Below are 457,388 nucleotides of genomic sequence, written 5' to 3' on the forward strand. Positions count from 1 at the left end.
CAAGAGAGCCTGCCGTGAGGCGCTCCCCAGATTGTTTCCATGAACGTTGATATCAAGATCCTTGACGCGCGCCTGCGCGAGAACATGCCCGCCTACGCCACGCCGGGAAGCGCGGGACTGGACCTGCGCGCCTGCATCGATGCGCCGCTGACGCTGGAGCCCGGCCAATGGCAACTGGTGCCCACTGGCATGGCCATGTACCTCAAGGACCCCGGCTACGCCGCCATGATCCTGCCGCGCTCAGGCATGGGCCACAAGCACGGCATCGTGCTGGGCAACCTGGTCGGCCTGATCGACAGCGACTACCAGGGCCAGCTCATGGTCAGCGCCTGGAACCGCTCGGCCACGGCCTTCACGCTGCAGCCCATGGACCGCCTGGCCCAGCTGATCATCGTGCCCGTGGTGCAGCCCAGCTTCAATGTGGTCGAGGAGTTCGAGTCGGCCTCCGAGCGCGGTGCGGGCGGCTACGGCTCCACCGGCAAGCAATAAGGCTTTCCGCCAGACATCGCCCGCAGCTGCGCTGCCAGGGCATCGCTTCAGGGAGGAGTCCGCATGGCCAGGCCATCCCGGCGCACGCGCCATCGCCCATCCGCGTCGTGGACGCGCGTGGTGCTCACGCAGGAAGACCGCATGCGCCGCCGCCTGCAGCAGCGCCACTGGCTGCGACTGCATGCGGCGTTGACGGGCGGCCTCAGCCTGGCCGGCATGTCGCTGCTGAGCCTGGCCTTGCTGCATGCGGGCGTGCACAGCATGGCGCTGCGCTACGGCGTGGCCCTGGTCTGCGGCTATCTGCTGTATCTGCTGCTGGTACGCCTGTGGGCCGAGTGCATGCTGCGCCGCGACTGGGATGGGCCGGATGTGCCCGATGCCGCGCCCGGCGGCAGCGGTTCTTCACCGGCCCGCACGCCCGAGGCTGGCGGATTCGAGAGCGGGCAGGGCGGCTCTTATGGCGGCGGTGGCTCCAGCGGCAGCTGGGACGACGGCGGTGCCATGTCCGAGGCCGCTTCCTCGGCGTCGCAAGGCTTTGACGTGCCCGGCATCGATGGGCTGGACGAAGGTGCTGTCGTCCTGGTGCCCGTGCTGCTGGTGTTTGCGGCGCTGCTGGTCGCGGTCACGGGCGCCGGGTCGCTGCTGTGGCTGGTCTTTGGGGCCGACCTGTTCCTGGCTGTGGCGGTGGAGGTGGCCTTTGCGCTGCTGATGGCGCGCACGCTCTACGTGGTGGAGCGCGAAGGCTGGCTGCTGGCCGCGCTGCGCCTGAGCTGGAAGCCGGTGCTGGGCGCGCTGGTGGGCGCCGTGGCGCTGGGCGCTGCGGCCGACTGGCTGTTTCCCCAGGCAGACACCCTGGTGCAGGTGCTGCGAGCGCTGAAAGGCCCCTGAGAGGGCACAGAGCCGCTGCTGCGCGGCTCTGGCCGTCACGCCTGTCTTTTTGCCCCCGGCAGGCGCAGCTGCATGCGCAGGCCGCCCAGCGGCGAGCGGCTGGCCGCGATGCTGCCACCATAGGTCTGCACCAGGTCACGCACGATATCCAGGCCCAGGCCTGCGCCGGGCCTGCGTTCGTCCAGGCGCTCGCCGCGCTCGAAGATGCGGCCAAGGTCGGCGTCTTCGATGCCGGGGCCGTCATCGTCCACCGTCAGCAGCAAGGGGCAGCCGGCCTGATCGGGCTCCAGGCCCTGTACTTCCAGGCTCACGGCCTGGGCCGCCCACTTGCCGGCGTTGTCCAGCAGGTTGCCCAGGATTTCCATCAGGTCCTGGCCATCGCCCAGAAAGTCCCAAGGCTGCGCATCGCCCTTCAGCGCGAAGCGGATGCCGCGGCCGGCGTGCAGCCGCTCCATGGTGCGCACCAGCGAGGCTAGCGGCGGCTCCAGCGGCGTGCGCAGGCCTGTGGCCTGGCGGGCCGCAGCGCGGGCGCGTGCCAGATGGTGGTCCACCTGGCGGCTGGCGCTGGCGACCTGCTCGCGGACCAACTCGGCCAGCGTCCCGCCTTCCTGCGCGGCGGCATTGCCGAGGATGGACAGCGGCGTGTTCACCGCATGGGCCAGATTGCCGGCCTGCGTGCGCGCGCGCTGGACCATGTCGGCGTTCACATCCAGCACATGGTTGAACTCCTGCACCAGGGGGCGCAGTTCCTGCGGAAACCGGCCTTCAAGGCGCGGCGTGGCGCCCTTGCGCACGTCGGCCAGGCCTGTGCGCAGCAACTGCAGCGGCCGCAGCGCCAGGCGCAGCTGCAGCACCACGGCCAGCGCCAGCCCGGCCGCCAGCGTGCCCAGTGCGGCGATCAGCATGGTGGTGAAGCGCTGCATGGGCTCGGCCAGCAGGGCGCTGTCGGCCGCAACGATCAGGCGCAACGGCGGCGCGTCGGCTTCGGGCAATTGCAGGGGGCGTGCCACGGCCACGAGCGGGTGGCCCTGGCCATCGGGCAGCATGCCCGTGCTCAACGCCGTGTCTTCCCGGTGTTCGCCGGGATTGCCGGCATCGGCCCGGAACTGGCGCCAGTCCAGTGTCTGGTCCCACAGCGAACGAGAGCGCAGCAGGCCGGCCTTCTCGGGTGGGCCCGCCCCATCGCTCACCTGGTCGATCTGCCAGTAAAGGCCCGACAGCGGCTGCGCCAGGCGCGGATCGCCCACGGCCAGTCCGACTTCGATGCGCCCGCCGGGCAGGCTGTTGACGGCTGCGCTGAGCTGGTCGAGCTGCAGCACCAGCTGCGCCTGCAACTGCTGCGCGATGTGATCGCGGAACAGTCCGCGCAGTCCCCAGCCGGCCAGCAGCACGGCCGCCAGCACCCAGGCCAGCGTGCCGGCCAGCAGGCGCAGGCGCAGCGAATCGCCAAGCCGGGATACCTGTCCTTCCTGTGGTGCGTTCATGCAGCGGGCGCGCCTTCCACCAGCCGGTAGCCCAGTCCGCGCACGGTCTCTATGCTGCCGGCCGGCAGCTTCTTGCGCAGGCGGCCGACGAAGACCTCGATGGTGTTGGAGTCGCGGTCGCTGTCCTGCGGGTAGATGTGTTCGGACAGTTCGGTGCGCGATATCACCTGCCCCACGCGCTGCATCAGCAGGGCCAGCACCTTGAATTCATGGCTGGTCAGCGTGAGCGGCTGGCCCGCCACGCTCACACGCGCCTGGCGCGAGTCCAGCACTATGGGGCCGCATTGCCACTGGGCGCTGGCGTGCGGGCTGAGCCGGCGCAGCAGGGCGCGCAGGCGGGCCATCAGCTCTTCCATGTGGAAGGGCTTGGCCAGATAGTCGTCGGCGCCGGCATCCATGCCGGCCACCTTCTCATGCCAGGCGCCGCGCGCCGTGAGGATCATCACCGGCATGACCCGCCCTTGTTCGCGCCAGGCGCGCAACACCGTCAGGCCATCGCGCACGGGCAGGCCCAGGTCCAGCACGGCGGCATCGAACTCCTCGACCTCGCCCAGGTACTGGGCCGTTGCGCCGTCGGCCGCCGTCTCCACCGTATGCCCGGCCTGCTGCAGCGCCTGCACGAGCTGGCTGCTCAGCGTGGGCTCGTCTTCCACCACGAGGATTCGCATCTGTGTCTAGTCCTTGCGCTTGAAGCTCAGCACCTTGCCATCGCGTGCATCGATCTTGAGCTTGGCCACGCGGCCGCCCGATTGCAGCAGCCGGATCTCGTAGATGAAGCGGCCGTCGTCATGCTCGAACTCGACCTTGATGACCTGGCCCTGGTAGTCGCGCTCGACCTGGTCGAGCACGGTGCGCAGCGGCAGCACGCGGCCTTGCTGCAGGGCCTGGCGCGCGAGTTCATGGTCGCTGTCGCCGGCATCCGAGGACGTGGTCCAGGAGGCCAGGGCCGCCGCCATCAGCAGCAGTGCGGCCAGCAGCATCCAGGGCCTGCGAGGGGTGGAGAAGGATGGAGTGGGCATGGAAAACTTTATAGCCCAGCGTGGATGAACCTCGGATGAACGGCTGCTTCAGCTTGCGTTCATGGCCTGCATCGAACAATGGCTGCACGCCGTCGCAATCCACCGGAAACGAAGGCGCAGCAGCCGGCAGATGCGGCCTTTTCGAATGCATCGCCAGCCCAATCGCCGACCCAATCGCCGGCCCAGTCGCCGGCCCAGTCGCCGGCCCAGTCGCCGACCTTCACATGCCAAGGAGAACCTCATGCCTTCCATCCGACAACTGATTTCCCGCGCTGCACGCCATGGACTGACGGGCCTGGGCATTGTTCTGATCGCCACTGCCGGGCTGGTCGCCCAGGTGCAGGCCCAGGCCGCCGCCACGGGCGGTCCTTCGGTGACCGTGCAGGCTGGCGAAGCCGTGGCCACCACGGTGGCCTCCGTGCGCGGCGCCTTCCAGGGGCCGGGCCTGAGCATCCGCGAAGTCTTCGAGCGCATGGAGGTCCTGGGCTACCGCGACCTGCGCGAGATCGAGTGGGAAGACGGCCTCTACCAGGTCAAGGGCCAGACCGGCGATGGCCGTCCCGTGAAGCTCTATGTCGATGGCAACAACGGCAACGTGCTCAGCATTCGCGCACGCAATTGAGGCCGGGCCGGCGGGCTGATTTTTGTCAGCAAGTGTTCAGTCCGGTCGGCGCACATGCAGCCTGGGGCGTTGGAGTGGTATGCAGCCGCAGGCAAGGTCGGCGGCTGCCTTTGATCGATCCACGGACAGTACACAGGAGATTTCCATGCCCCCTTCCATTCATCGCTTGGGCGCCATCGGCACCAGCTGCATTGCAGCGCTGATGCTCAGCGCCTGCGCGGGCTATCCACAGCAGGGCGGATATCCGGGTGGCGGCTACCCTGCAGGTGGCTATCCCGCTGGCGGATATCCCGCCGGGGGCTACCCCAGCGGGGGCTATCCCGCCAGCGGCCAGCCCGGCACGGCCTACCCGGGCGGCGGTGGCTATGTGCAGCAGGGGCGCGTGACCAATGTGCAACTGGTTCAGATCCAGCAGCCCAGCGGCATCGGTGGCTCGGGCATAGGTGCCGGGGCCGTGGTGGGCGGCGTGGTCGGCGGGGTGCTGGGCCGCCAGGTGGGCAAGGGCAGTGGGCGCGACATCGCCACCATTGCGGGCGTGGTGGGCGGTGCCATGGCGGGCAATGCCATCGAGAAGAACACCGGCCCTGGCGACCTGCGCGATGTCTACCGTGTCACCGTGCAGTTGAACGACGGCAGCACGCGCGTGTTCGACTACCAGAGCAATCCGCAGCTGCGCGTAGGCGAGAGCGTGCGCGTGGACAACAACCAGCTTCTGCGCTGAGTACCAGGCTCGCTCCATGCAAAAGGGCTCCCCGAAGGGAGCCCTTTGCCATTTCAGCGCGGCAATTTCAGTGCAGCGTGTCGTTGCCCGGTGCCATGGGCTGGATGCGGAAGAAGCCGGTGCCGGCCGAGCCGCGGCCGATTTCCTCCTCGGTGGCTTCGCGCACGCCTTCGACCTTCAGGTGCAGGCGCAGCGCGATGCCGGCCAGCGGATGGTTGCCGTCCAGCACCACATGCTCGGGATAGATTTCGGTCACCGTGTAGAGCAGGTCGGGCGGCACGGCGCTGCAGCCCTTGGGCAGGGCGCTGGCCTCGAAGCTCATGCCTTCTTCCAGCTCGGCCGGGAACAGGGCGCGCGGCTCCAGGAAGATCAGGCTTTCGTTGTAGTCGCCGAAGGCTTCCTCGGGCTCCAGGTGCAGGTCCAGGACCTTGCCCTGGCCGTGGCCCTGCAGGGCCTCCTCGATGCGCTTGAGCAGGTCGTCGCCGCCGACCAGGAACTCCACGGGCTCATCGAGCACGTCCAGTTCCTCGCCCAGGGTGTCCTTGAGGGTCCAGGTCAGAGCGACCACGCATTGTTCTGTGATTTCCATGGTGTGCAGCTTGTGCGGCCCATGCCGCGGTGGGGAAAAAGAAAGACCGCCGCGCGCGCCCTTGTTTGACGAAGGCGTGCCGGCGGCCGCGTTGGCGCGATTTTCCCACGGCGGCCCGGCTGCTGCGCAGGCCGGGCGGCGAGTCCTGCCGATCAGAACGGATAGTGGCGGGGCGCGGTCTGCATGGTGATCCAGCGCGTCTCGGTGAAGGCATCGATGCCTGCCTGGCCGCCGAAGTGGCCGTAGCCCGAGTTTTTCACGCCGCCAAAGGGCATCTGTGCCTCGTCATGCACGGTGGGGCCGTTGACGTGGCAGATGCCGGCCTCGATGCGCGCGGCCACGCGCCAGCCGCGTGCGGTATCGCGGGTGTAGACGGACGAGGACAGGCCGAACTCGTTGTCGTTGGCCATGGCGATGGCCTGCTCCTCGCCGCGTACGCGCACGATGGCCTTGACGGGGGCGAAGGTTTCCTCGCGGAAGATGTCCATCTCGGGCGTGACGCCGTCGATCAGCGTGGCGGCCATCAGGGTGTTGGTGGCCTTGCCGCCGCACAGCAGCTTTGCGCCCTTGGCCAGCGCGTCGTCGATCAGGCGGTTGGCGCGCTCCACGGTGGCCATGTCCACCACCGAGCCCAGCACCACGGGACCCTTGCGCGGATCGCCCAGCGGCAGCGAGGTGGCACGGGCCACCAGCTTGTCCAGGAAATCGCCGGCCACGGCCTCGTCCACGATGATGCGTTCGGTGGACATGCAGATCTGGCCCGAGTTGGCAAAGGCACCGAAGGTGCAGCCGGCCACGGCGGCGTCGATGTCGGCATCGTCCAGCACCACGAAGGGCGCTTTGCCGCCGAGCTCCAGAATGGCGGGCTTGAGGTACTTGGCGCAGGTCTGGCCGATGATGCGGCCCACGCGCGTGGAGCCTGTGAAGTTCACGCGGCGCACGGCCGGGTGGGCCACCATGGCCTCGACCACGGCGCCGGCATCTTCGGGCGCATTGGTCACGAAGTTGACCACGCCGGGCGGCAGGCCGCCTTCCTGCAGGGCCTCGATGATCAGGCCGTGCGTGGCGGGGCACAGCTCCGAGCCCTTGAGCACCACGGTGTTGCCGCAGGCCAGCGGCGTGGCGATGGCGCGCACGGCCAGGATGACGGGCGCATTCCAGGGCGCAATGCCCAGCACCACGCCAGCGGGCTGGCGCACGGCCATGGCCAGGCTGCCGGGCACGTCCGAGGGAATGATCTGGCCATTGATCTGGGTGGTCAGCGATGCGGCCTCCAGGAACATGTTGGCGGCCAGGTGCACGTTGAAGCCGGCCCAGATGCCCGAGGCGCCGGTCTCGGCGGCCATGGCGGCGGCAAAGGCCTCGGTCTTGGCCTCCAGCGCCTGCGATGCCTTCATCAGCATCTGGCGGCGCTCGGTCGGGCCCAGCGCGGCCCAGGCGGGGAAGGCCTGTTGTGCGGCTTCGACCGCGCGCACGGCATCCTGCGGCGTCGCGGCCGGGGCGCGCGTGGCCACCGATCCGTCCAGCGGATTGCGGCGCTCGAAGGTGGCGCCGTTGCCGGCCTGGACGGCCTGGCCTGCGATGAGCATGGTTTGTTCGATCATGACTGTCTCCTTGGTATGCGGTTGTGGCCTGGGCGTTGGCGCAGCCGGGCGTGCCGGTCATCGTAGAAGCAGGCGATGGCGCAGGCAGCCCGCTGGGCGCACAAAGCGCATGACGGATCGTGCACGGGCTCCGGGGTTTACCCTTGTCCTGGCTGTCCGCGGGGAAAGCCATGGGGCGCGACGGGCCTGCACTTTCCCATAATCACGTCCATGGCCGCACACAGATCCTTCACCCGTGCGGCGATCAGGAGAGACCGCACATGACCGATGCCATGGTGTTGAGCACCGACGGACTGCCGCCCGGCGAGACGGCGTCGGCCTGGCATGCCTGGATGTCGAGCCTGTTTGCGGGCCTGGATACCGATGTCTATGGCGAACGCCTGTTCGAAGGCCATGTGCGCGTGGCCAATGCCGGCGATGTGGTGCTGACCCGGCTGGAGGCGGGCCGCCACCGCGTCATGCGCAGCATGCAGGGCCTGCGTGCCCATGAGTCGCCCTATCTGAAGATCGTTGCGCCCTGGGAGGGCGTGGCCAGCGTGCGCCAGCACAACCGCGAGGCCAGCGTGCGCAAGGGCAGCTGGGTCATCTATGACACGGCGCAGGAGTACGAGGTGGCCAATCCCGAATGGTCGGAGCACCTCATCGTGATGCTGCCGCGCCAGGCCATCGTGGAACGAGGCATCCGGCTGGAAGGGCTGATGGGGCGCAATGTGGGCGGCAGCTCGGGCATCGCCCGCATCGCGCTGGAGACCATGCGCAGCACCTACCAGGAGCTGCCCGGCATGGCACCGCATCTGGCGCGCCGCGCGGGCGAGCTGCTGGTGGACATGGTCCACCTTTCGCTGCAGGAGCTGGCCGGGCAGGGCACGGCAGGCACCCAGCAACTGGCGCTGCAGGACCGCATACGCGCCCATGTGGTGGCCCATCTGCGCGATCCGGGCCTGTCGGTGGAGTCCGTGGCCGCCGCGCTCAACTGCAGCAAGCGCCATTTGCACAACGCCTTTGCGGACAGCCAGACCAGCCTGGGCGCCTTCATACAGCACAGCCGGCTGGAGCTGTGCATGCGCGAGCTGCTGCTGCCCGAGCACGCGCAGCGCACCATCACCGAAGTCGCCATGGACTGCGGCTTTGGCAGCAGCGCGCATTTCAGCCGGGCCTTCAAGGCCTATACGGGCCTGGCGCCCTCGGATTTCAGGGCCATGCGCAAGGCTGCGGGCTGAGCGTCGTCCGGCCATTTCGGGCCGGCTTGCGCTGGCGCCAGGACAGGGCAATGGCCGCATAGGACAATGCCGCCCTGTCTTTCTGCTCATTTCGGACCATTCCATGGACACCAACACCCCGCTTGCCCTGCTGGGCGGGCTTACCGCTTCCCAATTCATGCGCCGCCACTGGCACAAGAAGCCCTTGCTGGTGCGCCAGGCGATCCCGGGCTTCAAGCCCCTGATTCCGCGCGCCAGGCTGCTGGCCATGGCAGGCGAGGACGGGGTGGAATCGCGCCTGATCCAGCAGCACGATGACGGCAGCTGGAAGCTCAGTCACGGCCCGCTGTCGCGCCGCAGCCTGCCCTCGCTGCAAAAGCCCGGATGGACCGTGCTCGTGCAGGGCGTGGACCTGCACGACGACGGCGTGCACCAGTTGATGCAGCAGTTCCGCTTCGTGCCCGAGGCGCGGCTGGACGACCTGATGATCAGCTTTGCCACCGACCAGGGCGGCGTCGGCCCGCATTTCGACAGCTACGACGTCTTCCTGCTGCAGGCCCATGGCCGCCGGCGCTGGCGCATCGGCCGCCAGAAGGACCTGTCGCTGCAGCCCGATGTGCCGCTGAAGGTGCTCTCGCATTTCGAGCCGGAAGAGGAATTCGTGCTCGAGCCCGGCGACATGCTCTACCTGCCGCCCAAGTGGGCCCATGACGGCATCGCCGAGGGCGAATGCATGACCTACTCCATCGGCTTTCGCTCGCCCGCGCGCGACGAACTGGCCCGCGAGCTGCTGCTGCGCATGTCCGACGAGCCCGATGAGCCCGAAGTGCCGGTCGTCTACCGCGATCCCGACCAGCCGGCCGTCGAAGCCCCGGGCGAGATTCCCGCCAGCCTGCACGATTTCGCCCGCAAGTCGCTGGAACGCGCGCTGGCCGAGCCGCTGGCGCTGGAGCGCGCTCTGGGCGAGTACATGACCGAGCCCAAGGCCAATGTGTGGTTCGAGCATGGCGAGGAAAACGGCATGTTCGAGAGCGTGGTCCTGGACCGCCGCACCCGCATGATGTATGACGCCAGGCACATCTTCATCAACGGAGAAAGCTATCTGGCCGGTGGCCGCGATGCCACGCTGATGCGCAAGCTGGCCGACACGCGCGCGCTGTCGCGCACCGATCTGGCCAAGGCCAGCGACGATGCGCTGGAGCTGCTGTCCTCATGGTTTGACGCAGGCTGGGTGCGTGGCGGCAAGCTGTCCTGAACCGGGTAGACGCTGCGCCACAGGCATGCTAAGTTCGGTCATTCACTGTTGACAGCGTGCTGCTGAACAAGGGCGGACTTCGTTAGATTTGTAAAGAATTGTCTTGAGTCCGTCAGTAAATTGACAGCCACCTGCTTTTGTTACACAGTGCATGTCAAGGCAGTCAATCCACTGCCCTATCCGGACTTTGCAAGAGGATTTGTGCGGAATTGTTCTGAGGCTGTCAGTTTCGGTCAGCTTCGGGAAAACCTCCCTATAATCTGACGCGAGTCGAATGAATGTTTTGACGCGGCTTGGCCGTAGCGCTCCGGTTGCCTGCATCCGGTGTCGCAATGGCGGGGCCCTCCTGTTTACTGTCTTCTTACCTACTCTCTAGGAAACTGTGATGAAGAACTCTCTGATCCTGGCTACCGTGATCGCTGCTGCAGCTCTGGCCGCTTGCGGCAAGAAGGAAGAGGCTCCGGCCCCCGCTCCCGCTCCTGCTGTTGAAGCTCCCGCACCGGCAGCTCCCGCTCCCGCAGAAGCCGCTCCTGCTGCTCCCGCCGCCGACGCAGCTGCTCCCGCAGCGCCCGCCGCTGACGCAGCTGCACCTGCCGCTCCCGCTGCTGACGCTGCTGCTGCAGACGCCGCCAAGGCTGCTGCCGACGCTGCCGCCAAGGAAGCCACCAAGCAGTAATCCGGCCTTCGCCGATGGCACAGGCTTAGGCTTGTGCTGCGAAAAAACCGCATCCTTCGGGCTGCGGTTTTTTTTCGTCCACCGGGGCCCGGTCATGCATATCCATGGTCTATGCACGACGGCCCGGATGCAAAAAAGCCACCGGCAAGTGAATGCGCGGTGGCTGCAGGCGAGGGCGGCGGCTGCCGCCTCAATCCCGACGTGAGGATCGCCTACTTCATGTCGTCGGTGATGACGCGCACGATGCGCTGGGCATTGGCCGAGGTCTCTGGCTGGCCCTGGGTGTTGAGCACGGTGACCGTGGACTTGTCGCCCTCGCTGCGCACCTGGATCTGGTACTTGACCGGCGCGGCCGCGTCGGGCGAGCGGCTGAACAGCTTGCTGAAGAATCCCTTGGGCTCGACCTTGGCATCGGGCGCCACATAGCGCACGAAGTAGATGCCGCGGCTGCGGTCGCGGTCTTCCACGGTGAAGCCCGTGCGGTCCAGGGCCACGCCGACACGGCGCCATGCGCGGTCAAAGCCTTCGTCGATCTGCAGCACGGGCTGTCCGTTGGCGGATTCCATGCGCACGCTGCCGGTGGCGGCTGCCGTGGTGGTGTTGGCCTTGGCCACGGCGTCGGCCTGCTCCTGGCTCACGCCGAGCTTGACCATCAGGCGGCGCAGGAATTCGGTTTCCAGTTCCGGATCGGAGGGGCGCGGCTGCCAGATGGTCTGGTCCTTCTGGGCGCTGGTGTACACCTCCTGCATGCCGCGGTGCGTGATGTAGACCTCGGTGGAGCCGTCGGCCGAGCGCTCCAGGCGGGTGCGGAACCTGTCGCGCTCGCTGGTGGAGTACAGGCCGTCGAAGACCTTGCCCAGCGTCTTGCGGATCACGTCCTGCGGGATCTTGGCGCGGTTCTCGGCCCAATCGGTTTCGATGATGCCGAGCTGGCGGTCTTCGGTGGTGAAGATGAAGCCGTTTTCCAGCCAGAAGTCGCGCACGGGCTCCCACAGCTGGTCGGCCGGACGCTTGATCACCAGCCAGCGCTGCTCGCCATTGCGCTCGATGCGCACATCGCCCAGGGCGGCGGTGGCCGTTCGGCCCTCTGCCGGCTTTTGCGCCTTGGAGTTGGCTTCCATGGCAGCGGCGGAGACCACGCCGCCGGGCACGGCGTAGCGGGAGTCCGTGGACAGCTGTGTCAGGTCTGGCGGGACTTCCAGGGTGGGCGCCTGCTGCTTGCCGGCGCTCTTGTAGTCGATCTTGCTCTCTTGGAACGTGGTCGTGCAGGCTGTCAGGCCGATGGCCAGGCTCAGCAGGCTCAGACGTGCAATGGGCTGTTTCACGCGAATATCCTTGGTGCGTTCGGTCGGTGGGGCGGGGCGCCTCACAGCAGGCCAGCGGAGCTCAGGGCGGCTTCCACGGTGGCTTCCAGATTCTTGCTCAGGGGTGTCATCGGCAGGCGCATGGCCGGGCCGCAAAGGCCCAGGCGGGCTGCGGCCCACTTGACGGGAATGGGGTTGGCCTCGACGAAGAGGTTCTTGTGCACAGGCATCAGGCGCATCTGGATGTCCATGGCGGTGCGCACGTCGCCGGCCAGGGCCGCCTTGCACAGATCGCTCATCAGGCGCGGCGCCACGTTGGCCGTGACGCTGATGTTGCCGTGGCCGCCGCACAGCATCAGTGCCACAGCGGTCGGATCATCGCCGGAGTACACGCCGAAGCCTTCGGGCACTTCACGGATCAGCCACTGGGCGCGTTCGATGTTGCCCGTGGCTTCCTTGATGCCGATGATGGCGGGAATCTGCGCCAGGCGCAGCACGGTGTCGTGCTGCATGTCGGCCACCGAGCGGCCGGGCACGTTGTAGAGCACCACAGGCAGGTCGCCCACCGCTTCGGCAATGGCCTTGAAATGCTGGTACTGGCCTTCCTGCGTGGGCTTGTTGTAGTAGGGCACGACCTGCAGCTGGCTGTCGGCACCGACCTTCTTGGCGTAGCGGGCCAGCTCGATGGCCTCGTGCGTGCTGTTGGCGCCGCAGCCTGCCATCACGGGAACGCGGCCCGCAGCCTGCTCGACGGACACGCGGATGATTTCGCAGTGTTCCTCCACGTTGACGGTGGGGGATTCGCCTGTCGTTCCCACCACGCCGATGCAGTCCGTGCCCTCGGCCACATGCCAGTCGATGAGTTTTCGCAGCGCCGGGTAGTCAACACTACCGTCCTCGTGCATGGGCGTGATGAGGGCAACGATGCTGCCAGTGAGAGCGACGGAGGAGGATGTCATGTCCGCAAGAAAAAACGGGAAAGGATCATTCTAACGAGTGTCGGAGGCAGGCCCAAGGCGGTCGCCTGTAGGGATTCAGGCGATTGCAGAGCCTGACGCCTTCTGATGCGCCAGCATGGCCACGGGTTCCCGGCCTGTTGCATCGGGGCGCAGTGCCGCGATGCGCTGGACCATGCGATCGGGCTCGCCCAGCTGGCCGTGCTCGTAGGCCACGATGTGCCAGCCCGCGCAGGCCTGCAGCAGCTCGCCGGGCGCCAGCAGGAAATCGGGCCGGGAAGGCTTGCCGAAGGCCTCGTTGCCCTGGGCAAAGGTTTCGTACAGCAGCACGCCGCCGGGGGCCACGCTGTCCAGCAGCGCCGGCCACAGCGGGCGCCACAGATAGTGGGTCACGACCACGGCGCCGAACTGCCGGCCGGGCAGGGGCCAGGGGCCGTTTTCAATGTCGGCGCACAGCAGCTCGCCCACGCCCTGCAGGCCGGCCAGGGCCTGGGCATCGCGGTCCACGCCCGTCACTGCATGGCCGCGTGCATGGAACCAGCGCATGTGGCGGCCAGGGCCGCAGGCCACGTCGAGCACGGTGGCCTCGGGTGCCAGAAGATGCGACCAGCGTTGGATCCAGGGCGAAGGCGGCGTGGCTGCGTGCATGTGAAATTTCGGAAATGAATTGAAAGCGGCCGCCATTGTGCCGCCAGGCCTTTGCCGCGCTTCAATTTCAGAAGCAGGCCCAGAGCTGGTCGGCCATGCCCAGCATGAACTCGGGCTGCAGATAGAGCATGAAGACCAGGCCCAGCACCAGCAGCACGGCGGCCCACAGCGCCAGCCTGCGCAGCAGCTGTGGGCGGGGCGTGGTGGCTGTCGTCATGTCAGGCCGCCGCCTGCGCCGCACGCGGCCTTGCCACCGGGGCTTCGCGTATCGGCAGGTTCAGCAGGCCGGCGGCCACGCCCAGGCCGATGGCCAGGTACCAGACCACCTGGTAGCTGCCGGTGTGGTCATACAGATAGCCGCCCAGCCAGACGCCCAGGAAGCTGCCGACCTGGTGGCTGAAGAACACCATGCCGCTCAACATGGACAGATGCTGCACGCCGAAGATCTGGGCCACGGTGGCATTGGTCAGCGGCACGGTGGACAGCCACAGCAGTCCCATGGCGGCCGAGAAGATGTAGACCGACCAGGGCGTCAGCGGCGCGAGCAGGAAGAGCACGATCACCACCGAGCGCGTGAAGTAGATGGTGGACAGCAGGTAGCGCTTGGGCAGGCGCTGGCCCAGGTTGCCGGCCACATAGGTGCCGACGATGTTGAACAGCCCCACCAGCGCCAGCGAGATGCTGGCCACCTGCGGTGCCAGGCCGTAGTCCTTGAGGTAGCTGGGCATGTGCACGCCGATGAACATCACCTGGAAGCCGCAGACGAAGTAGCCTGCCGTCAGCAGCACGAAGCTGGGTGTGCGCAGGGCCTCGGCCACGGCCTGGGCTGCGCTCTGGTCGCGCACGGGCCGGGTATTGCCGGCCGTGAAGCCCGGCTCGCGCAGGCCGAAGGCCAGCGGAATGATCATCAGGGCGCACAGCGACAGCAGCAGCAGGGCGTTGGACCAGCCGAAGTTCGAGATCAGGCTGCCTTCCACGGGCACCATGAAGAACTGGCCGAAGGAGCCCGCCGCCGCCGTCACGCCCATGGCCCAGCTGCGCCGCGCCACGGGAATCTGGCGGCCCAGCACGCCGTAGATCACGGCATAGGTGGTGCCGGCCTGGGCTGCGCCTATCACCACGCCGGCCGTCAGGGCGAACCAGGTTGTCGTGGGCGCCATGGCCATGCCGGCCAGGCCCAGCGCATACAGCAGCGCGCCCACCAGGAGCACGCGGAAGGCGCCGAAGCGGTCGGCCAGCATGCCGCCGAAGATGCCGAGCACGCCCCAGGACAGGTTCTGGATGGCAATGGCCAGCGCGAAGGACTCGCGCGTCCAGCCCATCTCCTGGGTGATAGGCTGCAGCCACAGGCCGAAGCCGTGCCGGATTCCCATGGACAGCGTCACGACTGCGCCCCCGCACAGCAGTATCTGCACCATGGACATGGGTTGGTTGTTTTTGTGCATGCGGCAAACTTTAGCGAAACTCCGGGTTTTGCGCTGCGACGCATGGATCGCCCATGCGCCAGCGCGGCACTTCGTAGCCCTTGGCGGCACTGGCCTTTTCGGGATAGTCAATGTCAATGACTGTGAATGTATCCAGCACTGAGCCGGGCCGCGCACTACAATCCGCCCCCATGGCAGTCAAACCATCTCCCATTTCCGCCAGCGAATACTCCGAAGGCTCGATACGCGTGCTCAAGGGCCTGGAGCCCGTCAAGCAGCGTCCCGGCATGTACACGCGCACCGACAACCCCCTGCATGTGCTGCAGGAGGTGATCGACAACGCGGCCGACGAGGCGCTGGCCGGCTTCGGCAAGAAAATCCGCTTCACCCTGCATTCCGACGGCTCCTACAGCGTCGAGGACGACGGCCGGGGCATCCCCTTCGGCATGCACCCCGAGGAAAAGGCGCCCGTGGTGGAGCTGGTCTTCACCCGCCTGCATGCGGGCGGCAAGTTCGACAAGGGCAAGGGCGGCGCCTACAGCTTCTCGGGCGGCCTGCATGGCGTGGGCGTCTCGGTCACGAATGCGCTGGCCACGCGCCTTGAGGCCTGCATCCACCGCGAGGGCAAGGTGGCCACCATCGCCTTCTCGGGCGGCGACGTGGTCGAACCCCTGCAGTCGCGGCCGCTGGCCGCGGGCGAGCGCAAGCAGGGCACGACCGTGCGCGTGTGGCCCGATGCCCGCTACTTCGAATCCTCCCAGCTGCCCATGGGCGAGCTGATGCATCTGCTGCGCAGCAAGGCCGTGCTCATGCCCGGCGTGTCGGTGACCCTGGTCAACGAGAAGACGCGCGACACCCAGACCTGGCAGTTCAAGGGCGGCCTGCGCGACTATCTGCAGCAAAGCCTGCATGGCGAGGCCGTCATCCCCCTGTTCGAAGGCGAGGGCTTTGCCGACCGCAACCACGACAGCTTTGCCGAAGGCGAGGGCGCCGCCTGGTGTGTGGCCTTCACCGAGGATGGCGCGCCGCTGCGCGAAAGTTATGTCAACCTGATCCCCACCACGGCCGGCGGCACGCACGACAGCGGCCTGCGCGACGGCCTGTTCCAGGCGGTCAAGGCCTTCATCGAGATGCATTCGCTGCTGCCCAAGGGCGTCAAGCTCATGCCTGACGACGTCTTCGCGCGCGCCAGCTACGTGCTCAATGCCAAGGTGCTGGACCCGCAGTTCCAGGGCCAGATCAAGGAGCGCCTGAACTCGCGCGATGCCGTGCGCCTGGTCAGCGGCTACGTTCGCCCTGCGCTGGAGCTGTGGCTCAACGAGCATGTGGAATGGGGCCGCAAGCTGGCCGAGATCGCCATCAAGGCTGCCCAGACCCGCCAGAAGGCGGGCCAGAAGGTCGAAAAGCGCAAGGGCTCGGGCGTGGCCGTGCTGCCCGGCAAGCTCACCGATTGCGAAAGCCGCGACTTGAGCCTGAACGAGGTCTTCCTGGTCGAGGGCGACTCGGCCGGCGGCAGCGCCAAGATGGGACGCGACAAGGAAACCCAGGCCGTGCTGCCCCTGCGCGGCAAGGTGCTCAACACCTGGGAAGTCGACCGTGACCGCCTGTTCGCCAACAACGAGATCCACGACATCTCGGTGGCCATCGGCGTGGACCCGCATGGCCCCCATGACACGCCCGACCTGTCCGGCCTGCGCTACGGCAAGATCTGCATTCTTTCGGATGCCGACGTGGACGGCTCGCACATCCAGGTGCTGCTGCTCACGCTGTTCTTCCGCCACTTCCCCAAGCTCATCGAGGCCGGCCACATCCATGTGGCGCTGCCGCCGCTGTTCCGCGTCGATGTGCCTGCGCGGGGCAAGAAGCCAGCAGCCAAGATGTACGCGCTGGACGAGGGCGAGCTGACCGCCATCCTCGACAAGTCCGCCAAGGATGGCGTGCCGCGCGAGAAATGCCAGATCAGCCGCTTCAAGGGCCTGGGCGAGATGAATGCCGAGCAGCTGTGGGAAACCACGCTCAACCCCGACACGCGCCGCCTGCTGCCCGTGCAGTTCATGAATCTGGACTTTGCGGCGGCCGAGCAGGTCGTCACCAAGCTGATGGGCAAGGGCGAGGCTGCGGCGCGCCGCGAGCTGATGGAGTTGCACGGCGACGCCATCGAAGTGGATATCTGATCCCCATGCCCCTGCGCCCGGCTGCCCCACAGCACCTTCCGCACCGCCCGCACCCTGCGCGCGCCGCTGCCGCGCGCGCGCTTGCAGCGCTGGGCGCGGCCCTGGCGCTGTGGGGGGTGGCGCAGCCCGCGCATGCCGATCTCTGGGCCTTCGTGGACGAGCGCGGCATCACGCACTTCGCCGCGCAGGCGCTGGACGAGCGCTACAAGCTCTACTTCCGCGGCTCGCTGTATGACAGCACCGAGCAGGGACTCAAGCCCCCGCTGGTGGAAGCCGAGGCCGCTGCCGACGATGACGGCGGCAGCGATGCCGGGCGCAGGCTGCAGGCGAGCACGCGGATGCAAAGCTTCTTCGACATCTCGCCGCGCTACAAGAGCGTGCGCGGCCACCTGCGCAAGGCGGCGGACCACACGGGGGTGGACTACGACCTGCTCAAAGCCGTGATTGCCGTCGAGTCGGGCTTTGACGCGCAGGCCATCTCGCCCAAGGGCGCAGTCGGCCTGATGCAGCTGATGCCGGCCACGGCCCAGCGCTTCGGCGTGGAGGCCAGCCGCCAGCGCAGCGTGCAGCAGCAACTGGCCGACCCGGCCATCAACGTGCCGGCCGGCGCGCGCTACCTCAACCATCTGATGGGGCTGTTCCCCGGGCGGCTGGACCTGGTGCTGGCCGCCTACAACGCGGGCGAGGGTGCCGTGCGGCGTGCGGGGCAGGCCATTCCTCCCTATCAGGAAACCCGCAATTACGTGAAGGCCGTGCTCGGTATCTACGAGCAGCTGCAGGGCGGGCGCCAGCGTGCGGGCCAGGCAGCGCCTGCGGTGGCGGCACAGCCTGGCACAGCGCCCCGGATACGGATGACCTTGTCCACAGGGCTGCCCTCGCCGCGATGAGCGGCCTTCACTGCATTTATTGAGATCACGAATTTCTTCATGAGCGATCAAAACACTCTGGATCTGGCCCAACAGGCGGCCGGCGATGCCCTGGACCTGGGCCAGTACGCACAGCGCGCCTACCTTGAATACGCACTGTCTGTCGTCAAGGGCCGGGCACTGCCCGATGTCACCGACGGCCTCAAGCCCGTGCAGCGGCGCATTCTGTACGCCATGGACCGCATGGGCCTGAGCTACAGCGGCCCCAACCACAACACGGCGGCCAAGCCCGTCAAAAGCGCGCGCGTGGTCGGCGATGTGCTGGGGCGCTTTCACCCGCACGGCGACCAGTCGGCCTACGACGCGCTGGTGCGCATGGCCCAGGACTTCAACCAGCGCTATCCGCTGGTCGATGGCCAGGGCAATTTCGGCAGCCGCGACGGCGACGGCGCAGCGGCCATGCGCTACACCGAGGCGCGCCTGTCCAAGATCACGGGCCTGCTGCTCGACGAGATCGACATGGGCACGGTGGACTTCGTGCCCAACTACGACGGCAGCACGCAGGAGCCGCAGCAGCTGCCCGCGCGCCTGCCGTTCGCCCTGCTCAACGGCGCCAGCGGCATTGCCGTGGGCCTGGCCACGGAAATCCCCAGCCACAACCTGCGCGAGGTGGCCGACGCCTGCGTGGCCCTGATCAAGCGGCCGCAGCTCAGCGACGAGGAACTGTTCCAGATCATCCCCGGCCCCGACTATCCGGGTGGCGGGCAGATCATCAGCAGCGCCTCCGACATCCAGGATGCCTACCGCACGGGGCGCGGCAGCCTCAAGCTGCGCGCGCGCTGGAAGATCGAGGAGCTGGCGCGCGGCCAGTGGCAGATGGTGGTGACCGAGCTGCCGCCCGGCGTCTCTGCGCAGAAGGTGCTCGAAGAGATCGAGGACATCACCAATCCCAAGGTCAAGAGCGGCAAGAAGGCGCTGAGCCAGGAACAGACCCAGCTCAAGGCCAGCATGCTGGCGGTGCTCGATGGCGTGCGCGACGAGTCCAGCAAGGATGCGCCCGTGCGCCTGGTCTTCGAGCCCAAGACCGGCAAGGTGCCGCAGCAGGAGCTGGTCACGGCGCTGCTGGCGCACACCAGCCTGGAGTCGTCCAGCTCCATCAACCTGACCATGATCGGCCTGGATGGCCGGCCGGTGCAGAAAAGCCTGCGCCTGATGCTCGAGGAATGGATCGCCTTCCGCCAGACCACGGTCACGCGGCGCAGCCAGCACCGGCTGGCCAAGGTGCTGGACCGCATCCACATCCTCGAAGGCCGTCAGGCCGTGCTGCTGAACATCGACAAGGTCATCGCCATCATCCGGGCCAGCGACGAGCCCAGGCAGGCGCTGATCGATGCCTTTGCGCTGTCCGAGCGCCAGGCCGACGACATTCTGGAAATCCGCCTGCGCCAGCTGGCGCGGCTGGAGGCCATCAAGATCGAGCAGGAACTCAAGGAACTGCGCGTCGAGCAGGGCAAGCTCGAAGACATCCTGGGCAGCGAGAGCGTCATGCGCCGCCTGATCTGCAAGGAGATCGAGGCCGACGCCAAGCAGTTCGCCGATGCGCGCCGCACGCTGATCCAGGAAGAAAAGAAGGTGGTCGCCGAAGTCAAGGTGGTCGATGAGCCCGTGACGGTCATCATCTCGGACAAGGGCTGGGTGCGCACGCGCCAGGGCCATGGCGTCGATGCGGGCACGCTCAGCTTCAAGGCCGGCGACAGCCTGCACGGCACCTTCGAGTGCCGCACGGTGGACCAGCTGCTGGCCTTCGGCAGCAATGGCCGGGTCTATTCGGTGCCGGTGTCGCAGCTGCCCGGCGGGCGCGGCGATGGCCAGCCCGTGACCACGCTCATCGAGCTGGAGGCCGGCACCCAGATCCTGTACTACTTCGCGGGAGCCGAAGGAACGGCGCTGCTGCTGTCGGGGTCGGGCGGCTACGGCTTCGTGGCCATGGTGGGCGACATGGTCTCGCGCCAAAAGGCGGGCAAGGCCTTCGTGACGCTGGCCGACGGCGAGACGCTGTGCGCCCCGTCCACGGCCTACGGCGTGCCCATGGGCGCACGCGCCGAGCCGCAGGAAGGCGAGCAGGGCGCGGGCCTGCTGCTGCCGGCCACGCATGTGATCTGCGCCTCCACGGGCGGCCGCATCCTCACCTTCGAGATCGCCAGCCTCAAGCACATGGCCAAGGGCGGTCGCGGGCTGATGCTGCTCGACCTGGAGGACAAGGACACCCTGGCGGGCGCTGCCGCCTACACGCGCAGCATCCGCATCGATGGCCTGGGCCGCGGCGGCAAGGAGCGCAGCGAGACGCTGGAGATCCGCAGTCTCAACAATGCCCGTGGCACGCGCGGCCGCAAGGGCAAGTCGGCCGACCTGGGCTTCAAGCCGCAAAGCGTGACGCGCGTGGAGTAAAGAGCGCATCTGCCCCTGCAATGCCTTCCGCGAAAGGGGCGGATCAGGGGTTTTCTCTGGGTTTTTCCGGCCTCCGGGCCCTGCTGCAGGCCTCAACATGGAGTCTTCCAACATGAGGGAGACTGGATATGCTGCGACTTCGCATGGCACACAAGCTGTGGCTTGCCGTGGCCGCCATCGTGGTGGCGCTGGTGGGCGTGGTCGGCTTGTCGGGTTATCGCTCGGCCCAGGTCCAGGCCCGGTCCGAGGCCGTCACCCAGGAGATGCAGGCGCGGGTCCAGGCCGCCGTGCGCTGGATGGGGCTGACCGAAACCAATGCGGCCCGCACCCAGGCCCTGGTGGTCAGCAGTGATGCTGCCGTCGAGGCCGAGTTCAAGGACGTGATCAGCGCCACCTCGGCGCGGATCACCGAAGTGCAGAAATCACTGGAAGCCATGCCCCTGTCCGACGCAGACAAGGCGCAGATGGCCAGGATTGCGGCAGCCCGCAAGACCATGATCGAACTGCGTGCCCAGGCACGCCAGCTCAAGGCCGACGGCCGGCAGGAGCAGGCGTTGGCCCTGGTCAAGCAATCCTACAACCCTGCCGTGGATGCCTATCTGCAGTCGCTGCGCGACTTCGTGCAGATGCAGGAGCAGGTGGTGCGCAGCAGCCAGGAAGAGACGGCAGCCTCGCGCAGGCTCACCGTGGGTTTTGCCGCTGCGGCCGTGGGCGTGCTGCTGCTGTGCATCGTCATCGGCGCCCATTTCCTGATTGCCAGCATCCGCCGTCCCCTGGCCCAGGCCAGGGAACTGGCCGAACGCATTGCCGCAGGCGACCTGAGCGCAGCCGCGCAGGGACAGACACAGCGCGCTGACGAATTCGGCGACCTGCTGCGCTCGCTGCAGGCCATGAGCGAATCGCTGTCGGGCATGGTGCAGCAGGTGCGCCAGAGCACGGACAGCATTGCCATCGCCAGTGCCGAGATTGCCACCGGCAACCACGACCTGTCCGTGCGCACCGAGCAGACCTCCAGCAACCTGCAGGAGACCGCTGCCGCCATGGAGCAGTTCACCAGTACGCTGCAGCAAAGCGCCAGCAGTGCGCAGCAGGCCAGCAGCCTGGCGGCGGGCGCGTCACAGGTGGCCCAGCGCGGCGGTGAGGTCGTGGCCCGGGTGGTCGAGACCATGAAAGGCATCAACGACAGCAGCCGGCAGATTGCCGACATCGTCGGCGTCATCGACTCCATTGCCTTCCAGACCAATATCCTGGCGCTGAACGCCGCCGTGGAGGCGGCCCGCGCCGGCGAGCAGGGCCGGGGCTTTGCCGTGGTGGCCAGCGAGGTGCGCACGCTGGCCCAGCGCAGCGCGGCGGCTGCCAAGGAGATACGCCAGCTCATCGGCGCTTCGGTGGAGCGGGTGGAGGACGGCGCCCGCCTGGTGGGCGATGCCGGCACCACCATGGAGGGCATCGTGCAGTCCGTGCAGCGCGTGGCCGACACCATCGGCGAGATCACGGCGGCCTCTTCGGAGCAAAGCGCGGGCGTGGCCCAGGTCAATCAGGCCGTGGGACAGCTGGACCAGATGACGCAGCAGAACGCGGCCCTGGTCGAGCAAAGCGCGGCCGCGGCGCAAAGCCTGCGTGAGCAGGCCGAGCAGCTGTCGCGGACTGTGGCGGTGTTCAAGGTGGCGCACCTGGCGCCCTCGCCGACGACGCTCGCAAGGCAGGCTGCGCCGGCGGTGCGCACTGCGCACAGCGCGGCCGCAGCGCCAAGGCGGCCGGCAGCAGCCGTGGCGCCTGCGGCTGTCGGGCCGGTTGCCGCGCGGCCTGCTGCAGCAAGGGAGGCGGCGCCCAAGCTGGCCTCGGCGCCCCGGCCCGCCGCACCGGCAGCCGAGGATGGCCAATGGGAGAGTTTCTAGCCGCCTGCGAGCACGGCGGCGCCGTGCGGCGGCATGCCGATCAGGCCAGTTCGGCGATCAGCTCGATTTCCACGCAGGAGCCCAGCGGGATCTGGGCCACGCCGAAGGCGCTGCGCGCATGCGTGCCGGCATCGCCGAAGACCTGGCCCAGCAGCTCGCTGCAGCCGTTGGCCACCAGGTGCTGCTCGGTGTAGTCGCCCGTGGAGTTGACCAGGCACATCAGCTTGACGATGCGGCGCACGCGGCCCAGGTCGCCGCCGGCGGCGTGCTGGAGCGTGCCCATCAGGTCGATGGCGATGGCGCGCGCGGCCTGCTGGCCGTCGGCAGTCTGCAGATCACGGCCCAGCTGGCCTGCCCAGACCTTGCCGTCCTTGCGTGCGATATGTCCGCTCAGGAACACCAGATTGCCCGTCTGCACATAGGGCACGTAGGCCGCCGCCGGGATGGCAGGCGACGGCAGTTCGATGTTCAGGGCCTTCAGTTGTTCGTAAACGCTCATCGTTGATTCCTTCGAGACAAGAAAAATCCGGCGCCAGTGCCGGGGTGGCGGACAGTGTGACACAGCCCCCGTGCACCCTGGCATGTCAGGGGCTGGGCTTCCGTCAGTCTGATTGTTGTCTGAATCCGAGGCGGTGCATGGTGGCTGCGCGGCATCCGCTCCTAGCATGTGTGGATGCACCCTGCGGCAGCTGCCCAAACTCTCTCGCCGTCTTCCTGGACGCCCCTGCTGCTCGGCTGCGTGGCCGGTGCGGCCTGGCAGGTCACGCAGCCGCGCCTGTGGCCGCTGTGGATGTATCTGCTCTTGGCGTGCATGGGGCTGGCAGGCCTGGCATGGAGGGCGTGGCGGGCATGGGCAGGCCGGCGCTGCCGTGTTGTGCAAGGCCTGTGGGCCGCTGTCTGCGCCGCCTTGCTGGTAGGCGGGTTGACAGGCTGGCGTGCCCAGGACTTTGCGGGCCACGCGCTGTCGCCGCAGCTGGAAGGGCGTGACCTGCGCATCGTCGGCGTCGTGGCATCGCTGCCCCAGAACATGGCCCAGGGCGTGCGCTGGCGCATGGCCGTGGAGCAGGCGCAGATCGCGGGCAGCGAAGAGGCCCTGGCGCCGTTTCCCGGGTTGATCGAGCTGTCCTGGTACGCAGCCCGGGGCCGGGCGTCCAAGGGCGCCGCAGCGTCGCTGCCCGTCCTGCGCCCGGGCCAGCGCTGGGACCTGACCGTGCGGCTCAAGCGCCCGCATGGCGCGCGCAATCCCCACGGTTTCGACTATGAGCTGTGGCAGTGGGAGCAGGGCGTGCAGGCCACGGGCTATGTGCGCGAACAGCCAGCGGCGAGCCTGCTGGCCGACACCGGCGCCTACGCCCTGCAGCGCTGGCGCCAGCAGATGCGCGAGGCCATCGTGAACCGGGCAGCCGCACTCGCGCAAGCCATGCAGCGCGTAGGCATGGACCCCGCGCAGTCGCCGCGCATGCTGGGCGTGGTGGCCGCCCTGGCCATGGGCGATCAGCAGGCCATTGCGCGTGACGATTGGACGCTGTTCCGCCATACCGGCGTGGCCCATTTGATGAGTATTTCCGGACTGCATATCACCCTGTTCGCATGGCTGGCTGCGCTGGTCGTGGGGCGACTGTGGCGTTGCAGTGCCCGGGCCTGCCTGTGGTGCCCGGCGCCGCAGGCGGCCCTGCAGGCTGGCGTGCTGCTGGCGGGCGGCTATGCCCTGTTCAGCGGCTGGGGTCTGCCGGCGCAGCGCACGGTGTGCATGCTGGCAACGGTGGCCGCGTTGCGCGTCACAGGGCTGCGCTGGCCCTGGCCCGCCGTGTGGTGCCTGGCGCTGGCCGTGGTTGTCGTGCTCGATCCCTGGGCCCTGTGGCAGGCGGGCTTCTGGCTGAGTTTTGTCGCCGTGGGCGTGCTGCTGGCGACCGATGCACGCATGCAGGGCGCGGTGCGGCCGTCGCTGCCCGCCCGTGCCCTGGCGTTGTGGGGTGAGCAGTGGCGCATCACTCTGGCGCTGGCGCCGCTGGGGCTGATGCTGTTTGGCCAGCTGTCGCTGTCGGGGCTGCTGGCCAATCTGGCCGCGATTCCCTGGGTGACTTTCGTGGTCACGCCACTGGCCTTGCTGGGGGCCTTGTGGCCCCCGCTCTGGACGGGCGCGGCGCTGGCGTTGGCGCCGCTACTGGAACTGCTGCAGTGGCTGGACCGGTGGGGCTGGGCCGTGTTGCAGCTGCCGCAGCCGCCGCTGTGGGCGGGGCTGGCTGCGCTGGGTGCAGGCCTGGCGCTGGTGGCTCCGGTGCCGGCCGGATGGCGTTGCTGGGGCCTGGCCATGTGCCTGCCGGCCCTGTGGTGGCCGCCGGCTGCACCGGCGCATGGCGAGTTCGATTTGATGGCCGTGGACATAGGCCAGGGCAATGCCGTGCTGCTGCGCACGGCCCGGCACGCCCTGCTGTATGACACGGGTCCGCAGTACGGCATGGATAGCAATGCCGGCGAACGGGTGCTGGTGCCGCTGCTGCAGGCCCTGGGGCTGCGCCTGGATGCGCTGTGGCTCAGCCACCGCGACGGCGACCATACGGGCGGTGCCTTGGCCGTGCATGCCGCGCAGCCGCAGGCCGAGGTCTGGGGATCGGACTCCGTGATCCTGGACCCCGCTCTGGCCGGCCTGGGCGCCGTGCGCCGCTGCGAGGCCGGCCAGCAGTGGGAGTGGGATGGCGTGCAGATGCAGGTGCTGCATCCACCCGCGGGCGAACCGCTGCCGGCCGCGCAGGCCCTGGCCCACGCCAATGCGGGCAGCTGCGTGCTGCTGCTGCGTTCGGCATCCGGGGTGCAGGCCTTGCTGGCCGGCGATATCGAGGCTGCACAGGAAAGGGCGCTGGCGCAGGCCGGCGCCCTCACGCCCGTGCAGTGGCTGCTGGTGCCGCACCACGGCAGCCGCACCTCATCGAGCACCGCTCTGGTGCAGGCCCTGGCACCGCGCTGGGCCATGGTGCAGGCGGGATACCGCAGCCGTTATGGACACCCGGTCCCCGAGGTGGTGCGGCGCTATGAGGCCAACGGCTCCAGCGTGGTGCAGTCGGCCCGCTGCGGCGCAGCGCATTGGCGCTCTGCCGATCCCGCACAACTGGTCTGCGAGCGGGAGCGGGCGCGCCGTTACTGGGACATGCATGTCACGCACGTCAGGCACATCACGCAGAGGCAGGGCGGATAGGACGGGTGCCGATGGCCGCGCAGCCGGCATATGCTGGATACCGCTTGTCCGGATTGAGGTTACCTATCGCTACACTGGTGCGATACGAGGGCTGGCCCGCAGCTTGCTTTACCTCGTACACATGCAGCGACAGGAGGTGACGAATGCATCCATTTGACGAGATGTACACGATGACGCCGTTCGACGGCAGCGATGTGCGCCTGCACTACAAGGACTATGCGCAATGGCTTGCGCGCCAGTCCGAACAGACGCTGCGAGCGCGCAGCGCCGAGGCCGAGATCATCTTCCGGCGCGTAGGCATCACGTTCGCCGTCTACGGCGACAAGGATGAAAGTGGCGCCGGCACCGAGCGCCTCATTCCCTTCGACCTGATTCCGCGCGTCATCCCGTCCCATGAATGGGAGCGCATGCAGGCAGGCCTGGTGCAGCGCGTGACGGCGCTCAACCGCTTTCTGCACGACGTCTACCACGACCAGGAAATCCTGCGCGCGGGCCTGCTGCCGCGCGAGCTGGTGCTGAACAACAGCCAGTACCGCCCCGAGATGCGGGGCCTTGCCGTGCAGGGCGGCATCTACGCCCACATCGCCGGCATCGACATCGTGCGTGCCGCCAATGCCCAGGGCGAGGGCGTGTACTACGTGCTGGAGGACAACCTGCGCGTGCCTTCGGGCGTGTCTTACATGCTGGAGAACCGCCGCATGATGATGCGGCTGTTCCCCGACCTGTTCTCCCGTCATCCCGTGGAGCCCGTGGCCCACTATCCCGACATGCTGCTGGAGACGCTGCGCGCCAGCGCTCCGGCCGGCACGCCCGAGCCCACGGTGGTGGTGCTCACGCCCGGCATGTACAACAGCGCCTACTTCGAGCACGCCTTCCTGGCCCAGCAGATGGGCGTGGAGCTGGTCGAGGGCCAGGACCTGGTGGTGGACAAGGACGTGGTCTACATGCGCACCACGCGCGGCCTGCAGCGCGTGGACGTGATCTACCGGCGCGTGGACGATGATTTTCTGGACCCCGAAGTCTTCCGTCCCACCTCCACGCTGGGCTGCCCCGGCCTCATGCGCGCCTACCGCGCGGGCAACGTCAGCATCTGCAATGCGGCGGGCACGGGGGTGGCCGACGACAAATCGGTCTATCCCTATGTGCCGGAGATGATCCGCTTCTACCTGGGCGAGGAACCCATTCTGCAGAACGTGCCGACCTGGCTGTGCCGCAAGCCCGACGACCTGCGCTACGTGCTCGACCACCTGGATGAGCTGGTGGTCAAGGAAGTCCATGGCGCCGGTGGCTACGGCATGCTGATCGGGCCTGCCGCCTCGCGCGGCGAGATAGAGGATTTCCGCCGCGCGCTCATCGCCAATCCCGGCGGCTACATCGCGCAGCCCACGCTGGCGCTGTCCACCTGCCCCACCCTGGTGGAGCAGGGCATCGCTCCAAGGCATATCGACCTGCGTCCCTTCGTGCTCAGCGGCAATCAGGTACGCATGGTGGCCGGCGGCCTCACGCGCGTGGCGCTCAAGGAAGGCTCGCTGGTGGTCAATTCATCACAGGGCGGCGGCACCAAGGACACCTGGGTGCTCGGGGCCGGTGAGTCAAACGAGGGAGGACATTGAATGCTCAGCCGTACTGCCGATCATCTGTACTGGATGTCCCGCTACACGGAGCGTGCGGAGAACACTGCCCGCATGCTCAACGTCTCCTATGACACTTCCATGCTGCCCCAGGCGCCTCAGGCGGCGCGCAAGGCCTGGCAGGGCGTGCTGTCCATCAGCGAGCTGATCCCCGCCTATGCCTCCCGCCACGGCGAGGTGCAGCGAGAGGCCGTGCTGCACTTCATGGTGCGCGACGAGAGCAACTCCTCGTCCATCGCCTCCTGCCTGCGCGCTGCGCGGGAGAATGCGCGTGCCGTGCGCGGCGCGCTGACCACCGAGGCCTGGGAGACCCAGAACCAGACTTGGCTGGAACTCAAGCGCCTGCTGGCCGAGGGGGACTGGGAGCGCGATCCGGGCCAGTTCTTCGAATGGGTCAAGCACCGCTCGCACCTGTCGCGCGGCGTGACACTGGGCACCATGCTGCAGGACGAGGCCTTCCACTTCCTGCGCCTGGGCACCTTCATCGAGCGCGCCGACAACACGGCGCGCCTGCTGGACGTGAAATTCCACGCCATCGAGCGCGACTACCATGGCAGCGCGCGCAACGGAGCGTCGGGCAAAGGGGCCACGCCCTTCGACTTCTACCACTGGAGCGCGCTGCTGCGCAGCGTCTCGGCCTTCGAGGTCTACCGCAAGGTCTACCGCGACGTGATCACGCCCGAGCGCGTGGCCGAGCTGCTGATGCTGCGCAGCGACATGCCGCGCTCGCTGCTGGCCAGCATGCTGGAAGTGGTGGCCAACCTGGAAAGCGTGGCCAACGACCAGTCGCGCGAGACCCAGCGCAAGGCGGGCCGCCTGCTGGCTGACCTGCGCTATGCGCGCATCGACGAAATCCTGGCCACGGGCCTGCACGCCTATCTCACGCAGTTCCTGGATCGCGTGCACGACCTGGGTCAGGGCATCAGCCGCGACTTCCTGGTGCCTGCCTGAGCCGCCGTCGCCCAATGAACAAAGCCGCCCTCGGGCGGCTTTGTTCATTGGGGCAGGGCCATTCAGTCCTGCGCGCTGTCCAGCTCCAGCACAACGCCTTCGGCATCGCCGATGGGCACCACGTCGCAGTTGTCGCCAGGGCCTCCCCGGTCCACTACGATGAAGCGCGCGGGCGCGTTCAGGGCAATCAGCGAGTGGTGCCAGACGCCGCGGCGGTAGTTCACGCCCTGGCGTCCGTTGGTGATGAAGGCGCGCAGGTCGCCGGGCGCCACCTGCTCTCCCAGGGGCGCAACCACCACGATGAAGGGCTGGGCGTCCAGCGGCATGAAGGCCTGGCTGCCCAGGGGATGGCGCTCCATGCTCGTCAGCTGCAGGGGCAGCGCATAGGGGCGGGCGTGGAACAGGTTGATCAGCGCATGGCCCTCGCTGCCGCCCGTGTCCACGCGGGCCAGGGCATGGTAGCGCTCGGTCATGCCGTCATTGATCAGCAGCGGCGTGTGGCCTGCACTGTCGATGACCTCGCCAAACTCGGCAAAGGCTTCGGCGGTCAGCGGTTGGACGCGCAGGCGAAGGCGGGCGGGGCGGGTTTCTGACAAGGTACTCACGAAGTATTGCCTCTTGTTTTCATACTGGTATTACCAGTTTGCTGTTGCCTGGGGATTTTGTCAAACCTGAGTGATGCCAGCCTATGTCCTGCGCGTCATTTGCGGTGGTTCGGGTAAATGCGAGTGTGCATTGGCCGGCGGGGAGGGCAACATTCGCTCCGTATTTTCAGACCGGTCATACCAGTTGATCGCAACCCTTCAACCAAGGACTTCCTGATGTCATCACTTCCCGCATCCGCCGAGGCCGCCGGCGCGGCCCCGGCGCTGTCCAGCGAAACGCCGGCCGAGGCAGCCGTCTACCGCAAGGTGGCCTGGCGCCTGCTGCCCTTCATCATGGCCTGCTACGTGGCGGCCTATCTGGACCGGGTGAACGTGGGCTTTGCCAAGCTGCACATGCTGGCCGACCTGCAGTTCAGCGAGGCCATGTACGGCCTGGGCGCGGGGCTGTTCTTCATCGGCTATTTCTTCTTCGAGGTGCCCAGCAACATGCTGATGCACCGCATAGGAGCCAAGGCCACCATCTCGCGGATCATGATCATGTGGAGCCTGATCTCGGCGGCCATGATGTTCGTGACCACGCCCACGCAGTTCTACGTGCTGCGCTTCCTGCTGGGCGCGGCCGAGGCCGGTTTCTACCCCGGCATGATCCTGTACATGACCTACTGGTTTCCCTCGTACCGGCGCGCCCGCATGGTGGCGCTGTTCATGTGCGCGATCCCGGTCTCGGGCATCCTGGGCGGACCGCTGTCGGGCGGCATCATGGACCTGATGCAGGGCGTGGCGGGGCTGCGCGGCTGGCAATGGCTGTTCCTGATCGAGGCCATTCCCTCGCTGATCCTGGGCCTGGCCGTGCTCTGGTACCTGGACAACAGCATCCGCGCAGCGCGCTGGCTGACCGAGGCGGAAAAGACCCTGCTGGAGCGCAACATCGCCCGCGAGAACGCCAGCAAGAGCGACAGCCACGTCACGCTGCGCGCACTGTTTTCCGACCCGCGCATCATCAAGATGGCCCTGATCTGCTTTTGCACCGTCATGGGCCAGTACGGGCTCACGTTCTGGCTGCCCAGCCTGATCCGCCAGTCGGGCGTGGAGGGTGCCTTCCAGATCGGCCTGCTGACGGCCGTGCCGTTTTCGGTGGCCGTGGTGTCCATGAACCTGGTCAGCCGCAGCTCGGACCGCATGCGCGAGCGCCGCTGGCACCTGATCGTTCCGTTCTGCGTGGGCGCGGCGGGCCTGATGCTGTCGGCCATCTTCAGCGGCAACGTCTACCTGTCGCTGGCCGCCCTGGCGCTGGCCGCGGGCGGCAGCCTGGCAACCTCGCCACTGTTCTGGAGCCTGCCCACGGCCATCCTGTCCAGCGCAGGCGCTGCGGCCGGCATTGCGCTGATCAACTCCTTCGCCAACCTGGCCGGCTTCATCAGCCCCTACATGATCGGCCTCATCAAGGATGCGACGCAGAGCACCAATGCGGCCATGTTCGTGCTGGCCGGCGTGCTGCTGTTCGGGGCCTTCCTGACCTATACCGTGCCCGCCAAACTGGTCAACAAGTAGCGCCGGACAGGGCGCGTGAACCGGCGGGCGAGGCGCGCAGTCGCTAAGATCGGCGCACCGCCCCCGGGCCAGAGATCCGCCAACGCATGGAACCCAGCACCGCCATCAGCACACCCGCCGGCAACCCTGCCAGCACCGCCGTTGCCGGCAATGCCGCCCGCGTGATCCGCGAGTGGATCGAGGGCGGCGTGTATCCGGTGGGCTCGCTTCTGCCTTCGCAGCGCGACCTGTCGGAGCAGTTGGGCATCAGCCGCACCTCGCTGCGCGAGGCGCTGTCCACGCTGCAGGGGCTGGGCCTGGTCGTGGCCCGGCCTGGCAAGGGCATGTACGTGACCGAGGCGCCCGAGGCTGCGGCCGCAGACGCATGGCGCTTTGCCGACTCGCATGCGCTCACCGATGTCTATCAGCTGCGCTACGCGCTGGAGGGCTTTGTGGCGCGCCTGGCGGCCCTGGTGGTGCAGCCTGAGGATGTGCAGGCCCTGCAGGCCAATCTGCAGGCCATGCAGCAGAGCATAGAGCGGGCCGATTTCGTGCAGGCCACGCGACTGGATTTCGAGTTCCACCTGCAGATCGCCACCATCTCGGGCAACCATGCCATCGCCGACGTGCTGCGCGGCAGCGGCGAGGTCATGCAGGAAAGCCAGCGCCTGCCGTTCTACAAGCGGGGCGCACGGCATGCGACCACCGAGGAGCATGCGGCCATCATCGATGCCCTGTCCCGCGGCCATCCCGAGCTGGCCCAGCAGGCCATGGCCACCCACATCGTGCAGGCGGCCCAGCGCGCGGGCGTGCACTTTCCCACCGGCCTGTAGGCACGCCAGCCCGTGCCTGATCGGCCGGGTTTTTGGCCTTACCATCATCGGCGCAGCGCATTTTTTCCCTATCCACAGACCGCCCGGATGCCGATCCATGACAAGCCAAGGAAATGAACTCTGCATACTGGCAGACGCCCTAGAGGCGCAGCGCGAAGGACTCTTGCAGACATGGCGCAAGGCCGTCAGGCGGGACCCGGCGCTGACCGCTGGTGAGGCGCTTCCCCGAACCCAGCTGAACGATCACATCCCGGCCGTGCTGGCCGCGTTCGAGCAGCAACTGCGGACACTGGGCGGTGCACCGGCAGACACCGCCGAGCCGCCGGGCGATGGCGAGCAGGCCGCCGCCCACGGCCTGCACCGCTGGCAGCAGGGCTATGACCTGCATGAAGTCGTGCGCGAGCTGGGGCTGCTCAACGAAGTCATGGTGGCGCAGCTGGAGGACTATGCCCAGGGGCGCCCTGATGCGCACGTCGCCATGCCCGTTGCGCGCAAGGCCTGGGCCGCCACCTATACCCGCGACGTTCAGGACAGCAGCACCCAGTATTTCCGCCTGCAGCAGCAGGAGGCCGAGGGCCATGTCCGGGACCTGGAAGCGGCGCTGCATGACCTGAGCGCGCTGGACCTGCAGCGCTCGCAACTGTGGGAGCAGGTTGCGCATGACCTGCGCAGCAACGTCGGCGTGGTGGCCAATGTGACGCATGGCCTGGGCATGCAGCATGCGCCGGCGCAGTCCCGCGAGAAACTCCTGCGCATGCTGGACCGCAACGTCCAGTCGCTGCGACATCTGCTGGATGACGTGACGGAGCTGGCCAAGCTGCATGCCGGGCGCGAGCATCGCCAGCTGACCTCCTTTGACGCAGCCCAGGTGATCACCCATCTGTGCGAGGGACTGCAGGCCCTGGCCAACGATCGCGGCCTGTACCTGCACCTGCAGGGGCCGGGGACGATGCCGGTGGAGGGGGATGCCTTGAAACTGCGCCGCATCGCGCAGAACCTGGTGCTCAACGCGCTCAAGTACACCCAGGAGGGCGGCGTCACGGTGAAGTGGGCCCTTGGTGATGGGGAGGACCAGCGCCGCTGGATGCTCTCCATCGGGGATACGGGTCCCGGCATGGAGCCGGCGGCGCCCCTGGTTGCTGCCCTCAAGCACGCCACGGACCTGGACCCTTCGGGCCATCTGACGTCGGCGGCCTCCGCAGAGGTCCGCGCCGGGGGCGAGCCACGGCCCGGCGTCGCGGCGGCCCGCTACCGCAGCGGCGCAGGCGAGGGGATAGGCCTGTCCATCGTCAAGCGGCTGGCGGAATTGCTGGACGCCACGATCGAGGTGCAGTCGGCCGCGCAGACCGGCACGACCTTTCTGCTTCTGTTTCCGCTGCGATACGCCGACGAGTGACCGATAGCTGGGCCAGGAGATGAAAAAACGGGCACACAGGCCCGTCGTTTCGCGTGCGGGGCGCGGCCTGTGCCGCCGCCCCTGAGTCCGGTGCTCAGGACTCTTCGTCCATCTGCGACTGCAGATAGTTCTGGATGCCGACCTTGTCGATCAGGTCCAGCTGGGTTTCGAGGTAGTCGATGTGCTCCTCGGTATCGTCCAGGATCTTTTGCAGCAGGTCGCGCGAGACGTAGTCGCGCACGCTTTCGCAGTGGGCGATGCCGTCCTTGATGGTCTGCTGCGCGGTTTTCTCGCTGCTCAGGTCGCAAGCCAGGGCTTCGGGCACGTCCTCGCCGACTTGCAGCTTGCCCAGGTCTTGCAGGTTGGGCAGGCCGTCGAGCACGAAGATGCGGTCCATGAGCCAGTCGGCGTGCTTCATCTCGCCGATGGACTCCTTGTATTCCTTCTTGGCCAGCTTGTCGAAGCCCCAGTGCTTGTACATGCGGTAGTGCAGGAAGTACTGGTTGATGGCCGTCAGCTCGTTCTTGAGCTGGGCTTGCAGCCAGGTGATGACTTGTGCGTCGCCTTGCATGGGGAACTCCTTTGTTGTACGTGGGGGACCGCGCCGATCGCCGGCCGCTATAGGGGTGGATTGTCTAGGGTTTCTGCGTCAGATCAAGCAAACCCCTGTTATCGCGCATTGGCTGCTTATGAGGCGCGTTCTCGTTTGCGGGCCGGCTGCCGACGCGGCTGCGGGGTTGCTGCATTGCCTTGTCATATTTCGGCCCAAAATAGCCTCTTCAGGCCGGTGGCGGGCTGGTCAAGCCCGCAGGCCTGGAGACCAAGGATGTTCACATAGTTTTTGGCAATCGGATGAATTCAATCAATTCATTGGATCAATCGATTGCCTGGGCCTAGACTTCGTCCTGTGTTCACTCACCAACCACAAAGGAAACAGCAATGTCCGTGATCAACACCCAAATCAAGCCCTTCAAGACGCAGGCCTTCAAGAATGGCAAGTTCATCGAAGTGACCGAAAAGGACGTCCTGGGCAAGTGGGCCGTGTTCTTCTTCTACCCCGCTGACTTCACCTTCGTGTGCCCCACCGAACTGGGCGACGTGGCCGACCATTACGACGAACTGCAAAAGCTGGGCGTGGAAGTGTTCTCCGTGTCCACCGACACCCACTTCGTGCACAAGGCATGGCACGACACGTCTGACACCATCCGCAAGATCAAGTACACGATGCTGGGCGACCCCACCTGGGAAATCAGCAACAACTTCGAAGTCCTGCGTCCCGGCCAGGGCCTGGCTGACCGCGGCACCTTCATCGTCGATCCCGATGGCGTGATCCAGGCCGTGGAAATCACCGCCGAAGGCATTGGCCGCAACGCCGTCGATCTGCTGCGCAAGGTCAAGGCTGCCCAGTACGTCCGCAACCACCCCGGTGAAGTCTGCCCCGCCAAGTGGGAAGAAGGCGACAAGACCCTGGCTCCCTCGCTCGACCTGGTCGGCAAGATCTAAGCGGTACACCGCTTCCTGTTCACAGTTGAACTGTTGAAGACGCCCGGGTGCCTGGCGCCCGGGCTTTTTTTTCCGAAAATTCGTATTTCCCTAGGAGTCCGACATGCTTGACAACAACCTGAAAGCCCAATTGCAGGCCTACCTGGAGCGCCTGCAGCGTCCGGTGGAGCTGGTGGCTTCGCTGGATGACAGCCAGGGTGCGCGCGAGCTGAAGGAACTGCTGCTGGAAATCCGCGAGCTGAGCGACAAGATCACCGTTGTCGAGCACAACGATGCCCAGGTGCGCAAGCCCTCCTTCCTGATCACCAACCCCGGCGTGGACAGCGGCGTGCGTTTCGCAGGTGTCCCCCTGGGCCATGAATTCACCTCGCTGGTGCTGGCCCTGCTGCAGGTCGGCGGCCATCCGTCCAAGGAATCGGCCGAACTGCTGGAGCAGGTGCGCAATATCGACGTGCCGCTGCACTTCGAGACCTATTACTCGCTGTCCTGCCACAACTGTCCCGACGTGGTGCAGGCGCTGAACCTGATGTCCGTGCTCAATCCCAAGATCAGCCACACCGCCATCGACGGCGGGCTGTTCCAGAAGGAAGTCGAGCAGCGCGAAGTCATGGGCGTGCCCACGGTCTTCGTCAATGGCGAGCGCTTCGGCCAGGGCCGCATGGAGCTGGCCGAGATCGTCGCCAAGGTCGACACCGGCGCCGCTTCGCGTGAAGCGGCCAGGATTTCCGCCAAGGACGCCTTCGACGTGCTGATCGTCGGTGGCGGCCCCGCCGGCGCGGCCGCTGCCATCTATGCGGCACGCAAGGGCATCCGCACCGGCATTGCCGCCGAGCGCTTCGGCGGCCAGGTGCTGGACACCGTGGACATCGAGAACTTCATCTCGGTCTCCAAGACCGAAGGCCCTCAGCTGGCCGCCGCCATGGAGCGCCATGTGCGCGACTACGAGGTGGACATCATGAACCTGCAGACGGCGTCCAAACTGATTCCGGCTGCCACGGAAGGCGGGCTGATCGAGGTGCAGACCGCCTCGGGCGCCAGCCTCAAGGCCAAGACCGTCATCCTCTCGACCGGCGCGCGCTGGCGCAACATGAACGTGCCCGGCGAGGACAAGTACCGCACCAAGGGCGTGACCTACTGCCCGCACTGCGACGGACCGCTGTTCAAGGGCAAGAATGTGGCCGTCATCGGCGGCGGCAACTCGGGCGTGGAAGCGGCCATCGACCTGGCCGGCATCGTGCGCAGCGTGACGCTGCTGGAGTTCGCCAGCGAGCTCAAGGCCGATGCCGTGCTGCAAAAGAAGCTGAAGAGCCTGCCCAATGTGACCGTCATCCTCAACGCCCAGACCACCGAGGTCAACGGCGACGGCAAGAAGGTCACCGGCCTGACCTACAAGGACCGCACGACGGAAGAGGTCAAGACCGTGGCGCTGGAAGGCATCTTCGTGCAGATCGGCCTGCTGCCCAACACCGACTGGCTCAAGGGCACGGTGGAGCTGACCCGCTTCGGCGAGATCGTGATCGATGCCAAGGGCCACACCAGCGTGCCTGGCGTGTTCGCCGCAGGCGACTGCACCAACGTGCCGTACAAGCAGATCATCATCGCTGCCGGTGCCGGCTCCACGGCGGCGCTGTCGGCCTTCGACCACCTGATCCGCCACTGATCAGCCGCTGACCCGTTGCTGCTCCGCCATGGCGCGGAGCAGCCCACAGAAAGGGCCCGGATGCCAAGGCATCCGGGCCCTTTTTTTCAACTGCGCGTCTTGTCGCTCCGTGTGTCGCACAGATAGCTGATTACCATGTCGGCCACATGGGCGAGGCGGCCCTTCACGCGATCGGGCGCGCCCAGGTCCACGTCCAGCACATAGGATAGGGTGTAGCGGTTGGTGATGAAGTACGAGCCCAGGCCCGAGATCGACACGTACAGGTCCACCCAGTCGGCATCCTGCCGGAACACGCCCTGGTCCTTGCCCTTTTGCAGGACCTCGGCCAGGGCAGTGCGCAGCGGATTGAACATGGCGGGAATCTGCTTGGACTTGCGGATGTGCGATGCCTTGTGCAGGTTCTCGGTGGACAGCAGTTGCAGGAAATCAGGCTGGTCGATGAAGTGCTGGGTGGTCTTCATGACCAGCTCGCGCATGTCGGCCACGGGGTCCTCGCCAGTCAGCGCCAATTCGTTCTGCCGCTCGCGCATGGCGCCGTAGGCCTGCTCCATGACTTCGATGAACAGGGCCTCCTTGCCGTCGAAGTAGTGATAGATCAGGTTCTTGCTGACCTTGCAGCGCGCCACGATGGCATCGATGCGCGCGCCGTCGTAGCCGCGCGCGGCGAACTCCTTGCTGGCGAACTTGAGGATGCGCTCGCGGCTGGCCTGGGCATTGCGGGGCCGTTTCTTCGCTGGGGCCGACGGGGTTTCTGTCATGGCGTGGTGGTGTGTGGTCGGACGTGGGCCTGGCGTGCAGTTTACAAAAAATCGCCCGCATATCCAGGGAAATCACGGGGGGCTCGATGCGTTGACAGGTGCGGATTTCATCTCCTACATTTCATCTAAATAGTACTAGCTAGTTAGTTAGTTGAGTGCTTTTTAGGCGGCGTTGCAGACCAGCTTTGCGGCCTTGTCCGGACAGCGATGTCCAACCCGCCGCAAGGCGCATGGAGGGGAGATGCACATGAATGTGGCAATGCAGGCAGACAGGGGCGTCCGGGTCGGTTGCGACATCGGCGGAACGTTCACGGACATCGTGCTGGCCATGCCCGATGGCCGCCTGTTCGTGAACAAGACATCGACCACGCGCGACGACCTGGGCCGCGCCATCGTCCAGGGCCTGGGCGTGCTGATCGACCAGGCGGGCATCTCGCCGGCCGATATCACGGAGATCGTCCATGGCACGACCACGGCGTCGAACACCATCTTGCAGAAGGTGGGTGCCAACACGGCCGTGCTGACCACCGAAGGATTCCGGGACGTGCTGGAGATCGGGCGCATCCGCACGCCGACCATGTTCGACCTGGGCTGGTCCAAGCCCGAGCCGCTGTCGCCGCGCCGCTGGCGGCGCGGCATCCGTGAGCGCATCGACGCGCGGGGCTGCGTGGTCACGCCGCTGGACGAGGCGCAGCTTCTGGCCGAGGCGAGTGCGCTGGTGCAGGAGGGGGCAGACGCCGTGGCGGTCTGCTTTCTCAACAGCTACATCAACCCGGCGCACGAACTGGCGGCCAAGGCACTGCTGCAGGCGCATTTCCCCGATCTGCTGCTCAGCGTGTCGTGCGAGGTGCTGCCCGAGATCAAGGAGTACGAGCGCACCAGCACCACCGTGGTCAACGCCTACATCCTGCCCGCCATGCGCAGCTATCTGGCCCGTCTGCGCGAGGACCTGCGGCGCATGGGCGTGACGGCCTCGCTGCAGGTCATGGCCTCCAACGGCGGAATGATGGGCATTGCCTCGGCCACGGACAAGCCGGTGTTTGCCGTGGCCTCCGGGCCGGCTGGCGGCGTGGCCGGCGCGGTGGAGATCGGCCTGCTGGGCGGCGAGCGGGAGCTCATCGTCTTCGACATGGGCGGGACCACGGCCAAGGCCTCGATCATCACGGGCGGCCAGCCCTCGCTGACCAACGAGTACGAGTTCCGCGACGGCATCAGCGCACCGAGCCGCTTCGTCAAGGGCGGCGGCTATGTGCTCAAGGTGCCGGCCATCGATATCGCCGAGGTCGGGGCCGGCGGCGGCTCCATTGCCTGGATCGACGGTGGCGGCCTGCTGTGCGTGGGGCCGGAATCTGCAGGCGCTGCGCCCGGGCCTGCCTGCTATGGCCAGGGCAACGAGCGCCCGACGGTCACCGACGCCAACATGGCGCTGGGCTACCTGAATCCGCACGCGCTGGCCGGTGGCAGCCTGCCGGTGCAGCCAGCGCTGTCCCGTGCCGCCATCGAACGCCATGTCTGCGGGCCGCTGGGCCTGCCCTTGCTGGATGCCGCGCACGGCATGCGCCAGGTGGCCAACGTGAACATGGCGCGCGCCATACGCGCGGTGACGGTGGAGCGGGGCCGTGATCCCCGCGGCATGTCCATGATCGCCTTCGGCGGCGGCGGGCCGCTGCATGCCGTCTCGGTGGCGCGCCTGCTGGGCATACGCCGCGTCATCGCGCCCATCATGGCTGGCGTCTTCTGCTCGGCCGGCATGCTGTCGGCCGACGCCGAGCACAACTTCGTGAAGGCCGTGCTCAGGCCGCTGGCGGACTGCGCGCCGCAGGCGCTCGATGGCGTTGCTCGCGAACTGGGCGAGCGGGGATACGCCGTGCTGGCCTCCGAAGGCTATGGCCGCGAAGACGCAGGCATCGTGCTCTCGGCCGATCTGCGCTACCTGGGGCAAAGCTCCGAGCTGACCGTGCCGCTGGCCTCGCCGGGGCTGGATGCGGAAGCCATTGGCCAGCTTGCGCGCGACTTCCACGCCCTGTACCACCAGACCTTCGGCTACAGCAGCGACGAGCCGCTGGAGCTGGTCAACCTGCGCGTCTCGGCGCGCGGGCGCAGCCGGCACCGGCTGGATTTCGGTGCCTGCCGTGTCGATGGCGCAGCGTTGCAGGCGCAGGAGGGAACGCGCGCCGTGAGCTTCGAGGCCGGCGAGCCGCCCGTTGTCACCCGCGTGCTGGCGCGCGCCAGCGTGGGCCGGGTGCCCTTGCCGGGCCCGCTGGTCATCGAGTCCTACGACACCACCATCGTCGTGCCGCCGCGCTGCAGCGTGCGTGCCGATGTGATCTCGGTGGCAGGCTTTGCGCGCACGGGCGACCTGGCCGTGCTGGTCGATGAGGCGCTGAAGGTCAGGGCGCCCAAGGACCTGGCCGGCAAGAAGCTGGTCTGTTTCACTACCAGCCCCTGGGCGCCCTTCATCGGGCCCTTTCTCAAGGCCAACGGCATGGACCGTGGCAGCGTCAACCTGGTCATGGTGGCGCCCAGCGCCATGATCTCGACCTATGCCTCGGGCAACAGCGACGGGTTCCTGTCGCAGGCACCCTTCGGCCAGCCCATGGTGAGCAAGGCCCGCAAGGCCTCCGCTGTGCTGCTGGGCGACAGCGGCATCAGCTTTCCCAGCTACGGGCTGGCCGTGGCGCCGGCCACGCTGGCGGCCAAGCGCGAGGCGATTGCGAAGTTCGTGCAGGTCCAGGTGCGCGCATGGCAATACATCCACGAAGGCCGCGGCGACCATGTGGACGAGGCCGTGGCCGCCATCCTGGCGCAGCGGCCCCACGCGCGCCTGGACCCCGACGTGCTGCGCGGCCAGATCCTGGCCTACCGCCCCTTCCTCGAAAGTCCCAGCGCCAGCCAGCAGCCTTTCGGCCGCCAAAGCGATGCCGACTGGAGCGCCGCCATCCGCTCCCTGGAGCAGACCGGCCAGATCAAGCCCGGCCACAAGCCCTCGGACTACTACACCAATGCGCTTTTGGCTGCCTGAACCTCCCACCGCAAGGAGCATGCCCGTGCCCGGCTTTCTCGACATCCAAGCGCTCGACAAGACCTACCGGTCCGGGCTCTCTCCCATACAGGCGCTGCACCACATCGACCTGCGCATCGACGAAGGCGAATTCGTCTGCGTCGTCGGTCCCAGCGGCTGCGGCAAGAGCACGCTGATGCGTTGCATGGCGGGGCTGGAGCCCATCTCCGGCGGCCGGCTGGCGCTGCGCGGTCAGGACATCACGCGGCCGCCCGAGGACATGGGCGTGGTCTTCCAGCGTGACCTGCTGCTGGAGTGGCGGAGCATCCTCGACAACGTGCTCGTGGCGGCCGAGTTCCATGGCCGCGACCGGCGCGCGTTCGAGCCCCGTGCGCGCGAGCTGCTGGGCCTGTTCGGACTGTCCGACTTTCTGGACCGCCATCCGCGCGAGCTGTCGGGTGGCATGCGCCAGCGCGTGTCCATCTGCCGCGCCCTGCTGCTGGACCCGCAATTGCTGCTCATGGACGAGCCCTTTGGCGCGCTGGACCCGTTCACGCGCGACGAACTTAATGCCGAGTTGCAGCGCACCTGGCTGGCCACGCGCAAGACCGTGGTTTTCATCACCCACTCCATCTCCGAGGCGGTGTTCCTGGGCAGCCGCGTGGTGATGATGGCGCGCGGCCCCGGCCGCGTGGCCGATGTGGTGGACATCGACCTGGAGCGCCCGCGCAGCCTCGGTGTGCGCGAGACGCCGGCATTCGCCGCCTACGTGGCGCGCATACGCGAGACCTTCCGCCAGATCGGCATCTACAAGGAGTGAGCGATGAACACCCTCTTGACGCGCACGCGGAGCAGCCGGCGCACGCAGCGCACGCGGCACACCCGTCACATTTGGCCGAATTGGCAGGCCCTGGCCACCCTGAGCGCACTGCTGCTGCTCTGGGAACTGGCCGTGCGCCTTGTGGGCATACGCGAATTCCTGTTGCCCGCGCCTTCGAAAGTGGTGGCGCAGTTCGCCGCCCAGCCCGGCTATCTGCTGGCGCAGAGCCTGGACACGCTGCGCACCACGATGCTCGGTTATGCGCTGGCGCTGCTGCTGGGCGTGGCCGCCGCCATCGGCATCGTCTACTCCCGGCTGCTGGACCGCACGCTGTACTCGCTGCTGGTGGCGCTGAACGCCGTTCCCAAGGTGGCGCTGGCGCCGCTGTTCGTGATCTGGATGGGCACGGGCGCCGCGCCCAAGGTGGCGATCGCCATGCTCATCGCGATCTTCCCCATCCTCATCGATACCGTGCTGGGCCTGCGCTCCACCGACCCGGACATGCTGGACATGGCGCGGGTCAACCAGGCCTCGCGCGCCAGCATGCTGTGGAAGATCCGCTTTCCGAACGCCTTGCCCAGCATTTTTGCGGGCATGAAGGTGGGTGTGTCCTTTGCGTTGGTCGGCACCATCGTGGGCGAATTCGTCGCGGGCGAATCGGGCCTGGGCCATGTGATCCTGGTCGCGCAGGGCAGCTTCGACACCCCGACCGTGTTCGTCGCCCTGGGCCTGCTGTGCGCGCTGGGCGTGGCGCTGTTCAAGGGCATCGAGCTGGTCGAGACCCGCTGCCTGTGCTGGCACGCCTCACAGCGCGACAAACCGGCCATGGAGGTCTAGCGGCACGCAGCGCCAGCAGGGTTTGTTCCGGGCCTATGCGCCAGATCAAATCAATGAATGAGAACTATTCGCATATAATTTTTCTTCATCCAGCCAGCACATGACGCGCCAACGGCTGGCGGGCCAACCGCCAGCCGCTGCAACCAGAAGCCAGCTCTCGCACATCCATGTTGATCAGAGAGAGAGGGCTTCGCAATGGCTTACGACTTCGCAATGCAATCATGCGCCCGGCGGGCGCGCCATCCCCTGGCCGCCGCCTGCGCGCTGCTGTGCGCCTCCGCTGCCCTGGCCCAGGGGCCGGGGCAGGCCGCCGCAGACGCGGCAAATGCCGCAAACGCCGGAGATGCCGACACGCAATTGCTGGCGCAGGCCGCACCCGGGGCACGGACCCGTGCCCCGGCCCTCAAGGAGATGGTGATCAGCGCCTCGCGCGAGGTGCAGGACCCTGACACCCTGCCCATGAGCATCGACGTGATCGACGCCGGCCGCATGGAGCGCGAGCAGGCCAGCGACATCCGCGAGATGGTCAACCTGCTGCCCAATGTCGATGTGCCGCGCGCCCCGGCCCGCTTCTCGCTGGCGGCCTCGTCGGCCGGGCGTGACCAGAACAGCGGCTTCAACATCCGTGGCCTGGATGGCAACCGCGTGCTCATGCTGGTCGATGGCGTGCGCCTGCCGCGCAGCTACAGCTTCAGCGCCAACAGCTTCGGCCGCGACTACCTGGACCTGGGCCTGGTGCAGCGCGTGGAAATCCTGCGCGGCTCCACGCCCGCGCTGTATGGATCGGACGGCATGGGCGGCCTGGTCAACTTCGTGACCGTGCAGCCGGACGATCTGCTGGGCAGGGACAAGCGCATCGCCGGCCGCGTGGCTGCCGGCTATGACGGCTCGGACAACGGCCGCAAGCTGGGCGCCACCGTGGCGGGCCGAGTCAGCCCCGAATGGGCCTGGCTGCTGTCGGCGGGCCTGGGCCGCTCCCGTGCGCTGGAGAACATGGGCACGAACAACGTGACGGGCGCGGCGCGCACCACGCCCAATCCCGAGAAAGACCGCAGCGAATCGCTGATGGGCCGCCTGGTCTTCACGCCCAGCGCCGTGCAAAAGCATGTCTTCACCTTCGAGAACGTGGACAAGCGCGCCGACTACGCCCTGCTGTCCGCGCGCTCGGCCACCGTGGCCAATTCCGACTCGCGCACCGACATGAAGCGCTGGCGGGCCAGCTGGCAGGGCCAGTGGCAGCAGCTGGGCACGGCGCTGGCCGACGAACTGCAGCTGATGGCCAGCTACCAGAAGTCCGACGCGCGCGAATTCGTCACCGAGACGCGCATCGGTCTGCCGTACCGCGAGCGCGACGTGACCTATGACGAGGACTCGATCCAGCTGCACGCCCAGGCCAGCCGCCTGCTGCGCTGGAGTTCCTCGGCCAGCGGCAAGTTCACCTACGGGCTGGACTACCTCCGCAACAAGGTGGTCAACGTGCAAAACGGCATCACGCCGCCCGCGGGCGAGAGCTTCCCGCTCAAGCGCTTCCCCGACACCACCGAAAGCGCCACCGCCCTGTTCGCCCAGGCCGAACTGCACAACGGCCCCTGGAGCGTGACCCCGGGCCTGCGCGCCGAGCACTACAGCATCAAGCCCCGGCAGAACGGCTTTGTGCCCACCGTGGTCAGCAACTCGGACTCCGCGCTCTCGCCCAAGCTGGGCGTGATGCTGCAGGCCAGCCCGGTCTGGTCCGTCTATGGCAACTATGCGGCAGGTTTCCGGGCGCCCAACGCCGGGCAGATCAACGCCTTCTTCGAGAACCCGGTGGCGTTCTACCGCAACATTCCGAATCCCGACCTGCGGCCCGAAAAGAGCCAGACCTTCGAGCTGGGCCTGCGCGGGCGCATGGACAGGCTGCGCCTGGACGCCGCCGTGTTCACGGGACGCTACAAGGACTTCATCGTCGACCAGCAACTGGTTGCGGGCCAGCCCGGCAACGCGGCCAACCCCGCCATCTACCAGTCCATCAACGTGGGCCGCGCCCGCATCAGCGGCTTCGAACTCAAGGCCGACTACGACTGGGGCCGCTGGGCCGGCGGCGACTGGCAGACGCGCCTGGCCTACGGCTACACCGACGGCAAGGACACGCAGTCCGACAAGCCGCTGGACACCATCTCGCCCCAGCAACTGGTGCTGGGCGTGCGCTACGAGCGCTCTGTCGTGGGCGTGCAGTTCAACGTCTCGCACTGGAGCGGCAAGAAGGCCGGCGACGTGTCCAACGGCAGCACGGCCTGGCTCAGCCCCTCGGCCACGGTGCTGGACCTGAGCGCGCAATGGCGCATCCGTCCCGACCTGCGCCTGAACGCCGGCATCTACAACCTGACCGACAGGAAGTACTGGCGCTGGTCCGATGTGCGCGGCCTGCTGGCCACCACGGCGATTGCCGACGCCTACAGCCAGCCGGGGCGCCATGCGCGCGTCTCGCTGATCAAGGATTTCTGAAGCCCGGCGCCTGAAGGCCAGGCGCCGCGACCCGTGTCCCAACGATGTTTTGCAACGCAAGGAGAGCCCCATGCACCGTACCGAGAGTGAAAGCCTTGCCCGTGACGAGGAATACCTGCTGGCCGAAGGCGAGGCCCAGCTGGCCGCCACGCTGGCGCTGATGACCGGCTTCGGCCACGGTTGCTGCGAGGCCCACCGGCCCGCCATTGCCTGCAAGGTGGCCGATCAACTGCAGGGCCTGTCCGGCGACAGCAGCTTTTCGCCGGACATGCGGGCCTTGCTGCAACGCCTGCAGCGGCGCTGGCAGGCGGTCTCCGAGGCCAGCGCCGCGCAGCGCGCACCCCGGGCCGAGGCGGCGGCCGAGACCCGCCATCCCTCCGTTGCCCACGCGCTCTGGCATGCCCCTTTGGAGACCCTGCAATGATCACCACCGCCGCCGCAGCCTGCGATGACCTGCTGATTCCCGTCAATGCGCCCGACGTGCGCCAGCGCTTTGCCCAGGCACGCCAGAGCGGCCTGCGTGCCAAGGAGGCCGCCGAATCCATGGGCCTGCCCGAAGGCGCCGCCATCGGCGCCCACGCGGGCCTGCATGACGGCGGCCTGCAGGTCGTGCCGCTGCGCGCGCAGTGGCTGCAGGTGCTGCGCGCGCTGCAGGACTGCGGCACCGTGATGGCGCTCACGCGCAATGAGTCCACGGTGCATGAGAAGACGGGCGTGTACCAGAAGCTCTCGGCCAGCGGTGGCGTGGGATTGGCGCTGGGCCGCGAGATCGACCTGCGCCTGTTCTTTGCCCAATGGCATGCCGGCTATGCCGTGACCGAGCAGCCCGCCCAGGCCGGAAGGCCGGCCACGCACAGCCTGCAGTTCTTCAATGCCCACGGCCGCGCCGTGCACAAGGTCCATGCGCGCGAGTCCACCGACATGGCAGCGTGGGATGCGCTGGTACGGCGCTTTGCCGAGCCCAGCGCGGGATACCTGTTTCGCCATGCCCGGCCCAGAGCGCTGCCGCAGTCCGACAAGGTCATCGACGTGCACGGCCTGAGCGCCGCTTGGGATGCCCTTCAGGACACGCATGAATTCTTCGACCTGCTGCGCCGGTTCGGCGTGGAGCGCCAGCAAGCCTTCCGCCTGGTCCCCGGCCATTGCGCGCGGCTGGCACCCGAGTCCGTGGCCCAGTTGCTGGGCGATGCGGCGGTGGACGGGCTGCCCATCATGGTCTTCGTGGACAGCGGCGGCTGCATCCAGATCCATACCGGCCCCGTGCACAACATCCAGCCCATGGGCACGCCCGGCGGCGCGCAATGGATCAATGTGCTGGACCCGGGCTTCAACCTGCATCTGCGCTGCGACATGATCGCCAGCGTCTGGGCCGTGCAAAAGCCCACGGCCGATGGCGTGGTCACCTCGGTCGAGGCCTTCGACGCGCAGGGCGATCTGATGGCCATGTTCTTTGGCGAGCGCAAACCGGGCCTGGCCGAACTGCCGGGATGGCGCGAGCTGGTGGCGGGCTTGCCGCGCTTGGCAGTGCAGACACTGGCCTGAGCGGCCCAGGCCCTGGAAAGAGCCGGCCGGGCCGCCTCAGAGATGCACGGTGGCGGCCACCAGCCTGCCCACCAGCGGACGCACCACCATCACGCAGACAAAGGCCACGGGCATGGCCAGCACATAGGTCTGCATCACGCGCCGCAGGTAGTCGGCGCCCAGGCCGCTGTTGGCGCCGACGATGGCGCAGCACATCAGAAACGCCATGATGGCCGACATGTAGAAGGCAAAGACGATGGGCGCGAAGCGGCGGTGCAGCTTGCGGCTGCGCGGCGCCGCAGGGGTTGCGGGAGCGATGGAGGCAGAGGTATCGGGCATGAAGGCGTATCCGGTCAGGCCGCTTGTCGATTCGGCGCGGCAAGTGCGCAACTGTAGGCAAGGCCCGGACCGCCGTGTAGAGGGCTGCAGCTTGGTGCACTCGTAAGCTATATTGATGAATTGATTTTTCATCCATAGGTTTTTGTGCCTAATCTGCGCTCCATCGAGACCTTCGTCAAAGCCCTGGAAGGCGGCTCCATCGCCTCGGCCGCGCGCCAGCTGGGTATTTCTCCTGCAGCGGCCAGCCAGAACATCGCCCGGCTGGAGCGCGAACTGGGCACGCGCCTGATCACGCGCACCACGCGCTCCATGGCGTTGACCGAAGCCGGCGAGCGCTATCTGGCGCGCGTGGGCCCTGTGCTGCAGGAGCTGGAAAAAGCGCAGTCCGACCTGTCGCAGCTGCATGGCGAACTGCAGGGCCGGCTGCGCATCGCCTGCATGGCGGCCTTTGGCCGCCATGTGCTGGCGCCGCTGCTGCCGGCCTTTGCCGCGCAGCATCCCCGGCTGGAGCTGGAGTTGCTGGTGGTGGACCGGCAGGTGGATGTGCTCAAGGAAGACGTGGACATCAGCGTGCGCTACCGCGATGTGCTGGAGCCCGGCATGGCCGTGCGCCAGCTGGCGGCCGTGCCGCGCGTGCTGTGCGCCTCGCCGGCCTACCTGCAGGCCCACGGCAGGCCGCAGACCGCGCAGGACCTGCTCGACCATGCCTGCCTGCTGTACCGGCGCGAGGCCGATGGCCGCTTCATGCGCTGGCCGTTTTCGCGCGACGGCAAGCGCGTGGACCCGCAGCTGCGCGTGACCGCCATCGCCAGCGATGTCGATGCACTCACCGAAATGGCCGTGGCCGGTGGCGGCATCGTCTGGATCGGCAGCTTCATCGCCCACCGGTACATGCGCGAAGGGCTGCTGCAGCCGCTGGCCCTGGGCCCGGCGCGCAAGGGGCAACTGCACTTCGATGACACCACGCTGGATTTCTTCGCATGCTTTCGCGACCGCCAGTACGTGCCGACCAAGGTGCGTGCCCTGGTGGACTACCTGGTCGAGACGCTGCCGCAGCAGCCCATGCTGCGCTGGAACGCCTCGGCCTGAGACCGGGTTCAGTGCCCCAGGTGCTGGGGCAGGACTTCCTGCAGGATCGTGGTGGCGATTTCCTCGATGGACTTGGTGGTGCTGGACAGCCACTGGATGCCGCTGCGGCGCATCATGGACTCGGCCTCGGCCACCTCGTAGCGGCAGTTGGCAAGGCTGGCGTACTTGGAGTCGGGCCGGCGCTCGTTGCGGATGCTGGACAGGCGCTGGGGGTCGATGGTCAGGCCGAACAGCTTCTTGCGGTAGGGCACCAGGGCGGGCGGCAGCTGCTTGCGCTCGAAATCCTCGGGAATCAGCGGGTAGTTGGCCACCTTGAGACCGAACTGCATGGCCAGGTACAGGCTGGTGGGCGTCTTGCCGCTGCGCGAGACGCCGACCAGGATCACGTCGGCGCCCGTCAGGTCCTGGTGGGTCTGGCCGTCGTCATGGGCCAGCGTGTAGTTGATGGCCTCCATGCGCTCCAGGTATTCCTTGCTTTCGCTGATGTCGGCGAAGCGGCCCACGCGGTGCAGCGACTTCTGGCCCAGCTCCAGCTCCAGCGGCCGCACGAAGGTGCCGAACATGTCGAATACCTTGCCCTTGCATTGGCTCTCGATCAGGTCGAGCATGTCCTGGTTGACCAGGGTGGTGAAGACGATGGGCTTGTGGCTTTCCGACTCGGCCACATGGTTGATCTGCCGCACGGCCTGGTGGACCTTGTCCATGGTGTCCACGAAGGGGATGCGGACCAGGCGCGACTTGGTGTCGAACTGGGCCATGATGGCCGTGCCAAAGGTCTCGGCTGTAATGCCAGTGCCATCGGAGATGACGAAGATGGTGTGGGTGTGCATGGTGGTCGGGCTCTGGACAGGGGGCTGCCGTCGGTTCACGGCAAACGCCTACAATGGCGCCCATTATTCCCAATTTCCCATCCATGCTCGCTGCCGGCCTCCAACCAGAACAGCAAAGCCTCGCGCACGCCTGCGTGGGTGGATCGACCGTGCCCGGCTTTGGCAGCCGGGGCGGCGCACTACGGTTTTCAACTTCTGGAGCTTTCCCATGTCTCAACTGTTCGAGGCCACCGCCCTCGTCGTTCCGTTTGAACAACTGAGGATGACCGATGTCGAGTCCGTAGGCGGCAAGAACGCCTCGCTCGGCGAAATGATCTCGCAGCTGCCGCAGGGCGTGCGCGTGCCCACGGGCTTTGCCACCACGGCCCATGCCTTCCGCCAGTTCCTGGCCCACGACGGCCTGGCCGACAAGATCAGTGCCAAGCTGGCCGCCCTGGACGTGGAAGATGTCCGCGCCCTGGCCCAGGTCGGTGCCGAGATCCGTGCCCTGGTCGAGAACCAGCCCTTCCCGGCCGATCTGGAGCAGGCCATCCGCGAGGAATTCGTGCGCCTGCAGGGCGGCAACGAGGCAGCCTCGTTCGCCGTGCGTTCCTCGGCCACGGCCGAAGACCTGCCCGACGCCTCGTTCGCCGGCCAGCAGGAAACCTTCCTGAACGTGGTGGGCATCGAGTCGGTGCTGCACAAGATGAAGGAGGTGTTCGCCTCCCTGTACAACGACCGCGCCATCTCCTACCGCGTGCACAAGGGCTTTGCCCATGACGTGGTGGCCCTGTCGGCCGGCGTGCAGCGCATGGTGCGCTCCGACCTGGGCGCGGCCGGCGTGATGTTCACCATCGACACCGAATCGGGCTTCGAGGACGTGGTCTTCATCACCTCCAGCTACGGCCTGGGCGAGACCGTGGTGCAGGGCGCCGTCAATCCTGACGAGTTCTATGTGCACAAGCCCATGCTCAAGGCCGGCAAGAAGGCCCTGATCCGCCGCAACCTGGGCTCCAAGCTGATCCAGATGGTCTTTGCCTCGCCCGAGGAAAAGGCCGCCAGCGGCAAGCTTGTCAAGACCACCGACGTGGCCCATGAGCTGCGCAACCGCTACTCGCTGTCCGACGAGGACGTGCAGCAGCTGGCCCACTATGCCCTGGTCATCGAGCAGCACTATGGCCGCCCCATGGACATCGAGTGGGGCAAGGACGGCACGGACGGCCAGCTCTACATCCTGCAGGCCCGCCCCGAGACCGTGAAGAGCCAGGCCAAGGGCCAGGCCGAGCAGCGCTACGCGCTCAAGGGCACGGGCAATGTGCTGGCCGAAGGCCGCGCCATCGGCCAGAAGATCGGCACGGGCCCGGTGCGCCTGGTCAATGACATCGCCAACATGGACCAGGTCCAGCCCGGCGACGTGCTGGTGACCGACATGACCGATCCCAACTGGGAGCCGGTGATGAAGCGCGCCTCGGCCATCGTCACCAACCGTGGCGGCCGCACCTGCCACGCGGCCATCATTGCGCGCGAGCTGGGCATTCCGGCCGTGGTCGGCTGCGGCAACGCCACCGATCTGCTCAAGGACGGCACCCTGGTCACCGTCAGCTGCGCCGAAGGCGATACCGGCAAGATCTATGACGGCCTGATCGAGACCGAGGTCACCGAGGTGCAGCGCGGCGAGATGCCCGCCATCAAGACCAAGATCATGATGAACGTGGGCAACCCCCAGCTGGCCTTCGACTTCGCCCAGCTGCCCAACGAGGGCGTGGGCCTGGCCCGCCTGGAGTTCATCATCAACAACAACATCGGCGTGCACCCCAAGGCCATCCTGGACTATCCCGCCGTGGATGCCGACCTCAAGAAGGCCGTGGAGTCCGTGGCCCGTGGCCATGCCTCGCCGCGCGCCTTCTACGTGGACAAGGTCGCCGAAGGCGTGGCGACGATTGCCGCCGCCTTCTGGCCCAAGCCCGTGATCGTGCGCATGTCGGACTTCAAGTCCAACGAGTACCGCAAGCTCATCGGCGGCAGCCGCTACGAGCCCGAGGAAGAGAACCCCATGCTGGGCTTCCGTGGCGCGGCGCGCTACATCTCCGAGGACTTCGGCGAGGCCTTCCGCATGGAGTGCGAGGCACTGCGCCGCGTGCGCGAGGACATGGGCCTGACCAACGTGCAGATCATGATTCCCTTCGTGCGCACGCTCAAGCAGGCCGAGCGCGTCACCCAGCTGCTGGCGGCCAACGGCCTCAAGCGCGGCGACAACGAACTCAAGCTCATCATGATGTGCGAGGTGCCCTCCAACGCCATCCTGGCGGACGAGTTCCTCGAGTTCTTCGACGGCTTCTCCATCGGCTCCAACGACCTGACCCAGCTCACGCTGGGCCTGGACCGCGACTCCGGCCTGGAGCTGCTGGCCGCCGACTTCGACGAGCGCGACCCCGCCGTGCGCAAGATGCTGTCGCGCGCCATCAAGGCCTGCCTGGACCAGGGCAAGTACGTGGGCATCTGCGGCCAGGGCCCATCCGACCACCCGGACTTCGCCCAATGGCTGGCTGACGAAGGCATTGCCTCCATCTCGCTGAATCCCGACAGCGTGGTCGCCACCTGGCAGCGCCTGGCGCAGTAAGGGCTGGCAGCGTCGCCATGCATACGCCGGACGCGCACTTGCATGACGACGCAGTCGGGGGACCGTCCGAAGGCGAGACCTTCGCCCCCGACCTGCACGACATCCACCATCTGTGGCTCAAGGCCGTGCTGCTCGCGGTCTGGGTCGCCGTCTCCTTCGGTGCCTGCTACTACGCACGCGACCTGCAGGCGCTGGTCCCCGACTGGCCGCTGGCCTACTGGTTCGCGGCCCAGGGGGCAGTCCTGATGTTCCTGGCCATCGTCATCGTCTATTGTCTGTCCATGGACCATTTCGAGCGCCGCGAGGCCCGGGCCGCTGCCCCGTCTGAACCCGCCGCCCCGCAACCGCCCGCCCCGCCGTCGCCTCCCGGCCATGGCTGAGCGCTCGCTGCTGACGGCCGCCTCCCGCTGGCGGCTGCACCGCATCGTGGCCCTGTACACGCTGGGCGTGCTCGGCTTTCTGGCCCTCATGTTCTGGGCCGAGCAGCAAGGCCTGTCACGCCACTGGATAGGCCCCATCTTCCTGTTCTTCACCGTCATGGTCTACGCGGCCATCGGCGTGTACCTGCGCACCAGCGATCCCGAGGAGTACTACGTCGCGGGCCGGCGCATCCCGCCCTTCTACAACGGCATGGCGGCAGCGGCGGACTGGGTCAGCGCGGCGTCCTTCATCAGCCTGTCGGGGGCGCTGTACCTGCAGGGCTTTGCCGGCGTGCCGGGGCAGGCCGGCGGACTGGCCTACCTGCTGGGCTGGACGGGCGGCTTTTGCTTGGTCGCCATGCTGATCGCGCCGCACCTGCGGGCGATGAAGCTTTACACCATTCCCGACTTCTTCCAGCAGCGCTACGGCGGGCGCTGGCCGCGCGTGATCGCGGCGCTGGCTGCCGTGACCTGCTCGTTCACCTATGTGGTGGCCCAGATCTACGGCGTGGGGCTGATTGCCTCGCGGCTGACGGGCGTGCAGTTCGAGATCGGCATCATGCTGGGCCTGGGCGGCGTGCTGCTGTGCTCCTTCCTGGGCGGCATGCGTGCCATCACCTGGACCCAGGTCGCGCAGTACGTGGTCATCCTGCTGGCCTTTCTGATCCCCGTGTCCTGGCTGGCCTACCGGCAGATGGGCAACCCCGTTGCGCCGCTGGCCTATACGGCCCAGCTCGGCCAGATCGCGGAGATGGAGCAGCGCCTGCTGGACTCGCCGGCCGAACAGGAAGTGGTCGCCGCCTACCGCCTGCGCGCCGAGGTGCTGGAGGACAAGCTCAAGGACGTGCCGCGCGTGCTGGCCGCCGAGCGCCAGCAGCTTTCCGAGCGCATACGCGATCTGCGCACGCGCAGCGGCGACATTGGCGCCATCATGGCGGCCAGCCGCGAACTGGCCGCCATGCCGCGCGACGAAGCGACTGCGCGCGCCCTGTGGACACGCCAGCTGCAGGAGATGCGCGAGCGCGAGAAGCCGCTGGGCGGCATTCCGCTGCACAGCCTGCCCTTTGCCGGCAACCCCGATGGATCGGCCGAGGAACGTCAGGTCTACGAGGACAGCCGGCGCAACTTCCTGGCGCTGATGTTCTGTCTCATGGCCGGCACGGCAGGCCTGCCGCATTTGCTCACGCGCTACTACACGGCGCCCTCGGTGTCGGGGGCGCGGGCCTCGGTGGGCTGGACGCTGTTCTTCATCGGCGTGCTTTACATGAGCGCGCCGGCCCTGGCCGTGCTGGTCAAGTTCGAGGTCATGAACAACCTGGTGGGCATACGCTTCGATGAATTGCCCACCTGGATGGCGCAGTGGGCCCGGGTCGATGCCTCGCTGCTGGCCGTGGAAGACGTCAATGGCGACGGTGTCCTGCAGTTCGGCGAGATCCGCATGGGCGCCGACCTCATCATGCTGGCCACGCCCGAGCTGGGTGGCATGCCCTACGTGGTCTCGGGCCTGGTCGCGGCGGGCGGCCTGGCCGCCGCGCTGTCCACGGCCGATGGCCTGCTGCTGACCATCAGCAATGCGCTGGTGCGCGACTTGTACTTTCGCGCGCGGCGGCGCCGCGCCTCGCCCGAGCAGCGCGTGATCCTGTCCAAGTTCGCGCTGCTGGTGGTGGCGCTGTCGGCCGCCTTCGTGGCCTCGCGCCGTTCCTCGGACATCCTGCCCATGGTCACGGCCTCGTTCTCGCTGGCGGCATCGGCCTTTGTTCCGGCCATGGTGCTGGGCATCTTCTGGCGCGGCACCACGCGTCGCGGGGCGGTGGCCGGCATGCTGGCCGGCCTGGGTATCACCGTCTACTACATGGTCTCGCACGTGCCCGCGCTGCAGCCTGTGTTGCCCGAGGCGCTGCATGCCCGCCTGTGGTGGGGCATACAGCCGATTTCCTCGGGTGTCTTCGGCGTGCCGGCGGGCCTGCTGGTGACCTGGCTGGTCAGCTGCCTGGACCCGCGCCGGCGCGCTGCGGCGCGCTCCGTGCCAGGGCGCGTGGCCTGACGCGGCATGGGCTCCATGGGCCGACGACATTGCCAACGAAATTGCCAACGAAATTGCCAACGAAATTGCCAACGAAATTGCCAATTTTTGTCTTGATGGCAGATCTGGATCAGTCCCGGCCCAACTGAAGCCCGCGCGTGCTGGAAAACCCGCTTTTGGGAGCCGGAGGCTCATGACACGCTGCGAGCCGTGTCCGATCCGATCCCCTGCAGAAAATTGCGTCCGCCATGCATCTTGTGAAAACGTCCGCCGGCCAACAGGCATTCAAGGAACGCCATGCCGATCTCTCTCCCCGGCTGCGCTCGGCCTTTTTGCTGTTTGACGGCCAACGCAGCGTGGCGCAGGTGCTGCAGGCCGTTGCCGGTATGGGCGTGACCCAGGACGAAATCCTGGCGCTGGTGGAGCGCGAATGGCTGGCGCCCCGCGATGCAGCCGAACCCCGGCTGGGCGTGGTCGCCGTTGCGGCGCCTGCCGTCACTGCTGCCGCCGCATCGCCGGCCCAGCCTGCCGGCGATGCGTCTGCGCCATCCGAGCCTTCGCTGGCCGTGCGCTACCGCAACGCCTATCCGCTGGCGGTGGCCATCACGGCCAATATGGGGCTCAAGGGATTCCGGCTCAACCTTGCCGTAGAGGCGGCCATGGGCTACGACCAGCTCGTGGCGCTGGCCCCGCGCCTGCGCGAGGCTGCCAGCCCCGCCAGCTATGTGCCGCTGCACGAGGCGCTGTTCGGCAAAGCCCCCTGAGCGAGAAGCCACCCCCACGCTGTCCTTGCCGCGCAAGGTCCGATGCTCCTGGGGGCTCTTGGGACGGTCCGCAAATGAAAAAAGGCAAGGCTCCTTCGCGCCTTGCCCTTGCGTGGGCCAGCGGGTGCAGGCTCAGACGGCCAGCAGCTCCACGTCGAACTTCAGCGTGGCGTTGGGCGGGATCACGCCGCCAGCGCCACGTGCGCCGTAGCCCAGTTCGGCCGGGATGATCAGGGTGCGCTGGCCGCCCACCTTCATGCCTTGCACGCCTTCGTCCCAGCCCTTGATCACCATGCCGCCGCCCAGGGGGAAGACGAAGGGATCGTTGCGGTCCTTGCTGGAGTCGAACTTCGCGCCTTGCACGCCGTTGTTGTAGAGCCAGCCCGTGTAGTGCACGGTCACGCTGCGGCCGCGCTGGGCCTCGGCGCCGTCACCCACGACGGTGTCTTCATACTGCAGGCCGGATGCGGTGGTGGTGAAAGCCATGGTGGTATTCCTTGAGAGAGAAACGGTGGGGGAAAAAGACTGTCCGGCGGCAAGAGGGCGAAGGGCCTGGCCGCAAGAATCACTTCTTGGCGCGCGCGGCCACCCAGCGGTTGGCGAATGCCTGCACATCGGACAGGCGCTTGAGCAGGTCCTGGCCGGCCAGCGTCACGGTATAGCCGTCGGAGCCATGCTCCAGCAGCCCGCATTCGCGCAGTTCCTTGATGCGGGTGTTCAGCGTGTTGGGCGTGATGCCGCCCACGCTGTCTTGCAGCAGTCGAAAGGTCTGAGGATGGCCGTCACGCAAAGCCCACAGCACGCGCAACGCGTAGCGGCATTCGAGTTTCTCGAACAGCTGGTTGATGGCGGCGTTTTCCTTGGAGCTCATGACGCTTCTCCTTGCGCAATGGTGTGTGTGAGCCGGCGGGGGCATCCGGGTGGGACGCGCGCCGAGCCAAGTCCCGGGGAACTATAGCTCTGGATCCATTCTGCTACAAGTTTGGTAGCTCAAAACCCACAGCGGCAATGCGCTTCGCTAGAGGAATACGCGAATCTCCGAACCAGTGTTGCAGGCCCGCCACGCAACCTGCCCGCTGGACTTCGGTTTCTCAGCTCTTGAGTTTGAGCAGATAGGTCATGACGCTGGCCGTGGTGTGCTCCAGCTCCAGAAAGCCGCTGAAATCGCGGCCTGCCTGCCACGAAGGCTCCCAGCGGTTCTGCCGCAGGGCGCGCTGCCAGCTTTCGTGCTGGGTCGCCTGCTCCACGGCGCCCAGCAGGGCCTGGGCGCGTGCGGCGCTGACCTGCTTGCCCGTGAAGACGGCGCGCCAGTTGGCCATGTCGGCATCCAGTCCCTGTTCGCGGAACGAAGGCAGGCCGAACAGGCTGCGGCGCGAAGACACGCCAATGGCGCGCAGCCTGCCGCTGGCCAGGGCTTCGCTGAACTCGCTGTAGCCGGACACGCCCATGCGCGCATCGCCCTTGAGCAAGGCCTCTACCACCTGGGCGCCGCCCGGAAAGGGCTTGTAGACCAGTTGCTCGGGCGCCGCTTTGGCGGCGCGCGTGAGCAGGCCGGCAAACATGTGGTCCACGCCGCCGGCCGAGCCGCCCGCAAACGACTGGTGGGCCAGATCGCTGCGCAGCGCGGCGACCAGGTCCTTGGCATTGCGGATGGGGGAGTCGGCAGGCACGGCCACTACCAGATAGTCGCTGGTCAGGCGGGCAATCGGCTGCACGTGCGACATGTTCACGGCCGGCTTTTGCAGCGCCACGGCACCGACCATGACCATGCCGCCGATCAGCAGCGCATCGGGGTCCTGGCCATGGCGTTCGACAAACTGTGCCAGGCCGATGGTGCCGCCCTTGCCGCCCAGGTTTTCATACTCCACGCGATCTGCCGCGCCGCAGGCCACCAGGGCCGCGCCCAGTGCGCGGCCGGTCTGGTCCCAGCCGCCCCCGGCATTGGCCGGAATGACGATGCGCAGGCTGGCGGCCACGCGCTGGCCCCCGGCGGCAGCGCGCGGCGCATGGGCCGCAGGCGTTGCAGCGGGCGGCGCGGCATGGGCCAGCGGGGAGCACAGCATGGCCAGGGCTGCGCCCTGTGCCAGCAGCTGGCGGCGGTTCTGGCGCGTGCCGTCACCGGAGTGGGCGGCGTTGGCAGTGGTTTGCGAAAAGCTCGGAAGGCGCATGCAGTCTCCAATCGGGTTCGCGCGCCATTGTGGGCGCAAATGAATCAGAAAAGCAGATTATGTAAGCATGTGCGTCAGCTAGTTGACATAACGCAGGCTGTCTGGCGGCATGGGTGCCAGATGCTTCAGGAGAGGGCCCACCGACGGTGCATCGCTGTCCCGGGATGCGTGGGGGCATGCGCGCCCCGTGGGCAAGGAGCGGAGATGGAGCGCCGTGACACAGATGTCGATTAAGCCGGTAAAGCTTGTGTAAATGCGATCAATTCTTATTCGTGGGCGGTAGAATCCCCCGGCCTTTTTCTTTCCTGTGCTCCCCGTGGCCGCCGCCGTGATGGTTGTGGCCGCGTGGTGCTGCCGCCTGCCTCTGTTGCGATGACATCCCCCAAACCGGACCCTCGGCGCCGTTCCTACTGGCTCAAGACACTGCACGAGTGGCATTGGGTCAGCTCTGCGCTGTGCCTGATCGGCATGCTGCTGTTCGCCGTCACGGGGTTCACGCTCAACCATGCGGGGCAGATCGAGTCCAAGCCGCGCATCGTGCGCGGCGAGGCGGCATTGCCGGACGCGCTGCGCGTGCAGCTGGTCCGGCAGCAGGCCAGCCAGTCGCTCGACCGTGCTCCCGTGCCTGCGCCATTTGCGGACTGGGTGCGCGGCCAGTGGGGGCTTGAGGCCGAGGGCCGCGAAGCCGAATGGACGGCCGACGAGCTGTATGTGTCCCTGCCTCGCCCCGGTGGCGATGCCTGGGTGCGCGTGGCCCTGGCCGATGGCGAGGCCGAATACGAGCGCACCGACCGGGGCTGGATCGCCTATCTGAACGATCTGCACAAGGGCCGCAACACGGGCGCTGCCTGGAGCTGGTTCATCGATATCTTTGCCGCAGCCTGCCTGGTGTTCACCGTCACCGGGCTGTTCATCCTGAAGATGCACGCGGGCAATCGTCCCTTCACCTGGCCCATGGTCGGCATGGGGCTGGTGATTCCCATGCTGCTGGCCCTCCTGTTGATCCACTGAGAACCGAAAGAGCCTTGCCTATGAATCCGCACTTCTCTCTGCGCTACACCATGGCGCTTGGCGCCTGCCTGGGCGCGGCCCCGGCCTTTGCCGCCGGCCTGAACGTGGGCGTGGAGGTCCCGCGCCTGGATGTCTCCGAGTACCACCGCCCCTATGTGGCCGTGTGGATCGAGCGCGCCGACGCCTCGGTGGCCGCCACGCTGTCGGTCTGGTACGACGTGAAGATGCGCAATGCCGAAGGCACGAAGTGGCTCAAGGACATGCGCCAGTGGTGGCGCCGCACGGGCCGCGACCTGACGCTGCCCATCGATGGCGTGACCAGCCCCACGCGTCCCGTGGGCAAGCACCAGCTGAGCTTCACCGAAGGCGCCAACCCCTTCGCCAAGCTGCCGCCCGGCGAGTACAAGCTCGTGGTCGAGGCCGCGCGCGAAGTCGGCGGCCGCGAAGTGGTCACCGTGCCCTTCAAGTGGCCTGCCGCCAAGGCCGAGCAACTGAGCGCCAAGGGCAGCAGCGAGCTGGGCGAGATCAGCGTCGAGCTCAAGCCTTGAAATTGAAAGCCGCGGAGGCGCTGCGCGCCTTCCTCCTCACGAGGGGGACGACGCCATCGCTGCACGTGCCAGACCCATCCACGAACCAAGGAGATTTTTCATGAAGTCCAAGACCCGCTTTGCCGTCCGTCTGGCTGCCAGCCTCGCCATTGCCTGCGGCGCCTTCCAGGCCGCGCAGGCCCACAACCTGTGGCTGCTGCCCTCGACCACGGTGCTGTCCAAGGCCGAATGGATCACGGTGGATGCCGCTGTCTCGAACGACCTGTTCTTCTTCAACCACGTGCCGCTGGGCCTGGACAACCTCGTTGTCTCGGCACCGGACGGCTCGGCCGTCGCGCCGCAGAATGCCCATCGCGGCAAGCTGCGCAGCGTGTTCGACCTGGACCTGCAGCAAAGCGGCACCTACCGCCTGGCCATCGTCAACGACGGCCTGTTCGCCTCCTGGAAGGACAAGGCCACGGGCCAGAACCGCCGCTGGCGCGGCTCGCCCGAGAAGTTCGCCGCCGATGTGCCCGCCGACGCGCAGGACCTGAAGGTGACCCAGTCCGTGGGCCGCATCGAGACCTTCGTGACCGTGGGCAAGCCCAGCGCCGTCAAGCCTTCGGGCAAGGGGCTGGAGCTGGTGCCCGTGACCCATCCCAACGACCTGGTCAAGGGCGAGAAGGCCACCTTCGCCTTCCATGTGGACGGCAAGCCCGCCGCCAACCTGGAAGTCGTGCTGGTGCCCGGCGCCACGCGCTACCGCGACAACAAGGGCGAGATCAAGGCCACGACCGACGCCAAGGGCGAGTTCAGCGTGACCTGGCCCACCGCCGGCATGTACTGGGTGGATGCCGACGCCCAGGACAACAAGACCTCGCTGCCCCAGGCCAAGGAGCGCCGCCTGTCCTATGTGGGCACGTTCGAGGTGCTGCCCTGAGCCTTGCGTCCCCACCTGGGGCCCCGCCCGCGCCTGCGCCCGTGCGCGTGAGCTTCGCGCCGGCCCTTTTGCAGGGCAGCGCAGGCCGGGGCCTTGCCGCGCCTGTGCCCACGGGCGCGGCGTCCTTTGCCGTCTCCGGCTACGCGCCGCAGGCCGTGCGGCGGGCAGACCCCGCCGCGCTGCAAACACTCACCGGCGAGGCCATGGGCACGACCTGGAGCGTTCGCCTGCACAACCCGGGTTTCCGCCCGCTCGATGAGGCGCGCCAGGCCATAGAGGCTGCGCTGGCCCTGGTCGTGCGCCAGATGAGCAACTGGGAGGCTGATTCCGACATCTCGCGCTTCAACCGCGCAGAGGCGGGCAGCTGGCATGTGCTGCCTGCCGAATTCTTCACCGTGCTGACCTGTGCATTCGATTGGGCGCAGGCCAGTGGCGGCGCCTGGGACCCCACCGTGGGGCCGCTGGTCGAGCTGTGGGGCTTCGGCCCGCGTGCGGAAAAGGCGCAGGGCGCCAGCATCCCCGATGCCGATGCACTGCGGCGGGTGCGCGAGCGCGTGGGCTACCAGCGCATCGTGCTGGACCTGAAGGGCCGGCGCGCGCTGCAGCCCGGCGCCGTGCATGTGGACTTCAGCGGCATTGCCAAAGGCTATTCGGTGGACCTGGTCACCGAGCACCTGCAGGCGCTGGGCCATACCGATTTCCTCGTCGAGGTGGGCGGCGAGCTGCGGGCCTGCGGTCAGCGCCCTGGCAACCAGCCCTGGCGCGTGGCCGTGGCCAGCATGGCGGACCAGTCCACGCTGCTGGCGCTGCCGTTGCGCGACATGGCCATCGCCACCTCGGGCGACCACTGGCATGCCTTCGAGCAGGGCGGGCGCCGCTACTCCCACACCATCGATCCGCGCAGCGGCGAGCCCGTGGCGCACGGCCTGACCAGCGTCACCGTGCTGCATGCCGAATGCATGCAGGCCGACGCCCTGGCCACCGTGCTCACCGTGCTGGGGCCGCGTGCGGGCCTGGACTTTGCCGAGCAGCACGGCGTGGCCGCACTGCTGTGCGAGCGCACGGCGCAGGGCCCTGCCATGGCGATGACCACGGCGTTTGCCGCGCTGGCGCCGTGAGCGCCCCTAACCTTTTCTGCGCCGTGTAGATTTTCCGGTCACGCCATGTCCCTGTCCGAATCCTGGCTGCGCATACTCGCAGCCGCTGTCCTGGTACTGCTGTATGTGGCCATGTGCGCCGCCATCTGGTGGCGCGAGCGCCGCCAGCGCGCGCGGGCGCAGCATGAAGCCGCGGCGCTGGCCTCGGCGCGCGAGGGCGCGCTCCCCCTGCTTGTGGCCTATGCCAGCCAGACGGGCCAGGCAGAGGAGCTGGCACGCGAGACTGCGCGGCTGCTGCATACGGCCGGTGAGAGCGTGCATCTGTGCGCCCTCGATGCCGTTGATGTGAAGCTGCTGGCGCAGACCCAAAGGGCGCTGTTCATCGCCAGCACCTATGGCGAGGGCGATCCGCCCGACAACGCAGCCCTGTTCCTGGCGCACTCCATGGCGCAGGCGCAGGACCTGTCCCATCTGCAATACGGCCTGCTGGCGCTGGGCGACCGGCAGTACGCGCAGTTCTGCGGCTTTGGCCGCGCGCTGGACGGCTGGCTGCGCGCCGCAGGCGCCAGCCCCTGGTTCGAGCGCATCGAAATGGACAACGGCGCGCCCCAGGCGCTGACTGCCTGGCAGCACCAGCTGACCCAGATCAGCAGCCTGGGCGACATGCCTGCGTGGGAGATGCCGGTATTCAGCGAATGGACGCTGGCCGCGCGCCGGCATATGAACCCGGGCAGCGCAGGCGAGCCGGTGTTCCACATCGAGCTGCAGCCCCCTGCAACGGAGGCCGCGCTGTGGGAGTCCGGCGACCTGGCGCAGGTCTGCATTCCTGCGGACCCGCAGCATCCGCGCGAGTACTCCATCGCCTCCATCGCCCAGGATGGCTGCGTGCACCTGCTGGTGCGCCAGGCGCGGCGCGAAGACGGCTCGCCGGGCCTGGCCTCGGGCTGGCTCACGCAGGGCGCGCCCCTGGGTGCAGCCATCACCCTGCGGCTGCGTGCGCACCGCAATTTCCGGCTGGAAGACAACCTGCAGCGCCCGCTGGTGCTGATCGGCAACGGCACGGGTCTGGCCGGCCTGCGCAGCCACCTGCGTGCGCGTGCCGCAGCAGGCCTGGGGCCCAACTGGCTGCTGTTCGGCGAGCGCAATGCCGCGCATGACCGGCTCTATGGCGACGAGCTTCAGGCCTGGTGCGAGGGCGGCGTGCTGCAGCGCCTGGACCTGGCTTTCTCGCGCGATCGCAGCGAAGGCGCGCCGCGCGCCTATGTGCAGGACCTGCTGGCGCAGTCCGGCGATGTGCTGCGCCAATGGGTGGCGCAGGGCGCTGCCATCTATGTGTGCGGCAGCCTGCAGGGTATGGCCCAGGGCGTGGACCAGGCGTTGCACGCCGTGCTGGGTGAGGCGCAGATGGAGCTGCTGGTGCGCAGCGGCCGATACCGGCGCGATGTGTACTGAACGCCGCTTGCGCCAGCGCAAAGATGGGCCCGGTTTGCTCCTAGGAACGTAGCATCGGCACGACAGATAAATCCTATTGTGCTCATGAGAATGGAAATGATTCTCAATGTTCATATAATTTCGTTACATATCCCCATCCCATCGCATAACCAATCATTTCAAAGCGAGTTTCACGGGCCCCACAGCCCGTTTTCCGTTTCTGGAGTGTTTGCATGTCGTATCGCGATCTGCGCGGAGTTCTTCCGTCGCGTCCTTCCCATCTGGCCCTTGTGGTGGCTGCCGTCTGCGCTTCGGGTGCCGTCTGTGCACAGACGGCAACAGGCAATGCCGTGCCCGCCACGGAGCTGCGCGAAGTCGTGGTCTCTGCCTCGGGCTTCGAGCAGGACATCAAGGAGGCGCCGGCCTCCATCACCGTCATTCCGCGCGAGGAACTGGCCAAGGGCCGCTTCGGCAGCCTGACCGACGCGCTGGAGAGCGTGGAAGGCATCGACGTAGGCGCCCCCGCGGGCAAGACCGGCGGCTTGAACATCAGCATCCGTGGCATGCCCAGCGACTACACGCTGGTGCTGATCGACGGGCGCCGCCAGAATTCGGCCGGCAATGTCACGCCCAACGGCTTTGGCGAGACGCAGACCAGCTTCATGCCGCCCATCGGCGCCATCGAGCGCATCGAGGTCATCCGCGGCCCCATGTCCACGCTCTACGGCTCCGACGCCATGGGCGGCGTGATCAATATCATCACGCGCAAGGTCGGCAAGACCTGGACGGGCAGCGTCAGCGCCGACTACACGCTGCAGCAAGAGTCGGAGTTCGGTGATATCAAGTCCGGCAAGTTCTACCTGAGCGGCCCCATCAAGGAGGACCTGCTGGGCCTGTCGATCCGCGGCAGCACCCAGCGCCGGGCCGCTTCGGACATCACCTATGCGGGCGCCAACGGCCAGCCAGCCGTTCCCATCATGGGCGGCAACCCCGTCAAGTCCGAGATCAACAACCTGGGCCTGCGCCTGGCGCTCACGCCCAACAGGTACCACGACATCACGCTGGACCTGGACTCGGGCCGCCAGACCTATGACAACTCGCAGGGCCAGTTGGGCACGCTGGGCACGGGAGGCTACAGCCCCGAGCAGAAATACAACCGTGACCAGCTCACGCTGGCCCATACCGGTCGCTACGGTTTCGGAACCTGGGACACCAGCTTCATGGTCAACCGGACCGAGACCATCGGCCGGACCATTCCCCGGGGAACCCCGGGCGCGACGCCAGGTGCCGCGCGCACGCTGGAGGTGGAAAGCAAGGTGCTGGACAGCAAGCTGGTCCTGCCCTGGGGTGCCCACCTGACCACGCTGGGCGGCCAGTGGTGGGATGCCGAGATGAAGGACGGCGTGGCGCCGAACAAGTTCGCCTTCACGCAGAAGGCCCTGTTTGCCGAGGACGAATGGAGCCTGACCGACGCCTTCAAGCTCACCATGGGCGCGCGCTATGACCGCCACAGCCTCTTCGGCGGCAAGCTCAGCCCGCGTATCTACGGCGTGTGGAATGCCGCGCCGCAGTGGACCGTGAAGGGCGGCGTCAGCAACGGCTACAAGACGCCGCGCGTGGAGCAGCTGGCGCCCGGCATCAACGGCTTCGGCCAGCAGGGCCGCCTGCCGCTGGTGGGCAGCCCCAACCTCAAGCCCGAAACCAGCCGCACCACCGAACTGGGCGTCTATTTCGACAGCCCCACGGGCTTTGCGGGCAGCGCCACGGTGTTCAACAACGAGTTCAAGGACAAGATCACCAGCGGCCCGGGCCTGATCAACTGCGACTTTGCGGCAGCGCCCAACCGCCCCGGCTGCGTGAGCTTCGGCGACTGGCCGCTGGTGGATGCCTTCGGCCAGTCCATCAACGTGGACGAGGCCGTCACGCGCGGCCTGGAGCTGAGTGCGCGCATGCCTCTGGCGCGCGGCTGGAACGCCAGCGCCAACTACACCTTCACCAAGAGCGAGCAAAAGAGCGGCCCCAACCGTGGCAACCCGCTGAGCGACACACCCAGGCACGCGCTCAACGCCCGCCTGAACTGGGAGCCCGGTGCCCAGTGGAACCTGTGGCTGCGCGCCGAGTACCGCAGCGAGCGCTACCGTGACCCCGGCACCAGCGCCAGCTCCCAGGCCGCCAAGGCCGCGCTGGGCAACTACAAGGCCTATACCCAGTTCCACCTGGGCGGCAGCTACCGCGTGAGCAAGCAGTTCACCATCAACGCGGCCATCTACAACCTGTTCAACAAGGATTTCGTGGACTACCAGCCCTACAACGTACCGGGCCAGGTCCAGGGCACCGTGATCTTTGGCAACCGCTACGCGAACAACCAGGAAGGCCGCCGCCTGTGGGTGTCTGCCAACTACGAGTTCTGAGGCGGGTTCAGGGGCTCCTGGCTGGCCTGCACGCGTGAAGGGGCCAGCCTGACCAGCACCTGCAGCGTGCGGTTCAGCGGCACGGGCACGCCCAGGGCCTCGCCGCGCCGCACCACGTAGCCGTTGAGGTGATCGATTTCGCTGGGCTTGCCCAGCGCCAGGTCCTGGGCGGTGGACGAAAACTGGCCCGGCATGGTGGCCGGCAGGCCGCGCACGGCAGCGGGCACGTCGCCGGGCAGGGCCACGCCGTCGGCCCTGGCCACGGCCAGGCATTCGGCCACCACGTCGTCCACCACGTCCGTCACGCCGGGCGACTGCACCAGCGGGCCGTAGGGCAGCTGGCACAGCGCCGACAGCGCGTTGTAGGCGCAGTTGATCACCAGCTTGGCCCACAGCGCGCCGCGCACGTCGGGCGATACCTGCACGGCAATGCCTGCCTTGCCAAACTGCAGGGCCACCTGTTCACTGAGTGCAGACGGCGCAATGACCAGCTCGCCGCGGCCGAAATGGCGCACATGGCCGGGGCCGGCCATGGCCGTGGCCACGTAGACCACGGCGGCGGCCACGGCCACGGACGGGCCCAGCACGGCGCGCACGCGCTCGTCGTTGTCCACGCCGTTTTGCATGGTCAGCACCAGGGTGCCCGGCGCCAGGTGCGGCTGCATCTCGCGGGCCGCTTCCTCGGTGGCCGTGGACTTGACGCAGAACATCACCACATCGGCATCGCGCACGGCGCTGGCCTCGGTCGATGCCTGCATGGGCACCTGGATGTCCAGCGCCGCCGTCTCCAGCCGCAGGCCATGCTGCTGCACGGCCTGCACATGGGCGGGGCGGCCGATCAGCGTGACCTGGTGGCCGGCGCGCGCCAGCAGCGCGCCGAAATAGCAGCCCACGGCGCCTGCGCCCATGACGGCGATGCGCAGCGGTTCGGAAGGAGATGGGTGGCGGGCGGAAGAAGCGTCCATGGTGCAGTTCGGATGGGCCTTTGATGGCGCCCAGTCTAGCCAGGCTGCCGTCGAAGGCCCATGCCGTCTTCCCTGCCGGGTGCCATTGCGGACGTCAGGCAACCCTCATGCCGTCTGCAGGCACAGGTACTTGGTCTCCAGGTATTCCTCGATGCCGTGGCGCGAGCCCTCGCGGCCCAGGCCGGACTGCTTGACGCCGCCGAAGGGTGCGACCTCGTTGGAGATCAGGCCGGTGTTGATGCCCACCATGCCGTACTCCAGCGCGCGCGACACGCGCCAGATGCGGCGGTTGTCGTTGGTGAACAGGTAGGCGGCCAGGCCGTAGATGGTGTCGTTGGCGCGGCGCACCACCTCGTCCTCGTCATGGAAGCGGAACAGCGGCGCCAGCGGGCCGAAGGTCTCTTCCTCGCAGACTTGCATGCTGTCGTTCACATCGACCAGCAGCGTGGGCTCGAAGAACAGCTGGCCCGGCACCGGGCGCCTGCCGCCCGCCAGCAGGCGCGCGCCCTTGGACAGCGCATCGGCCACATGGCTTTCCACCTTCTGCACGGCCGCCTCGTTGATCAGCGGGCCATGCGTCACGCCGGGCTCCAGGCCGTTGCCGACCTTGAACTCCGCCATGGCCCGCGCCAGGCGGCGGGCCAGTTCGTCGTGGATGCCGTCCTGCACATAGATGCGGTTGGCGCACACGCAGGTCTGGCCGGCGTTGCGGAACTTGGAGGCCACGATGCCGGCCACGGCCTGGTCGATATCGGCATCGTCAAACACGATCAACGGTGCATTGCCGCCGAGCTCCAGCGACAGCTTCTTGACCGTGTCGCTGCACTGGCGCATCAGCAGCCGCCCGGAGGCCGTGGAGCCCGTGAAGCTGAGCTTGCGCACCACGGGGCTTTGCGTTAGCGCCTGGCCGATGTCCTGCGGATGGCCGGTCAGCACCTGGAAGACGCCGGCGGGAATGCCGGCCTCCTCGGCCAGCACGGCCAGGGCCAGGGCCGTGAAGGGCGTGCTTTCGGCCGGCTTGACCAGCATGGTGCAGCCGGCGGCCAGCGCCGGGCCGGCCTTGCGCGTGATCATGGCGGCCGGGAAATTCCAGGGCGTGATGGCGGCGCACACGCCAATGGGCTCGCGCAGCGTGAGCAGCTGCTGGCCTGCGTTGGGCGACTGCAGCAGCTCGCCGTCCACACGCTTGCCTTCCTCGGCAAACCATTCGATGAAGGAGGCCGCATAGGCGATCTCGCCGCGCGCCTCGGCCAGGGGCTTGCCCTGCTCCAGCGTCATCAGCCGCGCCAGATCGTCCTGGTGCGCCAGCATCAGGTCGAACCAGCGGCGCAGGATGCCGGCGCGCTGCTTGCCCGTCAGCGCGGCCCAGGCGGGCAGGGCACGCTGTGCGGCGGCGATGGCGGCCTCGGCCGCGCCGGCCTGCAGGGCGGGTACCTGGCCCAGGCGCTCGCCCGTGGCGGGATTGAAGACATCGATGGCGGGGCCGGAGCCCACGGGGTGCCAGCCCTGGGCAAGCAGGCAGGCCTGGCGGAACAGATCGGGGCGTTGCAGTGAAAGACTCATGGTGCGGGAAGGCTCAGGCTGTGGAATGGATTCAGGCCGCGACCGGCTGGGGCGCGGTCTGGGTGATGGCGTTGGCGATGATGTCCAGCGCCTTGCCGAACAGCGGCTCTGGAATCGTCAGCGGATAGAGGAAGCGGATGGCGTTGCCGTACAGGCCGCAGGTCAGCAGCAGCAGGCCTTGCTGCTGCGCACGCTGGACGATGGCGGCCACGCGCTGCGCGTCCGGCGCACCGCTGCCGGGAATGTGGAATTCCACGGCCAGCATCGAGCCCAGGCCGCGCACTTCGGCGATGCCGGCATCCTGCGTCTGCAATGCCTGCAGGCGCGAGCGCAGCTGGCTGCCCAGTGCCAGGGCCCGCTCGCACAGGCGCTCTTCATCGATCACATCGAGCACGGCATGGGCTGCGGCCACGGCCAGCGGGTTGGCGGCATAGGTGCCGCCCAGGCCGCCGGGGTGGGGTGCGTCCATGACGGCCGCGCGGCCGACCACGCCCGAGATCGGCAGGCCGCCGCCCAGGCTCTTGGCCATGGTGATCAGGTCGGGCCGCACGCTGTAGTGCTCCATGGCAAACAGCTTGCCCGTGCGTGCAAAGCCGGTCTGTACCTCGTCGGCGATCAGCAGCATGCCGTGCTGGTTGCACAGCTGGCGCAGGCCCGTGAACAGCGCGGCAGGCACGGGGTTGAAGCCGCCTTCGCCCTGTACGGGCTCCACGATGATGGCTGCCACGCGCTGCGGGTCCACCGAGGTCTTGAGCAGCATGGCAATGGCGTCCAGCGACTGCTGCACGCTGATGCCCTGCACATCGCTGGGGAAGGGCGCGTGGAAGACTTCGCCCGGCATGGGGCCGAAGCCCTGCTTGTAGGGCGCCACCTTGCCCGTCAGCGCCATGCCCAGCTGGGTGCGGCCGTGGAAGGCGCCCTGGAAGGCGATCACGGCCGAGCGGCCCGTGGCATGGCGGGCGATCTTGACGGCGTTTTCCACCGCCTCGGCGCCCGTGGTGAAGAAGGCGGTCTTGGCCGGGCCGTCGATGGGCGCCAGTGCATTGATGCGCTCGGCCAGTGCGATGGCGCTTTCATAGGGAACGATCTGGAAGGCCGTGTGCGTGAAGCACTCCAGCTGGCGCTGCACGGCCTGCACCACGCGCGGATGGCGGTGGCCCGTGTTGAGCACGGCAATGCCGGCCGCGAAGTCGATGTACTGGCGGCCCTCGGCATCGGTCAGCAAGGCGTTGTCGGCCTGCACGGCATGGAAGCCGCACATCACGCCCACGCCGCGCGGCATGGCGGCGGTGCGCCGGCTCTGGAGTTGCTGGTTGACGGACGAGGCTCTGGTGGTGTCGTTGGTGGCGGCGCTGGACATGGGAAGGTCTCCGTTGAGGTGGCTGCAATGCTTACGGTTATAGTGGCGATTGGTTCCATGAATGGAGCCATCTTTTGAAAAGATGATGGTGCCAATCGAGTTCGCCACCATCGCTTCCACAAGGCAGGCAACGCAGGCAAGGCAGACATGGCAAAACCCTCCGTGTGCGCGGACCTCATCCTCCAGATGGACTGGCGCGGGCTGGGCGGGGACCGCGTCCGCCTGAACCGGGCCCTGTACCTGGCGCTGCGCCAGGCCGTGGACAGCGGGGCCCTGTTGCCGGGCAGCCGCCTGCCGGCCTCGCGCGACCTGGCCCGCGAGCTGGATGTGTCGCGCAACACCGTCAACCATGCCTATGAGCAGCTGCAGGTGGAGGGCTATGTGCGCAGCCAGGTCGGGCGTGGCACGCAGGTGGTCGACACCCTGCCTGCGGCCATGCTGCTGAGCGGCGGACGTGCACCCGCCCGCCGCGCTGCCGCCGCAGCGCCTGCGCCTGGCGGCGGCCTGTCCGTGCAGGCACAGGCCTTGCTGAAAACCGCCCAGGCTTCGGAGCAGCAATGGGGCGCCTTCATGCCTGGCGTGCCCGACGTGACGCAGTTCCCGCGCGCCGCCTACGCGCGCATCCACAATCGCCTGCTGCGACACGCCGGGCCGCAGCTGCTCACCTATGGCACGCGCGGCGGCGTGGAGGCGCTCAAGCAGGCGCTGGCCGAGCACCTGCGCGTGGCGCGCTCGGTGAACTGCGCGCCCGACCAGGTGCTGATCACAGAAGGCGTGCACCAGGCCATCGACCTGGTGGTGCGCAGCCTTGCCGACCCTGGCGACTGCGTCTGGATGGAGGAGCCGGGCTACTGGGGCATCGCCAACGTGTTGCGCATGCAGCACGGGCTGAGCCTGCACAGCGTGCCAGTGGACGAGGAGGGCATGCATCTGCCGGACTGCCTGCCCGTGCCGCGGCTGATCTTCGTCACTCCCTCGCACCAGTACCCGCTGGGCGCCGTCATGAGCATGGCGCGGCGCCGCGCGCTGATCGCCTACGCGCGCCGGGTGGGGGCCTGGATCGTCGAGGACGACTACGACAGCGAATTCCGGTTCTCCGGCAGCCCTGTGCCCAGCATGCAGGGCATGGAGGAGGACGCGCCCGTCATCTACATAGGCACCTTCAGCAAGACCCTCTACCCGGGACTGCGCATGGGCTACATGGTGCTGCCCCCGACCCTGGCCGAGCCGCTGCGCCGCATCCATTCCGAGCTGTACCGAGAGGGTCACCAGCTGCCGCAGCAGGTCATCGCCGAACTGATCGTGGAAGGCCACTACGCCGCCCACATCCGCAAGATGCGCCTGCTCTACGGCAAGCGCCGCCGCATGCTGATGGCCTTGATCGAGCGCTATCTGGGCGCCGACCACCTGCCCTGGGTGGATAGCGGCGCGGGGCTGCATTTCGTGATGCAGCTGCCCGGGCAGGACGATGATGTCGTGCTCGCCGAGGACCTCCGGCAGGCCGGCATCTTCGTCAAGCCGCTGTCGCGCTACTACGCGGGTCCGCACCGGCGGCGTGGCCTGCTGCTGGGGTATGCCTGCGTTTCCGAGGAAGAGATAGGCGCAGCCTTCTTCCGCATGCTGGCAGTGCTCGGAGCCCGGCATGGCCGGCGCTGAGGCCCGGGCCGGACCATCCGGCCGGGCGCCGCCTTGGCTCCCGATGCCAACCCTTTTTTGTCTGCCTAAGGACGCACCATGATCTCCATCCGCCCCGTTGAACCCCATGAATGGCCGCAGTACCGGGATATCCGCCTGCGTGCCCTGCGCGATGCACCCGACGCCTTCGGCAGCACCTGGGAGTCGGAGGCCGCAAGGGTTGACGCGGACTGGGCTGCGCGGCTGCAGGCCGCCGTTGCCGGCGGCAGGGACAGGGTGCTCTTCGCCGTCAACGGCGGCCAGGCCTGCGGCCTGCTCTGGTGCAAGCTGTGTGCCCCCGAGCCCGGCGTGGCCGATCTCTTCCAGATGTGGGTCGATCCCGCCGTGCGTGGCCGGGGTGCGGGCCAGGCCCTGCTGGCCCAGGCCGTCGCCTGGGCCTGGCACAAGGGCATGCAGCGTGTGCGGCTGGGTGTGACCGATGCCGACTCTCCCGCCATGCGCCTGTACCTGGCGAACGGCTTCCGGCCTGTGGGCGGGCTGCAGCCGCTGCGCGAGGGCTGCGAACTGCGCGTGCAGACGATGGCCCTGGACCGGGCCGGCGGCTGAACCGCTGCACAGCGCAGGAAGTTCCGGCAGTCAGTCCCTGCGGCCTCTGTCGCCCCCTGGTGGCCCCCTGTAGCCCCCCGTAGCCCCGGGGCGTCCACAAGGCCGTCCTGCATCAGCCCGGCAGCACGGCCGGTGAAGGCACCTGCCGGGTCTTGGCCAGTTGCGCGTTGCTGTAGCGAAGATCAGCGGTGACCTCCGCTCCCAGCCAGGCGGGCGAGGGCGGCTGGATATCCTCGCTGGCCAGTTCGATCTCGGCCGTGACCAGCCCGGCCAGCGGGCCTTCGAATACATCGACCTCGAAGTCGAAGCCGTCCACCGTCACGATGTAGCGCACCTTTTCGAGTGCGCCATGCGCGCAGTGCTGGGCCAGCAGCGTCTCGGCGTCGGCCAGCGGAATCCGGTATTCGAATTCGGCGCGGCTCATGCCGCGTGCCGGCCCCTTGAGCGTGAGAAATCCGGCGTCCCCGGCGATGCGCACCCGCACCCACATGCCGTTGTCGGCGATGTATCCCTGCGCCATGCGCACGCCGGTCAGGCCGGTCACGACGCCGGGGTCGGCCACAAGGTACTTGCGTTCGATTTCGATAGCCATGCTGATGCCCTTGCAGACAAAGGCGGCAGTCTATCGCGCCACCGTCGCCCTGCCCGGCAGATGGCTCGCCACAAACAAAAAGCCCCGCAGGGGAGTGCGGGGCTTTTCAGGGGGTGGTTGCCGGCCCGGGGGCCGGCATCCACAGCGCCTTACAGCGAGTCGATGAAGCTGCGCAGCTTGTCCGAGCGGCTCGGATGCTTGAGCTTGCGCAGGGCCTTGGCCTCGATCTGGCGGATGCGTTCGCGCGTGACGTCGAACTGCTTGCCCACTTCTTCCAGCGTGTGGTCGGTGGACATTTCGATGCCGAAGCGCATGCGCAGTACCTTGGCTTCGCGCGGGGTCAGGCCGTCGAGGATGTCCTTGACCACGTCGCGCAGGCCGGCCTGCATGGCGGCGTCCACGGGAGCGGTGTTGTTGGTGTCCTCGATGAAGTCGCCCAGGTGCGAATCGTCGTCGTCGCCGATCGGCGTTTCCATGGAGATCGGCTCCTTGGCGATCTTCATGATCTTGCGGATCTTGTCTTCCGGGATCTCCATCTTGGCCGCCAGGATGGACGCATCGGGCTCGAAGCCGAACTCCTGCAGATGCTGGCGCGAGATGCGGTTCATCTTGTTGATGGTCTCGATCATGTGCACCGGGATGCGGATGGTGCGCGCCTGGTCGGCGATCGAGCGCGTGATGGCCTGGCGGATCCACCACGTGGCATAGGTCGAGAACTTGTAGCCGCGACGGTATTCGAACTTGTCCACGGCCTTCATCAGGCCGATGTTGCCTTCCTGGATCAGGTCCAGGAACTGCAGGCCGCGGTTCGTGTACTTCTTGGCGATGGAGATCACCAGGCGCAGGTTGGCCTCGATCATCTCCTTCTTGGCGTCACGGCTGGCGCGCTCGCCGTCGTTCATGCGCTTGTTGATGCGCTTGAGCTCGTCCAGCGGCACGACCACGCGCGATTGCAGGTCGATCAGGTTCTGCTGCAGTTCCTGCACGGGCGGGACATTGCGCTCCAGCACGCTGCTCCAGGGCTTGCCCGCCGCGACCTGCTCCACCACCCACTGCAGGTTCAGCAGGTTGGGCGGGAACTGGGCGATGAAGGTTTCCTGCGGCATGCCGCACTTGTCCACGATGATCTTGCGCAGCTCGCGTTCCTTCTTGCGCACGTCATCGACCTGGGCACGCACGAGGTCGCACAGCTTCTCGATGGTCTTGGCCGTGAAGCGGATGGTCATCAGCTCTTCGGTCAGGGCCTTCTGCACCTTGATGTACGTGGGCGTGCCGTAGCCTTCCTTGTCGTACACCTTGTGCATCTTGTCGAAGTTCTCGCGCATGGCGTCGAAGCGGCGCAGCGCCTCGTTCTTGAGTTCTTCGAGCTTCTTGGTCAGTGCCTTGGAGCCGCCCTTGCCGTCGTCGTCGTCCTCTTCGTCGTATTCGTCGAAGTCTTCTTCGGCCACGTAGTCGTCGTTCTCATTGGCGTTGACGAAACCGTCGACGATGGTGGAGATGACGACCTTGCCTTCGCGGATTTCCTCGGACATGGCCAGGATTTCTGCGATGGTGGCGGGCGAGGCCGAGATGGCCTCCATCATGTCCATCAGGCCGCCTTCGATGCGCTTGGCGATTTCGATCTCGCCTTCGCGCGTCAGCAGCTCCACCGTGCCCATTTCGCGCATGTACATGCGCACGGGGTCGGTGGTGCGGCCGAATTCGGAGTCCACCGTGGACAGGGCGGCTTCGGCCTCTTCCTCGGCTTCCTCTTCGGTGGTGGCGGATTGGCCCGTGTTGTTCAGCAGCAGGGTTTCCGCGTCGGGGGTCTGCTCGTAGACGGCCACGCCCATGTCGTTGAGCATGGAGATCACGACTTCCAGCGTCTCGGCATCGACCAGCTTGTCGGGCAGGTGGTCGTTGATTTCGCTGTGCGTCAGGTAGCCGCGCGTCTTGCCCAGCTTGATCAGCGCCTTCAGGCGCTGGCGGCGGGTGGACATTTCCTCTTCGGTCAGGACGGTTTCGTCCAGGCCGAATTCCTTCATCAAGGCCCGTTCCTTGGCCTTGCTGATCTTCATGCGCAGGGGCTTGACCTTTTCAGCCGGGGCCGAGGAGGCCTCGACCTCGACTTCCACTTCGGTCTCGACTTCGCCTTCCACTTCGCCATCGATGTCGCCATCGATGTCCGACAGGTCGGCGTCGTCCATGTCGTCGCCCGCTTCCTTGGCCTTGGGCTTGCGGCCGCGCTTGGCGGGGGTCTTGGCTGCAGCGGTGGAAGTGGCGGCCTTGGCCGGCGCCTTCTTGGCGGCAGCAGGCTTCTTTTCTGTCTGGGCGGGGGCGTCGTCGCCTTCGGCTGCCTTCTTGCGGCCACGCTTGGGCGTCGCGGCGGCGAGCAGTTCGTCGGCCATGGCTTTGAGTTCGGCTTGGGACTTGGTTACCACGTCGGTATCTTTCTTTGCTTTGGCCGCAGATGCGGCGCTCTTCGGTCCTGCAGCGGCTTTGCCGGCACCGGCCTTGACGGCCGGGGCTGAAGAGGTTGTCGAAGTCTTGGGCTTCGCTGGAGCTTCGGGGGCCTGCTTGGACTTCACGGACTTTGAAACGGGCATGAGCACCTCACGGTCGGGAGCGAACACACACAAAGGGAAACTCAAACAAGCGCCGCCTAAGCGCGCGCGGACGGACTAGGCCCGCCAGGGAAGCGTACATATTCCAGGCAAGATGTCTGGGCGATCATTTGGTGTGCAGTCCTTGCGGGAAATTGGGCCGTGCAGTTGCTGCAATCACGTGAGTTCGTCACGGGGCCCGGTCCGGAGGTGCTGCTGTCGCTCTTGCCGATAGCCCCCAATTATATCTGCTTACCTCGATTTCAAGAGGAAGTGCGCATCTGGTTTTCCAGGGCCTGCTGTCGGGCAAAGAGATCGCGATAGCGCTGGGCGGCGCTGGGGTCCCGTGCCATGTCGCGCAAAGCTTCGTCGATCTGGGCCTTGATGTGGACGATGACCATGCGATTGAGGACATCACGCAACTCACGGCGCAGCTCGGGCAGTTCGCCCTCGGGATGCGCGTGGGGGCCGCTCATGAGCCTGTCTGCCAGCGTTTCGTGAGGCAGGCCGCGCAGTTGTTCGCGCAGCACGGCAAAGGGCCGGGCACCGGATTCCTGGAACTGTGCCTCCATCCAGCGGAACATGGCGCCATGTTCGCCTGAGCAGTGCGCCAGTGCCTCGAAGTCCTCGTGGGTGAGTTCTTCCATGAATTCCATGTGCGCCATGAGCAGGCGTGCCGCCTGGTCGGTGCGTGTGGCTGGCGCGCCACGCGGGCCCATGGGGGGCGGGTTGAAGTCGGCCCGGCCATTCTTGTCCCAGGGTTTGCGCGGCCAGGGCTTTTTGCCGCCGCGCCCGGGCTCGCCGCTGCGCCAGCCGCCCGCGCCGCTTCCATGGCCGCCACGCTCGTGCCAGCCCGAAGGCGCGCCGTATTCGACAGGCTGGCCCCAGTCGGGCGCGGCCGGTGCATGGCCGGCCTGCTGGCCCGGATGGGAAGCACCGCCGGCCATGGAGCCCCGCGCCGGGCCGCTGCGAGCGGCTTCCTGCGACCACAGGTCGGAGAGGTCGCGCGCATCGAGCTGCACGAGTTCGGCGATCTCGCCCAGCAGCTGGCGCTTGAGCGCGCCGTCAGGCAGGGCCGTCCACAGGGGGCGGGCATTGCTGGCCATGTGGGCACGGCCTTCGGCCTGGCCCAGGTCGCAGCCTTCGCTGGCCGCCTCGATGAGAAAGCGGCTCAGCGGCAGCGCGTCGCCCACGTAGCGGGCAAAGGCTTCGCTGCCGTATTCGCGGATGAAGCTGTCCGGGTCGTGTTCGGCGGGCAGGAAGAGGAATTTGACGCTGCGCGTGTCGCTGGCATAGGGCAGGGCCGCATCGAGCGCCTTGCGCGCGGCGCGCCGGCCCGCCCCGTCGCCGTCGAAGCTGAAAACGACGGCGTCAGTAAATCGAAACAGTTTGTGAATGTGATCGGGCGTGCAGGCCGTGCCCAGCGTGGCGACGGCGTTGGCAAAGCCCAGCTGGGCCAGGGCCACCACGTCCATATAGCCTTCGGTGACCAGCGCATAGCCCATGTCGCGCAGGGCGGTGCGGGCCTCGAACAGGCCGTAGAGCTCGCGCCCCTTGTGAAACACCGGGGTTTCGGGCGAATTCAGGTATTTGGGCTTCTCGTCGCCGAAGACGCGGCCGCCGAAGCCTATGCACTCGCCCTTGACGTTGCGGATGGGAAACATCAGCCGGTCGCGGAAGCGGTCGTAGCGCTTGCCGTCGTCCTCGCCGACGATGACCAGGCCCGATTCTTCGAGCTGCGGATCGTCGTAATGCGCAAACACGCTGGCCAGGTTGCGCCAGCCGGCGGGCGCATAGCCCAGGCCGAAGCGCCTGGCGGTTTCGCCCGAGACACCGCGGCGCTTGAGGTATTCGATGGCCTGGGGGGAGGCCTTCAGGTGCTTGCGGAAAGATTCGCCGGCCTTTTCCAGCACGTCGGTGAGGGTGGCCTGTTTCTGCTTCTGGGCGGCCTGACGCTCGCGCTCGGCCGGGCTGATGTCGTCCTGCGGCACCTGCAGGCCGACCTGACCGGCAAGATCCTGCACCGCTTCGACGAAGCCCATGCCGGCATGGTCCATCAGAAAACCGATGGCGTTGCCGTTCTTGCCGCAGCCGAAGCAGTGATAGAACTGCTTGCTGGGGCTGACGGTGAAGGAAGGCGACTTCTCGCTGTGGAAAGGGCACAGGCCCATGAAGTTGGCGCCGCCCTTCCTGAGCTGTACGTAACGGCCCACGATGTCGACCACGTCGACGCGCGCGAGCAACTCCTGGATGAACGATTGGGGAATGGACACCCGCGTATTGTGCCTTCGCGGGGCCATCCGGCCGTGCCCCGGGGGCACTGGCCGGCAGCGCCCGGCCCTCAGCCCAGGCGCTGGAAGGTCAGCGTGAAGGCCACGCCATCGCGCGTGTTGTGGGCCCTGATCGTGCCGCCCATCTTGGCCATGTAGGTCCTGGCCACGAACAGGCCCTGTCCCCGGTGCTCGGCGCCGCTGGCGGCAGAAGGCTCCTGGGGCGCGGACACCCCCAGCTCGAAGATGCGCTCCAGCAGGTCCTCCGCAATGGTGGCGCCCTGGTTGTGCAGCGTGGCGCTGGCGGTGGACTCGGAGGCCGACAGCGACAGCGTGATGGCCGTGCCGGCCGGACGGTAGCTGTCGGCATTGCGCAGGATGTGGGTGACCACGTCCTCCAGGGCAAATTCGTCGGCGCGCACGATCACGGCGCCGGCGGCTCCCGCGCTCCCGCTCTTGTTCCCACTTTCGTAGACCACATCGGCAATGCCCGCATAGTGCGCGTTGGCCGCCACGTGGCTGAGGAAGGCGTCCAGGTCCAGCCGGCCCTCCGGCACTGTGGCGGCCTGCAGCGCCTCGGCCGGCGATGCCGTGCCGTAGAGCACATGCACGGCCTGCTGCATGCGCTGCACATAGCGGTGGCCGGGGTCGTCGGGGCCGTACAGCACCATCAGCGATTGCAGGGGCGACATGATCTCGTGGCCCACGGCATGCCACATGTCCCGCTCCTGCTGGGCGCGCAGCTGCTCGCGCTGCAGGTCGTCCTTCACGCGCTGCAGCAGGTCGGCCAGGCCGCCGGCCAGAATGCCCAGCTCGTCGGAACCACGCAGGTCCGACACTTCGAGGTCGCCCAGGCGTGGGCCGACATGGCCGTCCTGCACGTTGTACGACACGGCGGCGGCGCGCCGGGTGAGGGCGGTCACGCGGCGGATCAGCCCCAGCTCGACGATCAGCCAGGCCAGCGCAATGGCGGCCAGCATGGCGCCCAGGTACCAGGACAGGCGCGTGGCCACGGCGGCCAGGCCCTGCTCCACATCGCGCGGGTGGCCGGTGAAGCTGACGGTGTAGTTGCCCGTGGGCGTGTCCAGAATGTCCTGGCCCGTGGGCACGGCCGGGGTCATGGTGGCGGCGGAGACGCCGGCTGCATGCAGCGGCAGCCAGCTGATCAGGCGCAGCAGCCAGGGCGCCGACGGCGCGGCCTGCACATCCACGCCCTTGAGGGTGATGGCGCTGGCCTCGTCGGCACCCACCTTGCGGATCTGCACGCGCTCGCCGGGCAGCAGGCTGCGCGAGATGTCGTTGAGCGAGGCGGCCAGCTGCGCCCCCGGCGCATTGCTGTCGAACAGGGGCGCGGCCGCCTCGCCCGGGGCCAGCATTTCCACGCGCACACGCATGCTGCCCAGGTCTTCGGGCGGCCAGACGGGGCGCACGTCCCTGCGGAACAGGGCCTCGCGGAACAGCTCGACCGGCAGGCGGATGGAGTAGTGCGTGCGGCGCAGGCAATCGGCTGCAGGGGGCGTCTTGTCATTGCCCGCATGGCCCTGCACGCCAGGCGGCAGGTCGCGGCAATGGCCGTTCTGCCAGAGCCAGCCACGGAAATCGCGCACGGGCCGCGCGCGGGCGTCAAGCTGGGGCGTGCCGTTGTCCACAAAGCCGGTGAGCCGGCCGTGCTCGCCGTTGCCGGCCCTGCTGCCCTGCTGCGGCATGGCCTCATAGGGGGCGATCCAGCGGTAGGTGCTGCCGCGCATGTCCAGCGTGATGCGGGTGCGGTGCGCCTGGGCGGGCTCGCGCGAGCCGCGCTCGCGCGGTGTCAGCTCGCCTGCGAAGAAGCTGCCCACCAGATAGATGAAGCCGCCTGCGTAGGGATTGTTGCCGATGGCCGCGCACAGCGAGGCGCCATCGGGATACTGCACCGAGCAGCCGGCCATCTCCACGGCCTGCTGGGACTTTTGCGGATCGTCGAAGTCGATGGCCGCGTAGGGCAGCAGCAGCGGCGCCAGCGGTGTCACGCCCTGGCCCAGGTGTCCGGCATTGAGCAGGGCCAAGCGTCCCGAAGGATGGCGCAGCCGCGCCATGACCTCGGCCTGGCTGCGCACAAAGCCGTGCTGGTAGGCCTGCCAGGCGCGTTCCTTCTCGTCCTTGAGCACCACCACGCTCAGCGCCACCGTGGCCACGGCCAGCAGCACGAACACGCCGCGCAGCAGGATGCGCTGGCGGAAGGCGGCCAGGCCCAGGCGCGGAACTTCCAGCCGGGGCAGCTCCAGTTTGGGGTTGAGCAGGCGCTTCATGCGCGGGCGGCGGCGCCGGCCTGGCCCACCCAGCGAAAGCCGCGCATGGGTACGTTCTCTATGCCTTCGAAGCCCGGGTCCACCTCGCGCAGGGCCTCGCGGATGGTGCTGACGTGCTTGCGCACGTTGTCGCGGTTGCGGCCGCTTTTGACCACCTCGAACAGCTCGTCGTAGGACACCACTTCGCCGCTGCGCTGGTGCAGCGTGGCCAGGATGCGCTGGGCCGTCAGCGGCAGGTTGATGCGCTCTCCGCGCCAGGTGGGCGTGCGCTGCCACAGCGGGTCCAGCACCAGGGCATCGCCTGCGGGCGCTGCGGCGGCCTGCGCGGCCACGGGCGCCGCACGCTGCGTGGTGCGCAGGATGTCGAGGAAGGTCTCGATGAAGTCCGCCTCCTCGAAGGTGGTCTTTTGCAGGTAGTCCCAGGCGTCCAGCGCTTTCATGATGCTGCGGTAGATGGCGGCCGGCATGGCCGAGACCACCAGCACCGGCGTGCCCTGGCCCAGCTTGTTGATGGCGTTGATCAGGGCCACGCCGGCATGGCGCTCGCGGCCCAGCTCGATGTCCAGCACCACGGCGTCGTAGTGTTCGCGGGCCAGGGCGGCCTCGGCCTCGTCGCGCGTGAACCACTGGTCGATCACGATGCCGCTGCGCGCACTGCGTATCCATCCCGCCAACTGGTTGCTGGTGGGCAGGTCGTCTTCGATCACGGCGATACGGGTCATGGGGCTGTGCAGGGGTGGGGTCGGGGAGGCCGCCGTGGCGGTGTTCGCGGGATTATCTCGGCCCTGCGCCGGCCCGGGTGTGAGTTTTTCTTCCGGGGCCGGAGCGTTTGCGCCGCCGGTGTGAGCGCTTTGGTCCGTGCGCTGCGTTGTTGCTTCCGGGGTGGATCCGAACAATCGGTCCTCAATGAGCCACCCCTGTTTCCGGTGCCTCAGAAACAACCAACAACAGCCAACAACAGCCATCACAGCCGAGAGAGAGAACACCATGAAAGCCACCTGGAACCGCATCATGCAGGCCCTGACGGGCCGCAAGTCCGCCCGCCTGGACGGAGCCGGCACCGCCGATTTCTCCGAGCCTGCAGCCGACGCCGGCACGCTGCCGTGCAACGCGCCCCGCCGCCAGCCCGTGGACTGGGCAGTCCTGCTGCCCACGGCACGTACCGTGCGCTGGCTGGCCATCGGCGCCGTGGTGGTGGCGGCCGGCCTGGTGGTGGTGCGCAACCCGCCCGTGCAGCACCTGGAGCAGGGCACGCTGGGCGTGCGCCTGAACCAGTTCACGGGCTCCGTCAGCCTGTGGCGCGATGGCAGCGTGTGGGTGGTTCCGGGCCTGCACACGGTGCGCGTGTTCTCTCTGCGCGACCAGAGCTACCGTCCGGAGGCCATGCGCCAGGCCAATGGCAGCGCACCCCTGCAGTCGGTCGAGGGCCTGTCCCTGGGTCTGGACCTGAACGTGCGCTATGCGCTTGATCCCGCATCGCCCGCCGTCAAGGCCGGCAACCTGCCTCTGGACATAGGCGGCGACATCGTGGAGCCCGCCGTGCAGGGCCTGGTCTACAAGGTGTTCGCACGCTACACCGTGCGCGAGATCTTCTCGACCAAGCGCGCCGAGATCGCCCAGATCATGGAAACCGAACTGCGCACGCGCCTGGCGGCCGACGGCGTGACGCTGCGCAGCATCCAGATCGGCAAGGTGGACCTGCCCGCCGAGTACCGCCGCGGCATGGACAGCCTGCTGGCCGAGGAGCTGGCCTCCGAGAAGATGCGCTACACGCTGGAACTCAAGGACAAGCGCGTCAAGGAAACCGAGCTGGACGCCAATGCCGACAAGGTGCGCCGCGAAGTGGCCGCCGAAGCCGCCGCACGCGAGCAGGTGATTGCGGCGCGTGCCCAGGAAGAGGCCATGAAGCATGTGCTGCCCTTCAAGCAGCGCCAGATCGAGCAGCGCCAGCTGGAGGCCGAGGCCGAGCGCGTGGCCCGCGTGAAAGCTGCCGAGGGCAGCGCCCAGGCCCGCCGCATCGAGGCCAACGGCGAAGCCGATGCACGCCAGAAGCTGGCCGAGGCCGAGGCCTTCCGCATGGACCGCCTGGGCAAGGTCAACGCCGAGCAGATGGCGCGCGAAGGCACCCTGGTCACGCGCTACCCGCTGCTCATCCAGAAGACGCTGGCCGACAAGCTCTCGGACAAGATCCAGGTCATCATCGCGCCCCCGCCGACCAATGGCGACTTCATCGGCGCGGCCCTGCTGGGCGGCAGCCGCAACGCACAGGCCGGCGCAGCCTCCGTGGCGGCCGAAGATGCCAACGCAGCCGTTCAGGAGCAATAAGCCATGCTGACCGTATCGACCTTGGCCGCCGCAGCGCTGGCCACCGGCATGGGCAGCGCCATCGTGGTGCAGGACCAGGCCAGCCTGCGCGCCGCGCCGCGCGATGGCGCCCAGCAGCAGGCCAGCCTGTGGCAGGGAGAGGTGCTGGAGATCAGGGGCGAACGCCTGGACTACCTCCAGGTCTGGGACCACAAGCGCGAGCGGGGCGGCTTCATCCGCGCCGGCGATGTGCGCCGCGTGGCCATGACCGAGGCCGATGCCCCCGCCTTGCTGGCCGTGCTGCGCTTCGTGCAGGACACGCCCGGTGCCGAGGCGCTGGGCATCGGCCTGGCGGCCGCCTACCTGCAGGCCGCGCCCGCCAGGACCCTGGCCGGCGCCGAAGGCGCGCAGGCCTTCGACGCACTGGGCGGCTTTGCCGACCGGCTGGCGCGGCGCGCCTCCGCAGCTGCGCCCGGCAAGGCCTCGGGCGCCACGCTGTCGGCCCACCTGGATGTGGCCAACGGCTACGGCCTGCGCTTTGCGACCTATGAGGTCGAAAGCCGCATGCAGGTCTGCTATGAAGGCGAATTTTTCCGCCGCGTGCTGGCCATGCCCGCCGCCGACGCGCCGCAGCGCGCCCGCGCCGCCCTGGCGCTGACACGGCCCGAATGCGTGGACCCCGATCTGCCGGCCCATGAGCGCGCCCGCCTGTACGCCTGGCAGGCCGATGTGCTGGAGCGCGTGGATGTGACCGGCCTGCCGCCCTACCTGCGCGGCCGCGTGCAGATGCGCCGCGCCAGCGTGTGGGGCGCGCTGGCCTTTCAGCAGGCGCGCAAAAGCATGGCCGACCCTGCCGTGGCGGCATCGGCCGCCCGGGCGCTGGCCGAGTTCACGGGCGTCAGCAAGTCCGAGCTGCCCGATGAAGACCAGAGCGCCTACAACGACGCGGCCATGCGGGTGAGCGCCGTGCGCTGGGCGCTGGCGCCTGTTGCTGCTGCGGCTCCTGCTGCCGGAGCCCGCCCGACGCTGCTGACCGAGCCCGGTGCTGCCGGCGAAACCTGCGTGCTGCTGGTGGACGCCCAGCACGGCGCCAAGGCCCCTTTGCTGCGCCGCTGCACCTATGGCCTGGTGTGGGCTGCATCGGCCAGCACCAACCGCGAGGGCACGGCCGTGGCCCTGGCCGTGCAGCCGCTGGAAGGCTGGCGCGAACTGTGGGTGCTGCGCAAGACCGAAGGCGGCTGGCTGGCCGATGTGCTTCCCCCCGCCGCCACCGCGCCGGAGACCGGCGTGGCCGAATGGGCGGGCTGGGTGCCTGGCGGCCAGCTGATGCTGGTGGCGCGCGAGGCCCGTGGCCAGGGCCGCTACCGCAAGAGCTTCGAAGTGGTGCGGCTGGACGGCCTGGCCACCGAGCGCGTGACCGGCGATGTGTCCGCCCTGCCGCTGTTCCAGCGCTGGCAGGACCCGGCCTGGAAGCGCCAGTCCCTGAGCCTGCGCTGAAGCAAAAAAAAAGCCTGCACCGGTGGGGTGCAGGCTCGTCTCCAACGATGCCTGGAGCGTTGCCAGGCGACTCCTCTAGGAACTCCTTATTCGCCTTCCAGCGGTGCTGGCCGGCGAATCCAAGCGGCGATTCTACGAGTGAAGCCGGGGCCGTGCGGCCGAGTCATCTGATAAATGATGTCTTATAGAGGACCCTGGTTGTGCAGTCGCCTGGGGGACAGTCACAGGCGCGCCTGCAGGCAGGTCAAGTGATTGTTCTGCATAGGTATTTTCAATTTTCATGAAATTCTGAAAGTTTTGATGCTCTGCAAAGACCATGCATGCCGCTTTGGTTATCCGGGCCTGTGCGGTGGCGATCCGGGTGGATGCGCATCAAGCTTGTGTAAGCCTGTCTTGCTATATCTTCAGGTTTCGCCAGCCTGCGGCGGCAGGCGGGCATCTCACCAGAAAACCCAGCGAACCGGAGACCACGATGACCCACATTTACGACCAGCACCTGGACCGCAACAGCGCCAACCATGCGCCGCTCAGCCCCTTGGGCTTCATCGCCCGCACGGCCGAGGTCTATCCCGATCGGCTGGCCGTGGTCCACGGCACGCTGCGCCGCCACTGGGGCGAGACCTATGCGCGCTGCCGCCAGCTGGCCAGCAGCCTGCACAAGGCGGGCGTGGGCAAGAACGACACCGTGGCCGTGATGCTGCCCAATACGCCGCCCATGGTGGAGGCGCATTTCGGCGTGCCCATGGCGGGGGGCGTGCTCAATGCGCTGAACACGCGGCTGGATGCGGAAACCATCGCCTTCATGCTGGACCATGGCGAGGCCAAGGTGCTGATCGTGGACCCGGAGTTCACGGGCGTGGTGGCCAAGGCGCTGAAGCTGCGCCAGCGCAGCGCGCCGCTGCTGGTGATCCAGGTCGAGGACGCGCTGTACGGCCCGGCCGCCGAGCAGGTGGGCAGCCTGGACTACGACGATTTCGTGGCCGGCGGCGATGCCGGTTTCGACTGGCAGCTGCCCGCCGACGAGTGGGACGCCATTGCGCTGAACTACACCAGCGGCACCACGGGCAACCCCAAGGGCGTGGTCTACCACCACCGGGGTGCGGCCATCAATGCCATCAGCAATGTGCTGGAGTGGGACATGCCCAAGCACGCCGTCTACCTGTGGACCCTGCCCATGTTCCATTGCAACGGCTGGTGCTTTCCGTGGACGGTGGCGGCACGCGCGGGGGTCAATGTCTGCCTGCGCCGGGTGGAGGCGCAGGCCATCTTCGACGCCATCCGCAACCACGGCGTCACGCATTACTGCGGCGCGCCCATCGTGCACGGCCTGCTGGTCAATGCGCCGGCCGCCATGAAGGAGGGCGTGCCCGCCGGGGTCAAGGCCATGGTGGCGGGCGCGGCGCCGCCGGCGTCGATGATCGAGGGCATGGAGCAGCTGGGCTTCGACATCACCCATGTCTACGGCCTGACCGAGGTCTACGGCCCGGCCACGGTCTGCGCCAAGCACGCAGCCTGGGATGGGCTGGACATCGGCGAACGCGCGCGCCTCAATTCACGCCAGGGCGTGCGCTACCACCTGCAGCGCTCGGCCAGCGTGCTCGATCCGGAGACCATGGAACCCGTGCCCCATGACGGCCAGACCATGGGCGAGATCATGTTCCAGGGCAACATCGCCATGAAGGGCTACCTGAAGAACCCGCAGGCCACGGACGAGGCCTTCCGCGGCGGCTGGTTCCACACGGGCGACCTGGCCGTGCAGCATCCGGACGGCTATATACAGATCAAGGACCGCAGCAAGGACATCATCATCTCGGGCGGCGAGAACATCTCGTCCATCGAGGTCGAGGACGTGCTCTACCGCCACCCGGCCGTGATGGCCGCCGCCGTGGTGGCCAAGCCCGATCCCAAGTGGGGCGAGACGCCCTGCGCCTTCATCGAGCTGAAGGCCGGCGCGCAGACCACGGCCGAAGACATCGTGGCCCACTGCAAGAAGCACCTGGCCGGCTACAAGGTGCCGCGCGCCGTGGTCTTTGGCGAGCTGCCCAAGACCAGCACGGGCAAGATCCAGAAGTTCGAGCTGCGCCGCCAGGCCGGGTCGGTCCAGGCCATCACGGGCTGAGGGCCGGGCCGCAGCGCGGGCAGCGGCTCAGTGTCCGGCCGTCTTGGAAAACAGCTGGATGACCAGCACGCCCGCCACGATCAGGCCCATGCCCGCCAGCGCGGGCAGGTCCAGCGTCTGGCCCTGCCAGAGCCATCCGACCAGGGAGATCAGCACGATGCCCGCGCCGGACCAGATCGCATAGGCCACGCCCGTGGGCACGGTGCGCAGCGTCAGCGACAGGAAGTAGAAGGCCAGCGCGTAGCCCAGGACCGTGACCACGCTGGGCCACAGCCGCGTGAAGCCTTCGGACTGCTTGAGGCAGGAGGTGGCCGCCACCTCGGCGACGATGGCCAGGCCCAGGTACAGGTAGTTGGACGCCATGCTCAGATGGCCGCGTAGCTGCCCGTGCCCTCGGGCCAGCGCGTGAGCACGTCGAAGCCCGTGTCGGTCACCACCACCATGTGCTCCCACTGGGCGGACAGCGACTTGTCGTTGGTGATCACCGTCCAGCCGTCGGCCAGTTCGCGCGTGGCCGCCTTGCCGGCGTTGAGCATGGGCTCGATGGTGAAGATCATGCCGGCCTCCAGCACCATGCCCTGGCCGGGCTGGCCGTAGTGCAGCACCTGGGGGTCGTCGTGGTAGACCTTGCCGATGCCGTGGCCGCAGTACTCGCGCACCACGCTGAAGCGCTCGCGCTGGGCCACGGTCTGGATGGCATGGCCGATGTCGCCCAGCGTGGCGCCGGGGCGCACGGCGCGGATGCCGGCCAGCAGGGCCTCGTAGGTGGTCTCCACCAGGCGGCGCGCCTGATTGGAGGGCTGGCCCACGTAGTACATGCGGCTGGTGTCGCCGATCCAGCCCTCGGGCGTGGTCACGGCCACGTCGACGTTGAGGATGTCGCCCTCGCGCAGGATCTGACGGGCGTCGGGGATGCCGTGGCAGACCACGTGGTTGGGCGAGGTGCAGACCGTCTTCGGAAAGCCGTGGTAGCCCACGTTGGTGGGCACGCAGCGCAGTTCGTCGACGATGAAGTCATGGCAGAGCCTGTCCAGGTGCTCGGTGCTGACGCCTGGCTGCACGTGGGGCACCAGCATCTGCAGGACGCGGGCGGCCAGGCCACCGGCCTTGCGTGATTGCCCGATATCGAGGGCATCGTGCAGCGGGACGCTGCGCAGCTTGGCGCCCCTCATTGCAGGCCTTCCGACAGGCGCACGGGGCGCGGGCGGCGTGCTGCCGTATCGGCGGGAGCCGGCGCTGCTTCGGGCTCGCCCAGCTTCAGCGTGGCCGCGGCCTCTTGCAGCAGCAGGGCGCAGATGCCTGCGTAGTCGAGATGGGGATGGTGTTCGGCCAACTGGCCGACACGCAGCCAATGCTCGGCCTGGGCGTTGATGGATCGACCCAGGGCCGCGCTGGACAGGCGGATCTGGTCGTGCAATTGGTCGGATATTTTGACGATTCCCATGGGGTGGCGATCATACGGGGAATATACGTTTCGTATATTGACAATCGCAAATCGCGGGCTCTGCGGCGGGACATTCGTGCAGGTCTTCAGATGCAGGCCGCCATGTCGTCGGCAAGACTGCGCGAAGTACGGTATGAATGCTCTTGTGTTGATAGCGTAATGATCAGGTCCGGCTGGCCATCCGGCAAGGATGATGTTTTTCCTGCAGCGCGGTCCTGCACAAGACTGGGCCTTGCGCGATCGGCGGTCTTCTATCAGATATCTGTTGCAGATCTGGGGCTTACCCCTAGCAAGTCGCCTGCTACCCAAACTGACAAGAATCAAGACTGTCTGGAAGCGAATGTCCTGCAAGCCGGCGCATGGTGCGGCCGGCCGGGCCTTCCGGCAGGGAGCAGCAATGGGCAAGGAACAAGAAGCGGGTTCGGCAACGGGATCGGGCGGGGCGCGCATCGTCGTCGTGGGCGGTGGCGTGGCGGGGCTGGAGATTGCCACGGCGCTGGGCAAGGGGCGCACGGGGGCCATCGGCTCCGTGACCCTGGTGGACAGCGATTCGGCCCATGTCTGGAAGCCCATGCTGCACACCATTGCCGCCGGCACGCGCGACCTGGCCCAGCAGCAGACCACCTACCTGGCCCAGGCCAGCGACGCCAGCTTTGCCTACCAGCCCGGCGAAATGTGCGGCCTGGACCGCGAGGCCCGCGAGGTGCTGCTGGCCCCCATCGAGGCGCCCGATGGCCGCGAGATCGTGCCGGGCCGGCGCATTGCCTACGACAGGCTGGTGATCGCCGTGGGCAGCGGCGCCAATGATTTCGGCACGCCGGGCGTGGACGAGCACTGCTTCATGATCGACTCGCGCCGCAAGGCCGATGCCTTCAACAGCGAGATCCGCCTGCGCATGGTGCGCTGCATGACCAGCGGCGAGCAGCTGCGCGTGGCCATCGTGGGCGGCGGCGCCACGGGCGTGGAGCTGGCGGCCGAGCTGGTGCAGCTGGCCGAGAGCGCCCGCGCCTACGGCGCGCTGGGCGAGGCCGCGCGCTTCGGCATCGTGCTGATCGAGGCCGGGCCACGCCTGCTGCCCGGTTTTCCTGAAGAGATTTCCGAAGCCACGCGCCTGCGCCTGCAGGCCCTGGGCGTTTCGGTGATCGTCAACGGCCGCGTGCAGTCGGCCAGCGAAGAGGGGTTCGTGCTGGCCAGCGGCGAGTTCGTCCCCGCAGGCCTGCGCGTCTGGGCAGCGGGCGTGAAGGCCCCGGCCTTCCTGGCGCAGCTGGGCCTGGAGACCACGCAAGGCAACCAGCTCAAGGTCAACGGCCAGTTGCAGACCAGCGACCCCCATGTCTACGCCGTGGGGGATTGCGCCAGCTTCACCCTGCCCGGGGCCAGCGTGCCGCTGCCGCCCACCGCCCAGGTGGCGCACCAGCAGGCCCGCTATCTGGTGGAGACGCTGCCGCGCCTGCTGAAGGAGCCGGGTTTCCGTCCCGAAGGCTTTGCCTACCGCGACTTTGGCGCCCTGGTGTCGCTGGCCCACTACGACGCCTACGGATCGCTGGGCAAATTCGGCCTGTTCAACGGCGGCGTGATCCGCGGGCGCATGGCCATGCTGAGCCACATCATGCTGTACCGCTCGCACCAGGCCCGCATCTACGGCTTTTGGCGCGGTGGGCTGCTGTGGCTGATCGATTTGATGAATTCGCGCCTGCGCCCGTCGATCCGGCTGGACTGAGCGGCAGGGCCCGGCATCAAAGCAGCCCCTCGATGGGCAGCCAGCCCAGCACGCGCAGCATCAGGCGCTTGAATGCACTGCTGCCGGGCTCGGTTGTGGTAGTGAGTGGCTCAGGCGGCGTGCCGCTTTCCGTGGTCCAGCTCAGGCGGCCCTGTGCATCGATCTGCACATGGTAGGCAGCCGCTGGCAGGCTCTGGTCGAGCATGCGGCTCATCTGCGAAGCCATCTCGGGGCTGTCGATCAGCAGGCCCATTTCGGTGTTGAGGTGGGCCGAGCGCGGGTCGAAGTTGAACGAGCCCACGAAGATGCGCTCGCCATCGACCGCAAAGGTTTTGGCATGCAGGCTGGAGCCCGAGCTGCCGGGGCGGCTGCCTGAGCCCACCCCCGCTTTCCCTGCCGATGCCGCTGCGGGCGAACGCGGGCCTGGGCTGGGTTCGTCGTCCTGCCTGCCGATCTGCCGGCGCAGCTCGTACAGCTGCACGCCTTCCTCGATCAGCGGGCGCCGGTAGCGGGCATAGCCGGCATGGACCACGGCCACGTCGGTCGCCTCCAGGCTGTTGGTGAGCACGCGCACGGCAATGCCCTGGCGGCGCAGGCCGGCCAGGGCGCGCACGCCGGCCTCGGTGGGCACGAAGTAGGGCGAGACCAGGTCCAGCTGGCGCTGCGGCTGGCCGATGGCCGGGGTCAGCTGGGTGATCAGCAGGCCCTCCTTGGGCACCTGACCCAGCACCTTGGCCGGGTCGTCGCTGACCAGGGTGGCGCGGGCCCATTGCAGTGGCAGGCGGCCGGCCAGCAGCTCGCGCGTGAATGGGCTTTGCGCCACGGCGCGCACATAGGCCTGGGCTTCGGGGCGCTGCACTTCGGTGGCCAGGGCCTCGTAGGCGCGCGCCACCGCATAGTCGGGCAGCGGCGGCAGCAGGCTGGCCGCGGGATAGGCCGACGCGCTGGCCCAGTACTGGTCGAAAGCATGTGAAATGTCGGCCACCACCGGCCCCATGGCCACCACGTCCAGGTCGGCGAACAGCACACCGTCGGTGGCCGCGAAGTACTCGTCGCCTATGTTGCGTCCGCCCACGATGCTGGCCTGGCTGTCGGCCGTGAAGCTCTTGTTGTGCATGCGCCGCTGGGTGCGCGAGAAATCCGTGACATAGCCCAGCGCCTTGGGCGTGCGCTGGGCAAAGGGGTTGAACAGCCGCACCTCGATCTGCGGATGCTGGTCCAGGGCGCCGAGCTGGGTGTCCAGTCCTGCCGTGCCGCCGTCGTCCAGCAGCAGGCGAACGCGCACGCCCCGGTCGGCGGCGCGGCGCAGTTCGTCGAGCAGCAGATGGCCCGTGGTGTCGCCGCGCCAGATGTAGTACTGCACATCCAGCGTGCGCTGTGCCACGCGGGCCAGCAGGGCGCGCGCGGCGTAGGCATTGCGTGCGTCGGATAGCGCGTGGATTGCGGTGAGCCCCGGATGCTGGTCCAGCAGCGGTGCCAGCGCCTGGCCCAGCAGCGTGGCCTGGGCGGCCTCGGGCGGCAGTGCCGTGGATTCGCTGCGGCCGGCCAGGGGCGGCAGGCTGCAGCCTGCCAGCAGCAGGGTCAGGACGAGCGCCTGGGTGGCGGCAAGGGCACGGCGTAGCAGGGGCATGGTGCGTTCGGTGTTCGTAGTGGTCAGTGCAGCCAGCGTATGAACAGCTGGATCACGGTGGCATTGACGATGTCGACGAAGAAGGCGCCCACCATAGGGACGATGAGAAAGGCCTTGTGCGATGGGCCGTACTGGTTGGTGATGGCCTGCATATTGGCCACGGCCGTGGGCGTGGCACCCATGCCGAAACCGCAGTGGCCGGCGGCCAGCACGGCCGCATCGTAGTTGCTGCCCATGATGCGGAAAGTCACCAGCGCGGCATACAGGCCCATGACCAGCGTCTGGGCCGCCAGGATCACCATCAGCGGTGCCGCCAGCCCCGCCAGCTCCCACAGCTTGAGCGACAGCAGGGCCATGGCCAGGTAGATGGACAGCGAGGCATTGCCGAAGACGTCGATGGCCCGGTCGAATACCTGGAAGTGAAAGACATAGTCCAGCGTGTTGCGGATCAGGACGCCACCGGCCAGCGCCCAGACGAAGGTGGGCAGGGAGAACAGGGTGCCGGCGGTGAACTGCGTCATGAACTCGGCAAAGCCCAGGCAGCCCGCGAACAGGGCCAGTGTTTCTATGGCCGCGCTGGTGGTGATCAGGCGCGTCTGCTCGGGGTTCTCGAAGCCGCCGTGGCTTGCGCTTTCGCCCAGCGGGGGCTGTTTTTCGGGGGCGGCTGCGGGGTCATGCACGGCAAGCCTGCGGCGCGTGATCAGGGCCTTGGCCAGCGGGCCGCCGATCAGGCCGCCGATCACCAGTCCGAAGGTGGCACAGGCAATGCCCAGGGTGACCGCGCCCTGGATGCCGTATTCGCGCTCGAAAACCTGGCCCCAGGCACCTGCCGTGCCATGGCCGCCCGTCAGGGTGACGGAGCCTGCGATCAGCCCGAACAGCGGATCGAGCCCGAGCATCTTGGCCAGGCTCACGCCGACCAGATCCTGCAGGCTGATGAAGACGGCGACCACGGCCAGGAACAGCAGCAGCGAACGGCCGCCTTCGCGCAGCTTGGCGAAATTGGCGCTCAGCCCGATGGACGAGAAAAACACCAGCATGAAGGCCATCTGCAGCTCGCTGCTGAAGCTGAAGGTGCAGCCCAGGGTCTGGTTGAGCACGAACAGGGCGACGGCCACGACCAGGCCGCCGGCCACGGGCTCGGGGATGTTGAATTCGCGCAGCAGGCGCAGGTGCCGTACCAGCCATTTGCCCAGCAAAAGGACGAGGGCGGCGAAGATCAGGGTGTAGTAGGCGCTGAAAGTCAGGTGCATGGCTTCCGTTTTCCGGTGGGCGGGGCAAGGCAGCGCACCATACGATAGGCGGCATGCCGGGGGGCGATGTCAGGATAGCCACTGATTGCCAGGCCTGCTGAAAGTGCCCTTTGGTCGTGCCCTGCGTCAGTGCCCTGTCAGCTGGCTATGGGGCCGGGCCGCCTGTCCTCGACGGTGAAGCGGGCCAGCGTGTAGATGCGGCTGTCGGCTCGCATCGGGTTGGCCACGGCGCGCAGCTCGCTGGTCCAGCGCTCGGGCGTGATGTCGGCCAGCCCGTAGCCGCGTTCCTCGCAGCGTGCGTACAGCACCTGCGGGTTGTGGTCGACGATGGCATCGACCTTGGCCTGGGTGGTGCCGCTGCGCGAGGTGATGGAGGTGCTGCAGAACTCGCTGGCCACGACGGGATTGCGCCGCTCGGGCGCGGCCTCGGGGTCTGCGTGCACGGCACAGACATAGTTCTGGTGCAGGTCGCCGCCCAGCAGCACGCTGTTGCGCGGCGTGGGCTGGGCGCCCGGCGTGAGGTGGCTCACCAGGCGCTGGCGCGCGGCCGGGTAGCCGTCCCAGCTGTCCGTGGCCTGCGATCCCGAGGGCGGCCGGTGCGCGGACACCAGGGTGGGCTGGGCCAGGATGCTCCAGCGCGGCCCCTCGCTTGCATGCTGGCGGGCATCTTCGGCCAGCTGGCGGTACAGCCACTGCTCCTGCGTCCAGCCCAGGAAGCTGCGCGCCGTATCCGACAGGGCTGCGCATTGCGCAGGGCGCACGCTGCCCTTGTCTGCCGCTCCCTCGGCGCGGCAGGCCTGGGCGCTGCGGTACTGGCGGCCGTCCAGAAAATGCAGCCGGGCCAGCCGGCCCCACTGCAGGCTGCGGTACAGCTGCAGCCCGCCGCCGCCATGCTGGGCGCCCGCGCCGGTCAGCGCGCTGGCGCGCAGCGGCATGTTCTCGTAGAAGGCCTGCCAGGCAGCCATGCGCCGGGCCAGGAAGCGCCCGGCATCGCCCTGGCCCTGGTCGCCGGCGTAGTTGTTCTCCACCTCATGGTCGTCCCAGCCCACGGACCAGTTGCACATGGCGTGCGCTGCCTGCAGCAGCGGGTCGCTCTTGTGCAGGGCGTAGCGGTCCCGGTAATCCTGCAGGCTTTGCGCGGCCCGCAGGTTGTGGGTGCGGGCCAGGCCCAGCGTCATGGCGGGCGTGGCGTACTCGTAGATGTAGTCGCCCAGGAAGAGCACCAGGTCCGGCGCGTCCTGCACCACCTGGCGCCAGGCCGCGTAGTAGCCGTGCTCCCAGCGCTGGCAGGAGGCATAGGCCAGGCGCAGCCGCTGGGGCAGGCTGCCGGGCGCGGGCGCCGTGCGGCAGCGGCCCGTGCTGCTCACGGCCTGGCCCAGCATGAAGCGGTAGTGGTACCAGCGGTCAGGCGCCAGCCCTCCCACCTGCACATGCACGCCGTGGCCCCATTCGGGCTGGGCCATGGCCTCGCCGCTGCGCACGATCTGGCGGAACAGCGGGTCGTGCGCCAGCTCCCAGCGGATCTTGAGCGCAGGCATGGCTGTGGTGTCGGTCTCGCCCAGCTGTGCAAGCGGCGGCGTCAGCCGCGTCCACAGCAGCACGTTGTCGGGTTCGGGGTCGCCGCTGGCCACGCCCAGCGTGAAGGGGTTGTGCGCAGGCCGCTCGCCCAGGCGGGCCCAGGCGGGCAACTGGCCCAGCGCCGTGGCCAGGCCCGCTGCGACCAGAAACTGGCGCCGCGGTGCAGGGACGGGGGCGCTGAAGGGCAGGGGCATGGCGGTTCGGGGGCAGGTGGCGCAAGAAAGCGGGGAGATACGGAGCGTGGCCTCGGTGGATCAAAGGCCGGCGCCTGCATTTCCAACTGGCTGCCATTGTGCGCCTGATGCCGTGGCAATGCTGTGCTTGCCGCGCTCCTTGGCCTGCAGCATGGCGGTATCCGCGCGGCGCAGCACGTCCATGCCGTTTTCGTGGCTTTGCAGCTGGGCCACGCCCGCACTGAAGCTCAATGGCCGGGGGGCCGGCTGGCCTGGCGTCTGCGAAGAGGCTGGCAAAGGCGTCTGCTCCAGCAGCTGCAGCAGGCGCTGCAGCGCCTGGGCGCCCGCAGTCTCCGGTGTCTGGGGCAGCAGCAGCACGAAGGCCTGGCCCTCGTATCGGCCCACCACGTCCTCGGGGCGCAGTCCCTGGCGTGCCAGCTGGGCCACATGGATGAGGGCGGCATCGCCCGTGGCATGCCCCAGCTCGGCATTGAGGGCCTGCATGCCGTCCATGTCGAGCAGGGCAACGCTCAGCGGCTGGCCATGGCGCTGGGCGCGCGCCACCTCGCGGTCCAGCGCCTCGCTCACGCCCAGGCGGTTGAGCTGGCCGGTCAGCGGATCGTGGCGTGCACGGCGCGCGGCCTCGTCCAGTTCCTGCTGCAGGGCCTCTATGCGCGCCTCGCAGGCATCGACATGGCTGCGCAGCGATTGCAGCTCTTCCTGGGCCACGCGGCTGCCGGCGGCCATGGTGCGGGTGGCCTCCAGCACCTGTTGCAGCAGCGGGGCGGCATCCTCCAGGCGCTGGATGCCGTCCAGCTGGCGCGCGGCTTCCTCCATGCGGGCGCCCAGTGTTTCGTTGCTGCTCGTGATCTTTGCCAGATGCTGGACGAAGCCGCCCAGCATGTCCTTGAGCGCCTGCTGCGCGGCGGCCATGCCGTCCTGCAGCTGCATGCGCCGGTGGATCACGGTCTGCAGCTCGCGCCGCGCATCCACCAGGGGCGCGGGTGACAGCGGCGGCGTGATGGCCTGCTCGATGGCCGTGAGCTGCGGCACCAGCCAGCTGCCGTGCGTGGGGTCCTGGGCCAGATGCTGGATCAGGGTCTGCAGCAGCTCCTGCACCAGCTGCAGGACCTGGAGCTGGTCGGCAATGGAGAACGACAGCTGGTAGTGCTGGTCATGCAGGCGCCGCGCCAGGGCCTTGGCGTCCACGGGCGGTGCCTGCAGCTGTTCCATGAGCTGCTGATGCAGTTGCCGGGTCTTGGCTTCCTGGGTGTTCAGCAGCGCAAAGAAGGCCTCGAAGCGCCGCGCCAGCTGCTGCGTCAGATCCTCGGGCAAAGCCTGCAGGGGCGGCGGCACGGGCAATTCCACGGGCCTGGCCTCATGGGTTGGCGGCTGCAGGGCCGCGTTGGCATAGGCGGTGATGACCTGCTGCAGGCCCTGCCAGTCGCTGCGTTCTATGGCGGCGCCCAACTGGTCGCGCAGGCGCTTCTGTCCGGGCGTCTGCGCAGGCAAAAGCGCATGGACGTGGCGCAGCGGCCCCTGGGGAAAGCTGGCGGGGCCGGGTTCGCCGGCTGCCTGCTCATAGAGGCGGGTGTAGTTTTCCGGGGTGGGCGGCAGGCGGTTCAGCGCCAGTTGCCGCAGGGTTTCGCGTGCCAGTTCGGAAGCGGAGCGCTCGGCCATGGGTGGGCAGTTGTTTCAGAATGCAATGCCCTCCAGTGTGGCATGGCCGGCGCCCGGTTCACTGCTCGTTGACCATGACCAGCTTGCCCTGGACCTGGCGCGATCCCATGCGTGCGTAGGCCGCGTGCAGCTCGGCCATGGGCATGGTGCGGTCGATCACGGGCTTGATCTTTCCCTGGCCGTACCACTGGGCCAGCTCCTGCATCATGGCCGCGTTGGCCTTGGGCTCGCGCCGGGAGAACTCGCCCCAGAAGACACCCACCAGCGATGCGCCCTTGAGCAGCGGCAGGTTCAGCGGCAGGGCCGGGATGGGGCCAGCGGCAAAGCCCACGATCAGATAGCGGCCGCGCCAGGCGATGGAGCGGAAGGCGGGCTCGGCGAAGTCGCCGCCCACGGGGTCGTAGACCACGTCGGGGCCCTTGCCGTCGGTGGCCTCCTTGATGGCCGCGCGCAGGTCGCCCTGGCTGTAGTTGATGGTGGCATCGGCGCCCTGGGCCTTGCACAGCGCGCACTTTTCGTCGGTGGAGGCTGCCGCGATCACGCGTGCGCCTGCCGCCTTGGCGATCTGGATGGCGGCCGTGCCCACGCCGCCTGCCGCGCCCAGCACCAGTACGGTCTCGCCCTCGCGCAGCTGGCCACGGTCGATCAGCGCATGGTGCGAGGTGGCATAGGTCATGATGAAGGCCGCTGCATCGACGAAGCTGAATCCATCGGGCAGCGGCATGCACAGCGCGGCCGGTGCCAGCGTATGGGTGCCAAAGCCCCCGGTGCCCGACAGGCAGGCCACGCGCTGGCCCACGGCCAGGTGGCTCACGCCTTCGCCCACGGCCTGGACCACGCCCGCGTATTCCGAACCCGGCACGAACGGCAGCTCAGGCTTCATCTGGTACTTGTTCTGCACGATCAGCAGATCGGGAAAGTTCAGGCTGGCCGCCTTCACTTCGAGCAGTACCTGTCCAGGGCCCGGCGCGGGTGTGGGCAGCTGCGTCCACTGCAGTTGATCGACGCCCGTGGGCGTTGTGCAAAGCCAAGCGTGCATGGTGGTTGTCTCCTGTGATTGAATGCCTGGCCGATGATAGGAGTGTGGCGGGAATGCCTCCTGTCCCTCGGGCGACGAGACGCCCGCCTACAATCGCCCGCAATCCCTGCTGTATCCATGAAGATTCTCATTTGTAACGACGACGGCTACCAGGCGCCCGGCATCCAGGCCTTGTACGAGGCGCTGCGCACGGTGGCAGACGTCGAGGTGGTGGCGCCGGAGCACAACAACAGTGCCAAGTCCAACGCCCTGACGCTGAATGCACCGCTGTACGTGCACCAGGCCCACAACGGTTTCCGCTATGTCAACGGCACGCCGGCAGACTGCGTGCACATCGCCCTGACCGGCCTGCTGGGCTACCGGCCCGACCTGGTGGTCTCCGGCATCAACAACGGCGCCAACATGGGCGACGACACCATCTACTCGGGCACCGTCGGCGCGGCCATGGAGGGCTTTCTTTTCGGCATTCCCGCCATTGCCTTCTCCCAGGTGGACAAGGGCTGGTCCGAGATCGAGGCTGCCGCCGCCGCCGCGCGCCAGCTGGTCATGGACATGCAGTCGCAGGAACTGATCGGCCTGTCGCCCTGGCTGCTCAACGTGAACATTCCCAACATGCCGCTGTCCGCGCTCAAGCCGCTCAAGCTGTGCCGGCTGGGCCGCCGCCATGCGGCCGAGCGCGTCATCACCCAGGAGAGCCCGCGCGGCGAAATGATGTATTGGATAGGCAGCGCAGGCGCGGCCATGGATGACTCGGAGGGCACGGACTTCCACGCCACGTCCCACGGCCACATGTCTGTCACGCCGCTGAAGGTGGACCTGACCGACCATGACAACCTGGGCTACTGGGCGCAGACGGCGGCCAGGCTGGCATCGGCCAGTCAGGCCGTGCTGCCTGCCCAGGGCGGGGCGGTGCAACCGTGAGCGAGCGCCGTCCCGGAGTTCCCTCTTGGGTGGCGCGCTCGGTGCAGAACCCTGCGCCGGCCTCGCGCGCGGTGCCCGCGCGCTCCGCGCTGGCCACCGCCGCCGCCCGTGCCCCGCAACAGCCCTCGGGCATCGGCATGGATTCGGCCGCCGTGCGCGCGCGCATGGTGCAGCGACTGGCCGCCACCGGCATCCAGTCGCCGGCCGTGCTCGCTGCCATGGGAGCGGTGGAGCGCCACCGCTTCGTGGACAGCGCCCTGGTCAACCAGGCCTATGAGGACACCAGCCTGCCCATCGGTCTGGGCCAGACGATCTCCAAGCCCAGCGTGGTCGCCCGCATGACCGAGCTGCTGCTGGGTTCGGAGGCCGCGAAGTCGGGCCTGGGCCGCGTGCTGGAGATCGGCACCGGCTGCGGCTACCAGGCGGCCGTGCTGGCGCGCGTGGCACGCGAGGTCTATTCGATCGAGCGCCTGCGCGGCCTGCACGAGAAAGCGCGCAGCAACCTGCGGCCCTGGCGCCTGACCAATGTCCATCTGATCTTTGGAGACGGCATGGAAGGCTATGGCAGCGGCGCTCCGTACGCGGGCATCATCTCGGCCGCCGGCGGCGAGAGCATGCCCTCGGCCTGGTGCGACCAGCTGGCCGTGGGCGGGCGGCTTGTCGCGCCCATGGTGGTTACGGGGGGTAAGCAGGCACTGCTGGTGATTGACAAGAGTTCACACGGGTTTACGCAATCGATTTTGGAGGCCGTGAACTTTGTCCCCCTAAAATCGGGCATCGCCTAGAAGGGAATAACTTATGTTGGTATCGCGAAGTCTTGGGGCTTGGGGAACGGTGGTGCTGGCCGGCATGGTTCTGGCAGGCTGCACATCCCAAGTGAACAGGGCTCCCGTGGAGGACCGCGGAACATCCACCTCCACTTCCACCTCTTCCTCGCCATCGGCGGCCGTCAAGCCGCTGCCCGGCGTCGAGAACGCCGGCAAGCCCGGCTACTACACCATCAAGCCTGGTGACACGCTGATCCGCATCGGCCTGGAGACCGGCCAGAGCTGGAAGGACATCGCGCGCTGGAACAATCTGGAGAACCCCAACCTGATCGAAGTCGGTCAGGTGGTTCGCGTCGTGCCGCCGACCAGCTCGTCCATGGCGAGTTCGGACAGCGGCAGCACACGTTCTTCGTCGTCGTCCTCGTCCTCCTCTTCCACGCCCAGCGGCTCGCCGGTGGTGGCAACGCCGCTGCCGCCCGTGGCATCCTCGGCATCGTCTGGCAGCTCCACCGCAACGCCTGCACCCGCGCCGACCCCGGCACCGGCTCCTGCACCCGCAGCCGGCAAGGGCGCCGACGATGTGGACTTCATCTGGCCTGCCTCGGGCAGCCTGATTGCCGGCTTCGACGAGGCGCGCAACAAGGGCTATGACATCGCAGGCAAGGCCGGCGACCCCGTGATGGCCGCTGCCGATGGCCGCGTGGTCTATGCCGGCGCCGGCCTGCGTGGCTATGGCAACCTGATCATCCTCAAGCACAACAACACCTACCTCACGGCCTACGCGCACAACCAGACGCTGTTGGTCAAGGAGGACCAGACCGTGCGCAAGGGCCAGAAGATTGCCGAGATGGGCAGCACCGACGCCGACCGCGTGAAGCTGCACTTCGAGGTGCGTCGCCAGGGCAAGCCTGTCGATCCTTCGCGCTACCTGCCTTCGCGCTGATGAGCCGCAGCACCAGGCAAACCGGACAAGCCCCTGCCCCGCAGGGGCTTGTTTCTTCTGCGCCCGGCGAACCGCTGCCGGAATCGGTCGAGGACCAGGACGAGGCCGACGCCGAAGGTGGCGAGGTCGAGGCCGCCGCCGAGCTGCGCGAAATCACCGTGCCGCCCGCCCAGCACGGCCTGCGCGCCGACAAGGTGCTGGCCGAATGCGTGGCCGAGTTCTCGCGCAGCTATCTGCAGCAGCTGCTTGCGCAGGGCGCGGTCACCCTCAACGGGCGTGTGCTGGGCAAGCCTTCCGCCAAGGTCGCGGCCGGCGACCGCATGGTGCTGGAGATGCGGCCCACGCAGCAGAGCATGGCCTTCCAGCCCGAGGTCATGGCGCTGGACGTGGTGCATGAGGACGAGCACCTGCTGGTCGTCAACAAGCCGGCTGGCCTGGTCGTGCACCCGGCGCCCGGCAACTGGACGGGAACCCTGCTCAATGGCCTGCTGGGGCGCGACCCCAAGGCGCGCGAGGTGCCGCGCGCCGGCATCGTCCACCGCCTGGACAAGGACACCAGCGGCCTCATGGTCGTGGCGCGCAGCCGCGCCGCCATGGATGCGCTGGTGGCCATGATCGCCGCACGCGATGTCAGCCGGCAGTACCTGGCGCTGGCCCACAAGGCCTGGGGCCCGCGCAAGCACCGCGAGGTCGATGCGCCCATCGGCCGCGATCCGCGCAACCGCCTGCGCATGGCCGTGGTCGACCTGGCCCAGCATGCGGGCAAGACCGCGCGCACCGACATCGACCTGCTGGCCGGCAACGAAGAAGTCAGCCTGGTGCGCTGCACGCTGCATACGGGCCGCACCCACCAGATCCGCGTGCACATGGCCTCTCTGGGTCATCCGCTGGTGGCCGATGCCGTCTACGGCGGCAAGGACGCTGGCGGCATGACGCGCCAGGCCCTGCACGCCTTCCGGCTGGCCTTCACCCATCCCATGACGGGCCAGGCCCTGGTGCTGCATGCGCCGCTGCCCGCCGACATGGCGCAGGCGCTGGAAAATTGGGGGCTGAGCTACAATCCCGCCGAAAGCCTCTGACCATCTCTCGCATGGCATCTGTGGAGCGCTTGCTTCCTCTTCTTTGATTCGGCGCACCCTGGCTGCCACCCCTGGTGGCACGCGCGCCTTTGTTCCCGAGACGCTGAGCCATGAATACGGTAGATGCCAAGCGGGTCCTGGAAACTGCATTGATCTGCGCGCCGCAGCCTGTCACGCTGCGTGAGCTGCGCTCGCTGTTCGATGACGTGCTGGGCTCCGACACGCTGAAGGACCTGCTGCTGGACCTGCAGAAGGACTGGGCGCAAAAGGGCGTGGAGCTGGTGCAGGTGGCGTCCGGGTGGCGCTTCCAGAGCCGGCCCGAGATGCGGGTGTACCTGGACCGGCTGCATCCTGAAAAGCCGCCACGCTACACCCGTGCGACCCTGGAGACGCTGGCCATCATCGCCTACCGTCAGCCGGTGACGCGCGGTGATATCGAGGACATACGCGGTGTGACGGTCAACAGCCTGCTGATCAAGCAACTGGAAGACCGGGGCTGGATCGAGGTGATTGGCCACCGGGAAACCGTGGGCCGGCCCTCTTTGTTTGCCACCACGCGCCAGTTTCTGGACGACCTGGGCCTGCAGTCGCTGGACCAGTTGCCCATGCTTGAGGAGCCCGAATCCCAGCAAAGCCTGTTCAAGGCGCTGGAGGAGTCGGGCGAGCCTGATGTGCAAGAGAGTGCGCCAGCCGGTGACGCCCCGCCGACCGAAGGCTGGGGTCCCGACGAAGTGCCGCCGGTCATCGGCGAGCAGGACGTGGGCGAGGAATTGCTGGATCAGGTGCCGTTGCAGGCCGATGAGACGGAGCTGGTCGAGGACGGTGAGGACGACGCCCTTGCCGCTCTCTTGCCAGAGGCGCCCTCGGGCGAGGCTGAGACACCGGATGGGACAGATGCCGCGAGCGCCGCAGAAGCTGCGCAGACCGCAGACACAGCGGAAAAAGCGGACACCGCGGATACGACAGACACAACGGATACGGACGGCGCTGCACTGCAGGCCGAAGAAGGAAAGCCATGACGGGTAGTGATATCTCCAAGGACCAGGACGCCCAGCCGGCGTCCGACGAGGCTGGCGCACAGCGCAAGGCCCGCCCCGCGCGCTCGCGCGCTCCCAAGGCCGAGTCCCGGCCTGGCGCCAGGCCTGCGCGCAAGCCGCGCCCGGCCGCCGAGGCGGTGCCTGCCGAAGACACCGTGCAGGAGCTGGTGACGGCTGATGCATCAGAGTCAAGCGACTCAGGGTCTGCCGAAGGCTACGGTTTTGCGGACGTCATCTCGGGCGAGCTCGACGCCGCCGAAGAGCGCGACGATGCCGCGCCTGCCAAGCGCGTGCTGCTGCCCCAGGTCGATTCGCCCAAGCTGCACAAGGTGCTGGCCCAGGCCGGGCTGGGATCGCGCCTTGAAATGGAGCAGCTCATTCTTGAAGGCCGCATCTCGGTCAACAACGAGCCTGCCCACGTGGGCCAGCGCATCCAGTTCGGCGACCAGATCAAGGTCAACGGCCAGCCCATCCGCTTTCGCATCGATCCGCCGCCGGCGCGTGTCATCGCCTACCACAAGCCCGTGGGTGAAGTCGTCACGCACGACGATCCCCAGAACCGCCCCACGGTGTTCCGCAAGCTGCCGCGCCTGCAGCATGGCAAATGGCAGTCCGTTGGCCGCCTGGACCTGAACACCGAAGGCCTGCTGCTGTTCACCAGCTCGGGCGAGCTGGCCAACTCCCTGATGCACCCGCGCTTCGGCCTGGAGCGCGAGTACGCGGCCCGCGTGCTGGGCGCGCTCAGCAAGGAAGAAAAACAGCGCCTGACCGATGGCGTGCAGCTGGAAGACGGCGTGGCCGCCTTCGGCTCCATCGAGGATGGCGGCGGCGAAGGCGCCAACTGCTGGTACCGCGTGACCATTTCCGAAGGCCGCAACCGCGAAGTGCGCCGCATGTTCGAGGCGGTGGGCCATGCCGTGAGCCGGCTGATCCGCATCCGCTATGGCGCCATGGTGCTTCCGCGCGGCCTCAAGCGCGGCGCCTGGGTGGAGCTGGACCAGGCCGACATCCAGTCCCTGGCCTCCGCGGCAGGCATGCAGGCGCGTGCGCCTGCTGCACCCAAGCCCGCGGCCGGAGGCCGCCGTGGTGGCCCGGCCGACCGCAACACCGTCCGCCGCGAAGGCGGCGGCCGCTATTTCGACGGCAATCGCCCGGCACCCAATGCCATGCTGGACGGCCCGCGTGCCAAGCCCGCTGCCAAGGGGGGCAAGGCGGAGGGCGGCCAGGGCAGAGGGCAGGGCGGTGCAGGCGGGCGTGGCAAGACAGGTGGCAGCCAGCAGCCCGATCCGATGCGTACATCGGTGGGCTACATCGGCTCCGACAGCCTGTCGCGTGCACGCCAGAACGCCAAGCGCAAGCCGGGAGGGCGCCGCTGAAATACGGCGGTCAGCCTCCCCTTTGGCAGCACCATGTCATCAAGGACTTTGATGGCACAGCTAGAATCAACGGTTTTGTCCAATTGACAAAAATCCATAGTAACCCTGATTAGGAACCATTCAAATGGCCATCGAACGCACTCTTTCCATCATCAAGCCCGACGCCGTTGCCAAGAACGTGATCGGCCAGATCTACGCTCGCTTCGAGGCCGCCGGCCTGAAGGTCATCGCCGCCAAGATGGTGCACCTGTCGCGCGGCGAAGCCGAGCAGTTCTACGGCGTCCACAAGGAGCGTCCCTTCTTCAAGGACCTGGTGGACTTCATGATCTCCGGCCCCGTGATGATCCAGGCCCTGGAAGGCGAGAACGCCATCCTGAAGAACCGTGAACTGATGGGCGCCACCGACCCCAAGAAGGCTGAGAAGGGCACGATCCGCGCCGACTTCGCCGACAGCATCGACGCCAACGCCGTGCACGGCTCTGACGCCGCTGAAACTGCAGCCGTGGAAGTGGCATTCTTCTTCCCCGGCATGAACGTCTACTCGCGCTGATCCCCGCGTCTTCCGCGGCCGTCATGGTCTGTCCGGTGCAGGCCATGCCTGCCGCGGAAGAGCCGAGAGCGGCGTGGCACCGGCCTGCCGACATGAATACCAATTTGCTAGATTTTGATCTCGACGGACTGGCCGCTTATTGCGAACAGCTCGGCGAGAAGCGTTTCCGCGCAACGCAGCTGTTCCGCTGGATCCACCAGCGAGGCGCCAGCGATTTCGACCAGATGAGCGATCTGGCCAAGTCCCTGCGCGAAAAGCTCAAGGCGCGTGCCCACATCACGGCCCTGCCGGTTCTGACCGAGCATGTGTCTGCCGATGGAACGGTCAAGTGGCTGTTCGACGTGGGGGGCGGCAATGCCGTCGAATCCGTTTTCATTCCCGAAGATGACCGGGGCACGCTGTGCGTGTCGTCCCAGGCCGGCTGTGCCGTGGGCTGCCGCTTCTGCTCCACGGGTCACCAGGGCTTCAGCCGCAACCTCAGCACGGGCGAGATCCTGGCCCAGCTCTGGTATGCCGAGCATGCGCTGCGCAAGCGCCTGGGCACGGGCGGCGAGCGCGTCATCTCCAACGTGGTGATGATGGGCATGGGCGAGCCGCTGCAGAACTACACGGCCCTGGTGCCGGCGCTGCGCGTGATGCTGGATGACCATGGCTACGGCCTCTCGCGCCGCCGCGTGACCGTGTCCACCTCGGGCGTGGTCCCGATGATCGACAGGCTGTCGCAGGACTGCGCCGTGGCCATGGCCGTGTCGCTGCATGCACCCAACGACGAGCTGCGCGACCCGCTGGTGCCGCTGAACCGCAAGTACCCCATCCACGAGCTGCTCGATGCCTGCGAGCGCTACCTGGAGTTCGCGCCGCGCGATTTCATCACGTTCGAATATTGCATGCTCGATGGCGTCAATGATCAGCCCGAGCATGCGCGCCAACTGATAGAGTTGGTCCGCGCACGTGGCGACGGCCGCAGCTGGTGCAAGTTCAACCTGATTCCGTTCAACCCCTTCCCGGCCTCGGGCCTGCTGCGTTCACCTGCAGCGCGGGTGACGGAGTTCGCCAGCCTGCTGAGCAATGCCGGCATTGTGACCACGGTGCGCAAGACACGTGGCGACGACATCGACGCAGCCTGCGGACAGCTGGCTGGCGATGTCAAGGACCGCACGCGCGCTGCCGAGCGCATGGCAAAGCAGCGCACCATTGTTCTCAAGCAGATGCCTTGAGAGGACCTACGGAACAAAGGGACAGTTCATGAAGTCAGTGGCTCGGCGGCTGCGATCGGGGGGTATCGGTGGATGCATGCGCTGGGCAGTGCCGGTGCTGGTCCTTGCCTTGGCCGGTTGCGCCGGCAAGCAACCTTTGGTGCCTTCGGCGAATTCAGGCTCCGGCAATGCTTCGTCCGTCTCCAATGCCTCGATGGCCTCGGCCGCCGAGGTCGATCCCCGTCGCCGCGCGGCCATTCGCCTGGAGCTGGCGGCTTCCTACTTCCAGGCCGGCCGTATCGATGTGGCCCTGGAAGAGGTAAACCAGGCGCTGGCCTCCGACCCCGGTTCCGCCGATGGCTATGGACTGCTGGCCCTGATCTACATGCGCAACCAGGACTGGGACCAGGCCGATGCCAGCCTGCGCAAGGCCATGTCGCTGCGCCCCCAGGACGGTGACCTGCAGCACAACTACGGGTGGCTGCTGTGCCAGCGCAAGCAGTATGTGCAGGCCCAGGAATGGCTGGACAAGGCACTGGCCCAGCCCGGCTACCTGGAGCGTCCCAAGACATGGATGGCCAAGGGCCTGTGCCTGCAGCAGGCCGGCCTGCTGGTCGAGGCCCAGCAGGCGCTGCTCAAGGGCTATGAACTCGACGCCGCAAACCCGGTGATAGCCTATCACCTGAGCAATGTGATGCTGCAGGGGGGCGACGCCAAGAGGGCGCAGTTCTACATCCGCCGCCTCAACAGCAGCCCCCAGTCCAACGCGGAAAGCCTGTGGCTGGGCATCAAGATAGAGAGGGCGCTGCAGCAATCTGCAGCGATGCGGCAGCTGGCCGACCAGCTGCACCAGCGCTTCCCGGAGTCCCGCCAATGGCTGGCCTACGAGCGTGGAGCATTCAATGAGTGAGGTGTTGGCGGTGCATGACGAAGCAGGTACGCAAGGCGAGAACGCCAAAACTTCCATGACGGCGGGCACGCTGCTGCGCCAGGCGCGCGAGGCGGCAGGCCTGTCGCTGGCCGGGCTGGCGGCGGCGCTCAAGGTGCCGGCACCCAAGCTGGAGGCCCTGGAGGCGGATGACTATGCCGCCTTCCAGGACCATGTCTTCATGCGGGCCCTGGCACAAAGCGTCTGCCGCACGCTGCGCGTGGACTCGGCCTCGGTGCTGGCCCTGCTGCCGCGCACCCAGCTCAAGAGCCTGGCCGATGATCGCGGCAGCATCAATGCCACGTTCAAGGAGCGCTCCTTCAAGGCCACCGGAACACCGCTGGGCCGCGAAAACGGTTCGCGCAAGGTCGCCATCATCGTGCTGCTGCTGCTGGCGGCTGCCGCCGCCGTGTACTTCCTGCCCAAGCACGAAGGCGATGCCGAGGAGCCGCAGGCCGGCTCTTCCGACGCCGCTGCCCTGGTGTCGCCGGCCGCAACCGTGTCCGAGCCCGTGGCTGCCCAGGAGCCTGTGGCGCCCGCAGTGACAGCGCCAGCCTCCGAAGGGGCGGCGCCTGCAGCACCTGCACCTGCACCTGCACCTGCACCTGCAGCGCCTGCAACAACGCCAGCCGTCCAGGCGCCTGCAGCAGCGGCTCCCGCAGCCGGCGTGCCTGGCGATGTGCCCGCCGATGCCGCAGCGGCGACTCCTGCAACCCAGGCCGCGCAAACGCCTGGTGGCGTGCTGGTCATGAAGGCCAGCGCACAATCGTGGGTGCAGGTCAAGGATGCCAACGGCCGCGTGGTGCTGCAAAAGACGCTGGCGGCAGGTGAGTCGGTTGGCGCCGAAGGTGCGCTGCCGCTGTCTGTCATCGTCGGCAATGCCAGCGGCACCGAAGTGCGCGTCCGTGGTGAGCTGCTGGAAGTGGCCAAGACCACCCGTGACAACGTGGCCCGCTTTGAGGTGAAGTGACCGTGCAAGATTTCCTATCCACGCAGCAGCCGATAGCGATTGCCTCGCCGCTGCCGCGCAAGTCCCGCCAGGCCCGCGTGGTCTGGCGCAACAATGTCGTCACCGTGGGCGGCGATGCGCCTGTGCGCGTGCAGTCCATGACCAACACCGATACGGTGGACGCGGTCGAGACGGCCATACAGGTGCGCCAGCTGGCCCAGGCCGGCTCGGAGATGGTGCGCATCACCGTCAACACGCCCGAGGCAGCCGCTGCCGTGCCCTACATCCGCGAGCAGCTCGACCGCATGGGCGAGTACGTGCCGCTGGTGGGCGACTTCCACTACAACGGCCACCGCCTCCTCACCGAATACCCGGCCTGCGCCGAGGCGCTGTCCAAGTACCGCATCAACCCTGGCAACGTCGGCAAGGGCGAGAAAAAGGACAAGCAGTTCGGCCAGATGATCGAGGCGGCAGCCCGCTACGACAAGGCCGTGCGCATCGGGGTCAACTGGGGTTCGCTGGACCAGGAGCTGATGGCGCGCCTGATGGACGAGAACTCGCGCCGCGCCCAGCCCTGGGATACGCGCCAGGTCATGTTCGAGGCGCTGATCTCCTCGGCCGTCGATTCCGCGCGCCTGGCCGAGTCCATGGGGCTGAACGGCGACAACATCATCCTGTCGTGCAAGGTCAGCGGCGTGCAGGACCTGATCTCGGTCTACCGGGCCCTTGCGCAGCGCTGCGACTATGCGCTGCACCTTGGCCTGACCGAGGCCGGCATGGGCACCAAGGGCACGGTGGCCTCGGCCGCCGCGCTGTCCGTGCTGCTGCAGGAAGGCATTGGCGACACCATCCGCGTCTCGCTCACGCCCCAGCCCGGTGAGGCGCGCACGCAGGAAGTGGTGGTTGCCTCCGAAATCCTGCAGGCCCTGGGCCTGCGCGTTTTCGTGCCCAGCGTCACGGCCTGCCCTGGCTGCGGCCGCACCACCAGCACCACCTTCCAGGAGCTGGCCAAGCGCATCGACGACTACCTGCGCGGCCAGATGCCGCTGTGGCGCATGAAGTACCCCGGCGTCGAGGCCATGAAGGTGGCCGTGATGGGCTGCATCGTCAACGGCCCTGGCGAGAGCAAGCACGCCAACATCGGCATCAGCCTGCCCGGGACGGGCGAGGCGCCCGCTGCCCCCGTCTACATTGACGGCGAGAAGGCGTTGACGCTGCGCGGCGAGCGCATTGCCGAGGAATTCCAGACCCTGGTCGAAGACTATGTGGCGCGCACTTATGGCACCACCGCTGCCGCACCCGCCTGAGCGGCTGCGCCAGGCATTGCAGTTATTGCAAAATAGATAGCACACCACGCTTTGTTTCATGGGGTCTCACGCGGGATGCGCGTGGGAGCATGGAGCGCAAAAGGCGGGGTCCGCTCCTGTTTCCGAGCATTCATCGAACGAGAACAACGTGGCCAAACCCGAAAAACTCTCCGCCGTCAAAGGCATGAACGACATTCTTCCCGCCGAGTCCGCTCGCTGGGAATGGCTGGAGGCGCAGGTGCGCGAGCTGATGGCGCGCTTTGCCTACCGCAACGTGCGCACGCCCATCGTCGAGCACACGCAACTGTTCGTGCGCGGCATCGGCGAGGTGACGGACATCGTCGAAAAGGAGATGTACTCCTTCGAGGACAAGCTCAATGGCGAGCGCCTGACGCTGCGCCCAGAAGGCACGGCGAGCCTGGTGCGCGCCACCATCGAAAACAACCTGCTGTACGACGGCGGCAAGCGCATGTGGTACATGGGTCCCATGTTCCGCCACGAGCGCCCGCAGCGCGGCCGCTACCGCCAGTTCCACCAGATCGGTGCCGAGGCCCTGGGCTTTGCCGGCCCCGATGTCGATGCCGAGCTCATTTTGCTGGCCGTCTCCTTGTGGAAGCAGCTGGGCCTGACGCAGTGGCGCCTGGAAATCAACAGCCTGGGCCAGCCCGAGGAGCGCCAGGCCCACCGCCAGGCCCTGATCGCCTACCTGGAGCAGCACCAGGACGTGATGGACGAAGAGGCCAGGCGCCGCATGTACAGCAACCCGCTGCGCGTGCTGGACACCAAGAATCCCGCCATGCAGGCCATGGTCAACGGGGCGCCGCGCCTGCTGGACTTCCTGGGCGAGGGCTCGCTGGCCCACTTCGACGGACTCAAGGCCATCCTGGACGCCAATGGCGTGCCCTGGACCGTGAATCCGCGCCTGGTGCGCGGCCTGGACTACTACAACCTCACGGTGTTCGAGTTCATCACCGACATGCTGGGCGCGCAGGGCACCATCTGCGCCGGCGGCCGCTACGACTACCTGATCGAGCAGGTGGGCGGCAAGAGCGCGCCGGCCGTGGGCTGGGCGCTGGGGGTGGAGCGCGTGCTGGAGCTCGTCAAGGAGCTGGGCGCCGACATCCCCGCGCCCACGCTGCATGCCTACGCCATCGTTCCCGACGTGTCGGCCATGCCCGTGGCCCTGCGCACCCTGCAGCAGCTGCGCGAGGCCGGCGTGCGCGTGCAGATGCATGCGGCCAGCGCCGAAGGCCTGGGCAGCATGAAGTCGCAGTTCAAGAAGGCCGACGCCAGTGGCGCGCATTTCGCATTGATCTTCGGCTCCGACGAGCTGCAGCAGGGCCTGGTCACCGTCAAGTCGCTGCGCGACGGCACGGGCCAGCAGGTGCAGCAAGCCCTGGCCGATGCGGCCCAATGGGCTGCCACCCTACAATCGGCGGTTTGACCGTCATCCGCAGCTTTCCAGGCCACCGCTCCAGCGGCGTCCTCCATACACAAGGCGACACAGGCGATTCATGGCAAACCATTTCGATCTCGAAGAACAAGAGCAGATAGAGCAGCTCAAGCATTTCTGGAATACCTGGGGCACGTTGATCACGGGTGTGCTTGTGGTCATCTTTGTCGGCTTTGCCGGCTGGAATGGCTACCAGTACTGGGAAAAGCGCCAGGCCACCCAGGCTGCCGCTCTGGCGCATGCCGTCGATGTGGCGCTGTCAGGCAAGGATGCGGCGCGCGCCGGCCAGGCCTTTGCCGATCTCAAGGACAAGTACGCCGGCACCACGCAGGCAGCCCAGGCCGGCCTGCTGCTGGCCAAGGCCGCAGTGGACGAAGGCAGGCTCGATGATGCCAAGGCAGCCCTGACCTGGGTGGCCGACAAGGGCGACGAAGGCTACAAGGCCCTGGCCAAGCTGCGCCTGAGCGCCGTGCTGGAGCAGCAAAAGCAGTACGACGAAGCCCTGAAGGCGCTGGATGGCAGCATGCCCGAATCCTTCGCCGGCATCGTGGCCGACCGCCGCGGCGACATTCTTGCGGCCCAGGGCAAGACGGCCGAGGCCATCGACGCCTACCAGCGCGCCCATGCGCTCCTGGACAAGGGCGTGGACTACGGACGCCTGATCGAATTCAAGCTCAACGCCCTGGGCGCCACGCCCACCGTGCTGGCACAGGCCAAGACTTCGACCTCGGAGAAGCAACCTTGAAAACTTCGGCAGATCAACTGATGGCAATCTCGCGCCCGCGTGGCGTTGCGCGCTGGATGGCTCTGGGCCTGCTGGCCGGTGCCCTGGGCGGCTGCTCCACGGTCTCCTCGTGGTTCAGCAGCGACACCAAGCCCAAGCCCAAGGAACTGGGGGCCAACCCCGGCCTGCTGGCAGTGCACCAGGCCTGGACGGCCAAGCTGGGCGCCGAAGTGCCGCTGGCCACCGACATCCATGTGCAGGGTGACACGCTGCTGATCGCGGCCAAGGACGGCAGCGTCACGGCCCTCGATGCGCGCAATGGCAGCCAGCTGTCGCGCTTCACCGTTGGCGAGCCGCTGACTGCCGGCGTGGGTGGCGACGCCCAGCGCCAGGCCGTGCTCACGCGCAGCAACCAGGTCATCGTCTACTCGCAAGGCAAGCAGCTGTGGAAGCAGCCGCTGCCCGCAGCCGCCTACACGCCGCCGCTGGTGGCGGGCGGCCGCGTCTTCGTGCTGGCGGCCGACCGCTCGCTGGCCGCATTCGATGCCGCCAACGGCCGCAAGCTGTGGACCGCACAGCGCCCGGGCGAGCCCCTGGTGCTGCGCCAGCCCGGCGTTCTGATCGCCGTGGGCAACACCCTGGTGGCCGGCCTGTCGGGCCGCATGGTGGGCATCGATCCCGACACAGGTGCCGTGCGCTGGGAGGCCCCGCTGGCCAGCCCGCGCGGCACCAATGACGTGGAGCGCCTGGTGGACCTCGTCGGCCGCGTCAGCCGTGTCGGCGACAGCGTCTGCGCGCGCGCCTTCCAGGCTGCCGTGGGCTGTGTGGATACGCAAAATGCATCGGTGCGCTGGACCCAGCCGTCCAAGGGTGCCGACGGCATCGACGGCGATGGCGAGACCGTGTTCGGCGCCGAAAGCAATGGCACCGTCCAGGCCTGGCGCCGCGGCGACGGCTCGCGCGTGTGGTCCATCGACCAGTTGCAGCACCGCCGCCTGACGGCGCCGTTGATGCTGGGCCGTTCGGTGGTGTTTGGTGATGACTATGGTGTGGTGCACCTGCTGTCCAAGACGGACGGACAGGCGCTGGCACGATTGAAGACGGACGACTCCGGTGTGGCCTCGCCCCCGGTATCGGCTGCCAATACGCTGGTGGTGGTAAGCCGCAGCGGAACTGTGTACGGCTTCCGGCCGGATTGATAGGTATTTTCGGGAATGAAGCCAGTTATTGCCCTGGTAGGGCGACCCAATGTGGGCAAATCGACGCTGTTCAATCGGCTGACCAAGTCGAGGGATGCAATCGTCGCGGATTTCGCGGGCCTCACGCGTGACCGCCACTATGGACAGGGCCGCCAGGGCAAGCACGAATACATCGTGATCGACACCGGCGGCTTCGAGCCTGATGCATCCAGCGGCATCTTCAAGGAGATGGCGCGCCAGACGCAGCAGGCCGTGGCCGAGGCCGACGTCGTGGTCTTCGTCGTCGATGCGCGCCTGGGCATGTCTGCCCAGGACCATGACATCGCCAAGTACCTGCGCCGTCTGGGCAAGCCCTGCGTGCTCGTGGCCAACAAGGCCGAGGGCATGAAGGAAGGCGTGCAGCTGACCGAGTTCTACGAACTGGGCCTGGGCGAAGTGCTGCCGGTTTCCGCCGCGCACGGACAGGGTGTGCGCGGCCTGGTCGACCTGGCCCTGGGCCAGCTCAACCTGCCCGAACCCGAGGAAGACGACCCCTTCGACGATGTGGCCCAGAAGCCCATCCGCCTCACCGTGGCCGGTCGCCCCAACGTCGGCAAGTCCACGCTGATCAACACCTGGCTGGGCGAGGAGCGACTGGTCGCCTTCGACATGCCGGGCACCACGCGCGATGCCATCTCCGTGCCCTTCGAGCGCGCCGGCCAGAAGTTCGAACTCATCGACACGGCAGGCCTGCGCCGCAAGGGGCGGGTGTTCGAGGCCATCGAGAAGTTCTCCGTCGTCAAGACGCTGCAGGCCATCGAGAGCGCCAACGTCGTGCTGCTGCTCATCGATGCCACGCAGGGCGTGACCGATCAGGATGCGCACATTGCCGGCTACGTGCTGGAAAGCGGCCGCGCCGTGGTGCTGGCCGTGAACAAATGGGATGCGGTGGACGACTATCAGCGCCAGATGCTGGAGCGCTCGATCGAGACGCGCCTGTCCTTCCTGAAGTTCGCTCCCATGCACTTCATCTCGGCCGAGAAGCGCCAGGGCCTGGGTCCGCTGTGGAACTCCATCATCCAGGCGCACAAGGCAGCCACCTGCAAGATGCCCACGCCGGTGCTCACGCGCCTGCTGATGGAAGCCGTGCAGTTCCAGACGCCCAAGAAGACAGGCATCTACCGACCCAAGATGCGTTACGCGCACCAGGGTGGCATGAACCCGCCGGTTATCGTCATACACGGCAATTCGCTCGAGCATGTGACGGAGGCCTACAAGCGCTTCCTCGAGGGGCGGTTCCGAAAGGAATTCAATTTGGTCGGCACGCCGTTGCGGATCGAGTTGAAAACCTCTCATAATCCTTTCGCCGACAAGGACAAATAACAAGCCACGGAATTTGGGGAAAACCCTTGTGCAGACAGGGGGCCCAAAACACTGTGGTAAGGTGTCGGTTTACAACAACACTCTTCGAACACGGAGAATATCGTGAGCAACAAAGGCCAACTCCTCCAAGACCCGTTCCTGAACGCGCTGCGCCGCGAACATGTGCCGGTGTCCATCTACCTCGTCAACGGCATCAAGCTGCAAGGCCAGATCGAATCCTTCGACCAGTACGTGGTTCTGCTTCGCAACACCGTCACCCAGATGGTTTACAAGCACGCCATCTCCACCATTGTTCCCGGCCGCGCCGTGAACTTCTCCACGGCCGAAGCTGCCGGCAGCGACGCCAGCGCTTGAGCTCGCTGCGCCCTGATGCCTCCCCGCACAGCCGGGGAGCTTCCTCACCCTTCGGGAGAGGTTTTTCTTGAGTTCTGAATCTTTTGACCGGTCCACGCCAACGCCAGTGCTGCTGGTGGGCGTGGATTTCGGCTTTCCCCATTTCGATGGCGAGTTGGAAGAGCTGGGCCTGCTGGCCGGCACGGCCGGCCTGCGTCCCGTTGCACGCCTGACCTGCAAGCGCAAGGTGCCCGATGCGGCGCTGTTCGTGGGCAGCGGCAAGGCCGACGAAATCCGCATGCTCGCCCAGATGCACGGGGCCCAGGAAGTGCTGTTCGACCAGGCCCTGAGCCCGGCCCAGCAGCGCAATCTGGAGCGCCATCTGCAGATGCCGGTCAACGACCGCACCCTGTTGATCCTGGAGATCTTCGCCCAGCGCGCCCGCAGCCATGAAGGCAAGCTGCAGGTGGAGCTGGCGCGCCTGCAATACGTGGCCACGCGCCTCGTGCGCCGCTGGACCCACCTGGAGCGCCAGATGGGCGGCATCGGCGGGCGCGGCGGCCCTGGCGAAAAGCAGATCGAGCTGGATCGCCGCATGATCGACGAATCGATCAAGCGTACCAAGGAACGGCTGCTGAAGGTCAAGAAGCAACGCGCCACGCAGCGCCGCCGGCGCGAGCGCCATGGCATCTTCAACATCTCGCTGGTCGGCTACACCAATGCCGGCAAATCCACGCTGTTCAACGCGCTGGTGAAGGCGCGGGCCTATGCGGCCGACCAGTTGTTCGCCACGCTGGACACGACCACGCGCCAGCTGTATTTGAACGAGGCCCGGCAATCGGTGTCCCTGTCGGACACCGTGGGCTTCATCCGCGACCTGCCGCACGGGCTGGTCGATGCATTCCAGGCCACGTTGCAGGAGGCGATCGATGCCGATCTTCTGCTGCATGTGGTTGACGCCTCCAATCCGAACTTCCCGGAACAAATCCAACAAGTCCAGAAAGTTCTGAAGGAAATCGGTGCCCAGGAGGTGCCTCTGGTACTGGTTTTCAACAAGCTCGATGCCGTCGATGAAGAGCGGCTTCCAGCGCAGTTGCAGGACCAGTACGAGCTTGACGGACTACCTGTTTCACGGGTGTTTGTCAGCGCCCGCTCCGGTGAGGGGCTGCCGCAGCTGCGGCAGCTGCTGGCCGACCACGCACTGCGCGCAGAAGCGGAATACGCTGAAGCGCATGGTGGTGAAGAGCGGGGCGAGGGGGAGGTGGATGGCGCGATGCCCCCTGGGCAGGACGCCGAATACTAGGGGCTAGCGCCCTGATTGGGCAAAATGCCGATTGGGTCCCTGTCTTTACCGAAGAAACCGAGACTTCTCGCATGAATCTTTCACAACGCGCCCATCGCTGGGCGATGCTGCCGCAGCGCCTTCGCGGGATGTTCAACCTGAATGATCCGCGCTGGGGGCGTGGCGACGACAAGAACGACGATGCCTCGCGCCCCGATGCCGACCGTCCCGCTGCGCCGCCGCCTGCGGAACCCGCACGCGACAACCGCGACAGCCGTGACAACCGTCCCTCCTCGGGTGGGGGTGGCCAGCCGCCGGATCTGGACGAGCTGTGGCGTGACCTCAACCGCAAGCTTTCGGGCCTGTTCGGCGGCAAGCCGGGCGGTGGCCGCGGGCAGCCGCCCGTGCGCAATGGCGGTGGCAGCCAGCCGCCGGACATGCGCAGTGCCGGCATGGGCGTGGGCCTAATTGCCGGCATTGCCTTCATCATCTGGATGGGCACGGGCATCTTCATCGTCCAGGAAGGCCAGCAGGCCGTCATCACCCAGTTCGGCAAGTACAAGAGCACGGTGGGTGCCGGCATCAACTGGCGCCTGCCGTACCCGATCCAGCGCCATGAACTGGTGTTCGTGACGCAGATCCGCTCGGCCGACGTGGGGCGCGACACCATCATCAAGAGCACGGGCCTGCGCGAGTCGGCCATGCTCACCGAGGACGAGAACATCGTCGAGATCAAGTTCGCCGTCCAGTACCGTCTGAGCGACGCGCGTGCCTGGCTGTTCGAGAGCAAGAACCCGTCCGAGGCCGTGGTCCAGGCCGCCGAGACCGCCGTGCGCGAAGTCGTCGGCAAGATGAAGATGGACACGGCGCTGGCCGAGGAGCGAGACCAGATCGCGCCGCGCGTGCGCGACCTGATGCAGACCATCCTGGACCGCTACAAGGTGGGCGTGGAAGTCGTGGGCATCAACCTGCAGCAAGGCGGCGTGCGTCCGCCCGAGCAGGTGCAGGCCGCCTTCGACGACGTGCTGCGTGCCGGCCAGGAGCGCGAGCGCGCCAAGAACGAGGCCCAGGCCTATGCCAACGACGTGGTGCCCCGCGCAGCCGGCTCGGCGGCACGTCTGCTGGAAGAGGCCAATGGCTACAAGGCCCGCATCGTGGCCCAGGCCCAGGGTGATGCGCAGCGCTTCAGCTCGGTGTTCACCGAGTACCAGAAGGCGCCCCAGGTCACGCGCGACCGCATGTATCTGGAAACCATGCAGCAGATCTACGGCAACGTGACCAAGGTGCTGGTGGAATCGCGCCAGGGCTCCAACCTGCTGTACCTGCCGCTGGACAAGATCATGCAAGGCGTGAGCGGCAATGTGCCGGCAGCCGATGGCTCGGCTGCCCCCAGCACCCAGGCGCCTGCGCCTGCCGCCATTCCCGGCCTTTCGAACGATGCGCGCAGCCGCGACAGCAGTCGCAGCCGTGACCGCGAAGCACGCTGAGGAGCAGCCCAAGTGAACCGAGTTGGATTTTTCATCACCAGCATTCTTCTGGCGCTGGCGCTGCTCAGCTCCATGCTGTTCGTCGTCGATCAGCGCCAGTTCGGCGTGGTCTATGCCCTGGGTCAGATCAAGGAAGTGATCACCGAGCCGGGCCTGAACATCAAGATGCCGCCGCCGTTCCAGAACGTGCGCTACATCGACAAGCGCCTGCTCACACTGGACAGCACCGACACCGAGCCCATGCTCACTGCCGAAAAGCAGCGCGTGGTCATCGACTGGTACGTGCGCTGGCGCATCTCCGATCCGTCGGAGTACATCCGCAACGTGGGCCTGGATGAGTCGGCCGGTGCCATGCAGCTCAACCGCGTGGTGCGCAACGCCTTCCAGGAGGAAATCAACCGCCGCACCGTGCGCGAGCTTCTGTCCAGCAAGCGCGACGCGCTGATGAACGACGTCAAGCGCGAAGTGCTGGAGACCGTGCGCGGCGCCAAACCCTGGGGCGTGGACGTGGTCGATGTGCGCATCACGCGCGTGGACTATGCCGAGACCATCACGGAATCGGTCTATCGTCGCATGGAGGCCGAACGCAAGCGCGTGGCCAACGAGCTGCGCTCCACCGGCGCCGCCGAAGGCGAGAAGATCCGCGCCGAGGCCGATCGCCAGCGCGAGATCACCATCGCCAACGCCTACCGCGATGCCCAGAAGCTCAAGGGCGAGGGCGATGCGGAAGCCGCCCGCACCTATGCCGACGCCTTTGGCAAGGACCCGCAGTTCGCGCAGTTCTACCGCAGCCTGGAGGCCTACAAGTCCAGCTTTGCCAAGAAGAGCGACGTGCTTGTGCTCGATCCTTCGCAGACCGACTTCTTCAAGGCCTACCGCAACGGCGGCAGCTCTGGAAAGTAAGAACGCCTGAGCGGCAACGCCGCCCGGCCCATGCACGGCGCCCCTGTTGGGGCGCCGTTTTTTCTTGCGCTGCCGCTGGCGCCCGCACACCGAATCGATTCGGAATACCGAACGCTCCTCGCGGGCCTTGGGACACCCCCAATTTGGGCTGGCCCGCAACAGCCGGTAGAATCACGTTTTTAACAGCCTCCCCCTTTTTCCATGTCTGCTTGGGTCCTGCCGGATCACATCGCCGATGTCTTGCCTTCCGAGGCCCGGCACATCGAAGAATTGCGTCGAGGCCTGCTCGATACCGCACGTGGCTATGGCTATGAACTGGTCATGCCGCCCATGCTGGAATACCTCGAATCCCTGCTCACCGGCACAGGGGAGGCGCTGGACCTGCAGACCTGCAAGCTCATCGACCAGCTGACGGGCCGCACCATGGGCCTGCGTGCCGATACCACGCAGCAGGTGGCTCGCATCGACGCCCATCTTCTCAACCGCAAGGGCCTCACGCGCCTGTGCTACTGCGGCCCCGTCGTCCATGCCCGCCCTGACCGCCCCCGCGCAACGCGCGAGCCGCTGCAGTTCGGTGCCGAAATCTACGGCCACCAGGGCATGGAAGCCGACTTGGAGGCACTGCACCTTGCGCTGGACTGCCTGCGCAGCGCGGGCGTCACCGACATCAACGTCGATCTGGCCGATGTGCGCATCGTGCGCAGCCTGCTGGCCGGCGTGATGGTGGACATGCAGGTGCTGCGCGGCGTGCATGCCGCGCTGGCCGCCAAGGATGCGAGCGAACTCGAGCGCCTCACCCGGGACTTCCCCGTCGCCTCGCGCGAAGGCCTGATGGCCTTGCTGCAGCTGTACGGCGGCATCGAGGTGCTGGACCGCGCCGAGAAGCTGCTGGCGCGCACGGCAGGCGTGCAGCCTCTGCTGGACCAGCTGCGCTGGCTGGCCCAGCGCCTGGAAGGCGTGAACGTGAGCTTTGATCTGGCCGATCTGCGCGGCTATGCCTACTACAGCGGCACGCGCTTCGCCATCTATGTTCCGGGTGCCAGCGACGCGCTGGTGCGCGGCGGCCGTTATGACGAGGTGGGCGCGGTCTTTGGCCGCAACCGGCCCGCCGCCGGCTTCAGCCTGGACATCAAGCAGCTCGTGGCCGTTGTGCCCGAGCGCCCGCTCAAGGCTGCCATCCGTGCGCCCTGGGGCGACGATCCCCAGGTGGCAGCCGCCATCGCGGCATTGCGCCGGCAGGGCGAGACCGTGGTCTGCGTGCTGCCAGGCCATGAAAGCGAAGTGGACGAGTTCCACTGCGACCGTGAGCTCGTGCAGGTTGCCGGGCAGTGGGCCGTGCAAGCCATCTGACGCATTTGTCAATTTCTTCGGATTTCATCGGATTTGAATATGAAAGCTACCAAAGGTCGCAACGTGGTCGTGGTCGGCACCCAGTGGGGTGACGAAGGCAAGGGCAAGCTGGTGGACTGGCTGACCGAAAGCGCCCAGGGCGTGGTCCGCTTCCAGGGTGGCCACAATGCGGGCCACACGCTGGTCATCAATGGTGTGAAGACCGCGCTGCACCTGATTCCCAGCGGCATCATGCGCCCCGGCGTGAAGTGCTATATCGGCAACGGCGTGGTGCTGTCGGCCGCCAAGCTGTTCGAGGAAATCGAAGGCCTGGAGAAGGCCGGCGTGCAAGTGCGCGACCGCCTGCGCGTGTCCGAAGCCTGCCCGCTGATCCTGCCCTTCCACTCGGCGCTGGACGTGGCGCGCGAAGCGGCGCGCGAGCAGGGCGGCACCGAGAAGATCGGCACCACCGGCCGTGGCATCGGCCCCGCCTACGAAGACAAGATTGCCCGCCGCGCACTGCGCGTGCAGGACCTCAAGTACCCCGAGCGCTTCGCCACCAAGCTGCGCGAACTGCTGGCCCTGCATAACCACATCCTGGTCAACGTGCTGGGTTCGAAGAACTTCACCTTCGGTGACGCGCTCCAGCCGTACATCAAGGATGGCGAAGTGCAATTCGACGCGGTGTACGAAGAGGCCATGCGCCATGCGGAGCTGCTCAAGCCCATGATGGCCGATGTCTCCCGCGAGCTGAACGCCGCGCACGCCGAAGGCGCCAACCTGCTGTTCGAAGGCGCGCAGGGCACGCTGCTGGACGTGGACCACGGCACCTATCCCTACGTCACCTCGTCCAATTGCGTCGCCGGCAATGCGGCTGCAGGCTCGGGCGTGGGCCCCGGCATGCTGCACTACATCCTGGGCATCACCAAGGCCTACTGCACCCGCGTGGGCGGCGGTCCTTTCCCCACCGAACTGGATTGGGAAAAGGAAGGCACGCCGGGCTGGCACATGAGCACCGTGGGCGCCGAAAAGGGCGTGACCACCGGCCGCTCGCGCCGCTGCGGCTGGTTCGACGCCGCGCTGCTCAAGCGCAGCGCCCAGGTCAACGGCCTGTCGGGCCTGTGCATCACCAAGCTCGACGTGCTCGACGGCCTGCAGGAACTGCTGCTGTGCGTGGGCTATGAGCTGGACGGCGAAAAGATCGACCTGCTGCCCATGGGCGCCGACGAGATCGCCCGCTGCAAGCCCATCTATGAATCCATCCCCGGCTGGACCGATTCCACCGTGGGCGTGACCGACTACGACAAGCTGCCGGCCAATGCCCGCCGCTATCTGGAGCGCATCGAGGAAGTGACGGGCGTGCCCATCGCCATGGTTTCGACCAGCCCCGACCGGGATCACACCATCCTGATGCAAAACCCCTACGCCGCCCAGTGAACTGCTGGCGTTTGAACCCCAAGATTGAACCAGGAGCCATTCCATGCTGACGGAAGACGGTCAACACCTGTATGTGAGCTACGACGAATACCACGGACTGATCGAAAAGCTCGCGATCAAAGTGCACCAGTCCGGCTGGGAATTCGACACCATTCTCTGCCTGGCCCGTGGCGGCCTGCGCCCCGGTGACATGCTCAGCCGCATCTTCGACAAGCCGCTGGCCATCATGTCCACCAGCTCCTACCGCGCCGAGGCCGGCACGGTGCAGGGCCATCTGGACATCGCGCGCTTCATCACCACGCCCAAGGGCGAGATTGCCGGTCGCGTGCTGCTGGTCGATGACCTGGCCGATTCGGGCCACACGCTGAATGCCGTGATCGCCATGCTCAAGACCAACTATCCGCCGATCACCGAGCTGCGCAGCGCCGTGATCTGGACCAAGGGCCTGTCCGCGTTCACGCCCGACTACTCGGTGGACTACCTGCCGACCAACCCCTGGATCCACCAGCCTTTCGAGCACTACGACACGCTGCGTCCCGAAAAGCTCATGGAAAAGTGGAAGATCTGAGAGCCGTTGCGCTTTCAAGGTCCTTGCCTGCAAAGGGAGCCAGCCGGCTCCCTTTGTCGTTGTGGCCTGCGTTTTCATGCGTTGTCGTCATGCCTTGATGCAAGTCATGGGTTGGCGCGCTTGTCGCGATATCTCGGGCCAACGTCGCGTAAATGTCGGTTTTTTGCACAGCTTTAAAAGCCGATGCCCTAGAGCGTCCGAGGGCTGAATGGCGCGGCTACACTGCGCAGATGCTCAGAAGGTGGTGCTTTGTGAAACGTCTTTCCGTCGGGCGCTTGGGCGCGGCTGTGGCTTTGGTTGTGGGCGGCGGTGCGCTGGCCTGGCTGGCCGTGGCGTCCCTGCCCGGATCCAAATCGGCCCGTGCGGCCTCAGCCACGCCTGCAGCCGTCCAGGCGCAGGCTGCATCGGCTCAGGCCGCTGCCGTTCCCGCCGCGCCTTCCGTGCCTGCGGCCTCTGCTGCCCCGGTAGCGCCAGTTGCGCCTGTTGCGCGTGTCACGCCGCCGCCGCAGACCCAGGGCCCCACGCCCATCTTCGTGCTCAACTCGCTCGATGCCAACATCAGCATCGTGGACCCGGTCACCTGGCAGGAGACGGCCCGCATTCCCACGGGCAAGGAGCCGCACCACCTCTACCTCACGCCTGACGAGAAATCGCTGGTCGTGGCCAATGCGCTGGGCGATACCCTGACCCTGGTCGATCCGCGCACGGGCGAGGTGCAGCGCGTGATCCGCGACATCATCGACCCCTATCACCTGCGCTTCAGCCCGGACATGAAGTGGTTCGTCACGGCGGCCAACCGCCTCAACCACATCGACATCTACCGCTGGGATGGCCAGAACCCGCAGTTGGTCAAGCGCGTGCCCACGGGCAAGACGCCCAGCCATCTCTGGATCGATGCCAGGAGCACGACCATCTATTCCACCATGCAGGACAGCGATGCCCTGGTGGCCATCGACATCGCCACGCAGACCATCAAGGCCCGCGTGCCCACCGGCCCCATGCCGGCCGATCTCTATGGCAGCCCGGACGGCACCAAGCTGTTCATCGGCCTGACCGGCAGCGATGGCGTGGAAGTGTTCGACATCACCGGCCCCGAGCCGCGCAGCGTGGCCCGCATCAAGACAGCCGCTGGCGCCCACGCCATGCGTGCCGCCGGCGATGGCCGCCACCTGTATGTGAGCAACCGCGTGGCCAACACCATCAGCAAGATCGACATGCAGACCAACCAGGTCGTGGCCAGCTACCCGGCCCCGGGAGGCCCGGACTGCATGGACGTTTCCGCCGACGGCCGCTACCTGCTGGTCAGCTCGCGCTGGGCGCGCAAGCTGTCGGTGATCGACACCGTCGAAAAGAAGGTGGTCCAGCAGGTCAAGGTCGGCAAGTCGCCCCACGGTGTCTGGACACTGGCCCACGCGCAGCGCTGATGGACCGCAGACTCTTTGCGCAATCGCTGGCTGGCGCCGCCGCCTTCAGCCTGCTGCGCCCCTCGATGGCCGCAGGGCAGGGCACGGGCTGCGCCAAGACCGTGTACCTGACGTTCGACACGGGCCACATGGGCATTGCCGACCTGGTGGCCGAGGTGCTCAAGCGCCATGGCGTGCCAGTGACCTTCTTTGCCGCCAACGAGCGCACGCAGCAAGGCGACGGCAGCCTGGGCGAGACCTGGGCGCCCTGGTGGCGCGCACGCGCCGCCGAAGGCCATGAGTTCGCCTCGCACACCTACGACCACATGTACTGGCGCGGTGATCTGCGTGCCTCGAAGAACGGTCCGGTCACGGGCTTTCGCGTGCGCCCCTCGGCCGGGCCACGCGCCAACGAGAACTTCACGGTCGATGCGGCAGGCTATTGCGACGAGATCCGCAGGGCTGCACAGCGGCTGCAGCAGATCACCGGGCGCAAGCCCCTGCCGCTGTTCCGTGCGCCCGGCGGCAAGACCTCGCCCGCGCTGCTGGACGCCGCGCGGCAGGGCGGCTACATGCATGTGGGCTGGTCCAGCGCAGGCTTTCTGGGCGACGAGCTGCCCAGCGACCGCTACCCGAATGCGCAGCTGCTGGCCCAGGCGCTCAAGAACATCCGCAGCGGCGACATCCTGCTGGCCCATCTGGGCATCTGGTCACGCAAGGACCCCTGGGCACCGGCCGTGCTGGAACCTTTGATCACGGGCCTGCTCAAGCAGGGGTTCTGCTTCCGCACGCTGCGGGAGCATCCCGACTATCGGGATTGGATAGCAAAATTCGCATGACGTCCGCGCGCGCAGCGCGGCGGGCGATGGGAGCGTGGTGTGGACTGGTGGATTCAGTGGTTCGGTAATGCGCAGCAGCGCCTGTTCGAGGGCGTTGTCCAGCCTGTGCTCTTTTGGCTGGGACAGGCCAGCCTGCTGGAGGATGCCTACGACGCCACAGGCTGGCTGCTGGTGGGCCTGCTGCAGATCTTCATCATGGTGGCCGTGATCGCGCCGCTGCAGTACTGGCGGCCAGTCGAGCCCGTTACCGACCGGCGCGCCATCCATGTGGACATCATCTATACCGTGGTGCACCGGCTGGGCCTGTTCAGGCTGGCGCTGTTCTTCACGCTGGACCCGCTGTGGGACGAGCTCATGGGCCGCCTGCATGTCTGGGGCCTGCCGAGCTTTCACCTGGACGGTGTCTGGCCCGGCGTGACCGATCTGGCCTGGGTCAGCCTGATCATCTACCTGCTGGCCTTCGACTTCCTCGACTACTGGATACACCGGGGCCAGCACAGCATCGGCTGGTGGTGGAAGCTGCATGCGCTGCACCACTCGCAGCGCCAGATGACGGTCTGGAGCGACAACCGCAATCACCTGCTCGACGATGTGATCCGCGACACCATCATCGTGCTCGTGGCCCAGTTCATCGGCGTGGCTCCAGGCCAGTTCGTGGCCATCGTGGCCTTCACCCAGCTCAGCGAGAGCTTCCAGCATGCCAACCTGCGCGTCTGGTTCGGCACCATCGGCGAGCGGCTGTGGATCAGCCCGCGCTTTCACCGCCGCCACCACGCCATCGGCATTGGCCACGAGCCCATGGCGCCCGTGCGCAACAAGAAGGCGCATGGCAACAACTTCGGCGTGCTGCTGCCCTGGTGGGACATGCTGTTCGGCACCGCCAATTTCGAGCTGCGCTTCGATCCCACCGGCGTGCGCGACCAGGTCCAGCCCAATGCCCAGGGCCAACTGCGCGACTACGGCCAGGGCTTTTGGGCCCAGCAATGGCGTGGGTTCCTAAGGTTGATGGGTCGCGCTTGAGGCTGGGCTCGGGGTATGCTTGCCGGCATGGGCTTGCTACTCGATTCCTTCTGGCGTGCGACGGCGTATTGCCTGCATAAGCGGGTGATTGCATGGTCGCTGTTTCCCCTGCTCTTCATGGCCATCACGGCCTGGCTGCTGGGTTACTTCTTCTGGGCCGATGCCGTGGTCTGGACGGAAGGAGTCCTGCAGGGCGTGGGCTGGCTGCACACGGTCTGGTCCTGGATGGGCGTGCAATCGCTGCCCGAGCTGGTGGCGCCGGTGCTGGTCGTTCTCTCGGTCACGCCGGTGCTGGTCGTGGTCTCGCTGCTGCTGGTGGCGCTGTTCATGACGCCGGCCCTGGTCGAGCTGGTGGCGCAACGGCGCTTTCCGGCACTCGAGCGCAGGCAGGGTGCCACCCTGATCGGCAGCCTGCTGTGGTCGGCCGGCTCCTCGCTGATCGCCCTGATCGCGTTGCTGGTATCGGTTCCATTGTGGTTCGTGCCTCCCCTGGTGGTGGTGATCCCCCCGCTGATCTGGGGCTGGCTGACCTACCGCGTCATGGCCTTCGACGCGCTGTCTGCCCACGCCAGCAAGCCAGAACGCCGCAGCCTGTTCCTGCGCCACCGCCTGGCGCTGATGCTCATGGGCGTGGTCTGTGGCTACCTGGGGGCGGCTCCGGCCATTGTCTGGGCCTCGGGCGTGGTCTTCGTTGCAGCCTTCTGGATACTGATTCCGGTGGCCATCTGGATCTATGCGCTGATCTTCGCCTTCTCCTCGCTGTGGTTTGCCCATTTCTGCCTGGCGGCGCTGCAGCGCATGCGCGAGGAGGAGCCGGCGCTGCCCGAAGCACCCATCATTCCCTACGCTCCCGACGCGCCGCAAGGCTCCGGCACAGCCCCTGTTCCCCCCACCCCGCAAGAAAAGACCACATGACCCTTCAAGTTGGCGCACTCATCATCGGAGACGAAATCCTGTCGGGCAAGCGTGCCGACAAGCACCTTCCCAAGCTGATCGAGCTGCTGGGCGCGCGTGGCCTGTCCCTGGCCCATGCCGAGTACGTGGGTGACGATAGGGCACGCATCACCGACGCCCTGCGCCGCGCCTTCGCATCGCAGGCCGTGGTCTTCAGCTTTGGCGGGATAGGCGCCACGCCCGACGACCACACGCGCCAATGCGCAGCCGAGGCCCTGGGCGTGCCGCTGGCCCTGCACCCGGAAGCCGTGGCCCTGATCCGCGAACGCATGCGCGATGTGGCCACCGAGGAAGGCAAGCCCTACGAGCCCCAGCGGGCCGACAACCTGCACCGGCTGCAGATGGGCAACTTCCCCGAAGGCGCGCGCATCATCCCCAACGTCTACAACAAGATCCCGGGCTTTTCCTGTTCGGGCGCCAGCGGCACGGTGCACTTCGTGCCCGGTTTCCCTGTCATGGCCTGGCCCATGGTCGAGTGGGTGCTGGAGCAGCGCTACGCCAAGCATTTCCACAGCACGGTGCAGCGGGAGCATTCGGTCATCGTCTACGGCGGCATGGAAGCCACGCTGACGCCGCTGATGGTGGCCATAGAGCGCGACCACCCGGGCGTCAAGGTGTTCAGCCTGCCCAGCGTGGATGATTCCAAGCACGGCCGGCACATAGAACTTGGTGTCAAGGGCGAAGCTGGTGCCGTCACCAAGGCCTGGCCCACGCTGCTGGAAGGTCTGCACTCATTTGGTGCAAGTCTCGGCCCTGAATTGGTGCGCAATATCTGATTTGCGGCCCTTCATCCAAATCTGCACCGATTTGGTGAGTGGGCACTCGGGCCGGGCCAGGCTGCAATGTCATCCACAACGCCCACGCAAGGCGGCAGAATCACGGGGCTGGCGCGCCAAGCAGGTGCCAGTCTGCGGGCATGCACTCAATGGATGCAGCCTGGCACGCAAACTGCTTAAGAGTATTTATCTTTTTTGATCAGCCAGATTGGCAGGAGAGATCTGATGGCAAAGACCGTTGCAGACGTGTTGAACATGGTGAAGGAGAACGAGGTCAAATTCGTGGACCTTCGTTTTACGGACACCCGTGGCAAGGAGCAGCACGTCACGGTGCCGGTGTCGCACTTCGACGAAGACAAGTTCACCTCGGGCCACGCCTTCGACGGCTCGTCGGTGGCAGGCTGGAAGGGCATTGAAGCATCGGACATGCAACTGATGCCCGATCCCGCCACCGCGAACATCGACCCCTTCTTTGAAGAGACCACGCTGTTCCTGCAGTGCGATGTGATCGAACCCGGCGATGGCAAGGCCTACGACCGCGATCCCCGCTCGGTGGCCAAGCGTGCCGAAGCCTATCTGAAGGCCTCGGGCCTGGGCGATACCGCCTACTTCGGTCCCGAACCTGAATTCTTCATCTTCGACGGCGTGCGCTGGAACACCGAACCCGGCAGCACCTTCTACGAAATCGAAGAGTACGAAGCCCCCTGGAATTCCGGCGCCAAGTTCGAGTCCGGCAACCGCGGCCACCGTCCGCGCAACAAGGGCGGCTACTTCCCCGTGCCGCCCGTGGACAGCACCCAGGACCTGCGCGCCGAGATGGTGCTGCTGCTCGAGCAGCTGGGCATTCCCGTCGAAGTGTTCCACCACGAAGTGGCTGGCGCCGGCCAGAACGAGATCGGCACCAAGTTCTCGACCCTGGTGGAGCGCGCCGACTGGACACAGGTCATGAAGTACGTGATCTGGAACGTGGCCAACACCTACGGCAAGACCGCCACCTTCATGCCCAAGCCCTATCTGGGCGACAACGGCTCCGGCATGCACGTGCACCAGTCCGTCTGGAAGGATGGCAAGAACCTGTTCGCAGGGGACGGCTATGCCGGCCTGTCCGACTTCGCGCTGTACTACATCGGCGGCATCATCAAGCACGCCCGTGCCCTGAACGCCATCACCAACCCCGGCACCAACAGCTACAAGCGCCTGGTGCCCGGCTTCGAGGCTCCGGTCAAGCTGGCCTACTCGGCCAAGAACCGCTCGGCATCGATCCGCATCCCCTACGTGGCCAACCCCAAGGGCCGCCGCGTCGAGGCACGCTTCCCCGATCCGCTGATGAACCCCTACCTGGGCTTCTCGGCCCTGCTGATGGCGGGTCTGGACGGCGTGGAAAACAAGATCCATCCCGGCGAAGCCGCGACCAAGGATCTGTACCACCTGCCCCCGGAAGAGGACAAGCTGGTGCCCACGGTCTGCCACAGCCTGGACCAGGCCCTGGAAGCACTGGACGCAGACCGTTCGTTCCTGACCAAGGGCGGCGTGTTCTCGGACAGCATGCTCGATGCCTACATCGAGCTGAAGATGGGCGAAGTGACCCGTTACCGTCAGGCCGTGCACCCGGTCGAGTACGACATGTACTTCTCGCTGTAAGGCGGGTCGGCAAAAAGGCGGCGCAAGCCGCCTTTTTTGCTTTCGGCCAGGACCTGGGTATGCTGGGCGCGGAACCAAAAGGGGTTGTCCCGCTCAAGAAATGACGTCCAGCCCGGAAGATGGAGCGATACTTGCCCGGACAAGCCGGGCCCTTCCGATCTGGCTACCCGAGGGAATGGAATGAAGAAACTGTTTGTGTCGCTGCTGCTGCCGCTGCTGTCGGCAGGAGCCTGGTCCCAGGACGTGATCTACCGCTGCGGCAACGAGTACACCAACAACGTCAGCCAGGCCAAGGCCAAGGACTGCAAGCCGGTGGACGGCGGGCATGTGACGGTGATCCATGGCGGCAGCAAGCCGGCGGCCTCGGGCGGCGGCCAGGCACCGCGCACCTCCGCCGCTCCTGCGGCAGGATCGCCCGCTCCGGCCAAGGTCAACAGCAGCGCCCAGAAGGCCCGCGACTCCGATGCGCGGACCATCCTCGAAAGCGAGCTGGCCCGCGCCCAGGAGAAGCTGACACAGCTGCGTCAGGAGTACAACGATGGCAATCCCCAGCGCACCGCATTGGAGTTGCGCAATCCCCAGGGCTATCTGGAACGTGTCGAGCAGCTCAAGAGCAGCATCTCGCGGCAGGAAGGCGATGTCGCCGGCATCCGCCGCGAACTGGATCGACTTCCCAAGAACTGACGGGCCCGAGCGGCCCATGCGAGCCCGGCCATGATCCAGGACGACCGGCCGGCGCCCCCGGCCTCCTATCAGGCGCTTGATCTGCTGTGCACGCTGATGACCGTGCTCGACGAGCAAGGCGCCGTGCTTTTCGCCAACGCGGCCCTTGAGAACGCACTGGGCCTGTCGCGCCGCATGCTCGAAGGCAGCGAGCTGGCAGCCTGCTTCACCGAGCCGGCCTTGCTGGACAAGGCCTTGCGCGGCGCCCAGGACAACGACTTCGCCGCCCTGCGCTTCGAGGCCAGCCTGCACCGCGTGGGGGGCGATGCGCTTCCTGTGCACGTCACGGTTTCCCTGGCCGAGCGGCCCGGCCATGTGCTGGTGGAGTTCTGGCCGCTGGAGCAGCAGGCACGCCAGGACCGCGAGGAGCGTTTGCGCGAGCAGGCCCAGGCGCACAAGGAGCTGATCCGCAACCTGGCCCACGAGATCAAGAACCCGCTGGGCGGCATCCGTGGCGCGGCCCAGCTGCTGCAGATGGATCTGGACGCGCCCGAGCTGCGCGAGTACACCGAAGTCATCATCCACGAGGCCGACCGTCTGCAGGCGCTGGTCGACCGGCTGCTGGCGCCGCACCGCCATCCGCACGAGGTCGGTGACGTCAACATCCACGAAGTCTGCGAGCGCGTGCGTTCGCTGGTGCTGGTCGAGCATCCTGCAGGGCTGACCATTACGCGCGACTACGACATCTCCATTCCCGAGTTCCGGGGCGACAGCGCACAGCTGATCCAGGCCGTGCTCAACATCGTCCAGAACGCGGCGCAGGCCTTGCACGAACGCATCGCGGCCGGCGATGCCGAGATCATTTTGAGAACCCGTGTGGCGCGCCAGGTAACTTTTGGTCGCCAACGCTACCGGTTGGCATTGGAATTGCATGTGATCGACAACGGGCCAGGCGTTCCCGATGCCATCAAGGAGCGGATCTTCTATCCGCTGGTATCGGGAAGGGATGGCGGTTCGGGACTGGGGCTGACGCTGGCGCAGACCTTCGTGCAGCGCCACCAGGGGCTGATCGAATGTGAAAGCCAGCCGGGCCGCACGGATTTCCGCATCCTCATTCCCCTGCCTTGAGGCCCACGGAAGTCAACACTGCAACAAGGGAAGGAAGCACCACCAATGAAACCGATCTGGATCGTGGATGATGACCCTTCCATCCGCTTCGTGCTGGAAAAGGCACTGGGCCGGGAAGGCTGGGCAACGCGCAGCTTCGTTCAGGCGCGCGACGTGCTCACGGCACTGTCCGATGTCGATGCCAGCGACCCGGCGCGCCAGCCACCACAGGTGCTGGTCAGCGATATCCGCATGCCCGGCGGCTCCGGCCTGGAACTGCTCGAGCAGATCCGCGCCCAGCAGCCGGGCCTGCCCGTCATCATCATGACCGCGTACTCCGACCTGGACAGTGCCGTCTCGGCCTTCCAGCGCGGAGCCTTCGAGTACCTGCCCAAACCCTTCGACCTGCCCAAGGCGGTGGAACTCATCCGCCGCGCCGTCGAGGAAAGCCTGCGCGAGGACGTGGCCGAGGCACAGGCCCCGCTGCAGGCCGAGATGCTGGGCCAGGCGCCTGCCATGCAGGACGTCTTTCGCGCCATCGGCCGGCTCAGCCAGAGCCAGGTCACGGTGCTGGTCACGGGCGAGTCGGGCTCGGGCAAGGAACTGGTGGCGCGCGCGCTGCACAAGCACTCGCCCGTGGCGGGCGGCCCCTTCGTGGCCATCAACACCGCCGCCATCCCCAAGGACCTGCTGGAGTCCGAACTGTTCGGCCACGAGCGCGGCGCCTTCACGGGCGCACAGACCCAGCGGCGCGGCCGCTTCGAGCAGGCCGAGGGCGGCACGCTCTTTCTCGATGAAATCGGCGACATGCCTTTCGACCTGCAGACGCGCCTGCTGCGTGTGCTGTCGGACGGGCATTTCTACCGCGTGGGCGGCCACCAGGCCGTCAAGGCACATGTGCGCGTCATCGCCGCCACCCACCAGGACCTGGAGCAGCGCGTGCGCAACGGCGCCTTCCGCGAGGATCTGTTCCACCGTCTCAACGTCATCCGCCTGCGCCTGCCCGCGCTGCGCGAGCGCAACGAAGACGTGCCCATGCTGGCACGCCACTTCCTGCAGCAAAGCGCGCGGCAGCTGGGCGTGGAGCCCAAGCGCATGGGGGTCGATGCCATGCAGCGGCTGCAGTCGTTCGCCTTTCCCGGCAACGTGCGCCAGCTGGAGAACATCTGCCACTGGCTGACCGTCATGGCGCCAGCCCAGGTCATCTCGGTCAAGGACCTGCCTCCCGAGGTGCTGGGCGAGGCCGCGCCACCCGTGGGCGGCGGCAATGCCGGCGTGCCCGCACCGGTGGTGCTGTCGCATGCGCCGGCCGTGGCGGAAGAGGGAGTGGGCCGCATCGCCATGCCAGCCCCGTCGCTGGCCCAGCCGCATGACGGGGGGCTGGCCACGTCCGACCTGGACTGGGTGCATCTGCTGGGGCAGCAGGCGCGCCAGCTGCTGGAGCACACCCAGGCCCACGGTCATGGCGAGGTCTGGGACCAGCTGTCCCGCCGCTTCGAGGCGCAGTTGATCCGCTCGGCCCTGGCCGTCACCCACGGCCGCCGGGTCGAGGCCGCCCAGCGCCTGGGCATTGGCCGCAACACCATCACCCGCAAGTTGCAGGAGCTGGGCATGGACGAGGACGCCTTCGAGTAAGGCAAGCCGGCGGGCGGCCGGGCCCTTGCCTTGGCAAGGGTCCGGCTCCTACAGGCCGGCGCCCGGGGTGCTGACGGGCCGGGCCGCCCGGGCTGGGGACAATGGAGTCCTCTTCGCTGGAACGGCCTACGTCCCGACCTATCGTGCCCACAGTCCTCTCCAACCTCTGGCAAAAGGCCAAACCCGCCCGCCCGGGCGTGATGTACCCATCGACACCGCGCAAGCTCGGCGAGCCGGTCGATGCGTACTGGCATGACCGCTATTTCCTGGAGCCGTACTTCGTGCCGGGGCGCGGCTACGACCAATACCGGCCCGCCTATGCACTGGGCTGGAAGGCTTCCCTGTCGCCGGAACACGCGCAGCAGGATTTCGAGTCCGCAGAAGCCCGGCTGGAAGAACGCTGGGAGCAGGAACGGGGTGGCAGCCTGCTGCACTGGAACCAGGTGCGTGAGGCCGTGGAGGCCTCCTGGCTGCAGGCGCGCCGGCGCACGCCCGCACAGCCTGCGGCTTCCACGCTGGAACTGCAGACCACGGCGCTGCTCAATGCCGTGCTGGCCCTGGGTCGCCAGGCCCATGTCCGGTTGGGCGAATGCATGGATCCCATGCCCCAGGGACTGATAGGCCAGGTACTGGCGCGCCACTTCAATGCCAGCCAGGTCTTGGTCGATGACCTGGAACGCGCCATCGACGCCAACGGCGGCGTGGTGCTGCCCGTGCGCGACAGCCGTGCCGCACTGCGTCGCAACGCCTTCTGGGACGGGCTGCTGGGCAGGGAAGAGGGCGCGGACTACGTGCTGGACCAGGCCGAGTCCTGCCAGCAGCAATGGCTGAGCGCCTATGAAGCCGCCGAGCAGGCACGCCTGCCCAGGGCGCTCAGCGAGATTCTCCACCGCCAGTCCCTGATGCTGCGCGGCCATATCGAGGCCATCCACTGGCTGCGCAGCTACATGCTGTAGCGCAAGTCCGAAAACCTAGCCCAATGTCACGACGACCGGCGCATGGTCGCTGGGCTGCGGATTCTTGCGCGGCGCGCGGTCCACGATGCAGGCGGTGACGCTGGGACGCAAGGCCTCGCTGACCAGGATGTGGTCGATGCGCAGGCCCCGGTTCTTCTGGAAACCCAGCATCCGGTAGTCCCACCACGAATAGCTTTTCTCGGGCTGGTCGAACATGCGGAAGGCATCGGTCAGGCCCAGCTGCAGCAGCGCCTGGAAATGCGTGCGCTCTTCCACCGTGTGGTGGATCGTGTCCTTCAGGCCGATGGGATCGTAGGAGTCGCGGTCCTCGGGGGCCACGTTGAAGTCGCCCACCAGCACCAGGCGCGGATGGGCTGCCATCTCGCTTTTCACCCAGTCCTGTAGCGCCTGCAGCCAGCGCATCTTGTAGGCGAACTTGTCGGTGCCCGGCGCCTGCCCATTGACGAAGTAGCCGTTGATCAGGCGCACCGGGCCGCCTTCGGCATCGAGGGTGGCGGCAATGATGCGGGCCTGCTCGTCATCCAGGCCCGGGATATTGCGCACCACGTCGTGCACCGGCGTGCGCGTCAGCCAGGCCACGCCGTTGTAGGTCTTCTGTCCATGGCTGACCGCGTGGTAGCCGGCCTCCTGCAGCGCCTGCAGCGGAAACTTGTCGTCGGTGAGCTTGAGCTCCTGCAGCGCCAGCGCATCGACAGGATTGGCCTGCAGCCAGGCCAGCACCTGCGGCAGGCGCACGGACAGGGAATTGACGTTCCAGGTGGCGATTTTCATTTGAAGAATGGTCCTTTGATTTGATTGTCGCATCACGGGTGGCAAGGCTACGATCCCGATGCTGATCTGCCTGGAGGAGCTTTTGGGAGGGCACATCAGAACCGTCACACTCCATCGACAAGACTATTCAAGATGATGAACTGGCTCTCACAAGCCGCGCCCTGGCTGGCGCTGCTGGGCGCGATTCCCTTGCTGTATGCGCTCTCGCTGCTGCTGGCCACTTTGAACTGCATGCGCCTGCGCCTGCGTGCTGCGCCCATGGCCGTGGTGGAGCGCCAGGCACTGGAGCCCGAATCACGGGCGGTGCTGGATGCCATGCGGCCGGAGTTGCAAGCCTTGGGCTTCACCTGGTGTGCCAGCCTGCAGGGCACGCATCCGCAGGCCATGGATCCCGACCTTCCTCTGGAGGTGGACTTGTTCGTCCATGCCGACGGGCGGGCCTGGGCGATGGTCCAGGCCGAACAGGCGGGAAGCGCCAGGCATGGCCGCACCGTGGGCTCCGTGACCTGGCTCACATTCTTTGCCGACGGGCGCAATTGGATGGGCTTCAATGGCCTACCTCAGACAAGCCTGCCTGCGCCGCCCGGCTGGACCTACCTGGACGATGCCCAGCCCGATACCGCATCGGCCTGGGTCGCCTACGCCGAGCGCCTGTCCGGCGACCGGGCTCCCGTGGTCCAGGGCCTTGACCAGGCGGTACAGCGCCTGGATGAGTGGGGCCGGAGCCAAGTCCCTGCACTGGTGGCCCAGGGCCGTGCGCTGCCTGCCGGGCCCGGGTTCTGGCGGCTCAGCTGGCGCGAGTCGCTGCGGCTGGCCTGGCGCGCCTTGCGCCAGGTGCGCAAGGAAGACAGGGCGGGGCCCGCCAGCCCATCTGCCGGTGCATGCCTTCATGGGCCGCAGGTCCGGCAAGTGTCCGAGGCGCTGCGCTTTCGCTACCAGAAAGCCGTGCAGCGCGGGCTGGGCATGGCGCACAACCGCCACCGCAGTTTCTGGATCACGGCGGCGCTGTTCCTGGCAGCAGGCGCCGTGCTGTTTTCATGGGACATGGCGTGGATGCTTCTGGTGGTGATCGCCGTGCATGAAGGAGGGCATTGGCTGGCCATGCGCTGGGCGGGCTACCAGCGGCAATCCGTCTTCTTCATTCCTGGCCTGGGCGGCATGGCCACCGGAGAAAAGGCGGATGCCACGCCGCTGCAAAAAGTGGGCGTCTATCTGGCCGGTCCCATGCCTGGGCTGTTGCTGGCTGTGGGAGCGCTGGCTGCCGTAGGCTGGGGCCTGCTCCCGCAGCCACCCGCCTGGACCATGCAATTGCTGCTGCTGACCCTGGTCGTCAACGCATTCAACCTGTTGCCCCTCACGCCTTTGGATGGCGGCCGCGTGGTGGAGAGCCTGCTGTTCGCTCGCCTGCCCGCAATGCGGCTGGTGTTTGCACTGGCGGGCATGGCCGCGCTGGGTGGGCTGGCCTGGTTCAGCCGGGACCCCCTGATCTCCATCCTCACCGGCGTGCTGCTGATGGGGCTGCCATGGCAATGGCGTGTGATGCAACTGGAGCGGGCCGTGCATCGCACCCTGCACACGCTTCCTCAACAGGAGGCATGCCAGGCCCCGGTCAGCGAGGCCGATGCCGTACACCGCGCATTCGGCGTGCTGCAGCAACCCGCTTTTGCGCGCTGGCCCTTTGTCCGGCGCGCGGCCGCTGCAGGCGCACTGCTGCCCTCCTTGCAATCGCGTGCGCCCGGTTGGGCCGAAGGCGCAGCGGGCCTGGCAATCTACCTGGCCTGCCTGCTGCTGCCGGTGGCCATGGTCATGGGCATTCATCAAGCTGCGCCGCAGGGGCGGCAGGTTCTTGCTGCGCTGTGGGATGTGGAGCTGTCTCCCCGCCGTGATTACGTACCGGAGCAGCACCTGGCCGCGATCGAGGCCCGCCTGGCCCAGGCCGACCAACTGCCCCCGTCTGCCCAAGAGCAACGGGTGGAGATCTACCTGGAAGCCGCCGGGGAACTGCAACTCATGGACGACCATCCTCTGGCCGAGGCGCGCGCCAAAGCACTTTACCAATCGGCCTGGGCGATGACGCAGTCCAGGGCACAGAGTGATCTGCAGCGTGCCCTTGCATTGAAAGGCATGGCCGACACGGCGGATACCGCCGAGCAGGCAACGAATTTGCGCCAGCGACTGGTGGCCGACCTGCAGGACGTGCCAGGCCCTGCACGCCGGGTGCTGGCCAGCGTGCAGGAAGTTCTTGCGTTCTGGGGACCGCCTGATCAGACCGTGGCGCAAAGGCTTGATCGGATGGTGCAAGCCGTGGAGATCCGCCGCGCCGACGCCGATGCGCCGGACGATTTCCTGCTGCTGCACGCGCGCATCAAGCTCGCCCGGTTGCTGGATGCCAGCGGCCACCCCGAAGCGGCGCAAGCCCAGTTACAGGCCAATGTGATCGCGCTCCAGGCCGCGCTTCAGGCAGCGCCGCAAGCTGCACATGCCGTGACTGCGGATTCGGCTCAGCGCCGTGAATGGAAAATCTTCTCATTGATGCAGGCCGAAACCCTGCATGCTCGGTTCATGGCCGAGCACGGCCAGACTGGCGCTGCCGTGGCACTGGCCCGCCAAAGCGTGGAGCGCACCCCGCCGAAGAAGGCCGGCCACTACGCCTCCCAGGACAGCTGGATCGCCTGGCTCTGGATTGCCATAGGCATGGGTGATGCCGCTGAAGTGCGCCAGGCCCTGGCGCAACAACTGCCTGCACCCCGTGCATATGCCGAAATCGGAATCGCCCAGGCCCGGCTGGCCGCCGCGCAACTGCTGAACGACGATGCCCTGCGCCTGCAGGCACTGGCCGCGCTGCAACCGCTGTCCCAGGCGCACCACGTTGCGCTTTGCAGGCGCCCGCGCGTGGCGCGCGACCTTCATAGCGACTGGCAAAACCTGGAGCGCAGGCTCCAGCACGAGTCTGCGCAGGCCGCAGGACTGTGCCCCTGATAGGTATCGTCGGGGAGGGCGCGCGCATGCCGGCAGCGCAGGGCCAGCTATCCGCAGGCCCTGATGAAACCCAACCGAAAGAGAGAGCGCCGGGCCCTGCCCGCAGCATACGCAAATGCTTGATCTACTCGTCATTCACGCCACGCTGCCCGATGGCCGCCAGGACATGTCCATCGCCTGCCTCGCCACGACCTTCATGGCACCGGGCAGACCTTGAATCAGATTGATCTGATTTCATCTCGGATGAAAGGTCCCTATGATTGAAAATTTACCAAGGAAATGCGGCCTTGGAATTTTTTATTATCCGGAGGTATTCAAAATGCATATATTCGCAGGTGCTTTTTGCAGAATAAACAAGGCTGTCATGATATTTATTTTGGCAATGATGGCCACCTCCGCATGGTCCCAATGCGAAATTAAAGATACAAGTGATGGGGCAGGCTATTACAAGTATGTGTTCAGTAATTTCAATCCCCCAGAATTCAATCCCACTGTGGCCAAGAACACGGTGATTTACTCAAAAGCCGCTGTGGCGGTACTGAGTAATGGGGTTGGCAAGAGATTGATGAATTGTAAGCAACGGGTCATGGGCTATAGCGTAGGTAAATCTACACCAGTCAATAATATATACCCGACGACAGTCGAGGGTATTGGAATGAGGGTTTCGACTATACATGGTGCTGCGCCTGTAAGTACTTCGGAGCATTCCGATCACCCCGGATCTTTTGCATATCAATTTTCCGATGTCAAAGTTGAGTTGATCAAGACCGCAGATGGCGATATCACTGCAGGTGGCGTGCTGGACAGCGATTTCCTGTACGAACGCGCGACTGATGCATCTGGCCAGATTCTCGCTCAATACAGCTTTTCCTCGCCCGTCGTCCTCCGGCCCAGGGTGCCCACTTGTACCCCACAGGCGCCGGAGCCCGTGCGCATGGCCCAGACTGTCGCTCCAAAACTCACCTCAATCGGCTCAACCGGTGCTCCCCGCTCCTTCCTCATCTCGTTGTTGTGCAAGGGCGGCATTCCAGGTTCGTTGACCAACGCCTATGTCACCCTGACGGATGTGGCAAATCCTGGAAATATCGGGAATGCTCTGACCCTGTCGAAAACCTCGGTGGCAAAAGGTGTGGGTGTGCAGATCCGCAAGGATGACCAGATACTGGGCTTTGGCCCGGACTCCAATGCCGCCGGCAACAGGAATCAATGGTTTGCAGGGTCTGTTGCCTACGGGCAGGAGCGGTTGGATATCCCGCTGACGGCGCGCTATGTCAAGACCGGAGAGAACGTGACCATAGGCAGTGCCAATGCGGCGGCGACCTTCACCATCAGCTACCAGTAGTTCCCCCTGATCCCTTGCGCTTTCGGTCTGACCGCTGCCAGGCCATTCAGCGTGGTCAGGCAAGTCTGCGGGTGCGCGGCCATGCCCGCAGAATACGCAGATGCTTGATCTACTCGTCATTCACGCCACGCTGCCCGACGGCCGCCAGGACATGTCCATCGCCGTGCAGGGCGGGCGCATCGTCGAGGTCGCGGCCGGTCTTTCGGCGCCAGCCCACCAAGTGGTCGATGCGCAGCACCAGCTGGTCTCGCCGCCCTTCGTCGATCCGCATTTCCATATGGATGCCACGCTGAGCCACGGTCTGCCGCGCGTCAACCGCAGCGGCACGCTGCTGGAGGGCATAGCGCTGTGGGGCGAGCTCAAGCCGCTGCTCACGGCCGAGGCGCTGATCTCGCGCGCGCTGGAGTATTGCGACTGGGCGGCGGCCAAGGGGCTGCAGGCCATCCGCAGCCATGTGGATACCAGCGATGCCCGCCTGCTGGCCGTCGATGCGTTGCTGGAGGTCAAGCGCCAGGTGGCTCCCTATATCGACCTGCAGCTGGTGGCGTTTCCGCAGGACGGCGTGCTGCGCTCGCCCGGCGGCGTCGCCAACCTGCGGCGGGCGCTGGACAAGGGCGTGGACGTGGTGGGCGGCATTCCCCACTTCGAGCGCACCATGGCCGAGGGTGCCGACAGCGTCAGGCTGCTGTGCGAGCTGGCGGCCGAGCGCGGCCTGCTGGTGGACATGCACTGCGACGAGTCCGACGACCCGCTGTCGCGCCACATCGAAACCCTGGCCTTCGAGGCGCAGCGCCTGGGCCTGCAGGGCCGCGTCACGGGCTCGCACTGCACCTCCATGCACAGCATGGACAACTACTACGTGAGCAAGCTGCTGCCGCTGATCGCCGAAAGCGGCGTGGCCGTGATTGCCAATCCGCTGATCAACATCACGCTGCAGGGCCGCCAGGACAGCTATCCCAAGCGCCGCGGCATGACGCGCGTGCCCGAGCTGCTGGCCGCAGGCGTCAACGTGGCCTTCGGCCATGACTGCGTGATGGACCCCTGGTACGGCATGGGCTCGGGCGACATGCTGGAGGTCGCCCACATGGGCCTGCATGTGGCGCAGATGACCAGCCAGGACGGCATGCGCGACTGCTTCGACGCCGTGACCACGCGCGCGGCGCGTGTGATGCACCTGGACGGCTATGGCATCGAGGCCGGCTGCGATGCCAGCTTCGTGCTGCTGCAGGCGCGCGATGCGGCCGAGGCGATACGGCTGCGCGCCACGCGCCTGAAGGTGTTCCGCAAGGGCCGGTTGCTGGCCGAGGCGCCTGCTGCAACGGCTGCGCTGCATCTGCCGGGCCGCCCGGCAAGAATCGACTGGCGCCGCTGAACCGGCGCTGAACCGCCGGCGCGCTGGCGCCGGCCTCAGGCGCCGGCCAGGCTGGCCTCGCGCACGATGGTCTGCAGGGCCACCAGGTCCCTGACCACCAGACCCTGGGCTTCCACGCGAATGCAGGCGTCGCGCTCCATGCGCTTGAGCTCCTGGTTCACGCGCTGGCGCGAGGCGCCCAGCAACTGGGCCAGCTCCTCCTGCACCAGTTGCAGGCCTATGCGCAGCTCGCGCGGGTCGTCCAGCACCTGTGTGCCGTAGCTGCGCGACAGGTGCAGCAGCTGCTTGGCCAGGCGTGCGCGCAGGGGCAGGGTGTTGAGGTCTTCCACCAGCCCGTAGGTCTGGCGTATACGGTGGGCCTGCAGGCGCAGCAGGGCGTCGTAGAACTCCACATGCGTGGCCAGGATGGCGTGAAAGCTCTCCTTGTCCACGCACAGCAGCGTGGTGTCGCCATGGGCATAGGCATCGCGCGTGCGCGGCTCGTCAAGAAAGGTGGACATGGCGCCGAACCAGGCACCCGGCTCCACATAGGCCAGCGTGGTCTGCCGACCCGACAGGCTGGTCGAGCTCATGCGCACGGCGCCCTGCGCGCAGGCAAACCATTTGTGCGGCACGTCGCCGCGTGCGTAGATCAGCGCACCATCCTTGAGCCGCCGGACCGTGGTCTGGCGCAGGATGTCATGGCGCAGCGAGGGCGAGAGGCTGCAGAACCACTGGCCGGAATTGATGGCCTCGCGCTCGGCGGGGGTGAGCATGGGCTCGTGGGTACTCGTTTGCAAACCGCTTGTCTCCAATCGGCCGCAATTTTAGGGCGTGCGGGCCTGCGGATAGGCGTGCAATTGCTCGCGCAGCAACTGCACGAAGCAGTCGGCCCTTTCGGTGGGGGCGTATTGGGGCGGCAGGGCCAGCACCACCTCCACCGCGCAGGCTGGCAGCAGTGGCAGCACACGCAGGTCGCGCGCGAACACCGAGGCCACGTAGGGGTTGACCACGCCCAGCCCCAGCCCTTGGGCGGCCAGGGTGCAGATGGTGGAGGAGTAGGTGGTCTCCATGGTGGAGCCGGCCTCTATGCCCTGCTCCTGCATGGTGCTGCGCAGTTGCAGGTAGATGTCGTCATCGGCGTTGAGCGTCAGCAGCAGCTGGCCCTGCAGATCGCGCACATGCAGCCGTGTGCGCGTGGCCAATGCATGGTCCGGGTGCATGACGCAGACGGCGCGGCTGCGGTCCAGCACGGTGGCGTCCAGCTCGGGCGTGCTCAGCGCCATGGTGCTGACCACCAGGTCGAAGTGGCCATGCAGCAGGCCCTCGCGCAAGGGCGTGGAGCCCAGGGTCTGCAGGCTGATGTGGGTGCCCGGGTAGCGCTGCGCGAAGCTGCGCACCACGGCCGGGATCACGCTCAGGCCCAGGGCCGGCGTGCAGCCTATGCGCAGCGTGCCGGCGCCGGACTGGCGCAGTGCGGCCAGGTCGCGCTCTATGCGCTCGCGCCCCAGGAAATGCTGCTGCACGGTGGCGAACAGTTCCACGGCCTCGGCCGTGGGGCGCAGGCGGCCCTTGTGCATGTCGAACAGCTTGAGCCCTGCGGCCGCCTGCATCTGGGCCAGCAGCCGGCTGACCGAAGGCTGCGTGGTGTGCAGCAGCCGCGCGGCGGCCGTGGTGGTGCCGGTCTGCATGACGGCGCGGAAGGCCTCGATCTCTCGGGAGCTCAGGGGTCTGGACATGGCGGTTCGGTCCTGCTCGGGGTGGCTGGCAATGTATATCTTTTCTGTATAGAGGCCACGGAAAAATGCATTTTTCCAAAGATGCCCCGCTTTCTACACTGGCCTCATTGCATCGTTTGCCCAGGCGCAGCAGCGCCATCGAAAGGATTCCATGATCAAGACAAGCGCAGGCCGCAAAGCCGCCATGCTCGCTGTGGCCATCTCCGCCTCGTTGGCTGGCACGGCACCAGTCGCCGCCATCGCGCAGGATGGCTTTCCCCAGCCGGGGCGCCAGCTGCGCATCATCGTGCCGTTCACTGCAGGCGGCAGCTCCGACGTGCAGGCACGCATGCTGGCCGACCGCCTGAGCCGGCTCTGGGGCCAGCCGGTGATGGTGGAAAACAAACCCGGCGCGGGCGGTCATCTGGGAGGCCGATATGTGGCCGATCAGCCGGCCGACGGCTACACGCTGATGGTGGGCTCCATCGGCCTGCATGCCGCCTATGGCGTGTACGGCAAGCTGGCCTATGACCCCGCAAAGGATCTGCGCGTGGTGACCGTGCTGGCCGAGATGCCGCATGTGGTGGTGGCCACGCCCAGCCTTGCCGCCAGCAACCTGGCCGAGCTGACGGCGCTGGCCAAAAAGGCGCCTGGCACGGTCAACTTCGGCTCGGCCGGCGTGGGCTCGTCGGTGCACATGATGGGTGAGCTGTACAAACTGCAGGCGGGCGCGCCCATCGTGCACGTGCCTTATCGCGGCAGCTCGGCCGCGATCAACGACCTGCTGGGCGGCCAGATCCAGCTCATGTTCGAGAACCCGCCCACGGTGCTGTCGCACATACGCGGCGGCAAGCTCAAGGCGCTGGCCGTCACGGGCAGCCAGCGACTGCCGGCCCTGCCGGACGTGCCCACGGCGGCCGAGTCCGGGCTCAAGGACTTTGTGGCCACCTCCTGGACCACGGTGGCCGTCTCCTCCAAGGTGCCCGAGGCCATCGTCAAAAAGCTCAATGACGACATCCGAAAGGTCGTGGCCACACCCGAGTTCCGCAAGGGCCTGCAAGAGCAGGGCATGAGCGCCGTCGCCAACAGCCTGCCTGAGGCGCAATCCTTCGTTGCCCGCGAAAAGCAGCGCTGGGACCGCGTGATCGCCGAAGGCCACATCTCCGCCCAATGAAACGCTCCATGACTTCGAACACCCCCGCATCCTTCGTCCCCTGCCGCCGCCTGGGCGATGGCCGCCAGCACCACTTTTTCGGCTACTACAACAAGTCCAGCTGGGACCGCAGCAATCGCCTGGTGCTGGCGCAGCAAACGCCGTGGATGGACCAGTACCTCACGCCCCAGGCGCGGGCGTCCATCGGCTACTTCGATACCGAAAACGGCGACCGCTTCCACGCCGTGGGCGAGACCGGCGCCTGGAACTGGCAGATGGGCAGCCAACTGCAGTGGCTGGACGGGCTGGCGGGCCGCCAGCTGATCCACAACGACAGGACGGCAGATTCCGGGGGGCGCTATCCGGGGTTCGGCTCCGTGGTCATCGATGTGGACAGCGGCGAGCGGCGCACCCTGCCCATGCCTGTGTATGTGGTGGCGCCCAGCAGTGCCTGGGCGCTGTGCGTGGACTACCGGCGCCTTTACATCACGCACGAAACCATTGGCTACAGCGAAGAGGGTGGTCCTTTCGCGTTGCCCTTGGCTCCCGAGGACGACGGCATCTGGCACATGGAGGTCGCGACGGGCGAGGCAAGGCTGCTGGCCAGCTATGCGCGCCTCAAGGCATTTCATCACCGCACATCGATGGACAAGGCCATCCACTGGGTCAGCCATATCGAGGTCAACCCGTCTTCCTCGCGCATTCTTTTCCTGCACCGCTGGACCGAACGCGTCAAGGACGAAACCTGCTTTCTGCACCGCCTCATCACCATGGCGCCCGACGGGTCCGACATGCGCCTGCTCGAATGCTCGGACCATCCGCTGCCCCAGCTGGCCGACGACTTCGACCCGATGGCCGTGGGCACGTTCGACTACGAAAAGTCCGAATACCAGATCTCGCATCCGCTATGGCAGGACGACAGCCACATCATTGTGTGGGGCCCGCATGCCGGGGAGATCCACTATCACCTCTATGACGATGTGGACGGCGGTGACGTGCAGGTGGTGGGCGCAGGCGTGCTGGTGGAGAACGGCCACATGAGCTTCTCGCCCGTGGACACGCGCTGGCTGCTCAGCGACACCTATCCCGACGACCGAACGCACGAGCGCTTCCTGTTCCTGTACGACATGCACACGGGCGAGCGCCACGACCTGGGCAGCTTCTACGCCTCGCCCGATCTCAGCAAGGAAAACCGCTGCGACCTGCACCCGCGCTGGAGCCGTGACGGGCGCCAGGTCTGCATCGACTCCGTGCACGAGCACCAGCGGCAGATGTATGTGCTGGATGTGTCGGGGATCGTGGGGGCTTGACTCGGGTAGCCGGGGGCGCGTGAGCAGCCCCCGGCTACAGCGTACGACTCAGCGTGGCTTGCGCATTCGCGTGCGGCGTCCGGCCAGGACTGCGACGCCCAGCATCAGCGCTGCCAGCATCCACTGACCCCATTGCGAGAGCGTGGGAATGGCCGCGGGGCTGCCGCCGGCAGCGGCGGCCACCACGGCCACGCCGCCCGGGTCACTGATGAAGGCGTTCACATCCAGGTCGTCATCGCCGTTCCTGCCGTCTTCAATCGTCAGCGTCACGCTGTTGTCGCTGGCGTTGAACTGCGCGCCGGTGAAGTGATACCAGTGCGGCGTTGCGTTGTCGGACGTGGGGCCGTACTTCCAGTACTGTGCATTGCGGGGCAGATTGTTCGGGAACGTGAGCTTGATGCTCACCGTGGATCCCGGCGCACCGTTGTGGACAGCGAAATCGAACAGGCCCAGCGGGAACTGAAGATTGGCAGGCGGTGCGTCGGCAGGTGACCTGATGTGCCCCTGCAGCGGGATGAAGCCCGCAGTCTGCGCCGGGCCTGTTCCCATGGGTGTGAACACCCATGGGCTTCCCGCAGCAATCTCTGCTGAGACCGTCGTTCCGCCCACGGTACCGGTGATGGTGCTCAGAGAGTGGGGGGGCAGGGTGATCGTGAATGTCTGGTTCACGGGCGTTGCCGCGGCGTACTCGGCATCGCCGGCCTGGCTGGCCTGCAGCGTGCAATCTCCCGTGCGCATCAGCCGCAGCGAGGTGCCCGTGACCACACAGGTCTGAGGAGTGAGGCTGCTGAAGCTGATCGGCAGGTTGGAGTTGGTTGCGGCGGCGTTTGCCAGCGACAGGGCCTGGGGGCTCAGATAACGCAGGGACGAGAAATCGAAGGTGATGTTCTGGATTGCCTTGCCGACTGCAATCTGTACCGAGCCGGTGGCCTGTGCATGGTTGGCATCGGCCGCCTTGGTCGCCGTCACCGTGCAGCTGCCTACGGCCGTGCCGGTGACGGTGTTGCCGAACAGCGTGCAGTTGCCAGCGCCTGCCGTCAGCGCCAGCGTGAGCACACCGCTGCCGCTGCCGCCAGTGACGGTGACCGTGCTGGAGTCGCCTTTGGGAATGCTGGCGGGTGATACCACCACGGACAGGGCCACCTGGCTTGCCTGTGACACCGTCACCGAAGTGCTGGCCGTGGCCTCTTCATGGTCGGCATCCGCTGCCTTGGTGGCCGTGACCGTACAGGTTCCGACACCCAGGCCGGTGAGCGTGGAGCCCGCGATGCTGCAGGGGCCCGCGACGCTCAAGCCGATGGCGCCGGTGCCCGAGCCGCCCGTGGTGCTCAGTTGCGAAATGCCGCCAAAGCTGATGGCTGCAGGACTGGCCTGCACCGACAGTGCTGTCTGTCCAGCCTTGGCCACGATGACGGTGGTGCTGGCGCTGATGGCCTGGTGGTTGATGTCGCCAGCCTTGGTGGCCGTGATGGTGCAACTGCCGGCGCCAATGGCACTCAACTGGTTGCCCGTCACCGCGCAGAACTGGGCACCACCCGTCACGGCGTAGGTGACGGCGCCGCTGCCCGAACCCCCAGTGGTCGCCAGGGTTGCCGTGGCGCCGAAGGTCAGGGTCGAAGGCGTGGACTGCACGCTCAGGGTGACCTGGGCTGCAGGGGTCACGGTCACCACGGTGGTGGCCAGCGTGTCCTGGTAGTTGGCATCGCCCAGCTTGGTGGCGGTCACTGTGCAGGAGCCCGTGCCTTCCGCAGTGAGCGTGTTGCCGTTGACGGAGCAAAAGGCGGCTCCATCCGTGATGGAAAAGCCCACGGCGCCGGACCCTGCGCCGCCACTGGTTGACAGCGCGGCCGTGCTGAAGGCCGCCAGCGTGCTGGGCGTTGCCGTCGCCGTCAGCGCAGGCTGCTGGGCCTTGATCACCGAGATGTCCACGGTGGTCGTGGCGGCCAGGTAGCTGGCGTCTCCCGCCTTGGTCGCCGTCACGGTGCAATCGCCCACAGCCGTGGCTGTGACCGTGTTGCCTGTCAGGGTGCAATAGGCCGCGCCTGCAGTTACGGCGTAGCTGATGGCGCCTGCGCCAGAGCCGCCGTTGGCGCTCAGCGTGGTGGTGCCGGCATAGGGCAGGGTCTGCAGTGCTGCACTTGCCGTCAGTGCAGCCTGCGGGCTCTTGTCATTGGTCAGCGAGAACGAGGTGCTGGCCGCCCCTGCCTGCGCTGTCACGGTATAGCTGCCGGCGAACAGGTTGGCCGTGGCACTCAGCGATGCGATGCCCTGGTCGTTGGTCGTGACCGAGGTTCTTGTGGCAAAGGTGGTGGATGGCCCCGATGCGGCAGGCGCATTGAAGTCCACCATGATGCCGGCAAGCGGCTGGTCGTCGATGTCGGTGACCTTGACCGCCAACGGCGTGGCAAAAGGCTGCTGGATGCGGGTGGACTGTTGAGAGCCAGTGAGCACCGCCATGGCCGCAGGTGGGCCGAAAGGATCGATGCGAAATACCAGACCATTCGAAAGGCTCTCGTTTGCGCTGAGGGCGCTGTTCGCAGGGTTGGTCAGGCCGTTGGTGCCCGATGTGGTGGTGGCGCCGCCCACGGAAAGAAGGGTCCTGCCCTGCACATTGGTTGCGGCCAGGCTGCGCATGGCCTCGTTTTCCGAGGTGCCCAGGAACCCTGCATAGTTCCAGTTGTTCGGATCGCTGGTTGCGATGCTGACCAGGAAGCCGTCCTGCTTGCCTCCTGGCGTGGTGGACAGGCCGCTTTGTGCCTTGACGGGAAAGCCTGCGCCATTGCTGGTGCTGCCCGTGGCGAACCACTGCACGCCGTCGCCGGCCAGCCCTTCCACGCTGTCGTAGCCATTGCCACCCAGGTAGGTGGCGTCCAGCACCTGGTCTCCTGATGCATTCAGACGCAGCACAAAGCCGTCCATGCCGGTGCTGCGCGCGGTCTGCGGCCCTAGGCCCTTGCGCAGTCCGCCGTTGTCGGCAGGAAAGTTGTCTGACCCGGTCTCCCCGCCCACGAGCAGTGAGCCGTCATACATCAGGTTCAGTGCCAGTGCACGGTCCGCACCGGCCCCCGAGCCTGTCAGCAGCGTGAAGTAGTCGAAGGCGCTGCCGTCGGCCCGGATCTTGGCGACGAAGCCGTCTGATCCATCGATGGCGCGCGAATTGATTTGTGTCCTGAGGCCCGTGGCGCCCGGCATCCCCGAGACAGAGTCGGTAGCGCCAGCCACATAGGCCGCGCCGGTGCCGTCCACGGCAATGGCATATCCGATGTCGGCGCCGCCGTCGCCGCCGATGTATCCGGCGTACTCCAGCCCGCTGCCTGAAGCGTCGATGCGGGCCACGAAGGCATCCCGCATTTCTGACTGCGCAGGGCCAAAGCCGTGGTTGAGCTGCGGCCCGTTCACGGCAGGAAAGCCTTTGCCTTCCGTGAATCCGGTCACATAGACCCGGCCAAGGGTGTCCAGAGCCAGGGCATTGGCCTGATCGTCACCCGTTCCACCAATCAGGCCCGAATACAGAATGCCGGCACCGTCTGGTGCCAGGCGCATGACGAAGGCATCCCTATCCGTCGTGCTCTTGCTGCGCCGAAAGCGTTGGTTGGCATCTGTGCCAAGCAGGGGGAAGCCGGTGGATTCCGTGCTGCCCGCCAGGTGGATGCGGTTTTGTATGTCCACGGCCAGGCCGTTGCAGGCGTCGTCTCCCGATCCGCCCACATAAGTGACGCTCAAGGGGACACCCTTGGGATCGAATCTGACGACGAAGGCATCCTCGCCACCTTTGCTGCTGCCCGCGTTGGGCAGGTCGGACGATTGCGTCACGCCGCAAGCGTAGGTGTTGCCGTCGCTGTCTCGCGCCACGGCGTTGACCTGGTCGGCCGAGTTGCCTCCGACCAGGCCCGAGTAGCCGGTCCAGGCCGGATCGATGACCAGCGGCAGGCCTTTGTCATGGCTGCCCAGCTCAAAGCCCACGCGCCAGGTGGTGGCGTCCACCTGCTCCAGCCGATAGCGGGCGGGCACGTCCACGCGGCCATTGCCCCGGGGTTGGTAGACCAGCGGTGCATCGTCGGTGAAAAGGTCGTTGCCTATGCTCCACTGCAGCGCTCCCGTGGGCAGGATGCGTGCATCCGTCGCACCTTCCACGCGCAGCCAGACCTGTGCGGCATCGGCACCAGGAGCCAGTTCAAACTGGTACTTCAGACCGCCGGGCTCGCCCTGGAAAACGGCATCGATGCCGGGCCAGACACTGCGGTAGCCCAGCGCACCGAAGCTGCGCAGGCCCGTGCGCCATTGCGCGGCTTCGCCGACCAGCCAGTGGTACAACGTGGGCGAAGGGTGCAGGCCCTGCGGGGCCGACATCGATGCGTTCTCGAAGCTGTAGCGCAGGCGCGAATCCGGGCGCAGGCTCAGGCTCCGGGCCACGCCGGATGCGGCCACCGACCGGCCTTGCACGCTGGTGGCCCGGCCGGGCAGGTCGATGCTCATGCCTTGCGCGTCGAAACTGATGCGCTTGCCGGAGGCCATGGCGCGAAAGCCGGCCCCGGGCATTTCTATGAAGCGGTTGTCCCTGCCGGAGAACTCGCGTTGCACCAGGGGATCGGCCTGAGCCCCCGTGGTCAAGGTCAACAGGGTCAAGGCCGCAATGGAACTGCGCATAGGTGTACTCAGCTCCGTGCGGGGAAGATGCCCTGCAAGGCGATGATGAAGTTCATGACCAGGTAGGGCGGAAGATTGTTGTGTGGCTGGCTGTCGCCCGCAGCTTGAGGGGGAGCCATGGTGACCGCAGAGGTGCTGGAGGCTGGCGCGATGTACGGGCGCGTCGGTGCGGTGCCCAGGACGGCGCCTGCCGGGCTGGCTACAGCGGGATCCGCAGGCGTGCCCGCTCGGGCCAGATGGCTGTGGACGGGAATTTCCGATGCCTGCAGCGTCACGGTTTCAACACCGCCGGATTCGCCCAGATCGCGCAGTGACAGTCCAGGTCCTTGGCCCGGGTGCATGGGCATGCGGCCCTGCAAGTCGGGAAGCGCGAAGTTGGACTTGCCATTTCCACCGTATGTCGTTCCCAGCAGGGAAAACAGCGCCGTGCTCTGAGAAATCGGCATGAGCTGACCATCGCAAAAGGCCCAGCCCTGGGGTGCGAAGTTGAATCCGCCAATGCGGATTTCGGCGACGAAGGGATCGGACATGGTCTTCAGGTCGGAGAAGGAAAGAGGCCTTGCATGGCCATGCAAAAGCTCAGTGCCAGATAGGGCGGCATATTGAGGTGTGGCTGGCCGCCGCCCACATTGGCCAGCAGGGCTGGCATGGTCGTATCACCGCTTTGCGCATAGTGGCCGCGCGCCGCTGCAGGCAGGTTGCCGTTGCCCGATGTCGCCTGGCCCGTAGTGCCGGAAGCGGCCATGGCGTGGCTATGCTGCGGTATCTCTGACAGGGTCAGGGTGTGGGTTTGCTCGCCTGCTCTCTCTCCCTGCGTATGGCCGGCTCCCATGTGCATGGGCATGCGGCCGCGCAGGTCGGGCAGTGCAAAGTTGGTCTGCCCGTCGCCACCGTAGGTGGTGCCCAGCAGCGAGAACAGTGCCTGGTTCTGGTTGATGGGCAGCAACTGCCCATTGCAAAGAGCCCAGCCTTTGGGGGCGAAGTTGAAGGAGAAGACGCGAACCTCTCCGAGAAAGGGGGTAGACATCAGGTGGGGGAGGGATAGATGCCGAACAGCGAGATGATGAAGTTCACGCAAAGGAAGGGCGGCATATTGGTATGCGGCTGCGACCCTCCTACCGAACTCACCATCGATGCAGCCATGGGCGTGGCGGGGACGCCGTTCACAAAGGCCTTGTGATCCCTGTGCTTGGCAAACACTGCGTCGGCGGGCGAGGCCAGAAAGCCTGTGCCCGAGGACGCGGGAACGCCGTGCGTGTGGGCTGGAATCTGATTGACGGTCAGCGTGACGTCTTCGACTCCAGCGGCCTGAGCCAGCGGGAATCCGTTGCCTGCGTGCAGGGGGATGCGGCCACGCATGTCTGGCAGGGCGAAGGTGCTTTGGCCATCACCGCCGTATGTCGTGCCGATCAGAGTGAAAAGGGTTTCGTATTCCGAGATGGGCATTTGCTGCCCTTCGCAGAACATCCAGCCTGCCGGCGCGAAGTTGCCGGCAAACATGCGGATTTCCCCAACAAAGGGTTGAGCCATGACAGGGTGGGGTTAGTAAACGTTAATAATTGCAAAATAGTTTAGTATGGCAACCTGTTTCGCAGCAAAAATATTTTGCTTCTGTTGCTTGGGCAGGAAGGGCCACGATGAAGACAGGACGCCGTGCTTTCATGCAGGTTGCAGGGGCCTTTCCCGCTGCAGCGGCCGTTTCCGGGATTCCAGTGATCGCCTGTGCGGCTGGCATGGAGTTGCGCCGCAGCCACTTTCAGCCGCTGCTGGGCCATAGCTTCTCGGTAGCAGGAGAAGTTTCCGAGTTACGTTTGGTTTCGTTGGCAGCGCTGCCGCACACACTGCATGGCGACCGCTCTTTCAGCGCACTGTTCGAGTTGTCCCGCCCTGGCGCGTTGCTGCAGGACACCTGGGAAATCTCTCATCCGGCTCTGGGAAGCCACGCCGTCTTCCTGAGCCCCAGCGACGCGCGAGGCGGTCTGCTGGAAGCCGTGTTCAACCGCGGCTGAGCGCCGCGGTCCTGCGCATGCGCAGGTAGATGCCTTCCTGGTCCTGCTCGACAAAGCCCAGGCGCTTATACAGGCGCCGGGCTGGATTGTTGGCTTCCACGAACAGCTGCATGTCGCGCCCTTCTTGATCTGCCCAGCCGGCCAGCCATTGCATGAGGGCCGTGCCCAGTCCCTGGCCTTGAACAGCGGCGTCGAGCGAGATGTCCATCACTCCCAGCGGCCCGGGTGCGAGATTGAGGTAGAGCCGGCCTATAGGCAGACCTGCCCTCTCGATCACGAAAAACGCGCCGTGTGCGTAGTGCTTGCGGTAGTGCTGGTCCTGCAAAGCGAACTGCGAATCGCAGAAGGCATGCTTTTCGGCTTCGCTCCAGGGCACGGGCGCCAGTTCGGCAGCGCGTACCTGGCGGTACAGGGCGCGGAGAAAAGCGTAGTCGGCTTCTTCGGCCAGGCGCAACTGCACATCCTCCAGATACAGCGGCGGCAACTCGGGCACGAACGGATCAGACGGCATGGGAAAAGCAGGCCTCGTAATCGACATGGCCTGCCGACTGCGCAATGGGCGTGATGAAGATGGCGTAGTCACCGAGCTGCGCATGGCGCACGCGGTAAGTGCGCTGCGGCAGCTGCGGCTGGCGCGGACCGCGAAACACCAGGGAGAACTGCAGCATGCCGGGCGTGTCGGCCGATGTCTGCGTTGCGCTGAGCACTTGCATGTCGATGCCGATGGTGTGCTCGCCCTCCGCCATGAAGAAGCTCACGGTCTGCTGGGCCAGGGCCTGGGCGTCGTTCCAGGACAGGACTCTGGCATACAGCGCGTCGTCCAGTTCGACGTTGGACGGGGACAAAGAGGTTGCGGACATGGGCGGCAGTCTGATCGGTGGGGCTGGCAGGCACAGAGCGGCAGCATAGCCCATGCACAGGCGGTGGTTTTCTTCTGCTGAGACCTCAACTGCCTCAACCCCCCCAGCGCAGCACCAGCGGATCGAGCCGCCGCGCAATGTCCAGCAGCTGGCGGCGCACCTCGGGGTGCATGGGCGGCCAGGGCGCGCGCGGCGCGTCGCAGGCGATCACGCCGCCGGCCTTCATCAGCGCCTTGGCGGCCAGGAAGCCGGCCTGGCGGTTTTCGTGGTTGATCAGGGGCAGCCAGCGCTGGTAGAGGGCGAATGCGGTGTCGGGGTCGCCGTTTCTGTGGGCTTCGATGATGGGGCGTATGCCGTCGGCAAAGCCGCCGCCCGTCATGGAGCCCGTGGCGCCGGCCTCCAGGTCGGCCAGCAGGGTGATGGCTTCCTCGCCGTCCCAGGGGCCTTCGATGGCCTCGCCGCCCAGGGCGATGAGTTCGCGCAGCTTGCCGGCGGCGCCTGCGGTTTCCATCTTGAAGTAGCAGACCTGCTCGATCTCGCGGGCCATGCGCGCGAGGAAGGCGGGGGACAGCGGCGTGCCTGCGGCGGGCGCGTCCTGCACCATGATGGGAATGGCGATGGCATCGGACACGGCCTGGAAGAAGCCCTGGATCTGGGGCTCGCCGAAGCGGAAGGTGGCGCCGTGGTAGGGCGGCATGACCATCACCATGGCCGCGCCCATGTCCTGCGCGCGGCGGCTTCGCTCGGAGCACACGCGCGATGAGGTGTGCGTGGTGGTGACGATCACGGGCACGCGGCCCGCCACATGTTCCAGCGCCGTGCGCGTGAGGATCTCGCGCTCGTCATCGGCCAGCAGGAACTGCTCGGAGAAGTTGGCCAGGATGCACAGGCCATCCACGCCCGAGTCGATCATGAAGTCCAGGCAGCGCCTCTGGCTGGCCAGGTCCAGCGTGCCGTCCTCGTGGAAGGTGGTGGGTACCACGGGGAAGATGCCGCTGTAGCGCGGCCGAGAAATTCCGGGCATGGCGTGCTCCCTCATTCGACGATGCGGAACTGGTCCAGGTACTCGGTCTTGAGCGTGAGGCCCAGGCCCGGCACATCGTCCCTGAGCTGCAGGAAGCCGTTCTCGGCCACGGGTTCGCCGTCGAAGATGTACCAGAACAGCTCGTTGCCCACTTCCACGTCGAAGATGGGGAAGTACTCGGCCATGGGCGAGGCCAGCGTGCTCATGGTCAGGTGGTAGTTGTGCATCTGGCCCGCATGCGGGATCACGGGCACGCTGAACGCCTCGCACAGCGCATTGATCTTGTGCGCGGCCGTGATGCCGCCCACGCGGTTGGTGTCGTACTGCACGACGCTGACGGCCTTCTTGTCCAGCAGCTGCTTGAAGCCGTAGAGGCTGAACTCGTGCTCGCCGCCCGAGATCGGAATGCTGGTGAGCCGGCTGAGTTCGGCGTAGCCGTCGATGTCGTCGGCGATCACGGGCTCCTCCAGCCAGCGCGGCTCGAACTTCTCCAGCTTGGGCAGCATGCGCCTGGCGTACTCCAGGTTCCAGCCCATGTAGCACTCCAGCATCAGGTCGCAGTCGTAGCCTATGACTTCGCGCACGGCCTCGACCGAGCGCAGGTTCTCGCGCACGCCTTCCTGCAGATGGGCCGGGCCGTAGCCGAAGCGCATCTTGAAGGCCTTGAAGCCCTGGTCCAGGAATTTCTGCGCCTCTTCCTGCATGGCCTTGAGGTCGGTGCGGTAGAGCTTGCTGTAGTAGCAGGGAATCCTTTGCTTGGTGCGCCCGCCCAGCAGCTTGAACACAGGCTTGTTCACGCTCTTGCCCAGGATGTCCCAGATGGCCAGGTCCACGGCCGAGATGGCGGCCATGGTCACGCCCTTGCGGCCCCAGGCGTGCGTGGCGCGGTACATGCGCTGCCACAGGTATTCGTAGTCCCACGGGTCGTGGCCGATGACCAGGGGCGCCAGGTACTCGTCGATGATGGCCTTGGCGATGCGCGGCGCCAGCGCCACGTTGCCCAGGCCGACGATGCCGTCGTCGGTCTCGATCTCCACCACCGTCCAGGAATGGAAGCGGAAGGTGGACATGGTCTCCTGCGGCGCATAGAGCAGGTCCATGGCGTTGGAGCAGAAGTTGCCCTGGGGCGGCACGGTCTTGCCTTGCCACTCGTAGACGCGGGCGCGGACGGATTTGATTTTCATGATGGTGAGGGCGGGGGAGTGAAGTCAGTCAGCACAGGCGCGCGGCGCCCATGCGGCAGGCGATCAGGAAGGCCTGCCAGGTGGCCTCCACGCTGGCCCGGCCCTGGCCCGCGATGTCATAGGCCGTGCCGTGGGCCGGCGTGGTGATGGGGATCGGCAGGCCGCCCTGCACGGTCACGCCGCGCGAGAAGCCCAGCAGCTTGATGGCGATCTGGCCCTGGTCGTGGTACATGGTCACGATGGCCTGGTACTCGCCGGCCTGGGCCTTCAGGAAGATGGTGTCGGCCGGGAAGGGGCCGTGGAACGGGTCGGGCGTGGGCCAGTCGCGGGCCTGCAGCGCGCGCACGGCCGGCGCGATGATGTCGATCTCCTCGCGCCCGCAGGTGCCGCCGTCGCCGTTGTGCGGGTTGAAGCCCGCAATCGCCACCTTGGGGGCCGCCATGCCGCTGGCCAGCAGCGCGCGGTAGATCAGCTCGGCCGCCTGGGCGATGCGCTCCTGGCTCAGATAGCCGGCCACGTCCCTGAGCGGCACATGGGACGAAATGCGCGAGGTCCACAGATCGCCCAGCGTGTTGAATTCGCAGAAATAGCCGCTCACACCCAGGTACTCGGCAAAGTGGTGCAGCTCGTCCTCATGGCGCAGGCCGCCCAGCTTCATGGCCTGCTTGTTGAGCGGCGCAAAGCAGATGGCGTCGATCTGGCCGGCCTGGGCCGCGTCCATGCACAGGTCCAGCACCTGCAGCACCGAGCGCCCGCCTGCGGCTTCGGCACGACCCTGGTGCACGGCATCGGGGGCCACCGTGTCCAGGGCCAGGAAGGCGGGCAGGGCTGTGTCGGTGCGGCCCCGTGCATGGGCCATGCTGGCGATGGGCGCGGTGGACACCTGCAGGCCCGCGATGCGCTGGCCCTGCTGCCACAGCCAGGGGTCGCCGGCCAGCACGATGTTGGCCTTTTGCATGGCCTCGGGCCGCGCCAGCAGGCGTGCGATCAGTTCGGCGCCTATGCCGGCGGGATCGCCCAGGGTCAGGGCGACGACGGGAAGTTCGGATGCGGGCATGTGCGGCTCAGTCGATCTTGATGTGGTTCTTGCGGATGATTTCGCCAAAGCGCTGGTACTCGGCGTTGTGCAAGGCAATGAACTCCGCCTGGCCCATGGGCTGCAGCTCGGCGCCCACGGCCTCCAGGCGCGTGCGCGTCTCGGGCAGGGCCAGCACCTTGTTGACTTCGTCGTGCACCCGGGCCTGCACGGCGCGGGGTGTGGCCGCTGGCATGTAGATGCCGTACCAGGCGCCTATCTCCACGCCGGGCAGGCCGGCCTCGGCCAGCGTCGGCACCTGGGGCAGCTGGGCGTTGCGGCGCGGCGACGTCACGCCCAGCGGGCGCAGCTTGCCGGCCTTGATCTGGCCGATCACCGAAGGCATGGTGTCGAAGCTCATCTGCACCTGGCCGCTGACCAGGTCCACCAGGGCGGCGGCGCTGCCCTTGTAGGGCACGTGGGTCAGTTCAATGCCGGCCGCGTCCTTGAACATCTCGGCCGCGATGTGCTGGGTGCTGCCCGTGCCGCTGCTGGCGAAGTTGATCCTGCCGGGCTCCTTGCGGGCCAGGGCGACCAGTTCCTGCACCGAGTTCGCGGGCAGGTTGTTTCCCACCACCAGCACATTGGGCACTGCGCCCACATAGGCCACGGGCACCAGGTCGCGGTTGCTGTCGTAGCCCAGCTTGAGCAGGTGCGGGGCAATGGCATGGGCCGTGACCACGCCCATCACCATGGTGTGCCCGTCCGTGGACTTGGCCGTCATGTCCACGGCCAGGGTGTTGGAGACGCCGGGGCGGTTTTCCACGATCACGGGCTGGCGCAGCAGCGGCGCGAGCCGGTCGGCCACGGTGCGTGCCATGGCATCCGTGCCGCCGCCCGGGGCCGAGCCCACCAGCATGCGCACGGGCCGCGCGGGCCAGTCGGGCGGGGTTGGCGGGGTTTGAGCGGTGGCGAGCGAGGGCAGCAGGGCGGCTGCGGCCAGCAGGATGCGGCGTTGCATGTCTTGTCTCCGGTGCTTTTGTTGTGGGTCCATGCTAGGCAGGCAATTGATTGCCGTAAACTGAAAATTGCTGATGAATGGATAACTCCAGGCAATCAATTCAAAGGGACTTCCATGGGCTCCATCGACCGCAGGGACAGCACGCCGCAACTGCTCAACCGCCTGCGCATGCGGCAGGTGGCGCTGATGCTGGCCATAGAGGAACAGGGCACGCTGCGCGGCGCTGCAGCCCGGCTGGGCCTGAGCCAGCCGGCGGCCACCAAGATGCTGCATGAGCTGGAAGGCGCGCTGGGCCTGCCGCTGTTCGAGCGCGTGGGCCGCGGCCTGCAACTGAACGCCGCCGGCGAGCGCGTGACGGGCTACTTCCGCCACCTGCGCGGCGGCATGGAGGCGCTGAACCGCGAGCTGCAGGAACTGCGCGAAGGCAGCGCGGGGCGGCTGGCCGTGGGCAGCATCATGGCGGCGTCGCCGGGCCGCCTCACGCAGGCGCTGCTGGCGCTCAAGCGCCAGTGGCCGCTGTTGTCCATCGAGGTGGCCGTGGACACCAGCGACCGGCTGCTGGCGCAGTTGCAGGACGGGGTGCTGGAGGTGGTGGTGGGCCGTCCGGCCGGGCCGTCCGACGCGGATCACCGGTTTTGCTCGCTCGATGATGAGGCCCTGTCCATCATCGCGGGCTGCGGCCATCCGCTGGCGCGTGCCCGCAGCGTGGGCTTTGCGCAGCTGCAGGCCCATGGCTGGGTGCTGCAGCCGCCGGGCAGCCCCATGCGCGCGCTGATCGACCAGGAGTTCCAGGCCCACGGCCTGCCGCTGCCGCGCGGCCTGATCGAGACGGGCTCCATCCTCACCACCATGAACCTGGTGCGCAACTCCGATCTGGTGGCCGTGATACCGCAGGCCGTGGCCCGCGACCATGCCGAGCACGGCATGGTCCGCATCCTGCCCTACCGCATGCGCCGCAACCTGCAGTCCTACGGCAGCCTGGTGCGCCGCGACCGGCCGCTGAGCCAGGCGGCCGCCAGCTTTCTGGCGCTGTTGCACGGGCAGGAGCCGCCGCCGGCATCCGCGCCCTAGCCGATGTACCGCACCAGATGCGGGCTGACCCGCTTGCAGTAGCTCTTGCAGACGCGGCGCAGCACCTGGGCGGTGTCGGTGATGCCGGGCGACGGGCTCTTGGGGTACCAGGTGGTGATGCGAAAGGAGGGTGGCGTGGGCAGATCCAGCTCCACCAGCTCCCCGCTTGCCAGCTGCGGCGCCACCAGCATGCCGTGCATGATGGCGACGCCCAGGCCCTCGCGCACCAGCGAGACCAGGGCCGCCAGCGAGGGCGATCCCGAGATGCGCAGATCGCTGGAGACCATGCCGCTTTGCACGGCCAGTTGCTGTGCCATGGCCACGGCCTGCTCGTAGGGGCCGGTGCCGCGCATCTGTGTCAGCAATTGCTTGCCCAGCGCCTTGTGCAGTCCATCCTTCCTGGGCACCAGGCCCCGCCTGGCAATCCAGTGCACGGGCACCTCCAGCAGGTTCTCGACCACGGCGAACTGGGGGTCCACGCCGCTGCCGGTGCGCACGATCAGGTCCAGATCGCGCCGCATCATCTGCTCCGACAGGTGGGTGCTCAGATCGACGGTCAGGTCCAGCTCGATATGCGGCAGGCTGGCGCCCATCGCCTTGACGAATTCGGGCAGGAAGGTGTGTACCGCCGTCTCCAGCACGCCGACCCGCAGGCGGCAGCCGATGGCGTCGTCTGACCTGGCGGCACGCTCCAGGGTGCGTGCGGCTTCGATGACGGCCTCCGCATGCCGCAGCAGCCGGGCGCCGGCGTCGGTGATCTGCAGCGTCTTGCGGTCCCAGTGGAACAGGGTCACGCCCAGGTCCGACTCCAGCCCGCGTATGCGCATGGAGACGGCGCCGGGGCTGGCATGCACCAGTTCGGCCACGCGGCGCACGCTGCCGATGCGTGCCAGCAGCACAAAGGTTTCCAGAAAGCGGATGTTCATGGGGGTCTGCGCGGGCTGCGGTGGCTGTTCAGTTTTTCTGGGAGAGGCTGCGCACAATTCCTGAGTGGACCGGTGGCCTGCTGCTTTTTACATTGGGAGGCATCTCCACTCAATAGAGGCTCACCCATGACGCACTGGACCCATCCGACCGAGTTCCGACAGGAGGTGCGCGCCGGCCGCTTTCGCGGGCAGACGGCAGGGCAGTGCCCCGGCTACACCCAGGGCAACCTGGCGATATTGCCGCGCGAGTGCAGCGAGGAGTTCCTGCGCTTTGCTCGCCTCAACCCCAAGTCCTGCCCGCTGATCGGCGTGACCGAGCCCGGCAGCAGCCGCGTGCCCGAACTGGGCGATATCGATCTGAAGACCGACCTGCCCTCGTACTGGGTGTTTCGCGATGGTCACAGGGCCGAGCAGGTGAATGACCTCACCGACCTGTGGCGCGACGACCTGGTGGGCTTCGTCATCGGCTGCTCCTATTCCTTCGAGGATGCGCTGCGCGAGGCGGGCGTGCCCGTGCGCCACATCGATGAAGGCCGGGGCGCGCCCATGTTCATCTCCAGTATTCCCAACGGCCGGGCCGGCCGCTTCGGCGGCAGCATGGTGGTCAGCATGCGGCCCATGACGGCGGCCCACGCCATCCGCGCCATCCAGGTCACTTCGCGCTTTCCCAGCGTGCATGGGGCGCCCGTGCACCTGGGCGACCCCGCGCAGATCGGCATTGCCGATATCGAGCGGCCGGACTTCGGCGAGCCCATGGCGCTCAAACCCGGGGAGATTCCCGTGTTCTGGGCCTGCGGCGTGACGCCCCAGCAGGCCATACGCTCGGCGGCCCTGCCATTCGCCATCACGCACGAGCCGGGCCACATGCTGGTGACGGAGTTGCGCAACAGCCATCTGGCCGCGTTCTGACGGCCTGCCTGCCTGGCTGCCTGGCATAGGGCCCGCTTCGGCGGGCCTTTTTCTTTGCGTCGCCGGCCGGCAAGGGGCCGCTCCTGTTCAGTTTTCGTGAACAGAGGGGGCGAAAACTTCTCGATGGACGCGGTCCAGGGGCACTTTTAGATTGGACGCCAGTGGTGGGCACCGGCGGAGGGCCGTACTCCAGGCCACGGTTTTCCTGACTTCAACTTCGAGACAAACGGGTTCCGACACCATGCAAGAACGCTCCATTCCCCATGACAGGCGCTGGCAATTCTGGATAGACCGTGGCGGTACGTTCACCGATGTGGTGGGCAAGCGGCCCGATGGCAGCCTGGTCACGCACAAGCTGCTGTCGGAGAACCCCGAGCAGTACAGGGACGCGGCCGTGGCCGGCATCCGCCACCTGCTGGGCCTCAAGCCAGGCGAGCCGGTCACGCCGGACCTTGTGGAGTGCGTGAAGATGGGCACCACGGTGGCCACCAATGCGCTGCTGGAGCGCAAGGGCGAGCCCACCCTGCTGGTGACCACGCGGGGCTTTCGCGATGCGCTGCGCATCGCCTACCAGAACCGTCCGCGCCTGTTCGACCGCCATATCCAGTTGCCCGAACTGCTCTACAGCGAGGTGGTCGAGGCCGTGGAACGTGTGGATGCCCATGGGAAGGTGCTGCGCGAGCTGGACGGGCTGCACCTGCACACGGCGTTGGCCGCAGCCCATGCGCGCGGCCTGCGCAGCGTGGCCATCGTCTTCATGCATGGCTACCGCCATACGCGGCATGAGCAGATGGCGGCGCGCATTGCGCGGCAGTTGGGTTTCACGCAGGTCAGCACTTCGCACGAGACCAGTCCGCTGATGAAGTTCGTGAGCCGGGGCGATACCACGGTGGTCGATGCCTACCTGTCTCCCATCCTGCGCCGCTATGTGCAGCAGGTGGCTGCAGAGATGCCGGGAGTGCGGCTGTTCTTCATGCAGTCTTGCGGAGGGCTGTCCGACGCGGGCAGTTTTCAGGGCAAGGACGCCATCCTGAGCGGGCCGGCCGGAGGCATCGTGGGCATGGCGCGCACGGCGGGCCTGGCCGGGCACGACAGGGTCATCGGTTTCGACATGGGTGGCACATCCACCGACGTCAGCCACTATGCAGGCGCCTTCGAGCGCGAGTTCGAGACCCAGGTGGCCGGCGTGCGCATGCGCGCGCCGATGATGAGCATCCACACCGTGGCCGCCGGCGGCGGCTCGGTGCTGGCCTACGACGGCTCGCGCTTTCGCGTGGGACCCGAGAGCGCGGGTGCCCATCCCGGCCCGGCGAGCTATCGCCGCGGCGGCCCCCTGGCCGTGACCGATGCGAACGTGATGGTCGGCAAGGTCCAGCCGCGCTACTTTCCCAGCGTGTTCGGGCCTGCCGCCAACGAGCGACTGGACGGCGAGGCCGTGCGTGTCCGCTTCGAGGAACTGGCGCGGCAGACGGGGCGCACTCCCGAGGACGTGGCCGAGGGCTTCATCCGCATCGCCGTGCAGCAGATGGCCAACGCCATCAAGAAGATCAGCGTGGCGCGCGGCTATGACGTCACGCGCTATACGCTGCAGTGCTTCGGCGGCGCGGGCGGCCAGCATGCCTGCCTGGTGGCCGATGCGCTGGGCATGTCCCGCGTGTTCGTGCATCCGCTGGCCGGCGTGCTCAGCGCCTATGGCATGGGCCTGGCGGACCAGACCGTGATCCGCGAGCAGGCCATGGAGCTGGCGCTGACTGCCGAGGCCCTGCCGCTGATCGCCGAATGCCTGGATGCGCTGGGCACGGGCGCGCAGGCGGAGCTGGAGCGCCGGCAGGTCGGCGCAGGCCCTGTGCAGGTGCGGCACAACGTGCATGTGCGCTACGAGGGCTCCGATTCCGCCTTGGTCGTGCCCTTTGGCTCCCTGCCGGGCATTCAGTCGGCTTTCGAGTCGGCCTACCGCCAGCGTTTCGCCTTTCTGATGGCGGGCAAGGGGCTGGTGGTGGAAGCCGTGTCGGTCGAAGCCGTGATTGCGGGCGATGCGCCCGGCGAGCCGCTGCAGCCGGAGCATCCGCCGCGCGAGCATCCGCGCCGCGAAACCGTGCGCATGTACTCCGGCGGCGCCTGGCATGGCGCGGCCCTGGTGGTGCGCGAGGACCTGCGGCCCGGCGACGTCATTGCCGGCCCGGCCATCATCGCCGAGCGCAACGCCACCACCGTGATCGAGCCTGGCTGGTCGGCCAGGCTCACCGGGCTGGATCACCTGGTGCTGGACCGGGTGGTGCCGCGCAAGGTCGAGTACGCGGCCGGCACGACGGTGGACCCTGTGCTGCTGGAGGTCTTCAACAACCTGTTCATGAACATCGCCGAGCAGATGGGCCTGCAGCTGCAGAACACCGCCTATTCGGTGAACATCAAGGAGCGGCTGGATTTCAGCTGCGCGCTGTTCGATGCCCGGGGCCATCTCATCGCCAACGCGCCGCACATGCCCGTCCATCTGGGCTCCATGGGCGAAAGCATCCAGACGGTGATCCGCAGGAACGCCGGGCGCATGGCCCAGGGCGATGTCTATGTGCTCAACGACCCCTACCAGGGTGGCACCCATCTGCCGGACATCACCGTCATCACGCCGGTCCATATCGCCGGCGAGGCATCTCCGACCTTCTACGTCGGCAGCCGGGGCCACCATGCCGATGTGGGTGGCATCACGCCGGGCTCCATGCCGCCGTTTTCCACGCGCATCGAGGAAGAGGGCGTGCAGATCGACAACTTCAAGCTGGTCGATCGCGGCGTGCTGCGCGCCCAGGAGATGGTCGAGCTGCTGCAAAGCGGCGAGTACCCGAGCCGCAACCCGCACCAGAACCTGGCCGACCTGAAGGCCCAGATCGCGGCCAATGAAAAAGGCGTGCAGGAGCTGCGCAAGATGGTGGCGCAGTTCGGCCTGCCCGTGGTGCAGGCCTACATGGGCCATGTGCAGGACAACGCCGAGGAGTCGGTGCGCCGCGTCATCACGCGGCTCAGGAACGGGCAGTTCACGCTGGAACTGGACAACGGCGCGCAGATCCGCGTGGCCGTCACCGTCGATACGGCCGAGCGCAGTGCCGTCATCGATTTCTCGGGCACCAGCGTCCAGCAGACCAACAACTTCAATGCGCCGCGCGCCGTGTGCATGGCGGCCGTGCTCTATGTGTTCCGCACGCTGGTGGACGACGACATCCCGCTCAACGCGGGCTGCCTCAAGCCTTTGAAAGTCATCATCCCCCAAGGCTGCATGCTCAACCCCAACCCGCCCGCTTCGGTGGTCGCGGGCAATGTGGAGACCTCCACCTGCATCACCAACGCGCTGTTCGGCGCGCTGGGCGTGATGGCGGGCAGCCAGCCCACCATGAACAACTTCACCTTCGGCAATGCGCACCACCAGTACTACGAAACCATTGCCGGCGGCAGTGGCGCGGGCGCGGTGCTGGACGCCGAGGGCCGGGTGGAGCGCGGCTTCAACGGCACCAGCGTCGTCCAGACGCACATGACCAATTCGCGCCTGACCGATCCGGAGGTGCTGGAGTTCCGCTTCCCCGTGATGCTGGACAGCTATGAGATCCGCGACGGCTCGGGCGGCGGCGGGCGCTGGCACGGCGGCAACGGCGGCGTGCGGCGCGTGCGCTTCCTGGAGCCCATGACGGCCAGCATCCTGTCCAACGGGCGCCTGAATCCGGCCTTCGGCATGGCAGGTGGCCAGCCGGGGCAGCCGGGCATCAACCGTGTGCTGCGTGCCGATGGCCAGGTCGAGGAACTGGACCACATCGGCGCCGTGCACATGCAGCCGGGCGACATCTTCGAAGTCTGCACGCCGGGGGGCGGCGGCTACGGAACGGCGGCCTGACACGCCGCCAGCAGGGGGCATGGCGCGGGCGGGGGAGGGCCGCCCGGCCAGGCCCGGATCACAACCGATGGAGTGCCATTGAATGCAAGACGCTTCGCGCAGCCGAAGTGCAAGGAGACAACAAATGACAAGCCTTGACAACGCAAGGACCCTGGCCGCAGAGCAGCCCCGGGGCCACTGGCTGGGCCAGCTCGAGCCCAAGGAAAAGCGGGCGCTGACGGCCTCGTTCGGCGGCTATGCCGTGGACGCCTTCGACTACTACACGCTGCCCCTGGTCACCCCGATCCTGCTGTCGCTGTGGGGTATGAGCAAGACCGAGGTCGGCCTGATCGGCACCTCGACGCTGGTGGCCTCGGCCATCGGCGGCTGGATGGCCGGCATCCTGGCGGACCGCTACGGGCGCGTGCGCGTGCTGCAGTGGACCATCCTCGTATTCGCTCTTTTCACCTTCGCCTGCGGCCTGGCGCAGACACCGGGCCAACTGCTGCTGGCCCGCACGCTGCAGGGCCTGGGCTTTGGCGGCGAGTGGGCCGTGGGCTCGGTGCTGATCGCCGAGACCATACGGCCGGCCTTCAGGGGCAAGGCGGTGGGCCTGGTGCAAAGCAGCTGGTCCATAGGCTGGGGCGCGGCCGTGCTGGTGTCCATGGCGCTGTTCTCGTTTCTGCCGCCCGAGATCTCATGGCGGGCCATGTTCCTGCTGGGCCTGCTGCCGGCCCTGCTGATCCTGTACATACGCCGCACCGTCAAGGACCCCGAGGTCTACCTGAAGACCCGCGCCGCCGTGGGCCGGGGCGAGCGCAGCGGGCACTTCCTGGACATCTTCAAGGGCGGCATGCTCAAGACCACGGTGCTGGCCAGCCTGATGTTCACGGGCATGCAGGGCGGCTACTACGCCATTGCCGTGTGGCTGCCCACCTTCCTGAAGAACGAGCGCCACCTGACGGTGCTGGGCTCGGGCGGCTACCAGTTCATGTTCATCTTCGGCGCTTTTGCAGGCTACCTGTGCGGTGCCTACGCCTCCGACCGGTTGGGCCGGCGCCTGGCCTTCACGCTGTTCGCCATCGGCGCCGGCAGCCTGGCCTATGCCTATACGCTGCTGCCCATCACCGATGCCTGGATGCTGGTGCTGGGCTTTCCGCTGGGCTTTTTCATGTCGGGCATCTTCAGCGGCGCCGGAGCCTTCCTGGCCGAGCTGTTCCCCAACGAACTGCGAGGCTCTGGCCAGGGCTTTTGCTACAACTTCGGCCGCGGCATCGGGGCCACCTTCCCTGCGCTGGTGGGCGTGTTCAGCGACCGGCTGGGCCTGTCGCTGGGCATGGCCATCGGCATCTGCGCCACGGCCGGCTACCTGATGGTGGTGTTGTTCGCCATGTGCCTGCCGGAGACGCGGGGCCGGGATCTGGCCGCGCAGTGAAGCGCTGGCCAGACCGGCCACGGCACGCTCAGTAGCTGCCCATGTAGTCGCGCTTGCCGACCTCGACGCCGTTGTGGCGCAGCAGGGCATAGGCGGTGGTCACATGGAAGAAGAACTGCGGCAGGCCGTAGTGCAGCAGGTAGGCGCTGGCGGTCAGCTTCTTTTCCTTGGGCGTGCCGGGGCGCAGCACGATCTCGCGGGACTCGCTTTGCGCGAACTGCTCGGGCGCGAACGAGCCCACATGGTCCAGCGCCTTGGTGATCAGCGCCTGCAGGTCGGCAAAGCTGGTCTGCGTGTCGGGCCACGAAGGCACCTCGGCGCCGGCCAGGCGCGAGGCGATGCCCTTGGCGAAGTCCGCAGCAATCTGCACCTGGCGCACCAGCGGGAACATGTCGGGGAACAGGCGGGCCTGCAGCAGGGCGTCGGGATCTATGTTCTTCTGCGCGGCGTGTTCCTCGGCCTTTTTGAGCACGTCGGACAGGGCTTTCAGCATCTGCTGCAGGACGGGAATGGAGGCGGTGTACAGGGGGCTGGTCATTGCGGGCTCGCTAAGGATTGTGAAGGGCTGGCAATCGCATGCATCTGCATCCATCGCCAGCCGGCACAGGCTAACAGCAACTGCTTTCACTTGCCGCCTGCGCTAGCATGCGCGCCATGCAAATCCCTGAAGCCGCTCCCTCGTTCGCAGGCCTTGGCCAGGCCGGATTCGGCGCCGCCATCTTCGACATGGACGGCCTGCTCATAGACTCCGAGCCCTTCTGGAAGCGTGCCGAGCGCGAGTCCTTTGCCGAGGTCGGCATCGACATCACGGCTGAGATGTCCCGCGTGACGGCGCCCATGACCACGGCGCAGGTTGCCGCGCACTGGTATGCCCACCGGCCCTGGCAGGGGCCCAGCCAGCGCGAGCTGGAGAGCCGCGTGGTCGCGCGCGTGGCGGCCCTGGTCAGCGCGCATGGACAGGCCCTGCCCGGCGTGCGCGAAACACTGGGCGCCTGCCGCGCCCTGGGCTGGCGCGTGGCGCTGGCTTCGAACTCTCCTTTGTCTTTGTGCCACCACACCCTGGATGCGCTGGGCCTGCGGCCGGCGTTCGACGCCATCGTCTCGGCCGAGCAGGTGGTGCGCGGCAAGCCCGCGCCCGACATCTATTACTTCGCGGCGCAACGCCTGGGCGTGCCGGCCGGGCGCTGCCTGGTGTTCGAGGACTCGGTCTCGGGAACACATGCGGCGCGGCAGGCCGGCATGACCGTCATCGCCGTGCCGTCCGAGGACCAGTGCTTCGACGGGGCGCAGCCTGCGCCGAACTGGGTGGTGCCCACGCTGGTGGCGCTGCATGGGGCAGCGGGCCGGTAAGGCATCCGCAGCACCCGCATCGCATGGCGCGTGTCGGCCGCAAGGGTGTTGATGAGAACCATTCTCAGTACAATCGCCGCCCGTGCCGTTCTTCTTCGTCCTGTCCGTTTCCCATGCTGGCGTGCCTGCCTGCGTCCTGACCGCTGTGCCGGGAGCCTGCCCGTGAGCGCGCGCGTGCCAGGCGCGGACGATGATGCCGCCCCCTCGCTGCTGGCCCGCGTGTATGCGCGCTGGCACCAGCCTCTGCGCCGCCTGCTGGGCCGGCAGATGCGCAACCGCGAGGATGCCGAGGATGCGGTGCAGGAGGTCTTCGTGCGCTATGCGGCCTCGGGCAAGGCCCTGCCGCCCGAGGAGCAGGAGCCCTATCTGCGCGTGATCGCCCGCCATGTATCGCACGATGCCTGGCGCCGCTCGGAGGGCGCGCCGGGGCGCGAATCGGTCTCGCTGGATGAACACATGGAGCTGGCGCAGCAACTGCCGGCCGGCGAAGGCTCGGACCCCCTGCAGGCGGCGCACCACCGCGAGCGCCTGTGCCGGCTGGAGCAGGCCATGGCCGAGCTGCCCGAGCGTCGCCGCGAGGCCTTCGTGCTGCACAGCATCGACGGGCTCACGCAGACCGAGGTGGCGCAGCGCATGGGCATTTCGCGCCGCATGGTGCACAACCATGTGACGCTGGCCATGGCCTATTGCGAGCTGCGCGTGCAGTACGGCAGCGCCGAAGACATGCGCCTGATGCAGGGCCTGCTGGCGCAGGCCGCGACGGACGGGGAGGGCCGGGAATGACGCTGACCCCGCAACGCCTGCGACTGCACGCCCGCGCCGCCGACTACTTCGCCCGCCGCCGTGAAGCCGACTGGACCGGCGCCGACGAGCGCGAACTCGACGCCTGGCTGGCCGCCGACCCGCAGCACCGCAGCATCTTCGAGAGCCTGGGGCGCACGGTGCTGGACCTGCAGCAGTTGCCCAGGCCGGTGCTGGCCTGCGACGCGGCTGCTGCGCCGCAAGCCAGGGCGAGCGGGCCGCGTGCGCAGACACAGGCCCACTTGCCCGCGCCGGCACGTCAGCGCACACGCCGCGGCCTGATGCCGGCGTTGCTGTCGGTGGCTCTGGTCACGACGCTGGCCCTGGGCGGCGGCTGGTATGCCTGGGACAACCACGCAAGCCATGTGATCGAGATGGCCACCGGCCCCGGCGAGGTGCGCGAGGCCGAACTGCCCGATGGCACGCGGGTCACGCTGAATTTTTCCTCCAGGCTGCAGGTGCGCTACTACCCGCGCCGCCGCGAGACGGTGCTGGATCAGGGTGAGGCCTTCTTCCAGGTCGCCGCCGACCGGTCGCGGCCCTTCACCGTGGACAGCGGCGCCAGCCAGATCCGCGTGGTGGGCACGGCCTTCAATGTGCGCGCCGGGCCGCCAGCGCTGGTTGTCAAGGTGCTGGAGGGCAAGGTGGAGCTGCGCCCCGATCGCCATGCGGCGGACGACCGGCGCCTGCTGCTGGGCGCGGGCGCAGGCATGTCCGTCGATGCCCGCGACGGCACACGGCAGCCGCTGGCCGCGGGCGCGGACACCGTGGGTGACTGGCGCAGCGGCCAGCTGGTGTTCCAGCAGGCGCCGCTGACCCAGGTGGCAGCCGATCTGGCCCGCTACCTGGGCCGGCCCGTGCGCGTGGACGGCGATGCGCGGCTGGCCGCGCTGTCCGTGTCCGGCGTGGCGCTGACCGGCAAGCCCGAGGTGTTTCTGCGCTCGCTGCCGCACTTGTTGCCGGTGCGTGTGCAGGGCGATGCGCAAGGCGGCTGGCGGATCTCGGCGCACTGAGTGCTCTTTCTCTTCTTTTTGTAAATAAATGTAAATTACCCGTTTTCCTGGTCTCGCCACATTCCCACTTTGGCGCGAAGGCGGGTTTTACCTTCATGGAGGCCGGGTTTTCTCGCGCCTCCATGGTTGCCAGCCAGGCCGCTGCCCAGTGCACAGCTCAGCCAACAACCGCGACGGCCGCGCACGCGCGTGGCGGGTGGACGCTCAACTGTCTGCCTGCCACCCACCGCGCACACCGCGACAGCGGGCAATGGACACAGTGCAGCAGGAGCAGGGATGCAAGCAGGAAAAGAACACGGCAGCGCCGCCATGGGCGCGGGCATTTGGGGAGGAGAGTTTCAGCACAGGGGCAGGCCATGGCGGCGGGCAAGGATGCCGTCGCTGGTGGCCGCAGCCCTGGTCGCGCTGGCGCAGCCGGCGGTGCAAGCGCAGCAGCCATCGTCCGTGCAGGCGGGGCAGGCGGGGCAGGCGGGCCAGGCAGGGGAGCTGGCCTTCAGCATCGCGCCCCAGCCGCTGGCTGGCGCGTTGCGCCAGTTCACGCAGCAGGCCCAGCACCAGGTGCTGTTCGATCCGCAGATCGTTGCAGGCCGCACTTCGCCGGCCTTGCAGGGCCGCTTCACGCCGCGCCAGGCGCTGGACCGGCTGCTGGCCGGCACCGGCGTGACCGTGATCGATGCCGTACCGGGCGCCTATACGCTGAAGGCACCGGCCAGGGAGCCGTCGCCGGCAGCCGATGCTGCGCTGGGCACGGTGCTGGTCACGGCCCAGGCGCACGCTGGCGATACCACGGAGGGTTCGGGCTCCTATGCGGCCTCGCGCGTGTCGCTGGGCAAGGGGCAGAGCGTGCGCGAGACGCCGCAGTCCATCTCCGTGGTCACGCGCCAGCGCATCGAGGACCAGGGCCTGGTCTCCGTGGGCGACGTGATGCAGCAGACCACGGGCGTGACGGTGGACTACGCGGGCTCGGGTGGCCTGGGCGGCACGGCCAACAGCTTTTATGCGCGGGGCTTCCAGATCAGCAATGTCCAGATCGACGGAGCGGCGGTGGACGCCTTCAGCCAGGGCACCTTCGACCCCAACATGGCCATGTACGACAGCGTGCAGGTGATCCGCGGCGCGGACGGCCTGTACAGCGGCAATGGCGAGCCCGGCGGCTCCATCAACCTGGTGAGAAAGCGCCCCACGGCACAGCCGCAGGTGCTGGCCTCGGCCTCGGTGGGCAGCTGGAACCAGCGCCGGGCCGAAGTCGATGTGGCGGGCCCCCTGGCCGCCGATGGCCGGGTGCGCGGCCGCGCCGTGCTGGCGCACAGCGACCGCGAGTTCTTCTATGACTACGCCGATGCGCGCAACACCTTGCTCTACGGCATCGTGGAAGCCGATCTCACGCCGGCGACCAAGCTGACCCTGGGCGGCAGCTACGACAAGTCGGCCAGCCTGCCCTGGCGCAGCGGCCTGCCGCGCGCGGCCAATGGCGACGATCAGCACCTGCCGCGCAGCACGGCGCTGATGGCCGGCTGGGGCCACTACGACAGAACCAACAAGGAACTGTTTGCGCAGCTGGAGCAACGGCTGCAAGGCGACTGGCGCGTCCGTGCCCATGCCAACTACGTCAAGGTCGACAGCGACAGCCGTCTGGCGGACATGTCCGGGGCGGTGGACCCCTCGACCGGCCTGGGCGCGGCGCTCAGCGGGTTCTCCAACGATTTCTATTCCACCAAGAAGGCGCTGGATGCCAACGTCAGCGGAACGTTCTCCTTGCTGGGGCGCAGGCACCGGCTGCTGCTGGGCGCGGACTGGGTCAAGATCCGCGACACGCAGGACACCTTTCTCTCCGAGGTGGATACGCCGGCGGGGGGGATCAGTGTGTTCGGCTTCGACCCGGGCGCCATTCCCCTGCCCAGCTTCGTCTGGAAGACGCGCAGCTTCGCGGGCTATGGCGCCACGCAGAAAGGCCTGTACGGCCGGCTCAACCTGAGCCTGACGGACCGCCTGACCGCCATCGTCGGCGCGCGCCGCGCCAGCTACGACACGCAGACGCCCTGGCTGCGCTTCGACCGGGCCGGCAATCTCACCAGCCGCATCGTGTCGTCCTATGGCGAGAGCGGCATCTTCACGCCCTACGGTGGCCTGGTCTACGACATCGACGACCGCTGGACTGCCTACGGCAGCGTCGCCGAGATCCACAAGTCTCAGGCCGACAAGCTGGGCGGGCCCTTGCCCGGCACGCCGCTGGACCCCATCAAGGGCCGCAATTTCGAGCTGGGCGCCAAGGGCGAGTTCAACGAGGGCCGGCTGATGGCCTCCATGGCCCTGTACCGCATAGAGCGCAATGGCGAGGCCGTGGCCGATCCCTCCTACCCCAACACCGACATCGGCGACGCGGGCCTGAACTGCTGCTGGCTGAGCAAGGGCAAGGTGGTCAGCCAGGGCGTGGAAGGCGAGATCTCGGGCGAGCTGGCGCGCGGCTGGCAGCTGTTTGCCGGCTACACCTTCAACCGCAACCACAACAAGACGCCGGGCATCGAAGGCATCTACCACTCCGTCACGCCCAAGCATCTGTTCAAGCTGTGGAGCACCTACCGCCTGCCCGGCGAGCTGTCGCAATGGACGATTGGCGGTGGTGCCAATATCCAGAGCGCGCATTTCGTCAGCGGCTCGGCTAATGCCTTCAATCCTGACACGGGCAAGTTCGACGGCGCGGCCGTGCCCTTCAAGTTCAGCCAGGGCGGCTATGCCGTGTGGAATGCCAGCGTGCAGTACCGCATCAACCGCAACTGGCAGGCCGTGCTCAACCTGAACAACCTGTTCGACAAGGTCTACTACCGCACAGTGGGCACCAGCGGCGGCAACAACTGGTATGGCGAGCCACGCAATGTGATGCTGACGCTGCGCGGAACGTTCTGAGGCACCCCTGAGCGGCTGCGCCGCTTCCCCCTCTCTTCGGAGAGGGCGGACACCCTCTGGGCGTGGCGCCCAACGCCAGCAACCTGCTGGACAGGCGCTGCTACCTGCCTTCGTTCAACACGGTGTCGGGCAACAACTGCTACGGCGCACCGCGCTCGCTGCTGCTGACGCTAAGCGCCGCGTATCTGGCGCGTGCTATGCGGCAGCGGCCGCCGCAACGCCGAACTCCTCGCTGTCCGCCTGGGCACCGTCGTCGAACACCAGGCGGCGCTCAGGCCAGCGCATGGCGGCAAGCTTGAAACGCTGCTGCGGGTCCTCGCCCGCCAGGCGGGCATTCCAGCGGCCGCCGACCGAGTAGTCCACGCAAAACACATTGCCGCGCCGGCCGTGCCAGGACAGCGGGCCCGTCTGGCCGAACAGGTTCTCGGCCTGGGCGCCATGGAAGGACGGGCCGCCGCGATTCAGGCGCCGCCAGTAGTGGCCCACGACCACGGCCTGGGCATCCTCATATTCGTTCCACCAGGCCACGCGCTCGACGAAGCGCCACTTGCCGCCCGCGTAGAAGGGATTGCGGCATTCGCGCTCCACGCCCGAGGTCAGCACCTTCAGCGGATTGACCATGGCCTTGGCCAGTTCGCTCTCGCTGTGCGCGGGCAGGAAGGGCGGCAGCCAGTTGCGGTCTTCCAGGTCATGCGGCCATTGCCGGCGTTCGGCGCGCATGCGTTCGGCCACTTTGTTGACCTGGGCCTGCTGGGCGGCCACGGCCTCGAAGTGGTCATAGGCGCTGCGCGCGCTGCCCGGCGGCAGCTCGCGCGCCATGGCGATCTGCTGCGGGCGCCAGGCCGCGTGGACCACGCGCAGGTCCTCGCGTTCCATGGCGATGGGCAGCCGCTCCAGCAAGGCCAGGGTGTCGGGGATATCGCACAGCGGCATGCGTGCGAACGGGGCGTACTTGGGTGTGTCGGAGGCCACGCGGCTGTCGAAGAACCAGCCGGAGCCGTCCTTGGCATCCTCGCGCAGCAGGTTGATTTCGTGGTTGCCGAGCACGGCCAGCGCATGGCCCGACTTCAGCATGGGCACCACGCGGGCCAGCACGCCCGGGCTGTCGGGACCCCGGTCGCAGAAGTCGCCCACGAAGACCAGGCGCCTGCCCTGGGGATGGCGGCCCAGCGCGTCGTAGCCCAGATGCCCCAGCAGATGCTCCAGCGCTTCGGCTTCGCCATGGATGTCGCCGACGATGTCGAGCGGACCGGGGGGCAGGGGCTGGACGAGGCTCATGGCGGAAAGATGCAAAAGACGGCGCAGGCTTGGAAAACCGACATTATTTGCACAGACCCGCCGTGCCCGCCAGCCCCGTTTGCGACAGGACCGTGTCAGCGCCGTTGCAGGCGCACAAAGCTGTAGGGCAGGCCATTGGCTGCCACATGGCGGCTGCGCGAGGCCTCCTGCCACTCGGGGCCCGGCGTGGGTGCGAAGGCGTCGCCTTCGTAGTCGCGTTCGATTTCAGTCACCTCGATGCTGTCGGCCAGCGGCAGGGCCTGGGCGTAGATCTGGGCACCGCCCATGACCCACACGTCGGCGGATGCCTGGCGGCCCAGCGCCAGGGCCTGCTCCAGGCTGGTGGCATGCAGCACGCCGGGGGCGGCTGGCTCGGGTGCCCAGTCCGCCTGGCGCGTGACCACGATGTTGGTGCGCCCGGGCAGCGGCCTGAAGCGGGCCGGCAGCGAGTCCCAGGTCTTGCGGCCCATGACCACGGCCGAGCCCTGGGTCAATTGCTTGAAGTGCGCCAGGTCCTCGGGCAGGTGCCAGGGCATGGCATTGTCCTTGCCGATGACGCCGTTGGCGGCGCGTGCGTAGATGAGATGGATGGCCATCGGGCGGGTCTTTCTGCTGCCTCAGACGGCCACGGGGGCCTTGATGGGCTCGTGGTGCTGGTAGCCGACGACCTCGAAGTCCTCGTACTCGTAGCCGAAGATGGAGTCGGGCCGGCGCTTGATCTGCAGCGTCGGGTAGGCGAAGGGCTGGCGTGCCAGCTGGGTCTCGACCTGGGTGAAGTGGTTGTTGTAGATGTGTTTCCGGAACCAAAGCGGAAGTACCATTATGTCGATCATAGCAGCGGAAATTGATGTCAAGGCTGTTTGGCCCGGGGTGCCGGGGAGTATCGAGCGGGCATCCAGCTGTCAGTTTTTTGGATGTCTCTTCGTGCAAGCCCTGTACTCTACTGCCCGCCTGGTGAAGTTCTTTCCTCCCAAGGAGCCCATAACTCTTAGCTCGAATGGCGAGGTCGTGGAACTGCGAGCAGCAAGCTACTACGTGCTGCATAAGGTTTACTCTGTCGTCGACTCCCATGGGGTCATCGTGCGGAGCATGCATGACTGGCTGAGCAAGCTGAACAAGGAGGTCGGGTTGGCTCGTGCGGGAAGCACCGTCGAGCAATATGGCAAGGCGCTGAGCTACCTGGTTCGCTGGATCGAGTGTCACCCTCCATACGCAAACCTAGACCTTGAGCAGAACATAGCGCAGCTTACGCGCGAGGACCTGCTTCGCTGGCTGCAGCACATGAAGACGTCTGGTGCGAAGAGCCGGAGAACACTTCGGCAACGCGAGGCCGCTGTAAAGGAGTTCCTGCTGTGGCTCACCACCTATGAAGGCTCTCATCGGCGGAGCGAACTGAACTCGCCCTACGGCCGTGACGGCATGCTCAAAGGGATAGTCAAAAGCTCTAGTCCGAAGAGTCCTAAATTTCTGCCGACAAGTCTCATCATCGAGGTGTTGAACGCATTGAAGAATGAGTGCGAGCGATGTATGTTCCATTTCCAGTACGACACCGGGCTGCGCATCTCGGAGTTGATTGGCCTACGGTTATCAGAGGTTCCGGTACTTTCTGGATTCTCTGAAGCGCACGAATATATTCCGCTATGCGTCCGGGGAGTCAAAGGATCGGCGGGTGACTTTAAGGAGCGGATTACCTTGGTATCTCGTGCCGTTTTGATTCGACTCAAGCGGTATCACGCTAGCAAGGAGTACAGACTGAGCCCCGGCTGGGATATTGACGATGGCAATAAACCTGCGTTCCTCTCGGTAAATGGCTTTCCGTGGTCACTGCGTAATGCATCTAAGCAGTTTAAGACAGCTGTTCGTCGTGTTGACGCCGATGACGCGTTTAGCACCCACTGGATGCGACATGGAACAGCTTTCTCCATACTTCGGTCTGATATGGGGAAGGATTATCAGGACAAGATGCTTATTGTTATGTCGATGTTGGGGCATAACAGTGTTAAAACTAGCCAAATTTATACACAGATTTCTCCTGCAATGTTGACTGAGCTGACAAAAGTTGGCGTGGAAAGAAATCGCCTTGGCGAAGCTGAGGAAATTAGAGCTAAGACGTATTTGGCTCCGCTGAAGAATATGGAGAGGCGAGGTCATCGTGAACGCCGCTGATAGTCCTGTTGTGGTTGGTCGTATGCCTGCGGCCACACTCAGTTCGCCTCATGCGCAACTGTATTGGATATTTTCTCAGGTTGAGGCTGAGCAAGATAATCCTTCGACTGCGGCAGTGTGCGTATATGCTAGAAATAAATATCTAGAATTCATTTTTCAGACTTGCGCGTACTATGAGGGGTTGACCGTTGCTTCTCGATTCGAATTGAATAAATATTGGGAGGCAGATGCATTAATTCGTTTTAATAGATGGCTTGATTCTCAGAATCTTGCTAGTAAAAAAAATACGCTATTTATAAAAGTGTGCGGGCGGTGATGGATTTTGCGTACGCAATGCGATTCTTGGATGTGCCTGTCTATCACGCTCCAATGTTTAAAGGGGTTATTGAGACTGAGGAAAGGACAGCTTATCCGCCAGAGCAGCAGGAGTTTATTAATGCTGAAATAGCTCGATGGATTTCGTTGGCAATTTCGGTGGTTCAAGGCTATGTTCCAACGGGTAATGGAATACCTTATAGAGCTACTGGTAGGCTGACACGTGAAGGGAGCCGAATAAAGCCAGCGGCACTCGTGTCCAAGGATGAAAATCGGGCCTTATCCGCGGAGCTGAATGGCTCAGGTGTTCCGATACCTTTGTCGGTAGAAGGCATCACCTATTGCAGCATCCGCCAGGCAGCTGCTGCATATGGCGTCAAGCAGGGAGTTGTCTCACACAGGTTGAGGAGGGGGTGTACTCCCGAGCAAGCAGTCGGAATTCTTCCAGCGGTAGTCCCTATGAAGGATGAGCGGGCATTACTTTGGATGTTCGAGAATGAGTATGACTGCAACCCCTTGGAAATGCTCCTTGAATTCAAATCGAGAGGAATGGGGGTTGTTGCAACGGATCGTGACCTCCGTAGGTGTTTTATGAAGTGGGGGGTGTGGACGCACATCGATGACCGGTTGGTTCTGCCACTAGCAGTTGAACTCGCGATGCTTACGGGCCTGAATGTAGAGTCGCTTAAGTCTCTGACGCTGGCTTCTTACGTGCCATCACACCCACTTACCCATCAAGCGGCGATACGATTCAATAAGGAGCGAGCAGGCAGCGCAACTCGGTCAACCGAGCTGGAACTTCACCTTTCCACCCTTGAGCTCGAAGAGGTCTATATAGACGGGGATAAAGCCGAGAAAGTTCATCGGCTTATTCTGCTTATTATCGCAGTTACATCGAAGATTCGCCATCTTGCACCTGAGGATATTAAAGAAAAGTTATTCATTTTCGAGGACGTGGACGCTAGTCGTCGATCGGGGAGAAAAATCGTTGTTGATTTTGATCCCAAGGGGAAGGTAGGAGTTTGGTATCGACGATTCAAAAATGAATCGGGGTTTGCGAAAACCTTCGGCAAAAGTATAAATTTTAATGTTGCTAAGTGTCGCCCAACTTTGGTCACTAACATGGTGCTAGATGGGGCGAGCATGGCTCAGATACAGGCCGTACTTACACATTCTGATATCCAGTCTACTACTTCGTATCTGCCGGAGCGGCAACTTCGCCCCCTCTTCAATAAGACAATGAGTGAGGCTTTAACGGAAATTTCTCAGCGCTCTAAAGCCGCCGCGAAAGTGATGGCTGAAAAGAAGAGCAGAGCGGACTCGCTGGCTAATGAGTCTATCGCCTTCCATGAAACTTTATCGGGGGTAGGCTGTCGCGATCCCTTCAACCCTAGCACCAACATTCGCGCTGTGTCAGGCTACGTACCAGGTTCAAAGTGTAAATTTTGGAACATGTGCTTGTTATGCGACTCATCATTGGTGACTGAGAACTCGCTTCCAAAGCTTATTGTTTACGGTCGGAAGATAAAAGAGGCAATTGCATTTGATTCTCCTGCAATACAACCTAAGGCGCTGCTTCTAAAACAGATAGATAGCCTCATTGAGGGGATTTTGGAGGCGGATGCTATTTTTTCAAAAAGTGTCATCGAGACCGCGAGTTTAAGAGCCGCATCTTTGGATGATGTTTTGATTGATATGTTGATATATCAAGGGGTTTAAATGCTCTTATCTGCAAGCATTGATGCGCGCATTAATCAGTTGATGGAGGGTTGTCGGTACTTTAGTGCTAGTACGCCTCTGTGGGATAGTTATTTCGGTGAGGAAGTGTGGCGTGAGAAAGTAGCTAAATCCAGTATTTGTTGGAAAGATTACATGTTTGGTCGTGGAGCAGGCAGGGGTAGCTCTAAGAATGGGAAGAATAACAAATATAAATATTGCCTCACGGTCTCGATGGTGGGTGATTTAAAAATTGCGGGTGCTATACATGGTCTGTATCCAGGGATACTGGAGAATGCTCGTTTGCGTAATAGCTCGACCACCTTGGCCACAGTAAAGGGGCGGGTAGATGAACTGGCGAAATTCTTTTCTATTATTCTTGACGGGAAGAGTGACGCTGTACGAGCGCGGTATGTGAATTTTTCAGATTTTACTATTGATGATTTGACTGTTGGGATTTCTTTGTTTAAAGGGCGGCCTGAAGCACTGAGGCGAGCGTTGAAACTTCTCTCTCATCCAATTGTTCAAAAAAATCTTTCTGCCCCATTGCAATGGACGTTGCTAGACATTACCAAGAGCACGTTTAATTGGGGTAAGAGTCCTGATTCTGTGCCGATTCCCACATTGACCGACCTCCAGTTTTTGATGTTGCTTGATTATTCGAAGCGTAGTGTCGTTGGCTTCTTGAATGGGATTGGTGCGACTGTTTCTGAGAAATATGTTGGGGTAGAATATGTTAAGGGGCATTTTGATTCAGATATTCTTAGAGGGCCGATAGTAGAAGGTTTTTTGAAGGGATCGATTTCTGAGAAAGATGCTGCTGAGCGCTTGGGGCTGAGTTATAAAAAGTTTGTGGTGGCGCTTAGTGATGTTCAGAATTCAGCGCTGATGATCGTTCTTTTGCTTACGGGAATGCGAGCCTCCGAAACCACGCACTTATTAAACGGGTGCCTTGAAGAAAAGCACGGTTACTGGTTCTTAAAATCAAAAGTTGTCAAAGGTAAGCCTAGGGCGGCGCCGCCTGTTGAGGGCTGGTTGGCTGTTCCTTTGGTTCGCGATGCATATTCGGTATTGTCTATGCTTTGCACCCGGGTTAACGGAAGTCACCTTTTTTCGTCGATTCATGATTCTTGGAGCACAGACGATGGAGAAGCATTCTCTGGTCACTCATTGAGAACGAAGTTCAGTCGATGGATTAATAGAATTGACACTGATGGATTATTTTCTGGACACGGTTTTACTGTGCATCAGTGTCGTGAAACTCTTGTGGCGCAACTTGCTGCGCAGGAAGTTGGGCTTGCTTTTATTAGTCTGCAACTCAAGCATTTTCACAGCCAGTTGAACAGCATGCCAAACCTAGTTACTGCCTCATATGGGCAGTATCGCTCTCAATTACTTTCGAGTGTCTCCGCTAGGCTTGCGGTCTCTCGGGAGGATGCGCTGATGCAGCTTTATGGGGAGAACGCCAAGCTCGCGGGGCCAGGTGCAGGCGAGCAAAAGGTGAGGATCGACAACTTTTTTGCAGGCTTGGGACTTTTCGGCGAAGACCGGGTCCAGTACGTAAAAAACATGGCCCGGAGAGGTGTCCGACTCATGCCCACGAGCATAGGCAGCTGTACAAAGAGTTTCATCGCTCCTGATGGAGGCAAGCTTCCTCCTTGTGCAGGAGACTACAACTGTGATCCTAATTGTCAGAGCCATGTAGTCACGGAGCGCGGTCTTCGCGTGGTGAAGCTTCGGAGAGCGCACGCGATGACTGAAATGGAAAGCGAACCGGCGCAGGGCTACAAGGAGGTCTTGGGCAACCTCATCTCGAAGTTCGATCACATGATTGCTGCCGCAGAGCGGGGGACTACATGAGTCGTCCAGACGAACTGTCGAAGCAACAGGAAGAGGCTTCGCAGAAGAACGACGAGAGCATCATCGAGGCCTTCAAGAAGTTGGAGGCGGAGGTCGGGCCGGGCAGGCGTCTGCCTACCGTCGAGACCGTTGCCAGCATGTCGGGTGTGGCCCGGAACACTGTTCGCAACCGCGACTGGGCTCTCAAGAGACTGAAGCACATCAAGGAGGCGTACAAGGCTGCCCGAGTCGGGAAGGACATCGCTGCAGGCGCTGAAAGCCAGCCTACGCCAGCGCAGCTCGTGACGGCCCTCCAGGAGCAGGTAGATGGCCTGCTACGGCAAAATGCGATGTTGTACGAAGAGGTGCTATACCTTAGGAAGCTCGTTGCCACAAAGGACCTCGAGCTGGACGAACTCCGTTCATCGCGCGAACTCTCGGGCAACGTCCGGTACTTGCGATAACTTGCGTAGATTGGTAATTTGATGAAGCAATACTTGGAATTGCTCGAGGACATCCTCGAGAACGGCGAGGTCAAGGGTGACCGCACCGGTACCGGCACGACCTCGGTGTTTGGCCGGCAAATCCGCCACAACCTGTCGCACGGCTTCCCGTTGCTGACTACTAAAAAGCTTCACTTCAAAAGTATCGCCAACGAGCTGATTTGGTTCCTGAGCGGCAACACCAACATCGCTTGGCTCAATCAGAACGGCGTGAGCATCTGGGACGAGTGGGCTACTGCCGATGGGGAATTGGGCCCCGTATATGGTAAGCAATGGACCGCTTGGCCCACCAAAAATGGTGGGACCATCAACCAGATCGACTACGTCGTCAACACGCTCAAGAACAATCCCAACAGCCGGCGTATTCTCTTCCACGGCTGGAATCCAGAGTATCTGCCGGATGAGTCCAAGAGCCCGATTCAGAACGCTGAAAATGGTCTCATGGCATTACCTCCTTGCCATTTGCTGTACCAGTTCTACGTGGCCAACGGTAAACTTTCCTCTCAGCTATATATCCGTAGCTCGGACAGCTTCCTCGGTCTACCTTACAACATCGCATCGCTGGCCTTGCTAACCCATATGCTGGCTCAGCAATGCGATCTGACTCCACATGAAATCGTGGTTAGCATAGGTGATCTGCACGCGTACGCAAACCACATGGAGCAGATTCAGCTACAGCTCAAGCGGTCACCCAAGGCGCTGCCTCGCTTGAACATCGTTCGAAAACCTGACTCGATTTATGACTATCGATTCGAGGACTTCCAGATCGAAGGCTACGATCCCGACCCCGGAATAAAAGCGCCCATCGCTGTCTGACCATTAGCTCAGCCAAACATAACGCCCCTCCAACTGATATTGGCGGGGCTTTTTTTTCGATGCCCAAGCATGAAACTGCTGGCGGCTCAGCCGCCGATGGCCTGGCTATCACAAACGGCCCATGGCTACCTGCTGAACGAATTTCTGTCGCCCTTGGCGAACAAGCGCACAGATGAGTACGGAGGTAGCCATGAGAACCGCTACCGCATCGTCCGCGAGGTCATTGATGCTGTGCGCAGCGAATGGACCGGCCCCCTGTTTGTCCGCGTCTCTACGACCGACTATGTCGAAGGCGGTAACACGCCAGAAGACTTCGTAATCTTCGGCAAATGGATGAAGGAGCAAGGCGTCGACCTGATCGACTGCTCTTCCGGTGGCATTGCCATGGTGAAGGTCGGTACTTATCCGAACTACCAGGTGCCTGCGGCAGAACTCCTGCGCAAGGAAGTCTGGGCTGCTGCCGGTCTCGTTGACACCGACCTAAGCTTCTTGAGCTTGCTCGAACTGTACGGGACTGAGATATCCGAGCGTCGAATGCCGACGCGTCGGGTTGTAGAAGCACTCGATGTAATCGAACACATCTGAGCGGGCCTGGCCTCGTGTCCTGTACACCTTACGGGCCGTGCGCTCGGTCTTCAGAGAACTGAAGAAGCTCTCCATGGCCGAGTTGTCCCAGACCTCGCCAGCCCGACTCATGCTGCAAGTGATGCCCTGTTCGTCCAGCAGCCTCTGGAAGTGCTCGCTTGTGTATTGGCTACCCTGGTCCGAGTGGTGCAGCAGTGCCACTGGCCTGCCCCGGCGCCACACAGCCATCATCAGCGCGTCCACCACGAGCTGCGAGGTCATGCTCTCCTGCATCGACCAGCCCACGATTCGACGGGAGTACAGGTCCAGTACCGCAGCTACGTAAAGCCAGCCTTCTGCCGTCCAGATATAGGTGAAGTCGGCCACCCATTTCTGGTTCGGACCATCTGCCTGGAACTGACGGTCCAGCACGTTGTCAGCCACAGCACCACGCGCGCCACGGTCCTTGGGTAGTCCACGCCTTCGCGGTCTCGCACGCAGCGCCTGCTCCCGCATGAGCCGCTCAATACGATGCAGCCCACAGGTCTGGCCTTGCTCCAGCACGTCGTGCCACACACGGCGTGCGCCGTAGGTGCGGTCGCTGCGTACAAAGCTCTGATGCACTTGCGCACCCAGCACCTCGTCGCTGAGGCTACGCCGGCTCCTGGGTCGTGTGAGCCAGGCGTAGAAGCCGCCTCGCGAGACACCGAGCGCCTCGCACATCAGATTGACCGGCCAGGCCCCTCGGTGTTTCGCCACGAAGCCGAACTTCACATCGACTCCTTCGCGAAGTAGGCCGCGGCTTTTTTCAATATGTCGCGCTCCATCTTGAGCTTGGCCACTTCCTTGTGCAGCCGTGCTATCTCAGCATCCTGCGCCTTTTGTTTGCCGTTGCCAGGGAACGCCTCCTGAGGCTCCTGCCTCAGCTCACGCACCCACTTGCGCAGCACGTTCTCGTGAACGTCCAAGTCTTTGGCTGCCTGGGCCACAGACACGCCACGCTCAACGACCAGTTTGACCGCCTCGAGTTTGAACTCGCGACTGAATGTCCTTCTTCTCTCCATTAACCACCTCCGGTTTCATCTGCCACCTTAACAAGGTGTCATCGAAACCGGCAGCAGCCCAAATTGCGCTACCTGACGTCTGATTCAGTTCGTTGTTGGAGCCCTACCGCCGCTTGCACCGAGTTTCTAAATGACTTACGCACCTCAGCTAGACGGGAAAGGTTGGCGGGTGCGAGTGCCACGACCGAGGCGCACAGCGCTTACGTTGGGAGCCACCTTCTTCAGGTCGAGGGAGGTCGAGCGAGATGCAAAAATTTGGCAGCGTTGCGTGATGAAAATGGCGGACGTCGGTGGGTGGCTCGTCCATCATGCGGGCCTCATCCAAGTCGACGAATGTGCTCAAGGTGTGGTCTTCGCAGGCCAGGGGGAGGTGGTATTTTTTAGGAAATACTACCCATCAACTTCGGAGCAGCGCTAGATGTACGTGTCAAGGACATGGGTAACAACTCAGCTCACAGACATGGGTAACACTTCAAGCTCACATAGTCCTTCTGCGGTCCTCGCACATCCTCTTCGTTGAAGCAGCCCAGTCGCACCGGCCCCAGATACACATCCCACTGGCCAGCGGCCACCTCCTGCATCCCGATCCACTGCCCCGCCAGCAGGTAGCCTATGTAGACCCGCAGCGCTCGCCAGTAGATCAAGCCGTTGTGGCTGACCCGAACCCTTTCCCAATGCTTCGGGTACTGCAGCTCGGGTAGCTTTGAGGGGTATGGCCTGGTCGAGTCGCTGTAATGCTGGGCCGGCATGCTTTGCTGCAAGGCCTCATGCGGGCGCTGCTGGTTGTAGTGCTCCACAAAGGCATCGAGCTGCATCTGCAATGCCGCTTTGTCCGCCGCAGGCTCTTTGCCCAGGGCATGCTTGAGCGTGCGGTGCATCCGCTCGTGGCGACCGTTTTGCTGTGGCTTGCCCCTCTCGATGCGCTCCGGCCTGATGCCCAGCCTTATCCACCATATCGCCAGGCGTGACAGGCCCGCCACGCCAGTAGTCGCGAACGGCGGACCGTTGTCACTGCGTATGCGCTCGGGCAGTCCGTATTGCCGAAACACCTGTTCGAAGCTGCGTTTGGCATCCTCGTAGTTGGGGCTGTCGTAGACATGCACGGCCAGCAAATAACGGCTGGCGTGGTCCATGATGGTCAATGGATAGCACCAGTGACCATCGGCTGTCTTGAACTGGCCTTTGTAGTCTGCACTCCACACCCCATTGGGCTGCTTGCTCGTTCGCAAGGGCTGGGCCGTAGGCACCGAGCGTCTGCGTACACGCCTGCTGCAAACAAGCCCCTCAGCCTTCAGCACGTTGTAGATGGTGGTTTTGCTGGGTGTCTCCTGTGGGCCCCAGCGCTGCAGGAGCAAAGCGTGCAGCTTCTTGGGCCCCATCTGTGACCTTTGCTGCGTGCGCAGCTCAATGATGGCCCGGCGCTGTGCATAGCTGATCGCCTGATTGTTCCCGTGGGGCCTGCGACTGCGTTCTTGCAATCCATCCATGCCCAGTTGGCGGTAACGCTCAACCCACTTGTAGGCCGTCTTGCGGCTGATGCCGTAGCGCCTGCACAGCTCGCTCAGCGGCGCACCACCGCGCAGGTGGTCGGCTATGAAGAGCAGTTTCTCGTCCATGGGTGCGCACTCCTTCCAGGGCATGGTGATCGCTCCTTGGCTGCTGTTGGCTCCAGCTGCCAAGCTTGGATCTGTTACCCATGTCCTTGTACTGATGTGTCACCTATGAGTGTGAGTCGTACCAGACTCAGTGGTAGGTTGGTTTTTTTTCTGGTTCCAGAAAAATGTGGCAGTCGCCACCGGTCCAGACGAAGTCGCCCACCTCCAGGTCGCATTGCTGGGCCAGCATGTGGGTCAGCAGCGCGTAGCTGGCGATGTTGAAGGGAACGCCCAGGAAGATGTCCGCGCTGCGCTGGTATAGCTGGCAGCTGAGCTTGCCGTCGGCCACGTAGAACTGGAAGAAGGCGTGGCAGGGCATGAGCGCCATCTGCGGCAGGTCGGCCACGTTCCAGGCGCTGACGATGATGCGGCGGCTGTCCGGGTTGCTCTTGAGCTGCTTGACCACTTCGGCGATCTGGTCGATGTGGCCGCCGTCCGGCGTGGGCCAGTTGCGCCATTGCACGCCATAGACCGGGCCCAGGTCGCCGTCCTCGCGGGCCCATTCGTCCCAGATGGTGCAGCCGCGCTCCTGCAGCCAGCGCACATTGCTGTCGCCGCGCAGGAACCACAGCAGTTCCAGGATGATGGACTTGAGGTGCACCTTCTTGGTGGTGACCAGCGGAAAGCCTTCGGACAGGTCGAAGCGCATCTGGTGGCCGAACACGCTGCGCGTGCCCGTGCCGGTACGGTCGGTCTTGGACACGCCGTGCTCGTACACATGGCGCATGAAATCTTCGTACTGGGAGCAGGCTGGGCGGGGCGCAGGAGTCGTGTTCATCTTCCGGATTATCCCTTGATGAATACGGCGCCTTGTCCGACGGTATCCATGCCCCTTGAAACAAGGTCTGGCGCCCCGGGTGCGAAAATGCCCGCAGACTGGTGCCGGTGCATTGCCCAGGCTTTCGCACCGGCGTCACCGCTTTTTTCGCATCCGCTTTGACAAGGAGCTTGCGCATGTCTTCCATGCTCTCCCCCTGGCAGGCCGCCGTTGCATTGGGTGTCGCCATGCTGGCGCTGACAGCCTGCGATCCGCGTTCTCCCTCCGTCCCGACTCCCAAGGCCGCGCAGTCCGTCGCACTCGATGTGGCTGCGCCAGCCCCGGAATTGGTGCTGGCGTTTCCCGCGCGCACGCGCATGCCCTCCACCGCCAAGGCGGGGGAGCCCGGCCTGGACAGCCTGGCCGAGTACGTGGGCAAGTATCCCTACGACGGCACCAACTACCTGGAGCAGGGCGTGCTGGCCGACCGGCTCAAGGCGCTGCTGGGCACCAGCTACCCGACCCTGCTGAGCAATATGCGTACCGTGGGCCCGCTGACCAAGGAAGGAGATGTCTGGAGCATCGTCGGCCTGCGCCCGCACCAGGGCGGCGAGGAAATGGGCGCCATCGTGATCGATCCCGCCCGCAATGCCCTGCGCGTGTGGCTGCTCACCGGCGGCAAACAGTCCGACTTCTCCGATGCGGCCGGCGCCGACATCGCCTGGCCCGAACAGGTCAACAAGACGATGGCCAATATCGAGGCCAAACCGGTTTCCTGACAAGGCAGGCACGGGCCGCTCCTGGCTCAGGACGGCGCGTGCAAACCCGGCGCTGCCCCAGAAGGGGCGGCGTTGCGCTCAGGAGGCTTGCCTTGGCAGGATGCAGCCCGGGTTCATCAGTCCCTGCGGGTCCAGCGCCTGCTTGATGGCGCGCATCATGCCCAGCGCCACGGGGGACTGGTACTTCTGCAGCTTGTCCACCTTGAGCGCACCCACGCCGTGCTCGGCCGAGAACGAGCCGCCGAATTCGGCCACGGCTTCATAGACGAGGTGGTTGACCAGGTGCTCTCGCTCGTTGAGGAAGGCCTTGGCGTCACCGCCCTCGGGCGCCTGCACGTTGTAGTGCAGGTTGCCGTCGCCCAGGTGGCCGAAGTTGACCAGGCGCACGCCAGGGATCTCGCGCTGCAGCACGGCATCGGTGTGCTCGACGAAGGCGGGGATGCGCGATGCGGCGATGGAGATGTCGTGCTTGATATTCAGGCCTTCCTCGGCCTGGGCCAGCGGAATGCTTTCGCGGATGTGCCACAGCTCATGGGCCTGCGACAGGCTTTCGGCCACCACGGCGTCGAGCACGCAGCCGTCCTCGAAGGCCAGCTCCAGCAGCGCCTCGAAACGCTCGCGCGCATGCTGCTCGGACTCGCTGTCCGAATTCTCGACCAGCACGTAGTAGGGCGGCGCGCCGATCAGCCCGGCAAAGGGCACGCGCAGCTGGGGCATGTGCTTGATCACCAGCGACAGCGCGAACTGGCCCATGACCTCGAAGCCCGTCAGGCCCGCGCCCAGGTACTGGTGCGCCATGCCCAGCAGGCGCACGGCCGCTTCCATGGAGGGCACGGCGGCGAAGGCAGTGAGCTGGGCCGCAGGCTGGGGGAACAGCTTCATGGTGGCGGCGGTGATGATGCCCAGCGTGCCTTCGCTGCCGATGAACAGGTCGCGCAGGTCGTAGCCGGTGTTGTCCTTGCGCAGGCCCTTGAGGCCGTCCCAGATCTCGCCCTGCGGGGTGACCACTTCCAGGCCCAGGCACAGCTCGCGCGTGTTGCCGTAGCGCACCACCTGGGTGCCGCCCGCGTTCGTGCCCAGGTTGCCGCCAATGGTGCAGCTGCCTTCGGCGGCCAGCGACAGCGGGAACAGCAGGCCCTCTTTCTCGGCAAGCTCCTGCAGGCTTTGCAGGATGCAGCCGGCCTCGACGGTGAAGCTCAGGTTGTCGCGGTCGATGTTGCGCACGGCATTCATGCGCGTGAGGCTGAGCACGACCTGCGTGCCGCTGTCGTCCGGCGTGGAGCCCACCGACAGGCCGGTGTTTCCGCCCTGCGGGATGATGCTGGTGCCTGCGGCCGCGCATTCGCGCACCACGGCGGCCACCTCGGCCGTGCTGGCCGGGCGTACCACGGCCAGGGACTTGCCGCGCACGCGGCGGCGCCAATCCTGTTCGTAGGCCACAAGGTCGCCCTCGGTGAGGACATGGGCTTCGCCGACGATCTGGCGCAGGCGTTCAAGCAGTGCAGTCATGTTGCAACTTCTTTCAAAGACGTGAAGGCATGAAAACGGGGGGCTCAGCCGCCGGCCGCCTGGGCCGCGCGGCGCGCGCTGCGCTGGCGCCAGCGCACATGCAGGGCGCAGGCGGTGAACAGCATCAGGCACAGGAAAACTTCGAGCAGCGCCAGCCAGCGCCCGGGCGCGGGATCGCTCCAGGCGCGCACCACGCCCTCGGTGAAATAGATCCACACCAGCAGGCTGACCCAGCGGTAGGTGTACATGCGGTGCTTGAGCAGGCCGATCAGCGGAATCGCCAGCGGCAGGGCCTTGAGCACCAGCCAGGAGCCCCCGGGCCGCATGGGCGCCAGCCACAGTTCCCAGGCCAGGCTCAGCACGATCAGGCCCATGAGGCTGGAGACCGCCAGCCAGCGGGTGGCGGCGACATCGGCGCCGGGGCGAGAAATGGAATCAGTCATCGGGGTGGCATCATATCGGCCATGGTCTTGACCTTTGAACATGTGATTGCTTGGATGGCCGCGCCCGCTGCAGACATGCGCCTTGCGGCGGAGATGGGGCGATGAGCGGCGGCCCCGAAAAGGAGCCCGTCGATGGCCTGGAGGATGGCTCCCTGGCGCTGCCCGTTCCTGCCCGGGAGCGCAGCCTGTCCCTGGCCGAGCCGCCCGAGCCTGCGGTGCCGAGATCGTGGCGCGAACGCTGGCGCTGCTTTCCATGGCGCAATACGGCACACACGCTGCGCGAACGCTTTCGCGAGGACCGGCTGGGCGTGACCGCCAGCAGCCTGACCTTCACCACGGTGCTGGCCCTGGTGCCGTTCTTCACGGTGGCGCTGGCGCTGTTCACGGCCTTTCCCATCTTCTCCCGCGTGCAGATCGTGCTGGAGCGCTGGCTGATCGACAGCCTGATCCCCGAGACCATCGCGCGCCAGGTGCTGGGCTATCTGACGCAGTTCGCCTCCAAGGCCAGCCAGCTGGGCATGGCGGGGTTTTCCATTCTGGTGATCACGGCGGTGGCGCTGATCCTCACCATTGACCGCACGCTCAACAACATCTGGCGCGTGCGCCAGTTGCGGCCGCTGGGCCAGCGCGTGCTGATCTACTGGGCGGCGATCACGCTGGGCCCCCTGGTGCTGGGCCTGAGCCTGGTGCTGTCGTCCTATGTGATGTCGGCCTCGCGCGGGCTGGTCAATGCGCTGCCCGAAGGCTTGCGCTTCATCTTCGATTCCATCGAGTACCTGGCGCTGGCCGCTGGCATGGCGGGCCTGTACCACTACGTGCCCAACACGGCGGTGCGCTGGCGCCATGCCTGGGTGGGCGGCCTGTTCGTGGCCACCTGCATGGAGCTGGCGAAGAAGGCGCTGGGCCTGTACCTGGCCTCGGTGCCTACCTATTCGGTCATCTACGGCACCTTCGCCACGCTGCCCATCCTGCTGATCTGGATCTACATGGCCTGGGTCATCGTGCTGCTGGGCGCCGTGGTCACGGCCTACCTGCCCATCGTGATGGCGGGCGTGCAGCGCATGCCGGGCCAGCAGGGCTGGCAGTTCGAGATGGCCGTGGAGATCCTGCAGTACCTCGCACAGGAGCGCGAGTCGCCCGCCAAGGGCTTGTACGCCAGTGATCTGGCGCGGCGCCTGCGTGTGGACTGGCAGCAGATCGATCCGGTGCTGCAGGCGCTGTCGGTGCTGGACTGGGTGGGCACGGTGCAGGCCCCCGGCACTGTGGCGGCCAGCGAAGGCCCCGAGCCCCGCTACATGCTGCTGGTGGAGCCCCATCGCACGCCGCTGCAGCCGCTGGTGCAGCGTCTGCTGCTGGCGCCGTCGCCGGCCGTGCAGCCGCTGTGGGATCGCACGGGGCTGGCAGGCATGACGCTGGCCGATCTGCTGGAGCAAAGGCCGCAGGCTCCGGTCTAGAGCGGGATGCGGCCCGTCAGGATGTCGCGCCACATCACCCAGTCGCCGCGAAAGCTGTAGAGCGGGCGCTTGAAGCTGGCGGGCCGGTTCTTCTCGAAGCCGAAATGCCCTATCCAGGCAAAGCCGTAGCCAAACAGCAGGCCGCCCAGCAGGAACCAGAAATTGCCGGTCAGGAACAGCGCGAACAGGCACAGCAGCGCCAGCGTGGAGCCCACGAAGTGCAGGCGCCGGCAGGTGCGGTTGCTGTGCTCCTGCAGGTAGAACGGATAGAACTCGGCAAAGCTCTTGAACTGGCGCGGGTCCACGGCAGCCTGTGCGGCGCCGGGCAGGGGAGCGGAAGCGTGTGACATGGCAGGCCTTCGCAAGCATGGGGTAGGGTCAACTTATACGCTGCTGCCTTGCCGCTCACCATCGGAGGAACCCGCGCGCCCAGGTTCGCAAAAGCTGCCCCGAGAGAGACAAAAGCTGCCGCATTCCGCCCTGCGCGTCGCCACGGTGTCGCCCTCTGGCGGCATGCGGGCGCATGATGTCTGCCGGGCCGGCGCTGACCGGCATGGAGTTTTTCGATGCCTTCCTCCTGCATGACCGACATCCCCGCATCCCTGAGCGAAACCCGCATTTCCACGCCCCAGGGCAGCATCTACGTCAGGCGCTGGCAGGCGCCGGCGGCCGGCGAAGAGTCCCTGGCCCGCGCGCCCATCGTGCTGCTGCACGACTCGCTGGGTTCGGTGGCGCTGTGGCGTGATTTCCCGCAGCAACTGGCCGAGGCCACGCGCCGCGATGTGCTGGCCTACGACCGGCTGGGCTTTGGCCAGTCCGACCCCTATCCGGGCACGCTGGGGCCGGGCTTTGTGGCCCGGGAGGCAGAGACCGTGTTTCCGGCAGTGCACCAGGGGCTGGGCCTTGGGGATTTCATCGTGCTGGGCCACAGCGTGGGCGGCGGCATGGCCGCCATGGTGGCGGCCCGATACGGCGCGCAGTGCAAGGCGGTGGTCACGGAGTCCGCCCAGGCCTTCGTGGAAGATCGCACCTTGCAGGGCATTCGTGCGGCCCAACAGGATTTCGCCCGGCCCGGCCAGCTGGCGCGCCTGGAGAAATACCACGGCGACAAGGCCGCCTGGGTGCTGTCTGCCTGGGTCGATACCTGGCTGTCGCAGCCATTTGCCGACTACCGGCTGGACGAGGCGCTGGAGCGCGTGCGCTGCCCGGTGCTGGCCATCCACGGCGAGCATGACGAGTTCGGCTCCCTGGTCCACCCCGAGCGCATCCGCGACCGGGCGCGCGGCCCTGTGGAGGTGGAGATCGTGGCCGGTGGCGGCCACGTCCCCCACCGCGAGCAGCCCGAGCGCATTGCCCAGCGCATCGCCCGCTTTCTGGCACGGGTCTGATCCCGGGTGGGCTTCAGTGGCCCGCCTGGGCGGACGCCGAGAGCTCCGGCGGAAACAGCTTCTTCTTGATCACGGCGTGCACGCCCCAGTTGCCGTCCACCACCTGCGTCACGGCGAAGTCCACGGCCACGGAGATCAGCGATACGGCCTCGTCCTCGTCCAGCCCGTGGGCCAGCATCAGATAGCGCCTTGCCTTGTGGAAAGCGTCACGCATGGCGCCTTCCAGCGATGACTTGCGATAGACCTGGGACTGCGCCTGGCTGCCCAGTTCGGCCAGGTGGTCGGTGAAGCTGAAGCCCTGTATCACCCATTCGGAGCCGGTCTCCAGGAAAGGGTGGTCCAGCTCTGCAAGGAAGCGGTTGTCCAGCGCGGCGCGCTTGTGCACCCGCAGCTCGAAGCTGCCGGTCAGCGAGCATTCGATGGCCGTGCCGCACAGTTCCGAGTCGCCTTGGGATGCATGCGGGTCTCCCACCGAAAACAGTGCGCCTGGCACCGATACGGGCAGGAAGAGGGTGGCTCCCTTGCCCGCGCGCCAATTGTCCAGGTTGCCGCCGAAGTAGCTCGGCGGTATGGAGTCGATCAGGCCGGCCTCTCGCGGTGCCACGGCCAGCATGCCGAAATGCGGACGCAGCGGCACGCGTGCCTTGTCCAGTACACCAAAGCGCCGGGTGATGCTGGCGGGGTCCACGGGCACGCCCGGGTAGTCGATGGTCGGATGGACCACGCCGAAGGGGTCGGTCTGCGGCGTCCAGCGGTAGTTGTAGACGGCGCGGGCCGTGGGCTCCTCGGGCAGTGCGTGGTCGATTTCGTAGATGGTGACCACTTCGCGCTGGCGGGGCTCCGTGATCTGGTCGCGGTAGTGAAAGCCCCACCAGGCGGCGGCGTTGCTGCCGAAGACACGGCCGTGGTGGGCGGGGCTGCAGCTGGGGCGTGGCTGCACGTCGAGGATGCGTATCTCCAGCAGGTCGCCAGGTTCGGCCTCATGCACATAGACGGGGCCGGTGCAGATGTGCACGCCGAAGCCCTCGCCCGCGCCGCGGCCGTAGATCGAGGCATCCATCGGGCCCGCGCCGCGCCGGTCCACGGCCTTCTGGGCTGCGGTCCAGTGGAACACGCTTTCGGCGCCCGGATCGCCTTCGATCATGCGTTCCCAGTCGTCCGAGGCATGCTGGGTCAGCGTCTCCATGGTCACCACGTCACCCGAGCGCACCGAAAGCACGGGCTTGAGTGAACGGCTCAGGTAGCCCCAGTGCACGGTCTTGTCGGAGACCGGAAGATAGTAATGCTGGGGCGACGCACCGCCATTGTCTGCGTGCGCCGAGCGCTTGGGCACAAGGGCCAGCGCCTGGGCGTAGCGTGCATGGTCGCGCAGCAGGGCCTGGAACGGGCTGTGTGCCAGGCGCGCTGCGGCCGGTTCTGCACCCTGCGCAGCGCTCTCGGCGGGCGAGGGGCGTCCGCGCTGGCCGGGCGGCGCATCCTGCACGCGCGCCGGACTGGCGCGATAGGCCTTGGGGGACAGGCCATAGCGGGCCGTGAAGGCACGGCTGAAGTTGGCGGCATCGCCAAAGCCCCAGCGAAAGCACAGCTCGGCGATGGAGAAATGCTGCAGCGAGCGGTTGCTCAGGTCCATGCGGCAGCGCTCCAGCCGGCGTTCGCGCAGGTAGGTGCTGAAGCTGGTGGCCGCTCCCTTGAACAGCTTTTGCAGATAGCGCGTGGACAGCCCCTCGGCTTCGGCGATGGCATCGATGGACAGCTCGGCATCGCCCAGCCGGGTTTCGATGGCGCGGCAGATGCGGCGCAGATGGCCAAGCTGCACGGCGCTGGGCGGCTCGGTCGCCTCGGCCTGCTCCTGGTCGGGATTGCCGGCGCGCGGTGTCAGGCAGGTGACCAGCATGTCGGTGAGCGTGGCCTCCACCGACAGCAGATCGTCCTGTGCCAGTGTGTCGATCTGCTCTGCCAGTGAGGCCGCCATCGCCATGCACATGGCCCCCACACCGCCTGTCCCGCCGATGTGCCTGGCCTCGGGCGGGCACGAGCGCAGCAGGCGCAGCAGAAAGCTCGAGGACTCCAGCCGAGCAAGCAGCAGGCGGCCGTCGCCGGGCAACTGCAGCTGCCATTCCCGGTCTGACTCCAGCAGCAGCGCGGAGCCGGCCTTGAGCGGGAACGCGGCGTCCTCGACCACCGCATCGGCGCTGCCTTGCAGCAAGGCGCACAGCAGCAGGCCCGGGCCGCGCAGCCGCTTGGCCACGGCCCGCAGCGTCAGCGGCGAGGTGGCCAGCGTAATGAATACCGATCCCAGTGGCGAGCTGCGCAGCGCCAGGTGGGTGGCCGGCGGCGTGGGCGCTTCGCCATGGATGTCTGCCCTGGACAGCGCCTCATTGAGCGCAGCCTGCCGCAAGGCATCGGGAAATGCGTGGGTGGAAAAGCGTCTTGGATCGTCGTGCATCAGGGGCGAACTATGAACTGCCGCGTACTGCCTGTCCAAGCCCGGCGCACCGGATGGCAGCCGCGACAAGTTTTTGTGCGCGCAGGAACAACCGGCCTGGACATGCTCGCCTGGACACTGGCGCTGCCGGCACCGATCCACAACAGCAGGAGTATTTTCGATGACCATCCCCCACCAGGAACATATCTGCGGCCCGGGCTGCCAGCACGGTGCTTCGCCAGTCGATGAGACGCTGATCCGCGAGGAATTCCAGGTTGCACGCCGTTCCTTCCTGCGCGACGCCATGGTGGTCGGTGGCGGCGCGGTCTCGGCCGGCGCCATCAGCGGTGCGATGGCACCGTCCCGGGCCTTTGCCCAGGGTGCGCCTGGCGCCCGGGCCGGCCAGGGCATGGCCAGCCACTACTACATTCCCGCCTCTGCCAGTACCGTGCTCTGGGGCTACTTCAGCAGATCGGCCAAGCCGGTGGTCGAAGTCGAATCGGGCGACTACGTGACCATGGAGACGCTGACCCACCATGCCAATGACGATGCCGAACGCATGGTCCGGGGCGACCCTGGCGCCGAGAGCGTGTTCCACTGGGACAGCCAGCGCAAGAACGTCGATCGCCGGGGCGCAGGCCCCATGGATGCCAAGAACGGCGCAGGCGGAGGCCAGGGCGTGCACATCTGCACGGGGCCGGTACGCATCAAGGGCGCCCAGCCCGGCGATGTGCTGGAAGTACGCATCATTGATGTGGTGCCGCGCCCCTCGGGCAACCCGCAGTTCAAGGGCCGGACCTTCGGCAGCAATGCGGCGGCGAACTGGGGCTTTCACTATGGCGACACGCTCACCGAGCCCCGGAAGCGCGAGGTGGTCACCATCTACGAGGTGGATGCGACCGGCGAGCGCAACTGGGCCCGCGCCGTCTACAACTACCGCTGGACGCCGCAGACCGACCCCTTCGGCGTGGTCCACCCGACCATCGACTATCCGGGCGTGCCCGTGGACCACCGCACGATCAGCAAGAACGAAAACGTGCTGCGCAATATCCGCGTTCCCGTGCGCCCGCATTTCGGCACCATCGGCGTGGCGCCGGCCGAGGCGGAGATGGCCAGCTCCATTCCGCCCAACCACACGGGCGGCAACATCGACAACTGGCGCATCGGCAAGGGGGCGACCATGTATTTCCCCGTGGCCGTGCCAGGGGCCAACTTCACCGTGGGCGATCCGCATGCCTCGCAGGGGGACTCCGAGCTGTGCGGCACGGCCATCGAGTGCTCGCTGACCGGCACCTTCCAGTTGATCCTGCACAAGAAGGCGGACCTGCCTGGAACGCCGCTGGCCGAGCTGGCCTATCCGCTGCTCGAAACCCAGGACGAATGGCTGCTGCACGGCTTCAGCTACGCCAACTACCTGGCGGAGCTGGGGCCGGATGCGCAAAACCAGATCTTCAAGAAGTCTTCCGTGGACCTGGCGCTGCGCGACGCCTATCACAAGATGCGCCACTTCCTCATGACCACCCAGGGGCTGGGAGAGGACGAGGCCATCTCGCTGATGTCGATCGCCGTGGACTTCGGCATCACCCAGGTGGTGGATGGCAACTGGGGCGTGCACGCGCTCGTGAAAAAGAGCATCTTCCCCGCGCGCGGGGCGTGAGTGCGTGAGTGAGTGCGTGCCTGCCCTGCGGGCCGGACCCGGCCGGTCTCAGCGCGCCAGGAAATCCCGGATGGCGAACAGCGTCTGGTCGGGCGCCTCGGTCATCTGGTTGTGGCCGCTGGGCAGGTGCACGATGCTGACCTGGCGCTGCGCGCCCCGGGCCGCCTCGATCAGACCCTTGGCGGCCTTGGGCGGCGTCATCTGGTCCTGTTCGCCCAGGGCGAACAGGACCGGACATTGCAGCGCCGCCATGGCCGCCTCGCCGCCCGCGTAGCTGTCGCAGGCCTTGAAGCCGGCGTGCAGCAGGTTGGTGCGGTCATTGCTGGCCAGCACGCGCCGGCCCAGCGCCATGCCGGCGCCGAACACCCAGCTGCCTGCGCCGCCGGGTGGCGCCAGCGTGGCGCGCGAGAACACATTGACCATGCGGATGGCCTGCTCTGGCGTGCTCAGTGCGGAGTCCAGCAGGGCGGGCGAGACCTTCATCGGATAGGCCGTGCCCACCAGCACCAGGTGGCTGACGCGCGCGCCCAGCCGCGCGGCCGCTTCCATGGCGATCAGGCTGCCCCAGCTGTGGCCGACCAGCGCGGCCTTCTCGATGCCTGCCGCATCCATGAGCTGGCCGATGAAATCCGCCGCCGCCTCCACGCTGGCCGGCGCATCGCCTGCGCTGCGGCAGTGGCCCGGCAGGTCTATGGCCAGCACGTTCCAGCCGTGGTTGGCCAGGTAACGGCTTTGCAGTGCCCAGACGCTGTGGTCGCACAGCACGCCGTGGATGAGGATGGCCGTCGGCTGTGCGGGATTGAAGGCCTTGCCGCCGGTATAGGCGTAGATGGCGTGGCCGTGAACATCGATCTTCATTGTTGGTGTCTCCCTTGCCGATTCACGCGGCCTTCTCGGCCGCCTTGAGGGCGCGCTTGAGGTCGTCGATCAGGTCGTCTGCGTCTTCCAGCCCGATGGACAGGCGGATCGTGCCCTGGCCGATGCCGGCCTGGGCCAGCGCCTCGTCGCTCATGCGGAAGTGCGTGGTGCTGGCAGGGTGGATGACCAGGCTGCGGCAGTCGCCCACGTTGGCCAGGTGGCTGAAGACCTTGAGCGTCTCGATGAACTTGCGGCCCTGGTTGCGGTTGCCCTTGATGTCGAAGCTGAACACCGAGCCTGCGCCGCGCGGCAGCAGCTTCTTGGCGAGCTGGTGCGAGGGATGGGTATCGAGCAGCGGGTGGCCCACGCGGCCCACCAGCGGATGGCTGGCCAGGAATTGCACCACCTTCTCGGTGTTGCGGATATGGCGCTCCATGCGCAGCGGCAGCGTCTCTATGCCCTGCAGGATCAGCCAGGCCGTGTGCGGGCTCATGCAGGCGCCGAAGTCGCGCAGGCCTTCGCGGCGTGCGCGCAGAAGGAAGGCGCCAGTGCTGCTTTCCTCGCTGAACACCATGTTGTGGAAGCCGTCGTAGGGCTTGGTCAGCTCCGGGAAGCGCCCCGACTTTTCCCAGTCGAAGCTGCCGCCATCCACCACGATGCCCCCGACCACGGTGCCGTGGCCCGACAGGAACTTGGTGGCCGAGTGGTAGACGATGTCCGCGCCATGCTCCAACGGCTTCATCAGCCAGGGCGAGGTCAGCGTGGAGTCCACCAGCAGCGGCACGCCGGCCTCATGCGCGATGGCGCTGATGGTGGGAATGTCGAGCACGTCCAGGCCCGGGTTGCCCACGGTCTCGCCGAAGAACAGCTTGGTATTGGGCCGCACGGCGGCGCGCCAGCCGTCGATGTCGCCGGGCTTGACGAAGGTGGTCTCTATGCCGAAGCGCGCCAGCGTGTAGTGCAGCAGGTTCTGCGAGCCGCCGTACAGTGCCGTGCTGGCCACGATGTGGCTGCCCGCGCCCATGAGCGTGGCCACCGACAGGTGCAGCGCCGCCTGGCCGCTGGCCACGGCGATGGCGCCCACGCCCCCTTCCAGGGCCGAGACGCGCTGCTCCAGTACGGCGTTCGTGGGATTGGAGATGCGGCTGTAGACGTGGCCGGGGCGCTCCAGATTGAACAAAGAGGCCGCATGGTCGCTGGACTCGAAGACGAACGAGGTCGTGAGGTGGATGGGCGTCGCGCGCGCACCGGTGGCGGGGTCGGGCTGTGCGCCCGCGTGCAGCGCCAGAGTGTCAAAGCCGGGATCCGAGTAGCCGGGCATTCCTGTCTCCATGGTTGTCAAGGCAAGCGGGCATTGTGGGCTATATTTCCCGACAGACATGGGCTTGCCGCAACCACGGCGACACAGACAATCTTGGAGATACGGCATGAAAGTAAGTGACATCCTGCGCGTCAAGGGCAACACCCTCTACACGGTGTCGCCGGACGAAAGCCTGGCCAGCGCGGTGCAGGTGATGTCCGAGCGCGATATCGGCTCCCTCGTGGTCATGGAGCACGGCGACGTGGTCGGCATGCTGACCTTCCGCGAAGTGATCCAGGGCTTTGTCAAGCACGGCGGCGTGGGCGAGACGCTGGTGCGCTCGGCCATGGACGACGCTCCCATGACCTGCACCATGGAAACCGACATGGACGAGGTGCGCCGCATGATGCTGGACCGCCATGCGCGCTACATGCCGGTGATGGACAAGCGCATGCTGATGGGCGTGATCAGCCTGTACGACGTGGCCAAGGCCGTGGTGGACAGCCAGAACTTCGAGAACCGCATGCTCAAGGCCTATATCCGCGACTGGCCCGAAGGCGAGCGCCAGGGCGCGGACTGATCATCCGGTCGCGGCAAGACCGTCCCTGCCCATGCAGCAAGGCCTGCGACCGCAGAACGCGGCGCAGGCCTTGGCTTTTTACGGCCGGGCGCAAGCCCGTTCAATGCACGCTGCTGCGCCGGGGCTTGAGCAAGGCGCTGGGCGGCACGGCATAGGCCTGCCTGAAGACGCGGCTGAAGTGCGAGAAGCTGGTGAAGCCGCAGGCCATCGCCACATCGGTCACGCGCCGCGCATTGTCGGCCTGCAGCAGCAGGTGGGCCTGGGCCAGGCGCTCGTTCCAGAGCCAGCGGCTGGGAGTCAGTCCCTCGGTGGCGAACAGACGCGCCAGGCTGCGCAGCGACATGCCCAGGCCCTGGGCCACCTGCAGGGGCTTGAGCTCGGGGTCATCCAGCCGGGCCCGCATGTACTGCTTGGCCTGGGCAAGCCGGTTGCGGGTTCTGAAATCATCGGGCCTGGCTGAGACCAGCAGCATGGTCATCAGGGTGGGGTGAAGATTCTGGTCACCGGCATCCTGTTGAAGGATGGGTGAGGGCGGTGGAGTGCTGCTCGCAGGATCGCTGCGATCCTGGCGTTGCGTTGAGCCGGAAGAGGTCTGCATTTCACGAATCTCCCGCAAGTTGCGGCTGGTGCCTGAGGGATGGTCCGCAGGCGGTTGAAGAACAATGTTCTGTAATTCTAGCTATCAATATTTGTAATTTGATAGTTTTATTGTTTCTTTGCAGGAGATGGCAGCCTGCGCAATGCACCGCTGCAGCGGGAGCGGCGCCTGGGGGCGACCCGGGCATAATCATCGGCCTATGAGCGGCAACACCTTCGGAACCCTATTCACTGTCACCAACTTCGGCGAATCGCATGGCCCGGCCATCGGCTGCGTCATCGACGGTTGCCCGCCTGGCATGGCACTGAGCGAGGCGGACATCCAGCACGACCTGGACCGCCGCCGCCCCGGCACCAGCAAGTTCGTGACGCAGCGCAACGAGCCGGACGCGGTGGAAATCCTCTCGGGTGTCTACGAAGGCCGCACCACGGGCACGCCGATCGCTTTGCTGATCCGCAATACCGACCAGCGCAGCAAGGACTACTCCAACATTGCGCAAAGCTTTCGTCCCGGCCATGCCGACTACGCCTACTTCCAGAAGTACGGCATCCGTGATCCGCGCGGCGGCGGCCGCTCCTCCGCACGGCTGACGGCGCCCACGGTGGCGGCCGGCGCCGTGGCCAAGAAGTGGCTCAAGGAAAAATTCGGCACCGAGTTCCGCGCCTGCATGACCCAGGTGGGCGAGCTGTCGCTGCCCTTCGAGAGCTGGGAGCATGTGCGCAACAATCCCTTCTTTGCGCCGGTGGCCGATGTGTCCCGCTACGAGGAATACATGGATGCGCTGCGCAAGTCGGGCGACTCCTGCGGCGCCGCGCTGCGCGTGCAGGCCAGTGGCATGCCGGTGGGCCTGGGCCAGCCGCTGTATGACCGCCTCGATGCCGACGTCGCCTACGCCATGATGGGCCTGAACGCCGTCAAGGCCGTGGAGATCGGCGCGGGCTTCGACAGCGTGGTCCAGCGCGGCACCACGCACGGCGACTCGCTGAGTCCTGAAGGCTTTCGCAGCAACAACGCCGGTGGCATCGTGGGCGGCATCAGCACGGGCCAGGATCTGGAGGTGCGCATCGCCATCAAGCCCACCAGCTCCATCATCACGCCGCGCGAGTCCATCGACACCCAGGGCCAGAGCACCGAAGTCATCACCAAGGGTCGCCATGACCCCTGCGTGGGCATCCGCGCCGCGCCCATCGCCGAAGCGTTGCTGGCCCTGGTGGTGATGGACCACGCCCTGCGCCACCGCGCCCAGTGCGGCGACGTCGATTCAGGCCTGGCGCCGATTCCTGCCGCGGCGCCCTGAAAGCGCTGCCAGGACGCCAAAGAGAAAGCCGCCCAAGGGCGGCTTTCTTGTGTCCTGCCGGCCTGATCAGCCGGGATTGCGGACTTCATCCATGACGTTCTTGAAGTCGTCCACGTCCTCGAAGCTGCGGTAGACGCTGGCGTAGCGGATGTAGCCGACCTTGTCGAGCAGCTTGAGCTCGCGCATCACCATCTCGCCCAGGCGGCTGGAGAGCACTTCGCGCTCGCCCAGGTTGCGCAGCCGTTCCTCGATGCGCTCGATGGCGGCATCGATCTGCTCCGTGCTCACGGGACGCTTGCGCAGCGCAATCTTGAACGAACCCAGCAGCTTGGCGCGCTCGTACTCGATGCGCCGCCCGTCCTTCTTGACGATGGCGGGGAAGCTGACCTCGGGCCGCTCATAGGTGGTGAAGCGCTTGTCGCAGCCGCCGCATTGGCGGCGGCGGCGAATGAAGCCCCCATCCTCGGCCTCACGGGTCTCCACGACCTGGGTGTCCGGGTGGCTGCAGAACGGGCACTTCATGGCAGGCCTCTATGCGCTCAAATCAGGCGCCGTAGACCGGGAAGCGGGCCGTCAGCTCGGCCACCTGGGCGCGCACGCGAGCCAGGTTGGCTTCGTCGCTGGGGTTCTCCAGCACGTCGGCCAGCAGGTTGGCCGTCAGGCGGGCTTCCTCTTCCTTGAAGCCGCGCGTGGTCATGGCGGGCGTGCCCACGCGGATGCCGCTGGTCACCATCGGCTTTTCGGGGTCGTTGGGGATGGAGTTCTTGTTGATCGTCATGTGGGCGGCACCCAGTGCGGCTTCTGCCGCCTTGCCGGTAATGCCCTTGGCGCGCAGGTCCACCAGCATGACGTGGCTTTCCGTGCGGCCGGAGACGATGCGCAGGCCGCGGGCCGTCAGCGTTTCGGCGACGACCTTGGCATTCTTCACGACCTGCTCCTGGTAGGCCTTGAACTCGGGAGACAGTGCTTCCTTGAAGGCCACGGCCTTGCCGGCGATGACGTGCATGAGCGGGCCGCCTTGCAGGCCGGGGAAGATGGCGCTGTTGATGGCCTTCTCATGCTCGGCCTTCATCAGGATCACGCCGCCGCGCGGGCCGCGCAGGCTCTTGTGCGTGGTGGTGGTGACCACGTCGGCGTGGGGCACGGGGTTGGGGTACACGCCCGCGGCGATCAGGCCGGCGTAGTGGGCCATGTCCACCCAGAAGATGGCGCCGACTTCCTTTGCGATCTTGGCGAAGCGCTCGAAGTCGATGGCCAGGGCGTAGGCCGATGCGCCGGCCACGATGATGCGGGGCTTGTGCTCGCGCGCCAGCGCTTCCATCTTGTCGTAGTCGATGGCTTCTTCGGCGTTCAGGCCGTAGGAGACCACGTTGAACCACTTGCCCGACATGTTCAGCGGCATGCCGTGCGTCAGGTGGCCGCCTTCGGCCAGGCTCATGCCCATGATGGTGTCGCCGGGCTTGGCAAAGGCCATCAGCACGGCCTGGTTGGCCTGGGAGCCGGAGTTGGGCTGAACGTTGGCTGCCTCGGCGCCGAACAGCTTCTTGACACGGTCGATGGCAAGCTGCTCGACCACATCGACGTTCTCGCAGCCGCCGTAGTAGCGCTTGCCCGGATAGCCTTCTGCGTACTTGTTGGTGAGCTGGGAGCCCTGGGCTTCCATCACGGCGGGCGAGCAGTAGTTCTCGCTGGCGATCAGCTCGATATGTTCTTGTTGACGCAGGTTCTCGGCCTGGATGGCGGCAAAGACTTCGGCGTCGACCTTCTCGACGGTATTGGTGCGTTGAAACATGGCAGTCCTGTGAACTTGAAATTCCCTTGAGGCCAAGGGCTGCCCAGGCGAACGGCGGAACACTCCAGATCCCGCGTGCGCATGGAGGCTGGGCGGTACGCTCCCCGGTGGTTCACAGAAGGTGGTTCTTTTCAGGCCTTCTGCTGGTTTCCACGTCAGCGGCAGCGGTGCGTGAAGCGGCTGCGCCTATCGCCAGTTGCGTACCCCGCTAGTGTAGCTGAGCTGATGGAGCCGAAGACAGGCGAGGGGCGTTGGCGAAGCCGCCTGCCTGGCAGATCAGCGGGTGCAGGCAGGCATGAAAAAAGCTGGCCTTAGCCAGCTTCGTGCGCCATGTCGGTGGTTCCGGCTACAGCGCCGGCTCCTGTGTCTGCAGGGCCACCTGTTCGGTGCGCGCGGACATGCTGCTCGAGCTGACCGGCACTGCCGGGTTGCCAGCGGACGCTGCCGAGGCCGCAGGTCCGGCTGCCTCGGCCGTGGATGTGGCCGGCTTGGTGGCTGCGATCTGGACGGCCTGCTTGGGCTGCTCGATCTTGGCGGTCATCAGCGGCACGGCACGCAGGCCGGCGGCCATGCGCAGGCGCTGGTGCTCGGCCAGCACCTTGGCGGCATAGCCGCCGTCGGTGGGCAGGTTGGCCGCGCCCACGTAGTAGCGCAGGCCACCTTCGATGGAGCCGGCGCGCTCAATGCACTCCTTGAGCACGCGCACGCCCACGCGCAGATTGCTGACGGGGTCGAACGCGGCGTTCTGGCCGCCGAAGTTCTCGTACTTGTCGGTATGCACCGTGGTCATCACCTGCATCAGGCCCTGCGCGCCGACAGCACTTTGCGCGAACGGATTGAAGCTGGACTCGATGGCCATGATGGCCAGGATCAGCGTCGGGTCCAGGCGGTTGACCTTGCCCAGGTCGTAGGCCTCGCTGACCAGTGCCGCGATGGGCTCGGGCGCCACGCGGTACTTCTTGCTGAGCCAGAAGGCCACGGCCGCCTGATCCTTGGGCAGGTTCTTCGGGTTGGTCGCCGTCGCGCGGTCGCTGGCCGCGAGTTCGACGGGCGCACCCAGCTCGGCCATCTGGCGAGCGGTCAGCCAGGAGCGCAGCTGGCTCTCTCCGGCATCGCGCAGGTCGGGGCGGGCGAACAAGGTAATGGCCAGGAAGGCCACAGCCAGGCCCAGAAGGGCGAAGCTGTTGTGGATGATGGCAAGAAAACCGTTGGCCACATCGATGGCGAACGTTCGCGCGGCGGCGAAAAATTTTCCTGACGCTGGCATAGCTTTTTCCTTTCTAGGGGCACCAACCCGAAACGGCCTTCGCCGAAGCGAAGGCCGGTGAGGCTGACACCCTGGATTGGGTGCTGCGGATCCGGGAGGCTGGCGCTTGGTGCACCATTGCGTTGTAGGCCTGCGGGATCTGCTCAGTCGTGAGGCAGCAGAAACAAAAAACGCTCTATTCGAGCGCTGGCGGATTCTAGGAGTTCACCAAATACACGGTCAACACTATGAAGTGCGTTTGTTAGATCGATGAATAATAACAAACCATGGATGCAAACACAGTTTCTGAGTGTTTGAGAGCAGGTTGCGTGCTACCGATGTGGGGCGCTTGCGGCGGTTGTAAGGGCTTCATGAAATTGCAATGAAATGCAAAAGCACTGGCAGGCCTGGCCTGCGTCCTTCTATATTGGAGGCGACTGCTCCTGCAGTCGTCTCGCCAAGGTGGAAGACGGGTAAAAGTGGTGTTCGATGGTTCGGGCACAGTCGTTCAAGTCTTCTTCCGCGGCCTTCCTGGAAGCAATCTCTTGCTTCCGAGCAGCAAGGACCATCCTCTCCTTGACTGCGGAAAACGGCCAGGACTTGTGCCTGCCGTAAAGCCCGGAAGCCGGTTCAAGGCTTCCGGGCTTTGTCGTTCCAGGGTGACTGCAACGTCAAGAAATGTGCGGTGATGCGGGTTGAGGCCTTGCTGCCAGCCCAATTTCTGATGCAATGCAGCCACCGCTGCGTCCTCTGTCCAGGATGGCGCCGTACTAGTTATTAGAGCCCCATGCAACTTCTCTTCAAGCACCGCTGGCTGCGCAGGCTGGCCATCGCCTTTGCAGCGTTTCTTTTGCTGTGGCTGCTGCTGTGGGCGCTGGTGCCCGTTGTCGCCAAAAGCCAGCTGGAAAAGCAGGCATCGGCCAAGCTGGGTCGCCAGGTCCATGTGGGGGCAGTGGAGTTCCGGCCCTGGTCGCTGGAGCTGACCCTGCGTGATCTGCGCATTGCCAAAAGCCAGTCGGCGGGCGCAGGGCAGGCAGAACCCGCGCCGTCGTCGCCACAGCTGCAGGTCGACCGCATCTATGTGAATGCCAGTATCCAGTCCCTCTTCAGGCTGGCGCCTGTCCTGGATGCCATCGAGGTCGATGCGCCGGTGCTGCGCCTCACGCAGCAGAGCCTGGGGCACTTCGATGTGGATGATGTGCTGGCCCGGCTGGCCGAGCCCAGCGATACGCCGCCGGCCAAGCCCTTGGGCTTTGCGCTGTACAACATTGCGCTGCGCGACGGCCGCGTGCAATTGCAGGACGATGTCCAGCAGCGTGAGCACATGCTGGATCAGCTGCAGCTGAAGCTGCCGTTCATCAGCAATCTGGAGTCCAAGCGCGAGATCAAGGTGCTGCCGCACCTGTCCTTCGCACTCAACGGCAGCCGCTTTGAATCCAGTGCCCAGAGCACGCCTTTCACCGACCAGCGCCAGACGGCCGTCGATCTGAGCTGGCAGGGCGTGGACCTGACGCCTTACCTGGGCTATGTGCCCGCCAATGCGCCCGTCAAGCCGCGCTCCGGCGTGCTGGATACCAATCTGCACATCTCCTTTGAGCAGGCCGAGCAGGCCGTGGTGCGGATCACCGGCGAGGTCAGCCTGTCCGGTGCCGAGTTGCTTGACCGCGATGAGGCGCCCCTGCTGCGTTTCGAGCGCCTGGCGGCCGTGCTCAAGAACGTGCAGCCCCTGCAGTCGGTGGTGGAGCTGGAGTCCGTGCAGTGGAGCGCTCCAGAGATTTTCGCGGCCCGTGATGCGCAAGGCCGCATCAACTGGATGGCGATGGGCAGTCGCTCTGCCTCCGATTCCAGTCCGGCAGTGGAAAAGCCTGCCTCCGATGCGCCCCAGCCCTGGAAGGTGAGCCTGGACAGGCTGGCCATTGCCGATGCCACGGTGCATTGGCGCGATGCGTCGCCCGGCGCAGGCCAGTCGGGTGCGGCGCTTCAGGCGCGCCAGCTGTCATTGGAAGTGCGTGATGTCCGCTGGCCGCTGGAGCAGCCTTTGCAATTTGATGCTGGCATGCAGGTGCAGTCTGCAGCGGCAGGAGAGGGTGCAAAACCTGCCGAACTGAGGCTGAGCGGCGCCATGACCGACAGGCAGGGGCAACTGGCCGTCTCCGCGCGGCAGTTGCCTCTGCAACTGGCGGCGCCGTATCTGTCTGCCCATCTCAAGCCGGAGCTGACCGGCCTGCTGAGCACCGACGCCGGCCTGGGCTGGAGCGGCTCCGCCATGGTGGTGCAGGTGGCCGAGCTGGGCGTGGAGCAGTTGAGCCTCAAGGACAAGGCCGCGCCGGTCGACATCGCGCGCCTGCTGCTGGAGCAGGTACAGGTCAATCTGGCCAGCCAGCAGGTTTCCGTGGGGCGCCTGGCGCTGCAAAAGCCGCAGCTGGGCGTGTCGCGCGACGCCCAGGGCCGGTGGATGTATGAGCAATGGCTGCCACCCGCATCCTCGGCACCTGCGACGCCGGACCCCGCCAAGGACAAGCCCAGGCCCTGGGGTCTGAGGCTGCAGGCCGTGGAAGTGGACGGTGGCGCCGTTGCGCTGCGTGACGAAGCGCCCGTGCGCAACGCCGATTCGGCGCGCACCGTGTCCCTGGATCTGAGTTCACTGCGCCTGCGCTTGGGCGCCATCGAGCCGCTGGCGGCCAAGTCCGCCCCCACGCCGCTGGAGCTGTCCGCCCAGGTCGGCTCGGGCCGGCGTGTCCAGGCAGGATCGCTGAGCCTGCGCGGCGATCTGGGACTGGCGCCACTGTCGCTTCAGGGCAGGCTGCAGGCGCGCAGCCTGCCGCTGCACGCGCTGGAGCCCTACTTTGCCGACATGCTCAATGTGGAGCTGGTGCGCGCCGATGGCAATTTCCTGGGTCAGCTGCGCTTTGCCAGCCAGCCTGCCGGCCCCGAGCTGATGGTGCAGGGCGATGTCGAACTGGTGGATCTGCGCATGCGCTCCGCGCTGGCCTCGCCCGTGCAAGCCGGGGGTGAGGCTGCGGTGCAGGGCGTACCCAGCACGGCTGCAGGCGCCGTGGCAGCCGTGCTCAGCGAATCCACGGCCGACCGGGCCAAGGCTCGATCGGCTGCCTTGGGCCTGGGCCTGCGCGATGAACTCGTCGCCTGGAAAACCTTGGCCGTGCGTGGCCTGGACCTGCAGATGCAGCCCGCCCAGCCACTGCGCCTGAGCGTGCGCGAGACGGCGCTCAGCGACTTCTTTGCACGCGTGATCGTGCAGCGCAATGGCCGCATCAATCTGCAGGACATCGTCAAGTCGGCCCAGTCTCAGCAGTCCGTGGAGCAAAACACCGCGCCGGCTGCGGATGGCGCGGCGGCTCCTGCCGAGCCCGTCCCGCCGAAGGCCGCTTCCGGGCCTGCACCGGTCATCAAGATCGGCCCCATCGTGCTGACGGGCGGCAAGGTGCAGTTCTCCGACTACTTCATCCAGCCCAACTACTCGGCTGACCTCAGCGAGCTGGCCGGCCGCCTGAGCGCCTTCTCGTCCGAACAGCCGGCCGGGGAGCAGGGGCCGCAACTGGCGGATGTGGAGCTGCGCGGCCGCGCCCAGGGCACGGCTTCGCTGGAGATCACCGGCCAGGTCAATCCGCTGGCCAAGCCGCTGGCCCTGGACATACGCGCCCAGATGCGCGATCTGGAGCTGCCGCCGCTGTCGCCGTACTCCATCAAGTACGCGGGCCATGGCATCGAGCGCGGCAAGCTCAGCATGGATGTCAGCTACAAGATCGAGCCCGATGGCCAGCTCACGGCGCGCAACAAGCTGGTGCTGCACCAGCTCACCTTCGGCGAAGCCGTCGAAGGTGCGCCGGCCTCGCTGCCCGTGCGCCTGGCCGTGGCATTGCTGGCCGACCGCAACGGCGTCATCGACCTGGACCTGCCGGTCAGCGGCTCGCTCAACGACCCGCAATTCAGGTTGGCGCCAGTCATCTTCAAGATCATCGGCAACCTGATCATGAAGGCCGTCACCTCGCCGTTCTCGCTGCTGTCGGGCGCATTTGGCGGCAGCGGCGAGTCGGGCGTGGTGGCCTTTGCGCCGGGCCGATCCCAGATCGATGCCAAGGCCCGCGAAAGCCTGGACAAGGTGGTCGCCTCCCTCAAGGAGCGCCCGGCCCTCAGGCTCACCGTGATCGGCGAGGCGCGCGAGGCCCAGGACAAGGAGGCCTGGAAGCAGGCCGAACTCGACCGCCTGTTGCTGGCCCAGAAACGCCGCCAGGTGCTGCGCGAGGGCAAATCGGCAGAATCGGTGACCGAGTTGTCTGCTGCCGAAGTGCCGGCTTTGACCAAGGCGCTTTACGGCCGTGCCGACTTTGCCAAGCCGCGCAATGTCATCGGCATGGCCAAGGACTTGCCCACCGACCAGATGCGCAGCCTGCTGCTGGAGCAGATCACCGTGCCCGACGATGCCATGCGCGAGCTGGCGCTGGCGCGCGGCGTGGCCGTTCGCGACTATCTGGCGCAGCAGCAGTTGCCGCTCGAGCGCCTGTTTCTCGGGGCCCCGAAACTGGATTCCGACGACCAGGAATGGAGCCCGCGCGCCCAGCTCAGCCTGTCCGCACAGTAGCCCGGTTTTGGCTCCGCTTCAAATAACGGCGAGAATATGGTTTTCCCGGCCCGGCTAGCATGCCCGCATGCAGCCCGGCCGGCCGCGTCTGGCGGCCCGCGGCAGCCAGGCATTCAACGATTGATTCATGTCTTCTCTTTCCCCCCGCAGCACCATGTCCGATGCACCTGAAGTGAGCCCTGCTTCTGCCAAGAATCCTGAACAACACCCCTTGGATGTGCTCACGGGCGGTGCCTTCTCCGCCGAAACCTCGGGTGATCGCGCCTCGCGCATCCGCGACTGGCTGGCAACCCAGCCTTCGGTCGAGCAATTGCAGGACGTCCTCAAGGAGCTGAGCGCGCGCGACAAGAGCGCGGCCCGCGCCGTGCGTGAGCGTCTGGATGAAATCCGCCGCACCAAGGACCAGGAAAAGATCGCAGTGGAATGGGCTGAAAAGGCCCAGGCACTGCTGGTCGCATCGCCCTTCAATGCCGCCGACGCCATCGCCTGGCAGCGCGACGCCGCCAAGGCAGGCGCCCCGCTGTCGCGTGAGCCGCTGTCGCAGTACAAGGCCCAACTGGCCGAGCGCGTCAAGGCCATCGAGGAACTGCAGCATCGCGTGCAGGTCCAGCGCGAAGTGGCTGTCTTGCTGGCCCAGCGCATCGAAGTCCTGTCCACCAAGCCATGGCGCGACGCCCAGGCTGTGCTCGACAACCTGCGCGCCGACGTGGCCCGCTGGCAGGAGCAGGCCGGCGAGCTCACCGGCGATGCCAACTGGGCCAGCGTGGATGGACGCTTCCCGCCCCAGCTGGAAGCCGCCAGCGCACAGCTGATCCTTGTCTGGGATGCGTTCCAGTCTGCCCTTGCGCTGACCGAGGCCGCCGCAGCGGACGAAGCAGCCCCGCTGCCCACCGTGCCCGTGTGGGCCGATGAACTGCGTGTGGCGCGTGGCCTGCCTCCCGAGGCAGCGGCCGCCGAGCCGTCCAAGCCAGCGCCTGCCGGCCGCAGCGCAGCGCAGCCCAAGGCCAAGACGTCGCCTGAGCAGGTGGCTGCCGCCAGCGCTGCCCTGACCCAGGCGCTGGAACAGCTCCAGGCCGAGACGGCTGCTGGCGAAAGCAAGGCTGGCTCCGCTGCCGTGCAAGCCGTGCGTGCCGCCATCAAGGCCCATGGTCGTCTGGTGGACGACGCACTGGTCACCAAGGTGCACGAGGCCCTCTTGGCAGCAGGCGAAGCCGAAGGCTGGCCGCGCCAGAACGCAGACAAGCTGCGTGAGGAGCTGGTTGCCAAGGCGGAAGCTCTGCTGAACCGTCCTGAAGGCCAGGCGCTGGGCGGTCGCAAGATCCAGGAATCCCTGCGCAGCCTGCGTGAGCAGTGGAAGCTGGCCGACCAGGGCAGCGCGGCCAACCACGCTCTCTGGAAGAAGTTTGACGAAGCCTGCAACGCGGCCCACAAGGTGGTCGAGTCCTGGCACGACAAGCTGCGCACGGAAACCACCCAGTCCAAGGCACAGCGCCTGGCGCTGATCGAAGAGATCAAGGCCTGGGCAGCGCAGCAGGCCGCCAGCGAAGATCTCAAGGGTGCGGCCCGCGCATTGCGCCAGTTCGCTGAACGCTGGCGCGAGAGCGGTCATATCGGTGAAAAACTGTTTGCCGAGCTGCAGCCCCAGTTCAAGCAGGCCATGGCCCTGGCCGAGGCTCCGCTGCATGCTGCGCAAAAGGCCAGCCTGCAGCGCCGCCACGCCATGATCGACGAGGCCACGGCGCTGGGCGCCGCACCCAGCCTGCGCATCGATGCCGTCAAGGCACTGCAGCAGCGCTGGCAGGCCGAGGCGCAGGCCGTGCCGCTGGATCGCAAGCACGAGCAAAAGCTGTGGGACGCCTTCCGCAAGCCCCTGGACGAGGCTTTCAACCGCAAGGGCAGCGAGCGTGGTTCCCGGGCCGCAGCCGTGCAGCTCAGCGACCATGACCGCCGCGTACTGGAGGCTTCGCAGGCCGTGGAAGCTGCCAACACATCGGGTGACGTGCAGCAAATCCGCGCTGCGGTGGAGGCTCTGGAGCAGGCGCTGCGCGGCCGTGCCGATGCCTCCGTCAACGCTGCCCAGCCGGAACAGGCGCCAGTGGCTGCGGCCGGCTCGGAAGAATCGCAAGCGAAGCCGGCGCCGGTGCGCCCCGTGGTTGCCGTGCGCGGGGATGATCGTCCCGGCATGAAGAAGGAAGAGGGTGGTGCGCGCGCTGCCCGTCCTGGCGACCGCCGCGACGGTGGCCGTGGCCGCGATGGAAGGGACGGACGCGACAACCGTGACAATGGCCGCTTTGGCCGCGAACCGCGTGAAGAGCGCGGTCCGCGCCTGGCCGATCCGGCCTTCCGTGCCCAGCGTGAAGCCATGGAGCATGCGCAGGACGCTCTGCGCAAGCTCGCGGCCCAGGCCCATGGCGAAGCGCTGACCCAGCTGATGGCAGCCTGGGAATCGCGTGACGCTACGCAGATTCCGGCGGCCCAGCAGCTCGGCGGTCGCGTGTCTGCGCAAGTGCGCAGCGCCTGGTCGCAGGCACTGGCCCAGGCGCCCAAGGGTGATGCGGGTGAAGCCCTGCTGCGCCTTGAAATGGCTGCCGACGTGCCCACGCCTGCAGAGCATCTGAGCGCCCGCCGTGCCCTGCAGCTGCAACTGCTGACGCGCCGCAACGATCCGGCCCCGCAGGAAACCTGGGGTAGCGATGCCGCGCGGGTGCTGGCATCGGCACGCGATGACGCCACCGCACGCCGCCTGCAGAACGTGCTCAAGCAACTGCTGCGCAAGTGACGGGGTGGGGTTGAGACCTTCATCGTCAAGAAAGGGAGCCGTCGGCTCCCTTTTTTTTGACCCTGCCGATACCTGATGGTGCTTGGGATGGAGGCATCCGTGTACGCACCCAAGCAAAAAGGCCGTTGCATGTGCAACGGCCTTTTCATGTTTGGTGCCCAGGAGAGGACTCGAACCTCCACGGAGTTACCCGCTAGTACCTGAAACTAGTGCGTCTACCAATTCCGCCACCTGGGCATTTCAGAGTACGCAAATTATATAGCGCGAAAGCGACGTGCCGGGCCGGCTTGCAAAGATTTTCGTGAACTTTTTGCGGTGTGAAGCGCGGGCCCGTCGACTATCGGGATCGAAAAAGAAAAAGGCCGTTGCATGTGCAACGGCCTTTTCATGTTTGGTGCCCAGGAGAGGACTCGAACCTCCACGGAGTTACCCGCTAGTACCTGAAACTAGTGCGTCTACCAATTCCGCCACCTGGGCATTTCAGAGTACGCAAATTATATAGCGCGAAAGCGATGTGCCGGGCAGGTTTGCAAAGATTTTCGTGAAATTTTTCTGGCGAGAGGCGCGTTACGTCGCTTTTCGGAAACGGCAAAGAAAAAGGCCGTTGCATGTGCAACGGCCTTTTCATGTTTGGTGCCCAGGAGAGGACTCGAACCTCCACGGAGTTACCCGCTAGTACCTGAAACTAGTGCGTCTACCAATTCCGCCACCTGGGCTTGCTGAAGCTGAGATTCTACTGCATTTTTTGCGGCGAAGTCCTGATCTTCGATTTTTTCTTGAGACTGTGATCGGCCAAGTCATGAAGCCAGGGAGCTACCTTCTTGTGAAGATAGTTCCTCAGTTCACCGCAACCTCTGCAGGTTGTCGTTAAACTTGGTGCCCAGGAGAGGACTCGAACCTCCACGGAGTTACCCGCTAGTACCTGAAACTAGTGCGTCTACCAATTCCGCCACCTGGGCATCTCAGGAAAGATTTAGATTGTATACCAAGAAAATGAACCCTCACGCAAAAAGTGCCGACGCGAACGACGAAATCGGGGGCAGTGTGCAGGGGCACCGCGACGGACATGGCTTCGTCATCCGTGATGACGGCGAAGGCGACATCTTCCTTCCTCCCAATGAAATGCGTGCGGTGCTGCACAAGGACCGTGTCAAGGTTCGCATCGTGCGGCAGGACCGCCGCGGCAGGCCTGAAGGCCGCGTGGTCGAGATCATCGAGCGGCCTGCGCACAACATCATTGGCCGCTTCTTGCAGGAAAGCGGCGTGTATCTGGTCGCTCCCGAAGACAAGCGCTATGGCCAGGACATCCTGATCCCTGCCAACGCGACGGGTTCGGCCAAGATCGGGCAGGTGGTCGTGGTGGAGTTGACCGAGGCGCCTGCACTGTTCGGCCAGCCCGTGGGGCGCATCATTGAAGTGCTCGGTGAGGTCGACGATCCCGGCATGGAGATCGAGATTGCGGTGCGCAAGTACGGCGTGCCCCATGTGTTTTCCGATGCCTGCCTGGCACAGGCCAAGGCCCTGCCGGACAGGGTGCGGCCTGCCGATCGCAAGAATCGCATCGATCTGACCGATGTGCCCCTGGTCACCATCGATGGCGAGGATGCGCGCGACTTCGACGACGCCGTCTACTGCGAGCCTGCCAAGGTCGGGCGCGGCAAGGGCTGGCGCCTGCTGGTGGCGATTGCCGATGTGAGTCACTACGTGACCACGGGCAGTGCCATCGATATCGATGCCTATGACCGTGCCACCAGCGTCTATTTCCCGCGCCGTGTGATCCCCATGCTGCCCGAGAAGCTCAGCAATGGCCTGTGCTCGCTCAATCCCGATGTGGATCGCCTGTGCATGGTCTGCGACATGCTGATCACTGCAAAGGGCGATATCCATGCCTATCAGTTCTACCCCGCGGTGATGCACAGCCATGCGCGCTTCACCTATAACGAGGTGGCTGCCATCCTGGCCAATACGCGTGGCCCGGAGGCTGCCAAGCGCTCCGATCGCGTGGGCGACTTGCTGAATCTGCATGGGGTGTACCAGGCGCTGCTCAAGTCGCGCGAAGCACGCGGCGCCGTGGACTTCGAGACCACGGAGACGCAGATCGTCTGTGACGAGAACGGCCGCATCGAGAAGATCGTGCCGCGCACGCGCAACGAGGCGCACAAGCTGATCGAGGAGGCCATGCTGGCCGCCAACGTCTGCAGCGCGGACTTCATCGAGCACAGCGGCCGCGTTGGCCTGTTCCGCGTGCACGACAAGCCCTCGCTGGAGAAGCAGGACATCCTGCGCAACTACCTCAAGGCCATGGGAGTGGGTATGGCGCTTGGCGAGAATCCGGCCACGTCCGAATTCCAGGCCATTGCCAATGCCACCAAGGACCGGCCTGATGCCCAGCAGATCCACACCATGCTGCTGCGCTCGATGATGCAGGCCTTCTACACGCCTGAAAATTCGGGCCACTTCGGGCTGGCCTTCGATGCCTATACGCACTTCACCAGTCCGATTCGCCGCTATCCCGACTTGCTCGTGCACCGCGTGATCAAGGCCGAGCTTGAAGGCACGCACTATCGCCTGCCCGAGCTGCCCACGCCTGGAGAGGCCGAAGCCAAGCTGGCCAAGCGTCTGGCCTCGCGTGTCAGTGCACCCGGCCAGAAGCCGCGCAAGCGCGCGCCCGCCGCCGAGGTCCAGGCCTGGGAGGCTGCAGGCCTGCACTGCAGCGCGAACGAGCGCCGCGCCGATGAGGCCAGCCGAGATGTCGAGGCCTGGCTCAAGTGCAAGTACATGCGTGAGCATCTGGGGGAGGAGTTCGCAGGCGTGGTCTCTGCGGTCACCACCTTCGGCATCTTCGTCACGCTCGATGCCATGTATGTGGAGGGTCTGGTCCACATCACCGAGCTGGGGGGGGACTACTTCCGCTTTGATGAGGCGCGCCAGGAACTGCGGGGCGAGCGCTCGGGCATTCGCTACGGCATAGGTACGCGGCTGCGCGTTCAGGTCAGCCGTGTGGACCTGGATGGCCGGCGCATCGATTTCCGCCTGGTGCGCGACGGCGAAGAGCAGCCGGCTTCGGGTCGTTCCGGCAGGTCGCCGGCGCGCACGGAAGCCCATCAGGGCGAAAAATGGGGGCGCCGCGACGCCAAGGAAAAGCGTGCGCAGCGTAACTCCGGCGGTGCCGGCGGAGCCCGGTCTGAATCCGATGGCGCGGTGTCTTCCGGCAAGCAGGGGCGCAAGGCGTCCAAGAAGGCCATGGTCAAGGGCGTGAACCTGGCCGCGCTGGAGGCTGAATATGCGAGTGCCCAGTCCCGCCCGGCCGCGCCAGTGCGTCAAAGCGACGTGAGTGAGCCGGCCGTGGTGCCGGGTTCGTCCGCACCTGCGGCACGCGCTTCCCGCAGGGGCAGGGCGGCTGAAGCGCGCAAGTCTGTCGCCGTCGATGCTGACCACGGTCTGCCGCAGTTGCCGCCGCCATCGCCGGTGCAGGCGCTGCGCGCCTTGGGTAAGAAGGCCTTGGGGGCCGTCAAGTCCAAGGTGGCAGGCAAGACATCCAAGCCCCGGCGCAAGCCCTGAGGGCGTCTATTGGCCCAGCCGCTGGGCCAGCGCGCTGGCGCTGAACGGCATTTGCGCGGGCCATTGGTCTGCCGCATGGCCGTGGCGCCAGGCCGCCAGTGTTGCGGCCTGCGCGGAGTCCAGCCCTTGCGCCCATAGCGCGGCAATCAGCCCGGCGAGAACATCTCCGGTTCCTCCGGTGGACAGCCGGGCGTTGCCTGTGGGGTTGATCCAGCAGGGCGGCGATGCATTGCCGTCGCCCTGCGGTCCGGCGATCACGGTGCCCGAGCCCTTCAGCAACGCCGTGCAGTTGAATTGGAGCGCCAGTTGCCTGGCTGCTGAAAGTCGCTGGGCCTGGACCTGGGCAGTGCTCATTTTCAGCAGGCGGGCGGCCTCCAGCGGGTGCGGTGTCAGCACCGTGTGCTGGCTGCGTCGGCTGCGTTCTTTCAGAAGCAGGGCCAGCGACTCATCTTCGGCAACCGCGTTCAGTGCGTCTGCGTCCAGTACCAGCCTGGGCGCCTGATCCAGAATTTGGGGCAGCCAGGCGCGCACCGCCATGCCGCCGCCACATCCGCACACGACGGTGGCGCCGCGCCAGTCTTGTGCTTCGGGGTTGCGCAACATGATTTCGGGCCAGGGGGAGATGGCCTGGCCTGACCCGTGCGAGGCATCGAGCAGTGCCAGCATCACGCGTCCCGCCCCGCCGTGCAAGGCTGCCAGTGCGGCCAGCCAGGCGGCGCCGGTCATGGACAGGCCGCGGTATTCCAGCCCCTCTCCGCCCAGAATGGCCACGTCGCCAAAGCTCCCCTTATGGCTGGCATGCGGACGCGGGGCGCGGGCTTCCGGGGAGAAAAGTTGTGCGCACGGTGAGATGGCGAAGGGTGGCGCGCTGCTTGCCAGTCCTGTGTCCAGATCGTCCCACCATATCTGGCCGCAGGCGTCGCGGCCGCTTCCTGTGAACAGGCCGGGATGCAGTGTCAGCAGAGCCAGCGTATGCCGTGCGCTGACCGGGAGGTTCATGGGCTCGAATCCAGACAGGTATTGCCCGGTGTCGGCATCCAGGCCGGATGCGATGTCCACGCAAAGGACGGGGCTCATGGCGGACTGCAGGCTGCGCAGCAGCGGCAGCAATCGGTCATCTTTTCGGGTGGGTGGGCTTGCCGTGTCGGGTCGGCGCAGGCCGATGCCGAGCAAGGCATCAATGCAAAGATCCTGAGGCCCCATGTCAGTGGGCATGTGGGCGATCCATTGCACGCCGGCCTTGTGGGCTGCATCCCATGCGGCACGCGCGTCGGCGGGCATGCGGTCGCGTTCGCGCGCGCAGCTGACCAGGATGCGGCAATTGCGGGATCGTGCCGGCATCGTGTTCAGGTGCTGTTGAAGCCAGGCGGCTGCCTGCAAGCCGTCTCCGCCGTTGTTCCCAGGGCCGCAGGCGATCCAGATGCGGTTGGCGTGAGGGGCGATGGCGCGTGCCAGGCGTGCCAGCCCCATGCCTGCGCGCTGCATGAGGCGGTGTGCGGGCAGTCGGGCCGCGGCATGCTGTTCCTGGGTGCGTGTGGCCACCGTATCGAACAGTGGCAATGCGGTGGATGTGGGAATGCGCAGCATGGCCTGAGCATAGCCGCCAGCCGCAGGGCGGGGTGTCCGCAGCGGTCAGCCGAAGCGGCGCGGATCCAGCAATGCGCTGTCCAGGAAGCTGGTGCGGTTGTCCATCAGGTCGCTCAGCATGCTGGCGCAGCCTTGGGCAATGGCGGCACCACAGCTGCCATGGCCCAGGTTGAGCCAGATGCCGGGCAAACCGCTGGCGCCCAGCAACGGCAGTCCATCGGCTGTGCACATGCGTGTGCCATGCCAGATCTGAACGCCCGAGGTCAGCACGGCGCTGCCGGGAAAGACCATGTTGAGTCGGTGGTACATGCGCTGCAGCGTGGCCTCGTGCATGGGGCCGTGGCTGCCCAGTTCAGCGCCGGCCACGACCCGCATGCGCTGGCCAAGGCGCACCAGGGTCATCTGCTCGCTCCAGTCGACGATGGCGTGGCGGGGCGCGTAGCCTTGTTCGCGCAGCGGAGCACTGATGCCATAGCCGCGCAGGGCGACCATGGGCAGGCGCAGGCTCAGCGGCGCGAGCAGGTTTGCGGCCTCGGCGCCAGCGCAGACGACGATGGCATCGTGCGACCGGGGCGTGTCTTCGCCTTGCAGCTGCAGGCGAGCGGTGCGCCCGGCGCCGCCGGGCTGCAGTCGCTGCACAAGGCGTTGCGTCTCGAATCGTGCTCCTGCGGACTGTGCGGCCTGCCTTTGCATCAGCGTGGCCAGGCGGCCGTTGGCGGCGCCAGCCTGCGGGAAATACAAGGAGCCTGCGAGTGCGGTCTCCTCGCCCAGCGCGGGCTCACGCAGGCGGGTCTGGGCGGCATCCAGTGCCTCGCAGCGCGTGCCGGCCTCGGCCAGCGCTGCCAGTGCAGGTTTCAGTTGCTCATGGTCGGCCTCGCTGCCCAGCAGCACCAGGCTGCCGGAGACATATTCCGGGTCCAACTCCCACTGCCGCCACAGCGATTGCTGGAACTGCTGGCTGCGCTGGGTGAGTGTCTCCAGTGCCGCCATCGTGGCTGTGGGTTCGCCGGCTTTGCGCAGGCGCCGCCCAGCCTGGCGCCATTGCCATAGCCAGCGCAGCTGGGCTGCGAGGTTTCCGGAGCCGAGGCGTGGCAAAGCCTGCTGGCCGGGAAGCGTGGGTGAGCGTTCTGTGGTGGAGAGACCGGGGACGCTCCACGGTTGGAGCAGGCTGGGGCCCAGCCAGCCGGCATGTCCGAAGCTGGCTTCCTCGGCCACCGTGCCATGGCGCTCGTAGACGGTGACCTCGTGCCCGACCTGGGCCAGTGCGTGGGCTGTCGCAACGCCAATGCTGCCGGCGCCCACAATCGCGATGTTCATTTTGGGGTGGAATCTGCTGAAGTGCCTGAATTATCAAGCGGATGTAGCTATCACTACAGGAGTGTGTGGCCGATGCGGCAACCGTGGCTATGCGGGGTGTGAGCGCGCGTTGGGTGCGAAGCCTCAGTCTTGGGATGGCGTATGCTAGAATCTTGCGGCTTTGCTAGGGGTTCACCCTGATTTTCTTCGGAATTGCCGGAGATCAGGTGATGGCTTTGGGGTGCGAGGTGTTCGTCATGAATGCCTGCCCATGCTTGCAACCCCCGTTGCAAAGTCAATCGCAAACCAGTCCCTTCAAGGTGTTGCTTCCTGTATCCAGGGGGGCAATTGTCGGGCTGGATTTTAGACCTAACCTTTGAGGTATTCATATGTCCGTCACTATGCGCGATATGCTGGAAGCAGGCGTCCACTTCGGTCACCAGACCCGTTTCTGGAACCCCAAGATGGCCCCCTTCATCTTCGGCCACCGCAACAAGATCCACATCATCAACCTGGAAAAGTCGCTGCCGATGTTCCAGGACGCCCAGAAGTTCGTGAAGCAGCTGGCTTCCAACGGCGGCACCATCCTGATGGTCGGCACCAAGCGCCAGGCCCGCGAGCTGGTGGCTGCCGAAGCCCAGCGCGCTGGCGTTCCTTTCGTTGACCAGCGCTGGCTGGGCGGCATGCTGACCAACTTCAAGACTGTCAAGACGTCCATCAAGCGTCTGAAGGAAATGAAGGCCCAGCAGGAAGCCGGTCTGGAAGCCATGAGCAAGAAGGAACAGCTGATGTTCGTTCGCGAACTGGAAAAGCTGGAAAAGGACATCGGCGGCATTCAGGACATGAACAGCCTGCCCGACGCCATCTTCGTGATCGACGTGGGCTTCCACAAGATTGCCGTGGCCGAAGCCAAGAAGCTGGGCATCCCCCTGGTCGGCGTGGTTGACTCCAACCACAATCCCGAAGGCATCGACTATGTCATCCCCGGTAACGACGACTCTGCCAAGGCCGTGCAACTGTACGCCCAAGGCATCGCCGACGCGATCCTGGAAGGCCGCGCTGCTGCACTGACCGACGTGGTCAAGGCCGCATCCGGCGAGAGCGGTGACGAGTTCGTGGAAGTGGAAGAATCCGCTGCCTGATTGAGCTTGTCCGGCTGAGCGACCTCGTCGCCGAATAAAAAGCGGGGCTCAGGGTAGCCCCGTTTTTTTAAGCCGAAATCCTGTAACGAATCGAACTGACATTGGAGAAATACGATGGCTGCAATTACCGCAAGCATGGTGGCTGAACTGCGCGCAAAGACTGACGCGCCCATGATGGAGTGCAAGAAGGCCCTGACCGAAGCCGAAGGCGACCTGGTCAAGGCGGAAGAGCTGCTGCGCGTCAAGCTCGGCACCAAGGCTGGCAAGGCTGCTTCGCGCGTGACCGCCGAAGGCGTGATCGCCGCCTTCATCAATGGCAACCAGGGTGCCATGATCGAAGTCAACAGCGAAACCGACTTCGTGTCCAAGAACGACAGCTTCATCGCGATGGCCAACGCCGCCGCCAAGCTGGTCGCCGAGCAAAACCCCGCCGACGTGGCCGCGCTGAGCGCACTGGCCTATGAGCAGGACGGCTTCGGCCCCACGCTGGAAGACGTGCGCAAGGGTCTGATCGGCAAGATCGGCGAAAACATGTCCTTCCGCCGCTTCAAGCGCTTCGAAGGCCCCAGCCTGGCTTCCTACCTGCACGGCTCGCGCATCGGCGTGGTCGTCGAGTTCGACGGCGATGCCACGGCTGCCAAGGATGTCGCCATGCACGTGGCCGCCATGAAGCCCGTGTCCGTGACCAGCGCCGACGTGCCCGCCGAGCTGATCGAGAAGGAGCGTACCGTTGCTGCCGCCAAGGCTGCCGAGTCCGGCAAGCCTGCCGACATCGTCGCCAAGATGGTCGAAGGCTCGGTGCAGAAGTACCTGAAGGAAGTCTCGCTGGCCGACCAGGTCTTCGTGAAGGCTGCCGACGGCAAGCAGACCGTGGCCCAGATGCTCAAGGCCGCCAACACCAACGTCAAGGGCTTCACCCTGTACGTGGTCGGCGAAGGCATTGAAAAGAAGGTCGACGACTTCGCTGCCGAAGTGGCTGCCCAGGTGGCTGCCGCCAAGGCCGGCGCCTGATCCTTCCGGGCGACCGAACCGTTCCCTTCACCATCCATCATCATCCACCACTTCGGAGAAACACCATGACCCACGCCACACCGGCCCACAAGCGCATCCTGCTCAAGCTGTCCGGTGAGGCACTCATGGGGGATGACTCGTTCGGCATCAACCGTGCGACCATCGAGCGCATGGTTTCCGAAATTGCCGAGGTCACCAAGGTTGGTGTCCAGGTGGCGGTGGTGATCGGTGGGGGGAACATCTTTCGCGGCGTGGCTGGCGGCTCGGTCGGCATGGACCGTGCCACCGCCGACTACATGGGCATGCTGGCCACGGTCATGAATGCCCTGGCCCTGGCCGATGCCATGGACAAGCAGGGGCTGACAGCCCGCGTGATGTCGGCCATTGCCATCGAGCAGGTCGTGGAGCCCTATGTGCGCCCCAAGGCCCTGCAGTACCTCGAGGAGGGCAAGGTGGTGGTGTTCGCTGCCGGCACCGGCAACCCGTTCTTCACGACCGACACGGCCGCCGCGCTGCGTGGCGCTGAAATCGGCGCCGAGGTGGTGCTCAAGGCCACCAAGGTCGACGGTGTCTACACCGACGACCCGATGAAGAACCCCGACGCGACCCGCTACCACAAGCTGGCTTTCGACGAGGCCATCTCGCGCAACCTGGGCATCATGGACGCCACCGCCTTTGCGCTGTGCCGCGATCAGAAGCTGCCGATCCGGGTGTTCTCCATCGTCAAGCCCGGCGCGCTCAAGCGCGTGGTCATGGGCGAGGACGAGGGCACGCTGGTGTACGCTTGAGCGTTTTGATACCGCGTTACACAGCTCTTCAAGGAACAAGAACATGACGATTGCAGACATCAAGAAGACCACCGAGTCCAAGATGGGCCAGTCCATCGAAGCGCTCAAGAACAATCTTGCGCGCGTGCGCACCGGTCGTGCCAATCCATCGCTGCTGGACTCCATCCATGTGGAGTACTACGGCTCCATGGTGCCGCTGTCCCAGGTGGCCAACGTCACCCTGCTTGACGCGCGCACCATCAGCGTCCAGCCCTGGGAAAAGAGCATGTCGGCCAAGGTGGAGAAGGCCATCCGCGAAAGCGATCTGGGCCTGAACCCCGCCTCGCTTGGCGACCTGATCCGCGTGCCCATGCCTCCCATGAGCGAGGAGCGCCGCAAGGAAATGACCAAGCTGGCGCGCAATGAAGGCGAAGCTTCCAAGGTCGCCGTGCGCAACCTGCGCCGCGATGCCAACGAAGCCGTCAAGAAGCTGGTCAAGGACAAGGAAGCCTCGGAAGACGATCAAAAGCGTTGCGAAGCCGATGTCCAGAAGATGACCGACAAGCACATCGCCGAGATCGATACGCTGGTGGCGGCCAAGGAACAAGACATCATGGCGGTCTGAGGCGTCCTGCCTCATTTGCCTCAGGGTCCGTACCTTTGACCAAACAAGACTCCGGCGCGGTGCCGCGCCATATTGCCGTCATCATGGACGGCAATGGACGCTGGGCCAATCGCCGCTTTCTGCCGCGACTGGCCGGCCACAAGCAGGGCGTGGAATCACTGCGCCGCTGCGCCCGCGCCTGCGTCCAGCGCGGCGTGCAGGTCCTGACCGTCTTCGCTTTCTCTTCCGAGAACTGGAACCGTCCCGAAGAGGAGGTTTCCGGTCTCATGGGCCTGCTGGCCAACGCACTTGCCAAGGAAGTGCAGCAACTGAGCCGCGACGGCGTGCGCCTGCATTTCATCGGTGACCGCAGCGGCCTGGGCGATAAAGTGTGCGCGGGCCTTGCGCAGGCCGAGACCGTCACTGCGCACAACAATCGCCTGGTTCTCAACGTCTGCTTCAACTACGGCGGACGCTGGGACATTGCACAGGCAGCTGCCCGGCTGGCAGAGAAGGGCGAGCCCATCACCCCGCAGAGCCTGGACCGCGCGCTCGCGCTGGCCCATGTGCCCGACCCGGATCTGCTGATCCGTACCGGCGGGGAAATGCGCATCAGCAACTTCCTGCTGTGGCAGGCTGCGTATTCCGAGCTTTTCTTCAGTGACAGCTTGTGGCCTGATTTCGATGAGGCCTGCCTGGACGAGGCCATCGCGGCTTTCGCTTCACGCGAGCGGCGCTTCGGCCAGACTTCCGCGCAAGTACAACAATCACAACCGACGTCGTCCCATCCGCAGACGTCCTGAACAAGGGGGAGCCATGCTCAAGCAGCGAGTCATCACCGCCCTGATCCTGCTGGCCATCCTGTTGCCTGCGCTGTTCTATCCCACGGGTATTCCGTTCGCCGTGGTGGTGCTCGTGCTCATGGCGGCAGGTGCCTGGGAATGGGGGCGTCTCAACGGCTTTGGCACCGCGGGCGCCATCGGCATAGGCGCCATCTGCACGGCGATGTGCCTGGGCGCCTGGGCTGCCGGCTGGCTGGAGCGTCCCCTGTCTGCGCTTTGGATTGTTGCCGGTGCTGCCTGGGTGCTGGGTGGCGGGGCGCTGCTGCGTGCCGGCGTGGCTGGCTGGCCTCGCATTGCAGCGCCTGTGCGCCTGGTCGGCGGAGTGCTGGCCTTGTGGGTGGCCTGGGTCGCCGTGGTGCAGGCGCGCATGATGGGCATCAACTTCCTGCTGTCGGTGCTGGTGCTGGTCTGGGTGGCCGACGTGTTCGCGTATTTCGCAGGACGGACCCTGGGCCTGAAATTCACCAAATCCAAGCTGGCTCCCACGATCAGCCCCGGCAAGAGCTGGGAAGGCGTATGGGGCGGCATGGCAGGCGTTGTGGTGCTGGCCTTGGTCTGGGTCTGGGCTGACCGCCACTACGCGGTGGCCGTGCCCAGTTTCTATTCATTGCTGCTGGCGCGCGGGGCTTGGTTCCTGCTGCTGGCGGTTGTTTTCATGGCCGCGATGAGCGTGGTCGGCGACCTGGTCGAATCCCTGGTCAAGCGCAGCGTCGGCGTCAAGGACAGCAGTGGCCTGCTGCCCGGTCATGGCGGCGTCCTAGACCGCGTCGATGCCCTGCTGCCGACCCTGCCGCTGGCCCTGATGCTTTCCTCTTTCGCGCATTCATGAAGCAGAAAATCACCGTCCTGGGCTCCACAGGCTCCATCGGTACCAATACGCTGGATGTGGTGGCGCGCCACCGCGATCACTACGAAGTCTTTGCGCTCAGCGCGGCCACGCAGGTGGACCTGATGCTGCGCCAGTGTGCCGAATTCAAGCCCCGCTACGCCGTCATGGCCAGCGCGCCGCATGCAAGGCTGCTGGCTGAGCAGCTGCGCAGCAATGGATTGGCCACCGAAGTGCTGCAGTCGCCTGACGCGCTGGAGCAGATCGCCTCGCATCCTGAAGCCGATGCCGTCATGGCGGCCATCGTCGGTGCGGCGGGCCTGGCGCCTTGCCTGGCTGCCGCACGCGCCGGCAAGCGCCTGCTGCTGGCCAACAAGGAGGCGCTGGTGGTTGGCGGTGCACTGTTCATGGACACCGTCAAGCGCCACGGCGCAACGCTGCTGCCCATTGACAGTGAGCACTCGGCCATCTTCCAGTGCCTGCCCGAAGACCGCACCAGTTGGCCCGATCGCGTGGACAGTCTGCTGCTCACAGCCTCGGGCGGGCCTTTTCGCCTGCGCGATCCGTCCACCCTGTCCGGGATCACGCCGGAGCAGGCCTGCGCGCACCCGAATTTCTCCATGGGGCGCAAGATCTCCGTGGACTCGGCCACCATGATGAACAAGGCGCTGGAGGTGATCGAGGCCCGCTGGCTGTTCGACATGGCGCCTGACAAGATCAAGGTCGTCATCCATCCGCAGCAGATCGTGCACTCCATGGTGCAGTTCAAGGATGCTTCGGTGCTCGCGCAACTGGGTACGCCCGACATGCGCGTGCCCATCGCCTGCGGCCTGGCCTGGCCCCGCCGCATCGCCAGCGGTGCGGCGCCCCTGGATTTCGCCAAGCTGTCTGCCCTGACCTTCGAGGAGGCGGATGCCGTGCGCTTTCCGGGCCTGCACCTTTCCTGGCAGGCGCTGCACGCCAGCGAGGGAACCACGGCGGTTCTCAACGCTTCCAACGAAGTCGCCGTTGCCGCCTTCCTGGAGCGGCGCCTGGCATTTGACCGTATCCACGCTGTGAATTTGCGCACGCTCGAGACCTTGCTGCCGCCTACACTGGGCAGTCTGGAAGACCTGCTGGCCCTGGACGCGCAGGCGCGCGAAATCGCGCAGACCGTGGCGCGGCAGTGGCAGCTGTGATGCCGGCTTCGCAGGTCAGGAGGGTTTTCTTGATGGGCCTGCGGCGGAATCCAGAGGCGCATTGGATTCAAAGGAGTATCAATTGTTGCTGACCGTTGTCGCATTCGTGGTCGCACTGGGCTTGCTGATTGCCGTGCATGAGTGGGGCCACTACCGCGTCGCCGTGGCTTGCGGCGTGAAGGTGCTTCGCTTTTCCGTCGGATTCGGCCGCCCCATCCTGCGATGGAAGCGCAAGGGTTCGGACACGGAATTTGTCATCGGTGCACTGCCCCTTGGCGGCTATGTGCGCATGCTCGATGAGCGTGAGGGCGAGGTGCCTGCCGACCAACGCCATCTGGCATTCAACACCCAGCCGCTGCGTGCGCGTGCAGCCATCGTGGCCGCAGGCCCCGTGGCCAATCTCGTGCTGGCCATTGCGCTGCTGGCCATCGTCAATTGGGTCGGCATGCAGGAGCCCGTTGCACGGCTGGCAACACCGCCAGCAGGCACGGTGCTGCAGATGGCGGGTGTTCAAGGCGGCGATCGCGTGCTGCGCATGGCTTTGGGTGACCAGGAATGGGAAGAGGTCCGCTCCATCAATGATCTGCGCTGGACGCTGACCCGTGCAGCGCTCGATGACGAGTCCGTGCGCATGGAGGTGCTCCAGGCCCGCCGCACCGCCCCGTCCGAACTGCGGCTCGCGCTGGCTGGTCAGGTTCAGGGCGAGCCCGATGCCGCCTTCTTCGAGCGCCTGGGCTTGCTTGGTCCCTGGACGCAGCCCGTGCTGGACAAGGTGATTGCCGGTGGTGCCGCCGAGAAGGCGGGCCTGCGCCAGGGCGATCTGGTTTTGCGCGTGGGTGGCACCTCGGTGGACGATGGCACGCAGCTGCGCAATCTCATCCGCAAGATGGGCGCATCGGGCCAGGTCCAGCAGCAGATCTGGCTGGTGGAGCGTGAGGGGCGGCAGTTGCAGATCCCGGTGCTGCCCGACCTGGGCCGATCGGAAGACGGCAAGGAAAGCATCGCCCGCATCGGCGCCTACATCGGCAGCGCCCCGGAAATGGCGCTGGTGCAGCGCGGTCCGCTGGAGGGCCTGTGGGCCGGCGTGCAGCGCACCTGGGAGCTGTCGTCGCTGACACTGCGCATGATGGGCCGCATGGTGATCGGCGAGGCCTCGCTCAAGAACATCAGCGGGCCCCTGACCATTGCCGATTACGCGGGGCGTTCGGCCAGCATGGGCCTGGTCCAATATCTCTCGTTCCTGGCGCTGATCAGCATCAGCCTGGGGGTTCTCAACTTGCTCCCCCTGCCGGTGCTCGATGGTGGGCACCTGATGTATTATCTTTGGGAGGGCGTGACTGGCCGAAGCGTGTCGGAAGTCTGGGCCGGACGCTTGCAGCGTGCAGGCGTGGCGGTTTTGATGATGATGATGTCCGTCGCCTTTTTCAACGATATCAACCGGCTTTGGGGCTAACTTTTCAGCCGTTTTCGGCAAGCCGCAGCGGCGGCAAATCCATTCATGACTAAACGTATCAATCGCCTGGGCGTGCGCGCTGCATCGACCCTGGCTGCCATGGTTTTGGCTGCCAATGCAGCCTGGGCACTGGAGCCCTTCCGCGTACAGGACATCCGCATCGAAGGTCTTCAGCGCGTGGAGCCGGGCACGGTCTTCGCTTCCATCCCCCTGCGCGTGGGTGACCAGTATGACGACGACAAGGGTGCAGCCGCCATCCGCTCGCTGTTCGCATTGGGCCTGTTCAAGGACATCCGCCTGGAAGCCAACGGCAACGTGCTCGTCGTCGTGGTCGAAGAACGCCCGACCATCGCCGAAGTGAACTTCGCCGGCACCAAGGAATTCGACAAGGAAACCCTGCAAAAGGCCATGCGCGATGTGGGCCTGGCCGAGGGGCGTCCGTTCGACAAGGCACTTGCCGACCGCGCGGAGCAGGAGCTCAAGCGCCAGTACATCAACCGCAGCCTGTATGGCGCCGAAGTCGTCACGACGGTCACGCCCATCGAGCGCAACCGCGTCAACCTGACCTTCACGGTGACCGAAGGTGATCCCGCCCGTATCAACGAGATCCATATCGTCGGGAACAAGGCCTTCAGCGAATCCACGCTCAAGGACCTTTTTGACCAGGACACCGGCAACTGGATGAGCTGGTACACCAAGTCGGACCGCTATGCGCGCAACAAGCTCAACGCCGACCTGGAAACGCTGCGCTCCTACTACCTGCAGCGTGGCTACCTGGAATTCCGCGTGGACTCCACCCAGGTGGCGATCTCGCCCGACAAGCAGACCATCTCGCTGACCCTGAACATCCATGAAGGCGAGCGTTTCGTGGTCTCCGGCGTCAAGCTGGAAGGCAACTACCTGGACCGCGACGACGAATTCAAGTCCCTGGTCAAGATCAAGCCCGGCGAGCCCTACAACGCCGATCAGGTCACGGCAACGACCAAGGCCTTCACCGAGCACTTCGGCAACTTCGGCTTTGCCTTCGCGCGCGTCGAGGCCGTGCCGGACATCGACCGTGCGACCAACCGGGTGGCCCTGGTGCTGCACGCCGAGCCTTCTCGCCGCGCCTATGTGCGACGCATCAATCTCAGCGGCAACAACCGCACGCGCGACGAAGTGATCCGCCGCGAATTCCGCCAGTACGAGGCTTCCTGGTACGACGGCGACAAGATTCGCCTGTCGCGCGACCGGGTGGACCGTCTGGGCTTCTTCACCGAAGTCAACGTCGAAACCCAGGAAGTGCCGGGTTCGCCTGATCAGGTGGATCTGGTCATCTCGGTGGCTGAAAAGCCCACCGGCTCGCTGCAGCTGGGCGCTGGTTTTTCCAGCGCTGAAAAGGTTTCGCTGTCCTTCGGCATCAAGCAGGAAAACGTGTTCGGTTCAGGCAACTACCTGGGCGTGGACGTGAACACCAGCAAGTACCGCCGCACCATGGTGCTGTCCACCACGGACCCGTACTTCACGGACACCGGCATCTCGCGCACTTACGACCTGTACTACCGCACTGACCGTCCCTACTACGACGATGCGGCCTACAAGATCGTCACCTCGGGCGGCAGCGTCCGCTTTGGCGTGCCCTTCAGCGAGATCGACACCGTTTACTTCGGCGGCGGCGTGGAGCGCTCCGAAATCAAGCCCGGCACCTACCTGCCCCAGGCGTACAAGGACTATGCCGACAAGTACGGCTACTCCAACACCGGCATACCACTGACCCTGGGCTGGTCACGCGACAGCCGTGACAGCGCGCTGGCGCCCAACTCCGGTCTCTACCAGCGCCTGAACACCGAGTGGTCGGTGGGTGGCGAGGCCCGCTATGTGCGCGCCAACTACCAGATCCAGCAGTACATCCCTCTGAGCAAGAAGTACACACTGGCACTGAACGGTGAACTGGGCTACGGCAAGGGCCTCAATGGCCGTCCGTTCCCGCTGTTCAAGAACTTCTTCTCGGGTGGCCTGGGCTCGGTGCGTGGCTTCGAGCAGGGCTCGCTGGGTCCGCGCGACACCAAGGAAAACCTGGCGCTTGGCGGCTCCAAGAAGGTGACATTGAACGCCGAGTTCATGGTTCCGTTCCCTGGTGCCGGCAATGACAGGACTTTGCGTCTTTTTACATTCCTCGATGTGGGCAATGTCTACGGAGCCAACGAGAACTTCGATCTCGGGGAGCTGCGGGCATCCACGGGCCTGGGCATCAGCTGGATTTCCCCGCTGGGTCCCCTGCGCCTGGCCTTTGCTCAACCCATCCGCAAGCAGACCGGGGATAAAATCCAGCGACTGCAATTCCAAATCGGAACCTCTTTCTAATGAAATCTCTATCTAGCCATTTTTCCCTGGCTGTGCTGCTTGGCGCCATGGCCGTTTCCGCGCACGCCCAGGAGTTCAAGGCCGGCTTTGTGAATACGGATCGCATCTTCCGTGAAGCATCGACTGCCAAGGCTGCGCAGTCCAAGCTGGAGCAGGAATTCTCCAAGCGTGAGAAGGAGCTGATTGACCAGGGCAACTCGCTCAAGAGCGCTTCGGAGAAGTTCGAGCGTGAAGCTCCCACCATGGCCGAAAGCCAGCGCGTCTCGCGCCAGCGCCAACTGGTGGATCAGGACCGCGAGTTCCAGCGCAAGCGCCGTGAGTTCCAGGAAGACCTGAACTCCCGCAAGAACGAAGAACTGGCCCAGGTGCTGGAACGCGCCAACAAGGTGGTCAAGCAAGTGGCCGAATCCGAGAAGTACGACGTCATCCTCCAGGAAGCCGTCTACATCAACCCCAAGTACGACATCACTGACAAGGTGATCAAGGCGCTGAACGGCGGCGGCAAGTAAGCCAGCTGTCCAGGGCTGCATGCCGTGAGCGTATTGTTGGGCCAGATCCTCGATGCACTCGGTGGCGAGTTGGTCGGTGGCGAAAGGGAGATGTCCATCTCCCGCATCGCACCGCTGGACTCTGCCGGGGCCGGGGATCTCAGTTTTCTGAGCAACCCCCGCTACCGCCAGCAACTGGCCGCCTCCGAGGCGGCCTGCGTTATTGTGGCGCCCGCCATGCGCGAGCTGGCGCAGCAGCGGGGTGCCTGCATCGTGGTCCCTGATCCGTATGCGTATTTCGCCAGGGCCACGCAGTGGTGGAAGCGAAACTGCAGGCCCGTGGCGCCGGCCGGTATCCATCCGAGCGCCGTGGTGCACGAGAGCGCCATCGTTGATGCATCGGCCACCATTGGCCCGCTGTGCGTGGTCGAGGAGGGTGCCACGATCGGTGCCCACACGGTGCTCAAGTCGCGCGTCACCATTGGCGAGAACTGCCATGTGGGCGCGCGCTGTCTGCTGCATTCCGGCGTGGTGCTGGGGGCGGACGGCTTTGGGTTCGCGCCCGAGAACGGCGCATGGGTGAAGATCGAGCAGCTCGGCGGCGTGCGGATCGGCGACGATGTGGAAATCGGCGCCAATACCTGCATAGACCGGGGTGCGCTGGACGACACGGTGATCGAGGATGGGGTCAAGCTCGACAACCTGATCCAGATCGGTCACAACGTGCACGTCGGCAGGCATACGGCCATGGCCGGCTGCGTGGGGGTGGCCGGCAGCGCGCGCATTGGCGCGCATTGCACCGTGGGAGGCGGGGCCATCGTGCTGGGCCATCTGCAGTTGGCTGACCGGGTGCATATTTCGGCAGCGACGGTAGTGACCCGTTCGCTGACACAATCAGGTGTTTACACGGGCATGTTTCCCGTGGATGAAAACGCCAAATGGGAAAAAAATGCTGCGACGCTGAAGCAGCTGCACTCCATGCGCGATCGCATCAAGGCCCTGGAGCGGCAACTGCAGCAATCGGCGGATCAAGGCCATAACGGAACGCAATGATGGATATTCACGCAATTCTCAAGCAACTGCCCCACCGCTACCCCTTCCTGCTGGTGGACAAGGTCACGGAGCTTGAGCGCAATACACGCATCAAGGCGATCAAGAACGTCACGTTCAACGAGCCCTATTTCATGGGCCATTTCCCGGGCCGCCCTGTCATGCCTGGCGTGCTCATCCTGGAGGCGCTGGCGCAGGCGGCCGGCCTGCTGGCCTTCGATGCGATGGGCCAGGTTCCGGATGAGAACAACATCTACTACTTCGTGGGCATCGACGGGGCGCGCTTCAAGCGTCCCGTGGAGCCGGGCGACCAGCTGGTGCTGGAGATCACCATCGACCGTGTGCGCGGCGGCATCTGGAAGTTCAAGGGCGTGGCTCGCGTCGAAGACGAAGTGGCCTGCGAAGCCGAGCTGATGTGCACCATGCGCAACGTGGGCTGACGGGCGCATGGCTGGCATTGAACGCATCCATCCCACGGCACTGATAGATTCCGCTGCGCAGCTGGATTCGTCGGTGTCGGTCGGCGCCTATGCCGTCATCGGACCGCATGTGGAAATCGGCGCCGGCACCACCATCGGCGCGCATTGCGTTGTCGAAGGCCATACCCGCATTGGCTGCGACAACCGGATTTTCCAGTTCGCGTCCCTGGGCGCGCAGCCCCAGGACAAGAAGTATGCAGGCGAGCCTACCCGTCTGGTTATCGGCGATCGCAATACGGTGCGGGAGTTTTGCACCTTCAACACCGGTACCGTGCAGGACCAGGGCGTCACGGCCATCGGCGACGACAACTGGATCATGGCCTATGTGCATGTGGCCCATGACTGCGTTGTCGGCAGCCACACCATCCTGGCCAACAACGCTACCCTGGCCGGCCACGTGCACGTGGGCGACCATGTCATCCTGGGGGGCCTGACGGGCGTGCACCAGTTCACCAAGGTGGGTGCCCATGCCATGGCCGGCTTTGCCAGCCATATCTCGCAGGATGTGCCGCCCTTCATGATGGTGGATGGCAATCCGCTGGCCGTGCGCGGCTTCAATATCGAAGGCTTGCGCCGTCGCGGCTTCGGGCCGCAGCGCATTCAGGCCGTCAAGCAGATGCACCGTCTGCTGTATCGCCAGGGACTGACCCTTGAAGCTGCGCGAGAAGCCATTGCTTCGCTGGAGGGTGAACTGCCCGAGGCCGCGGCCGATGTATCGCTGATGCTGGATTTCCTGGCGGCTTCGACCCGGGGCATTGCGCGCTGATCTGGCGCGCGAAAGGACGGCATGACAGAGAACGCGGCGCCATCGGCGCGCCTGAGTCCATCGATTGCCATGGTCGCCGGAGAAACCTCTGGCGACCTGCTGGCGTCCTTGCTCCTGGGGGGGCTGCAGTCCCGCTGGCCCGAGGCCTCGGCCTTTGGCATCGGCGGGCTGCAGATGCAGCAGCGCGGCTTTGAAGCCTGGTGGTCCAGCGAGCGCTTGGCCGTGCATGGATACAGCTGGGAAGTGTTTCGCCGGCTGGCCGAGATTCTGAATATCCGACGCCAGCTGCGTCAGCGACTGCTCCAGCAGCGGCCGGCCGTCTTTGTCGGCATCGACGCGCCGGACTTCAATCTGGGGCTGGAAACCGATCTGCGTGCTGCGGGCATCAAGACCGTGCATTTCGTCTGTCCTTCGATCTGGGCCTGGCGTGCCGATCGCGTCGACAAGATCCGCCGCGCGGCCGATCATGTCCTGTGCATCTTCCCCTTTGAGCCCGAGTTGCTGGCCCGCCATGGCATAGACGCGACCTACGTGGGCCATCCCCTGGCCAGCGTGATTCCGCTGCAGCCCGACCGCGCCGCTGCACGCCGCCGGTTGGGGCTACCCGAAGATGGTCTGGTGCTGGCCGTACTGCCCGGCAGTCGGCGCTCTGAAATACGTTACCTGGCTGCCCGCTTCTTTCAGGCGGCAGCTTTGGTTCGGAAGGCGCTGCCAGCTATTAAAATAGTAGTGCCTGCTGTGCCTTCGCAATTCGACGAGCTGCAGCGCATTGCCGCGCAAGCCGGCATGGCTTCGTCGCTGCACATCGTGCGCGGCCAGTCCCATGACGCATTGGCAGCCTGTGACGTGACGCTGATAGCCAGCGGCACGGCCACGCTGGAAGCCGCCTTGTACAAGCGGCCCATGGTGATCGGCTACAACATGCACCCGTGGAGCTGGCGTCTGATGCGTGGCAAGCAGCTGCAGCCCTGGGTGGGCCTGCCCAACATCCTGTGCGGCGATTTCGTCGTGCCCGAGCTGATCCAGGATGCGGCAACGCCCCAGGCGCTGAGCGCGGCCGTGCTGCAATGGCTGCAGGCCTGCGAGCATTCCCCTTCAACCGTCGAAGCGCTGGTACAGCGCTTCACAGCGCTGCACCATGAATTGCGGCGCGATACTGCCGAACTGGCCGCCCATGCGATCGAGAAAATCATTGCCCCCACTGCCGCCTGAACAGGCGTGCCTGCCCTGGCATCCGCCGGGGTTGGTTGCGGGCGTGGACGAAGCGGGCCGCGGCCCGTTGGCCGGCCCCGTGGTGGCCGCCGCTGTCATTCTTGACGATCTCCATCCCATCGAGGGTCTGAACGATTCCAAGAAGCTCACGGCTGCGCGCCGCGAGGCACTCTATGACGAGATCCGTGCCAAGGCGCTGTGCTGCAGCATTGCCGAGGCCTCGGTCGAAGAGATCGATCGCCTGAACATCCTGCAGGCCACGCTGCTGGCCATGCGCCGCGCGGTGCTGGGCCTGCGATTGAAGCCGGTACTGGTTCTGGTGGATGGCAACCAGTTGCCCGTGCTGGATGTGCAGGCCGAGGCCATCGTCAAGGGCGATGCCCTGGTGCAGTCCATCTCGGCGGCCTCCATTCTTGCCAAGGTCACGCGGGATCGGTGGTGCCAGCGCCTGCATGAGCAATACCCGGAGTACGGCTTCGACGGCCACAAGGGCTATGGCACGGCGGCCCATCTTGCCGCGCTGCGCCTGCATGGCGCCTGCCAGGAGCACCGGCGAACCTTCGCGCCCGTGGCCCATGTCGTGAGCATTGCCCGCAGGGCCGAGCCGCTGGCAGCCGCCCGCGTGGCCGCTGCGGCGCAGGGCGCGCAGGCCTTGCTGCTGTCGGCCTGAGCGCCTTCGCTTTCTGCGCCCGTGGCGCTGTTCTTCGCTGTTCTCTTTGCCCGGAAGCCTTGCCATGAGCCGACAACCTGCCGCTACATCGATCCAGTCCCGTGACAACGCCCTGGTCAAGGATTTGCGAAGGCTTGCCCAGGACAGCGGGGCCTACCGCAGCCAAGGACGTGTCTGGCTGGAGGGGGACCATCTGTGCCGTGCTGCCCTGGCGCGCGGCATGCAGCCCGCCTTGGCCGTGGTGGCCGAGTCCTTCTGGCCTCAGGTGCCGCTGGAGTGGGTGCAGGGCGCAGGCAAGTGCGTGGTGCTGTCCGATGCCGTGTTTGCCGAGGTCAGCGGACTGGAGTCTCCGGCGCGCATCGGCTTTCTGATGGACTGGCAGGCGTCGGCGGCCGTGCGTGCCGGCGTGGCCACCGTGGTGCTCGACCGTGTGCAGGACGCAGGCAACGTGGGCTCCATTCTTCGCAGTGCGGCCGCTTTCGGCTTCGGCCAGATCGTGGCCTTGAAGGGCACGGCTGCGCTGTGGAGCCAGAAGGTGCTGCGCGCCGGAATGGGCGCGCATTTCGGGCTGCACCTGGTGGAGTCGGCGTCACCCGAGGATCTGAGTGCGCTTGGCTTGCCCCTGATCGTGACCAGTTCCCATCAAGGTGAACTGATCCAGAGCGCCGCTCTGCCCTGGCCGTGTGCCTGGGCCATGGGCCATGAAGGGCAGGGCGTTGGCGAGGCGCTGATGCAGCAGGCGGCGCAGCATGTGCGCATCGGCCAGCCGGGTGGTGAAGAGTCTCTGAACGTGGCTGCGGCTGCGGCAATATGCCTGCACGCAAGCAGCGTGAGTGCCGGCTCACGTCAAGGGTAATCCCGCCTCCTGTCAGGAGGCTGAAGCGCGACCAGCCTATAATGGGCGGCTTTCAAGCATTCCACAATACGCCTAGCGACGCTTCCTCGCCACCCCCTGCAGACAAGCTGTAAACCGCACGGACCCGTCCGTGCGGCACGCTGGGCGTAACCGTAATTAGAACCGGAGAACCCAGTGCTTTTGTCTCTCAAGGGAGCATTCCCATCCGCCATCCTGGCGCTCGCAGACGGCACGGTCTTTGTTGGCAACTCGATCGGTGCGCAAGGCGCCACGGTTGGTGAAGTCGTTTTCAACACGGCAATCACCGGCTACCAGGAAATCCTCACCGACCCCAGCTACTGCCAGCAGATCGTGACGCTCACGTATCCGCACATCGGCAACTACGGCGTCAACGCAGAGGATGTCGAGGCTGGCAAGGTCCATGCGGCGGGCCTGATCATCAAGAACCTTCCGCTGCTGGCCAGCAACTTCCGCAAGTCCGAGACCCTGCCCGACTACCTCACGCGCAGCGGCACGGTGGCGATTGCCAACATCGACACGCGCAAGCTCACACGGCTGCTGCGCGACAAGGGCGCACAAAACGGCGCCATCGTCGGTTTGGCCGCTGGCGAAGAAGTGACCCAGGCGCGCATCGACGAGGCACTGGCTGCGGCCAAGGCGGCCCCCAGCATGAAGGGCCTGGATCTGGCCCAGGTGGTGAGCGCCGCCCAGCAGTACGAATGGACGGAAACCGAGTGGAAGCTGGGCGAAGGCTACGGCCAGCAGCAGGCCCCGCGTTTCCATGTGGTGGCCTATGACTTTGGCGTGAAGTTCAACATCCTGCGCATGCTGGCCGAGCGCGGCTGCAAGCTGACCGTGGTGCCGGCCAAGACGCCCGCCAAGGATGTGCTGGCACTCAACCCCGACGGCGTTTTCCTGTCCAACGGCCCTGGCGACCCGGAGCCCTGCGACTACGCCATTGCCGCGACCAAGGAACTGGTGGAGTCCGGCAAGCCCGTCTTCGGCATCTGCCTGGGTCATCAGATCATGGCCCTGGCCGCTGGCGCCAAGACCTTCAAGATGGCCAACAGCCACCACGGCGCCAACCACCCCGTCAAGGACCTGGACAACGGCCGCGTGAGCATCACCAGCCAGAACCACGGGTTTGCGGTGGAGATGGAATCGCTGCCCGACACGCTGCGCGCCACGCACATCAGCCTGTTCGACGGCACGCTGCAAGGCCTTGAGCACAAGGACAAGCCTGCGTTCTGCTTCCAGGGCCACCCCGAGGCTTCGCCCGGCCCGCACGATATCGCCTACCTGTTTGACCGCTTCACGGCGCTGATGGAGAAACACAAAAATGCCTAAGCGCACCGACCTCAAAAGCATTCTGATCATTGGCGCCGGTCCCATCGTCATCGGCCAGGCCTGCGAGTTTGACTACTCCGGCGTGCAGGCCTGCAAGGCGTTGCGCGAAGAGGGCTACAAGGTCATCCTGATCAACAGCAACCCTGCCACGATCATGACCGACCCGGCCACGGCCGACGTCACCTACATCGAGCCCATCACCTGGCAGACGGTCGAGAAGATCATCGCCAAGGAGCGTCCCGACGCCATCCTGCCGACCATGGGCGGCCAGACCGCGCTGAACTGCGCGCTGGACCTGTGGCGCAACGGCGTGCTGCACAAGTACAAGGTCGAGCTGATCGGCGCCACGCCCGAGGCCATCGACAAGGCCGAGGACCGCCTCAAGTTCAAGGATGCGATGACGCGCATCGGCCTGGGTTCGGCACGCTCGGGCATCGCCCATTCGATGGACGAAGCCTGGGCCGTGCAAAAGGAGATGGGCTTTCCTACCGTCATCCGCCCCAGCTTCACGCTGGGCGGCACGGGCGGCGGCATTGCCTACAACCCCGAAGAGTTCGAGACCATCTGCAAGCGCGGCCTGGAAGCGTCGCCGACCAATGAGCTGCTGATCGAGGAATCGCTGCTCGGCTGGAAGGAGTACGAGATGGAAGTCGTCCGCGACAAGGCGGACAACTGCATCATCATCTGCTCCATCGAGAACCTGGACCCCATGGGCGTGCACACCGGCGACTCGATCACCGTGGCGCCCGCGCAGACGCTGACCGACAAGGAATACCAGATCATGCGCAACGCCTCGCTGGCGGTGCTGCGCGAGATCGGTGTGGACACGGGTGGCTCCAACGTGCAGTTCTCGGTGAATCCGAAGGACGGTCGCATGATCGTCATCGAGATGAACCCGCGTGTGTCGCGCTCCTCGGCGCTGGCCTCCAAGGCCACGGGCTTCCCCATCGCCAAGGTCGCTGCCAAGCTGGCCGTGGGCTACACGCTGGACGAACTCAAGAACGACATCACGGGCGGCAAGACGCCTGCGTCGTTCGAGCCCTCGATCGACTACGTGGTCACCAAGATCCCGCGTTTCGCATTCGAGAAGTTCCCGGCTGCCGACAACCGCCTGACCACGCAGATGAAGTCCGTGGGCGAGGTCATGGCCATTGGCCGCACCTTCCAGGAGTCTTTCCAGAAGGCGCTGCGCGGCCTGGAAGTCGGCGTGGACGGCATGAACGAAAAGACCCAGGACCGCGAGATCCTCGAAAAGGAACTCGGCGAACCAGGTCCGGACCGCATCTGGTATGTGGGTGACGCCTTTGCTGCCGGCTGGACGCTGGATGAAGTGCACAACATCACCAAGATCGACAAGTGGTTCCTCGTGCAGATCGAAGAGATCGTCAAGATCGAACTCGAACTGGACAAGGTCTACGAGGAAAAGGGCGATGCCGCGCTGGCTGCACTGGACGCCACCACGCTGCGCACGCTCAAGCAAAAGGGCTTCTCCGACCGCCGCCTTGCCAAGCTGCTGCACAGCACCGACAAGGCCGTGCGCGAGGCGCGCAAGGCACTGGGCGTGCGCCCCGTGTTCAAGCGCGTGGACACCTGCGCTGCCGAGTTCGCCACCGACACCGCCTACATGTACTCCACCTATGACGAGGAGTGCGAAGCCGAGCCGACGGACAAGAAAAAGATCATGGTGCTGGGCGGTGGCCCGAACCGCATCGGCCAGGGCATCGAGTTCGACTACTGCTGCGTGCATGCCGCGCTCGCCATGCGCGAGGACGGCTATGAAACCATCATGGTCAACTGCAACCCCGAAACCGTGTCCACCGACTACGACACCTCGGACCGCCTGTATTTCGAGCCGCTGACGCTGGAAGACGTGCTCGAAGTCGTGGCTGTCGAGAAGCCTGTTGGCGTCATCGTGCAGTACGGCGGCCAGACGCCCCTGAAGCTCGCCCTGGGTCTTGAAAAGGAAGGCGTGCCCATCATCGGCACCACGCCCGACATGATCGACGCGGCCGAAGACCGCGAGCGCTTCCAGAAGCTGCTGCATGAGCTGGGCCTGCGCCAGCCACCCAATGCCACGGCCCGTACCGAGCCCGAAGCGCTGGAAAAGGCGGCCGGCCTGGGCTACCCCCTGGTCGTGCGTCCCAGCTATGTGCTGGGTGGCCGTGCCATGGAAATCGTGCATGAGCAGCGCGACCTGGAGCGCTACATGCGCGAAGCCGTCAAGGTCAGCAATGACTCGCCCGTGCTGCTGGACCACTTCCTGTCCAACGCCATCGAGTGCGATGTGGACTGCGTGCGTGACCGCGAAGGCGCCGTCTTCATCGGCGGCGTGATGGAGCACATCGAGCAGGCCGGCGTGCATTCGGGCGATTCCGCCTGCTCGCTGCCGCCTTACTACCTCAAGCCCGAGACCGTGGCCGAGATCAAGCGCCAGACGGCTGCCATGGCCAACGCGCTGAGCGTGGTCGGCCTGATGAACGTGCAGTTCGCCATCAAGGAAACGGCCGATGGCGACGTGATCTACGTGCTGGAAGTCAATCCGCGTGCCTCGCGCACCGTGCCCTTCGTCTCCAAGGCCACGGGCATCCAGCTGGCCAAGGTGGCTGCGCGCTGCATGGCCGGCGACACGCTGGCCCAGCAAGGCATCACCAAGGAAGTCACGCCGCCGTACTTCAGCGTCAAGGAAGCCGTCTTCCCGTTCGTGAAGTTCCCGGGCGTGGACACCATCCTCGGCCCCGAGATGAAGTCCACCGGCGAAGTCATGGGCGTGGGCAAGACCTTTGGCGAAGCCTTCGTCAAGAGCCAGCTGGGCGCCGGCGTGGCACTGCCCACCCAGGGCAAGGTCTTCCTGACCGTGAAGAACGCCGACAAGCCGCGCGCCGTGGCCGTGGCCAAGGAACTGGCTGCCATGGGCTTCGTGCTGTGCGCCACGCGCGGCACGGCAGCGGCCATCTCCGAGGCAGGTATCGAGGTGCAGCTCGTCAACAAGGTGACCGAGGGCCGCCCCCACATCGTGGACATGATCAAGAACGGCGAGATCGCCATGGTCATCAACACGGTGGAAGAGCGCCGCAACGCCATCGCCGACTCGCGCGCCATCCGCACCAGCGCCCTGCTGGCGCGCGTGACCACCTTCACCACCATCTTCGGTGCCGAAGCCGCCGTCGAAGGCATGAAGTCCATGGGCAACATGGATGTGCACTCCGTCCAGGAACTGCACGCCCAGCTGCAAACGGCCTGATCCTTCCGCGCTGCCGCCCCTCGTTTCTGACGAGGTGCAGCCGGCGGCACTGTCCGACAGTGCCGCCGGGTTTTCCCACCGAAGCTGGTGGTCAAACGCGGCATAATGGACCACATGACTTGATGAAACCGCCGCGCGGCAACGTGCGGCGGTTTGCTTTTGGGGCGCAGGCCCTGCCGCCATACTGCCGGCCCGCCTGTGCCAAAGAAGCCGCGCAACGCGCGGCGTTTGCTGCACATGGAGACTTTTCAATGGCCACCATTCCCATCACCAAGCGCGGAGCCGAGAAACTCAAGGACGAGCTGCACCGTCTGAAGACCGTGGAGCGTCCTTCCATCATCCAGGCCATCGCCGAGGCCCGTGCCCAGGGCGACCTGAGCGAAAACGCCGAGTACGAGGCCGCCAAGGACCGCCAAGGCTTCATCGAGGGCCGCATTGCCGAGGTAGAGAGCAAGCTGTCCGCAGCCCAGATCATTGATCCCTCCGCCGTGGATGCCGGCGGCCGCGTGGTCTTCGGTGCAACGGTTGAACTCGAAGACGAGGACAGCGGCGACACGGTCAAGTACCAGATCGTCGGCGAGGACGAAGCCGATCTCAAGCTGGGCCTGATCAACGTCTCCAGCCCCATCGCACGCGCGCTGATCGGCAAGGAAGAAGGCGATACCGCTGTCGTGCAGGCACCGGGCGGCGAGCGCCGCTATGAAGTGGTGTCGGTGCGCTACCTCTGATGCGTCGGTGCCTATGCCTCGATCGTTGAGGAAGGCCTAAGCCCATGAGCAACCTGTACGAGCGCGTTCCCCTGCTGGCCGCTGCCCTGTGGTGGGGCAGCCTGTCGGCCATCGGCTTCATGGCCGTACCCATGCTGTTCGCCCACTTGCCCACGCCGGCTGTCGCGGGCTTCATGGCTGCCAAGCTGTTTGCCGCGCAGACCTGGGTGTCCATCGCCTGCGCGGCCGTGCTGCTGGTCCTGTCCCGGCGCAGCAAGGAGTCGGTCCTGCAGCCCTGGGCCAAGGCCTGCCTGGGCTTTGTGATCGCAGGCATGCTGCTGGCATTTGTCGTCCAGTACGGCGTGTCGCCGCGCATCGTTGCACGCGACAACCTCAAGCTGTGGCACAGCGTGGGCACGGTGATGTATGCGCTGCAGTGGCTGTGTGCGCTCGTCGTGCTGTGGCGCATAGGCCGTTCGTCTCAAGCGAACACCCGGGCCACGGCCTGATCCCGGTCCTGCCGGTTCGGCACCATGCCAAACAAAAACGCCCGCAAGCGCGGGCGTTTTTTTGTGGGTCGAGCTGCTCACTCGTGCCAGTGCTCGGCCACCCAGGTGGCAGGCCGGATATAGCGAAAGCGCCGATTGCGCCGGCCGGCCAACGCGTCAGGCGGGTTGCATTCGCCGTGGAAGATCACCACGCGTGCACCCTCGGGCACGAAGGGCGGCTTCCAGTAGTTCGTCGGCCATGCGGGAATGCAGTGGTACTTGAAGCTGGGGCACCAGGCCTGCGGCCAGTACTTGAGCTTGCCCTGCTTGTGCAGCATGTCGGACAGATAGGCCTGCTCATTGCGAAAGTTGCGGCGTATCTCTTCGAAATGCGTGCGGAAGTAGTCCAGCACCTCGGGGTGGGCACCCAGCTCGAAGCGGTACACCGAGGAATTGCCCGTGATGCGCCACGGACGCTTGTAGTCGTGGATGATCAGGAACTCGCCGGGCTCGGTGAAAAAATCGTCCAGCGGCCCGGTGATGACCACGTCCACGTCAAGAAACAGCGCCGTGCCGCGCAGGCCGTGCAGGTCGGCACTGAAGGTGGCCAGCTTGTTCCAACCACGCTCCGGAATGCCCGCGGGCAGGTTCAGCGGAGGAATCGGCAGGCATTCGACCTCGTCGCGAATCCCCACGCCGTCATCGGTCAGGCAGACAAGGCGAAAATCGCCCTTCAGATGCCGGCGCACCATGGCGTAGAGCCTGTTGACATACTCCGGACCGTACTTCTTGCCCCACTTCATGCAGATCACGAAGCGCTGCTGCGCAGAGGGGGAGGCGGAGGGCGGTTGCGCGGCCTGGGCCACGCTGGCGGCATGGGATGCTACGGTCATGGATGCGGCGGACTCAGTCTGCCTGACGCTTCTTGACCGACTTCTGCTTGGGCTTGGCGCGCTTGACCTGGCCACCTGCCGTCAGGCGCTGGTTGCCCAGCACGCGGATCTGCTTGACCTCGGGCTTCTGGCCCGAGCGCTTGCTGAACTTGAGCAGCTTGACATCGCGAGGGCCGGGCATGCGGCTCTCGTCGATGGCTTTTTCCTTTTCCGGCATGGGGCGCCAGAGCACCAGCAGCTTGCCGATGTGCTGAATGGGTGCAGCGCCAAGCTCGTCGCACAGCTGCAGATACATCTGCTCGCGTGCGGCGCGGTCGTCGTTGAAGACACGGACCTTGATCAGGCCATGTGCGTTAAGGCCGGCGTTGACCTCCTTTTGCACGGCAGCCGTCAGGCCGTCACCCCCGATGAGGACCACGGGGTCCAGGTGGTGTGCGTTGGCGCGGTGTTCCCGGCGCTCGGCGGGAGTCAATTGAATTTGGGGCATGGCCGTATTATCGAGGCTGAAAGAATCCAGCATGAAAGTCAACACAAAAAGCAAGAAGGTCAACAAGGCTTGGCTCAACAGCCACGTCAACGATCCTTACGTCAAGGCCGCCCAGAAGGACGGCTACCGCGCGCGCGCGGCCTACAAACTCAAGGAGATCGACGAGCAGCTCAAGCTCATCCGGCCGGGTGCCACGGTGGTGGACCTGGGCTGCGCACCCGGGGCTTGGAGCCAGTATGTGCGCCGTTGCCTGTCGCCCAACGGGGCGGCCGTCGGCGCTCTCAACGGCCGCATCATCTCGCTGGATCTGCTGCCCATGGAGCCCATTGAGGGCGTGCAGTACATCCAGGGCGATTTCCGCGAGGAGCCGGTTCTGGCCCAGCTCCAGGAGGCCCTGGGCGGGGGCAAGGCCGACGTGGTGGTCTCCGACATGGCTCCCAACCTGTCGGGCAACGGCACGACGGATGCGGCACGCATTGCGCTGCTGGTCGAACTGGCGGTTGATTTTTCCATCCACCATATGAAACCTGAAGGCGCCTTGGTGGTGAAGCTCTTCCACGGCGGGGCCTACGATGACCTGGTTGCGCTGTTCCGGCAGACCTTCAAGGTGGTCAAGCCGATCAAGCCCAAGTCCTCGCGTGACAAGTCTTCGGAGACGTTTTTGGTGGGCATGGGGCTCAAGTAGGCCTGTGCAGCCGCCCGGCGCTGCCCTGACCCGGGTCAAGACCGTATTCAAGCTATGGCTGCTATAGAGGGATATAGGCGACCAGCCAGCTTGAAACACCTAAAATGGACCGCAAATACGCTTCGAGCACGCTGGAAGTCGTTTTATCTGTATCCCCCATTGGAGCCCCGCTTGAACAATCAGTGGTTTTCAAAAATTGCCGTCTGGCTGGTCATCGCCATGGTGCTGTTTACGGTGTTCAAGCAATTTGACACCCGTGGCGGCGCTGGCGCGTCCCATGTCGGTTACTCCGAGTTCCTGGAAGAGGTGCGAAGCAATCGCATCAAGAGCGCCACCATCCAGGAAAGCCCCGGCGGCACCGAGATCGTGGCCACGACCAACGATGACCGCAAGGTGCGCACCACCGCCACCTACCTGGATCGCGGGCTCGTGGGTGACCTGATCAACAACAACGTCAAGTTCGACGTCAAGCCCCGCGAAGAAGGCTCGGTCCTCATGACCCTGCTCGTCAGCTGGGGGCCCATGCTGCTGTTGATCGGCGTGTGGGTGTACTTCATGCGCCAGATGCAGGGCGGCGGCAAGGGCGGTGCTTTCAGCTTCGGCAAGAGCAAGGCGCGCATGCTGGACGAGAACAACAACACCGTTACCTTTGCCGACGTTGCAGGCTGCGACGAAGCCAAGGAAGAGGTCAAGGAAGTCGTGGACTTCCTCAAGGACCCCAACAAGTTCCAGAAGCTCGGCGGCCGCATTCCGCGTGGTCTGCTGCTGGTCGGGCCTCCGGGTACCGGCAAGACCTTGCTGGCCAAGTCCATTGCGGGCGAGGCCAAGGTCCCGTTCTTCAGCATCTCGGGCTCCGACTTCGTTGAAATGTTCGTCGGCGTGGGCGCGGCCCGCGTGCGCGACATGTTCGAGAACGCCAAGAAGAATGCACCCTGCATCATCTTCATCGATGAAATCGACGCCGTGGGCCGCCAGCGCGGCGCAGGCCTGGGCGGTGGCAACGATGAGCGTGAACAGACCCTGAACCAGATGCTGGTCGAGATGGACGGCTTCGAGACCAACCTCGGCGTGATCGTCGTGGCTGCGACCAACCGTCCGGACATCCTGGATGCGGCGCTGCTGCGCCCCGGCCGTTTCGACCGCCAGGTGTATGTGACGCTGCCCGATATCCGCGGCCGCGAGCAGATCCTCAATGTGCACATGCGCAAGATCCCTGTCGGCCAGGACGTGAATCCGGGCGTGATCGCCCGCGGCACGCCCGGCATGTCGGGTGCCGATCTGGCCAACCTCTGCAACGAAGCAGCCCTGATGGCCGCGCGCCGCAATGCGCGCACCGTCGAGATGCAGGACTTCGAGAAGGCCAAGGACAAGATCATCATGGGCCCCGAGCGCAAGAGCATGGTCATGCCCGAGGAAGAGCGCCGCAACACGGCCTACCACGAGGCAGGCCACGCACTGATCGGCAAGCTGTTGCCCAAGTGCGATCCCGTGCACAAGGTCACCATCATCCCGCGCGGCCGTGCGCTGGGCGTGACCATGAGCCTGCCCGAGAAGGACCGCTACTCCTACGACAAGGAGTTCATGCTCAACCAGATCGCCATGCTGTTCGGTGGACGCATTGCCGAAGAAGTGTTCATGAACCAGATGACCACGGGCGCGAGCAACGACTTCGAGCGGGCCACGCAGATCGCACGCGACATGGTCACCCGCTACGGCATGACCGACGCGCTGGGTCCCATGGTCTATGCGGAGCAGGAAGGCGAGCCTTTCCTGGGCCGCTCGATGAGCAAGACCAACAGCATGAGCGAGCAGACGATGCAGAAGGTGGACCAGGAGGTTCGCCGCATCATCGACGAGCAGTACGGACTGGCGCGCAAGCTGATCGAGGATAACTCCGACAAGATGCATGCCATGGCCAAGGCCATGCTCGACTGGGAAACCATCGACGCCGAGCAACTCGATGACATCATGGCCGGCCGCGAGCCGCGTCCTCCCAAGGACTGGGTGCCGCGCAACCCGCCGTCGTCCGACGGTGGCAACTCGTCCGGCGGCACGCCGGCAGTGGATGCCGACCCTGCGCCCACCACGGCCTGAGCTGCTTGCCGCAGAATCGGTCAATCCCATGCAAAGGGCCCTGAGGGGCCCTTTTGCTTTGCTTGCAGGATGTGTTCAATTGCCCGCAACGGCCAGCGATGAACCCGGTCCGGCAGGCGCCTACCTTCAGGAAATCCCATGCCGCATCAATGGCAGACTTCGCGCTTTGTTCTAGACCTTCAGCGTCCACTGGTCATGGGCATCGTCAATGTGACGCCCGACTCGTTTTCCGACGGCGGGCGGCACAACACGGTGGAGCAGGCCTTGCGGCATGCAGAGCAACTGGTCAGTGAGGGCGCGCACATCCTCGATATTGGCGGCGAGTCCACCAGGCCCGGCTCACCGGCTGTTCCGCTGGATGAGGAGTTGCGGCGCGTGCTGCCTGTTGTACAGGGCGCAGTGCAACTGGGCGTGCCTGTCTCCGTCGATACCTACAAGCCCGAGGTCATGCAGGCCGTGCTGGATCTGGGGGCCGACATCGTCAACGACATCTGGGCGCTGCGCCAGCCGGGCGCGCAGCAGGTGGTGGCCGCGCACCCGAGCTGCGGCATCTGTCTCATGCACATGCATGGCACGCCGCAGGACATGCAGACCACGCCCATGCAAGGCGACGCCGTACCCGCCGTGAGCGCGTTCCTGCAGGTGCATACCAATGCCCTGCTGGCCCGGGGCGTGGCGCGGGAGCGCATCGTCTGGGACTATGGCATCGGCTTCGGCAAAAGCGTGGCACAGAATTTTTCCCTGCTTGCACGCCAGCATGAATTGCTGGGCCTAGACTTCCCGCTGCTGGCCGGCTGGTCGCGCAAGGGCTCGCTCGGGCAGGTCAGTGGCCGTCCACAGGGCCAGCGCATGGTGCCCAGCGTGGCGGCGGCACTGCTGGCGGTGGAGCGTGGCGCGCGCGTGGTGCGCGTGCACGACGTGGCCGATACGGTGGCGGCATTGACGGTCTGGCAGACCATGCACGACAACGACTGAACAACAAAGGAGCACTATGGCACGCACATATTTTGGTACCGATGGAATTCGCGGCCTGGTGGGCCGTTCGCCCATCACCCCCGACTTCGCGCTGCGTCTGGCGCATGCCGTGGGCCGTGTGCTGCGGCGCAAGGAAGCCCGTCCCATGGTGCTGATCGGCAAGGACACGCGGATCTCGGGCTACATGCTGGAGAGCGCGCTGGAGTCCGGGTTCAACTCTGCCGGCGTGGACGTGATGCTGCTGGGCCCCTTGCCCACGCCGGGCGTGGCCTATCTGACGCGCGCCCAGCGCGCCAGCCTGGGCGTGGTCATCAGCGCCAGCCACAACCCTTATTACGACAACGGCATCAAGTTCTTCAGCGCACAGGGCACCAAGCTGCCCGATGCCTGGGAGGAAGAGGTCGAGCAGGCCTTGACCGAAGATCCCGTATGGGTCGACTCTGCCGCTCTGGGAAAGGCCCGGCGCCTTGAAGACGCGGCAGGGCGCTACATCGAGTTCTGCAAGAGCACCTTCGACCATGCGCTCACGCTCAAGGGTGTGAAGATCGTGGTCGATGCGGCCCATGGCGCGGCCTACCAGATCGCCCCCAAGGTCTTCCATGAACTGGGGGCCGATGTGGTGGCCATTGGCTGTGCGCCCGATGGACTGAACATCAACGAAGGCGTGGGTGCCACCCATCCCGAGGCCCTGGTGCTGGCCGTGCGAGCGAACAAGGCCGACTTCGGTGTGGCGCTGGATGGTGATGCCGACCGGCTGCTGCTGGTCGATGCGGCTGGCCGGCTCTACAACGGCGACGAACTGCTGTACCTGATGGCGGCCGATCGGCTGGCGCGTGGCGAGGCCGTGCCGGGTGCCGTGGGCACACTGATGACCAATATGGCCGTGGAGGTGGCGCTGAAGTCCCAGGGTGTGGGCTTTGTGCGCGCCAAGGTCGGCGACCGCTATGTGCTGGAGGAGCTGCACCGGCAGGGCTGGACCCTGGGGGGCGAGGGCTCGGGCCATCTGCTGGCGCTGGACAAGCACACCACGGGTGATGGCCTGGTCAGCGCGCTGCAGGTGCTGCAGGCCTGCGTGCGTTCGGGCAAGAGCCTGTCGCAGTGGCTGTCTTCGGTCCAGCTGTTTCCCCAGGTATTGCTCAACGTGCGGCTGCAGCCGGGCCAGGACTGGAAGCGCAACACCCAGCTGGAGGAAGCCACCGAGGCCGTCAAGGCCGAATTGGGTGATACGGGGCGCGTGCTTATCCGCGCCAGCGGCACCGAGCCTTTGCTGCGCGTGATGGTGGAGGCACGCGATGGCGACCAGGCCAGCCGCTGCGCCGAGCGCCTGGCCAGCGTGGCGAAGAATTCACCCATGCCCTGAGCGGCGGGGGCACTTTCTCTGCCATGGAAAGCCGAAGCTGCAGTCTTCGGCTTTTTCGTCTGCAGACCGTGGCGCGGTGAGCCGTTCAGCCCTGGCTGCGCAGAAAGGCCTCCAGCGCCTGGGGCGGCAGCGGGCGGCTGAAATGGTAGCCCTGGGCTTCATCGCAGCCTTGCTCGCGCAGGAACTCCAGCTGTGCCTCCGTTTCCACGCCTTCGGCCGTGGTCTGCATGCCCAGGGCCTGGGCCATGCGAATGATGGCGCTGACTATGGCGCGGTCATTGCTGTCGTGGTCCAGGTCCTGGATGAAGGACTGGTCGATCTTGAGTTTGTAGATCTGAAAGCGCTTGAGCTGGCTCAGGGATGAATAGCCGGTGCCGAAGTCATCCATGGCCAGGCGCACGCCATGCTCGCGCAGCCGGTCCATGGTGGCCGTGGCCTGGCGCGGATCATGGATGGCCACGCCCTCAGTCAGCTCCAGCTCCAGAGAATCTGCCGGCAGGTCGCTGTCGAGCAGGATGCGGTTGATGATTTCGGGCAGTTGCTGCTGGTGGAACTGGATGGCCGACAGGTTCACGGCCACCTTCAGGTCCCGCAGCCCCGCATTGCGCCAGGCCTGCAGTTGCTGCATGGCGCTGCGCAGCACCCATTCGCCGATCTGCAGGATCTGGCCGCTGTCCTCGGCGACGGGGATGAACTCCGCGGGCGAAACCGAGCCCAGCTCGGGATGCTCCCATCGCAGCAGTGCCTCCACGCTGCGCACGCGTCCGGTGCTCAGGGTGATCTGCGGCTGGTAGTGCAGATACAGCTGATTGCGTTCCAGCGCCCGCCGCAAGGCGTTCTCCAGCTGCAGGGCGCGCAGGGACTGGGCCTGCATCTGCGGAGTGAAGAAGCGGTAGGTGTTGCGGCCGGCCTGCTTGGCGTGGTACATGGCCGCATCGGCGGCCTGTGTCAGCGAGTCGATGTCGTGGCCGTCGCGCGGGTACAGCGCGATGCCCATGGACGGCGCAATGGTCAGTTCGTGGCGGTCGATCTGGTAGGCCTGGCGCGACGCCTCCTGCAGCTTGCCTGCCACGCGGGCCGCACCCTGGGCATTGGCGCCGGGCAGCAGCAGCACGAATTCGTCGCCGCCGATGCGGGCCACCGTATCGCGGTCGCGCACGACGGCACGCAGGCGGCGGGCAATCTCCACCAGCAGGGCATCGCCCACGCGATGGCCCAGCGAATCATTGACATGCTTGAAATGGTCCAGGTCCAGGAACATCACGGCCAGCGGCGTGTCGTTGACCTTGGCCAGCTCGATGGCGCGGGCGCTGCGCTCGGCCAGCAGCGTGCGGTTGGGCAGGCCGGTGAGCGCGTCGTAGTGCGCCATCCAGTAGATGCGTTCCTGGTCCAGCTTGCGGTCGGCGATCTCGCGGTGCAGGTTCTCCACCGTGGCGCTGAGTTCGCGTGTGCGGTCGCGCACCTGCTGCTCCAGCAGTTCGTGGGCCTGGCTCAGGGCCTGCTGGGCGCGCAGACGGTCGTCGATGTCGCTGACGATCCAGATGGAGCCTTCGCGTGCATCGCCCGGATTGATGAGCCGGCCCGTCAGTTCACCCCAGAACAGGCTGCCATCCTTGCGGCGCAGGCGGCGCTGCGTGCGAAAGGACAGGCCCGCGCTCAGCGTGCGATAGGCCTCGCGCCCCAGGCTGCGCAGCTCGTCGCGGCTGGGGTGCAGGTGCTCGCTGTTGATGCCGACCAGCGCATGTTCGCCCGCGTAGCCGAAGATGTCGGCATAGCACTGGTTGCATCGGACGATGACGCGCTGGCGGATGAAGACGATGCCCACGCCGGCATTGTCGAGCAGTGCCTGCTGCTCGCGCAGGCTGCGCTGCAGCGACGCCGCCATCATCGAAGACGGACGTTCGAGTACAGGGTCGTACGCAATCGTCGGCGCGGACATGGCGAAGCGGTAGGGCGGTGGTAAAGGGATGAGGGGGAACTTACAAAGTGTAGCACTTGCGCGCAAAACAGCATTTTGTCGTTCCCTGGCGAGGGCAGGGCCTTGGTTTTCAGGTGCCGGTGGACTGTCGTTGCCGGCCCTTGGCCTGCGCATTGAGCTTGTGGGCCAATTCATAGAGCACGCCATGGCGCAGGGCGCCGTGCGTGACGCGCATGCGCTCGATGCCCAGGCTGGAGAAGATGCCCCGCATCACGCTCATGCCGCCGCCGATCATGGGGCGCAACTCTTCCTTGAGTCCGTCCATGTTCACACGGTCGACATGGCCTGCGCGCAGCAACTGCGCATGCAGCCAGTCCAGTCCCTGCCGCGTGATCCAGCCGGCCGTGCCCCCGGGCGCATGGGCCAGGACCTTGACAATGGCACCGGCCGTGCCCGAGGAGCCATAGGCATGGCTCCATTGCCCGGCAGCGAAAAGTCCTGCTTCGGGCGCAATGATGTCGGCCACGGCTGCTTCGGCCTGGGACAGGGCCTGGGCCGACAGCTCGCCATCGGTGAAGTGGCGCAAGGCCCAGGTCACGCTGCCGAAGGCGAAGGAGCGTGCCTGCAGTACTTGCCGCTGCTGACCCAGGCACAGCTCGGTCGAGCGGCCGCCGATGTCCACCACCAGCCTCCGCTGGGCGCCGGGCGGCAGCAACTGGGCGACGCCGCGATAGATCAGGCGTGCTTCCTCCTCGCCGTCAATGACCTCGATGGGGCAGCCCAGGATGCGCTGGCCTTCGTCCAGGAAGATCTGGCGATTCGATGCCTCTCTCAGCGTCTGCGTGGCCACTGCACGTACGCGGTGGCGGGGCAAATCACCCAGCACCTGCGCATAGCGCTCCAGGCAGGCCCAGCCGCGCTGCATGGCCTCCAGGCTCAAGGCGCCCTGGGCGTCGAGGGCGCTGCCCAGGCGTATGGCTTCCTTGCGATGGCTGAGCAGCTGTACCTTTGCGCCGTCGCTGCGGGCCATGGCCAGCAGGCAGCTGTTGGAGCCAATGTCGATGGCGGCCAGGCGGCTTTCGGGGGGATTGGAAGAGGACATGCGCGAAAGGCGGACGACGGCACGGCTGCGGCAGGTTTGCAGCAGCCAACGGCATCCAGGGGAAGGCAGCTAGCTTAGCACCCCGGCGATGTCGCGTCGCTCTCGTGCCGGTGTGACTGGGTCATGACCTTTGCGTGACGGTTTCTGCGCCGTTGCTTGCGCCTGGCTTGGCTTGTATGACAGATGTCATGAACAGAGGAATGCATGTCATGAACATGTCACAAATCCGGGGCAGACTGCCCGAATCCCCGGCTAGCGGGGTGACTACCGGGTCCTGCCCAGGCCGGGCCCCTGCATCCATGCCCCAGACATTCACGCCGATTCCCGGTGGCGCCTCTGCCGCACCTGCCGAACCAGAACATGAACAGGGAGCGCGTGCCGTGCCCGCAGGGCCGGCTTCGCTGGGCATGGCCCGCCAGACAGCTCCCATACCCGTCTCTGCACCCCTGAATGTCCCGATGATGCCTCTGGCGAAAAGCCTCTCCACCGCCTTGTCGGAGCTGCAGGGCCAGGCCATTGCGGCTTCTGCCTCTGCTTCTTCTGCAAGGCTTCCCGCCCCCGAATACACTGGACTGCACGCCACAGCCGAAAGCGGTGAAGTGCAAGAGCAGCAACAACAGTTTCTTGACCGTGACCATTGCATCCTGGCCTTCAATGAGCGCGTGCTGGACTGGGCCGTGCGTGAAGATGTGCCACTGCTGGAGCGTTTGCGCTATCTGTGCATCGTCTCCTCGAATCTCGACGAATGGTTCGAGGTGCGTTGCGCCCCGCATGTGACGGCCGCCAAGGCCGGCGACGCCAAGGGCCTGTACACCCTGCAGAGCTTCCGCTCGCTGATGGACAAGGCGCATGAGCTGGTATTGCGCCAGTACACGCTGTACAACCAGTCGCTGATTCCCGCCTTTGCGGGGCAGGGCATACGCGTGGTATCCCATGGCGAGCGCAGCAGCGCCCAGCGCAAATGGGTGCGCGAGTACTTCCTGCGCGAAGTCCAGCCGCTGCTCATGCCCGTGGGCCTGGACCCATCCCATCCATTCCCCCAGGTGGCCAACAAGGCGCTGAACTTCATCGTGCGCCTCAAAGGTGTCGATGCCTTTGGCCGTGCCAACGAGGTGGCCATCGTCAAGGTGCCGCGTGTCTTGCCGCGCCTGGTGCGCCTGCCCGAGAAGATCGCGGGCAAGCAGCGCCTGTTCGTGAGCATCTCCAGCATCGTGCGCGCCCATCTCGTCGAGTTGTTCCCGGGGCGTGAGGTGGCGGAGTTTGCGCAATTCCGTGTCACGCGCCATTCGGACCTGGCAGTGGATGAGGAAGACGTCAGCGACCTGCGCACGGCCCTGCGCCAGGGTCTGCACCATCGCCACTACGGCCAGGCGGTGAGGCTGGAGGTGTCCTTTGCCTGCTCGCCCATGCTGTCCGACCTGCTGCTGGGCCAGTTCGGCCTGCCGACCGAGGCACTGTTCCGCGTCAAGGGGCCCGTGAACCTGGTGCGCCAGTCGCAGCTGGTGGATCTGGTCGATGACCCCGCGCTGCTGTTTCCGCCTTGGCGTCCGGCATGGCCGCGCCAGCTGCAGCCGGGCCGCTCGGTGATGGCCCAGATCCGCAAGCGTGATGTGCTGATCCACCAGCCCTTCGAGAGCTTCGACGGCGTGCTGGAGCTGCTGCGCGAAGCCGTCAATGACCCTGAGGTGCTGGCCATCAAGCAGACCATCTACCGCACGGGGTCGGACTCCGAGATCATGCAGCTGCTGGCCGAGGCGGTTCGCCGCGGCAAGGAAGTGCTGGCCGTGCTGGAACTCAAGGCCCGCTTTGACGAAGAGGCCAACATCAACTCCGCCGAGAAGCTGGAGGCCTTGGGCGCCCAGGTGGTCTACGGCGTGCTGGGCCTGAAGACGCACGCCAAGATGCTGCTGATTACCCGGCGCGAAAAGCGCAGCGGTCAGCTCAAGCGCTATGGGCACCTGTCCACCGGCAATTACAACGTGCGCACGGCGCGCCTGTACACGGACATCAGCCAGCTGACCTGCGATGCACAGATCACGGCCGATATGGATGCCGTATTCAGCCACCTGTCCAGCCACAACCGCTTGCCCAAGCTGCACCAGCTTGTGATTGCACCGTTCCAGCTGCACGATCGCATGCTGGCGCTGATTGCCCAGGTGGGCGAGGCCGCACAGCGCGGCGAAGAGGCGCGGATTGTGCTGAAGATGAATGCGCTGACTGACGAACTGCTCATGCAGGCCCTGGTGCGTGCCGGTCAGCAGGGCGCACGCATCGATCTCATCGTGCGCAGCGCCTGCATGCTGCCGCCGCAGCGCAAGGGCTGGACGGACAACATCCGCGTGCGCTCCATCATCGGCCGCTTCCTGGAGCATTCGCGCGTCTTCTACTTCGCCTGGGGCAATCAGCAGGAGTTGCTGCTGTCCAGTGCGGACTGGATGAACCGCAACATGATGCGCCGGGTGGAGCTGGCCTGGCCTGTGCGCGATCCGGCGTTGCGCCAGCAGGTGATAGACGAATGTCTTGTCGCCAGCCTGCATGACAACCGCGACGCCTGGACGCTGGAAGCCAATGGCGCCTACCAGCGCGCACCCTATCCGACCACGGGCCTGGGGGCGCAGAACGCCTTGATGGAGCGTTACGGCCCTCGGGCCTGAGCCGCATATCCTGTCAGGGCGCCGTGCGCCTGCCCTGTGCAATCGAAAAGCCCCGCCAACGCATTGCGCTGGCAGGGTTTTTTGCTTGTCGCTGCGGCAGCCGGAGACGTTCGGCGTTCAGTGCAGATGCAACTGCAGCGTCCAGGGCGTCTTCTGCCAGGCCACGGCTTCGGTGCGCAGCAACTGGGCGGACTGGGGGTAGCTTCTGGTCCAGCCTTCCGGCACGGTCAGGTGAAAGACGCTGTCCGAGCGGTGCAGGCGCATGCCCTGCAGATCGGGATCGCGCCGGGCGTGGCACAGCTGCACGGCCAGGCGCAGCGCCAGCAATGGCCAGGCCACGGCCCGGTCCTCGATGGCAGCCTCGAGCTTGCGCAGCTTGCCCTGGTGGCCAAGCACCAGCTGTGTGATGCGTTCGCGCAGCTCCACGGGCCAGGTGGCAGCACTGCAGTGTTCGGTGATGTAGGCGCCGTGGCGGTGGTAGGCGCTCAGAGAGATGCGCATGCCGATCTCATGCAGGCTGGCAGCCGTGTCCAGTGCGTGCGTGGCCAGTGCATCGGGCGGCTGCTGCGCCTGTAGCGATTGCCAGGCCCAGCGTGCCACCTTGCGAACACGCAGAGCGTGGGATGTGTCAATGCCGAAGTCCTGTTGCAGCGCCGCGATCTCGGCGGCTTCGCGATCGGCAGGCGGCTCGTGTTCCAGCAGATCGTGCAGCACGCCCTGGCGCAGCGCGCCCTGTGCAACCTCCAGTTCGTCGATGCCCAGCAGGCCCAGGGCGGCCATCAGAATGCTCAGGCCGCCGGCGATGACGGCTCGCCGGTCTTCCTTGAGTCCGGCCAGGCGGATGCGGTCCACATGGCCGGCCTCCATCAGCTGCTCATGCAGCCAGCGCAGGCTGTCGGGCGTGATCAGCCCGCCGGAATATCCGTTGGCAGCCAGGATGTCGCCCACGGCGTTGGCCGTGCCTGACGATGCATAGGCGCAGTCCCAGGCGGTGGCTGGATAGGCCGATACGGTCTGGGTGAGGGCTGCCTGCGCCGCCTTGATGGCGGCCGAGAAGTGCGCGCGCGACAGCGTGCCCTCGCCAAAGAACTGCGTGCTCCAGGCCACGCTGCCTATGGGGTAGGAGGCCACCTGGCGCGCTTCGCCATGCTGGCCGATGATGACTTCGGTAGAGCGCCCGCCAATGTCCACCACCAGACGCCGTTGAGACGACGGCGGCAGCAGGCTGGAGACGCCGCGATAGATCAGCCGGGCCTCTTCCTCGCCCGAGATGACTTCGATGGGAAAGCCCAGCAGGGTGCTGCCTCGCGCGATGAAGACATCGCGGTTGCGGGCCTCGCGCAGGGTCTGTGTGGCCACGGCGCGGACCTGGTCGGCCGCAAAGCCGGCCAGCCGTTCGCCAAAGCGTGCCAGGCAGTCCCAGCCGCGTTGCATGGCTTCGTCAGTCAGTTCATGGCGCTCGTTGAGCCCATTGCCCTGGCGCACGGTTTCCTTGAGGTATTCCACGCGCTCTATGCGCTGGTGGCTGCCGACGCGGCCTATTTCGAGGCGAAAGCTGTTGGACCCGAGGTCAACGGCAGCGAGCAGGGATTCTGGTGCCATGAAAGAAACGCCAATCAAGATTCGTCGAGCACGATTGCACAGCGATGTCCGAGGGGGCAGGGCTGCACCTGTCTGGTGCCTGCTCGTGCGACACACAAGACTAAGACGGAATTGTGACATCGCGATGACCGGGTTCTTACATGGGAAGGCCTGCTGTTTGTGACGCCTTTTTTCCATGTCACATCAATGTCACAAAGCCTTCTTACAGTCCAGCCATCGCATCTTTCAACCCCTAAGAGGTCTGTACATGAAGTTGTCTGTGATTCACATTCTGGTGGCTGGTGCTCTGTCTGCGGGCGGCGTGGGCCAGGCCCTGGCTCAGCAGGAAGCCACCGGCGCAGGCGCCAGCTTCCCGGCTCCGCTGTACTCCAAGTGGGCTGCGGACTACAACAAGGCCACCGGCGTGAAGATCAACTACCAGTCCGTGGGCTCCAGCGCCGGCATCAAGCAGATCGAAGCCAAGACCGTGGACTTTGGCGCCTCCGACGAGCCGCTCAAGGATGAAGAACTGGCCAAGAAGGGTCTGGTGCAATTTCCCACCGTGATCGGCGGCATCGTGCCCGTGGTCAACATCAAGGGCATCCAGCCCGGCCAGCTCAAGCTGACCGGCCAGGTGCTGGGCGACATCTACCTGGGCAAGATCAGCAAGTGGAATGACGAGGCCATCAAGGCCCTGAACCCGGGCGTGAACCTGCCTGATGCCACCATCGCTCCCGTGCGCCGCGCTGACGGCTCGGGCACCACCTTCGGCTTCACCAACTACCTGTCCAAGGTCAATGCCGAGTGGAAGGAAAAGGTTGGCGAAGGCAAGGCCGTGAACTGGCCCACGGGCGCAGGCGGCAAGGGCAACGAAGGCGTGGCCGCCTTCGTGGGTCGCCTGCCCAACTCCATCGGCTACGTCGAGTACGCCTACGTCAAGCAAAACAAGCTGACCTACACCCAGCTGCAGACCGCAGGCGGCACCTTCGTGTCCCCTGATGACGCCACCTTCAAGGCCGCTGCTGCCGGTGCCGACTGGGCCAAGAGCTTCTACCAGATCCTGACCAACCAGCCTGGCAAGGAGGCATGGCCCATCACCTCGGCCACCTTCATCATCATGCACAAGGCCCAGGACAAGCCTGCACAGGCCGCTGCCTCGCTGAAGTTCTTCGAGTGGGCCTACAAGTCCGGCGACAAGACCGCCACCGACCTGGACTACGTGCCCATGCCTGACGCCGTCAAGAACGTGATCTTCCAATCCTGGGGCCAGATCAAGGACACCTCCGGCACTGCCATTTCCCTGAAGTAAACCCTGAAAAGGGGGCCATGGCGCACCGCCGGCAGGTGCATCATGGCTCCCCTGATCTCTTCACAAACCGCGAATAAAGGCGCCTCACGTGTCCACAACGTCGCCCTCGAACTCGCTGGCCGCCTCTGCACAGGCTTCCCAGCGACGCACACCTTCTCCGCTACGCCCCCCGATGCTGTCGGGGCGCGTGGCGGATCGCTTGTTTGGCGCTCTCGCGCGTCTGGCCGCGCTGCTGACGCTGGGCCTGCTGCTGGCCATCCTGGCCTCGCTGCTGGTCGGTGCCTGGCCCGCCATCTATGAATACGGCCTGAGTTTCCTCGGCCGCAGTGTCTGGGACCCCGTTCGCAACGAATTCGGCGGCCTGGTCATGATCTACGGCACGCTGGCCACCTCGGCCATCGCTTTGCTGATTGCGGTGCCCGTGAGCTTCGGCATCGCGCTGTTCCTCACCGAGCTGTCGCCGGCCTGGCTCAAGCGCCCGCTGGGCACGGCCGTGGAGCTGCTGGCCGCCGTGCCTTCCATCGTCTACGGCATGTGGGGCCTGATGGTGTTCGGCCCCGTGCTGTCCACCTATGTGCAGCAGCCCCTGCAAAAGCTGTTCCAGGGCGTTCCCTATCTGGAGGCCTTCGTGTCCGGCCCGCCGGTGGGCATCGGCATCCTGTCGGCCGGCATCATCCTGGCCATCATGATCATTCCCTTCATCGCCTCCGTGATGCGCGATGTGTTCGAGGTCACTCCGGCCCTGCTCAAGGAGTCTGCCTATGGCCTGGGTTCCACGACCTGGGAAGTGGTCTGGAAGGTGGTTCTGCCCTACACCAAGACCGGCGTGCTCGGCGGCGTGATGCTGGGCCTGGGCCGTGCATTGGGCGAGACCATGGCCGTGACCTTCGTGATCGGCAACATGAACCAGCTCAACTCGCTGTCGGTCTTCGAGGCTGCCAACAGCATCACCTCGGCCCTGGCCAACGAGTTCGCCGAAGCGGGCGAGGGCTTGCACCAGGCTTCGCTGATCTATCTGGGTCTGGTGCTGTTCTTCATCACCTTCGTGGTGCTGGCTTGCTCCAAGGTCCTGCTCAACCGCCTGCAAAAGAATGAAGGAGCACGCTCGTGAGCAGCACCTCCACCAAGATGATCAATGCCGCCGAGCTGTCGCGCGTGCGCCAGGCCAAGTATGCCCAGCGCAAGCGTGTGAACCAGGTGGCGCTGACCCTGTCCCTGGCTGCCATGACCTTCGGCGTGTTCTGGCTGATCTGGATCCTGTGGGAGACCATCACCCTGGGCATCGGCGGCCTGAGCCTGGCACTGTTCAGCGAGATGACGCCTCCGCCCAATGAGGCCGGTGGCATTGCCAACGCCATCTTCGGCTCGCTGATCATGGTGGCCCTGGCCACGTTCGTGGGCACGCCCATCGGCGTGATGGCCGGTGTCTACCTGGCCGAATACGATGCGCGTGGCTGGCTGGCCAATACCACACGCTTCGTCAACGACATCCTGCTGTCGGCGCCGTCCATCGTGATCGGCCTGTTCGTCTACACCGTGGTCGTGGCGCGCTTCAAGAGCTTTTCCGGCTATGCGGGCGTGGTGGCGCTGGCGCTGATCGTGATTCCCGTGGTCATCCGCACCACCGAGAACATGCTGGTGCTGGTGCCTGCCAGCCTGCGCGAAGCCGCCTACGCGCTGGGCACGCCCAAGTGGAAGGTCATCATCATGGTGACGCTGCGTGCAGCGCGCGCCGGCGTGATCACCGGCGTGCTGCTGGCCGTGGCCCGCATTGCCGGCGAGACCGCCCCGCTGCTGTTCACGGCGCTGAACAACCAGTTCTGGAATGCCGACCTGTCCAAGCCCATGGCCAGCCTGCCGGTGACCATCTTCAAGTTCGCGATGAGCCCTTACGAGAATTGGCAGCAACTGGCCTGGGCCGGTGTGTTCCTGATCACCGTGGCGGTGCTCGGTCTCAATATCCTGGCGCGTTTCCTGACACGCCAGAAGTAATGCAGCAACAAGCAATCAACCAGGACAAGGATTCCGCAATGACTGCGACCTCTTCCAGCGCGCTGACCTCTTCCAAGCTGACGGTGCGCGACCTGAACTTCTACTACGGCAAGTTCCACGCCTTGAAGGGCATCAACCTGGACATTCCCGAAAAGAAGGTCACGGCTTTCATCGGCCCGTCGGGCTGCGGCAAGTCCACGCTGCTGCGCACCTTCAACCGCATGTTCGAGCTGTATCCCGAGCAGCGCGCCGAAGGCCAGATCTTGCTGGACGGCGAGAACCTGCTGACCAGCAAGCAGGACGTGGCGCTGATCCGTGCCAAGGTCGGCATGGTGTTCCAGAAGCCCACGCCGTTTCCCATGTCCATCTACGACAACATCGCCTTCGGCGTGAAGCTGTTTGAAAACCTCAGCTCCTCCGACATGGACGACCGTGTGGAATGGGCACTGCGCAAGGCGGCCCTGTGGGGCGAGGTCAAGGACAAGCTGCAGCAAAGTGGCTCGGGCCTGTCCGGCGGCCAGCAGCAGCGCCTGTGCATTGCACGCGGCATTGCCATCAAGCCCGAAGTGCTGCTGCTCGACGAGCCCTGCTCGGCCCTGGACCCGATCTCCACGGCCAAGATCGAGGAGCTGATTGCCGAACTGAAGAACGACTACACCGTCGTCATCGTCACGCACAACATGCAGCAGGCGGCCCGCTGCAGCGACTACACGGCCTACATGTACCTGGGCGACCTGGTGGAATTCGGAGACACCGAGCAGATGTTCTTCAAGCCCCAGCGCAAGGAAACGGAAGACTACATCACCGGCCGCTTCGGCTGAGCAGGAGCCATCGATGACCGAAAAACACCTTTCCAGCCAGTTCGACAGCGAACTCAACCGCGTCTCGGCGCGCGTCATGGAACTCGGCGGCCTGGTCGAGTCCCAGATCCGCCAGGCCGTCTATGCGCTGTCGCGCTTCAGCATCGAGGCCGTGGAGCAGGTCGATGCCGCAGAAAAGCGCGTCAATGCCATGGAAGTGGAGATCGACCACGAACTGTCGTCCATCATTGCCCGACGCCAGCCCACGGCGCGCGATCTGCGCCTGCTGATCGCCTTCTCCAAGGCCACGGCCAACCTGGAGCGCATGGGCGACGAAGCGCACAAGATGGCGCGCATGGTCAAGTCCATCATCGAAAGCGGCGCCGCACGCTCCCTGCCCACGGGCGACCTGCGCACTGCGGCCGAGATGGCCTCGGGCCTGCTGCGCAAGACGCTGGACGCCTTTGCGCGGCTGGACACCAAGGCGGCCGTGGCCATCCTCAAGGAAGATGACCTGATCGACCAGGAGTTCGACGGCTTTGTGCGAAAGCTCATCACCTACATGATGGAAGACCCGCGCACCATCTCGGCCAGCCTGGACCTGCTGTTCCTGGCCAAGGCCATTGAGCGCATCGGTGACCATTCCAAGAATGTGGCCGAGCTGATCATCTATCTGGTGGAGGGCAAGGATGTCCGCCACCAGACCATGGATGCCATCGAGTCGGCAGTGCTGTAAGTGCCGGAGGCGAACAACGGATGAAGAAGATGCCCATGGTCCTTATCGTCGAGGACGAGCCCGCCATCGCGGAGCTGATCGCTGTCAACCTGCGGCACAACGGCTTCCAGCCGGTCTGGGCCGAGGACGGCGTGACCGCGCAGCGCGAGCTCGATGCCGTGCTGCCCGACGTGATCCTGCTCGACTGGATGCTGCCCGGTGCCAGCGGTCTGGCCCTGGCGCGCAAGTGGCGCGCCGACAGCCGCACCAAGGCCGTGCCCATCCTGATGCTCACGGCGCGCGGCGATGAGCCGGACAAGGTGGCGGGGCTCGATGCGGGTGCCGATGACTACATCACCAAGCCCTTCTCGACCCAGGAGCTGCTGGCGCGCATCCGTGCCGTGCTGCGGCGCCGCGCGCCCGAGCAGATCCAGGACAAGGTCAGCATCGGCGAGCTGGTGCTCGACGCCGCCGCGCACCGCGTGAGCTGGCAGGGCGACATGATCAAGGTGGGCCCCACCGAGTTCAAGCTGCTGCACTATCTGATGAAGCACCCCGAGCGTGTGCACAGCCGTGCCCAGTTGCTGGACAAGGTCTGGGGCGATCACGTCTTCATCGAGGAGCGCACGGTGGACGTCCACGTCAAGCGGCTGCGCGAGGCGCTGGGCATGGCCGGTGCATTGATCGAAACGGTGCGGGGCGCCGGCTACCGGCTCAGCGCGCAGGCGCTGGCCTGAGGCGGTCCTGCGTTCCAATGAATCCACGCATGGCCCCCGCAGGCCATGCCCGGGCGCCGCTGCCCCAGGCAGCGAATACAACGCAAAGAAGGCGCAAGTATGGGTTGGCGAGGTTTTCGCTTGTTGGCGTCCCAGATCGCGGGCGCATTGCTGGGATGGTGGCTGTGGGGCGCCATGGCGACCTCCAGCCCTGGCATGGCGTCACAGGCCGTGGCGGCCCTGGCGGGTGCGTTGTGCGCGGGCTGGATCTGGTGGCTGGTGGACAGCTGGAACGCCATGCGCCTGCTGTCCTGGCTGCGCCAGTCGGAGCTGCGGGAGGCACCTGAACTCAGCGGCATCTGGGGAGAAGCCAGCGTGCGCATGCGCCGCTGGCTGCGCCAGAGCGTGCAGCAGGTGCAGCAGGGCGACCAGCGGCTCAATGACATTCTTTCTGCCCTGCAGGCCAGTCCCAACGGCGTGGTCCTGCTGGATGCCGACGGCCGCATCGAATGGTGCAACCAGATCGCGGCGCGCCAGTTCGGCTTCGATGCCGAACGCGACCTGCTGCAAAGCATTGGCAACCTGGTGCGCGACCCCGAGTTCAGCGCCTATTTCGCCACCCAGGATTTCTCGCGCGATCTGGTCATGCAGGGCCGCGAAAGCACGGCCTCGCGCCCCGTCAAGCTGTCGGTGCAACTGTACGGCTATGGCGAAGGGCGCAAGCTGCTGCTGGCGCGCGATGTGACCGCGGTGGAGCAGGCCGAGGCCATGCGCCGTGACTTCGTGGCCAACGTCTCGCATGAAATCCGCACGCCGCTGACCGTGCTCGTGGGCTTTGTCGAGACGCTGCAGAACCTGCCGCTGGAGCCCGAGGAACGCAACCGCTACCTGGGCCTGATGGCCCAGCAGGCCGAGCGCATGCAGCATCTGGTGGAAGACCTGCTGGCGCTGTCGCGCCTGGAGGGCAGTCCGCTGCCCAGCAGCAACGAATGGGTGCCCGTGGCCCAGCTCATGCAGCGCTGCGAAAACGAGGCGCGCGGCCTGTCGTCCATGCTGACGCGCAAGCAATCCCTGCCGCATGCGCTGAGCTTTCCGTCGGCCGAGATGCTGGCGCAGGCCGGCGAGGTGGCCGGCGCCAGCGCCGAGCTGCAAAGCGCCTTCTCCAACCTGCTGGCCAACGCCATGCGCTACACACCGGCAGGCGGGCGCATCGACGTCACCTGGGAGACCTTGCCCGATGGATCGGCACGCTTTGCCGTGCAGGACTCCGGGCCAGGGATCGAGCCCAAGCACCTGGCACGCCTGACGGAACGCTTTTACCGCGTGGACCGCAGCCGTTCGCGCGATACCGGCGGCACGGGCCTGGGCCTGGCCATCGTCAAGCATGTGCTGCAGCGCCATGGTGCCAAGCTGGGCATCACCAGCGCGCCGGGCCAGGGATCGGAGTTTTCGGTGACCTTTCCGGCCAGCCGGGTGCGCATTCCTGCGCCCGAGGCCCGTGACAGCAGCGACAGCCGGGGCAGCCGCGCCGCATAGCGCGCTCTGACGGATGGCCGCTGCCCGCTCAGCGGTTTGTGGCCTTGCGTACGACCGCGCTGAACACCACGGCGGTCACCAGCAGCGCACAGGCGCTGCCGGCCCAGAAGGGGGCGGGCGTGCCCGGGTGCAGCCAGGCGGGCAGGACGCTGTCCGTGCCATAGGCCAGCCAGTATCCGCCGGCCAGACCGCCACCCCATAGCAGCAGGCAATAGATGACCAGCGGCGCCACGGTGATGCGGTAGCAGCGCAGCACGAAGATGCAGAAAGTCTGGATGGCGTCCGCCACATGGTAGGCAGCCACCCAGGCCAGCAGGCTGGCGGTGATGGCCACCACCTCGAGGTTGCCGCTGTAGATGCGGGCCAGGCCCTCGCGGGAAAGGAACAGTGCACAGGCCAGCACCAACCCGCCCATTGCCGCCAGTCGCCAGCCCATGGCGACCAGGCGCCGCGCCGTGACCTCGTCGCCGGCGCCGCGCCAGTAGCTGACCCGTGCGCTGGTGGCAATGGCCAGTGACAGAGGCACCATGTAGCACAGCGCCGCAAGGTTGGCGGCGATCTGGTGGCTGGCCGAGGCCAGCGTGCCCTGGCGCGCCACGAACAAGGCCATCAGCGTGAACGATGTCACCTCCACCAGAATCGCCAGTCCCGCAGGAATGCCCAGGCGCGCGAACTGCGCTAGCTGGGGCCAGTCCGGAGGCTCCATGCGCTGCCACAGCGCCAGCGGTGCGTACAGGCGTTGGCTGCGCATCAAAGACAAGGCCAGCGCGACCATGGCGTAGTTCACGATCAGCGTGGCCCAGGCGCAGCCTTCGGCGCCCAAGGCCGGCAGGCCGGCTCCGCCAAAGGCCAGCCAGATGGACAAAGGGATCTTGATCAGCAGCGACACCAACTGCAGCCAGGTCACCAGCAAGGGGTGGCCCAGCGCCTGGTTGAGCGTGCTGTAGATGCGAAACAGCAGGGCGGCCGGCAGGCTCCAGGCCAGCACCGAGAGATAGGCCCGCACCTGCACCTGCAGCGGCAGCGGAACATCGGCCCAGCGCAGCAGTGCATCGGGAAACAGCAGCACGCCCATGCCCACGGCGCAGGCCGCCAGCAGCATGTACATGGCCTGCCGCAGCGTGCGGCCTATGACCTGGGGCTGTCCGGCGCCGCGGTGCTCGGCCCACAGCGGCAGCAGGGCCTGGAAAATGCCCATCAGCGAGACGTAGACGCTCACGAAGATGGCCGATCCCACGGACAGCGCCGCCAGCGCCTCTTCTGAATAGCGGCCCGCCACGATGGTGTCGGTCACGCCGAAGGCCATCACGGCCAACTGCCCGGCCAGCACGGTCAAGGCATGCTGGGCAATGGTGCGTCGCTCAGCGCTCAGGGGGGCGTGCGCTGGCAGGTTCATGGCTTGACCTGGACGGGCCTCGCCTCAGGCCTGCGTTTCAAGACCAGAAGGAAGTCCTTGCGGTCGGTGGGGCGTACCACGCGGGCCACGGTCTCCCAGGTGGCCTGCAGACGTGCGCTGTGAGGATCCAGCCAGGTTTCTTCCTCGGCCACCATCCAGTCGCAGCGCGCGGCACCGGCCATGCTCAGGCGCTGGGTATCGATGTCACCGTAGTAGCGCATCGCGGCAATGTGGGCGCGCGGCAGGCCATAGGTTTGAACGCAGCTGCCGTCCCTGGGCAGTTCGGCCAGTACCAGGCGCATCTGTGGCTCGAAGCTGCGCGCATGGTCCATCAGCGGCAGCCACAGCGTCATCAGCAGCAGCCAGGCCAGCGTGGCGCCGCTGGCGGGCAGCACCAGGCTCTTCCAGATGGCCGCACGGTTGCGCGAGGTGCGCCAGGCCACGAGCACACACCAGGCCAGGGTGGCGGCCACCGCCACGGCGAAGGACAGCACCGAGAATTCCGGCGTGAACTGCGGGGCCAGCCTTGCCACATTGGCGGCGGGCTTGGCGGGAATGCCGGTCTGCAGCGAAAGCCAGATCACCCAGATGGCAATGGCCGCGGCGCTGAAGAACAGCAGGGTGAACCAGTCGATCAGGGCGCTGATGCTGCGGCGCAGCGTGGGCAGGGCAAAGGCCGCCAGCGTGGCGATGGCGGGCAGGCCCAGCAGCAGGGCGCGGTCTGCTGGCAGCGTGCTCAACGAAGCGATCACCGGAATGATGGCAAACCACAGCGGCAGCGCCAGATGGGGATAGCGCCGGGGCGTGGCGATCTGGCGACGCCAGACCCACAGCGTCCACAGTGCCAGCGGCCAGGCGGGCCAGCTGAACCACAGCAGCAGCCTGACCAGGCTTTGCCATTCCTTGGCAGTGCCGCTGTCCACCACGCGCCAGGCCCACTGGTCCAGCCACCAGGACAGTGCGGCCGCCAAGATCGTCACCGCCAGCCACAGCACGGTCCACAGGCGTGATGCGCGTGGGGCGGGCGTGGCTTCGTCGCCCCAGGTGCGCGAGAAGAAAGCCATGGCGGTACCGCCCAGGCCGAACAGCGTGGCCACGGTCGGCGCGCCGCTCAGTGCCAGGCCGGGCAGGCCCAGGAGCAATGCCAGCGTGGCCGTGCGGCCGTGGTAGGGCATGGCGGCGGCGGCAAAGAACAGCAGGGCCGCGCAGCCCAGCTGGGTCATGTAGCTGGTGGTTTCGTGGGAGAGCTGGGCCAGGCCCAGGCAGGCCACCAGGGCCAGCAACCCTCCGTCGGCCATGGCGCGCGCATAGTCGGTAGGCTGGGCCTCACCGCCAAAGGCAAAGGCCACGGGGCGTGCGCCCGGTGTGCGCGCCAGGTAGTACACGCCCCACCAGGTGGCCGCCAGCGTGATCACCAGCATGGCGATGAAGGGCAGGCGTGCCGCCATCTCCGGGTGCAGCCAGGAAGGTGCTCCCTGCATGGCCAGCGCACCGAGCCAGTACGAGAGCAGGCCTTCGGATTCGGGCAGCAGCCCCGCCATGCGCGGTGCCAGCCAGGAGGTATGGCCCAGGGCCAGCTCCCGCATGTAGCCGAAGGCCTCCATGTCGGCCATGCGCCAGGGGCTGCGCCCCACATATCCGGGCACGACATAGGCCAGGCACAGCAGCAGCAGCGACCAGCGCGGCAGGCGGCGCACGGCGCTTTGGGCAACGATGGCAGGGGTGGGCTGGTTCACTCACAGGACTTTCTGCAACGGAGGGCGCAAGAATACGCGAAGCAAGGGCCTCGAAAAGAATGGGGCATGCCTGGCCGGCATGGATTGGCCGGACTGCGAAAAACAAAAGGGCAGCGCGGTTGCCCGTGCTGCCCTTCTGGCCGGAGAAGCAGGATTTACTTCTTGCCGAAACGGTTGCGGAAGCGCTCCACACGGCCGCCCATGTTGTCCACCGACTTTTGCGTGCCGGTGTAGAAGGGGTGCGACTCGGACGAGGTGTCCAGCTTGAACAGGGGGTAGTCCTTGCCTTCGAAGGTTTCGGTTTCCTTCGTGTTCACGCAGGAGCGGGTCACGAACTTGAAGCCGTTGGACAGGTCCACGAACAGCACTTCGCGGTAGTTGGGGTGGATGCCTTCTTTCATGATCTTTCCTTCTGATGCAAGTGCGGTAGCCGTGCCTGACCCGCTGCAACCTTTGTAGCGGTTCAAATCAAGCGTACTTTCCGCAAGAAAAAGCCCTGCATTATCGCATAGTGCTCAGTTCCGTGCCAAACCCGCAGGCCTGGGGCCCGTGTACGCCGCGCGCGGACGGATGATTTGCCGGGTGGCGCGCTGCTCCAGCGCCTGCGCCAGCCAGCCGGCGCAGCGGCCCAGCGCGAACAGGCCGAAAGCGCTGCCCGGCGGCAGCTGCAGATGCCGTCGCAGGGCCACCAGCGCGAAATCGACCGAAGGCGCCTGCCCCGTCAGCGCCATCACCTCCTTGGCCAGCATCGTTGCCGGGCCATGCGCCGGCAGCATGTCAAGCAGCAGGGCGGCACGCACGTCGCCATCAGGGTAGAGGTGGTGGCCGAAGCCGGGCAGGGATTCGCCGCGCGCCAGACGCTGGCGCAGGCGGGTGGCGATCTGCTGCTCGCCCACCTCGTCCCACAGCGCTTCCACGCGCGCGGTCGTGCCGCCGTGGCGCCCGCCTGTCAAGGCGGCAAGGCCTCCCACCACGGCAGCGCGCAGGCTTGCGCCCGTGGAGGCCACGCAGCGCGCCGTGAAGCCTGATGCGTTGAGTTCATGGTCGGCGCACAGCACCAGGGCCACGCGCACGAGGTCCGCGCCTGGCGCATCCAGCTTCCAGGCCCGTGCGCACTGCAGATGGATGGCGGCCTTGTCCGGCACGGTGCCCAGCAGGCAGGCAGCCAGCAGGCGCAACAGCGCACCGCAGCCTGCCGCCAGCCGTTCGGGTGATTGCTGCCAGGCAGCGGTGGCCGTGTCATCGCTGGCGACGGTGAACAGGGGCAGCAATGTGTTTTCGCACGGTTGGCCTGCCATGCGCTGCTGCAGGTCGGACAGCAAAGGCGCGGCCTCCACGGCGTTTGCAGCGAAGGCTGCCTGGGTCGGGCATTGCCACAGGAGGGCGGCTGTCTCCTCCAGCGTGCGGGTTCGCGCCCAGTGCACGGCGTCCTCGCCCCGGTAGTACAGGCGGCCCTTTTCTATCAATGTGATCGAGGACTCCAGCACCGGCAGGCCCCAGTTGAGCGCGGCCTGCGCCACTTCGCGCGGCTTGCGGCCCTGGCCGCGCTGGCGTGCGAGCTGCTCGACCTCTTCGCGCAGGTAGCGGCTTTGGCGCGGCGTGTCTGCCGCGTGGGCCTGCAGCAGGCCTCGGCTGACATAGGCGTACAGCGTGGCACGGCTCACGCCCAGCAGCGCGGTGGCCTCGGTGGAGTTCAGGTAGTCGGGCATGGGTCGATCATATGTTGATTAATTGAATCAATATTGACAATATTTACCAGGAACCTATGTTGCGAACTCCAAGCCTTGTTTCAGCTGCCAGGAGTGCTCCATGTCCCGTATCCCTTTTCCCTGCGCTTTCGACCATTGCACCGGCCAGATCTGGGAGGCGTTGGATGGTGATCCGGCGGCGCTCCAACGTCTGGAGCAGCGAGGTCGTGGGTCCTTGGCCTCCGTGTTCCCGGTCTCCGATCTGGCGGCCGCCAGCCTGGGGGTGGCAGGCCTTTGCCTATCCGAGTTGATCGCGCAGCTCGACGCTGCAGCGCCGCGTGTGGTGGTGGATCGCAGGCTTGCCTCCTTGTGGTTTGGCCATAGCCTGCATCCGCAGGGCTGGGAGATGCCCGCGCTGTGGGATTCCGTGGCCGGCGACTACCGCACGGCGGACGGCTGGATTCGCCTGCATACCAATGCGCCCCATCACCGTGCAGCGGCACTGGCCGTTCTGGATGCGCCCGCCGAACGCGAGGCCGTGGCTGCCGCGGTCGAGCGCTGGGCAGCACAAGAACTGGAGTCGGCCGTTGTGGCGCAAGGCGGCTGTGCCGCAGCCATGCGCGGGCTGTCTGAATGGGCCGCGCACCCGCAGGGTCGCGCAGTGCAGCGGGAGCCCTTGCTGGCGTGGCAGATGCATCCACATCCGCATCCGCAATCGAGCCGGCATGCGGGTGCCTGGCAGCCATCGGCCAGACGGCCGCTGCAGGGGCTGCGCGTGCTGGACCTGACGCGCATTCTGGCCGGCCCCGCTGCCACGCGATGGCTGGCGGGTCACGGCGCCGAGGTGTTGCGCATCGATCCGCCGGGCTGGGAGGAGCCCGGCACGGTGCCCGAGGTCACGCTGGGCAAGCGCTGTGCCCGGCTGGACCTGCGGGCGCCACAGCATCGTGCCGTGTTCGAGCAACTGCTGGCCGGGGCCGATGTGCTGGTCCATGGCTACCGGGACGGCGCGCTGGAAGGCCTGGGATTCGGTGCCGTGTGGTGTCGGCAGGTGAATCCTTCGCTCATCGACGTGTCGCTCAATGCCTATGGCTGGAGCGGGCCCTGGCAGCAGCGGCGCGGTTTCGACAGTCTGGTGCAGATGAGCGCCGGCATTGCCGATGCGGGCATGCACCGGCTGGGCCGCGACCGGCCCATGCCGTTGCCGCTGCAGGCGTTGGATCATGCAACGGGTTATCTGATGGCGGCCGCCGTGGTGATGGCGCTGGTGCGGCGCAGCCAGGGGCTGGGCGGAAGCACGGTGCGCGCCTCGCTGGCGCGCACGGCCCATCTCCTGGCGGGGCAGGGCGTCGGTGATCCGGACCCCTGCACGCTGGCGCCGGTGGACGGTTGTGCGGATTTCGGCGCGGCCGTCGAGGCCACTTCCTGGGGGCCCGCGCGACGCCTGCGGGCGCCGGTGGAGGTGGCGGGCGCCCCCATGCACTGGGAGCGTGCGGCTTGCGCCCTTGGTACGGCTGCCGCTGCATGGTGAGCTGAATGCAAAACGCCCCGCGTGAGCGAGGCGTTCGCAGGTGCCGTGGGCTGGATCTCTGAGATCAGCCGCCGCGGCGCATCATGTCGAAGAAGTCCACGTTGGTCTTGGTGGCCCGCATGTTCTTGATCATCAGCTCCATGGCCTCGATCTCGTCCATGTTGTACATGAACTGGCGCAGGATGCGCGTCTTCTGCAGGATCTCGGGAGCCAGCAGCAGTTCTTCGCGGCGCGTGCCGCTCTTGTTGAGTTCGATGGCGGGGAACACGCGCTTTTCGTAGAGGCGGCGGTTCAGGGCCAGTTCGCTGTTGCCCGTGCCCTTGAACTCTTCGAAGATCACTTCGTCCATGCGGCTGCCGGTATCGACCAGGGCCGTGGCGATGATGGTCAGCGAGCCGCCTTCTTCCACATTGCGCGCCGCGCCGAAGAAGCGCTTGGGGCGCTGCAGCGCGTTGGAGTCCACGCCGCCCGACAGCACCTTGCCCGACGAGGGCACGACGTTGTTGTAGGCGCGGGCCAGGCGGGTGATGGAGTCCAGCAGGATGACCACGTCCTTCTTGAGTTCGACCAGGCGCTTGGCGCGCTCGATCACCATCTCGGCCACGTGCACGTGGCGCGTGGCGGGCTCGTCGAAGGTGGAGGCGATGATCTCGCCCTTGACCGAGCGCTGCATCTCGGTCACTTCCTCGGGGCGCTCATCGACCAGCAGCACCATCAGGTGAACGTCGGGATGGTTGGCCGTGATGGCGTGGGCGATGCTCTGCATCATCATGGTCTTGCCGCTCTTGGGCGGCGCGACGATCAGCGCGCGCTGGCCGCGGCCGATGGGGGCGATGATGTCGATGATGCGGCCGGTGATGTTCTCCTCGCCCTTGATCTCGCGCTCCAGGCGCAGCTGCTGGGTGGGGAACAGGGGGGTCAGATTCTCGAACAGCACCTTGTGCTTGTTCTGCTCGGGCGAGCCGCCATTGACGGAGTCGAGCTTGGTCAGGGCAAAGTAGCGCTCGCCATCCTTGGGTGTGCGCACTTCGCCTTCGATCATGTCGCCGGTGTGCAGGTTGAAGCGGCGGACCTGGCTGGGCGAGATGTAGATGTCGTCGGTGCTGGCCGTGTAGCTGGTGTCGGGGCTGCGCAGGAAGCCGAAACCATCCGGCAGGATTTCCAGCACGCCGTCGGCGAACACTTGTTCCCCGGCCTTGGCGCGCTTTTTGATGATGGCGAACATCAACTCTTGCTTGCGCATGCGACCGACGTTTTCGATCTCAAGCGCTTCGGCCTGCTTCAGGACTTCAGACACGTGCAGTGCCTTGAGTTCATTAAGGTGCATGGAGAGACTCCAGAACGGAGTGGAAAGAAACCAGGGGGAGGCGTTGAGCCAAGCGAAACACTGTGGAAGTGGGCTGGCTTGCCTGAGGGTCTCAGCGCGGCCTTCGATGCATAAGGCCGGTGATGAAGGGCATTATGACAGGAAAAAATCCGCAGGTCATAGGGAAATTTGCGCTGGCGCAGGGTTTGTGCGCCAGTGCGAGGCGGTGCAGCGGTCAGCGCCGGGCCGCATGTTTGGCTGCCCCGGTGTAGGGGCAGCCAGGAGAATCAGGCCAGGTGCTGGTCCAGGAAAGCAGACAGCTGTGCCTTGTTGAGGGCGCCGACCTTGGTGGCAGCCAGCTGGCCGTCCTTGAACAGCATCAGCGTGGGGATGCCGCGGATGCCGAACTTGGCCGGGATCTCGCGGTTCTCGTCCACATTCATCTTGGCGATGGACAGCTTGTCCTTGTAGGTCTGGGCTGCTTCGTCGAGGATGGGGGCGATCATCTTGCAGGGACCGCACCATTCGGCCCAGTAATCGACCAGCACCGTGGAGCCGGGTTGCAAGACGTCAGCTTCAAAGCTTGCGTCGGAGATGTGTTTGATCAGTTCGCTGGCCATGGGTGATGTCCTTGATTTTTCGCAATGAGGAAGGCGCAGGAAAATCCGCACCGCGAAATGATTGTGACAGAAACCTATCACCTGCTGCACCGTATGGGCGGTAGCTGGATGCTATGACTGTCATAGCTGTTTACGGGGCGGCAGCAGGGTTGCGGGGTCATCGGGAATTAGTGGCGCCTGCGCGCAGGACGGCCTGCGGCAGGGTATTCTGCGCGCCCGCGCTGCAGGCATATGAGTCTGCCGGCAGCGCAAAGTTGAATGCGAGCTTGGAATAGGAACTGATGTGATGGATGCTTTTGAACACGGCGCGGCGGCGCGCACGATGGACTGCGATGTGGCGGTGATCGGCGCGGGGCCTGCGGGCCTGATGGCGGCCGAAGGGCTGGCCGGCAAGGGGCTGACTGTCCATGTGTTCGAGGCCAAGTCCTCCGCAGGACGCAAGTTCCTCATGGCCGGCAAGGGCGGGCTCAACCTGACCCATTCCGAAAACCTGCCCGTCTTTGTCTCCCGCTATGGCGAGCGCAGTGCCGAGGTGTCGCGCTGGCTGGAGCTGCTGCCCCCGGATCAGCTGCGTGCCTGGGCCGGCGAGCTGGGCGTGGAAACCTTTGTGGGCAGTTCGGGCCGCGTATTCCCCAAGGACATGAAGGCTGCGCCCTTGCTGCGTGCCTGGCTGGTGCGTCTGCAGACCCAGGGCGTGGTCCTGCACACGCGCCACCGTTGGCTGGGTTGGCAGGATGGCGATGCGCTGGGCTTTGATACCCCCGAAGGGCGGCTGCAGGTGCGCGCGAAGGCCGTGGTGCTGGCGCTGGGCGGCGGCAGCTGGGCGCGGCTGGGCTCGGATGGCGCCTGGATGCCCTGGCTGGAGCAGCGCGGCGTGGAAGTCGCTGCGTTGAAGCCCTCCAACTGCGGGTTCGATGTGGGCCTGGGCGGTGCGGCGCCGGGCGGGCAGATCGATCGCAGGGAATTCATGGCCGAGCTGCTGGGGGCCAGCCCCCAGCCTGCGCGCGGCTGGAGCCCCTATTTCACCGAGCGCTTTGCCGGCCAGCCTTTCAAGTCGGTGGCGCTGTCCTTTGATGATGGTCAGGGCAACGTTTTCTCGCGCAAGGGCGAATTCGTGGCCACGACCACGGGCGTGGAGGGCAGCCTGGTCTATGCCGTCTCTGCCGCGCTGCGCGAAGCCATTGCGCGCGACGGGCATGCCACCGTCCATCTCGACCTGCTGCCCCAGTTGACACCCGAGCGCGTGCTGGCGGAGGTGCGCCATCCGCGTGGCTCACGCAGCCTGGCCAGCCATCTGAAGGGGCGCCTGGGCCTGGACGGCATCAAGGCCGCCGTGCTGCATGAGGTGCTGGGCAAGGACGGCGTGGCCGATTCCACGCGGCTGGCCCAGGCCATCAAGGCCCTGCCCATCACCGTGGTGGCGGCCCGGCCCATCGATGAGGCCATCAGCACCGCAGGTGGCGTGCGGCTGCAGGCGCTGGATGCCAATGGCATGTGCGTGGCTGCGCCCGGCGTTTTCTGTGCCGGCGAAATGCTGGACTGGGAGGCTCCCACGGGTGGCTACCTGCTGACGGCATGCATGGCCAGCGGCGTGCACGCGGCACAGGGCGTCGCCCGCTATCTGAAGGTGGATGGCGAGACGCGTTGAGGAGAGAAGGGGCCGCTGCGGGCTTGGACGGGGCAGGCGCCCGCAGGGCCTGCTGTTCAATGGAAGGTGACGAGCCTTGCCCTCGGCACTGGTTTCACGGTTAGGGCTGCTTGGTTCCCCACCTGACCCGGTTGGCCGCTTCCCCATGCGAGGAGGCCCGTCACTCCCGATTATAGGGGCAAACACCGGGCTGCCCGGGCGACAAGGCCGGCTAAACCCGGGGCGCACCGGGCGAGGGTGCTCAGCCCCGTAGAATCGCGGGATGTCTTATCTTGTGCTGGCCCGCAAATACCGCCCCCGCAATTTCTCCGAAATGGTGGGGCAGGAGCATGTCGTTCAGGCGCTCACCAATGCCCTGACGCAGCAGCGCCTGCACCATGCCTATCTGTTCACCGGCACGCGCGGCGTGGGCAAGACCACGGTCTCGCGCATTCTGGCCAAGTCGCTCAACTGCCAGGGCGCCGATGGCCAGGGCGGCATCACGGCAACGCCCTGCGGCGTCTGTGCGGCCTGTACCGAAATCGACAGCGGCCGCTTTCCCGATTACACCGAGCTGGACGCCGCCTCCAACCGCGGGGTGGACGAGGTGCAAAGCCTGCTGGAGCAGGCCGTCTACAAGCCGGTGCAGGGACGCTTCAAGGTCTTCATGATCGACGAAGTGCACATGCTCACGAACACGGCCTTCAACGCCATGCTCAAGACGCTGGAAGAGCCACCCGAGTACCTGAAGTTCGTGCTGGCCACCACCGATCCGCAGAAGGTGCCCGTGACCGTGCTCAGCCGCTGCCTGCAGTTCAACCTGCGGCCCATGGCGCCCGAGACCGTGCTGGAGCATCTGGGCCAGGTGCTTGGCCAGGAAGGCGTGGCTTCCGAACCCCAGGCCCTGCGCCTGCTGTCTCGCGCCGCGCGCGGCTCCATGCGCGATGCGCTGTCGCTGACCGACCAGGCCATTGCCTTTGGCAGCGGCCAGCTGCAGGAGTCCATGGTGCGCCAGATGCTGGGCAGCGTGGACCGCAGCCATGTGTTCCGCCTGATCGAGGCACTCGCCCAGGCCGATGGCCAGGTGGTGGTGGAAACCTCCGAGGCGCTGCGCCGCAATGGCCTGTCTGCAGCCTCCACGCTGGAGGAAATGTGCGCCGTGCTGCAGCGCATGGCCGTGGCGCAGGCTGTGCCGCAGATGGCCGCCGACGCCAGCGATCCGGAGGCCGCAGAGATCGCCCGCCTTGCGGTGCTGATGCCGCGCGACGAAACCCAGCTGCTCTACAGCATCTGCCTGCATGGTCGGGCCGAACTGGGCCTGGCACCCGACGAGTACGCGGCGCTGACCATGGCGCTGCTGCGGCTGCTGGCGTTCAAGCCGCAATCTGCAGAGCCCGCCCCGGGCGCGGCTGAAAAAAAAACTCCAGCGCTGACCCCCTCCACGGCGAAGCCTGAATCTCCCGCGCCCGTTGCGCAGACGCGGCCCGCACAGCCCGCTGTGCCCGAGGCCCCCGCTGTCCCAGTCAAGGCGGCCATGCCCGTCCCGGTCGCGCCTCCTGCTCCTGTCGCGCCTGTCGTATCTCCCGTGACCGCTGCGCCCGCCGTGGTCGCTCCCGTGGTGCAAGCCGTTGCGGCTCCAGCGCCTGTTCAGGCGCCCGTGGCCGTGGCCGCAGTTGCCAGGCCGGAACCTGTGCTTGCGCCTGTCCAGGAGGCCAGGCCTTCCGCTGCTCCAGAGCTGAAGCCGGCCGCCGGTGTCGCCCAAGAGCCCCTGGACGAGCCTGTGGATGAGCCCGTGGACGATGTGCAGGAAGACGCAGACTCTTCTGCCGATGAGGCGCCGCAGGTGCAGGATGCCGATGCGCCGGACGAGGGTGCCTGGGCCGGGATGCCCGATGAGGGCTGGGCCGACGAAGGCCGCTGGAGCGATGACGGAGATCTGGCCCTGGAGCCGCCTGCCGCTGCCGTGGCACGGCAGTCCGAACCGCAGATCGACACTCAGATCGATGTGCAGGATTTCGCTCCCGAACGTGGCCGCCAGTCCCCGGATGCGCCTCCCGCGCCGACCGTGGAGCGCACGGCCGAGGGCGATGTCTGGCACGCTGCCGTCCAGCAACTGGTGCAGGCCGAGGCCGTCACTGCGCTGGCGCGCCAGCTGGCGCTGCAGTCGCAGCTGGTGGCGCGCGAGGGCGATACTTGGACGCTGCGTGTGGAAAGCAGCTCGCTGGCCCAGCCCGCCACGCGCGAGCGCCTGCGTGCGGCGCTGGAGGCTGCCGGCCTGGCCCGGCAACTGCATGTCGAGCAGGGCGCAGTGGTGGACAGCCCCGCGCGGCGCAATGCGGTGGCCAGCCATGAGCGCCAGCGCATTGCCGAAGACATCGTGATGAATCATTCTCTGGTGCAAACCCTGATCCGCAGCCATGGCGCGAAAATCGTGCCTGGCAGTATCAAGCCCGTATCCATTCAGCCCTGACACGCTCTAGAGCGTTTCGTTTTTACCCTACAGAAGAAGGAACTCACATGTTCAACAAAGGACAACTGGCCGGCCTGATGAAGCAAGCCCAGGCCATGCAGGACAACCTCAAGAAGGCCCAGGATGAACTGGGCAACATCGAGGTGGAAGGCGAGTCCGGCGCGGGCCTGGTGAAGGTGGTCATGACCTGCAAGCACGACGTCAAGCGCATCACCATCGACCCCAGCCTGCTGGCCGAAGACAAGGACATGCTGGAAGACCTGGTGGCTGCCGCCTTCAACGCTGCCGTGCGCAAGGCAGAAGAAACCTCCAACGAAAAGATGGGCAAGCTCACGGCCGGCATGCCCGGCCTGCCGGGCGGCATGAAGTTCCCTTTCTGAGGCTGGCCCCGAGAGGTTGTGCCGAACAGCCGGGAGAGGCCGTGACGGTTTCCCCAGCCACTCAATTGCGTTGAGCGGCCATCGAGCGATCTGCCCTTGCAGGTCGCTTTTTTTCTGAGAATCTTCTTCATTGAAAGGAAGCCGCCATGTCGGATGTGCAATCGCTCGATGGTCTGATCGAAGCCCTGCGCAGGCTCCCGGGCGTGGGCATCAAGTCTGCGCAGCGCATGGCCTTTCACCTGTTGCAGCGCGACCAGGACGGCGCGCGGCAGCTGGCCCGTGCCCTGACCACGGCCGTGGAGTCGGTAAGCCATTGCGAGCGCTGCCATACCTTCACCGAAGGCCGCATCTGCTCCATCTGCCAGGACGAAGGGCGCGACTCGGCCCGGCTGTGCGTGGTGGAGGCGCCTGCCGACATGGGGGCCATGGAACGCACGGGGGCCTACAACGGCTACTACTACGTGCTGATGGGGCGGCTGTCGCCGCTCGACGGCATAGGTCCGCGCGACCTGAATCTGTCATCCCTGCTGGAGCGCGCTGGCGACGGCAAGGTGCAGGAGGTGATCCTGGCCACCAGTTTCACGGCCGAGGGCGAGGCCACGGCCCATGCGATCAGCGAGGCGCTGAAAGCGCGCGGCATCCATGTGACGCGGCTGGCGCGCGGCGTGCCCATCGGCAGCGAACTCGAGTACGTGGACCTGGGTACGATCGCCCATGCGCTGGTGGATCGCCGGTAGTGGTGGAGGCGGCCAGCATTCCTTGTCTTTTCATCAGGAGCCCGTATGCCGACCTCTGTCGTCCTGCCGCCCGGCGGTTTTTCCCTTGCCCATTGGTGCCTGCTGGTGGCGGCCCTGCTGCCGCTGGTCTGCGCCTACATCGCCAAGGCGCCCGGAATGAAGCACCGGCCGGGGCAGCGCGGCTTCGACAACCACGACCCCCGCGCCTGGCTCGCCCAGCAGACCGGCTACCAGGCGCGGGCGAATGCGGCGCAGGCCAACAGTTTCGAGTGCCTGCCGTTCTTCATTGGCGCCTTGCTGGTTGCCTGGCAACTGGGCGCGCCAGCGGCGCGGGTCGATGGCCTTGCCGTGGCCTTCGTGGTGTTGCGCATCGCCTACATAGCCTTCTATGTGATGGACCGCGCCACGCTGCGCAGTCTGGCCTGGGCCCTGGCCCTGGTGGTGAATCTGCTGCTGTTTTTCGCAGGCTACCGCTGAGGCCTGCGGCCGCATCCGGCGCCCTCGTCCCGCGCAGGGCCTGCACCACAGGCCCTGCGGTGTTTCACGTACGGGCAAGCACCGATGCTGCGTATGCGGGCTCTGGGCATGATCGTGTTGCACTGCAGCAAAATAACCATCATGTCTTCCCACGTGCTTGATCGCCGAACCTTGTTGAGCCTTCTGGGGCTGGCTCCTCTTTGGTCGCTCCCTGTGCTCGGCTCGGCCGAGCTGCTGACGATTGCCGTGGGCGGCCAGGGCCTGCTGTACTACCTGCCACTGGTGATTGCGCAGCAGCTGGGTTATTTCGAGGCCGAAGGCCTGGCCGTGCGCATTGAGGACTATCCAGGCGGATCGCAGTCGCTGCAGGCCCTGGAGTCGGGCGCCGCCGATGTCTGCGCGGGCGCCTATGAACACACGCTTCTTGCCCAGCAGCGCGGCAGCCAGCTGCGGGCCTTCGTCGTGCAGGGGCGTGCACCCCAGATCGCGCTGGGCGTGGCTGCGCGCTGGATGCCGCGCTACCAGACGCTGGCCGATCTGCGCGGGCGGCGCGTGGGTGTTTCCTCGCTGGGCGCATCCACGGCCCGGGCCATGCAGCTGATGCTGCTGGGCGATGGCCTGGATCCCGCTGCGGTGCAACTGGTGGGCGTGGGCTCGGGGCCCGATGCCATGGAGGCGCTGCGCACCGGGCGTGTGCATGCGCTGTGCCATGCGGACCCGCTGATGAGCGTGCTGGAGGACAAGGGCGCCGTGCGCATCGTGCGGGACCTGCGTGATCTGCGCAGCAGCGCGCAGTTGTACGGCGGCTCCATGCCCTCGGGCACGCTGTATGCGACACAGGCCTTCTTGCGCAGGAACCCGGCCAAGGCCCAGGCGCTCAGCAACGCCATGGTGCGCTCGCTCAAGTGGCTGCAGACTGCCGCGCCCATGGACGTGCTGCGGGCCGTGCCTGCGCCCTATCTGCTGGGCTCCCGGCGCGCCTATCTGTCGGCCTTCGAGCACATGCGCACCACGATTTCGCCCGATGGGATGATGCCCGATGACGGGCCCGCCACGGCCCTGCGTGCGCTGGTCCGGCTCGACCCTGCGCTGGCGCGCGGCGGCATTGACCTGGAGCGCTCGTACACCAACGAATTCGTGCGCCAGTCCCGCCAGCGCTTTCACACCTGAGCCCGGCGGCCGCACGCAAAAAAGCCCGCGAAAGCGGGCTCCGTGACGCGGGTGCCAGAGGGATTCCTCAGCGCTTTTTCACCTTGGATGGCTTGCCTCCGCGCTGTGCCGTGGTGACGGCCGCCTTGGCGTTGCGGCTTTGCGGCTGAACGGCCACCTTGCGTGCGGTTCCCGTGGACTTGGCTGCGCGGGCGTTGCCGCCGCTGCTGGCGCGTACCGGCAGATAGGCCACCAGCGACTGGCCTGCATGCAGCGTGGCCGAGGACTTCAGGTCATTCCAGTCCGCCAGGTTGGACACGCTGACGCCGTAGCGGTTGGCCACGCTGATCAGCGTGTCGCGCTTGCGTGCCTTGATGGTGGTGCGGCGCGTGATGATCTCGGGGGCAAAGCTGATCTGGCCGTTGTCGGCCACGTGGCCGGCCACGTCGGCACGCACGTTGGCGCCGCGCGGCACCATGAGCGCGGAGCCGGCCTTGATCAGCATGCGCGGCGGAATGTTGTTGAGGGCGCGCAGGTCGGACTCGCCCAGGCCCACGCGCTGGGCCGCCTCGGCCACGCTGATGGTGGAGGGCACGGTCCAGACGGTCCAGCTCGCGTACTGGCCTTCGTCGAAGGCCTGCATGTTGCGGCGAAACACCTTGGCGTTGTCCCAGGGCAGCAGGATCTCCGGCGTGCCGGCCGCAAAGATCACCGGCTTGCGAAAGCTGGGATTCAGCGCCTTGAAGTCCTCGGTCGATACGTCGGCCAGCTTGGCCACCAGTTCCACGTCGATGTCGCGGGTGATGGTGACGGTCTGGAAGTAGGGGTGGTTTTCGATCACCGGCAGCTCGGTGTTGAACGCATCGGGGTTGGCCACGATGTTCTTGACGGCCTGCAGCTTGGGCACGTACATGCGGGTCTCGGCCGGCATCTGCAGGTCGGTGTAGCCCGTGGGCAGCCCCAGCTTCTCGTTGCGCTTGATGGCGCGGCCCACGCTGCCTTCGCCCCAGTTGTAGGCGGCCAGGGCCAGGTGCCAGTCGCCGAACATGTCATAGAGCTTTTGCAGGTAGTCCAGCGCGGCGCGCGTGGAGGCCAGCACGTCGCGGCGGTCGTCGCGGAAGGCGTTCTGCTTGAGGTCGAAATAGGTGCCGGTGGCCGGCATGAACTGCCACATGCCGGCCGCCTTGGCGGTGGAGACGGCCTGCGGGTTGAAGGCGCTCTCGATATAGGGCAGCAGCGCCAGCTCGGTGGGCATGTTGCGCCGCTCCAGTTCCTCGACGATGTGGAACAGGTATTTGCTGGAGCGCTCGGTCATGCGCTGTATGTAGTCGGGACGGCTGGCGTACCACTGCTCGCGGTCCTTGACCAGATCCTGGTCCAGGTCGGGCATGGCAAAGCCCTGGCGTATGCGTACCCACAGATCGCCCGTGGTCTCCAGCGAGGCCACGTCGCCGTTGCTGGCACTGCCTGTGCCCAGCGGGCTCAGCGGCCCTTTGGGATACATGGGGGAGTGGGGTGCGGGGCTGGGGGAGGGATCCGTCGTGCCGGCCAAGTCCGGGCCGCTGGTGGTGGCGCAGCCGGCAAGAACCAGCAGGCTGCCCAGCAGCAGGGTGTGTAGCAGTTTCATCAGAAGACGTTTTTCCATTGGCGCAGGCCGGCCAGCACGCTGGCTGGGTCCTGCTGTCTCACCTGTGCGTCGAAGCCTGCGGCGGCCGCGGCCACCGCGGATTCGCGCGTTCTCAGAAAGGGATTGATGGAGCGCTCGGTCTCCATCAGGGATGGCAGCGTGGGCCGACCGGCCTCGCGCAACGCCTGACAATGCCGCTGGTAGTGAGCCAGGGTTTCGTTGTTTGGTTCCACGGCCTGGGCAAAGCGCAGGTTGGACATTGTGTACTCATGTGCGCAGCACACCAGTGTATTGCCCGGCAGCGAGGCCAGATCGTCCAGCGATTGCTGCATCTGCTGCGCAGTGCCCTCGAACAGGCGGCCGCACCCCCCGGAAAACAGCGTGTCGCCGCAAAACAGCACGGGCTGTGCCTGTGCCGCCGTGCTGTAGAAGGCAATGTGGCCGCTGGTATGGCCTGGTACATCGATGACCTGCCAGGGGCCGCCCAGCGCCTGCACGGTATCGCCTCCCTGCACGCGCTGAACGGGTTCGGGCAACTGCTCGTAGGCAGGACCCCAGACCTGGGCGCCCGTGGCCTGGTGCAGCTGGGCCACGCCACCGACATGATCGGCATGGTGGTGGGTGACTAAAATGCCCTGCAGCTGCAGGCCCAGCCGGTGCAACGTGGCGAGCACGGGCGCTGCATCGCCGGGATCGACGACCAGGGCCTGCCCGGCGTCATGCAGCAGCCAGATGTAGTTGTCGGAAAAAGCAGGAATGGGCAACAGGTTCATGAGCAGCAAAATTATAGGGATGCATCACTGGACGCAATCTGCCCTCGGCCACTACCTGCTGGAATGGGAGCAGCAGCGCTGCGACGAGGCGGTGGCCGATATTTTCGGTTATCACAGCCTGCAGCTGGGCATGCCCATGCTCCAGGGGCTGCGTGCCAACCGCATGCCGCACCGCTGGCTGGCGCTGGATTCCACGCAGGATGCAGCGCCAGCGGACGGCGCCGCCCCGCTGGAGGTTCCCGTGGCGCTGCTGGCCGATCCCGCCGCGCTGCCATTTCCCGAGGCCAGCCTCGACCTGGTCGTGATGCCCCATACGCTGGAGACCTCGCCGGACCCGCATGCCGTGCTGCGTGAGGCGGCCAGGGTGCTGATGCCTGAAGGCCGCATCGTGGTGTGCGGACTCAATCCTGCCAGTTTGCTGGGCGTGCAGCGGCGTGCCGAGCGTGGCGTGTACCTGCCCGATGTGGGCTGGGGCGTGGGTTACTGGCGGCTGCGCGACTGGCTGCGATTGCTGGCCTTCGAGATCGAGGCCGTGCAATTCGGCTGTTATCGTCCCGCCGTGCAGACGGATCGCTGGCTGCGCCGTTGGCAGTTCATGGACCGCGTGGGACGGCTGGGCTGGCCCATGCTGGGCGGTGTGTACTGCGTGGTGGCCGTCAAGCGTGTGCCGGGGGCGCGCATGCTGGAGCCTGCCTGGCGCGGCCGCGCGGTCGTGTCGGGCGCCACGGTGCCGGTCGCCCGTCGCATGCCGGCACAGGCCGCGCCGGACGGTGATCTGCATTCCAACCGGCCTGACGGCCGGGCCATTCATATCAAGGATTTTTTTTGAATCAAGTTGTTATCTATACGGACGGTGCCTGCAAGGGCAATCCGGGTCCTGGCGGCTGGGGCGTGGTGCTGGAGGCTGGCAGCGCCAGGAAGGAGCTGTTCGGCGGCGAGCTGAACACCACCAACAATCGCATGGAGATGATGGCCGTGATCGAGGCGCTGTCTGCGCTCAGGCGGCCCTGCGACGTGGTGCTCTACATCGACAGCCAGTACGTGCTCAAGGGCATCACCGAGTGGATCCACGGCTGGAAGGCCAAGGGCTGGAAGACGGCCTCCAAGGAGCCCGTCAAGAACGTGGAGCTGTGGCAGCGGCTGGACGCCCTGGTGCAGGGTGGCGGGCACCGCATCGACTGGCGCTGGGTCAAGGGCCATGCGGGCGATCCCGGCAACGAGCGCGCCGACGCGCTGGCCAACATGGGCGTGGATCAGGCGCTGGGACGCTGAACGCCTTGTGCGGGACAGGTGCAATGCCTGTCCCTTGCTCCTCTTCCCGAGGACTACCTCAAACGCGGTAGATGAAAACCCCAGACACAGGACTCGATGGGTGCAGCTAATATTTCCATAAGTGGAAATTAATGCGCGCCCTGCCAGGCATCTTCCGTGGCGTGGTGTTTGAAATTGCCACTTGTGGAATTTTTAAACCATCTCACGATGAAAGAGCCTTGCGATGAAATACAAAGCAATTGCCGCATTGGCGATGCTGGGCGGCGCGGGAGCGGCGCTTGCCCAGAGTTCGGTGACCCTGTACGGCAGCATGGACCTGACCATGCCCTGGATCAGCGATGTGCGAGGGAGCCGGCTCACGCGCATGGATTCGGCCATCTCCCAGCCTGACCTCTGGGGCCTGCGCGGCTCCGAGGACCTGGGGGGCGGCCTGAAGGCCTCGTTCCAGCTGGAAAACGGATTCCTCACGGACATCGGCTCGCCGATCTCGCCCACCAGCTACTTCAACCGGGCTTCCTGGGTGGGCCTGGACAGTGCTTCGCTGGGCACGCTGCGGCTGGGGCGCCAGGTCGATTTCACGGCCGGCACGCTGAGCCAATGGGGCAATGGCTACCAGCTCTACAACTTCTATCTGTACCACCCGGGCAACCTGGACGGCCTGTCCAGCCAGTTCCCCGTGGACAACTCCGTGGTCTACCTGACGCCGCGCATGGGCGGGATGCAGTTCGGCGCGCAGTATGGATTTGGCGAGGTGCCGGGCCGCTCGCAGGCCAACCGCACCTACAGCGTCATGGGCAGCTATTCCAGTGCCAAGCTCAATCTGGCCGTGGCCTACACCGATGCGCGTGGCCGTGCCTTCGATATCGCCGGGCGCACGGGCCTGGCGAACGCGCTGGGCCAGGACCTGGTGGCGGGCCGCCCGCTGGTGCTCGATACCTTCCAGGTGCTGGGCATCGGCGGCGGCTACCAGCTCGATGCGCTTCCGGTCCGGCTCAACGCGCTGCTCACGCGCTCCACGCTCAAGTACGGCGCAGCCTCCAGCCACATGAGCGCGCTAGACCTGGGCCTGGCCTGGCAGACCAGCCAGGCGGTGACCATCAACACCGGCTACTCCTTCAGCCGTTTCGAGCAGACGAAGTGGAACCAGGTCCACCTGGGCGCGCGCTACGCCTTCTCCAAGCGCACTCAGCTGCATGCCTCGGTCACGCACCAGCGCGCCTCCGATGGCGTGGCGGCGATGAATTCCGTGGGCGTTGCCAGCGGGCGCACGCAGACCGTGATTGCAGCAGGCATACACCACTCGTTCTGAGAGGCATGAGACATGCAGCCCGGTCGATGCGGGCGCATTGGAGACCCCACGATGAAATTCACCCTCAATTCCCGAAGCGTGGCCTTTGACGGCGACGGGCAGACCCCCTTGCTGTGGGTGCTGCGCGACCACTTCAAGCTGCCGGGCACCAAGTTCGGCTGCGGCATCAGCATGTGCGGGGCCTGCACGGTCCATGTCGATGGCGAGCCCGTGCGTTCCTGCGTGCTGCCCGTCTCGACGGTGGGCGGCAAGGCGGTCACGACCATCGAAGGACTGTCCAGCAACCGCTCCCACCCCATCCAGAAGGCCTGGATGGACAAGGACGTGCCGCAGTGCGGCTACTGCCAGTCCGGCATGGTCATGGCCGCTGCCGCACTGCTCAAGGCCCATCCGCAGCCCACCGATGCGCAGATCGACGAGGCCATGACCAATCTGTGCCGCTGCGCCACCTACCACCGTATCCGGGAGGCCATCCATGCCGCAGCGTCCAAGCAATGAACGGGGCCGCGTGGCCGATTCGGCCATCTCGCTGCGGCGCAGGCACCTGCTCCAGAGCGCTGCTGTGCTGCTGGTGGCGCCTGCTGCAGGCAGCCTGCTGATTCCGCTGGCGCAGGCCGCGCCGCCGGCAGCCGGTGCGGCGGCGGCAGCAGCCATCGGCGACTGGGTCTGGATCGAGCCTTCGGGCCAGGTGGTGATCGGCGTTTCGCAGTGCGAGGTCGGCCAGGGCATCTACACAGGCCTGCCCCAGGTGCTGGCCGATGAACTGGATGCCGACTGGGCCAGCGTGACCGTGCGCTTCGTCACGGGGCGCGACGCCTATCGCAACGATGCGGGCGAGATGCCGTTCCAGCAGTTCGTGGGTGCCTCCATGTCCATGAACTATTTCTATGAACGCATGCGCCTGGCCGGCGCCCAGGCGCGCGATGTGCTGCTGCGCGCCGGCGCAAGCCGCCTGGGTGTGCGTGCCTCCCAGTGCATGACGCGTGCCGGCCGCGTGCTGCACCCCGCGACGGGCCGCAGCGTGGGCTATGGCGAGATCGTGGCCGATGCCTCCAGGCTGCCCCTGGCCGCGCGGCCGCGCATGAAGTCGGCTTCCGAGCAGGGCCTGATCGGCCGTAACCTGCGCCGTGTGGATACGCCTTCCAAGGTCGACGGCAGCGCGGTGTTCGGCATCGATGTCGAGGTGCCCGGCATGCTGATCGGCGCCGTGCGCATGGCGCCCAGCGTGACGGGGCGCATCGTGCGCATCGGCAACGAGGCAGAGGTGCGCGCGCGCCCTGGCGTGCATGCCGTCGTGCGCACCACGCAGTGGCCCGACCCCGAGCCCAGCACCGTGGTCGTGGTGGCCGATTCGTACTGGATTGCCAAGCAGGCTGCCGATGCGCTGGACATCGAATTCGACGCCGGCGCGGCGGCCGGCGTGGACAGCGAGCGCATCCATGCGCAGTTCGTCGCAGGCTTGTCGAACGACAAGGCTGTCGTGGCCCGCAGCCTGGGCAAGCCGCGTGAAGTGCTGGCGGCCGGCAAGACCATCACGGCCGACTACCACTCGCCCTACATCACGCACGCCACCATGGAGCCGCTGGCCGCCACTGTCCATGTGCGCGACGGCGAGGTCGAGACCTGGGGGCCCTACCAGGGCCAGGACTTCCTGCGCGGCGAACTCGGCAAGGCCTGCGGCGTGCCTGCGGACAAGGTCATCGTGCACACCACCTTCCTCGGTGGCAGCTTCGGGCGCAAGTACATGCCCGACTTCGCCTTGCATGCGGCAGCGGCATCCAAGGCCGTGGGCCGGCCCGTCAAGGTCATCCGCTCGCGCGAGGACGACATACGGCATTCCTACTACCGGCCCGGCGCATCGGGGCGCTTGAGCGCCGTGCTCGGCGCCGACGGCATGCCGGCCGCTCTGCATGCGCGCATCTCGGGACAGTCGCTGTACGGGGCCATCAACCCCAAGAAGATGGCCGATGCAGGCGGCTGGGACGAGACCATGGTCGAGTCCATCTACGACCTGATCTACGGCGTGCCCAACCTGCTGGTGGATGCCGTGGACGTGCAGCAGCCCATACCGCTGAGCTACCTGCGCAGCGTGGGCACCACGTCCAGCGTGTTCTTCCTGGAGAGCTTCATCAGCGAACTCGCCCACGCCGCAGGCGTGGACGACTACCAGTACCGGCGCCGCCTGCTGGCCGGCCAGCCGCTGGCGCTGGGCGTGCTGGATGCGGCGGCGCGCGCCGCGCGCTGGGAGCAGCCCGCGCCGGCAGGCCTGCACCGCGCCATGACCTTCAACGTCTACACGGGGCGGGGCGAGAGCTTCCAGACCTTCGTCGCACTGGTCATGGAATTGCGTGTTGTGGAAGGCCGCGTGCGGCTGGAGCGTGCCATCTGCGCCATTGATGCAGGCCGCGTGGTCAATCCGGGCCTGGTCAAGGCCAATGTGGAAGGCGGTATCGGCTTTGCGCTGACCAACACCTTCAAGAGCCGGCTGGACTTCTACAAGGGCGCGGTACAGCAAAGCAACTTCCACGACTACCCGCTGCTGCAACTGTCCGAAATGCCCCGCGTGGAGGTGGTCCTGGTCGAAAGCGACCGGCCGCCCCAGGGCTGCGGCGAAGTGGCCCTGGGTCCCACGGCGCCTGCCGTGGCCACGGCCATGTTCCATGCCACGGGCCGCCGGTTCCGCTCCATGCCGCTGCCGCAGGACATCGCGTCCACCTGATCACCCCCCAACCCGCTTTTTTTGAGAAAAGGAATTTCATGCAAGTCGAACACATCACCCCGTGCATAGGATCGGAGATATACGGCATCGATCTCTCGGACCCGGCGCAGGTGCATGACCATGCGGACGCGCTGCGCAAGCTGCTGGCCGAGCGCCAGGTCATCTTCTTCCGCGACCAGACGCTGGACCCTGCGCAGCAGGTGCGCGTGGCCCAGGTGTTCGGCAAGGTCGAGCCCGTGTCCTCCACCTTTCCCTCGCACCCGGACGATCCCCATGTCGAGCTGCTGATCAGCCAGGGCACGCGCACCGGCACCGACATCTGGCATGCCGACCTGACCTGGCAGACCAAGCCGCCCGCCGGTGCCTGCCTCTACGCCGTGGACGTGCCGCCCACGGGCGGCGACACCATGTGGGCCAGTATGACCACGGCCTTTGCCTCGCTGGCGCCCGAGCTGCAGGCCTATCTGCGCACGCTGCGCGCCACCCACAACTGGGAGGCGCCGGCCCTGAGGCAAAGCCTGATGCGCCGCGATCCCTCGGGCGAGGCCTATCGGGCAACGCGCCTCAAGCATCCGCCGCTGGAGCAGCCCGTGGTCCTGGTGCACCCGGTGACCTGCCTGCCCGTGGCCTTTGTGAACTCGCTCTACACCACGCACATCGAGGGCGTCACCAGCGACGAGAGCGCGGCGCTGATCGCCATGCTCAGCGGCCTGGCCAAGGTGCCTGAGTGGCAGGTGCGCTTTCGCTGGCGCAAGGGCTCGGTGGCCATCTGGGACAACCTGGCCACGCAGCATTACGCGGTCAACGACTACCACCCCGCAGCGCGGCGCATGCACCGCGTGGCGATACGCCAGGCGTGAGCCCGGCCCCGGCCTTTGCTGAAAATGACAAAACCCACGATGAAAGCCCACCCCATGAAAGCGAAACGCAAAACGCTTGCCCTAGGCATGGCCCTGGCCATGGCCCTGGCCATGGCCCTGCTGGCCGGTCCTGCCCAGGCGCAGGCCTATCCCCACAAGCCCGTCACCATCGTCGTGGCCTATCCCGCAGGCGGTGACACCGATGCGCTGGCGCGCCTGCTGGGCGAGAAGCTGTCGGCCCGTATCGGACAGTCGGTGCTTGTGGACAACCGCGCGGGCGCCAGCGGCACCATCGGCAGCAGCTATGTGGCCAAGGCGCCGGCCGATGGCTATACGCTGCTGCTGGCGCCCAATACCTTTGCCATGGCCCAGCTGGTGCTCAAGCTGGGCGCAGGCCACGGATATGACGTGCTCAACGGATTCACGCCCGTGATCGAGGTCGGCTCCACATCGCTGTTCCTTGTCGCCGGACCCGGCGCGGGCGTGCGCACTCTCAAGGAGGCCGTGTCCGCGAGCCAGGGCCGTTCGCTGGGCTACGCCACCCCGGGCAATGGCTCGCCCATGCACTTTCTGGGCGAGATGGTCCGGCGCGCCACGGGCGCCCGCTTCGAGTCCATTCCCTACAAGGGCGTGGCGCCTGCAGTCACGGACGTGGTGGGCGGCCATGTGCCCTTCACCTACAGTACGCTGGGCTCCATCGCGCCCTACCTGCCCGGCGGCAAGCTGGTGGCGCTGGCCGTGGCCGACGCCCAGCGCTCGCCGCTGGCGCCCGACGTGCCCACGCTGGCCGAGCTGGGCTACAAGGACGTGGAGCTGACGGCCTGGTACGGCCTGTTCGGCCCCAGGAACATGCCTGCCGACGTGGTCAGGCTGCTGAATACGCACCTGAACGAGGTCCTCAAGATGCCCGACGTGGTGGCACGCATGGCCACGCTGGGAACCGTCCCTGTGGGCGGCCCGCCGCAGCGCCTGGGCAAGACCAATGCCAGCGACTTCGAGCGCTTCGGGCGGCTGGTCAAGGAGCTGGGCATACAGTCCGACTGAGGGCGGCGCACCGGACGAAAGGAGGGAGCAGCGGGCGCCGGCGCAAGTCAATCCGGGTGGTGGCCCGGGTGTGGTGGGTGGTCTTGCGCCGGCGCATCCTGCCTGATGCGCTCGGCCAGCAGGTGGGACATGAAGCGCAGATAGTGCTCGACCTGCTGGTCTGCCTGCGGCCCTTCCCCGAACAGTTCGGCCAGCAGCGGCCGTGCCGTGGGCAGGAAGGCCGAAATGCTGAGGATGGCCAGGTGGATGAAGCGCGGGTCCACCTGTGCCGGGTGGCTGGCCTGCGCTCCGTCCATCAGCATGGTCGAGGTCAGCTCCAGCCCGCGCCGCGTGATGCGCTGCAGCGGCGTGCCCGAGGGCGGAGGCTCTTCTTCGCTTTCATAGTGGTAGATCTCGGACAGCGCCAGCCGCTCGAACTGCGGGTGCTCGCGCATGAAATCCAGCCGCAGCAGCAGGCGCTGGTAGACGCGCTCTTCCACCGTGCCCTGCGTCCTGAGCGCCACTTCCATGCGGTTTTGCAGCTCCTGCATCAGGGACTCCGTCACTTCCTGCAGCAGTCCCTTGAGGCTGCTGAAGTAGTAGCGCACCAGCGCCCGCGTGACGCCGGCCGCCGCCGCGATTTCCAGAATGCTCAGTTGCTCCGGCGTGCGGGTCTTGAGCAGGTTGACCGTGGTCTGCAGGATGATGTCCCGGCCGACGGCATCGTCGGCCAGCGGGCGGCCGCTGTTGCGGCGGGGCTTCTTGGGCGCGGAATCGGCAGGCTTCTTTTGGGACGGCATGCGGGCCATTGTCGGCGATACACAGGCAGCGGCTGCGCCGCAAGTGTCAGGGCTGGGCGGTGATGCGGGCCAGCGCGTCCTCGATCTCGCGGGCCTGCTGGGGCCGCACCAGCCTTTGCACCTCCTGCCCGTCACGCAGAAAGACCAGGGTGGGCCAGAGCTTGACGCGGTAGCTGCGTCCCAGGGCCCTGCCGGGGCCGTCTTCCACCTTGATGTGGGCCACCTGCGGGGCGGCATCCAGCGCCTGGGCAATCAGCGGTTGCGCGCGCTGGCAGTGGCCGCACCAGGCGGTGCCGAACTCCAGCAAGGTAGCGCCGGGCAGCGCTTCGACGGTACTGCGATCGGGGGCGTCGGTCAGGTGCTTGGACTGGAAGGGCATGGGGCAATCTCCTGTCAGGGAAAGGCCTGCAGCGGCAGGATGGACACGGTTTCGCCGGCTTGCACGGCAGCGCGCTCATGTTCGAGCACGATGAGGCAGTCGGCCTCGGCCATGGAACTGAGTACGCCCGAGCCCTGCGGCCCCGTGGTGCGCACCATGCAGCGGCCATCGGCGCCCTTGGACAGAATGCCGCGCTGGTACTCGGTGCGGCCGGGCCGCTTGGACAGGGCCTGCGCAGCCACAGCCTGGGGCAGGGCGGCCGATTCACCGTCCACGGCGGCGGCGCCCATGAGCTGCAGCAGCGCCGGTCGTACAAAGACCAGAAAGCTCACCATGGCAGCCACGGGATTGCCGGGCAGGCCGATCAGTACCGTGGTGCGTGCCGGTGGCCGGCTGGCGGCAAATGGCGTGCCCGCATCGGGTTGCAACAGCCCCACGGCCAGCGGCCGGCCGGGCCGCATGGCCAGTCGCCAGAAATGAACGCTGCCCATGCGTTGCAGCATGGCGCGCGTATGGTCGGCCTCGCCCGCGCTGATGCCGCCGCTGGTCAGCACCACGTCGGCCAGGGAGGCGGCTTCGCGCAGGCGCTCCTGCAAGGCTTCGGGCTGGTCGGCCACCACGCCCAGGTCCAGCACCTTGACGCCCATGCGCTGCAGCAGGCCGATGAGGCTGAAGCGGTTGCTGTCGTAGACCGCCCCTTCGCGCAGCGCCGTGCCGGGGTGCAGGATTTCATCGCCCGTGGAGAAATAGGCCACGCGCAGCCGCCTGCGAACATGCACCTGAGACTGGCCCAGGCTGGCGATCAGGCCCAGGGCCGCCGGATGCAGGCGCTGGCCCGCCGCCAGCGCCACGCAGCCCTGGCTCAGATCCTCGCCGCGCCTGCGGCGGTTGTCTCCGGTGCGCACGCTGCCGGCGGGGATGCGTACATGGTCGGGCGAGGCCGCATCGGCGGGCTCGGTGCGTTCGTGCGCGATCACCGTGTCCAGACCGGGCGGCAGCACGGCGCCCGTCATGATCTTGATGCACTCGCCCGACCGCACCGTGCCATGCCAGGGCTTGCCGGCCAGGGCCTGGCCGACCACGCGCAGCACCAGCGGGGCGCCGGCCTGCAGTTGGCTGCCGTCGAAGGCATAGCCATCCATGGCGGCGTTGTCATGTGTGGGCACGTCGATGGGGGAGACGATGTCTTCGGCCAGCATGCGGTCCAGCGCGTCGGCCAGCGCCAGTGTTTCCACATCCGCCACCGGGCCCAGGGGCTGCAGCAGGCTGGCCAGCTGGGACAGTGCCTGATCAACGCTCAGGTCCTGGGCGGAGGCGATGGGGGCAGAGGCGGGCTGGAAGGTGGCGGTCATCAGAACGGAATCCGGTGGGGCAAGGCCGGTCACGGCGGCGTCACGGGCACACAGGCCGCGGCCTGCGCCAGGGCCTGCAGCTCCTGCTGCGTGTTGGCGTTGGCAAAGGCCAGCGGGCTGTCGTCCGCGCGATCGAAGAGGGCGGTGGCGCAGCGGTGCTGGCCCGTCCAGGCATCGATTTTGCGGCCGCCCGAACGTATGAAGGACTGCAGGCTATCACGCAGCGATGACCGCATCAGGCAGAACACGGGCTGGGCCCGCAGCCTGGATTGATCTGTATCAAGCGAGCGTTCCCAGCCATGGGCGACGACGATGTCGGCCGCAGGCTGCTGCGCCAGCGCAGCCTGCGCGAGCCGCTGTACAAGGTCCTGGGGGAACAGCGGCGTGTCGCAGGGCACGCAGACCAGCCAGGGTGTCTGGCAATGGGTGAGGCCGCTCAGAAAGCCGGCCAGCGGGCCGGGGTAGTCGGGTTCGGCATCGGGCCAGACCGGGGCGCCATAGGGGGCGCCCAGTTGCGCATAGGCCTCGGTATGGCGATTGGCGTTGAGCATCAGATGCCCGACCTGGGGCGCAAGGCGGCTGAGCGCGTGGCCCGCCAGCGGCTGGCCCAGAAAGGGCTGCAGGCCCTTGTCGATGCCGCCCATGCGCATGCCGCGCCCGCCTGCCAGCACGCAGCCCGTGATGTCGCTCAAGGGCAGGGTGTCGGGCAGGGAGGAAACGGGCATGTGTGGCTTGTGATGGAGAAACCGAGGGGAAGGGGAAAGGGAGCCGCGCGCGCCGCGCGGGCTCAGCCGCCGATGTAGCTCATCTCTATGCGCCTGCGCTGCGTGTCCGTGCTGGACGGCAGGCTGGCGCGCAGTTCGGAATAGCGGTCGGTGCGCTGCTGCCAGATGGGGGCCAGCGCGGCTGCCACTTCCTCGTCGCTGGCGCCGCTGCGCAGCAGGCTGCGCAGGTCCCAGCCTTCGGAGGCGAACAGGCACAGGTACAGCCGGCCCTCGGTGGACAGGCGCGCACGGTTGCAGTCGCCGCAAAAGGCGTGGGTGACGCTGCTGATCACGCCGACCTCGCCCAGCGAGGGATCGTGCAGGCCCTGCGCATCGGCATATCCCCAGCGCACGGCGGTCTCGCCCAGGCTGCTGGCCTGCAGCGGCACCAGGGGCAGCTCGGCGCGCAGCCGGGCGATGACTTCGTCGGAGGGCAGGACCTCGTTCATGCGCCAGCCGTTGGTCGCGCCCACGTCCATGTATTCGATGAAGCGCAAGGTCACGCCCGTGCCCTGGAAGTGGCGCGCCATGGGCAGGATCTGGTCCTCGTTGGTGCCGCGCTTGACCACCATGTTGACCTTGATGTTGCCCAGGCCTGCCGCCTGGGCCGCCTCGATGCCGGCCAGCACGTCGGAGACCGGGAAGTCCACGTCGTTCATGCTGCGGAACACCGCGTCGTCCAGCCCGTCCAGGCTGACGGTGACGCGGTTCAGGCCGGCCGCCTTGAGCGCCCGGGCCTTGCGCGCCAGCAGCGAGCCGTTGGTGGTCAGCGTCAGGTCCAGCGGATGGCCGTCGGGCGTGCGCAGGGCAGACAGCTGCTCCACCAGCGTTTCCACGTTCTTGCGCAGCAGCGGCTCGCCGCCGGTCAGGCGGATCTTGCGCACGCCATGCTGCACGAACAGGCGGGCCGTGCGCGTGATCTCCTCGAAGCTCAGCAGCGAGCCGTGCGGCAGGTAGCGGTAGTTCTTGTCGAAGACTTCCTTGGGCATGCAGTAGCTGCAGCGGAAGTTGCAGCGGTCGGTGATGCTGATGCGCAGGTCGCGCAGCGGCCGGCCAAGCCTGTCACGCAGATCGCCGGTGGGCGCCTGCAGCAGTCTTGGCACGGTGGCCGGGCGCGTGGGGGCGCGCTCGTCGACCAGGGGGATCACTCGTTCTGCCATGCCCGCGATTTTGCCCGAATGCCTATGTCCAGGCTCTGCGCAAGCCTGCAGATCTTGATCTGCGTCTAGACGCAGCGCGCTCCGTCCACCTCGATGCAGGTGCCGCTGATGAAGGCCGCCTCGTCGCTGGCCAGATACAGCGCGGCATTGGCCACGTCCAGCGCCGTGGAAAAGCGGCCCAGCGGAATCGTCGCGCGAAAGCGCGCGCGGCGCTCCTCGTCCACGGGGCCGCCGGCAAACTCGGCGGCCAGGCCTGTGTCGGGGTTGAAGACGGGGTTGATGCAGTTGACGCGGATGTTCTCCGGGCCCAGTTCCGCGGCCATGGACTTGCTGGTCACGATGACGGCGCCCTTGGAGCCGTTGTACCAGGTCAGCCCCGGGCGCGGGCGCAGGCCTGCCGTGGAGGCGATGTTGATGAAGCTGCCGCCGCCGGGGCGGCCATCGGCCATCGGCGGATTGGCGCGCATGGCCGGCACGCCGTGGATGGCCGAGAGATAAATGCTCTTGACGTTGATGGCATAGACCCGGTCGAACTCGGCCTCGCTGACTTCGAGCATGGGACGGTTGCGGTGCGTCCAGCCTGCGTTGTTGACGAAGACATCGAGCCGGCCGTGGGCCTGCAGTGTGGCGGCCACCAGGGCCTTGACCTGTTCGCCCTGCGTCATGTCCGCCTGCACATAGAGCGCGCGGCCGCCCACGGCGTTGATGGCCTGTGCCACGCGCGTGCCGGCCTCGCGGTCGATGTCGTTGACGACGATATGTGCGCCTTCGGCGGCCAGCCGCATGGCGATGCCGGCTCCTATGCCGCTGCCGGCGCCTGTGACGATGATGGATTTGTCCTGGACACGCATCGGGCTTTGCTCCTCGGTCGGGGGTCAGGCCCCCTGGGTTTCGGTGGTTGCTGTGGTCGCCGGGGTCGGGGCCACGCCGCCTGTGCCGGGCTGCCAGCCCACGAACTGCGGGTAGTAGCGCGCCACGCCGGGGCCATTGAAGTCCCAGCCCAGGCACTGGCCCAGGTGGCGTGGCGGCTGGTTGGGGTCGGCATCGCCAAAGACGCCGGGCACGGACTGGAAGGCGGCCGTGGCCATGTTGAACAGCAGCTCGCGCAGATGCGTGCAGCTGGCCACGCCGCCCAGGTTCTCGTTGATGGCCTTGCGCCATCCGCGCGCCATGCTGCAGCCGACCATTTTCTGCAGGGCCCGCGTGGCCTCGGGGCAGTGGCCCAGCGGATGGGAGTCCATGACGACCTCGATGGCCTGCACCGCCAGGCGGGCATCGACCGTGGTGCGTATCCACATGTGGTGTATGGCCGTGCCGGCCGGCATGTGGCGGCCGCCGCTCAGTTCGATGTCATGGGTCTTGCTGTCGCGCAGCTCGCCTTCGATGTCCCAGAGGCCATCGGCGCGGGCGTAGCTGCGGTAGCGCACGTCGCGTTCATGCTGGGGCGTGCGGTCGGGAACGGGAGACAAGGGCATGGGGAATTCTTCTTTCTGTCGCGTGCGGCCGGCTGGCGCCGGGCACCTTGCGATTTTCCGTCATGCGCCAGGATCAGCCATGCCGTATGGCGACGGTCTTCAGCGTGGTGAAGCCATAGAGCGCCTCGAAGCCCTTTTCGCGGCCATGGCCGCTGGACTTGACGCCGCCGAAGGGCAGCTCCACGCCGCCACCCGCCCCGTAGTTGTTGACGAAGACCTGGCCGCAGCGCAGGCGCCGCGCCAGGCGCAGCTGGCGCGCGCCGTCACGGGTCCACAGGCCGGCCACCAGGCCGTAGGCCGTGCCGTTGGCCAGTTGCACGGCATGGTCCTCGTCATGGAAGGGCATGGCGCAGAGCACGGGGCCGAAGATCTCTTCCTGCGCCAGCCGGTGCTCGGGTGGCACGTCGCGCAGCAGGGTGGGCGCCTGGTAGAAGCCGCTGTCGGGCGCATGCTCCACGATCTGGCCCTGCGCCACCACGGCAATGCCTGCCACCTGGGCGTCGGACAGGAAATCCCAGACACGCTGCTGCTGGCTGGCGCGGATCAGCGGACCCAGGTCCAGGTCCATGGCGGCCGGACCCACGCGCAGCGCCTCGAAGGCCTGGCCCAGGCGTTCGAGCAGCGGCTCGTAGATCAGCGAGTCGATCAGCACGCGCGAGCCTGCCGAGCAGGTCTGGCCGGCGTTCTGCACGATGGCGTTGACGATGGCCGGCACGGCGGCGTCCAGGTCCGCGTCCGCGAACACGATCTGCGGACTCTTGCCGCCCAGCTCCAGCGTGACGGGGCAGTGCCGTTCGGCCGCAGCCTGCTGGATCAGCGTGCCCACGCCGGGGCTGCCCGTGAAGCTCAGGTGGTCCACTCCTGGATGGCGCGCCAGGGCCTCGCCCACCTCGTGCCCCAGGCCGGTGACCACGTTGAAGGCGCCTGCCGGAAAGCCGACCTCGGTGGCCAGCCGCGCCACGCGCAGCACGGACAGGCAGGCGTCTTCCGAGGGCTTGACCACGCAGGTATTGCCCGCGGCCAGCGCCGCGCCCACGCTGCGGCCCAGGATTTGCATGGGGTAGTTCCAGGGGACGATATGGCCGGTCACTCCGTGGGGCTCGCGCCAGGTCAGGGCGCTGTAGCCTTGCTGGTAGGGCAGGGTCTCGCCGTGCAGCTTGTCGCAGGCGCCTGCATAGAACTCGAAGTAGCGCGCCAGCGCCAGCGCATCGGCGCGGGCCTGGCGCGTGGGCTTGCCGCAGTCGCGCTGCTCGATGGCCGTGAGTTCATCGGCATGCTGCAGCACGCTGCCCGACAGGCGCATCAGTAGGCGCCCGCGTTCGGCGGCCGAGAGCTTGCTCCAGACGCTGTCCTGGCATTCGCGCGCAGAGCGCACGGCCAGGTCGATGTCCTGGGGCGAGCCGCGTTGGAGCTCGTCGAAAGCCTGCCCGTCCGACGGGTCCAGCACGGGGATCGTGCGTCCCGATTCCGTAGGCACGGACGCATTGCCGATGTGGTGGTATTGCATGGAGCCCGATTGTGGGGCGCCCGGGACGCTTGTCCAGTCCCGGGCGTTGCAGCGCGCCTGCCTACTGCGCAGGCCAGCCCGCGTCGCGCAGGCCTTGGCGGTCCAGCACCTCCATCTTGCCGCGCCGCAACTGCAGGCAGCCGGCCAGTTGCAGCTCCTGCAGGATCTGGTTGGTGGTCTGGCGTGACAGGCCCAGCATGCGCGCCAGCTGCTCCTGGGATACATCCAGCTCGCGCCGCCAGCGCTGGCGGCCCTGGCCGTCGGGCTGCCACTGGTCAAAGCCTTCGGCCATGCGCACCAGGCGCCGCGCCAGGCGCTGGGGGGCCGGCAGCAGCGTGTGCTCTTCCAGCGCCACCAGGCACACGCGCAGCTTGTCCGTCAGCAGTAACGCCAGCGCTTGCCAGTGTCCGGGGTGGGCGGCCAGCCACTCCATCAGCGGTGCCTGGGGCACGTGAAGCACGATGCAGGCCGTGGCGGCCTGGGCATCGTGCGTGCGTTGTGCGCCATCGAACAGGGCAATCTCTCCCAGCCACATCGGCGGCTCCACCAGGGCCAGCAGCGCCGTGCGGGCCTGCTCGCCGCAGGCGGCCGTGCCCGAGATGCTGAGGGCGCCACGCGCCACCGCGTACAGGCCACAGGGCGGGTCGCCCCGGCGAAACAGCCAGTCGCCTGCGGCCAGCGTGCGGGGCTGGGCCAGTGCCTTGAGCTGCGCGGCCAGCTCTGGCGGCAGGGCGTGGAACCAGCGGCCTGCCTCGACGGTGGCCCAGAGATCGGCCATGCCCGGCGGACCGGCCACTGCGCGGCGCCGTACGCCGCGCGTGGCGGCGGCAGTTGCCGTGGCTGCCGGAGCTGCCGGTGCGGGTAAGCCCGAGGTGTGCGATGAGGCTTGTGTCGGATCCATGACAGACGCCAATCCTTGATGACACCACCATGGTTGCGCAACATCCACTGCCGGTGCAGCCTATGAAAACCCTCATCGACCAACTGTCCCAGTACGCGGACTATCACCGTGATCCACGCAACATCCTCACGCACTTCTTTGGCGTGCCGCTGATCATGTGGGCCGTGGTGATCCTGCTGGCACGTCTGCAATGGGCGATGCCATTGGGCGACGGCCTGCCTGCCCTGCCGCTGAGCCTGGCCTTGCTGGCGGCGCTGGCGGCAGGCATCTACTACTGTTTGCTGGACCTGCGCTACGGCATTGCCATGGCTGTGGTGCTTGCCCTGATGCTGGCCTTGGCACAGCCCATCGCCATGCTGCCGTTGGGGGCTTGGCTGGGATGGGGGCTGGGCATCTTTGCCGTGGGCTGGGTGATCCAGTTCGTGGGCCACTACTACGAGGGCCGCAAGCCGGCTTTCCTGGATGACATCGTGGGCCTGGTCATCGGGCCGCTGTTCGTGCTGGCCGAGCTGGGCTTTGCCCTGGGCCTGCGCCGCGAAGTGCAGCATGCGGTGGAGCAGCGCAGCGGTCCCGTGCAGCGGCGCGCGGGCGGCGCACACGCCTGAAAACGGCCCGGGCGCTGCAAGCTTGGCGCAGGCTTGCCGCCGTAGCATGGCAGGCGTTCCTGCGGAGCCATCCGTGGGGGCGTGTGCCTGCGCCTAAAATCACGCTGCTATCCCCCTGCGGGGGCTTTTTTGTTTCAACTCTCCTCATCCATCATGTCTTTCGACAAAGTCACACCGGGCAAGAACGCTCCTGAATCCTTCAACGTCGTGATCGAGATCTCGGCCAACTCCGATCCCATCAAGTACGAAGTGGACAAGGAAAGCGGCGCCGTCTTCGTGGACCGCTTCATGGGCACGGCCATGCACTACCCGGCCAACTACGGCTATGTGCCCCAGACGCTGTCCGGCGACGGCGATCCGGTGGACGTGCTGGTGATGACGCCCTTCCCGCTGCCCCCGGGCGTGGTCGTGGCCTGCCGCCCCATCGGCATCCTGCTCATGGAAGACGAGTCCGGCGTGGATGGCAAGGTCCTGGCCGTGCCCACGCAAAAGCTGCTGCCCGCCTACGACAAGATCAACACGCTGGAAGACATCCACGAGATCACCCTCAAGCAGATCCAGCATTTCTTCGAGCACTACAAGGACCTGGAAAAGGGCAAGTGGGTCAAGGTTCTGGGCTGGAAGGGCGTGGACGAGGCCAAGAAGGAAGTCGTGGACGGCATCGCCAACTACAAGGGCTGATCCCTTTCACTCCCGTCGAGGGAGTCTCAACTGCGCTGAGGTAAATGCCCGCTTCGCAGTTGATACAATTTGAAACGCACCCGGTGCCTAGGCGCCGGGTGCGTTTTTTGTTTTGTCATGGATCAGGGTTTGGACAGATCAATCAGGCGCTGATGGGGACATCGGCCCGGGAGCGAGCAAATGAAGGTGGCAGATTGGCGCATGGGCACGAAGCTGGGCATGGGATTCCTCATCATGGTCCTGTTCTCGGCGGTTCTGGGGGCGGTAGCCTGGTTGCAACTGGCGCAGATGCACCGCAACGCATTGCATTTGTCGGATGTGGCCCTGCCCAGCATGTTCCATGCGGGCGCCATGCGATCCGAATACAACCGCCTGCGCCGCCACGAGGCCGGCATTGCCTCCGCGCGCAGCCTGGCCGAGGTCGATGGCTTTGCCAAGCAGGTGCAGGACCGGCTGCAGACCATTGGCGAGCATGAGACGGCCCTGCGTTCGCTGATCGACCAGCAGGCCCTGCGCGCGGCCTTCGACGACTACCTCGGCTTCAAGCAGCAGTTCCTGGCCATGCATGCGCGATTGCTGGAGCGTGCGCGCGCCGGCAACTATTCCACCACCGAGGAGCAGGCCTTCATGGCCGACGAGATGGGGTTGATGTTCGCCGGCGAGTCCGAGGCGCAGTTCGGCAAGCTGGCCGAAAGCGCCGGCCGCCTGCTGACCCTGCAGCGCGAGGCGGGCGAGCAGGCGCGGCAGCAGGCGCAGGCAGGCTTTGACCTGGCCCGCATCTGGGTGCTGGGCACGCTGGCCGCGGTGGTGGCGATTGCGGCCCTGGTGGGCTGGGCCATCACGCGTGCTGTCACCGGCCCGGTGGCCCAGGCCGTGGCCGTGGCGCGCAATGTGGCGGCCGGCCATCTGGAAAAGCCGGTCACCAGCCAGCGCCGGGATGAAATGGGCCAGCTCATCAACGCACAGGAGGACATGCGCCGCAAGCTCGCCGAGCTGGTGGGCGATGTGCGCGGCAATGCGCAGGGCGTGGCGCTGGCCGCTGGCGAGATCGCCCAGGGCAATGCGGACCTGTCGGCGCGCACCGAAAGCCAGGCCAGTGCTCTGGAAGAAACCGCGGCCTCCATGGAGCAGCTGGGCGCCACCGTGCGCCAGAACGCGGACAACGCGCGCCAGGCCAACCAGATGGCCGCCTCCGCCTCGGGCATTGCCGCGCGTGGCGGCGAGGTTGTGGCCCAGGTGGTGGACACCATGAAGGGCATCAACGACAGCAGCCGCCAGATCGCCGACATCATCGGCGTGATCGACGGCATTGCCTTCCAGACCAATATCCTGGCGCTGAACGCCGCCGTGGAGGCGGCCCGCGCTGGCGAGCAGGGCCGGGGCTTTGCCGTGGTGGCCGGCGAGGTGCGCACGCTGGCCCAGCGCAGTGCCGAGGCGGCCAAGGAGATCAAGGCCTTGATCCAGGCCAGCGAGCAGCGTGTGGAGCAGGGCACGCAGCTGGTGGACAAGGCCGGCGAGACCATGTCCGAAATCGTCGCCGCCATCCGGCGCGTGACCGACATCATGGGCGAGATCAGCGCCGCCAGCAGCGAGCAGAGCGCGGGCGTGGCCCAGGTGGGCGATGCCATCACGCAAATGGACCAGGCCACCCAGCAGAACGCCGCCCTGGTCGAGCAAAGTGCGGCCGCTGCCCAGTCGCTGCAGCAGCAGGCGCGGGCCATGGTGGCATCGGTATCGGTGTTTCGCACGGCGCCGGGAGACTCGACAGCGGTCCCCGAGGTGGCTGAGGCCGCCAAGGCGGCCGTGGCGGCGCCGCGCGCAACGGCGGCCGCCCCTTTGGCATCACCGCCGGTCCTGGCGCCCATCGCAGCCCGGCCAGCGAAACATGCCACGCCAGCTCAGGTCAGCAGGACCGCGACCGCCGACGACGAGGAGTGGGCCGCGTTCTGAGGCCTTGCCCGCAGCTGCGCCCCATCCTCTGGCGGCCCCATGCCCTGCATGGGGCCGCTTTCTTTTTGCGTGCTGCGTTGAGCTTGCGCACGCCGGGTGGCAGGAGGCTGTGGCGCAAATCCTCCAGTGAAGGTTTCTGCCTACTGCAAGTACCTGAACTTGTCCTGAACAATGCTTGGATACTGGCAGAATGTAAATAGATGTAGTCCTATTCTTACAGATTGAGGAACGGCCGCTCCTGGCCTCGTTCGCTCGGAACGAAGGGATATCCCATGATTACCTTGTTCTCATGGCCGCCTGGCCTGGCGGCCATCGGCCATCCAGCAGACCGCGCTCCCGCGGGGTCCCGTCCTCCCCCTCTCCAAGCCTTGCCTGCCAGCTGCCATCGGCCGGTGCGGCTGGCCTCTTTCTGCAAGGTTCGCGCCGGGCCTGGCTGATAGCCTGCCCATGGCGCGAGACAGAGCAAGACGCAACAAGATGACGGGACCTCTACAAGAGAGATGAATGTGAAAAACCTCAAGATTTCAACGCGCATGCTGGGCACCTTCGGCCTGCTGGTGCTGCTGCTGCTGGCCGTGGTGGCCGCGGCCCTGGTGCAACTGCGCTCCATGCGCACCAGCATGGAAGTCATCACCGGCAATGCCATGCCCAGCGTGGAAGTGATCAACCAGATAGGCACCGATGTCGTGCGTACCCGCTTGCTGGAGGTGCGCCACGTCAACAATGATGATGTCGCCTACAAGACCGATTCGGAAAAGCAGCTGGAGCAACTGCAGCGCCGCCTGGCCGAGCGCAAGAAGGCCTACGAGCCGCTGCTGTCTTCCGACGAAGAGCGAAGGCTCTACGCCCAACTGCTCCAGGAACGCGAGCGCTACCAGCAACTGAGCCAGCAGGTGCTGGCGCTGTCACGCCAGGGCGAAAAGGAAAAGGCCCAGGCCGTGCTGGGCGGCGAGTCGCTGAAGCTCTACAACGATTCGTCGAACACGCTGGATCTGCTGGTCAAGCTCAACAGCGATGCGGCCGTGCAGGAAAGCCGCAATGCCGAGGCTGTCTATGGGCGCTCGGTCGTCGTCCTCAGCGTGGCGGCGCTGGCCGCCGTGCTGCTGGCCGTGCTGGCCGGGCTGTGGCTGACGCGCTCCATCCGCACGCCGCTGGCCCATGCGGTCGATGCCGCAGACCGCGTGGCCAATGGCGATCTGGGCGGGACCATTCACATCGACCGCCATGACGAAACCGGCCTGCTGCTGGGCGCGCTGCAGCGCATGCAATCGAGCCTGGTGCAGACCGTGCGCAGCGTGCGCCAGAACGCCGAAGGCGTGGCCTCGGCCAGCGCGCAGATTGCCTCCGGCAATGCCGACCTGTCCAGCCGCACGGAAGAGCAGGCCAGCGCGCTGGAGCAGACGGCGGCATCCATGGAAGAGCTGGGCTCCACCGTGCGCCAGAACGCCGACAACGCACGCCAGGCCAATCAGCTGGCGCTCAATGCATCGAGCGTTGCGCGCCGCGGCGGCGACGTGGTGGCCGAGGCCGTGGAAACCATGAAGGGCATCAATGACAGCAGCCGGCGCATCGGCGACATCATCGGCGTGATCGACGGCATTGCCTTTCAGACCAACATCCTCGCGCTCAATGCCGCGGTGGAGGCTGCGCGTGCCGGTGAGCAGGGCCGGGGCTTTGCCGTGGTCGCGGGCGAGGTGCGCTCGCTGGCGCAGCGCAGCGCCGAGGCGGCCAAGGAAATCAAGGCGCTGATCACGGCCAGCGTGGAGCGTGTGGAGCAGGGCTCGCAACTGGTGGACCGCGCAGGCACGACCATGACCGAAGTGGTGGCTGCCATCGGCCAGGTCACCGACATCATGGGCGAGATCAGCGCGGCCAGTACCGAGCAGAGTTCCGGCGTCGCCCAGGTCAGCGAAGCCGTCACGCAAATGGACCAGACCACGCAGCAAAACGCTGCCCTGGTCGAGGAAAGCGCGGCCGCCGCTGCCTCGCTGCGCAAGCAGGCGCAGGACCTGGTCGAGGCCGTGGCCGTGTTCCAGCTGCCGCGCGGTGCCATGGACAGCCATGCGCATGTGCCCAACAGGGTGGTGGCGCAGGCCAGCGCCGCGCCACGCGCCGCAGCGCAGCCTGTCCGGCCGGCCCCGCCGGCCAGCCCCGCACGGCCTGCGGCCTTGGGGGGCGGCGGTGCTGCAGCGGGTGGCGAGACACTGGCCCGCCGGCTTGAACGCGATGCCACGCCTCCCATCCAGCCACGCCCTGGGCCCGCAGCAACAGGCAAGCCGGCTCCGCGCCAGCCCGGTCAGGGCGATGACGACTGGGAAACCTTCTGAGCCTCAGTCCTGGCGCAGCGGGCTGTGCGCCTGCAGCTCCTGCAGGTAGCCGGCCATGCCTTCGCCCTCGCGGTCCAGAAAGCGCGAGATGGCGTCGGCGAAGGACGGGTGGGCAATCCAGTGGGCGCTGGGCGTCACCACGGGCAGCAGCGCCCGCGCCATCTTGTGTTCGCCCTGGGCGCCTCCCTCGAAGTGCGCAATCCCGCGTTCTATGCACCAGGCGATAGGCTGGTAGTAGCAGGCCTCGAAATGCAGGCAGTCCACGCGCTCCAGCGCGCCCCAGTAGCGGCCGTAGGCCGTGCCCTGCGGGATGTGCGGGATCTGCGGCGTGTCGCGGTCGCAACTGCCGGCCGAAAGCCGTGCGGCTGCCGCATCGAGTGCGATCAGGCTGCAGGCCATGGGTTGGCTGTCGCGCTCGGCGACGAACATCAGCCAGTTCTCGGGCATCTGGTGCGCCATGGCCTCGAAGAAGGCCGGCTGGAGGTACGGGGCGTTGCCGTGTTCCAGATAGGTGCGTTCGTGGCAGCGGTAGAAGAAGGCCCAGTCCTGGGCGCTCATGTCGGGGCCGTGCACTGCTCGAAAGCGCACGCCGGCCTCGTGCACCTTGCGCCGTTCCTGGCGAATCTTCTTGCGCTTTTCCTGGTTCAGCGTGGAAAGAAAGTGGTCGAAGTCCCGGTGGCCCGCGCCCCCGGCGTTCTGGTTGCTCCAGTGGAACTGCACGGTGCTGCGCTGCATCCAGCCGTCGGCGTCGCAGGCTGCCAGATCCTCGGCATCGCTGAACAGCAAATGCAGGGAAGACAGCTGCTGCGCCTGGGCCCATTCGCGCACGGCGCGCACCAGGGCCGCACGCAGCAGCGGCGTGCGTGCCAGCAGCCGGCTGCCCGGCACAGGCGTGAAAGGCACGGCGAGCACGCCCTTGGGGTAGTAATCCAGCCCATGCTGGGCGTAGGCGCGCGCCCAGGCAAAGTCGAACACGTACTCGCCATAGGAATGCGCCTTGGCGTAGACCGGGCAGGCGGCGACCAGCTCGCCGCCCTGCCAGAGCGTGACCACGCGGGCGGCCCAACCGGTTTGCGGCACGGCGCTGCCGCTGGATTCCAGCGCGCTCAGGTACTCGTGGCGCATGAAGGGGGTGGGCGCAGCCTGCGATGCCAGCAGCGCATTCCAGGCCTGGGCATCGAGCTGCTGCACGCTGTCCAGCACGCGGGTGATAATTGCGGTTTCAGCCATGCCATTCCTTGCAGGCCCGTGTGACGCGCGCTGCCGCCTTGCGCTGTGGGGTGGCCTTGTCGGCCCTGTTGGCTCCATTGCATTCCATGACGCTCTCCATCTGCACTGCCCAGCTCAACTTTGTCGTGGGCGATCTGCCCGGCAATGTCCAGAAAATCATTGCCGCAGCCCGTGAAGCTTATGCCACGGGAGCGCGCTTGCTGCTGACTCCCGAGCTTGCCCTGTGCGGCTATGCGGCCGAAGATCTCTATCTGCGTCCCGCCTTTCTGGACGCCTGCGATCAGGCCGTGCAGCAGCTGGCGCTGGAGACCGCGCAATGGCCGGGCCTGGCGCTGGTGCTGGGCCATCCCTGGCGCGACCCCGGCGCTGGTGGCGCGTTGCGCAATGCAGCCAGCGTGCTGCGCGACGGGCGCGTGGAATGCAGCTACGCCAAGCAATGCCTGCCCAACTACGGCGTGTTCGACGAGCAGCGCTACTTTGTGGCCGGCCAGTCGCCTTGCGTGGTCGAGGTCCAGGCAGTTCGCGTGGGCTTGCTGATCTGCGAGGACGCCTGGCATCCCGGGCCGGCAAGCGCGGCTGCCGCGGCGGGTGCGCAATTGCTGGCCGTGATCAATGCTTCGCCCTTTCATGAGGGCAAGCAGGCCGAACGTGAAGCCACGCTGGCTGCACGTGCGCGTGAGACCGGCCTGCCCCTGGTCTACGCACATCTGGTCGGTGGCCAGGATGAAATTGTCTTCGATGGCAGCTCTTTTGCCGTGCACGCCGACGGCAGCATTGCCGCACGCGCGGCGGCCTTTGCCGAGGCGCTGCCGTTGGTGGAAGTGCGTGCCGGCGCGCAGGAACTGACGCTGGCCGCCGATGTGCAGCCACCGGTGGAGCACCTGCCGGCGCTGTGGTCCGCCCTGGTGCTGGCCGTGCGCGACTACGTGGGCAAGAACCGTTTCCCCGGCGCGCTGCTGGGCCTGTCGGGCGGGATCGACTCGGCCCTGGTGCTGGCGATTGCGGTCGATGCGCTGGGCGCGGACAAGGTGCACACGGTGATGATGCCTTCGCCCTATACGGCGGACATCAGCTGGATCGATGCGCGCGACATGGCCGAGCGTGTGGGCGTGCGCTATGACGAAATCTCCATCGCGCCCCAGTTCGAGGCCTTCAAGGCCGCCCTGGCCCCGGCCTTCGCGGGCCGCGCCGAGGACACGACCGAAGAGAACCTGCAGGCCCGCATCCGCGGCACCTTGCTGATGGGCCTGTCCAACAAGTTCGGCTCCGTGGTGCTGACCACCGGCAACAAGAGCGAGATGTCCACCGGCTACTGCACGCTCTATGGCGACATGGCCGGCGGCTTTGCCGTGATCAAGGACGTGCTCAAGACCGAGGTTTTTGCGCTGGCGCGCTGGCGCAATGCCAACGATCCGTTCGGCATGGGGCTGGACCCCATTCCGGATCGCATCATCACGCGCCCGCCCAGCGCCGAACTGCGCCCGGACCAGAAAGACCAGGACAGCCTGCCCGCTTATGAGGTGCTCGACGCCATCGTGCGCCGATACATGGAAAATAACGAAAGCATCGCCTCCATCGTGGCCGACGGATATGCCGGCGCCGATGTGGAGCGAGTGACGCGCCTCATCCAGATCAACGAATACAAACGCCGCCAGGCGCCCGTGGGGCCGCGGCTGACGCGCCGCAGCTTCGGCAAGGACTGGCGCTACCCGATCACCAACCGCTTTCGCGCTTGAAGCACCTGAGGCGGCGGGGTTTCCTGGCCAGCCGTCTTGCCCCGTATTGCATGCACTGAGGAGTTCACCCCATGAAAATGATCACCGCCATCATCAAGCCGTTCAAGCTGGAAGAGGTCCGCGAGGCACTGGCCGACTGCGGCGTCAACGGCCTGACCGTCACCGAGGTCAAGGGCTTTGGTCGCCAGAAGGGCCATACCGAGCTCTACCGTGGCGCCGAGTACGTGGTGGACTTCCTGCCCAAGGTGAAGATCGAGGTGGTAGTCCGCACGGAAGACGTGGACCGCTGCGTGGATGCCATCGTCAACGTGGCCCGCACGGGCAAGATCGGTGACGGGAAGATCTTCGTCACCGCCGTGGAGCGCGTGGTGCGCATCCGTACCGGCGAACTCGACGACGGAGCCATCTGAACCTGGCAGCAGTGCAGGGCGCACGCGGCGCCCTGGGCTCGACATCCGGATTCCAGCGGCCACCCCTGAACGGGTGGCCGTTTCCGTTTCAGATCACGGCGCGCAAGGGGGCCGTTTCCAGGCCCGTGCCGGCGTTCTGCACCAGGGATTGCAGCAGTGAGGGGATGTCGCTGCCGCTTTCTATCAGTCCCATCTGCCACTCGCCCATGAAGCCATGGCCCACGCAGGTCTGCAGGAACTGCAGCATGCTGTCGTAGTAGCCGTCCACATTGAGCAGGCCGATGGGCTTGTCGTGGTAGCGCAGCTGGCGCCAGGTCCAGACCTCGAACAATTCCTCGAAGGTGCCTATGCCGCCGGGCAGGGCGACGAAGGCATCGCTGCGCTCGGCCATCATGGCCTTGCGCTCGTGCATGGTCTGGACGATGTGCAGTTCGTCGCAGGCATGGTTGGCCAGCTCCTTGTCCACCAGCGCCTGCGGGATCACTCCCACGACGCGGCCACCGGCCTGCCGCGTGGCCTCGGCCACCTCGCCCATCAGGCCGCTGCGCCCGCCGCCGTAGACCAACTGGCCGCCGTGCTCGCCAATCCAGCGGCCGGTGGCGCGGGCGGCCTCGATGAATCCGGGCTGGTCGCCGGGGCGCGAGCCGCAATACACACAAATGGAAAACGTGGGATTTGTCATGCAATGAACCGTTGATAGAGAGCCGCCAGCCAGACACCCGTGCACAGCAGCAGCGCCAGCAGCACGGCGGCGCTGCCCATGTCCTTGGCTTGCTTGGACAGGGCGTGCCATTCGGGGCCTATGCGATCGACCACGGCCTCGATGCCGCTGTTGAGCAATTCCACGATCAGCACCAGCAAGACCGTGCCCGCCAGCAGCGAGACCTCGATCCAGCTGCGTCCCAGCCAGAAGGCGGCAGGGATCAGCACTATGGCGGCCAGCGCTTCCTGGCGGAAGGCTTTCTCATTCCATCCGGCACGAAGGCCGGACAGCGAATAACCCGCAGCGTGCCAGACACGGTTCAGGCCCGTGCGGCTTTTCTGGGGATTGACAGGCGTGCTGTCGTTGGACTTGGGTGAAGCGGCGGGCATGCTGGGGAGTGTAGGAGATGCGATGCTGCCTTTGCCGCTCAGCGTTTTTTCCTGGGCGGCGGGGCCTGGTGGATCAGCTGTGTGCCGGCCCAGGCGTCATGCCAGAACTGGCGGCGCGGATGAAGGCGACTGAGCAGGGCCCAGAGTGCCACCCACAGCACCAGCAGCACCAAGGTGGTCAAGGCCGGCACGCCGGTGGAGTAGGCCGCCAGCGGTGGCAGCAGCCAGATCCAGCTCAGCACATAGCGCCGCAGTGCGCGCAGCTGGCTGACGGGCTGGCCTGCAGCATCCACCAGGCGGATGTGCCAGGTCTTCATGGCCAATGTCTGCCCCTTGGACCAGAACCAGACGAAATAGATGCCCAGCACCACGAACATGAAGGCCTGCAGCGCATGGCGGTTGTCCATGGCGTTGCGCGTCTGAGACAAGGTGCCAAACAGATATCCGGCGATGAAGACCACGCCGAACAGCAGCATGCCCTCATATAGCCAGCAGGCCATGCGCCGGGCCAGGCGCGGGGCCATCCGTGGATCGGCGGCGGAGCCGGCTGCCGTGGAGGCGGGGGAGGTGGCGTTCGTCATGCGGGCGTGTCGGGGCGCTGCATCAATGCGAAGGGGCTGCTTCGCCGTGCGAGGGCTGTGGGGTGGCCTCGGCGCCGTCATGCAGTTCCATGGGCGGCAAGGGCATGGGTGTGGCCGAAGGCACTTCCACCGGGGCTGTCTCCACCAGCGCAGGCGGGCGCACGGGATGGGTTTCCACGGCCGAAGGCGGCGCGACCGGTGGAACCGGAGGCGGCGGATTGTAGATGGTGGCTGGTGGAATCTTGGGGGGATTCGGAATGGTGGCCGGTGCCACCGAGGCCGCAGGAATCCGCGCCAGACGCTTGGGCGCCACGGGCTGTATGGCGTTGGCGGCGCCCTTGACCTTGGGCGCGGCGCGTGCAGCCAGAAGGCGTTTTTCTTCGTCGCTGAGCGCCTGGTAGGCCTCCCACTGGGCTCGCTTGTCCGTGGCAAGGCGGTTGGTCAGGGCGAAATTCAGGCGGGCCTGGCTGCGCTGCTGGGCGCTGAGGCTGGACCAGGTCTGCATGCGGTCGCGCAGCTTTTCCTGCTCCTTTTCGCTGAGCTTGTCCCAGCCTTCGGCCAATGCCATCCAGCGGCGCTTTTGCAGCGCGTCCATCATGGACCAGCGCTCGGAAAGGGGCTCGAGCACCCTGCTTTGCGCAGGCGTCAGCTCGGCCCAGCGTGGGCCTGAGGCCAGGGCTGTGGCGCGCTGGCGCGTGGCTGCGTCGCCATGCAGGGTCTTGGAGGCCGCAATGGTGGCCGGCGACACCGTGCTGGGCGCCAGCCGCACCTGTTGCACGACGCGCCAGCCGGTCCAGGCCAGCGCCATCAACAGCACCGCCGCCAGGATGGCGGCGGGTGATCGGTGGAACGCGGCGCGTGAATCAGTGGGCATGCAGGCAGGCAAGGCGGGTATCAGCGTTCCGTGTTGGTGGCCGAAGTCTTCAGGTACTGGATGAAACCGGGGTCGGCATAGGCGGCAGGGGGCAGGTCATCGGTCAGCAGGGCCGTATCGACCTCGGCAACCTCGGTCAGGCCAATCTGATCGGTCTGCACGTTGACGACCACCAGGCCAATGATGAGGGCCAGCACCGGCACGGCCGAGATCAGCGCGCGCCACCAGGTGCCGCCTTCGTCGCCAGAGCCCAGCGTCATGGTGCCACCCTGAGCCTGGGTTGCGCTGGCAGCCTGCAAGGGCGCAGCGCGCAGTTCGCGCCGGCGAACGGACAGGGCGCGCTCGCGCCCAGCGCGCAGCCGTTCGGTGATGTCGTATGGCAGCAACGCCTCGCCGTCACCCAGGCGCGCGGTGATCCGGCGTGCGATGCGGTCGGCCGCCATTTCGCTGTGGAGAGTGAGAGTGGGCGCAGTCTTCATAGCTCGATTCCTTTGGCCTTCAGTGCCTTGCTCAATGTCTGGATGGCGCGGAAACAATGTGTTTTTACACTTCCTTCGGAACACCCCATCGCGGCAGCGGTCTCCGCAACGTCCATCTCTTCCCAATAACGCATCAGGAATGCTTCGCGTTGACGCGCCGGCAGCTCCTGTATCTCTTTTTCAATGCTTTGCAAAATCTGCGCCCGCTCGGTCAGATCCTCGGCGCTGCGGGCGGTTTCGCCGTTCTGTGCGGAGTCGGCGTAGGTCTCGAGCCAGTCGAAGTCCGCATCGTCGCCGGCCGAGGCCTCCAGATCGCTCATGCGGGTGAAGAGGGCGTTCTGCGTCTTTTGCCTGCGAAACCAGTCCAGTGTGCTGTTGGACAGGATGCGCTGGAAGAGCATGGGCAGCTCGGTGATGGGCTTGTCGCCATAGTGCTGCGCCAGCTTGAGCATGCTGTCCTGCACGATGTCCAGCGCCGCCTCCTCGTCCCGGACGTGGAAAAAGCTGCGCTTGAAGGCACGCTTTTCTACGCTTTTGAGGAAGTCGGATAGTTCTTGCTCGGTTGCCAAAAGGAACGCAGGCCCGGATGAGGGGCTCGTTGAGGGGGGCTGAACGGACGCGGGACCCGATTATCGCACCGCAGTGTCAATTTTTTTCGCACGATGGCGCACAGGCGTGTTGCAGTGCGATAATGTCTGCTGCAATTCAAAAAGGCAAACGGGTCACGGTCCGGCGTTTACTCACTCGCCCATGTCTGTTGGTCCTAAGTCCCGCACCGGCCTCACAAGGGCTTCAGGCAAGGGGCACCCAAGGTTTTTCGTTAGAGAAATTCACAAAGGTTGATCATGGAAATTTCCAAAGCCGAGTACTCCAGCGCGGCAGCAGCGGCGTCGCAGTCCCATGCATCCCAGGAGCTGATGGGCTCCGAGATCCTCGTCAAGTCCCTGCAGGCCGAAGGCGTCAAGCAGCTTTGGGGCTATCCGGGCGGTGCGGTCCTGTACATCTACGACGCCCTCTACAAGCAAGACACCATTCAGCATGTGCTGGTGCGCCACGAGCAGGCGGCTGTGCATGCGGCAGACGGCTTTGCCCGTGCCACGGGGGAAGTCGGCGTGGCCCTGGTGACCTCGGGTCCCGGCCTGACCAACGCCGTCACCGGCATTGCCACCGCCTACACCGATTCCATTCCCCTGGTCGTGATCAGCGGCCAGACCTCGACGGCCTACATCGGCACCGATGCATTCCAGGAGTGCGACACCGTCGGCATCACCCGCCCCATCGTCAAGCACAACTTTCTGGTCAAGGATGTGCGCGAGCTGGCGGACACCATGAAGAAGGCCTTCCACATCGCGCGCACCGGCCGCCCCGGCCCCGTGGTGGTGGACATCCCCAAGGATGTGTCCTTCAAGAAGGCTCTCTACACCGGTTACCCCGAAAAGGTGGAGATGCGCTCCTACAACCCGGTGCGCAAGGGCCATGCCGGCCAGATCCGCAAGGCGCTGCAGTTGCTGTTGGCGGCCAAGCGTCCCTATATCTACACGGGTGGCGGCGTGCTGCTGGGCAATGCCTGCAACGAGCTGCGCACCCTGGTGGACATGCTGGGCTACCCGGTCACGCATACGCTGCTGGGCCTGGGTGCCTATCCGGCCAGCGACCGCAAGTTCCTCGGCATGCTGGGCATGCACGGCACCATCGAAGCCAACAACGCCATGCAGAACTGCGATGTGCTGCTGGCCGTGGGTGCGCGCTTCGACGACCGGGTGATCGGCAACCCCAAGCATTTCATGTCGGTGGAGCGCAAGATCATCCATATCGACATCGATCCCTCCTCCATCTCCAAGCGCGTGAAGGTGGACGTGCCCATCGTCGGCGACGTCAAGGAAGTGCTGACCGAGCTGATCTCCATGATCCGCGAGGCCAGCGCCCGTCCCGACGCTGCGGCCCTGGGCCAGTGGTGGGAGACCATCGAAGGCTGGCGCAGCCGCGACTGCCTGCAGTACAGCCGTGGCGACGGCTCGGTCATCAAGCCCCAGTACGTGGTGGAGACGCTGTGGAACATGACCCGCGACGCAGATGCCTACATCACGTCCGACGTGGGCCAGCACCAGATGTGGGCTGCGCAGTACTACCGCTTCGACGAGCCGCGCCGCTGGATCAACTCCGGCGGCCTGGGCACCATGGGCGTGGGCCTGCCCTACGCCATGGGCATCAAGCTGGCCAAGCCTGAATCCGAGGTGTTCTGCATCACGGGCGAAGGCTCCATCCAGATGAACATCCAGGAGCTGGCCACCTGCCTGCAGTACAACACGCCGGTCAAGGTGGTGTCGCTGAACAACCGCTACCTGGGCATGGTGCGCCAGTGGCAGGAGATCGAGTACTCGGGCCGCTATAGCAGCAGCTACATGGACTCGCTGCCCAACTTCGTGAAGCTGGCCGAGGCCTATGGCCACGTGGGCATGCTGATCGAGCGCCCCGAGGACGTGGAGCCCGCCCTGCGCGAGGCCCGCAAGCTCAAGGATCGGACGGTGTTCATGGACTTCCGCACCGATCCCACCGAGAATGTGTTCCCCATGGTGCAGGCCGGCCGTGGGATCACCGAGATGCTGCTGGGAGCTGACGACCTCTGAGCGAGCCCTTGGCCGGGTTCGCCAGGGCCTGTTCCTGCCGCATCTTCTTCAGTAGCCGCCCTCAAGGCGGCAACCCCTTGACGAATCTATTGCCTGCCAAGCCCGACGTTTACCGGCGCCGGGGGAGGGCAGCGAAAAGAGGAATCTTTCTTTCATGAAACACATCATTGCCGTGCTGCTCGAAAACGAGCCGGGAGCCTTGTCGCGCGTGGTGGGCCTGTTCTCGGCCCGCGGCTACAACATCGAATCGCTGACCGTGGCTCCCACGGAAGACGCATCGCTGTCGCGCATGACCATTCAGACGAATGGCTCCGAAGACGTGATCGAGCAGATCACCAAGCACCTGAACCGCCTGATCGAGGTCGTCAAGGTCGTGGACCTGACGGAAGGCTCCTATACCGAGCGCGAGCTCATGATGGTCAAGGTCCGCGCCGTGGGCAAGGAACGCGAGGAGATGAAGCGCATGGCCGACATCTTCCGCGGCCGCATCATCGACGTGACCGAAAAGAGCTACACGGTCGAGCTGACCGGCGACCAATCCAAGAACGACGCCTTCCTGCAGGCGCTGGACCGCACGGCCATTCTGGAAACCGTGCGTACCGGCTCCTGCGGCATCGGCCGCGGCGAACGCATCCTGCGCGTTTGATGCGCTGCAACGCACCTGAAACCTGTCCCCTTCCCCTTTCAACCCCTACACACACACGAAGCCTGGAGCCAACATGAAAGTTTTCTACGACAAGGACTGTGACCTGAGCCTGATCAAGGGCAAGACCGTTGCCATCATCGGCTACGGCAGCCAGGGCCACGCACACGCTCAAAACCTGAACGAAAGCGGCGTGAAGGTCGTGGTCGGCCTGCGCAAGGGCGGCGCTTCCTGGGACAAGGTCGCCAAGGCAGGCCTGACCGTCGCTGAAGTCGACGACGCCGTGAAGGCCGCCGATCTGGTCATGATCCTGCTGCCGGATGAGAACATCCCCGAGGTCTACACCAACAACGTGGCCCCCAACATCAAGCAAGGCGCCACGCTGGCCTTTGCCCACGGCTTCAACATCCACTACAACCAGGTTGTGCCGCGCGCCGATCTGGACGTGATCATGGTCGCCCCCAAGGGCCCTGGCCACACCGTGCGCTCCGAGTACCTGAAGGGCGGCGGCGTGCCTTCGCTGATCGCCGTGTACCAGGACAAGTCCGGCAAGGCCCGTGACCTGGCCCTGTCCTATGCCATGGCCAACGGTGGCGGCAAGGGCGGCATCATCGAAACCAACTTCAAGGAAGAAACCGAGACCGACCTGTTCGGCGAGCAGGCCGTTCTGTGCGGCGGCGCGGTGGAACTGGTGAAGATGGGCTTCGAGACCCTGACCGAAGCCGGCTACGCTCCCGAAATGGCCTACTTCGAGTGCCTGCATGAGCTCAAGCTCATCGTGGACTTGATGTACGAAGGCGGCATCGCCAACATGAACTACTCGATCTCGAACAACGCCGAATACGGCGAGTACGTGACGGGTACAGAAGTCATCAACGACAAGTCGCGCGAAGCCATGCGTGCTGCCCTCAAGCGCATCCAGACCGGCGAATACGCCAAGATGTTCATCCAGGAAGGCCGCACCAACTACCCGAGCATGACGGCCCGCCGCCGCATGAACGCCGAACACGCCATCGAAAAGGTGGGCGGCCAGCTGCGCGCCATGATGCCCTGGATCTCCAAGAACAAGCTGGTTGACCAGAGCCGCAACTGAGATTGCTGCATTCCATCTTGCATGGGTCGCGCATGCGGCCTACGCAAGGTGCAGGACAAGGCCACCCCGACGGGTGGCCTTTTTCGTGCAGAGAAGGGGTGCGGTGCGCAGGTACACTGACCCTTTCGGGGCGGCACTGTCCGCTCCCTTAGAATACTATCGTTTTAATAGCTGCTCACGCTTGCGTGCGCTGTGCTGGAGGCCGGATTGATGCAAAACCACAATGAGTCCAACGAAATCGAAGGCGTGGTGGTGCGCAAGCGCCGCAAGGGTATCTACATCCTGCCCAACCTGTTCACGCTGGCTGCGCTGTTCGGTGGCTTCTACGCCATCGTGATGGCCATGAATGGCCGCTTTGAACTGGCTGCCGCAGGCGTGTTCTGCGCCATGGTGCTCGACAGCCTTGACGGACGTGTGGCACGCATGACCAATACGCAGAGCGCTTTCGGGGAGCAGATGGATTCGCTGTCGGACATGGTGTCCTTCGGGGCCGCTCCCGCCTTGATCGCCTATGAGTGGGCGCTCAAGGGCATTGGCCGCTGGGGCTGGATTGCAGCCTTCGTCTATTGCGCCTGCGCTGCGCTGCGGCTGGCGCGCTTCAACGTCAACACCGGCACCGTGGACAAGCGCTGGTTCCAGGGCCTGCCTTCGCCCGCCGCTGCAGCGCTGGTCACCGGCTTCATCTGGCTGCTGGACGAGGCGGGCCTGCTGCGCGGCCAGGATGCCTGGCTGAGCTGGACGCAGATCACCTGGATCATGTTCTTCCTGACGCTGTACGCGGGCCTGACCATGGTCACCAACGTGCCTTTCTACAGCTTCAAGGACGTGCATTTCAAGAAGAGCGTGCCCTTTGCGGCCATCGTACTGATCGCCCTGGGCATCGCCATCATCAATATCCATCCGCCCATCGTGCTGTTCGGCGTGTTCCTGCTTTACGGTTTCTCGGGCTACGGCGTCTATGCATGGCGCAAGGCCAAGGGCCAGCGTACCAGCGTCATCAGCACCTCGACCGATGAGCCTGAAGAGCGCGGCCTGCACAAATGATGCGCCGCAGCATCTTCACAGCGCCTGAGAACCTGTGCTAAAGTGACCCGCATGCAATACCTGTCGCTAGCTCTACTACTGATGTCCCACGGGCAGAGACAGTAGCGCGCGCGTACATTCCTACTTTCACGGCCCGTTTGCACCAGCGACGGGCCGTTTTGCGTTTGTGGGGTCGCTGGAGCAGGTGGGTCTTGTTTTTACCTAGACGATAGAAAGCACTTCAGCCATGTTGCAAAACCCTTCGACCAAGTACCGTCCGTTCGCTCCGGTCCGCCTGCAAGACCGTCGCTGGCCCGATGCGGTGATCACTCAGGCCCCGGTCTGGTGCAGCGTGGACCTGCGCGATGGCAACCAGGCGCTGATCGAGCCCATGGACATCGATCGCAAGATGCGCATGTTCGAGCAGCTGGTGAAGATCGGCTTCAAGGAAATCGAGGTCGGCTTTCCTTCCGCGTCCCAGGTCGAGTTCGACTTCATGCGCAAGCTCATCGAGGAAAACCGCATTCCCGATGACGTGACCGTCCAGGTGCTGACCCAGGCGCGCGAGCACCTCATCCGCCGTACCTTCGAGGCGCTCGAAGGCGTGCCCCGGGCCATCGTCCACCTCTACAACGCCACCGCGCCCGTGATGCGCCGCGTGGTATTGAACATGAGCGAGGACGAGATCGTCGAGCTGGCCACCACCAATGCCCGCATGTTCAACGAGATCGCTGCCGGCTATCCCCAGACGCAGTGGACCTTCCAGTACTCGCCCGAGATGTATTCGGACACCGAGCTGGAGTTTTCCAAGCGCGTCATCGATGCCGTCACCGATGTATGGCAGCCCACGCCCGAGCGCAAGTGCATCATCAACCTGCCCACCACCGTGGAGCACTCCACGCCCAACATCTTCGCCGACATGGTGGAGTGGACGCATCGCCACATCCAGCGCCGCGACTCCATCGTGCTGTCTGTGCATCCGCACAATGACCGCGGCACGGGCACGGCCACGGCCGAGCTGGCGTTGATGGCCGGTGCGGACCGCCTTGAAGGCTGCCTGTTCGGCAATGGCGAGCGCACGGGCAACCTCGATGTGGTCAACGTGGCGTTGAACATGTACATCCAGGGCGTGTCGCCTGGCCTGGATTTCTCCGATATCGACGGCATCCGCAGCACGGTCGAGCATTGCAACCAGCTGCCCGTGCATCCGCGCCATCCCTATGTGGGCGATCTGGTCTACACCTCGTTCTCGGGCTCGCACCAGGACGCCATCAAGAAGGCCTTCGCCGATCGCAAGGACGGCGACATCTGGGACATGCCCTATCTGCCCATCGACCCCAAGGACCTGGGCCGCAGCTACGAGGCCGTGATCCGCGTCAACAGCCAGTCCGGCAAGGGCGGCATCGCCTATCTGCTTGAAAGCGAGTATGGCCTCCAGTTGCCGCGTCGCCTGCAGATCGAGTTCAGCCAGGTGGTGCAGCGCGAGATGGACGCCAGCGGCAAGGAGCTGGCCGCGGCCGACCTGTGGGCGCTGTTCCAGCGCGAGTACAGCCTGCAATCCGTGCAGGCGCCGCATTACCGCCTCAGCGAGAACGACGGCGTGGTCAGCCTGTCGACCGATCTGTCCGTTGACGGCGGCAAGCGCACGGTCGAGGCGCAAGGCACGGGGCCCATCGATGCCTTCGTGCAGGCGCTGAGCGAGCACAGCGGCCGGGCCGTGCGCGTGCTGGACTACAACGAGCATGCCATCGGCGAGGGTGCCAATGCCAAGGCCATTGCCTACGTGGAACTGCGCGTGGACGAGTTGCACGTGTGCTACGGCGTCGGGGTTGATGCGAATATCGTCTCCGCTTCGTTCCGGGCCATCATGTCGGGCTTGCAGCGCGTGCCCTCTGCCGAGAAGGTGACGGTGCAGGAGGCGGTTGCCGCTTAAATTCCATTGCCTAGCCGGTGCAGCCACAAGCGCACCGGCTTTTTTCATCACCTGCCCGTGGGCAGGAGATTCGCATCCACAAGAAAGACGAGACTCCCATGACCGACCAATTGATCATTTTCGACACCACCTTGCGTGACGGCGAGCAGTCGCCCGGTGCCTCCATGACCCGCGACGAAAAGCTGCGCATCGCGCGCCAGCTCGAGCGGCTGAAGGTCGATGTGATCGAGGCCGGTTTTGCGGCGAGTTCCAATGGCGACTTCGAGTCGGTGCAGGCCATTGCGCGCGCCATCAAGGACTCCACCATCTGCTCGCTGGCCCGTGCCAATGACCGCGACATCGCCCGTGCGGCCGAGGCTCTGAAGGACGCCAGCCGCGCGCGCATCCACACCTTCATCGCCACCAGTGCGCTGCACATGGAGAAAAAGCTGCGCATGACGCCCGAGCAGGTGCTGGAGCAGGCGCGCCAGTCGGTGCGATTTGCGCGCAACCTGATCGCCGACATCGAATTCAGCCCCGAAGACGGCTACCGCAGCGACCCGGACTTTCTGTGCCGCGTCATCGAGACGGTGATTGCCGAAGGCGCGACCACCATCAACGTGCCCGACACCGTGGGCTACGCCATTCCGGAGCTGTACGGCGCCTTCATCAAGAACCTGCGCGAGCGCGTGCCCAACAGCGACAAGGCCGTCTGGAGCGTGCATTGCCACAACGACCTGGGCATGGCCGTGGCCAACTCGCTGGCCGGCGTCAAGCTCGGCGGGGCGCGCCAGATCGAGTGCACCATCAACGGCCTGGGCGAACGCGCGGGCAACTGCTCGCTCGAGGAGGTGGTGATGGCCATCAAGACGCGCAAGGACTACTTCGGCCTTGACGTCAACATCGACGCCCAGCACATCGTGGCCGCCAGCCGCATGGTCAGCCAGACCACGGGCTTCGTGGTGCAGCCCAACAAGGCCGTCGTGGGCGCCAACGCCTTCGCCCACGCCTCGGGCATCCATCAGGATGGCGTGCTCAAGGCGCGCGACACCTACGAAATCATGCGTGCCGAGGATGTGGGCTGGAGCGCCAACAAGATCGTGCTGGGCAAGCTCAGCGGCCGCAATGCCTTCAAGCAGCGCCTGCAGGAGCTGGGCGTGGAACTCGACAGCGAAGCCGCGATCAACACTGCCTTTGCGGCCTTCAAGGAACTGGCCGACCGCAAGAGTGAAATCTTCGACGAGGACATCCTGGCCCTGGTGACCGAGCAGGATGCGCATCAGCAGGCCGATCCCTTCCAGTTCATCTCGCTGGCCCAGCAAAGCGAAACGGGTGAGCGCCCACACGCGTCGGTGGTGTTCAGCCGCGATGGCCGTGAGATCAAGGCCCAGTCCGACGGCAATGGCCCGGTCGATGCCTCGTTCAAGGCCATCGAGTCCGAGGTGAAGAGCGGTGCCGAGATGCTGCTGTACTCGGTCAACGCCATCAGCGGCTCCACCGAGAGCCAGGGCGAAGTGACCGTTCGCCTGCAGCGCAGCGGGCGCGTGGTCAACGGCGTGGGCGCGGACCCGGACATTGTCGTGGCCTCGGCCAAGGCCTATCTGAGCGCGTTGAACAAATTACACAGCAATGCAGAGGTCGTGGCTGCGCAGGGGTAAGCACTCGCCTTATAATTTCATTTAAATTATCGAAAAGTCGCACAAGTTATTGTCACAGTGCGACTTTTTCGATTAATGTAAGGTCTAGTCACAAATTCTTGCTGCTTGGAGCATTTCTCATGCCCACCCTACGCCGTGCCCGCCTCGGTCGATTTGCTCAGGTTCTCTCGTTGCTGGCCCTGAGTTGTGCTCTCACTGCCCCGGGCGCGCATGCCGCACCGGCCAAGAAAGTTGCCAAGAAACAGGTGGCCGTGGCCCCTGTCAAGAAGAAGGCCGTGAAGGAGCGCGCCACGGCGGCTCCTCAGGGCAAGCGCGTTGCCAAGAGCGCGCGCCAGCCCAGCCGCGTGGCCGCCCGCAGCGCTGCCAGCCCCATTCGTGCCGTTGCCTACGAGCCACGCCTGTCGTTCGGGCAGATGGCCGGGCTGCATGCAGTGGCCGATCCTCTTGATCTCAAGAGCAGCGTGGCCCTGGTCATGGACCAGGACACCCACGAAGTGCTGCTCAGCAAGAACGACCATGCCGTGCTGCCCATCGCCTCGCTGACCAAGCTGATGACGGGTCTGCTGATTTCCCAGGCCCATCTGCCCATGGATGAATCCATCACCATCACGCAGGATGATGTGGATACCGAAAAGGGCAGCAGTTCGCGCCTGGCCGTGGGCACCACGCTCACCCGTGCCGAAATGCTGCACCTGGCCCTGATGTCCAGCGAAAACCGTGCTGCCCATGCGCTGGGTCGCACCTTCCCAGGTGGCCTGGATGCCTTCGTCCAGCAGATGAATGCCAAGGCGCGCCTGCTGGGCATGACCGATACCCGTTACGTGGAGCCCACCGGGCTGTCCAGCCGCAACCAGTCCAGCGCCCGTGATCTGGCCGTGCTCGTGAATGTGGCGCACAGTGATCCGCTGGTGCGCGAGTACACCACTTCGCCCGGCTATGAAGTGGCCGTGGGCCGCCGCACGCTGCAGTACAACAACACCAACCGCCTGGTGCTGAGCCCGACCTGGGATATCGGCCTGCAAAAGACCGGCTACATCTCCGAAGCGGGTCGTTGCCTGGTCATGCAGGCGCAGGTGGCTGGCCGCAAGATCATCATGGTCTTCCTGGACTCCGCCGGAAAGTTCAGCCGCCTGGGCGATGCCGAGCGCGTACGCCACTGGGTGGAATCCATGGGGCAGGTGGCCGGCGATTCCATGATCCACAAGGTCAAGGGCTGAGTTTCCTCCCCCTCAACAACAAAGGCGCCCTGGGCGCCTTTGTTGTTTTTGATGACCGGTCTTGCTGCTTGCGGATGGCTGCTTGCAGATCAGTGGTTGCTGCGCGCGTAGGGATTGGGGGGCGGGGCTGCAGGGCGGACCGCATTGAAGCCCAGGGCGCCCGAGATCTCCTGCGCGGTGGCCTGGAGCTTGGACAACCAGCTTTCGTCCAGCCGGTCGGCGGGAGCGGAGATGGACAGGCCGGCCACCAGCTTGCCCTGGTCGTCATAGATGCCGGCGGCCATGCAGCGCACGCCCAGCTCCAGCTCCTCGTTGTCGCGGGCGACGCCATGGTGGCGTACCTTGTCCAGCTCGTTTTCCATGTCGGCAAGCCGCGTGATGCTGAAGTGCGTCTTGCCGGGAAGGCCGGTGCGTGTGGCGTAGGCGCGCACCTGCTGCGCATCATCGGCCGCCAGAAACAGCTTGCCATTGGATGTGAGGTGCAGCGGCGCATGGCCGCCGATGGCGCGCACCACCTGCATGCCCGAGCGCTCGCTGTAGGCGCGTTCCACATAGACGATTTCATCGCCCTGGCGCACGCTGAGGCTGACCGGCTGCTGGATCTGCTTGTGCAGCTGGCGCATGGGAATCAGGGCCGCTTCGCGTACGCTCAGGCGGGCCTTGACCAGGTTGCCCAGCTCCAGGAAGCGCATGCCCAGCCGGTAGCTGCCCGATTCGGGGCGGTCGACGAAGCGGCCAATGGCCAGGTCGTTGAGAATGCGGTGCGTGGTGGAGGGGTGCAGGCCGGTGCGCTCGCTGATCTCCTTGAGCGATACCGCTTCCTCACGCGAGGCCAACACGTCGATCAACGTGAACATGCGTTCCAGGACCTGGACGCTGGGCTTGGGCGAGGCCGCGTTATCGTCTTTTTTCATGAGGCGCAAGGGGATTTCGGGATTCGGTCATTCTAGCGGCGGGCATGGCTTGGCGGCATATGTGCCGCCTGCAAACAGCGGCCATGTGCATAAGAAATGTCGCTGAAAAGGGCGCGGTGGCGCCATATCAGCGTGGGAACTGATCCACGCGCTGCCAGCGCTCGTCCACGCGCACTTCATGGGGAAGAAAGCGCGCCTTGTAATTCATCTTCTGGCTGTCGGCGATCCAGTAGCCCAGGTAGACATAGGGCAGGCTCATGGAGCGTGCCTGATCGATCTGCCATAGCACGTTGAACGTGCCGTAGCTGGCCTGGTCATCGGGCTCGTAGAAGGTGTAGACGGCGGACAGCCCGTCTTCCAGCACATCGAGGATGGAGACCATCTTCAGCCTGCCGACTGCGCCGTCGGCCGCCGGTGCGCGGAACTCCACAAGCCGTGAGTTGACGCGGCTTTGCAGCAGGAACTGCGTGTACTGGTCCACGCTGTCGTGGTCCATGCCGCCGCCGCTGTGACGGCTTTGCTGGTAGCGCAGGTACAGCTGGTAATGCTCGTTCGAGTAATGCAGGCGCTGGATCGATGCCGTGAGATCGGCGTGGCGCACGGCGGCGCGGCGCTGGCTGCGGTCCGGGCGGAAATCGTGGACCAGGATGCGCATGGGCACGCAGGCCCGGCAACCATCGCAATACGGCCGGTAGGTGAACATTCCGCTGCGGCGAAACCCCAGGGAGACCAGCTCCGAATAGGCGCTGTTCTGGATCAGGTGGCTGGGCGTGGCCACTTGCGAACGCGCCAGCCGGCCATCCAGGTAGCTGCAGGGATAGGCGGCTGTGGCGTAGAACTGCAGGGCCTGCAGCGGAAGATCGTTCGGGTGCGTCATGGTGTGCTGGCGGCAGCCGGTGATGTGCTGCCGGCGTCACCGGACGGCGGCAGCAACTCGTTCCAGTATACGTTTTCGAATTGCCAGTGCATGGGCGGCAGCTGGCTTTGCTCTGCCACGGTGCGCAGGAACTGGGAGCGGGGCATCTCGCGCGCGCCCAGCGAAGCCAGGTGCTGCGTGGCCTGCTGGCAATCGATTTGCGCGGCGCCTTGGTGCCGGCACAGCGCCACCAGTGCCGACAGTGCGATCTTGGATGCGTCTGTGGCATGCGCGAACATGGACTCGCCGAATACGGCGCGGCCCAGCGCCACGCAGTACAGGCCGCCCACCAGGCGCCCGTCGATCCAGGTTTCCACGCTGTGGGCTGCACCCTGGCGGTGCAGTTCGGTATAGGCGTCAAGAATTTCCTGCACGATCCAGGTGCCATCCTGGTCACGGCGCACCGTTTGGGCGCAGTGCTGCATCACGGCCTCGAAAGCGCTGTCGATGCGGATCTCGCAGCCGACGGTGGAGCGAAAGCGCTGCAATGTCTTGCGCAGGCTGCGGTGCAGCCGGAACTGCGATGTCTGCAGCACCATGCGTGGATCGGGCGACCACCATAGCGTGGGCTGGCCTTCGCTGAACCAGGGAAAAATGCCCTGGCTGTAGGCGATGCGCAGGTGCGCCGCATCCAGCGTGCCGCCTGCGGCCAGCAGGCCCGGAATCGGGTCGTTGGGGCCCCATGCCGTTTCCACAGGAGGGAAGGCCTGGTGGGGAATGAGCCATGGGAGGGGGTGGGACATGATCGGGTGCGGACTGAAAAATAATGGATTCGTGCTTCTCTGCAGCCGCAGTCTTGCACAAACCATGGTGAAGAGGGTTGCGTGGATGCGAGAGCATCGCCTGGCCGGGGTAAGTGAACCTCCTACGCGGCCTTGTCCCGCCAGGGGACAGCGCCGCCAGGCCGGGTTGGCTATCCTGGGCTTGTCTTCTTGCGGATGCATGGCTTTCGCTGCGAAGACATCGAAGGAGGATGAGCGATGTTTTTCAGCAAAATCTTTGGCGCAAGCCTTGCCGAGCCGCGCTATATCCGTCGCACCCGGGCCTACCTGCAGGAGGCACGCATGGCGATGCTGGAGCACACCATTGCTGCCGAATACTACAAGTCCTCTGCGGACATGTATGCGGAGCGGGCTGCGCGGCTGGAAGAAGAGCTGCGTGCATGGGAAGAGGGCGTGGAGCAAGCGCGCGCTGCGCACGGTGCGCGTCGCGCACATGCCAAGCACGGCAAGCCTGTCACCGTGGAGTCGGCCGCCCCTGCCGCAGCGCCGAGCACGCCGACTGTCGGCATGGTGCGCGCAGCCTGAGCAAACAAAAAAGCCCGCATGCGCTGGCATGCGGGCTTTTCATCTGGCTCCTCAACCTGGGCTCGAACCAGGGACCTACGGATTAACAGTCCGGCGCTCTACCAACTGAGCTATTGAGGAATATGTTGGTGCTGGGCCCTGTGCGATTGCAAGGCCGCTGAAATTTGGCTCCTCAACCTGGGCTCGAACCAGGGACCTACGGATTAACAGTCCGGCGCTCTACCAACTGAGCTATTGAGGAATACGTGTCTATCGACAAAGATCCTGTGCGATTGCAGGGTCTTGAAATTCTTTGGCTCCTCAACCTGGGCTCGAACCAGGGACCTACGGATTAACAGTCCGGCGCTCTACCAACTGAGCTATTGAGGAACAAGACCTAGATTATATGACGTAAAAAACACGTCACAGAAAACTCGGGGAATTTTTTTCAGCAGGCCTGCCGCAGGCCTTCATTCTCAGGGCTCTGGCCTGAACCACAGCCACACCAGCACGCAGCCCATGGACGTCAGCGCCACGGCCTGTACCCAGGCGGGCGGGCGTGTCCACAGCAGGATGACGGCGCACAGGCTCATCATGGCGCTGGCGCTCCATTTGGCGCGCCGGCTCACGCAGCCACCCCGCGCCCAATTGCGCAGCATGGGCCCGAACAGGCGATGGCGCCACAGCCAGGTGTGCATGCGCTGCGAGCTGCGCGCCGCGGCCCATCCGGCCATGAGCACGAACACCGTGGTGGGCAATCCTGGAATGAAGATGCCGGCAATGCCCGTCGCCAGGCTCAGGCAGGCAAACAGCTGCAGCGCCCAGCGCAACGGCGCGGCCGGCATGCGGTGCAGGGGCGGGGGATCATCATCATTGAAGGCCTGCGCCATGCCTGCCTGCGCAGTGGCATCCGGCTGCCGGGCCTGTGCCGCGGGTGTTTGCTGCGCGCCTGTGTCACGGTCCTCTGAGGACGCGGCGGATGACTCTCTGGCGGTGCTGGGCATGCTGCGATTGTGCCAGCGCGGTGTAGCCATGGCGGCCAAGGGGGGCGAGAGGGGGTGATCGGGGGGGCGAAGCAGGTGGGTGTGGTCAAGGTGCGCGGTGCGCGGTGCGCCCGCTATGCTTGGCGACCCGCATTTCCTGCATCACCGTGCACTGCCATGACTGTACGCACCATATTGAAAATGGGTGATCCGCGCCTGCTGCGCGTCGCCCAGCCCGTGACCGAATTCGACACCGACGAACTGCACCTGCTGCTCAGCGACCTGCTGGACACCATGCATGCCGCCAATGGCGCGGGGCTGGCCGCGCCGCAGATTGGCGTGGACCTGCAGATGGTGGTGTTCGGCTCCGGCCTGCCCAATCCGCGCTACCCCGATGCACCGGTGGTGCCGCGCACCGTGCTCATCAACCCGGTCATCACGCCCATCGGCGAAGACGAACAGATGGACTGGGAAGGCTGCCTGTCCGTACCCGGCATGCGTGGCATGGTGCCGCGCTGGAGCCGTATCCGCTACACGGGCTTCGATGTCTTTGGCGATGCGATCGATCGCACGGTGGATGGCTTTCATGCGCGGGTGGTCCAGCATGAGTGCGACCACCTCTGGGGAAAGCTCTATCCCATGCGCATGCGCGACTTCCGCCAGTTCGGCTTCACCGATGTGCTGTTCCCCGGCATCAGCGCTGCCGAGGATGACTGAGCGGACTTGCTTGCCGCTGTAATTCCAGGATCTGCGGTCAGGTCTTTGTATACAAATCGGTAGACAATTTTTCCATGCTGGCGCCGTACAGTGGCACTTCCCGCGAAGGCGGGGATTGTGTGCGTGCGCCCGCCAAGAGCTGCCAAGCAGCCACCGGGCTTCGCGATGCAGGATGCAGGAGAGCGCGGCCTATCGGGTCGGCGGCAAAGGGTGCGCGGGGGCGTGCCTGCCGCCATCCGGCTGCCGCGTACTTGTCCGGCGTTCTGTGAACAAGAGGACAAGGAGACAGCGATGGAAAAAAGTTCTGGCAATGCGCCGGCCCTGGGCGCAGACATCCGCCCGGAGGACGAGCAACTCGGCCTCACGGCCAACACCCTCTATGGTTTGCAGCATGTGCTGACCATGTACGGCGGCATCGTGGCCGTGCCCCTGGTCATGGCCAATGCGGCGGGTATGTCGGCGGCCGACACGGGCCTGCTGATCACGGCCTGCCTTTTCATGGGCGGGCTGGCCACGCTGCTGCAGACGCTGGGCATTCCGTTCTTCGGCTCGCGCCTGCCGCTGGTGCAGGGCGTGTCCTTCTCGGGCGTGGCCACCATGGTCAGCATCCTGCATACGGGCGGCGGCATGCAGGGGGTGCTGGGCGCTGTGCTCTTTGCCTCGGTGTTCGGCCTGATCATTGCGCCCATCTTCTCCAAGCTCACGCGCTTTTTTCCTCCGCTGGTCAATGGCTGCGTGATCACCATCATCGGCCTGTCGCTGATGCCGGTGGCCGCCCACTGGGCCATGGGTGGCAATCCCCAGGCGGCCGACTACGGAAGCATGGGCAACATCGGCCTGGCCGGGCTGTCCCTGGTCATCGTGCTGGCGCTGAGCAAGCTGGGCAACGCCATGATCTCGCGCCTGTCCATCCTGCTGGCCATCGTCATCGGCACGGCGGTGGCGGCCATGATCGGCAAGTCCGACTTTTCCGAGGTGGGCAGCGGTGCGTGGTTCGCCGTGCCCATGCCGCTGCACTTCGGCTGGCCGACCTTCAGCCTGGCGGCGACGCTTTCCATGTCCATCGTGATCCTGGTGACCTTGGTGGAGACCTCGGCCGACATCCTGGCCGTGGGCGACATCGTGGGCACCCGCGTGGATTCGCGCCGCCTGGCCGACGGCCTGCGTGCCGACATGCTGTCCAGCGTGGTGGCCCCGTTCTTCGGTTCGTTCACGCAGAGCGCCTTTGCCCAGAACGTGGGCCTGGTCGCGGTCACGGGCATCAAGAGCCGCTATGTGGTGGCCTTCAGCGGGCTGATCCTGATCGCCTTCGGACTGCTGCCCATCATGGGGCGCATCGTGGCCTGCGTGCCGCCCTCGGTACTGGGCGGCGCGGGCCTGGTGCTCTTTGGCACGGTGGCAGCCAGCGGCATCCGCACGCTGGCCAAGGTGGACTATCACAACAACATGAACCTGATCATCGTGGCGGCGTCCATCGGCATGGGCGTGCTGCCCATGGTCAAGCCGGACTTCTATCACCACTTCCCGGACTGGTTCGCCACCATGTTCCATTCGGGCATCAGCTCCACTGCGGTGACCGTGCTGCTGCTGAACCTGGTCTTCAACCACTTCAAGCAGGGCAACCCCGAAGAGCCATCGGTGTTCGGCGCCGGATCGGAGCGCGTGCTCAGCGAGGCCGTGCTGTCTGCCCTGGCCGATGGCGACCGGGTGGTCGATGGCAAGCTCTATGACCGCGAGGGCAAGCAAGTGGCCACGGTGTCGGCGCCTGCGTCCGCCATGCACTGATGGCTGCATCCCCGCCTGCCAGCGCATGAACCCGACGAGCCCGCCCTGCACAACAGGGCGGGCTTTTTTTGCGCAATCGGCTCAGACTGCCAGGGCCTGCAAAAGCTCGGTCTCTATGAGCAGCTGGCGCTGGTTGTTCTGCAGCTCGGCACCCTCGATGAGGAAGCTGTCCTCCACGCGCTCGCCCAGCGTGCTGACCTTGGCCAACTGCACGCTCAGGTGGTGCTGGGCCAGGATGCGCGCCACGGTGTAGAGCAGGCCGGCGCGGTCCGTGGCCGAGATGGACAGCAGCCAGTGCTGGGCCTTGTCGTCGGGCCGCAGCGTGACGCGCGGCGCGAAGGGGAAGCTCTTGACGCGGCGCGACAGGCGCCGGGGCGAGGGCTCGCGCAGCGGTCCGCCCTCCATCAGGGCGGCGACCAGGTCGTTCTCGACCATGTGCATCAGTTCGCGGTACTGCTCCTGCATGGCGGGCGCCACCACCTGGAAGGTGTCCAGCGCATAGCTGTTGTGGGCCGTGTGCACGCGCGCATCCAGGATGGAAAACGCTGCGCGGTCGAAGTAGCCGCAGATGCGCGCGAACAGATCGGGCTGGTCGGGTGCGTAGACCAGCACCTGCAGTCCCTCGCCCGCCAGTGAGCGGCGCGCACGCACCACGGGGCGGGTGGTGCCCACGTGGCGCGACAGGTGGCGTGTGTGCCAGGCGATGTCGGCCGCCTCATGGCGCATGAAGTAGTCCACGCCCAGCGTGTCCCAGAGCTTCTTGTGGGACTCGAAGGGCTGGGCCGTCAGCGCCAGCTGCACCAGCGCCTCGCGCCGGCGCGCCTCGATCTCGGCGGCCGCGTCGGGCGCGCGGCCACCCATCACGCGCAGGGTCAGGCGATAGGTGTCCTCCAGCAGCTTGCCCTTCCAGGCGCTCCACACCTTGGGGCTGGTGCCACGGATGTCGGCCACGGTGAGCAGGTACAGCGCCGTAAGGTTGCGCTCGTTGCCCACGCGCTCGGCAAAGGCCTGGATCACCTCGGGGTCCGACAGATCCTGCTTTTGTGCGACCTGGCTCATGGTCAGGTGCTCGCGCACGAGGAACTCGATCAGCTCGGCGTCGGCGCGCGCAATGCCGTGGGCACGGCAAAAGCGCTTGGCCTCCACGGCGCCGATGATGGAGTGGTCGCCGCCGCGGCCCTTGCCGATGTCGTGGAACAGCGCGGCCACGTACAGCAGCCAGGGCTTGTCCCAGCCGCTGGCCAGCTGGGAGCAGAACGGATACTCATGCGCATGCTCGGCCATGAAAAAGCGCCGCACATTGCGCAGCACCATGAGAATGTGCTGGTCCACCGTGTAGACGTGGAACAGGTCGTGCTGCATCTGGCCCACGATGCGCCGGAAGGGCCACAGGTAGCGCCCCAGCACCGAGGTCTGGTTCATCAGCCGCATGGCATGCGTGATGCCGCTGGGCTGCTGCAGGATCTTCATGAACGTGGCGCGGTTGACCGGGTCGCGCCGGAAGGCCGCATCCATCAGGTCCCGCGCGCCGTACAGCGCGCGCAGCGTGCGTGCCGACAGGTCGGTGAGGCCCACATGGGTCTCGTACATCAGGAAGGTTTCGAGGATGGCATGCGGCTCGCGCTCGTACAGATCGTCGCTGGCCACTTCGATGGTGCCGGCCTTCTCGTAGAAGCGCGAGTTCAGCCGGATCCGCGGCGTGGGGCGCGGGTTCAGGCGCTCCTCGATGTTCAGCCGCAGGATCTGGCACAGCTGGGTCACGGCCTTGGCTGCCCAGTAGTAGTGGCGCATCAGCGTCTCGCTGGCGCGCATGGCCAGCTTGCGGCCCTCGGCCGAGGTGGAGCGGTAGCCAAAGGCCTCGGCCACGGCGGTCTGCTGGTCGAAAACCAGGCGGTCCTCGTGCCGGCCCGCCACGGCGTGCAGGCGCGCGCGTATCAGGCTGAGCATGGCCTCGTTGTCTTCGAGCTGCTGGCGCTCGAAATCGGTGATCAGTCCCTTTTCCGCCAGGGCCTGCCAGCTGTGGCCCAGGCCTGCGGCGCGGGCCAGCCAGATCATGGTGTGCAGATCGCGCAGGCCGCCGGGCGATTCCTTGCAGTTGGGCTCCAGCGAGTAGGGCGTGCTCTCGTACTTGTTGTGGCGCTGGCGCATTTCCAGCAGCTTGCCGGACAGAAAGGCGCGCGCATTCATCTGTGCCTGGTAGCGCTGCTGGAACTCGCCGAACAGCGGCTCGTTTCCGCAGATGCGGCGCGACTCCAGCAAGGCGGTCTGCACGGTGAGGTCGCGCCCGGACTCTTGCAGGCATTCGGCCAGCGTGCGCACGCTGGAGCCGATCTCCAGGCCCGCGTCCCAGCAGCTGCCGATGAACTTTTCTATGCGCGAGGTCAGCTCAGGGTCTGCCGTGCCGGTGGCCGGCAGCAGCACCAGCACGTCGATGTCGGAGTAGGGAAACAGCTGGGCGCGGCCATAGCCTCCCACGGCGGCCAGGCAGGCCTCGGCAGGCATGCCGGCGCGGTGCCACAGCGCGCGCAGCAGCGTGTCGGCCAGATCGCTCAGGTGCTGCAGCACCAGGCGCACGCCGCGCCGGCCCATGGTGGGCGCCAGCAGCGAGCCTATCCAGCGTCCGCGATCGAGGGCGTACTGCGCGCGCAACTGCTCCAGCGAATCCGGGGCTGCGGGCGCAGAGTTGGAAGGAGTGTGGTCAGTGATCTGTTTCATGCGCGGCCAGGGCGGGGGAGGCGCCTGGAGCGGGTGCCCCGGGCGCAGTGCCATTTTGCCTGCGCATCACGCAAGAAACATGCCGAGCCTCAGCAGCTCGTGGCGGTCACGAAGGGCGGGAGCGCGGGCGAGCCAGCCGACAGGGTCATGACTTCGTAGCCCGTCTTGGTGACCACCAGGGTGTGTTCCCACTGGGCCGAGAGGCTGTGGTCCTTGGTCACGATGGTCCAGCCGTCCTTGCCCAGTTCCTTGATCTCGCGCCTGCCCAGGTTGAGCATGGGCTCGACGGTGAAGACCATGCCCTCTTCGAGAACGGTGCCCGTGCCGGGGCGGCCATAGTGCAGGATCTGCGGCTCTTCGTGGAACTTCTGGCCGATGCCGTGGCCGCAGAACTCGCGCACCACCGACAGGCCGTGGCCTTCGGCAAAGGTCTGGATGGCGTTGCCGATGTCGCCCAGCGTGGCGCCGGGCCTGACCTGCTGGATGCCCAGCCACATGGCGTCGAAGGTCAGCGCCGACAGGCGCTTGGCCGCGATGGAGCACTCGCCGATCAGGAACATGCGGCTGTTGTCGCCGTACCAGCCGTCCTTGGTGATGACCGTGACATCCACATTGACGATGTCGCCCTTCTTGAGCGGCTTGTCATTGGGGATGCCGTGGCAGACCACATGGTTGACCGAGGTGCACAGGTGCCCGGGATAGGGCGGGTAGCCAGGCGGCTGGTAGCCGACGGTGGCGGAGACCGTGCCCTGCTGCGCCATGCATTCGGCGCCCAGCCGGTCGATCTCGGCCGTGGTGATGCCGGGCTTGATGTGGGGGGTGATGTAGTCCAGCACTTCCGAAGCCAGGCGGCATGCCACGCGCATGGCTGCGATGTCTTCGGCGCTCTTGATGGTGATGCTCATGCCCGCAATTATCCCATTGCGCCTTTGGACGTGCAGGGGTAAGGGGCGGCTGTCGCCACCGGGACGGCGCAGCCCGGTAAAATGGCGGCCTCACCGATTCAGCGCCTTGCGGCCTGCCCCCAGCCGGGCGGGGCCGCAGGGCGCTTTTCACAAGCCTCCTCACCCAACAGGCCGCCACGTGACCTTGCATCTGACACAGTTCGAGGGTGGAAACGCTCTCAGCTCGTTCCGCGCCCAGCAGCTTCTGACCGACCTGGTCGCCATCCATCCCAAAATCACCGGCATTGCCGCGCGCTTCGTGCACCTGGTGGCCACGGACGCCGCACCCACGCCCGCATTGCAAGAGCGCCTCCAGGCGCTCTTGACCTATGGAGATCCCTACGAAGGCCCGGCCGACGGTGCCGCCCTGGTGGTCACGCCGCGCCTGGGAACGATCTCCCCGTGGGCCTCCAAGGCCACGGACATTGCCCGCAACTGCGGCCTGGGCGTGTTCCGCGTGGAGCGCATCACCGAATACCGCATCGCCTTCAAGACGGGCCTGCTGAGCAATGTGCTGGGCAGCGCGCCTGAACTTTCGGCCGAGCAGACTGCACGGATCGCCGCCTTGCTGCACGACCGCATGACCGAATCGGTCTTCGCCACGCGCGCCGAGGCCGAGCAGCTGTTCTCCGCCCTGGAAGCCGCTCCCATGGAGTTCGTCGATGTGCTGGGCGGCGGCCGCGCGGCGCTGGAGACTGCCAACCGCCAATGGGGCCTGGCCCTGGCCGACGACGAGATCGACTACCTGGTCGACGCCTTCAAGGGCCTCAAGCGCAATCCCACGGACGTGGAACTGATGATGTTCGCGCAGGCCAACAGCGAGCACTGCCGCCACAAGATCTTCAACGCCCAGTTCACCATCGACGGCGTGGCCCAGGACAAGAGCCTGTTCGGCATGATCCGCCACACGCACCAGGTCTCGCCCCAGCACACGGTGGTGGCTTATTCGGACAACGCCTCCATCATGGAAGGCCATGAGGTCGAGCGCTTCGTCGCCACCTTCGAGGCAGCCCTGGACAAGATCAAGGCGCCCAGCTACCAGAAGAAGAAGGCCGTCAACCACGTCCTCATGAAGGTGGAGACGCACAACCACCCCACGGCCATCTCTCCCTTCCCCGGCGCATCGACCGGCGCGGGCGGCGAGATCCGCGACGAGGGCGCCACGGGCCGCGGCTCCAAGCCCAAGGCCGGCCTGTCGGGCTTCACGGTCTCCAAGCTGTGGGGCAGCGAAGTGGGCAAGCCCGAGCACATCGCCAGCCCGCTGCAGATCATGATCGAGGGCCCGCTCGGTGGCGCGGCCTTCAACAACGAGTTCGGCCGTCCCAACCTGACCGGCTATTTCCGCGAGTACGAGCAGCAGGTCGGCGTGGGTGCCGATGCCGTGATGCGTGGCTACCACAAGCCCATCATGATCGCGGGCGGCCTGGGCGTGATCGACTCCGAGCTGACGCGCAAGATCGAGTTCCCCGCCGGCACCCTGCTGATCCAGCTGGGCGGCCCCGGCATGCGCATCGGCATGGGCGGCGGCGCTGCCAGCTCCATGGCCAGCGGCACGAACGCGGCCGAGCTGGACTTCGACTCCGTGCAGCGCGGCAACCCCGAGATCGAGCGCCGCGCCCAGGAAGTCATCAACCACTGCTGGGCCCAGGGTGACAAGAACCCCATCCTGGCCATCCACGACGTGGGTGCCGGCGGCCTGTCCAATGCCTTCCCCGAGCTGACCAACGATGCGGGCCGTGGCGCGCGCTTCGATCTGCGCGCCGTCAACCTGGAGGAATCCGGCCTGGCGCCCAAGGAAATCTGGTCCAACGAAAGCCAGGAGCGCTATGTACTGGCCATCGCGCCCGAATCGCTGGCCGAATTCACGGCCTTCTGCGAGCGCGAGCGCTGCCCGTTTGCCGTGATCGGCACGGCCACCGAGGAGCGCCAGCTGGTGCTGGAGGACACGGCCGTGGCCTCGGGCGACCAGAAGTTCCCCGTGGACATGCCCATGAACGTGCTGCTGGGCAAGCCGCCCAAGATGCACCGCGACGTGGCCACCGTGCAGCGGGAGCTGCCCCCCATGGACCTGACCGGCGTGCCCCTGGAAAAGGCCGTGATCGACGTGCTGGCCCACCCCACCGTGGCCTCCAAGCGCTTCCTGATCACCATCGGCGACCGCGCCGTGGGCGGCCTGACCCACCGCGACCAGATGGTCGGCCCCTGGCAGGTGCCCGTGGCCGACGTGGCCGTCACGCTGGCCGATTTCCAGGGCTTCAAGGGCGAGGCCATGGCCATGGGCGAGCGCACGCCGCTGGCGGCCATCAACGCGCCGGCGTCGGGCCGTATGGCCGTGGCCGAGGCCATCACCAACATGCTGGCCGCGCCCATCGAACTGTCCAGGGTCAAGATGTCGGCCAACTGGATGGCGGCCTGCGGCGAGCCCGGCGAAGACGCGGCGCTCTACGCCACCGTCAAGGCCGTGGGCATGGAGCTGTGCCCGCAGCTGGACATCTCGATCCCCGTGGGCAAGGACAGCCTGTCCATGCGCACCCAGTGGAACGAGGGCGGCCAGGTCAAGAAGGTGACCTCGCCGGTCAGCCTGATCATCACGGGCTTTGCCTCCATCGACGATGTGCGCGGCACGCTCACGCCCCAGCTGGACGCCTCGGAAGACGACAGCACCCTGGTGCTGGTGGACCTGGGCCGCGGCAAGATGCGCATGGGCGGCTCCATCCTGGGCCAGGTGCTGGGCCAGACCGGCAACGAGACGCCCGACCTCGATGACGCCAAGGACCTGATTGCCCTGGTCGATGCCGTCAACGACCTGCGCGCCAAGGGCCAGATCCTGGCCTACCACGACAAGGGCGACGGCGGCCTGCTGGCCACCGTGGCCGAGATGGCCTTTGCCGGCCATGTGGGCGTGGCTATCAACGTGGACATGCTGGTCACCGAAGGCGACGGCATCAGCGACAGCCGCATGGACTCGGGCGAAGGCAAGAACTGGGCCTCCCAGATCAGCGGCCGCCGCGACGACATGACGCTGCGCGCGCTGTTCAACGAAGAACTGGGCGCCGTGCTGCAGATCCGCACGGCCGACCGCGCCGCCGTGCTGCAGACCCTGCGCGAGCATGGCCTGTCCACCTGCAGCCACATCATCGGCAAGACGCGTCCTGCCTCCTCCAAGGTCGATGCGGGCAAGGGCGAGCTGCAGGTCTGGCGCGATGCCAAGTCCGTCTTCGGCGCCTCGCTCAGCGACCTGCACCAGGTCTGGGATGCCGTCAGCTGGAAGATTGCCCAGCAGCGCGACAACCCGGCCTGCGCCGACAGCGAGCACGCCGCAGCCGGCGAGCCTGCCGACCCGGGCATGCACCTGCACCTGACGTTCGACCCGGCCGAGAACCCGGCCGCACCCTTCCTGAACCTGGGCGCGCGGCCCCGCGTGGCCGTGCTGCGCGAGCAGGGCGTGAACTCCCATGTGGAAATGGCCTACGCCTTCACCGAGGCCGGCTTCGACGCCGTGGACGTGCACATGACCGACCTGCAAAGCGGCCGCGCGCAGCTGCAGGACTTCGCCGGCGTGGTGGCCTGCGGCGGCTTCAGCTACGGCGACACGCTGGGCGCCGGCATCGGCTGGGCGCGCTCCATCACCTTCAACGACAGCCTGTCCGCGCAGTTCCAGCAGTTCTTCGGCCGCAGCGACACCTTCGGCCTGGGCGTGTGCAACGGCTGCCAGATGTTTGCCGAGCTGGCCGACATCATTCCCGGTGCCCAGGACTGGCCGCGTTTCACGCAGAACCAGAGCAACCGCTTCGAGGCGCGCCTGTCCATGGTGGAAGTGCTGGAGTCGCCCAGCCTGTTCCTGCAGGGCATGGCCGGCAGCCGCCTGCCCATCGCCGTGGCCCACGGCGAAGGCTTTGCCAACTTCCGCTTCCGGGGCAATGCGGACAAGGCCATCGCCTCCATGCGCTATGTGGACAACCACGGCAAGGCCACCGAGCAGTACCCGTTCAATCCCAACGGATCGGCCGGCGGCCTGACGGCAGTGACCACGGCCGATGGCCGCTTCACGGCCATGATGCCCCACCCCGAGCGCGTGTTCCGCAACGTGCAGATGAGCTGGACCAACGGCGACAAGTCGGAATTCAGCCCCTGGATGCGCGTGTGGCGCAACGCCCGCAAGTGGCTGGGCTGATGCACTGAGCGACGCTGCAAAGCAGACAAAGGCCCTTCGGGGCCTTTGTTTTTTGCGCCTGTCCTTACTGCTCCAGCATCTGTCCCGTGCGCGCGCGGGCCTGCTGGACCAGGGTGGAGATCAGCACCGTCTCGGGCAGGTTGTGCCAGTAGCGGCGCGGCATCTCGCGCAGCATGGCCTGCTCCTTCAGGCGCGCGGGGTTGAAGGTGCTGGCGTAGTAGGTCAGCCACAGGGCCTCGCCCGCGTCGGCTGGCGGGGCATCGCTGCGGCGTGCGCCGGGCGCCAGGCGCAGCGCATGGCCGTCCCAGTGCACGCTGCATTGCGGCGTGAGGATGGCCCAGTGCATGTTGGCAAAGCGCTTGCAGAAAAAGGGCGCCGCCGCGCGCACGATGTGGTGCTCGGGCTCGAACCAGGCGATGTGCAGCTCGGGCAGGTCCGGTCGCTGTGTCGTCCGAAAGCGCACGAAGGCGTGCATCTTGTGGATCTCGCGCGAGACGGGGCGGGCCAGGGCCTCGATGGCGCGCCAGTCCGCATCCAGCGCATCCAGCCGCAGTTCGGGCCGGGCCTGCATGCGCGCCAGCCAGCGGTGGCACAGCTCGAAGCGGCCTGCCGCGCGGTGCATGCAGGCATGGCGCAGGGCGGACATCTGGGTGTCCGACAGGGACAGCCCTGCCTCGCCGGGGCCGGCCAGCCCGGCAAGCGCCGAGGCGGGCATGGCCTGCTGCGGCGCGCTGGAAAACAGGTCCACCCCCGCGCCGAGTGGCTGCGCACTCGGCGTGTCGGGCCACCGCCAGCGCACCAGGGCGGGGTCGGCGCCATGGGCCAGCAGCGCCCTGCAGGCTGCGCGAAAGCCGGGCCAGTCGTCGGGGCTGTCGAGTTCGATGGTGAGGGCCTGTCCGTGCATGGCGTGCTCCAGGCGCTAGAACAGGCTGGCCTGCAGTGCGCTTTGCACGCGCATGCCGCTGTGCCGCGCCTGGGCTTGGCTGGCCTGCGACTGCGCGATCAGCCGCGTGCGCAGCGCGGCCGAGTCGGTCTCGCCCAGCAGGGGGCGGTGGCCGTCGATCAGCACGAAGGGCAGGGCCTTTTGCACGGGGGCGCGCAGCCGCAGCAGGTCGTCCAGCCGCAGCCGGCGCACGCGGCGCGCCGCCAGGAGGCGCTCCACCGTCTGCGTGCCCAGGCCCGGCACGCGCAGCAGCAGGCTGCGAGGCGCACGGTTGAGGTCCACGGGGAACTGCTGGCGGTTGGCCAGTGCCCAGGCCAGCTTGGGGTCGATCTCCAGGTCCAGCATGCCGTGGCGGCTGGCCGCCGCGATCTCGCCCGCCCCGTAGCCGTAAAAGCGCATGAGCCAGTCGGCCTGGTAGAGCCGGTGCTCGCGCATGAGGGGCGGTGCCTGCGGCGGCAGGTCGCGCGAGGCATCGGGAATGGGGCTGAAGGCCGAGTAGTACACGCGGCGCAGGCCGTAGCCCGCATACAGCGTATGGCTGGATTCGAGGATGTCGGCATCGGTTGCGCGGTCAACGCCCACGATCATCTGCGTGCTCTGCCCGCCCGGCGCAAAGCGCGGCACGGCGGCGCGCTGCGCGGGCGCACCGGGCAGGGACTGTGCCTGGCGCTGCTCGCGCGTGGCCGCGCGCCAGGCCTGCACATGCCGGTCCACGCCCTGCATGGCCTGGCGTATGCGCCGGCCGTCCTTTTCGGGCGCGAACTGCGCCAGGCCGCTGGCCGTGGGCAGTTCCACATTGATGCTCAGGCGGTCGGCATGGCGGCCTGCCTGGGCCAGCAATTCAGGGGCGGCATCCGGGATGGTCTTGAGGTGTATGTAGCCGCGAAAGTCATGCTCCTCGCGCAGGCGGCGGGCCACTTCCACCAGCTGCTCCATGGTGTAGTCGCTGGAGCGGATGATGCCGCTGGACAGGAACAGCCCCTCGATGCAGTTGCGCCGGTAGAAGTCCAGCGTCAGCTGCACCACCTCGGCCACCGTGAAGCGGGCGCGCTGCACGTTGGAGCTCTTGCGGTTGATGCAGTAGCGGCAGTCGAAGATGCAGACATTGGTCAGCAGGATCTTGAGCAGCGAGATGCAGCGCCCGTCGGGCGCATAGCTGTGGCAGATGCCCATGCCGGTGACCGAGCCCATGCCCTTGCCGTCCAGCGAGTCGCGCCCCTGCGATCCGCTGGAGGCGCAGCTGGCGTCGTACTTGGCGGCGTCGGCGAGGATGAAAAGTTTGCGTTGCAGCTCCATGGCTGTATGAATATACAGTATATTTGCCTGGCACATCCGGTTTTTGGAGAGCCCATCCCCCAGCCAGGGTCTGGTCCGGCCTTGCCTGGCTCCGGTTTGAACGCACTGTCGGGCTATCGCAATGGCCAGCGGATTGCAATGGTTGCCAGTGCAATGGAATGAAACCGTTTTCAGTGCGGAATGAGTGCTTGCTTTCAATGGGTGGCGATGTGCATCGCAGGAAATGGTGAATGCGTGTTTCCTGCGTCTTTTTGCAATGCCTGAAGGCTGGTACGGCTTGGTGCCATCAATGCATGCGCTGATATAGCGCAGCTGGCTGCGCGCCATGGGGTTCCCGGTTCATGGGAGAGAGGTTTGACGTTGTTGTGATTTGTTTCAAATTGCCGATAACTATTGCTGATAGGCTTTCGGGCTTGCCGGGCGCGGTCGTTTCTTCATTCAATGCGCCTGGCGATGACAAACACTTGGAGAGGGAGCTTCGGTGTCGCGTGTATTAGGAACAGAGAGCGAAGTGCTGGCGCTATCGCCGGACGCTTCCTCCAGCAAGGCCGCCAAGGGGCTGCAATCGCCCGCCAAATGGCCCACCATGGGTGCCAACGATGTGGCGGTGTGGGGCGAGTGCCAGGGCAGCGGCAGCAAGCCCTACCAGACCCAGGTGGACCTGTCGGGACCCTCCTTCAAATGCTCTTGCCCCAGCCGCAAGTTCCCCTGCAAGCATGGGCTGGCGCTGATGCTGATGCGTGCGGGCGGCCAGGTCACCGAGGGCGGCGATCCACCGGCCTGGGTGCAGACCTGGCTGGACAGCCGCCAGGAAAAGGCCGAGAAGAAGGAGGCCAAGGCAGCCGCCGCGGCGGCCGAGCCGCCACCCGATCCCGAGGTCGCGGCCAGGCAGCAGGCCAGGCGCGAAGACAAGCGCTGGGACAAGGTCGAGGCGGGCCTGCAGGAACTGTCGCTGTGGATGCAGGACATGGTGCGCGCGGGCCTGGCCAACCAGGCCGGCGACTCCCAGATGCGCCAGCGCTGGAACACCATGGCCGCGCGCATGGTCGATGCGCAGGCCACGGGCATGGCGGCACGCATCAAGGACTGCCGGGATCTGGTGGACAGCCACCGCGACTGGCCGCGCGACATGCTGGTGCAGCTGGGCCACTGGCAGCTGATCATCGACGCCGTGCGCCGCCGCGAATCGCTGAGCCCCGAGGTCAAGGCCGACGTGATGGCCGCGCTGGGCTGGCCCATGGACAAGGCCGAGGTGCAGGCCCGCGGCCAGCTGGTCGAGGACGAATGGCTGGTGGCCGGCCTGCGCATGATCGAGCGCGAAGGCCGGCTCATGGAGCGCCGCGTCTGGCTGCACGGGCAGCGCACGGGCCGCATGGCCCTGGTGCTGGACTATGCGCAGGGCGGGCGCGGCTTCGAATCGGCCTGGGTGCCTGGCCATCGCTACGGATGCGCGCTGAATTTCTACCCGGGCCATGCGCCGCTGCGCGCCATTGCCGCCAACGGCAACGGGCCTGCGCTGCCTGCCGAGGGCGCCAGCCCGCTGGACACCTCGGCCGTGGGCGACGTCCTGCAGCAGATGGGCCGGCGCATTGCCGCCAACCCGCTGCAGGCCACGCAGCCGTTGTGCCAGGACGGGTTGCGCCTGGTGCCTGCCCAGGGCCAATGGTTTGCGGCCTGGCCCGATGCGCCGGGCGCATCGGCGGCTGCGCCCGGCGTGTCTGCTGACGGCACTGCCGCGCCTGTGCAACCCGTTCCCGTGGCCATTGACGATGCCGAAGCCTGGCGCCTGCTGGCGCTCAGCGGCGGCGCGCCCATGCAGCTGTTTGGCGAATGGGAGCCCGGCCCGGCCGTGGGCCGCTGGCGCCTGCTGAGCGCCTGGCAGGCCCGCGAGGGCGAAAGCGCCCGGCAATGTATCTGGCAGAACCAGGGTGAACCGGTATGAGCAACACACAACTTTGGACTGCGCTGCAGCAATCGGCCATGGTCGGCTCGGACCGGCTGGCCGTGCCGCCTGCGCTGGCTTCGGGCGTTGATCCGTCTGCCCCGTGGTCGCAGCAGGCCGTGCAGGCCGCGCTGCTGCCCCGGGCGGACCTGCCCGGCGACTCGCCCGCCCAGCAACTGCTGCGCGCCAGCGCCGTGGCGGCCGTGTTCGAGCGCGCAGGCTGGCAGCCCGGCGCGCAGGTGCGCCTGCCGGCGCCGCTGGCCGTGCCGGCCGCGGCGCCTGCAGAATCGCGCCCCGCGCCTGCCGATGCTCGCTTGCAGACCTTGATGGGCGACGTGCTCAAGGACGGGCCGTTCGAGCTGCAGGCCTCGATGCTGCGCACCCTGGACCAGGCGGGCCAGCGCCTGCCCCATGACCTGCTGGTGCCTGCGCTGGAGCAGGGCCGCCAGTCCGTGGAGCTGCGCCAGTGGCTGGCCCCGGTGCTGGGCGAGCGCGGGCGCTGGCTGGGCGCGCTCAATCCGCAATGGAGCTATGCCAGCGGCGTGGAGGAAACCGCCGACCCCGAACTGGTCTGGCAGGAGGGCTCGGTCGAGCAGCGCGTGGCCCTGCTGCGCAGCGAACGCGCGGCCGATGCCGCCCAGGCCCGTGCGCGGCTGGAAGGCAGCCTGAAGGAACTGGGCGCCAAGGAGCGCCTGCCCATGGTCCAGGCACTGACCGTGGGGCTGGGCATGGACGACGAGCCGCTGCTCGAAAAACTGCTGTCCGACCGCAGCAAGGAAATCCGCGAGAACGCCGCACAAATGCTCTCGTGCCTGCCGGACAGCGCGCACAGCCAGCGCGTCATGGGCTGGATGCAGTCCATGCTTCAGCAGGACGACAAGGGCCAGTGGATCGTGGAGCCTCCCGAGGAAGGCCTCAAGGAATGGGAGCGCGACGGCATCACGCTCAAGCCCGATGCCTACTTCCGTGGCGGCAAGAAGGCCTGGCTGCTGGAGCAGATGGTGCAGCTCACCCCGGTGTCCTTCTGGACCCGGGCCCTGGGCCTGACGCCCCTGGAAGTGATGGAGTGGAGCCGGCGCAGCGACTGGAAATCCTCGCTGCGCCAGGGCTGGGTGCGGGCCCTGCAGTACCAGCTGGACGTGGAATGGATCGATGCCGCCCAGGCCCTGGGCCGCGACATGCGCCACGATGCGCTGCTGCCCGCCCTCATGGCCCGGCTGTCCCCCGAAGAACGCGAGTCCCGCTGGATTGCCCAGTTCGAGCGCGACAGGCACAAGCTCATCGACGCCATCGAGGGCATGTCCCAGTCGCTGGGCGGTGCCGAACTGCTCTCGCCGGCGCTGTCGGCGCGGCTGACCGAGGCACTGCATGTGGCCGTGGGCGGCAAGCAGATCACGGGCAACTGGCACAGCTACCGCGCCGACCAGGCCCTGCTGTCCTGCGCGCGCATGCTGGACGTGACTGCGCTGGAGCGCTTTGCCGAGCTGTGGCGCAAGCCCTCGGTGCTGGATGCACAGGTCGAGCCCGCGCCGGAGCCCCCGGCCGAGCCTGTTGCAGAGACCGCAGCCGCTTCGGCATCTGCAGCAACAGCCGCCCCGGCCATTCCCCTCACGCCCCAGCAGCAGGCGCGCCTCGAACGCAGCCGCGCGCGGCCCTGGGACGAGGAGCGCATGCGCGGCCACCTGGAGCGCATCGTCGAGCTGCGCCTGGGCCTGCACCAGGCCTTCATCGCACTGCGCGGCCAGGCCTGAGGCCGGGCCCGCTTTGCCACCCACCCCCTACCGAATCCCATTCCCATCCCTTTCCGGAAGCACACCATGAGCCAAGTCCTGCGCCAGCATGCCGAACAGCAATTCGCCGAAGAACTCGAAGCCCTGCGCAAGGTGGACGACCGTCCGCGTCCGCCCAACTGGAAGCTGTCGCCCTGGGCCGTGCTCCAGTACCTGATGGGCGGCAAGCTCGGCAACGGCTTCGAGGTCAGCCCCAAGTACATCGGCAATCCGCGCCTGATGGAAATCGCCGTCTCCACCCTGGCCACCGACCGCGCCCTGCTGCTGTACGGCGTGCCGGGCACGGCCAAGTCCTGGGTGTCCGAGCACCTGTCGGCCGCCGTCAGCGGCGACTCCACCATGCTGGTGCAGGGCACGGCCGGCACCAGCGAGGAGCAACTGCGCTACGGCTGGAACTACGCGCAGCTGCTGGCCCATGGCCCGTCCGAGAAGGCGCTGATTCCCAGCCCCCTGGTCAACGCCATGAAGCTGGGCAAGATCGCCCGCATCGAAGAGCTGACCCGCATCCCGGCCGACGTGCAGGACACGCTGATCACCGTGCTGTCCGAAAAGACACTGCCCGTGCCCGAGCTGGGCACCGAGGTGCAGGCCGTGCAGGGCTTCTCGGTCATCGCCACGGCCAACAACCGCGACAAGGGCGTGAACGAGCTGTCCAGCGCGCTCAAGCGCCGCTTCAACACCGTGGTCCTGCCCGTGCCGGCATCGCAGGACGAGGAAGTGCAGATCGTCACCAAGCGCGTGGCCGAGCAGGGCCGCGCCCTGGCACTGCCCGCCGAGCCGCCGGCCCTGCAGGAAGTGCGCCGCGTGGTGCAGATCTTCCGCGAGCTGCGCAACGGCCAGACCGAGGACGGCAAGACCGTGCGCGTGAAGTCGCCCAGCAGCACGCTGTCCACGGCCGAGGCCATCTCGGTCATCAACAGCGGCATGGCGCTGGCCGGGCATTTCGGCGACGGCGTGCTGCGCGCGGGCGATGTGGCCTCGGGCCTGCTGGGCGCCGTGATCAAGGACCCGGTGCAGGACAGCGTGGTCTGGAAGGAATACCTGGAGACCGTGGTCAAGGAGCGCAGCGACTGGAAGGACCTGTACCGCGCCTGCCGCGAACAGCTCTGAAGCCCGCACTCCCGCTCCGCTGACCGACCGCATCTTCTGCGCATCTCCTGCGCACTTCCCGTATGGCCACCTCTGCCAATCCGCTTCATTTCTTCGGCATCCGCCACCATGGCCCGGGCTGCGCGCGCAGCCTGCTGCAGGCCCTGGAGCAGCTGCAGCCCGACTGCCTGCTGGTCGAAGGCCCGCCCGAGGGCGAGTCCCTGCTGCCCATGCTCCAGCATGCCGACCTGCAGCCGCCCGTGGCCATGCTGGTCTATGTGCAGGACAGCCCGGCCCATGCCGCCTTCTATCCCTACGCCGAGTTCTCGCCCGAATGGCAGGCCCTGCAATGGGCGGCGCGCCAGGGCGTGGCCACGCGCTTCATCGACCTGCCCCAGACCCACCGCATGGCGCTGGACATGGCCGAGCAGGAGCGGCGCCGGGCCGAGGCGGCGGCAGCAGATGCAGGTGATGCGGGCGAGGATGCGGGCGATGAAGGCCAGGATGCCGACACCGGCTCCGATTCCGGCGTCGCTGCGGCAGACGGCGGCCAGCTCCAGAGCAATGCCGCCGAGGCCCTGGACCGCGACGACACCACGCAGTCCGTGCCGGCTGCCGACCTCGCCGTCGATCCCTCGGACCCCGGCAGGCGGGACTGGCGCGATCCGCTGGACCTGCTGGCCGAGGCCGCAGGCTACCCCGACGGCGAAAGCTGGTGGAACCGCATGGTCGAGGAGCGCGGCGACGGCGCCACCCTGTTCGAGGGCATTGCCGAAGCCATGGCCGTGGTGCGCGCCGAGCTGCCCAACGAAGTGCGCGGAGAACGCCACGCCCGGCGCGAGGCGCTGCGCGAAGCCTGGATGCGCCAGTGCATGCGCGAGGCCGTCAAGGCCGGCCACCAGCGCATTGCCGTGGTCTGCGGCGCATGGCATGTGCCGGCCCTGCAGGCCCAGGTCACCGCCAAGGCCGATGCCGCCACGCTCAAGGGCCTGCCCAAGGCCAAGGTCCAGGCCACCTGGGCGCCCTGGACCTACCGCAACCTGTGCTCGTCCAGCGGCTATGGCGCGGGCGTGGATTCGCCGGGCTGGTATGAACACCTGTGGCGCTGCTCCGAGCCTGCGCCCGAGTCCTTGCTCCAGTCCGCACCTGCTGCCGACCCGGCACGCGCCAGCACCCGGCGCACCGTCGGCTGGCTGGCGCGCGTGGCCCATCTGCTGCGTTCCAAGGACCTGGACTGCTCCAGCGCCCACATCATCGAGGCCACGCGCCTGGCCGAAAGCCTGGCCGCCCTGCGCGGCCACGCCAGCCCGGGCCTGCCCGAGCTGGACGAGGCCATCGTCACCGTCATCAGCATGGGCGAGCGCGCTCCGCTGCGCCTGATCGAGCGCGAACTCAGCGTGGGCGACCGCATCGGCGGCGTGCCCGCCGACGTGCCCCAGGTGCCGCTGCAGCGCGACATCGAGCAGCAGCAAAAAAGCCTGCGCCTCAAGCCCGAGGCGGCCGCCAAGGTCCTGGCCCTGGACCTGCGCAAGGACACGGACCGCGACCGCAGCCACTTCCTGCACCGGCTGCGCCTGCTGGGCATAGAGTGGGGCAGCGTCACCACCGACCAGCAGCGCAACCGAGGCACCTTCCGCGAAAGCTGGCAGCTGCAGTGGGAGCCCGAGCTGGCCGTGCGCGTCATCGAGGCCAGCCGCTACGGCGGCACCCTGGTGCAGGCCGCAGCCGCCAAGGTGCGCCAGGCGCTGACGCCCGAGACACCGCTGCCCGAGCTGGCCAAGACCATCGACGACGCCCTGCTGGCCGACCTGCCGCACCTGGTCGATGCCCTCATGCACGACCTGGCCGACCGCTCTGCCAGCACCGGCGACGTTTCCCAGCTCATGCAGGCGCTGCCGCCGCTGGCCAATGTGCTGCGCTACGGCAGCGTGCGCCAGACCGACACCCAGGCGCTGGCCACGGTGATCGACAGCATGGCGCTGCGTGCCGCCATCGGCCTGCCCCTGGCCTGCATGGCGCTGGATGAAGACGCCGCAAGGCACATGCAGGCCACGGTGCTGCAGGCCCATGAAGCCCTGCGCCTGCGCGATGCCGAGGAGCCGCGCGAGGTCTGGTTCGGCGCCCTGCGCAGCATTGCCCTGGGCGATGCCGGCGCGGCCCTGCTGCGCGGCACGTCCTGCCGCCTGCTGCTGGATGCCCACCGCCTGGACAGCGAGGCCGTGGCCACGCAACTGGGCCGCAATCTCTCGCTGGGCGTGCCGCCGCTGGACGCTGCCGCCTGGCTGGACGGCTTTCTCAACCGCCAGGCCCTGGTGCTGCTGCACGACGACGCCATCTGGGGCGCCGTCGATGCCTGGCTGGCCCAGCTGGGCGAGACCCAGTTCACCCAGATCCTGCCGCTGGTGCGCCGCAGCTTCTCGGCCTTCTCCAACCATGACCGCCAGAGCCTGGGCGAAAAGGCCCGGCGAGGGCAGGGCAGTGCGGCCGTCGTGGCGGCTGCATCCGCAGGTGCCGCAGGCGCGGCAGGCGGCGGTGACGACGGCGCCTGGAACGAGGCGCGCGCCGTGCTTGCCCTTCCCGTACTCGATCAACTGCTGGGCCTGAACCTGCCCGCGCAACTGCTGTCCAGCCCGCAGGAGGCCCAGCCATGAACACCGCTGCCACCGTGAACGATGCATCCCTTGCCGACGCCGATCCGCAGGACCCCGCCGTCCAGCCCACCAACCGGCTGCAGCGCTGGCGCCTGGTGCTGGGCCAGCCGGCCGAGGGCAGCTGCGGCGGGCTGGGCGCCAAGGGCGGCTCCCTCGAAGAGATGGACAAGGCCCTGGCCGCGCTCTATGAAGAAGACAACAAGGACGGCAGCCTCTCGCGCCGGGGCGGCCGGGGCAATTCCTCGCCCAGCGTGGCCCGCTGGCTGGGCGACATCCGCAAGTACTTTCCCAGCCAGGTCGTGCAGGTCATGCAGCGAGACGCCATGGAGCGCCTGAACCTGCGCGAACTCATGCTCCAGCCCGAAATGCTGGAGCATGTGCAGCCCGACGTGCACATGGTGGCCGACCTCATCTCCCTGGGCTCCGTCATCCCGCAGAACACCAAGGAGACCGCGCGCATCGTCGTGCGCAAGGTGGTGGACGACCTCATGCGCCGCCTGGAAGAGCCCATGCGCAGCGCCGTCTCGGGCGCGCTGGACCGCAGCCAGCGCAACCGCCGCCCGCGCCATTCCGAGATCGACTGGAACCGCACCATCCGCGCCAACCTGCGCCACTGGCAGCCCGACTACCGCACCATCGTGCCCGAGACCCTGGTCGGCTACGGCCGCAAGGTCCGCCGCCCGCAGCGCGAAGTCATCCTGTGCATAGACCAGAGCGGCTCCATGGCCAACTCCGTCGTCTACTCCAGCATCTTCGGTGCCGTCATGGCCAGCCTGCCGGCCGTCGCTACCCGTCTGGTGGTCTTCGACACGGCGGTGGTGGACCTGACCGACAAGCTCTCCGACCCCGTGGACGTGCTGTTCGGCGTGCAACTGGGCGGCGGCACCGACATCAACCGCGCCGTGGGCTACTGCCAGGGCCTGATCAGCGAGCCGCGCAATGCCATCGTCGTGCTCATCTCCGACCTCTACGAAGGCGGCGTGGAAAGCGGCCTGCTCCGACGTGCCTCCGAGCTGGTGGAGTCGGGCGTGCAGTTCATCACGCTGCTGGCGCTCAGCGACGAAGGCGCGCCTGCCTACGATGCACAATTGGCCGCCAAGCTGGCCGCGCTGGGCGTGCCCTCGTTTGCCTGCACGCCGGACGCCTTCCCGCAGCTCATGGCCGCCGCCATCCGCCGCGACGACGTGGCGGCCTGGGCGGCAGGGCAGGGCTTCAAGACAAGCAAGTAGCGGATGGCCGCTCAGGCCGGTGGCCCGGCCGGCCGCCGGGCCTCTCCTACACGGGCAGGACATGCCCGTGCCCCATGATGGCGCCCAGGCCGCAAGGCCCCCCAACAATTCACTGGAGAAACGCGATGGCTGGTGCTGGTTTGCTGATGCTGCTTGACGATATTGCAGCGATCCTTGACGACGTGGCCCTCATGACCAAGGTCGCTGCCCGCAAGAGCGTGGCCATGGCCGACGATGTGTCCGTCATGACCAAGGTGGCTGCGCAGAAGACGGCCGGCGTGCTGGGCGATGACCTGGCCCTCAACGCCCAGCAGGTCACGGGCGTGCGCGCCGAGCGCGAGATTCCCGTGGTCTGGGCCGTGGCCAAGGGCTCGCTGGTCAACAAGGTCATCCTCGTGCCGACGGCGCTGCTCATCAGCGCCTTCATTCCCTGGGCTGTCACGCCGCTGCTCATGGTCGGCGGCGCCTTTCTGTGCTTTGAGGGTTGCGAGAAGCTGGCCCACAAATTCCTGCATTCGCCCGAGGAAGATGCCGTGGAGCGCGAGCGCCTCACCCAGGCCAATGCCGATGCGAGCGTCGATCTCGTCGCCATGGAAAAGGACAAGATCAAGGGCGCCGTGCGCACCGACTTCATCCTCTCGGCCGAGATCATCGCCATTACCCTGGGCACCGTGGCCTCGGCGCCGTTCGGGCAGCAGGTCGCCGTGCTGGCGGGCATTGCCCTCATCATGACCTTGGGCGTCTATGGCCTGGTGGCCGGCATCGTCAAGCTCGATGACCTGGGACTGTGGCTGGGCCAGCGTGCCAGCGCCGCGGCCCGCGCGCTGGGCCGGGGCATCGTCGCCGCCGCGCCCTGGCTCATGAAGGGGCTGTCCGTTGCGGGCACGGCCGCCATGTTCCTGGTGGGTGGCGGCATCCTCGTACACGGCGTGCCTGCGCTGCACCACGCCGTGGAGGGCCTGGGCGATGCCGTGGCCCAGGGCGCGCTGGGCGGCCTGTGGCGCGTGCTGGCGGTGAATGTGCTCAACGCGGTGGCCGGCATCGTGGCCGGCGCCATCGTGCTGGCGGCTGTCGAAGGCATCAAGCGCCTGCGCCGCCGCTGAGTCGCCGCAAGCAAGGCCTGCCGGGGCTGCAGCCGGCAGAGCACACCAGGGGGGCCGTCAGGCCCCCTTTTCGATGGAATCTGCATGGAATTTGCACCTCAGCGCATCGCATTTGACTGTGGGCGCAAGCACGTGCATTTCCCCTGGAACTCTGCAAGGCCTGGCGTCCTCCTGTCCCTTGGCGGCGGCGCAATGCACTTGCGCCTGCCGGCCTCCGAGGTTCCGTGAACGGCCCTTCGCCGCGCCAGAGCCATTGTCGGGACCGGGCGGCTGAAGCTGATTCCGCGCGGGTCCCTGGATTTTCATCAGGGGGATTCCATGATTTCCAATCTCACCAAGGCCAATGTGCTGCGCTCCGTCATCGCCGGCTGCTCGGTCGCGCAAGCGGGCAAGGCCGAGAAACTCGGCACCGAACGCGCACGCACCGCCCTCAATCGCATCTGCGAACTGCTGAATCTGCCCAACGACCTGGACGCCATACATGCGGAGCCGGACCTGTACCTCGAATCCCTGGCCCATTTCGAGAGCCTGCCCCAGTTCGAGCTGCGCACTCCCCTGGTGGCCAAGCTCAGGCAGGTCCTGGGCCTGCGCTCCTGCAGGCAACTGACGCCGGCCATGCTGGCGCAAGTTACCGCGTCACAGCTCATCAACCAGGGCATCTCCATCGTCGCGCTGGCCGATCTGCAGCAATGGCTGCTCAAGCACGATCTGTCGCTGCGGCACAGTCCGCCCGTCACGGAAGTGGACTTCAGGGAGGCCAGGAAAGCCATTGCCCTGCTGGATGCCTTCGACTTCGATACCGAATCGCTGGAATGGCAAATGAATCACCTTGCCCGCCCGCGCGCCAGGGGCAGGGGAAGGCGTGCCGCCGCCACGGCCCCCTCAACTGGCAGGCCTGCAGGTGAATCCCCTTCTGCCGGCTCCGCTCCTGCGTCTGCGCCCTAATATCGGCTCTCCCGAACCAAGCTCAGCACACCATGAAGCTCCCCTTGCTTGCCGCCATGGCCCTGGCACTGCAGCTGCTGGCGCCAGGGCCCGCCATGGCAGCCGACGACATCGTCTTCAAGGACAGCGCCGGCCGCGTGCTCAAGCGCAGCGACCTGGACAAGGCCGATGGCCGTTTCAGCTGGGAACTGCCCCGCGCCACACCCGTCAGCCAGGCGGCACGCGATGCCCATGCCCTGGGCCGCGCCGCAGGGCAGCGCGGTGACAACCGGGCTGCGCTGGCGCATTTCGAGACCGCCTCGAAGCTGGCGCCGGACTGGCCTTATCCCGTCTACGACGCCGCATTCACCTACCTGCTGCAAAAGGACTTCGATGCGGCCTATCGCCACTACCGGCGCGTGGATGCAATGGCTCCCAGGGGTTTCTTCACGGCCAAGACGGCCGTGCACAGCCTGCGCATGGAGCGCGATGGCAAGCTCCCGCAAGGCACCTATCTGCGCTACCTCGCCCTGGAGTGGGAGACCGACAGGAGCAAGGTGCGCCAGGCCGCCCTGGCCATGACCCGCGAAACCCCTGGCTTCGCCCCCGCCTGGAAGACAGCCGCCCTGATGGAGGACGACCCCGACCAATGCCTTGCCCTGCTGGACAGCGGCCTGAAGGCCGGCCCCGATGCCCAGACCCGCGGCTTTCTGCTGCTGAACAAGGCCCTGCTGCTGCGCGAGCGCAACCAGATTCCCGAGGCCATGGTGATGCTGGGAGAGCTGGCGGTGGACCCCCGGTCTCCGCTGGATGTCGAGGCGCTGGCGCGGCACACGCTGGCGCAGTGGGCGCGGCCTTGAGACCGGCACCCGCACCTTCGCTGGCCGGCCCACTCAGCGCATCGCCAGCTCCACGGCCTCCGCAGACAGCCCGTAGGCCTCGACAAAGACCTCGATGCGGTCCTGCGTCTGCGCGTTCACAAACGTCTCCATGCCCACGCTGTCCATCTCCCCTGACAGCATCTGGCCCGTATTCACGGGGCGGGTATCGAGCTGCTGCGCCAGCACACAGCTGTCCTCTCCCTCCGGCTGCAGGCCGATGAGCCCCGTCTGGTTGTTGATGGCAATCACCCTGGCTTGTCTTTGCATGCTCCACCCTGTCGTCTGAATCCGTCGTTTCTGGAATGGCGAAAAGGCGCCGCCTTGCGCAACGCCCCTGCCTGTCCTGGCGACTGTAGGCAAGGCTTGGGGGCGGCGGTAGAGGCCCGGGGCTTGGTGGACTGCCAAGGGAAATTTACGAATGGCTGTCTGGTTTTTTGTTTTTGCAAGTGAATGCGTGTGGAAGGTTGCAGCAACAGTTGATTTGAGATTGCCTAGAATATGTCGGCAAGTGACCTCAAAGGAGCAAAAAATGACCATCATCCGTACTACCGTAGATGACAAGATCTACGACAGCGCTGCCGACATACTTTCTACGCTGGGCATGGATGTGAACGCCGCCGTGCGCATGTTTCTGCAGGGCGTTGTGCTGCACAACGGGATTCCCTTTGACCTGCGGCTGACGGCGGAGCAGGTGCAGGCGATGCGGCTGCGTCGCGAGACAAACCGGCAGGCCACTTTGGAGGCGAGAGAAATCGCCAGAGGCGGTGAACCTGGACATGCCTCTGTTGAAGCCATGCTGCAGGCCCTGGAAAAGGATGAAGCCTGATGGCCGGCAAGAAGGGCTACAGGCTGCGCACCATTGCGTACACCAAGACCTTCAAGAAGGACTACCAGCGCATGGCGGCATCAGGCCGCTACGACATGGCGCTGGTGAACCAGGTCGGCGGCCTGCTCATCGCCCACACGGCGCAACAGGTGCTGGCGGCGCAGTGGAGCGATCACGCCTTGATCGCCGACGATGAATGGGACGCGGGCGACCGGGACATCCATCTGGGAGGGGACTTCCTGCTGATCTATCGCATTGATCCGCATCCCGAAGCCAAGGACATGGAGATCGTCATCTTCAAGCGCCTTGGAACCCACAGCGATCTGTTTGGCTGAGCGCGGCCATCGCAGGCCGCGGGCAGCCTCCCCCTCTCAGCTTCCCAGCGCCCCGCGCACGGCAGCGCGCTCGCCCATGCGCTTGAAGTGCGCCTGCACCTTGGGGAAGCCGGCGATGTCCACGCCGTCGCCCTCCAGCCAGCCGGCAATGGTGAACAGATAGGCGTCGGCCACGGAATAGTCGGAGCCCAGCACCCAGGGCGCGTCGCCCAGGTAATGGCGCTCTATCACGCCAAAGCATTCGGCCATGTTGGCTGCCACCTTGCGCTGCATGGAGGCAATGGCCGCCTCGTCATCGGCCCAGCGGCCTGCGCGCCGGCCGTGGGCGTGGGCCACGTGCACGGTGGAGGACAGGTAGCCGTGGAACTCCTGCATGTGGGCGAAGGCATAGGCATCGTCCAGCGGGGCGAGCCGGGCTTCGGGAAAGCGCCGGGCAATATAGGCGAGCAGGGCCGGCGTTTCGGTGAGCACGCCGCGCTCGGTCACCAGGGCGGGCACGCGGCCCTTGGGATTGATGGCCAGGTATTCGGGGCTGCGCTGCTCGCTCTTGGAGAAATCGAGCTTGACGACTTCATGGGGCGCATTGGCCTCGATCAGGGCGATGCGGGCGGCCAGGGCGCAGGTGCCGGGAGCGTAGTAGAGCTTGAGGGTGGTCATGAAAGAGACGGGTAGGGGTGGGATACGGGCAGATTCTTCCGTCGGCGCCGATGGCCGGGCCGGCCCTCCAACTTAGTGCGGATTGCACGGTCGTGCAAGCGGCATCGTTGTCTTGTCCTATGCCTGCTCGGCATTCCAGCGCACGGTGCGTGCGGGCAGGTCAATGTGGATGGTGTGGCGGCCGCCGTCATGCAGTAGCAGGTCCAGCTTCCCGTCCTGGCCATCCACGAACGTGATGCCTTCAATCATGGGTGCGTCGATCAGGTCGTTGCAGTCGAGCGCGATCCAGGCATCGGTTTGCAGATCCAGCAGACGCAGATGGGGGAAGTCGGGGTCCTCGCCATATTCGATGCAGGCCACCATGGCCCAGGGCTTGGAGAAGGCCACGGCCGTGAGGGTGCTATCCGGGCTCTGCGCGCAGGCGCGCGCCTGCAGGGCATCGAGCAGCGTGGGCATGTCGTCCAGCATGTGTGCATAGGGAGACTCGGGCGGCACGGTGCGTACCGGCCGGGTGGCGGCCTTGGCGCTTTCGGCGCGTTTGGCAGGCTCTGCCGTTGGGGTGCTGCGCCTGCGGCCCGCTGGCGGAAGGTGCTGGATTTTGCCGCCCGCAATGCCCAGAAAGACACCGCATTCGCTCACGCTCAGATGCCTGTAGTTGCGGCTGCTGCACGGGGTTTCCCAAAGCGGGGCGCCGGTGTCCGGGTCCACGGCGACAAGATAGGCCCGCTCCATGCCGTCCTCGTGCCTGTCCTGTATTCCATAGAGGACGCCGGCATGGCATTGCGGCGCGCTGACATGGGTAGGCGACAGGCACGGTCCGAAACGGTTGCTGCGAATGTCATAGCCATACATGCCCTGGCGTGCAAAGCAGAAATAGACCACGCCGTCACGATGCGCTGCCCGCTGGGCATGCACATGCCGGCGCTCATCGTCAGGTTGAACGGGAGGTGTGATGGCCAGGACTTCGCCGCTGCAAGGATGGATGCGAAGCCAGGGTGCATCGATGTCCACGTGGTCTCTGCTGCCGGGGCCGAACACGGCCCACGCGCCTGCAATGGCGGGCGAGTACAGGTCGCGGGCACTGTCCACCCACAGCACATGCTCGGTGTGCCCGTCTGTTTCATGCCAGCGCCGCAGCTCCGAGCGCTCAGGGTGGACGATCCAGCCGTAGACCGCCCCCTCCAGCACAAACGCACCCTGCAGGCCCAGCGCCAGCGTGCTGCCCTGCCAGGTGCGACGGTCCAGCAGCAGATAGCGGCCCTCGGGACTGCTCTCCTCCATCGCGACGAGCCAGCGATGCGCGTCCAGCTCCACGGGAACGGGCCAATGCCTGGCCTGCATGCCCGGCACGGCATGGAAGTCGAACAGGCATTCGCCGGTGCGGGCATCAAGCACCTGGTCGCAGAGCATCAGATGCCGCTCGTCCACGAACCACGACATGCCCTCGCTCTCGCGCATGCGGTGGTCCCAGAGCACGTTGCCGGTGGCCACATCAACGGCGCGCAGAAAGGACGTTGTGCTGTCCCCCTTGTTGCAGTACTCGTAGTAGAGCCGGCCATCGACCACGCTCATGGCGGTGTCGATGATGAAGATGCTCTTGTCTCCAATGGCCTGGGATTTGCCGTAGTGCATGCGCGCCTTTCAAAGACCTGATTGTCGCCAGCAGAGCGCGGTGTGGACTGGGCGAAATGTCAAGTCGATGGCGTGGTGCGCGGCTGAACCAATGCAGCTGCGGCGGTGCAACGCCATCCGATCCAGACGAGCAGGTCCGCGATTCGCTGTGCTGGATGCAGGCTGCACCGAGCGTGCTGCAGATGCATGCCGAGTGGGCTGTCTGTTGCTGTCCGCCAGGCGTTGTTCCAAGAGCGGGGGCCTGCATTGCTCCCGCCCTGGCGGGCAGCAATGGCGGCACTCAGAACCGATAGGCCGCCGCCACACGCACCTCGCGCCCGAAGCCCAGCGCGCAGAATTGCGCGCCGCCACGGAAGGTGTTGCATTGCGTGCGGTACTGCCTGTCGGTGAGGTTGCTGAGGTTGACCGAGAAGCGCCACGGGCCGGTGGTGTAGGCGGCCATGGCGTCCCACAGCGTGTAGGCGTCGTTCATGGGGGTCTTCACGCCGTCCATGGGCAGCTCGCCAGGCGTGGCGCTGATGTGGCGCAGGCCCAGGCCCAGCTCCAGGGCGCCGCGCTGGTACTTGCCCCACAGCGATGCGGCATGGCGCGGCGTGGCGCCGGGGCGCGCGCCGATCTCGATGGCGTTGTTGCTGCGCGTGACCCTGGAGTCGAGGTAGGTATAGGCCGCAATGGCCGAGAAGCCGCCGCCGATCTCGCCCTGGGCCTGCAGCTCCAGCCCCCGGTTACGCACTTCGCCGGTCTGCACGTCGAAGCGCGGGTTGAGTGTGGATGGCGTGCGCACATTGCGCTTGCGCAGGTCGAACACGGCGGCGCTGAGCGTGTAGCCGGCCGATGGAGGCGCGTAGCGCAGGCCGGCCTCGAACTGGCGCGCGGTCTCGGGCTCGTAGGGCCTGCCGTTGGCGTCGGTGGCCGTGACCGTGGTCAGCGGCGGCTGGAAGGAGTTGTTGAAGGACACATAGGGAGCCAGGCCGCTGGGCGCCAGGTAGATCAGGCCCAGTCGCCCGGTGACTGCGCTGTCGGTGCGGCGCACGGTGGTGATGGCGAAGGGCGCGTTGGCTGCGGCGCGCGCGTCGTAGTCGGTGTCTATGCGTGCGCTGTCGCGGCGCAGGCCGGCGCTGAGCACCCAGCGCTCGCCGAACTTGATCTGGTCCTGCACGTACAGACCCGCCTGGTGCGTGCGTGCCAGCGCGCGGTCGCTGAGGTAGTTGTCGTCCCAGTTCGGCGCGATGTGGATGGGGTTGACCAGGTCCAGCGGCGCCACGGCGCCGTTGAGCGAGTAGATGCGCCAGTCGAGCCTGGAGCGGTAGTAGTCGAAGCCCACGGCCCACTGGTGCGAGACGGCACCCGTCCGGTGGCGGCCTTCGATCTGCGTGTCCATGACCCAGGTCTGTTCGGCGTCGGGCCGCACCATGGCCAGGCGTGCCATGCCGCGCTGGTCGGCCGTCAGGCCCCGGTTGCGCATCTCGCGCCGGTCGTTGCGGCCGTCCAGGTAGCGCAGGTTGTTGCGCAGCGTGAGCTGGTCGTTCAGGCGGTGCTCCAGCAGCCAGCCCACGCTGGCATTGCGCTTGTGGTGGCCAGATCCCGGTCCGCTGACGTTGATGTCCGTGGCCGACCAGCCCGCAGGCGTCTGACGGTAGTAGGGGATGACGAAGCCGGTTTCGTCCTCCTGGTACTGCGCCAGCAGGGTGAGGCTGGTGCGCTCGCCCAGCAGCGTGAAGGAGGGGGCGATGTAGCTGCGATCGGCGCGCAGGCCATTCCACTGCGTGCCCGATTCGCGCTTGAGCACGGTCAGCCGTGCCAGCGCCGTGCCCTGTTCATTGATGGCGCCACCGATGTCGGCCGTGAGCTGGCGCCGGTCGTGGCTGCCGAATTCCACGCCCACTTCGCGCTGCATGCCGGCGCGCGGGCGCTTGGTGACGGCATTGATCAGGCCGCCGGGCGCGGACTGGCCGTACAGCACCGAGGCCGGGCCGTGCACGACTTCCAGCCGCTCCAGTCCATACGGCTCCAGGTTGGTCATGAAGCCGTTGTGGACCATGCGCATGCCGTCCCGGTACAGGCCCGTGCCCGTCAGATAGAAACCGCGCACGGCCACGTCGTCATCGGTGATGCCGTAGTCCATGGGACGCACGCCCGCGCTGTAGCGCACGGCTTCGGCCACGCTGGAGATGGCCTGGTCGCGGATCTGGGCCTCGCCGATGATGCTGACCTGCTGCGGCGTCTCCAGCAGCGGCACATCCATCTTCATGGCCGAGGCGCTGCGGCGCGGCCCGTAGCCGGGCACGGCGCCCCAGGCGCTTTCATGCTCGGCATCGGCCAGCACGTTCACGGTGGGCAGCACATGCTCGGCCGCGGCCCCGGGCCGCGCACGGTGCACGGCCCAGCCGCCTTCGGCCGTGCGCGTGGCCTGCAGCTGGTGCGGGGCGAGCAGGGCGGCAAGCCCTTCGTGCACGCCGCGCGTACCGCTCAGCGCCGCCGACTGTCGGTTCTGGACCAGGGCTGGATCGAACGAGAGGGTGATGCCTGCCTGGCGCGCGAGGCTGTGCAGGCTGGTCTCCAGTTCACCGGCCGGCAGGTCGAACCGGATGGATCTGGCATCCGGGGCGGAGCTCGGGCTCTGGGCCAGGGCGGTCATGGGCAGGCCCAGCGTGATCAACAGGCCCAGCATCAAGGCCTGTGCAGCCACCGCCGTGGGGCGTGTGCACGAGGGTGGATGGGCGGCGCGGCGGGTGCTGGGCAGGCTGGGCATGGAGGCAGTCCTTGAGAAGCGGCAAAGGAAAAAGCGATGTCTTTGCTCCTATGCCGAACGGGCGGTGTGAAACCCGTAATGACTGCCTGAAAAAATTCCGGCTCAGGCTTTGACCAGGCGCTTGGCGCTGCGGGCACCGCTGGCCGCACCTTGTCCGCGCTCCACACGCACAGGCAGCGTGCGGGCAATGGCGGCCAGCGCACGACCCGCCGGATCCGGGCCGTCCAGCTGGAATACGCCTGAAACACGCAGGGCAGCCACGTCGTCGGCACATTCCATGGGCATGCCGGTCTGGCGTGACAGCTCGGTCACGAAGGCGTCCAGGCGCATGCGGCGGGCGACCAGTACGCCGTCGGTCCATGCGTCGGGCACCAGGCCTTCGTCGGGCAGGCGCACAGGGCGGTGCTGGCCGGCGTGCAGCACATGGGTTTCGCCGGAGGTGGCGACGATGGCGTCCAGGGGGCCTGGCGCAGTGCCGTCCAGCGCCCTGACATGGATGGCCACGCGGCCCTCGGTGACGTACAGGCGCGTGGCCGTGTCCGGGTGTTTTTCGTGGCGCACGCCGAAGCTGGTGCCCAGGGCCTCGAAGCGGGCCAGCGGCGTTTCCACCCAGAAGGAGCGTCGGCCCGCGAGGGAGCGCGGGTCGCTGCCGGTGTCGATGAAGATCTCGCCGCGTGCCAGGCGGACCACGCGGCGCAGCAAGGTGAAATCCACCTGCACCAGCGTGTCCGGTGCCAGGTGCAGGCGGCTGCCGTCGGCCAGCAGCGTGCTGCGGCGCTCACCGATGGCCGTGTCCAGCGCGATCTGCTCGCGCGGTGCAGCCCAGCGCCAAGCCATGGATCCCAGCAGCAGGGCAGCGGGGCCCAGGAACAGCAGCCGCTGCAGGCTTGCGCGCCGGCCTCGCGCCGGCCCTGGGCCGGCGGACCGCAGCACGCCGTGGGCCAGGCCCGCCTGGCCGGCGGGCAGGGCGAACTGGGCCTCCACAGCCTGGACCTGTTGCCAGGCCTGTTCGTGCGCGGCGTGGCTGCTGCGCCATGCCTGGCAGGCGGCGCGGTCGGCATCGGTGGCCGTGCCGGAGGCCAGCCGCACGGCCCAGGCAATGGCCTGTTCCAGCGCCTGGGGGGCCTGGTCTGTGCTCACGCCGTCAGTTCCCTGCGCAGGGCAAGGCAGTGGCGTATGGCGGTGGCCATGTATTTCTCGACGGAGCTCAGGCACACGCCCAGCTGCAGGGCGATTTCCGGGTAGCTCAGGCCTTCCAGGCGGGAGAGCAGAAAGGCGCTGCGGGCCTTGGGCGGCAGGCCGGCCAGCAGGTTGTCCATGCGCACCAGGGATTCGATCAGCAGATGGCGCTCCTCGGCCGAGGGCGCCAGCGGCTCGGGCAGGCTGGCGATGGCGTCCAGGCAGGCGCGCTCCAGCGCGGCGCGGCGTGTGTGGTCCACGACCAGGCCGTTGGCGATGGTGGTGAGCCAGGCGCGCGGCTCGCGCACGCCATGCAGGGACTGGGGCTTGCCCAGCACGCGAATGAAGGTGTCCTGGGCCAGGTCGGCCGCATCGCAGGGATTGCCCAGCCTGCGCCTGAGCCAGCCCACCAGCCAGCCGTGGTGGTCGCTGTAGAGCAGGGCGATATCGGGGTGCGAAGGCGCGGCGGCCATGGAGCGGGTTCCTGGGGAAGCGGATTTGATAATGATTCGCATTCTATTTGAGCAATGGCTGCAGCCTGGCCGCAACTGGCCTGCCGCGCAATGCGTTGCATGCATCCAACGCGATCCGGCCATGCGACGGCGCCCACCTTCGGATTTGAGCTAGGACAAGACCGGCCTTGCCTGCCCCTGCTGCAATACAGCTACGGGATTTGCCCCGGGCTACTCCAAGACTCTCCATCATGAAAAGAACTCTGCTCGCCGTTGCTGCCGTTTGCGCCCTGTCGTCGGGTGCCGCCTTTGCGCAGCAGGCCGAAGGCCCCTGGATGGTGCGCGTGCGCGCCGTCCACCTGGACAGCGTCAACAAGGACAGCACGGGCCTGGGCCTGTCGATCAATGACAAATGGATGCCCGAGCTGGACGTGTCCTACTTCTTCACGCCCAACATCGCGGCCGAGCTGGTGCTGACCTACCCGCAAAAGCATGACCTGCGTGCCAACGGCCTGGGTCAGATCGGCAGCCTCAAGCACCTGCCGCCCACGCTGCTGGCGCAATACCACTTCACCAATTTCGGCGCGTTCAAGCCCTACGTGGGCGCCGGTGTCAACTTCACGCGCTTTTCCAGCGTGAACTTCGATCCCGCCGTGCAGGCCGCGCTGAACCCCTCCATCAAGAAGAACAGTTTCGGCGGCGCGCTGCAGATCGGCTTCGACTATGCGCTGGACAAGAACTGGTCGCTGAATTTCGACGTGAAGAAGGTCTTCATCGAGACGGACGTGCGCGCTGGCGGCACCAAGGTGGGCACCTTCAAGGTGAACCCCGTGCTGGTTGGCGTGGGACTGGGCTATCGCTTCTGATCTTCGGATCATGAGCGAGGCACGCGCTGCTTCATCCGGCAGCGCGTAGTGAGGCAAGGATGGGTACTTGGTCCGGTATGCCGTTCGCGGCATACCGGATTTTTTTCGTCCGGCATGCTGCAGCGCACCAGATCTGCAGGTCATGAAAAAGACACGCTCGCTGGAAACTGTCCTACCCGCGTGCCCGGGGCGGGCGCCTAGGCTGGTGCCTCGGCCTGTCGGCGCGCGCCTTGCGAGGCGGGACGCCAGTTTGCAGGCTTCATTCTGGCTGCCCGCCCCCTTGGCGACCGCTCCCCGCTGCAAGGCGGGGGCGCGGCATTCACCATGCTGAGGCGGTCGGCGCACAACGCGAGGCCCCCACCATGCTGTATGCCCACGATCATTCCGTGTCTTCCCCTCCATTGGCGTCGCGCGCCCAGCGCGTGCCCCTGCCCCTGCCTTCGGCCCCGCGCACACCGGCCGAAGGTGGCAGGAGAGAGGCTGCGCCGGAGCTGGCAGACAGCGCCCTGCGAGCAACCCTGGCCGAATTGCAGCACGGGCTGATGCAGCCGCAGGCCCGGGTCTCGCCCAAGTTTCTCTATGACTCACGCGGCTGCGACCTGTTCGAGCAGATCACGCGGCTGCCCGAGTACTACCCCACGCGCACCGAGGCTGCCATCCTGGCCGACTCCGGTCCGGCCATGGCCGAGGCCCTGCGCGGCAGCGAGGTGCTGATCGAGCTGGGCGCCGGCAATTGCGAAAAGGTGCGCGGCCTGTGCCGCAGCCTGCGTCCACGGCACTTCGTGGGCGTGGACATTGCGGGCGCCTTCCTGCGCCAGTCCGTGCGGCGCCTGGCCGAGGAGTTTCCGCAGCTGCAGGCCCATGCCGTCACGGCCGACATCACCGAGCCGCTGGCCCTGCCGCCCTACATCCCGCAGGCCGGCCGGCTGCTGTTCTACCCGGGCTCGTCCATAGGCAACTTCGACCCTGAACAGGCCCAGCGCATGCTGGGCCAGATGCGGGCCCTGCTCAGCGACGACGGTGGGCTGCTGATCGGCATAGACCTGCCCAAACCCATACAGTGGCTGGAGCCTGCCTATGACGATGCCCAGGGCGTGACGGCGCGCTTCAACCTCAACCTGCTCAGCCATGTGAACCACCTGCTGGGCAGCGACTTCAACGAGGGCGACTGGGAACATGTGGCCTTCTTCAACACCGAGCACTCGCGCATCGAGATGCACCTGCGCGCGCGGCGCCCGCTGATCGTGGGCTGGCCCCAGGGGCTGCGGCACTTCGCGGCCGGCGAGACCATACACACCGAGAACAGCTACAAATACCCGCTGCCCGACTTCCTGGACATGCTGGCCTGTGCGGGTTTCGGGGCCTGCCAGGTCTGGACCGATGAGCGCCAGTGGTTTGCGGTGATCCATGCCCATGCGTGAAATGCCCGCCGTCTTCCGCTGGGTGCAGCGCTACGAGGCCGTGCGCCAGACCACCGTGCTGCTGGCCGCCCCCTTGTCCGCCGAGGATGCCTGCGTACAGTCCATGCCCGATGCCAGCCCTGCCAAATGGCATCTGGCGCATACCACCTGGTTCTTCGAGACCTTTGTCCTGGCCGAGCACGCGCCCGGCGTGCCGCCCTTCGATCCCGACTTCCGCGTGCTGTTCAACTCCTACTACCAGCAGGTGGGTGCGCGGCATCCGCGTGCCCAGCGCGGGCTGCTGACCCGGCCCTCGCTGGCACGGGTACTGTCCTATCGCGAGGCGGTGGACCAGCGCATGCTGCAGATGTTCGAGGACTGGGGCACGCAGCCGCCTGCGCGTCTGGCCGCGTTGCTGGAGCTGGGCCTGCAGCATGAGCAGCAGCACCAGGAACTGCTGCTGACCGACATCAAGCACCTGCTGTCGTGCCACCCGCTGTGGCCTGCCTATCGAGAGCAGGAAGAGGGCATGCCTGCGCCTGGGCCGGCAGATGGAACGCCTGCCCCGCTGCAGTGGCAGACCGTGCCGCGTGGCATGCATGCCGTGGGCCATGGCGGCGAGGGCTTTGCGTTCGACAACGAGCGCCCGCGCCACGAGGTGTTTGTGCAAGGCTGCGAGATCGCGCAGCGGCCCGTGAGCAATGCCGAGTTCCTGCGCTTCGTCGAGGACGGCGGCTATGCCCAGCCGCAGTGGTGGCTGGCCGAAGGCTGGGACTGGCGCTGCGCGCAGCAACTGGAGCATCCCTGGTACTGGCGGCGCAATGCAGGCGGCGCGTTGGATGGCGCATCGGACGGCACGTGGCAGGAGTTCAGCCTGCATGGCGCGCTGGCGCTGGACGGGCGCCGCCCCGTCTGCCACATCTCGTATTTCGAGGCCGACGCCTATGCGCGCTGGGCCGGTGCGCGCTTGCCTACCGAGGCGGAATGGGAGGCGGCCTTTGCCGCGCCCATGGCGCAGCGCCCCGAGCACGACGAGCCTCCCGGCCCCGTGCACCCGCGCGCCATGCAGCCCGGCAGCCTTGCGCTGGGCGAGGTCTGGGAATGGACCCAGTCCGCCTACGGCGCCTACCCGGGCTTCCAGATCGCGGAGGGCGCCGTGGGTGAATACAACGGCAAGTTCATGGTCAACCAGTATGTGCTGCGGGGCGGCTCCTGCCTCACGCCGCCAGGCCATGCGCGCGCCAGCTACCGCAATTTCTTTCCCACGCAGGCGCGCTGGCAGATGACCGGCCTGCGGCTGGCGCGGGATCCGGCTTGAGCCTGCCCCTGCCGCATCCCCATGCATTGCGCCGCCCGCCGGTGCATGCAGTAGCATCGTCGGCCTCAATGATCCGAGGGAGTTCCATGTTGTTGCGTTCGCTTGTTCTTGCCATGCCGCTGTCCCTGGTCCTTGCCGGCTGCGCCACTGCGCCGCCCCAGGCTCCGGCGCCCAGCCAGCCACAGGAGCAGCCCCGGCCCCAGGTGCCTGCCCAGGCCCCGGCCGACACGCCGCGCGCCGAGCCCGAGGTGGCCAACCTCACGCCCCTGCCCAGCCTGCTGCTGATCGGCGAAGACGCAGCCGGCCGCTACTACTCCATGGTGGCCAAGGCCACCTTCACCATCGAGTCCGATGGCCGCCTGACCCTGGCCGACCAGGGCGGCGGCCAGGGCGGCGAGCCCGTGGCCCCGCATGCCGACATGCAGGACCAGAGCATGTCCACCGAATGCAAGCCCTATGGCGCCGTGGCCAACCAGCGCACCACCTGGTTCCCGTATACGGGCGTGTTCGTGCGCGGCGGCACGCTGGTCGGCGCCCAGGCGGATGGCGCCGATGCGGCCATCAAGACGCTGACCGAGCATGAAGGCGCCCAGATGCTGTACACGGGCAAGGATGCCGACCCCACCGAGTACTACTACGCGCCCTGTGTGGGCGCGCAGCGCGTGGCCACCGGCTGGCGGCTGGACCGCTATCTGCCCGATGGCGGACAGCTGCGTGTGCGTGCCGATGCGCGTAACGGCAATGGAAACGGCAAGGGCCAGACGCTGGCGCTGAAGCTGCCCAAGCCCTTTGCGCCCTTCGTGCTGGTGCGCTACCAGTCGGGAGCGATGATTCCCGTGCCCATGCGTGCCGTGCTGGCCACGGTGGACCTGCCCGAGCGCCGCGTGGTGCTGCAGTTCCAGGGGACCTACGCCGTGGAGCCGGCCATCCGCAAGATGGAGCTGCGCCTGATCGTGCCCGGCAGCCGCCCCTCCGAAGGAGAGACCGCCGCGCGCCATGCCGAACGAACCCAGGCCCAGCTGCGTGACCTGGCCCGCTGCGCCCCGCCGCGCGGCCATGCCATCGAGCCCTGCGCCAATCCGCAGCGCACGCCGGACCCGTTGATCTTCTATTCCTCGCAGGAACTGCGCGAGCGCTCGCGCAGGCGCTGAGGGCGTCTCAGACCTTGTCCAGCGCCTGCTCCAGGTCGGCCAGCAGGTCGCTGATGTGCTCAATGCCCACGGACAGGCGCACCATGCCTTCGGTGACGCCGGCCTTGGCCAGTTCCTCGGCGTCGAGCTGGCGGTGCGTGGTCGATGCGGGGTGCGTGGCCAGGGACTTGGCGTCGCCGATGTTGACCAGGCGCGTGAACAGCTGCAGCGCATCCAGGAAGCGCGCACCGGCGGCGCGGGTGTCGCTGTCGCCGCTGCCGTTCCTGAGGCTGAACGACAGGATGCCCGAGGCGCGGCCGCCCAGCTGCTTCTTCACCAGGGCGTGGTCGGGATGGTCCTGCAGGCCGGCGTAGCGCACCCATTCGATCTTGGGATGCCTTTGCAGCGTCTCGGCGATCTTCTGGGTGTTCTCGCAGATGCGGTCCATGCGCAGGGCCAGCGTCTCTATGCCCTGCAGGATGAGGAAGGCGTTGTGCGGCGACAGTGCGGCGCCGGTATTGCGCAGCGGCACCACGCGCACGCGGCCGATGTAGGCTGCCTCGCCCAGGGCCTCGGTGTAGACCACGCCGTGGTAGCTGACATCGGGCTCGTTCAGGCGCTTGAAGCGGGCCTTGTGCTCGGCCCAGGGGAACTTGCCGCTGTCCACGACGGCGCCGCCCACGCTGTTGCCGTGGCCGCCCAGGTACTTGGTCAGCGAGTGCACGACGATGTCGGCGCCATGCTCGATGGGGCGCAGCAGGTAGGGGCTGGGCACGGTGTTGTCCACGATCAGCGGCACGCCATGGGCGTGGGCCACGTCGGCCAGGGCGCGGATGTCGGTGACATTGCCCAGCGGGTTGCCGATGGACTCGATGAAGATGGCCTTGGTCTTTTCGTCGATGTGCTGGGCGAAGCTGGCCGGGTCGCGCGGATCGGCAAAGCGCACCGTGATGCCCTGCTGCGGGAAGGTGTGGGCGAACAGGTTGTAGGTGCCGCCGTAGAGCGTGCTGGCCGAGACGATGTTGTCGCCTGCCTCCGCGATGGCCTGGATGGCATAGGTGATGGCGGCCATGCCCGAGGCCACGGCCACGGCGGCAATGCCGCCTTCCAGCGCCGCGACGCGCTTTTCCAGCACGTCGGTGGTGGGGTTCATGATGCGCGTGTAGATGTTGCCGGCCACCTTGAGGTCGAACAGGTCGGCGCCATGCTGGGCACTGTCGAAGGCATAGGCCACGGTCTGGTAGATGGGCACGGCGGCCGACTTGGTGGTGGGGTCGGGCGAGTAGCCGGCGTGGACGGCCAGGGTTTCGATGCGCATGGAAGATTGCCTTTCTGGTGACGGCTTACGCAAGAAGGGCAGGGCTGGCCATTTGCCATGGGCAGCGGCGCGTCCCGCATCCTGTTTGAGTAAGTCCTGAGGTTTTACAAGCGGAGGACGGTTGGCATTGTGGCGTGCCGGCCTCCGGTGCCCAACGATGCGTTGGTTACGAACATATACGCCGCAGACCGGTTGCTCCTCTGCCGCGCGCAGATATGTCCGGCCTGGCTTTGCCAGGATCGTGAGTGAATGTGTATTTTTGTTAACAACGTGTTGTAACGTGACCTGATCGCTAGACTCCATTCGGGAGTTGATGGTGACGTTGACAGCAAGACATTTTCTGGCGCTGGCGGTGCCTTTGTGCACCTCGCTGCTGGCCGGCTGTTTCTATGTCTGCTGGCGGCATCTGCGTGCCCGGCGCGAATTGCGCAGCATGTCCCTCGCCTTCACCGGATTCAGCCTGGCGCTGCTGCTGCAGGTCCTGGAGCGGCCTGCGGCCGTGCCCGTCAATGCGCTGGCCACGGCCGCGCTGCAGCTGTGTGCGGCCTGGTTCATCACCGAGGCCATGGCCATGCGCCAGGGCGTGCGACCGGATGCGCCGCTGGCGGCTGTCTTTGGCAGTGCAGTGTTGGCGGTGCTGGGCTACTACGCCTGGGTCGTTCCCGATGCGCAGGCGCGCCAGCATGTGCTCAATTTCGGCCTGGGACTGCAACTGGCCCTGCCGCTGTGGCGTTTGCCGCGCAGGCATCCCGGTACGGACTGGGACCGGCTGCTGCTGGGGGTGTTCGTGGTCTTTGCGCTGAGCTTTTTCGTTCGTGCGCTGTGGCTGACACCGCCTGGCGCCTCGCCACCGGCCGACGCGGCCAGTGAATGGCTGGGCGTTTCTTCCGCGTGCCTGGCGAAGCAGCTGAGCCTGCTGGTGTTCGGCCTGCTGTTCGCCATTGTGTTCCTGGCGGCGGCGGTGCGCGACACCGTGCAGGAGCTGCATGAGGAGCGCGACCGCGATCCGCTGACAGGGCTTCTGAACCGGCGCGCCTTCAAGGAGGAGGTGCAGCGCCGGCGGGCCGAGCACCCTCAGCTTTCAGCCGCCGTGCTGGTCTGTGATCTGGACCATTTCAAGCGGGTCAACGACGGCTGGGGCCACGCGGCCGGGGACGAAGTGCTGCAGCGCTTTGCGCGACTGCTGCTGCGCAGCACGCGCCAGCAGGACCTGGTGGCCCGCTTTGGCGGGGAAGAGTTCGTGGCCTTGCTGCCGCGTGCGGACCCTCTGGCCGTGCAGTCGATCACCCGGCGCATACAGACCCAGCTGCGCCTGATGGGCTTCAGCGGACTGCCCGACGAGGTGCGCATCACCGCCAGCTTCGGCGTGGCCTGGATGGCGCCGGGCCAGACGCTGGAGCAGGCGCTCGCGCGTGCCGACGCCATGCTCTACGAGGCCAAGCGCGCAGGCCGGGACCGGGTGCGGCTGGTGAAGGAAGAGGAAACGCTCTAGGACTTGGCCGGCGCGACCGCAGCCTGCAGCAGGCGAGCGGTGCGGGGCGGACGCGGTGTCTGCGGGGCGCTGGACTCGCGCGGCCCGCGCGGTTCAAGCGCAGGCCTGGAAGGCCGCTGGGCCGCTGCCGGCTGGCGCAGCTCCCAGCCCGGCAGCGCGGCATGCACCATGGCGGCGCCGTGGGCGTCGTTGGCCGCGTAGTGGCGCTGGGCCAGGCTCAGTTGCGGTGCAGCCCAGTTGGAGGTGGAGATCTTCTTGGACTTTTGGAAGTTCTGCCCCAGCACCAGGGCCACGGCCGCGCGCACGCCTACCGAGCTGGCGTAGCCATGGCGCTTGAACACGCGGTCCAGGTCGATCACGTTGTTCAGCGCCACGCCCAGGCGCGCGGGCAGCGCGCTGCGGTCATGGTCCAGCCCGAAGCCGGCCTTGCAGATGGCCTCGCTGGCCATCACGTCGGCCGCAAGCGCGCGTGCCTGCGCATGGTGCAACTGCAGCAGCCAGGCCTGGTCGCAGGTGGCCAACTGCACCACATGGGGGCCGGTGTCGGTCTGGCTGGCGTGGAAAAGAGGCTTGCTCTCGGTATCGAAGCCGAGCACGGGCGCGGCCATCAGCGCGGCGCGGGCGGCCGCGAATTCGGCGTCGGTGGCGGGCACGTGGATGCAGCGTTCCGGCAGGGCGGAAAAAGGCGGCAGCAGGCGGCTGTCTTCCTTGCTGGGGGCGTGCAGGCGGGGCATGGGAAAGGGGGGAGGCCGAGGCGAGCCGTCAAGTATGCCTGCTCCTGCATGTCCCTTCGGCCCCGGGTTTTTATCCCCGATGCATGTGGACGGAGTTGTGGAAAACTCCGGGTGTAACTTGCCGAATCCGCGCCCCGCAAGGCTTTCCACGGAATGCCTAAAAAATCAGCGCAGTGGCGAAAGGGCGTCGATTAAGGGTAATTACGGATGGCCGCGGCGGACCCGTGGGCAGGGTCCGGTGGTTGTTTCAAGAGGTGTCTAAAGGCCTTGGTCGCTGAACACCGGGGCCCGTTTTTCCAGGCCTGCGCGCACGGCTTCGGCCTGGTTGGCACTGCCCAGCAGGGCCTGCTGCTCGCGCGCCTCGGCCAGCAGGATGTCCTGGGGCGATGCCGTTTCGCTGAGCTGCATCAGGCGCTTGGACGCGCGCATGGCGTGCGGGCTGCTGGCCGCGATCTGGCGGGCCAGGTGGCGCGCTTCCTCCAGCGGCGCGGAACTCACGCGCGTGGCCAGGCCCAGGGCCACGGCCTCGGGGCCGGGCACGATGCGGCCCGTGTAGACCAGCTCGCGCAGCACGTCGCCGCGCACCAGCGGCGCGGCCAGCGCGCAGCCGGCCATGTCGGGCACCAGTCCCCACTTGATTTCCATGATGGACAGCCGCGCATCCTCGGCCACCAGGCGGATGTCCGCACCCAGCGCCAGCTGCAGGCCGCCGCCGTAGGCCACGCCGTGCACGGCGGCGATCACGGGCACGGGCAGTTCGCGCCAGCCCCAGCAGATCTGCTGGAAGCGGTTGGCAATGCCGTGCGTGCGCGCGGCCAGGTCCGTCATGTCCGCCGTCTGCTGGCCGTCGGCAATGCCGGCCATGCTGCCCATGTCCAGGCCCGCGCAGAAGGCGCGCCCCTCGCCATGCAGCACCACGGCGCGCAACCCGGACGTGTCCCGCAGCCGCGCCAATGCGTCGATCAGGGCGTCGAACATGGCGGGGTCCAGCGCATTCATCTTGTCGGGCCGGGCCAGGGTCACCTCGGCCACGCCGTGGTCCACCGATATGCGCACGCGTTCTTGGCTCATGGCTTGTCTCCTTGTGTCTATGCGGTTCTTTGCTGGCGGTCGGCCGCGTTGCGCGATTCGATGGCGCTGCGCGCATTCGCCCAGTCCTGGTCGCTCCAGCTGGCCAGCCCGGCGAAGTTGCCGCCCGTCGCCTGGTATTGTCCGCCGTCTATGGCGATGGTCTGTCCCGTCAGGTACTCGGCCTGGCGGCTCATGAGGAAGACGGCCAGGTTGGCCAGCTCGGGCATGCGGCCGTTGCGGCCCATGGGGTTGTCGGCGCGCACATGCTCGCCGCCCTGTGGGTTCAGCCGCGCGCTCATGCCTTCGGTGGGAAACAGGCCCGGCGCGATGGCGTTGAAGCGTATGCCCCGGTTGCCCCATTCCACGGCCAGCGACTGCGTCATGGCATGCACGCCCGACTTGGCCATGGCCGAGGGCACGGTGAAGGCCGAGCCGTTCCAGACCCAGGTGGTGAGGATGGACAGCACGCTGGCCTTGCGGCCCTCGGCCAGCCAGCGGCGGCCGCACTCCAGCGTGAGGTTGAAGCTGCCGCGCATGACGATGTTGGCCACGGCGTCGAAGGCGCGCATGGACAGGTCCTCTGTGCGGCTCACGAAGTTGCCGGCCGCGTTGTTGACCAGGCCCGTGAGCGCGCCGCCGTCGGCCCAGATGGCCTCGATCATCTGCTCCACGGCCTCGGGCTGGCGCACGTCGCAGGCATGGCCCGTGGCCCGGCCGCCGTGCTGCTGCACCAGCTCCTGCGCTGTCTGCTCGACCACGGCGCCGCGCCGGCCGCACAGGTGGATGTCGGCGCCCAGCATGAGAAAGGCCTCGGCCATGACACGGCCCAGGCCGGTGCCGCCGCCAGTGACGAGGATGCGTTCGCCCTTGAGCAGGCCGGGCTTGTAGATGAGGTCGTCGAGGGTCATGGCTGCTGTCTCCTGTGCTGCCGGGGAAGGGATAGGGGGACTGCGGCAGCGCTTGGCGCCGCCAGGGGATCGGAGCGTCAGAGCACGCGCGAGATCACTTCCTTCATGATTTCGCTGGTGCCGCCGTAGATGCGCTGCACGCGCGCATCGGCGTACATGCGCGTGACCATGTATTCGTTCATGTAGCCGTAGCCGCCATGCAGTTGCACGAGTTCGTCGAGCACGCGGCCCTGCGCTTCCGAGCCCCACAGCTTGGCCATGGAGGCCGTGGCCGTGTCCAGCGTGCCGGCCACCAGCTGCTCCACGCAGCGGTCGATGAAGGCGCGGCCCACGGTCAGCGTGGTGGCCACCTCGGCGAGCTTGAACCGGGTGTTCTGCATGTCGGCAATGGCCTGGCCGAAGGCGCGGCGCTCGCGCACATAGGCCAGCGTGGCCTCATAGGCGCCTTCCATGCAGGCCAGGGCGGCCAGGCCGATGATCAGGCGTTCGTAGGGCAGGTCGCCCATGAGCTGGTAGAAGCCCTGGCCTTCGCGCCCGCCCAGCAGCGCGTCCTGCGGCACGGTCACGTCGTCGAAGAACAGCTCCGAGGTGTCCTGGGCCTTCATGCCCATCTTGTCGAGCACGCGGCCCACGCGAAAGCCCGCGCAGTCCCGGGTCTCCACGATGAGGATGGAGGTGCCGCGCGCGCCCTGGGCCGGGTCGGTCTTGCAGACCACGAGGATCAGGCCGGCCAGCAGGCCGTTGGTGATGAAGGTCTTGCTGCCGTTGATACGGTAGCGGCCGTCCCTGAGTTCTGCGCGCGTGCGCACGCCCTGCAGGTCCGAGCCCGCGCCGGGCTCGGTCATGGCGATGGCGCCCACCAGCTCGCCGCGCGCCATGGCGGGCAGGTACTTGCGCTTTTGCGCCTCGGTGCCGTGGTTGAGCAGGTAGTGGGCCACGATGGAGTGCACGGAGTTGCTCATGCCCGAGAGGGCGCGGCGCGCCATCTCCTCGTGGATCACGGCCTCGTGGCGGAAGTCGCCGCCGCCGCCGCCGTATTCCTCGGGGATGTCGGTGCACAGCAGGCCCAGCTCGCCGGCGCGGCGCCAGATGGCATGGCCCACGTTGCCGCGCTGGCGTGCGGCTTCGTCCTGCGGCTGCATTTCGGTTTCCAGAAAGCGCACGGCGGTGGCGCGCAGGCTTTCCAGTTCGGGGGTGCTCCAGGAGCGTGTCAGTTGCAGTGGCATGGCTTGGACCGGTGGATTGAGGGGTTCAGTTGATGCGGCGTTCGCGGCCCTGCCAGTAGGGCTCGCGCAGCTGGAATTTCTGCAGCTTGCCGGCGGCCGACAGCGGCAGCTCGCTGCGGAACTCCACCGAGCGTGGGCACTTGTAGCCCGCGATGCGTTCGCGGCAGTGGGCGATGACCTCGGCCTCGGTCAGCGGCTGGCCCTCACGCGCGACGATCACGGCGTGCACGCGCTCGCCCCAGCGTTCGTCGGGCACGCCGATGACGGCGCACATGGCGACCTGGGGCAGCTGGGCGATGGCGTTCTCGACCTCGGCCGAATACACGTTCTCGCCGCCGCTGACGATCATGTCCTTGAGCCGGTCCACGACGAAGAGGTAGCCGTCGGCATCCAGCCGGCCCATGTCGCCCGTGTGCATCCAGCCGTCCTTGAGCGCGGCGGCCGTCTCGGCGGGCCTGTTCCAGTAGCCCTGCATGACCATGGGGCCGCGTGCCGTGATCTCGCCCACCTCGCCGGGCGGCAGCTCGCGGCCCTCGCCATCGACGATGCGCACCTCGGCAATGGTCACGGGCCGGCCGGCCGCGCGCAGCAGGCGCTCGCGCTGCGGGCCGGGGCGGTGCTCGGCCGGGCCCATGGACACGATGGTGGGCGACAGCTCGGTCATGCCGTAGGCCTGGGCGAAGTCGGCGCCGGGCAGCGCCTGCATGGCGCGCTCCAGCAGGCTGGCGTCTATGGGCGCCGCGCCATAGAGCATGAGGCGCAGGCTGGACAGGTCGAATTCGGCCATGCGCGGATGCTCGATCAGCCGGCGGATCATGGTGGGCACCAGGAACAGCTCGTTCACGCCGTGCTGCTGGATGCCGGCGAGGATGGCCAGCTCGTCGAAGGCCGGCACGATGACCTGTGGCACCAGGCGCTGGGCCATGAGCAGGGCCAGGCCGCAGCCGGCCACATGGAACATGGGCGTGACCACCATGCCCACCTTCACATGCTGGCGCGGCACGTTGCTGGCATTGGACAGGGCGTTGATGAACAGGTTGTCGTGGCTGAGCATCACCCCCTTGGGCCGGCCCGTGGTGCCGCCTGTGTACATGACGGCGGCCAGGTCGGTGCCGCTGCGCAGCGCGTCGGCGCAGGGCGTGGCGGCGGCCAGCAAATGCTCGTAGTGCAGCGCGCCTTCGGGCGCGGCGCCCGTGCCGCAGAACACCACGGTGCGCAGGCTGGAGGACAGCTCGCGCAGCCGGGGCACCAGGGGCGCGAAGGCATCGTCCACGAAGAGCACGCGCGTGTCGCAGTCGTCCAGCGAGTAGGCCACCTCGTGCGCGCTCCAGCGGATGTTGACGGGGTTGACCGCGGCGCCTGCCCACCAGCAGCCATAGAAGTATTCAAGGTAGCGGATGGAGTTCAGGCCCATCATGCCGACGCGGTCGCCGGGCGCCACGTCCAGCGCCCGCAGCAGGCCGGCGCAGCGTTCGATGCGCTGCGCAAGCTGCGACCAGCTGGCCTGCTCTGCGCCGCAGATGGCTGCCGTGGCGCCGGCCCTTTCGCGGCGGCCCTTGTGGATGGCCTGGGTGAGATACATGGGCATGGGGTTTCCTCAGGAGCGGGCGTTCCAGGCGGCCAGCGTGTCCTGCAGGCTGGCGGCGCGCGGGGGGCGGGGCTGCTCGGGCACGCTGCGCGAAAAACGCGGCGCCGGCGCGGGCTGGAGCACGCCGCCGGCCTCGGTGAACGTGGCGCGCGCGCGGTTGTGGGCATGCTGGGGCGCCTCGTCCCAGTCGAGCACGGGGGCGAAGCAGGCATCGCTGCCTTCCAGCAGCTCGCACCACTGCTGGCGCGTGCGCGTGCGGAACACATCGGCCAGGCGCAGCTTGAGCAGGGGCCAGCGTGCGGCGTCCAGTTGCGCGTCGAACAGCGGGTCCTGTATGCCGCAGCGCTGGCGCAGCTCGGCGTAGAACTGCGGCTCGATGGCGCCTATGGCGATGTATTTGCCGTCGGCGCAGGCATAGGTGTCATAGAAGTGCGCGCCGCCGTCCAGCAGGTTCTCTCCGCGCTGGTTGCTCCACTGGCCCTTGGCCTTGAAGCCGTACATGAAGGCCGACAGCAGGGCCGTGCCATCGGTCATGGCCGCATCGATGACCTGGCCCCGGCCGCTGCGCCCGGCCTCGTGCAGGGCGGCCAGCAGGCCCACGGCCAGCAGCATGCCGCCGCCGCCGAAGTCGCCCACGTAGTTGAGCGGCGGCACGGGAGCCTCGCCCGCGCGGCCGATGGCGTGCAGCGCGCCGGAGATGGCGATGTAGTTGATGTCATGCCCCGCCGCATGCGCCAGCGGCCCGTGCTGGCCCCAGCCCGTCATGCGGCCGTAGACCAGGCGCGGGTTGCGCGCCAGGCAGGGCTCGGGCCCCAGGCCCAGGCGCTCCATCACGCCGGGCCGAAAGCCCTCGATCAGCAGATCGGCGCGTGCGATCAGCGCCAGGGCCGAGGCCTGGCCTTCCTCGCCGCGCAGGTCGATCTCGACCTGGCTGCGGCTGCGCGTGGTGATGTCCTGTGCATCGACCGGCGTGCCGGGCCGCGCGATGCGCAGCACCTCGGCACCCATGTCGGCCAGCAGCATGGCGCAGAACGGCCCCGGGCCCAGGCCCGCGAACTCGACCACGCGCACGCCTTCAAGCGGTCCTGGCATGGAGGTCTCCTTTCAGGCCGTGGGCAGTGGATGGTTCTTGTACTGCTCGCGCAGCTTGGTCTTTAGCAGTTTTCCCGTGGCCGTGTGCGGCAGCTCGGCCACCTGCAGCACATCGTCGGGCAGCCACCATTTGGCGATGCGCGTGGACAGGAAATCGAGCATGGACTCGCGGCTGACGCTGTGGCCTGCGCGCGGCACCACCAGCAGCAGCGGCCGCTCCTGCCACTTGGGATGGGCCACGCCGATGATGGCGGCCTCGGCCACGCCGGGATGGCCCATGGCGGCGTTCTCCACGTCGATGGAGGAAATCCACTCGCCGCCCGACTTGATCACGTCCTTGGCGCGGTCCACCAGCTGCAGGAAGCCGTCGGCATCGATGGTGGCCACGTCGCCCGTGGTGAAGAAGCCTTCCTCATCGACGGGCGAGCCGCCTTCGCCCTTGAAGTAGCCGCTGGCGATCCAGGGGCCGCGCACGCGCAGGTGTCCCCGGGCCTGGCCGTCCCAGGGCTGGGGCCGGCCGTCGTCGTCCACGATCTTGAGGTCCACGCCCCAGACGCCGCGCCCCTGCTTGAGCTTGACCTTGACCAGTTCCTCGCCCGACAGCGCGTCGTGCCGGGGCAGCAGCTTGCTGACCACGCCGATGGGGCTGGTCTCGGTCATGCCCCAGCCCTGCACGACCTGGGCGCCGAACTGGTTCTCGAAGCGCTCCAGCATGGCGCGCGGCACGGCCGCGCCGCCGATGCCTATGCTCTTGACGCCCAGCGCGCGCGGGTCGATGTCGGGATGCGCATCCAGGTACTGGAACAGCATCAGCCACACGGTGGGCACGCCCTGCGAGAAGGTGACCTTCTCGTCGCGCATGAGCTCGTAGACGCTCTGGCCGTCCAGGTGGGGGCCGGGCAGCACCAGCCGTGCGCCGGCCATGGCCGCCGCATAGGGCGTGCCCCAGGCGTTGGCATGGAACATGGGCACGATGAGCATCACGGTCTCGCGCGCGTTCAGGCCGAAGGTGTCGGGCGCCAGCTCCATCAGCGTGTGCAGCACGGTGGAGCGGTGCGAGTACAGCACGCCCTTGGGGTGGCCCGTGGTGCCCGAGGTGTAGCACAGCGACGAGGCCGTGCGCTCGTCGAACTCGGGCCACTCGAAGTCCTCGCTCTGGTTGCCCACCAGCTCGTCCCAGCAGTGCAGGCCGGGAAGGTCCAGCGCGGGCATGTGCTCGCGCGAACTCATGTAGACATACGTGGTGACGGTCTTCAGATGCGGTGCGAGCTTTTCCACCAGCGGCGCGAAGGTCACGTCGAAGAACAGCACCCGGTCCTCGGCATGGTTGGCGATGTATTCGATCTGCTCGGGAAACAGGCGCGGGTTGATGGTGTGCAGCACCGCGCCGCTGCCCGAGACGCCGAAGTACAGCGCCAGGTGGCGCCAGCTGTTCCAGGCCAGCGTGCCCACGCGTTCGCCGGGCTGCACGCCCAGCGACTGCAGGGCATTGGCCACCTGGCAGGAGGCGCGGCGCATACCGGCCCAGTCGGTGCGGTGCAGGCCACCGTCCCGGGTTTCCGGCAGGCGCGAGACGATCTCGGTGTGCGGATGAAAGCGCGCCGCATGCTCGATCAGCGACGAGATCATGAGCGGGCGGTCCTGCATCAGTCCTTGCAAGGCGGGCATGGGGGTGTCTCCTGTCGTTGTCCTGAAGGCCGGGGTCATTGCACGGGCGCGTAGCGGCTGCCGTCGAAGCGCACGAGCTGCATCCTCTTGATGGGGAAGAAATCGTCCGCACCGGTCTGCAGGCTGATGCCCGGGTAGAGCATGGGCAGGTCCATCTTCAGGCTGGCGGCCTGCTTCATGATGTTGGCGCGCGTGAGCTCGTCGCCGGCCTGCCTGAGCACCTGCACCAGGGTCTGGGCCTGGGAGTAGCCGATGACGTTGAGCGAATCGTTGGGGTCGCCGGCTGGGTAGAACTGCTTCATGAAGGCCAGGTAGCCGGCCAGCTCGGGCGTGCCCTGGTTGGTGGGGTCCGAGGGCTCGCGCAGGTAGCTGGCCGTCATCACGCCGCGCGCGTTGTCCAGGCCAGCGGGCTTGAGCACCGAGCTGATGGACAGCGAGACGCTGACCAGGTAGTGCGCAGGCTTCCAGCCGATGTCGGCGGCCTTGCGTATGGACTGGGCCGCGAACTTGGGCGTGCTGATGTTGATGAAGGTGTCCGCCCCCGAGCCCTTGAGCGCCACCATCTGGCTGTCCACCGTGGGGTCGCCGACCTCGTAGGTCTGCTGCACGACGATGCGCTGCTTGGCCTGCTCGCCAAAGCCGTCGAGCACGCCCTTGAGGTAGTCCTTGCCGAAGTCGTCGTTCTGCATCAGGACGGCCACCTTGGCCTGGGGCCGCGTGGCCAGGATGTGCTGGGCGAAGGTGCGGCCTTCGAGCTGGTAGGTGGGCTGCCAGCCCATGGTCCAGGGGAAGTTCTTCGGATCGCCCCAGCGCGTGGCGCCCGTGGAGACGAACAGCTGGGGCACCTTGCGCTGGTTCATGTAGCGATGCACGGCCTGGTTGTGCGAGGTGCCCAGCGCGCCGAACATCAGCAGCACGCCGTCGCGCTCGACCAGCTTGCGCGTCTGCTCCACGCTCTGGGCGGGGTTGTAGGCGTCGTCGGCCGAGAGGTAGGTGATCTTGCGGCCGTTGATGCCGCCCTCGGCGTTGATCTTGGCGAAGTAGGCCGCATGGGCCTTGCCTATGGTTCCATAGGCCGACACGGGACCTGAGTAGGGCACGAAGTTGCCGATGCGGATCTCGGTGTCGCTGGCGCCGGTGTCGTACTTCTTCTGGGCCTGGGCTGGCACCGGGGTGATGGCCGGCAGGACCAGCGCCAGGCAGGCGATCAGGGCCCGGGGGCCGCGGGCGAAGGGGTTGCGCATGGTGGTCTCCTGGCTTGCGGGCGCCGTGCCCGCTTTTCTTGTGGTGGCCGGTCCATGGTAGGAACCGGCCCGGCGCGCGCCCATCGTCGATTCCGACGAATGCATGTGCGGGCGCAGCAAGGTGCGTCGGGAAGGCGTGGCGGGAAGGCGCGGCGCTCAGCCCGGCTGGCGGGGCGCGAACACGGGCTCGCGCTTTTGCATGAAGGCCTGCACGCCTTCCATGAAGGCCGGCGCGCCCACCAGCTCGCGCTGGCGTTCAGCCTCGTAGTGAAGCTGCTGCTCCAGCGTGGAAGCGGCTGCGTGGTCCAGCGCGCGGCGGGCTTCCAGCACGGCACCGGCCGGCAGCCGCGCCAGGCGGGCGGCCTTGGCCAGGGCCTGCTCGCGCAGGGCCTCGTCGTCCACGCAGGCCCAGACCAGGCCCCAGTCGGCGGCCTGCTGCGCGCCCAGCCTGTCGCCCAGCAGGGACAGGCCCATGGCGCGCGCACGGCCCAGCCGGCGCTCGATGAACCAGGTGGTGCCCAGGTCCGGCACGATGCCCAGGCGCGGCAGGAAAGGCAGGTAGAAGTAGGCCGAGCGCGCCGCCAGCGCCACGTCGCCGGCCAGGGCCAGGCCCACGCCGGCCCCGGCTGCCGCGCCGTTGATGGCGCAGACCACGGGCACGGGCAACTGCTGCAGGTCCAGGATGAGGCGGTTGGACAGCTGCTGCATGTTGTCGGCCGTCTGCTCGCCCAGCGTGCGGCCATCGGCCTGGGCCCCGCCTTGTGCCCCACCTTGTGCCCCGCCCATGGACGACAGGTCCGCGCCCACGCAAAAGCCCCGGCCCTCGGCGGTGAGCACCAGGGCGCGGAGGGAGCTGTCCTCGCGCACCTCGGCCAGCAGTTCGCGCAGCCGCAGCTGCAAGGGCCTGCCCAGCGGATTCATGCGGGCGCTGTCCTGGAGGACGATGAGTGCGATCTCGCCGTTGTTGCCGCTGTCGCCGTTTGTGCCGTGGCGTTCCATGCGGACGGCCGGACTGGAATTCATGGGGGACTCCTGTGGGTGGGGATGGAAAGTCAGGCACGCGGCCGCTGCCGGGGCTGGTGCAGGCCCGGTCGGCCCGGTCGGCCCAGTCGGTGCAGCAGGCCCATCACGCCGCCGGGCATGGCGAACATGAAGACGATGAGCACGGTGCCGTAGACGGCCCAGGGCGCGGCCTTGGACACCTGCTCGGCCAGCCCCGGGATGAACATGATGAACAGGGCGCCGAACAGCGCGCCCCACAGCGTTCCCACGCCGCCCACCACCACGCCCACCAGCAGCGAAATGGACAGGAACATGGTGAAGGAGTCGGGCGCCACGAACTGCACGGCAATGGCCGACAGCGCGCCGCCCACGCCCGTGTAGCCGGCCGAAATCGCAAAGGCCATGGACTTGCAGTGCGCGTTGTCCACGCCCATGGCCTCGGCCGCCATGGCGTGGTCGCGGATGGCGCGCAGCGCCAGGCCGCTGCCGCTGTCTATGAGGTTGCGCGCCATCCAGAACAGCAGGGCCGCCACGGCCAATGCATAGAGGTAGAACCACTGGTCGGCATCCAGCGGCAGGCCCCAGGGCGCCTCGGGCTTGGTCAGCACGATGCCGCCCACGCCGCCGGTCCAGGCCTCCAGGTGGCGGTACTTGAGCAGCTGGGGCATGGCCACGCCCAGCGCAAAGGTGGCCAGCGCCAGGTACAGCCCTTCCAGCCTGAGCGCGGGCCGCCCGAACAGGTAGCCCGCCGCCAGGCTCACCAGGCCCGCTGCAGGCACGGCCAGCCAGTAGGCCAGGCCCGCGCGGTCCATCAGGATGCCGGTCGCATAGGCGCCTATGGCGAAGAAGGCGCCATGGCCCAGCGAGATCTGGCCGCTGTAGCCCGTGAGGATGTTCAGCCCCACCAGGGCCACGGCATAGGCCAGCACCATGGTGGCCTGGAACAGCTGGTAGCCCTTGGCCACGAAGACCAGCGAGCAGGCCGCCAGCGCCAGCGCCGCGATCAGTACCGTGCCCAGGGGCAGGGGGCGGCGCGCGCTGGTGGCGGCGACCAGTGCGTCAGACGAGGAGGCGGATCGTGTGGACATCATTGTTCTCCAGGGCGTTGGGCACAAAACTGGCGTGGCCCAAAAGCGAGGGACACCGAGCAAGGGCCTACGCCGGCCGCACCGCCCCGCCGCGAGGGTGTCGTCCCCCTCCCGCGTAGCGAGAGAGGGGGGCGCCGTGCGACGGGAAGCGGCGTAGCCGCTCAGGGGGGACATTGTTCAAACCCTCCTGACGACCTTGCGGCCCATCAGCCCGGCCGGCCGCACGATGAGCACGCCCACGATCAGCACCAGGGCCACCGAGAGCTTGAGTTCGGTGCCGACCACGTAGCTGCCCACCAGGTTTTCAAGCACGCCCACGATGAAGCCGCCCAGCACGGCGCCCGCGGGGCTGTCGATGCCGCCCAGCAGCGCGCCCGCAAAGGCATACAGCAGCACGCCGCTCATCATGTGCGGATCGAGGAAGACCACGGGCGCCACCATCATCCCGGCCACCGCGCCGATGGCGCCGGCCAGGCCCCAGCCCAGCATCAGCATGCGCCCCACGGAGATGCCCACCAGGCGCGAGGAGGCCGGGTTCTGCGCGGCCGCGCGCATGGCCAGCCCCAGCGGTGTGAGCCGGAAGAAGGCAAACAGCAGGGCCACGATGGCCAGGGCCACGAAGATGGTGCCCACCTCATGGGCCGACATCAGGGCGCTGCCATACCAGGCGTCGGCCGGGAACGGGCTGGGGAACTCCTTGATGGTGTAGCCGAAGATCCAGCCGGCCAGGCTGTGGAAGACGATCAGCAGGCCGATGAAGACCACCACCTGGGCCAGGTCCGCCGCCTTGTGCATGGGGCGGATGATGGCGAACTCCACGGCCGCGCCCAGCACGAAGGACAGCGCCACCGTGGCCAGGAAGGCCCACCAGTACGGCAGCCCCGCCTGCAGCAGCGCCCAGGCGATGAAGGTGGAGAACATGGCCATCTCGCCCTGCGCGAAATTGATGTGGTGCGTGGCCTGGTAGATCATGACCAGGGCCAGGGCCACGGTGGCGTAGATGCCGCCCGTGGCCAGGCCGGCCAGCAACTGGTGGATGAAGGCGTCCATGGCCGCTACTCCCCGAGATAGGCCTGGCGTACCGCATCGTTGCGGCGCATGGCTTCGCTGGAGCCGTGCAGCACGATGCGACCGGTCTCCAGCAGGTAGGCGCTGTGCGCCAGCTCCAGCGCCAGGCGCGCGTTCTGCTCCACCAGCAGGATGGTCATGCCCTGCTCGGCGTTGATGCGCCGCAGGATGCCGAAGATGTCGCGCACCACCAGCGGCGCCAGGCCGAAGGAGGGCTCGTCCAGCAGCAGCAGGCGCGGGCGGCCCATGAGGGCGCGGGCAATGGCCAGCATCTGCTGCTCGCCGCCAGACAGCGTGCCGGCCTGCTGGGCGCGGCGCTCGCGCAGGCGGGGGAAGTAGCCGAACATGCGCTCCATATCGCCGCCCACGTCGGCACGGGCAGCGCTCGTGGGCCGGGCCTGCGCGCCCAGGCGCAGGTTCTCCTCAGCGCTGAGCTGGGCGAAGGTGCCGCGCCCGTCGGGCACATGGCCCACGCCCTGGCGAGCGATGCGCTCGGTGCTGTGCCGGTCTATGCGTTCGCCGGCCAGGCGCACCTCGCCGCGCGTGTCCACCAGGTGGCGGCAGATGGCGCGCAGCGTGGTGGTCTTGCCCGCGCCATTGGCGCCCAGCAGGGCCGTGACGCGGCCTTCGGCCAGGTCCATGTCGATGCCGTCCAGCACGCGCACCGACCCGTAGGCCGCATGCAGTCCGCGGATTTCAAGCAGTGCCGGCATGCGCCACCTCCCTGTCCTGATCCTGCGGCTGCATGTCCGAGCCCAGGTAGGCGCGGATGACTTCGGCATGGGCGCGGACCTCGCCCGGCGTGCCTTCGGCGATCTTGCGGCCGAAGTTCAGCGCCACGACCTTGTCGCTCACGCGCATGACCAGGCCCATGTGGTGCTCCACCAGCAGCACGGTCAGCCCCAGCCGGTCGCGCAGCGACAGGATCAGGTCGCCCAGGCCGGCCAGCTCCTCATGGTTGAGGCCGCAGGCCGGCTCGTCCAGCAGCAGCAACTGCGGGCGGCAGGCCAGGGCGCGCGCCAGCTCCACGCGCTTTTGCGTGCCGAAGGGCAGGTCGGCCACGCGGCGCTCTGCCACGCCCGTCAGCTCCAGCAGGGCCATCAGCGATTGCGCCTGGGCGCGGGCTTCTTCCTCGCGCCGTCGCACGCCGGGCAGGCGCAGGGCGTCGCGCACAAAGCCTGCGTGCTGGTGGCTGTGCGTGCCCAGGCGCACGTTGTCGGCCACCGTCATGCTGGAAAACAGGGCCAGGTTCTGGAAGGTGCGGCCCATGCCCAGCGCGGCCATGCGGTGGCGCGCCAGCGTGGCCAGCGGATGGCCGCGAAAGCGGATGTGGCCGGCCTGCCAGGCATACAGCCGCGACAGGCAGTTGAACAGGCTGCTCTTGCCCGCACCGTTGGGGCCGATGAGGCCGCAGATCTGGCCTGCCGCAACATCGAAACTCACGCCGTCCAGCGCGACGATGCCGCCGAAGCGCAGCGAAACGCCTTCAATGCGCAGCAGGGGCTGCGAGTCCTGGCTCATGGCTTTCCCTCCCCCGATGGTGGGCGGCCGGCGCGGGCCGCGCCGGCCGCACGGTGGCATGGCGGCGCCTACAGGCGCTCGATGATGGTGACGTTGGCCATGCCGCCGCCCTCGCACATGGTCTGCAGGCCGTAGCGCCCGCCGCGTGCATGCAGGGCGTGGATCAGCGTGGCCATGAGCTTGGTGCCCGAGGCGCCCAGCGGATGGCCCAGCGCAATGGCGCCGCCGTTGACGTTGAGCCGCGCCGGATCGGCGCCCGTGGCCTGCAGCCAGGCCAGGGGCACGGGGGCAAAGGCCTCGTTGACTTCGTACAGGTCGATGTCGGAGATGCGCATGCCGGCCTTCTTCAGCGCGGCCTGGGTGGCGGGGATGGGGGCCTCCAGCATGATCACCGGGTCGTGCCCGAGCAGGCTCATGTGGTGGATGCGCGCCAGCGGCTGCACGCCCAGGGCCTTGAGGCCGCGCTCGCTGACCACCATGACGCCGCTGGCGCCATCGCAGATCTGGCTGGCCGTGGCGGCGGTCACGCAGCCGCCTTCGCGGATGGTCTTGACGCCGGCAATGCCTTCCAGCGTGGCGTTGAAGCGTATGCCTTCGTCCACCGTGTGCGGCTGGCCTTCCCCCTCGGCACCGCCTTCGGCGCTGCGCGCCTGCACGGCCAGGATCTCGCGGTCGAAGCGGCCCTCGCGCGCGGCCTGCACGGCGCGCTCATGGCTTTGCAGCGCATAGGCGTCCAGCTGGTCCTTGGCCAGGCCGTACTTGCCGGCCATCATCTCGGCGCCCATGAACTGGCTGAACTCCACGCCCGGGTAGCGCTGCTGCATGGCCGGGCTCATGTACACGCCCAGGCCGGCCTTGGCGGGCAGGGCGTTGGGCGTGCCCATGGGCACGCGCGACATGCTCTCCACGCCTGTGGCGATCACCATGTCCATGCTGCCCGACATCACGGCCTGGGCCGCGAAATGCAGTGCCTGCTGGGACGACCCGCACTGCCGGTCCACCGTGGTGCCCGGCACGGACTCGGGCAGGGACGAGGCCAGCACCGCGTTGCGCGCCACATTCGTCGCCTGCTGGCCCACCTGGCTGACGCAGCCCATGATCACGTCCTCGACCTGGGCCGGGTCGGCCTGGCTGCGGCGCACCAGTTCGTCCAGCACCTGGGCCGCGAGATCGGCCGGATGCCAGCCAGAGAGCTTTCCGCCGCGCTTGCCGCCCGCCGTGCGCGTGGCGGCGACGATGTATGCCTGTGCCATGGATATGTCTCCTGTTCCTGTATTCCTGGGGGGATGGTGGCCCGGCCGGCGCGGGCCGGGCATCGTCGCAAGCGACGATTCCGGCCAGGGAAAACGCGGGGACGGTGCCTGCCGTGGTGCCTGGGCGGTACGCCTAGCGCGGCGCCATGCGGATGGCGCCGTCCAGGCGCACGCACTCGCCGTTGAAGTAGCCGTTGGTGATCATGGTCTCGGCCAGGTGGGCGTATTCGTCGGGCTGGCCCAGCCGCTTGGGGAAGGGGACGGAGGCGGCCAGCGCCGCCTTCACGTTGTCGGGCGCGCCCTGCAGCAGCGGCGTGTCGAAGATGCCGGGCAGGATGGTGTTCACGCGGATGCCCTCGCCCATGAGGTCGCGCGCGATGGGCAGGGTCATGCCCGTGATGCCGGCCTTGCTGGCCGAGTAGCTGGCCTGGCCCATCTGCCCGTCCTGCGCCGCCACCGAGGCGGTGTTGACGATGGCGCCGCGCTCGCCGTCGGCCAGCGGCTCCAGCGTGAGCATGCCCGCCGCCGACTTGGCGATGCAGCGGAAGGTGCCCACCAGGTTGATCTGGATGATGCGGTCGAAATTGGCCACGGGCAGGTGCCGGATCTCGCCCGTGGCCTTGTCGCGGCTGGCCGTCTTGACGGCATTGCCCGTGCCCGCGCAGTTGATCAGGATGCGCTCTTGCCCGTGGGCCGCGCGGGCCTGGGCAAAGCCCGCGTCCACGCTGGCCTCGTCGGTCACGTCCACGCGGCAGAACAGGCCGCCTGTCTCGCGCGCCAGCGCCTGCCCGGCCGTCTCGTTGAGGTCGAACAGGGCGACGCGCACGCCTTTTGCGGCCAGGCGGCGCGCGGTGGCCGCGCCCAGGCCCGATGCCCCGCCCGTGACGACTGCGCTGATGCTTGCGTCAAGCTGCATGTGAAGGTCTCCTTGGTTGGTGCGTTGGCGGCGCGCCGTTGCCTGTCGCCTTGGATCGGGACAGACGGCGGTTCGCCACCTATGATCTGCCTCCAAGTCTAGGAATCGCCCCGTCTTGCCGCCATCGTCGAAACCGACGAAAGTGCCCGGTGCCTCACCCCTTCACAGTGCCCCCTGCCTGCATGCAGCCCCCAGCGCCCACCCCTTCCTCCGGCCCCGGTCCGGGTTCCGGCTACGTGCCGCAGGCCAAGCTGAGCCCGCCGCGCGCCGCTGCCGCCCAGGTGGCCCGGCTGGCCGTTGCCGCGCGCTGGCCCGAGGCCTTGCGCGCCCGCGTGGTGCTGGTGCGCGCCCCTGCCGGCTTCGGCAAGACCACGGCCATGCGCCAGATGCGCGAGCGCCTGCAGGCCGAGGGCCAGGCCACGGCCTGGCTGACGCTGGATGCCGCCGACAACGATGTCTCGCGCTTTCTGCAGTGCCTGGGCGCGGCCGTGCGCACCCTGGGGGTGGGGCCGTCGCAAGGCGCCGGCGAGTTGTCCCAGGCCCTGCATGCGCTGGCCGGCGAGGGCCGCTCCTTTGCGCTGTTCATCGATGATTTCGAGGTGCTGCACAACGATGCCGTGCTGGGCCTGGTGCGCCAGCTCATGGAGCAGCTGCCCGAGCGCGGGCGCCTGGTCATAGGCTCGCGCGCGCTGCCGGCCCTGGGACTGGGGCGGCTGCGCACCAGCGGCCAGTTGCTGGAGATCGATGCGGCACTGCTGCGCTTTTCCGTGGGCGAGGCCGAGGAGTTCTTTCGCCTGCGCGGCTGCCCGCTGCCGCGCGAGGCCCTGGCTCGGCTGCTGGACAAGACCGAAGGCTGGATAGGCGCGCTGTGGCTGGCCTCGCTGGCGCTGGAGCGCCATGGCCCGCACAGCGATTTCATCGAGCGCTTCTCGGGCTCGGAGCGCGCCGTGGCCGACTACCTGGCCGAGGATGTGCTGGCCCAGCAGCCCGCGTCCGTGCGCGACTTCCTGCTGCGCACCAGCATCCTGCGCACGCTGGACGCCCAGGTCTGCCAGGCCCTGGTGCCGCGCGCCGACGGCGCCGCCATGCTGCAGGCGCTGGAGCAGGCCCACTTGTTCCTGGTGCCGCTGGCCGACGAGGCGCAGGGTGGCCAGGGCGGGCACAGCTGGCGCTACCACAGCATGTTTGCCGACTTCCTGCGCGCACAGCTGCTGCGCGAGCAGCCCGGTGAATTGACGCGCCTTCACCTGGCGGCCAGCGGCTGGTACGAATCCTGTGGCCGGCCCGTGCCCGCCATCGAGCATGCGCTGGAAGGCGGCGACCTGCCGCATGCCCTGTCCCTGCTGGCGCGCCATGCCGAGGCGCTGATGGAGCAGGGCCGCATGCGCCTGCTGTCGCGCTGGTTCTCGGCCATGCCGGCGCCGCTGATGGCGCGCGAGCCGCTGCTGCAGGCCGTGGCCGCCTATGCCGACTGCTTCACGCGCGGCCCCTGGCAGGCGCAGCAGCGGCTGGACGCCTTGCGGCCCCGCATGGCCGCAGACCCCGCCGCGCAGGCGCTGGTCATGGCCCTGCAGCCGCTGCTGCTGGCCATGATGGACCGCGTGGAAGAGGCCGCACCCCTGGGCCGCCAGGCGCTGGCCTGCCTGCCCAGCTGCCGGCCGTTTGCGGACAGCTCGCTGACCAATGCCATGGCCTACGTGGTGTCGGTGCTGGGCGATGCCGAGGAGGCCCATCGCCTGCTGGACGCGGCGCGCAGCACCCAGGCCGGCAGCCTGTTCAGCCGGATGTACACCGAGGCCATGGAGGGCGTGCTGGACCTGTCGGGCGGGCGGCTGCGGCAGGCGGCGTCGCGCTTTCGCGTGGCGTTGGCCGCCACGCCGCGCAGCGCCTCCTACAACCCCACCAACGGTAATGCCTGGGCCGGCGTGCTGCATGCCGGCGTGCTCTACGAGACCAACGACCTCGATGGCGCCGACCACCTGCTCAACGTCTACCTGCCGCTGGCCCGCGACGTGGGCCTGCCCGACCATGTGATCTCCAGCTACCGCATGCGTGCGCGCATTGCCTTCGTGCGCGGCGATGTGGATGCGGCCTTCGGCCTGCTGACCGAACTGGAGTACCTGGGGCATGAACGCCAGCTGCCCCGCGTGACGGCCAGCGCCCGGCTGGAGCATGCGCGCATCTTCGTGCTGCAGGGCAACCGGGCCGCCGCGTCCGAGGCGCTGGAGCGTGCCGACGATCCCGGCGTATGGCCGCGCGTGGAACGCCTGCGCCTGCCCCCGCACGAGGTGGAGGACATCGCCATCGCCCGGCTGCGCTGGGGTCTGCACTTTGGCGACTGCCGTGCCGTGCGCGATGCCATCGCCCCCTTGCTGGCCGATGCGCAACTGCGCGGGCGCCGCCACCGCAGCCTCAAGCTGCAGGTGCTGTGCGCGCTGGCCGAGGCAGGCTGCGGCGACTTGGACGCCGCCGCCGCCATGCTGGCCCAGCCGCTGCGCCACGGGGCCAGCGAAGGCTTTGTGCGCCTGATGCTCGATGAGGGGCCGCTGCTCGCGCCTGTGCTGCAGCGCGTGCTGTCGCCCTCACTGTCTCCTTCACTGTCGTCCTCACTGTCGCGCCGCACGGAAGCGGCGGAGCCGGAGGCGGCCGCCCATGCGCAGCGGCTGCTGTCTGCCCTGGGCGAGCCTGCCGAGCCCGCCGATCCCCCCGAGCTGCAGGCAGCGGATGCGCCCCAGGGCCTGGCGCCGGCCACGGCGCTTGCCGAGCCCCTGACCCGCAAGGAGCTGCGCGTGCTGGAATTGCTGGCCTCGGGCTACTCCAATGCGGCCATGGCCGAGAAGCTCTTCGTCTCCGACAGCACGGTGCGCACCCACCTGCGCAGCATCAACCTCAAGCTGGGCGCGCGCAGCCGCACCCAGGCCGTGGCGCTGGCGCGGGAGCTGCGGGTTCTGCGCTAGGCCGCTGGCGGCTCAAGCCTGCAGATGGCGCGCATAGGTCAGGAACACTTCGTCACGCACCCAGCCCAGCGACTCGTACAGCGCCTGGGCGCGCAGGTTGTTGCGGGCCGTGGTCAGGTCCATGCGTGCATGGCCCGTGGCGCGGGCATGGGCTTCGGCCGCCAGCAGCAGGGCGCGGCCCACGCCCAGGCGGCGCGCATCGGGCACCACGAAGAGGTCGTAGAGCACGTAGATGGGCGCGGCCAGCACCGAGCAGAACGAGGGGTAGAGCTGGCAAAAGCCCAGGGCGCTGCCGTCCGGTCGGCGGGCCAGCAGGATCACGGATTCGCCGCGCTCCAGCCGCGCCGTGATGAAGGCCAGCGCCGCGTCGGCATCCGCAGGTTGCTCGTAGAACTGGCGGTAGGCATCGAACAGCGGGGCGATCAGCGCGGCGTCTTCGGGGATGGCGGTGTGTATGGCTGTGGAGTTCATCGGTGGTCCGGGGCGGAGGTTGCCAGCATGGCGCAGGGCAAGGATGCCGTGCTCATATCTTTGCTGAATCTCTCCATTTGGAGATGTGATTTGACCTGGATCATGGACAGGCGGAACACTCCCGGCCCATGTCCGAACAAAAGATCGAGTTCTACAAGGGGGCCGCTGGCGGCTGGGGCGCACTGCGCAGCGTGAGCCAGGCCCTGATGCGCCAGGATATCGCCGTCAAGGGCGCCAAGACGCTGCTGTCGGCCAACCAGCCCGACGGCTTCGACTGCCCGGGCTGCGCCTGGCCCGACCGCAACCACCATTCCACCTTCGAGTTCTGCGAGAACGGCGCCAAGGCCGTGGCGGCCGAGGCCACGGCGCGCCGCGTGACGCCCGAATTCTTTGCCCGGCACACGGTGGCCGAGCTCATGGCGCAAAGCGATTTCTGGCTGGAGGACCAGGGCCGGCTCACCGAGCCCATGGTGTACGACGCGGCCAGCGACCGCTACCGGCCTATCGCCTGGGACGACGCCTTTGCACTGATTGCCCGCCACCTGAACGCGCTGCCCGACCCGAACCAGGCCATCTTCTACACCTCGGGCCGCGCCAGCAACGAGGCGGCCTTTCTCTACCAGCTGTTCGTGCGCGCCTACGGCACCAACAATTTCCCCGACTGCTCCAACATGTGCCACGAGCCCAGCGGCAGCGGCATGAAGCCGCAGATCGGCGTGGGCAAGGGCACGGTGCAGCTGGCCGATTTCGAGCAGGCCGATGCCATCTTCATCTTCGGCCAGAACCCCGGCACCAACCACCCGCGCATGCTGGGCGAGCTGCGCGCAGCCCACAAGCGCGGCGCGCGCATCCTGAGCTTCAACCCGCTGCGCGAGCGCGGGCTGGAGCGCTTCCAGGACCCGCAAAGCAAGCTGGAGATGGCCACCCTGGGCGCCACGCCCATCAGCACGCATTACTTCCAGCTGCGCGTGGGCGGCGACATCGCGGCCGTCAAGGGCATCATGAAGCATGTGATCGCGCAGGACGATGCACTGGGGCACGGGTGCGGCGGCGTGCTGGACCATGCCTTCATCGCCGAACACACGACCGGCTTCGAGGCCCTGGCCGAGGACCTGCGGGCCGAGGACTGGGGCCTGCTCGAGGCCGAGTCCGGCCTGAGCCGCGCGCAGATGCAGACGGCGGCCGAGGTCTACATCGCCGCCCGCAGCACCATCGTCTGCTGGGGCATGGGCATCACGCAGCACATGCATTCGGTGGCCGCCGTGCAGATGCTGGTCAACCTGCTGCTGCTGCGCGGCAACATCGGCCGCCCGGGTGCGGGCGCCTGCCCGGTGCGCGGCCACAGCAATGTGCAGGGCGACCGCAGCATGGGCATCTGGGAAAAGCCGCCGGCCGCGCTGCTGGACCGGCTGCAGCAGGTCTTCGGCTTCGAGCCGCCGCGTGCCCACGGCGTGGACGTGGTCGAGTCCATCCGCCTCATGCTCGAGGGCAGGGGCAAGGTCTTCTTCGCGCTGGGCGGCAACTTCGCGGCGGCCACGCCCGACACGCATGCCACCTGGCAGGCACTGCGCCGCTGCGACCTGACCGTGCATGTGACCACCAAGCTCAACCGCAGCCACCTGGTGCACGGCCGCGAGGCGCTGATCCTGCCCTGCCTGGGCCGCACCGAGATCGACATGCAGGCCACCGGCCCGCAGGGCGTGACGGTGGAGGACTCCATGGGCATGGTCCATATCTCCAGCGGCATCAACCCGCCTGCGTCCGAGCACCTGCTCAGCGAGATCGCCATCGTCGCGCGCCTGGCTGCCGCCACGCTGGGCGCGCAGCGGCCCGTGCCCTGGCTGGAGCTGGCCGGCGACTATGCGCGCATACGCGAGCTGATCGAGCAGGTCTTCGACGACTTCCACGACTTCAACGCGCGCGTGGCCGTGCCGGGCGGCTTCAAGCTGCGCAATGCGGCGAGCGAGCGCATCTGGGAGACGCCCCGGGGCAAGGCCGGCTTCTTCGTGCACGCCGTGCCGCGCGATACGCCCGTGCACCGCGCGCGCGCCGCGCGCAGCCCCGGTGCATCGCCGGTGTTCACGCTGTTCACCACGCGTTCGCACGACCAGTACAACACCACCATCTACGGCATGGACGACCGCTACCGCGGCGTCTTCGGACAGCGCCGCGTGGTCTTCATCCATGCCGAGGACATCCGCGCCCTGGGCATGAAGAATGGCGACTGGGTGGACCTGCAGACGGTGTGGGATGACGGCCAGCAGCGCAGCGCCGAGCGCTTCAGGCTCGTGGCCTACGACATTCCGCGCGGCTGCATCGCTGCCTACTATCCGGAGACCAATCCGCTGGTGCCGCTGTCGGCCACGGCCATTGTGGCGGGCACGCCCAGCTCCAAGTCCATTCCCGTGCAGCTGGTGGCGCACCGGCTGCCTGCCGTGCCGTCTCCCGCGCTGGAAGAAATGGCGGCCTGAAGTGCAAGGCATGGAAGAACTGGCCGCCGCCATCCTGCGCGAATTGGCCACCGAGCCCGCACCCATGTCCCTGCCCAGGCTGGGCAAGCGACTGGGGCAGGGCGCCAGCGTGCTCATGCGCTGCCTGGCGCTGATGGGCGATGCGCCCATTGCCGGCACACCGGGGCCGGGCTGGGTCAGGCTGGAGCAGGAAGAGGGGCGGTGGCTGGCGGCCCTGACGGAGCGCGGGCGCTTGTGGGTGGAGGCCGAGGCCTGTCAGGCGCTGGCCGAGGGCACGGGCCGCGTGCGGTAGAACTGCATCGGAAACTCCTGCATTTCCTTGGCGTGCTGGTTGATCACCGCGCGCTTCATCTTGCCCACCACGTGCATCTCGCAGGGCTTGCAGTCGAAGCGCAGCGTGAGTTTTTCCTTGCCGTTGATCAGCTGCAGCGGCTCGGCCTTGATGGTGCCCTTGACGCCGATGACGCCCTTGGCCTGCTTGGGGCACAGGCTCATGGAAAAGCGCACGCAATGCTTGGTGATCATCAGGCTGACTTCGCCTTCTTCTTCCTTGCTCTCGTAGGCCGCGTCGATGACCTTGACGCCGTGCTTGATGTAGAAATCGTGCGCCTTCTGGTTGTAGACGTTGGCCAGGTAGGTCAGCGTGTCCTCGGGGAAGGGCACGGGCGGCTCCACGGGCAGGGCGCGCGGCAGGCGCACGAAACCGGCCTGGCGCGCGGCCTCCAGCGCGGCGACGGCGTCGCGGCGCAGCTGGTTCAGGGCCGAGGCCGGCACGAACCAGGGCTGGCTCAGTTGCAGGCCGATGTCATGCACGGAAAAAATGGTGGCGCCGAAGCGGCCCAGCTGCTCGCGCAGCGTGGCCTCGGCACGGGCTGCGTCGGTGGCGGCCTGGTGTTCCTGCACGATGGCGGCGGTGGCGGTGAAGCCGTCCTCGTCGGTCAGCGTGAGCGCAAAGCCGTCGGGCGTTTCCTTGAGTTCGGCCCACAGGCCGATGCGGCGGTCGCTGGATTTCTTGTCCAGCGTGCGCACCCAGGCCATGTCGCGGTTGCGGTTGACTTCCAGGCCCCTGCGCAGATCCTTGAAGCCGGCGATGGGGTCCTTGGGGAACAGGCGCCACAGCGACTTCTTCGCATCCACCGACTCGGCGCGGTTGATCTGCAGGCCCACCAGTTCCTTTTGCAGGTCGTAGTAGCACAGGCCGTCGCCGTTGTGCAGTTCGGTGTCGCGGCTCGAGGTCTCGATCTCCACGAAGTTCTCGCCCACCTTGGTGACCCAGCCGATGGCGCGGCCCGGTGTCTTGGGCGTGTCGAAGGCGCCGATGTCGTCCTTGCGGCCGTTGACGAAGTAGTCGGTGAACTCGCGGTTGAAGTTCTGGTCGGGGTCGGGCGTGAAGCTGAACGTGGTGCTGCCCGAGGACGAGCGCGCCAGGGGCGTGTCGGAGAACTCGCGCTCCTCGATGATTTCGTCCAGCAGCTTGCGGTAGTGGGCCGTGATGTTCTTCACATAGCCCATGTCCTTGTAGCGGCCCTCGATCTTGAAGCTGCGCACGCCGGCGTCGATCAGTGCGCGCAGGTTGTCGCTCTGGTTGTTGTCCTTCATGGACAGCACGTGCTTTTCGTGGGCAATGATGCGGCCGCTGGCGTCCAGCACCTCGTAGGGCAGGCGGCAGGCCTGGTTGCAGTCGCCGCGGTTGGCGCTGCGGCCCGTGTGGGCGTGGGTGATGTAGCACTGGCCCGAGTAGGCCACGCACAGCGCGCCGTGCACGAAGAATTCGATGGTGGTGCGCGCCGGGTCGGTGGCCGCACGCACGGCGGCGATCTGCTGCAGGTCCAGCTCGCGCGCAACGACGATCTGCGACAGGCCGGCATCCTGCAGGAAGCGGGCCTTCTCGGGGGTGCGGATGTCGGTCTGGGTGCTGGCGTGCAGCTGGATGGGCGGCAGGTCCAACTCCAGCAGGCCCATGTCCTGGATGATCAGCGCGTCGGCACCGGCCTCGTAGATCTGCCAGGCCATCTTGCGCGCGGCCTCCAGTTCATCGTCGCGCAGGATGGTGTTGAGCGTGATGAAGATGCGGCTGCCGAAGCGGTGCGCGTGGTTGATCAGGCGCTGCAGGTCGCGGATGTCGTTGCCCGCCGTGGCGCGCGCGCCGAAGGCCGGGCCGCCGATGTAGACGGCGTCGGCGCCATGGTTCACGGCCTCGATGCCGATGTCGGCATCGCGCGCGGGAGACAGGAGTTCGAGCTGGTGGGGCAGGAGGGACATGGGGCTTTGTGGTGTTCTGTGTTCGTACCCGCACCGGCGTGGGGGGCCGGGCGTCGGGCGCAATGCGGGGGAAACTGGCCCCCACGCTACCCTTGCTGCGCAAGGTCCGCTGCCCCCCAAGGGGGCCGCTTTTTGTCTTGGGGCGGCCCGGCGACAAAAAAAGGCCCCCACTCTTGGGGCGGTCCGGCGACGAAAACCTCGCAGCCCGCTTGCGGTGAGGCGCAGCATTATCGCCGCAGCCCCGAAAAAACGCGCGCCAGGGGGTATGCGCCCGATGCCCGGACGCGCAGCGCCGGTTTTTGCCTATCCTTTAGGATGCGCACTGCACGGGCCGGGCCGCCATGCCGGACACCCTGGCCCGTGCCTGCTCCGCCCTCTGCCTGGTGCGCTTTCGCTGCGCCAGTCCTTGACCGGCCGGGCAGCGCCCGAGTGGGCCACGCCGCAGCGGATTTCGTTTGCCAGGGCGCCTGTTTCACAGATTGACCGTTTTTTCCAGGAGTTGCCATGCACGCCTCGATTCGCCATTTCCCGTGGGCCGGCCCGGCCCTGCTGTGCGCCATGCTGGGCAGCGGCGGCCTGGCCTGGGCGCTGCCGGGAAGCGGCCCGGCCAACGGGCAGGCGGCAGGGGCTTCCGCTGCGGCGGCTGCACCCGGTACGGCCGCTGCACCCGCTGCACCGGGTGCAGCCGATGCGCCCCTGGTGGTGCGCATTGCCCATGCCGGGCCGGTGTCCGGCCCCATTGCCAGCCTGGGCAAGGATGAGGAAAACGGCGTGCGCATGGCCCTGGACGATCTCAATGCCAAGGGCCTGGAGATCGGCGGGCGCAAGCTGCACTGGAAGCTGGAGGCCGGCGACGACGGCGGCGACCCCGGCCAGGCCGTGGCCCTGGCCCGGCGCCTGTGCGACAAGAAGGTGGCGGCCGTGGTCGGCCACCTGCAGTCGGGCACCACGCTGCCGGCCACGTCCATCTATCAGGACTGCGGCATCGTCATGGTCACGCCTGCGGCCAGCAACCCGGCCATCACCCAGTCGGGCTATGACACCACGTACCGCGTGATCGCCGACGACCGCGCCATGGTCGATGCGCTGGTGTCCCACGCCGTGGGCAAGCTGGGCGTCAAGCGCGTGGCCATCATCGATGACCGCTCGGCCTACGGCCAGGGCATCGTGGCGCTGTTCGAGGCCCAGGCGCGCGAGCAGGGCATCGAGATCGTGGACAAGCAGTACACCGGCGACAAGTCCACGGACTTCGTCCCCATCCTCACGGCCATCAAGGGCAAGAAGCCCGACGCCATCTTCTTCGGCGGCCTGGATGCCCAGGCCGGCCCCATGCTCAGGCAGATGGCCCAGCTGGCCATGGACAAGGTGCGCTTTCTGGGCGGCGACGGCCAGTGCACGCTGCGCCTGCCCGAGCTGGCCGGCAACGCGGCGCCGCTGCGCAACGTGACCTGCGCCGTCGGCGGCAGCCCGTTGGAGCGCATGCCGGGCGGCGCTGCCTGGAAGCAGCGCTATGACCAGCGCTTTGCCGACCAGTACCAGGTCTTCAGCCCCTACGCCTACGATGCCACCATGGTGCTGGCCCAGGCCATGGTGCGGGCCGACTCCATCCGGCCCGATGCCTATATCCCCTATCTGCGCCAGACCCGGTATGAGGGCGTGACGGCGCCGATTGCCTTCACGCCCCAGGGCGAGCTGCAGGCGCCGGTGGTCACGCTGTACCACTACGCGCAGGGCGTGCGCAAGGCGCTGCCCTGACGCGCTGACGACGTGGCTGCCGAACACCCTTTCTTGCCGCAGGCCGACGACGAGGCCTGGATGCGCGCCGCCCTGGAGCTGGCACGCGCCGCTGCCGGGGCGGGCGAGGTGCCCGTGGGCGCCGTCATCGTCAAGGACGGCGCCATCATCGGCCGGGGCCGCAACGCGCCCGTGGCCCACGGCGATCCCACGGCCCATGCCGAGGTGCTGGCGCTGCGCGATGCGGCCGCGCACCTGGGCAACTACCGGCTGGACGACTGCACGCTCTACGTGACCCTGGAGCCGTGCACCATGTGCAGCGGCGCCATGCTGCATGCGCGCCTGGGCCGCGTGGTCTATGGCGCGGCCGAGCCGCGCACGGGCGCGGCCGGATCGGTGCTGGACGTGTTTGCCCTGCCGCAGATCAACCACCACACGCAGGTGACGCGCGGCGTGCTGGCCGGCGAATGCGCGGCCCTGATGTCGGACTTCTTTCGCACGCGCCGGGCCGAGCAGCGCGCGGCCCAGCCGCATCCGCTCAAGGACACGGCGCTGCGCCATGCGGATTCCACCTTCGGCGGCTTTGCCCAGCCGCAGTGGCGCAGCGACCTGCCGGCGCTGGCAGGCCTGCGCCTGGCCGTGGTCGATGAAGGACCGCATGATGCACCGCTGACCTGGCTGTGCCTGCACGGCAGCCCGGCATGGGGCCAGCTGTTCCAGCCCATGCTGCCCGGGTGGCTCCAGGCCGGCCATCGCGTGGTCGTTCCCGACCTGCCGGGCTTTGGCCGCAGCGACCAGCCCAAGAAGGACAAGGCGCACAGCGCGGCCTGGCATGTGCAAGTGCTGCGCGAGCTGGTGCTGGCGCTGGACCTGCGGAACATCGTGCTGGTCGGCCATGACGATGGCGTGCACCTGGGCCTGGCCGTGGCGCAGGCCGAGCCCGCCCGTTTTTGCGGCGCCTGGCTCATGAATGCCTGGCCCGCAGGCCCGGCGCCCCATGCCTGCATGCAATGGTTTGCGCAGGCGGCGCGCAAGCCGTCATGGCCCGTGGGCCGCGCCATGCGCGAGGTGGGCGAGGAGGCCGGCGCACAGCCGCAGGCCTGGAACCTGCCATTTTCCCAACCCGGCCACCGCGCCGCGCTGCAGGCCTGGCCCCGGGTGCGGGCCGAAATGCCTGCGCTGCCGATGGCGTTGCTGGCGCAGTGGAGCCAGCAGCAGCGCCTGTGGGTGCAAGGCGGCGAGCACGATGTGCTGCTGCCCGCGCCCGCATGGCGACAGGCCTGGCTGCAGGCGCTGCCACAGCTGCCGCCGGCGCAGCTGCGCCTATCCCCGTGCGGCCATTGGGTTCCCCTGTGCGCAGCCGGCATGGTGGCCGACGCTGTGGAATACTTCCGCCCATAGGCCAGCGCCGCCGGCCCCTTGCCGGGGCTGCGCGGCGCAAGGTCCCCGTCTTCACTCCCCTTGCAATATGGAGCATGCCGGCCAGGGCCGGCATGGAACCACCTTGGCCACTTCGCGCAGTTCCCGCACCCCCCGCACAACGGCAGCCGCTCCCGCTACCGTTTCAGCCCCCGTTTCTGCTCCCGCAGAACACTCGCACGAGCATGTGCATTCAGCCGACGGCCAGTGCTGCGCGCATGGCCACGGGCGTGCCGATGACCATGGGGATGCCCACGACCACGACCACGAGCATGTGCACGCCGCCGACGGCAGCTGCTGCGGCCACGCGCATGACCAGGGGCCGCGCCACATCTACATCTACTCGCCCGCCGGCGCCGTGCGCGACAAGGCCGGTTTCAAGCGGGCCGTGCGCCGCCTGGAGGCCATGGGCCACCAGGTGGAGATCGATGCCGATGCGCTGAGCAGCCACCAGCGCTTTGCCGGCGACGACGCCACGCGCCTGGCGGCCATCGACCGTGCGGCGGCCAGCGGTGCCGACCTTGCGCTGCCCACGCGCGGCGGCTACGGCCTCACGCGCATCCTGCCGGGCATCAAGTACAAGGCCGTGGCCAAGGCCATCGCAGGCGGCACGCGCTTCGTGGGCCTGAGCGACTTCACGGCGCTGTCGCTGGCCCTGCTGGCCAGGACCGGCGCCACCACCTGGGCCGGCCCGCTGCTGGTGCACGACTTCGGCCGCCCCGATGCCGAGGGCGGCGTGGACGACATCATGCTGGACTGCTTCAACGACCTGCTCAGCGGCCAGGGCGAGGGCGCAGGCTGGCAGATGCCGAAGATCGGCCTGCGCGAAGACGGCAAGCCTGCCGTCAAGGACTTCTACATCAGCGGCGGCGCCACGCTGTGGGGCGGCAACCTGGCCGTGCTGGTGTCCCTGCTGGGCACGCCGTACTTCCCGCAGATCAAGGGCGGCATCCTGTTCCTGGAAGACGTGGGCGAGCATCCCTACCGCGTGGAACGCATGCTGACCCAGCTGCTGCATGCCGGCGTGCTGGCCCAGCAAAAGGCCATCGTGTTCGGCCAGTTCAGCGAGTTCAAGCTCAGCTCGCATGACAAGGGCTTCAAGCTGCAGACCGTGATCGACTGGCTGCGCAGCCAGGTCAAGTGCCCCGTGCTGCAGGGCCTGCCCTACGGCCATGTGCCGACCAAGGTGATGCTGCCCGTGGGCGCGCCCGTGTCGCTGTCGGTCGAAGGGCGCGATGCGCTGATCTACTGGGGCCACGTGCACTGAGCGGCAAGGAGCAGACGGCATGCTGCAGATGTGGGAGTTCGCGGCCTACCCGCTGCTGGCGCTGATGTTCGTCGGCATCTTCACGCGCGAGGTGATCGCGCCGGCCTCGCGCAACCATTGCGACCGGCGCTGGCTGATCCTGTCCACGCTGCTGGGCCTGGGCACGCTGGCCACCACCTTGGCGGTAGGCCATCTGTTCTCGGACGGCATCCGCCGCCATGCGCTGCTGGACGTGGGCCGGCAATGGCCGGCCTGGGCCGTGGGCGCACTGAGCTTTGTGCTCACCAGCTTTGTCTTTTACTGGTGGCACCGCGCCACGCACCGATCGGACACGCTGTGGCGCCTGTTCCACCAGCTGCACCACAGCGCGCCGCGCGTGGAGGCGCTCACGGCGTTTTTCGCCCATCCCATGGACACGGCCGCCGCCGTGCTGCTGAGCGCGCTGTCCAGCTACTGGGTGCTGGGGGCCAGCCCGCTGGCTGCCGCCTTCGCCATCGGCCTCACGGGGGCGTTCGACCTGTTCCTGCATGCCGACATCCGCACGCCGCGCTGGCTGGGATACATCGTGCAGCGGCCCGAGATGCACACCGTGCACCACCAGTACGGCCACCATGCGCAGAACTACGGCCTGCCCGTCTGGGATCTGCTGTTCGGCACCTGGGCCAATCCGGCCGAGCGGGTGGAGCGCCTGGGCTTCGATGCCGACAAGGCCGAGCGCGTGACCGACATGCTGCGCTGGCAAGACGTGCACAAGCAGAACTCCCCCTGAGGCGCTGCGCGCCTTCCCCCTCTCGCTTCGCGGGGGGCGGCGCGGCCGGCGTAGGCCCTTGCTCGCTGTCCCTTGTTCTTGGCCGCGCCAGTTTTTGAGGCTCTGTACGGTGGCGGTGGGGGCTGACTGCTATTCGAGGTAGCGGCCGTTTTCCTTGCGGCGGGCGCGCATGCCGGTGCGCAGGAAGAGCACGGTGCCGCCTTGCTCGGCCAGCGGCGCGCGCGTGTCGCCGCACAGGTGGGCGTCCAGGCGCTGGGGCAGGTTCTCCAGCAGGGAGCGGATGGCGGACAGGTCGGTGTCGGCCGCTTCGGGGTGGTCGCGCACGAAGCCTTCAAGGTAGGCGCGGGCATCGGCCTGCAGCTGCTCGCGCGTGGTGGCCAGCGAGACGTAGCTGACGCCGGCCTGGCCCGGCGCCTCGGTTCCCAGCAGGTAGCAGCCTATGTAGTCACCACGGGGCTGGCCCACGGGCGGGTCCTGGCTGAGCTTCTTCAAGAGGCTGAAAGGCCACATTCCTGGTACTTCCTGTTTCTGTCTGGCGCCCTGCATCCATTTGCGCAGGGCGGGCGCTGATTGTCGCCTGAAGGCGGGGCCAGACTTGCTGACGATTCGTCGTGAGCAATGTGAGCAATGGACCAGTTCATATGCTACAAACTGCAACACTACGATATGAAAAAAGGCAGGGGGAAGGGAGAAGAATGGGAATCATGCGAATCCTGAACTCGCGATGGTGGAGCGTGGGCGCCGTGGCGGTGGTCGGCTCGGCCTTGCTGGCCGGCAGCGCGGTGGCCATCTATGCCGTGCGCGTGCAGCCGGTGCTCGACGGACAGCTCACGCTGGCCGGCCTGGAGCAGCCCGTGCGTGTGCGGCGCGACGAGGCCGACATCACCCACATCAGCGCCTTCACGCCGCAGGACCTGTGGCGCGCGCTGGGCCATGTGCATGCGCAGGAGCGCGGCTGGCAGCTGGAGTTCAACCGCCGCCTGATGCACGGCACGCTGTCGGAGATCCTCGGGCCGGCCACGCTGGATACCGACAAGCTCATGCGTGCGCTGGACATACGCGGCGCGGCGCGGCGCCAGTACGCATCCCTGCCCGCCAACGCGCGCGAGGCGCTGCAGGCCTACAGCGAGGGCATCGCGGCCTTCTATGCGGCCCTGCCCATGCGCCAGCATCCGCAGGTGCCCGAATTCATGCTGCTGGGTACCACGCCGGGCGGAGGCGACAGCTCGGCCTGGGCGCCCGAGGACAGCGTGGGCTGGGCGCTGATGATGGCGCTGGACCTGGGCGGCAACTGGGGCAACGAGTTCGCGCGGCTGGCCGCGCTCTCGCAACTGGACACACAGCAGCTGTGGCAGCTGATGCCACCCTATCCGGGCGAGGCGCCGGCCACCTCCACCGACCTTGCGGCCCTCTACCGGGGCCTGGGCGTGTACCGCCAGGAGGCACAGGCGGCGTCTGCGCCCAAGGTGGCTGCCGCCGGCGAGGCGAGCGATGCCTGGGCCCGCTGGTCCCGCGACATGGTGCGCGATGCGGGCACCAACGACGGCAAGGGCAGCAACAACTGGGTGCTCTCGGGCAGCCGCACGGTCAGCGGCAAGCCCCTGCTGGCCAACGATCCCCATCTGGGCCTGAGCGCGCCCGCCATCTGGTACTACGCGCGCCTGCAGTCGCCCGCCGGCCATGCGCAGGACGGCACGCCGCTGGCGCCCATCGATGTGGTGGGGGCCACCCTGCCGGGCCTGCCCTTCGTGGTGCTGGGGCGCACGCGCGAGGTGGCCTGGGGCTTTACCAACACCAATCCCGATGTGCAGGATCTGTACCTGGAGCAGATCGATCCAGGCAACCCGGGCCGCTACCGCACGCCGGACGGCTGGGCGCCTTTCACCGAGCGCAGCGAGCGCATCAGGGTCAAGGGCCGGGCCGATGTGCAGCTCACGCTGCGCAGCACGCGCCACGGCCCCGTGATCAGCGATGTGCAGCCCCAGTACGAGGCCGTGCTCGACAAGCGCCGCTACGCCGTGGCCCTGCGCTGGGCCGCGCTGGACACCGACAACCTCACCGTGCAGGCCGGCCTGCGGGCCAACGAGGCGCGCAGCGTGGCCCAGCTGTTCGAGGCCTTTGCCGACTACCACTCGCCCATGCAGAGCATCGTCGCGGCCGATGTCCATGGCGACATCGGTTTCAAGGCCGCAGGCCGGGTGCCGCTGCGCGCGGCCGACAACGACCTGCGCGGCGTGGCGCCCGCGCCGGGCTGGGAGGCACGCTACGACTGGCAGGGCTGGCTGCCCTACGACCAGGCCCCGCAGGACGATGGAACGGCGCAGGGCTATCTGGCCACCGCCAACCAGCGCATCACGCGCGAGGGCTATGCCCACTTCCTCACCCAGGACTGGAGCCTGCCGTACCGGCACCAGCGCATCACCGAACTCATCGATGCGAAGGACAGGCACGACGTGGTCAGCATGGCCTCCATCCAGAACGACCAGACCTCGCTGGCCGCCCGCGCCCTGCTGCCGCAAATGCTCAAGGCCCTGGACGAAGCGCCGGCCACACATCCGCTGGCCGGGCAGGCGCGCCGGGTGATGGCGCAGTTCGACGGCCGCATGGATGCCGCGCAGGCCGCGCCCCTGATCTTTGCCGCCTGGGTGGACGAACTCACGCGCGGCCTGGTGATCCCGCGCATTGGTGCGCAGACCTTTGCGGCCACCTATGGCAAGCGCGACTACCGCGCAGGCATCGAAGGCATGCTGGAGCGCCGCGATGGCTGGTGGTGCGCAGCGGCGGGCTGCAGCGCCCAGGTCAGCCAGGCGCTGGACCGGGCGCTGGCGCGCCTGCAGGCCACGCAGGGCAGCGACCTGGGCCGCTGGCGCTGGGGCGCGGTGCATGCGGCCCTGAGCAGCCACCGGCCGCTGGGCAGCGTGGGGCTGCTGGCGGGCATCTTCAATGTCAGCGTGCCTTCGGGCGGCGACAGCTACACCGTCAACGTGGGCCAGTACCTGCCCGGCGATGCCAGGGCGCCGTTCGCCAACCGCCATGCGGCATCGCTGCGCGCCATCTACGACCTGGCCGAGCCCGAGCGCTCGCTGTTCATCTACCAGACCGGCCAAAGCGGCGTGGCCCTGTCCAGCCGCTATGCGGACATGTCTGCCGAATGGGCCGACGGCCGCTACCGGCCGCTGCAGATGGCGCCCGCGCGCTGGCGCCATTCCATGATGCTGCGGCCCCAGTAGGTTGCAGCAGGCTGCAGCAGCGGCGCGCGCAGGCCTCAGGTGCTGAGGAATTGCTCGATCAGCCCGGCCACGGCCGCCGGCTGGTCGTGGTGCAGCATGTGGCCGGCGTCCTGGACCACGGCCGTGCGGCAGTCGGCAATCTGCCCGATGCGCTCGTGGTACTCGGCCAGCGTGTAGCGGTCCTTCCACCACATGCCCAGGCTGTCGTCGCTGGCTTCGATGGCCAGAACGGGCGCGGTGATGGCACGGTACAGGGCCAGGATTTCTTCCACGCGGAACAGCTGCGCGCTGATGAGCTTGTGCGCCGTGTCGCCCAGGATTTCCCAGCGGCCCTGCGCATTGGGCGCCGCCCAGTGGTGGGCCAGCCACAGCGCCTTGTCCTCGGGCAGGCGGCGGTTGGTCTTCATCAGCCGGCGGGCCACGTCCTGCACGCTGTCATAGCTCTTGAGTTCCATGCCGCCGCTGCGCAGCTGGCGCAGCTCGTCCATCCACTGCGCATAGCGCGCAGGCGCCTGGTCTGGCCGGGTGGCCGGCATGCCGAAGCCTTCGAGGTTGACCAGCCGGCGTATGCGCGCAGGCCGCGCGCCCGCATACATCATGGACACGTTGCCGCCCATGCTGTGGCCCACCAGGTCCACGGGCGTATCGCCCGCCAGGGTGTCCAGCAGATGGTCCAGGTCGCCCAGGTAGTCGGCAAAGTCATGCCGGTCGGCAGGCCAGGCCGGCCGGCTCAGGCCGAAGCCGCGCCAGTCCGGCGCAATGATGCGGCGCCCCGCCATGAAGGCCTCGCCAAAGGCATCGACCACGAACTGGTAGGAGGCCGCCACATCCATCCAGCCGTGCACCAGCACCAGCGGCGCCAGCGCGGGATCGCCATCCACAGGTCCCCACTCGCGCACGTGGTACTCCATGGTGCGCACCGGCACCATGCGCGAGCGCCAGGGGCGTGTGGGAGCGTAGATGGGCGCTTCTTCAGCGGCCGTGGCGGGGAGGGAAGAGGGGGCTTGCAGCATCCCGCCGATTATTCCGGTTTGCTGCTGTGCAGCAGTCAGGGGCGGGACAGCGGTGGCGCGGGATTTCCCTGTGGCGGCAGACCCGCAGGTAGTAACCCGAGCGCCGCCGCCGCTGATGCACGGCATCAGAAACAATGATTGGCCGGCCGGGCCGGCGCTGCCTACAGTGGGTTGCAGATCGACCGCACAACAACCCGAAGGAGACAGCAATGCAGCAACGCAGATGGCTGACGGCCGCCATGGCCGCAGGATTGTGGGGCGCCGCCATGGCGGCGCAGGCCGGCACGGTGACGGTGCTGACCTCGTTTCCCAAGGAGCTGACCACGGCCTACCAGAAGGCCTTCGAGGCGGCCAATCCGGGGATCAAGATCGAGATCCTGAACAAGAACACCACGGCCGCCGTGGCCTATGTGCGCGAGCTGCCCGAGGGCCAGCGGCCCGACATCATGTGGGCCAGCGCCCCTGATGCCTTCGAGGTGCTGGCGCGCAACAAGCTGCTGACCGCCGTGCCCGAGACGCGCAATCCGGCCGCGCCCGCCAAGATCGGCAACTACCCGCTCAACGACCCGCAGGGCCTGTACTACGGCCAGGCGCTGGCCGGCTACGGAATCATGTGGAACACGCGCTACCTGAAGGCGCACAAGCTGGCGGCGCCCAAGGAGTGGAGCGACCTGACGCGGCCCGAGTACTTCGGCCACATCGCCATCTCCTCGCCCTCGCGTTCGGGCACCACGCAGCTGACGGTGGAGACCATCCTGCAGGGCGAGGGCTGGGACAAGGGCTGGCGCCAGTTGCTGTCCATGATGGGCAACGCCGCCGCCGTGACCGACCGCAGCTTTGCCGTGCCCGATGGCGTGAACAACGGCCAGTACGGCATAGGCATCGTGATCGATTTCTTCGGGCTGGCGGGCAAGTATTCGGGCTTCCCGGTGGACTTCGCCTACCCGGCGATGACGGCCGTGGTGCCGGCCAACATCGCGCTGATCGCGGGCGCCAAGAATGCCGACGAGGCGCGCAAGTTCATGGCCTTCACCATGTCGGTGCCGGGCCAGCAGCTGCTGTTCGACCCCAAGATCAGCCGCCTGCCCATCCTGCCCTACAGCCAGCTGAAGGCGCCGGCCGGCTACCCCGTGCCGCAGGAGGTGGCGCAGCGCGCCAAGGTGCAGTTCGATGCCAACCTGTCCGAGTCGCGCTATGCCGTGGTGATCAGCCTGTTCGACCAGATGGTGACCTTCCGCCTCAAGGAGCTGCAGGCGGCCACGCGCGCCATCCAGGAGGCGCACAAGGCCCTGCAGGCCAAGCCCAATGCCAAGGGGCAGGAGCTGCTGGCGCAGGCGCGCGACATCGCCTACTCGCCGCTGGTGGGCGAAGCCAATGTGAAGGACGAGCAGTTCCTGGAGCTGTTCCGCAAGAGCCGGCGCGATGTGGCCGTGTCCAAGGAGCTGACGGGCCTGGAGCAGATGTGGGCCGACAAGGCGCGTGCCAACTACGAGCGCGCGGCCAAGCTGGCGGCCGAGGCGCGCGGCCTGGCCCGGTAGGTGGCGCAGTAGGTGGCGTGGTAGGTGGCGCAGGGGCCCGGCACCGGGCGCCTGCATGCACTCCCCTTGACAGTCTCTTTCGCTGCGGAGCATTCGCATGAGCATCGATTCCATGGCGGCGCCCGGCGCCGCCCCCCTTGCTGCGCGCGCACGGCGCATTCCGTCGGGCTGGGGGCCGTGGCTGGCCTTCGCGCTGATCCTGGCCTTTTTGCTGGCCTTTCTCATCGTGCCCGTGGGCATGGTGGTCTACACCGCCTTCGTCAATGAAGGCGGCGGGCTCACGCTGGGGCACTTCGGCAATTTCTTCGGCCAGACCGTCTTCCGCGAGTCGTTCTTCAACAGCCTGGGCGTGTCCCTGGCCAGCGTGTTCTTCGCCAGCCTGATCGCCGTGCCGCTGGCCTACCTGACCGTGCGCTTCGAGTTCCGGGGCGCGCTGCTGATACAGACGCTGGGCGTGCTGCCGCTGATCATGCCGCCCTTCGTGGGGGCGGTGGCGCTGCAGCTGATCTTCGGGCGCAGCGGCTCGGTCAACCTGCTGCTGGACGACTGGTTCGGCTTCACCGTGCCCATCATGGAGGGGCTGACGGGCGTGATCTTCGTGGAGAGCATCCACTACTTCCCGTTCATCCTGCTCAACCTCGTGGCGGCCATGCGCAATATCGACGGGGCCATGGAGGAGTCGGCGCTGAACCTGGGCTCGCGTGGCTTCCGGCTGTTCCGGCGCGTGATCTTTCCGCTGGCCATGCCCGGCTACCTGGCGGGCGCGGCCCTGGTGTTCGTGAAAGTGTTCGACGACCTGGGCACGCCGCTGGTGATGGGCGTGACCAATATGCTGGCGCCCCAGGCCTATCTGCGCATCACCTCGGTGGGGCTCGATGATCCGCTGGGCTATGTGATCAGCGTGATCATGATCGCGTTCTCCATCGTCGCCCTGTGGCTGGCTGCGCGGGTGATGAAGGGCAAGGACTACGCCACGCTGCAAAAGGGCGGCAGCGCGCTGCAAAAGCGCCGGCTGTCGGCCTGGGAGGCGCTGCTGGCCTATGGCTGGATCGCCCTTGTGCTGCTGGTGGTGCTGGCGCCGCACATCGGCATCTTGCTGATGTCGTTCTCCAAGGTCTGGAGCTTCTCGGTGCTGCCCGACAGCTACACGCTGGAGCACTACGCCACGGTGTTCACCGACTCGGGCTACATGATCGGCAACACGCTGCTGTACTGCCTGATGGCGGCGGGCATCGACGTGGTGATCGGCACCGCCATCGCCTACCTGATCCTGCGCACCCGGCTGCCTGCCCGGCAGTGGCTGGACTACCTGGCCTCGGTGGCGCTGGCGATTCCGGGGCTGGTGCTGGCCATCGGCTACCTGCGGCTGTTCAAGGGCGTGAACCTGCCCTTCACCGATACGCCCATCGTCACCACCTGGGTGCTGATCATGCTGGCCTATGCGGTGCGGCGGCTGCCGTATGCGCTGCGCTCGTGCATGGCGGCGCTGCAGCAGGTGCACATCTCGCTGGAGGAGGCCGCGCAAAGCCTGGGCGCGGGCCGTACCAGCGTGATACGGCGCGTGATGGTGCCGCTGATGGCCGGCGGCATCCTGGCCGGCTTCGTCACCAGCTTCATCACGGCGGCGGTGGAGCTGTCGGCCACCATCATGCTGGCCTCGGCCCAGAGCCAGGCGCCCATGAGCTACGGCATCTACCTGTACATGCAAAGCATCTCGGGGCGCGGGCCCGGTGCGGCATTGGGCGTGCTGGCCGTGGTCGTGGTCGGCCTGGGCACGTATTTCTCGCACCGCTTCGTGGAGCGCTCGCGCGCCACCGTGCAATCGACTTCGGAGTGAAACGCCATGCACCTGGACCCTGTCTCCCTCGAATGCAGGCACATCAGCCTGAGCTACGGCAGCAACGAAGTGCTGCGCGACGTCAACCTCAAGATCGAGCCCGGCGAGTTCTTCGCGCTGCTGGGGCCTTCGGGCTCGGGCAAGTCCACGCTGCTGCGGCTGATCGCGGGCTTCAACCGGCACCAGCGCGGCGAGCTGCTGGTGGGCGGGCAGGACATCACGGGCGTGCCGCCGCATGCGCGCAACATCGGCATGGTGTTCCAGAACTACGCGCTGTGGCCGCACATGACGGTGTACGACAACGTGGCCTTCGGCCTGGTCGAGCGCCGCGAAAGCCGCGACACCATCCGCCGCAAGGTGGGCGAGGTGCTGGAGCTGGTGGGCCTGTCGCAGTACGCGCAGCGCCGCCCGGGCCAGCTGTCGGGCGGGCAGCAGCAGCGCGTGGCGCTGGCGCGCACCGTGGTCATCGCGCCCAAGCTGCTGCTGCTGGACGAGCCGCTGTCCAACCTCGACAAGCAGCTGCGCGTGCAGATGCGCGAGGAACTGCGCAGCCTGCAGCGCAAGCTGGGCTTGACCACCATCTTCGTCACCCACGACCAGGAAGAGGCCATGACCACGGCCGACCGCATGGCCGTGCTCGACAAGGGCGTGCTGCAGCAGGTGGGCTCGGCGGCTGGGCTGTACGACTATCCGGCCAACCGCTTCGTGGCGGGCTTTGTCGGCACGGCCAATGTGCTGGAGGGCGAGGTGCTGCCGACGACAGGCGAGTCGCTGGTCTTCAAGGTGCCGGGCCTGGGCACGCTGACCCTGCCGCGCCCGGCCCAGCCGCCCGTGCCGGGGCGCGCAGCGCTGGCCTTCCGGCCGCACCAGGTGCAGATTGCGGTGCGCGACGATGCGGGCGATGCCTCGCGCGTGTGGGTGGAAGGGCAGATCGAGAGCGCCGAATTCCTGGGCGAGTTCTCGCGCTACCGCGTGCGCGTGGGCGAGGTGGCGGTGGTCGCCGACCAGGCGCACTACGCGGGCATTGCCATGTTCCCCATGGGCATGCCGGTGCGCCTGGGCATCGAGCCCACGCAGCTGCGCTACCTCGATGAGTGAACGATGAGACGGCTAGGGATGTTCCCTGACACCCGGGCCTGCCCGGGCCGCAGGCCCTGGCGCCTGCGCTAGGCTGGGCGCCCATGGAGATGTATCAGCTGCGCGCCTACGTCACGGCGGCCACGCTGGGCAGCGTCACGCGCACGGCCGAGGCCCTGCACCTGACGCAGCCCGCCATCACGGCCCAGATCAAGGCGCTGGAGGAAGAGCTGGGCGTGGCGCTGTTCGACCGGCGCCCGGGCCGCATCAGCCTCACGCGGGCCGGCGAGGCCCTGATGGAGCCCGCCCGGCAGGTGCTGGATGCGGCAGGACGGCTGCAGGGCCAGGCCCGCGAGCTGCAGGGCGAGGTCACCGGCCAGCTGCTGCTGGGCACGGTGGCCGACCCCGAGGCGCTGCGCCTGGGCTCGCTGCTGCATGGCCTGGTGGAGGCGCTGCCGCTGCTGGACATCAAGACACGCCATGGCTGGGCCGAGGAGCTGCGCGCGCAGGTCGCGGCCGGCGGCCTGCAGGGCGCGTTCTACATCGGCGCCCACATGCCGCGCGACCTGGGCGCGCTGGTGCTGCAGACACTGCACTACCGCGTGGCGGCGCCGCCCGCGCTGCGCGAGCGCGTCCTGCAATCGGGCTGGAAGGACCTGGCGCAACTGCCCTGGATCGGCGCGCCAGCGCAGCACCATGAGCAGGCCCTGCTGCTGGCGCTGTTCGCCCGCCAGGGGCTGAGCCCCAATCAGATCGTGGAAAGCGATGCCGCCGCCGCGCCCGAGAGCCTGGTGCGCGCCGGCCTGGGCTTGGCGCTGCTGCGCGAGGACCGCGCCCTGGCCGCGGCCGAGCATGGCTGCGTGGCCATCTGGCCGCATGCGCGCGTGTCGGCGCAGCTGGGCTTCATCCACCCGCGCGAGGCCGAGCACGACCCGGCCCTGGTGGCCACGCTGTCGCAGCTGCGCAGGGTCTGGGGGTTGACCGAGGTTCAGGCGGCGGCGCCGCCGCCGGCCTGAGGGGTGCCTGCCTGGACGATGGCCTCGACCAGCGCATCGAGGCTGCCCTGGCGTTCCTGCTCGCCCACCTCGAACAGCTCCAGCACGCCGGTGCCGCGCAGGATGGCGAAGGCCATGGCCGCAAAGCCCTGGGGGCGGGGATGGTGGGCCGCGATCTCGGGGAAGACGTCCAGGAAGCGGGTGTAGAACACGCTGTCCACATGTACCCGGCGCGCGTCCACGCGGTCGAACAGCGAGGGGGAGGCCTTGCAGCCGAAGAACATGCTCCAGGCCGCCTGGTAGTTGGCCGCGCCGAAGATGTTGTCCCAGGCCAGGGTGACGAAGGCCTCGGCACGCTCGCGCAGGGGCAGGGCCTTGTCGGGCCAGACCGTGCCCTGGTCGCTCAGCGGCTCCATGACCTCGATGACCAGCCGCTCCATCAGCGCATCGCGGCTCTCGAAGTGGTGCTGCAGCGCGCCCAGCGACACATCGGCGCCGCGCGCGATGGCCTGCAGCGTGGCGCTCTTGAAGCCGCCCTCGCGCAGCAGCGCCAGGGCGGAGTCGATGATCTTGCGTTGCGTTGTCTCCACACGCTCGGTCTGCGGCGTGCGTGCGCGCCGCTGCGTGGCGGACGTCGTCATGTTCTGGGCTCCAGAGGGCAAAAAAATAATAGTAGATTGTTTTTGTTTGTTGCGGGCGTTCAACCGTTGCCGCAGTGCGGCATGGCGGGCGGCAATGCGTCGATGGCCTTCGCTACTCCTTCTTCTTGGGCTTGTCCATAGGGATAAATTACAAGAAATAATAATTTATTGTTTTTTATAGTTGATACCCATCAACAAGGGGCGCACAAGGCCCCGCATTCCAACAGGCACCCCACGAGGAGACATTGCCGTGAAGACCACCGAAGTGTTCCAACCCCTGCGCCGCCGCGCGCCTTGCTGAGAGCCGGAGCACCCCCTTGATGCACAGTTCTTCTTCGCAGGGCCATCTGGAGCGCAGGCTCAAGAACCGCCATATCCAGCTCATCGCGCTGGGCGGCACCATCGGCACGGGCCTGTTCCTGGGCTCGGCCGGCATCATCGAGCTGGCCGGCCCGTCCGTGCTGCTCGGCTACGCCATTGGCGGGCTGATCATCTTTTTCATCATGCGTTTCCTGGGCGAGATGCTGGTCGAGGAGCCCAACGCGGGCTCGTTCAGCTATTTCGCCAACCGCTACCTGGGCCGCTTCGCGGGCTTTCTGGCGGGCTGGAACTGTGTGGCGCTGTATGTGCTCGTGGGCATGCTGGAGCTGACGGCCGCAGGCAAGTTCATCCAGTTCTGGTGGCCCGGCATACCCACCTGGGTGACGGCGGCGGTGTTCTTCGTGCTGATCAACGGCGTGAACTTCATCAACGTCAAGGCCTATGGCGAGTTCGAGTTCTGGTTCGCGCTGATCAAGATCGTGGCCGTGATGGCCATGATCGGCGCAGGCCTGTATTTGCTGTTCAGCGCCGACCGGCCCGAGCAGACCGTGCGCAACCTGTGGACGCACGGCGGCTTCTTCCCCAACGGCTTCTCAGGCCTGGTGATGGCCTTCGCCTTCATCATGTTCGCCTTCGGCGGCGTGGAGATGCTGGGCTTCGCGGCGGCCGAGACCGACCAGCCGCGCACCGTCATCCCCAAGGCCGTGAACCAGCTCATCTACCGCGTGCTGGTGTTCTACATCGGCTCCATGGCCGTGCTGATGTCGCTGATGCCCTGGACGGACCTGCTGGGCCAGCTCAAGGCCGGCGGCGACACCTACAGCAGCAGCCCCTTCGTGCTGGTGTTCTCGGGCCTGGGCGAGAACGTGGCCGCCCACCTGCTGAACTTCGTGATCCTCACGGCCACGCTGTCGGTCTACAACAGCATGGTCTACAGCAACAGCCGCCTGCTGTACGGCATGGCCAGCGAAGGCAATGCACCGCGCTCGCTGATGCAGGTCAACCGCCGCGGCGTGCCGGTGCGGGCCATCGTCTATCCGGCCATCTTCACGGCGCTGGCCATCGTGCTGAACTATGTGGCGCCGGCCGGCGTGCTGGAGTTGCTGATGTCGCTGATCGTGGCGGCCCTGGTGATCACCTGGACCATCATCATCGTGGCGCACTGGCGCTTTCGCCGGGCCCATGCGGCACGCGGGACCGTGCTGGGCTTTCCCGCACCGGCCGCGCCGCTGACCAATGCCATCTGCCTGGCCGCCATGGCCCTGGTGGTGGGCGTGATGCTGCTGACACCGTCGGTGCGGTCCTCCGCGCTGGCCATTCCGATCTGGGTCCTGGTGGTCTACGGGGCCTATCGCCTCGTGTTTCGCCAACGTCCCACGCCTGTGCTGGAATCCGTACTGGAACCCGCGCACATCCCCCGTTGAAACCTTCAAGGAGAACCAACCATGGCAGACCTGTTCGACAACCCGATGGGCCTGATGGGCTTCGAATTCGTGGAATTCGCATCGCCCACGCCCGGCGTGCTGGAGCCGCTGTTCGAGAAGCTGGGCTTCACGCTGGTGGCCAGGCACCGTTCCAAGAACGTGCTGCTGTACCGCCAGGGAGGCATCAACTTCATCATCAACAATGAGCCGGGGCAGGCCGCCTATTTCGCTGCCGAGCACGGCGCCTCGGCCTGCGGCTTGGCCTTCCGCGTCAAGGATGCGCACCAGGCCTACAAGCGCGCGCTGGAGCTGGGCGCGCAGCCCGTGGAAATTCCCACCGGCCCCATGGAATTGCGCCTGCCGGCCATCAAGGGCATCGGCGGCGCGCCGCTGTACCTGATCGACCGCTTCGACGAAGGCAAGTCCATCTACGACATCGACTTCGAGTTCCTGCCCGGCGTGGACCGCAACCCCAAGGGCCACGGCTTCCAGGTGGTGGACCACCTGACGCACAACGTCTACCGCGGCCGCATGACCTACTGGGCGGACTTCTACAGCAAGCTGTTCAATTTCCGCGAGATCCGCTACTTCGACATCTCGGGCGAGTACACCGGCCTGGCTTCCAAGGCCATGACGGCGCCCGACGGCCTGATCCGCATCCCGCTGAACGAGGAATCGCGCCAGGGCGGCGGCCAGATCGAGGAATTCCTCATGCAGTTCAACGGAGAGGGCATCCAGCACATCGCGCTGCTGACGGACAACCTGCTGGACTCCATCGACCAGCTGCAGATGGCCGGCATTCCGCTGCTGACCGCGCCCAACGACATCTACTACCAGAACCTGGAAGGCCGCCTGCCCGGCCACGGCCAGCCCGTGGGCGAGCTGCAGGCACGCGGCATCCTGCTGGACGGCACGACCGAGGGCGGCCAGCCGCGCCTGCTGCTGCAGATCTTCTCCCAGCCCATGCTGGGGCCCGTGTTCTTCGAGTTCATCGAGCGCAAGGGCAACTACCGCGAGGGCTTCGGCGAAGGCAATTTCAAGGCCCTGTTCGAGTCCATGGAGCGCGACCAGATCAACCGCGGCGTGCTGCAGGCCGAGGCACCGCAGGGCGCCTGATCCCGACGGACGCAGCGCGCCCGCCCGGCCCTGGCCGGGTGGGCGCGCTGTCGTCAGGGTAAACACGGGCGGCCCTACACTCGGTGCCCATGAATTCCCCCTCGATGCAACCGGTGGCGCTCGGTCAAAGCGCATTGCAAGTCAGCCCCATCTGCCTGGGCACCATGACGTTCGGCGAGCAGGTCGGCGAGGCCGAGGCCTTTGCCATCATGGACCGCGCGCTGGAGCGCGGCGTGGACTTCTTCGACACGGCCGAGATGTATGCCGTGCCCGCACGCGCCGAAACCTGCGGCGCCACCGAAACCATCATCGGCCGCTGGTTCGCCCAGCGCCCTGGCGCGCGCGCCAGGGTCGTGCTGGCCACCAAGGTGGCCGGTCCTTCGCGGGGCATGCCCTGGGTGCGCGAGGGCAAGGGCATGACGGCGGCCGACATCGCCGCCTCCTGCGAAGGCAGCCTGCGCCGCCTGGGCACGGACGTGATCGACCTCTACCAAATCCACTGGCCCGAGCGCAACGTGCCGGCCTTCGGCCAGCTGTACTACGACCCGTCCAAGGAAAGCTCGCAGACCGGCATCCATGAGCAGCTCGAGGCGCTGGGCCGCCTGGTCCGTGAAGGCAAGGTGCGCCACATCGGCCTGTCCAACGAAACGCCCTGGGGCGTGCACGAATTCGTGCGCCTGGCCGAGCAGCACGGCCTGCCGCGCGTGGCCTCGGTGCAGAACGCCTACTGCCTGCTCAACCGCAGCTGGGAAAATGGCATGGACGAAAGCTGCCACCGCCTGGGTGTCTCGCTGCTGGCCTATTCGCCGCTGGCCTTCGGCCTGCTCACGGGCAAGTTCGACGTGCATGCGCCCACCGATCCCGCTGCGCCGCAGGCCGCACGCATTGCGCGCTACGAGTCCGTGCGCAAGCAGCGCTGGGGCCGGCCCGAAGCCCTGGCCGCCGCGCGCCGCTACAACGCGCTGGCGCGCGAGCACGGCATGACGCCCACGCAGCTGGCGCTGGCGTTTTGCTACACCAAGTGGCAGGTGGCCAGCACCATCATCGGCGTGACCTCGGTGGCCCAGCTCGATGAGGACCTGAACGCCTGGGGCACGCAACTGTCGCCCGAACTGCTGTCGGCCATCGACGCCATCCGCTGGGAAGTGCGCGACCCTGCGCAATAGGCCTCGGCCCTGCGCAATAGGCCTAGGCTCTGCGCCTTCAGCGGCTGCACTCGCCCTTGAGCGCAGCGGCCGCCAGCATGGGCAGGCTCAGCAGGCCCATGCCGCCGCCCTTGAACTCGCCCTTCATGCAGTCGCCCTGGGCGGCCTCGCGCATGCCGCTGGCCAGCGGGTCCTCGCGCTGCGCATGGATCTGGGGCCTGACCAGGCCCTGCCGGGCCGCCGATTGCACGGCCTCGCGGCCTGCGGCCGAGTCCAGCAGGCGGCCCATGGCCCTGGCGCTGCGCGCGGCGTCCGGAGCGGCCTCGGTGTCGGCGAGCACAGGCGCCTGCGCGGCGGCTGTCGCGGCCTGCTCCGTTGCCTTTGCAGCCCCTGCGCTTTGCCTTAATGGCGGTGCGACGGCGGCGGTGTCCGGCCGCCGCGTAGGCGCGGGCGCCGGTCCGGGCCGGGCAGCCACTGGAGCAGGAGCAGGAGAGGGGGCCGGCGTCGGCGTCGGCATCGGCATCGGCATCGGCGTCTCGACCCAGACCACCTGAAGGCGGTGCGCCTCGGCCTGCCCGGTGCCGGGCCGCCCAATCTCCGGGGCCAGACCCTGCCACAGCAGCGCCCCGTGCAGCAGCAGCGACAGCAGCAGGCCCGCGATCAGCCGCAGCCGTCCGCTGCTCAAGCCTCGGGCCCTGCCACCCATTCCAGCAGGTCGCCGGGCTGGCACTGCAGTGCCTCGCAGATGCGCTCCAGCGTGTCGAAGCGCACGCCGCGCACCTTGCCGCTCTTGAGCAGGGAAATATTCTGTTCGGTGATGCCGACCATCTCGGCCAGTTCGCGCGAGCGCATCTTGCGGCGCGCCAGCATCACATCGAGGTGGACGATGATGGGCATGCTCAGACGAAGCCCGCGTTCTCGTCGGCGATGCGCCGCGCCTGCAGCATCACATGGGCGATGGAGACCAGCACCACGCCGAGCAGGACCAGCAGGCCATCGTGCCAGTACAGGCCCAGCGTGACGAAGCGCTGCCCTGGCGGATTGCCCATGCTGGCGGCCACCGACATCAGCGCGCGCGTGAAGGGCAGGGCCAGCGCGCCCGCCAGCACCGTCCAGGCAAAGCGCATCAGGGCGTGCTGCGCCTGCTGGCCGAAGACACGGCCCTGCAGGTACTCGCCGAACAGTGTCCACAGCTGGCGCAGCGCATACAGGCCGCAGCCCACGGGCAGCAGGCTGACCAGTGCGGTGCGCCAGCGCGCAGCCATGTCCAGCGGCTGGCCGGGCGGCATGCCCAGCAGGCCTTGCGCCTGGCCCGAAAGATCTTGCGGCGACAGCAGGGCGGCTGCCGGCAGGGCCAGCAGCGCGACGGCACCGAGCGCAATCAGGATGCGCGCCGCCTGGGAGTGGCGCCTGAGGGCGTTGCCTGCGGCGTGGGGCGTATAGTTCATGGCACAGCCTTGTATTGATGAATCGATAAAAAATTATTGTAAAACGATAAAAAATTCATGTCCAAGAAAAACTCTCATGTCAGCGAGACACCGGCCACCCAACTGCTGCGCGCCCACAAGGTGGAGTTCACCGAGCACCCCTATGAGTACCTGGAACACGGCGGCACCGAGCACAGCGCGGCCAGCCTGGGGCTGGACGAGCACATGGTGGTCAAGACCCTGGTGATGCAGGACCAGGACGCCAGGCCGCTGATCGTGCTCATGCACGGCGACTGCAAGGTCTCCACCAAGAACCTGGCGCGGCAGATCGGCGCCAAGAGCGTGGAGCCCTGCAAGCCCGAAGTCGCCAACCGCCACAGCGGCTACCTGGTCGGCGGCACCTCGCCCTTCGGCACGCGCCGCGACATGCCGGTCTATATCGAAGAGAGCATCCTGGCGCTGCCGCGCATCGCCATCAACGGCGGGCGCCGGGGCTTTCTGGTGCAGCTGGACCCGCAGGTCTGCGTGCAGCTGCTGGATGCACGGCCCGTGCACTGCGCGCTGGCAGAATAGATGCCCTGAAGAAATGAACACGACTTGCGCACACGGGAAGGCGGCCGCCGCCTCCACCGGGTTCGCGCAGGTCCTGATGAAAAACATGTGTCGGCGATCAGGGAGGGCGGGCCATCAGGGCCGGCCGGATCGCGCGCCGGCGCTCCACAGACCGGCCAAGGATTTCAATTGAACGCGCTCTACCCCCTTCTCGCCACCGTGGCGGCCTATCTGATCGGCTCGCTGTCGTTCGCCGTCATCGTCAGCCGGGCCATGGGCCTGAATGATCCGCGTACCTATGGCAGCGGCAACCCCGGCGCCACCAATGTGCTGCGCTCCGGCAGCAAGGCGGCAGCGGCCGTCACCCTGCTGCTGGACGCCGCCAAGGGCTGGCTGCCCGTGGCCCTGGTGCAATGGTTCGGCAGCCGCTTCGGCATGGGCGATGGCACGGTGGCCATGGTGGCGCTGGCTGCCTTCCTGGGCCACCTGTACCCGGTGTTCTTCCGCTTCAAGGGCGGCAAGGGCGTGGCCACGGCCCTGGGCGTGCTGCTGGGCATCAGCGTCTGGCTGGGCCTGGCGGTGGCGCTGACCTGGCTGATCATTGCCGTGTTCTTCCGCTATTCCTCGCTGGCGGCCCTGGTGGCCTCCGTGTTCGCCCCCGTCTACTACCTGCTGTGCAGTGGCGTGGTCTGGTATGCCGAGACACCGATTGCCGCCGCCATCGTCGCCATGGCGGCCCTGCTGATCTGGCGCCACCGCGAGAACATCCAGCGCCTGATGGCCGGCAAGGAATCCAGGCTGGGCAGCAAGAAGGCCGACCCGGCAGCCGCCGCTGCCAAGCCCGGCACGGCCAAAGGCAAGCCGCATTGACCGTCGCCGCCGCGCTGCGCACCACGGGCGCAGCTTGCGTGCGGGGCGTGGCCGGCCGGTCACGCTCCAGGCCCTCTCTTCACTGACGACTCTCTCACATGGCATCCAGTCCATCGCAGCGCGTGTACCGCGCACCATGCCCCGGCTGCGGCGCGCCCGTGGAATTTGCCAGCGCCCAGGCCAGCTATGCCGTCTGCGAGTTCTGCCGCAGCACCGTGGTGCGCCAGGGCGATGTGCTGCAGCGCCGTGGCTCCATGGCCGAGGTCTTCGAGGACTACAGCCCCCTGCGCATCGGCGCCACGGGCCAGATGCTGCGCAACGGCAAGCCCGAGCACTTCACCCTGGTCGGGCGGCTGCAGCTCAAGAGCGAGGCGGGCGCCTGGAGCGAATGGGTGGCCGCGTTCAGCGATGGCGCGCTGGGCTTCCTGAGCGAGGACAACGGCCAGTTCGTCTGGTCCTGGCCCTGGGAGGCCGAGGCCCTGCGCAACGGGCCGTTCAAGGCCTCCGACTGGCTGCTGGGTTCGCAGCGTGTGCTGGGCGGCAAGAGCTTCACGGTCAGCAGCGTGCAGAACGCGCGGCTGGTATCGGCCCAGGGCGAGCTGGCGCAGCTGCCCGAGCCCGGCACACCGTACCGGCTGGTGGAGCTGCGCAGCGAGCAGGGCCAGGTGCTGTCCGTGGACTTCTCCGTCCAGCCGCCCGCGCTGAGCCTGGGCGAGCGCGTGGTGCTGGACGACCTCAGGATGCAGGGGCTGCGCGACGGCGCCTCGCTCAAGGGTGAGCAGGGCCGGCACTTCAACTGCCCAAAGTGCGGCGCTGTGGTGCCCGTGCGCTTTTCCACCACCAAGAGCCTGAGCTGCCCCAGCTGCGGGTCGCTGGTGGACCTGAGCCAGGGCATTGGCAAGGAATTGGCCTATGCGGAACAGAACGAGCCCGTGCGCCCGGCCATCCCGCTGGGCAGCAAGGGTGTGCTGGAAGGCCAGCAATGGCAGGTGGTGGGCTTTCAGCACCGCATGGGCCAGGAGCCTGGCGACGACGAGAGCTTTGGCTGGGAGGAGTACCTGCTGTTCAACCAGAAGGCCGGCTTCGCATTCCTGGTCGATTCCTCCGATGGCTGGAGCATGGCCCGCGTGACCACGGGCGTGCCCAAGCTCTCCAAGAACCGCAGCACGGCCAAGTACATGGGCCGGCAGTACCAGCTTGAATCGCGCTACACGGCCGAGACCACCTACGCCCTGGGCGAGTTCTACTGGCCCGTGCAGCGCGGCCAGACCACGCGCAATGTGGACTATGTGAGCGCAGGCGCGCAGAACAAGGCCTTCCTGGCCAGCGAGACCGAGAGCGGCGAGACCACCTGGTCGCATGGCAGCGCCGTCTCGGCCACCACGCTGGCAATGGCCTTCGGCCTCAAGCAGTTGCGTGACCGCTCGCAGGTCGGTGTGATGTCGGGCAGCCGCTTCGGGCTGTGGACCATCATCATCGGGCTGCTCATCCTCTGGCTGGTGTTCGTCACCTTGCGCGGCTGCGCATCGCGCCCCAACTGCGACCCCAATACCGACGCCAACTGCAACAGCTACACCCGCAGCAGCGGCGGCTCCTGGGGTGGCTACACCTCGGGCGGCAGCCACAAGTAAACAACGGAGAAACTGATCATGAACTTCGACTGGCTCAACCCCGCCGCCTTCTTCGGCTCGATCCTCTATGCGCTGGTAGGCGTGGTGGTGTTCTGGCTGTGCTTCTTCATCATCGACAAGATCACACCCGTGGACATGTGGGCCGAGATCGTCGAGAAGCACAACAAGGCGCTGGCCATGGTGGTGGCCGCCATGTGCCTGGGCATCAGCATCATCGTCGCGGCCGCCATCCACTGAACGGGCCGCCTGGCCCCCGCATTCCCCATCTCCTGCCGACACGCAGCCCGCCTGAAAAGGTGCGGCTGCGCTGCGCATGGCGGCGTTGCTGCGTCGCAACAAATTCCTTGTTGATAGTGAGTTTGCAAATGATATTCGTTTGCATTCTAAATAAAATCGCCCCCTTCATTCGAAGAGAGGGTTTCCATGACAGACCATCAAGCTGCCCGCAGGGCAAGGCTTTCAGTGGGTGTGACCGCTGGCATCATCACCACCGCGCTGGCGGGCGCGGTCCATGCCCAGGAGGCCGCCCCAGCCGTTCCAGCCGATCCGGCCCAGGCACAGACGCAGACGCAGCCTCAACAGGCCCACACCCTGCCTACGCTGCAGGTCAACGCCTCCCAGTACGACCCTGACGACGTGCGGCCCGAAGGCGTGACCACGGCGACCAAGACCTACCTGGCGCCCAAGGACATCCCGCAGACCATCGACACGCTGGAGGTCAACAAGTACAAGAACTACGGCATCAACGACCTGGCCACCATGCTGGACGGCGTTCCCGGCGTGAACACCAGCTACGACATGCGCGGCGAAGGCGTGTACATCCGAGGCTTCAAGGCCGACGAGAGCGACATCTACCGCGACGGCGTGCGCGAGAGCGGCCAGGTGCGCCGCAGCACCGCCAATGTGGAGCGCATCGAGATCCTCAAGGGCCCGGCCTCGGTGCTCTATGGCCGCAGCGCAGGCGGCGGCGTGGTCAACATGGTGAGCAAGCAGGCGCGTTTCGATGCCAAGAGCAGCATCACGCTGCGCGGCGGCTCCTGGGACAACGTGGGCGGCACCATCGACATCAACCGCGTGCTCAACGAGAACGTGGCCGTGCGACTGACGGCCGACCGCGAGCAGGCCCACAGCTTCCGCGAAGGCATACGCAACCGCAACGAGATGGTCTCGCCCAGCATCCTGGTGGACTCGCGCACGGGCTGGCGCTGGACCGGCCAGTACACCTATGACAACGTCTGGCGCGTGCCCGATCGCGGCCCGGTCTACGACCAGCTGCCGGCCGGTGTCTCCATCCGCAAGGGCTTTGCGGCGCCGGGCGACTATGTGGAAGACCGCCTGCGCGTGCTGCGCTCCGACCTGTCCTACGACTTCAACAACCGCTGGAGTCTGCGCTGGGTGGCCAGCAAGCGCGAGGCCAGCCAGGATTTCGACCACTACTTCGCCGGCACCTATCGTGCCGCCACCGGCAAGATCACGCCCAACTACGCCTGGCAGCAGACCCGCAACACCACGCTGTCCAACACGCTGGACCTGACGGGCAAGTTCAGCACGGGCAGCATCAAGCACGACCTGCTGGTGGGCCTGGAGGCCAGCGAGGAAGAGCGCGCGCCGCGCGTCGGCCAGCCCGGCAGCACCTTCGCCTATGACCCGTTGCAGCCCATCGTCTGGCCTAGCCGTCCGGCGCAGGGCAAGCCGACCCAGGACAACTATCACAAGGGCAAGGGCCAGGCGCTGTACATGCAGGACCTGGTCAGCCTGACCGAGCAGTGGAAGCTGCTGCTGGGCCTGCGCTACGACAGCTATGACTTCCAGAGCACCAACAAGATCGCCAACCTCACGCGCAAGACCGACGGCAACGGCTTCAGCCCGCGCGTGGGCGTGGTGTGGCAGCCGGTGCGCGAGCACAGCTTCTATGCGTCCTGGAACAAGAGCTATTCGCCCTATGGCGGCCGCGGCATCCTGACCGTGGAAACCGCCGTGGGCGCGGTGCCGGACGACGAACCCCAGTACTCGCGCCAGTCCGAGGTCGGCGTCAAGAGCGACTGGCTGGGCGGCGCGCTGTCCACCCAGGTGTCCGTCTACCAGCTGGAGAAGTACAACATCCGCTACCGCCCCGATCCCGAGAATGATCCCTACACCTGGGCCATCCGGGGCAAGGACCGTTCGCGCGGCATCGAGTTCAGCGCGGCCGGCCGCGTGGCCGGTTCCTGGTATGTGCGCGGCGGCGTGGCCTTCATGCAGGCCAAGGTGGCTGAAGACGCGCAAAACCCCGCCAACGTGGGCCTGTACCTGCGTGACACGGCCAAGCGCAACGGCAACCTGTTCCTGCGCTATGCGCCCAAGGGACCCTGGTATGGCGAAGTCGGCGTGACCTACACGGGCAGCCGCTTCACCAACGCCGCCAACACGGCCATCCTGCCCGGCTACTCGCGCTGGGATGCGCTGGTGGGCTGGCGCCAGGACGCCTGGACCGTGACCGTGGCCCTGTCCAACCTGTTCGACAAGCAGTACTGGCGCTCCGGCTCCATGCCGGGCGCACCGCGCAGCGTGCTGGTCAGCGCCAACTACCAGTTCTGACGGAACCCCCAGGAGGCGCGCGGCGCCTTCTCCCGTTGCACGGCGCCTCTCGCGCACACGGGGGGCGCATCGCGCACAATACCGGCCGTGCAAACCTCAGCCTCTCTTGCCGGCGCGCAGCCGGCGCGCCCCATCGACATCGCCCTGCTGGTCAGCGTTTTCGTGATCGCGGCCTGCGGCCTGCTCTATGAGTTGGCTGCGGGCGCGCTGGCTTCCTATCTGCTGGGCGACTCGGTCCTGCAGTTCTCCACCATCATCGGCAGCTACCTGTTCGCCATGGGCATAGGCTCCTGGCTGTCGCGCTATTTCGAGGACCACCTGCCTGCGCACTTTCTGCGCATCGAGCTGATGGTGGCCCTGGTCGGCGGTGCGTTGCCGGCCACGCTGTTCATTGCCAATGCCTACGCGCCCGGCGCGTTCCGGTTCCTGCTGTACGGCATGGTGCTGGTGGTGGGAACGCTGGTGGGGCTGGAGATTCCGCTGGTGATGCGCATCCTCAAGCGCAATGTGACGCTCAAGGACCTGGTGTCCCAGGTGCTGACCTTCGACTACCTGGGGGCGCTGGCCGTGTCGCTGGCATTTCCGCTGCTGCTGGTGCCCAAGCTGGGCCTGGTGCGCACGGGGCTGCTGTTCGGCTTCATGAATGCGGCGGTGGCGGTGTGGGCGCTGCTGCTGTTTCGGCATGAACTGCGGCGCCCGCGCGCCCATGCCCTGGCCTGCGCGGCCGTGCTGGCCCTGCTGGGCACGGGCATCTGGGGAGCCGACCATCTGACGCGCCTGGCCGACGACCATTTCTACCAGGACCGCATCGTGCTCTCCAGCAGCTCGCCCTACCAGCGCATCGTGGTGACGCAGGGACGCCAGGGCGCGCGGCTGTACCTCAATGGCAACCTGCAGTTCGCGCAAGGCGACGAGTACCGCTACCACGAGGCCCTGGTCCATCCCGTGATGGCCGCGCATGGCGCGCCCAAGCGCGTGGCCGTGCTGGGCGGCGGCGACGGCATGGCCGTGCGCGAGGTGCTCAAGTACCCCTCGGTGGAGTCGGTCACGCTGGTGGAACTGGACCCGGCCATGACCGACCTGTTCAAGGACAACGCCATGCTGCGCCGGCTCAACGGCGATGCGCTCAGCGATGCGCGCGTGCGCATCGTCAACACCGATGCCTTCCACTGGCTGCAGCAGGGCGGAGACACCTTCGACGTGGTCATCGTCGATTTCCCCGACCCGACCAATTTCGCCATCGGCAAGCTGTTCACCAACAGCTTCTATGCCTTGCTGGACAAGCGCCTGGCCGCCAGCGGCTACGCCGTGGTGCAGACCACGTCGCCCCTGATCGCGCGCAAGAGCTACTGGACCGTGGTGCAGACCATCGAATCCATCGGCCTGCAGGCCACGCCCTACCACGCCCATGTGCCCAGCTTTGGCGAGTGGGGCTTCGTCATCGCCAGCCACCGGCCCTGGCGCGAGCCCGATGCACTGCCTGCGGGCCTGCGCTTTCTGAGCGCGCAGACCATGGCGCTGATGTTCGACTTTCCGCTGGACATGGCGCGTGTGCCGGCCGAGGTCAACCGCCTGTCCAACCAGGTGCTGGTCAATACCTACGAACGCGAATGGGGCAGGGTGGAGCGTTGAGCCCCGACCGCCCGTCTTTGTGGAGCCGGCGCCAATGGCTGCAGGGCCTGGCCGGCGGTGCGGCCGCAGGCCTGGCCGGCTGCACGCCAACGCCGCCTCGTCTGGAAGACCTGCCTGGTGGCTTCAGCGGCGTGGCGCTGGAGCGCGGCCATGCCTTGCGCGCGTTCTGGCAGCGATTGGGCCAGGGCCTGGCGCTGCCGGCGCCGGCCGTGGTGCACCGTGCCAACGTGGTGATCGCCGGTGGCGGCATGGCGGGCCTGGCGGCTGCGCGGGCGCTGGAGCTGTCGGGGGTGCAGGGTGTGGCACTGCTGGACACGCAGCCGGCCATGGGCGGAAACAGCCAGGGCGGCAGCATGTCCGGGCTGGCCTGTCCTTTGGGCGCCCACTATCTGCCCTTGCCTGGCGACGATGCATCCGAGGTCCAGGACTGGCTCGAGGCCCTGGGCCTGCGCCAGCGCCGCGCGGGCCGCTGGCAGTACGACGAGCGCCATCTGTGCCACAGCCCGCAGGAGCGCCTGTTCTGGCAGGGCGCCTGGCATGAGGGCCTGCTGCCCGTCGATGGCGTGGCGCCGCGCACGCTGGAGCAGTACGAACTCTTTGCGCGCAGCGTGGCCCAGGAGATGGACAGGGCGCCCTTTGCCATGCCGTCCATCCGCGTCTGGCAGCGCCAGGGCCGGCTGCCCGCCGCCCATGCCGCGCTGGACGGCCAGACCATGCAGGCCTGGCTGGCCAGCCAGGGCATCGATGATGCGCAGCTGATCTGGTATCTGGAGTACTGCTGCCGCGACGATTTCGGCGCGGGCCTGGCGCGGGTGTCGGCCTGGGCGGGCCTGCACTATTTCGCCAGCCGCCACGGCTTCTCGGCCCCGCGCCGCCAGGATGAGCGCACGCCCGAAGACGCGGGTGATGCCGTGCTGACCTGGCCCCAGGGCAATGGCTGGCTGTCGCAGCAACTGGTGGCCGGGCTGGGCTCCACCGACCTGCAGACCGATTGCAGCGTGCTATCCATTGCCGAGAGTGCCGATGGCGTGGAGATCGACGTCTACCACCACGGTCGCCAGCAGCACGAGCGCTGGCTGGCCGCGCGCTGCATCGTGGCCCTGCCCAGCTTCATCGCGGCACGCGTGGTGCGCGATGCGCCGGACTTCCTGCGCGCGGTGGCGGGCCGGCTGGACTGGGCGCCCTGGCTGGTGGCCAACATCCATCTGCAGCGGCCGCTGGCTGACCGGCCCGGCGCCGATCCGGCCTGGGACAACGTGCTGTTTGCCGATCCGAATGCGGGCGGCCTGGGCTACGTGGACGCGGGCCACCAGGGCCTGGACCGGCTCACGCCCCGGCCCACGGTGCTCAGCTACTACCAGGCGCTGGGCGACTGGCCTGACGGGCGCGCCCAACTGCTGGGCCAGCCCTTCGGCTTCTGGCGGGACCGCATCGTCGGCAGCCTGCTCGTTCCCCATCCCGACCTGCTGCACAAGGCCACGCGCATGGAGATCACGCGCTACGGCCACGCCATGGCCATACCCCGGCCCGGTGACCAGCAGCTGCTCAGCCAGGTGGCGCTGCAGTCGCACCACCGGGGGCGCAGCGCGCTGTGCGCCGGCGAGCGCGTGGCCCTGCTGCCCACGCCGGGCACGCGCCGCCTGTGGTTCGCACATTCCGACTGGGCCGGCTACTCGGTACTGGAGGAGGCCTTCACGCGTGGCCACCATGCGGGCCTGTGGGCTGGCGCGCGGACCTGACACGGGCCGCGGCGCCGGTGTCGCGCGCTTCAGGCGCCAGATCGGTCAGACAGGCCCGGGCATCTGCACCATGCGGTACAGCGACTGGCTGCCGCGTGCGGCCAGCACGCCCAGCTGGGCCAGCGTGCGCGGGTCCAGCTCCAGCGTGATGGCGGCGCGCGCCAGTGCCGAGCGGATGCGGGGGCCGTCCTCGCCTTCATGGATGACGGGCGGGTAGAGGCTGGCGCCGTCGGCGCCGATCACGCTGGCCACCAGCGGCGGCTGCGGCGGCTCGCCACGGCGCAGCACCACGGCGATGTCACCGTTGTCCAGCCGCACATAGGTGCCCGGCGGGCACAGGCCCACGGCGCGCACCAGCGCGAAGCCCACCTCGTCGGAGTAGCGCTGCTGCTGGGTGAGCGCGCGCAGCGACTCGGCGGCGCTGCGGCCTTCGCGTGACTTGCGCGGGCTGATCAGGGCGGCGTAGCGGTCCACCGTGCCCAGGATGCGGACCAGCCGCTGCACGGGCGCCAGCGTGGACAGCGGCTGCTGCGGCACGGCCTCGTGGTGGTGGCCCACCAGCTCCAGCCACAGCGCATCGTTGACGAACAGCCGCGCCAGCAGGGCCTGGCTGTGCAGCGGGTGGCGCTGCACGGCCTGCTGCTGGGCGGGGGTCAGCGGCTCGCGCTGCAGCGCCAGTTCGTCCTGCAGCGCGTTCATGCCGATGTTCATGGTCAGTGCGCCATACACCAGGGTGCGGTGTTCGGACTCGTCCAGGCGCAGCTCGCGCGCCAGCACATGGCACAGGCAGGCGCAGACCAGGGCATGGGAGGCGCTGTAGCCCACGGTGGACGAGCAGGCGCGCTGGAACATCAGGTACAGCGCGGCATCGCTGTCGTGGGCGATCAGCTCCTGCAGCCACAGGTCGATCTGCTGCAGCTTGACCAGGAAGCCCTGCACCTGCAGCGGCGCGGACAGCAGCACGGACAGTGCGGCCTCCAGGTCGGACCACAGGCCCAGCAGGTCTTCGTAGGAATCGTCGGGGCGTCGGCTCATCGTTGGCGGGGTGCGGGAAGCGGGGCGCATGCAGGCCGCATCAGCGCCGCTCCAGCACCATCTCGCTGCCCTGGCGGGTCATCTGGACGTGGGCAAGAAAGCTGTTGCCTAGCAGCACATAGGGCATGGGAAGAGGGGCGACCACGGCGTCCACACCGAAGACCTCGACATCGCCCACGCGCACCGAATCCAGCCGCAGGCGCCAGCCCTGGGCATCGCCGTTGGCGGTGCGCATCATCACCGGCTGGCCCTTGAGAAAGGGCAGGCCCATGCGTTCGGCGTCGGACCGGCCGATGGCGACCGAGCTGGCGCCCGTGTCCACCATGTAGACCATGGTCTTGCCATTGATCTGGCCGCGTTCGATGAAGTGCCCCCGGTTGTCGGCCTTGAGCACCACGCGCCGGCCGAGCGCAGGATCGCCCGCCGCCGCGCCCCGGCCGCCCAGGCTGATGGGCGCCTCGCCCAGGCGCAATGTCTGGCGGCGGCCCTTGATTTCCACCTCGGCCGTGTCGCCCGATACCTGCAGCACGCGCACATCCTGCAGGCTGTCGCCCGCCGCCAGCGCGCGCGGCGTGCCGCCGTCTATGACCAGCAAGGCCTTGCTGCCCAGCACGCCGCTGAGCGCCACGGACTGCGCCGTCGCCGATGGTGGAGCCAGCGCGGCCGCTGCGGCCAGGCTCAGAAGTACGGCACGTAGGTGGCGCATGGGGTGGCTTGTGGCGCAGAGGCGGGTGCCAGGCGATCAGTCGCGGAAGTTGTTGAAGGACAGGGGATGGTCGGCCAGGTCCTTGCGGATCAGGGCCATGGCGGCCTGCAGGTCGTCGCGCTTGGCGCCGGTGACGCGCACGGCGTCGCCCTGGATGGCGGCCTGCACCTTGAGCTTGCTGTCCTTGATCAGCTTTTGCAGCTTCTTGCCCAGCTCGGCCTCGATGCCGTTCTTGACCTTGATGGTCTGCTTGAGCTTGTCGCCGCCGATCTTCTGGGCCTTCTGGATGTCCAGGAAGCGCACGTCCACGCTGCGCTTGGTCAGCTTGTTGCGCAGGATGTCCTCGACCTGCTGCAGCTGGAAGTCGGCATCGCCGAACAGCGTGATTTCCTTGTCCTTGAGCTCGATGGCGGCCGAGGTGCCCTTGAAGTCGAAGCGTGTGCCGATTTCCTTGGCGGTGTTCTCCACGGCGTTCTTCACTTCGACGAAGTCGGCTTCGCACACGGTGTCAAAAGAAGGCATGGCAAATATTTCCTGTAAATGTTCTGAAAAAGTACCGCAGCGCGCGGCCGGGCGATGCGGGCGCGGGGCCGGCGGCGCAGGGAGGCGGTGCGACAATCCGGTCGATGTTAGTCGAGAAAAATGTTCCGCTGCAGCATTGCAACAGCTTCGGCATCGCCGCCCGTGCCCACACCCTGGTGCGCGTGCGCAGCGACGAGGACGTGCGCCATTTCCTGGCCGATCCGCTGTGGGGCCGCCAGCCCGTGTTCGTGCTGGGCGGCGGCAGCAATGTGGTGATCACGGGCGACGTCGATCCCGTGGTCCTCAAGATGGAGATAGCGGGCATGCGCCTGCTGCGCGAGACCGATCGCCACTGGATCGTCGAGGCCGGTGCCGGCGAACGCTGGCACGACCTGGTGGCCTGGACCCTGTCGCAGGGCTACGGCGGCCTGGAGAACATGGCGCTGATTCCCGGCACCGTGGGCGCATCGCCGGTGCAGAACATCGGCGCCTACGGATTGGAGCTGCAGGACCGGTTCGAGTCGCTGGATGCCATCGATCTGGCCACGGGGGAGTCCTTCACGCTGGATGCCGCGCAATGCGCCTTCGGCTACCGCGACTCGGTGTTCAAGCATGCGCCGGCCGAGCCCACGCCCGTGGCGCGTGCGCGCATGAGCGGCGTGCCGCCGCGCGGCATGGGCCTCAAGGGCCGCGCCGTGATCACGCGCGTGCGCCTGGCCCTGCCCAAGGACTGGAAGCCCGGCCTGGGCTACCTGGACCTGCAGCGCCGCCAGGCCGAGGCGGGCGTGGCCGAGCCCACGGCCCGCCAGATCTTCGACTGGGTGTGCGAGATCCGCCGCGCCAAGCTGCCCGATCCGGAGCACATCGGCAACGCGGGCAGCTTCTTCAAGAACCCGACGGTGACGCCCGAGCAGTGTGCCGACATCATTGCGCGCGAGCCCCGCATCGTGCACTACCCCATGGACGACGGTTCCATCAAGCTGGCCGCCGGCTGGCTGATCGATGCCTGCGGCTGGAAGGGCAAGTCCATGGGCCGCGCCGGGGTGTATGACAAGCAGGCCCTGGTGCTGGTCAACCGGGGCGACCGGCACAGCGTGGACAGCAGCGTCACGGGCGGCGAGGTCATGACGCTGGCCGGAGCGATACAGACCAGCGTCTACGAGCGATTCGGCATCCGCCTGGAGCCCGAGCCCGTCGTGGTCTGAGCGGCCTTGGGCGGTCCTTGGGCGGTTCTTGAGGGGCACGGCGGCAAAAAAAACAGCGGCCCGCAGGGCATTGCCGCCTGCGGGCCGCTGCGCATCAGCGCCTCAGTGGGCGGAGTGACTGCGCCAGTCCATATAGTCCTTGTCGGTCATCAGCACCCACAGCGCGAGCACCAGCACCACGATGCCCGACACCACGGCATTGCGCATGGCGTCCATCTGGCCGGCAAAGCCCAGCACCCAGGGCGAGATCACCATCCACAGACCCAGCAGGCCTTCGGTCCATTCCTCCCACGCGCGGGGCATGAAGATGGCTCCCAGCGCAGCGGCAATCAGCGCCAGTCCGATGACCACGCCGTTGGCCGTGGGCGCCATCTGGTCCTGGAACCCCAGCACCCAGGGCGAGACTGCCAACCAGACTCCCAGCAGGACGTTGAGCGGGTCCTGCCAATGCTTCATGTATTTCATGGCTGCACCTCCTGCCGCCACGACGAATGAGGGCGGCAGCTGGTTGGATCAAGGGCGCAGCATGCAGGTTCCATGAGGATTTTTGCGAAAGTGCATGCTTACCATGGCATCTCGCCCTTGTTCACCTTGGCGCCGATGTCCAGCGACAGCGCCATGCCGGCCTGCGGGTAGGCCTGCTTCATGGCACCGATCAGCTCGGCGCTGTTGCCCGCCTTGGCGGCGGCGGCCTCGAAACGCTGGAGATAGTCGCGTGTATAGGCGATGGCGCTGGCGTTCATGGCCGTGCCGGCCTGCATGTGGCCGGGCACGACGACAGCGGGCTTGAGGGCCTGCATCTCGTCCAGTTGCGCCAGCCAGGCCTTGCGCTCGGCGCTCTTTTGCGTGTCCGCCGTCCAGACATGCAGGTTGCCGAACACGCCCACGTTGCCGACGATGGCCTGCAGCGCAGGCACCCAGACATAGGGGCGGTGGGCCAGCGGGCCGGTGGTGCCGCGCAGCTCCAGCGCCTGGCCGTCCACCATCACCGTATTGCCTTGCAGGGCCTCGGGCAGCACGGGATGGCTGGGGGCGTTGGCGCCCATCTTGGGGCCCCAGAAGGCCAGCTTGCCCTGCAGCTTGGACTCGATCTTCTCGCGCACGGCCGGCGTGGCCACCACCTTGGCCTGCGGGAACAGGCTCTTGAGCACTTCGGCGCCGAAGTAGTAGTCGGGGTCGGCATTGCTGATGAGGATGGTGGTCAGCTGCTTGCCGCTGTCCAGCACATTGGCGGCAATGCGCAGGCCGTCGGCGCGGGTGAAGCCGCTGTCCACGACCACGGCCTCCTTGGCGCCGGTGATCAGGGTGGAGGTCACGGCAAAGCTGTGTTCGTCGGCCTGGTAGACCTTCATCTGCAGCGGGGCGGGCGCCTGGGCGTGGGACAGGCCGGCCGACAGGGCCAGGGTGAGCGAAAGCAAGGTGGTGCGAAGCATGTCGATTTCCTTTGAAAAAAGCACAATACAGAAAGCGGGTGGCAGCGCCGTGCTGCCATGGGTGGTACTTTAGTTTTTGAAATCGAGCAGATAAACGGCAGAATATGCGCTTGTTTGTTGCAGAAATCGAGCATATCCATGGACCGATTGCTGGCGATGCAGGTGTTTGCCACGGTGGCCGAATGCGGCAGCTTCACGGCGGCGGCCGAGCGGCTGGACCTGTCGCGCGCCATGGCCACGCGCCATGTGGAGTCGCTGGAGCAGTGGCTGGGCGCGCGCCTGCTGCACCGCACCACGCGCCGTGTCTCGCTTACCGATGCCGGTGCGCAGTGCCTGCGCTACAGCCAGCAGATGCTGGCCCTGGCCGATGAGGTGCAAGGCGAGATGCGCGCCAGCGACAGCCAGTTGCGCGGCCTGCTGCGCGTGACCTGCAGCATGTCCTTCGGCCATGCGCAGATGGCGCCGGCCATTGCGCAGTTCATGCGGCTGCACCCGCACCTCAAGATCGACCTGCTGGTGGACGACGGCGCGCTGGACCTGGTGCAGCAGCGCATCGACCTGGCCATACGCATCAGCGCCGATCCGGGCGCCGCACTCATCGGCCGGCCGCTGGCCGTCTGCGAATCGGTGCTGGTGGCCTCGACCGCCTATCTGGATGCGGCTGGCCGGCCGAAGGCACCGGCCCAGCTGCAGGCGCACCGCTGCCTGGGACACATGCGCGTGGGGCGCAATGTCTGGCAATTGACTCGCCGTGACGATGAAAGCGATGAGCAGCAGATCGCCGTCACCACCTGGTTCAACGCCAACGAAGCCACCGTGCTGGCCGCCGCTGCCGTCGAAGGCGCCGGCATTGCCTTGCAGCCAACCTACCTGGTCCAGCCCATGCTGCAAAACGGCCAGCTGGAGCTGGTGCTGCCCGACTGGCGCCCGCAGCCGCTGACCGTGCATGCGCTGTACAGCTCGCGCCGCCATCTGCCGGTGGCCGTGCGGGCGCTGCTGGATTTTCTCGTGCAGCGTTTCGAGGGCGCGCACTGGTAGCAGGGGCGTAAAAAAGCCGCCTTGCGGCGGCTTGTGGGATGCAAGTGTGCGATTTTCTGGCCCATGGCGTCGCGTGCTTGGCGGGCGCGTCCCATGCCAGGGACGCCGAGCAAGGGCCGCCCCGCAGCGAGGGCGTCGTCCCCCTCCCTCGCGAAGCGAGTAGAGAGGGGGAAGCGGCGTCAGCCGCTCAGGGGGTGTAGGTCATTCCTTGCCGCCCAATTGGGGCAGGGCGGTGCTGGTGCCCAGGGACAGCAGGCCGGCCTTGGCGTAGATGGCCAGCTTGTCGCGGGTGTCCATCAGGTCCAGGTTGCGCATGGTCAGCTGGCCGATGCGGTCGGCGGGGCTGAAGGGCGCGTCCTCGACCTTTTCCATCGACAGGCGCTCGGGCGCGTAGGTCAGGTTGGGCGATTCGGTGTTCAGGATGGAGTAGTCATTGCCGCGGCGCAGCTCCAGCGTCACGGTGCCGGTCACGGCGCGGGCCACCCAGCGCTGGGCGGTTTCGCGCAGCATGATGGCCTGCGGGTCGAACCAGCGGCCCTGGTACAGCAGGCGGCCCAGGCGCAGGCCGTTGATGCGGTACTGCTCGATGGTGTCCTCGTTGTGGATGCCGGTCACCAGGCGCTCGTAGGCGATGTGCAGCAGGGCCATGCCGGGGGCCTCGTAGATGCCGCGGCTCTTGGCTTCGATGATGCGGTTCTCGATCTGGTCGCTCATGCCCAGGCCGTGGCGGCCACCGATGCGGTTGGCTTCCAGGAACAGCTCCACGGGATCGGCGATTTCCTTGCCATTGAGGGCCACGGGGCGGCCTTCTTCGAAGGTCACCGACACTTCCTCGGCCTTGACCTCGACCTCGGGCTTCCAGAACGCCACGCCCATGATGGGGTTGACGATGCGGATGCCGCTGTTCAGGAACTCCAGGTCCTTGGCCTCGTGCGTGGCGCCCAGCATGTTGCTGTCGGTCGAGTAGGCCTTCTCGGCGCTCATCTTGTAGCCGAAGCCCTCCTTGGTCATGAAGGCCGACATCTCGGCGCGGCCGCCCAGCTCGTCGATGAAGGTCTGGTCCAGCCAGGGCTTGTAGATCTTCAGAGCGGGGTTGGTCAGCAGGCCGTAGCGGTAGAAGCGCTCGATGTCGTTGCCCTTGAAGGTCGAGCCGTCACCCCAGATGTTGACGTCGTCTTCCTTCATGGCGGCCACCAGCATGGTGCCGGTCACGGCACGGCCCAGGGGCGTGGTGTTGAAATAGGTGATGCCGCCCGTGGAGATGTGGAAGGCGCCGGCCTGGATGGCGGCAATGCCTTCGCCGGCCAGCTGCGCGCGGCAGTCGATCAGGCGGGCCTGCTCGGCGCCGTACTCCATGGCCTTGCGGGGGATTTCGTCGTAGTCGGCCTCGTCGGGCTGGCCCAGGTTGGCCGTGTAGGCGTAGGGCAGGGCGCCCTTGTTCTTCATCCAGCGCAGGGCGGCGCTGGTGTCCAGGCCGCCCGAGAAGGCGATGCCGACCTTTTGGCCGACGGGGACGTTTTGCAGGATGGTTTCCATACGATGCTTCTCTCAATAACGATGGCGGCTGGCGTGCGGGACGCGGCTGCCGGAAAACACGGAAGGCGCCTGGGCGCCGTCAGGTCGAATGCGTCGGTCTGCCCAGGCGCTCAGGCGCTCTTAGGCGTAGTGGCAGATGTAGTGATAGGCCTCGGTCACGCGGATGTCGAACTTGGAGTTCGCAGGCACCTGGAAGGACTCGCCGGCCTTGGAGGTCAGCCACTGGTCCGTGCCGTCGAGCTTGTACTCGCAGGAGCCGGCCACGCATTCCATGATCTCGGCGGCGGCCGTGCCGAAAGTCAGCTGGCTGGGCAGCACCACGCCCGCAGACTTCTTCGTGCCATCGGCCAGCGTGAAGCCATGGCTGATGCATTTGCCGTCGAAATAGACATTGGCCTTGGTGGTCAGGGTGATGCCAGAGATGGTTTCGGTGGTCATGGAAGCTGGGCAGAGGGTGGACTAAACCGCCCATTTTAGGCCAGCACCCGGCCGCTGCCCGTACGTGCTGGCCGCCGCCATGCAAAAAGCCCCTTGTCGGGGCTTTGCATGCGCAGGTCCGTCTCAGCGGCGCCAGCCATGACGGTAGCCGCCGCGCCAGCCGTGATAGCTGGGGCGCGAGGCGTAGTACACGCCGGCAGCAAGGGCTGCTCCAATCACCACGGGAGCCACATAGTCACCGGCCGAATACACGGGCTGCACAGGCTGGGGGGCGTAGTAGTCACCGCCGTCGTAGTAGTTGTTCTGGTAGACCACGGGCGGCGGCACGGGTGCGGTGGAGTACGCGGCCTGGGGCGGCTGGTTGGTGCCGTAGTAGCCGTTGCTGCCATAGGCCGCGCTGTTGGCGGCGGGCTGCACGCTCAGCGCGATCCAGTCCCCGGGCGGCGTGGTGGTACGCGTCGTGTAGTTGCGGCCTGCGTACTCGTAGACCACGTCATAGGCCACGGCGCGGTTCTGGTAGTAGGTCTGGGTGGTGCAGTTGCGCACCGTCTGGTACTGGGGCTGGCCCGTGGCCTCGGCCTGGTTGCCCAGCATAGCGCCGCCGATCACGCCGGCCGCCGTGGCGGCCGCGCGTCCGCCGCCATGGCCGATGGCATTGCCGACCACGCCGCCCGCCAGGGCACCCAGAACGGCGCCCGCGCCCGAGGTGCGCTGGCCGGTATAGACGTTTTCATCGCGGCAGACCTGCTGGGGCACGGCCACCTGCTGGGTCACCGGGGTCACCGACAGCACCCGGCCTTGCTCCTGGGCCAGGGCCACGGTGGCGGTCGTGGCCGCCAGCGTCAAAAGAACCAGGGATTTCATGATTGCACTCCTGTTGCGCTGGCGGTATTTCCTGCCAGGCTCCATGCAAGTGTATTCCTCGGGCCTGGAAAGCAGTTTGCGGTCGCGTAAATCCACGTAATAAGCTGTTCCAGGCCTGATGGCAGAGTCAGCGCTTGCCCCCGTGGGCCATCTCTGCCCAGGCGTCGGGCGCAAAACCCACGGTGATGCGTCCCTGCGGCCATTGGACGACCGGGCGCTTGATGACGCTGGGCTGCTGCTGCATGAGGGCTGCGGCACCGGCCGCATCCTGGGCGGCGGCCTGGGTGTCGGCATCGAGCTTGCGCCACGTCGTGCCTTGGCGGTTGAGCAGCTTTTCCCAGCCGACAGCCTGCATCCAGGCGGGCAACTGCTCGGCGGGAACACCCTGTTTCTTGAAGTCGTGGAATTCGTAGGCGATGCCCTGGTCGGTGAGCCAGGCGCGGGCCTTCTTGACGGTGTCGCAGTTGGGAATGCCGTAGAGCGTCACAGTGTTTGCAGTGGTCATGATTGGTTGCAGTTGCCGCAGTCAATGGATGGCGAGGACCCCATAAGGACACTGTCCCTGGGTAACAATAGCGCGCAGTATGCACACCTCATTTCCCACATTGGATGCATGGCTCGCCTATTGCGAGCGCCTGCACCCCAAGAATATTGCGCTGGGCCTGGATCGCGTGCGCGAAGTTGCCCAGCGCCTGGACCTGCGTTTCGACTGCCCCGTGATCACGGTGGCGGGCACCAACGGCAAAGGATCGACCTGCGCCATGCTGGAGGCCGTGGCGCTTCAATCGGGCTTTCGCCCCGGCGTCTACACATCGCCGCATCTGGTGCATTTCGAGGAACGCTGCCGCGTGGGCGGCGAGATCGTGAAGGCCGCCGAGCTGCTGCCGCAGTTCGAGGCCGTGGAGCAGGCGCGCGTGCAGGGCACGGAAGTGGCGCTCACCTATTTCGAGTTCACCACGCTGGCCATCCTGCGGCTGATGAGCCAGTCCAGGCTGGATGTGGCGATTCTCGAGGTGGGCCTGGGCGGGCGGCTGGATGCCACCAATGTGATCGACGCCGATTGCGCCGTCATCACCAGCATCGACATCGACCATGTGGAATTCCTGGGGCCGGACCGCGAGAGCATCGGCCGCGAGAAGGCCGGCATCATGCGCGCCGGCCGGCCTGTGGTGGTCAGCGATCCCATGCCGCCGCAAAGCGTGCTGGACCATGCACAGGCCATTGGCGCCGATCTCTGGCGCCTGGGCCAGGACTTCAATTTCTCGGGCGACAAGCAGCAGTGGGGCTGGGCCGGACGCGGGCGGCGCTATGCCGGTCTGGCCTATCCGGCGCTGCGCGGCGCCAACCAGCTGGTCAATGCATCGGGTGCGCTGGCCGCGCTCGAGGCCATCCGCAGCCGCCTCCCCGTCACGGCCCAGGCCGTGCGCACGGGGCTGGCCATGGTCGAGCTGCCGGGCCGTTTCCAGATCATTCCGGGCCAGCCCACGCTGGTGCTGGACGTGGCGCACAACCCGCATTCGGTGGCGGCGCTGACGGCCAACCTCGATGCCATGGGCTACTTTCCCTGCACGCATGCGGTCTTCGGCGCCATGCACGACAAGGACCTGGCCCCCATGCTGGCCAGGATTGCCCCGCTGATCGACCGCTGGTATCTCACCGACCTGCCCACGCCGCGCGCCGAGAGCGCCGAGGTGCTGCGCCAGAAGATCGAAGCCCTGCCGCCCGCGCCGGGCGTGCCGCGCGAGATCTCGCTGGCCACCTTCGCAAACCCGCAGCTGGCGCTGGATGCCGCGGTTCTTGCAGCAGGTCCCACTGATAGAATCGTGGTCTTTGGCTCGTTCTTCACGGTGGGCGGCGTGCTGCAGGACGGCCCGCCCCGGCTGAACGCCAAGCATCTGGGCACCTGAATCCAGTGATCCGCACCGCAAACGGCCATCGTGGCTGCCTGTGGTGGCCGATCTGAACGAGTCCGCACTCCATGGCATTTTTCAATTTTCGTTGGCCCGGCAAAAAAGACGACGGTGATTCGTCGTCCGCATCGAGGCGGCCCACACGGCTGGGACAGGCGGAAAGCGTCGATGTCATGCGCCGCCGGGCGCGCCACCGCCTCATCGGCGCTGCCGTGCTGGTCCTGGCGGGCGTGGTGGGTTTCCCCCTGCTGTTCGACACGCAGCCGCGTCCGATTCCCGTGGACATCCCCATCGAGATTCCCGACCGCGACAAGGTCGCTCCTCTGGTCGTGCCCGGCGCCAATGCCGTGGACGCCCATCCGCACCAGGGCGCCGCATCCCCGGCAGGCCGCGTGCCGGCCCAGGCCTCGCTGGGCGCCGACGAGGAAGAGGTTCCCATGGGCAGGCCTTCCGTGCCCGTGGCGCCAGCCGTCTCGCAGGTGGCTCCGGTCAAGCCGGAAGCAAAGCCCGAAACCCGGCCCGAGGCAAAGCCTGAGCCCAAGCCCGCCGCCAAGCCTGAGACCAAACCCGAGCCCAAGCCGGAACCCAGGCCCAAGCCCGAGCCGGCCAAACCCGAACACAAGCCGGAGCCCAAGCCCGAACCCAAACCCGAGCCGAAGCCAAAGCCCGAACCCAAGCCCGAACCCAAGCCCGAGCCGTCCAGGAGCGACGACGCCGCGCGTGCCCGGGCCCTGCTGGAAGGTCGCAGCGCACCGGCGGCTGCTGCGGCGACGGACGAGCGCTTCATCGTGCAGGTCGGCGCCTTCTCCGATGCCGGCAAGGCCCAGGAAATCCGCGCCAAGCTGGAGCTGGCGGGCCTGAAGACTTTCACGCAGGTGGTGGACACCAAGGACGGCAAGCGCACGCGTGTGCGTGTGGGCCCGTTCAACGGCCGTGCCGAGGCCGACAAGGCGGCGGCGCGCGTCAAGGGCCAGGGCCTGCCGGCGTCGGTGCTCAAGCTCTGAGGCGGTGACGTACATCTTGCAAAGCAGCACAGGCGCACAGAGATAGCGTATGTCCACGGTGGACTGGGTTTTGCTGGCCTGCGTGCTGGCATCGATGCTGCTAGGTGCCTGGCGCGGGCTGGTGTATGAGGTGCTGTCGCTGCTCGGCTGGCTGGTGGCCTTTGTCGTGGCTCGCATCTGGGCAGCCGACGTGGCGCTGTGGCTGCCCATGCAGGACTGGGACATGCAGCTGCGCTATGCCGCAGGCTTTGTGCTGTTGTTCGTGCTGGCGCTGTTCGGCTGGGGCCTGGTGTCCTGGCTGTCGCGCCGGCTGATCGAGGCGGTGGGCCTGAGGCCCGTGGACCGCACGCTGGGCGCGCTGTTCGGCGTGCTGCGCGGGGCGCTGCTGGCCCTGGTGGCAACGATGGTGATCAGCTACACGCCGCTGCACCAGGGACAGTGGTGGCAGGATTCAGCCCTGGCGCCGTGGCTGATGCAGGCGCTGGCTGCGGTTTTGCCGCAGCTGCCGCAGGAATGGGGACGCTATCTGCCGGCTGCATGACAAGGCGCTGCAGCGCAGGAGTCGGCTGGCAGAAACAGTTTGGATAGAGAAATCGGGCGCAGGCGTGGCCAATGGGTGGCTGCTACGGCCCAGACAGCGAAGGGCGACCTTCGCAAACGGATGGAACGCAACTATGTGTGGAATCGTTGGTGTAGTCAGCACCGCGCCCGTGAATCAACTGATCTATGACGCCCTGCTGCTGCTGCAGCACCGTGGCCAGGATGCCGCCGGCATCGTGACCCAGCAGGAGCGCAAGTTCTTCATGCACAAGGCCAAGGGCATGGTGCGCGACGTGTTCCGCACCCGCAACATGCGCGCCCTGCCGGGCACGGTGGGCCTGGGCCAGGTGCGCTACCCGACGGCCGGCAACGCGACCAGCGAGGAAGAGGCCCAGCCCTTCTACGTGAACGCGCCCTTCGGCATCGTCATGGTGCACAACGGCAACCTCACCAACGCCAAGCAGCTGCGCGAGGAACTGTCGGACACCGACCACCGCCATACCAACACCGAGAGCGACTCCGAAGTCCTGCTCAACGTGCTGGCCCACGAGCTGGCCCGCGCCAGCAGCGGCGCACCGCTCAAGAGCGAAGACGTCTTCCAGGCCGTCAGCGCCGTGCACAAGCGCATCAAGGGCTCGTACGCCGTGATCGCGCTGATTGCGGGCTACGGCCTGCTGGCCTTCCGCGACCCCTTCGGCATCCGTCCCCTGTGCATGGGCCGCAGCGCCGACGGCACGGTGATGCTGGCCAGCGAATCCGTGGCCCTGGAAGGCACGCTGCACCAGCTCGAGCGCGATGTCGCTCCGGGTGAAGCCGTGTTCGTGCACAGCGACGGCCAGGTCGAAACCCGCCAGTGCGCCGAAAAGAGCGAGCTGCACCCCTGCGTGTTCGAGTACGTATACCTGGCCCGTCCGGACTCGGTGCTCGACGGCATCTCCGTCTACCAGGCGCGCCTGAACATGGGCGAGACGCTGGCCAAGCGCGTGGTCTCCACCGTGCCGCCCAACGAGATCGACGCCATCATCCCGATTCCGGAATCCAGCCGGCCCAGCGCCATGCAGCTGGCCCAGCTGCTGGGCATCCCCTACCGCGAAGGCTTCGTCAAGAACCGCTACGTGGGCCGCACCTTCATCATGCCGGGCCAGGCCTCGCGCAAGAAATCCGTGCGCCAGAAGCTCAACGCCATCGGCAGCGAGTTCAAGGGCCGCAAGGTGCTGCTGGTGGACGACTCCATCGTGCGCGGCACCACCTCCAAGGAAATCGTGCAGATGGCGCGTGACGCCGGCGCCGTCAAGGTCTACCTGGCCTCGGCCGCTCCTCCGGTGCGCCATCCCAACGTCTACGGCATCGACATGCCCACGCGCGCCGAACTGGTGGCGCATGGCCGCACGGTCGAGGAAATCCGCCAGGTCATCGGCGCCGACGCGCTGATCTACCAGGACGTGGCCGCCATGAAGCAGACCGTGGGCAAGATCAATCCGCAGGTGCAGGGCTTCGAGGCCTCGTGCTTCGACGGCGTCTACATCACGGGCGACATCTCCGAGGACGAAGTCACGGCACTCAATGAAGGCCGCAACCGCGGCGGCGAGGAAGAGTCCAGCGACGCCTCGCGCCTGTCCCTGCCCAACGCCCAGGAAGCCTGAGCCCGAGCCTGAGTCAGAGCGATCGGGCTTCAGTGACAATACGGGGGCGGGCCTGAGGCCCGCCCTTTTTTGACAAATGAGCTAAAAGCGCTGGTGCTGGAGGACTGCAGGCTGCAACGCCCAGCAAGTCCCCAGGTGACAAGTGTTTCTAGCTCCTTTTTTCCGGGCACCGCCGCCATCGGCGGGCCGCGCCCGACCCCAAGGACCATCAACGTGACGAACAAGACACTTCCCGAAGGCCTGCATCCCGATACGCTGGCCCTGCGCGTGGGCGTGGAACGAAGCCAGTGGGGCGAGCACAGCGAAGCCCTGTACATGACCAGCAGCTTCGTGCAGCCCGACTGCGCAACGGCAGCGCGCCGCTTCGCCAACGAAGAGCCCGGCTACACCTACAGCCGCACCTCCAACCCCACGGTGACCAGCTTCGAGCAGCGCCTGGCTGCCATGGAAGGCACGGAATGCGCCGTGGCCACGTCCACGGGCATGTCGGCCATCTTGCTGGTGGCGCTGACCACGCTCAAGGCGGGCGACCATGTGATCTGCTCGCAGTCCATGTTCGGCTCCACCATCAAGCTGCTGGGCGGCGAGATGGCGCGCTTCGGCATCGAGACCAGCTTTGTCTCGCAGACCGATGTGCAGGCCTGGAAGGCCGCCATCCGTCCCAACACGCGATTGCTGTTCGCCGAGACGCCGACCAACCCGCTGACCGACCTGTGCGACATCGCCGCGCTGGCCGAGCTGGCGCACGCCCATGGCGCGCTGCTGGCCGTGGACAACAGCTTTGCCTCGCCCGTGCTGCAGCAGCCTGCCAAGTTCGGTGCCGACCTGGTCGTGCACTCCGGCACCAAGCTGCTGGACGGCCAGGGCCGCGTCATGTCGGGCGCCGTCTGCGGCACGACGGCACTGGTGGACAAGGTCATGGGCACCTTCCTGCGCAGCGGCGGCCTGAACCTGGCGCCGTTCAACGCCTGGGTGGTGCTCAAGGGGCTGGAGACGCTGTCCCTGCGCGTGAAGGCGCAAAGCGCCTCCGCGCTGGAGCTGGCCACCTGGCTGGAAGCCCATCCCAAGGTCGCCCGCGTCTACTACCCGGGCCTGGCCAGCCACCCGCAGCACGAGCTGGCCATGCGCCAGCAAAACGGCATGGGCGGCGGCGTGCTGTCCTTCGACGTGGTGGGCGAGGGCGCCGAACAGCTGCGCGCCAACGCCTTCCATGTGGCCGACAGCACCCGGGTGTGCTCGATCACGGCCAACCTGGGCGACGTCAAGACCACCATCACCCATCCGGCCAGCACCTCGCATGGCCGCCTGAGCGAAGAGCAGCGCCGTGCCGCCGGCATCGGCCAGGGCCTGCTGCGCATCTCCGTCGGACTGGAATACCTGGGCGACCTCAAGAACGATCTCTCCCGCGGACTGGATACCCTGCAATGACACAAAAAGTACGTACCCGTTTTGCCCCGTCTCCCACGGGCTTCATCCACCTGGGCAACATCCGCTCGGCCCTGTATCCCTGGGCCTTTGCGCGCGCCACGGGCGGCGATTTCATCCTGCGCATCGAGGACACCGACGTGGAGCGCTCCACCCAGGCCTCGGTGGACGTGATCATCGAAGGCATGGCTTGGCTGCAGCTGGACCATGACGAAGGTCCGTTCTATCAAATGCAGCGCATGGACCGCTACAAGGAGGTGCTGGCCGGCCTGCAGGCTTCGGGCCATGTCTACCCCTGCTACATGAGCGTGGAAGAACTCGACGCCCTGCGCGAGCGCCAGATGGCCAACAAGGAAAAGCCGCGCTACGACGGCACCTGGCGCCCTGAGGAAGGCAAGGTGCTGCCGCCCGTGCCCGAAGGCGTGCGTCCCGTGCTGCGCTTCAAGACGCCGAAGGGCGGCGTCGTGGCCTGGGAAGACAAGTGCAAGGGCCGCATCGAGTTCCAGAACAGCGAGCTGGACGACCTGGTGATCGCGCGCCCCGATGGCACGCCCACCTACAACTTCTGCGTCTGCGTGGACGACATGGACATGGCCATCACCCATGTCATCCGTGGCGACGACCACGTCAACAACACGCCGCGCCAGATCCACATCTTCGAGGCCCTGGGCGCCAGCGTGCCAGTGTTCGCCCATCTGCCCACCGTGCTCAACGAGCAGGGCGAGAAGATGAGCAAGCGCAACGGCGCCAAGGCCGTCACCCAGTACCGCGACGAAGGCTACCTGCCCGACGCCATGGTCAACTACCTGGCCCGCCTGGGCTGGAGCCATGGCGACGACGAAATCTTCAGCCGCGCCCAGTTCCTGGAGTGGTTCAACCTGGACCACCTGGGCCGCAGCGCAGGCCAGTTCGACGAGGCCAAGCTGCGCTGGGTCAACGCCCAGCACCTGAAGGCCCTGGACGATGCGGCCCTGGCAGAGCTGGTGCGCCCCTTCGTGCTCAAGACCGGGCTGGACCAGGCCCTGCTCGACGCAGACGACCGCCTGCCGCGCATCTGCGCCCTGTTCAAGGACCGCTGCGAAACCCTGGTCGATCTGGCCGGCTGGGTGCGCCTGTTCTACGTGGACGCCTTCGACCGCAACGCCGAAGACCTGGCAAAGCACGTGACCGACGCCGTGGCGCCCGCCCTGGACGCCTTCGCCGAAGGCATCGCCTCGGTGGAGTGGAGCAAGGAAGCCATTGCTGCCCTGATCAAGGAAGTGCTCAAGGCCCAGGGCCTGAAGATGCCGCAACTGGCCATGCCGGTGCGCGTGCTGACGCTGGGCACAGCGCACACGCCTTCGGTGGACGCGGTGCTGGAGCTGCTGGGTCGTGAAAAAATTCTGGCGCGTTTGAAAAACCGCTGAAAACCTGTCTATAATTCGAGTCTCTGATGCAAACGCAGCAACTAACAAGAAGCAGCGATTGCAGCATGAAGGGGGTATAGCTCAGCTGGGAGAGCGCTTGCATGGCATGCAAGAGGTCATCGGTTCGATCCCGTTTACCTCCACCAAAATTGAGACTTGAGTTTGTAACGCAAGTTCTAGGATTGACCCTATCGTCTAGAGGCCTAGGACATCACCCTTTCACGGTGAGTACCGGGGTTCGAATCCCCGTAGGGTCGCCAAGTTTGCAGCACTTGGCTCGCAAGAGCGCAAAAGCTGTCTGCCAGGAGTGGTAGTTCAGTTGGTTAGAATACCGGCCTGTCACGCCGGGGGTCGCGGGTTCGAGTCCCGTCCACTCCGCCAAAATTTGTCGCTTGGTATGTAAGCGCCTTTGAAACACGAAGGCGCTTTTTTATCGGCGGATCACAGGCTGTGACCCTATCGTCTAGAGGCCTAGGACATCACCCTTTCACGGTGAGTACCGGGGTTCGAATCCCCGTAGGGTCGCCAAGTTTGCAGCACTTGGCTCGCAAGAGCACAAAAGCTGTCTGCCAGGAGTGGTAGTTCAGTTGGTTAGAATACCGGCCTGTCACGCCGGGGGTCGCGGGTTCGAGTCCCGTCCACTCCGCCAGTATCGGATTCTTGGGGGTATAGCTCAGCTGGGAGAGCGCTTGCATGGCATGCAAGAGGTCATCGGTTCGATCCCGTTTACCTCCACCAAAAATCGAGACTTGAGTTTGTAACGCAAGTTCTAGGATTGACCCTATCGTCTAGAGGCCTAGGACATCACCCTTTCACGGTGAGTACCGGGGTTCGAATCCCCGTAGGGTCGCCAAGTTTGCAGCACTTGGCTCGAAAGAGCGCAAAAGCTGTCTGCCAGGAGTGGTAGTTCAGTTGGTTAGAATACCGGCCTGTCACGCCGGGGGTCGCGGGTTCGAGTCCCGTCCACTCCGCCAGATTCCTTGTGCAAACCGCCGCGTTTGCGCAGACAAGAAGCCACCGCAAGGTGGCTTTTTTGTTTCTGGTTGTTGCAGTTTTCGGTGTGACTTCTTCACATGGAAAGCCTTTGTGCACAAAACACGATCTATTGCCCAGATTTTTTAAGGGCAAACCCGGAACTTTCCCTCAACATTCGTAACAATAGACGGTGTCCTGTTTGCAGGGCGTCCATCTTTCACCGACTCGTCTGCCCCGCTCCATGCGCCTTGCGCCATCGTTTGTCTTTTCGTTGCTGATGCTGCTGTCCATCTTCTGCGGGCAGGTGGCAGCTTCGGCATCTTCCGATGGACTGGAAGGCGATGGCCTGCTGGCGCACCATCCCGTCGTGACCATCGATGAGGAATTCCTCGAGGAACTCGCGGAAGTCGAGGAAGACGACGAGACCGAGTTTGCCGAGCTGACGGCACACAGCGGCAACAAGCGCCAGCTGCTGGCCCTGCTGGCCTGCGGCGAGGACCGTTCCGCCGAGATGTACTGGCCGCCCGAGCCCATCGCCGTGCAGGTGGTGTCGCTGTGGGCCCCGCCTTCGACCTATTCCCAGGCGCACCTGTCGCCCGCCCCGGGCCAGCTGCTGCGCCCTCCAAGACCTTCCCTGCTCGGCTGACCGCATATTGCGGCGCAGGCATGCCTTGTGCCCCTTGCGCCCCTTGTCGGCTGACGCATCCCACTGCCTGATCACTGCTCGTGCGCGCCTTGCTGGCGTGCACGCCATGCCGTCGTCCGCGCGCTGACTGCGCACGGCGCGGCCATGCCCGTTCCCGCGTGGTCCGCAGGGAAGGGCCCATCTCTTACTCAACCCCTCGACTGTCGCTTTGCGGCAGATGCATGCCATGGTGAATCCAACGGTATTGGCGGGAATGGCCCCCGCCCGTTTTCCATCCTGTTCGCGCAAGGTCCTGCAAGGCGCGATCTGCAGCCTGCTGGTGGGCTGGGGTGCTGGCGCTTCGGCGCAGGCCCACCCCCCTGGCAAGCCCCAGGCGTCCCAGGCGCCCCTGACGCAGGCGGCTCCGGCCGCCGCCGAGGCCGCGGCGTCCCGTACGCCGATCGTGCCGAAGGCCGGTTCGGCCGCAGAGGCGCCTTCGGTGGCTTCGGCCGCCGCACAGCGCCTGCCCCAGCTGAGCCTGAACGAGGTCGTTCGCGCCGTGCTGGACCACAACCCCGATCTGCGCGCTGTCGAGCAGTCCCGGACCACGGCGCGCGCAGGCGTGGTCAGCGCCTCGGCGCTGCCCAATCCCAAGCTCGAATGGAACCAGGGCCGCAACAGCGCCCGCGTTCCGGGCGCGGCAGCCGGCACGGTGCAGGGCTGGGCCGTGGCCTTGCCCATCGAGAACCCCGCCGTGCGAGGTGCGCGCGTGGAGGCCGCGAGGGCAGGCGAGCAGGGCTCGGTGCACTTCGTGGCGACCACGCGCAATGCGCTGGTGGCCCAGGTGCGGCTGCGCGCCTACGAAATGGTCCTGCGCGAGGCGGAGGTCGAGGCCGCCAAGGAGGCGGTGCGCCTTCTGGAGCAGGCCCATGAGCGCGTCCGCGTCCGCGTGGACAGCGGCGAGGCGGCCCGCTACGAAATCATCAAGGCCGATGCCGAAATCATCCAGGCGCGCCAGCAGGAGCAGACCGCAAGGCTGCGTGCCGAGCAGGCGCAGCTGGCGCTGGGCCGCCTGGCCGCAGGCCAGCTGCCCGTGCGCTTCCGCCTGGATGTGTCGCTGGAGGATCCGCTGCGCATCGAGGACATGGGCGAGATCGATCCCATGGAGCATCCCGAACTGCGCCAGCTCAAGGCGGAGGTCGAGCGTGCCCAGGCGCGGCTTGACGGTGCCAAGGCCTCGCGCTGGCCGGGCGTGGAGCTGCGCTACGGCCAGACGCGCGAGCCCGATGTGCGCCTGAACACGGTGGGCGTGAGCATCCAGATCCCCTTGCTCGACCAGCACCGCGGCCCCATCGACGAGGCGGCCTCCGAGCTGGAGCGCGCGCGTCTGCAGCTGGAAGGCCGGCAGATCGAGCTGCGCCAGCAGACGCTGCAGGCCTGGAAGGAGCTGGAGATGGCGCGACTGCGCACCCAGGCACTGAGCCAGGGTTCGGTGCGCGAGGCCGAGTCGGCCCTGCGCGTGGCCGAGGCCGCCTACCGCTTCGGCGAGCGCGGCATTCTCGATGTGCTCGATGCGCAGCGCGTGCTGCGCTCCATCCGTGCAGACCTGCTCGACGCGCGCTACCAGCTGCAGGCGGCGCGCATACAGCTCGAATACCTGGCGGGCCGCTACGACGATCCGTCCGCGCTGTGAAGCGCGCCGTCCCTGCCTCACACCCGAAATCAGAAACGAACATGTCCTTGAATATGCATCCGCAACCCATCGCCGCCCGCGCAGGCAGCAGCACCTTGGTGAACTCCCTGGCCCTGGCCGGCCTGCTGGCCGCAACGCTGGCGCTGAGCGCCTGCGGCAAGAACGAAGAGGCCGAAGCCAAGGCGGCGCCCGCAGCGGCCGCTGCGCAGGAGCAGGACCCGATGGAGGTCCGCGTCACCGCCGAGATGGCGCCCAACTTCGCCGTCAAGCCCGTGGCGCAGGCGCAGATCGCGCTGCTGCAGGAGGTGTCCGGCCGCATCGAGGCCAATGAGCGCCAGGTCACCCGCATTGGCGCGGCCGCCACGGGACGCGTGACCGAAGTGCTGGTCGAAGTGGGCGACCGCGTGCGCGCGGGCCAGGTGCTGGCCCGCGTGGCCAGCCCCGAGCTGACCACCGCCCAGCTGGCCTATCTGCGTGCACACTCCGCCGCCACGCTGGCCGAGCGCGGCGTGGAGCGCGCGCGCCAGCTGATAGCCGCCGACGTCATCGGCTCGGCCGAGCTGCAGCGCCGCGAGTCCGAGCTGTCGATTGCGCGCGCCGAGCAGCGCGCTGCCGGCGACCAGTTGCGCCTGATCGGCATTCCCGACAGCGCCATCGCCCAGCTGCGCGACAAGGGCACGCTGCAGTCGCATGCGGCCGTGCTGTCCACAGGGGCCGGCGTGGTGATCGAGCGCAAGGTCAGCTCCGGCCAGGTGACCCAGCCCGGCGATCCGCTGTTCACCGTGGCCGACCTGAGCAGCGTCTGGGTGGTGGGCGCGATCCCCGAGCAGATGGCCAGCGGCGTGCGTGCCGGCCAGGCCGTGGAGATCGCCGTGCCCGCCCTGGGCGAGCGCGTGCTGTCCGGCCAAATCGTGCATGTGGGCGACACCGTGACGCCCGAGACCCGCACCGTCACCATCCGCACCCAGGTGGACAACCCCGAGCGCGACCTCAAGCCCCAGATGCTGGCCACCATGCGCATCCAGGGCGAGGTGCGCCAGCTGCTGGCCGTGCCGGCCGAGGCCGTGGTGCGCGAGAACGACCGCGACCATGTCTTCGTCAAGAAGGGCGAGAACCACTACCGCCTCACGCCCGTCGAGCTGGGCACCGCCAGCGGCGGCATGCGCCCCGTGAACAAGGGCGTGGCCGATGGCACGGTCATCGTCACCACGGGTGCCTTCCACCTGAACAACGAGCGCAAGCGCGCAGAGCTGGAGTAAGCCCATGATCGCTTCCATGATCCGGGCCGCACTGAGCCAGCGGCTCATCGTGATCGTGCTCTCGCTGGTGCTGTGCGGCTTCGGCCTGCGCGCCGCCATGAATCTGTCGGTGGATGCCTTTCCTGACGTGACCAACGTCCAGGTCCAGGTGGCCACCGAGGCGCCAGGCCGTTCGCCCGAGGAAATCGAGCGCTTCGTGACCGTGCCGCTGGAAATCGCCATGACCGGCATGCCGGGCCTGGTGGAGATGCGCTCGCTCAACAAGAGCGGCCTGTCCATCATCACCCTGGTCTTCACCGATGCCACCGACGTGTACTTTGCACGCCAGCTCGTCACCGAGCGGCTGATGGAGGTCACGCCGCGCATGCCCGCAGGCATCATCCCCGTGCTGGGGCCGGTGTCCACGGGCCTGGGCGAGGTCTACCAGTACACGCTGGACCATCCCGACGACGGCAAGCGGGCCCTCACGCCCGAGGAGCTGACCGAGCGCCGCACCATCCAGGACTGGGTGGCGCGCCCGCTGCTGCGCTCCATTCCCGGCGTGGCCGAAATCAACTCGCAGGGCGGCTACGTCAAGCAGTACCAGGTGGAGGTCGATCCCGGCCGGCTGCGCCACTACGGCCTGTCCGTGCGCCATGTGGTCCAGGCCATCGCCGACAACAACGCCAATGCCAGCGGCGGCATCCTGCCCCAGGTCACCGAGCAGTACCTGATCCGCGCCGTGGGCCTGGTCCAGTCGCTGGATGACATCGGCAACATCGTTCTCAAGCAGGAAGGCGGCGTGCCGGTCTTCGTGCGCGATGTGGCCGAGGTCCAGCTGGGCCAGGAAGTGCGCCAGGGCGCCATCATCAAGGGCGGCTATACCGAAGGCGTCTCCGGCATCGTGCTGATGATGCGCGGCGGCAATGCCAAGGAGGTGGTCACCCGCGTGAAGGAGCGCGTGCAGGAGATCAACTCCAAGGGCATGCTCCCCGGCGGCCTGCAGATCGTTCCCTACTACGACCGTACCGACCTGGTCGACTCGGCGCTGTGGACCGTGGGCAAGGTGCTGATCGAGGGCATCCTGCTCGTGGTCGTGGTGCTCTTCATCTTCCTGGGTGACGTGCGCTCCAGCCTGATCGTGGTGGCCACGCTGATCATCACGCCGCTGACCACCTTCATCATGATGAACCGCTGGGGCATCTCGGCCAACCTCATGTCGCTGGGGGGGCTGGCGATCGCCATCGGCCTCATGGTCGATGCCACCGTGGTGGTGGTGGAGAACGTGTTCCACAAGCTCGGCCAGGCCGGCGACAGCATGGGCGCACGCGTGCGCACCGTGCTGTCGGCCACCACCGAGGTGGCCACGCCCACCATCTTCGGCATCGCCATCATCATCCTGGTGTTCCTGCCGCTGATGACGCTGCAAGGCATCGAAGGCAAGATGTTCGGCCCGCTGGCGCTGACCATCGCGATCTCGCTGGCCGTCTCGCTGGCCGTGTCGCTGTTCCTGTCGCCCGTGCTGTGCTCGTACTTCCTCAAGGGCGGCGCGGACCATGACACGCGCCTGATCGCCTTCCTCAAGCGCCACTACCTGCGCCTGCTGGACCTGGCCACCGCGCGCAACCGCGCCACGCTGGCCGTGGCCGTGGCGCTGCTGCTGGGCTCGCTGGGACTGTTCCCGCTGCTGGGCAAGTCCTTCATGCCCACCATGAAGGAGGGGGCGCTGACGCCGCAGATCAACCGCGTGCCCAGCATCTCGCTGGACGAGTCCATCCGCATGGAAATGGCGGCGATGAAGTCCGTGGCAGAAGTGCCCGGCGTGCTCAGCGTGGTCTCCAAGCTCGGACGCGGCGAATCGCCGGCCGATCCCGCAGGCCCCAACGAGTCCGACCCCATCGTGCTGCTGGACCCCGAGTCCGACCGCACCCAGGACGAGATCGACGAAGACATCCGCCAGCGCCTGTCCTCGATCCCGGGCGTGCAGATCGTGCTGTCCCAGCCGATCTCCGAGCGCGTGGACGAAATGGTCACGGGCGTGCGCTCGCAACTGGCCATCAAGGTCTTCGGCGACGAGCTGAGCGAGCTGCGCGACGTGTCCGAGCAGGTCGCACGCATCCTCAAGAGCGTGCCGGGCAGCACGGACATCCGCGTCGAGCGCCTGTCAGGCCAGCAGGCTCTGACCGTGGATATCGACCGCAAGGCGATCGCCCGCCACGGCCTGAACGTCACCGACGTGCAGGGCGTGATCGAGTCGGCCATCGGCGGCAAGGAAGTGACCACGGTCTACGAGGGCGAGCGCCGCTACAACGTGGTGGTTCGCTTCCCCGAGCCGTTCCGCGGCTCGCCCGCCGCCATCGGCGCCACCTTGCTGACCACGGCCACGGGCGCCCAGGTGCCGCTGAGCAGCGTGGCCCGCATCGAGCTGGTGGACGGCCCCGCGCAGATCAGCCGCGAAGGCGGCAAGCGCCGCGTGGTGGTGGGAGCCAACGTGGAAGGGCGCGACCTGGGCGGCTTCGTGACCGAAGTGCAGCAGCGCATCGACAGTGAAGTGCAGTTGCCCGATGGCTACTACTTCAAGTACGGTGGCCAGTTCGAGAACATGGAGCGCGCCATGGGCACGCTGCAGATCATCGTGCCGCTGACCATCGTGGCCATCTTCTTCCTGCTGTTCGTGCTGTTCAACTCGGTCAAGCTGGCCGGGCTGATCATCCTGGTGCTGCCCTTCGCCTCCATCGGGGGACTGATAGGCCTGTTCGTCACGGGCGAATACGTGAGCGTGCCGGCGTCGGTGGGCTTCATCGCGCTGTGGGGCATTGCGGTGCTCAACGGCGTGGTGCTGGTCTCCTGCATCCGCAAGCTGCGCGAAGATGGCATGAACGTGGCCGAGGCCGTGCGCGAAGGCTGCGTGCAGCGCTTCCGCCCCGTGATGATGACGGCCACCGTCGCGCTGCTGGGCCTGGTGCCCTTCCTGTTCGCCACCGGCCCCGGCTCGGAGGTGCAACGCCCGCTGGCCATCGTGGTGATCGGTGGCCTGATCTCGTCCACCCTGCTCACGCTGGTGGTGTTGCCGACCCTGTACCGCTGGTTTGACGAAAAACCGCTGGAAGCCTGATGAAGGAGACACTGCAATGACCATGAAGGAAATCCGGGCCATCGTGCGCCCCAGCCGCCTGGAGCGCCTGCGCGACGCGCTGCGCGCCATTCCCAACTTCCCCGGCGTGACGCTGTTCCGTGCCGAGGGCTTCACGGCCCCGGCCGCCATCGACAAGCGCAGCGTGAAGGAGGAGTTGACCGACTTTTCCGACAAGATCATGGTCTGCGTGCTGGCCGAGGCATCCATGGTCGAGCCCATCCGCGCGGCCATCACCTCGGCCTGTCACTCGGGCCAGGTCGGCGACGGCCTGGTCTGGGTGGTGGACATCGCCGAGATCCACCGCATACGCGATGGGCAAAGCCTGGCCTGACCCGGGCTGCAGCAGGGCGCCGGAATGCAGGGCGACATAAAAAAGTCATGCATTCCGGAATTGCCCCAAAAACGCTGTGCTACAATTTTTGAATCGCAGCAACGAAGCAGTGCAACGTTGCAGCAAGGGGGTATAGCTCAGCTGGGAGAGCGCTTGCATGGCATGCAAGAGGTCATCGGTTCGATCCCGTTTACCTCCACCAAAAATTGAGACTTGAGTATTTACGCAAGTTCTAGGATTGACCCTATCGTCTAGAGGCCTAGGACATCACCCTTTCACGGTGAGTACCGGGGTTCGAATCCCCGTAGGGTCGCCAAGTTTGCAGCACTTGGCTCGCAAGAGCGCAAAAGTTGCCTGCCAGGAGTGGTAGTTCAGTTGGTTAGAATACCGGCCTGTCACGCCGGGGGTCGCGGGTTCGAGTCCCGTCCACTCCGCCAGATTCCTTGTGCAAACCGCCGCGTTTGCGCAGACAAGAAGCCACCGCAAGGTGGCTTTTTTTCGTCTGCAGTTTCGCTGCGGGCCGCGTCTCGATGGGGCCTGCCCAGTGCGATGGCAGGGGCCTGCGCTGCAGGCAGTTCCTGCTTCCATCCCGATGTATCGGGCATCACCAGTCCGTCATGATCCAGGCCCATCATCCACGGCGAGGGAAAGCCATGGTGATGCGATGCGCCATAGGCGATGCCTGCCGATTTTCCACAGCCGATAGCCGTGTCTCCGTTTGCACTGGCGGGACGTCTTCCAGGCAGGTGTGAGCAACCATTCCAGGCCCGGTCCTGTCGCTGGATTTGGTAATGCTTCTCATTTCAATGTTGGAAAACGTCAAAGGAGCGCCACTGCATGCCATGGTCCCGGTTCAAGTTTCAGCACGTCTGCAAGGCTGCACAGCCCTTGCCGATCCTGTTGCAGGACGCATGGATCCGGCGAGGGCGGCCGCCGCCCTGAGGCCGTCATGAGGCCGATCTAGGCCTGCCTCCCAAGTCACGCCGATGCGCATCGGCGCGCACTGATGCCCTGCGGTCAGCGGTTGTGCCTCCGCTTGCCGCCTGTGCCGAGTCCCGCTCCGCCCTATTGCACGGGCGGCATGCCGGCCGTCCATCGACCTGCGGTCGACATTTCCACTTGATGTTCTTGCCTAGCTTGCGAGAGGAACTGCATCGTGTCCTTGAATCACACACATTCTTCGCTGGAAGAGGTCTTTATTGCTTCGCGTGGACAGTTGGTGAGGGTCGCGCGAAGAATTCTCAGAAATCCCGAACTGGCCGACGAGGCCGTGCAGGACACCTATCTGCGCGTTGCCGAGATGCGCAGCGATGCCGAGATCGCCAGGCCCGCCGCCTACTGGACGCGCGCCGTCTGCAACATGGCGCTGGACTACCTGCGCCGCCAGGAGCGCGAGAACACCTACCGCACCCACGGCGTGGATGTGGAGACGCTGGAGATACCGGACGGCCGCTCGCCCGAGCGCAGCCTGTTCGAGTCCCAGGCCATACGCCTGATCGACCAGGCCCTTGACGAGGTGCCGCCCAAGACCCGCGAGACCTTCGAGCTGTACCGCATCAAGGGCCTCACCCAGCGCCAGATCGCCGAGCACATGGAGTGCGCGCTGGGCCTGGTGAACGCCAGGATTGCCGATGCCTGCAAGGCCATCCATGTCCACCGCTCGCTGCTGGACCGCCATTGAACGGTGCAGCCCGGCGCACGACCCGGAACCGGCGCGCACGCGGCGTGAACAGTTTCGGATCCGGAACGTCATGTTCAACAGAGGCGCAGTACCGGATCGCCGCGATCCGGAACTGGCCTCACCGATGTTCAACCGCATTAAGGACGCCTGCATGTCTACAAGCTGCTTCGACCGCGAAGACGAAACCTTCATCGTTCTGGTCAACCACGAGGAACAGTATTCCATCTGGCCGCACTGGAAGGCCGTGCCCGGCGGCTGGACCGCCGTGGAGGGCGTGAAGGGCGACAAGAAAACCGTGCTCGACTACGTGGACGCCACCTGGACCGACATGCGGCCCAAGTCGCTGCGCGTGTGGATGCAGCAGCAGGAACAGGCGGGCTCCGGCGCCGCGCGGCACAAGGCCGATACCGATACCGAAACCGCAGCGGGCTGACGCGCATGCACGCGCCGCTGACCCTGCTGTGCCTGCCGTGCGCAGGCGCCAGCGCCACCATGTACCTGCGCTGGCGCAGGCTGCTGCCCCACTGGATCCGCATTGCGCCGGTGGAGCTGCCGGGGCGGGGCAGCCGGCTGGGCGAGCCTGCGGTCGAGGACTTCGGGCAACTGGTCTCGCTGCTGTGCGCCGAGCAGCGCCAGGCCATGCGCGGCCGCTTTGCGCTGCTGGGCCACAGCATGGGCGCGCTGCTGGCCTTCGGCATGGCGCGGCAATTGCGCGAGCAGGGCAGGGAGCTGCCGCTGGCCCTGGTTACCTCGGGCAGCCCGGCACCGGCCTGCCGTGATCCCGAGCGCTTTGCGGGCAAGGGCGACGATGCGGCGCTGATTGCCGATCTGCGCAGGCAGGGCGGCACGCCCGAAGAGGTGTTTGGCAGCCCCGAGCTCATGCGCATCACGCTGGATGTGCTGGGGTCCGACTACCGCGTCTGCGAGAGCTTCGGCCATGTGCCCGCTGCGGGCCTGCCGCTGCCGGTGCACGTCTTTGCGGGGCGGCAGGACGACATCGAGGCGCCCCGCGTCCAGGCCTGGTCGCAGGAGGCCGCCGGGGCCTTCACGCTGGACTGGTTCGAGGGCGGGCATTTCTTCATCAGGCAGCGCGAAGGCGATGTGCTGGCCGTGCTGGAGCAGCGCCTGGCCGGGTCCCAGTCACTCCAGGGGGAAATCCATGCAGCTCGTGTCCGTGCGTGAGGCCATGAGCCAGGGCATCGAGGTCTTCAGGCTGGACCTGGACCTGTCGGCCGAGCTGAGCGACAGCCTGCCGCACCTGACCCCCGAGGAGCGCGGTCGCGCCGCGCGCTTCGTGCGGGCCGCCGACCGGCTGCGCTTCGCACAGACGCGCGCTGCCACGCGGCGGCTGCTGGGGCGCAGGCTGGGCTGCTGCCCGGCCGATGTGCCCCTGGCCATCGGCACGCACGGCAAGCCTTTCGTGGATGACGAGCCGCACAGGGCGCCTGTGTTCAACGTCTCGCATTCGGGCGGCCATGCGCTGATCGCGCTGGCCGACCCCGGTGGCGTGCTGCACCTGGGCGTGGACATCGAGCAGCACAAGCCCGACCTCGATGCCGAGGTCATGCTCGATGCCGTCTGCACCGACCAGGAACGCGCCAGCGTGCGCCGTGCGCCTGATCGGCTGGCGGCCTTCTACCAGCGCTGGGTGGGCAAGGAAGCCGTGCTCAAGGCCATCGGCATTGGCGTGGCCGAGCACCTGCGCTCCATCGGCATCAGCCCGGGAGGGGACGGACGGCTGGCCATCGCCTGCGCGGTTCCCGACTGGAATGGTTTTCAAGCGATGGCGCTTCCAGCGCCGCCGGGCTACGCGGCAGCTCTTGCGTGGCGCACCAAGGAATCGACATGAACGAAACCCTCCAGCGCTTCGAGCGCAAGGCCCCCGCGGGCTCGCTGCTTCCCCAGCTCATCACGCCCGCCCAGCCGGGCCAGGACCTGCTGGCCGCGCTGCCGCCGCTGCGTCGCGACATCGACGAGGCGCTGCTGACCACGGGCGGCGTGCTGCTGCGCGGCTTTGGCGTGCCCGATGTGGAGACCTTCCAGCGCTTCGCCTCGGCCTTCGGCCACCCGCTGCTCAAGTACGAATTCGCCTCCACGCCGCGCAGCGCGGTCGAGGCCTCCAGCGGCGCGGGCGTCTACACCTCCACCGAATACCCGGCCCACCAGAGCATTCCGCTGCACAACGAGCAGGCCTACACGCGCGAGTGGCCCATGAAGATCTGGTTCCACTGCGTCACCGCCTCGCCCGAGGGCGGCGAGACGCCGATTGCCGACAGCCGTGCGGTCTACCGCCGCATTCCGGCGCGCATCCGCGAGCTGTTCGAGCCCGGAATTCTGTACGTGCGCAACTTCGGCGAGATGGACGTGCCCTGGCAGAAGGTCTTCAACACCGAAAGCCGCGCCGAGGTCGAGGCCTTCTGCCGCCATGCGCGCATGGACTGGGAGTGGAAGGAGGACGACGGCCTGCGCACACGCCAGCTGTGCCAGGCCATGGAGAGCCACCCCGTCACGGGCGAGATGGTCTGGTTCAACCAGGCCCACCTGTTCCACATCTCGGCGCGCGAGCCCGAGGAGCGCGAGGTGCTGGAGGAGGTCTACGGCATCGAGAACCTGCCGCGCAACACCTTCTTCGCCGACGGCTCCACCATCGGCGACGACATCTTCGCCGAGGTGCGCGCCGCGCTGGATGCCGAGACCGTCAGCTTCCCCTGGGAGCAGGGCGACGTGCTGATGCTGGACAACATGCTCGTGGCCCATGCGCGCTCTCCCTTCAAGGGGCCGCGCAAGGTCATCGTCGCCATGGCCGAGCCGCGCAGCAATCTGGACCGTTTCTGAGAACCCGGGAGGCAGCTGACATGCTGAGTGGACAAAGTGCAATCGCGGCAGCAGGCCAGGCGCCGGCCAGCCTGGTCGAGCATCTGAGGGGCCTGGCGCAGCAGCGGCCCGACGACATCTGGCTCACCGTGGCCGCCGTGCAGGACGGCCGCGTGGTCGAGCGCAGCCACAGCTATGGCGAGTTCGACCGCCGCGTGCGCGCGCTGGCCGCCCGGCTGCAGCAGCTGTGCCCCGTGGGCGCGCGCGCCCTGGTGATGATGGACAACGACGAGCACTACGCCGCCAGCATGCTGGCCTGCTTCTACGCTGGCGTGATCGCCGTGCCGGTGCCGCCGCTGGAATCGCTGCGCGTGCAGCACCTGGAGCGGCTGCTGGGCATCGTGGGCGACGCGGATGCGGCCTGCGTGATCAGCACGGCCGAAGTGATGCAGGCCCTGCCCGGCGCCGATGCGCGCTTTGCCGGCATTGCCGCCGTGGCCGCCGACCAGGTGGACCTGGCCGATGCCGACGCCTGGCGGCCCCATGCGCCGGCTGCCGACGACATCGCCTTCCTGCAATACACCTCGGGCTCCACCTCGGCGCCCAAGGGCGTGATGGTCAGCCACGGCAACCTCATCGCCAACGAGGCCGCCATCCAGCAGCGCATGGACATCGGCGCGGGCGACCGCTTCATGTCCTGGGCGCCGCTGTACCACGACATGGGCCTGATCGGCGGACTGCTGCAGCCGCTGTACAGCGGGCTGCCGCTGGTGCTGACCTCGCCGCGCCTCTTCCTGGAAAGCCCCGTGCGCTGGCTGGAGCTGATCTCGCGCCACCGCGCCACCATCAGCGGCGGCCCCGACTTCGCCTACCGCATGTGCCTGGAACGCATCAAGCCGTCGCAGCTGGCGCAGCTGGACCTGTCGAGCTGGCGGCTGGCCTACACCGGCGCCGAGCCCGTGCGTGCCGACACCGTCACGGCCTTCGCGCAGCGCTTTGCCGCCTGCGGGCTGCGGCCCGACGCGGCCTATGCCTGCTACGGCCTGGCCGAAGCCACCCTGTTCATCACCGGCGGCAGTTGCGGCGCAGGCGCCACGATCACGTCCTTCGATACCGAGGCCCTGGGCCAGGGCAGGGCCGTGGAAAGCCCCGGCGCCTCGCAGACCACCGCGCTGGTGGGCTGCGGCCCTGCCGTTCCCGGCCATGCGGTGAACATCGTCGATCCGCACAGCCTGCAGGTGCTGGAGCCCGGCCGCGTGGGCGAGATCTGGGCGCACGGCCCCAGCATCAGCCAGGGCTACTGGGGCAAGCCGCAGCAAACGCAGCAGGCCTTTGTCGAGCATGCAGGCCGGCGCTGGCTGCGCACGGGCGACCTGGGCTTCGTGCATGCTGGCCAGGTCCATGTGGCGGGCCGCATCAAGGACCTGATCATCGTGCGCGGGCACAACCTCTACCCGCAGGACATCGAGCGCGTGGTCGAGGCCGAGGTAGAAGCCGTGCGCAAGGGACGCGTGGCCGCGTTTGCGGTGGACATCGATGGCCGGGAGGGCATAGGCATTGCTGCCGAAGTCTCGTTCGGCATGCAAAAGCTGGTGCCGGCCCAGGCCCTGGTCGATGCCCTGAGCACCGCCGTGGGCGCGCAGTGCGGCGAGGCACCCACGGTGATCGTGCTGCTCAACCCCGGCGCCTTGCCCCGCACCTCCAGCGGCAAGCTGCAGCGCGCAGCCTGCCGCCAGGGCTGGTCCGCGCGCACGCTGGATGCCTGGGCCGTGTTCGAGTCGGGCCGCTTCGCGGACGGCGGCAGCCAGGCACCGCAGGAGGCGGGCGCGGCAGATCCCACCACAGGCACGCTGGCCGGCCTGTGGCGCGAAGTGCTCGGTGGCGATGCCCTGCACAAGCCGGCCGGCGAGGCCAACTTCTTCGCGCAAGGCGGCAACTCCCTGGCCGCCGTGCGGCTGGCTGCGCGCATCTGCCGGCAATGGTCCCTGGCGTATCCGGCCGGGCGGGTCTTCGAGCACCCGCGGCTGCGCGACCAGGCGCAGGACATCGACCGGCTGTGCCAACAGCGGCAGCCGGGCACGGCGCTGCAGCGCATTGCCCCGCTGGCCGAGGCCCGCCGCGCCATGCCCCTGCCGCTGACGCCGGCCCAGCAGCGCCAATGGTTTCTCTGGAAGATGGATACGCGCAGCACGGCCTACCACGTGCAGGGCGCCTTGCGCATCACCGGGCCGCTGGATGCAGGCGCCCTGCGTGCGGCCGTGCAGGGCCTGGCCGAAAGGCACGGTTCGCTGCGCACGGTATTCAACGCCCGGCCCGATGGGGAGGTCGAGCAGCGCCTGGACCCCCAGGGCAGGCTGGAGCTGCAGTGGCTGGATGCCGTGCAGGCCGCGCAGGGCAAGCCCGCGCAGCGCGAGGAGCACGCCGCCCAATGGCTGCAGGCGCTGTGCGCCCAGCCCTTTGATCTGCAGCAGGGGCCGCTGGCCCGGGCTGGCCTGGTGCGGCTGCAGGCCCATGAGCACATCCTGGCGCTGGTGATGCACCACATCGTCTCCGACGGCGCCTCCATGCAGATCCTGCTGGACGATCTGGCGGCGCTGTATGCCGGCGCCCCGGACAGCGGCCCGGCGCTGCAGTATGTGGACTACGCCGTCTGGCAGCGGGAGCAGGCTCAGCAGGCCCAGCAAGGCCAGCAGGCCTCGCTGGCCTACTGGCTGGAACGGTTGCAGGTGCCTCCAGGCGAGGCCCAGCCTGTGCTGGCCCTGCCTACCGACCATCCGCGCCAGGCGCTGGCACGCTATCGTGCGGGGCGGCACAGCTTCGAGCTGCCCGGCGCGACCTTGCAGGCACTGCGCGCGCAGGCCCGCCAGCAGGCAGACACGCTCTTCACGCTGCTGCTGGCAGGATGGCAGGCGCTGCTGTACCGCTACACGGGCCAGGAGGACATCCGCGTCGGCGTGCCCGTAGCCAACCGCGCGCATGCCGACCTGCAGGGCGTGGTCGGCTTTTTCGTCAACACCCTGGTGCTGCGCAACCGCATCGACGGGCGCATGCGCCTGTCCGAGGTGCTGCAGCAGGCCCGCGAGGCGGCGCAGGGCGCCCAGGCCCACCACGCGCTGCCGTTCGAGCAGCTGGTGGAGGCGCTGCAGCCGCAGCGCAGCCTGGCGCACAGCCCCTTGTTCCAGGTGCTGTTCAACCATCTGGTGGAGGACTGGCACGCGCTGCAGCAGGTGCCGGGCTGGACGGTGGCCGGCCAGCCGCTGGCGGCCGCAGATGCACAGTTCGAGCTGACCGTGGAAGTGCGCGAGCGCTCCGACGGCGGCCTGGGCATCAGCCTGGTCTATGCCCGCGAGCTGTTCGAGCCGGGCAGCATGCAGCGCCTGGCCGCCCACTATGCGGCCATGCTGGACGCACTGGCGCGCCAGCCCCAATGTGCCGTGGACGAGGTGCCGCTGCTGGGTCCCGACGAACGCCAGCAACTGGCGGCCTGGAGCTGCAATGACCAGGTCCTGCACGGCGGCGACATCGTGCACCGCCGCTTCGAGCAGCAGGTGGCGCGCAGCCCCGATGCCCCGGCCCTGTGCCTGGGCGAGGCCACGCTGGGCTACTCCGAGCTCAATGCGCGCGCCAACCGGCTGGCGCATCACCTGATCGCATCGGGCGTGCGGCCCGGCGTGCCGGTGGGCATTGCCATGGAGCGCTCCATCGAGATGGTCGTGGGGCTGCTGGCCATCATGAAGGCCGGCGCGGCCTATGTGCCCATCGACCCCGAGCACCCGGCCGACCGCATCGCCTACATGCTGGAGGACAGCGGCGTGTCCCTGGTGCTGGTGCAGCCGCAGGTGCGTGACCGCCTGCCGGCCAACTGCAGTGCCCAATGGGTCGATGTGCCGGGCCTGGCGTCCCGGCTGCAGGACATGCCGGCCCACAACCCGGCCGTTGCCCTGCATGGCGACAGCCTGGTCTATGTCATCTACACCTCGGGCTCCACGGGCCGGCCCAAGGGCGCGGCCAACCGCCACCGTTCGCTGTGCAACCGCCTGGCCTGGGGGCAGATGCACCAGCCGCTGGGCCCGGGCGACACGGTGCTGCAGAAAACGCCCTTCGGCTTCGACATCTCCTTCTGGGAATTCTTCTGGCCGCTGACCACCGGCGCACGCCTGGCGCTGGCCGCCCCCGGCGACCACCGCGATCCCCGGCGCCTGGCCGAGCTGATAGCGCGCCACCAGGTCAGCACCATCCACTTCGTGCCGTCCATGCTGCAGGCCTTCATGGCGCACCCGGCGGCCACCACCTGCCAGGGGCTGCAGCGCATCATCTGCAGCGGCGAGGCCCTGTCCGCCGGATTGCAGGCGGCCGTGCTGCAGGCCTTCCCCGGCACCCGCCTGCTCAATCTCTACGGCCCCACGGAGGCGGCCATCGAGGTCACCTGGTGGGACTGCCGGGACGAGGGCGCGTTGTCCGTGCCCATAGGCCGCCCCGTGGCCGGGCTGCGCACCCATGTGCTGGATGCCGCGCTCAACGAGGTGCCGCGCGGCGTGGCCGGCGAGCTGTATCTGGGCGGTGTGGGCCTGGCGCGCGGCTACTGGCGGCGGCCGGGCCTGAGCGCCGAGCGCTTTGTCGCCGATCCCGCCAGCCGCACGGGCGAGCGCCTGTACCGCACGGGCGACCTGGTGCGCTGGCGCGGCGACGGCCAGATCGACTACCTGGGCCGCGTGGACCACCAGGTGAAGATCCGCGGCTTTCGCATCGAGCTGGCCGAGGTGGAGGCGCAACTGCTGGCCCACCCCGCCGTGCGCGAGGCCGTGGTGGTGGCCCGCCAGGCGGCCGACGGCGCGCGGCTGGCCGCCTTTGTCTCGGTGCAGCAGGGGCAGTGCCTGGACATGGCCGCGCTGCGCAGCGCGCTGGCCGCGGCCTTGCCCGACTACATGCTGCCCTCGTCCATCACCGTGCTGGATGCCTTGCCGCTGAACGCCAATGGCAAGGTGGACCGCAAGGCGCTGCCCGAGGCGCCCGCCCTGCCGGCCCTGGAGCACCAGGCCTACGAGCCGCCCGAAGGCGGCGTGGCCGCGACCATTGCCGCCCTCTGGACCCAGGTGCTGGGCGTGGAGCGCATAGGCGCCAGCGACAACTTCTTCGACCTGGGCGGGCATTCGCTGCAGCTCATCCGCGTGCATGGCCTGCTGGAGTCGCGGCTGGGCCGGGAGCTGTCCCTGGTCGATCTCTTCAAGCACCCCACGGTGTCGGCCCTGGCGCGGCGCATCGAGCAAGGAGCAGATGGCGATGGCGGGGGCGACGGTGACGGCGCCGCGCAGGCGGCCGCCGCCCGGGACGGCATGGACGCGGCCCAGCGCCGCCGCGAGGCGCTGCTGCAGCGCAAGCGCCACATCGAAAGGACCCTCTGATGTCTTCTTCCTCCGAAACCACCGGCCTGGAGATCGCCGTCATCGGCATGGCCGGGCGCTTTCCGGGCGCCGACGACATCGACCGCTTCTGGGCCAACATCCGTGACGGCGTCGAGTCCGTGAAGCGCTACAGCGACGATGAGCTGCGCGCCCTGGGCGTGCCCCAGGCCCTGCTGGACGATGCCGGCTACGTGAAGGCCGGCGTGCCGCTGGCCGGCATGGACCTCTTCGATGCCGACTTCTTCGGCTATACCCCGCGCGATGCCGAGCAGCTGGACCCGCAGCACCGCCTTTTCCTGGAATGCGCGTGGCAGGCGCTGGAGCATGCGGGCTACGAGGGCCGGCGCTATCCCGGCGCCATCGGCGTGTATGCGGGCACGGGCGCCAGCGTCTACCTGATGCGCCATCTGCTGCCCCGCCATGCGCCGGGCCCTGGCGCCCAGGTCGCCGACCTGCTGGGCCTGATGAGCGGCAACATGGCCGATGCCCTGGCCACGCGCGTGGCCTACAAGCTGGACCTGCGCGGCCCGGCCGTCACCGTGCAGACGGCCTGCTCGACCTCGCTGATGGCCGTGCACACCGCCTGCCAGGCGCTGCTGGGCCATGAATGCGCCATGGCGCTGGCCGGGGGCGTCTCGCTCAACCTGCTGCAAAACGGCGGCTACCGCTACCAGGCCGGCGCCATCTTCTCGCCGGACGGGCATTGCCGCGCCTTCGATGCCCAGGCCGCAGGCACGCTGCAGGGCAGCGGCGCGGGCATTGTGGTGCTCAAGCGCCTGGACGATGCGCTGCGCGACGGCGACACCATCCACGCCGTCATCCTGGCCAGCGCCGCCAACAACGATGGCGCAGACAAGGTGGGCTTCACGGCGCCCGGCGTCAACGGCCAGGCCGCCGTGGTCCGCGCGGCGCAGGCCCTGGCGGGCGTGCCGGCCGACACCATCGGCTATGTGGAAGCCCATGGCACGGGCACGGCGCTGGGCGACCCCATCGAGATCGCGGCGCTGACCCAGGCCTTTCGCGCCAGCACGCAGCGCAGGGGCTACTGCGCCATCGGCTCGGTGAAGACCAATATCGGCCATCTCGATGCGGCCGCCGGTGTTACGGGCCTGATCAAGGCGGTGCTCTCGCTCAGGCATGCCACCTTGCCGCCGAGCCTGCATTTCGAGCGGCCGCATCCGCAGATCGACTTCGAGCGCAGTCCCTTCCATGTCAACACCGTGGCCAGGCCCTGGCCCCAGGCGGCCACGCCGCGCCGCGCGGGCGTGAGCGCCTTCGGCATTGGCGGCACCAATGTCCATGTGGTGCTGCAGGAGGCTGCTGTGGCGGGTACCGCCGGCGCAGCGCCGCAGGCTGGCCCGGACAGGGCCTGGCAGGTGCTGCCGCTTTCGGCACGCAGCCCCCGTGCGCTGGATGAGTCGGCGCGCCGCCTGGCTGCCCATCTGCAGCAGGCCGGCAGCGGCCTGTCGCTGGACGATGTGGCCCACACCCTGCAGCAGGGCCGCCGCGCCTTCGGCCATCGCCGTGCCGTGGTGGCCGACGGCATGGGCATGGCGGTGGAGGGCCTGCACCTCGCTGCTGCTGCTTCTGCTGCGCCGCCAGGCCAGGCCACCGAGGTGCCGGCACAGCCGCCCGGCGTGGTTTTTCTTTTCCCGGGCGGGGGCGTGCAGCACGCCAACATGGGCCTGGACCTGTACCGCGACGGCGGTGTGTTCCGGCAGGAGGTGGACCGCTGCTGCGAGCTGCTGCAGGCCGAAACAGGCTGGGACCTGCGCCAGTGGCTGTTCCCCGCCCCGGGTGAAGAGGTGGAGGCCGACGCGGCGCTGTCCGCCATGGACAAGGCCCAGCCGGCACTGTTCGTGATCGGCTATGCGCTGGCCCGGATGTGGATGGCGCGCGGCGTGCAGCCCGTGTCCATGCTGGGCCACAGCCTGGGCGAGTATGTGGCGGCCTGCCTGGCCGGCGTGTTCGAGCTGCCGCATGCCCTGCGCATCGTGGCGGCGCGCGGCCGCCTGCTGCAGTCGCTGCCGCAGGGCGCCATGACCTCGGTGCCCCTGGCCGAGGCCGAGCTGCAATCGCTGCTGGATGCGGGCTGCGACCTGGGTGCCGTCAACGGCGAACGCCTGTGCGTGCTGTCCGGCCCGCTGGCCGCCATCGAGGCGGCCGAAGGGGCGCTGCGCGCGCGCGACATCACCGCCCGCCGGCTGCACATTGCCGTGGCCTCGCACTCGGCCATGACCGAGCCCCTGCTGGCGCAGCTGGAGCAGGTGGTGGCCAGCGTGTCCCGGCATGCGCCGCGCCTGGCCTTCATCTCCAGCGTGACCGGCAAGCCCATCACGGCCGAGCAGGCCATGAACCCCGCCTACTGGGCCGGCCACCTGCGCCATACCGTGCGCTTTGCGGACGGGCTGGACGAGCTGCTGAGCGTGCCGGGCCGCGTGCTGCTGGAGGTGGGACCCGGCCAGGCCCTTGCCGCCCTGGCTCGCCAGCACCCGCGCGCCGCCACGGCGGCCGGCATCTGGCCCAGCCAGGCCCATCCCCAGCAGACCGCACGCAGCGCGCAACTGCTGGCGCAGGCCGTTGCCGGACTGTGGTGCGCGGGCGTGGACATCGACTGGACTGCCTGCCGGGGCGGGCGGCCAGGCCGGCGCGTGCCGTTGCCGACCTATGCCTTCCAGCGCCGCTCTTTCTGGGTGCAGGCGGCGGGGCAGGGTGGCGATGCACCGAAAGCGGCAGGCGCGGCAGGCCCCTCGGCGACCGCGGGTCCGTTCTACGCCGCCGCCTGGCAGCGCAGTCCTCTGCAGTTGGCGGCAGGCACCGCTGCCGCCGCAGCCCAGGTGGCCCTGGTGTTTGGCGACGGCAGTGCCACGGCCGAGGCCCTGGTGCACGCATTGCGCGCGCAGGGCGCCGATGTGGTCTGCGTGGAAGCGGGCGCCGCCCCCGCCTGCCTGGCCCCGGGCCGGCATGCCGTGCGCCCCGGCGAGCGCCGCGATTGCGAGGACTTGCTCGATGCGGTGCAGGCGCAGTTCGGCCCCGTGGGCGCCATCTACCACCTGTGGGCCATGGACGCGGCCGCCCCTGCGCCGCTGGAGCGCGGCTTTCACAGCGTGCTGGCCCTGGCGCAGGCGCTGGAGGCCCGTGCGCACGGCGCTGGAGGCCCGCGCACACGGCGGCTGCTGCTGGTGGCCGCAGGCGGTTCGGAAGATGTGACCGGAGCGGAAGCGCTGAACCCCGAGATGGCCGCCGTCTTTCCGCTGTGCAAGGCGATAGGGCAGGAATGCCCGTCCATCGACTGCCGTTTCGTCGATGTGGTGCAGGCGGGTTCGCCCGCAATGCAGGCCCGGCTGGCGCGCCAGCTGCTGGACGAAGCCCGCGCGCCGCATGGGCTACGCGCGGCCGACACGGCCATCGCCCTGCGCGGTACCCACCGCTGGCGCAAGACCTACGAGCCCCTGCAATGGCAGGACGCCGCGGCGCCGCGCCTGCGCAGGCAGGGCGTGTACCTGATCACGGGCGGCCTGGGCGGCGTGGGCCTGGCGCTGGCCCGGCATCTGGCCGCGCACTGGCAGGCCCGCCTGGTGCTGCTGGGCCGCACGGCGCTGCCAGCACGCAGCCAATGGGAGGCGCTGGCCGCCGATGACGGGCAGCCGAGCACCCTGCGCCAGCAACTGCTGCAATTGCTGGCCCTGGAGGCCGAGGGCGCCCAGGTGCTGACCCTGGCCGCCGATGTGGCCGACGCCGCGCAGATGCAGGCGGCGCTGGCGCAGGCGCACCAGCGCTTTGGCGCGCTGCATGGCGTGGTCCATGCCGCAGGCCATGCCGACAGCGGCATGCTGGCCACCCGCACGCGGGACGGCGTGGAGCGCACGTTCGCCCCCAAGCTGCGCGGCACCCGGCTGCTGCTGGACCTGCTGGGCACGCAGGGCACGCTGGACATGCAGGCGCCGGACTTCGTGCTGCTGTGCTCGTCCATCTCCAGCCTCACCGCAGGCCTGGGCAAGAGCGACTACGCCGCCGCCAATGCCTGCATGGATGCACTGGCGGCACTGGCCAGCCGCCAGCGCGCCTGGCCCGTCATCTCCGTGGACTGGGACGCCTGGCGTGACCTGGGCATGGCCGCCGGCATGCGCATTCCCGAGGGCATAGGCTGGAGCGGCGCAGAAGCGGCAGCGGTGTTCGAGCGCATCGTCAACGGCGATGTGCCGCACCAGGTGGTCATCTCCACCACCGACCTGCGGCAGCGCCTGGGCGAGATCGATGCCGGGCTGGTGGATGCGCTGGCAGAACCTGCCGCCGAAGCCGTCGCCGAACCTGCCAACGGATCGCAGGCCCGTGGCGGCCATCCGCGCCCGGCGCTGCAGACCGCCTACGTCGCGGCCGAAGGCGAGCTGCAGCAGGCCCTGGCCGCGCTGTGGACCGACATGCTGGGCATTGCCCCGGTGGGCGTGGACGACAACCTGTTCGAGCTGGGCGGCGACTCGCTGCTGGCCCTGCAGATCCTGGGCCGCGTGAAAAAGCGCTTTGGTGTCGAACTGCACCCTGCGGCCTTCTTCAAGGCCCCCACCGTCGGCGAGCTGGCCGTGCTGGTGGAGACCCGGCTGATCGAGGAGATCGAGGCCACCGTTACCGATGAAGGCGATGCCCTTGCCGCCTTCGCATCTGCGTGAGAAGACCACCATGTCCCTGAACGATCTCGATTCCCGCAAGTCCCGCCTGTCCGATACGCAGCGTGCCGCACTGGCCCTGAGGCTCCGGGGTGCATCCGGTGCACCCGCTGCATCTGGCGCAGGTGGCGCAGGTGGCCTGCCGGACGGCGACACCCGCAACACGGCCCATACCATCACCCGCTGCGACCGCACGCTGGCCATTGCCCTGTCCCCCGCGCAGCGCAGCCTCTGGCTCACCTGGCGGCTGGAGCCCGCCAGCCCCGCCTACAACATGGTGGGATCGCTGTCGCTCAAGGGGCCGCTGGATGCGTGGGCGCTGGAGCAGGCGCTGCAGGCCCTGGCCGAGCGCCACGAGATCCTGCGCACCTGCTATCCGGCCGGCGAGGACGGCGAGCCCCGGCAGTCCATCCAGCCCGCCGCGCCCGTGCCCCTGCGCCATGTCGATCTGGGCGCATGGACGGACGGCGATCCGCAGGCCGAGGCCCAGCGCCAGGTGCTGCTGCTGGCCCGCCAGCCCTTTGCGCTGGACACGGAAACGCCATTGCGCGCCGTCCTGTGCCGGCTGGGCGCGCAGGAGCATGTGCTGGGCCTGTCGCTGCACCACATTGCGGGCGATGGCTGGTCCAACGGCATCGTGATCCAGGAGCTGTTCCACCTGTACGAGGCCCTGCGCACGCAGCAGCCATCGCGCCTGCCGGCCATGGCCCTGCAGTTCGCCGACTACGCCGTCTGGCAGCGCCGCTGGTTCGATGCCGGGGAGCGCGAGCGGCAGCTGGACTACTGGCGCGCCCGGCTGGGCACCGAGCATGAGGCCCTGGCCCTGCCTATGAAGCAGGCCAGGGCGGCCGTGCAGGAAGCACAGGAGCAGCGCCTGGAGTTCACGCTGCCCGCCGCGCTGGCCACCCGCGTGCGTGCCCTGGGCCGCGCGCATGGCGCCTCGCTGTTCATGGTGATGCTGGCCCTGCTCAAGCTGGTGCTGTACCGCTTCAGCGGCACGCGCGAGCTGCGCGTGGGCACGCCCGTGGCCAACCGCCAGAAGGCCGAGACGCATGGGCTGATCGGCTACTTCCTGAACCTGCTGGTGCTGCGCACGCACATCGATCCCGCGCAGGACTTCGGCGCGCTGCTGGCGCAGGTGCGCGAGGCGGTGCTGGGCGCGCAGGCCCACCAGGACCTGCCGTTCCACCTGCTGGTCGAGGCGCTGCAGCCGGCCCGCCAGCCGGGCGTTCACCCGCTGTTCCAGGTCAAGTGCACCCAGCAGGAGGATGCATCGGCCGCGCGCCACATCGCCGGCCTGGAGATCGCCATGCAGGCCGTCTCCAGCGGCCAGGCGCATTTCGACCTGAGCCTGGACTTCACCGACCGGCAGGACGGCATCGACTGCGTGCTGATCTACGCCCATGAACTGTTCGACGAAGCCGTGGTGCGTGACATGGCCGCCGCATTCCAGGACCTTGCGCGGCAGGTCACCGGCGCAATCAGCGACAGGCAGCCCAGGCTGTGCGAGCTGTCGCTGCCAGGCCGCGTGTCGGAGTCTGCAGGCCCGGTGCAGGCCTTTGGCGCCGACAGCGTGCTGCAGCTGTGGTCGCGCGCTGTGCGGGCCCATCCCGATGGCACGGCGGTCAGGGACGCAGGCTCGGCCCTGGACTACGCGCAGCTGGACCGGCAGTCCGACCAGCTGGCCCGGGCCCTGGTGGCGCGCGGCGTGGGGGCCGATGTGCGCGTGGCCCTGCATGCCGAGCGCAGCTGCGCCTTTGTGCTGGGCCTGCTCGCCGTGCTCAAGGCCGGTGGCACCTGTGTGCCCCTGGACCCCGGCCTGCCGGCGCAGCGGCTGGCCTGGCAGCTGCGCGACAGCGGCGCGGTGCTGATGCTCTGCCAGCAGGCGCCCGCCTGGGACGCGGGCGTTCCCCTGCTGAGCCTGGACCCGAATGCCTGCCAGGAGCCGTGCATTGCGGGGCAGGCGCCGCCGGCCGCGCCCCCGCATTCCGCACAGGGCGCCTATGTGATCTACACCTCGGGCTCGACCGGGCAGCCCAAGGGCGTGGTCGTCAGCCACGGGGCGCTGGCCCACTATGTGCAGGCCGTGCTGCAGCGGCTGGACCTGCCCGAGGCGGCGCGCAGCATGGCCATGGTCTCGACCGTGGCGGCGGACCTGGGGCACACCGTGCTGTTCGGTGCGCTGTGTTCGGGGCGCGCGCTGCATCTGATGGCGCCCGAACTGGCCTTCGACCCCGACGGCTTCGCGCGCTACATGGCGGAGCACCGGGTGGACGTGCTCAAGATCGTGCCGAGCCACCTGCAGGGGCTGCTGAACGCCGGCATGCCCGCTGACGTGCTGCCTGCCAGCCGCCTGGTACTGGGCGGCGAGGCCACGCGCTGGCCGCTGGTGGACCGCATCGCCGCGCTCAGGCCCGGCTGCCGCGTGCTCAACCATTACGGCCCCACCGAAACCACGGTGGGCATCCTCACCCAGGAGGCGGGCGAGGCACTGCGCGGCGGCGAAAGCCTGCCCGTGGGCAGGCCGCTGGCCAATAGCCGCGCCCTGGTGCTGGATGCCGACCTGCAGCCCGTGCCCCTGGGCGCCAGCGGCGAGCTGTACCTGGGCGGGGCCGGTTTGGCGCGTGGCTACCAGGCCCGGCCCGGGCAGACGGCAGAGCGCTTCGTGGCCAGCCCGTTCCAGCCGGGCGAGCGCCTGTACCGCACGGGCGACCGCGTGACCATGCTGGCCGATGGCAGCCTGCAGTTCCTGGGCCGCATGGACGACCAGGTGAAGGTGCGAGGCTACCGCGTGGAGCTGCGCGAGGTGGCGCTGGCGCTGCAGGCCGTGCCCGGCGTGGCCCAGGCCGAAGTCGTGGCGCGGCTGGATGGGGAGGGAGGCGGGGACGGGCGCATGCAGCTGCATGCCTATGCCGTGCCCCAGGCGGGCGTGCCCGCCGACAGGCCGGGGTGGGCCGCCGCGCTGGCGCAGGCGCTGCCCGAATACATGGTGCCTGCCAGCATCACCGTGCTGGAAGGCATGCCCCTGACGGCCAACGGCAAGATCGACCGCAAGGCCCTGCCCGTGCCGGAGCAGGCGGCCGCCGATCTGTTCGAGGCGCCCCAAGGCGAGGCCGAGCAGGCGCTGGCCGCCGTCTGGGCCGACCTCTTCGGCCTGGAGCGCGCGGGCCGGCATGACGACTTCTTCGCGCTGGGCGGGGACTCCATCCTCGCGCTCAAGCTGGTGGCGCGTGCCCGCAAGCGCGGCGTCAAGCTCACGCCCAAGCAGCTGTTCACGGGCAAGACGCCGGCGGGTGTGGCACGGCTGGTGGAGGGGCCGGTCGCCGGCGCCGAGCAGACCGAAGGCGCGGCGTCCCTGCCCAGGGCCGACCGCAGTGGCCCGCTGCCGCTGTCCTTTGCGCAATTGCGCCAGTGGTTCCTGTGGCAGCTGGAGCCGGCCGGTACGGCCTATCACATCAGCGGCGCGCTGCGTCTGCTGGGCACGCTCGACGTGCTGGCGCTGCAGCAAAGCTTCGACGCGCTGGTGGCGCGCCACGAGTCGCTGCGCACGGTGTTCCGCATGGGCGGGGACGGGCAGGTGGTGCAGGTGGTTGCCGCACAGGGCAGTGTGCGGGTCGAGCAAAAGGATCTGTCCGAACTCCCCGCTGCGCAGCGCCAGGAGCAACTGCACGAGGCGGCGGCCGCCGTGCACCGCCAGCCCTTCGACCTGCAGGCCGGGCCGCTGCTGCGCGTGGGCCTGATCCGGGAGTCGGCCGAGGCGCATGTGCTGGTCGTGGCCATGCACCACATCGTCTCCGACGGCTGGTCCATGCAGATCATCGTGGATGAATTCGTGCAGCAGTACCGCGCACGGTGCCAGGGACAGGTGCCGCAGGCCGCACCCCTGCCGCTGCAGTACGCCGACTACGCGGCCTGGCAGCGCCAGTGGCTGGAGGCCGGCGAGCGGCAGCGGCAACTGGCCTACTGGCGCGCCCAACTGGGTGACACGCACCCCGTGCTGCAACTGCCCACCGACCACCCGCGCCGGCCCGGCGCGGACCATGTGGCCGCCAGCCATGGCCTGCAGCTGCCGGCCGATCTGGTCGGCAGCCTGCGCCGCCGCGCCCAGGCGCAGGACGCAACGCTGTTCGTGCTGCTGCTGGCGGGCCTGCAGGCCGTGCTGCACCGCTACACGGGCCAGGAAGACATTCGCGTGGGCGTGCCCATTGCCAACCGCCACCGGGTGGAAACACAGGGCACGGTGGGCTTTTTCGTGAACACCCAGGTTCTGCACGCCACGCTGGACGGGCGCATGGGCCTGGCGCAGCTGCTGGACCAGGCCCGGCAGGCCGCCCAGGGCGCGCAGGCCCACCAGGACCTGCCCTTCGAGCAACTGGTCGAGGCGCTGCAGCCCGAACGCAACGCCGGCACCCAGCCGCTGTTCCAGGTGCTGTTCAACCACCAGCGCCAGGACCGCAGCGCGCTGCAGCAACTGCCTGGGCTGGAGCTGCAGGAATATGCGCTGCAGGGCCAGGGTGCCCAGTTCGAGCTGACCGTGGACACCACCGAGGATGCGCAGGGCCGCCTGCACCTGCGCCTGACCTATGCCCGCGAATTGTTCGAGGCCGCCACCATCGGCGCGCTGGCCGGCCACTATGTGGCCATGCTGCAGGCGCTGGCCGATGATCCGGCCCGCAAGGTGGGCGAGGTCGCCTTGCTGGGCGCGGCCGAGCTGCACAGGCAGCAGGCATGGGGCCGCGCCGCCGGCCTGCCTGCCGGCCGGCCGGCCGCAGCGCAGACGCTGCACGGCCGCTTCGCCAGCCAGGCATTGGCGCGAGCCGGGGCGCAGGCGCTGTCCTTCGAGCACCACGTTCTCGGCTACGCCGAACTCGACGCCCGGGCCAACCGCCTGGCCCACCGCCTCATCGCCCTGGGCGTGCGGCCGGAGACACGCGTGGGCATTGCCATGCAGCGCTCGGTGGAGATGGTGGTGGGACTGCTGGCCATCCTCAAGGCCGGTGGCGCCTATGTGCCGCTGGACCCGGATTACCCTGCCGACCGGCTGGCGCACATGGTGGCCGACAGCGGGATCTCTCTGGTGCTGACGCAGGCTGCGCTGCGCGAGCGCATTCCCGGCGCTGCTGCGCTGCAGGTGCTGGAGATCGACATGCTGGACCTGTCGGGCGAACCCGATACCGATCCGCAGGTTGAAGTCTCGGCCGACAGTCTGGCCTATGTGATCTACACCTCGGGCTCGACAGGCAAACCCAAAGGCGCGCAACTGAGCCACCGCAACGTGGCACGGCTGCTGGACGCCACCGATGCCTGGTTCGGCTTCGGGCCTGACGATGTCTGGACCCTGTTCCACTCCTACGCCTTCGACTTCTCGGTCTGGGAGATCTTTGGCGCCCTGTGCACGGGCGGCAGGCTGGTGGTGGTGCCTTACTGGGTCAGCCGTTCGCCCCAGGACTTCCTGGCTTTGCTGCGTGCGGAGCGCGTAACGGTTCTCAATCAAACACCTTCGGCCTTCGGGCAACTGGTGCATGCCGTGGAGCAGGATGAAGAAGGCAGTGCTGGCCTGGCGCTGCGCCAGGTGATCTTCGGCGGCGAGGCGCTGGAGCCCGAGAGCCTGCGGCCCTGGTTCGACCGCTTCGGCGACCAGAGCCCCCGACTCATCAACATGTACGGCATCACCGAGACCACGGTGCATGTGACGTACCGGGAGATCACCAAGGCGGATTTGGACGGAGGTCGCAGCCCCGTGGGCGTGGCGATACCCGACCTGGGTCTGTATGTGATGGACGGCAGCCTGAACCTGCTGCCGCAGGGTGTGGCGGGAGAGTTGTATGTGGCGGGCGAGGGCCTTGCACGTGGTTACCTGAACCGCGCCGGTCTGAGCGCGGAACGTTTTATCGCGAATCCCTACGCGTCAGCAGGCGAGCGCCTGTACCGCACGGGCGACCTGGTGCGCTGGAGTGCCCAGGGCGAACTTGAATACCTGGGCCGTGCCGACCAGCAGGTCAAGATCCGGGGCTTCCGCATCGAGCTGGGCGAGGTGCAGTCGCAGCTGCTGGCCCAGACCGAGGTGCGCGAGGCCGTGGTTTTGGCCAAGGATGGTGCAAGGCTGATCGCCTATGTCTCCCTGCGTGACGCGGTGGAGGAAAGCCAGCTCAAGCAGCGGCTGGGCCAGGCGCTGCCCGACTACATGGTGCCCTCGGCCATCGTCGTGCTCGAAGCCCTGCCGCTGACAGCCAATGGCAAGGTGGACCGCAAGGCGCTGCCCGAGCCGGAGATGGCGAGTGCGCAGGAATACGAGGCACCGCAAGGTGAACTCGAAGAAACGCTGGCGAAGATCTGGGCCGAGGTGCTGGGCGTGGAGCGCGTGGGCCGGCAGGACGGCTTCTTCGAGCTGGGCGGGCATTCGCTGCTCGCCCTGGGCCTGCTGGAGCGCGTACGCGCCCAGGGCCTGCGCGTGCAGGTGCGCACGCTGTTCCAGCATCCGAGGCTGGCGGAGTTTGCGCAGGCGGTGCGGCAGGAGCAGCAGGGTGAGCAAGGGGAGCGGGTAGCCGGCGAAATCGATGTGCCACCCAACGGCATCCCCGAAGGCTGCACGGCGATCACGCCGGACATGCTGACCCTGGTGGCGCTGGATGAAGATGAGATTGCACGCATTGCCGCTGCGGTGCCCGGTGGCGCAGCCAACATCCAGGACATCTACCCGTTGGCGCCGCTGCAGGAGGGGATTCTGTTCCACCACCTGCTGCAGTCCGGGGGCGATGTGTTCGTCTCGCCCAACCTGCTGAGCTTCGGGACGCGCGAGCAGCTGCAATCCTTCGTGCACAGCCTCAACCAGGTGATTGCGCGCCATGACATCCTGCGCACGGCCGTGCTCTGGGAGGGGCTGTCCGAGCCCGTGCAGGTGGTGCTGCGCCAGGCACCGCTGCAGCTGCAGTGGCCTGATGCGGATGAGGCACATGAGGCACTGGTGCCGCAGATGCTGGAGCAACTGCGCAGCCACGACCTGCGCCTGGACGTGCGGCAGGCGCCGATGATAGGGGCGCGGGCCGCGCACGATGCCGGGCAAGGCCGCTGGCTGCTGCAGCTGCTGAGTCACCACCTGGTGATGGACCGCATCACGCTGGACCTGCTGCTGCAGGAGGTGCTGCGGCTTCAGCAGGGCCGCGTGGCCGAGCTGCCGGTGCCCGTGCCCTTCCGGCGCTTTGTGGCGCAGGCGCGCCAGGGCGTGGCGGCCGAGGCGCACGAGCGGTTCTTCCGCCGCATGCTGGCCGATGTGCAGGAGCCCACGGCCGCCTTCGGCCTGCTGGACGTGCAAGGCGATGGCCGTGGCATGGAGGAGGCCCGCCTGCGGTTGGACGCCCCACTGGCCCAGGGCATGCGCGGCCAGGCGCGTGCGCACGGGGTCAGCCCCGCCGCGCTCTGCCACCTGGCCTGGGCGCTGGTGCTGGCCCGGACCAGCGGCAGGCAGGAGCCGGTCTTCGGCACCGTGCTGATGGGCCGCATGGACGGCGGCGCCGGTGCGCAGCAGGCGCTGGGCATGTTCATCAACACCTTGCCGCTGCGCCTGCCGCTGGGCGAAGGCAGCGTGCTCCAGGGCCTGCGCAGCACGGCGGCGGCGCTTGCGGCGCTGCTGCAGCACGAGCATGCCAGCCTGTCGCTGGCCCAGCGCTGCAGCGGCCTGCCTGCGGGAACGCCGCTGTTCAGCGCATTGCTGAACTACCGGCATGGCGCGGCCGAGGGTGCTGCGCAAGAGCTGGCCCGGGCCGGCGTGCAGGTGCTGGGCCGCCCCGAGCGCAGCAACTATCCCGTGGGCATGGCCGTGGATGACGACGGCCAGGGCTTTGTGCTCGTCGCCCAGGTGGTGCGCAGCGTGGGGGCCGGGCGCGTCTGCGCCTACATGCAGCAGGCCCTGCAGGCGCTGGTGCAGGCGCTGCAGCAGCAGCCCGGCCGCGACCTGCGCACGCTGGACGTGGTGCCCCCGGCCGAGCGCCAGGCGCTGCTGGCGCAGGCCGGCAACCCCCGCTCCTGGCCGCAGGCCTTGCCGGTGCACCGCATGTTCGAGGCGCAGGCAAGGCAGCGGCCCCAGGCCCCGGCCCTGGCCGCGGACGGGCAGGTGTTCAGCTACGGCGATCTGGACCGGCGGGCCAGCCGCCTGGCGCAGGCCCTGATCGCCCAGGGGCTGCGGCCCGGGCAGCGCGTGGGCCTGGTGGCCGAGCGCGGGGCCGCCATGGTGGCCGGCCTGCTGGCCATCCTCAAGGCGGGCGCTGCCTACGTGCCCGTCGATCCAGCCCTGCCCGATGAGCGCATGCAGTACATGCTGCAGGACAGCGGGGCCTGCCTGGCGCTGGCCTCGGGCCTGGCGCCGGGCCGGCTGGCCTTGCTCGCCGCCAGCGTGCCGAAGGTGCTGGAACTGGAGGCGCTGGAGGTACCGGAGGCAGTGGAGGCAGTGGAGGCAACGGAGCCAGGGCCGCAGGCAGGCACGGAACGCGCGCCCCGCGTCGAGGTGCATGGCGACCAGGCGGCCTATGTGATCTACACCTCGGGCTCCACCGGGCGGCCCAAGGGTGTGGTGGTGCGGCATGCGGCCTTCTCCAACTTCCTGCAGTCCATGGCGGCACAGCCGGGCCTGCAGGCGCAGGACGTGGTGCTGGCCACGACCTCCGTGTCCTTCGACATTGCGGGCCTGGAGATCTTCCTGCCCCTGGCCGTGGGCGCGCAGCTGGTGGTGGCCGGGCGCGAACAGGTGCGCGACGCGGCCGCGCTGGCGGCGCTGCTGGAGCGCAGCCGCGCCAGCGTGATGCAGGCCACGCCCTCGGGCTGGCGCCTGCTGCTGGCCGGTGGCTGGAAGGCGGCACGGCCGCTGAAGGCGCTGTGCGGCGGCGAGGCGCTTGCGCCGGACCTGATCGCCCTGCTGCGCGCGGCGGGCGTAGACCTCTGGAACCTCTACGGCCCGACCGAGACCACGATCTGGTCCAGCCTGCAGCAGGTGCAGGGCGATGCCGCCACGCTGGGCCAGGCCATCGCGGCCACCCGGCTGCTGGTGCTTGACGAAGGACTGCGCTGCGTGCCGCAAGGCGTGGCCGGTGAGTTGTTCATTGGCGGCCAGGGCCTGGCGCGCGGCTACTGGCAGCGGCCGGGCCTGAGCGCAGAGCGTTTTGTGGCCGATCCTTTCGCGGGACCGGGCGCGGCTGGCGAACGCCTGTACCGCACGGGCGACCTGGTGCGCCGCAATGCCGATGGCGCGCTCGAATACCTGGGCCGGCTGGACCACCAGGTCAAGATCCGCGGCCACCGCATCGAGCTGGGCGAGGTGGAGGCCGCACTGCTGGCCCAGCCCGAGGTGCGCGAGGCCGTGGTCACGGCAGCGGGGTCCGGCAGCGATACGCGCCTTGTGGCGCACGTATCTCTACATGCACCGCTGCATGCAGGCCCGCCCCTGGACGCTGCGGCACTGCGCGCAAGACTGGCCAGCGGCCTGCCCGACTACATGCTGCCATCCACCATCGTGGTGCTGGACACGCTGCCGCTGAACAACAGCGGCAAGGTGGACCGTGCCGCGCTGCCTGCGGCGCAGGCACCGTCCGGCCCGTCCTACGAGGCGCCTTCGGGGCAGGCCGAGGAAATGCTGGCCGGGCTCTGGTCCGAGCTGCTGGGCGGTGGCCGCGTGGACCGCCGCGACAGCTTCTTCGAGCGCGGCGGGCACTCGCTCAAGGTGGTGCAACTGCTGGCGCGGCTGCAGGGGGCAGGCGCTGCGGGGCTGACCGCCCAGGACATTTTCCGCACCCCGGTGCTGCAGGACATGGCGGGCCTGGTGCGCCTGCCGGCCCATGGCGGCGCGGATGCTGCGGGTGCTGCGGGTGCAACAGGCACGACAGGCGCGGATGCGCAGGCGCTCGATGCGCTGGATTCCTTTCTCGAAACTCTGGGAGATATCTGATGGACCGTGGCCGCCTGCGCCAAATCGCCGAGCGCTTTGCAAGCCTGAGCCCTGCCCAGCGCACGCTTGCATTGCAAAAGATCCGGGCCGAGGGACTGGATCTCTCGCACTTCCCCATCCCGGTGCGCGCACCATCGCCCGACCAGACCGAAGCCCTGTCCCATGCGCAGCTGCGCCAGTGGTTCCTGTGGAAGCTGGACCCGCAAAGCTCGGCCTACCACATCGCCCAGGCCTCGTGGATGCATGGCGAGCTGGATCTGGCGGCCTTGCGGCAGGCGTTCGGCGTGCTGCTGGAGCGCCACGGCGGACTGCGCACGGTGTTCGAGGAAAGCCCCGACGGCCTGGCGCGGCAGCGCATCGTGCCGCAGCTGGCCCTGGAGCTGCCGCTGATCGACCTGACCCCCTTGCCTGCCGCACAGCGGCGCGAACGGGCCCTGGCCGAAGCCTCGCGCCTGTGCCTCACGCCCTTTGACCTGACGCGCGGACCGCTGCTGCGCGTGGCCGCCGTCCGCCTGGACAGCCGCCAGCACCTGCTGGTGGTGGTGATGCACCACATCATCTCCGACGGCCGCTCCATGCAGATCCTGCTGGAGGAGTTCGCCGGCCTGTACGCGGCACTGGTGCAGCAGCGCCCGACCCGCCTGCCGCCGCTGCCCATTGCCTACACCGACTACGCCGCCTGGCAGCGCGACTGGCTGGAGGCCGGGGAAAGGCAGCGCCTGCTGGACTACTGGCTGCCCGAACTGGCCGGGGGGCAGGACCTGCATCTGGAACTGCCCGCCGACCATGCCCGCGCGCCGGGCGCCGAGACCCGCTGGCATGCCGCCTGGCACCGGCTGGATCTGCCCGCCAGCCTGGTGGCCGGACTGGAGCAGCGCGCCCGCGAGCAGGGCACCTCCCTCTTCGTGGCGCTGCTGGCCGGGTTCCAGGCCCTGCTGCACCGCTATACCGCCGAGACCGATATCCGCGTGGGCGTGCCCGTGGCCAACCGCAACCAGCCCGAGGCCGAGCCGCTGGTCGGCTTCTTCGTCAACACGCTGGTGATGCGTGGCCGGCTCGATCCCCGCATGCGCCTGCAGGAGCTGCTGGCCCAGCTGTCCGAGCGGGTCCGCCTGGGCCTGGCCCACCAGGACCTGCCCTATGAGCAACTGGTCGAGGCGCTGCAGCCGCGCCGCAGCCTGGACGGCAGCTCGCTGTTCCAGGTGATGCTGAACTACCAGCACGAAGAGGCCGCCGGCCTGGCGGGCCTGGAGATCCAGAAGCTGGAGCTGGACGGCCTGGCCGCCCAGTTCGAGCTGACCCTGCACGCCAGCCGCCGCGCCAACGGCAGCCTGCAGCTGGGCTTTGCCTATGCGCGCGAGCGCTTCGAGCCGGCCACGGTGCAGCGCATGGGCGCGCATCTGTCGCTGCTGCTGCAGGCGCTGGCGCATGCGCCGCAGTGCGCGCTGGACCAGGTGCAACTGCTGCCCGGCGATGAGCAGGCGCAGCTTCTGGACCGCAGTGCGCGCCGCAGTACCCGCAATGGACCTGCCCTCAACCCTGCGCAGCCCGCCTGCCTGCACCAGCGCTTTGCCACAAGCGCGCAGCAGCGGCCGGATGCGGTGGCGCTGACCTGCGAGTCCGCACGACTGACCTACGCCGAACTCGACGCCCAGGCCAACCGCCTGGCCCACTGTCTGATCGCCCTGGGCGTGCGGCCGGAGACACGCGTGGGCATTGCCATGCAGCGCTCGGTGGAGATGGTGGTGGGACTGCTGGCCATCCTCAAGGCCGGTGGCGCCTATGTGCCGCTGGACCCGGATTACCCTGCCGACCGGCTGGCGCACATGGTGGCCGACAGCGGGATCTCTCTGGTGCTGACGCAGGCTGCGCTGCGCGAGCGCATTCCCGGCGCTGCTGCGCTGCAGGTGCTGGAGATCGACATGCTGGACCTGTCGGGCGAACCCGATACCGATCCGCAGGTTGAAGTCTCGGCCGACAGTCTGGCCTATGTGATCTACACCTCGGGCTCGACAGGCAAACCCAAAGGCGCGCAACTGAGCCACCGCAACGTGGCACGGCTGCTGGACGCCACCGATGCCTGGTTCGGCTTCGGGCCTGACGATGTCTGGACCCTGTTCCACTCCTACGCCTTCGACTTCTCGGTCTGGGAGATCTTTGGCGCCCTGTGCACGGGCGGCAGGCTGGTGGTGGTGCCTTACTGGGTCAGCCGTTCGCCCCAGGACTTCCTGGCTTTGCTGCGTGCGGAGCGCGTAACGGTTCTCAATCAAACACCTTCGGCCTTCGGGCAACTGGTGCATGCCGTGGAGCAGGATGAAGAAGGCAGTGCTGGCCTGGCGCTGCGCCAGGTGATCTTCGGCGGCGAGGCGCTGGAGCCCGAGAGCCTGCGGCCCTGGTTCGACCGCTTCGGTGACCAGAGCCCCCAACTCGTCAACATGTACGGCATCACCGAGACCACGGTGCATGTGACGTACCGGGAGATCACCCGGAAGGATCTGGAGGGCGGACGCAGCCCCGTGGGCGTGGCGATTCCGGACCTGGGCCTGTACGTGCTCGACGGCAGCCTGAACCTGCTGCCGCAGGGTGTGGCGGGAGAGTTGTACGTGGCGGGCGAGGGCTTGGCACGCGGCTATCTCAACAGGCAAGGGCTGACGGCAGAGCGCTTCATTGCCAACCCGTTCAGCGAGAGGGGCGAGCGCCTGTACCGCACGGGCGATCTGGTGCGCTGGAACGCTCAGGGCGAACTCGAATACCTGGGCCGTGCCGACCAGCAGGTCAAGATCCGGGGCTTCCGCATCGAGCTGGGCGAGGTGCAGTCGCAACTGCTGGCCCAGCCTGAGGTGCGCGAGGCGGTGGTGCTGGCCAAGGAGGGGGCGGGCGGTGCCAGACTGATCGCCTATGTGTCGCTGAATGCAGAAATCGCAGAGGGTCTGCTCAAGGGGCGACTGGGCCAGGCGCTGCCCGACTACATGGTGCCCTCGGCCATCGTCGTGCTCGATGCCCTGCCTTTGACGGCCAACGGCAAGGTGGACCGCAAGGCGCTGCCCGAGCCGGAGATGGCGAGTGCGCAGCAATACGAGGCACCGCAAGGTGAACTCGAAGAAACGCTGGCGAAGATCTGGGCCGAGGTGCTGGGCGTGGAGCGCGTGGGCCGGCAGGACGGCTTCTTTGAACTGGGTGGGCATTCGCTGCTGGCCCTGGGCCTGCTGGAGCGTGTGCGCGCCCAGGGCCTGCGCGTGCAGGTGCGCACGCTGTTCCAGCATCCGAGGCTGGCGGAGTTTGCGCAGGCGGTACTGGAGGAACAGCAGGAGCAGCAGGGTGAGCAAGGGGAGGAGGTGGCCGGCGAGATCGATGTGCCACCCAACGGCATCCCCGAAGGCTGCACGGCGATCACGCCGGACATGCTGACCCTGGTGGCGCTGGATGAGGAGGAGATTGCTCGCATTGCGCAGGCGGTGCCCGGTGGCGCAGCCAATATCCAGGACATCTACCCGCTGGCGCCGCTGCAGGAGGGAATTCTGTTCCACCACCTGCTGCAGTCCGAGGGCGATGCCTATGTCACCTCGCACACGCTGAGCTTCGACTCGCGCGAGCGGCTGCAGCGGTTTGCCGAGAGCTTTGACCAGGTGGTCGCGCGGCATGACATCCTGCGCACGGCCGTGTTCTGGGAGGGCCTGGCGACGCCCGTGCAGGTCGTCTGCCGGCAGGCCCGCCTGCCGCTGTCCTGGCTGGAGGGGGGCGGCACGGCGGCATCATCGCAGGACGCGCAGGACGCGCAGGACGCGCAGGACGCGCTGGCCCGGCTGGCCGCCTGCGCCCAGGGCTACCGCATCGACCTGCGCAAGGCGCCGCTGATCCACCTGGTGGCCGCGCAGGACGCGCCGGGCCAGCGCTGGCTGCTGCAGATCCTGGCCCATCACATGGTGGACGACAACACCACGCTCAAGCAGGTGATCGGCGAGATCGCGCTGATCCAGCAGGGCCGCTCCAGTGCGCTGCCCCGGCCGCTGCCGTTCCGCCAGTTCGTGGCCCAGGCGCGCTCGGGCGAGGGCACGGCCGGGCATGAGGCGTTTTTCCGCGCCATGCTGGGCGATGTGCAGGAGCCCACGGCGCCCTTCGGGCTGCTGGACGTCCAGGGCGACGGAGCGCGCACGAACGAGGTGCGGCAGGTGCTTGACGGCGGCCTTGCCGCCCGGTTGCGGCAGCAGTCCCGGCGCCACGGCGTCAGCGCCGCCGCGCTGTTCCACCTGGCCTGGGCCCTGGTGCTGGCCAGGACCAGCGGCAGGGACGACGTGGTGTTCGGCACCGTGCTGTTTGGCCGCATGCAGGCGCAGCAGGGCGCGGCCCGCGCGCTGGGCATGTTCATCAATACGCTGCCGCTGCGCGTTCGCCTGGCCGGATGTGGCGTGGCCCAGGCCCTGCGCCAGACCCAGTCCGCGCTGACGGACCTGCTGCAGCACGAGCATGCCAGCCTGTCGATGGCCCAGTCCTGCAGCGGCCTGGCCGGCGGGGCGCCGCTGTTCACGGCCCTGCTCAACTACCGGCACACGGCGCTGCAGGACGCGGACGCTGGCGATGCCTGGAGCGGCGTGCAGATACTGCAAAGCCACGAGCGCACCAACTTCCCGTTCGGCCTGTCGGTCAACGACACGGGCGAGGGCTTCACGCTGATCGCGCATGTGATCGATGCGGTGAATGCCCACAGCATGTGCGGCTACATGCACGAGGCGCTGGACGGCCTGGCCGATGCCCTGGCGCGCGACCCCGGCCAGCCCGTGACCGCGATTGCGGTGCTGCCCGCGCATGAACGGGACAGGCTGCTGCAGTGGAGCCTCAATGGCAAGTCCCATCCCCAGGCCCTGCCCGTGCACCGGGAATTCGAGGCCCGCGTGCGGGAGCAGCCCGATGCCGTCTGCCTGGTCCATGGCGACGAGGCGCTGACCTCGGCCCGGCTCAACGCCCGGGCCAACCGGCTGGCCCACCGGCTGATGGCCCTGGGCGTGGGGCCGGACGTGCGCGTGGGCGTTGCGCTGGAGCGCTCGATGGAC

369 protein-coding genes, 18 tRNA genes, 1 other RNA gene, 1 pseudogene and 1 riboswitch (1 of these 390 cut by a window edge) are annotated in these 457,388 nt (G+C 67.0%); of the genes and pseudogenes, 237 read left to right on the forward strand and 152 right to left on the reverse strand.

Annotation, left to right across the window (positions count from 1 at the left end; translation table 11 throughout):
* Window positions 1–39 precede the first annotated feature (39 nt).
* Complete coding sequence (dut, locus tag U6958_RS09860; RefSeq protein ID WP_017404378.1) at window positions 40–489, forward strand: dUTP diphosphatase; 450 nt, start codon at window positions 40–42, stop codon at window positions 487–489.
* Window positions 490–552: 63 nt separating this feature from the next.
* Complete coding sequence (locus tag U6958_RS09865; RefSeq protein WP_074920999.1) at window positions 553–1,377, forward strand: hypothetical protein; 825 nt, start codon at window positions 553–555, stop codon at window positions 1,375–1,377.
* 35 nt (window positions 1,378–1,412) lie between these two features.
* Here the strand turns inward: U6958_RS09865 and U6958_RS09870 are convergent, their stop codons facing one another.
* From U6958_RS09870 to U6958_RS09880, 3 genes are read right to left on the reverse strand one after another with little or no spacing between them, the layout of a single operon-like run.
* Complete coding sequence (locus tag U6958_RS09870; protein WP_074920998.1) at window positions 1,413–2,861, reverse strand: sensor histidine kinase; 1,449 nt, start codon at window positions 2,859–2,861, stop codon at window positions 1,413–1,415.
* Complete coding sequence (locus U6958_RS09875) at window positions 2,858–3,529, reverse strand: response regulator transcription factor (protein WP_017404381.1); 672 nt, start codon at window positions 3,527–3,529, stop codon at window positions 2,858–2,860. Before U6958_RS09875 ends, U6958_RS09870 begins: the two co-directional genes overlap by 4 nt.
* A 6-nt stretch (window positions 3,530–3,535) precedes the next feature.
* Window positions 3,536–3,841, reverse strand: coding sequence for a PepSY domain-containing protein (locus U6958_RS09880; protein WP_074920997.1), 306 nt, complete (start codon window positions 3,839–3,841; stop codon window positions 3,536–3,538).
* A 280-nt stretch (window positions 3,842–4,121) separates the two neighbouring features.
* Between U6958_RS09880 and U6958_RS09885 the strand changes: the two genes are divergently transcribed.
* Window positions 4,122–4,502, forward strand: a complete 381-nt coding sequence (locus tag U6958_RS09885) for a PepSY domain-containing protein (protein ID WP_017404382.1) — start codon at window positions 4,122–4,124, stop codon at window positions 4,500–4,502.
* A gap of 145 nt (window positions 4,503–4,647) precedes the next feature.
* Window positions 4,648–5,223 (forward strand): glycine zipper 2TM domain-containing protein, encoded by a 576-nt coding sequence (locus U6958_RS09890; RefSeq protein ID WP_043789866.1) that lies wholly within the window; start codon window positions 4,648–4,650, stop codon window positions 5,221–5,223.
* A gap of 67 nt (window positions 5,224–5,290) precedes the next feature.
* Here the strand turns inward: U6958_RS09890 and U6958_RS09895 are convergent, their stop codons facing one another.
* Both U6958_RS09895 and U6958_RS09900 read right to left on the reverse strand, forming a co-directional pair.
* A complete protein-coding gene (locus U6958_RS09895) occupies window positions 5,291–5,812 on the reverse strand; it encodes a peptidylprolyl isomerase (protein WP_043789867.1) in 522 nt (173 codons plus the stop codon).
* A 152-nt stretch (window positions 5,813–5,964) separates the two neighbouring features.
* Window positions 5,965–7,416, reverse strand: coding sequence for an aldehyde dehydrogenase (locus tag U6958_RS09900; protein WP_047473835.1), 1,452 nt, complete (start codon window positions 7,414–7,416; stop codon window positions 5,965–5,967).
* Window positions 7,417–7,676: 260 nt separating this feature from the next.
* On the opposite strand from U6958_RS09900, the gene U6958_RS09905 reads away from it, so the two are divergent.
* The 3 genes from U6958_RS09905 to U6958_RS09915 all read left to right on the forward strand — a co-directional run bounded on the left by U6958_RS09905 (window position 7,677) and on the right by U6958_RS09915 (window position 10,546).
* Complete coding sequence (locus U6958_RS09905) at window positions 7,677–8,636, forward strand: helix-turn-helix domain-containing protein (protein WP_074920996.1); 960 nt, start codon at window positions 7,677–7,679, stop codon at window positions 8,634–8,636.
* Between the two features lie 103 nt (window positions 8,637–8,739).
* A complete protein-coding gene (locus tag U6958_RS09910; protein ID WP_074920995.1) occupies window positions 8,740–9,870 on the forward strand; it encodes a cupin domain-containing protein in 1,131 nt (376 codons plus the stop codon).
* Between the two features lie 385 nt (window positions 9,871–10,255).
* On the forward strand, window positions 10,256–10,546 hold the full coding sequence (locus U6958_RS09915; RefSeq protein WP_074920994.1) for a hypothetical protein: 291 nt from the start codon (window positions 10,256–10,258) through the stop codon (window positions 10,544–10,546).
* Window positions 10,547–10,758: 212 nt separating this feature from the next.
* On the opposite strand, the gene bamC is transcribed toward U6958_RS09915, so the two are convergent.
* The 5 genes from bamC to U6958_RS09940 all read right to left on the reverse strand — a co-directional run bounded on the left by bamC (window position 10,759) and on the right by U6958_RS09940 (window position 14,899).
* Complete coding sequence (gene bamC, locus U6958_RS09920) at window positions 10,759–11,871, reverse strand: outer membrane protein assembly factor BamC (RefSeq protein ID WP_016447628.1); 1,113 nt, start codon at window positions 11,869–11,871, stop codon at window positions 10,759–10,761.
* 41 nt (window positions 11,872–11,912) lie between these two features.
* Complete coding sequence (gene dapA / locus U6958_RS09925; protein ID WP_016447627.1) at window positions 11,913–12,809, reverse strand: 4-hydroxy-tetrahydrodipicolinate synthase; 897 nt, start codon at window positions 12,807–12,809, stop codon at window positions 11,913–11,915.
* 75 nt (window positions 12,810–12,884) lie between these two features.
* Window positions 12,885–13,454 carry a bifunctional 2-polyprenyl-6-hydroxyphenol methylase/3-demethylubiquinol 3-O-methyltransferase UbiG gene (locus U6958_RS09930; protein ID WP_074920993.1) on the reverse strand — a complete coding sequence of 190 codons (570 nt, stop codon included), beginning with the start codon at window positions 13,452–13,454 and terminating at the stop codon, window positions 12,885–12,887.
* A gap of 67 nt (window positions 13,455–13,521) precedes the next feature.
* Window positions 13,522–13,671, reverse strand: a complete 150-nt coding sequence (locus U6958_RS09935; protein ID WP_016447625.1) for a hypothetical protein — start codon at window positions 13,669–13,671, stop codon at window positions 13,522–13,524.
* Between the two features lies 1 nt (window position 13,672).
* Window positions 13,673–14,899, reverse strand: a complete 1,227-nt coding sequence (locus U6958_RS09940) for an MFS transporter (RefSeq protein WP_034364186.1) — start codon at window positions 14,897–14,899, stop codon at window positions 13,673–13,675.
* Between the two features lie 170 nt (window positions 14,900–15,069).
* Here U6958_RS09940 and U6958_RS09945 point away from each other — a divergent pair, with 170 nt between their 5' ends.
* From U6958_RS09945 to U6958_RS09960, 4 genes are all read left to right on the forward strand, one after another.
* A complete protein-coding gene (locus U6958_RS09945) occupies window positions 15,070–17,052 on the forward strand; it encodes a DNA topoisomerase IV subunit B (protein WP_074920992.1) in 1,983 nt (660 codons plus the stop codon).
* A 5-nt stretch (window positions 17,053–17,057) separates the two neighbouring features.
* Window positions 17,058–17,939: a lytic transglycosylase domain-containing protein gene (locus tag U6958_RS09950; RefSeq protein ID WP_074920991.1), complete on the forward strand. Its 882-nt coding sequence runs from the start codon at window positions 17,058–17,060 to the stop codon at window positions 17,937–17,939.
* A 39-nt stretch (window positions 17,940–17,978) separates the two neighbouring features.
* The gene (parC, locus tag U6958_RS09955) at window positions 17,979–20,366 is read left to right on the forward strand and encodes a DNA topoisomerase IV subunit A (RefSeq protein ID WP_074920990.1); all 2,388 of its coding nucleotides are present in this window, start codon (window positions 17,979–17,981) and stop codon (window positions 20,364–20,366) included.
* 128 nt (window positions 20,367–20,494) lie between these two features.
* The gene (locus U6958_RS09960; RefSeq protein WP_074920989.1) at window positions 20,495–22,264 is read left to right on the forward strand and encodes a methyl-accepting chemotaxis protein; all 1,770 of its coding nucleotides are present in this window, start codon (window positions 20,495–20,497) and stop codon (window positions 22,262–22,264) included.
* Between the two features lie 40 nt (window positions 22,265–22,304).
* Here U6958_RS09960 and U6958_RS09965 read toward each other — a convergent pair whose 3' ends face one another.
* Entirely contained in the window at window positions 22,305–22,763 is a 459-nt protein-coding gene (locus U6958_RS09965; protein ID WP_012206880.1) for a RidA family protein, read from the reverse strand.
* Window positions 22,764–22,937: 174 nt separating this feature from the next.
* On the opposite strand from U6958_RS09965, the gene U6958_RS09970 reads away from it, so the two are divergent.
* The 3 genes from U6958_RS09970 (at window position 22,938) to U6958_RS09980 (ending at window position 28,039) form a co-directional block, all read left to right on the forward strand.
* Window positions 22,938–25,457: a DNA internalization-related competence protein ComEC/Rec2 gene (locus U6958_RS09970; RefSeq protein WP_074920988.1), complete on the forward strand. Its 2,520-nt coding sequence runs from the start codon at window positions 22,938–22,940 to the stop codon at window positions 25,455–25,457.
* A 143-nt stretch (window positions 25,458–25,600) separates the two neighbouring features.
* Window positions 25,601–27,070, forward strand: a complete 1,470-nt coding sequence (locus U6958_RS09975) for a circularly permuted type 2 ATP-grasp protein (protein ID WP_016447617.1) — start codon at window positions 25,601–25,603, stop codon at window positions 27,068–27,070.
* Complete coding sequence (locus tag U6958_RS09980; protein ID WP_016447616.1) at window positions 27,071–28,039, forward strand: alpha-E domain-containing protein; 969 nt, start codon at window positions 27,071–27,073, stop codon at window positions 28,037–28,039. It begins immediately after the preceding gene.
* A gap of 62 nt (window positions 28,040–28,101) precedes the next feature.
* On the opposite strand, the gene U6958_RS09985 is transcribed toward U6958_RS09980, so the two are convergent.
* On the reverse strand, window positions 28,102–28,644 hold the full coding sequence (locus U6958_RS09985; protein WP_016451261.1) for an ureidoglycolate lyase: 543 nt from the start codon (window positions 28,642–28,644) through the stop codon (window positions 28,102–28,104).
* Between the two features lie 216 nt (window positions 28,645–28,860).
* Here U6958_RS09985 and U6958_RS09990 point away from each other — a divergent pair, with 216 nt between their 5' ends.
* The 3 genes from U6958_RS09990 to U6958_RS10000 all read left to right on the forward strand — a co-directional run bounded on the left by U6958_RS09990 (window position 28,861) and on the right by U6958_RS10000 (window position 32,403).
* On the forward strand, window positions 28,861–30,195 hold the full coding sequence (locus U6958_RS09990; protein ID WP_074920987.1) for an MFS transporter: 1,335 nt from the start codon (window positions 28,861–28,863) through the stop codon (window positions 30,193–30,195).
* 86 nt (window positions 30,196–30,281) lie between these two features.
* Window positions 30,282–31,007, forward strand: coding sequence for a FadR/GntR family transcriptional regulator (locus U6958_RS09995; RefSeq protein WP_016447613.1), 726 nt, complete (start codon window positions 30,282–30,284; stop codon window positions 31,005–31,007).
* Window positions 31,008–31,104: 97 nt separating this feature from the next.
* Window positions 31,105–32,403 (forward strand): sensor histidine kinase, encoded by a 1,299-nt coding sequence (locus U6958_RS10000; RefSeq protein ID WP_016447612.1) that lies wholly within the window; start codon window positions 31,105–31,107, stop codon window positions 32,401–32,403.
* Between the two features lie 94 nt (window positions 32,404–32,497).
* On the opposite strand, the gene bfr is transcribed toward U6958_RS10000, so the two are convergent.
* Entirely contained in the window at window positions 32,498–32,974 is a 477-nt protein-coding gene (bfr, locus tag U6958_RS10005; RefSeq protein WP_016447611.1) for a bacterioferritin, read from the reverse strand.
* A gap of 368 nt (window positions 32,975–33,342) precedes the next feature.
* Here bfr and ahpC point away from each other — a divergent pair, with 368 nt between their 5' ends.
* Both ahpC and ahpF read left to right on the forward strand, forming a co-directional pair.
* Window positions 33,343–33,906: an alkyl hydroperoxide reductase subunit C gene (ahpC, locus tag U6958_RS10010; RefSeq protein ID WP_012206871.1), complete on the forward strand. Its 564-nt coding sequence runs from the start codon at window positions 33,343–33,345 to the stop codon at window positions 33,904–33,906.
* A 103-nt stretch (window positions 33,907–34,009) separates the two neighbouring features.
* Entirely contained in the window at window positions 34,010–35,566 is a 1,557-nt protein-coding gene (ahpF, locus tag U6958_RS10015) for an alkyl hydroperoxide reductase subunit F (RefSeq protein ID WP_016447609.1), read from the forward strand.
* A gap of 86 nt (window positions 35,567–35,652) precedes the next feature.
* On the opposite strand, the gene U6958_RS10020 is transcribed toward ahpF, so the two are convergent.
* Window positions 35,653–36,324 (reverse strand): TetR/AcrR family transcriptional regulator, encoded by a 672-nt coding sequence (locus tag U6958_RS10020; protein WP_074920986.1) that lies wholly within the window; start codon window positions 36,322–36,324, stop codon window positions 35,653–35,655.
* 247 nt (window positions 36,325–36,571) lie between these two features.
* Between U6958_RS10020 and U6958_RS10025 the strand changes: the two genes are divergently transcribed.
* The 6 genes from U6958_RS10025 to U6958_RS10050 all read left to right on the forward strand — a co-directional run bounded on the left by U6958_RS10025 (window position 36,572) and on the right by U6958_RS10050 (window position 45,008).
* Window positions 36,572–39,346 carry a hydantoinase/oxoprolinase family protein gene (locus tag U6958_RS10025; protein WP_208607034.1) on the forward strand — a complete coding sequence of 925 codons (2,775 nt, stop codon included), beginning with the start codon at window positions 36,572–36,574 and terminating at the stop codon, window positions 39,344–39,346.
* A 19-nt stretch (window positions 39,347–39,365) separates the two neighbouring features.
* Window positions 39,366–40,145, forward strand: a complete 780-nt coding sequence (locus U6958_RS10030) for an ABC transporter ATP-binding protein (RefSeq protein WP_074920984.1) — start codon at window positions 39,366–39,368, stop codon at window positions 40,143–40,145.
* A gap of 3 nt (window positions 40,146–40,148) precedes the next feature.
* Window positions 40,149–40,982, forward strand: coding sequence for an ABC transporter permease (locus tag U6958_RS10035; RefSeq protein WP_083393566.1), 834 nt, complete (start codon window positions 40,149–40,151; stop codon window positions 40,980–40,982).
* A gap of 195 nt (window positions 40,983–41,177) precedes the next feature.
* On the forward strand, window positions 41,178–43,466 hold the full coding sequence (locus U6958_RS10040; protein WP_074920983.1) for a TonB-dependent hemoglobin/transferrin/lactoferrin family receptor: 2,289 nt from the start codon (window positions 41,178–41,180) through the stop codon (window positions 43,464–43,466).
* 70 nt (window positions 43,467–43,536) lie between these two features.
* The gene (locus U6958_RS10045; RefSeq protein ID WP_074920982.1) at window positions 43,537–43,890 is read left to right on the forward strand and encodes a hypothetical protein; all 354 of its coding nucleotides are present in this window, start codon (window positions 43,537–43,539) and stop codon (window positions 43,888–43,890) included.
* Complete coding sequence (locus U6958_RS10050; RefSeq protein ID WP_017404638.1) at window positions 43,887–45,008, forward strand: hemin-degrading factor; 1,122 nt, start codon at window positions 43,887–43,889, stop codon at window positions 45,006–45,008. The genes U6958_RS10045 and U6958_RS10050 overlap by 4 nt, the downstream gene beginning before the upstream one ends.
* 36 nt (window positions 45,009–45,044) lie before the next feature.
* On the opposite strand, the gene U6958_RS10055 is transcribed toward U6958_RS10050, so the two are convergent.
* On the reverse strand, window positions 45,045–45,326 hold the full coding sequence (locus U6958_RS10055) for a DUF2798 domain-containing protein (protein ID WP_016447604.1): 282 nt from the start codon (window positions 45,324–45,326) through the stop codon (window positions 45,045–45,047).
* 144 nt (window positions 45,327–45,470) lie between these two features.
* Between U6958_RS10055 and U6958_RS10060 the strand changes: the two genes are divergently transcribed.
* Window positions 45,471–46,415, forward strand: coding sequence for a LysR family transcriptional regulator (locus U6958_RS10060; protein WP_074920981.1), 945 nt, complete (start codon window positions 45,471–45,473; stop codon window positions 46,413–46,415).
* A gap of 8 nt (window positions 46,416–46,423) precedes the next feature.
* Here U6958_RS10060 and U6958_RS10065 read toward each other — a convergent pair whose 3' ends face one another.
* Complete coding sequence (locus U6958_RS10065; RefSeq protein WP_016447602.1) at window positions 46,424–47,245, reverse strand: pyruvate, water dikinase regulatory protein; 822 nt, start codon at window positions 47,243–47,245, stop codon at window positions 46,424–46,426.
* A gap of 208 nt (window positions 47,246–47,453) precedes the next feature.
* Here U6958_RS10065 and ppsA point away from each other — a divergent pair, with 208 nt between their 5' ends.
* The 4 genes from ppsA to U6958_RS10085 all read left to right on the forward strand — a co-directional run bounded on the left by ppsA (window position 47,454) and on the right by U6958_RS10085 (window position 53,050).
* Window positions 47,454–49,844 carry a phosphoenolpyruvate synthase gene (ppsA, locus tag U6958_RS10070; RefSeq protein WP_016447601.1) on the forward strand — a complete coding sequence of 797 codons (2,391 nt, stop codon included), beginning with the start codon at window positions 47,454–47,456 and terminating at the stop codon, window positions 49,842–49,844.
* A gap of 17 nt (window positions 49,845–49,861) precedes the next feature.
* Window positions 49,862–50,224 carry a DUF4212 domain-containing protein gene (locus U6958_RS10075; RefSeq protein WP_016447600.1) on the forward strand — a complete coding sequence of 121 codons (363 nt, stop codon included), beginning with the start codon at window positions 49,862–49,864 and terminating at the stop codon, window positions 50,222–50,224.
* The gene (locus U6958_RS10080; protein WP_016447599.1) at window positions 50,217–52,307 is read left to right on the forward strand and encodes a VC_2705 family sodium/solute symporter; all 2,091 of its coding nucleotides are present in this window, start codon (window positions 50,217–50,219) and stop codon (window positions 52,305–52,307) included. The genes U6958_RS10075 and U6958_RS10080 overlap by 8 nt, the downstream gene beginning before the upstream one ends.
* A gap of 227 nt (window positions 52,308–52,534) precedes the next feature.
* Window positions 52,535–53,050: a hypothetical protein gene (locus U6958_RS10085; protein ID WP_016451268.1), complete on the forward strand. Its 516-nt coding sequence runs from the start codon at window positions 52,535–52,537 to the stop codon at window positions 53,048–53,050.
* Between the two features lie 132 nt (window positions 53,051–53,182).
* Here U6958_RS10085 and U6958_RS10090 read toward each other — a convergent pair whose 3' ends face one another.
* The 3 genes from U6958_RS10090 to U6958_RS10100 all read right to left on the reverse strand — a co-directional run bounded on the left by U6958_RS10090 (window position 53,183) and on the right by U6958_RS10100 (window position 55,218).
* Window positions 53,183–53,536, reverse strand: coding sequence for an FKBP-type peptidyl-prolyl cis-trans isomerase (locus tag U6958_RS10090; protein WP_012206859.1), 354 nt, complete (start codon window positions 53,534–53,536; stop codon window positions 53,183–53,185).
* A gap of 79 nt (window positions 53,537–53,615) precedes the next feature.
* Entirely contained in the window at window positions 53,616–53,921 is a 306-nt protein-coding gene (locus U6958_RS10095; protein ID WP_012206858.1) for a helix-turn-helix domain-containing protein, read from the reverse strand.
* A gap of 220 nt (window positions 53,922–54,141) precedes the next feature.
* A complete protein-coding gene (locus U6958_RS10100) occupies window positions 54,142–55,218 on the reverse strand; it encodes a tripartite tricarboxylate transporter substrate binding protein (RefSeq protein ID WP_016451269.1) in 1,077 nt (358 codons plus the stop codon).
* A 372-nt stretch (window positions 55,219–55,590) separates the two neighbouring features.
* Between U6958_RS10100 and U6958_RS10105 the strand changes: the two genes are divergently transcribed.
* From U6958_RS10105 to U6958_RS10130, 6 genes are all read left to right on the forward strand, one after another.
* A complete protein-coding gene (locus U6958_RS10105) occupies window positions 55,591–56,229 on the forward strand; it encodes a PepSY-associated TM helix domain-containing protein (RefSeq protein ID WP_074920980.1) in 639 nt (212 codons plus the stop codon).
* 20 nt (window positions 56,230–56,249) lie between these two features.
* A complete protein-coding gene (locus U6958_RS10110) occupies window positions 56,250–56,777 on the forward strand; it encodes a DUF2271 domain-containing protein (RefSeq protein WP_074920979.1) in 528 nt (175 codons plus the stop codon).
* Window positions 56,778–56,877: 100 nt separating this feature from the next.
* The gene (locus tag U6958_RS10115) at window positions 56,878–57,696 is read left to right on the forward strand and encodes a DUF4198 domain-containing protein (RefSeq protein ID WP_013801142.1); all 819 of its coding nucleotides are present in this window, start codon (window positions 56,878–56,880) and stop codon (window positions 57,694–57,696) included.
* A gap of 41 nt (window positions 57,697–57,737) precedes the next feature.
* Complete coding sequence (locus U6958_RS10120; protein WP_074920978.1) at window positions 57,738–58,814, forward strand: FAD:protein FMN transferase; 1,077 nt, start codon at window positions 57,738–57,740, stop codon at window positions 58,812–58,814.
* Between the two features lie 45 nt (window positions 58,815–58,859).
* Window positions 58,860–60,245, forward strand: a complete 1,386-nt coding sequence (locus U6958_RS10125; RefSeq protein WP_074920977.1) for a sulfite reductase subunit alpha — start codon at window positions 58,860–58,862, stop codon at window positions 60,243–60,245.
* Window positions 60,246–60,457: 212 nt separating this feature from the next.
* On the forward strand, window positions 60,458–62,635 hold the full coding sequence (locus tag U6958_RS10130) for a TonB-dependent receptor domain-containing protein (protein WP_074920976.1): 2,178 nt from the start codon (window positions 60,458–60,460) through the stop codon (window positions 62,633–62,635).
* Here the strand turns inward: U6958_RS10130 and U6958_RS10135 are convergent.
* From U6958_RS10135 to gabT, 3 genes are all read right to left on the reverse strand, one after another.
* Entirely contained in the window at window positions 62,623–63,600 is a 978-nt protein-coding gene (locus U6958_RS10135; protein WP_074920975.1) for a ketopantoate reductase family protein, read from the reverse strand. The two genes, U6958_RS10130 and U6958_RS10135, sit on opposite strands and share 13 nt — an antisense overlap.
* Before the next feature lie 105 nt (window positions 63,601–63,705).
* Window positions 63,706–65,163 (reverse strand): NAD-dependent succinate-semialdehyde dehydrogenase, encoded by a 1,458-nt coding sequence (locus tag U6958_RS10140; protein ID WP_074920974.1) that lies wholly within the window; start codon window positions 65,161–65,163, stop codon window positions 63,706–63,708.
* A gap of 31 nt (window positions 65,164–65,194) precedes the next feature.
* Entirely contained in the window at window positions 65,195–66,523 is a 1,329-nt protein-coding gene (gene gabT, locus U6958_RS10145) for a 4-aminobutyrate--2-oxoglutarate transaminase (protein WP_074920973.1), read from the reverse strand.
* A 147-nt stretch (window positions 66,524–66,670) separates the two neighbouring features.
* Here gabT and U6958_RS10150 point away from each other — a divergent pair, with 147 nt between their 5' ends.
* Complete coding sequence (locus U6958_RS10150; RefSeq protein ID WP_074920972.1) at window positions 66,671–68,179, forward strand: PLP-dependent aminotransferase family protein; 1,509 nt, start codon at window positions 66,671–66,673, stop codon at window positions 68,177–68,179.
* Window positions 68,180–68,257: 78 nt separating this feature from the next.
* Window positions 68,258–68,764, forward strand: a complete 507-nt coding sequence (locus tag U6958_RS10155) for a GNAT family N-acetyltransferase (RefSeq protein ID WP_016447586.1) — start codon at window positions 68,258–68,260, stop codon at window positions 68,762–68,764.
* Window positions 68,765–68,876: 112 nt separating this feature from the next.
* Here U6958_RS10155 and U6958_RS10160 read toward each other — a convergent pair whose 3' ends face one another.
* The 5 genes from U6958_RS10160 to U6958_RS10180 form a co-directional block, all read right to left on the reverse strand.
* Complete coding sequence (locus U6958_RS10160; protein ID WP_074920971.1) at window positions 68,877–69,356, reverse strand: CYTH domain-containing protein; 480 nt, start codon at window positions 69,354–69,356, stop codon at window positions 68,877–68,879.
* Between the two features lie 149 nt (window positions 69,357–69,505).
* Entirely contained in the window at window positions 69,506–71,941 is a 2,436-nt protein-coding gene (gene rpoD, locus U6958_RS10165) for an RNA polymerase sigma factor RpoD (RefSeq protein ID WP_016447584.1), read from the reverse strand.
* Between the two features lie 260 nt (window positions 71,942–72,201).
* Window positions 72,202–74,238: a DNA primase gene (dnaG, locus tag U6958_RS10170; RefSeq protein WP_016447583.1), complete on the reverse strand. Its 2,037-nt coding sequence runs from the start codon at window positions 74,236–74,238 to the stop codon at window positions 72,202–72,204.
* A 41-nt stretch (window positions 74,239–74,279) separates the two neighbouring features.
* Complete coding sequence (locus U6958_RS10175; RefSeq protein ID WP_074920970.1) at window positions 74,280–76,496, reverse strand: HAMP domain-containing sensor histidine kinase; 2,217 nt, start codon at window positions 76,494–76,496, stop codon at window positions 74,280–74,282.
* Window positions 76,493–77,218, reverse strand: coding sequence for a response regulator transcription factor (locus U6958_RS10180; RefSeq protein WP_016447581.1), 726 nt, complete (start codon window positions 77,216–77,218; stop codon window positions 76,493–76,495). Before U6958_RS10180 ends, U6958_RS10175 begins: the two co-directional genes overlap by 4 nt.
* A 265-nt stretch (window positions 77,219–77,483) precedes the next feature.
* Here U6958_RS10180 and U6958_RS10185 point away from each other — a divergent pair, with 265 nt between their 5' ends.
* The 3 genes from U6958_RS10185 (at window position 77,484) to U6958_RS10195 (ending at window position 82,416) form a co-directional block, all read left to right on the forward strand.
* The gene (locus U6958_RS10185) at window positions 77,484–78,821 is read left to right on the forward strand and encodes an SPFH domain-containing protein (protein ID WP_070080942.1); all 1,338 of its coding nucleotides are present in this window, start codon (window positions 77,484–77,486) and stop codon (window positions 78,819–78,821) included.
* 3 nt (window positions 78,822–78,824) lie between these two features.
* Window positions 78,825–80,297 (forward strand): hypothetical protein, encoded by a 1,473-nt coding sequence (locus tag U6958_RS10190; protein WP_074920969.1) that lies wholly within the window; start codon window positions 78,825–78,827, stop codon window positions 80,295–80,297.
* Window positions 80,298–80,769: 472 nt separating this feature from the next.
* On the forward strand, window positions 80,770–82,416 hold the full coding sequence (locus U6958_RS10195; RefSeq protein WP_074920968.1) for an acyl-CoA synthetase: 1,647 nt from the start codon (window positions 80,770–80,772) through the stop codon (window positions 82,414–82,416).
* Between the two features lie 27 nt (window positions 82,417–82,443).
* On the opposite strand, the gene U6958_RS10200 is transcribed toward U6958_RS10195, so the two are convergent.
* From U6958_RS10200 to U6958_RS10210, 3 genes are read right to left on the reverse strand one after another with little or no spacing between them, the layout of a single operon-like run.
* Window positions 82,444–82,779 (reverse strand): SMR family transporter, encoded by a 336-nt coding sequence (locus U6958_RS10200; protein ID WP_012206837.1) that lies wholly within the window; start codon window positions 82,777–82,779, stop codon window positions 82,444–82,446.
* 2 nt (window positions 82,780–82,781) lie between these two features.
* Complete coding sequence (gene map / locus U6958_RS10205) at window positions 82,782–83,588, reverse strand: type I methionyl aminopeptidase (RefSeq protein ID WP_046240831.1); 807 nt, start codon at window positions 83,586–83,588, stop codon at window positions 82,782–82,784.
* Entirely contained in the window at window positions 83,585–83,860 is a 276-nt protein-coding gene (locus U6958_RS10210; protein WP_016447576.1) for a ParD-like family protein, read from the reverse strand. Before U6958_RS10210 ends, map (U6958_RS10205) begins: the two co-directional genes overlap by 4 nt.
* A gap of 397 nt (window positions 83,861–84,257) precedes the next feature.
* Here U6958_RS10210 and U6958_RS10215 point away from each other — a divergent pair, with 397 nt between their 5' ends.
* Window positions 84,258–85,580, forward strand: a complete 1,323-nt coding sequence (locus tag U6958_RS10215; RefSeq protein WP_016447575.1) for an NAD(P)/FAD-dependent oxidoreductase — start codon at window positions 84,258–84,260, stop codon at window positions 85,578–85,580.
* A 16-nt stretch (window positions 85,581–85,596) separates the two neighbouring features.
* Here U6958_RS10215 and U6958_RS10220 read toward each other — a convergent pair whose 3' ends face one another.
* From U6958_RS10220 to U6958_RS10240, 5 genes are all read right to left on the reverse strand, one after another.
* The gene (locus U6958_RS10220) at window positions 85,597–87,210 is read right to left on the reverse strand and encodes a phospholipase D family protein (RefSeq protein ID WP_047326693.1); all 1,614 of its coding nucleotides are present in this window, start codon (window positions 87,208–87,210) and stop codon (window positions 85,597–85,599) included.
* 23 nt (window positions 87,211–87,233) lie between these two features.
* A complete protein-coding gene (gene gltS, locus U6958_RS10225) occupies window positions 87,234–88,463 on the reverse strand; it encodes a sodium/glutamate symporter (RefSeq protein WP_016447573.1) in 1,230 nt (409 codons plus the stop codon).
* A gap of 137 nt (window positions 88,464–88,600) precedes the next feature.
* A complete protein-coding gene (locus tag U6958_RS10230; protein ID WP_047326694.1) occupies window positions 88,601–90,235 on the reverse strand; it encodes an alkaline phosphatase in 1,635 nt (544 codons plus the stop codon).
* Window positions 90,236–90,295: 60 nt separating this feature from the next.
* Window positions 90,296–91,894 (reverse strand): GGDEF domain-containing protein, encoded by a 1,599-nt coding sequence (locus tag U6958_RS10235; protein ID WP_016451284.1) that lies wholly within the window; start codon window positions 91,892–91,894, stop codon window positions 90,296–90,298.
* A gap of 58 nt (window positions 91,895–91,952) precedes the next feature.
* Window positions 91,953–92,933, reverse strand: a complete 981-nt coding sequence (locus U6958_RS10240; protein ID WP_074920967.1) for an NADPH:quinone oxidoreductase family protein — start codon at window positions 92,931–92,933, stop codon at window positions 91,953–91,955.
* Window positions 92,934–93,050: 117 nt separating this feature from the next.
* Between U6958_RS10240 and surE the strand changes: the two genes are divergently transcribed.
* From surE to U6958_RS10400, 32 genes are all read left to right on the forward strand, one after another.
* A complete protein-coding gene (surE, locus tag U6958_RS10245; protein WP_016447569.1) occupies window positions 93,051–93,854 on the forward strand; it encodes a 5'/3'-nucleotidase SurE in 804 nt (267 codons plus the stop codon).
* Complete coding sequence (locus U6958_RS10250; RefSeq protein WP_016447568.1) at window positions 93,851–94,639, forward strand: protein-L-isoaspartate(D-aspartate) O-methyltransferase; 789 nt, start codon at window positions 93,851–93,853, stop codon at window positions 94,637–94,639. Before surE ends, U6958_RS10250 begins: the two co-directional genes overlap by 4 nt.
* 13 nt (window positions 94,640–94,652) lie before the next feature.
* A complete protein-coding gene (locus U6958_RS10255) occupies window positions 94,653–95,564 on the forward strand; it encodes a peptidoglycan DD-metalloendopeptidase family protein (RefSeq protein WP_016447567.1) in 912 nt (303 codons plus the stop codon).
* Complete coding sequence (locus tag U6958_RS10260; RefSeq protein WP_074920966.1) at window positions 95,564–96,643, forward strand: RluA family pseudouridine synthase; 1,080 nt, start codon at window positions 95,564–95,566, stop codon at window positions 96,641–96,643. Before U6958_RS10255 ends, U6958_RS10260 begins: the two co-directional genes overlap by 1 nt.
* 110 nt (window positions 96,644–96,753) lie before the next feature.
* A complete protein-coding gene (scpB, locus tag U6958_RS10265; RefSeq protein WP_074920965.1) occupies window positions 96,754–97,662 on the forward strand; it encodes an SMC-Scp complex subunit ScpB in 909 nt (302 codons plus the stop codon).
* Window positions 97,659–99,056: a pseudouridine synthase gene (locus U6958_RS10270; protein WP_074920964.1), complete on the forward strand. Its 1,398-nt coding sequence runs from the start codon at window positions 97,659–97,661 to the stop codon at window positions 99,054–99,056. Before scpB ends, U6958_RS10270 begins: the two co-directional genes overlap by 4 nt.
* A gap of 124 nt (window positions 99,057–99,180) precedes the next feature.
* Window positions 99,181–99,606 carry a nucleoside-diphosphate kinase gene (gene ndk, locus U6958_RS10275; protein WP_016447563.1) on the forward strand — a complete coding sequence of 142 codons (426 nt, stop codon included), beginning with the start codon at window positions 99,181–99,183 and terminating at the stop codon, window positions 99,604–99,606.
* 92 nt (window positions 99,607–99,698) lie between these two features.
* Entirely contained in the window at window positions 99,699–100,823 is a 1,125-nt protein-coding gene (gene rlmN, locus U6958_RS10280) for a 23S rRNA (adenine(2503)-C(2))-methyltransferase RlmN (protein ID WP_017404144.1), read from the forward strand.
* Window positions 100,824–100,851: 28 nt separating this feature from the next.
* Window positions 100,852–101,712, forward strand: a complete 861-nt coding sequence (gene pilW, locus U6958_RS10285; RefSeq protein WP_174538864.1) for a type IV pilus biogenesis/stability protein PilW — start codon at window positions 100,852–100,854, stop codon at window positions 101,710–101,712.
* Window positions 101,705–102,700 (forward strand): RodZ domain-containing protein, encoded by a 996-nt coding sequence (locus tag U6958_RS10290; RefSeq protein ID WP_074920962.1) that lies wholly within the window; start codon window positions 101,705–101,707, stop codon window positions 102,698–102,700. The genes pilW and U6958_RS10290 overlap by 8 nt, the downstream gene beginning before the upstream one ends.
* A 2-nt stretch (window positions 102,701–102,702) precedes the next feature.
* Window positions 102,703–103,986 (forward strand): flavodoxin-dependent (E)-4-hydroxy-3-methylbut-2-enyl-diphosphate synthase, encoded by a 1,284-nt coding sequence (gene ispG / locus U6958_RS10295; RefSeq protein WP_016451290.1) that lies wholly within the window; start codon window positions 102,703–102,705, stop codon window positions 103,984–103,986.
* Window positions 103,987–104,170: 184 nt separating this feature from the next.
* Window positions 104,171–105,430 (forward strand): histidine--tRNA ligase, encoded by a 1,260-nt coding sequence (gene hisS, locus U6958_RS10300; protein WP_212646543.1) that lies wholly within the window; start codon window positions 104,171–104,173, stop codon window positions 105,428–105,430.
* 70 nt (window positions 105,431–105,500) lie between these two features.
* On the forward strand, window positions 105,501–106,184 hold the full coding sequence (locus U6958_RS10305) for a tetratricopeptide repeat protein (protein ID WP_016447557.1): 684 nt from the start codon (window positions 105,501–105,503) through the stop codon (window positions 106,182–106,184).
* Window positions 106,185–106,204: 20 nt separating this feature from the next.
* On the forward strand, window positions 106,205–107,362 hold the full coding sequence (gene bamB / locus U6958_RS10310) for an outer membrane protein assembly factor BamB (RefSeq protein WP_016447556.1): 1,158 nt from the start codon (window positions 106,205–106,207) through the stop codon (window positions 107,360–107,362).
* Window positions 107,363–107,377: 15 nt separating this feature from the next.
* Window positions 107,378–108,724, forward strand: a complete 1,347-nt coding sequence (gene der / locus U6958_RS10315) for a ribosome biogenesis GTPase Der (protein WP_016447555.1) — start codon at window positions 107,378–107,380, stop codon at window positions 108,722–108,724.
* 102 nt (window positions 108,725–108,826) lie between these two features.
* Window positions 108,827–109,078 carry an RNA chaperone Hfq gene (gene hfq, locus U6958_RS10320; RefSeq protein ID WP_012206813.1) on the forward strand — a complete coding sequence of 84 codons (252 nt, stop codon included), beginning with the start codon at window positions 108,827–108,829 and terminating at the stop codon, window positions 109,076–109,078.
* A gap of 67 nt (window positions 109,079–109,145) precedes the next feature.
* On the forward strand, window positions 109,146–110,360 hold the full coding sequence (gene hflX, locus U6958_RS10325; protein ID WP_016447554.1) for a GTPase HflX: 1,215 nt from the start codon (window positions 109,146–109,148) through the stop codon (window positions 110,358–110,360).
* A 71-nt stretch (window positions 110,361–110,431) separates the two neighbouring features.
* Window positions 110,432–111,826, forward strand: coding sequence for an FtsH protease activity modulator HflK (gene hflK / locus U6958_RS10330; protein WP_016447553.1), 1,395 nt, complete (start codon window positions 110,432–110,434; stop codon window positions 111,824–111,826).
* A gap of 12 nt (window positions 111,827–111,838) precedes the next feature.
* Window positions 111,839–112,729, forward strand: a complete 891-nt coding sequence (gene hflC / locus U6958_RS10335; RefSeq protein WP_016447552.1) for a protease modulator HflC — start codon at window positions 111,839–111,841, stop codon at window positions 112,727–112,729.
* Between the two features lie 201 nt (window positions 112,730–112,930).
* Entirely contained in the window at window positions 112,931–114,079 is a 1,149-nt protein-coding gene (locus tag U6958_RS10340) for an ATP phosphoribosyltransferase regulatory subunit (RefSeq protein ID WP_016447551.1), read from the forward strand.
* A gap of 39 nt (window positions 114,080–114,118) precedes the next feature.
* A complete protein-coding gene (locus tag U6958_RS10345; RefSeq protein WP_074920961.1) occupies window positions 114,119–115,495 on the forward strand; it encodes an adenylosuccinate synthase in 1,377 nt (458 codons plus the stop codon).
* Between the two features lie 43 nt (window positions 115,496–115,538).
* Window positions 115,539–116,063 (forward strand): phosphoribosyltransferase, encoded by a 525-nt coding sequence (locus tag U6958_RS10350; RefSeq protein WP_012206807.1) that lies wholly within the window; start codon window positions 115,539–115,541, stop codon window positions 116,061–116,063.
* 230 nt (window positions 116,064–116,293) lie between these two features.
* Window positions 116,294–117,487 carry a beta-propeller fold lactonase family protein gene (locus tag U6958_RS10355; RefSeq protein WP_074920960.1) on the forward strand — a complete coding sequence of 398 codons (1,194 nt, stop codon included), beginning with the start codon at window positions 116,294–116,296 and terminating at the stop codon, window positions 117,485–117,487.
* Entirely contained in the window at window positions 117,487–118,305 is an 819-nt protein-coding gene (locus U6958_RS10360; RefSeq protein ID WP_017404151.1) for a polysaccharide deacetylase family protein, read from the forward strand. Before U6958_RS10355 ends, U6958_RS10360 begins: the two co-directional genes overlap by 1 nt.
* 39 nt (window positions 118,306–118,344) lie before the next feature.
* Window positions 118,345–119,325, forward strand: a complete 981-nt coding sequence (locus U6958_RS10365) for a sterol desaturase family protein (RefSeq protein ID WP_016447547.1) — start codon at window positions 118,345–118,347, stop codon at window positions 119,323–119,325.
* A gap of 15 nt (window positions 119,326–119,340) precedes the next feature.
* Window positions 119,341–120,240, forward strand: a complete 900-nt coding sequence (locus tag U6958_RS10370; RefSeq protein WP_016447546.1) for an EI24 domain-containing protein — start codon at window positions 119,341–119,343, stop codon at window positions 120,238–120,240.
* Window positions 120,237–121,055 (forward strand): molybdopterin-binding protein, encoded by an 819-nt coding sequence (locus U6958_RS10375; RefSeq protein WP_016447545.1) that lies wholly within the window; start codon window positions 120,237–120,239, stop codon window positions 121,053–121,055. The genes U6958_RS10370 and U6958_RS10375 overlap by 4 nt, the downstream gene beginning before the upstream one ends.
* 225 nt (window positions 121,056–121,280) lie before the next feature.
* Window positions 121,281–122,696 carry a type I glutamate--ammonia ligase gene (gene glnA, locus U6958_RS10380; protein ID WP_074920959.1) on the forward strand — a complete coding sequence of 472 codons (1,416 nt, stop codon included), beginning with the start codon at window positions 121,281–121,283 and terminating at the stop codon, window positions 122,694–122,696.
* 180 nt (window positions 122,697–122,876) lie between these two features.
* The gene (locus U6958_RS10385; RefSeq protein ID WP_017404153.1) at window positions 122,877–123,380 is read left to right on the forward strand and encodes a hypothetical protein; all 504 of its coding nucleotides are present in this window, start codon (window positions 122,877–122,879) and stop codon (window positions 123,378–123,380) included.
* A 30-nt stretch (window positions 123,381–123,410) separates the two neighbouring features.
* Window positions 123,411–124,487, forward strand: coding sequence for a nitrogen regulation protein NR(II) (gene glnL / locus U6958_RS10390; RefSeq protein WP_016447543.1), 1,077 nt, complete (start codon window positions 123,411–123,413; stop codon window positions 124,485–124,487).
* Between the two features lie 45 nt (window positions 124,488–124,532).
* Window positions 124,533–126,101: a nitrogen regulation protein NR(I) gene (ntrC, locus tag U6958_RS10395; protein ID WP_017404154.1), complete on the forward strand. Its 1,569-nt coding sequence runs from the start codon at window positions 124,533–124,535 to the stop codon at window positions 126,099–126,101.
* A gap of 143 nt (window positions 126,102–126,244) precedes the next feature.
* Entirely contained in the window at window positions 126,245–127,057 is an 813-nt protein-coding gene (locus U6958_RS10400; protein ID WP_244160442.1) for a hypothetical protein, read from the forward strand.
* A gap of 15 nt (window positions 127,058–127,072) precedes the next feature.
* On the opposite strand, the gene xth is transcribed toward U6958_RS10400, so the two are convergent.
* Window positions 127,073–127,849 carry an exodeoxyribonuclease III gene (gene xth, locus U6958_RS10405; protein ID WP_016451300.1) on the reverse strand — a complete coding sequence of 259 codons (777 nt, stop codon included), beginning with the start codon at window positions 127,847–127,849 and terminating at the stop codon, window positions 127,073–127,075.
* A gap of 132 nt (window positions 127,850–127,981) precedes the next feature.
* Here xth and U6958_RS10410 point away from each other — a divergent pair, with 132 nt between their 5' ends.
* From U6958_RS10410 to U6958_RS10420, 3 genes are all read left to right on the forward strand, one after another.
* Window positions 127,982–130,828: a site-2 protease family protein gene (locus tag U6958_RS10410; RefSeq protein WP_244160441.1), complete on the forward strand. Its 2,847-nt coding sequence runs from the start codon at window positions 127,982–127,984 to the stop codon at window positions 130,826–130,828.
* 256 nt (window positions 130,829–131,084) lie between these two features.
* Entirely contained in the window at window positions 131,085–132,170 is a 1,086-nt protein-coding gene (locus U6958_RS10415) for a fimbrial protein (RefSeq protein WP_143044499.1), read from the forward strand.
* A gap of 100 nt (window positions 132,171–132,270) precedes the next feature.
* Window positions 132,271–133,542 (forward strand): amidohydrolase family protein, encoded by a 1,272-nt coding sequence (locus tag U6958_RS10420; RefSeq protein WP_012206794.1) that lies wholly within the window; start codon window positions 132,271–132,273, stop codon window positions 133,540–133,542.
* A 35-nt stretch (window positions 133,543–133,577) separates the two neighbouring features.
* Here U6958_RS10420 and U6958_RS10425 read toward each other — a convergent pair whose 3' ends face one another.
* Together U6958_RS10425 and U6958_RS10430 are read right to left on the reverse strand one after the other, a co-directional pair.
* On the reverse strand, window positions 133,578–134,297 hold the full coding sequence (locus U6958_RS10425; RefSeq protein ID WP_046238151.1) for a Crp/Fnr family transcriptional regulator: 720 nt from the start codon (window positions 134,295–134,297) through the stop codon (window positions 133,578–133,580).
* Between the two features lie 51 nt (window positions 134,298–134,348).
* Window positions 134,349–135,260, reverse strand: a complete 912-nt coding sequence (locus tag U6958_RS10430) for a LysR family transcriptional regulator (RefSeq protein ID WP_074920957.1) — start codon at window positions 135,258–135,260, stop codon at window positions 134,349–134,351.
* Window positions 135,261–135,411: 151 nt separating this feature from the next.
* Between U6958_RS10430 and U6958_RS10435 the strand changes: the two genes are divergently transcribed.
* Both U6958_RS10435 and U6958_RS10440 read left to right on the forward strand, forming a co-directional pair.
* Window positions 135,412–136,413 (forward strand): tripartite tricarboxylate transporter substrate binding protein, encoded by a 1,002-nt coding sequence (locus U6958_RS10435; protein ID WP_074920956.1) that lies wholly within the window; start codon window positions 135,412–135,414, stop codon window positions 136,411–136,413.
* Window positions 136,410–137,702, forward strand: coding sequence for a hypothetical protein (locus U6958_RS10440; RefSeq protein WP_074920955.1), 1,293 nt, complete (start codon window positions 136,410–136,412; stop codon window positions 137,700–137,702). Before U6958_RS10435 ends, U6958_RS10440 begins: the two co-directional genes overlap by 4 nt.
* Before the next feature lie 48 nt (window positions 137,703–137,750).
* Here U6958_RS10440 and U6958_RS10445 read toward each other — a convergent pair whose 3' ends face one another.
* From U6958_RS10445 to U6958_RS10460, 4 genes are read right to left on the reverse strand one after another with little or no spacing between them, the layout of a single operon-like run.
* Entirely contained in the window at window positions 137,751–142,349 is a 4,599-nt protein-coding gene (locus U6958_RS10445) for an IPTL-CTERM sorting domain-containing protein (protein WP_074920954.1), read from the reverse strand.
* Window positions 142,350–142,357: 8 nt separating this feature from the next.
* The gene (locus tag U6958_RS10450; protein ID WP_074920953.1) at window positions 142,358–142,879 is read right to left on the reverse strand and encodes a phage tail protein; all 522 of its coding nucleotides are present in this window, start codon (window positions 142,877–142,879) and stop codon (window positions 142,358–142,360) included.
* Between the two features lie 5 nt (window positions 142,880–142,884).
* Complete coding sequence (locus U6958_RS10455) at window positions 142,885–143,376, reverse strand: phage tail protein (protein WP_016451310.1); 492 nt, start codon at window positions 143,374–143,376, stop codon at window positions 142,885–142,887.
* Window positions 143,376–143,849 carry a phage tail protein gene (locus U6958_RS10460; RefSeq protein ID WP_016447529.1) on the reverse strand — a complete coding sequence of 158 codons (474 nt, stop codon included), beginning with the start codon at window positions 143,847–143,849 and terminating at the stop codon, window positions 143,376–143,378. Before U6958_RS10460 ends, U6958_RS10455 begins: the two co-directional genes overlap by 1 nt.
* Before the next feature lie 137 nt (window positions 143,850–143,986).
* On the opposite strand from U6958_RS10460, the gene U6958_RS10465 reads away from it, so the two are divergent.
* Window positions 143,987–144,358: a DUF6916 family protein gene (locus U6958_RS10465; RefSeq protein WP_016447528.1), complete on the forward strand. Its 372-nt coding sequence runs from the start codon at window positions 143,987–143,989 to the stop codon at window positions 144,356–144,358.
* Here U6958_RS10465 and U6958_RS10470 read toward each other — a convergent pair.
* The 6 genes from U6958_RS10470 to U6958_RS10495 all read right to left on the reverse strand — a co-directional run bounded on the left by U6958_RS10470 (window position 144,345) and on the right by U6958_RS10495 (window position 149,462).
* A complete protein-coding gene (locus tag U6958_RS10470; RefSeq protein ID WP_074920952.1) occupies window positions 144,345–144,869 on the reverse strand; it encodes a GNAT family N-acetyltransferase in 525 nt (174 codons plus the stop codon). The two genes, U6958_RS10465 and U6958_RS10470, sit on opposite strands and share 14 nt — an antisense overlap.
* Window positions 144,859–145,218 (reverse strand): DUF6916 family protein, encoded by a 360-nt coding sequence (locus tag U6958_RS10475; RefSeq protein ID WP_046238155.1) that lies wholly within the window; start codon window positions 145,216–145,218, stop codon window positions 144,859–144,861. Before U6958_RS10475 ends, U6958_RS10470 begins: the two co-directional genes overlap by 11 nt.
* Before the next feature lie 94 nt (window positions 145,219–145,312).
* Complete coding sequence (locus U6958_RS10480; protein ID WP_074920951.1) at window positions 145,313–146,242, reverse strand: dihydrodipicolinate synthase family protein; 930 nt, start codon at window positions 146,240–146,242, stop codon at window positions 145,313–145,315.
* Between the two features lie 11 nt (window positions 146,243–146,253).
* Entirely contained in the window at window positions 146,254–147,426 is a 1,173-nt protein-coding gene (locus U6958_RS10485; RefSeq protein ID WP_074920950.1) for an L-rhamnonate dehydratase, read from the reverse strand.
* Between the two features lie 28 nt (window positions 147,427–147,454).
* Window positions 147,455–148,483 (reverse strand): 4-hydroxythreonine-4-phosphate dehydrogenase PdxA, encoded by a 1,029-nt coding sequence (locus U6958_RS10490; protein WP_074920949.1) that lies wholly within the window; start codon window positions 148,481–148,483, stop codon window positions 147,455–147,457.
* Window positions 148,484–148,490: 7 nt separating this feature from the next.
* Window positions 148,491–149,462: a tripartite tricarboxylate transporter substrate binding protein gene (locus U6958_RS10495; RefSeq protein ID WP_074920948.1), complete on the reverse strand. Its 972-nt coding sequence runs from the start codon at window positions 149,460–149,462 to the stop codon at window positions 148,491–148,493.
* A gap of 114 nt (window positions 149,463–149,576) precedes the next feature.
* Between U6958_RS10495 and U6958_RS10500 the strand changes: the two genes are divergently transcribed.
* Window positions 149,577–150,533 (forward strand): LysR family transcriptional regulator, encoded by a 957-nt coding sequence (locus U6958_RS10500; protein ID WP_074920947.1) that lies wholly within the window; start codon window positions 149,577–149,579, stop codon window positions 150,531–150,533.
* Here U6958_RS10500 and U6958_RS10505 read toward each other — a convergent pair.
* The gene (locus U6958_RS10505) at window positions 150,530–151,459 is read right to left on the reverse strand and encodes a LysR family transcriptional regulator (protein ID WP_074920946.1); all 930 of its coding nucleotides are present in this window, start codon (window positions 151,457–151,459) and stop codon (window positions 150,530–150,532) included. The two genes, U6958_RS10500 and U6958_RS10505, sit on opposite strands and share 4 nt — an antisense overlap.
* A 126-nt stretch (window positions 151,460–151,585) precedes the next feature.
* On the opposite strand from U6958_RS10505, the gene U6958_RS10510 reads away from it, so the two are divergent.
* From U6958_RS10510 to U6958_RS10520, 3 genes are all read left to right on the forward strand, one after another.
* Complete coding sequence (locus tag U6958_RS10510) at window positions 151,586–152,368, forward strand: putative hydro-lyase (RefSeq protein ID WP_074920945.1); 783 nt, start codon at window positions 151,586–151,588, stop codon at window positions 152,366–152,368.
* A gap of 241 nt (window positions 152,369–152,609) precedes the next feature.
* Window positions 152,610–156,242 carry a hydantoinase B/oxoprolinase family protein gene (locus U6958_RS10515; protein WP_074920944.1) on the forward strand — a complete coding sequence of 1,211 codons (3,633 nt, stop codon included), beginning with the start codon at window positions 152,610–152,612 and terminating at the stop codon, window positions 156,240–156,242.
* Between the two features lie 124 nt (window positions 156,243–156,366).
* Window positions 156,367–157,656 carry an MFS transporter gene (locus tag U6958_RS10520; protein ID WP_074920943.1) on the forward strand — a complete coding sequence of 430 codons (1,290 nt, stop codon included), beginning with the start codon at window positions 156,367–156,369 and terminating at the stop codon, window positions 157,654–157,656.
* Window positions 157,657–157,684: 28 nt separating this feature from the next.
* Here the strand turns inward: U6958_RS10520 and U6958_RS10525 are convergent, their stop codons facing one another.
* Window positions 157,685–158,194, reverse strand: coding sequence for a DUF1993 family protein (locus U6958_RS10525; protein ID WP_016447516.1), 510 nt, complete (start codon window positions 158,192–158,194; stop codon window positions 157,685–157,687).
* A gap of 116 nt (window positions 158,195–158,310) precedes the next feature.
* On the opposite strand from U6958_RS10525, the gene hxpB reads away from it, so the two are divergent.
* From hxpB to U6958_RS10545, 4 genes are all read left to right on the forward strand, one after another.
* Window positions 158,311–159,006: a hexitol phosphatase HxpB gene (gene hxpB / locus U6958_RS10530; protein WP_223275131.1), complete on the forward strand. Its 696-nt coding sequence runs from the start codon at window positions 158,311–158,313 to the stop codon at window positions 159,004–159,006.
* Between the two features lie 162 nt (window positions 159,007–159,168).
* Window positions 159,169–159,789, forward strand: coding sequence for an RNA polymerase sigma factor (locus U6958_RS10535; protein ID WP_016451324.1), 621 nt, complete (start codon window positions 159,169–159,171; stop codon window positions 159,787–159,789).
* The gene (locus U6958_RS10540) at window positions 159,786–160,820 is read left to right on the forward strand and encodes a FecR domain-containing protein (RefSeq protein ID WP_046986590.1); all 1,035 of its coding nucleotides are present in this window, start codon (window positions 159,786–159,788) and stop codon (window positions 160,818–160,820) included. Before U6958_RS10535 ends, U6958_RS10540 begins: the two co-directional genes overlap by 4 nt.
* Window positions 160,821–161,096: 276 nt before the next feature.
* Entirely contained in the window at window positions 161,097–163,724 is a 2,628-nt protein-coding gene (locus U6958_RS10545; RefSeq protein WP_074920942.1) for a TonB-dependent siderophore receptor, read from the forward strand.
* Window positions 163,725–163,919: 195 nt separating this feature from the next.
* On the opposite strand, the gene U6958_RS10550 is transcribed toward U6958_RS10545, so the two are convergent.
* From U6958_RS10550 to U6958_RS10560, 3 genes and pseudogenes are all read right to left on the reverse strand, one after another.
* Window positions 163,920–165,002, reverse strand: a complete 1,083-nt coding sequence (locus tag U6958_RS10550; protein WP_074920941.1) for a metallophosphoesterase — start codon at window positions 165,000–165,002, stop codon at window positions 163,920–163,922.
* Window positions 165,003–165,097: 95 nt separating this feature from the next.
* Window positions 165,098–165,598, reverse strand: a complete 501-nt coding sequence (locus tag U6958_RS10555) for a dihydrofolate reductase (RefSeq protein WP_017406729.1) — start codon at window positions 165,596–165,598, stop codon at window positions 165,098–165,100.
* Between the two features lie 21 nt (window positions 165,599–165,619).
* Window positions 165,620–165,796, reverse strand: a pseudogene (locus U6958_RS10560) (thymidylate synthase); the annotation flags it as partial.
* A 28-nt stretch (window positions 165,797–165,824) separates the two neighbouring features.
* Between U6958_RS10560 and U6958_RS10565 the strand changes: the two are divergent.
* The 7 genes from U6958_RS10565 to U6958_RS10595 all read left to right on the forward strand — a co-directional run bounded on the left by U6958_RS10565 (window position 165,825) and on the right by U6958_RS10595 (window position 172,942).
* Window positions 165,825–167,168, forward strand: coding sequence for a tyrosine-type recombinase/integrase (locus tag U6958_RS10565; RefSeq protein WP_074920940.1), 1,344 nt, complete (start codon window positions 165,825–165,827; stop codon window positions 167,166–167,168).
* Window positions 167,155–167,484, forward strand: coding sequence for a hypothetical protein (locus U6958_RS10570; RefSeq protein WP_143044498.1), 330 nt, complete (start codon window positions 167,155–167,157; stop codon window positions 167,482–167,484). Before U6958_RS10565 ends, U6958_RS10570 begins: the two co-directional genes overlap by 14 nt.
* Window positions 167,485–167,501: 17 nt before the next feature.
* Window positions 167,502–169,202, forward strand: a complete 1,701-nt coding sequence (locus U6958_RS10575) for a hypothetical protein (RefSeq protein ID WP_143044497.1) — start codon at window positions 167,502–167,504, stop codon at window positions 169,200–169,202.
* A complete protein-coding gene (locus U6958_RS10580; RefSeq protein ID WP_083393564.1) occupies window positions 169,203–171,059 on the forward strand; it encodes a site-specific integrase in 1,857 nt (618 codons plus the stop codon). It abuts the gene before it with no gap.
* The gene (locus tag U6958_RS10585) at window positions 171,056–171,502 is read left to right on the forward strand and encodes a hypothetical protein (RefSeq protein ID WP_074920938.1); all 447 of its coding nucleotides are present in this window, start codon (window positions 171,056–171,058) and stop codon (window positions 171,500–171,502) included. Before U6958_RS10580 ends, U6958_RS10585 begins: the two co-directional genes overlap by 4 nt.
* Window positions 171,503–171,523: 21 nt before the next feature.
* The gene (locus U6958_RS10590) at window positions 171,524–172,357 is read left to right on the forward strand and encodes a thymidylate synthase (protein WP_074920937.1); all 834 of its coding nucleotides are present in this window, start codon (window positions 171,524–171,526) and stop codon (window positions 172,355–172,357) included.
* A gap of 69 nt (window positions 172,358–172,426) precedes the next feature.
* Window positions 172,427–172,942 carry a hypothetical protein gene (locus U6958_RS10595; protein WP_350337306.1) on the forward strand — a complete coding sequence of 172 codons (516 nt, stop codon included), beginning with the start codon at window positions 172,427–172,429 and terminating at the stop codon, window positions 172,940–172,942.
* Here the strand turns inward: U6958_RS10595 and U6958_RS10600 are convergent.
* The 3 genes from U6958_RS10600 to U6958_RS10610 form a co-directional block, all read right to left on the reverse strand.
* Window positions 172,838–173,985, reverse strand: a protein-coding gene (locus tag U6958_RS10600) for an IS3 family transposase (protein WP_089577556.1) whose coding sequence is annotated in 2 segments (ribosomal slippage) — window positions 172,838–173,724 and window positions 173,724–173,985 — 1,149 coding nt in all. Because the reading frame shifts where the segments join, the coding sequence is not laid out codon by codon here. The two genes, U6958_RS10595 and U6958_RS10600, sit on opposite strands and share 105 nt — an antisense overlap.
* A 452-nt stretch (window positions 173,986–174,437) precedes the next feature.
* A complete protein-coding gene (locus U6958_RS10605; RefSeq protein WP_012202818.1) occupies window positions 174,438–175,625 on the reverse strand; it encodes an IS481 family transposase in 1,188 nt (395 codons plus the stop codon).
* A gap of 103 nt (window positions 175,626–175,728) precedes the next feature.
* The gene (locus U6958_RS10610) at window positions 175,729–176,418 is read right to left on the reverse strand and encodes a thymidylate synthase (RefSeq protein ID WP_244160466.1); all 690 of its coding nucleotides are present in this window, start codon (window positions 176,416–176,418) and stop codon (window positions 175,729–175,731) included.
* A 176-nt stretch (window positions 176,419–176,594) separates the two neighbouring features.
* Between U6958_RS10610 and U6958_RS10615 the strand changes: the two genes are divergently transcribed.
* Entirely contained in the window at window positions 176,595–177,176 is a 582-nt protein-coding gene (locus U6958_RS10615; RefSeq protein ID WP_016447509.1) for a hypothetical protein, read from the forward strand.
* 78 nt (window positions 177,177–177,254) lie between these two features.
* On the opposite strand, the gene U6958_RS10620 is transcribed toward U6958_RS10615, so the two are convergent.
* Together U6958_RS10620 and U6958_RS10625 are read right to left on the reverse strand one after the other, a co-directional pair.
* Window positions 177,255–178,685, reverse strand: a complete 1,431-nt coding sequence (locus U6958_RS10620; RefSeq protein WP_017406726.1) for an FAD-binding oxidoreductase — start codon at window positions 178,683–178,685, stop codon at window positions 177,255–177,257.
* A 44-nt stretch (window positions 178,686–178,729) separates the two neighbouring features.
* Window positions 178,730–179,128 carry a DUF2069 domain-containing protein gene (locus tag U6958_RS10625; RefSeq protein WP_016451330.1) on the reverse strand — a complete coding sequence of 133 codons (399 nt, stop codon included), beginning with the start codon at window positions 179,126–179,128 and terminating at the stop codon, window positions 178,730–178,732.
* 101 nt (window positions 179,129–179,229) lie between these two features.
* Between U6958_RS10625 and U6958_RS10630 the strand changes: the two genes are divergently transcribed.
* Entirely contained in the window at window positions 179,230–180,582 is a 1,353-nt protein-coding gene (locus tag U6958_RS10630) for a YihY family inner membrane protein (protein ID WP_061287463.1), read from the forward strand.
* On the opposite strand, the gene U6958_RS10635 is transcribed toward U6958_RS10630, so the two are convergent.
* Window positions 180,579–180,932, reverse strand: coding sequence for an Mpo1-like protein (locus U6958_RS10635; RefSeq protein ID WP_016447505.1), 354 nt, complete (start codon window positions 180,930–180,932; stop codon window positions 180,579–180,581). The two genes, U6958_RS10630 and U6958_RS10635, sit on opposite strands and share 4 nt — an antisense overlap.
* A gap of 216 nt (window positions 180,933–181,148) precedes the next feature.
* Between U6958_RS10635 and U6958_RS10640 the strand changes: the two genes are divergently transcribed.
* Window positions 181,149–181,970, forward strand: a complete 822-nt coding sequence (locus U6958_RS10640) for an alpha/beta fold hydrolase (protein WP_016451331.1) — start codon at window positions 181,149–181,151, stop codon at window positions 181,968–181,970.
* A gap of 13 nt (window positions 181,971–181,983) precedes the next feature.
* Here the strand turns inward: U6958_RS10640 and U6958_RS10645 are convergent, their stop codons facing one another.
* Window positions 181,984–184,416: an acetamidase/formamidase family protein gene (locus tag U6958_RS10645; protein WP_074921365.1), complete on the reverse strand. Its 2,433-nt coding sequence runs from the start codon at window positions 184,414–184,416 to the stop codon at window positions 181,984–181,986.
* Between the two features lie 160 nt (window positions 184,417–184,576).
* On the opposite strand from U6958_RS10645, the gene U6958_RS10650 reads away from it, so the two are divergent.
* Window positions 184,577–186,052 (forward strand): acetamidase/formamidase family protein, encoded by a 1,476-nt coding sequence (locus U6958_RS10650; protein ID WP_074921366.1) that lies wholly within the window; start codon window positions 184,577–184,579, stop codon window positions 186,050–186,052.
* Window positions 186,053–186,100: 48 nt separating this feature from the next.
* Here the strand turns inward: U6958_RS10650 and U6958_RS10655 are convergent, their stop codons facing one another.
* Complete coding sequence (locus tag U6958_RS10655) at window positions 186,101–186,910, reverse strand: alpha/beta fold hydrolase (protein WP_074921367.1); 810 nt, start codon at window positions 186,908–186,910, stop codon at window positions 186,101–186,103.
* Window positions 186,911–186,932: 22 nt separating this feature from the next.
* Window positions 186,933–188,231: an O-acetylhomoserine aminocarboxypropyltransferase gene (locus U6958_RS10660; RefSeq protein WP_074921368.1), complete on the reverse strand. Its 1,299-nt coding sequence runs from the start codon at window positions 188,229–188,231 to the stop codon at window positions 186,933–186,935.
* Between the two features lie 106 nt (window positions 188,232–188,337).
* Between U6958_RS10660 and U6958_RS10665 the strand changes: the two genes are divergently transcribed.
* Complete coding sequence (locus U6958_RS10665) at window positions 188,338–188,790, forward strand: CBS domain-containing protein (protein ID WP_012206758.1); 453 nt, start codon at window positions 188,338–188,340, stop codon at window positions 188,788–188,790.
* A gap of 100 nt (window positions 188,791–188,890) precedes the next feature.
* Here the strand turns inward: U6958_RS10665 and U6958_RS10670 are convergent, their stop codons facing one another.
* Window positions 188,891–189,268, reverse strand: a complete 378-nt coding sequence (locus tag U6958_RS10670; protein ID WP_223275132.1) for a helix-turn-helix domain-containing protein — start codon at window positions 189,266–189,268, stop codon at window positions 188,891–188,893.
* A 319-nt stretch (window positions 189,269–189,587) separates the two neighbouring features.
* Between U6958_RS10670 and aroC the strand changes: the two genes are divergently transcribed.
* On the forward strand, window positions 189,588–190,685 hold the full coding sequence (aroC, locus tag U6958_RS10675; protein WP_016447498.1) for a chorismate synthase: 1,098 nt from the start codon (window positions 189,588–189,590) through the stop codon (window positions 190,683–190,685).
* A gap of 66 nt (window positions 190,686–190,751) precedes the next feature.
* On the opposite strand, the gene nrdR is transcribed toward aroC, so the two are convergent.
* The 3 genes from nrdR to U6958_RS10690 form a co-directional block, all read right to left on the reverse strand.
* On the reverse strand, window positions 190,752–191,207 hold the full coding sequence (gene nrdR, locus U6958_RS10680; RefSeq protein ID WP_012206755.1) for a transcriptional regulator NrdR: 456 nt from the start codon (window positions 191,205–191,207) through the stop codon (window positions 190,752–190,754).
* Window positions 191,208–191,229: 22 nt separating this feature from the next.
* Window positions 191,230–192,477 (reverse strand): serine hydroxymethyltransferase, encoded by a 1,248-nt coding sequence (glyA, locus tag U6958_RS10685; protein ID WP_016447497.1) that lies wholly within the window; start codon window positions 192,475–192,477, stop codon window positions 191,230–191,232.
* 34 nt (window positions 192,478–192,511) lie between these two features.
* A riboswitch (ZMP/ZTP riboswitch) is annotated at window positions 192,512–192,687 on the reverse strand.
* Window positions 192,688–192,823: 136 nt separating this feature from the next.
* A complete protein-coding gene (locus U6958_RS10690; protein WP_074921369.1) occupies window positions 192,824–193,744 on the reverse strand; it encodes a lytic transglycosylase domain-containing protein in 921 nt (306 codons plus the stop codon).
* A gap of 766 nt (window positions 193,745–194,510) precedes the next feature.
* Here U6958_RS10690 and U6958_RS10695 point away from each other — a divergent pair.
* Together U6958_RS10695 and U6958_RS10700 are read left to right on the forward strand one after the other, a co-directional pair.
* Window positions 194,511–198,323 carry a DUF748 domain-containing protein gene (locus U6958_RS10695; protein WP_074921370.1) on the forward strand — a complete coding sequence of 1,271 codons (3,813 nt, stop codon included), beginning with the start codon at window positions 194,511–194,513 and terminating at the stop codon, window positions 198,321–198,323.
* A gap of 154 nt (window positions 198,324–198,477) precedes the next feature.
* On the forward strand, window positions 198,478–201,102 hold the full coding sequence (locus U6958_RS10700) for a DUF349 domain-containing protein (RefSeq protein ID WP_026062569.1): 2,625 nt from the start codon (window positions 198,478–198,480) through the stop codon (window positions 201,100–201,102).
* Window positions 201,103–201,254: 152 nt separating this feature from the next.
* Here the strand turns inward: U6958_RS10700 and U6958_RS10705 are convergent.
* The 4 genes from U6958_RS10705 to U6958_RS10720 all read right to left on the reverse strand — a co-directional run bounded on the left by U6958_RS10705 (window position 201,255) and on the right by U6958_RS10720 (window position 202,061).
* Window positions 201,255–201,339, reverse strand: a tRNA-Leu gene (locus U6958_RS10705).
* 155 nt (window positions 201,340–201,494) lie between these two features.
* Window positions 201,495–201,579: transfer RNA gene (locus U6958_RS10710), tRNA-Leu, on the reverse strand.
* 154 nt (window positions 201,580–201,733) lie between these two features.
* Window positions 201,734–201,818, reverse strand: a tRNA-Leu gene (locus U6958_RS10715).
* Window positions 201,819–201,976: 158 nt separating this feature from the next.
* Window positions 201,977–202,061, reverse strand: a tRNA-Leu gene (locus tag U6958_RS10720).
* 34 nt (window positions 202,062–202,095) lie between these two features.
* On the opposite strand from U6958_RS10720, the gene rnr reads away from it, so the two are divergent.
* Complete coding sequence (gene rnr, locus U6958_RS10725; RefSeq protein ID WP_074921371.1) at window positions 202,096–204,663, forward strand: ribonuclease R; 2,568 nt, start codon at window positions 202,096–202,098, stop codon at window positions 204,661–204,663.
* A 6-nt stretch (window positions 204,664–204,669) separates the two neighbouring features.
* Here rnr and U6958_RS10730 read toward each other — a convergent pair whose 3' ends face one another.
* Window positions 204,670–206,250, reverse strand: a complete 1,581-nt coding sequence (locus U6958_RS10730) for an NAD(P)H-hydrate dehydratase (protein WP_074921372.1) — start codon at window positions 206,248–206,250, stop codon at window positions 204,670–204,672.
* A 45-nt stretch (window positions 206,251–206,295) separates the two neighbouring features.
* Window positions 206,296–207,567 (reverse strand): FAD-dependent oxidoreductase, encoded by a 1,272-nt coding sequence (locus U6958_RS10735; protein WP_074921373.1) that lies wholly within the window; start codon window positions 207,565–207,567, stop codon window positions 206,296–206,298.
* 368 nt (window positions 207,568–207,935) lie between these two features.
* Here U6958_RS10735 and rpsB point away from each other — a divergent pair, with 368 nt between their 5' ends.
* The 20 genes from rpsB (at window position 207,936) to U6958_RS10835 (ending at window position 229,037) form a co-directional block, all read left to right on the forward strand.
* Window positions 207,936–208,688 carry a 30S ribosomal protein S2 gene (rpsB, locus tag U6958_RS10740; protein ID WP_016447490.1) on the forward strand — a complete coding sequence of 251 codons (753 nt, stop codon included), beginning with the start codon at window positions 207,936–207,938 and terminating at the stop codon, window positions 208,686–208,688.
* A 114-nt stretch (window positions 208,689–208,802) separates the two neighbouring features.
* The gene (gene tsf, locus U6958_RS10745) at window positions 208,803–209,699 is read left to right on the forward strand and encodes a translation elongation factor Ts (protein WP_074921374.1); all 897 of its coding nucleotides are present in this window, start codon (window positions 208,803–208,805) and stop codon (window positions 209,697–209,699) included.
* Between the two features lie 65 nt (window positions 209,700–209,764).
* Entirely contained in the window at window positions 209,765–210,487 is a 723-nt protein-coding gene (gene pyrH, locus U6958_RS10750) for a UMP kinase (protein WP_016447488.1), read from the forward strand.
* A gap of 43 nt (window positions 210,488–210,530) precedes the next feature.
* Window positions 210,531–211,091, forward strand: a complete 561-nt coding sequence (frr, locus tag U6958_RS10755) for a ribosome recycling factor (RefSeq protein WP_016447487.1) — start codon at window positions 210,531–210,533, stop codon at window positions 211,089–211,091.
* 35 nt (window positions 211,092–211,126) lie between these two features.
* Window positions 211,127–211,873 carry a polyprenyl diphosphate synthase gene (gene uppS, locus U6958_RS10760; RefSeq protein ID WP_016447486.1) on the forward strand — a complete coding sequence of 249 codons (747 nt, stop codon included), beginning with the start codon at window positions 211,127–211,129 and terminating at the stop codon, window positions 211,871–211,873.
* A gap of 13 nt (window positions 211,874–211,886) precedes the next feature.
* Window positions 211,887–212,741, forward strand: coding sequence for a phosphatidate cytidylyltransferase (locus U6958_RS10765; protein ID WP_074921375.1), 855 nt, complete (start codon window positions 211,887–211,889; stop codon window positions 212,739–212,741).
* On the forward strand, window positions 212,738–213,916 hold the full coding sequence (gene ispC / locus U6958_RS10770) for a 1-deoxy-D-xylulose-5-phosphate reductoisomerase (RefSeq protein WP_016447484.1): 1,179 nt from the start codon (window positions 212,738–212,740) through the stop codon (window positions 213,914–213,916). Before U6958_RS10765 ends, ispC begins: the two co-directional genes overlap by 4 nt.
* A gap of 82 nt (window positions 213,917–213,998) precedes the next feature.
* A complete protein-coding gene (gene rseP, locus U6958_RS10775) occupies window positions 213,999–215,369 on the forward strand; it encodes an RIP metalloprotease RseP (RefSeq protein WP_026062158.1) in 1,371 nt (456 codons plus the stop codon).
* Window positions 215,370–215,414: 45 nt separating this feature from the next.
* Window positions 215,415–217,712, forward strand: a complete 2,298-nt coding sequence (gene bamA / locus U6958_RS10780) for an outer membrane protein assembly factor BamA (protein WP_016447482.1) — start codon at window positions 215,415–215,417, stop codon at window positions 217,710–217,712.
* Window positions 217,712–218,221, forward strand: a complete 510-nt coding sequence (locus U6958_RS10785) for an OmpH family outer membrane protein (protein ID WP_016447481.1) — start codon at window positions 217,712–217,714, stop codon at window positions 218,219–218,221. The genes bamA and U6958_RS10785 overlap by 1 nt, the downstream gene beginning before the upstream one ends.
* Before the next feature lie 24 nt (window positions 218,222–218,245).
* Window positions 218,246–219,253, forward strand: coding sequence for a UDP-3-O-(3-hydroxymyristoyl)glucosamine N-acyltransferase (gene lpxD / locus U6958_RS10790; protein WP_016451336.1), 1,008 nt, complete (start codon window positions 218,246–218,248; stop codon window positions 219,251–219,253).
* Window positions 219,250–219,690 (forward strand): 3-hydroxyacyl-ACP dehydratase FabZ, encoded by a 441-nt coding sequence (gene fabZ, locus U6958_RS10795; protein ID WP_012206736.1) that lies wholly within the window; start codon window positions 219,250–219,252, stop codon window positions 219,688–219,690. The genes lpxD and fabZ overlap by 4 nt, the downstream gene beginning before the upstream one ends.
* 7 nt (window positions 219,691–219,697) lie before the next feature.
* Window positions 219,698–220,495, forward strand: coding sequence for an acyl-ACP--UDP-N-acetylglucosamine O-acyltransferase (gene lpxA / locus U6958_RS10800; protein WP_017404505.1), 798 nt, complete (start codon window positions 219,698–219,700; stop codon window positions 220,493–220,495).
* A gap of 21 nt (window positions 220,496–220,516) precedes the next feature.
* A complete protein-coding gene (gene lpxB / locus U6958_RS10805; RefSeq protein WP_016447478.1) occupies window positions 220,517–221,707 on the forward strand; it encodes a lipid-A-disaccharide synthase in 1,191 nt (396 codons plus the stop codon).
* The gene (rnhB, locus tag U6958_RS10810; protein WP_016447477.1) at window positions 221,670–222,377 is read left to right on the forward strand and encodes a ribonuclease HII; all 708 of its coding nucleotides are present in this window, start codon (window positions 221,670–221,672) and stop codon (window positions 222,375–222,377) included. The genes lpxB and rnhB overlap by 38 nt, the downstream gene beginning before the upstream one ends.
* A gap of 64 nt (window positions 222,378–222,441) precedes the next feature.
* On the forward strand, window positions 222,442–223,233 hold the full coding sequence (locus U6958_RS10815; protein ID WP_074921376.1) for an RNA methyltransferase: 792 nt from the start codon (window positions 222,442–222,444) through the stop codon (window positions 223,231–223,233).
* A 174-nt stretch (window positions 223,234–223,407) separates the two neighbouring features.
* Window positions 223,408–224,580, forward strand: a complete 1,173-nt coding sequence (gene carA / locus U6958_RS10820) for a glutamine-hydrolyzing carbamoyl-phosphate synthase small subunit (protein ID WP_074921377.1) — start codon at window positions 223,408–223,410, stop codon at window positions 224,578–224,580.
* Window positions 224,573–227,821 (forward strand): carbamoyl-phosphate synthase large subunit, encoded by a 3,249-nt coding sequence (carB, locus tag U6958_RS10825; protein WP_016447474.1) that lies wholly within the window; start codon window positions 224,573–224,575, stop codon window positions 227,819–227,821. Before carA ends, carB begins: the two co-directional genes overlap by 8 nt.
* A 251-nt stretch (window positions 227,822–228,072) precedes the next feature.
* Window positions 228,073–228,549 (forward strand): transcription elongation factor GreA, encoded by a 477-nt coding sequence (greA, locus tag U6958_RS10830; RefSeq protein WP_016447473.1) that lies wholly within the window; start codon window positions 228,073–228,075, stop codon window positions 228,547–228,549.
* Between the two features lie 44 nt (window positions 228,550–228,593).
* The gene (locus U6958_RS10835; protein WP_016447472.1) at window positions 228,594–229,037 is read left to right on the forward strand and encodes a DUF4149 domain-containing protein; all 444 of its coding nucleotides are present in this window, start codon (window positions 228,594–228,596) and stop codon (window positions 229,035–229,037) included.
* A gap of 77 nt (window positions 229,038–229,114) precedes the next feature.
* Here U6958_RS10835 and U6958_RS10840 read toward each other — a convergent pair whose 3' ends face one another.
* Both U6958_RS10840 and U6958_RS10845 read right to left on the reverse strand, forming a co-directional pair.
* Window positions 229,115–229,909 carry a hypothetical protein gene (locus tag U6958_RS10840; RefSeq protein ID WP_046238475.1) on the reverse strand — a complete coding sequence of 265 codons (795 nt, stop codon included), beginning with the start codon at window positions 229,907–229,909 and terminating at the stop codon, window positions 229,115–229,117.
* A gap of 13 nt (window positions 229,910–229,922) precedes the next feature.
* Window positions 229,923–230,396 (reverse strand): YhbY family RNA-binding protein, encoded by a 474-nt coding sequence (locus U6958_RS10845; protein ID WP_074921457.1) that lies wholly within the window; start codon window positions 230,394–230,396, stop codon window positions 229,923–229,925.
* 31 nt (window positions 230,397–230,427) lie between these two features.
* Between U6958_RS10845 and U6958_RS10850 the strand changes: the two genes are divergently transcribed.
* The 4 genes from U6958_RS10850 to glmM all read left to right on the forward strand — a co-directional run bounded on the left by U6958_RS10850 (window position 230,428) and on the right by glmM (window position 235,510).
* Window positions 230,428–231,081 carry an RlmE family RNA methyltransferase gene (locus U6958_RS10850; RefSeq protein WP_016447470.1) on the forward strand — a complete coding sequence of 218 codons (654 nt, stop codon included), beginning with the start codon at window positions 230,428–230,430 and terminating at the stop codon, window positions 231,079–231,081.
* 171 nt (window positions 231,082–231,252) lie between these two features.
* Window positions 231,253–233,175 carry an ATP-dependent zinc metalloprotease FtsH gene (ftsH, locus tag U6958_RS10855; RefSeq protein WP_016447469.1) on the forward strand — a complete coding sequence of 641 codons (1,923 nt, stop codon included), beginning with the start codon at window positions 231,253–231,255 and terminating at the stop codon, window positions 233,173–233,175.
* Between the two features lie 138 nt (window positions 233,176–233,313).
* Complete coding sequence (folP, locus tag U6958_RS10860) at window positions 233,314–234,150, forward strand: dihydropteroate synthase (protein ID WP_074921378.1); 837 nt, start codon at window positions 233,314–233,316, stop codon at window positions 234,148–234,150.
* 16 nt (window positions 234,151–234,166) lie between these two features.
* Window positions 234,167–235,510, forward strand: a complete 1,344-nt coding sequence (glmM, locus tag U6958_RS10865) for a phosphoglucosamine mutase (protein ID WP_016447467.1) — start codon at window positions 234,167–234,169, stop codon at window positions 235,508–235,510.
* 85 nt (window positions 235,511–235,595) lie between these two features.
* Here the strand turns inward: glmM and U6958_RS10870 are convergent, their stop codons facing one another.
* Together U6958_RS10870 and U6958_RS10875 are read right to left on the reverse strand one after the other, a co-directional pair.
* A complete protein-coding gene (locus tag U6958_RS10870; protein WP_016447466.1) occupies window positions 235,596–237,449 on the reverse strand; it encodes an EAL domain-containing protein in 1,854 nt (617 codons plus the stop codon).
* Between the two features lie 109 nt (window positions 237,450–237,558).
* The gene (locus U6958_RS10875; RefSeq protein WP_074921379.1) at window positions 237,559–238,530 is read right to left on the reverse strand and encodes a Ppx/GppA family phosphatase; all 972 of its coding nucleotides are present in this window, start codon (window positions 238,528–238,530) and stop codon (window positions 237,559–237,561) included.
* A gap of 209 nt (window positions 238,531–238,739) precedes the next feature.
* Here U6958_RS10875 and ppk1 point away from each other — a divergent pair, with 209 nt between their 5' ends.
* Entirely contained in the window at window positions 238,740–241,184 is a 2,445-nt protein-coding gene (gene ppk1 / locus U6958_RS10880; protein ID WP_047473911.1) for a polyphosphate kinase 1, read from the forward strand.
* A gap of 117 nt (window positions 241,185–241,301) precedes the next feature.
* Here the strand turns inward: ppk1 and U6958_RS10885 are convergent, their stop codons facing one another.
* The gene (locus tag U6958_RS10885; RefSeq protein ID WP_016451340.1) at window positions 241,302–242,786 is read right to left on the reverse strand and encodes a Ppx/GppA family phosphatase; all 1,485 of its coding nucleotides are present in this window, start codon (window positions 242,784–242,786) and stop codon (window positions 241,302–241,304) included.
* A gap of 247 nt (window positions 242,787–243,033) precedes the next feature.
* Here U6958_RS10885 and pstS point away from each other — a divergent pair, with 247 nt between their 5' ends.
* The 7 genes from pstS (at window position 243,034) to phoR (ending at window position 249,833) form a co-directional block, all read left to right on the forward strand.
* Window positions 243,034–244,074, forward strand: coding sequence for a phosphate ABC transporter substrate-binding protein PstS (gene pstS / locus U6958_RS10890; protein WP_016447462.1), 1,041 nt, complete (start codon window positions 243,034–243,036; stop codon window positions 244,072–244,074).
* Between the two features lie 172 nt (window positions 244,075–244,246).
* Window positions 244,247–245,185 (forward strand): phosphate ABC transporter permease subunit PstC, encoded by a 939-nt coding sequence (gene pstC / locus U6958_RS10895; RefSeq protein WP_016447461.1) that lies wholly within the window; start codon window positions 244,247–244,249, stop codon window positions 245,183–245,185.
* Between the two features lie 17 nt (window positions 245,186–245,202).
* The gene (gene pstA, locus U6958_RS10900) at window positions 245,203–246,066 is read left to right on the forward strand and encodes a phosphate ABC transporter permease PstA (RefSeq protein WP_046984528.1); all 864 of its coding nucleotides are present in this window, start codon (window positions 245,203–245,205) and stop codon (window positions 246,064–246,066) included.
* A 38-nt stretch (window positions 246,067–246,104) separates the two neighbouring features.
* Window positions 246,105–246,887, forward strand: coding sequence for a phosphate ABC transporter ATP-binding protein PstB (pstB, locus tag U6958_RS10905; RefSeq protein ID WP_016447459.1), 783 nt, complete (start codon window positions 246,105–246,107; stop codon window positions 246,885–246,887).
* A gap of 13 nt (window positions 246,888–246,900) precedes the next feature.
* Window positions 246,901–247,602, forward strand: a complete 702-nt coding sequence (phoU, locus tag U6958_RS10910) for a phosphate signaling complex protein PhoU (RefSeq protein WP_016447458.1) — start codon at window positions 246,901–246,903, stop codon at window positions 247,600–247,602.
* A 20-nt stretch (window positions 247,603–247,622) separates the two neighbouring features.
* Complete coding sequence (phoB, locus tag U6958_RS10915; protein ID WP_016447457.1) at window positions 247,623–248,318, forward strand: phosphate regulon transcriptional regulator PhoB; 696 nt, start codon at window positions 247,623–247,625, stop codon at window positions 248,316–248,318.
* A 120-nt stretch (window positions 248,319–248,438) separates the two neighbouring features.
* Complete coding sequence (gene phoR / locus U6958_RS10920) at window positions 248,439–249,833, forward strand: phosphate regulon sensor histidine kinase PhoR (RefSeq protein ID WP_016451341.1); 1,395 nt, start codon at window positions 248,439–248,441, stop codon at window positions 249,831–249,833.
* Window positions 249,834–249,861: 28 nt separating this feature from the next.
* Here the strand turns inward: phoR and U6958_RS10925 are convergent, their stop codons facing one another.
* The 4 genes from U6958_RS10925 to U6958_RS10940 all read right to left on the reverse strand — a co-directional run bounded on the left by U6958_RS10925 (window position 249,862) and on the right by U6958_RS10940 (window position 254,674).
* Window positions 249,862–251,229, reverse strand: a complete 1,368-nt coding sequence (locus U6958_RS10925; protein ID WP_074921380.1) for an MATE family efflux transporter — start codon at window positions 251,227–251,229, stop codon at window positions 249,862–249,864.
* Window positions 251,226–252,965, reverse strand: coding sequence for a hypothetical protein (locus U6958_RS10930; protein ID WP_074921381.1), 1,740 nt, complete (start codon window positions 252,963–252,965; stop codon window positions 251,226–251,228). Before U6958_RS10930 ends, U6958_RS10925 begins: the two co-directional genes overlap by 4 nt.
* Window positions 252,966–253,120: 155 nt before the next feature.
* Window positions 253,121–253,366, reverse strand: a complete 246-nt coding sequence (locus tag U6958_RS10935) for a type B 50S ribosomal protein L31 (RefSeq protein ID WP_012206708.1) — start codon at window positions 253,364–253,366, stop codon at window positions 253,121–253,123.
* Between the two features lie 114 nt (window positions 253,367–253,480).
* On the reverse strand, window positions 253,481–254,674 hold the full coding sequence (locus tag U6958_RS10940; RefSeq protein WP_074921382.1) for a citrate synthase family protein: 1,194 nt from the start codon (window positions 254,672–254,674) through the stop codon (window positions 253,481–253,483).
* Between the two features lie 100 nt (window positions 254,675–254,774).
* On the opposite strand from U6958_RS10940, the gene U6958_RS10945 reads away from it, so the two are divergent.
* Entirely contained in the window at window positions 254,775–256,184 is a 1,410-nt protein-coding gene (locus U6958_RS10945) for a CoA transferase (protein WP_074921383.1), read from the forward strand.
* A gap of 64 nt (window positions 256,185–256,248) precedes the next feature.
* On the opposite strand, the gene rho is transcribed toward U6958_RS10945, so the two are convergent.
* Together rho and trxA are read right to left on the reverse strand one after the other, a co-directional pair.
* On the reverse strand, window positions 256,249–257,511 hold the full coding sequence (gene rho, locus U6958_RS10950) for a transcription termination factor Rho (protein ID WP_016447451.1): 1,263 nt from the start codon (window positions 257,509–257,511) through the stop codon (window positions 256,249–256,251).
* A gap of 266 nt (window positions 257,512–257,777) precedes the next feature.
* The gene (gene trxA / locus U6958_RS10955; RefSeq protein WP_016447450.1) at window positions 257,778–258,110 is read right to left on the reverse strand and encodes a thioredoxin TrxA; all 333 of its coding nucleotides are present in this window, start codon (window positions 258,108–258,110) and stop codon (window positions 257,778–257,780) included.
* Window positions 258,111–258,381: 271 nt separating this feature from the next.
* Here trxA and U6958_RS10960 point away from each other — a divergent pair, with 271 nt between their 5' ends.
* Window positions 258,382–259,758: a TIGR03862 family flavoprotein gene (locus tag U6958_RS10960; protein WP_083393577.1), complete on the forward strand. Its 1,377-nt coding sequence runs from the start codon at window positions 258,382–258,384 to the stop codon at window positions 259,756–259,758.
* 65 nt (window positions 259,759–259,823) lie between these two features.
* On the opposite strand, the gene ffs is transcribed toward U6958_RS10960, so the two are convergent.
* Window positions 259,824–259,920, reverse strand: an RNA gene (ffs, locus tag U6958_RS10965) — signal recognition particle sRNA small type.
* A 100-nt stretch (window positions 259,921–260,020) separates the two neighbouring features.
* On the opposite strand from ffs, the gene dnaX reads away from it, so the two are divergent.
* From dnaX to U6958_RS10990, 5 genes are all read left to right on the forward strand, one after another.
* A complete protein-coding gene (gene dnaX, locus U6958_RS10970; RefSeq protein WP_074921385.1) occupies window positions 260,021–262,207 on the forward strand; it encodes a DNA polymerase III subunit gamma/tau in 2,187 nt (728 codons plus the stop codon).
* Between the two features lie 47 nt (window positions 262,208–262,254).
* Window positions 262,255–262,587, forward strand: a complete 333-nt coding sequence (locus tag U6958_RS10975; RefSeq protein ID WP_012206701.1) for a YbaB/EbfC family nucleoid-associated protein — start codon at window positions 262,255–262,257, stop codon at window positions 262,585–262,587.
* Between the two features lie 146 nt (window positions 262,588–262,733).
* Window positions 262,734–263,324, forward strand: a complete 591-nt coding sequence (gene recR, locus U6958_RS10980) for a recombination mediator RecR (RefSeq protein ID WP_016451347.1) — start codon at window positions 262,734–262,736, stop codon at window positions 263,322–263,324.
* Window positions 263,325–263,369: 45 nt separating this feature from the next.
* On the forward strand, window positions 263,370–263,801 hold the full coding sequence (locus U6958_RS10985) for an MAPEG family protein (RefSeq protein ID WP_016447446.1): 432 nt from the start codon (window positions 263,370–263,372) through the stop codon (window positions 263,799–263,801).
* 84 nt (window positions 263,802–263,885) lie between these two features.
* Entirely contained in the window at window positions 263,886–264,971 is a 1,086-nt protein-coding gene (locus tag U6958_RS10990; protein ID WP_016447445.1) for an ABC transporter substrate-binding protein, read from the forward strand.
* A gap of 67 nt (window positions 264,972–265,038) precedes the next feature.
* On the opposite strand, the gene U6958_RS10995 is transcribed toward U6958_RS10990, so the two are convergent.
* Entirely contained in the window at window positions 265,039–266,577 is a 1,539-nt protein-coding gene (locus U6958_RS10995; RefSeq protein WP_016447444.1) for a transglycosylase SLT domain-containing protein, read from the reverse strand.
* The gene (gene gloB, locus U6958_RS11000; RefSeq protein ID WP_074921386.1) at window positions 266,577–267,350 is read right to left on the reverse strand and encodes a hydroxyacylglutathione hydrolase; all 774 of its coding nucleotides are present in this window, start codon (window positions 267,348–267,350) and stop codon (window positions 266,577–266,579) included. Before gloB ends, U6958_RS10995 begins: the two co-directional genes overlap by 1 nt.
* Window positions 267,351–267,369: 19 nt before the next feature.
* Here gloB and U6958_RS11005 point away from each other — a divergent pair, with 19 nt between their 5' ends.
* The 7 genes from U6958_RS11005 (at window position 267,370) to U6958_RS11035 (ending at window position 274,554) form a co-directional block, all read left to right on the forward strand.
* Window positions 267,370–268,179, forward strand: a complete 810-nt coding sequence (locus tag U6958_RS11005) for a class I SAM-dependent methyltransferase (protein WP_017404536.1) — start codon at window positions 267,370–267,372, stop codon at window positions 268,177–268,179.
* On the forward strand, window positions 268,176–268,622 hold the full coding sequence (gene rnhA, locus U6958_RS11010) for a ribonuclease HI (protein ID WP_016447441.1): 447 nt from the start codon (window positions 268,176–268,178) through the stop codon (window positions 268,620–268,622). The genes U6958_RS11005 and rnhA overlap by 4 nt, the downstream gene beginning before the upstream one ends.
* Before the next feature lie 223 nt (window positions 268,623–268,845).
* The gene (locus U6958_RS11015; RefSeq protein WP_034365538.1) at window positions 268,846–269,931 is read left to right on the forward strand and encodes a porin; all 1,086 of its coding nucleotides are present in this window, start codon (window positions 268,846–268,848) and stop codon (window positions 269,929–269,931) included.
* 51 nt (window positions 269,932–269,982) lie between these two features.
* Window positions 269,983–270,429: a (2Fe-2S)-binding protein gene (locus U6958_RS11020; RefSeq protein WP_017404538.1), complete on the forward strand. Its 447-nt coding sequence runs from the start codon at window positions 269,983–269,985 to the stop codon at window positions 270,427–270,429.
* The gene (locus U6958_RS11025) at window positions 270,407–272,650 is read left to right on the forward strand and encodes a xanthine dehydrogenase family protein molybdopterin-binding subunit (RefSeq protein WP_074921387.1); all 2,244 of its coding nucleotides are present in this window, start codon (window positions 270,407–270,409) and stop codon (window positions 272,648–272,650) included. Before U6958_RS11020 ends, U6958_RS11025 begins: the two co-directional genes overlap by 23 nt.
* Before the next feature lie 38 nt (window positions 272,651–272,688).
* Entirely contained in the window at window positions 272,689–273,510 is an 822-nt protein-coding gene (locus U6958_RS11030; protein ID WP_016451352.1) for a TauD/TfdA family dioxygenase, read from the forward strand.
* A 99-nt stretch (window positions 273,511–273,609) separates the two neighbouring features.
* Complete coding sequence (locus tag U6958_RS11035) at window positions 273,610–274,554, forward strand: tripartite tricarboxylate transporter substrate binding protein (protein WP_016447436.1); 945 nt, start codon at window positions 273,610–273,612, stop codon at window positions 274,552–274,554.
* Between the two features lie 47 nt (window positions 274,555–274,601).
* Here the strand turns inward: U6958_RS11035 and U6958_RS11040 are convergent, their stop codons facing one another.
* From U6958_RS11040 to U6958_RS11080, 9 genes are all read right to left on the reverse strand, one after another.
* Window positions 274,602–275,333 (reverse strand): TetR/AcrR family transcriptional regulator, encoded by a 732-nt coding sequence (locus U6958_RS11040; protein WP_227472562.1) that lies wholly within the window; start codon window positions 275,331–275,333, stop codon window positions 274,602–274,604.
* A 46-nt stretch (window positions 275,334–275,379) separates the two neighbouring features.
* On the reverse strand, window positions 275,380–275,712 hold the full coding sequence (locus tag U6958_RS11045) for a thioredoxin family protein (RefSeq protein WP_016451353.1): 333 nt from the start codon (window positions 275,710–275,712) through the stop codon (window positions 275,380–275,382).
* Window positions 275,713–275,726: 14 nt separating this feature from the next.
* Entirely contained in the window at window positions 275,727–277,064 is a 1,338-nt protein-coding gene (gene glp, locus U6958_RS11050) for a gephyrin-like molybdotransferase Glp (protein WP_074921389.1), read from the reverse strand.
* Window positions 277,065–277,093: 29 nt separating this feature from the next.
* Window positions 277,094–277,789: a molybdenum cofactor guanylyltransferase MobA gene (gene mobA / locus U6958_RS11055; protein WP_074921390.1), complete on the reverse strand. Its 696-nt coding sequence runs from the start codon at window positions 277,787–277,789 to the stop codon at window positions 277,094–277,096.
* Window positions 277,790–277,851: 62 nt separating this feature from the next.
* Entirely contained in the window at window positions 277,852–278,988 is a 1,137-nt protein-coding gene (gene moaA / locus U6958_RS11060; RefSeq protein ID WP_016447431.1) for a GTP 3',8-cyclase MoaA, read from the reverse strand.
* A gap of 65 nt (window positions 278,989–279,053) precedes the next feature.
* Window positions 279,054–279,839, reverse strand: a complete 786-nt coding sequence (locus tag U6958_RS11065; protein ID WP_016447430.1) for an SDR family oxidoreductase — start codon at window positions 279,837–279,839, stop codon at window positions 279,054–279,056.
* 24 nt (window positions 279,840–279,863) lie between these two features.
* Window positions 279,864–280,463 (reverse strand): DUF2889 domain-containing protein, encoded by a 600-nt coding sequence (locus U6958_RS11070; protein ID WP_017407387.1) that lies wholly within the window; start codon window positions 280,461–280,463, stop codon window positions 279,864–279,866.
* Window positions 280,464–280,536: 73 nt separating this feature from the next.
* Window positions 280,537–281,970: an aldehyde dehydrogenase family protein gene (locus U6958_RS11075; RefSeq protein WP_016447428.1), complete on the reverse strand. Its 1,434-nt coding sequence runs from the start codon at window positions 281,968–281,970 to the stop codon at window positions 280,537–280,539.
* A 61-nt stretch (window positions 281,971–282,031) separates the two neighbouring features.
* Window positions 282,032–282,871, reverse strand: a complete 840-nt coding sequence (locus tag U6958_RS11080) for a Crp/Fnr family transcriptional regulator (RefSeq protein ID WP_016447427.1) — start codon at window positions 282,869–282,871, stop codon at window positions 282,032–282,034.
* Window positions 282,872–282,933: 62 nt separating this feature from the next.
* On the opposite strand from U6958_RS11080, the gene U6958_RS11085 reads away from it, so the two are divergent.
* The 4 genes from U6958_RS11085 to U6958_RS11100 all read left to right on the forward strand — a co-directional run bounded on the left by U6958_RS11085 (window position 282,934) and on the right by U6958_RS11100 (window position 288,434).
* The gene (locus U6958_RS11085; RefSeq protein WP_074921391.1) at window positions 282,934–283,476 is read left to right on the forward strand and encodes a DUF962 domain-containing protein; all 543 of its coding nucleotides are present in this window, start codon (window positions 282,934–282,936) and stop codon (window positions 283,474–283,476) included.
* A gap of 153 nt (window positions 283,477–283,629) precedes the next feature.
* On the forward strand, window positions 283,630–284,157 hold the full coding sequence (ppa, locus tag U6958_RS11090; RefSeq protein ID WP_013801496.1) for an inorganic diphosphatase: 528 nt from the start codon (window positions 283,630–283,632) through the stop codon (window positions 284,155–284,157).
* A gap of 180 nt (window positions 284,158–284,337) precedes the next feature.
* Window positions 284,338–286,107: a methyl-accepting chemotaxis protein gene (locus tag U6958_RS11095; RefSeq protein WP_074921392.1), complete on the forward strand. Its 1,770-nt coding sequence runs from the start codon at window positions 284,338–284,340 to the stop codon at window positions 286,105–286,107.
* Between the two features lie 500 nt (window positions 286,108–286,607).
* Window positions 286,608–288,434 (forward strand): methyl-accepting chemotaxis protein, encoded by a 1,827-nt coding sequence (locus U6958_RS11100; RefSeq protein WP_074921393.1) that lies wholly within the window; start codon window positions 286,608–286,610, stop codon window positions 288,432–288,434.
* A gap of 3 nt (window positions 288,435–288,437) precedes the next feature.
* Here the strand turns inward: U6958_RS11100 and U6958_RS11105 are convergent, their stop codons facing one another.
* Window positions 288,438–289,664 (reverse strand): GNAT family N-acetyltransferase, encoded by a 1,227-nt coding sequence (locus U6958_RS11105; RefSeq protein ID WP_074921394.1) that lies wholly within the window; start codon window positions 289,662–289,664, stop codon window positions 288,438–288,440.
* Window positions 289,665–289,750: 86 nt separating this feature from the next.
* Here U6958_RS11105 and U6958_RS11110 point away from each other — a divergent pair, with 86 nt between their 5' ends.
* Entirely contained in the window at window positions 289,751–291,400 is a 1,650-nt protein-coding gene (locus U6958_RS11110; protein WP_074921395.1) for an NAD+ synthase, read from the forward strand.
* A gap of 71 nt (window positions 291,401–291,471) precedes the next feature.
* Window positions 291,472–291,810 carry a P-II family nitrogen regulator gene (locus U6958_RS11115; protein ID WP_012206673.1) on the forward strand — a complete coding sequence of 113 codons (339 nt, stop codon included), beginning with the start codon at window positions 291,472–291,474 and terminating at the stop codon, window positions 291,808–291,810.
* Window positions 291,811–291,898: 88 nt separating this feature from the next.
* On the opposite strand, the gene U6958_RS11120 is transcribed toward U6958_RS11115, so the two are convergent.
* The 6 genes from U6958_RS11120 to U6958_RS11145 are packed head-to-tail and all read right to left on the reverse strand — an operon-like array spanning window position 291,899 to window position 295,405.
* Entirely contained in the window at window positions 291,899–292,492 is a 594-nt protein-coding gene (locus U6958_RS11120; RefSeq protein ID WP_016451364.1) for a TIGR00730 family Rossman fold protein, read from the reverse strand.
* A complete protein-coding gene (locus U6958_RS11125; RefSeq protein ID WP_016447420.1) occupies window positions 292,489–292,902 on the reverse strand; it encodes a diacylglycerol kinase in 414 nt (137 codons plus the stop codon). The genes U6958_RS11120 and U6958_RS11125 overlap by 4 nt, the downstream gene beginning before the upstream one ends.
* Window positions 292,903–292,940: 38 nt before the next feature.
* Window positions 292,941–293,483 carry an RDD family protein gene (locus U6958_RS11130; protein ID WP_016447419.1) on the reverse strand — a complete coding sequence of 181 codons (543 nt, stop codon included), beginning with the start codon at window positions 293,481–293,483 and terminating at the stop codon, window positions 292,941–292,943.
* Window positions 293,484–293,505: 22 nt separating this feature from the next.
* The gene (locus U6958_RS11135; RefSeq protein WP_016451365.1) at window positions 293,506–294,357 is read right to left on the reverse strand and encodes a DUF3106 domain-containing protein; all 852 of its coding nucleotides are present in this window, start codon (window positions 294,355–294,357) and stop codon (window positions 293,506–293,508) included.
* A gap of 20 nt (window positions 294,358–294,377) precedes the next feature.
* The gene (locus tag U6958_RS11140; RefSeq protein ID WP_074921396.1) at window positions 294,378–294,836 is read right to left on the reverse strand and encodes a DUF3619 family protein; all 459 of its coding nucleotides are present in this window, start codon (window positions 294,834–294,836) and stop codon (window positions 294,378–294,380) included.
* A complete protein-coding gene (locus tag U6958_RS11145) occupies window positions 294,833–295,405 on the reverse strand; it encodes an RNA polymerase sigma factor (RefSeq protein WP_016447416.1) in 573 nt (190 codons plus the stop codon). The genes U6958_RS11140 and U6958_RS11145 overlap by 4 nt, the downstream gene beginning before the upstream one ends.
* Window positions 295,406–295,681: 276 nt before the next feature.
* Between U6958_RS11145 and U6958_RS11150 the strand changes: the two genes are divergently transcribed.
* From U6958_RS11150 to U6958_RS11180, 7 genes are all read left to right on the forward strand, one after another.
* Window positions 295,682–297,463, forward strand: coding sequence for an acetolactate synthase 3 catalytic subunit (locus U6958_RS11150; protein WP_016447415.1), 1,782 nt, complete (start codon window positions 295,682–295,684; stop codon window positions 297,461–297,463).
* Between the two features lie 154 nt (window positions 297,464–297,617).
* Window positions 297,618–298,109, forward strand: a complete 492-nt coding sequence (ilvN, locus tag U6958_RS11155) for an acetolactate synthase small subunit (protein WP_012206665.1) — start codon at window positions 297,618–297,620, stop codon at window positions 298,107–298,109.
* A gap of 73 nt (window positions 298,110–298,182) precedes the next feature.
* Window positions 298,183–299,199 carry a ketol-acid reductoisomerase gene (ilvC, locus tag U6958_RS11160; RefSeq protein ID WP_016447414.1) on the forward strand — a complete coding sequence of 339 codons (1,017 nt, stop codon included), beginning with the start codon at window positions 298,183–298,185 and terminating at the stop codon, window positions 299,197–299,199.
* A gap of 210 nt (window positions 299,200–299,409) precedes the next feature.
* The gene (gene pssA, locus U6958_RS11165) at window positions 299,410–300,243 is read left to right on the forward strand and encodes a CDP-diacylglycerol--serine O-phosphatidyltransferase (RefSeq protein ID WP_012206663.1); all 834 of its coding nucleotides are present in this window, start codon (window positions 299,410–299,412) and stop codon (window positions 300,241–300,243) included.
* A gap of 226 nt (window positions 300,244–300,469) precedes the next feature.
* Complete coding sequence (gene leuA / locus U6958_RS11170) at window positions 300,470–302,155, forward strand: 2-isopropylmalate synthase (protein WP_074921397.1); 1,686 nt, start codon at window positions 300,470–300,472, stop codon at window positions 302,153–302,155.
* A gap of 98 nt (window positions 302,156–302,253) precedes the next feature.
* On the forward strand, window positions 302,254–303,792 hold the full coding sequence (locus U6958_RS11175) for a 2-isopropylmalate synthase (protein ID WP_016447412.1): 1,539 nt from the start codon (window positions 302,254–302,256) through the stop codon (window positions 303,790–303,792).
* Window positions 303,793–303,911: 119 nt separating this feature from the next.
* Window positions 303,912–305,009, forward strand: a complete 1,098-nt coding sequence (locus U6958_RS11180) for a serine hydrolase (RefSeq protein ID WP_016447411.1) — start codon at window positions 303,912–303,914, stop codon at window positions 305,007–305,009.
* Between the two features lie 89 nt (window positions 305,010–305,098).
* On the opposite strand, the gene U6958_RS11185 is transcribed toward U6958_RS11180, so the two are convergent.
* The 3 genes from U6958_RS11185 to aat form a co-directional block, all read right to left on the reverse strand.
* Window positions 305,099–305,923, reverse strand: coding sequence for an IclR family transcriptional regulator (locus tag U6958_RS11185; protein WP_074921398.1), 825 nt, complete (start codon window positions 305,921–305,923; stop codon window positions 305,099–305,101).
* Between the two features lie 127 nt (window positions 305,924–306,050).
* On the reverse strand, window positions 306,051–306,800 hold the full coding sequence (locus tag U6958_RS11190; RefSeq protein ID WP_074921399.1) for an arginyltransferase: 750 nt from the start codon (window positions 306,798–306,800) through the stop codon (window positions 306,051–306,053).
* Window positions 306,797–307,582, reverse strand: a complete 786-nt coding sequence (gene aat / locus U6958_RS11195; protein WP_074921400.1) for a leucyl/phenylalanyl-tRNA--protein transferase — start codon at window positions 307,580–307,582, stop codon at window positions 306,797–306,799. Before aat ends, U6958_RS11190 begins: the two co-directional genes overlap by 4 nt.
* Window positions 307,583–307,819: 237 nt before the next feature.
* Between aat and U6958_RS11200 the strand changes: the two genes are divergently transcribed.
* Window positions 307,820–308,146: a hypothetical protein gene (locus U6958_RS11200; protein WP_016447407.1), complete on the forward strand. Its 327-nt coding sequence runs from the start codon at window positions 307,820–307,822 to the stop codon at window positions 308,144–308,146.
* A gap of 44 nt (window positions 308,147–308,190) precedes the next feature.
* On the opposite strand, the gene U6958_RS11205 is transcribed toward U6958_RS11200, so the two are convergent.
* The 4 genes from U6958_RS11205 to U6958_RS11220 all read right to left on the reverse strand — a co-directional run bounded on the left by U6958_RS11205 (window position 308,191) and on the right by U6958_RS11220 (window position 309,015).
* Window positions 308,191–308,266: transfer RNA gene (locus tag U6958_RS11205), tRNA-Asn, on the reverse strand.
* Between the two features lie 45 nt (window positions 308,267–308,311).
* Window positions 308,312–308,387 (reverse strand) — tRNA-Asn (locus tag U6958_RS11210).
* A gap of 52 nt (window positions 308,388–308,439) precedes the next feature.
* A tRNA-Asn gene (locus U6958_RS11215) sits at window positions 308,440–308,515 on the reverse strand.
* An 86-nt stretch (window positions 308,516–308,601) separates the two neighbouring features.
* Complete coding sequence (locus U6958_RS11220; RefSeq protein WP_026062075.1) at window positions 308,602–309,015, reverse strand: YbaN family protein; 414 nt, start codon at window positions 309,013–309,015, stop codon at window positions 308,602–308,604.
* 270 nt (window positions 309,016–309,285) lie between these two features.
* Between U6958_RS11220 and def the strand changes: the two genes are divergently transcribed.
* Together def and U6958_RS11230 are read left to right on the forward strand one after the other, a co-directional pair.
* Window positions 309,286–309,825: a peptide deformylase gene (def, locus tag U6958_RS11225; RefSeq protein ID WP_016450766.1), complete on the forward strand. Its 540-nt coding sequence runs from the start codon at window positions 309,286–309,288 to the stop codon at window positions 309,823–309,825.
* 291 nt (window positions 309,826–310,116) lie between these two features.
* Window positions 310,117–311,610: a nucleobase:cation symporter-2 family protein gene (locus U6958_RS11230; protein ID WP_016450767.1), complete on the forward strand. Its 1,494-nt coding sequence runs from the start codon at window positions 310,117–310,119 to the stop codon at window positions 311,608–311,610.
* 81 nt (window positions 311,611–311,691) lie between these two features.
* Here U6958_RS11230 and U6958_RS11235 read toward each other — a convergent pair whose 3' ends face one another.
* Together U6958_RS11235 and map (U6958_RS11240) are read right to left on the reverse strand one after the other, a co-directional pair.
* A complete protein-coding gene (locus tag U6958_RS11235) occupies window positions 311,692–314,325 on the reverse strand; it encodes a [protein-PII] uridylyltransferase (protein WP_046986780.1) in 2,634 nt (877 codons plus the stop codon).
* Window positions 314,326–314,414: 89 nt separating this feature from the next.
* Complete coding sequence (gene map / locus U6958_RS11240; protein WP_074921401.1) at window positions 314,415–315,230, reverse strand: type I methionyl aminopeptidase; 816 nt, start codon at window positions 315,228–315,230, stop codon at window positions 314,415–314,417.
* A 178-nt stretch (window positions 315,231–315,408) separates the two neighbouring features.
* Between map (U6958_RS11240) and purL the strand changes: the two genes are divergently transcribed.
* The gene (purL, locus tag U6958_RS11245) at window positions 315,409–319,443 is read left to right on the forward strand and encodes a phosphoribosylformylglycinamidine synthase (protein ID WP_074921402.1); all 4,035 of its coding nucleotides are present in this window, start codon (window positions 315,409–315,411) and stop codon (window positions 319,441–319,443) included.
* A 64-nt stretch (window positions 319,444–319,507) separates the two neighbouring features.
* Here purL and U6958_RS11250 read toward each other — a convergent pair whose 3' ends face one another.
* Window positions 319,508–320,347, reverse strand: coding sequence for a TIGR03915 family putative DNA repair protein (locus tag U6958_RS11250; protein ID WP_046986777.1), 840 nt, complete (start codon window positions 320,345–320,347; stop codon window positions 319,508–319,510).
* Between the two features lie 15 nt (window positions 320,348–320,362).
* Window positions 320,363–321,682, reverse strand: coding sequence for a putative DNA modification/repair radical SAM protein (locus U6958_RS11255; RefSeq protein ID WP_074921403.1), 1,320 nt, complete (start codon window positions 321,680–321,682; stop codon window positions 320,363–320,365).
* A 481-nt stretch (window positions 321,683–322,163) separates the two neighbouring features.
* On the opposite strand from U6958_RS11255, the gene U6958_RS11260 reads away from it, so the two are divergent.
* The 8 genes from U6958_RS11260 to U6958_RS11295 all read left to right on the forward strand — a co-directional run bounded on the left by U6958_RS11260 (window position 322,164) and on the right by U6958_RS11295 (window position 333,270).
* The gene (locus U6958_RS11260) at window positions 322,164–323,624 is read left to right on the forward strand and encodes an SWIM zinc finger family protein (protein ID WP_016450773.1); all 1,461 of its coding nucleotides are present in this window, start codon (window positions 322,164–322,166) and stop codon (window positions 323,622–323,624) included.
* Entirely contained in the window at window positions 323,621–325,375 is a 1,755-nt protein-coding gene (locus U6958_RS11265; protein ID WP_016451377.1) for a DUF5691 domain-containing protein, read from the forward strand. The genes U6958_RS11260 and U6958_RS11265 overlap by 4 nt, the downstream gene beginning before the upstream one ends.
* A 66-nt stretch (window positions 325,376–325,441) precedes the next feature.
* Window positions 325,442–326,524 carry an AAA family ATPase gene (locus tag U6958_RS11270; protein ID WP_016449186.1) on the forward strand — a complete coding sequence of 361 codons (1,083 nt, stop codon included), beginning with the start codon at window positions 325,442–325,444 and terminating at the stop codon, window positions 326,522–326,524.
* A gap of 62 nt (window positions 326,525–326,586) precedes the next feature.
* Entirely contained in the window at window positions 326,587–329,154 is a 2,568-nt protein-coding gene (locus tag U6958_RS11275; protein ID WP_074921404.1) for a DUF5682 family protein, read from the forward strand.
* A complete protein-coding gene (locus U6958_RS11280) occupies window positions 329,151–330,383 on the forward strand; it encodes a VWA domain-containing protein (RefSeq protein WP_016449188.1) in 1,233 nt (410 codons plus the stop codon). Before U6958_RS11275 ends, U6958_RS11280 begins: the two co-directional genes overlap by 4 nt.
* 125 nt (window positions 330,384–330,508) lie before the next feature.
* Complete coding sequence (locus U6958_RS11285; protein ID WP_016449189.1) at window positions 330,509–331,486, forward strand: DUF808 domain-containing protein; 978 nt, start codon at window positions 330,509–330,511, stop codon at window positions 331,484–331,486.
* Window positions 331,487–331,804: 318 nt separating this feature from the next.
* Window positions 331,805–332,431, forward strand: coding sequence for a hypothetical protein (locus U6958_RS11290; protein ID WP_074921405.1), 627 nt, complete (start codon window positions 331,805–331,807; stop codon window positions 332,429–332,431).
* 32 nt (window positions 332,432–332,463) lie between these two features.
* The gene (locus U6958_RS11295) at window positions 332,464–333,270 is read left to right on the forward strand and encodes a hypothetical protein (protein ID WP_074921406.1); all 807 of its coding nucleotides are present in this window, start codon (window positions 332,464–332,466) and stop codon (window positions 333,268–333,270) included.
* A 33-nt stretch (window positions 333,271–333,303) separates the two neighbouring features.
* Here the strand turns inward: U6958_RS11295 and U6958_RS11300 are convergent, their stop codons facing one another.
* The gene (locus U6958_RS11300; protein ID WP_016451380.1) at window positions 333,304–333,558 is read right to left on the reverse strand and encodes a hypothetical protein; all 255 of its coding nucleotides are present in this window, start codon (window positions 333,556–333,558) and stop codon (window positions 333,304–333,306) included.
* A gap of 262 nt (window positions 333,559–333,820) precedes the next feature.
* Between U6958_RS11300 and U6958_RS11305 the strand changes: the two genes are divergently transcribed.
* Entirely contained in the window at window positions 333,821–334,117 is a 297-nt protein-coding gene (locus U6958_RS11305; protein WP_046986771.1) for a type II toxin-antitoxin system RelB/DinJ family antitoxin, read from the forward strand.
* On the forward strand, window positions 334,117–334,452 hold the full coding sequence (locus tag U6958_RS11310; protein WP_074921407.1) for a type II toxin-antitoxin system YafQ family toxin: 336 nt from the start codon (window positions 334,117–334,119) through the stop codon (window positions 334,450–334,452). Before U6958_RS11305 ends, U6958_RS11310 begins: the two co-directional genes overlap by 1 nt.
* Window positions 334,453–334,488: 36 nt before the next feature.
* On the opposite strand, the gene U6958_RS11315 is transcribed toward U6958_RS11310, so the two are convergent.
* The 5 genes from U6958_RS11315 to U6958_RS11335 all read right to left on the reverse strand — a co-directional run bounded on the left by U6958_RS11315 (window position 334,489) and on the right by U6958_RS11335 (window position 341,145).
* Complete coding sequence (locus tag U6958_RS11315) at window positions 334,489–335,109, reverse strand: glutathione S-transferase family protein (protein WP_074921408.1); 621 nt, start codon at window positions 335,107–335,109, stop codon at window positions 334,489–334,491.
* Window positions 335,110–335,226: 117 nt separating this feature from the next.
* Window positions 335,227–336,741 carry a hypothetical protein gene (locus U6958_RS11320; protein WP_061287842.1) on the reverse strand — a complete coding sequence of 505 codons (1,515 nt, stop codon included), beginning with the start codon at window positions 336,739–336,741 and terminating at the stop codon, window positions 335,227–335,229.
* A gap of 280 nt (window positions 336,742–337,021) precedes the next feature.
* Entirely contained in the window at window positions 337,022–339,493 is a 2,472-nt protein-coding gene (locus tag U6958_RS11325; RefSeq protein WP_074921409.1) for a TonB-dependent siderophore receptor, read from the reverse strand.
* A gap of 102 nt (window positions 339,494–339,595) precedes the next feature.
* Entirely contained in the window at window positions 339,596–340,633 is a 1,038-nt protein-coding gene (locus U6958_RS11330) for a FecR domain-containing protein (RefSeq protein WP_047218391.1), read from the reverse strand.
* The gene (locus U6958_RS11335) at window positions 340,630–341,145 is read right to left on the reverse strand and encodes a sigma-70 family RNA polymerase sigma factor (RefSeq protein WP_016451386.1); all 516 of its coding nucleotides are present in this window, start codon (window positions 341,143–341,145) and stop codon (window positions 340,630–340,632) included. The genes U6958_RS11330 and U6958_RS11335 overlap by 4 nt, the downstream gene beginning before the upstream one ends.
* Before the next feature lie 230 nt (window positions 341,146–341,375).
* Here U6958_RS11335 and U6958_RS11340 point away from each other — a divergent pair, with 230 nt between their 5' ends.
* The 4 genes from U6958_RS11340 to U6958_RS11355 all read left to right on the forward strand — a co-directional run bounded on the left by U6958_RS11340 (window position 341,376) and on the right by U6958_RS11355 (window position 345,859).
* Entirely contained in the window at window positions 341,376–341,990 is a 615-nt protein-coding gene (locus U6958_RS11340; RefSeq protein WP_016449200.1) for an OmpW family protein, read from the forward strand.
* Between the two features lie 362 nt (window positions 341,991–342,352).
* Window positions 342,353–343,411, forward strand: coding sequence for an L-histidine N(alpha)-methyltransferase (gene egtD, locus U6958_RS11345; protein ID WP_046241879.1), 1,059 nt, complete (start codon window positions 342,353–342,355; stop codon window positions 343,409–343,411).
* Window positions 343,398–344,708, forward strand: a complete 1,311-nt coding sequence (gene egtB / locus U6958_RS11350; protein WP_034363602.1) for an ergothioneine biosynthesis protein EgtB — start codon at window positions 343,398–343,400, stop codon at window positions 344,706–344,708. Before egtD ends, egtB begins: the two co-directional genes overlap by 14 nt.
* An 86-nt stretch (window positions 344,709–344,794) precedes the next feature.
* The gene (locus tag U6958_RS11355; protein ID WP_016449203.1) at window positions 344,795–345,859 is read left to right on the forward strand and encodes a hypothetical protein; all 1,065 of its coding nucleotides are present in this window, start codon (window positions 344,795–344,797) and stop codon (window positions 345,857–345,859) included.
* 7 nt (window positions 345,860–345,866) lie between these two features.
* Here the strand turns inward: U6958_RS11355 and U6958_RS11360 are convergent, their stop codons facing one another.
* Window positions 345,867–347,156, reverse strand: a complete 1,290-nt coding sequence (locus tag U6958_RS11360; RefSeq protein ID WP_016449204.1) for an O-acetylhomoserine aminocarboxypropyltransferase/cysteine synthase family protein — start codon at window positions 347,154–347,156, stop codon at window positions 345,867–345,869.
* A gap of 433 nt (window positions 347,157–347,589) precedes the next feature.
* Here U6958_RS11360 and U6958_RS11365 point away from each other — a divergent pair, with 433 nt between their 5' ends.
* Complete coding sequence (locus U6958_RS11365) at window positions 347,590–348,648, forward strand: diguanylate cyclase (protein WP_227472559.1); 1,059 nt, start codon at window positions 347,590–347,592, stop codon at window positions 348,646–348,648.
* On the opposite strand, the gene U6958_RS11370 is transcribed toward U6958_RS11365, so the two are convergent.
* The 15 genes from U6958_RS11370 to U6958_RS11440 all read right to left on the reverse strand — a co-directional run bounded on the left by U6958_RS11370 (window position 348,645) and on the right by U6958_RS11440 (window position 365,027).
* Window positions 348,645–349,382, reverse strand: coding sequence for a 3'-5' exonuclease (locus U6958_RS11370; protein WP_034363609.1), 738 nt, complete (start codon window positions 349,380–349,382; stop codon window positions 348,645–348,647). The genes U6958_RS11365 and U6958_RS11370 overlap by 4 nt on opposite strands.
* A gap of 258 nt (window positions 349,383–349,640) precedes the next feature.
* The gene (locus U6958_RS11375) at window positions 349,641–350,453 is read right to left on the reverse strand and encodes a crotonase/enoyl-CoA hydratase family protein (RefSeq protein ID WP_046241661.1); all 813 of its coding nucleotides are present in this window, start codon (window positions 350,451–350,453) and stop codon (window positions 349,641–349,643) included.
* A 17-nt stretch (window positions 350,454–350,470) separates the two neighbouring features.
* A complete protein-coding gene (locus U6958_RS11380; RefSeq protein WP_074921410.1) occupies window positions 350,471–351,361 on the reverse strand; it encodes an SDR family oxidoreductase in 891 nt (296 codons plus the stop codon).
* A 77-nt stretch (window positions 351,362–351,438) separates the two neighbouring features.
* Complete coding sequence (locus U6958_RS11385; protein WP_016449209.1) at window positions 351,439–352,587, reverse strand: acyl-CoA dehydrogenase family protein; 1,149 nt, start codon at window positions 352,585–352,587, stop codon at window positions 351,439–351,441.
* A gap of 25 nt (window positions 352,588–352,612) precedes the next feature.
* The gene (locus tag U6958_RS11390) at window positions 352,613–354,175 is read right to left on the reverse strand and encodes a long-chain-fatty-acid--CoA ligase (protein WP_074921411.1); all 1,563 of its coding nucleotides are present in this window, start codon (window positions 354,173–354,175) and stop codon (window positions 352,613–352,615) included.
* 9 nt (window positions 354,176–354,184) lie between these two features.
* Window positions 354,185–355,267, reverse strand: a complete 1,083-nt coding sequence (locus tag U6958_RS11395; RefSeq protein WP_012206624.1) for a CaiB/BaiF CoA-transferase family protein — start codon at window positions 355,265–355,267, stop codon at window positions 354,185–354,187.
* Between the two features lie 12 nt (window positions 355,268–355,279).
* Window positions 355,280–356,935 (reverse strand): long-chain-fatty-acid--CoA ligase, encoded by a 1,656-nt coding sequence (locus tag U6958_RS11400; protein WP_074921412.1) that lies wholly within the window; start codon window positions 356,933–356,935, stop codon window positions 355,280–355,282.
* 35 nt (window positions 356,936–356,970) lie between these two features.
* A complete protein-coding gene (locus U6958_RS11405) occupies window positions 356,971–358,179 on the reverse strand; it encodes an ABC transporter substrate-binding protein (RefSeq protein ID WP_074921413.1) in 1,209 nt (402 codons plus the stop codon).
* A 156-nt stretch (window positions 358,180–358,335) separates the two neighbouring features.
* The gene (locus U6958_RS11410) at window positions 358,336–359,202 is read right to left on the reverse strand and encodes an enoyl-CoA hydratase-related protein (protein ID WP_074921414.1); all 867 of its coding nucleotides are present in this window, start codon (window positions 359,200–359,202) and stop codon (window positions 358,336–358,338) included.
* A 29-nt stretch (window positions 359,203–359,231) separates the two neighbouring features.
* On the reverse strand, window positions 359,232–360,269 hold the full coding sequence (locus tag U6958_RS11415) for a branched-chain amino acid ABC transporter permease (protein ID WP_074921415.1): 1,038 nt from the start codon (window positions 360,267–360,269) through the stop codon (window positions 359,232–359,234).
* A gap of 177 nt (window positions 360,270–360,446) precedes the next feature.
* Window positions 360,447–361,319 (reverse strand): branched-chain amino acid ABC transporter permease, encoded by an 873-nt coding sequence (locus U6958_RS11420; RefSeq protein ID WP_012206619.1) that lies wholly within the window; start codon window positions 361,317–361,319, stop codon window positions 360,447–360,449.
* Window positions 361,320–361,324: 5 nt separating this feature from the next.
* The gene (locus U6958_RS11425) at window positions 361,325–362,050 is read right to left on the reverse strand and encodes an ABC transporter ATP-binding protein (protein WP_074921416.1); all 726 of its coding nucleotides are present in this window, start codon (window positions 362,048–362,050) and stop codon (window positions 361,325–361,327) included.
* A complete protein-coding gene (locus U6958_RS11430; protein WP_074921417.1) occupies window positions 362,034–362,858 on the reverse strand; it encodes an ABC transporter ATP-binding protein in 825 nt (274 codons plus the stop codon). The genes U6958_RS11425 and U6958_RS11430 overlap by 17 nt, the downstream gene beginning before the upstream one ends.
* 68 nt (window positions 362,859–362,926) lie before the next feature.
* Entirely contained in the window at window positions 362,927–364,111 is a 1,185-nt protein-coding gene (locus U6958_RS11435; RefSeq protein WP_074921418.1) for an acetyl-CoA C-acetyltransferase, read from the reverse strand.
* 133 nt (window positions 364,112–364,244) lie between these two features.
* Window positions 364,245–365,027, reverse strand: coding sequence for an SDR family NAD(P)-dependent oxidoreductase (locus tag U6958_RS11440; RefSeq protein ID WP_074921419.1), 783 nt, complete (start codon window positions 365,025–365,027; stop codon window positions 364,245–364,247).
* Window positions 365,028–365,209: 182 nt separating this feature from the next.
* Here U6958_RS11440 and U6958_RS11445 point away from each other — a divergent pair, with 182 nt between their 5' ends.
* Window positions 365,210–367,984 carry a LuxR C-terminal-related transcriptional regulator gene (locus U6958_RS11445; RefSeq protein ID WP_074921420.1) on the forward strand — a complete coding sequence of 925 codons (2,775 nt, stop codon included), beginning with the start codon at window positions 365,210–365,212 and terminating at the stop codon, window positions 367,982–367,984.
* 12 nt (window positions 367,985–367,996) lie between these two features.
* Here the strand turns inward: U6958_RS11445 and U6958_RS11450 are convergent, their stop codons facing one another.
* A complete protein-coding gene (locus U6958_RS11450) occupies window positions 367,997–368,455 on the reverse strand; it encodes a GNAT family N-acetyltransferase (RefSeq protein WP_013801551.1) in 459 nt (152 codons plus the stop codon).
* Window positions 368,456–368,583: 128 nt separating this feature from the next.
* On the opposite strand from U6958_RS11450, the gene U6958_RS11455 reads away from it, so the two are divergent.
* Complete coding sequence (locus U6958_RS11455) at window positions 368,584–370,926, forward strand: FdhF/YdeP family oxidoreductase (RefSeq protein ID WP_074921421.1); 2,343 nt, start codon at window positions 368,584–368,586, stop codon at window positions 370,924–370,926.
* A 10-nt stretch (window positions 370,927–370,936) separates the two neighbouring features.
* Window positions 370,937–371,218 carry a hypothetical protein gene (locus tag U6958_RS11460; protein ID WP_012206611.1) on the forward strand — a complete coding sequence of 94 codons (282 nt, stop codon included), beginning with the start codon at window positions 370,937–370,939 and terminating at the stop codon, window positions 371,216–371,218.
* On the opposite strand, the gene U6958_RS11465 is transcribed toward U6958_RS11460, so the two are convergent.
* Window positions 371,182–373,188, reverse strand: coding sequence for a U32 family peptidase (locus U6958_RS11465; protein WP_074921422.1), 2,007 nt, complete (start codon window positions 373,186–373,188; stop codon window positions 371,182–371,184). The two genes, U6958_RS11460 and U6958_RS11465, sit on opposite strands and share 37 nt — an antisense overlap.
* A gap of 504 nt (window positions 373,189–373,692) precedes the next feature.
* Between U6958_RS11465 and U6958_RS11470 the strand changes: the two genes are divergently transcribed.
* The 4 genes from U6958_RS11470 (at window position 373,693) to U6958_RS11485 (ending at window position 378,377) form a co-directional block, all read left to right on the forward strand.
* Entirely contained in the window at window positions 373,693–374,943 is a 1,251-nt protein-coding gene (locus U6958_RS11470; RefSeq protein ID WP_074921423.1) for a branched-chain amino acid ABC transporter substrate-binding protein, read from the forward strand.
* Window positions 374,944–375,003: 60 nt separating this feature from the next.
* A complete protein-coding gene (gene tadA, locus U6958_RS11475) occupies window positions 375,004–376,323 on the forward strand; it encodes a tRNA adenosine(34) deaminase TadA (protein WP_208607048.1) in 1,320 nt (439 codons plus the stop codon).
* Between the two features lie 292 nt (window positions 376,324–376,615).
* Window positions 376,616–377,608 (forward strand): LD-carboxypeptidase, encoded by a 993-nt coding sequence (locus U6958_RS11480; protein WP_034399682.1) that lies wholly within the window; start codon window positions 376,616–376,618, stop codon window positions 377,606–377,608.
* 19 nt (window positions 377,609–377,627) lie between these two features.
* Complete coding sequence (locus U6958_RS11485; protein ID WP_016449226.1) at window positions 377,628–378,377, forward strand: sterol desaturase family protein; 750 nt, start codon at window positions 377,628–377,630, stop codon at window positions 378,375–378,377.
* 129 nt (window positions 378,378–378,506) lie between these two features.
* On the opposite strand, the gene U6958_RS11490 is transcribed toward U6958_RS11485, so the two are convergent.
* Entirely contained in the window at window positions 378,507–378,887 is a 381-nt protein-coding gene (locus tag U6958_RS11490) for a hypothetical protein (RefSeq protein WP_016449227.1), read from the reverse strand.
* Between the two features lie 185 nt (window positions 378,888–379,072).
* Between U6958_RS11490 and U6958_RS11495 the strand changes: the two genes are divergently transcribed.
* A complete protein-coding gene (locus tag U6958_RS11495; protein WP_074921424.1) occupies window positions 379,073–381,607 on the forward strand; it encodes a penicillin acylase family protein in 2,535 nt (844 codons plus the stop codon).
* Window positions 381,608–381,642: 35 nt separating this feature from the next.
* Here the strand turns inward: U6958_RS11495 and U6958_RS11500 are convergent, their stop codons facing one another.
* Complete coding sequence (locus U6958_RS11500) at window positions 381,643–382,620, reverse strand: alpha/beta fold hydrolase (protein WP_074921425.1); 978 nt, start codon at window positions 382,618–382,620, stop codon at window positions 381,643–381,645.
* A gap of 209 nt (window positions 382,621–382,829) precedes the next feature.
* On the opposite strand from U6958_RS11500, the gene U6958_RS11505 reads away from it, so the two are divergent.
* From U6958_RS11505 to U6958_RS11520, 4 genes are all read left to right on the forward strand, one after another.
* Entirely contained in the window at window positions 382,830–384,158 is a 1,329-nt protein-coding gene (locus U6958_RS11505; RefSeq protein WP_074921426.1) for an ABC transporter substrate-binding protein, read from the forward strand.
* Between the two features lie 97 nt (window positions 384,159–384,255).
* Window positions 384,256–385,995: an iron ABC transporter permease gene (locus tag U6958_RS11510; RefSeq protein ID WP_012206599.1), complete on the forward strand. Its 1,740-nt coding sequence runs from the start codon at window positions 384,256–384,258 to the stop codon at window positions 385,993–385,995.
* A 6-nt stretch (window positions 385,996–386,001) separates the two neighbouring features.
* Window positions 386,002–387,093, forward strand: coding sequence for an ABC transporter ATP-binding protein (locus tag U6958_RS11515; protein WP_016449231.1), 1,092 nt, complete (start codon window positions 386,002–386,004; stop codon window positions 387,091–387,093).
* An 83-nt stretch (window positions 387,094–387,176) separates the two neighbouring features.
* On the forward strand, window positions 387,177–388,088 hold the full coding sequence (locus tag U6958_RS11520) for a LysR family transcriptional regulator (protein WP_061287831.1): 912 nt from the start codon (window positions 387,177–387,179) through the stop codon (window positions 388,086–388,088).
* Here U6958_RS11520 and U6958_RS11525 read toward each other — a convergent pair.
* Window positions 388,061–388,708 carry a TetR/AcrR family transcriptional regulator gene (locus tag U6958_RS11525; RefSeq protein WP_016449233.1) on the reverse strand — a complete coding sequence of 216 codons (648 nt, stop codon included), beginning with the start codon at window positions 388,706–388,708 and terminating at the stop codon, window positions 388,061–388,063. The genes U6958_RS11520 and U6958_RS11525 overlap by 28 nt on opposite strands.
* 320 nt (window positions 388,709–389,028) lie before the next feature.
* Between U6958_RS11525 and U6958_RS11530 the strand changes: the two genes are divergently transcribed.
* The 3 genes from U6958_RS11530 to U6958_RS11540 all read left to right on the forward strand — a co-directional run bounded on the left by U6958_RS11530 (window position 389,029) and on the right by U6958_RS11540 (window position 392,735).
* Window positions 389,029–390,453, forward strand: a complete 1,425-nt coding sequence (locus tag U6958_RS11530) for an amino acid permease (protein WP_016451412.1) — start codon at window positions 389,029–389,031, stop codon at window positions 390,451–390,453.
* Window positions 390,454–390,474: 21 nt separating this feature from the next.
* Window positions 390,475–391,569 carry a 4-hydroxyphenylpyruvate dioxygenase gene (gene hppD, locus U6958_RS11535; protein ID WP_016449235.1) on the forward strand — a complete coding sequence of 365 codons (1,095 nt, stop codon included), beginning with the start codon at window positions 390,475–390,477 and terminating at the stop codon, window positions 391,567–391,569.
* A 104-nt stretch (window positions 391,570–391,673) separates the two neighbouring features.
* Window positions 391,674–392,735, forward strand: coding sequence for an aldo/keto reductase (locus tag U6958_RS11540; RefSeq protein ID WP_043790114.1), 1,062 nt, complete (start codon window positions 391,674–391,676; stop codon window positions 392,733–392,735).
* Between the two features lie 37 nt (window positions 392,736–392,772).
* Here U6958_RS11540 and U6958_RS11545 read toward each other — a convergent pair whose 3' ends face one another.
* Genes U6958_RS11545 through U6958_RS11555 form a run of 3 tightly spaced genes read right to left on the reverse strand, consistent with a single transcriptional unit; the run spans window position 392,773 to window position 394,162 of the window.
* Window positions 392,773–393,399 (reverse strand): hypothetical protein, encoded by a 627-nt coding sequence (locus U6958_RS11545; protein ID WP_074921427.1) that lies wholly within the window; start codon window positions 393,397–393,399, stop codon window positions 392,773–392,775.
* Window positions 393,396–393,611 carry a helix-turn-helix transcriptional regulator gene (locus tag U6958_RS11550; protein ID WP_013801570.1) on the reverse strand — a complete coding sequence of 72 codons (216 nt, stop codon included), beginning with the start codon at window positions 393,609–393,611 and terminating at the stop codon, window positions 393,396–393,398. The genes U6958_RS11545 and U6958_RS11550 overlap by 4 nt, the downstream gene beginning before the upstream one ends.
* 2 nt (window positions 393,612–393,613) lie before the next feature.
* Complete coding sequence (locus U6958_RS11555; protein WP_016449239.1) at window positions 393,614–394,162, reverse strand: DUF2975 domain-containing protein; 549 nt, start codon at window positions 394,160–394,162, stop codon at window positions 393,614–393,616.
* 57 nt (window positions 394,163–394,219) lie between these two features.
* Here U6958_RS11555 and ybaK point away from each other — a divergent pair, with 57 nt between their 5' ends.
* The 7 genes from ybaK (at window position 394,220) to U6958_RS11590 (ending at window position 403,142) form a co-directional block, all read left to right on the forward strand.
* On the forward strand, window positions 394,220–394,714 hold the full coding sequence (ybaK, locus tag U6958_RS11560) for a Cys-tRNA(Pro) deacylase (protein ID WP_012206589.1): 495 nt from the start codon (window positions 394,220–394,222) through the stop codon (window positions 394,712–394,714).
* A gap of 168 nt (window positions 394,715–394,882) precedes the next feature.
* Window positions 394,883–395,563, forward strand: a complete 681-nt coding sequence (gene plsY / locus U6958_RS11565) for a glycerol-3-phosphate 1-O-acyltransferase PlsY (protein WP_016451416.1) — start codon at window positions 394,883–394,885, stop codon at window positions 395,561–395,563.
* Window positions 395,564–395,661: 98 nt separating this feature from the next.
* A complete protein-coding gene (locus U6958_RS11570; RefSeq protein ID WP_016449241.1) occupies window positions 395,662–397,194 on the forward strand; it encodes a DUF4178 domain-containing protein in 1,533 nt (510 codons plus the stop codon).
* Between the two features lie 18 nt (window positions 397,195–397,212).
* Window positions 397,213–397,431, forward strand: a complete 219-nt coding sequence (locus U6958_RS11575) for a DUF350 domain-containing protein (protein WP_016449242.1) — start codon at window positions 397,213–397,215, stop codon at window positions 397,429–397,431.
* Between the two features lie 186 nt (window positions 397,432–397,617).
* Window positions 397,618–399,771, forward strand: coding sequence for a TonB-dependent siderophore receptor (locus U6958_RS11580; RefSeq protein WP_074921428.1), 2,154 nt, complete (start codon window positions 397,618–397,620; stop codon window positions 399,769–399,771).
* Window positions 399,772–399,858: 87 nt separating this feature from the next.
* Entirely contained in the window at window positions 399,859–401,403 is a 1,545-nt protein-coding gene (locus U6958_RS11585) for a polyamine aminopropyltransferase (RefSeq protein WP_016449244.1), read from the forward strand.
* The gene (locus U6958_RS11590; protein WP_074921429.1) at window positions 401,382–403,142 is read left to right on the forward strand and encodes an FAD-dependent oxidoreductase; all 1,761 of its coding nucleotides are present in this window, start codon (window positions 401,382–401,384) and stop codon (window positions 403,140–403,142) included. The genes U6958_RS11585 and U6958_RS11590 overlap by 22 nt, the downstream gene beginning before the upstream one ends.
* A 45-nt stretch (window positions 403,143–403,187) precedes the next feature.
* On the opposite strand, the gene U6958_RS11595 is transcribed toward U6958_RS11590, so the two are convergent.
* The 3 genes from U6958_RS11595 to U6958_RS11605 are packed head-to-tail and all read right to left on the reverse strand — an operon-like array spanning window position 403,188 to window position 405,405.
* Window positions 403,188–404,177: an HD-GYP domain-containing protein gene (locus tag U6958_RS11595; RefSeq protein ID WP_016451420.1), complete on the reverse strand. Its 990-nt coding sequence runs from the start codon at window positions 404,175–404,177 to the stop codon at window positions 403,188–403,190.
* 40 nt (window positions 404,178–404,217) lie between these two features.
* Window positions 404,218–404,883: a TIGR02281 family clan AA aspartic protease gene (locus tag U6958_RS11600; RefSeq protein WP_016449247.1), complete on the reverse strand. Its 666-nt coding sequence runs from the start codon at window positions 404,881–404,883 to the stop codon at window positions 404,218–404,220.
* A gap of 36 nt (window positions 404,884–404,919) precedes the next feature.
* The gene (locus U6958_RS11605) at window positions 404,920–405,405 is read right to left on the reverse strand and encodes a YajQ family cyclic di-GMP-binding protein (protein ID WP_012206580.1); all 486 of its coding nucleotides are present in this window, start codon (window positions 405,403–405,405) and stop codon (window positions 404,920–404,922) included.
* Between the two features lie 104 nt (window positions 405,406–405,509).
* Between U6958_RS11605 and murB the strand changes: the two genes are divergently transcribed.
* Window positions 405,510–406,610, forward strand: coding sequence for a UDP-N-acetylmuramate dehydrogenase (gene murB / locus U6958_RS11610; protein WP_016449248.1), 1,101 nt, complete (start codon window positions 405,510–405,512; stop codon window positions 406,608–406,610).
* A gap of 102 nt (window positions 406,611–406,712) precedes the next feature.
* On the opposite strand, the gene U6958_RS11615 is transcribed toward murB, so the two are convergent.
* Together U6958_RS11615 and U6958_RS11620 are read right to left on the reverse strand one after the other, a co-directional pair.
* On the reverse strand, window positions 406,713–407,075 hold the full coding sequence (locus tag U6958_RS11615) for an SPW repeat protein (RefSeq protein ID WP_016451422.1): 363 nt from the start codon (window positions 407,073–407,075) through the stop codon (window positions 406,713–406,715).
* 98 nt (window positions 407,076–407,173) lie between these two features.
* The gene (locus tag U6958_RS11620) at window positions 407,174–408,043 is read right to left on the reverse strand and encodes an MBL fold metallo-hydrolase (protein ID WP_074921430.1); all 870 of its coding nucleotides are present in this window, start codon (window positions 408,041–408,043) and stop codon (window positions 407,174–407,176) included.
* Between the two features lie 138 nt (window positions 408,044–408,181).
* Between U6958_RS11620 and U6958_RS11625 the strand changes: the two genes are divergently transcribed.
* Complete coding sequence (locus tag U6958_RS11625; RefSeq protein ID WP_074921431.1) at window positions 408,182–409,081, forward strand: LysR family transcriptional regulator; 900 nt, start codon at window positions 408,182–408,184, stop codon at window positions 409,079–409,081.
* A 201-nt stretch (window positions 409,082–409,282) separates the two neighbouring features.
* Here U6958_RS11625 and argG read toward each other — a convergent pair whose 3' ends face one another.
* From argG to U6958_RS11645, 4 genes are all read right to left on the reverse strand, one after another.
* Window positions 409,283–410,617 (reverse strand): argininosuccinate synthase, encoded by a 1,335-nt coding sequence (gene argG / locus U6958_RS11630; protein ID WP_016449252.1) that lies wholly within the window; start codon window positions 410,615–410,617, stop codon window positions 409,283–409,285.
* A 120-nt stretch (window positions 410,618–410,737) separates the two neighbouring features.
* Window positions 410,738–411,055, reverse strand: a complete 318-nt coding sequence (locus U6958_RS11635) for a pyrimidine/purine nucleoside phosphorylase (protein WP_016449253.1) — start codon at window positions 411,053–411,055, stop codon at window positions 410,738–410,740.
* A gap of 123 nt (window positions 411,056–411,178) precedes the next feature.
* Window positions 411,179–411,919, reverse strand: a complete 741-nt coding sequence (locus tag U6958_RS11640) for a glycine zipper 2TM domain-containing protein (protein ID WP_074921432.1) — start codon at window positions 411,917–411,919, stop codon at window positions 411,179–411,181.
* Window positions 411,920–412,046: 127 nt separating this feature from the next.
* Complete coding sequence (locus tag U6958_RS11645; protein ID WP_016449255.1) at window positions 412,047–412,424, reverse strand: ArsC family reductase; 378 nt, start codon at window positions 412,422–412,424, stop codon at window positions 412,047–412,049.
* A gap of 79 nt (window positions 412,425–412,503) precedes the next feature.
* On the opposite strand from U6958_RS11645, the gene folC reads away from it, so the two are divergent.
* From folC to U6958_RS11800, 31 genes are all read left to right on the forward strand, one after another.
* Window positions 412,504–413,826 carry a bifunctional tetrahydrofolate synthase/dihydrofolate synthase gene (gene folC / locus U6958_RS11650; RefSeq protein WP_016449256.1) on the forward strand — a complete coding sequence of 441 codons (1,323 nt, stop codon included), beginning with the start codon at window positions 412,504–412,506 and terminating at the stop codon, window positions 413,824–413,826.
* 71 nt (window positions 413,827–413,897) lie between these two features.
* The gene (locus U6958_RS11655; protein ID WP_074921433.1) at window positions 413,898–414,833 is read left to right on the forward strand and encodes an SPOR domain-containing protein; all 936 of its coding nucleotides are present in this window, start codon (window positions 413,898–413,900) and stop codon (window positions 414,831–414,833) included.
* Window positions 414,834–414,882: 49 nt separating this feature from the next.
* Window positions 414,883–415,374: a CvpA family protein gene (locus U6958_RS11660; RefSeq protein ID WP_016451425.1), complete on the forward strand. Its 492-nt coding sequence runs from the start codon at window positions 414,883–414,885 to the stop codon at window positions 415,372–415,374.
* Window positions 415,375–415,507: 133 nt separating this feature from the next.
* Window positions 415,508–417,016: an amidophosphoribosyltransferase gene (gene purF / locus U6958_RS11665; RefSeq protein ID WP_074921434.1), complete on the forward strand. Its 1,509-nt coding sequence runs from the start codon at window positions 415,508–415,510 to the stop codon at window positions 417,014–417,016.
* 213 nt (window positions 417,017–417,229) lie between these two features.
* Window positions 417,230–418,444, forward strand: a complete 1,215-nt coding sequence (locus U6958_RS11670; RefSeq protein ID WP_074921435.1) for an O-succinylhomoserine sulfhydrylase — start codon at window positions 417,230–417,232, stop codon at window positions 418,442–418,444.
* On the forward strand, window positions 418,441–419,847 hold the full coding sequence (gene gltX, locus U6958_RS11675; RefSeq protein WP_047218421.1) for a glutamate--tRNA ligase: 1,407 nt from the start codon (window positions 418,441–418,443) through the stop codon (window positions 419,845–419,847). The genes U6958_RS11670 and gltX overlap by 4 nt, the downstream gene beginning before the upstream one ends.
* Window positions 419,848–419,917: 70 nt before the next feature.
* Window positions 419,918–419,993 (forward strand) — tRNA-Ala (locus U6958_RS11680).
* Between the two features lie 38 nt (window positions 419,994–420,031).
* A tRNA-Glu gene (locus U6958_RS11685) sits at window positions 420,032–420,107 on the forward strand.
* Between the two features lie 44 nt (window positions 420,108–420,151).
* A tRNA-Asp gene (locus U6958_RS11690) sits at window positions 420,152–420,228 on the forward strand.
* A gap of 71 nt (window positions 420,229–420,299) precedes the next feature.
* A tRNA-Glu gene (locus U6958_RS11695) sits at window positions 420,300–420,375 on the forward strand.
* Between the two features lie 44 nt (window positions 420,376–420,419).
* Window positions 420,420–420,496, forward strand: a tRNA-Asp gene (locus U6958_RS11700).
* Window positions 420,497–420,509: 13 nt separating this feature from the next.
* Window positions 420,510–420,585, forward strand: a tRNA-Ala gene (locus tag U6958_RS11705).
* Window positions 420,586–420,624: 39 nt separating this feature from the next.
* Window positions 420,625–420,700: transfer RNA gene (locus tag U6958_RS11710), tRNA-Glu, on the forward strand.
* 44 nt (window positions 420,701–420,744) lie between these two features.
* Window positions 420,745–420,821 (forward strand) — tRNA-Asp (locus tag U6958_RS11715).
* 242 nt (window positions 420,822–421,063) lie between these two features.
* On the forward strand, window positions 421,064–421,468 hold the full coding sequence (locus tag U6958_RS11720; protein ID WP_016450793.1) for a hypothetical protein: 405 nt from the start codon (window positions 421,064–421,066) through the stop codon (window positions 421,466–421,468).
* 226 nt (window positions 421,469–421,694) lie between these two features.
* The gene (locus U6958_RS11725; RefSeq protein WP_070081035.1) at window positions 421,695–423,140 is read left to right on the forward strand and encodes a TolC family protein; all 1,446 of its coding nucleotides are present in this window, start codon (window positions 421,695–421,697) and stop codon (window positions 423,138–423,140) included.
* Between the two features lie 41 nt (window positions 423,141–423,181).
* Window positions 423,182–424,399: an efflux RND transporter periplasmic adaptor subunit gene (locus U6958_RS11730; RefSeq protein WP_016450795.1), complete on the forward strand. Its 1,218-nt coding sequence runs from the start codon at window positions 423,182–423,184 to the stop codon at window positions 424,397–424,399.
* 4 nt (window positions 424,400–424,403) lie between these two features.
* Complete coding sequence (locus tag U6958_RS11735; RefSeq protein ID WP_074921436.1) at window positions 424,404–427,493, forward strand: efflux RND transporter permease subunit; 3,090 nt, start codon at window positions 424,404–424,406, stop codon at window positions 427,491–427,493.
* Window positions 427,494–427,509: 16 nt separating this feature from the next.
* Window positions 427,510–427,845: a P-II family nitrogen regulator gene (locus U6958_RS11740; RefSeq protein ID WP_016450797.1), complete on the forward strand. Its 336-nt coding sequence runs from the start codon at window positions 427,510–427,512 to the stop codon at window positions 427,843–427,845.
* A 126-nt stretch (window positions 427,846–427,971) separates the two neighbouring features.
* Window positions 427,972–428,047: transfer RNA gene (locus U6958_RS11745), tRNA-Ala, on the forward strand.
* Between the two features lie 38 nt (window positions 428,048–428,085).
* Window positions 428,086–428,161, forward strand: a tRNA-Glu gene (locus U6958_RS11750).
* A gap of 44 nt (window positions 428,162–428,205) precedes the next feature.
* Window positions 428,206–428,282 (forward strand) — tRNA-Asp (locus U6958_RS11755).
* A 719-nt stretch (window positions 428,283–429,001) separates the two neighbouring features.
* Entirely contained in the window at window positions 429,002–429,526 is a 525-nt protein-coding gene (locus tag U6958_RS11760; protein WP_074921437.1) for a sigma-70 family RNA polymerase sigma factor, read from the forward strand.
* A gap of 151 nt (window positions 429,527–429,677) precedes the next feature.
* A complete protein-coding gene (locus U6958_RS11765; protein ID WP_013801595.1) occupies window positions 429,678–429,959 on the forward strand; it encodes an MbtH family NRPS accessory protein in 282 nt (93 codons plus the stop codon).
* A 5-nt stretch (window positions 429,960–429,964) separates the two neighbouring features.
* Window positions 429,965–430,708, forward strand: coding sequence for a thioesterase II family protein (locus tag U6958_RS11770; RefSeq protein WP_074921438.1), 744 nt, complete (start codon window positions 429,965–429,967; stop codon window positions 430,706–430,708).
* Window positions 430,686–431,375, forward strand: a complete 690-nt coding sequence (locus tag U6958_RS11775; RefSeq protein WP_016450665.1) for a 4'-phosphopantetheinyl transferase superfamily protein — start codon at window positions 430,686–430,688, stop codon at window positions 431,373–431,375. The genes U6958_RS11770 and U6958_RS11775 overlap by 23 nt, the downstream gene beginning before the upstream one ends.
* Entirely contained in the window at window positions 431,372–432,361 is a 990-nt protein-coding gene (locus U6958_RS11780; protein ID WP_016450666.1) for a TauD/TfdA family dioxygenase, read from the forward strand. The genes U6958_RS11775 and U6958_RS11780 overlap by 4 nt, the downstream gene beginning before the upstream one ends.
* A gap of 20 nt (window positions 432,362–432,381) precedes the next feature.
* On the forward strand, window positions 432,382–437,742 hold the full coding sequence (locus tag U6958_RS11785; protein WP_074921439.1) for a non-ribosomal peptide synthetase: 5,361 nt from the start codon (window positions 432,382–432,384) through the stop codon (window positions 437,740–437,742).
* Window positions 437,742–442,409: an SDR family NAD(P)-dependent oxidoreductase gene (locus U6958_RS11790; protein WP_016450668.1), complete on the forward strand. Its 4,668-nt coding sequence runs from the start codon at window positions 437,742–437,744 to the stop codon at window positions 442,407–442,409. The genes U6958_RS11785 and U6958_RS11790 overlap by 1 nt, the downstream gene beginning before the upstream one ends.
* A gap of 10 nt (window positions 442,410–442,419) precedes the next feature.
* Entirely contained in the window at window positions 442,420–452,340 is a 9,921-nt protein-coding gene (locus U6958_RS11795; protein WP_350337307.1) for an amino acid adenylation domain-containing protein, read from the forward strand.
* Window positions 452,340–457,388: the 5' portion of a non-ribosomal peptide synthase/polyketide synthase gene (locus U6958_RS11800; RefSeq protein ID WP_350337308.1), read on the forward strand. It continues 13,548 nt past the right edge of the window; only the first 5,049 of its 18,597 coding nucleotides appear in the window; it begins with the start codon at window positions 452,340–452,342; its stop codon lies beyond the right edge, outside the window. Before U6958_RS11795 ends, U6958_RS11800 begins: the two co-directional genes overlap by 1 nt.

Origin of the sequence: Delftia lacustris, from assembly GCF_040267515.1 — a bacterium.
Taxonomy (GTDB): Bacteria; Pseudomonadota; Gammaproteobacteria; order Burkholderiales; family Burkholderiaceae_C; genus Comamonas; species Comamonas tsuruhatensis.

What these genes read in the sequence shown, in the direction of transcription:
- dut (WP_017404378.1), top strand. Translation starts at nt 40, where the DNA reads ATGAACGTTGATATCAAGATCCTTGACGCGCGCCTGCGCGAGAACATG.
- U6958_RS09865 (WP_074920999.1), top strand. Translation starts at nt 553, where the DNA reads ATGGCCAGGCCATCCCGGCGCACGCGCCATCGCCCATCCGCGTCGTGG.
- U6958_RS09870 (WP_074920998.1), bottom strand. Translation starts at nt 2,861, where the DNA reads ATGAACGCACCACAGGAAGGACAGGTATCCCGGCTTGGCGATTCGCTG.
- U6958_RS09875 (WP_017404381.1), bottom strand. Translation starts at nt 3,529, where the DNA reads ATGCGAATCCTCGTGGTGGAAGACGAGCCCACGCTGAGCAGCCAGCTC.
- U6958_RS09880 (WP_074920997.1), bottom strand. Translation starts at nt 3,841, where the DNA reads ATGCTGCTGGCCGCACTGCTGCTGATGGCGGCGGCCCTGGCCTCCTGG.
- U6958_RS09885 (WP_017404382.1), top strand. Translation starts at nt 4,122, where the DNA reads ATGCCTTCCATCCGACAACTGATTTCCCGCGCTGCACGCCATGGACTG.
- U6958_RS09890 (WP_043789866.1), top strand. Translation starts at nt 4,648, where the DNA reads ATGCCCCCTTCCATTCATCGCTTGGGCGCCATCGGCACCAGCTGCATT.
- U6958_RS09895 (WP_043789867.1), bottom strand. Translation starts at nt 5,812, where the DNA reads ATGGAAATCACAGAACAATGCGTGGTCGCTCTGACCTGGACCCTCAAG.
- U6958_RS09900 (WP_047473835.1), bottom strand. Translation starts at nt 7,416, where the DNA reads ATGATCGAACAAACCATGCTCATCGCAGGCCAGGCCGTCCAGGCCGGC.
- U6958_RS09905 (WP_074920996.1), top strand. Translation starts at nt 7,677, where the DNA reads ATGACCGATGCCATGGTGTTGAGCACCGACGGACTGCCGCCCGGCGAG.
- U6958_RS09910 (WP_074920995.1), top strand. Translation starts at nt 8,740, where the DNA reads ATGGACACCAACACCCCGCTTGCCCTGCTGGGCGGGCTTACCGCTTCC.
- U6958_RS09915 (WP_074920994.1), top strand. Translation starts at nt 10,256, where the DNA reads ATGAAGAACTCTCTGATCCTGGCTACCGTGATCGCTGCTGCAGCTCTG.
- dapA (WP_016447627.1), bottom strand. Translation starts at nt 12,809, where the DNA reads ATGACATCCTCCTCCGTCGCTCTCACTGGCAGCATCGTTGCCCTCATC.
- U6958_RS09930 (WP_074920993.1), bottom strand. Translation starts at nt 13,454, where the DNA reads ATGCACGCAGCCACGCCGCCTTCGCCCTGGATCCAACGCTGGTCGCAT.
- U6958_RS09935 (WP_016447625.1), bottom strand. Translation starts at nt 13,671, where the DNA reads ATGACGACAGCCACCACGCCCCGCCCACAGCTGCTGCGCAGGCTGGCG.
- U6958_RS09940 (WP_034364186.1), bottom strand. Translation starts at nt 14,899, where the DNA reads ATGCACAAAAACAACCAACCCATGTCCATGGTGCAGATACTGCTGTGC.
- U6958_RS09945 (WP_074920992.1), top strand. Translation starts at nt 15,070, where the DNA reads ATGGCAGTCAAACCATCTCCCATTTCCGCCAGCGAATACTCCGAAGGC.
- U6958_RS09950 (WP_074920991.1), top strand. Translation starts at nt 17,058, where the DNA reads ATGCCCCTGCGCCCGGCTGCCCCACAGCACCTTCCGCACCGCCCGCAC.
- parC (WP_074920990.1), top strand. Translation starts at nt 17,979, where the DNA reads ATGAGCGATCAAAACACTCTGGATCTGGCCCAACAGGCGGCCGGCGAT.
- U6958_RS09960 (WP_074920989.1), top strand. Translation starts at nt 20,495, where the DNA reads ATGCTGCGACTTCGCATGGCACACAAGCTGTGGCTTGCCGTGGCCGCC.
- U6958_RS09965 (WP_012206880.1), bottom strand. Translation starts at nt 22,763, where the DNA reads ATGAGCGTTTACGAACAACTGAAGGCCCTGAACATCGAACTGCCGTCG.
- U6958_RS09970 (WP_074920988.1), top strand. Translation starts at nt 22,938, where the DNA reads ATGCACCCTGCGGCAGCTGCCCAAACTCTCTCGCCGTCTTCCTGGACG.
- U6958_RS09975 (WP_016447617.1), top strand. Translation starts at nt 25,601, where the DNA reads ATGCATCCATTTGACGAGATGTACACGATGACGCCGTTCGACGGCAGC.
- U6958_RS09980 (WP_016447616.1), top strand. Translation starts at nt 27,071, where the DNA reads ATGCTCAGCCGTACTGCCGATCATCTGTACTGGATGTCCCGCTACACG.
- U6958_RS09990 (WP_074920987.1), top strand. Translation starts at nt 28,861, where the DNA reads ATGTCATCACTTCCCGCATCCGCCGAGGCCGCCGGCGCGGCCCCGGCG.
- U6958_RS09995 (WP_016447613.1), top strand. Translation starts at nt 30,282, where the DNA reads ATGGAACCCAGCACCGCCATCAGCACACCCGCCGGCAACCCTGCCAGC.
- U6958_RS10000 (WP_016447612.1), top strand. Translation starts at nt 31,105, where the DNA reads ATGACAAGCCAAGGAAATGAACTCTGCATACTGGCAGACGCCCTAGAG.
- bfr (WP_016447611.1), bottom strand. Translation starts at nt 32,974, where the DNA reads ATGCAAGGCGACGCACAAGTCATCACCTGGCTGCAAGCCCAGCTCAAG.
- ahpC (WP_012206871.1), top strand. Translation starts at nt 33,343, where the DNA reads ATGTCCGTGATCAACACCCAAATCAAGCCCTTCAAGACGCAGGCCTTC.
- ahpF (WP_016447609.1), top strand. Translation starts at nt 34,010, where the DNA reads ATGCTTGACAACAACCTGAAAGCCCAATTGCAGGCCTACCTGGAGCGC.
- U6958_RS10020 (WP_074920986.1), bottom strand. Translation starts at nt 36,324, where the DNA reads ATGACAGAAACCCCGTCGGCCCCAGCGAAGAAACGGCCCCGCAATGCC.
- U6958_RS10025 (WP_208607034.1), top strand. Translation starts at nt 36,572, where the DNA reads ATGAATGTGGCAATGCAGGCAGACAGGGGCGTCCGGGTCGGTTGCGAC.
- U6958_RS10030 (WP_074920984.1), top strand. Translation starts at nt 39,366, where the DNA reads ATGCCCGTGCCCGGCTTTCTCGACATCCAAGCGCTCGACAAGACCTAC.
- U6958_RS10035 (WP_083393566.1), top strand. Translation starts at nt 40,149, where the DNA reads ATGAACACCCTCTTGACGCGCACGCGGAGCAGCCGGCGCACGCAGCGC.
- U6958_RS10040 (WP_074920983.1), top strand. Translation starts at nt 41,178, where the DNA reads ATGGCTTACGACTTCGCAATGCAATCATGCGCCCGGCGGGCGCGCCAT.
- U6958_RS10045 (WP_074920982.1), top strand. Translation starts at nt 43,537, where the DNA reads ATGCACCGTACCGAGAGTGAAAGCCTTGCCCGTGACGAGGAATACCTG.
- U6958_RS10050 (WP_017404638.1), top strand. Translation starts at nt 43,887, where the DNA reads ATGATCACCACCGCCGCCGCAGCCTGCGATGACCTGCTGATTCCCGTC.
- U6958_RS10055 (WP_016447604.1), bottom strand. Translation starts at nt 45,326, where the DNA reads ATGCCCGATACCTCTGCCTCCATCGCTCCCGCAACCCCTGCGGCGCCG.
- U6958_RS10065 (WP_016447602.1), bottom strand. Translation starts at nt 47,245, where the DNA reads ATGCACACCCACACCATCTTCGTCATCTCCGATGGCACTGGCATTACA.
- ppsA (WP_016447601.1), top strand. Translation starts at nt 47,454, where the DNA reads ATGTCTCAACTGTTCGAGGCCACCGCCCTCGTCGTTCCGTTTGAACAA.
- U6958_RS10075 (WP_016447600.1), top strand. Translation starts at nt 49,862, where the DNA reads ATGCATACGCCGGACGCGCACTTGCATGACGACGCAGTCGGGGGACCG.
- U6958_RS10080 (WP_016447599.1), top strand. Translation starts at nt 50,217, where the DNA reads ATGGCTGAGCGCTCGCTGCTGACGGCCGCCTCCCGCTGGCGGCTGCAC.
- U6958_RS10085 (WP_016451268.1), top strand. Translation starts at nt 52,535, where the DNA reads ATGCATCTTGTGAAAACGTCCGCCGGCCAACAGGCATTCAAGGAACGC.
- U6958_RS10090 (WP_012206859.1), bottom strand. Translation starts at nt 53,536, where the DNA reads ATGGCTTTCACCACCACCGCATCCGGCCTGCAGTATGAAGACACCGTC.
- U6958_RS10095 (WP_012206858.1), bottom strand. Translation starts at nt 53,921, where the DNA reads ATGAGCTCCAAGGAAAACGCCGCCATCAACCAGCTGTTCGAGAAACTC.
- U6958_RS10100 (WP_016451269.1), bottom strand. Translation starts at nt 55,218, where the DNA reads ATGCGCCTTCCGAGCTTTTCGCAAACCACTGCCAACGCCGCCCACTCC.
- U6958_RS10105 (WP_074920980.1), top strand. Translation starts at nt 55,591, where the DNA reads ATGACATCCCCCAAACCGGACCCTCGGCGCCGTTCCTACTGGCTCAAG.
- U6958_RS10110 (WP_074920979.1), top strand. Translation starts at nt 56,250, where the DNA reads ATGAATCCGCACTTCTCTCTGCGCTACACCATGGCGCTTGGCGCCTGC.
- U6958_RS10115 (WP_013801142.1), top strand. Translation starts at nt 56,878, where the DNA reads ATGAAGTCCAAGACCCGCTTTGCCGTCCGTCTGGCTGCCAGCCTCGCC.
- U6958_RS10125 (WP_074920977.1), top strand. Translation starts at nt 58,860, where the DNA reads ATGTCCCTGTCCGAATCCTGGCTGCGCATACTCGCAGCCGCTGTCCTG.
- U6958_RS10130 (WP_074920976.1), top strand. Translation starts at nt 60,458, where the DNA reads ATGTCGTATCGCGATCTGCGCGGAGTTCTTCCGTCGCGTCCTTCCCAT.
- U6958_RS10135 (WP_074920975.1), bottom strand. Translation starts at nt 63,600, where the DNA reads ATGGACGCTTCTTCCGCCCGCCACCCATCTCCTTCCGAACCGCTGCGC.
- U6958_RS10140 (WP_074920974.1), bottom strand. Translation starts at nt 65,163, where the DNA reads ATGAGTCTTTCACTGCAACGCCCCGATCTGTTCCGCCAGGCCTGCCTG.
- gabT (WP_074920973.1), bottom strand. Translation starts at nt 66,523, where the DNA reads ATGTCCAGCGCCGCCACCAACGACACCACCAGAGCCTCGTCCGTCAAC.
- U6958_RS10150 (WP_074920972.1), top strand. Translation starts at nt 66,671, where the DNA reads ATGGCAAAACCCTCCGTGTGCGCGGACCTCATCCTCCAGATGGACTGG.
- U6958_RS10155 (WP_016447586.1), top strand. Translation starts at nt 68,258, where the DNA reads ATGATCTCCATCCGCCCCGTTGAACCCCATGAATGGCCGCAGTACCGG.
- U6958_RS10160 (WP_074920971.1), bottom strand. Translation starts at nt 69,356, where the DNA reads ATGGCTATCGAAATCGAACGCAAGTACCTTGTGGCCGACCCCGGCGTC.
- rpoD (WP_016447584.1), bottom strand. Translation starts at nt 71,941, where the DNA reads ATGCCCGTTTCAAAGTCCGTGAAGTCCAAGCAGGCCCCCGAAGCTCCA.
- dnaG (WP_016447583.1), bottom strand. Translation starts at nt 74,238, where the DNA reads ATGGCCCCGCGAAGGCACAATACGCGGGTGTCCATTCCCCAATCGTTC.
- U6958_RS10175 (WP_074920970.1), bottom strand. Translation starts at nt 76,496, where the DNA reads ATGAAGCGCCTGCTCAACCCCAAACTGGAGCTGCCCCGGCTGGAAGTT.
- U6958_RS10180 (WP_016447581.1), bottom strand. Translation starts at nt 77,218, where the DNA reads ATGACCCGTATCGCCGTGATCGAAGACGACCTGCCCACCAGCAACCAG.
- U6958_RS10185 (WP_070080942.1), top strand. Translation starts at nt 77,484, where the DNA reads ATGAAAGCCACCTGGAACCGCATCATGCAGGCCCTGACGGGCCGCAAG.
- U6958_RS10190 (WP_074920969.1), top strand. Translation starts at nt 78,825, where the DNA reads ATGCTGACCGTATCGACCTTGGCCGCCGCAGCGCTGGCCACCGGCATG.
- U6958_RS10195 (WP_074920968.1), top strand. Translation starts at nt 80,770, where the DNA reads ATGACCCACATTTACGACCAGCACCTGGACCGCAACAGCGCCAACCAT.
- U6958_RS10200 (WP_012206837.1), bottom strand. Translation starts at nt 82,779, where the DNA reads ATGGCGTCCAACTACCTGTACCTGGGCCTGGCCATCGTCGCCGAGGTG.
- map (WP_046240831.1), bottom strand. Translation starts at nt 83,588, where the DNA reads ATGAGGGGCGCCAAGCTGCGCAGCGTCCCGCTGCACGATGCCCTCGAT.
- U6958_RS10210 (WP_016447576.1), bottom strand. Translation starts at nt 83,860, where the DNA reads ATGGGAATCGTCAAAATATCCGACCAATTGCACGACCAGATCCGCCTG.
- U6958_RS10215 (WP_016447575.1), top strand. Translation starts at nt 84,258, where the DNA reads ATGGGCAAGGAACAAGAAGCGGGTTCGGCAACGGGATCGGGCGGGGCG.
- U6958_RS10220 (WP_047326693.1), bottom strand. Translation starts at nt 87,210, where the DNA reads ATGCCCCTGCTACGCCGTGCCCTTGCCGCCACCCAGGCGCTCGTCCTG.
- gltS (WP_016447573.1), bottom strand. Translation starts at nt 88,463, where the DNA reads ATGCACCTGACTTTCAGCGCCTACTACACCCTGATCTTCGCCGCCCTC.
- U6958_RS10230 (WP_047326694.1), bottom strand. Translation starts at nt 90,235, where the DNA reads ATGCCCCTGCCCTTCAGCGCCCCCGTCCCTGCACCGCGGCGCCAGTTT.
- U6958_RS10235 (WP_016451284.1), bottom strand. Translation starts at nt 91,894, where the DNA reads ATGGCCGAGCGCTCCGCTTCCGAACTGGCACGCGAAACCCTGCGGCAA.
- U6958_RS10240 (WP_074920967.1), bottom strand. Translation starts at nt 92,933, where the DNA reads ATGCACGCTTGGCTTTGCACAACGCCCACGGGCGTCGATCAACTGCAG.
- surE (WP_016447569.1), top strand. Translation starts at nt 93,051, where the DNA reads ATGAAGATTCTCATTTGTAACGACGACGGCTACCAGGCGCCCGGCATC.
- U6958_RS10255 (WP_016447567.1), top strand. Translation starts at nt 94,653, where the DNA reads ATGTTGGTATCGCGAAGTCTTGGGGCTTGGGGAACGGTGGTGCTGGCC.
- U6958_RS10260 (WP_074920966.1), top strand. Translation starts at nt 95,564, where the DNA reads ATGAGCCGCAGCACCAGGCAAACCGGACAAGCCCCTGCCCCGCAGGGG.
- scpB (WP_074920965.1), top strand. Translation starts at nt 96,754, where the DNA reads ATGAATACGGTAGATGCCAAGCGGGTCCTGGAAACTGCATTGATCTGC.
- U6958_RS10270 (WP_074920964.1), top strand. Translation starts at nt 97,659, where the DNA reads ATGACGGGTAGTGATATCTCCAAGGACCAGGACGCCCAGCCGGCGTCC.
- ndk (WP_016447563.1), top strand. Translation starts at nt 99,181, where the DNA reads ATGGCCATCGAACGCACTCTTTCCATCATCAAGCCCGACGCCGTTGCC.
- rlmN (WP_017404144.1), top strand. Translation starts at nt 99,699, where the DNA reads ATGAATACCAATTTGCTAGATTTTGATCTCGACGGACTGGCCGCTTAT.
- pilW (WP_174538864.1), top strand. Translation starts at nt 100,852, where the DNA reads ATGAAGTCAGTGGCTCGGCGGCTGCGATCGGGGGGTATCGGTGGATGC.
- U6958_RS10290 (WP_074920962.1), top strand. Translation starts at nt 101,705, where the DNA reads ATGAGTGAGGTGTTGGCGGTGCATGACGAAGCAGGTACGCAAGGCGAG.
- hisS (WP_212646543.1), top strand. Translation starts at nt 104,171, where the DNA reads ATGAACGACATTCTTCCCGCCGAGTCCGCTCGCTGGGAATGGCTGGAG.
- U6958_RS10305 (WP_016447557.1), top strand. Translation starts at nt 105,501, where the DNA reads ATGGCAAACCATTTCGATCTCGAAGAACAAGAGCAGATAGAGCAGCTC.
- bamB (WP_016447556.1), top strand. Translation starts at nt 106,205, where the DNA reads ATGGCAATCTCGCGCCCGCGTGGCGTTGCGCGCTGGATGGCTCTGGGC.
- der (WP_016447555.1), top strand. Translation starts at nt 107,378, where the DNA reads ATGAAGCCAGTTATTGCCCTGGTAGGGCGACCCAATGTGGGCAAATCG.
- hflK (WP_016447553.1), top strand. Translation starts at nt 110,432, where the DNA reads ATGAATCTTTCACAACGCGCCCATCGCTGGGCGATGCTGCCGCAGCGC.
- U6958_RS10340 (WP_016447551.1), top strand. Translation starts at nt 112,931, where the DNA reads ATGTCTGCTTGGGTCCTGCCGGATCACATCGCCGATGTCTTGCCTTCC.
- U6958_RS10345 (WP_074920961.1), top strand. Translation starts at nt 114,119, where the DNA reads ATGAAAGCTACCAAAGGTCGCAACGTGGTCGTGGTCGGCACCCAGTGG.
- U6958_RS10350 (WP_012206807.1), top strand. Translation starts at nt 115,539, where the DNA reads ATGCTGACGGAAGACGGTCAACACCTGTATGTGAGCTACGACGAATAC.
- U6958_RS10355 (WP_074920960.1), top strand. Translation starts at nt 116,294, where the DNA reads ATGCTCAGAAGGTGGTGCTTTGTGAAACGTCTTTCCGTCGGGCGCTTG.
- U6958_RS10360 (WP_017404151.1), top strand. Translation starts at nt 117,487, where the DNA reads ATGGACCGCAGACTCTTTGCGCAATCGCTGGCTGGCGCCGCCGCCTTC.
- U6958_RS10370 (WP_016447546.1), top strand. Translation starts at nt 119,341, where the DNA reads ATGCTTGCCGGCATGGGCTTGCTACTCGATTCCTTCTGGCGTGCGACG.
- U6958_RS10375 (WP_016447545.1), top strand. Translation starts at nt 120,237, where the DNA reads ATGACCCTTCAAGTTGGCGCACTCATCATCGGAGACGAAATCCTGTCG.
- glnA (WP_074920959.1), top strand. Translation starts at nt 121,281, where the DNA reads ATGGCAAAGACCGTTGCAGACGTGTTGAACATGGTGAAGGAGAACGAG.
- U6958_RS10385 (WP_017404153.1), top strand. Translation starts at nt 122,877, where the DNA reads ATGAAGAAACTGTTTGTGTCGCTGCTGCTGCCGCTGCTGTCGGCAGGA.
- glnL (WP_016447543.1), top strand. Translation starts at nt 123,411, where the DNA reads ATGATCCAGGACGACCGGCCGGCGCCCCCGGCCTCCTATCAGGCGCTT.
- ntrC (WP_017404154.1), top strand. Translation starts at nt 124,533, where the DNA reads ATGAAACCGATCTGGATCGTGGATGATGACCCTTCCATCCGCTTCGTG.
- xth (WP_016451300.1), bottom strand. Translation starts at nt 127,849, where the DNA reads ATGAAAATCGCCACCTGGAACGTCAATTCCCTGTCCGTGCGCCTGCCG.
- U6958_RS10410 (WP_244160441.1), top strand. Translation starts at nt 127,982, where the DNA reads ATGATGAACTGGCTCTCACAAGCCGCGCCCTGGCTGGCGCTGCTGGGC.
- U6958_RS10415 (WP_143044499.1), top strand. Translation starts at nt 131,085, where the DNA reads ATGATTGAAAATTTACCAAGGAAATGCGGCCTTGGAATTTTTTATTAT.
- U6958_RS10420 (WP_012206794.1), top strand. Translation starts at nt 132,271, where the DNA reads ATGCTTGATCTACTCGTCATTCACGCCACGCTGCCCGACGGCCGCCAG.
- U6958_RS10425 (WP_046238151.1), bottom strand. Translation starts at nt 134,297, where the DNA reads ATGCTCACCCCCGCCGAGCGCGAGGCCATCAATTCCGGCCAGTGGTTC.
- U6958_RS10430 (WP_074920957.1), bottom strand. Translation starts at nt 135,260, where the DNA reads ATGTCCAGACCCCTGAGCTCCCGAGAGATCGAGGCCTTCCGCGCCGTC.
- U6958_RS10435 (WP_074920956.1), top strand. Translation starts at nt 135,412, where the DNA reads ATGATCAAGACAAGCGCAGGCCGCAAAGCCGCCATGCTCGCTGTGGCC.
- U6958_RS10440 (WP_074920955.1), top strand. Translation starts at nt 136,410, where the DNA reads ATGAAACGCTCCATGACTTCGAACACCCCCGCATCCTTCGTCCCCTGC.
- U6958_RS10445 (WP_074920954.1), bottom strand. Translation starts at nt 142,349, where the DNA reads ATGCGCAGTTCCATTGCGGCCTTGACCCTGTTGACCTTGACCACGGGG.
- U6958_RS10450 (WP_074920953.1), bottom strand. Translation starts at nt 142,879, where the DNA reads ATGTCCGATCCCTTCGTCGCCGAAATCCGCATTGGCGGATTCAACTTC.
- U6958_RS10455 (WP_016451310.1), bottom strand. Translation starts at nt 143,376, where the DNA reads ATGTCTACCCCCTTTCTCGGAGAGGTTCGCGTCTTCTCCTTCAACTTC.
- U6958_RS10460 (WP_016447529.1), bottom strand. Translation starts at nt 143,849, where the DNA reads ATGTTTGCCGGCAACTTCGCGCCGGCAGGCTGGATGTTCTGCGAAGGG.
- U6958_RS10465 (WP_016447528.1), top strand. Translation starts at nt 143,987, where the DNA reads ATGAAGACAGGACGCCGTGCTTTCATGCAGGTTGCAGGGGCCTTTCCC.
- U6958_RS10470 (WP_074920952.1), bottom strand. Translation starts at nt 144,869, where the DNA reads ATGCCGTCTGATCCGTTCGTGCCCGAGTTGCCGCCGCTGTATCTGGAG.
- U6958_RS10475 (WP_046238155.1), bottom strand. Translation starts at nt 145,218, where the DNA reads ATGTCCGCAACCTCTTTGTCCCCGTCCAACGTCGAACTGGACGACGCG.
- U6958_RS10480 (WP_074920951.1), bottom strand. Translation starts at nt 146,242, where the DNA reads ATGCCCGGAATTTCTCGGCCGCGCTACAGCGGCATCTTCCCCGTGGTA.
- U6958_RS10485 (WP_074920950.1), bottom strand. Translation starts at nt 147,426, where the DNA reads ATGAAAATCAAATCCGTCCGCGCCCGCGTCTACGAGTGGCAAGGCAAG.
- U6958_RS10490 (WP_074920949.1), bottom strand. Translation starts at nt 148,483, where the DNA reads ATGCCCGCATCCGAACTTCCCGTCGTCGCCCTGACCCTGGGCGATCCC.
- U6958_RS10495 (WP_074920948.1), bottom strand. Translation starts at nt 149,462, where the DNA reads ATGCAACGCCGCATCCTGCTGGCCGCAGCCGCCCTGCTGCCCTCGCTC.
- U6958_RS10500 (WP_074920947.1), top strand. Translation starts at nt 149,577, where the DNA reads ATGGGCTCCATCGACCGCAGGGACAGCACGCCGCAACTGCTCAACCGC.
- U6958_RS10505 (WP_074920946.1), bottom strand. Translation starts at nt 151,459, where the DNA reads ATGAACATCCGCTTTCTGGAAACCTTTGTGCTGCTGGCACGCATCGGC.
- U6958_RS10510 (WP_074920945.1), top strand. Translation starts at nt 151,586, where the DNA reads ATGACGCACTGGACCCATCCGACCGAGTTCCGACAGGAGGTGCGCGCC.
- U6958_RS10515 (WP_074920944.1), top strand. Translation starts at nt 152,610, where the DNA reads ATGCAAGAACGCTCCATTCCCCATGACAGGCGCTGGCAATTCTGGATA.
- U6958_RS10520 (WP_074920943.1), top strand. Translation starts at nt 156,367, where the DNA reads ATGACAAGCCTTGACAACGCAAGGACCCTGGCCGCAGAGCAGCCCCGG.
- U6958_RS10525 (WP_016447516.1), bottom strand. Translation starts at nt 158,194, where the DNA reads ATGACCAGCCCCCTGTACACCGCCTCCATTCCCGTCCTGCAGCAGATG.
- hxpB (WP_223275131.1), top strand. Translation starts at nt 158,311, where the DNA reads ATGCAAATCCCTGAAGCCGCTCCCTCGTTCGCAGGCCTTGGCCAGGCC.
- U6958_RS10540 (WP_046986590.1), top strand. Translation starts at nt 159,786, where the DNA reads ATGACGCTGACCCCGCAACGCCTGCGACTGCACGCCCGCGCCGCCGAC.
- U6958_RS10545 (WP_074920942.1), top strand. Translation starts at nt 161,097, where the DNA reads ATGCAAGCAGGAAAAGAACACGGCAGCGCCGCCATGGGCGCGGGCATT.
- U6958_RS10550 (WP_074920941.1), bottom strand. Translation starts at nt 165,002, where the DNA reads ATGAGCCTCGTCCAGCCCCTGCCCCCCGGTCCGCTCGACATCGTCGGC.
- U6958_RS10555 (WP_017406729.1), bottom strand. Translation starts at nt 165,598, where the DNA reads ATGGCCATCCATCTCATCTACGCACGCGCCGCCAACGGCGTCATCGGC.
- U6958_RS10565 (WP_074920940.1), top strand. Translation starts at nt 165,825, where the DNA reads ATGTCGATCATAGCAGCGGAAATTGATGTCAAGGCTGTTTGGCCCGGG.
- U6958_RS10575 (WP_143044497.1), top strand. Translation starts at nt 167,502, where the DNA reads ATGCGATTCTTGGATGTGCCTGTCTATCACGCTCCAATGTTTAAAGGG.
- U6958_RS10580 (WP_083393564.1), top strand. Translation starts at nt 169,203, where the DNA reads ATGCTCTTATCTGCAAGCATTGATGCGCGCATTAATCAGTTGATGGAG.
- U6958_RS10585 (WP_074920938.1), top strand. Translation starts at nt 171,056, where the DNA reads ATGAGTCGTCCAGACGAACTGTCGAAGCAACAGGAAGAGGCTTCGCAG.
- U6958_RS10590 (WP_074920937.1), top strand. Translation starts at nt 171,524, where the DNA reads ATGAAGCAATACTTGGAATTGCTCGAGGACATCCTCGAGAACGGCGAG.
- U6958_RS10595 (WP_350337306.1), top strand. Translation starts at nt 172,427, where the DNA reads ATGAAACTGCTGGCGGCTCAGCCGCCGATGGCCTGGCTATCACAAACG.
- U6958_RS10605 (WP_012202818.1), bottom strand. Translation starts at nt 175,625, where the DNA reads ATGCCCTGGAAGGAGTGCGCACCCATGGACGAGAAACTGCTCTTCATA.
- U6958_RS10610 (WP_244160466.1), bottom strand. Translation starts at nt 176,418, where the DNA reads ATGAACACGACTCCTGCGCCCCGCCCAGCCTGCTCCCAGTACGAAGAT.
- U6958_RS10615 (WP_016447509.1), top strand. Translation starts at nt 176,595, where the DNA reads ATGTCTTCCATGCTCTCCCCCTGGCAGGCCGCCGTTGCATTGGGTGTC.
- U6958_RS10620 (WP_017406726.1), bottom strand. Translation starts at nt 178,685, where the DNA reads ATGACTGCACTGCTTGAACGCCTGCGCCAGATCGTCGGCGAAGCCCAT.
- U6958_RS10625 (WP_016451330.1), bottom strand. Translation starts at nt 179,128, where the DNA reads ATGACTGATTCCATTTCTCGCCCCGGCGCCGATGTCGCCGCCACCCGC.
- U6958_RS10630 (WP_061287463.1), top strand. Translation starts at nt 179,230, where the DNA reads ATGAGCGGCGGCCCCGAAAAGGAGCCCGTCGATGGCCTGGAGGATGGC.
- U6958_RS10635 (WP_016447505.1), bottom strand. Translation starts at nt 180,932, where the DNA reads ATGTCACACGCTTCCGCTCCCCTGCCCGGCGCCGCACAGGCTGCCGTG.
- U6958_RS10640 (WP_016451331.1), top strand. Translation starts at nt 181,149, where the DNA reads ATGCCTTCCTCCTGCATGACCGACATCCCCGCATCCCTGAGCGAAACC.
- U6958_RS10645 (WP_074921365.1), bottom strand. Translation starts at nt 184,416, where the DNA reads ATGCACGACGATCCAAGACGCTTTTCCACCCACGCATTTCCCGATGCC.
- U6958_RS10650 (WP_074921366.1), top strand. Translation starts at nt 184,577, where the DNA reads ATGACCATCCCCCACCAGGAACATATCTGCGGCCCGGGCTGCCAGCAC.
- U6958_RS10655 (WP_074921367.1), bottom strand. Translation starts at nt 186,910, where the DNA reads ATGAAGATCGATGTTCACGGCCACGCCATCTACGCCTATACCGGCGGC.
- U6958_RS10660 (WP_074921368.1), bottom strand. Translation starts at nt 188,231, where the DNA reads ATGCCCGGCTACTCGGATCCCGGCTTTGACACTCTGGCGCTGCACGCG.
- U6958_RS10665 (WP_012206758.1), top strand. Translation starts at nt 188,338, where the DNA reads ATGAAAGTAAGTGACATCCTGCGCGTCAAGGGCAACACCCTCTACACG.
- U6958_RS10670 (WP_223275132.1), bottom strand. Translation starts at nt 189,268, where the DNA reads ATGACCATGCTGCTGGTCTCAGCCAGGCCCGATGATTTCAGAACCCGC.
- aroC (WP_016447498.1), top strand. Translation starts at nt 189,588, where the DNA reads ATGAGCGGCAACACCTTCGGAACCCTATTCACTGTCACCAACTTCGGC.
- nrdR (WP_012206755.1), bottom strand. Translation starts at nt 191,207, where the DNA reads ATGAAGTGCCCGTTCTGCAGCCACCCGGACACCCAGGTCGTGGAGACC.
- glyA (WP_016447497.1), bottom strand. Translation starts at nt 192,477, where the DNA reads ATGTTTCAACGCACCAATACCGTCGAGAAGGTCGACGCCGAAGTCTTT.
- U6958_RS10690 (WP_074921369.1), bottom strand. Translation starts at nt 193,744, where the DNA reads ATGCCAGCGTCAGGAAAATTTTTCGCCGCCGCGCGAACGTTCGCCATC.
- U6958_RS10695 (WP_074921370.1), top strand. Translation starts at nt 194,511, where the DNA reads ATGCAACTTCTCTTCAAGCACCGCTGGCTGCGCAGGCTGGCCATCGCC.
- U6958_RS10700 (WP_026062569.1), top strand. Translation starts at nt 198,478, where the DNA reads ATGTCCGATGCACCTGAAGTGAGCCCTGCTTCTGCCAAGAATCCTGAA.
- rnr (WP_074921371.1), top strand. Translation starts at nt 202,096, where the DNA reads ATGAACCCTCACGCAAAAAGTGCCGACGCGAACGACGAAATCGGGGGC.
- U6958_RS10730 (WP_074921372.1), bottom strand. Translation starts at nt 206,250, where the DNA reads ATGCTGCGCATTCCCACATCCACCGCATTGCCACTGTTCGATACGGTG.
- U6958_RS10735 (WP_074921373.1), bottom strand. Translation starts at nt 207,567, where the DNA reads ATGAACATCGCGATTGTGGGCGCCGGCAGCATTGGCGTTGCGACAGCC.
- rpsB (WP_016447490.1), top strand. Translation starts at nt 207,936, where the DNA reads ATGTCCGTCACTATGCGCGATATGCTGGAAGCAGGCGTCCACTTCGGT.
- tsf (WP_074921374.1), top strand. Translation starts at nt 208,803, where the DNA reads ATGGCTGCAATTACCGCAAGCATGGTGGCTGAACTGCGCGCAAAGACT.
- pyrH (WP_016447488.1), top strand. Translation starts at nt 209,765, where the DNA reads ATGACCCACGCCACACCGGCCCACAAGCGCATCCTGCTCAAGCTGTCC.
- frr (WP_016447487.1), top strand. Translation starts at nt 210,531, where the DNA reads ATGACGATTGCAGACATCAAGAAGACCACCGAGTCCAAGATGGGCCAG.
- U6958_RS10765 (WP_074921375.1), top strand. Translation starts at nt 211,887, where the DNA reads ATGCTCAAGCAGCGAGTCATCACCGCCCTGATCCTGCTGGCCATCCTG.
- ispC (WP_016447484.1), top strand. Translation starts at nt 212,738, where the DNA reads ATGAAGCAGAAAATCACCGTCCTGGGCTCCACAGGCTCCATCGGTACC.
- bamA (WP_016447482.1), top strand. Translation starts at nt 215,415, where the DNA reads ATGACTAAACGTATCAATCGCCTGGGCGTGCGCGCTGCATCGACCCTG.
- U6958_RS10785 (WP_016447481.1), top strand. Translation starts at nt 217,712, where the DNA reads ATGAAATCTCTATCTAGCCATTTTTCCCTGGCTGTGCTGCTTGGCGCC.
- fabZ (WP_012206736.1), top strand. Translation starts at nt 219,250, where the DNA reads ATGATGGATATTCACGCAATTCTCAAGCAACTGCCCCACCGCTACCCC.
- lpxA (WP_017404505.1), top strand. Translation starts at nt 219,698, where the DNA reads ATGGCTGGCATTGAACGCATCCATCCCACGGCACTGATAGATTCCGCT.
- lpxB (WP_016447478.1), top strand. Translation starts at nt 220,517, where the DNA reads ATGACAGAGAACGCGGCGCCATCGGCGCGCCTGAGTCCATCGATTGCC.
- rnhB (WP_016447477.1), top strand. Translation starts at nt 221,670, where the DNA reads ATGCGATCGAGAAAATCATTGCCCCCACTGCCGCCTGAACAGGCGTGC.
- U6958_RS10815 (WP_074921376.1), top strand. Translation starts at nt 222,442, where the DNA reads ATGAGCCGACAACCTGCCGCTACATCGATCCAGTCCCGTGACAACGCC.
- carB (WP_016447474.1), top strand. Translation starts at nt 224,573, where the DNA reads ATGCCTAAGCGCACCGACCTCAAAAGCATTCTGATCATTGGCGCCGGT.
- greA (WP_016447473.1), top strand. Translation starts at nt 228,073, where the DNA reads ATGGCCACCATTCCCATCACCAAGCGCGGAGCCGAGAAACTCAAGGAC.
- U6958_RS10835 (WP_016447472.1), top strand. Translation starts at nt 228,594, where the DNA reads ATGAGCAACCTGTACGAGCGCGTTCCCCTGCTGGCCGCTGCCCTGTGG.
- U6958_RS10840 (WP_046238475.1), bottom strand. Translation starts at nt 229,909, where the DNA reads ATGACCGTAGCATCCCATGCCGCCAGCGTGGCCCAGGCCGCGCAACCG.
- U6958_RS10845 (WP_074921457.1), bottom strand. Translation starts at nt 230,396, where the DNA reads ATGCCCCAAATTCAATTGACTCCCGCCGAGCGCCGGGAACACCGCGCC.
- U6958_RS10850 (WP_016447470.1), top strand. Translation starts at nt 230,428, where the DNA reads ATGAAAGTCAACACAAAAAGCAAGAAGGTCAACAAGGCTTGGCTCAAC.
- folP (WP_074921378.1), top strand. Translation starts at nt 233,314, where the DNA reads ATGCCGCATCAATGGCAGACTTCGCGCTTTGTTCTAGACCTTCAGCGT.
- glmM (WP_016447467.1), top strand. Translation starts at nt 234,167, where the DNA reads ATGGCACGCACATATTTTGGTACCGATGGAATTCGCGGCCTGGTGGGC.
- U6958_RS10870 (WP_016447466.1), bottom strand. Translation starts at nt 237,449, where the DNA reads ATGTCCGCGCCGACGATTGCGTACGACCCTGTACTCGAACGTCCGTCT.
- U6958_RS10875 (WP_074921379.1), bottom strand. Translation starts at nt 238,530, where the DNA reads ATGTCCTCTTCCAATCCCCCCGAAAGCCGCCTGGCCGCCATCGACATT.
- ppk1 (WP_047473911.1), top strand. Translation starts at nt 238,740, where the DNA reads ATGAACATGTCACAAATCCGGGGCAGACTGCCCGAATCCCCGGCTAGC.
- U6958_RS10885 (WP_016451340.1), bottom strand. Translation starts at nt 242,786, where the DNA reads ATGGCACCAGAATCCCTGCTCGCTGCCGTTGACCTCGGGTCCAACAGC.
- pstS (WP_016447462.1), top strand. Translation starts at nt 243,034, where the DNA reads ATGAAGTTGTCTGTGATTCACATTCTGGTGGCTGGTGCTCTGTCTGCG.
- pstC (WP_016447461.1), top strand. Translation starts at nt 244,247, where the DNA reads ATGCTGTCGGGGCGCGTGGCGGATCGCTTGTTTGGCGCTCTCGCGCGT.
- pstA (WP_046984528.1), top strand. Translation starts at nt 245,203, where the DNA reads ATGATCAATGCCGCCGAGCTGTCGCGCGTGCGCCAGGCCAAGTATGCC.
- pstB (WP_016447459.1), top strand. Translation starts at nt 246,105, where the DNA reads ATGACTGCGACCTCTTCCAGCGCGCTGACCTCTTCCAAGCTGACGGTG.
- phoU (WP_016447458.1), top strand. Translation starts at nt 246,901, where the DNA reads ATGACCGAAAAACACCTTTCCAGCCAGTTCGACAGCGAACTCAACCGC.
- phoB (WP_016447457.1), top strand. Translation starts at nt 247,623, where the DNA reads ATGAAGAAGATGCCCATGGTCCTTATCGTCGAGGACGAGCCCGCCATC.
- U6958_RS10925 (WP_074921380.1), bottom strand. Translation starts at nt 251,229, where the DNA reads ATGAACCTGCCAGCGCACGCCCCCCTGAGCGCTGAGCGACGCACCATT.
- U6958_RS10935 (WP_012206708.1), bottom strand. Translation starts at nt 253,366, where the DNA reads ATGAAAGAAGGCATCCACCCCAACTACCGCGAAGTGCTGTTCGTGGAC.
- U6958_RS10940 (WP_074921382.1), bottom strand. Translation starts at nt 254,674, where the DNA reads ATGCCCGACTACCTGAACTCCACCGAGGCCACCGCGCTGCTGGGCGTG.
- U6958_RS10945 (WP_074921383.1), top strand. Translation starts at nt 254,775, where the DNA reads ATGTCCCGTATCCCTTTTCCCTGCGCTTTCGACCATTGCACCGGCCAG.
- rho (WP_016447451.1), bottom strand. Translation starts at nt 257,511, where the DNA reads ATGCACCTTAATGAACTCAAGGCACTGCACGTGTCTGAAGTCCTGAAG.
- trxA (WP_016447450.1), bottom strand. Translation starts at nt 258,110, where the DNA reads ATGGCCAGCGAACTGATCAAACACATCTCCGACGCAAGCTTTGAAGCT.
- dnaX (WP_074921385.1), top strand. Translation starts at nt 260,021, where the DNA reads ATGTCTTATCTTGTGCTGGCCCGCAAATACCGCCCCCGCAATTTCTCC.
- U6958_RS10975 (WP_012206701.1), top strand. Translation starts at nt 262,255, where the DNA reads ATGTTCAACAAAGGACAACTGGCCGGCCTGATGAAGCAAGCCCAGGCC.
- recR (WP_016451347.1), top strand. Translation starts at nt 262,734, where the DNA reads ATGTCGGATGTGCAATCGCTCGATGGTCTGATCGAAGCCCTGCGCAGG.
- U6958_RS10985 (WP_016447446.1), top strand. Translation starts at nt 263,370, where the DNA reads ATGCCGACCTCTGTCGTCCTGCCGCCCGGCGGTTTTTCCCTTGCCCAT.
- U6958_RS10990 (WP_016447445.1), top strand. Translation starts at nt 263,886, where the DNA reads ATGCTGCGTATGCGGGCTCTGGGCATGATCGTGTTGCACTGCAGCAAA.
- U6958_RS10995 (WP_016447444.1), bottom strand. Translation starts at nt 266,577, where the DNA reads ATGAAACTGCTACACACCCTGCTGCTGGGCAGCCTGCTGGTTCTTGCC.
- gloB (WP_074921386.1), bottom strand. Translation starts at nt 267,350, where the DNA reads ATGAACCTGTTGCCCATTCCTGCTTTTTCCGACAACTACATCTGGCTG.
- U6958_RS11005 (WP_017404536.1), top strand. Translation starts at nt 267,370, where the DNA reads ATGCATCACTGGACGCAATCTGCCCTCGGCCACTACCTGCTGGAATGG.
- U6958_RS11015 (WP_034365538.1), top strand. Translation starts at nt 268,846, where the DNA reads ATGAAATACAAAGCAATTGCCGCATTGGCGATGCTGGGCGGCGCGGGA.
- U6958_RS11020 (WP_017404538.1), top strand. Translation starts at nt 269,983, where the DNA reads ATGAAATTCACCCTCAATTCCCGAAGCGTGGCCTTTGACGGCGACGGG.
- U6958_RS11025 (WP_074921387.1), top strand. Translation starts at nt 270,407, where the DNA reads ATGCCGCAGCGTCCAAGCAATGAACGGGGCCGCGTGGCCGATTCGGCC.
- U6958_RS11030 (WP_016451352.1), top strand. Translation starts at nt 272,689, where the DNA reads ATGCAAGTCGAACACATCACCCCGTGCATAGGATCGGAGATATACGGC.
- U6958_RS11035 (WP_016447436.1), top strand. Translation starts at nt 273,610, where the DNA reads ATGGCCCTGGCCATGGCCCTGCTGGCCGGTCCTGCCCAGGCGCAGGCC.
- U6958_RS11040 (WP_227472562.1), bottom strand. Translation starts at nt 275,333, where the DNA reads ATGCCGTCCCAAAAGAAGCCTGCCGATTCCGCGCCCAAGAAGCCCCGC.
- U6958_RS11045 (WP_016451353.1), bottom strand. Translation starts at nt 275,712, where the DNA reads ATGCCCTTCCAGTCCAAGCACCTGACCGACGCCCCCGATCGCAGTACC.
- glp (WP_074921389.1), bottom strand. Translation starts at nt 277,064, where the DNA reads ATGACCGCCACCTTCCAGCCCGCCTCTGCCCCCATCGCCTCCGCCCAG.
- mobA (WP_074921390.1), bottom strand. Translation starts at nt 277,789, where the DNA reads ATGCCCGTTTCCTCCCTGCCCGACACCCTGCCCTTGAGCGACATCACG.
- moaA (WP_016447431.1), bottom strand. Translation starts at nt 278,988, where the DNA reads ATGGCAGAACGAGTGATCCCCCTGGTCGACGAGCGCGCCCCCACGCGC.
- U6958_RS11065 (WP_016447430.1), bottom strand. Translation starts at nt 279,839, where the DNA reads ATGCGTGTCCAGGACAAATCCATCATCGTCACAGGCGCCGGCAGCGGC.
- U6958_RS11070 (WP_017407387.1), bottom strand. Translation starts at nt 280,463, where the DNA reads ATGCCCTTGTCTCCCGTTCCCGACCGCACGCCCCAGCATGAACGCGAC.
- U6958_RS11075 (WP_016447428.1), bottom strand. Translation starts at nt 281,970, where the DNA reads ATGCAATACCACCACATCGGCAATGCGTCCGTGCCTACGGAATCGGGA.
- U6958_RS11080 (WP_016447427.1), bottom strand. Translation starts at nt 282,871, where the DNA reads ATGGATCCGACACAAGCCTCATCGCACACCTCGGGCTTACCCGCACCG.
- U6958_RS11085 (WP_074921391.1), top strand. Translation starts at nt 282,934, where the DNA reads ATGAAAACCCTCATCGACCAACTGTCCCAGTACGCGGACTATCACCGT.
- ppa (WP_013801496.1), top strand. Translation starts at nt 283,630, where the DNA reads ATGTCTTTCGACAAAGTCACACCGGGCAAGAACGCTCCTGAATCCTTC.
- U6958_RS11095 (WP_074921392.1), top strand. Translation starts at nt 284,338, where the DNA reads ATGAAGGTGGCAGATTGGCGCATGGGCACGAAGCTGGGCATGGGATTC.
- U6958_RS11100 (WP_074921393.1), top strand. Translation starts at nt 286,608, where the DNA reads ATGAATGTGAAAAACCTCAAGATTTCAACGCGCATGCTGGGCACCTTC.
- U6958_RS11105 (WP_074921394.1), bottom strand. Translation starts at nt 289,664, where the DNA reads ATGGCTGAAACCGCAATTATCACCCGCGTGCTGGACAGCGTGCAGCAG.
- U6958_RS11110 (WP_074921395.1), top strand. Translation starts at nt 289,751, where the DNA reads ATGACGCTCTCCATCTGCACTGCCCAGCTCAACTTTGTCGTGGGCGAT.
- U6958_RS11115 (WP_012206673.1), top strand. Translation starts at nt 291,472, where the DNA reads ATGAAAATGATCACCGCCATCATCAAGCCGTTCAAGCTGGAAGAGGTC.
- U6958_RS11120 (WP_016451364.1), bottom strand. Translation starts at nt 292,492, where the DNA reads ATGACAAATCCCACGTTTTCCATTTGTGTGTATTGCGGCTCGCGCCCC.
- U6958_RS11125 (WP_016447420.1), bottom strand. Translation starts at nt 292,902, where the DNA reads ATGCCCGCCGCTTCACCCAAGTCCAACGACAGCACGCCTGTCAATCCC.
- U6958_RS11130 (WP_016447419.1), bottom strand. Translation starts at nt 293,483, where the DNA reads ATGACGAACGCCACCTCCCCCGCCTCCACGGCAGCCGGCTCCGCCGCC.
- U6958_RS11135 (WP_016451365.1), bottom strand. Translation starts at nt 294,357, where the DNA reads ATGCCCACTGATTCACGCGCCGCGTTCCACCGATCACCCGCCGCCATC.
- U6958_RS11140 (WP_074921396.1), bottom strand. Translation starts at nt 294,836, where the DNA reads ATGAAGACTGCGCCCACTCTCACTCTCCACAGCGAAATGGCGGCCGAC.
- U6958_RS11150 (WP_016447415.1), top strand. Translation starts at nt 295,682, where the DNA reads ATGGAAATTTCCAAAGCCGAGTACTCCAGCGCGGCAGCAGCGGCGTCG.
- ilvN (WP_012206665.1), top strand. Translation starts at nt 297,618, where the DNA reads ATGAAACACATCATTGCCGTGCTGCTCGAAAACGAGCCGGGAGCCTTG.
- ilvC (WP_016447414.1), top strand. Translation starts at nt 298,183, where the DNA reads ATGAAAGTTTTCTACGACAAGGACTGTGACCTGAGCCTGATCAAGGGC.
- pssA (WP_012206663.1), top strand. Translation starts at nt 299,410, where the DNA reads ATGCAAAACCACAATGAGTCCAACGAAATCGAAGGCGTGGTGGTGCGC.
- leuA (WP_074921397.1), top strand. Translation starts at nt 300,470, where the DNA reads ATGTTGCAAAACCCTTCGACCAAGTACCGTCCGTTCGCTCCGGTCCGC.
- U6958_RS11175 (WP_016447412.1), top strand. Translation starts at nt 302,254, where the DNA reads ATGACCGACCAATTGATCATTTTCGACACCACCTTGCGTGACGGCGAG.
- U6958_RS11180 (WP_016447411.1), top strand. Translation starts at nt 303,912, where the DNA reads ATGCCCACCCTACGCCGTGCCCGCCTCGGTCGATTTGCTCAGGTTCTC.
- U6958_RS11185 (WP_074921398.1), bottom strand. Translation starts at nt 305,923, where the DNA reads ATGAAAAAAGACGATAACGCGGCCTCGCCCAAGCCCAGCGTCCAGGTC.
- U6958_RS11190 (WP_074921399.1), bottom strand. Translation starts at nt 306,800, where the DNA reads ATGACGCACCCGAACGATCTTCCGCTGCAGGCCCTGCAGTTCTACGCC.
- aat (WP_074921400.1), bottom strand. Translation starts at nt 307,582, where the DNA reads ATGTCCCACCCCCTCCCATGGCTCATTCCCCACCAGGCCTTCCCTCCT.
- U6958_RS11200 (WP_016447407.1), top strand. Translation starts at nt 307,820, where the DNA reads ATGTTTTTCAGCAAAATCTTTGGCGCAAGCCTTGCCGAGCCGCGCTAT.
- U6958_RS11220 (WP_026062075.1), bottom strand. Translation starts at nt 309,015, where the DNA reads ATGGCGCAGGCCTTCAATGATGATGATCCCCCGCCCCTGCACCGCATG.
- def (WP_016450766.1), top strand. Translation starts at nt 309,286, where the DNA reads ATGACTGTACGCACCATATTGAAAATGGGTGATCCGCGCCTGCTGCGC.
- U6958_RS11230 (WP_016450767.1), top strand. Translation starts at nt 310,117, where the DNA reads ATGGAAAAAAGTTCTGGCAATGCGCCGGCCCTGGGCGCAGACATCCGC.
- U6958_RS11235 (WP_046986780.1), bottom strand. Translation starts at nt 314,325, where the DNA reads ATGAAACAGATCACTGACCACACTCCTTCCAACTCTGCGCCCGCAGCC.
- map (WP_074921401.1), bottom strand. Translation starts at nt 315,230, where the DNA reads ATGAGCATCACCATCAAGAGCGCCGAAGACATCGCAGCCATGCGCGTG.
- U6958_RS11250 (WP_046986777.1), bottom strand. Translation starts at nt 320,347, where the DNA reads ATGCACGGACAGGCCCTCACCATCGAACTCGACAGCCCCGACGACTGG.
- U6958_RS11255 (WP_074921403.1), bottom strand. Translation starts at nt 321,682, where the DNA reads ATGGAGCTGCAACGCAAACTTTTCATCCTCGCCGACGCCGCCAAGTAC.
- U6958_RS11265 (WP_016451377.1), top strand. Translation starts at nt 323,621, where the DNA reads ATGAGCAACACACAACTTTGGACTGCGCTGCAGCAATCGGCCATGGTC.
- U6958_RS11270 (WP_016449186.1), top strand. Translation starts at nt 325,442, where the DNA reads ATGAGCCAAGTCCTGCGCCAGCATGCCGAACAGCAATTCGCCGAAGAA.
- U6958_RS11275 (WP_074921404.1), top strand. Translation starts at nt 326,587, where the DNA reads ATGGCCACCTCTGCCAATCCGCTTCATTTCTTCGGCATCCGCCACCAT.
- U6958_RS11280 (WP_016449188.1), top strand. Translation starts at nt 329,151, where the DNA reads ATGAACACCGCTGCCACCGTGAACGATGCATCCCTTGCCGACGCCGAT.
- U6958_RS11285 (WP_016449189.1), top strand. Translation starts at nt 330,509, where the DNA reads ATGGCTGGTGCTGGTTTGCTGATGCTGCTTGACGATATTGCAGCGATC.
- U6958_RS11290 (WP_074921405.1), top strand. Translation starts at nt 331,805, where the DNA reads ATGATTTCCAATCTCACCAAGGCCAATGTGCTGCGCTCCGTCATCGCC.
- U6958_RS11295 (WP_074921406.1), top strand. Translation starts at nt 332,464, where the DNA reads ATGAAGCTCCCCTTGCTTGCCGCCATGGCCCTGGCACTGCAGCTGCTG.
- U6958_RS11300 (WP_016451380.1), bottom strand. Translation starts at nt 333,558, where the DNA reads ATGCAAAGACAAGCCAGGGTGATTGCCATCAACAACCAGACGGGGCTC.
- U6958_RS11305 (WP_046986771.1), top strand. Translation starts at nt 333,821, where the DNA reads ATGACCATCATCCGTACTACCGTAGATGACAAGATCTACGACAGCGCT.
- U6958_RS11310 (WP_074921407.1), top strand. Translation starts at nt 334,117, where the DNA reads ATGGCCGGCAAGAAGGGCTACAGGCTGCGCACCATTGCGTACACCAAG.
- U6958_RS11315 (WP_074921408.1), bottom strand. Translation starts at nt 335,109, where the DNA reads ATGACCACCCTCAAGCTCTACTACGCTCCCGGCACCTGCGCCCTGGCC.
- U6958_RS11320 (WP_061287842.1), bottom strand. Translation starts at nt 336,741, where the DNA reads ATGCACTACGGCAAATCCCAGGCCATTGGAGACAAGAGCATCTTCATC.
- U6958_RS11325 (WP_074921409.1), bottom strand. Translation starts at nt 339,493, where the DNA reads ATGCCCAGCCTGCCCAGCACCCGCCGCGCCGCCCATCCACCCTCGTGC.
- U6958_RS11335 (WP_016451386.1), bottom strand. Translation starts at nt 341,145, where the DNA reads ATGGCCGCCGCGCCTTCGCACCCCGATATCGCCCTGCTCTACAGCGAC.
- U6958_RS11340 (WP_016449200.1), top strand. Translation starts at nt 341,376, where the DNA reads ATGAAAAGAACTCTGCTCGCCGTTGCTGCCGTTTGCGCCCTGTCGTCG.
- egtD (WP_046241879.1), top strand. Translation starts at nt 342,353, where the DNA reads ATGCTGTATGCCCACGATCATTCCGTGTCTTCCCCTCCATTGGCGTCG.
- egtB (WP_034363602.1), top strand. Translation starts at nt 343,398, where the DNA reads ATGCCCATGCGTGAAATGCCCGCCGTCTTCCGCTGGGTGCAGCGCTAC.
- U6958_RS11355 (WP_016449203.1), top strand. Translation starts at nt 344,795, where the DNA reads ATGTTGTTGCGTTCGCTTGTTCTTGCCATGCCGCTGTCCCTGGTCCTT.
- U6958_RS11360 (WP_016449204.1), bottom strand. Translation starts at nt 347,156, where the DNA reads ATGCGCATCGAAACCCTGGCCGTCCACGCCGGCTACTCGCCCGACCCC.
- U6958_RS11365 (WP_227472559.1), top strand. Translation starts at nt 347,590, where the DNA reads ATGTCCCTCGCCTTCACCGGATTCAGCCTGGCGCTGCTGCTGCAGGTC.
- U6958_RS11370 (WP_034363609.1), bottom strand. Translation starts at nt 349,382, where the DNA reads ATGCCCCGCCTGCACGCCCCCAGCAAGGAAGACAGCCGCCTGCTGCCG.
- U6958_RS11375 (WP_046241661.1), bottom strand. Translation starts at nt 350,453, where the DNA reads ATGAGCCAAGAACGCGTGCGCATATCGGTGGACCACGGCGTGGCCGAG.
- U6958_RS11380 (WP_074921410.1), bottom strand. Translation starts at nt 351,361, where the DNA reads ATGACCCTCGACGACCTCATCTACAAGCCCGGCCTGCTCAAGGGCGAA.
- U6958_RS11385 (WP_016449209.1), bottom strand. Translation starts at nt 352,587, where the DNA reads ATGCCACTGCAACTGACACGCTCCTGGAGCACCCCCGAACTGGAAAGC.
- U6958_RS11390 (WP_074921411.1), bottom strand. Translation starts at nt 354,175, where the DNA reads ATGCCCATGTATCTCACCCAGGCCATCCACAAGGGCCGCCGCGAAAGG.
- U6958_RS11395 (WP_012206624.1), bottom strand. Translation starts at nt 355,267, where the DNA reads ATGCCAGGACCGCTTGAAGGCGTGCGCGTGGTCGAGTTCGCGGGCCTG.
- U6958_RS11400 (WP_074921412.1), bottom strand. Translation starts at nt 356,935, where the DNA reads ATGCCCGCCTTGCAAGGACTGATGCAGGACCGCCCGCTCATGATCTCG.
- U6958_RS11405 (WP_074921413.1), bottom strand. Translation starts at nt 358,179, where the DNA reads ATGCGCAACCCCTTCGCCCGCGGCCCCCGGGCCCTGATCGCCTGCCTG.
- U6958_RS11410 (WP_074921414.1), bottom strand. Translation starts at nt 359,202, where the DNA reads ATGAATTCCAGTCCGGCCGTCCGCATGGAACGCCACGGCACAAACGGC.
- U6958_RS11415 (WP_074921415.1), bottom strand. Translation starts at nt 360,269, where the DNA reads ATGTCCACACGATCCGCCTCCTCGTCTGACGCACTGGTCGCCGCCACC.
- U6958_RS11420 (WP_012206619.1), bottom strand. Translation starts at nt 361,319, where the DNA reads ATGGACGCCTTCATCCACCAGTTGCTGGCCGGCCTGGCCACGGGCGGC.
- U6958_RS11425 (WP_074921416.1), bottom strand. Translation starts at nt 362,050, where the DNA reads ATGCCGGCACTGCTTGAAATCCGCGGACTGCATGCGGCCTACGGGTCG.
- U6958_RS11430 (WP_074921417.1), bottom strand. Translation starts at nt 362,858, where the DNA reads ATGAGCCAGGACTCGCAGCCCCTGCTGCGCATTGAAGGCGTTTCGCTG.
- U6958_RS11435 (WP_074921418.1), bottom strand. Translation starts at nt 364,111, where the DNA reads ATGGCACAGGCATACATCGTCGCCGCCACGCGCACGGCGGGCGGCAAG.
- U6958_RS11440 (WP_074921419.1), bottom strand. Translation starts at nt 365,027, where the DNA reads ATGCAGCTTGACGCAAGCATCAGCGCAGTCGTCACGGGCGGGGCATCG.
- U6958_RS11445 (WP_074921420.1), top strand. Translation starts at nt 365,210, where the DNA reads ATGCAGCCCCCAGCGCCCACCCCTTCCTCCGGCCCCGGTCCGGGTTCC.
- U6958_RS11450 (WP_013801551.1), bottom strand. Translation starts at nt 368,455, where the DNA reads ATGAACTCCACAGCCATACACACCGCCATCCCCGAAGACGCCGCGCTG.
- U6958_RS11455 (WP_074921421.1), top strand. Translation starts at nt 368,584, where the DNA reads ATGTCCGAACAAAAGATCGAGTTCTACAAGGGGGCCGCTGGCGGCTGG.
- U6958_RS11460 (WP_012206611.1), top strand. Translation starts at nt 370,937, where the DNA reads ATGGAAGAACTGGCCGCCGCCATCCTGCGCGAATTGGCCACCGAGCCC.
- U6958_RS11465 (WP_074921422.1), bottom strand. Translation starts at nt 373,188, where the DNA reads ATGTCCCTCCTGCCCCACCAGCTCGAACTCCTGTCTCCCGCGCGCGAT.
- U6958_RS11470 (WP_074921423.1), top strand. Translation starts at nt 373,693, where the DNA reads ATGCACGCCTCGATTCGCCATTTCCCGTGGGCCGGCCCGGCCCTGCTG.
- tadA (WP_208607048.1), top strand. Translation starts at nt 375,004, where the DNA reads ATGCGCGCCGCCCTGGAGCTGGCACGCGCCGCTGCCGGGGCGGGCGAG.
- U6958_RS11485 (WP_016449226.1), top strand. Translation starts at nt 377,628, where the DNA reads ATGCTGCAGATGTGGGAGTTCGCGGCCTACCCGCTGCTGGCGCTGATG.
- U6958_RS11490 (WP_016449227.1), bottom strand. Translation starts at nt 378,887, where the DNA reads ATGTGGCCTTTCAGCCTCTTGAAGAAGCTCAGCCAGGACCCGCCCGTG.
- U6958_RS11495 (WP_074921424.1), top strand. Translation starts at nt 379,073, where the DNA reads ATGGGAATCATGCGAATCCTGAACTCGCGATGGTGGAGCGTGGGCGCC.
- U6958_RS11500 (WP_074921425.1), bottom strand. Translation starts at nt 382,620, where the DNA reads ATGCTGCAAGCCCCCTCTTCCCTCCCCGCCACGGCCGCTGAAGAAGCG.
- U6958_RS11505 (WP_074921426.1), top strand. Translation starts at nt 382,830, where the DNA reads ATGCAGCAACGCAGATGGCTGACGGCCGCCATGGCCGCAGGATTGTGG.
- U6958_RS11510 (WP_012206599.1), top strand. Translation starts at nt 384,256, where the DNA reads ATGAGCATCGATTCCATGGCGGCGCCCGGCGCCGCCCCCCTTGCTGCG.
- U6958_RS11515 (WP_016449231.1), top strand. Translation starts at nt 386,002, where the DNA reads ATGCACCTGGACCCTGTCTCCCTCGAATGCAGGCACATCAGCCTGAGC.
- U6958_RS11520 (WP_061287831.1), top strand. Translation starts at nt 387,177, where the DNA reads ATGGAGATGTATCAGCTGCGCGCCTACGTCACGGCGGCCACGCTGGGC.
- U6958_RS11525 (WP_016449233.1), bottom strand. Translation starts at nt 388,708, where the DNA reads ATGACGACGTCCGCCACGCAGCGGCGCGCACGCACGCCGCAGACCGAG.
- U6958_RS11530 (WP_016451412.1), top strand. Translation starts at nt 389,029, where the DNA reads ATGCACAGTTCTTCTTCGCAGGGCCATCTGGAGCGCAGGCTCAAGAAC.
- hppD (WP_016449235.1), top strand. Translation starts at nt 390,475, where the DNA reads ATGGCAGACCTGTTCGACAACCCGATGGGCCTGATGGGCTTCGAATTC.
- U6958_RS11540 (WP_043790114.1), top strand. Translation starts at nt 391,674, where the DNA reads ATGCAACCGGTGGCGCTCGGTCAAAGCGCATTGCAAGTCAGCCCCATC.
- U6958_RS11550 (WP_013801570.1), bottom strand. Translation starts at nt 393,611, where the DNA reads ATGCCCATCATCGTCCACCTCGATGTGATGCTGGCGCGCCGCAAGATG.
- U6958_RS11555 (WP_016449239.1), bottom strand. Translation starts at nt 394,162, where the DNA reads ATGAACTATACGCCCCACGCCGCAGGCAACGCCCTCAGGCGCCACTCC.
- ybaK (WP_012206589.1), top strand. Translation starts at nt 394,220, where the DNA reads ATGTCCAAGAAAAACTCTCATGTCAGCGAGACACCGGCCACCCAACTG.
- U6958_RS11570 (WP_016449241.1), top strand. Translation starts at nt 395,662, where the DNA reads ATGGCATCCAGTCCATCGCAGCGCGTGTACCGCGCACCATGCCCCGGC.
- U6958_RS11575 (WP_016449242.1), top strand. Translation starts at nt 397,213, where the DNA reads ATGAACTTCGACTGGCTCAACCCCGCCGCCTTCTTCGGCTCGATCCTC.
- U6958_RS11580 (WP_074921428.1), top strand. Translation starts at nt 397,618, where the DNA reads ATGACAGACCATCAAGCTGCCCGCAGGGCAAGGCTTTCAGTGGGTGTG.
- U6958_RS11590 (WP_074921429.1), top strand. Translation starts at nt 401,382, where the DNA reads ATGGGGCAGGGTGGAGCGTTGAGCCCCGACCGCCCGTCTTTGTGGAGC.
- U6958_RS11595 (WP_016451420.1), bottom strand. Translation starts at nt 404,177, where the DNA reads ATGAGCCGACGCCCCGACGATTCCTACGAAGACCTGCTGGGCCTGTGG.
- U6958_RS11600 (WP_016449247.1), bottom strand. Translation starts at nt 404,883, where the DNA reads ATGCGCCACCTACGTGCCGTACTTCTGAGCCTGGCCGCAGCGGCCGCG.
- U6958_RS11605 (WP_012206580.1), bottom strand. Translation starts at nt 405,405, where the DNA reads ATGCCTTCTTTTGACACCGTGTGCGAAGCCGACTTCGTCGAAGTGAAG.
- murB (WP_016449248.1), top strand. Translation starts at nt 405,510, where the DNA reads ATGTTAGTCGAGAAAAATGTTCCGCTGCAGCATTGCAACAGCTTCGGC.
- U6958_RS11615 (WP_016451422.1), bottom strand. Translation starts at nt 407,075, where the DNA reads ATGAAATACATGAAGCATTGGCAGGACCCGCTCAACGTCCTGCTGGGA.
- U6958_RS11620 (WP_074921430.1), bottom strand. Translation starts at nt 408,043, where the DNA reads ATGCTTCGCACCACCTTGCTTTCGCTCACCCTGGCCCTGTCGGCCGGC.
- U6958_RS11625 (WP_074921431.1), top strand. Translation starts at nt 408,182, where the DNA reads ATGGACCGATTGCTGGCGATGCAGGTGTTTGCCACGGTGGCCGAATGC.
- argG (WP_016449252.1), bottom strand. Translation starts at nt 410,617, where the DNA reads ATGGAAACCATCCTGCAAAACGTCCCCGTCGGCCAAAAGGTCGGCATC.
- U6958_RS11635 (WP_016449253.1), bottom strand. Translation starts at nt 411,055, where the DNA reads ATGACCACCGAAACCATCTCTGGCATCACCCTGACCACCAAGGCCAAT.
- U6958_RS11640 (WP_074921432.1), bottom strand. Translation starts at nt 411,919, where the DNA reads ATGAAATCCCTGGTTCTTTTGACGCTGGCGGCCACGACCGCCACCGTG.
- U6958_RS11645 (WP_016449255.1), bottom strand. Translation starts at nt 412,424, where the DNA reads ATGACCACTGCAAACACTGTGACGCTCTACGGCATTCCCAACTGCGAC.
- folC (WP_016449256.1), top strand. Translation starts at nt 412,504, where the DNA reads ATGCACACCTCATTTCCCACATTGGATGCATGGCTCGCCTATTGCGAG.
- U6958_RS11655 (WP_074921433.1), top strand. Translation starts at nt 413,898, where the DNA reads ATGGCATTTTTCAATTTTCGTTGGCCCGGCAAAAAAGACGACGGTGAT.
- U6958_RS11660 (WP_016451425.1), top strand. Translation starts at nt 414,883, where the DNA reads ATGTCCACGGTGGACTGGGTTTTGCTGGCCTGCGTGCTGGCATCGATG.
- purF (WP_074921434.1), top strand. Translation starts at nt 415,508, where the DNA reads ATGTGTGGAATCGTTGGTGTAGTCAGCACCGCGCCCGTGAATCAACTG.
- gltX (WP_047218421.1), top strand. Translation starts at nt 418,441, where the DNA reads ATGACACAAAAAGTACGTACCCGTTTTGCCCCGTCTCCCACGGGCTTC.
- U6958_RS11720 (WP_016450793.1), top strand. Translation starts at nt 421,064, where the DNA reads ATGCGCCTTGCGCCATCGTTTGTCTTTTCGTTGCTGATGCTGCTGTCC.
- U6958_RS11725 (WP_070081035.1), top strand. Translation starts at nt 421,695, where the DNA reads ATGGTGAATCCAACGGTATTGGCGGGAATGGCCCCCGCCCGTTTTCCA.
- U6958_RS11730 (WP_016450795.1), top strand. Translation starts at nt 423,182, where the DNA reads ATGTCCTTGAATATGCATCCGCAACCCATCGCCGCCCGCGCAGGCAGC.
- U6958_RS11735 (WP_074921436.1), top strand. Translation starts at nt 424,404, where the DNA reads ATGATCGCTTCCATGATCCGGGCCGCACTGAGCCAGCGGCTCATCGTG.
- U6958_RS11740 (WP_016450797.1), top strand. Translation starts at nt 427,510, where the DNA reads ATGACCATGAAGGAAATCCGGGCCATCGTGCGCCCCAGCCGCCTGGAG.
- U6958_RS11765 (WP_013801595.1), top strand. Translation starts at nt 429,678, where the DNA reads ATGTCTACAAGCTGCTTCGACCGCGAAGACGAAACCTTCATCGTTCTG.
- U6958_RS11770 (WP_074921438.1), top strand. Translation starts at nt 429,965, where the DNA reads ATGCACGCGCCGCTGACCCTGCTGTGCCTGCCGTGCGCAGGCGCCAGC.
- U6958_RS11775 (WP_016450665.1), top strand. Translation starts at nt 430,686, where the DNA reads ATGCAGCTCGTGTCCGTGCGTGAGGCCATGAGCCAGGGCATCGAGGTC.
- U6958_RS11780 (WP_016450666.1), top strand. Translation starts at nt 431,372, where the DNA reads ATGAACGAAACCCTCCAGCGCTTCGAGCGCAAGGCCCCCGCGGGCTCG.
- U6958_RS11785 (WP_074921439.1), top strand. Translation starts at nt 432,382, where the DNA reads ATGCTGAGTGGACAAAGTGCAATCGCGGCAGCAGGCCAGGCGCCGGCC.
- U6958_RS11790 (WP_016450668.1), top strand. Translation starts at nt 437,742, where the DNA reads ATGTCTTCTTCCTCCGAAACCACCGGCCTGGAGATCGCCGTCATCGGC.
- U6958_RS11795 (WP_350337307.1), top strand. Translation starts at nt 442,420, where the DNA reads ATGTCCCTGAACGATCTCGATTCCCGCAAGTCCCGCCTGTCCGATACG.